The sequence below is a fragment of the Lactobacillus sp. ESL0263 genome, from assembly GCF_003692845.1.
In the GTDB taxonomy this organism is placed as follows: Bacteria; Bacillota; Bacilli; order Lactobacillales; family Lactobacillaceae; genus Lactobacillus; species Lactobacillus apis.
In genome coordinates this window covers 57,672-486,883 of record NZ_REHL01000006.1, presented here as the reverse complement: position 1 = coordinate 486,883, position 429,212 = coordinate 57,672, and the positions used below count along the sequence as shown (strand labels likewise).

Genomic DNA, 429,212 nt, shown 5'->3' with positions numbered 1-429,212 from the left:
AATAAGTCCCCCCGATAACGTTAAGCAAAACCTATTTTACCATCTAATAAAAATGTTTTCCACAAGTGAATAATAATAATCCAAAAGCCACAAGCTGTGGATTATTTTTTAATTGAAATACACAAATTTTAGATGATGGATGCAAAAATTTTAGTAATATACAACAAATTATGTGGATATTTTTTATTGTAGTAGCAGATAATCAAGCGATTTTAGTGGCGAAATATCCACATGCTGTGAATAAGTTTTTAAACAGGTTGGGTACTGTGCATAAAGCTGTGCAAAGTTCTGTGATTGTCTTTCTGTGGATAAAAAACACAGCAAAATTTTAAACAGGTAAAGTTCGTGTTATGAGAAAACTTTACCTCTGAGCAGTGAAACATTTTCACTTTTGTCATGACATATTATTTGTAGCAAAAAGTGCGTATAAAAAGAGCATCCCAAATGAGAGTGAATTGACTTAGGAATGCCACGAGATATAATTTTGGAATTTGGCTAATTAATCATTAATTAGGTTTCTTTGACTTAAATGCAATTATTGAGCGAGTGGTTTTAAGTGCGGAGCATTAAATATTTCTAGTCATTTTACCTTTGGATTGGTATGCTGTTTCTTAAGTAAGTCAATCTATATAAAAGGAGGATTTTTATGAACGATAAAGATTATTTAAAAATGGCATTACAAGATGATGGTAACTTGAAGATTATCCTAAAAGGATATGTAGAAACAGCTGATACTGAAAAAGTAGGAGTGGTCGGCGTAGTTTATATTACTGATGATCCTAAAAAAGCTGAGCAAAAGTATTATGAACTTAATGCTACTAATGCTGATGAAGCCTATTACATGGTATATAGTTGCCCATTGGATACTTTTCTACCGTCTCTTGGCCACTACCCATCACTTGAAATTTCAAAAGAAGATTTAGTGTAAATTTTCCTAAGGTAGGTTAGGTTTAGAACAACTAATAAAGGATAGAAGCAAATAATTTAAGTTTTTAGATGTTTTTACTATAATCATGGTATTCTAGTATTTGAATTTTGTAATTAGCACATATTGGAGTCTAGTTTATAGAAGAGATACCAGATTAAAGTTTAGGAAATGATTTAATCACGAAGCATCCATATCGTAATACCAATATTGTTCTTTCTATTCTTTTTATCTTGTTTGCGGCAATAATTTGGTTTCGAAAGACTGATGGATCAGGACTTGCTCAAACAACAAGCTTGCGTTGGGCAGCTTAAACTATGTAGCAAATTATCCCTAAATTGGTAATTTACGACATCTTTTTTAGTTTTTCCTTGGTTTTTTACTTTAATCATGGTATTCTAGATACTAAATTGTGCAGTTAGCATATTAAAAATGGAGGTGTAGTTTAATGACAACTAAAAGAACTTACCAACCTAAAAAGCGTCACCGTTCACGCGTTCATGGCTTTATGAAGCGTATGAGCACATCAAACGGCCGTAAGGTTTTGGCTAGACGCCGTGCAAAGGGTAGAAAAGTCTTATCTGCTTAAACCACTGAAATCCCAGTGGTTTTTTTAATATCAAAGAGTGGAATGAAGCGTTTTGAGAAAGTCTTATCGAGTTAAAACAGAAAATGATTTTCAACGAGTTTTTAAATCTGGTAATTCAGTAGCAAATCGGGCCTTTGTTATCTATAAAATAGAGAAGCCAGAAAATGCCCACTTTCGCGTAGGTATTTCTGTCGGTAAAAAGGTTGGTCATACCGCTGTGGTCCGGAATCGACTCAAGCGTTATATTCGCGCCGTGCTTACTGAAAACAAAGCAAGAATTGAACCGCAAATCGATTTTTTAGTGATTGCGCGCCCGTATGTCCGTGATTTTAGTATGACTGAAATTCGGAAGAACCTGCTTCATGCACTCATTTTGGCTAATATCATAGAAGAGATACCAGATAAAGTTGAGGAAGATTAGAGTGAAAGACATTTTAACTAAAAAGAATGTCAAGCGAATACTTATTGTGCTTACAGTAATGATGGTCGCTGTCGTCTTAACAGGCTGTGCGACAAGTAACAAGCCTGCACCTATTTCGCATACTAGCGGCAACTGGTGGAATCGTTGGGTTATTTACTACATGTCAACGTTTTTACTATGGCTTGCTAAGATTATTGGCAATAATTATGGTTGGGCAATTATTATCTTTACCATTATTGTACGTATAATTGTGTACCCACTAAGTGCTATTTCAATTAAGAGTACAACTAAGATGCAAGGTATTCAGCCAGAAATTGATGCATTGCGCAAAAAATATCCTGGTAACGATACTGAATCGAGAACTTTGCTTTCACAAGAAACCAACAAGCTTTATAAAGAAGCAGGAATTAATCCTTATGCTGGTTGCTTGCCACTACTAATTCAAATGCCGGTTATGCTTGCATTGTATGGTGCGATTGCGCAAACGCCACAATTGATGACTGGTCACTTTATGTGGATGGACTTAGGTAAACCGGATCAGTACTTTATTATGCCGATTTTATCGATGGTTCTAACTTTCTTGTCGACATATATCAGTCAATTATCAACTCCGAAGGAGTCACAAAACTTCTCGTCGAAGATTATGACTTATGGTATGGCAATTATGGTTGGTGTGATGGGAATCTACTTCCAATCAGCAATTGTTTTATACTGGGTAGTTTCTAACCTCTTCCAAGTAGTACAAACGTTTATTTTACAAAATCCAATTAAATATCGTCGTGAGCAGGAAGCAAAAGCTGAAGCTGAACGTGAGCGTAAGCGTAAACTGCGTAAGACATATAAACGGTTAAAGCGTAATAAAAAGTAAATATTCAATCTAAAGTGATTTAGATAAAGTAGTCAAAGTGCTTTATACATCATGGTTTATTCATGGTGCTATAATGCGCTTTTTTTATTGAAAAGGGGAAAAATATCATGGCGCAAACTTTAACAGAATTTGATACGATTGCAGCGATTTCAACTCCAATTGGTGAAGGTGGAATTTCGATTGTTAGAATGTCTGGTGAAGATGCAGTTAAAATTGCCAATCAAGTATTTAAGGGCGGCAATTTGACTAAGGCGGCAAGTCATACCATTCATTATGGGCACATCATTGATCCCGCAAATAAAGAAGTTATTGATGAAGTAATGGTTTCAGTTATGCTCGCACCTAAAACTTTTACACGTGAAAACATAGTTGAGATCAACTGTCATGGTGGTATTGTCGTTACCAATCGGATTTTGCAGTTACTATTAAAAACTGGTGCACGAATGGCTGATCCTGGTGAATTTACCAAGCGTGCATTTGTTAATGGGCGAATTGATTTAACCCAAGCTGAAAGTGTAATGGATGTTGTCAGAGCTAAGACAGACCGAGCACGCCAAGTTGCAGAAAAACAGCTTGAAGGTGGATTGTTAGAAAGAATCCAGGGGATGCGCCAAGAAATTTTAAACGTCTTAGCAAACGTTGAGGTTAACATTGATTACCCTGAATATGATGCCGATACCGTAACGGCTAAGCAAATGATTGCGACGTCAAAGACTGTCATATCAGAAATAGATGCCCTGCTTAAAACTGCTGCAGAAGGAACGGCGTTACGTAACGGATTAGCAACTGCAATTATTGGTCAGCCTAATGTTGGTAAGTCTTCTTTACTCAACTATCTTACTAAGAGCGATACAGCTATTGTAACGGATGTGGCGGGAACGACTCGTGATACTCTAGAAGAATATGTTTCAGTTGAAGGGGTACCGCTGAAATTAATCGATACAGCTGGTATTCGCGATACCGATAATAAAGTTGAAAAAATTGGTGTTGAACGTTCAAGAAAAGCACTAGCTAAGGCAGATTTGGTATTACTATTATTCGATTCAAGTAAGCCTCTAACTGCTGAAGATCATGCTTTGATTGATGCAACTAATGATAAGAAGCGAATTGTCCTTTTGAATAAAACCGATTTAGGTCAAAAGGTAACGGTAGAAGAAATTAAGCAATTGACTGGTAGTAAAGTAATTGCGATTTCAGTTCTACAGCAAAAGAATCTGGATCAATTGAAGCAAGCAATTAAAGAGCTCTTTTTCAATGGAATTGAAAATTCAAATGACCAAGTCTTGGTTACTAATCAGCGTCAGTCAGGATTACTGGAAAAAGCCAAAACGCAACTCAATGAAGTAATTAAGGCACTAGAAATTGATGTTCCAATTGATATTGCACAAATAGATTTTAATGGTGCTTGGGATACTTTAGGTGAAATTACTGGAGAGAGCAGCCCTGATGAGCTGGTAAACCAGTTATTTAGTCAATTTTGTTTAGGAAAATAGGTGTAAAAATGATTAAAAGCTATGATTCGAATGCTTACGATGTAATTGTTGTTGGTGCAGGTCATGCCGGCTGTGAAGCTGCATTGGCAAGCGCTAGAATGGGCCAAAAAACATTACTATTAACAATCAGCTTAGATATGGTGGCTTTTATGCCATGTAATCCATCTGTTGGTGGTCCTGCAAAAGGAACCGTTGTGCGTGAAATTGACGCACTTGGCGGCCAAATGGGTAAAAATATCGATGCTACTTATATTCAGATGAGAATGCTAAATACGGGTAAGGGGCCTGCAGTTCAGGCGTTACGTGCGCAAGCTGACAAGTGGCAATATCATGAACAAATGAAGCGTGTAATTGAAGAAACACCTAATTTAACTTTGCGTCAGGCAACAGTTGATGAGTTATTGGTTGAAGACGGTGTTTGCCAAGGGGTAGTAACAAATACTGGTGCTAGATATCATGCTAAAAGTGTGGTTCTAACAACCGGAACATCAGCACGTGGACGAATTTATATTGGTGAATTAAATTATTCTTCTGGCCCTAACAACACCATTCCAGCGATTAAATTATCTGAAAATTTGGAAAAATTGGGTTTCAAGTTACGCCGTTTTAAGACTGGTACTCCTCCTAGAGTAAATAGTAATACAATTGATTATTCTAAGACCGAAGAAGAGCCAGGAGATCAGGTTCCGCGTCATTTTTCATATGAAAGTAAGGATGAAGATTACCTCAAAGATCAGGTATCCTGCTGGATGACTTATACCAACCGACACACGCACAAAATTATTAATGATAATCTGACTCGCTCGCCAATGTTTACCGGTGAAATCAAGGGTGTGGGACCACGTTACTGTCCTTCGATTGAAACCAAAGTGGTTCGCTTTGCGGATAAGCCGCGTCATCAAATCTTTTTGGAGCCAGAGGGAAAAAACACCGAAGAAGTCTATGTTGGTGATTTTTCAACTTCAATGCCAGAAGAAGTTCAGCTTGAGATGTTACACACTGTAGCTGGACTTGAAGATGCTGAAATGATGCGCCCAGGCTATGCAATTGAATATGATGTAATTGACCCATGGCAACTGAAGCACACACTAGAAACTAAAAATATCAAGAATCTCTTTACAGCTGGACAAATGAACGGTACCTCTGGTTATGAAGAAGCAGCTGGTCAGGGACTTATTGCTGGAATCAATGCTGCTTTACGAGCATCTGACCAGCCTGGCTTTACCTTAGGCAGGGATGAAGCATATATTGGTGTTTTAATCGATGATTTAGTTACAAAAGGGACCGAGGAACCATACAGACTATTAACTTCCCGGGCTGAATATCGTTTGATTTTACGTCATGATAACGCTGATTTGCGCCTAACCGATTATGGTTTTCGACTAGGATTAATTTCTGAAGAACGATACTCCAAGTTTTTAGCTAAAAAAGAGCAGATTATTCAAGCAGAACATGCAGTTAAATCAATTACAGTTCATCCAAATGAAGAAGTACAAGATTATCTTGCAAGCATTGGGGAGGAAAAGCTAAAGGCTGGGGTTAAAGCAGATGTCTTTTTGCGTAGACCGCAAGTTAAGATTGACGACATTGAAAAATTGACCCATGAGCACATTTCCAATGAGCGCTATGTCAAAGAACAAATTGAAATTAACGTTAAATACGAAGGCTACATTAAAAAGGAACAGCAACAAATTAATCGATTACACCGGCAAGAAGCTAAGAAAATTCCTGTTGATATTGATTATCAGGCAATCGAAGGTTTAGCAACTGAAGCACGAGAAAAGTTTGAGAAAATTAGACCAGAGACTCTCGCACAAGCTGAGCGAATTTCAGGTGTCAATCCAGCTGACCTTGCCATTTTAAGCGTTTACGTGCAAAATGGTCGCTATTCAAAAATTAAATAGTAATTTTTGTAAAAAAATTCAAGAAACAAAAATATTTTTTCGAAAGAGAATAAATCAAAAAAATTCACAAAAAATGGTCGAATGATCAGATAATCACAAATTTAATTATTGCTGTTATCTTAAAATGACAAATTGCAGTGACATCTTTGTGAAATTAATATTTTTGCACAGCGCTTACATCTCACTTACCACGTTGATTTTACTTACTTGAAATTGTGAAATTATATGTTTTAATACAGTATGTAAGTAAATGTATTTAAGGAGATGCACTTTAAAAATGGCAAAAATTAATGGCGCAAATGCTATGCTCCAAGTTTTATTGGACTGGCATATTGATCATATCTATGGTTTCCCAGGTGGTTCATTCGACTCAACTATGAATGCTATCCACGACTTTAAGGGAAAATTAAAGTATATTGAAGTACGGCACGAAGAAGCTGGTGCTCTAGCTGCTGCAGCTGAATATAAATTCACTGGTCAAGCTGGTGTATGTTTTGGTTCAGCCGGTCCTGGTGCCGTTCACTTAATGAACGGTTTATACGATGCTAAGTACGACAAAGTTCCAATGGTAGCTATTATTGCTAACGTTCCTACTAGTCGTCAAGACATGGACTTCTTCCAAGCTTTCGATGAAAAGCCTTGGTTCGATCCCGTTGCTGTTTGGAACCACCAAGTTAAACGCGCAGATCAAATTCCATCAATGATGGATGAAGCTCTTCGTCAAGCTTATGCTAAGAAGGGTCCAGCTGTTTTAATCCTTCCTAAAGACTTTGGTTGGGAAAAGATTAACGATAACTTCCGTGTAACTTACAATTCATTGCAAGCTATCCCTAACTACGCAGCTCCTAAGAAAGAAGAAATCGACGCAGCTGTTAAGATTCTTGAAGAAGCTAAAAACCCAGTTGTATACTACGGTATGGGTATGAAGGGTCACGGCGACGTTTTAAAGAAGTTCGCTGAAAAATTCAAGACTCCATTGATGTCTTCAGTTATAGCTAAGGGTATTGTTGAAGACAAGTTCCCAGCATACATGGGTTCAATTGGTCGTGTTGCTCCTAAGCCAAGTGACGATATTCAAACACACGCAGATGCTGTTATTTGGGTAGGTAACGACTCACCATTCTCAGTATTCTTCTTTGATCCAAAGGCTAAGGTTGTTCAAATTGATGTTGACTCAGAAAAATTGGGTAAGCGTCACGCAGTAGATGTTCCAATTTTGGCTGACGGTGCTAAGACTTTACAAGCTATGATTGATGCTGGTGAAGCTCGTGAAGAATCACCACTTTACAAGGCTGCAATGGCTGACCGTAAGAACTGGGAAGACTGGGAGCACAGCTTTGATGACTCAGACGAAATGCCAGTTCGTCGTGAACCAATTTTTGACATCATTAACAAATATGCTGATGCTGATGCGCAATTCGCTATTGATGTTGGTAATATCAATATTGACTTCCAACGTTTGGTAGACTTACACGATGAACAAACTTGGGCAACCTCAGGTTTGTACGCAACTATGGGCTTTGGCTCTCCAGCTGCAATTGCTGCTGCAACTGCACACCCAGAACGCGAAGTTTGGAACTTGAGTGGTGACGGTGGCTTTGCAATGATGAGTCAAGAATTATTGACTGAAGCTCGTTACAACATGCACATCTTAAACGTTGTCTTCACTAATGATACTTTAGGTTTCATTGAAGCAGAACAAGTTGATCAATCACACCAACCATTATCTGGTGTTATTATGCCTAATAATGAATGGGCACAAGTTGCTGAAGGTATGAATGTTAAGGGTGTAACTGTACGTACTAAGAAGGAATTCGAAGACGCAGTTAAGGAATTCAAGCAAATGGATGGACCAATGTTAATCGACATCAAGTTCACTCATGACATGCCTTACTCAACTGAATTGAACACACTTGACGATCCTGAATTCGTTAAGAAGTATCAAGCAGAAGCATTGAAGCCATTTAGTTACTTTGCTGACAAGTATGGTTTGGTTGAAGACGCTGCTTCCGGCGCTTCCGAAGCTGAAGAGGAAGAACCTGAACCAGAAGAAGAACCTGATACAACTTCAGGTGCTTCTGAACACTAATATTTAATATTAGAACTCAAAAAAGCGAGACTCTTGAAAGTTTCGCTTTTTTGCTTTCTTACAAGTATAATAATAGAGTATGAACTTGAACGATGGAGGAATATATATGCAACAGTTCGGGATTATTGGTTTATCCGTCATGGGTAAAAACCTAGCTTTAAATGTTAGAAATAGTGGCTTCTCCGTTTCAGGCTTTAGTATCGATAAAAAAGAAGTTGATGCTTTTGCAGAATATCAGGATGATAAGCTAAAACCAACTTATTCTTGGGAAGAATTTGTTAATTCGCTTGAAAAACCACGCAAAATTTTGATTCAAATTATGGCTGGTAAGCCAGTAGATGAAACATTGCACAAGTTGTTACCTTTGCTTGATAAAGGCGACATTTTACTTGATGGTGGTAATTCAAACTTCCACGATACTAATCGTCGTTTCCATGAAATGGAAGAACACGGGATTCACTTTATTGGAATGGGTGTTTCCGGTGGTGAAGAAGGTGCTCTAAATGGCCCTGCTTTAATGCCTGGCGGCGACGAGAAAGCATACAAGGAAGTTGCACCAATCTTAGAAGCAATTGCTGCTAAGAACGATGATGGTCATCCTTGTGTTAGCTTTATTGGACCCGAGGGTAGTGGACACTATGTCAAAATGGTTCATAACGGTATCGAATATGGAATTATGCAAGAATTTTCTGAAGTTTATGATATCTTGCGTAAAGTTGCCGGAAAAACTAACGATGAAATGTCAGAAATTTTTGCAGATTGGAATCAAGGACTGGTTCAAGCTTATCTGAGTGAAATCACCTCAGAAGTTTTGAAGCAAGAAGACGATTTGACCCCAGATCATGTCATTGACCATATCTTGAACGTAGCTTCATACAAGGGTACAGGTAACTGGATGCTTGAAGACGGAGTACATTTGGGTGTGCCAATTAGTGTGATTGCAGAAGCTGTTATCAGTAGATTCATGTCTAAGGCAACAACTCGTGAAGGCAAGGAAATTAAGTGGGAAGGCGAAGTTCCTGAAGACTTAATTGATAATCTTGGTAAAGCTTTGCAGTTGAGTCAAGCCGTTGCCTATGCTCAAGGTTTCCAACAATTAAAGATGGCAGCCGATGCGTATAACTGGGAGTTGCGTTATCCAGCTATTGCTCAATCTTGGGAAGCTGGTTGTATCATTCGTTCATCTATGCTAAAGGATATTGAAAAAGCTTTTGCCGAAGGTAAACAACTTGATAATATGTTCCAAGATCCTTACTTTAAAGATTTAATGGAAAAGAACTTACCTGCATTGCGCAAGGTACTTGAATTAGCAACTAAGGCTGGTATTCCTACTCCAACTTTAAGTGCATCCCTTAATTATTTAGAATCCATTTTTAACCCAAGTCTTCCAGCTAACCTGATCCAAGGACAGCGAGATTACTTTGGTGCTCACACTTACTTCAGAAATGACCGTGACGGTGTATATCACACTGAATGGTATGAAGAAAAATAAGCTGTGTTACACGTGTAACAAAAAACCAGTTAAGTTTCGACTTTGACTGGTTTTTTGCTAGGAAAAAGAAGAGTGGGGTTAATGAAAAGGAAAAATCAACAACAAATAAAGTTATTATTTGAAGCAATGCTAGTAGGTCTTTTTAGTGGATTAGTTGTTGGGCTTTTTCGTTTTGGTATCAAAGAGTTAAGTACACTATGGCTGTATTTGTTTCACGTGGCACATTCTAGTGCAATATGGTTTATTCCAATTGTTTTGGGTTTATTACTAGTTGGACTAATAGCAGGCGTATTTGTTAAAGAATATCCTCACGTTGGTGGCTCAGGAATACCAGAAGTAAAGCTTCAGTTAGCAGGAAATCTAACGCTAAAATGGTGGTCAACTTTATGGCGCAAAGTGATTGGTGGCATATTAGTTATTAGTACGGGACTATTTTTAGGTCCTGAAGGTCCATCATTACAAATTGGATCAACGATTGGCCAAGGCGTAGGAGAGATGACAAAAGAGAAGAAAACTAATGCCCGCGTCTTACTAGCTACAGGCGCTGCCAGTGGACTTTCCGCGGCATTTGGTGCCCCACTAAGTGGAGCATTGTTTGTACTTGAAGAAGTTTTTCATAACTTTTCGCCCCGTGTCTGGCTAAATGCGCTGGCGGGTGCATTAGTGTCAGATTTTGTTGTATCTAATCTCTTTGGACAGAGGCCAGCCCTATCACTTACTTATCATAGGACGTTTCCAATTAAATCATATTATCATTTATTAATTCTGGGGCTAATTTTAGGGTTATTTGGTCATCTCTATAAGCTGGGATTATTCAAAACAAAAAAGTTATATGCCAAAATTAATTTTCTACCTAGTTGGTTGTTTGGGCTGATACCTTTAGCCCTATTAATTCCTATTGCTTACTTCTTACCATTAATCACTGGCCCGGGAAATCGTTTGATTTTGGCGCTGCCTAAAATGATTACTGCTGACAGCTGGAAAATGATTTTAGTTTTATTGTTTTTCTTTTTGCTTAGGATCATTTTTTCGATTGTTTCATATGATTCAGGACTCCCAAGTGGAATATTTTTACCAGTTTTAACAATGGGTGCACTCCTTGGCGCAAGTTATGGACTCATAATGGTGCACTTGAATTTGCTTCCAGCCAATTTAGTTATCAACTTAGTAATCTTTTCAATGGCGGGCTTTTTTGCAGCTGTAATTCGTGCACCTTTTACTGCAATAGTGTTAATTACAGAAATGGTAGGATCATTATTACACTTGATGCCACTTGCCGTTGTAGCAATTGTCGCACTTCTTGTTGACCAATTTTTAGGCGGAGAACCAATCTATGGCACATTAGCTAGAATGATGAATAAGCAAACTAACGTCAAACCAGCAAAAATGTCGGGTAAAACAGATCAATTAACCATTCCTGTTTATGAAGAGGGTCAATTAGCAGGAAAGAAGATTGCTGAGATAAAATGGCCTGAGGATACTTTAATTAACGCAATTTATCGTGACGGTAAATATATGATACCGAGTGGAAAAACCGTTATGAAAGCAGGAGATTCGCTTGTGATGACACTCGATGCAAATCGGCGAGGCCAAGTTTTTAGTCAAGTCAAAAAGTTACAAGAAGTCAATTATGATGGCTAGCTAATAGGCCACTAAATTTCAATTTCATTATTAATACTATTTATAATTTAAAAAGGCTGGCAAATCAGTAATTTGCTAGCCTTTTAGCTTTTAAGCTAAATTTTTTGTTCAGTTTTTTTAATAAATTTAGGTGAGGTTTCAGGTGCCCAAATAAGACAAATTATAAAAGCTGCAAGTAAAACACATGCACAGACCAGCATTGCTAAGTTTGCGCCTCCTGCTTTAGTCAAAATAGGTAATAAAAATGTCCCAGCTGCAGCGCCAATTCGGCTAATTGTAATGCAAATCCCGACACCACTGGCTTGAACTTTGGTATCAAATAGTTCTGTCGGATATGGATAGTCTAAAACTAGTCCTGACGAAAGAATGATTGCAAAAATTGAAAAAACCATTAACTTAAAGATTGACGAGGCATGTGGTGTTAAGGCCAAAATACCAATTAACACAGCAGAGAGTAAAAAATTACTAATTAAGAACATCCGTCGACTTATCCGATTGAAAATAAAAATTCCGAGAAATATCCCTAGCAACATACTGACGTTATATAAAGTACCGGACACCTTAGGATTACTAATATTCATTTTTTGAAGAAGAATGGGCAAAAAGATACTAATACCAAAAAATGCAAATGTTTGACATGCATAAAAGATTCCACCTACCAAGGTATGACGTAAGTATTTTTTACTAAATAAAATAGTCCAGGAAGATTGCTTAGTCTGCTTAGGACGCTTGAAGTGACGTGAAATGCCCCATTTATGTCCTAAAATTCGCCCAATAAGTCTGTTTGCGGCCTTGATTTTCCCTTTACTTGCCAACCATCCAGGAGAAGGCGGAAGAGGGAAAATGCTGCGAAATAGGGCTGTAATTAGAGCTGGAATAGCACCAGTTGCGAGAAGAATTTGCCAAGTATGTGAGCCAAAGCCATTAAGGTATGTACCAGTCAAATAAGAGGCGATAAAGCCTAAAACCCAATAAACTAGTAAGTGGCTTTGGCGCTTACTGTCTTCTCCTTTAGGTAACCATTTAGTTAAAAGTGTGTTACCTACGGTATAGTCGATAGCCATCATCAGACCGATTCCAATTCTAATTATAAAAGTTAGAGGTAAACTAGTGGTTAATGGATGTAATAGCGAAAGAATAGCTAATACATACATATTACTCATGAGCAATTCGCGCCGGCCAATTTTATCTGATAAGCGGCCAATAAACACACTGCTTGATAATCCAATTAAGCCGCCTGCACCAATTAACCCAGTCCACATTTCACTAACATGAATGTACTTGGTTGCTATGGTCATTGCTAAACCTGTAATTCCTAGTGAAAAACCACAAGTAAATTGACCTAAACTAACGGCAATCATTATTCGGATATGCACAGGCGAAAGAGGAGCTTTTTTATAATCTCGTGTTTGTCTAACTTTTTTCTTTTTTTCTAGCATAGTAATAGTTCGAGTAAAAAGCTCAAGCTACTTTATAACATCTCCTTTATTAATACATAAACTGTTATATAACATAACAGACTTTGAATAATCATGCAAAGATGCCTGTGTTCCTAAATATCAGAATACCGTAAAGAAAAAAGCCACCTTATAATAAGGTGGCTTTTTGGTTAGATTAATTGAGCTACATATTTGTAATCAAGAAAAAGATGACAAATACTACTAATAGCACGTACATCATCGGTGAAACCTTTTTAGCTTGCTTAGAGGCAATCATAGTGATTGGGTATGCAATCATTCCAAGTGCTAAGCCGTCTGAAATGCTGTAAGTAAGTGGCATACCGATAACTGTTAAAAATGCAGGAAAAGCAATTTCAAACTTATCCCAGTTAATTTTCTTCAAGTTACCAGCCATTAAAACGCCAACAATTATTAAGGCAGGTGCAGTAACAGTGGTTGGAATAACTGCCAGTAATGGACTAAAAATCATTGAGATTAAGAAGAAAATGCCAACAAAAACTGCGGTTAATCCTGTTCGTCCACCCATTGCAATACCGGCACTGGATTCAACTGATGTGCCAAGAGGAGCAGTTCCCAGAACAGCCCCTTCAACCATCGCTAGGGAGTCAGAAACGAAGGCTTTACCAATACGTGGAATTTTGCCATCTTGATCGACCATTCCAGCTTGTTCAGTCATACCGATCAAGGTACCTGCAGTATCAAAGAAAGTAACTAGTAAAAATGTTAGGACGACCATGAACAGCTGAGGTGTATTAATATCTTTTAGATGAAAAACAGCTTGGCCAAAGGTTGGGGCAATGCTTGGAGCAGTTGAAATAATTGCTTTTGGCACTTCGACTTGACCAATAAGAATACCAAAGATAGCCGTCACAACCATCCCGATAAAAATTGAACCTGGAACATTCATTGCCATTAAGATGACAGTTAAGGTCAACCCAAAAAGTGTAATCCAAACAGCTGGTGAGTTAAACTTACCCAAAGTTACTAAGCTAGAATCGCTGTTAACGATGAGTTTGCCGTTTTGCAAGCCAATAAAAGCAATGAATAAACCGATTCCGGCTGAAATAGCATACTTTAAGTCTTGCGGAATTGCATCGACTACTTTTTCACGTAGTTTTAAAACTGTGATTAAGATGAACAAGACAGATGCAACTAAGACAGCAGCTAATGCTGTTTGCCAGTTAATTTTCATTTCACCACAAACATTGTAAGCGAAGAACGCAGCACTACCTAGTGTTGGCGCAAGGGCTATGGGGTAGTTAGCCACAAAGCCCATGATGAAACAACCAATTGCAATTGAAACTGCGGTAACTGTGAACGCAGCACCTTTATCAATCCCAGCTGCATGTAAAATATTAGGGTTAACAAAAAGAATGTAGGAGAGACTAACAAAAGTGGTTAAAGCAGCAATTAACTCACGTTTGATAGTGGTATGAGCATCGTTTAAATGAAAGACGTTATCTAGTGTCGTCATTTTTTCCTCCAAAAAACTATCTTATAAAAGAACCAATAAAACTAGTTTAGCATAAGCAAATGAACTTGGAATAATATTTCCTGGGAAATAAAAAAGCAAGCCCTTTCAAGCTCGCTTTTGAAATTACCACATGCCGATAACTTTCATCCATCCTAGTCCGATTACTCCATAAACTAAGATGTAGAAAATACCGAAAATAAAACTCATCTTCCACCATTCACTTTGTTTAACATAACCAGTTGAAGAAAGTACCGAAGATGCGGTACTAGAATAGTGAGTAGTTGAACCCATGATTGCAGAAAACAGTGCTAAGAATTGTGCAGCCATAACTTTAGGTGCTCCGGCAGCAATTGCTACAGTTAAAAGTGGCAAGAACATTGCAGAGTTATGTGCTGTTGCACTGGCAAACAAGTAGTGGGTGTAGAACAATACGAGGGCTAAGATAATCAAAGTGATTAGCCAGTTGCCGCCCTTCATGCTACTTGAAATAGTAGTTGAAAGCCAGCCGATGAAGCCAAACTGAGTTAATTTTTCAGCCATAAAAACTAGAATTGAAAGCCAGATTAGAATGTTCCAGGCACCAGTTTCACCCAAAATATCTTTAGGTGTAAGAACACCTGTAAGTAAAAGCAACACAACAGAGATGAATGCAATCAAAGTTGCATCTATCCCAAGCGTGCTCGAAAGCATCCAGAGTGCTAAGGTAATCACAAAAATAATTGCCATCATTTTTTCAGGTAGTGTTGCTTTACCTAGTTCTTCAAGTTGCGTATTTGCCCATTCCTTAGCGTTAGGAGTTTCCTTTACTTTTGGTGGGTAGATCTTGTAAACAAAATATGGAATTACAAGTAGACAGATTGCGGCAGGCACAAGTGCAGCCATAAACCACTGCATCCATGTAAGTGTAACGCCTGCTTTACCAGCAAGTGCTACAGCAATTAAGTTAGGTGCACAAGCTGTCATAAAGAGAGACGAAGTAATAATGTTAACCTGAAATTCCGTGAAGATTAGATAGGCTCCCATTTTCTTTCTCGAGGGATCATTTGGCTTAGAGTCGTAAGTTTCAGCTAATGATTCAATTAAAGGATAAACCACACCACCAGCTCTGGCACCATTGGAAGGTGTTGCGGGTGAAACAATTAAATCAATTGCACCGATTGCATAGCCAAGACCCAATGATTTTTGTCCAAACCATTTAATAAAATATAGCGAAATTCTGCGTCCTAAACCAGTTTTTACGATTCCACGTGAAATCATAAATGCCATAACAATTAACCATGCAGAATTGTTAGCAAAAGCGTTAATAGCACCTTTTTCAATTAATTTACCATTAACTACTTTATCGGCCAATGGTACGAGACCAAGGCAGATTGTTAATGTAAAACCGATTAGTGTAACGCCGCTAATTGCAATTGGTAATGTAATACAACCAACAATGGTAGCGATAAAGATTGCGAGCATGTGCCAGGCCTGGACGGTAACCCCAGCAGGTCTGATAGGTGCAGTAAACCAGAAAACTAATCCAAGTAAAACTGGAAAAATAAATTTTTTATAGTCTATTTTTTCTAGTGTCTTCATGACTCCTCTTTTCAAAAAGTTAAAAAAATAAGATGATTGTTTAACACATTCATCTTATCATAGTTTATTTTAGAAGTTCAGCACCCATAGGAAAATGATGAATACTACAAAGAGCACCCACATCATAGGAGTAACTTCCTTACCACGTTTTGCTGCAAGCATGCAGATTGGGTAAGTAATAAGGCCAAGAGCCAAGCCATCTGAAATTGAGTAGGTAAGTGGCATACCGGTTAAAATCAAGAATGATGGCACAGCAATTTCCATTTTATCCCAATGAATGTGAGCTGTGTTTTGTGCCATTAGCACCCCAACGATTATTAATGCAGGTGCCGTAACATGTGTAGTGAACAGACCAAGTAATGGACTGAAAATCATTGAAATTAAAAAGAAAATAGCAACGAAAACTGCAGTTAAACCAGTCCGTCCACCAACAGCAATACCTGCACTTGATTCAACAAATGCGCCAACTGGAGATGTACCTAAGACTGAACCGACCATCATGGCAGTTGAGTCGGAAGCTAAGGCTTTACCTACACGAGGCATTTTATTATCTTTCATAAAGCCAGCTTGTTGGGCTAAGCCAATTAAAGTTCCCGCTGTATCAAAGAAAGTAACAAGTAAAAAGGTTAGAACAACGACCCACATTTGAAGAGTATTGATATCTTTAACATGGAAAATTGCTTGACCAAAGGTTGGTGCGATACTAGGTGCAACTGAAATGATTTTAGTTGGTAGAGCAATTTGACCAGTAACGACACCAAAAAGTGCGGCTAAAATCATACCAATGAAAATTGCACCTGGGACATTCAAGATCATTAGGACAACTGTTACTAAAAGTCCAAAAATTGTAATCCAAACAGCTGGATCATGAAGTGAGCCAAGGCCAACCAATGTAGATTTATTAGCAACAATAAGGCCACCGTCTTGCATTCCTAAGAATGCAATGAAAAGACCGATACCAGATGAAATGGCAAATTTCAAATCAGCTGGGATTGCGTTAATGATCTTTTCACGCAACTTGAACATAGTAATTAAAATAAAAATGATTGAGGCAACGAAAACGGCAGCTAATGCTGTTTCCCATGAAACATGCATACCTACACAAACTGTATAGGCAAAGAAAGCATTGATACCAAGTGCTGGTGCTTCACCAATGGGATAGTTAGCAACAATACCCATTAAAGCTGTACCTAATGCACTTGCCAGTGCTGTTGCAGTAAAGACAGCACCTTTGTCCATTCCACTGGCACCCAAAACGCTTGGATTAACGAATAGGATGTAAGACATACTAATAAAAGTAGTCAGTCCAGCGAGAAACTCAACTTTAACACTGGTTTTATATTTATCGAGCTGAAAGTAGCTCTTAATAAAATTCATTTAATCTCTCCCACTATAATAATGTTCGTGTTTTATTTACATCTAACGACTATTTTAGTGTAGCATGCTGATATATAAATGCAAATACGAATTATATAATGAAAAGCCTTACATTTGAGTGGGATTTACGAATGAACAAGTTTCCTGACAGATTGACCGCAAGATGAAATAGTTTTTAAAATAAACTATCTTAGTAAGCTAATGAGTATAAGAAGGTTGGAGAAAAAATGGCTAAATTGTTGTTTTCAGATATTGATGGAACATTAATAAATACAGATTTAGAAGTAACACCTAAAACAAGAGATGCGATTAGACGGCAAATCATTAATGGCAATGTTTTTATCCCAGTTTCTGCAAGAATGCCGCAAGCAGTGATGACTGCGGCTGGCCAGATAACTAAGAACTGTCCAATGATTGCATACAATGGCGCTTTAGTCTTAGATGAAATGGGAAGACCAATATCTTCGCGCTTCATGAAAGCAGCAGAAGCAGCTGAGATCTGTTCATATATCGAAAAGAAAAATAATCAGACTACTTGGAATGTTTATAGTGGCTATGACTGGTTTTATTACCCAGGAAATAATGTTAAATTGGTAAAAAAAGAGGAGCAGATTGTTCAAGTTAAAGCGACACCAAGTTCAATTGCTGAAGTTAAAAAACTTAAAGGTGTTCACAAGGTCCTTATTATGGGAAATCCAGAACAACTTGATCAAGAGCAAAAAGATCTGACTGCCGAATATCCAGACTTGGTCTTAGTTAAATCGGCTCCCAATTTATTAGAAATAGTTGTAAATGGTGTATCTAAAGGCGAGGGAATTAAAGAACTGGCAGAAGAATTTAATGTGAAGCTGACTGATTGTTGGGCATTTGGTGACAACTACAATGATGTTTCAATGCTACAAACAGTTGGGCATCCATTTTTGATGGGTAACGCTCCAGCAGAATTGAAAAAGCAATTTGTAAATGTGACTTCTGATAACAACCATGATGGCATTGCGCAAGTTCTTGAGAAGCTTAGCTAATTACTTTTTAAGAAGTGGGGACTGTGCCTTATCCCCAAACCACTTATGATTAATTCGGTCTAAGGTTCCATTTTTAGCAAGAATATCTAATCCATGGTTGATCTTTCGCTGTAAAGTTATATCACTTTTTCGCATACCAACGCCAAATTGTTCCTTTGGAAAAGAACTATCAATTTCAGTGAATCGTTCAGGATGCTTTTGACGCGAAATATAGTAATTGGCATAGGAACTATCAATCAACAAGCCATCAATTCGACCTGCGTTTAGATCGATAAAGGCGTTAGTAAAGGAATCGTAGAGAATTGGATAGTGGTCTTTAATTCGGTTAGCAAGTACCTTTGGATAATCCATGATGTCATTGTAACCTGATGAACCAGATTGGGCGCCTAGTGCTTTATTTTGCATGTCTTTAATGCTGTTAATGTGATTTTTCTTCAGTGCAACTATGACCTGTGCTGTATCCAAATAGGTTTTACTAAAGTTGACTTTTGCCTCTCTAGCGGGAGTTTTACTGAAACCATTCCAAATTACATCAATTGTCCCATTTCTTAATTCAGTTGTATTCATTGACCAATCAATTGTTTGGAAGCTGACCTTGATACCATATAATTTAAAAACTGCATTAGCTAAGTCAACGTCATAACCGATTAGTTTTCCATTTTTTTGTTGAAAATCCATTGGAACAAATGTGTCGTCAACACCAACAACTACGTAGCCTCGAGCCTTAATATGGGTCCAATTGTCAACTTTGCTAGCTTGTCTGTTAACGGAAATACCGCTACAGGCAGACAGAGTAAGAATAAAAAAGATGGTGGCAAATAATGCCATTAGACGTTTGCATTTCACTTAATCCACCTTCTTAAAATCTAACGCTTTAACCGTGAAAATTTGATCAGCTACTTGATAAGCAAAATCCATATCGTGTGTAACAATAATTTGTGTCATCTTATTATTGTTTTTCAGTTGTAAAATAATTTCGCCGACTTTGGTACGTAATGCAGGATCCAGTGCAGAGGTTGGCTCATCATAGCATAGAATTTGTGGTTTCATTGCTAATGCTCGCGCAATCGCAACTCTTTGCTTTTGTCCACCAGACAGCTGATATGGATACAGTTCTTCTTTGCCCGTTAAGTCTAGATTGTGAAGCAATTGCTTGGCTGTTTGTAGAGCCTGGCTATTATCTTCTTTTAAAACCAATTTTGGTGCGAGTGTGATATTGTCAATGATGGTCAAATTAGGAAACAATTCGTAACTTTGAAAAACAACACCAGTAATTTGATTATCTTTACTTGGTTCAGTTGGGTCAAATTCTTGATTGTTCCAGAGAAATTGACCAGAATCGACTTTTTCTAAGCCACTAAGGCAACGTAGAAGAGTGGTTTTGCCGGCACCCGAAGGCCCGACTATTGCTAATATCTCTTGATCGGGAATTGTTAAGTTTAGCTTATTTAAAATTGTTCGAGAGCCAAATTTTTTAGTAATATTCTTTAATTCAAGCATGAATCATTCCCCTTGTTATTTCCACTTAGAGTAACTGTGTTCGATTTTCTTTAAAATAAATGATGCAATACCGGTCATTAGTAGATAAATAATACCAACTAGAACTAATGGCACAAGCGTAACGTCTCGCGCAGTTGCAACGTTTCCTGCACGTAGGAGTTCACCTAAGCCAATAACATAAACAAGGGAAGTGTCCTTGACTAAGTTGATTACTTCATTGCCAATTGACGGTATAACAATTTTGCTTACTTGGGGGATAATAATATGTCGCAAAGTTTGCCATTTTGTGAGCTGCAGAACGTGTGCACTTTCATATTGGCCGACTGGCACAGACTGAAAACCGCCACGGAAAATTTCTGCAAAATAAGCAGTATAATTTAGAATAAAAGCGAATAAGGCAGCATTGTATCGTTGAAAGATGATGCCAATAATGGGTAATCCATAAAAAATAAAGATTAGCTGTAGTAACAATGGTGTACCACGCATAATCCAGATATAAAATTTTAAAATAGCGCGTAAAATTTTAAAATGCGAAATCAATCCCAAACTAACAATAATTCCAAGTGGGATAGAAATGATCAAGGTCCATAAGAATAGAATCAGGGTCATTTTAGCTCCAGAAAGTAGAGAAGGCATGATTGAGATAATATAATTCATCTTATTCTCCTTTAAAGCGTAAACTAAAATAATGAGCAAAAAATTACATTTATGACAGAATAGCACATATTTTTTTAATAATAAAATGGTAACAGTGTAAAAAAACTATTTTGGACTGCTTAGTAAGAATATTTAACAAAACAAAAAGCCGGTTTTTAGACTAAATATCTAAAAACGGCTTTTTTACTACTATATGCAAGTTGATTGGTTTACTGATTAAGCATCAAGTTCGACCTTGGTTGGTTTATCCCATGATTCAGGTAATTTACCAATCTCTTTTAATTTATCGACAATTTGATTTAAAACAATCTCACGGTCATGTTCATTGGTCATAAAATCAAGCTCATCACCATTAATTTCCATTTTAGGTGAATAATCATATTTTTCATACCAAGGCTTGTAATAACGTAATAGTCGTTTGTAATAATCTTCAAGCGTTGAATCATAGCTAAGTTGTTCATACGGGCGGCCACGTTTCTGAATACGTTTAAGCATCGTCTCGTATGAAACATTGATATGGACGAGCAAATCAGGGCTCTTTTTTGGCATATTTTTGAGCTCATTCATCATATTGTTTAAAAGCTCATAGTATGTGTCAACTTCTTCTTTAGTTGCACGTCCAATATCGGCATTCATTTGGAAAAAGAGTGCATCTTCATAGATAGAACGATCAAGTACGTTATTATCGTCGGTTAATGCATCCTTAATGCTGCGAAAACGTGTATTAAGGAAAAATACCTGAAGCAGAAACGCATATTTTTTAGGATCAGCGTAAAAAAGTGGTAAGACTGGATTATCGTCAACACTTTCGTAAAATGGCTTAGTTCCTAAATATTTGGCTAAAATACTGGTTAAACTGGATTTACCGGCTCCAATAGGGCCACTTAAAACAATAACTGTCATCACGTTCCTTCTTATTCTAGACTGCCAATTTCACGCAGCTTGCTATCTATCTGGCTTAAAACTTCCTTTTTAGCATCTTCATCACCGATAAAGTCATACTTGTCACCGTCAATTACAATCTTAGGTGAGGCATCATACTCTTCGTACCAAGGCTCATAATAGCGAATTAAGCGTGCATAGTAATCTTTCAGACTGGGATCAGTCGAGATTTGCTCATAAGACCGACCACGCTTCTCGATTCGTTTTAGCATGGTATCTAGTGACACACGGATATAGATCAAGAGATCCGGCTTTTTACTAGGATTTCCTGGGGTGTCTTCCATCATGTTTTCAAGTAAACTGTCGTAAATCTTAAATTCGGTAGGATCAGCGACATTGCTTTCCGCATTCATTTGGAAAAAGAGGGCATCTTCGTAAATAGAACGGTCAGAGACACTGTTTTTCTCTTTAACTGCTTGATTGATTTGTGCTAACCGGTGGTTAAGCAGATAAATGTTAAGTAAAAAAGTGTACCGTTTCATGTCCTGGTAATATAAAGGAAGAACTGGATTACTATCAACGCCTTCATAAAAGGCTTGAGTTCCTAAATGTTCAGCTAAAATACTGGTTAAACTGGATTTACCGGCTCCAATAGGCCCGCTTAAAACAATAACTTGAATCACGCTCTTTCTTAAATACAATATATAGATTAATATCTAGTTTAATACGAGATATAGTGGTAAACAAGAAGAAATTTAATTTGCATTGGGGCAAAAATGTCAAGTGATTTTGCATAGTGCAGACCAAAAAAACTGCTTATAGTTTGATAATTATATGTAAATATATATTTTTATGATAAAAAATTAAGGAGTGTTACACGTGAAACTAACGGAAAACAAAAAGAGAAGTGCATTGCTTGAAGCACTTCTCTTTTTGAATAGATTGGTTAAGATGAGTTACTTAACGCGCTCTTCTTTCTTTTCTTCTTTTTTATCTTCAACCTTGTCTTTTTGTTCGTCAATCTTTTCTTTGGCGTCTTGAGTGGCACCAGTTAGACGATCTTGCAAGCTGACAGAGTCTTTTTCATGCTCTTCCTTAGTCTTGATATCAACCACTGTGACGTTAACTTCAACGGTATCCAAGCCTGTCATTTCTTTAACCTTGTCATAAATCTTTTGTCTAATTTCATCATAAAGTTTAGGAATGTCAGTACCGTATTCTGCAACGATTTCAATATCGACAGCGACTTGTTTTTTACCCACTTCGACGTTAACACCATTAGTTACATCATCACTGTTAACAATCTTATCAGCTAAGTTAGAGAAGAAACCGCCATTAACAGTTAATAGTCCTTTAACGTCTGCCAAAGCAATGCCGACAATCTTTTGGATTACTTTAGAGTCATAAGATAAGTCGCCTTTAACTTCTTGTTTTGAGTTGTTGTTATTTTGTACCATAATAATTAAATTCCTTTCATTTAGTGTTGTTGTTGTTTACTTACCAAGCTTTTTAGCAATGGCCAATAATGCCCAGCTAGAAAGCCTAACACTAGTAGCACAATGACAAAAATAGTTTTAAAAAAGCCTAATCCCAAAAAACAAAATGCTAGTAACAAGCCGATTGCTGCACCGCATATTTCTGGGAGGTGTTCCTGCAAAATTTTATTCATTTTTGCCTCCTTTATTGAACGCGTGTCTCGGGCTTATCAGAGTTTTGATAGTTAACAAACTTAATTTTGATTTTTGGTTTCTGCTCGATTCCCAAAAGTTGACTAAGATTACCTTTAAGCTCTTCAAGGTATTGCTCAAGAACAGCGTTAACGTTGTCACCATGTCCTAAATTGCCACTAATCCTGATTTTGATTTTATGATTAGTAAGCTTAGAATCAACTTTTGCCTTATTGATAAAAGGCAATTCAGATAAGGAATTCATGACATAACCGTTAATCGCCTTACTATTAACTCTAACTTGTCCATCGCGCTTATGAATTAAGGTGAAGTAGCGCTGAACTGGCCAGAATAGAATGATTAATAAACTAATGATTAAAGCCAAAAGAATAATGGCACTAGCACCGATTAGATACCATTCGAAAATAGGATTTAATGTACCCATTTTGGGGATGCTAAGCCTTAAATACTTTTGCCAAAAACCGCTAGTTTCCCATAAGAGATAAATTGGCAGAGGCAGTAGTAAAAGCAGAAAAACTACCAGTAACCATTTTTTACTTCGTTTCAATTTATCACATCCTCTCATGCTCTAATCTAATCATAATACGGATTATTTTGTTAGCGTTAGTGATATGCACCTGTTAATAGAGAGCATTAATGTTAAAAGCTATTTGTAATAAAAAAGGCGATGCTTTCCTTGCATCGCCTTTTTTATTAATCAAATTATCTAATTAGTTCTTTGATTTTTCACTGAGCTTACTTGCAGCAGCATCGTCAATAATTAATGTGACATTAGAGTGGTTTTGTAAAACGGAAGCAGGAACGTCTTCAGTTACAGGACCTTCGACCATTTTTTTAACGGCATCAGCTTTATTTTCACCAAAAGCCATAATAACGATTTCCTTTGCACTCATGATGTTAGCAATTCCCATACAAATTGCTGATTTTGGCACATCATCAATATTGCTGAAAAAGCGGGAATTAGCTTGAATAGTACTCTCAGTTAACTTGACTTCGTGAGTAACAGAATCAAAAGAAGTGCCTGGTTCATTAAAAGCAATATGACCATTTTGACCAAGACCTAATAATTGAATATCAATTGGGTTTTCATCAATGATCTTGTTGTAGTCATCAGAAGCACCTTGAGGGTCATTAATGGCTTTAATACCATCTGGAATATATGATTTCTTGAATGGCTTCTTGTCAAAAAGATTTTTTTGCATAAAGTAATGGTAACTTTGATCATTATCAGGAGTTAAACCAGTATATTCATCAAGGTTGATACTAATAAGATTGCTATTATCAAGATCACTTTGAGTCCATTCGTTGTATAGAGCTACAGGGGTAGAGCCAGTTGCTAAGCCGATTACCTTAGCACCATTTTCAATGCTCTTTTTAAATAGCTTAAAGCCTTCAGTACTACCGTTTTCTTTGTTGTTTGTAATGATAATTTTCATAGTTGAGCCTCCAATTAAGTTAAATTCATTATAAATTGGTATATGCCAATTTGTCAATTAGCTTTGTTAAAATTTTTTTCACTACTGACGCGCTTTTAACTAAGGCCAATTTTGATAACAAAAAAGTCTCAAATAATGTTTGTTTCACATGTAACATTATTTGAGACTAATTAAATGAAATTAGCGACTATTCACTTCTTAGTGCAATTGCGGCATCTTTCTTAGCTGCCATTCTTGCAGGAAGATGTCCACCTAGCATCGTTAAGATAGTAGAAATAACAATTAAAATCAAGGCGTGTACAGGATTTAATTGAGCAACATTTGCTAAGTCAGTCATTGAATATAAAATGCTGTTGATAGGGAAGACGAGTAGTTGAGCAATTACTACACCTAAGACACCTGAGAATATGCCAAGGATAAATGTTTCTGCATCAAAGACGCGTGTGATGTCTTTCTTACGAGCACCTAAGGCCTTTAAAATACCAATTTCTTTTGTTCGCTCCAAAACTGAAGTGTAAGTTAAGATACCAATCATAATCATTGAAGTGACAAGTGAGATTGCTGCAAAGGCAATTAACACAGCCGTGATACCACTTAACAAACCACCTGTCATAGAGGTAACGGCACTCGACATGTCAGTGTAGATGATTTTATCTTGTTTCTTTTTACCCTTATTCCATTGATCAAGGTAATCTAAGACTTTGTCTTTCGAATCAAAGTCATTTGGATAAATCATGATACCAGCAGGAAGAGAAGAACCGCCAATCGATTGCATCATCAGCTTTTTAGCACTGGCATTCATGTTTTGACCAGTCATTACATTACGGTCAGATTTCTTTTGTGCCTTTACAATAGCTGAATTTTGGTTCTGCTTGATAACCTTAACAGCTAAACGATCACTATATGCGATTCCGCTTGATAATAGAGCCATTGAATCCTTATTCTTTGGTCTTATTACACTAACAATGCGTAACTTGATTTTACTATTCTTGTACATCGTCTGGTTAGGTTTTTGTGGCACAAACATACCAGTAGGTAGTTCTTGATAATAGTCATTATTGTCGACTACTTTGAATTCTTTACCAATTAACTTATTAAAATCAAGTTTTTCATCTGCCTTAACTTTAATGCCCAGGTTCTTCAGAATGTTAATGTTAAGGGAATTCTTGTTATCAATGACCATAACTAAATCAGTTGGTTTGGATGGCCAAGCGCCAGATAGTAATTGGTAGTTATCCTTTAAAAAGTTACCCTTTTTCTTATCTAATGAGGTTGGAAAGACAGTTGAACCCATAAAGGACATACTTGCTGCTTGAGACTGCATTTGCTCGTACGCTTGAGAAGCAGCCGTGCCAGCAGGTAGCGGTGAAAATTGAACGGGCTTAACCTTACCATTTTCCTTACCAATTAAATTGAGGTTAACACCAACTTGATAAGAAATATTGTTAGCATATTCAGGATTAATCTTCTTTACGTAATCGACGTATTTTTGCGTAATTTTATTTTTATGTGCCGATTGCTGTAACTTGTCCTTTTTAGCAGTTAAATAGCCACGATTTTTAACGTTCTTTTCTGAATCATCACGGTCACTGATACTATTAACGTCCGTGGCCGTTTGCGAGATTGTAACAGGATATTTGGCAAGTGCCTTACTCATCGTAGTATCAATTTGCTTCTGAAAACCATTGGATAGCGATAAAACGATAGCAATGGAAATGATACCGATACTTGAAGCAAAAGCTGTTAAAGTTGTACGACCCTTTTTGGTCATAATATTGGTAAAACTTAACTTAATAGCATTCCAATAAGACATTTTAGTACGCTTCAAGTTGAAAGTGTCTTTCTCATCTTTTGGTGTGAATGGATTTGAATCGTCTAAAATCTTACCGTCTTGGAAGTTAACAATCCTGGTTGCGTACTCCTTTGCTAGTTCTGGGTTGTGTGTGACCATGACTACTAAACGATCTTTTGACAAGTTCTGAATTAGCTTCATGATTTGTTCAGAAGTCTCGGTATCGAGAGCACCAGTTGGCTCGTCACAAAGTAAAATATCAGGATCATTTGCTAAGGCACGAGCAATTGCAACACGCTGCATTTGCCCACCAGATAGTTGGTTAGGATTCTTCGAAATGTGATCTTTTAAGCCGACTTGTGTTAAAGCATCAACTGCACGTTGGTGTCTTTCTGAAGCAGGAACACCAGATAAGTTCATTCCTAATTCAACGTTGGCGATGATTGATAGGTGTGAGATTAGATTGTAATTTTGAAAAACAAAACCAACCGAGTTATTACGATATGCGTCCCAATCAGTTTCTTTGAAATTCTTAGTGGATTTACCATTAATAATCAAATCGCCGTTATCGTAACGATCGAGTCCACCAATAACGTTTAACATTGTCGTTTTACCAGAACCGCTGGGACCTAGAATTGCGACAAATTCTTGATTGCGAAACGAAATTGAGACATCGTCCAACGCCTTAGTCGTAGTATCACCAACGTGGTAAGACTTACGCAAGTTTTTTAATTGAAGCATGAGTTATTTCTCTTTTCCTTTTTATTAATTCATAAAAAATAATTTAGCACTTATAAATAAGTAACACTAAAATTCTTATTATATTAAGCCAATTAGTTAAAAAAAGCCATCCTCATTTTGAAAATTTTTAATTTAGCAATTAAAAAAGTCTCTTAAACAAATTAGAGCCTTTTTATCTGAGTTATTGTGCGATTTTAGTATATTGCAATAGTGCATATACTAGGAAGAAAAGAATTATTAAGCTAATCACTATGATATGACGTTTTTTATTGGTAACCAAAATAGCTGCAAATTCACGAACGATTGCATTGGGCAAGAAATAAAATCTTGTGTATGAACCAACTCCGTTTGCATTCAGCCCAGCCGCTTTGGCAAATAAAGCGGCACGAAAAATATGGTAGTTATTACTGAAAAATTTGGCACGATATTTTTCGCCGCCAAAGTCTTTTGCTGCTACTTTGGCTGAAAATTGCATATTTTGGTAAGTGTTTTTTGATCTATCCTCTAATAAGATAGATTCAGGACTAATACCACGACCAATTGCGTATTCGGCCATTGCTTTGGCTTCCGGAATTTTTTCATCTCTTCCTTGACCACCAGACATAATTAATTTTGGCATTTTTCTTCCTTTGTCGACCTGTTTTTGCGCATATTGAATTGCTCGATTAATGCGACTAGCAAGAAGTGGAGTAACAGTCTCACCTTTTGCTAAGCCAGCCCCTAAAACAATGAGGTAGTCTTGATTATATTGACGTGGTACAAATTGGTAAAGTGCTAGGTTAATAAGAAAGTTATAAGCGACTAATAATAGGTAGTTTACTACTGCAGAAGGTGTATATATTAAAGTCTTTTGCCAGGAAGGCAGTTTGCTAAATGGTGCAATAAAAATAATTAACCATGAAACAAGCAGTGCAATACCGATAAAGAGTGTCAGTAAATTTGATAGCGTATGTGCTTCTCTTTTCCAGACAAAGTAAGCATTCCACAAAAAGAAAAGCCAGGAAAAGGTGGTTACTAACGTAATTATGGCAATTATCAACACAACAATGACTTCATAGGTTAGAATCAACGGTCGCAAACTGGTCGAAAGAACGGCAACAGTTAACCAGACACCAAGCAAGAGAAGAAAAATTGTGAATAATATGCCATTAAGCAAACGGCGTGGTTCTTTAAGCCATGAAAGTAAAAAAATGGCTAAAGAAGCCAAAACAATTAGTGACAAATAAATAAAAGGCTTGTTTTGAGTAAAAAATTGAACAAAGTTAGACATATTTTCCTCCTACAAGAGATATTCTAACCTTATTATAGATTAGCTAGGTTAAAAGTCATAGTAATTGACTAGAGCAAAATACACGTTGTGTTCACTTTAAAAAAATATTCCCTAGGAAATATTTTGGTATACAAAAAACTGCATGGAATCTATCTAAGGTGACCTAATGATAAGATATTAACGTCAGTATATGATAATATTAGTAGTTAAAGTCTGAAAATCACCACCACTTAATGTATGAAGGAAGAAAATACTAATGAAGAGATTTTTTTATTTCCTGGGTAATATTGTGACAATTATTGTGTCATTTTTTATCTATTCACTCATTCAACTGCTTTATTTTTATCCATTTAAACTGCAACGAAAATATCATTTGGATAGTAAGCTCTTTATTGCCATAACTATCTTATTCACTATTATTGGCATATTAATTGTTTATGGAATGTATCGCAGACAATTAAAAAACGAAAATGATTGGAGGTTTAATAGGAAACCTCATTGGGATTGGCATCGCCTTTTGCTTTCTTTTATCGGTGCCATCTTGCTGGTACTGGTTAACATAGCTGTTCAGGCTGCATTGGGACTCAGCACTAAGACAACATCAGCTAACCAGTCAGCTCTAGATGCATTGGCGCGACAGGCAGGAGATTTTTATAAGCCAATGATTGTTTTGATAGCACCAATTTTTGAAGAGACCATTTTTCGGGGTATGGTGTTCAACACTTTTTTTGCAAAGGAGACTCCTTTAAATAGATGGGTAGGAATAGTATTTAGTGGTTTTCTATTTGCCGTCCTTCACGATTCGGGCTTTACGAAGTATATTTTTGTTTATTGGGCGCTTGGGTGTGTACTTGCATGGATTTATACCCAGACAAAGGATTTGCGTTACTCAATTATTGCCCATATGCTGTATAATTCACTAGGTTTTCTATAATTAATGGAAGAAATAAAAAAGAAAGGTTAAAAACCTTTCTTTTTTGCTTTAGTAGTAAGTATGTATTAGTTTTTAGTCAAACTATTCTTTAGCAACAAGACCTGTTTGTTTAGGATTTTTAGGCTTAGTTTTGGCTAAAAGAGCTAAACTAATTGAAATCATGTCAACAACTTCTTGTAAGATGGCGCCCCAGAATGCTGGAATAACACCAGTGAATGCGACTAACTCGATAAGAATAACAATCGTGATAGCAGTCAAAACATCAACGTTTGCTACCTTCATTGTATGTTTCGAAATTGCAACGGCGTCATTAATTTTGGATAAATCATTAACCATAATAATGGCATCTGCACTTTCACTTGCTGCAGATGCGCCTTTGGCACCCATCGCAATCCCAACATCAGCAGCTGTTAGACTAGGAGCGTCGTTAATTCCATCACCGGTCATAACTACAGGGCGATTATCCTTAGTTACATCTTTAATTGCTTCTATTTTTTGTGCTGGCAACAAATTAGAGCGAATATCTTTAATACCAACTGTTTGACCAATTTGATTGGCAACATCTTCATGGTCACCAGTTAGCATAATCATGTGTGCATCACTTTGACGTCTTAAACGAGCAACTGTTTCAGCACTTTCAGGACGTACCTGATCTTTAAAAGTAATGTAGCCAGCGTATTGTCCATCAATTGAGATATAAATCGCAGTAGAGTTAACCGATTTTGCGTGTTTTTCAGAAGTGACAAAACCTAATTTACCAACTTTGACTTCATGACCATCAACTGTTCCACTAACCCCTTGACTTGTTGTTTCTTTAATATTAGTAGCCGGTTTTAGCATCTTCTTGTCTGTTACACTAACGAGTGAATCAGCAATGATATGGCTGGATTGTTGTTCAACACTTGTAGCATAGCTTTGTAAAGTTTCAGCTGAAAAATCACTATTCTCTGCGGGTACGATTTGGTCGATTACAAGTTTGTTTTCTGTTAATGTACCAGTTTTGTCAAATGCAAAGGTTTTTGCAGTTGCAAGCTTTTCAATTGTCGGACCAGATTTAACAATAATATGATGCTTTGACATTGAACTCATCCCTGAGACGAGTGCAACGGGAGCGGAAATTAAGAGTGGGCAAGGGGAGGCAACAACCATTACTTCCGCAAAATTAATTGGGTTTCCTGAGTGAATCCAAGCAGCAATACCGATAGCCAAAGAGATAGCTGTAAATGGGACGGCATAGCGATCGGCCATTTTAACGAATTTAGCTGGTTTAGCTTGTGAAGATTCAACAAGTGAAACAATTGTTTGATATTCTGAGTCACTCGCTTTTTTAGTAACAACCATTTTAACGGCAACATCGCCATTGATTGAACCAGACATTAAGTCGTCTCCAACATTTTTTTGAACTGGGACTGACTCTCCTGTAAGTGAGGATTGATCAAAGCTTGATGCACCGTCAATCACTTTACCATCAACAGGAACCTGCTCACCAGGTTTGATTAAAACTTGATCGTTGATTTCTAACTGATCAACGTTAACTGAAATCAGTTCATCACCAACAATTTTGTTAGCAGTGGTTGGAGAATTACTTAGTAATGAGCGGAGCTCTTTGTCAGCTTGACCTGTAGCGTAATTTTCAAGTGTTTCACCACCAGTCATCATTACCAAAATCATCCATTCCGCCCAGATGTCACCAATTAAAATGGTTGAAACAACGGCAATAACAGCTAAAATATCGACACCATATCGTCCAGACCTAAAATCATTAATGATTTCAAGAAGTAAGGAAAGCGCCATTGCTATTCCGACCACGTCTATCAGAATTGCTTCGAAGGGAAATTGTAAATTACCGATTTGAAAAAGGCTTTTAGTATGAATACCAAATTGACAGATAAGCCCAATTAAACCGATAAAAAGGACAAGGATAAATTTCCATTGTTGCTTAAAACTCATAGTTTGTTCCTCTCAATATAAAAATATAACTTTACGTCTTTAGATTTTAACACTAATTTTTTTAAATTAGAATAAGTCTAAACAACTTTGTTTAAAAATTTTTATTTGGCAAAGAAAAAAGCTAAATCTATTTCGTAATTCATGGCAAATAGTAGAGAAGTCTACTTATGTCAACGCATTAAAGCGAAATAGTTTAGCTTTAAACTAATAGTCCTTTAAATTAATGATATTGTCATTAGGATCTTCAGTTTTATCATCTTGATCTGATGTATGAACATTTTTTCTTTTCGGCTTTTCTTCAAGCGTAAAAGATTCAGTACGCTCAATCGAATCGATTACATCTGTCGATGAGAGAGTAACGAAATTATCGTTATCACCGTGATCAGTCGATTCCTCAAAGTATTGATTGATTTTCTTAATACCATTTTCTGAAAAATGCTCTTCGTGTGCCAAATCAAGTAATAGTTTCTTTAAACGGCTTGCAGAAACAAGTTCATGTTCCAAAATTTCTAACACCCAAGAGAAATTAGTATCCATTGACCGAAAGTGTTTAACCACTCGATCTTTATAGAAGGCATCGGTAATCACTCTGGCGTCTTTTAGATCACTTGAATTTTCTGCCATTTTTTTCAATTGTTCGGCTAGGTCGTGTCGCTCTTTTTCTGATAGTTCTAAGCCCCCTGGGTAGGTACCATTTTCGATAATAGCCTTGACTAAAAATGCTAATTGCTCAGAAATAGTTTTATTTGTCATTTTAGTATCTTCCATTCTGATTAATAAAAGAATAATTGCGCAAATCGCATTTATATAATTAATAAATTGTTATTAAATAAAATAACTAGTGAAAGCAACAATTATAGTTGTAAATATGTATATAAATACACAAATAAGCGTATAGATAACATAAAATGTACTAACTTTTTATAGCATATAGACAAGCAGTGATAATAATATATTCTCAATAAGATAATTATATTACAGTTTAAATAAAAATGGTAAAAAAAGCTTAAAATAATTTCAATAAATAAAATAACGATGGTAACTTAATTCTTGTCATCAATTTGTTTGACTTGATATTTCTTTTCAAAATTATGAGCAACGTAATTAAATGCCTTAATCCATTCGCGGCGTGTTAATAAACCTTGGAAAACGCCATAATCGTCTACTACTGGCAAGAAGGCATTATCAACTAGTAGATGTAACTGAGTTTCAAGTGTTGTTTGAGCAAAATTAATTTTGTCAAAATTTGTTTGCATGACGTCTTTTACCTTTAATTCTGTTAAAGGATCAAGTGTAATTTTGTCAGTTACCATCATTTTATCGGTAATCATAGCGAGACTTAATAGACCGACAACCCGATTCTTACTGTCAAGTACAGGAATTTTTGAGTATTTGACGCGGGTCAAAATCATAAAGGCGTGGTACAGAGGATTATCATCTTCCACGAATGCAATACGTGATGCAGGAATAATGAATGAGCCGGACTTATCTTCTAATAAACGTTGAATAGATGGTGAAAACATATAGTGTGCCTTTCATTAGTATGTAATTGTCTCAATAAAACCATCCTACAGCAAAGGAAAAAGGCCCGCAAATTATGCGAGCCTGTTAGTTTTCATCTACTTTGAAGGAGTAAGAATGAATGAAATAAAAAAGTGGGAGTATGTAGTAAGCTGCTATTACTTACTACATTTAGAATACTAACCCATAAATATGAAGTAAAGTTACAAAATATCTTATGAAATAGTAAAGAATTCCTTTAGAAGTTTTAAAGGCATAGAAAAACTCACGTAATGCACGTGAGTCGAAAGGGATAGATATGAAAACGACCGTAAAGGTCATTTCAAGTTTTTTCATTATTTATACTTGGAGGAGTATGAATGAAAAACAAAAAGTTGAGTATGATATGAGATGGAATCTCTTCTATCTCATATCACAGCTTTAGTATAGCTAGTAAATGTGAAAAAAGTATGACGAAAGCAAAAAATAGCATAAAATTTCTGATTTGCAAAAAATTGTTTGTCAAAAGGCGCATTGCTATAATTAGAAAAAGTTTTATTAATTAGTCAGATTTAACTAGAATTCAAGGGGAAATATGAAAGAACAATCAGCTCGTAAAAAAATCGTTTTTTGGCTTCGTGTATCAGGTTGGCTTTGCCTATTACCAGCAGCCGCATGGCTTTATCTATTTAGAATAATGATCGGCCGCCAGTATCTATTTTTAATAGAAGTCTTTTTAATCGTCATCTTTGCAGTTTATATTTTGACTACTGCTGATAGCGAGCGCTGGCAGAATCCAGACAACATTTTCAAATTAATGATGTTTGCAATTATTTTTGTCAGTGTAATTGACTTTTTTACTTTATGGTTTGCATACAATGCTAGCCGGAAGCTGAATAAGCACTAGCATCTGTAAAATTTATTTAAATTTTGTAAAAAACTTCTTAATGGTGTATTATCCTTTTAAAACAGTAGTACTATATTTGATATAGTATTGTAAAACTGAAATAATAACTGTTGAAAGAGAATGAAGATATATGGTTAAAAAAGAAAGAAAAACTTCGCGGGCGCAACAAATTGGCAAATTTGTTTTAACGACAATCATTTATTGTGCTATCTTAATGGTATTAATTTATTTATATCAATATAGCGGCCTAACTTCGGTTCACTTTATTTACAACGAATTTTAAGGTGGTAAACAATGATTAAAGATGTAATAAAAAAGATTGATGAAATTGCCTTAAACGAACCGAATCGTATTGCGTATGACTATCTTGGTCAAACCAATACTTACGGTGATCTGAAAAAACGCTCGGATGCATGGGCATATCAAATTAACCAACTAGGTCTTTCTCCGGGTAGTCCAATAATGATCTGGGGTGGCCAAACATTTGAAATGATTGCTAGCTTTTTAGGCTGCGTTAAAGCAGGACATGCTTATATTCCAATTGCCAGCTATTCTAATGCAGATCGAATCTTAACAATCCAGGAAGTCTCTGAAGCAGAAGCAATTATTGCGATTGATCAGCTTCCTGATATCACTCTTCCACCAATGCAAGTTATCAAGCCAGATGAAGTCAAAAATGGTGACTTTACCGTTGATGTCGAGCAATTCGTTGAAGGAGACGATAATTTTTATATCATCTTTACATCGGGAACCAGTGGAAAGCCAAAAGGTGTTCAAATTAGTCATAATAACTTGCTCAGTTTTATCAACTGGGAAATGACTGACTTTGATTTGCCGGACCATCCAAGCTTCTTATCACAGGCACCATATTCCTTTGATCTTTCTGTCATGAGCCTCTACCCAGCACTAGTTGGTGCTGGTAAGTTAGTGGTTCTGCCACATGATGTTACAGAAAACTTTGCCCAACTATTTGCGACAATGCCTAAATTGCAATTTAATGTTTGGGTCTCAACGCCTTCATTTGCTCAGATGTGCTTTTTGGACAAAACATTTGATGGTGAACATCATCCAGATCTTACGCATTTTCTGTTCTGTGGGGAAGAATTGCCACATACAGAAGCTAAGTTGCTAAAACAGAAGTTTCCAAATGCAAAAGTTTTCAATACCTACGGTCCAACTGAAACAACAGTTGCAGTAACGCAAGTGGAAATTACCGATGAAATTTTGGCTAAATATGATCGTTTGCCAATTGGTAAAGTCAAGGAAGATACCAGAATTACCATTGACAAGTCAAAGGGCGATCAGCCTAACCAAGGCGAAATTGTCATCGAAGGGCCAAGCACATCAAAGGGTTATCTAAATAATCCTGAAAAAACGGCAAAGGCATTCTTTAAAGATCCTGCCGATCAATATGCAAGTCACCGTTCAGGTGATGAGGGTTTCTTTGACGGCGAAATGCTATTTTACCGTGGCAGAATTGATTTTCAAATCAAATTTAACGGTTACCGAATTGAACTTGAGGAAATTAACTTTTATTTGGGTAAAAACAAGTTAGTGAGCCATGGTGTTGCTGCGCCGAAATATGGCAAAGATCACACTGTTAAACAAATTGTGGCTGAAGTTGAACTAAAAGATGGCGTCAAAGAGCAGTACTCAGAAGAAGAAATCACCAAAATGATTCGCGCTGATTTAGCTGAGAACTTGATGCCTTACATGATTCCGCAGCGCTACGTTTACCGGGAAAAATTGCCGGTATCACAAAACGGTAAGGTTGACATTAAAGCTGTGATTGAGGAGGTTAATAAGTAGTGAATTTTAACTTCATTAATTTACAGCCTTACGGAAATCCCCACTACTTTATTTACCTAATGATTGGACTAATTCCAATTATTTTAGGTCTATATCATGGACATCGTTTTAAGATCTATGAATGCATCTTTTCAGTTGTTTTCTTATTTCTTGTCTTTGATGCAGATAAATGGCAACAAGGTGTTAGTTTAATTATCTACCTGTTAATCGAGCTAGTAATTACATATTGTTATCTCTATTATCGTAAAAAGGGTAAAAATAAAACGTGGGTCTTTTACCTGGCTGTTTTCCTATCAATTGTTCCCTTAATAATGGTAAAAGTACAAACGGCTTTTCCAAAAGCAAAAATACCGGGTGTATTAGCATTTTTAGGGATTTCGTACATTACATTTAAAACCGTTCAGGTTATTATGGAAATACGTGACGGTGCCATTAAAGAGGTAAATCTTGGTACCTATCTACGTTTTCTACTATTCTTTCCAACGTTTTCATCAGGTCCAATTGACCGTTACCGGCGCTTTGCTAAAGAATGTGATATTGCTCCTAAGCGTGATCAATATGTGAATGATTTGGGCTTGGCAACACGTTATCTGTTCCAAGGATTTCTATATAAGTTTGTCTTAGGCTGGTTCTTTGGCACTTACTGGTTACCGCGCATTTCGCGGATGGCACTAATTGCTGGTACTGCGAATGGTGGGCTGAAGCTGTCATGGTGGCTACTAGCTTACATGTACTGCTACAGCATGTATTTGTTCTTTGACTTTGCGGGCTATTCACTATTTGCTGTGTCAATTTCCTATTTTATGGGCATTCACACACCAATGAACTTTAACAAGCCGTTTCTGTCACAGAACATTAAAGAATTCTGGAACCGTTGGCACATGACGCTATCATTTTGGTTCCGTGACTACATTTACATGCGCTTCACTTTCTTTGCAATGAAGAAAAAATTGTTCAAAAATCCAGTTAGACTTTCACAAGTAGCCTATTTACTTCTATTTTTGGTAATGGGCTTCTGGCATGGACTGACTTGGTACTACATTGTTTATGGTTTGTTCCATGCGATTGCAATCATTATTAATGATTACTGGATTAGATATAAAAAGAAGCATAAAGACAAACTACCATCAAACAAATTTACCAAGTGCTTGTCAATTTTTGTTACATTTAACGTTGTTTGTTTCAGCTTTTTGATCTTTTCCGGCTTCCTTAGCCAGTTATGGTTTGGCTGGATGTAGAAAAAAGTTATTTAAGGAGATTTAATTATGAATACCAAAGAAGAAGTTTTAGCAATTTTACAAGATTTAACTGGTGAAGACTTATCAGATAAAATGGACGAAAACATTTTTGCCAATGGCCTAATGGATTCAATGGCTAGTGTACAAATGCTGTTAAACTTACAGGAAAAATTTGAAATTGATGTACCTGTTTCTGAATTTGATCGTGAAGAATGGGATACACCAAGCAAAATTGTTGCAAAGGTGGAAAGTTTAGAAAATGAGTAACAAACGCCGACTGTGGCAGATTTTTGGCCCAGTTCTTTGCGCTTTTATCTTGTTACTGGTTATCTTCCTATTACCTTGGGAACGTACTTTTTCACGGGACTCGATTTACCAGGCCGCCAATTCACAAACAACGACGGTTTTTAAGGGCTCGTTAATGAAGCAGGATGCATTTGAAAATGGTTATGTACCATTTTATGGTTCTAGTGAATTATCGCGTCTTGATCCACTTCACCCTAGTGTAATTGCCCAAAAGTACCAGCGAAACTATCGTCCTTTCCTATTAGGGGGACCTGGTAGTCAGTCACTGGCTCAATTTTTAGGGATGCAAGGAACAGCAGACGAGCTCAAGGACAAAAAAGCGGTAGTGATTATTTCACCGCAATGGTTTACCAAAATGGGGCAAAACCCCGATGCCTTTGCGCTTTACTATTCGCCTTTACAAGCCTGCAATTTTTTACTAGGTATTAAGAAAGATAGCGTTTCGAACCGTTACGCTGCCAAGCGCTTTTTGGCAATGCCTGAAGTTAAGGGCACCATTAAGCGAGGGATGAAGCGAGTAGCAGCTGGTGAAGAATTGACTGATGCGCAACGTTTTATCCTTGAAAATCAGCGGCGCGTACTTAATAACGAAGATAAGTTTTTCAGTACATTCCAGTTACGTGACCGGATTAAAAAGATTAATACGCGGGCCAAACTATTACCAGACACATATTCAGTTAAAGGATTGAATGAGGTAGCAGACCAAGAAGCTGCTAAGAATACTAATTCAAATTCGTTTGGAATCAATAATCGTTTCTTTAAAACGCGCTTAAACAAGCGGAACTTAATGAAGTTGAAGGATAGTCAGCGTGACTTTGACTATACCAAGTCAGTTGAATACAGTGACTTTGAGTTAATGCTGCAGCAATTTGCTAAGCAGCATACTAATGTGCTATTTATCATTCCGCCAATTAATCAAAAGTGGTCAGAATATACCGGTTTATCAGAAGAGATGTACCAAAAATCTGTATCAAAAATTAAGTATCAATTGGCAAGTCAAGGCTTCAATAATGTAGAAGACCTCTCAAGGCATGGTGGTGAAAAGTACTTCATGGAAGATACCATTCACCTTGGCTGGCGCGGTTGGGTTGCAGTTGATCAAGCGGTCAAGCCGTTCATGCAACGCCCTAATGGCCGTTATAACTACAACATTCATGATTATTTCTACACTAAAAAGTGGCAAAAGGAACCGCACAAGATTGGTTCAACGGATAAGAGTCCAGTAAACTACAGCTTAAAAGGAAAATAGTGCGCCAGCAAATTGATGCTTTAGGCATCAAGGGTTCAGTTTTGGTCATCAGAAAGGGTAAGATTTTACTCAATTATGCTGATAGCAATACTACTGACACTAGTTACTTAATTAATTCAGCACAAAAGTCGCTAACTGCGGCTATGGTGATGAGATTGGTTCAAGATGGTAAGCTAAGCTTACAAGACCGATTGAGCAAGTTTTATCCGGAGATTCCAGGTGCGAAAAAAATCAAAATTGAGCACTTGTTGGCAATGCGAGCAGGTTTGAACCTCAAACCGGGTGCCAAGCTTGGTAGAAAACACTTTGTTTCAGACCAAGATAATATTGCCCGCGATGTGAAAAAGACTGTTTTTGACCCTAAGTTGTTAGGGAAATGGCATTATAGTTCACTTAATTATGTCTATCTATGTGGAATTATTACTAAGGTGACCAATAAGAGTTATGAACAGTTATTCCGTGAAACTTACGTTGAGCCGCTAAAACTGAAGCATACAGAATTCTTGTGGTCAAAGCCACATCGTATTTTGAAAAGCGGACTAGTACCCGGGTTCTTTTATCGTAATGGGCATTATGATATTATCAAGCATGAAGCAGCTCTGCGGGATGCTCATAATGAACTTGGTGCGGGCTCAGTTGTAATGTCAAATCAAGATTTGGCAAAGGCAATTCGCTACGTCTTAACAGGTAACTTGTTAACTAAGAAGAGTCGTAAGCTTCTCTATGATGCGCAACCACCGAGTTACTATAATGGTGGTTTATATCACAATGACGAGCAGAAGACCAAACTGGCCAATGGTGCAGGTGAAGGTTATTATACTTTTATGCGTACCACAAATGATGCCAAAACAATGATCATTATTCAGTCGAATCGCACACGCAAAAACGAGTTCGATAAGTTGAAAAAGGCAGTCAATCAAGTCATGCGCCAACTGCTTGAAAGCAAGTAAGGCTGTGAAAATATAATCTGCCGTATCTTGTTTTTTAGTTAATTGCATGCTAAAATTTTGTTGTGTCGCCAGAGAAGAAGTACGAGTTTTCTCCGGTAGCGAAAATATAATATTTCTATATGTGGTCAGTAATGGCGGCACAAACACTGTGTGAGCTTAGTTCCGATGTTGGTGGAACTAGGCTTTTTTGATGTCTTTTGCTAACAGATGAAAAAAAGAGTAGAGTATAATTAAATATGTCAATAACAGTAAATCATAAAGGGGATAAGATAATGACTAGAGCAGAACTAAAAACGGAGGCCAAAAATCAGCTTCGACACAATTGGGGTTGGGCTGTTTTAGTGATGCTTATTTTTACCGTCGTTTATACCATCTTTTTAGTGCCTAGTGTTAACCGATCGCTTCAAACTACCAATGGCGTTAATGATGTTATGGGAGGCGCATCCATTGTTTCTATTCTTGCTCCTAATGGCTGGGCTCGCGCGCTTGGCGAAGATGCCCTAGACATTTTAAGTGGGTTCTTTTTTGTTAGTTTTCCACTTGTGTTTCTCCACTTCATTCATGGCGAAAAAATGGGCTATATTAAGGGGCTTTTCGCTGTTTTCACTGATGGCCGCTTTATTCCTGAGTTTCTTAATTACTTTTTAAGCTACATTTTTCAATGGCTTTGGACGCTGTTGTTAATCATCCCTGGTATTGTTAAATCATACTCTTACGCATTAACACCATACATTGTTAATGATATGGTGGCCAGTGGAAAAGAAGTACACGCTACTACTGCTATTACTGCAAGTCGCCAGTTGATGAAAGGTCATAAGTGGGAACTGTTTGTCTTAGACTTAAGTTTCATTCCTTGGTACCTGCTCGGTATCATTACGCTTGGAATTGGCTATCTCTGGTTAGTTCCCTATGTTTCAACGACTAAAGCCAATTTTTATCGCAACTTAGCAGGTGATCAATTCAGTAATTAAGGCTAAAAATTAGGCACTTAATGCAGGAATAACTATATTAGTTAGAATAAGCCGCGGATAATAATAGAGTATCTACTAAGAAAGCCACTTAAGTAATTTTACTTAGGTGGTTTTTTAAGGAAAAAAAGAGTAGTAATGCAAAGTATCATAATCATCTTTTGAATATCTTGATCATTTAGGATAAAATGATCAAGATATTAATGGGATGAGCAAGATAAAGTGGGTGATGGCGATTAAGAAGTTTGATTATCAAAAACTCAATAATTTTAAATATACAAACACATTAATAAACAAACTAACGCAGATCTACAACCTTAGTGGAAAAACAGACAGTTATGAAACTAATTATCGCGATACTTTAAATAGATTAGTTGAAGTTGCTAAAGTTCAGAGTACTAGTGCATCTAATAGAATTGAAGGAATCTATACCACTAATGAGCGACTTAACAAAATTATGGAAAAAAAGACCGATCCCAGGAATAGAAGTGAGCAAGAAATCTCAGGCTATCGTAATGTATTGGAACTAATTCATGAGCAATATGATTATATACCGATAAATTCTAATTCAATTTTAGATCTACATAAAAGATTATTCGCTTATACTGATAGCACTTGGGGCGGACAATTTAAAGATAGTGATAACCAAATTATTACTGAATATTCTGACGGACGGCGAGAAGCTAGATTTAATCCACCATCTGCACTTCTTACACCGCAGCTGGTACAGGAGCTGTGTGATACTTATAATCAAGCTTTACAAGCTAATACTAATAGATTTTCTCCATTGATTTTATCGGGAGCATTTGTTTTTGATTTCGTGTCGATACATCCATTTCGAGATGGTAATGGCCGAATGTCTCGCTTGTTGATGTTGCTGACAATGTATAAAGCAGGCTTTGACGTAGGAAAATATGTTAGTATTGAAAAATCTATAGAAGATACTAAGTCAGAGTACTATCGAGTTTTAAAAGAGAGCTCGGTCGGTTGGATGGATAATACCAATGATTATTTACCATTCTTGGATTATTTTTTAAGTGTAGTTTTGGAAGACTATCGTGAATTTAATGAGCGAATGAGTATTATTAATCAATCAGATTTACCTGTCGATAAACTTGTTTTGAAGACTTTGAGAAAGGCCTTGCAGCCATTATCTATCAAGGAAATTAATAATAGCATTCCCCAGTACAGTGAGATAACAATTCGTCGCGCGCTTAAAAAATTGCGAGAAGATGGCAAAATTGAGAAATTTGGTAACGCACGTGCAACGAAATATGGTTTGAAGATTAATAAGTATTGAGATAGTAGAACAATGTAGTCTTAGAATGGACATCTTCAAGCATGACTTTATTCATAATAAAAGACAACTAAGTTGATTATTTACAGCTTAGTTGTCTTTTAGTTTATAGATATTAATTAGAATCTGTTTAAATCGTCAAGATTAAACAATTTTCCCGCATATTCTGAACTGATATCATCAGAGTCCTTTAGTGCTTCCTTAATTTGATTGGAATTTAAATGATCAATGAGATAAGCCTTTAAAGCAGCGTTGGTCAGGTCATCTAAGTCAGTTCCGGTAATCTGAAGATACTTTTCTGCCAGTTTTTCTACTTTTCCATTTAATTCAATTTTTTTCCTACTCATTTTTCCACCTTCTAGTAATCGTTTCTATTATAACATTTTCGCTAGGTTGCAAGACGGCAAATTAATCATTTGCTGCCACACTTAAAAAATTGAAGCCCTTAGACAATTGGAGTAATATTTTAATTCAAAGAGATACAACAAAGTAGGACTTGCTCAATGATTAACTTATCTACTAAAACTATATTAAAAATCAGGCAGTGGTCATTTTTCCGCGCCGCGCAAAGAACTCTGGTGATGTTAATGCCAATTGCTGTGATTGGAACATATTTTAATCTTTTTAATGATTTAATTTTTTCACCGGATGGCCTAATTTATAATATCTTTGGCCTAGATAAGATCATGACAGACCATTTTTGGTATGCAGGCTCGTTTGTTTGTCGTGGCATGATTGAAGTAACCTTTGGCGTTTTTGGTATTTACGCCAGCTTTTTTATGGCGCGATACACGGCGCGAATCTACCACAAAGATTCTACAATGTCGGGAATCGCTGCGGTTTTAATCATGCTTTTTTGCTCATATGCAACAAGCAATAGTCGGCCAAGACATGGCTCTTTTACAGGTGGTTTTTTACAAATAAATGCACTTTTTATTGCGTTGCTTGTTGGATTTGGTGTAGGGCAAATTTTTCATTTATGCGGTAAAAATTATCAGCAAGTGGAAAATGAGGACACGAAGTGGCTACGAAGGCGAGTTTGGAACGCGGCCTTGCCATTTATGATATCCATTGCTTTTGGAATTTTGCTCGGGATTGCTCGCTATGAGTTACAAATAAAGGTGCTTGATACGGCAAGCTTTAGTGAATTAGTTGGTCGAATGCAAACAACTAATAATTTGGCAGAAGTTTTGTTTTTGTCGGCAATAACGACACTCTTGAACTGGATGGGCATCGGCTATCCACTTCACGCACTTTCCGGTACGACGAGCAATGCATATACAGCCGAAAACTTGACCTATGCTTTTCAGAACGGTAGCTCTTGGAATGTGCCTTACAAATTTCTAGGTAGTTCTCTAATCAGAACATATGGCACGATGGGCGGTGCCAGTGTGATTTTAGCAATTATTGTTGTTTTGCTTATGCGGCGCACGCAAGAAAACAATAAAACCAGTGTTGCCATTGCAAAAATCAATTTGTTACCGGTAGCGTTTGGCTCAAGCTTAGGTTTTTCGGCAGGCTTACCGGTAATGCTTAATCCGCTCTTTGTTCTACCTAGTGTCATTATTCCATTGGTTAATATGGCGTTGGCTGGACTAGCGATTAGTCTACATATGATTCCAGTGTGCGTTTATCCAATATTGAAAGGAACGCCTGGAGTGTTGCTTTCCTTTTTTGGCACTAATGGCAATTGGGGGACTTTATGGTTTACTATTGCGCTTTTTGTACTCGATGTTTGTATTATGTGGCCGATTATGAAAATTAATGAACAGGTTGAGGAAATGTTAAAAGCTGGGAAAGGAAGTCAGTTCTAATGCAGGTACGAAAGAACCCTAATTTTAAATGGCTGCTGATGCTAGTGGCGTTGTTAGTAGTGATTGCTATTCCCAGTTATTATTGGATGAAAAAGGAGAATAATGCGCACGCAGAGCGGAGTCGCTCGATGATGTCCCCAGTCATCATGGTACCCGGCTCAAGTGCCACAACTGAGCGCTTTAATGAACTAATTGATCAGCTGAACAAAACGACAATGAATGAGCATAGCGTTCTCAAAGTTACTGTTTCACGTGAAGCAAAATTATCGTATAGTGGGTCGATTAATAAGAATGATCAGGAACCGATAATCATTATTGGCTTTGCGAATAATAAAGACGGTTATGCCAATATTAAAAAACAGGCTTTTTGGCTAGACGTTGCCTTTACGTCTTTGATGCAAAATTATAAATTTAATAATTTTAAGGCGTTTGGACATTCAAATGGTGGTCTTATTTGGACATACTGGTTAGAACATTACTATGCACAGTATTCTGATGATGTAAGGATTAAGCGGTTGATGACGTTGGGAACGCCTTACAATTTTACTGAAAATAACATCAATAACCGTACACAGATGCTAGCTGATTTTATTAAAAACCGTACAGCACTTCCGGAAAACTTGAAAGTCTACTCGTTATCTGGTGGCAAAAGCTATGAATCAGATGGAATTGTGCCAGAAACTAGTGTTGCCGCAGGTAAGTTTATTTTTCAAAAACAGGTCAAATCTTACACGGCAATGACGGTCACTGGCGAAAAGGCAGACCACTCGGATTTGCCACAAAATAAACAGGTAATACAAGCCATTCGGGAGTATTTGCTAAAAAAACCTGATCGACCTGGGAGACCAGAAAAAAATTTAAAGCCAAGAAGAAGGAGAAGTAATCGATGAAATATCATGAACAGCCAACTAAGATTGAAGTTATCGGTGGCAAAGTTAATAACTTAAAGAATATTAATGTTGATATCCCACTACATAAATTCGTGGCAATCTCAGGCTTGAGCGGTTCGGGGAAATCGAGTCTCGCAATGGGGATTCTTTACTCAGAGGGGGCACGACGTTATCTCGATTCACTTGCAGCTTATACTAAAAGGCGGATTAGTCAGGTCGGTAGGGCACAGGTTGATGAAGTGCGTCATATTCCTTCTGCACTTGCTTTGCGCCAGCGCCCAACTGTTCCTGGTGTTCGGTCAACCGTGGGCACAGTAACAGAGGTTTTTAACGTCCTACGTTTGATTTTTTCACGCTTGGGCTCACCTGTATGTCCTAATGGGCATAGATTAGCGCCAACCATTAAAATTGCTGAAGCGATGGACTTAACTGGAGAGGCAATGGGACGTGTTACTTGTCCAACCTGCGGTGTTCAGTTTTATGCTTTTAGTGCTGAAGACTTTGCTTTTAACTCAGATGGTGCATGTCAAAAGTGTCAGGGGTTAGGAACCGTTGAACAAATTGACGATGATAAGATTATTGCAGATGAAAATCTATCATTGGAAAATGGCGCAGTTGCCACATGGCAAATCCCCGGAAGAAATTGGATGTGGCGCATTGCCCGTGAGCTAGGTGTTCGGACAGATGTTCCATATAAAGAATTGTCCGAGGATGAAAAAGAAATTGTTTTACACGGTGAGGAACGGAAAATACCAGTTGATATTCCAACTTCGACTGGGCGAGTTTATCACCTCGACGCACTTTATGAAAATGCCTATAACGCTGTCGCGAATTCACGCAAAACGACTAAGTCTGAACGCGGCTTAGAAAGAATCAACTCTTTTTATCGTTTCAAGCCTTGTCCACGCTGTCACGGCTATCGGGTTGATCCAAGTCGCTGGAATCAGTTGGTGGCAGGGAAGAACATTATCGAGGCCGAACAACTTACGCTGGGTGAGTTAGCAGACTATTTAAAGAAAATTATGGCATGGCTTCCAGCAGACATGCATGATTTAGCTGAAAACTTAACTGGTGAACTGATGCATCAGGTTAAACCATTACTAAAATTGGGTCTAGACTACTTAAGCTTAGATCGTCAAGCTAATAGCTTATCTACTGGTGAATTGCAACGGATTCAGCTTGGTCGGACCTTGAGGACAGAGACGACAGGAGTGCTCTATGTTTTGGACGAGCCATCTGTCGGACTGCATCCAGATAATGTTGCTGGCTTAATTGAGGTCTTCCATGAGCTCGTCAACCAAGGTAATTCGCTTGTTGTTGTTGACCATGAAACTTCTATTATTGAGGCAGCTGATTGGATAATTGAAATTGGTCCTGGTTCGGGTTCAGAAGGTGGTCAAATAATTGCGCAAGGAACCCCGAAAGAAATTGAGCAAACTAATGCTTCATTAATAGGGCAATATTTAACTGGGGATGCACCGTTATATGTAAGAAAAAGTGCTAAACCTGATGATCTTTTTAAAGATGGCACAATTGCTTTAACTGTTAATAAGCGCTTCAACTTGAAAGATGTCCATGCTGAGATACCAGTTGGACGCCTTACTTCTGTTACAGGTTTTTCCGGTGCTGGAAAAACGACTTTGATTCTAGACTCACTTTTACCCGCTCTAAAGGCTGAAAAAGAAGGTAGTGTTAAGCCTGAGTGGGTGACTAGGCTTACAAGCAATGGCATCAAAAATGTGATCAGCGTCGACTCGTCACCTGTTGGTAAAAACCAACGTTCCACGGTAGCAACATACACAGACATTATGGATAACTTACGTAAGTTATTTGCCCAGCAGCCGCTCGCTAAAAAGTTGAAATATCGTGCCTCCCATTTTTCATATAATAATAAAGAAGGAGCATGTCCGTCATGTGGAGGAACTGGGGTAATTTCACTTGATATTCAGTATTTACCGGACATGGTGGAGACATGTTCTGTATGCGGTGGCCACCGTTTTAATCAGGACGTTTTAAGGGTTAAATGGCATGATTTAAGTATTGCGGACGTGCTGGACTATTCAGTTGATGATGCATTGAAAGAAAATCTTTTTGGGGATGAACCAAAAATTGCTAAGACAATTGAAACTCTGCATGATATGGGCTTAGGATACCTTCACTTAGGAGAATCAACGCCAGCATTATCAGGTGGAGAAGCGCAACGATTGAAATTAACCAGCCATATTCACCACCAACAAAAAGGCAGCCTCTTTGTTTTCGATGAGCCAACCGTGGGCTTGCATCCAAGTGACGTTAGAACGTTGCTGCAGGTTTTTCAAAAATTGTTAGACCAGCATGCAACAATCATTACAATTACACATGACCTCGATATTATGGCTAATAGTGATTATATGATTGACATGGGTCCGCGTGGCGGATTGAACGGTGGAAAGATAATTGCCTGTGGGACACCTGTGGATATTTCACACCAGAAAGATAGTTTAACGGCAAAATATTTGCGTGAGCACATAAATTTATATCAAAAATAACCCAAAATCTATGCCTTGTAGTAGTCGAAAAAGCGATTATTGCAAGGTTTTTTGCTACAAAATAAATTTCACAAATAAAATGTGGAAAAGTTTTGCAAAAAGGTTGCATTCTGTGGATAACCTGTTAGAATATTATATGTAAGCAATTAGCAGTCGAAGACGTCGAGTGCTAATTACAAATTTTATCCTATAAAGGGGTGCATATTTATGGCATATTTTGACAACGAATTTGATAATTTATTTAACGAACTTAACAACTCTTTCTTTAACGATGATAATAATGGCTCTATCCCAGTTCACTATTCAAGCATGAACATTTCTCCACAAGGAATTAATCAGAGCGAACAAATGCCTGGTCAACCAAAAAAGGAGAAACCAATTGGTATTGACTTGGTTGAACAAGCTAAAAACAATAAATACGATCCGGTAATCGGTCGTGATGAGCAAATCCAAGAAGTAATAGAAATTTTGAGTAGACGTAAGAAGAACAATCCAGTTTTGGTAGGTCCTGCGGGAGTTGGTAAAACTGCAATTGTTGAAGGTCTAGCTCAAAAGATTGCTCAAGGTGATGTTCCTGACAAGATGAAGGACAAGCACATTATTGCAATTAATATTAATGACATGGTTGCAGGCTCAAGTCTACGTGGTAGTTTTGAAGAGCGCCTGAAGAAAGTCATTGACGAAGCAAAGAAGAATCCTAACATCATCTTGTTTATCGATGAAATTCATAACATTGTTGGTGCTGGTTCAACAGATTCTGAAAACAATAGTGGTGATGCCGCAAACATTTTGAAACCTGCTTTGGCAAGTGGCGACTTAAACTTAATCGGTGCAACTACAACAGGGGAATACCGCAGAATCGAAAACGATGCTGCTCTAGCACGTCGTTTCCAACCAGTTCAAGTTCCAGAACCTTCAACTGATGTAACTGTTAAAATCCTGGAAGGGTTAAAGAAGAAATATGAAGACTATCACCACGTTAAATACAGTGACAGTGCTTTGCGTTTAGCAGTTGAATTGTCACAACGGTATATTCAGGGACGTTATTTACCTGACAAAGCAATCGACTTAATGGATGAAGCCGGTGCTAAAAAAGGTCTCGACAGCGTTCCAAGTGATGAAGCCACTCTGAAAAAGAGAATTAGCAGTCTTGAAAGAGAGAAAGCAGAAGCAGCTAAAAATGAAGACTATGCAAAGGCAAGCGACTTGAAGAAGAGAATTGAAAAACTTCAAGAACAGGCCGAGCATATTGATGAAACTGCAACACCAAAGGTAACTGATCAAGATATCTACGCTTTAATTGAAGCTAAGACCAAGATTCCAATGAGCGAATTGCATGCTAACGAAAGTCAAAAGAATCTCAACTTGGCTGAAAAATTGAAGAAAGCTGTTATTGATCAGGACAATGCTGTTGATGTTATTACTGATGCAATTGCTCGTAAGCAAGTCTTCAAAGATAACAATCGTCCTACTGGTTCATTCTTACTAACTGGACCAACTGGAGTGGGCAAGACAGAACTGGCTAAGCAACTTGCTATTCAATTATTTGGTGGTGAAGATCATCTAATTCGACTTGATATGTCAGAATATCAAGATCAAATGGCAGTTAACAAGTTAATTGGTTCTGCACCTGGCTACGTTGGTTACGGTGAAGGCGGTCAATTAACTGAAAAAGTTCGCCACCAACCTTACAGCTTAATTCTGTTCGATGAAATAGAGAAAGCTAACCCACAAGTCTTCAACGCATTATTGCAGATTATGGATGATGGACGTTTAACAGATGCTCAAGGCAGAACTGTTTCCTTCAAGGACACAATTCTAATCATGACCTCAAACGCTGGTTACTCTGACAACTTGTTAAAAGATGGCAAAGTGGATCACGATAAGATGATTAAGGCCTTAGAAGCATACTTCAGACCAGAATTTTTGAACAGATTAGACGCAATTGTGCCATTTAATTCATTGACTGAAGCTGACATGACTAAGATCATCGACATTTACCTAAAGAAGATGTCACATGTTTTGGCAAAGAAAGATGTCAAAGTTGAAGTTTCTGATGATGCTAAAGCTTACTTCGCTGAAAAAGGGTATGACAAGAAATTTGGTGCACGTCCTCTTCGTCGAGTAGTTGAACAAGACATGGAGACGCCAATCGCTAAATTATTGCTAAAAGAGCCTGATACCAAAGAAGTTAAATTTACTGCTGATGATAAGCATGTTTATCTCAATGATGAAGTAATTTTAGATATTGAGCCAAAAGCTGATTCAAAAGATGAGCAAGCTGAAGCTGAAGAAACAAAAGAATAATCGTTGCTTAAAAGTCATTCCGAAAGGAATGGCTTTTTTGCTATATAAACTTTTTTACAAGTAAATAGGGTGGTGTTTCACGTGTGACATTTTTGACGAAGAGACTCTTAGAATTAATCCTTGGAAAGCTGTTGACAGTAGCAAAATTATGGTTTACATTAGTTAACAATTAAATAATAATTAAAAGTTAAAAAGAAATTTTTAACTGAAGTTTTTAAGGAAAAAGTAGGAGCATTGCTATGAAACAAAAAGTAGAAGACCTTGACTGGAAAAATTTAGGCTTTGTTTATCGCGATTTACCATATCGTTATGAAGCTAAATATAAAGACGGCGAGTGGCAAGAGGGAAAATTGATTGAAGATTCTACTCTTGCTCTTTCCGAAGGTGCAGAAATTTTGCACTACGGTCAAGAAATTTTTGAAGGACTGAAGGCTTATCGTAGAGAAGACGGTAAGATTAACTTGTTTCGTCCCGATGAAAATGCGCATCGATTTGCATTATCTGCTGAGCGTTTGGCAATGCCACCATTTCCAGAAGATCGTTTTGTTGAAGCTGTTAAGCAAGTAGTTTTGGCAAACAAGGAGTATGTGCCACCTTATGATAGTGGCGCAACACTTTATTTACGTCCCTTTATGATTGGGACATCCAATGTTTTGGGTGTTCAGGCAGCCAATGAATATACCTTCCGCATTTTTGCTGTTCCGGTTGGCGCTTATATTAAGGGGCTTAACCCAGCAGATTATATTGTTAGTGAATATGACCGTGCTGCTTATGCTGGTACGGGTCAAGCAAAGACCTCTGGTAACTATGCCAGCAGTTTGCTGCCATCAGTTGAGGCTCATAAAAATGGCTTTGCGGATTGTTTATACCTTGATCCACGAGAGCACAAATATGTTGATGAATTTGGTGGCGCTAATTTTTACGGTATTACCCAAGAAGGTCAATTTGTTACACCAAAATCTAAATCAATCTTGATCTCAATTACCAAGAGGTCACTGCTGGAACTAGCTAAAAAGCAGGGCTTAAATCCAGTGGAAAGACAAATCACTTTGGAAGAAGCCTTTAACATGAAAGAAGCTGGAGCTATGGGTACTGCTGCAGTTATTTCACCAGTGGGTTCGATCACTTATGAAGGTAAAAAACATGTCATTTATAGTGAAACAGAAACAGGTCCAGTAACAACTAAACTCTATAATGAGCTAGTTGATATTCAATATGGAAAGCAAGAAGGTCCAGAGGGTTGGGTCCAAACAATTGATTAATTAAAAATAGAAAAGGTGACGAGATATTAAATCTCGTCACCTTTTTAATTGGCAATGTTCTTTAGAACTTGTTCTAACATTTTTGGAAAACTCTTGTCAGCTGGTAGTGATTTATCCGCAAACCAACCAGTTCCAACATTTACAATATCGCCGATTGTTAAATCACGAAGATAGCGACTAGCAATCAACTGCTGCTTTGGTTCTGAATATTCAGTAGCCAATAGTTGATTTATCAAAGAGCGTAGCTCCTCAAAGGCTGCAGTTACTTCGGGATAAGCATTAGTCCGAGGCATTTTTAGAACTAGCTGAGTTAGTTTGAAATGCTTGAGTGCAAGTGTGCGGAACTCTGTAGCCAAAGCGATAATGCCCTTGATTCCTGTTTGCCCAAAGATTTTTTGTTGAAGTTGCTGACTTACTTGGTTGATGGCCCAAGCAACGACACAATAGCTTAATTCTTGTTGATTAGAGAAATAACTATAAAGTGCTTGTGAGCGTGTACCTAATTGTTGGGCAACTAGCGAAAAGCTTAGTTCACTACCTGATTCGATTAAAGAAACGCTAGTTTCAATGATTTTTTGTTTGGATAAAATTTGACGTGGCATTATTAACCTCGAATAGACTTGACTGTTACAGCATGTAAACTATAATTACATATTGTAAATATAGTTTAGCTTTTAATATTTAAGAAGGCAAAATATAATGAAAATTTTTCTATTATTGCTAATCGGTTTGGTGATAGGCACTCTTGTTATCCTGTTTGGTGGCGGTGGTGCTGCAATCTATTTAGGAATATTAACAGGTTTATTTGGCTTAAAGGCTGCAAGTGCTTCGGCAACTTCATTAATGACTGTTTTACCTTCATTAATTATTGGCGCATGGAGCTATTATCGTCAAGGAAAAATTAACACTAAAATTGGTAATCAAATGTTATTGGCAGCAATTCCTGCCGTAATAGTTGGTGCACTCTTATCAAAATATATTCCTGCTAATTTGTACAAATGGTTGATAGGTGTGGTCTTAATTTTACTTGGCATCAATATGCTCATCCAAAAGAAAAATAAGACTTCGGATTCAATACATAAGCAAGGCCATGCCAGATTGCAGGCAAGTTTATTCGGGATTTTTGGTGGACTAATGGTCGGTGTTGCAGGAATGAGCGGAGGAGCTGTAATTATTGCTGGACTGTTTTTGCTTGGCTTAAAGGACTTTCAGGCAACGGCTACCTCAACCTATGTTTTAGTATTTATGACCGCTACAGGTTCACTGTTCCACATTGCAGGAGGCCAAGTAGATTGGGCAGCCGGATTACCGTTAATGATTGGTGCATTAGTAGGAGCAATAATTGCCCCCAAATTGGCACAATTACTGGCAAAAACAAAGATCACAAAGTATATGAAGCCAACTACTGGGGTGTTATTAATACTGCTAGGTGCTAAGTCTTTACTATAAAAGCGCAAAATAAAAATTACTAATTGTAGGGTTACTTAGCAAGAATATTTCCTGGGAAATATTTTATAACTATTTTTTATAGCACTTTTTTAAAAAGTAATATAATAGGGTTAGGTTAATGAAACTAAGAATGATTTATTTTGAAAAGAGTGCAAAATGAAAAAATTAGTTAGAGATAAGATACCGGAATTTGCCACAGAGGCTACATATCGAGAGCTGCCTAAAGAAGAAATTGAGCCAGCCCTTAAAAATAAGTTGATTGAAGAGACGCAGGAAGTTGTTGAAGCTAAGACAGAAGACAATCTGATTGAAGAATTAGGTGATGTCTATGAAGTCTTAACAGCATATTTGAAATTTAAAGGCGTCAGTCAGGAAGAATTTTTAAAACTAGTTGCGACAAAACGTGATTATAAAGGTGGCTTTACTAAGTTCTTAGAAATGACAACTGAGGATTAATTATTGAAAAAGTGGACTTTAGAGATGACATAATCTCTGAGGCCCACTTTTTACATACGCGTAGTAACAAAATAACTAATAGTAATTAAGTAAGCTTAATAATATGTATTTTTAATTTCATACTTTTTGTTAAATAATTGAGTGTATAAAAGATATAGATATTGTGATTTAGAGAAAGAAAATAAATGAAAAGTATTAAAAATCATTTTTTTGAAGGCGAAAGGATCCTTTTTGGACTTAATGATGCAGAATTAGACGGAGTCACTTTTGGTCAAGGGGAGTCTCCACTCAAAGAAGCAAACAATATTAAAGTGAAAGATTCAATTTTTAAATGGAAGTATCCACTCTGGTACGATCAAAATGTTGATGTGGAAGATTCTGTCTTTGAAACGATGGCTCGCAGTGGCATTTGGTACACAAAAAATATTTCTATTAAGAACTCTTCTTTACAAGCTCCTAAATTATTTAGACGTGCACAAAAAATTACGTTGGACAATGTTCATTTTGCTAATGCGGAAGAGACTATGTGGTCCTGTGAAGATCTTAAAATTACTAATAGTCAAATTAGCGGCGATTATTTTGGCAAAGACAGCAAAAACATTTACTTAGATCATGTCAGTATAATTGGCAATTACGCTTTTGATGGTGCAGAAAACATTGAAGTACATAATTCAACTTTTGTTGCTAAAGACGCTTTTTGGAACTGTAAAAACGTAAAAGTTTATGATTCAACTATTGATGGAGAGTACTTAGCATGGAACAGTGAGAATATTGAGTTTATTAACTGCAAAGTCATTAGCAGTCAGGGCCTTAATTATATTAACAATTTAAAGTTAAGAGATACTCAGCTACTGCATACAGATTTAGCTTTTGAATATGTTTCAAATATAGATGCTGAAGTGACTTCGAAAATTGATAGTGTTAAAAACCCAATTTCTGGAAAAATTTCTGCTCATGTAATCGGCGAATTAATTATGGATAAGTCAAAAATAGATCCTGCTGATACAAAGATAGATTGTGATAAGATTGAATTGAATACAAATCAGTCAGATCAGAATCAGGAACCAAAGGATTAATAATGAAAGCTAATTACGATTTTGTTAATGTGCCAGATAGAAGAAAAACAGACTCTGTTAAGTGGGACGTTGCACCAAACGAACTACCAATGTCAATTGCTGACATGGATTTTAAAACAGCACCAGAAATCATTGATGCAATGAAGAAGAAAATTGAACTAGGTGTATTCGGTTATGAATGGCCTAAAGATGATTATTTTAATGCTGTGGCCAATTGGTATGCAGAAGAGCATGGGCACCGTCCACAACAAGAATGGATGATTTTCACTACTGGTGTAGTGCCAGCAATTTCATCGATTGTTCGGCGAGTTTCACATATCGGTGATAACGTTTTAGTTCAAGCACCCGTTTATAATATTTTTTACAATTCAATTGAAAATAATGGGCGACATGTTTTGTCCAGTGACTTGGAATTTGATGATGAAAACTATGAAATTAACTGGGAAGACCTTGAACAAAAATTAGCTTTGCCACTTACCACTTTAATGATTTTTTGTAATCCTCATAATCCAATTGGTAAAGTATGGAGCCAAAAAGAAGTTCAGAAAGTTGCAGACTTATGCTTTAAACATCACGTAGTGCTCCTATCTGATGAAATTCATGGTGACTTGGTACGCAAGGGACCAGGGTATACGCCTGCTTTTTCGGTTGAGGGTGCTTCACGTGAGGGTGTTATTTCGCTAGTCTCACCAAGTAAGACCTTTAATGTTGCGGCTTTACATGCGGCAACTGCAGTGGTGCCAAATGATAACTTACGTGAGATTGTCAATCGAGGTCTGAACAGTGAAGAACTTGCAGAGCCTAATTTACTGGCTATTCCAGGGACAATTGCTGCATATGAGCATGGTCATGATTGGTTACAAGCATTACTGAAGCAATTAAACACTAATTTTTCTTATACTGAGAAATTTATTAGTGAGAATATTCCAGAAATTAAGGTGGTATCAGGTAATGCAACATATTTAATTTGGCTTGATGTGCGTCAAATCACTTCGAATTCGCAAAGGCTAGCAGAATATTTAGATAAGGAAACAGGACTAGTTTTATCGCCAGGAAGTATTTATCGTGGCAATGGTAATGATTTTCTACGCATGAATCTCGCTTATCCTTTAGCCATGGTTAAAGATGGTTTAGGGAGACTAAAAGAGGGAATAGCAAAATATTCTAACAAAGCATAACAAAGCGACTATAGCGTTAGCTGTAGTCGCCTTTTTGGTAGGTCTTAATATATTCTTGGGAGTGTAACAAGTCTTTTAGTAAGATTAAAAGCTCTTAAAGGAGATGCTGTTTCATGTGAAACATGGAATCACTTTTAAATATCGAATTGCTAATAAAACTGAATAATCTAGTATTAGTTTTTATACTTTTTGTGTGAAAATGCTTGAGCAAGCTGAATGGCAGTTGTAACGTAATCTAACACAGTAGTTATTGCTAATGCTATGCTCTTAAAGTTGACGGAATCTTCCAAAACTAGTGGCACTTTAACACCTAACGCAATAAACAAAATAATTATCAATAACTTGGTAGGTTCAATCTTACTGTTATTGCCAGCAAATCTATCTAATAAAGTATGAATTTTTTGAGTTGTTTGAGGTGAAAGCTGCATTTTACTAGTAAGTAGCTTTAAAAAAGTTGGATCTTTAAATATTGGAATTAATCTTTTACTGGATACTTGACCAAGCTTCTTTAGCTGGATTGCAATTTTTTCATTATGTTTAGCACAGAATTGTAAAAAGCTTTGAACTTGCTCAAGGCCAGAAAGGCTCCATGAATAATTAGTAGAATGCAAAGTATGCCAAAACTGTGAAATTTGATCAGTCGATTGATCAAATAGTTTAAACAATTGCTGTGTCGGTTTTTTATGCAATAAGTTTTGTGACCAGTTTAATAGTTGAGTTTTTAGATGCATAAAAATCGCTTCCTTTTCCTAATTATAGCAAGGGAAGAAGGTGGAATGGATTTAGATGCTTTGGTAAAAGTACTTATAGCCAAAAGTTCAAGTTAGTTTGAGGTGGTATCGTCAACTAATAATAGGGACTTGATTGCTTCACGGCGGTCCATTGCCTCATAAGCCTCTTGAATTTGATCAAGCTTAAAGCTTTTGGTAAAGACTCTACCTGGATGAATTTTTCCATTTAGGACAGCATCTAGTAATATTTTACGGTCGTAGGTGGTAACCGAAGCTGTACCCCCGCGAATACCAATGTTTTTCCAGAACATTGCGGAAGTATCAATATCGGAATTATGTGGTACACCGACACGACCAACAATTGCGCCTGGGCGGCCGATTGCTAAAGCCGTTTGAATTGACTGATTTGTTCCAACGCATTCTAAGACTGCGTCTACACCGTTGTGATTAGTGAGTGACATTACTCGTTGGACAGCTTCTTTCCCACGCTCAGGGACAATATCAGTTGCTCCAAATTCAATTGCTAACTTTTGGCGATCACGATGGCGGCTCATTGCAATAATCCTCTTTGCACCACGCAATTTAGCAGCAATGATTCCACATAAACCAACTGCGCCATCTCCTAAAACTGCAACAGTATCGTCTGGTGTCACTTCAGCGCTAGCAGCTGCATGGTATCCAGTTGCCATTACATCAGCTAAAGTTAAAAAGTCATTTAGATGATCATCACTATAATCAGTTGGCTTACCAGGAATTTTGACTAATGCCCAATCTACATTATGAAAGTTAAGGTATTCCGCCTGATAACCGCCATTTTTAAAATTGCCTTTGTTAAGGCAATTACCATCAAATCCAGCTAGGCAAGCAGCGCATTTGCCACAGCCATGTGTAAATGGGGCAATGACAAAGTCACCAGGGTGAATTTTACTAACGTTTTTACCAGTTTTTTCAACAATACCAAGTGCCTCATGCCCAGTGAGTGAATTCGCATCAAGCTGTGTTATTCCTCGGAACCACCATAGGTCTGAACCACATACAGATGAACGAACAATTTTTAATATTGCATCATTTTCTGATTCTAGTTTAGGCATAGGGTAATCTTCTAGCACTATTTTTCCAGGTTCAATAAATGTTCCTGCTTTCATATTAATATCTCCTTAATAAACTGGTCGATCTGCGCCTTGAGTTTCTGGATCGGCAATTCCAATGCTATCTTTAACATATAAATTAGGGTTGCTAATAATTTTTAAAATGGCATCTGCAATACTTTTCCGTGATGCTGAAACACCGACATAGGGTTCGTTATGAGTGGTAATAGTATACTTGACCTCATCACGATCGTTTAACCAAGGCAAGCGCAAAGTAGTGTATTGTAATCCCGAAGAATTAAGAAGTTTGTCAGAGTTAATTGCAGTGTCCAGTCCTGGTAATACAAATTCGTGATTCCAACGGCCAAATTCACCGCCGACTTCATCATATATTCCTAATATATTAGCGAATAGTACACGAAAAACATGATTGATCTGCATTGCTTTAATTACGTTTTTTGTGATGATATTATTTTTGGTATGATCTACAACAGCAACCAAAACAATATCTTGCATATACATTGCTTTTGTGACAGCATCTTCGTCAGTTAAATCAACTTCTAGTATTTTAGCTTTGGGGCTCAAAGAAGCTAAACGCTGAGAATTACGGAGCCCAAGGGTTAAGTTGATATCTTGAAATTCACTTTCAGTAAGTATTCGCTTTTCAATAATTCGAGCTATTTGACCATTAGCTGCTAAAATCAAAAAATTCATAAGTACACCTCTTTCTGTTGTTAGCTGTAAGTATAGTGGGTTCGAGTAGCTCTAAGTCAAATCTTTTTTGAAAATTACTTTTTGACTGAAAGTGTTAGTATTAGTACAACTTAGATTATTGAACCGCTTTAACTGAAAGGAAATAATATAATGAAAAAATATCGGATAAAGGATGTTAGTGATCTACTGGGAATTAGTACATATACTTTGCGCTATTATGAAAAAATAGGTTTATTAAAGTTTGTTAAGCGTGATGAAAATGGTGTTAGAGAATTTGAACCTGACGACCTTATGACACTCTGCACTATTATTTACTTGAGAAAAACAGGGATGCCACTTAAAGACATTAAAGATTATCTGCATTTGGCTGAAAAGGGCATTGATACGATTGATCAACGAAAAGAAATGTTCTTAAAGCAAAAGCAAAAAGTGCAAGAAGAAATGACGACTTTAGAAAAATCTATGGAAGTAATTGATCGAAAACTAAACTTTTATGGTGAAGCCAGCAAAAAGCATAGTATGAATGTTTGCCAAGATGAGCGTGAAAAATGGTTGAAGGATATACTAGCAGGTAAAGAAAAAGTGCAGTAATACATTAATGAAGTAACTTCTAAATGTAGTGGTTATTTTTATGGTTAAATTGTCAAACAAAAAAAGTGAGTAAACATTTTTATTCACTTTTCTTTTGATTTGTTAATAAGTCACCCGAATACTTACCAATAAGAAGTATAGATGTTTCTGATATATTACCGTACTTTAAAAAAGTTTTAATTGTTTTGCTTGTTTTTACCATCCTTAGAAACCACCAGGAACGCAGTTTTTAATGATTAACGGCTTTTTGACCTTAAATAGTGTGGTTCTTAACAAGTTTCTTTAATACCTTTTAGCTGTATGGTTTACCGCCGAAAAGTACTTGAATAAATAAAAATTAAACCGGAAGCAACATAATACCTCTTTATTTTGGCATGCATAGTCTTGCTTGAAAGATTTGCATTTTTCTTCTAGTTCTATGGCCCAATTAACTTTATTAAACTAAGTGCGCTTTTGTAGTACTGAATTTAACCATAGTAAAACCCTCTAGATGGATTTTTGCTCCAATCTAGAGGGTTGAATTCATGCGTTAAAAGCAGTTCTGCACTATTTATCTCGCTATCGCGAAATGAGATGCTAATTATTCATAGTTATTAGCTTTTGAAGGTAGAAGCATTAAGATGATAAACCATAGCTGGCCGATGAAAGGAAGGATATTAATCAAAATCCACCAACCAGAGTGGTTAGAGTCGTGTAAACGTCTGAAGCGTAGTGAAAGTGTGGCTAGCCAGACAATAAATGAAATGATTAGAGAACCAGTTTTGGCACTCCAGTCACCCCAAGTATAGATATCTTCAATGGAGTGACCCAAAATTTGTTGTACCAGTGCCATCAAAATAAACCCTAAAATATAGTTAATAATAACTGGAATCCAATATTCGCCTCGACTAGCAACGCCAGAAAAGTTAAAAATGTTACTCCAGAATTTTTTGTAAGCTTTAATCATTAAGCTCAGCCTCCTTGATTACAGTACTTTACACCATCATTGTAAAACCAAACCAATCTCCGTAGCAAAGAATATGATTTGCTTTACTTTATAAGCATATGTTTTGTTTTAAAAAATGAATCGCTGTAAATTGAAGGTGGATTCTAAAGAAGGGAGATCTTTACAATGGACAATAGTTTATCTGATCCACTAAAGCGTTATCATTCCGGTGATTTTTCTAAGCAATCGCAGGAATATCCAGGTGTACAAAGTAAAATGGATCCAGCACCTGCTGGTGATATGGCTGATTACGAAGGACATGGCTTACTTGAAGGACGCCATGCCATTGTCACTGGTGGTGACTCGGGAATTGGTCGTGCTGTTGCAATTGGCTTTGCTAAAGAAGGTGCCGATGTCGCAATTCAGTATTTGCCTGAAGAAGAAGCTGATGCTAAAGAAGTGGCAGAGTTAATTGAAAAAGCAGGCCAAAAGGCTGTTCTTTTACCGGCTGACTTCCGTAAGAGTGGTGAAGCAGAACAAGTAGTTCAAAAAGCTGTTGATGAATTTGGTAGCTTAGAATTATTGGTAATGAATTCCGCAATTCAGCAACATATTTCGAGCTTGGATGAATTGACAATGGATCAAGTCCATGACACTTTTGAGGTTAATATTATTTCAATGTTTGAAATGGCTAAAGCTGCAGTACCACATATGAAACCAGGCAGTGTAATCTTAACTTCTACCTCTGTACAGGGCTTTAGTCCAACACCAATTTTGCTCGACTATGCCTCTACGAAGGCTGCGATTGTTAACTTTTCAATTAACTTGGCGCAAGAATTAGCGCCAAAAGGAATTCGCGTTAATAGTGTAGCTCCTGGTCCAGTTTGGACACCGTTACAAGCATGTGGCGGTCAACCAACAGATGCGCTTTCAACTTTTGGTCAGGAAGAGCCATTGAAGCGTGCAGGTCAACCCGATGAAGTAGCCCATGTTTACATTTTCCTAGCTTCTAATTTGGCTAGTTATGTTACAGGTCAAGTTTACGGTGTAACTGGTGGACAACCGATTAATTAAAAATATAGCTAAAAAACGTTTCTACATAGCTTAGTGCTTATGTAGAAACGTTTTTGTGTGGTTTGCTTTTTGAATTATCTTTGGGTATATTGGGTAATAATATAATGTAATAAGTTAATAAGGAAAACTCAAATGATTAACAATATTTTTAAAAAAATTGGCCAATTATCGCAGGCTAATGCAGAAATAATTGCCAATGATTGGCATTACGAGGGTGAATATTCTTTTTATGATATGAAAAATGATCAAGAAGATTATGACGAAATAATGTCTCAAGAATTAAGAAGCGATCACTATTATCAGGTTTTAGACGGTGACAATAAATTAGTTGCATTCTTTTGTTTAGAGCCAGATGATCAAGATTCAATGAAAGCTGAGATAGGACTTGGTTTGGCGCCTTCTCTAACAGGTCATGGTTTAGGAAAAGAGTTTATAAAGGTTATTGAGGACTATGTGAAGCAAAACTTTGCTTTTAAAACTTATATTTTGTCCGTTGCGGAATTTAATAAGCGTGCAATTAAGGTTTATCAAAAAGCTGGTTATCAAGAAACTGGTTCGGAAAACGTTCATACCAACGGTGGTATTTACAAATTTATTATTATGACTAAAAGCGTTTAGCTTTTCTCAATTTATTTAGCTAAAAAGAGAGTATGATAATGGAGAAAAAAGTAGAACAATTTTGGCGTACCTTTTGCAAGAAGCATAACTTGGGAGAGGATACTAAAGTAGATGCGTGGGCATTTGGAGCAAGTAAGGAAGAAGCGAATGAATTAGCAGACTTAGTAAAAAGAGGTATTAAGACTGCAACAACTGCAGCATTTTTCCGAGAAAATGAGATGCCAAGTGTTGGCGACTGGAATATTATCCTTGATTGGAATGATAATCCCGTTTGCGTGATTCAGGACAAGGTAGTTGAAGTTATTCCATACAATCAGATATCTGCAGAGCATGCATATCATGAAGGTGAAGGAGATCGTAGCTACCAGTATTGGCGTGAAGTTCATGATCAATTTTTTGAAGCGGAATTTGCAGAAAGTGGACAGAAGTTTTATCCTCAGGCACCAATGATCTGTGAGGTCTTTGAAAAAGTTGATTAAATTATAGCAAGCTTTAAGTAGCGTATATTCAGCTGCTTTTACACACCACTAGTCGATTAGACTAGTGGTTTTTGTTTTAAATGGGAAACCACATTATTTCCCGGGGAATAATGTGGGCAAGATAATTTTGAAGTTACTAGATGAATTTCATTAATTGCGGCAGTGCGACTCCAACAATTACGCCTAAGACAAGTAAGAAAAGGAAATTAATTGCAACAAAGCCTAAGACTACTTTTTTACTGTGAACGTTAGCTTGTTTCAAGGCCAGTAAATTTGCAAAAGAAGCTAGGGGAGTGCCAAGACCACCAACATTAACTCCTAAAAAAATTGCAACGATATTTGAGCTAAAGCGGGCAATGATAAAAGTTGCAGGAACATTACTAATAATTTGACTCAATAAAATGCCTGTCAGATAAGTCATTATGGATCCCTTATTTAAAAAGAAAGAGACTGTGTTAATGACTGGACCTTGTCGCCCTAAAATACCAACTATTAAGAAAAAGCCAATAAAGGTAATCAAGGTGCCGTAATCTACTTTGGTAAAAAGAGAATAATTCAAAAATAAAGCTATCACCGCTACAACGATAGTTGTGAAATTAAGTGGTATAACATGTAATACGCCCATCAGCGTAACGATTAACAATAAAAAAGCTATAGCTAGAGAAAAAGGCTTTAGTTGATATTTTTGCTGTGTTAATGATGGCAAAGGAGTTGCTGGTATTATAAACGTCGATAGTAAAAGCAGAAATAAGCTAATTAACAATAAGGGTAGAGAAATTTTGAAAAAGTTGGCGGTTGATAACTGGTAATGGTTAAACAAATAAAGATTTTGGGGATTACCAAAAGGAGTCAGTGCACTGCCTAGATTGGCTGAAATTGTGATTAAAGTTAGAGGAAAAATAAACGGACCATCAACTTGCTTATGAATCACTAAAAATAATGGAACTAAACTTAAGATAGCAACATCATTGGTCAAAAACATAGCTAAAAAGCCTGCTAATAAAACTAATAATTGAGTAATTTGTCGGTGTGTATGAGCCAAATCAATTATTTTTTGACTCAAATAGTCTAGCGCATTAATTTGAATGAAATATTGGGTTACAAGCATCAGACTAAAAAGAGAAAGAATAGTTTGCCAGTTAATATCAGAAGCTTTAGGAAAAGAATGACAAATTAGACAGACAACTAGCAAAATTAGCAGTGTTATCCACATGATTTTTTGTTTTTTGTAAACTTTTTCAACGATTTTCATTTTACCCACCCTTAAAAATAATAGACTATTCTTAAAATAATAAACCATTTTGAGCGTAATGAGAGTAAAAAAGAATATTATTACTACTTTTTCGTGATTATTAGTGCAATCAAATAACAACATAGTTCAGCTTTGTGCATGTATAATATATTAAAAGTAGGTTAATTTTTGATTGGGGGAAAAAGATGAGTAAACCAATTATCGGCATTGCTGGTTCAGAAATAAGAGATGCAGAAGGGCCTTTTTATGGATATAGACGTAGTTATGTTAATGAGGACTATGTTGATTCTGTCGTTCAAAATGGTGGAATTCCTTACATTATCCCCTTTACTGCAAATGATGAGGTTGTTATAGGCCAAGTAGAACATGTTCAAGGACTTATTTTATCTGGTGGACATGATATTGATCCACATTTATATGGTGAAGAACTGCAACCAAATATAGGTGAAATTTGGCCAGCACGTGACCATTTTGATATGTTATTGTTAAAAATTGCGGAAGAAAAAGGACTCCCAATTCTTGGGGTTTGCCGTGGTGCTCAACTAATTAACGTTGCTCACGGTGGTAACTTATATCAAGATGCTGGTTATCGCAAAGAAAAAACTTTAAAGCATAATCAAGGACATACACCTGATTTACCAACGCATGGCGTTAAGCTTAAAGAAGGTAGTTTACTTGCACGGACAATAGGTAAAACTGAGTTCTTAGTTAATTCATTCCATCATCAGTTGATTAAAGATGTTGCACCGGATTTGCGCGAAGTTGCGACTGCAACTGACGGTGTTCCAGAGGGCTTAGAAAACGAGCAGGGCAATATTTTGGCAGTTCAGTGGCACCCTGAGATGCTGCATAAAAATCCCAACACGCCTTATATGAATAATCTATTTAAATTTGTTGTTGAAAATGCTAAGTAAGAAAGGCTAACTATCGTGAATACAAGTAAGGATACAGAACGAGCAAATGACAAGCTAGGCTTCTGGTCAATTGTTCTTTTAGCAATCAACTCTATTATTGGTTCAGGTATTTTCTTAACACCGGGAAGCGTAGTCAGCCAAGCTGGTAGTAAATCTCTAGTTGTTTATTTGATTGCTGCAATTTTTGCCGCAATTCTGGCGATTTCTTTTTCAGCAGCAGCTAAATACGTGACAAAATCGGGCGCTTCGTATGCCTACTCCAAGGCTGCTTTTGGTGATAACGTTGGCTTTTATGTCGGCATCTTGCGTTACTTTTCTGCCAGCGTGGCGTGGGGCGTAATGGCTGTCGGTGTAATTAAGTCAACCATTTCGATTTTTGGCGGCAATCCCGATAGCGTTATGAACGTTACAATTGGGTTTCTAGTTTTGATGCTGCTAATAACAATTATTAACTTGTTTGGACAAAAATTTGTTAAGTTGGTAATGAATATTGCTACTGCAGGTAAGTTATTCGCTTTGGTTTTAATCATTGTTGCTGGAGTTGTTCTATTACTTACAACAGGGGCCTCACATAATTTGGCGATGGTTGATCAAATTACGCAGAATGGCCATAAAATTGTTCCTACATTGACAACTACAGGTTTTGTAATGGCTATTGTGTCAGCTTTTTACGCTTTTACAGGCTTTGAATCTGTACCTTCAGGTTCGGATGATATGCAAGAGCCCGAAAAAAATCTACCAAGAGCAATACCATTAGCAATTTTTGTTATTGCTGCAATTTATATTGGGGTTGTTGCAGTTGGACTTGTCCTCAATCCGAAAGCTTTGATGACAACTAAACAGGTTGTGGCAATTAGTGCAATTTTTGACAATGAGATCTTACGAGACGTGATTTTAGTTGGTGCCTTGGTATCGATGCTTGGCATCAATGTTGCTTCCAGCTTCAATGCGCCGCGAATTTTAGAGGCAATGGCACGTGAAAAGCAGTTGCCGTCATCATTAACTAAGAGAACGAAAAACAATTTTCCAATTAGGACATTCTTTATTTCTGAAGCGCTAGCGATTTTGGTACCACTGGCATTCCAATATAATATGGTTAACCTAATTACATTAAGTGCAATGGTTAGGTTCTTAGGCTTTATTATTGTGCCACTAGCAGTCATTTGCTTCTATTTTGGCAAAAATAAAGAGCAGGTTTTACCAGCACCAAAAAATGTTTGGACTGATATCGTAATCCCAATATTATCAATTATTGTCGTTATTTTCTTACTAGTTAAATATAATTGGCAAGCACAATTTGGCATTATTAAAAATGGCCAAGTTGTTGGTGTTAACTGGTATGCGATTTTGATGATGGTTTTTGGCTTTATCGTCTTGCCACTTTTAATGTTTTTATTCACAAAGAAAAAGAGAAAATAGTTTTATCAACAATTTTAAATTTGGGGTTAGGACGGTTGGTCTCACTTTTATAGGTGTAAATAATTAAGCGAATTTAAATTAGGTAAATATAGTGTTGATATTAAAATATTAACTAAATGTAATATAATATTATAATAATGTTTCAATATATGCCTATAGGAGAATTGATTATGAAATTTAAGTACATTGTTGGATTAAGTGCTGTTGCTGCAACCTTTGCGACAGTTGCAGCTCCATTAGCGGTAACAAATGTCAAAGCAGCCGACGTAAGCGATACAAACACTGTAGTCAATAATCAGGATGTGTCTGATAAAACATGGTCTAACAAATTAGCCAAGGCTGGCTATGTTTTTAAGTTAACTAAAGATGTAGCTACTGATGATGGTGGATTATTTCAAAGAAAAAACGGTTTACTTAAAGAATATAGCTTGAAGTATGCTAAAAAGGTTTTTGCTAAAAACATGTTATTCAAAATAGATCGCGCTATATCAATAGAAAATGGTTCCTTAATTCATATTGTGTCGCAAAATGGCAAATATAAGTTTTGGACTAACTTTTTAACTGGGACATACAATGTAAATGGTCATAGAGAATCACTTAAGCCATTAATAAAAATCGAAGCAGAAATAGTCACTAATACTTCTAAAGAGAAAATAGCAAAGAAGCTAGTCACTGCTGAAAAACTGGCTAATAAATTAAAGGGTTCAGATAAAAAACTAGCTCAAGAATCAATTTCCCAATTGAAGCAATGGATTGATAACAAAGTTTATGCTAATATTCCTACTCTTTTAATCGGTAATTTTTAATTTAATGCTGCTATCAAAGTGACTCTCTTATTAATTTACAAAACACATGGAACAGCTTAAATTGAAGATTGAAATTTTTAAATAAGCTGAAATGAAGTAATTGGGCTAATTGTGAAATTACCTGATAATGAAAAAGGAAAGACTGTTAAACCCGTCTTCCTTTTTGCTGTAGGGTTGTGGCATTATAGCTGTGAGCTTTGTAGAAATTTTATTTAATCTACACTATATTAAGTTTTTGTTATAGTTTAAATCTAAAACACATTTTTATTTTAAATGTTTTATTTTTTTAATATTTTAATATATACTAAGGCATAACCGAATAGACAGGAACAACTAGTGCCATTGGCTCAGCCTGTTTTATGAAAGTCAGAAATGATTTGGACTATATGAATAATACACATCCACACAATTATCTTTATATGGATGTCAGCCTTACAGGAATTTATACCATAGCAGCTCTTTAATCATAATTAACAGAAAGTGTGTTGAGCTTATGTTTGAATCAATAGGATACATAGCTTTTATAATCGCAATGTTTCGCCTTTCGCAAATTTATAAAGATAAGCCCTTCTTTAAATTTATGAAACAAAATCGGGGTACACTCCTGCTTTCCTGCTCGTTACTAATCCTTTTCGGATTTGGAATGGTGCAGGGATTTAGCAACTTATTCCCGCCATTTACCACAATATTATTAGTGTTCATGCTGGTTGGCGCGTTCTATATTTTTAAAGACCGCAAAATAAGCTAGATTAAATTATAATTACTAATTCTATAGCAGTCTTCTCTAACTCAATTAGGGATGATTGCTATTTTTGATATGAAAGAAGACTAGTTTGCAGCTATCAAATCAAGTAGGGGGTTCAACTTAAAATTTAATTCTTTTTGTTTAGATAATTTAGTCATAAAAAAGCCCCAAAAGTTGTTCAACTTTTGGGGCTCAGTATATTTTTACTTATTTAATTAATTATGCTTTTTCTTTAATTGGAAGTAATGAACAATGCTGTAGCAGAACAGAACTGCCATACCAATTCCAGCCATTGTCATGTCAGAACGAGGAGTTCCACCGCCAAAAGTTGTACCTAACCAGTTAACGATTGTTGGTGAAGCGGCACAGCCAATATTAACTAGGATTAAGGTAATGGTTGTTGCGAAGTTGACGGAGTTCTTTGGAGCTGCTTCATCAAGCCAGTTAAAGATATAAGGTACGGACAAACCGAATCCAGCACCTAAAACAATAACGGCTACAACTAACATTGGTAAGTTAACTGCGTAAGCAATTGCCAATAAACCAGCAACTTGTAAGAATAAACCAATTGGTAAAATTAAATCCTTTAATTTTTTCTTTAAAAGACCGTAGCACATTCCAACAGGAATACCGATTAAAGTAACTACACTCGAAACAAAGGCAATTTGACTAACACTAGCAAGTTTTTGGCTTGTAGCAAGTTGTGGCAACTTGAATGACATTGGCATAAAGAAGACATACATAAAGAACATGATAATTGCTATTTCAATTACAGCACCATTAATCTTGTTTTCTTCTTTAGTAGCAGGTTGTGCTTCTGTATCGACTGTTTGTGATTGACTAGGTAATTTAACTACGAAGCCAAATAGCAATAGAATTGGCAAAGCAGCAAAGTAAATTGCAAAAGTAGCGTGCCAACCATTAACAGCTAATAAGCCAACACAGAATGAAAAGATTGCTGCACCGACACTACCCATTGAGTTTTGGAAACCAAGCATTGATGATAGTTCATCGCCTTGGTAAAACTTCGATAATAAACTAACGGCTAATGAGTTAAATAAACCAATACCAGCTCCCAATAAGAAACGAGAGATTAAAATTGTTGTGTATCCCGTTGCATACATTGGGTATGTTCCAGCTAATAGCGCAATTACTAACCCAGTGATAACAGTATTTTTAGTACCGATTAGCTTAATTAAAAATGGACTTATGATTAGTCCGATAACTATTCCGATGTTTGGAATTGTACTTAATGTTTCAACAGCAGCCCGTGAAACGCCAGGAAATGACGAGTACATTAAGGGCAATACTGAGGAAATTTGCGGCGCAATCATCAATAATAAGGATATTGATAATAAGGCGACTTTGAACAACCCAGATTTTGGATTAACTTTTTTCATGTTAAGTTCCTCTATTCTCTAACTTTTATTGTATTCGCTAATATTATACTTGCTTTTTGATTAACAAATAGCGCTTTCAGTCACCTTAATCTGGCGCTGAGGAACCTTCGCGTATTTGTCTGCTGGTTTGTCCGTAATTGTTAACCATTGCACGGTTAAGCGATCTAACACCACTGAAACCATTATTCATGGCAACTGCAGTAAAGGTATTTGTGGTCGTAGTAAGTTCTTGGTAGGCTTTTTGTGCACGATAATTTTTGATGTATTCTCCTAAAGTACACCCCATATTTTCGCGAAAAATTCGTTGGAGATATTGACGTGCCAAATGACAAGAATCCGCGATCTCTTGAAGAGAAAAGGGTTCTTGATAGTGCCCTTGGATATAGTCAAGCGCGTTACGCAAATGTCCAGTGATGACTAAATTGTGTGACAACTGGCTGTTATTTTTACGAGGTTTCAAAAAGTACTTAAGTAGTGTTTCAAGAACTTGATAGCTAAGGATAGTTAACTCAATATTTTTAAAATCACTCTCTTTACCTAGCTTAATATCAGTAATTTGCGTAAGAAGATCTTGTAAATGGTGATATTGAGCTACTTGCTGAAGTGATAACTTGCTTAGTGAACCAAGTTCAAAAAAATATTGATCAATTTTAGGAAACACTTGTAAGACCAGTGGATAGGGGAAGAGAAGCGTCAACATTAAATCGTCCTTAGTGTGGATACGATTACGTACACTATGCACAATCTGAGTATTAACAATTAAAATCTCTCCAGGATGTGTTTGATGATCGACACCACCAATTATAAAATGGTCAATTTGTCCCCGAATGGTAAAACTCAATTCAATGCTTTGATGCCAGTGAGCCGGCACCTCGGAATCATTGCGATGGTGGTGGATTTTAATGTGTAACGGTAATTCATCTAGTTGAATTAGCTCGTGTTTGTCGCCTGCCATAAGTTCCTCCTAGAAAAAAAGGTTGAACTATTTAGTTCAACCTTTATTTTACAATGAACCGAGCACTAATTGATGTACTTACGGAAAAAGTTAAGTTCATCCAAATTACACTGCTTGGCTAAATCATCTTTTTGATTAACGTTAAAGACGTGTCCACGACGATTATCTGGATCACCATAAAAATGAATTTCGTGGTAAATTCCTTTGGCGTGTAAGTAACCAGAAAGCATGTATGCATTGTCACGTAAGAAATCATCTGTACAAGTCATTAAGAAAAGTGGTGGCAAATCTGTAGTTAAAAATTGTTCAGCGTTTAATTGATCATGTTCTGTTAAACGAATTTCTGGACGGAAATATGCCTCTGGTGCGCCCGCAATTGAATTAATTTCAGTTAAGAAATATGCACCGCAATTTAATGCTGCAGCCTTAATTGTTAGGTCAGGAACAGAGTAACCAAAGTATTTACGATAGTCAGCGTTAGTATAAGCAGCTAAAATTTGCTCACCCATTTGACCACCGGCACTGTCCCCAACGATAAAGACATTGTCTAGGTCTAATTGATATTTAGCTGCGTTAGTTGGATCTGCTACCCAATGGAAGACGCGGTTGACGTCATCTAATTCACCTGGGTAAACAACATCTGGTGCTAGGCGATAATTTGCATTTACTACTGCAAAACCCTCTTTAGCAAGTGCCATGCAGTAAAATTGGTAGGTTTCTTTTGTACCGTATACCCAGCCGCCGCCGTGAATGTTAACAATTACTGGTAGTTTAGCGTCTGTGCGTTTGCTTGGTAAATAGACATCAAGTAATTGATATTTAGGATCTTTACCGTAAGCAATGTCATCAAAGCGCTCTACTTCAGGGATGCTGGTAGGTAAGCCTTCATCACGCTTATCATCACCATCTTTAAAAGCTTTGCGCATCTCATCGACTAATTTTTGATAATTTACTTCTGCCATTTTAATGACTCCTTTTTGTGAAATCGCTTTATTAAAAACATTGTACTTCATTGAAAGGAAAAAGAAAGACCAAAAAAGCACCTCAAACTGGCAAACAAGGCTTTTTGCTGAAGTGCTTTCAAACATAAATTTAGGTAGAACGTAATTTTTATTAAAAAGTTTATATATAAACAGTAAATACAAAATAACTTGGAAGGCTAGTTAGCTTTTTTCGTAATAAAAGCTTGATAAGCTTCATCTTCTTGGGTTGGAGTAACTGAAAAATCAGAAAAACGTGGAAATGTCTGGTGTAATTCACCTTCATCAACTTCAATTTCTGCCATTACAGTTGCATTACCAATTAATTCAACCCAATAGCTGTCATCTGTTTGATGAACCTTAGTTTGAACAAAGCCACCAGGATTAGTAACAGTGAGCAAGCGTTCAAAAGCGTGTTCTTGCGGTTGAGTTAGGGCAAATACGAGACTTGCAGCGGACATCCCAGTACCACAGGCATTAGTAAAACCGACGCCGCGCTCATAAGTACGGACAAAAAGATGATCAGAGTCTATTACTTGTACCAGACTAACATTAACACCGTCAGGAAAGTAGGGGTTAGGTCGGTTTAACGCTGCACCCAAAGTTTTTAGAAAATCACTGTGTAACACATCAGCTGAAACTAAGCTGATAAGGTGAGGATTAGGTACAGCTACTGCTGTAAAAGTCAAATCATCATCAAAGGCGGGAACATTTTGGTCGATTAATTCATCAGTACCTAAATTGTTAAATGGTAAGTCTTTTGCTTTAAAACTGATAGGACTAATTTCTACCCCGACTGCCTTAACATTTTCTGCCCAATCTGGCTGACATGTTACAGCAAGGTCGGCTTGATCTGTTTCCACTTTAAAAGATGTTTTGTGGTATTTTTCCGCTAAATAACGACCAACAGTGCGCAAACCATTACCACACATTGATGCAAACGAACCGTCTGCATTAATTACTTGCATCCTCCCTAGAGCGTCGGGATGACTGGATTCGCTAATGACAAGCAAACCATCTGCTCCGTTCAAAAAGCTAGTTCGTCTATCCGTTAATTGACGTGCTAAGTTAACTAATTCGGGATCGGTAAGTGGCTTTTCTAATTGAGTCTGATCTAATAAGAAAAATTGATTTTGCGAACCATGCACTTTTTGCATTTGAATCATGATTTTGCTACTCCTTTAAAAAATTGTTGATAAATTTGGCTAACAGCATTTGCTGCGTCTTCTTTCTTGGTGCCTAACATAATAGAAATACGCGATGCACCCTGATTGATCATGTGAATGGCAATATGCTCTTTGGCTAAAGGGGTAGTGATGTTCTTCATTGCACCGATTTTATTCCGCATCCCTTCACCAACTACCATAATGATAGCATAATCATCAATCCATTCTAATTGGTCGGGATGAATCACTTTTTGAATTTCACTACACATTTGCGCGCGCAGTTCTTCAGTAAACTGCCGTTTATCAAAGATAACCGTCAAATCATCTATACCTGAGGGCATGTGTTCGTATGAAATATTAAACTTGTAAAATATTTCTAGTAATTTAAGTGTAAAACCAGTTTCTTTATTAAGTAGATATTTGTGTAAATATAAAGCGGAAAAGTGATTTGAGCTGGCAACACCTGTAATCGTACTTTTAGGATGAAAATCTTTTTCAGGTACAATCATCGTTCCTGGTAATTCAGGGTGATTAGTATTTTTAACATTGATGAAAACCTGGCCTTGAATTGCCGGAATCAACGCTTCGTCATGGAAAACTGAAAAACCAGCATAAGATAGTTCCCGTAATTCCCGGTAAGTCATAATTTTAATTGGATGAGGGTTAGCAACAATTCTAGGATCCGCGGCATAAATTGCATTTACGTCAGTAAAGTTTTCGTACAAGTCTGCTTTAATTCCTCTTGCCCAGATTGAACCGGTGATATCCGATCCACCACGTGAGAAAGTGGCAATTTTGCCCTGAGTTGTAACACCATAAAATCCCGGAACTACTAGTATTTCTGGCGCTTCACGCCATTTAAGTAAATTTTGATAAGTTTCAGGTAAGACTTGAGCGTCGCTGGCAGCACTGCTTACCAAAAAACCAGCGTCCTGTGGGTCTAGAAAGCGTGCTGGTAAACCTTGCTCTTGCAAAATTAATGCTAGTAACTGTGCGCAGAGTTTTTCTCCATGTGCTTTGAAAGCTGCCATTAGGTATTCTGGCTCGTCATTAAAAGCTATTGGTAAGTCAACCAACTCTTGGTGCAAGAATGCAAATTTTTGGGGCTCAAGTGCAAAAAAAGCGGCAATTTCTTGATATCTCGTCCAAATTTGCTGAATAATTCCAGTAGTGTCTTGCTGTTTCAGTGTTTTTTGGGCATATTCAATTAACAGATCTGTAACTTTTACATCTTCCGCAAATCTTTTTCCTGGTGCGGAAGTGACGATTACTTTTCTGGTTGGGTCAGCATTAATAATATTTAGCACTTTTTGAAATTGTTCACCGCTTGCAAGTGAACTACCACCAAATTTAACAACTTTCATTTTTGCAACACCTACTTGATTAAAATAATTTAAATTCGATAGTAACGCATTTTAACATTTTAATTTTTATCTGCAACTAAAACATAACTGCAGTCATGTTTGCAAAAATAAAGTTAATTAATTATGAAAAAGCCGTTGACAAGTAATATTAATAATAATAATATTTTTATAAATCAAACGAAGAGGTCGCAACTAACAAAAGTACCTAGTGGAGTTTCTGCAAAAACGGTGAAGCTAGCGAAAGGGGCAGTTGCCGAAGCGTTAATTATTGCGGTAGTTAATCGGCTGGGACGTAATCTAATAAATTACGGACTGTCGCAAATTTAAATTTGCGGAGCGCTATCGCCAAAACTGAATCAGATCAAGGTTTAATCTGAAAGACTCTTTTGTACGCTATGCGCGTATTAAAGGGTCTTTTTCTTTACCAAAAAACGGGGGTTATTAGATGTCAACGAATGATTATTACCAGACGAATGATCAAGGTCACTTAGTGATTGGAGGTGTAGATGCACTTAAGCTAGCCGAAAACTTTGGCACGCCATTGGTGGTTTATGATGTTGCCCAAATTAGAAAACAGTTCAATGCACTTAAACAAGCTTTTGTTGCTGGACAGGTTGATTATGCCATCAGCTATGCTAGTAAAGCTTTTACCTCGATTGCAATCTATCAAGTAATCAACGAATTGGGTGGCCACATTGATGTTGTTTCAGGTGGAGAACTGTATACAGCGTTGAAAGCCGGCTTTCCAACGGAAAAAATCAGTTTTCACGGTAATAATAAAACAAAAGATGAACTCTTAATGGCCGTTGAAAATAATGTTGGGGTAATCATTTTAGATAACTTTCATGAAATTGAACTCCTGAAGCAAGTATTGCATGAAACAAACAAGAAAGTGCAAGTAATGCTCCGCATCACTCCTGGTGTGAGTGCACATACGCACGAATATGATCAAACCGGTCAAGAAGACAGTAAATTTGGGTTTGATGTTCGTTCGGGTCAAGCAGAAAAAGCCTTTTTGCAAGTTGAAGCGGAAGAGCAAATGGAGTTGATTGGACTTCACGCTCACATTGGTTCACAAATCCTTGAAACTGAAGGCTTTAATCTTGAAGTGGAAAAATTGATGCAGCTAGTTCACGAATGGAAGCAAAAATATGATTATCAGCCGCAGGTTCTAAATTTAGGCGGCGGTTTTGGTATAAGATATACCGCTAAAGATCGCGTAATTGGGCTAGGTACATTTGTTGAACAAATCATTGCCAGTGTCCGTACATTAGCTGAACAGTATCAGTTAAACGTACCAGCAATCTGGGTAGAACCTGGACGCTCAATTGTTGGTGAAGCAGGCTATAGCCTTTATACCGTTGGCTCCAGAAAGGATGTGCCAGGTTTAACTCCTTATGTGACTGTTGATGGCGGCATGGGTGATAACATTCGACCTGCGCTTTATCAAGCAGAATATGAAGCATTGGTTGCCCAGCGACCAGCGGCTGAACCAGTTGAAAAGGTCCATTTAGCAGGACGCTATTGTGAATCTGGTGACATTTTGATTGATCAGGCGTATTTACCAAAAACTAAGCCTGGGGATGTAATTGCTGTTCTTGCAACTGGAGCATATGGTTACAGCATGGCTTCTAACTATAACCGTGTTCCAAGACCAGCAGTTGTTTTTGCAGAAAATGGACAAGCACAAGAAGTTGTTACACGTGAAACCTATGACGATTTAATTAAGAATGACCGTTTTTATCAAGAAAAGTGAGGATATCAAATGAAAAATATGTCAGCGACAGAAATTATTGATTTTATTGCCAATGCGCCTAAGAAAACCCCAGTTAAGATTTATGTTAAGGGCGACTTGGAGGACTTGAAATGGCCTGTAGAAGTAAGAACATTTATCGAGGGTAATTGCGGTGTTGTTTTTGGTGACTGGGATGATCTCGTACCATTTTTACGAACTAATGCGGCAAAGATCAATGACTATCAAGTTGAAAACTGCAGCCGTAACTCTGCAGTACCACTCTTAGATCTGAAAAACATTCAAGCAAGAATTGAACCTGGTGCCTTGATCCGTGAACAAGTAAGTATCGGTAAAAATGCAGTCATTATGATGGGAGCGGTAATTAATATTGGTGCTGAAATTGGTGATGGGGCAATGATTGATATGAACGCTGTTTTGGGCGGACGTGCAATTGTTGGAGCTAACAGCCATATTGGCGCTGGTGCCGTTGTAGCGGGTGTAGTCGAGCCTGCTTCTGCCGAACCGGTCAGAATTGGACAAAATGTTTTAGTTGGTGCTAACGCAGTGATTTTAGAAGGCGTTCAAGTTGGTGATAATGCTGTGGTTGCCGCAGGTGCGGTCGTGACAAAAGATGTTCCGGCTAACACTGTTGTTGCAGGTGTTCCAGCCAAAGTTGTTAAAAAAAGAGACGAACAAACTACTGATAAAACTAAGATTGAGCAAGATTTAAGAAAGCTGTGAGTTAATGTTAACTACTAGTCAACTGATTCAAATTCGTCGTGACTTACATCAAATTCCCGAAGTGGCATTGCAAGAGCATGACACCAAGCAGTATTTATTAAAGGTCATTCAACAATTTGATCAGCAATTTTTACAGATTAAAACTGTTCCTGAATTGCCAACTGCCTTACTGGTAAGAGTGCAAGGAAAGCAACCTAAAAAAACGATTGGGTACCGAGCTGATATTGATGGACTACCAGTAAAAGAAAAAACTGGGTTAGCATTTTCTTCAAAAAATGAGGGAAAAATGCATGCGTGTGGTCACGATATTCATATGACAGTTGCATTAGGAATTTTGAATTACTTTAGTGAACATCAACCACAAGATAATTTACTTTTCTTCTTCCAACCAGCTGAAGAAAGCAAAAACGGTGGCAAACTAGCATATGAACAGGGCGTTTTTACTGGTGAATGGCGTCCTGATGAATTTTTTGCATTACATGTTACGCCTGACTTACCAGCAGGAACAATTGGGTGCCGCAACGGAACACTATTTGCTGGCGCTGCAGAAATTAATATTGATCTGTATGGTCAAGATGGTCACGCTGCATATCCACAGCGTGCAAATGATATGGTTGTAGCAGCAGCTGCACTAATTAGTCAGATTCAGACAATTGTGGCGCGCAGCATCGATCCAATTGAAAGCGGCGTGATAACAATTGGGAAGGTTCGCGCGGGCACAATCAGAAATGCAATTGCTGGTCATGCGCACCTAGAAGGTACGCTTCGCGGCTTGACTCAAACGATGATTGAACAAATTGAGAAGCGTTTGCGTGAAGTAACAGCTGGTATCGGTCAAAGTTTTGCGGCTAGAGCAGAAATTGAAATTAACCAAGGAGGCTATTGGCCTGTCGAAAATGATCCTAAGATTACCGCTGAATTTATTGACTACATGAAAAATAACCCAGCAGTTAAGTATCAAGAAACTGAGCCGGCAATGACAGGTGAAGACTTTGGCTATTTACTTGCCCAAATTCCTGGAACAATGTGCTGGCTTGGTGTGCAAGATGACTCTCAGCTTCATTCCGCTACTTTCAGTCCACAAGAAAGTGCAATTGAGGCAGGGATTAAAGCAATAGTCGGCTTTTTCGAAGAGCACATGTAAATGACTAATAATGAAAGGAAAAACTATGACAGATTTTACTAACGCTGATTTATTAACTGCGTTGATCACACCATTTAATGAGCAAGGCGAAGTTGATTATCCCGGTTTAAAAGAATTAACAGAACTTTTGCTTGCCACAGGAAGTCGCGGTTTTGTAATTGGTGGTACGACTGGTGAAACGGCTACGATGAACCATGATGAAAAAATCGAGCTTTATACCCGCTTTGCAGAAATAGTTGCAGGTCGAGTACCAGTGATTGCAGGTACAGGTAGCAATAACACTGCTCAAACGGTGGATTTCACAGAAGAAGTTAGTCAAATTTCAGGCATTGATATGGCTTTGGTTGTTACGCCATACTACAACAAGCCCAATCAACTTGGAATTAAAGCGCATTTTGAAGCTGTTGCCAAAAAATCAAAGATTCCACTAATGATTTATAACATTCCTGGTCGTACAGGTGTAAAAATCACTAAGGAAACTGTTGTTGAATTGGCTGCTAATCCTAATATTGCCGGCGTGAAGCAATGTACAGAAATAGAAGACTTGGAATATATCGTTGAGCATGCACCAAGTGACTTTTTAGTTTATACCGGTGAGGATGCACAGGCACTCAGCGCTAAAGCTTTAGGGGCAAGAGGTGTAATTTCTGTTGCTTCACATATTTATGGCAAAGCAATGCGCCAAATGTATGATGAACTGGAAGCTGGCAATGTTGAAAAAGCTGGAGCACTTCAGCGAAAACTGACACCAAAAATGGCTGCATTATTTATGTACCCGTCACCATCTCCAGTTAAGGCGGTTTTAAATGCACAAAACTTACCAGCAGGGGGATGCCGCTTGCCAATGATTACTTTAAATGAAGAAGAGAAAAAGCAATTGGCACTACATTTGGGCTTAAGTGAAACGGCATTACTGCATGAGTTACCAGTAGAACTAGGAGTAGATTAATGAAACGAGTTTTTATTGCTGGCGCGACTGGATCAATGGGAAAGCAAGTTGTGCAGCTAGTTGAAAAACAAGCAGATTGTGAACTGGTTGGTGTATTAGCACCTCATGCTAAGAAAGATGGGGATTTTGCTAATACTGTCCAGTGCTTTGACCAACTTGATGAGATTGACATTAGTGCAGATATTTGGATTGACTTTACAACTCCTCAGGCTGTTTTTGAAAACGTCAAGTTTGCTTTAAACCACCAAATGAGACCGATTGTCGGTACAAGTGGGCTGACAACTGAGCAAACAGAAGAACTGCAAAAAATTGCAGAAGACCAACAGCTAGGCGGGGTTATTGCGCCAAACTTCGGGCTGTCTGCTGTCTTACTAATGAAATTTGCCCAAGAGGCTGCACGTTACTTTCCAGATGCAGAAATTATCGAAATGCACCATGCTGATAAGCTTGATGCACCTTCGGGAACGGCGATTAACACCGCAAAGATGATTGCCGAAGGTCGAAGCGGATCAGGTTCAATAGATACTAACAATGATGCAAGAGCTCGCGGAGATCTTTATGATGGTGTTCCCATCCATGCTGTCCGCTTGCCAGGTTATGTTGCCCACGAACAGGTTCTTTTTGGCGGACCTGGTGAGGCCTTGACCATTAGACAAGATTCATTTGATCGATCATCTTTTATGCAAGGTGTAAAAGTTGCACTCGATCAAGTGATGAGCTTATCCAAACTGGTTGTTGGTTTGGAAAAAATTCTATCAATATAAGGAGGAAAAAATGCCACATTTAGCTTCAGATTTAACCCCAACTACAAGTGTTCCGCTGACTCAAATTCCAGCTTCAGGTATCCGTGCATTTGCGCAAAAGGTTGATGATATACCAGATTTAATTAAGTTGACATTAGGAGAGCCAGATTTAAATACGCCAGAGCACGTCAAAAAAGCGGCAGCTCAGAGCATTTTAGACAATGACTCCCATTATTCAGCACAAAAAGGAACTTTGAGACTTCGCCAAGCGATTAGTGACTTTCTAAAGCGGAAGCAAAATATTTCATATGATCCGGAAAATGAGATCGTTGTAACGGTAGGGGCGACTGAAGCAATTGCTGCAGCAATGTTGTCGTTAATTCAGCCAGGAGACCAAATTATTGTTCCTACGCCTTCATATGCATTGTACTTCCCACTGCTTCAATATGTAAAAGCAGATTTAGTTGCAATTAATACAGCGGATACGGACTTTGTCCTGACTCCTGAGGCCTTAGAACAGACTTTACAAAGTCATCCGCAGGCGAAGGCAATTATTCTCAATTATCCGACTAATCCAACTGGTCGTGAATGTTCAGAAGAAGTGTTAAAGCAGTTAGCACAAATCATTGAAAAACATCACTTATACGTAATTTCTGATGAAATATACGGCGAATTGACTTATGACTTTGAACACATCTCAATTGCGCGCTATATTCCTGAACGGACCCTAGTAATCAATGGTTTGTCAAAGTCACACGCAATGACTGGCTACCGAATTGGATACATTGTAGGGCCAACAGAATATATTAGCTTGATTGCCAAAATGCATGCCTTTTTGGTTACTGCACCATCTAATCCAGCTCAGGCAGCTGCCTGTGAAGCATTAGAAAACGGTGATGAAGACCCAATTGAATCACGTCAAATTTATCATAAAAGGCGTGACTATATCGTTGATGCACTTAACGAAATGGGATTAAAGACGATGGTTAGTGAAGGGGCATTTTACGTTTTTGCCAAAATTCCTGAAGAATATGGAACAGATGATGAAGCCTTTGCATTAGATTTAGCGCATGAGGCGAAAGTTGGTGGTACACCAGGAAGTGCTTTTGGAGATGGTGGACAGGGCTATATTCGCTTTTCATATGCTGCTAGTGATGAGGACTTGCATGAAGCAATGGCACGAATAAAACGATTTTTGGCAGAAAAGGATGATCATCAATGAGAGAATATGTTGTTGCAATACTGGGTGCAACCGGTGCAGTTGGTCAGCGGCTGATTAGTGAGCTTGAACAATCCAGTATACCGGTTAAAAAACTAAAACTATTAGCGTCAAAACGTTCAGCAGGTAAAAAGTTAAAATTCAAAAATCAAGAAATTACAGTTGAAGAAGCCCAACCGGATTCATTTAATGGTGTAGATCTTGTTTTATCGTCTGCTGGTGGCGCAGTTTCAAAAAAGCTGCTACCAGAGGCCGTTAAACGTGGTGCAGTTTGCGTTGATAACACGAGTGCTTATAGAATGGAAGATGGCGTGCCACTAGTTGTTCCTGGAGTTAATGACAAGGAACTAGTTAATCATCATGGCATTATTGCCAATCCGAACTGTTCAACCATTCAGATGGTTGCAGCTCTTTATCCGATTTATCAGCGGTGGGGAATTAAGCAGATTATTGTTTCAACCTATCAAGCAGTTTCAGGTGCTGGAAAAGCGGCGTGGGATGAAATGCTGAACCAAGCTCAGGCAAGACTGAATCACCAAGACTTGAAAGCTAAAATTTTGCCGACTGCAGCGGATAAGCGCCATTATCCGATGGCATTTAATTTGCTGCCGCAGATTGATGTGTTTGAAGATGATGGTTACACGCATGAAGAGTGGAAAATGATTCATGAAACTAAAAAGATTTTGCTTAATGATCAAAATGCGGGTGAAATTAAAGTAACCGCAACTTGTGTGAGAGTTCCAATTGAAATTGGTCACGGTGAAACAGTTTATTTTGTTGTAAAAGATTCGTCGGCAACTACTGCTGAAATACAGGAAGAGATTGCTAAAACATCCGGTTTAGTTTTGCAAGATGATCCTAGCAAACAAGTTTACCCGCAGCCACTTTTAGCAGCTGGTAAACGAGAAACCTTTGTTGGGCGTATTCGCCAAGATCAAGAAAATGATGGTGCCTTTCAGATGTGGGTTGTTGCGGACAACCTATTGCGTGGTGCAGCTAGCAATACAGTCGAAATTGCAGAGTGTCTTGTACGCGATGACCTAGTACATCAAACAAATTAAACATTTATCAAAAAGCCACAGAAAAACCTGTGGCTTTTATTGTTCGCTTTTAATGGTTATACACATATATTTTTAGCTTATATAAAAACTTGCAGAAATAAAAGACAAACTTTTAAAAGCTATATAAATAAATATATTCGGATTTTGCCTTGACAGATTGTTAAAAAATAGATAATCTAGAATCAATCGGAGGTAATATATGAATCGGAAAACCGCAGTTTGGTTACTAATACCTGCATTCTTTGGCGTCTTGGTTTTTACCTTTTTTCCATTAATTGAAATCGCAATTCCAACGTTCCAGAGTAAAGCAGGTTTTTTTGCGCTTTATACACAGTTTCTAAAAAGCTCTTATAACTGGACAGTAATTGGAAGAACATTTTTGATAGCAGTTTTAACAGTGATTATTGTTTTGATTCTTGGATTACCTATCTCGTTATGGATTGGAAGACAAAAAAAGACCGTTAGACAGGTGCTGAACTTACTAATTCTCTTTCCAATGTTAACTAACGCTGTTGTTAGAAACTTTGCTTGGATTATTATCTTGGGTCGTGATGGCATAATTAACAAATTATTGCTCTCACTCCACTTAATAAAAGCACCGCTAAACATTCTATATACCGATACGTCGATTATTATTGGCTCGGTTTATCTGTTTTTGCCAATCATGATTAATACTTTGATTGGTAGTGTTGCAGAATTAAACATCGAAATTGAAGAGGCTGCTGCTGTTTTGGGCTCTAGCCCATGGCACACTTTATTCAAGGTTATTATTCCTCAACTTGCTACAAGCATTTTAACGGGATGTATCCTGGTTTTTGCCGGAACAATGACAGCATATACTACACCACAAATCCTTGGTGGTAATCGTCATTTGGTGATGGCTACTTTAATTTATCAACAGGCCATGACATTAGGAAATTGGCAAAATGCCAGTGTAATTGCCTTGATCTTAATCGTTATCTCAGCTCTTTCGATGTGGCTTATGAAGCGATTAAGCTATCGCCTAGATCGGAGGATGACTAATGCTTAATCGTAAAAATAAAACGTTAACCATTATTTCACTAATTATTCTGGCGCTGATTATGTTGCCACTAGTCCTAGTGGTTATAACTTCATTTAATAATCAAAGCTCGATTTCCTTACCAATCACAGGTTTTACCCTTTCGTGGTATAGCAATATTTTTCAGCAACCTGACTTTATTACCGGCTTTGAGTCAAGCCTATTGGTGGCACTAATCGCCAGCTTTTTAGCCTTAATTATTGGCATTCCTGCTGTTTATGCTTTAACACGTTATAATCTGCAACATGCGGCTTGGTTCCAATCATTTTTTCTAAGTCCGACTTTAATTCCTGAAATTGTAATTGGCTTTGCACTATATCAAACGGCTGTTATTACCTTTAAAATGCCAGTTTTTATCAGCTTAATTATTGGTCACTTTCTCCTGTGCTTACCGTATGTCATTCGGTTAATCACAGCCAGTATGTTGATGATGGACAGTCATATTGAGGAAGCAAGTTGGGTCTGCGGCTGTTCACCTAAAAAAGCATTCTTTTTGATTGTTTTACCTAATATTAAGTCTAGTATCATTGCGGCCTTTATGATGTGCTTCATCAATTCGTTCAATAATATTCCAATTTCATTATTCATGAATGGGCCATCGCTTACGATGTTGCCACCAGCAATTCTAAACTATTTGCAAAACAATTATGATCCAACTGTTTCTGCAATTTCAGTTGTTTTAATGGTCTTTACAGCGCTAATGATGTTTTTAGTTGAAAAAGTAATTGGCATTAGCAATATTACTAAATAGGGGTTTTGAGTGTGGCAAATTTAGAAGTAAAAAATTTAGCAAAATCATATGATGGTAAAACTAAAGTTTTGCAGGATATATCTTTTACAATTGAAAATGGTGAATTAGTTTCAATTCTAGGACCTTCGGGTTGTGGAAAAACTACAACTTTAAGAATAATTGCGGGTCTAATTCAAGAAACTGCAGGACAAATTTTAGTTAATGGTAAAGACATTACCAAAACACCTGTGTATAAACGCAACTTTGGGATGGTGTTCCAAAGTTACGCCTTATTTCCACATTTAAGTGTTTTCGATAATGTGGCGTTTGGCTTAAAAATGCACAAATTACCAAAGCAGGAAATCAACGAAAAAGTGACCGGAATACTTGAAATGACGGGTTTAAGCGACCTAGCAAGTCAATTTCCGGCACAACTTTCTGGAGGACAGCAACAACGAGTTTCCTTGGCAAGGGCGCTAGTTACTAATCCAGAGATGCTATTGATGGATGAGCCATTAAGCAACCTTGATGCTAAATTGCGTTTAAAAATGCGTGAAGAGATTCGTAAATTACAGCAAGAAATGAAGATGACAGTTCTTTTTGTCACACATGATCAACAAGAATGTTTTGCAATTTCTGACAAAGTTTTAATTATGAATCAAGGACGGATTGAACAATTTGACCGTCCCGAAAATATTTTTCATCATCCACGTACTGAGTATGTGGCTCGGTTTATTGGTTACGACAACTTTATTCCAGTTAATGCAGACAATCGTGAGGATAGTTATCATATTGCAGTCAAGGGTACGAGATTAACAACTGAAGAAAATAATGAGAATGCAAAAGTTCTTACCATTCGCCCCGAAAACATTCAATTGAACGCAGATAGTACTGAAAACACTTTGACTGGTACGATTACTGGTCGTGAATATTTGGGACAAAGTTTTAAATACACTATTCATTCAGAATTGGGTGACTTCCAAGTTGAGGAAGCAAGACAGAAGATGCGCAGTTCAGGGGATGAGGTCAAACTTACACTCCCAGCTAAACATCTTCATCCATTGTCAGAGTAAATATTCAGGAAGGTTTTTTATTATTATGAAATTCAAAAAAGCTTGCTTGGCAGCTGCCAGCTTTATCGTTGCCGGAACTGCTATTGCAACCACGGCTTGTTCATCTAGTACAAATAGTGGTAAATTGGTTGTATCAACCTTTGGTTTATCAACAAAGCAAATGCGTTCAGATGTCCTTGATCCTTACGCTAAGAAAAATAATGTGAAAGTTTCTACGCAATTTGGTGATAGTTCAACTCGTTTAACGCAGATAGAACACAACCCTAATTCAACAGTTGATGTGATTGAGTTAGCACAAAATAATGCGATTACAGGTTCTAAAAAGAAACTGTTTAAAAAGTTAGATTTTTCAAAAATTAAGAACTTTAAGTATTTATCGAGCGATCAACAAAAGCTAGCTAAACAGACTAATACTGTGCCATACACTGTTAATAGTTTAGGGATCATTTACAATCCAAAGAAAGTTCAAATCAAAGATTGGAATGACTTATGGTCAAAGAAATTAAAGGGTAAGATTGCCGTACCAGATTTTGCAACAACTTTTGGTCCTGCAATGCTCTATGTTGCAGGTGACCATGCTAATGTTGATGTGACTAAGGATGATGGTAAGGCAGCGTTTCAGGCAATGAAACAGTTGAAACCAAATGTTGTAAAAACTTATGCACAAAGTTCAGATTTGAGTAATATGTTTAAGACAGGGGAAATCACTGTTGCAGTTGTTGGTGACTACGCCGTTGGAATGTTGAAAGCGACAAATCCAAGTTTGAAGTACATGGTGCCAGCTTCAGGTACTTATGCAAACTATGACAATATTGCGATTTTAAAGAATAGCAAAAATGCAGACGCTGCTTACAAGTACATTGATTTTAGACTAAGTAAAGAAAACCAGAAAAAAGTTGCTGGTGCTAAATCACTTAATAATGCACCAGTTAACTCACAAGTTGAATTGTCACCTGCAGAGGCAACAAATAAGACTTACGGTGACATTGCTAAAAGAGCAAAGACAATTGATTTCTTCTATGTGAATAGTCATATGTCTTCGTGGATAAGTCAGTGGAACAAGATAATGAATCAGTAATAAGGAAAAATAAAAGAGTTGGCTAAAACCAGCTCTTTATTTATGGGAGGAAAAATGACACAAGTTGATCTGTTGATTAAAAACGGCCATATTTTTAATGTATTTCTGCGTAAATTTGTTGACACACAGGTAACGGTCAAAGATGGTAAGTTCTATTGGATTAATACAGATTTGCCAGGAATTGAAGCAAAGAAAACACTTGATTTAAAAGGTAAGTACTTAATTCCGGGATTTGTTGATGCCCACATGCACATTGACTCTTCAATGACTACGCCAGCAATTATGGGTCAAACGATTTTAAAATACGGTACAACGACAATTGTGGCGGATGACCATGAAATAACTAATGTTGCTGGTATTGAGGGACTCAAAAACTTTATTGATGAACCAGCACCAATTGATATTTTCTTTGGTATTCCTTCGTCTGTTCCTTCGACTAATCCAGATATGGAAACAACTGGTGGCCAGATAGGTGTAAAAGAGGTTCAGGAGCTACTTAAAGATCCCCGGTTTATTTGCTTGGGTGAGGTGATGAACTTTAAAGGAATGACATCACCACGTGAAACATTAATCAAAGATATTATCAAAACTTGCCGTCAAGAAAAGCCTACATTGCCATTAGAAGGACATGTTCCAGCATATGCTGGTGAAGATTTGGCTAAAGTTTTGTATGCAGGTATCACTACTGATCACACTCAACAAACGGCAGATTTAGTTAATGAAAAAATTCGTAACGGGATGTTTGTTGAAGTACAGCTGAAGTCAATGCACCAAGAAGTAATTGACACAATTATTGAGCAGAAGTATTTTGAGCACGTGGCCCTAGTGACAGATGACTCAATGCCAGACACTTTACTGCACAGTCATTTGAACCATTTGGTTAAAAAAGCAATCGAAATGGGGATGACACCAGAAGAAGCAATTTATATTTCAACATACACACCAGCTCGTCATATGGGATTATGGGATCGCGGTGCAATTGCTCCTGGTAGAGTAGCCGACTTTGTTATTTTGGATGATCCAAGTACTTTGTCAATTGAAGCAGTTTACAAAAACGGGATAAATGCTGAAGATATTGAAACAAAAACTGATTACCAGTTTTTACCAGCGTTACGTCATTCAATCAATGCTCCGAAATTAACGAGTGAAGACTTTGTGCTAAAAACAGACTTGGTAAGTAATGGCGACGTATTAGCTAATGTCATTCAAGTTAACCCAGTTGGTACTTTCACAAATCATATTCAAGTTAAATTAGAAGTAGAAAATAATATTGTTCAATGGCAAAAAGCAGGCCTAGCTATGATCCTTGTACAAGACCGTTATAACGGTGGAAAAGGTCGCTATAGTGTTGGCCTGGTTGATCGCGGCATCCTCAAGGACGGTGCAGTAGGCGCCACCTGGGCACATGATCACCATAACTTGATGGTAATGGGAACCAACACAAAGGCAATGCTTAAAATTCAACATCAATTAATTGAGCAGCAGGGGGGCTATATTGCCGCTAAAGGTGAAGAAATAGTTGCTAATGCTGAGCTACCAATTGGTGGAGTTGCTAGTGACCAACCAATGCAAGTGCTCGGTAGTGAAATAGGTAAAATCCGCAAGACAATGCAAGAACTAGGATATAAAAATACTAACGAGATTATGTCCTTCTCAACACTGTCTCTGCTTGTTTCACCAAGCTTCAAAATTTCAGATAAGGGTTTATTTGATGTCAAAAGTCAGCAAAAGTGCCCTTTATTTGAAGAAGTTAAATAAGCGTAGTTACTTAGAATTATAATTTGAGTGATTAAATTTTACAAAAATTAAAGTGCTCCATGATAGTTAGACACACAAGCTAATTATTATGAAGCACTTTTTTAATGATTATAAATTCCAGCTATAGCAATAGTAGCTTAAAGAACTAAGCCAAAAGTCTTAATCAATCCACTTTTTCTTTTCTTCTAGTTCCGCATTTTTCAAAGCTGTAAAAATTTTTTGAAAATAGGGCTTTTGCTCGTAACCCTTTCGATAAGCAATACCATTTTCAAACGATAACTTATAATTTAACAAAATAAAATCAAGTTTTTCATTAACTTTATCGTAAAGAATACTTGGAACAATCCCTAAGCAACGATTACTGGCACAAAAAATTTCGAGTACCACTTCATCACTAATACTCTTGAAATTGAATTCCGGATATTTTAATGATAGTTCAAATTTAAAATGATTAATGAGAGGCAAAGGTGGAACTGAATTCCAGATATAAACATCTTGCTTAAATAAGTCTTTGATACCTATGGTTTTTTTCTTACTTAAAGGATTTTTCTTTGAGGCAATAACAGAAAGGCCAGACGAAAAAACAGGTTTAAAAGTAATTTCTTTTTTATCAATAAAAAAGTCGTTTTGATATAGGACAAAATCATATTTACCCTGAATTAATGAGGTTGATATGCCGTTACCATCATTAGGATCAAAAATTTCAAGATTAATTCGTGGTTGCAAACTATTATCTAGATCTTGAATAAATTTTGAAAGAAATTCTATTTCAAACAGTGATCCAGTAAAGGCTATAGTAATAGGTTCAAGTGCTTTTAAATTGCTATTTTTAATATCCGTAACAGTATCATCGATATCTTTATATATTCTTTTGGCTTTAACGTAAAAAAATTCTCCACTAGTTGTTAGCTCTATTCCACGTCGACCAGGCTTGATTAATTTTGTACCCAAAAAGGTTTCTAACTTATGTATATTTTTAGAAACTGTTGATGGAGAAACAAATAGTTGATTAGCAGTTTGTGTAATATTTCGAGTTCTGACTAATGATAAAAAGTATTTGATTTGATTAGTATTCATAATTTACCTGAAGATAATTAGCAGCTTTTCCAAAATGGAAAAGCTGCTTTCTGTAATGTCTGATGAAAGTGCTTAACTCAATGCTAACATAAATGTGATAAAAGTAATTAACAAAGGAGAAAGGATAAATGAGTAATAAACAGAAAATATATCCATGGCTAATGATAGTCACTACAGGACTACTCTGTGGTATCGTGGCGGGTGTCTTTACACAAGTTATGGGCCTATTTTTAACACCACTAGCTAACTCAATTGGCGGTGGAAAATTGGGCTCAGTTTCTTACTATTATACCGTATTAATTTTGGCAACAGCCGTTGGTACAACGCTAGTTGGTAAGTTTATTCACAAAGTTAATGTTTCAATGATTCTTTTAGGATCCATTGTAGTTGCAGCAGTTTCAACATGGCTATTTTCAATGGCTAATAGTGTTATTGCATTTTATATTTTAGCTGCGATTGTTGGTATTTGCTGTGGTTTCAGTGGTTATGTTGTCCAAGGTGTAGTAATAAATAATTGGTTTGTTAAAAGAAAAAACTTTGCTTTTACAGCAGGTGCTTTCTTTAACACAATTTTTTTAGCAGTTATTACTCCAGTTGCTTCACAAATAATTCAAAGTAACGGTTGGCGGAGAGCTTTCATCATTTTGGCAATTATAATGCTGGTTATCGGAATACCATGTTCTTTGTTTACTAAAGTTGAGCCAGCTAAATTAGGTCTGTTGCCTTATGGTGTCTCCTCACAGGCTGAGTTGGACCAAATTAACGATGATGCCGATGCAGAAGCTGGAAATAACTCGAATACAAGCAAGGTACTCTTCTCTTTATCATTCGTCTTAGTTCTAATTTTCTTCTGCTTCAATGAATTCGCGGGTAACATGACATCACTTTGGCCATCATTTGCTGAAGGAATCGGCTTTGGTGCAAATGTTGGTGGCTTAATTGCAACCATCATTACTGTAGCTGATTTAGCTATGACCCCATTATTTGGTGTAACAACTGACCACTTTGGCGGAAGAAAGGCACTTCCATGGTGGCTATTTCTAACTATTTTGGCACCAATTTTGATGATTATTGCTAACCAAACCAGAATGATTCCTTTGGCTTTAGCCGCAGCCATTCCAGCAGATGCAATTTCAGTTGTAATGGGCTCAGGTGAACAAGTTTTTGCCAAAGATATCTTAGGTAAAGACTTTGATGCAGGCTATTCATACGCTAGTTCTATTACTTATGTTGTTAGTGCGTTTGCTACACCAGTTTTAAGTAATATTGCAGATGCAACACACAATTGGAACATTGTAGTTGGAATTGTTGCGCTTTGTGAGTTAGTCGTTTTGTTAGCAGTAATTTATGGCGAAAATAGAGCAAAAAGATTAGCAGATTAGGAGAAATAAAATGAACACAAACGAATATGATGTAATTGTAGTTGGTGCCAGCAATGCTGGCGGCATGGCAGCATGCGCAGCTGCTGAAAAGGGTGCTAGGGTTTTAGTAATTGATAAAATGAAAAGTACTAACTTTTTATATCGCTTATCACTTGCTGCGGTCGGGACAAAAGCACAGAAAAAGGCAGGAATTGAAATTGATAAGTATCAATTAATTAATTACTTATCTGCTTTTGCCCAAGATAACGTTGACCAAAAGTTACTTTGGACATGGGTTAATAATAGTGCTTCTACAGTTGATTGGCTTGAAGACAATGTTTTAAAGCCTCATGGTGCTCACTTATATCCTGAAACAGACGCACATTATCAGACCTTAATTAATACAGCTTTTCCTACAGAACACGATGTTACCAATGATAAGCATGAGGATGTCTTTTATGGAGACTGGGTCGTAGAAAAAGCTAAAGAGCTTGGTGCAGAATTTTTGTGGCAAACTAAATTAGAACATCTAATCACAGAAGACGGTACTGTAACTGGTGTATTAACAAAAAACACTAAGACATCAGAATTAAAAGAGTTCAAAGCTAAGAAGGGTGTCATTATTTGTTCTGGAGGATATGGCTCAAACGAGGCCTTAATGCAAAAATGGAATCCACTTGGCTTGAAGAAAAATGTTTACTCCGATAGTCCACGTGATGATGGATCTGGTCAATTAGCGGCTGTTGAAGTCGGTGCTTGGCGTGATGAAGAACCAGCTGAAATCATTTTTGATCGCGGGTCCGTGCCAGTAGGAACTAATACAAACGAATATTACATTAAGTCTTGGGAAGATATTGGTTATTTCTGGATGGGAAGCTACCCACTTTTGAAATTGAACTTAAATGGTGACCGCGTAGGTAACGAAAGTGCTCCTTATGAATTTGATATGAATAGAGCAACTAAGCAACCAGGCTATTTGCAAGTAGCGATTTGGAATGATGCAACAATGGATAATTTAGAGCAGTTCCATACTTTAGGCTGTGCACGATTGAATTGGCCAGGTTTTTATAATACCGATGAAAACAAAGAAGAAATAAACACTAGAATAAAAGAAGGATTTATTCAAAAAGCAGATACAGTTGAAGAACTGGCTAAAAAGTTAAACTTACCAGTTGAAAATCTAAAAAACAGTGTAGATAACTATAATAAGATGTGTGCTCAGGGTAAGGATACAGAGTTTGGTAAAGAGAGCTTTAGACTTCTGCCACTTACAGAAGGTTCATATTATGGTGCTGTGTATGGTGGACGCTTATTAGCGACATTGGATGGTCTTAGAGTAAACACAAAAATGCAAGTACTTAATACACAAGGAAACGCAATTCCACATTTGTACGCTGCAGGTAATGCTAGTGGTGGATTTTTCTGGGGGTCATATCCAGATCATGTTCCAGGCTTAACTGCTAGTCATGCTCAGACTTTTGGCAGACTAGCTGGACAACAAGCCGCTTTATAATTAGTTGTTTATTTTTAAACAATGTTTATTGGAAAAAACATTAGGGAGTCCAAATTAGCTAGGATTTATCCGTGGTTAATTGTCTTGGCATCTGGACTGCTGATGAGCTTACTTGAGTATACTTACACTTTACTATTTAGTTTATTTTTAAATCCGTTAGTAGAATCTTTGAATAGCAGAATGTCAATAGTAGCGCTGTATTACACATTAATTAGCTTTTCAATTTCAGCAATGCTACCAATAATTAATCGAGTAATTGACCGAATTAGTTTGAGTAAAATCACTCTTACTGCCGTTATAGTTGGCACTATAAGCATATGGCTCTTTTCAAAAATTAATCGAATTTGGGAGTTATACTTCCTTGCTATTGTTGTAGGAATTTGTAGTGCTACTTGTGGAACTGTAGTCCAAGGTATAGTTCTTAATAATTGGTTTACTAAAAGAAAAAATTTTGCTTTTACAATGGGGTCATTTGTTTCGACCATTTATTTGTTGATTATGACACCACTGATAACTTATCTCATCAATATTTGTGGTTGGAGACAAACAATGCTAATTCTTGCGTGGATGACGCTAATACTAGGAGTGCCATGTGCACTATTAATGAAAGCAAGTCCACAAATGATTGGATTGAAGCCTTATGGGATAAGTGATGATGAAACAGGGAAAACAGATAAGGGGTATCTGGCCAAAAAAGTAAATCCAAAAAAGATAATTTTTTCACGACCGTTTATAATTACACTAATCTTTTTCATAGCAATTACTTTTGCTTCTAATATGAGTCAACTTTTTCCAACCTATGCAGTTAAAGTCGGTTTTGGAGCTACAGTAGGCGGATTAATGGAAACAATTATGACAGGTGTTGATATTTTAATTACCCCCTTGTTTGCAATAACTACTGAAAAATTTGGTGGTAAGAAAGCTCTCCCAGTATGGACTTTTTTAGGGTTATGCACTTTTCCTCTTTTAATCTTGGCAACAAATAAGCATATAGAAGCCTTTGCACTTATTAGTGCAATCGGTGCGGATATTCTAACAGATATTTATGGACCCGGTGAGCAGATTTTTGCTAAGGACATTCTAGGAACAAATTTTGCTAAGGGCTATTCGTATATTAATTCGATTACTTATTTGGTGGGTGCATTTGCAGTGCCTGCAGTTAGTCTAGTTTATGAATTATCATTGAATTGGAATTTTGTCTTTATGTTAGGAATAGGCTTATTAGTATTAATGCTAATAATGCTAGCATATGGTTATTGCAAAGTTAAAAATAAATAGAAGAAAAGGGGCTGCCCAGCTAATTACTGAGTACCCCTTTTTGTTAATGGTAAAGTTAAAGCTCCTGCTACGCCTTTACTATATTATCAACAGCATTTCTAGCTGAGTAGATACAGTAGCCTGCATGAGTTCCACTAACTTCAACACCATATGTGTCGCCATAGATGACTCCAGAGCCGTCACTTCCAATTGCATATAAATGCTTTATTTCATGTCCATCGTTGTCAATAACTTCATTGTTGACATTAACTTTCAGCCCATCACCCGTAGTGAAAGCACCAACTTCCATTTCTAATGCATAGAATGGCCCCTGAGTAATTGGTAATAAGTATTTTGCAGGTTTACCAAAATCAGTGTCTAACTCAGTAGCTGCCATCTTATTGTACTTATTAATGCTTTCAACAAGATTAGGAGCTGAAATCTTTTCAGCAAGGTCTGCTAGAGAATCACTTACAGTAATGAAACTAAGCTTCTTGTCCAAGGCAACCTTAATTTCTTTTTTCAAATTAGGGTAATTAGGTAATTCATAAAAGGGATGTAAATCTAACGGAAAACTCTTTTCAGTGAAGTCATCAATCGTTTTTTGATCAAAAATAGCAAAAACCCGATCTTGACGTAGCATTGAGTTCCCTTCATTGGCCCAATTGGTCACGCAGTCATATTCATTAACAAAACGATCACCGTTTTCATTAATCCATAAAACTGGCTCATCACACACTGCACTACCAAGATTCCAGTCAGAGAGTTCGTAGGCTGGTACCTGATTAGTTTTATCATAAATTTGGCCACCAAAGTTCATTGTCATTCCGGTAAAGAACTTTCGTGCACCCACTGACCAGGCCATTTGTAAGCCGTCGCCAGTGCTTTTTCCAGAGTTTACGGCCACAATTTTTTGAGGATTATACTTATGCGCATTGGCCATTAACTCAGGGTTGTTTAGATAACCTCCTGTTGCCAAAATGATGTCTTTAGCACTAATCGTCTGAGTCGAATTGTCGGTAACATTAATTAAATTAAGCTGAAAGCTTCCAGAAGAAGTAGTAGTTAGTCCTTCTGCACGTGTGAGCGTCTTAATTTCCACTCCTTTAGATTTAATATAAGGTTCCAAACCATCATGGATAGCTTTATCACCATATCCCTCAAAAAGATGCCAAGTCGAAAAACCGGTCCCCATATTAACGACGTCTTTAAATTTTACTCCATGCTTTTCCAGCCACTCGATATTTTCTGCTGAATGTTCAATGTACTTTTTCCAAATTAAGCCGTTGGCTTCATAATGTGAATAATCTAATTCAGCTTGGAGAATACTTTCTGGTGTGATATCGATCCCTGCCTGCTTTTGCATTTTGGATTGAACTGCAAAAACACCTTCAACATAATTGCCAGTTCCACCGGTAGTGCGACCTTTTTCGACAAGTAATGTTTTAAGGTTTTTATCTGCTGCCTCTGTTGCTGCTGCAAAGCCTGATAAACCTCCACCAATAACTACAACATCATAATTATCTGTCATTTTGCTTTTTTCCTTTCTACTATTACACATTAATAGTATTCCCTGGGAAATAAGCTGGTTTTTAAAAATTGGAATATGTTATTACTAAAAGGAATAATAAAATGAATTTCACACAACTTCGCTGTTTTATTTACGTTGCTGATAACCTAAGTTTTACGACAGCAGCACGTAAACTTAATTTCTCACAATCAGCAATTTCCAAAAACCTTAACGATTTGGAAAAAGAACTTAAGACCCGTTTACTTGTCAGAAATCCTCATAAGATTGCTTTAACTTTAGATGGTGAGTATTTTTATCAAGTTGCAGTTAATATTCTTAAAGAAAAGGATAATGCAATTTTAAATATCACTAAATCGCATCAAAAGGAATTGTTTGGCAACGTGAATATAGGTCTGGATTATTCGCCTTTTGAGCGTTCCTTTCTGCCTACTTTGATAAGGCAATGTAAACCAACCAGTTTTGACTTTACAGTTAATTACTTAGGTGATTATGTTTCTCAACTAACAGATGGCAAGGTTGATATTGCTATTCTTTCCGATGATATTATTAAGAGTGCTTCAGGACTGAATTTTGTTTCTCTAATTTCTGGTAAGTTTGTCTTAATGTATAACGCAAATGCTAATTTTGATTTTGGCAAAAAGGTGAGTATTACTGAACTGAAAAACACTTGTGTATTAGTTCCTTTTACTGATCGCTCATATCCAAGTATTTACCACCTTAATCAAGTGCTATGCCAAAAACTTAATGCAGAAAATATTAAAACAGTTGATAATTATTTTTTGATGTACGATTATATTTCAGCTACAGTAAATCAAGTTGCAATTATGCCTAATTTTGTAGTTGACCTTAATAAAAAGGGATTTAAATATTCTTATTTAAACTATAGTGATCCTTTTTCCTATGGAGTGGCATATCCGATGCATAAAGAGAATGATACGTTATTTCAAAGAATCATAGCCATACTAAAAGAAATAGTTCCCACTAATATACTGCCTAAATAAAGCTGTTTAGGTATTGGTGACTTTGATATTCTAACTTGAACAGTTTCTATAAAACCGCTAACATGGTGATAAGATTATGTAATGGGGAAATTAGCATGAATGTAAAAGAACAACTGCTAGAAATAATTAAGAACGAACAGCAAGATGAAGATCATTATTTAACGACGAATCAATTAGCTGAAAAAATTGATATTAAGCGTAATACTGTCAGCCATTATTTAAATCAATTAGTTAAAGAAAATAAATTAATTAAAATAAATACTCGTCCAGCTATCTTTATTGATAAGGAGACTGCTGAGAAAAAAGCAAAAAGTGAGTTAGAAAATGAATATGATAGTATTCAAAGCTTACATAGCGAATATCAGCATCAAGATGTTTTTGCTAGTGTAATTGGGAATGATAAATCTCTTTATAGTCAAATAAAGAAATTGAAGGCAGCGGCCTCATATCCGGGAAGTTTGCCTGTACTAATAAATGGTCAAACAGGAACGGGTAAAAGCTATATTGCTAGAAAGTACTTTGATTATTGTGTAGCAGAAGGATATATTCCTGCGGATGGTAAATTTGTTAGCTTTAACTGTGCAGAATATGCTGATAATCCTGAATTACTAACTAGCACGCTTTTTGGCTATGTCAAAGGAGCCTTTACTGGTGCCGATGATGACCATCCTGGTCTTTTCGATGATGCAGATGGAGGTATGCTGTTTTTAGATGAAGTGCACCGACTTGATCCTAAAGGGCAAGAGAAATTGTTTTCTTATCTTGATACGGGAATGATTTCGCCGTTAGGTGATGCTGGTAAAAATAAAAAGGTTAACGTTAGACTAATATGTGCTACAACGGAAAATGTTGAAAGTAATTTTTTAGCGACTTTTATCCGTCGAATACCAGTACAAATTACTATGCCACCGTTAAATGAACGGACAATAAATGAAATTAGTGCTTTAATTATTTATTTTTATATAGAACATGCGAAAAAAATAAATAAAGCAATCAAAATTAATAATCAAGTCTTTTCTACGTTAACCAATACAAGTTTCACAAATAATATTGGCCAATTGAAAAATGATGTGCTTTTGTCAGTAGCCAGTGCTCTTGAGAAGAATCCTCAAGCAGATACTGTAAGTATAAAACTTGCCGATTTACCGCAATCTATTTTGCTTACAAGTGCTAATGAAGAAGAAGTGCTAACGCCTAGCAAGGCTGACCTGATTATCAGACCCAAGAGCAATGTTGCAGACTTTTTAGAAAATCAACAGCGTGATAGCTACATCAAAAAGACAATTGAAAAAATCTTTCTGCTATATAAGCAGGAAGATTTTACAAATTTTAAAACCAAGGCCTTTGAGGCAATCAACTCATTATGTGATTATTTGATTTTTAAAAAAGATGATTTGAATATAGGTGAGTTACCGCTTGAATTAATCAAGAATATGCTTAACCGCAAGGTTGGGTATCTTCAAGATAACCTTAATAATGATTTCAATGGGAATATTATAGTTGCTATTTCTTATTATTTTTATTTCCGTCAGGAAAACCATTGGCAGGTTACTATTGAGGATAGTAAGTTAGTTGATGAAATAATCGGTAAAATGAATGAGGCGAATTATATTAAACCAGTTGTGCAGCTGATTATAGACACGATTGGTAACACTTTGAATTTATATACTGATGAAATTGATCAATTATTTTTGACCATATACCTTGAAAGCGTCCAACGCGAAAAGAATTCAGATCTAATTCACTGTATATTACTAGCACATGGATATTCAACGGCAAGTAGTATTGCGGACACGGTTAATAAAATAATTGGTGAGCCGCTACTTGATTCATTTGATATGCCTATTGATATTAAACCTGAAGACATTGCACAAAAAGTGTCAGATTACATTCATGTTCGTCATGTAAAAGATGGCATAATTTTAATGGCTGATATGGGTTCATTAGAAAAAATTCCTGAATTGTTAAAAACAGAAATAAATTTTCCAATTGTAATATTTAATAATGTTTCAACACAGTTAGCATTATTTGCGGCTGACTATATCAAAAAGAAAAAGCCAATTGAAGCAATGATTAAAAATATGAACGATAGTATTCATAATGACTATCGAATTATTTATCCTAAAATGATTAAGCAGGATGTAATTATTGTTTGTTGCACAACTGGTGTGGGTACAGCAATCAAAATCAAAGATATGATAAAAGAAAGTTTGCCAAGCAAAACAAAAGTTGTAGTTAAAGCTTATTCCTATGATTCATTAAAAATTGAAGATCAAGAAAATGCAATTAAGCGTAAATACAACATCTTGACAGTTATTGGAACAGCTAACCCTGAATATCAAAACATTCCATTTATATCGATTGATCAGCTAGTGAACGGTTCTAAACTAAACGTACTAAAAGACGTACTAAAGGGCGACTTAAACAGTCAAGATTTATATGAGTTTAACGATTCTATACTTAGGAACTTTAGTATTGAACGAGTTATTAACTCACTAACAATTTTAGACACCAAGGCAGTAATTAAAAATATTGGAACATGCATTGACCGACTAAACAAGTGCTTGGATAAGAGATTATCTAATCAAACTGTAATGTCTCTATATGTTCATATTAGTTGCATGATTGAACGAATTATTCGCAATCAGTCATTAGAAAATGGTCCACGTGATTTTCAGGAAGACCAAAATAACAAAAAGGGGATGGCTGATATTCGCATGGCATTAAAGCCGCTTGAAGAGATTTATAATATAAAGATACCTTTAACCGAGATTCAATATATCTATGAATTAGTATTTAATTCTGGAAATCAATAGAAATAACTTTTGACACTATAGCTTTGTTTAATGAGACAGTGTCAAATCAGTAAACAAAAAAAGAGAAACCAGCAGTATATAGTACTGCTGGTTTTTTAGACACTAACTTGGCACGATAATTGCTAATAAAATGGTGAAAGCAATAAACATTATTCTTAAGGAGGAATAAGCATGAGTGTTGTATTAGCAAGAATAGATAATCGGTTGTTACATGGAATCATTGTAACGCAATGGGCGCCACAGTCAGGATCCAATCGTGTAATGGTAATTGATGATGATACGGCAAACAATGCGGTTAGCAAGGCAACTATGAAAATGGCTCGCCCAGCTGGTAATGCAATTTCAATCATTACAGAAGAAAAAGCACTAACTAATTTTAAGAGTGGAAAATATGATCCAGAGAAATTACTTATTTTGGCTAAGGAGCCTAAAACTTTTCTCGATTTAGTTAATAGTGGGGTCAAAATTGACAAACTAATTATTGGTGGAACGACTGCACGTGAAAACGGCATTGAAATTTCAAAAAGGGCATTTGCAGATGATGCTGAAATTGCAGATTATGAAAAATTACTAGAAAAGGGTGTTGAACTAATTTCACAGTATGTTCCTGCTGATAAAGAAGTTGTTGTGACCAAAGAGTTTTTAGAAGATAGGAAGAATAAATAATATGCACTTTACAGTTTTACAAATAATTCTTTTAACGCTTTTAGCTTTTATTAAGCATATTGATTACTACGGTATACCGATGCTATTTGTCAATTATCCTGTATTTTGGGGTTTATTTACAGGTATCATCATGGGCGATGTTCAAACAGGTTTATTAGTTGGTGGTACAGTTCAACTAATGTCATTGGGTGTAGCTGGCTTTGGTGGTTCATCAGTACCAGACTACGGAACGACTGCAATTATCGCAACTGCCTTTGGTGTTTCGATGGGTAAGAGTGCTGGTTTAGCAATCGGATTACCCGTTGGGATGTTAGGTGTTCAATTAGATGTTATCGTTAAGATTTTGAACGGTTTCGTTGCTAAAAAAGCTAAAAGCTATGCTGATGCGCGTGAATTTAAAAAGATGAACGCCGTAACATGGTTAGGACCAATCTTCTTTGGTTTGTCTGCAGCTATCCCTGTTTTCATTTCAGTTACTTTAGGCCAATCAGCTGTTAACTTTATACTACAAGTTATGCCGAAATGGTTCATGAGTGGTTTAACAATTGCTGGTGAAATGTTACCTGCTGTCGGAATTGCAATGTTACTTAACTATATGCCTACCGGTAAATTAGTTAATTACTTATTAATTGGGTTCTTCTTGGCAGCCTTCTTAAAAGTTCCAATTATCGGTGCTGCAATTATTGGTTTTGCCGCTGCATTTTCAACTTACAAACAAGCTGAAAAAGAAGGTCAGGCTAGAGCAGCTGCTGATGCTGCAAATGTAACTTCTGGTATTGGAGAGGATGAATAGAATGAATAAGAAAAATCAAAAAGATGTTTATGGTCCAATTGTAACCAAGAAAGACTTACACAAGGCTAATTATCGTTGGCTGATGAGTGTTGAGACATACAATTACGAAACTCAACAAGGTGCTTCTGTAGCCTATGCATTGTCTCCAATTTTGCGTAAAATATATAAGAATGATGATGATTATGTAGAAGCTTTGGACAATCATTTCCAATACTACAATACTCAACCTTGGCTTGCTGCTATTGTTTTGGGTGCTTGTGTGGCAATGGAAGAAAAGCAAGGTTTAGCTGCTAAGACGGCAATTAACGATTTTAAAGTTGGTACAATGGGACCATTAGCTGGAATCGGAGACTCATTATTAATGACAATGATTCCAACGATTATGGGTTCAATTGCTGCCTATATGGCTTTACAAAATAATCCATTTGGAATTTTGCTTTGGGGAGTTCTAATTGCAATTATCTTTTTCCTTCGTATGCATTGTTTCGAGTTTGGTTATCGTCAAGGGTCAAAAATTATTACCGAATACGGTGATAAAATTAATTATTTAACAGAAGCTGCTTCTGTTTTGGGAATTACAGTTGTTGGTTCATTAATTGGTTCAGTTATCTCAGTTACTTCACCATTAAAATTTCAGTTTGGTAAAGTTTCAATGCAGATTCAACCAATGTTAGACAAAATATTGCCACAAATGATTCCGGCATTACTTGTTTTGCTAGCTTATAAGCTATTGAAGTCAAAGAAACTAAGTATGACTTGGGTTATTTTGTTATTTATTGTAATCGCAATGTTTGGAGCAGCCTTTGGATTTTTAAAGTAAGGAATACCTATGAAGAAAATAATTGTTATTACTCATTACACGCTGGCAAAAGGCTATCAAGAAACGTTAACTGGTTTAACAAGCGATCAAAAAATTGTCTCTTCGATTTGTGCTTACATGGATAATGAAGGAACAGATGAATTGAAGGATAGAATTAGCAAATTGCTTAATCCAGATGATGAGTTTTATTTGCTGACAGATTTGGGTTTTGGTAGCGTTAATCAAGTTGTTAGTCAATTCATGTCTGACAATGTTCACGTGATTACGGGTGTTAATTTACCCTTCACACTTGAACTCGCTTTAGCAGTAAAAAATAACCAACCAATCAATATTGCTAATATGGTTGATGAAGCAAGACAACAATTATTTCAGGTATCAACGATTGATTCAACTGGCGATGACGATGATGAATAGGTGAGATGATGAGCACTTTAGATGACGTATTACACTTCAAAAATGAAAAAAGCAGAACGATTTCTGCTGAGAATAAAACGGGTGCACCTGGTCAAGCTGCAATGGCAACTGGTAAGTTAGGGCCACAAAGAAAGGGTAGTGCTGATATTTCGCTAGAAGAAGGCGAAACGGTCACTTTAGCTGATATTGATGGTCCAGGTGAGATTCGTCATATGTGGTTTACCGTTACAGATAAAACAACTATGGGTAGCTTTGTACTGAGGGATTTAGTCTTAAGAATGTACTGGGATGATGAGGAAACTCCTTCCGTTGAAGTTCCACTAGGCGATTTCTTTTGTAATGGTTTTGGAACACGCTGTATTGTGAATTCTGTGCCAATTGTTGTTAATCCAATTGGCGGCATGAACTCCTACTTTAAAATGCCTTTCAACAAGCACGCTAAAATTACTATTACTAATGAGCATCCAGCATTTATAAAGCATTTTTTCTACACTATTAATTATGTAGAAAAACCTGAACCAGAGGATGATTTATTGTATTTCCATGCTTATTGGAATCGTGAGGATCCAGTTAAAAAAGGCCAAGATTACACTTTGATTGATGGTGTTAAAGGTAAAGGCTACTATGTTGGAACCTACATGGCACTTTGTGCACTGCAAAGGTATTGGTGGGGTGAAGGCGAATTTAAATTCTATATTGATAACGATGAGCAATATCCAACGGTAACTTCAACTGGTGCTGAAGACTACTTTGGAGGTGCATGGGCCTTTCAAAAGCAAGAGTATGGTCATCTACCGGAGACTTATACTTATTCAACACCATATCAAGGTTATCCATTCCATGAAACTCAAGACCATACTAGAGATATGTTCAGTGCAGGTAAGCCTGATCCTAACTCAGTTCACGCTTGCGGAAATGATGGACTACCACAGCACGGTTTGTATAGATGGCATTTGCCTGACCCAATTGCTTTTTCTGAAAGCTTAAAAGTTACTTTCCAGGATATCGGTAATAACGACATTACTTTGTATGAACGTTCTGATGACGTTTCAACTGTTGCATATTGGTATCAGAGCGAGCCGCACAATCCTTTCCGAAAATTTTTATCAAGAGAAGAACGGTTACCTAGATAAGATGTATTTATTAAGGCACTGATATTATCGCAAGATAATGTCAGTGCTTTTTTATTGGAAAAATGTGCACAAAAAAATCCCAGTACTGACTACCTAACAATACTGAGATAAATACCATTTTAACGGAAATACTTATTTAATGCCACTGCAAATTAATAATAACAATAAAAAATTATTATAATTATTTATCACCACTCATAATAGTGTTTTTAACAATAACGTAATCAACTAATTTAATAGAACTGAGGTTTTTTCCACCTGCGTAGGAGATAGAAGACTGTAGATCTTCTTCCATTTCTGTCAACGTATCAGCAATTGAACCACGGTATGGCACTAGCATTTGCTTACCTTCAACGTTACGATAAGCGCCCTTTTGGACTTCTGAAGCAGATCCCCAGTATTGCTTATATGTTTTGCCATTGATTTTGATGACATTACCAGGAGATTCTTCATGACCAGCAAGCATTGAGCCAATCATTACCATTGTTGCACCGAATCGAACAGATTTAGCAATATCGCCGTTATAACGAATACCACCGTCAGCAATCACAGGTTTACTTGCAACTTTACTACACATTCTTAAAGCAGCTAATTGCCAGCCACCTGTACCAAAGCCAGTTTTTAGTTTGGTAATGCATGCACGACCAGGACCAACACCGACTTTAGTCGCATCTGCTCCTGCATTCTCCAATTCGCGGACTGCTTCTGGGGTAGCAATGTTTCCAGCAGTTAAAAAAGTGTCAGGCAATTTTTCTTTGATGTACTTAATCATGTCGATAACATAAACCGAATGACCATGTGCAACGTCAATCGTGATGTATTCTGGAACAATGTTCTCTTTAGCTAGTTGATCGATAAAGTTGTATTCACCCTGTTTAATTCCTACTGAAATTGATGCAAATAGCCCTTTTTCGTGCATCATTTTAATGAAGTCAAGGCGCTTTTCAGGCTGAAAGCGATGCATTACATAGTAATAACCATTTTTGGCTAACCAGACAGCAAGTTCATCATTAATAACACTTTCCATGTTAGCCGGCACAACTGGAATTTTAAATGTTCGGTTTCCAAACTTAACACTTGTGTCTGCATCGTGTCTACTTTTGATGATTCCCTTATTGGGAACAAGCTGAATGTCATCATAGTCAAAAGCTTCCACACTAAAATAATTACTCATGAGTAAATTAACTCCTATATAAATCTTGGTTTTGAACCAAATTACTATAATCAAAAAGCCTTTTTTTGTCAATATAAAAATCGAACTATTTAAAATAACCTTGTGGTTATAATTCGCATTTAAATTTGACTACATAGCTATAAATTGCTAGACTATTCACGTGATATTTGTAGATTTTGATGAGGTGAATGAAAATGACAGCAGTTGCAGTTGTTGGAAGCCAATGGGGCGATGAAGGAAAGGGTAAAATTACCGATTTCCTTAGTAAGGAAGCTGCTTATGCAGTTCGCTCGAATGGTGGTAATAACGCTGGACACACAATTGAAATTGATGACCAAACTTTTAAGATGCGCTTGATTCCATCCGGAATTTTTGCATCAGCTAAGGGTGCGGTTATTGGTAATGGTGTAGTAATTAATCCAGAAGTATTACTAGGTGAAGTAAAAAGCCTAGAAGAAAGTGGAATTGACACCAGTAAACTAAAGATTTCAAACCGTGCGCATATTATTATGCCATACCATATTTTGCAAGATGAGTACCAAGAAGAAGCCAAGGGTGCAAACAAGATTGGTACTACCAAAAACGGAATTGGCCCGGCATATATGGATAAGGCATCTAGAATTGGTATCAGAGTTTGTGACTTGCTTGAAAAAGACACCTTTGAAGAAAAACTACGAGCTAATTTAAAAGAGAAAAATGAACTCTTTACCAAAGTCTATGGTAAAGATGCACTTAAATTTGACGACATTTTTGACCAATACTATGAATATGGTCAAAAAATAAAGAAATACGTTACTGATACCTCAGTTTTGGTTAACGATGCGCTTGATAACAACGAAAAAGTTTTGTTTGAAGGTGCTCAAGGAATTATGCTTGATATTGATGAGGGAACATACCCATTTGTCACTTCATCAAACTCAATTTCAGGTGGAATTGCCAGTGGAATGGGAGTCGGCGCTAATCGCTTAAACACAGTAATCGGTGTCTGCAAGGCTTACACAACTCGTGTAGGTGCTGGCCCATTCCCAACTGAACTTAATGATGAAACTGGGGATTTAATTCGTGAAACTGCACATGAGTATGGAACAGTTACAGGACGGCCACGTCGTGTGGGTTGGTTCGATTCAGTTGCTTTGCGTCACGCTAAACGTGTTTCTGGAATTAATGGACTTAGCCTTAACTTGCTAGATATTTTTAGTGGTTTTGATACAGTAAAAATTGCTACAGCATATGAACTTGACGGTCAAGAAATCGATTATTACCCAGCAAGCTTAAAGGAATTAGACCGTTGCAAGCCAGTTTATGAAGAACTTCCTGCTTGGCAAGAAGATATAACTGGTGCAAAATCTTGGGATGATTTACCAGAAAATGCCCAAAAGTTTTTAAACCGCATTTCTGAATTAGTTGATATTCCACTAGTAACAGTTTCGGTTGGTCCTGAACGTGAACAAACGATTGTTTTACGAAATCCATGGGAAATATAATTTATGCTAGAACGTTACACACGCCCAGAGATGGGCAAAATTTGGTCAGATGAAAACAAGTATGCTGCTTGGTTAAAAGTTGAAATTGCGGCTACTAACGCTTGGTGTGAAGCAGGAGAAGTTCCAAAAGAAGATGCGGAAAAGATAGCTAAGAATGCTAGCTTTACTGCTGAAAGAGTAGCAGAGTTGGAGCAGGTGACGCATCATGACGTTGTTGCTTTTACAAGAACGGTATCTGAAAGCCTTGGACCTGAGAAAAAGTGGGTTCATTTCGGTTTGACCTCAACTGATGTTGTTGATACTGCACAAGGATATATTTTAAAGCAGGCAGATGAGATCATTCGTCAAGATCTGCATGAATTGAAAAAGACGATTGCTGAAAAGGCGCGTAAATATAAGAATACTGTAGAAATGGGCCGGACACATGGTGTCCAAGCAGAGCCAACAACTTTCGGCTTGAAACTTGCACGTTGGTATGCGGAAATTAATCGTGATATCGAACGTTTCGAGCATGCAGCCAAAGGTGTTGAATCAGGTAAAATTTCGGGTGCAGTTGGTACTTTTGCTAATGTTCCACCAGAGATTGAAACGAGTGTTTTAAAGCAGTTAGGATTAACGCAACAACCAATCACGAGTCAAGTTTTACCACGTGATTTGCACGCTGAGTATATTGCTACTTTAGCATTGATTGCTACTAGTATTGAAAATTGGGCAACTGAAATTCGCGGTTTGCAACGCTCAGAGATTCATGAAGTTGAAGAGCATTTCCGTGCTGGGCAAAAAGGTTCATCTGCGATGCCACATAAGCGTAATCCAATTGGTTCAGAGAATCTTTGTGGAATGGCACGAGTACTGCGTGGACATATCGTAACGGCATATGAAGATGTAACGCTATGGCATGAGCGGGATATTTCTCATTCAAGTGCTGAGCGTATCATTTTACCTGACAGCACTATTGCAATTGATTATATGTTAGATAGGTTTAATCGAATTTTGACTAACCTTGATGTCTTCCCAGAAACAATGCTCAAAAACATGGATAAGACATATGGCCTAATCTATTCGCAACGCTTACTGCTGAAACTAATTGATGAAGCAGGTCTTTCTCGTGAAGATGCTTATGATATGGTTCAAAAGCTAACAACTAAATCATGGAATGAAGGAATTTCATTTAGAAAACTAGTTGAAGAAAGTAAAATAATGGATTATTTGTCAGAAGCTGATGTAGCGGATGCATTTGATTATCATTATCATTTACGTCATGTTGATGAGATCTTCAAAAAAGTTGGATTAGAATAATTAAAAAGCAGTTCATATCACAATGAACTGCTTTTTGTTTGTCTATAATTGTCCACTTAGTTCGAGATAATTGCCACTTGGACAAAAAGGCTAGATTTAAAATAAAAATAATAGTTTAATTAAATCATTAAGTAATGAAGGGCAGGTGAGAATTGTGAAAATAAAAATAGAACTAAATCCTGATTTAGATGATGAAGATACATGTGTAACTATTAATGCTAAAGCTGTTACTCCAGAAGTTGAACAGATATATCAGCAATTACAGGGGATTAATAGTCATCCTGATCAAATTGAAGGCAAAAAAGAGAATGTTTCTTATTATCTGAGCTTGAACGAGATTTTATTTTTTGAAACTGAAGATAAGCAGGTAATTGCACACACGTGCAGGGATGCATTTATTGTTGATTATAAACTATACGAACTGGAGAAGTTATTAAGTAATCAGTTTATGCGTGTTTCAAAATCAACCATCTTAAATTTAAATCAAATTTATTCATTAACACGTTCAATTTCGAACTGCAAAATTAATTTTCGCGATTCTTATAAAACTGTCTATGTTTCGCGGCACTACTATCGTAATCTAAATGATCGACTCAATGAAAGAAGGTCTTAATAATGAGAAAGCATAAAATTAGAGAACTATTTTGGGGGTTGGCATTCGTTGCTGCAGCTGTTTTCTTAGTTCTTAACCAATTACATTTATTAACATTTCATTTGGGAATAGGCACAATTATCTGGACAATAGTCTTTGGTGTTTGCTTAATTGAAAGTGCCGTAAATAAGAGCTTGTTTGGGACAATTTTCTCAATTGCTTTTCTATTAATTGTTTATGCAAAGCCACTACATATCGTGAAGCTCGTTCCATGGACAATTTTAATCGCAGCACTGTTACTTTACATTGGTTTCACAATGATCTTCAAAAAAAGCTTCTGGCCTAAATTTTATTTTGGCTACAAAAAAGATGATTCTGATCAAGGCGATTTTACTGAATCTAGCACCAGTACGATTGAGGGAGAGGACATAGTAATTAATCAGCATTTATCATCCGTTTCGCGTTATGTTCATTCACAAAGCTTACGTAGAGTTACGGTTAACTCATCTTTAGGCGAAGCCGAGATATACCTTGATCAAGCTAAACCTGCAGGCGCATTTATCACTATGGATATTAATGCTTCGTTAGGAGAAGTAGAGATTTACATTCCTAAATCATGGAAAATTGATAGCAGGAGACTAGATGTGACTTTGGGCGAACTAGAGATTAATGGGGAGTCAACTGGTGGAGGACCCACTTTAGTTCTAACTGGTCAGAGCAGGTTAGGAGAGTTAGAAATTTACTATGTATGATGAATTATTAGCTGACGTTATTGAAGATAGGGAAATCAAAACTGCAATAAAGCAATATCCTCAAAACGTGAGAACTTATTGCCTGGGAAATAAAATAGTGGGTATAAGTACTTACTGGAAAAATGGATTTCATCCTTATTCTTTAAGTTTTGCGGCTTATCTCAGCCCTAACTTTTCCGCAGCAGAGTTAGAACGAGTTTATCTTCAAATTGTTGCAGACTTAACTAAGAAGGCGCAGCAGGAGAACTGCCAGGCTTTGATTACTTTTGACTACGCGCCACAGTTACTTTTCAATTTTTTAGCGCAAGATGATGGCTTCAACTTAATTCGGAAAACGGTTGAACCCAAAATTTCATTGCAAAGTGCTATGGAGGACTTAACACCGATAAAGAAGAGTAACTTAAAAGCTATTACTTTACGCCAAGTACAACTTGATTCTGAGATGCGTGAAAAAATAGCGCAAATTTCTTTTAGGGATTATCAGAGAAACCACTTAGCCAATCCAGTAGCTGAAATACCTCTAGCTGAATGGGATAACATGGTTTTTGCAGATCAGTTAGAAGATGCACCATTAGCATTGGTTTCTATGAATCAAATTGAGGCGTATTGTTTTTCTTTTGAAGATAATCCAAAAGAACTAACATTAGGTTGGATGGGAGCCGTTCAGCCTAGTTTATTAGATCAATTGCAACAGCAGTTACTAATTTGGGCACAAGAAGAGTATCAAACTTTAAGTGGTGAATTTGATTCCACAGACCCATTAGCAATGCGAACTTACAGAAAATATGCGTTTAATCTATGCCCAGTTTATGAAACGTACTTAAAGAAACTCTTTTAAACAAGTGAAGAACGACAAGCTTTTAATAGTTTGTCGTTCTTCACTTTATAATTACAAATAGTTTTTGTTGACTTCAAGTACTACCATATAAAAATAGTTATTGAGTGAACTAGTTCATATAGTATTTAAAAGTAATGGAGAAAAGAGTGGTACGCTTATGAAACGTAGTAAAGTTATTGTTCACATGTATGTTTCAATTGATGGAAAGATTGATGGCGAATATGGTAGTAATATTTCTAGTCAATATTATTCAGATGAATTATTTAAATTAAGCAATGCCGATGCTAATGGCCGTGAAACGATTCAGATGTATGCTGCGCCAGACAATTCAAATATTGACCTAAGTAAATACCCTACAGATAAAATTGAATATACAGATTGGCTACCAGATATTAATTCACAAACCTGGTCGGTTTCTTTTGATCGTAAGGGTAAATGCAACTGGACAAAAAACTATTTCGAATATAATGGTCATAAGATGCATGCAGTTGAAATAGTTACTAAGCAGGCAAGTAAAAATTATTTAGCCTACTTACGTTCCTTACGAATCCCTTATATTATTAGTGGTGAGCAGGAATTTGACTTAACAGAAGTTTTGACTAAGTTAAAACAAAACTTTAATATCACAACGCTTGCTGTTTGTGGCGGCTCAATTATTGACGGCGTCTTTTTAAAGGCGCACTTAGTCGATGAAATATCTTTAGTAGTTGCACCACATGTAAATGGTGACTCTAAGCAAAAATCTGCATTTGATACTTTAGGTAAATATGTCGAAGACTCATTTGTTTTTAAAAGTTCTAAAAAGTTAGCAGATGGCGGTGTGCATTTGTTGTTTAAGAAGCAAAATTAATTCGTCTTATTATTAAAAAATTGATTAATACAGAGTATCAAACTGAGGTAGTTTGGTGCTTTTTAGTTTTGCCAAAATCTGAGCTAAAAATAATCTAGCATTTTATCTACTAAAATTGATAGCGATATGAATAATAAGGAATTTCCCAAGTTTGCTTATTTGCTGGGACCAAATCATCACTGATTAAGTATTTTGGCAGAAGTGCTGTTGCTTTGCCTTGCTTCACTAGTTGCAAGATCATCTCGAGTGAATCAATTTCGATAATTTCGCTTTTATTTGATGCCAGCTGTAAAGTTAAATCTCGAAACGGACAATTGAAATCAGCGTTGATTGCGACAGGTATTTTCTTGTTCTCAGTGCCTTTTCCAGTTAAAAAGCAGGACTGCAAACTACTTTTTTCTGTTAATAGGTAGTTAGAGGAGCTGATTGGAACGAAAGTCATTACAATATCATAGGTCTTTTTAGTCAGCATTTCCTGAATCGCATCAGTATTTTTAATAATCACTTCGTAGCGATCAATTAAGAACTTGGGCTTCTTAGTAATCAGATAGCCAAAAAGAAGTTCAGCAATCAAGATTTGTGGTTTGCTGGTTGTTAAGCTCGCTTTTAAGTCCTGATAATTTTGTAAGGTTGTAGTTGCAAATTTATACATTTTTTCTCCACTGCTAGTTGGTCTAACACCTAAATTAGAACGAACAAAAAGTGGAGCATTAACTTCTTTTTCAAGGGCTTTAAGTCGTGCGGTAATATTTGATTGGGTATAGCCAAGCTTTAATGCAGCTTTGTTGATTGATTTTAGCTCATAAATTGTTTTAAAAATAGATAAATCGTTAAAGTTCATGTTACACCATATCATTAAAAGTGATAGCCCTATTATAATCTCGGATTATGCAGAGCGATTTTTGTCTAATATACTAATTTTGTAATCAAAGGGGGAACTTAATATGACTACAAAAATTGGTATTAATGGTTTTGGCCGCATTGGCCGATTAGCTTTACGTCGGATATATGACATCGATAGTAAAGATTTGGAAATCGTTGCAATTAACGATTTAACCTCACCAGCTATGTTAGCACACTTGCTAAAATATGATACAGCACATGGAAATTTTAAGCACGATGTTTCTGCAACTGATAATAGTATCGTAATTGATGGCAAGAGTATTCCAGTCTACGCTGAAAAAGATGCAGCTAAAATACCATGGGTTAAAAATAACGGAATCGAAATTGTACTTGAATGTACAGGTTTCTATACTTCTACTGAAAAGGCTCAAGCTCATTTAGCTGCAGGAGTAAAGAAAGTTTTAATTTCTGCTCCAGCTGGTAACATGAAGACAATTGTCTATAATGTTAATGATGACCAGATAAAGCCAGAAGATAAAATTCTTTCAGCAGGTTCATGTACAACTAACTGTTTAGCACCACTTGCTAAAGCTATGAATGATGAATTTGGCATTAAAGAAGGAATCATGACCACGCTTCATGCTTATACCGCTACACAAATGCTACAAGATGGTCCAGATCGCGGAGGCAATGTACGTAATGCTCGTGCTGCGGCTGCTAATATTATTCCACATTCAACTGGAGCTGCCAAGGCAATTGGCTTAGTTATTCCTGAACTAGAGGGCAGACTAACAGGTATTGCTGAACGTGTTCCGGTAATTACTGGTTCATTAACTGAGTTAGTAGCAGTTGTGGAAGAAAAAGTAACAGTTGAAGAATTCAATAGAAGAGTTAAAAAGCATACTGAGAACAGTGTAACTTTTGGCTGTAATGAAGACCAGATTGTTTCTTCTGATATTATTGGGACAGAATATGGTTCTGTCTTTGACCCAACTTTGACTCAGGTTGTTTCAGGTAAAGACGGTGATCAAATAGTTAAAGGTTATGCTTGGTATGATAACGAATCAGGCTTTGTAGCACAAATGATTCGTACCTTGGAAAAAGTCGCAAAAACAAACTAAACTAATTTTAAAATCATATTCTAAATAAAAGTAAACTCCAAAACTGAGACCAACAGTTTTGGAGTTTTTTTGATAGTTAAATTATATCAACCAAGCTATTAGCGTTGAACATAAAATATGTGTTAAGAGCTTATATATTTTATTTATGCCATGGTGCTTGCAACATCTCAGTGACTGTTTGCTTTATATCATTACTTTGGGTAATCATAGAAATAACTGAAGCACCAGATGCTTTGGTCTGTGCAATTGCAGGTAAATCTTTTTCTTCGATTCCACCAATTGCAACAATAGGTCTTGAAGAGTGTTTTACTAGTTTGCTTAGCCCTGCAAGACCAATTATTGGGTCGGCGTCATCTTTTGACTGAGTTGCAAAAACTGGACCACTACCATAGTAATCAATTCCTTCAATTTGATTAGCAGTTTCAATTTCGGCTAATGTTGAGCATGAATAGCCGACAAACATTGTATTTTTAGCTTCTTTTATTACCTGGGAAATATTTTCATCATCTTGACCTACGTGAATTCCTTCGGCATGGACACTTTTAGCAAGTTGAACATCATCATCGATGATAAATGGGACATTATATTTTTGACAAAGATGGTGTAATTCTTGTGCCATAGTTAGTCGTGCTGATTTGTCTGAAATTGAATTTACGCCTTTTTCGCGAAATTGATATGCAGTAATTCCAGCTTCTAGAGCTTGCTCGAGAAGACCTGGCAATGTTTGATTTTGTTGTAAATCTTGAGTACCACAAATAAAATATGCCTGTAGAAATTTGGAATCAAATTTTTTCATTTTTACCTCACTCATTTTGCCCAGTGGTTAAGAGGGCCATGACCATGACCAACTTGAATAGTCTGCTCAATTGTTTTAGTAACATATTTTTTAGCAAGTTGCACAGCTTCAAGTAGCGAGTGACCAAGCGCTAGCTGTGCAGTGATAGCGGCAGCGAGAGTATCCCCAGTGCCATGTGTACGTTTGGTATAAGTACGTTCACCGCTGAGCCAACAATCACTATTATCTTCAAGCAGAAGATAGTCGCGAACTATTTTGCTATTGGAATGGCCACCTTTAATTAAAACATTTTTAACCCCTAAATCACGTAAAATTTTTGCCAGCTTAGGATAGTCTTCCTCATTTTTAGCATGAATTCCGGTTAGAACTTCTGCTTCTGGTAAATTGGGAGTAATTAAATTAGCTAGTGGCAGAAGCTCACTCTTAACGGTTTCAACCGCATCTTCACTTAGAAGGGGTGCCCCACCTTTAGCCACCATTACAGGATCGACCGTAATAGGTCCAAAATCATATTTTTGTAGGTTAAGTGCTACTTGATGAACATGTGCAGCATCACCGAGCATACCAGTTTTACAAGCTCTAATTTTAAAATCAGAAGCTAAAGAGCTGAATTGTGCATCAATCATATCTAGTGGCATTAAAAATGAGTCTTGTACACCAAGTGTGTTTTGAGCAGTCACTGCCACAACTACAGCAGTACCAAATACATTTTGCATTTGAAATGTTTTAAGATCGGCCATGATTCCAGCACCACCACCTGAATCGGTACCTGCAATAGTTAAAACTTGTGGGAAAGAATTAATTTCTTCTGTCATTAAGAAGCCTCCTAATCAAACTTAGCGACATTTTCAATTTGAGAAATGCTTATTTTAGCTAGATAATCCATGAGATACATACTGAAGGTACCAGGACCAACCTCAGGATGTTCTTGTGCTAATAATTCACCTGTTGCTGAAAAAACAAGAGTTGCTGTTTGAGCAGCTTCAAATGAATCGGGACAAATTGCTGCAAAAGCGGCAACGATACTGGACAGCATATCACCCGATCCTACATGTGCCTGAAATAGTGGCGTGCCATTATAGATGTGAGCTGTTTTTTGCCCATCACTAATGGTGTCTGTCGCACCACTTGCAATAACTACACAGTGAAATTTTTTAGCAGTTTCTTGGGCGATTTGATCAACGTTTTCATCTCCGGTACCTGCATCAATTCCTTTGGCGTTCCAATCAAAGCCGCCCAAAGCTGCAATTTCACCAACATTTCCGCGAATAATACTGACAGGGAAATTAGCTAATAGATTATTAGCTGTATCTAGGCGATATTTGACGGCCCCTACGGCAACTGGGTCTAATACGATAGGTTTTTGGTAACGAACAGCTAGCTGCATTAATCTGCTTATTTGTTCAATCTGCAATTTAGTCAAGGTTCCTAAATTAATAGCCAGACTTGAGGCCATTTGGACCATCTCATCAGCTTCAGCGATTTCTTTACTCATAATTGGTGATGCACCAAGCGCATTTAATCCATTAGCCACATCCTGAACGGTGACAAAATTTGCAGCGTTAAGTACAACAGGGTTGGTTTCACGTAATTTAGTTAAAAGGTCAAGTTTCATTTATGTCTCCTAAAAATGCTTGCCTCGTTTTAAAGCTATGAAAAAAGCTTTGACACGATTTTAGGAGTGTCAAAGCAATTAAAAAGCCTATTTGACACGTTCCTACGCAAGAATTAGCTTACAGGTTCAAAGGGTTCAAAATATAAATTTTATCTCAGCCAAAGGCACCCCTCGTGTTATCGCTTCCAATTATACCTGCTTTTAAAAACCAAGACAATAAGTATTTATCTGAATTTGCTGATAAAAAAATACTAAGGTAAACTAAGAGAAATTTAAACACTATATTATTATTTATTAGGGAGAACAAAGATGGTTGAGTTTACGGATCAACTGCATCAATTAGTTAGTGACTTGTGGATTAAAAGTGAAAAACAGCCATTCATCATCGAATTGCAAAGTGGGGAATTACCACTTGCTAAATTTCGCTTTTATTTGCTCCAGGATCGATACTATTTATCTGAGTTTGCCAAAATTCATCAATTAATTGCAGAGCAAACTACAGATTTAAATATTAAAAACTTTGTGCTGGCAAGCGCAGAGGATCTTCAAGAATCCGAAGTAGAGGTGCGCAAGCAGTTTTTCAAAGAACTTAACATTACAGATGATGAAGTTGATACTACAATAGTTGCGCCAACAGCATATGCGTACGTTAATCATCTCTACCTAACATTACAAAGAGATGGCTTAGCTGGAGCTTTGTGTGCAATTGCACCATGTTATTGGCTTTATCAAGAAATTGGTCATAAAATGGCCAAAGTAGGATCCCCAGTGAAGTATTATCAAGAATGGATTGATACATACGACGGTGACTGGTATGCAGTTAATGTAAAAAAACTATTAGCATTGATTAACCAGCTCGCAACCAATGTCCCCAAAAAAGAACTTGCTAAAATGAAGGATGCATTTTTAAGAAGCAGCTATTATGAACTAAAATTTTGGCAAATGGCATATAATCAGGAAGAATGGAAGTAATTGATACTTATCAGTTGTATGATTTTTTAATAAGCAAAAATAGCTCCGAAAATAATTCGGAGCTATTTGTTTTCATTATATTTATGCGCTAACTCGTTCATCGTGCCAAGATAAAATCATTTTGACAATGGCATTAGCAACATTGAGATTTTTTAAGAGCGGACCATGTGAATAGGTTCCGATGAAATTGCGGTAGCGTAGTCCCTCAACGTGATCTTGAGGATTATTGCCGTAACCTTCAATCATTTCACCCAAGGGATGTAACTTATCTGAATCGTCAAAATAAGTCTGACCGGAGTGATTTTCAAAGGCTCTAACTTCGCCCCATTCACTCATATAGCGGGTATCGCCAATCATTCGCTTATCTGCTTTAAAAACGGTATGAAACGGTAAAATGTCTAGGCCCTTAATTGTGACACCAGAGTTAGTTTTGTAATAGGTGCCAACAAGCTGATAGCCACCACAAACACCTAGCATCGGTTTACCGTCATTGATGTATTTAGTTAAAGTTTCCTTGTGTCTTGGCAAGTCCTTAGCAATGACAGTTTGCTCAAAGTCCTGACCACCACCAAAAAAGACGAAGTCGTAGTCAAAGGCATTAAATTCATCACCTAAAGAGACGTTATCAATTTGAGTTGAATAGCCCTGCTTTTTTAACAAGTAGCGAATGATTTTGACATCCCCAGAATCACCGTAGGTATTCATCAAATCTTCGTATAAATATGCAATTTTAATTGTTTTGTTTGCCATAAAAACCACTCCAACTATTACTATCTCGTTAAAGTATATCTTAAAGGAGCAGGAGGGGCAAAAGATAATTACTTCGTATCTTCTTGTGCTGCGAAATGATTAATTGGACCATATTTTGAGCCGACTTCAATTGGGTGGGCGATTGCTTCATAAGTAAATTCCTTGGCAATCTTGACACTATCAAGAATAGAATTGCCTTTAGCTAATTCGGCGGCAATAACGGCGGATAGAGTATCTCCTGTACCGTTAATTCTTTCAGTATTGATGAAAGGCTTGGTGAATTCGTAGAACTTACCATCTTCAGCTAGTAACACGTCAGTTACCTTAGACTGACTAGTATCGTCATGGCGGCCCTTCATTAAGACATTCTTAGCACCCATTGCTTGCAGTTTCTTAGCACCTTGACGTACTTCATCTGGCGTAGCTAATTCAAGTCCGGTTAACTTTTTCTGTTCATAAAAATTAGGCGTAATGATGTCAGCTAGTGGCATCAGGTTGTCTAAGAAGGCCTGATAAGCATCATCATCTAAGAGGGTGTCACCATGTTTGGTCATAATAACGGGATCAAGAACAATTCTACCCATGTCATATTTACGCAAATTTTCAGCAACACAGCCAATAACTTCTTTGTTGGCTAGCATACCAGTCTTTAATGCATCAATTTTGAAGTCGTCATTTAAGACCTCAAATTGCTTTTGGATAAATGGAATGGGCATAACTTCTTGTGCAAAAATACCAGTAGTGTTCCCAGCAACTGCTGCAGTTAGTAATCCCATTCCGTACACTCCACGTGCGTAAAACGAGTGGAGATCGGCAGTCATGCCTGCGCTACCGTCGCTATCGTTTCCCGCAATGGTTAGAGCAATAATTTCTTTTTTCATTATTATGTATCCTCTTTTTAATCAAAACTTTATGTCCCAAGTATAACGTAAAACAGGTGTAATGTTATAATTATTTCTTGTAAAAAAAGCGGCAAATAGTAGAATTGTAGTAAATCGCTTTCTTCTAGGAAGGAAACACAACACAATATGTTAAAAGAATACATTATGGCAATTGATGAAGGTACAACATCAACTAGAGCAATGATCTTTGATCATGAGGGCCACAAAGTTTCTGCTTCACAAAAGGAATTTTCACAGTACTTTCCGCAACCAGGTTGGGTTGAACATAAGGCCGAAGAAATCTGGCACGCTGTTCAAACTACCATTGCTAATACCATTATAAATTCAGGAATTCGCCCAGAACAAATTAAGGGAATTGGGATTACAAATCAGCGTGAAACGACTGTTATTTGGGATCGAAAAACTGGTAAGCCAATTTATAATGCAATTGTTTGGCAGTCAAGACAGACCACAGAATTGGCGGAAAAGCTCAAGGCTGATGGTTATGGTGAAATGATTCATAAGAAAACTGGTTTAATCATTGACCCGTATTTCAGTGCAACTAAAATTCGTTGGATTTTGGATCACGTTGAGGGCGCACAAGAAAAAGCCGAAAAGGGAGATCTTCTATTTGGCACCATCGATAGCTGGTTATTATGGAAGTTAACTGATGGTGAAGCTCACATTACGGATTACACCAATGCATCAAGGACAATGCTTTTTAATATCCACGACTTAAAGTGGGATGATGACATTCTTGAATTACTCAACATTCCTAAGAAAATGTTGCCGGAAGTTAGATCAAACTCTGAAATTTATGGCTATACAAAGTCTTACCGCTTTTTTGGTGGGGAAGTACCAATTTGTGGTATTGCAGGTGACCAACAAGCAGCACTAGTTGGCCAGTTGGCATTTAAGAAGGGTATGGTTAAAAACACATACGGCACCGGATCTTTTATCGTTATGAACACTGGTGAAGAACCAACCGAGTCGGATAATAACTTATTAACTACGATTGCGTATGGTTTAGATGGTAAAATTAACTATGCACTTGAAGGCTCGATTTTTGTTTCTGGTAGTGCTATTCAGTGGTTGCGCGACTCGATGAAGATGGTTAAAACGGCTGAAGAGTCTGAAAAAGCCGCTTTAGCATCCAAGTCAGAGGATGAAGTTTATGTTGTTCCGGCCTTTACTGGCCTTGGCGCACCTTACTGGGATTCAGAAGCTCGAGGAGCAGTGTTTGGTGTTACACGTGGAACCAATAAAAATGACTTTATTAAAGCAACGCTGCAATCCTTGGCATATCAAACCCGAGACGTTGTTGACACAATGCAAATTGATTCAGGAATCGAAATCCCAACTTTACGTGTTGACGGTGGCGCTTCAAATAATGACTATCTACTACAATTCCAATCAGATATTTTAGGAATAAAGATTGAACGTTCTCAGACTTTAGAGACAACTTCGATGGGAGCTGCATTTTTAGCAGGCTTAGCAGTTGGTTATTGGAAAGATGTTGATGAACTAAAAGACGTTTTTGTTGTCGGTAAGACGTTTGAAAGTAAGATGGAAGAGTCAAAACGTAAGAAGTTATACCAAGGCTGGAAGAGGGCTGTTAAGGCAACTCAAGTTTTTGCTCACGGTGAATAAGTGCGATAATTAAGTAAAAAGGAGTTGAGCAAATTGGCACATGATCGAATTGTAAAATTAGACGGACCATTAAACTTTAGGGACGTTGGTGGCTATCAAAATAAGGCAGGGCAAGCTGTTAAGTGGAACAAAATCTATCGTTCAGATTCCCTTAGTTCTCTATCAAATGAGGATAAAGAGAGCCTTACAGATTTACATGTGACAATCGACTGTGATTTGCGTTCGCAATACGAAAAGCAGTCTTCTCCTGATAAAGCTTGGCCAAATGTTCACTATGTTGACTTGCCTGTTTATTCTGAAAATCCAGAAGATCGTCCCAACGGACACAAAATGTTTCGCTTACTTCACCATATCCCAGATTTGAGCAATAATTTCATTGGTCGGATTTATCAGCAAACTTTATTAAGCGAGCACAGTCGGAAAATGTTTGCGCGCATTTTTACCGAATTATTGGAATTGCCAGAAGGGGATGCGCTTGTCTACCATTGCAGTGCTGGGAAAGACCGTACTGGAATGGTATCAGCTTTAATCTTGATGGCACTTGATGTTGATGATGATACAATTGCACGGGACTATTTACTGACCAATAAGTTATATGACTTTGCAGTTTCACGTCAGTTGCCAAGTAACGATGAGATAGCGCAAATGGTTGCAAAAATGAATGTCACCAAAGGAGAAGGGACAGCCATTATGGGCATCACGGAAACCATCCGTGGTGGCTGGGGCGATTTTGCAACATTCTTTAAAAAAGAGCTTGGCTTTACAGATGCTGATTTAAGCCAATTAAAGGAAATGTATTTAGAATAAAGAATATTAATCAAAAAGCTGCTAGCCAATTTACTATGAAGAAGGCTAACAGTTTTTTAGTTTAAAGTACTGTTACGAAAGAAGACACTATAATGTCCAATTTAAAAGTTATCCAAGCAGATATTACAACCTTAAAAGTAGATGCCGTCGTAAATGCTGCTAACAAGACATTGCTAGGCGGGCTAGGAGTTGATGGGGCAATTCACCAAGCAGCAGGTCCTCAGCTATTAGAAGAATGTCGTCAGCTTCATGGCTGTGAAACGGGCCAAGCCAAACTTACTAAAGGATATAATTTGCCTGCTAAATTTGTTATTCACACTGTAGGACCAATATACTCGGGAGCAACCAATGATAATAATCTATTAAATGATTGTTACATTAACTCACTTGAATTAGCTAAAAAGAATGGGTTGCATAGTATCGCCTTTCCCGCAATATCAACGGGAGCATATGGCTTTCCAATGGAGAAAGCAGCAAAGATTGCTTTTGCTACGGTTAGAAAATGGTTAGAGTCAAATAGCTCTTATGATATTGAAGTTCTAATGTGTGCATTTGATAAGAAAACACTTGAACTATATCATAATGAATTGATTAAGTAGACTAATTTGAAATAATATAATATATATTCCTGCATTAACATTTTAGTTAATGCTTGAGTATACTAGCTATACAAAGGACAGCCCCCTCGTTACCGTTTAGGACAGATTTTATCTGACACGAGGGGGTCTTTTTCTACTTTTTTGAGGGAGTGGGAAATGGACAAACAAAGTGGTTCATCTTTTCGTTTAAGTAACGCTACATGCCTTCTAGTAACATATTTATATAAAACTATAAAACACGAACTTTATAAGCGAAAATCAATATTATTGTTCTTGCATAATTCCTAATTTTATTCTATTCTTATTATTATCACATACTATAATAATAAAGCAAAAAGTGAGGATCTAATGTCAAGTTTTCAAAAATACTACGCAAAATTAACTGAAATTGCTGATTTTTTACTTCATAATCCAGAACTTGGTTATAAAGAATTTAAAACATCTAGAAAGATTGAAGATGAAATTAACAAAATTAGTCCCGAGTTAAAAGCCGAACATTATCTCGATACAGGTTTAAAAGTAACGTTAACTAATGGTAGCCAGAAAACCTTGGGAATTATCGCTGAAATAGATTCACTATATCAGCCTAATCACAAATTAGCAGATGCGAATACCGGTGCCGCTCAAGCTTGTGGCCATTACACACAGGTCACTACCGCACTAGCAATTATGAATGAAATAATTACCAATCACCGACTTAAAGATTTTGGTACTAATCTAGCATTTATCTTCACTCCATCCGAAGAATTTGTTGATCTTGCTTGGAGAAAACAGCAAAAAGAAGCAGGAAAAATAGATTACTTTGGTGGCAAACAAGAAGCTATTAAACTTGGTATTTTTGACGATATCGACTATTGTGTCTCAGTTCATGCGATAGGTGAAGATTTTGATGAACGAACTATCGAAATTAATTGTGATCTTGCTGGCTTTAATTTTGAATATTTTGATTTTTATGGCAAGGCCAGTCACGCGGCTTTCGCCCCAGACGCAGGTATTAATGCTCAAAGCATAGCAACATTATTTAATACCGCTTTAGCCTTGCAGCGTCAGCAAATCAAGGACCCTAATCGTATAAGATTTAATCCAGTAATAGTTGGCGAAAATCATGAATCAATTAACGTCATTCCTGATCACATCAAGATGGGGACAGATTTAAGATTTTTCGATATAGACAATGCACAAAAACTAATGAACCGGTTTAAGCAGGCAGCAGAAGGCTGTGCATCAGCACTTGGTGGCTCAGTTGAGTCCGAAAGACAAGTTGGCTATCTACCTTTGAATTCCAGTAAAAGTATGAGCGCTATTGTAAAAGACGTTTTCTCAACAGATGAAAAAATTCCCGGTTTAATCGAAAATCGGGGCTACACAATGGCCGCAGGTGATATTGGAGATGTTAGTTTCTTAATACCAACCATCCAAATCGGTTATGGTGGTTGGAACGGAACAATTCATGGTGATGATTTTACCCTAGTTGATCCTGAATTTGTTCTAGGAATTTTTCCTGAATTTGTCTTTAACAGTATTCTTAAGATTTCAAATAACTTAGATCAGGTAAAAACCTATAAGAAAACAAAGGAAGAATATCTAACTGAATTAGAAAAGATGGCAAAATAAAATGAAATATTTAAAAGCATACGGTCCGTTAATCATTTTAGTGTTGTTAATAGATACAGTTTCTGAAATGATTAGTACTCAAGTATTTAAAATCGGCAAAATTGAAATCTCTATCTTACCTCTAGTATTTGCGGTAATTATTGCTATTTTAGTTTATTTAATTCCAGCAAAACCTATTAAAAAACTCTACAATGATAAACGAGTGAAATTTGCCGGCAAATACATGATTCTTATCATGTTGCCTTTAATGGCACGTTATGGGGCGAATGTGGCTCCTAAAATCAATGAAATTATTTCTGTTGGTTGGGTTTTTCTAGTCCACGAACTAGGTAATTTAGGCACGATTATCTTTGGGTTACCTGTGGCACTATTACTTGGCTTAAGGGAAGAAGCTATAGGTTCAACCTTAGGCTTAGGTCGTGAAGGTGAATTAGCATATATCAGTGAAAAATACACACTGAATTCGCCTGAAGGTCGAGGCGTACTCGGAATTTATTTAATTGGTACCATTTTTGGTTCAATTATCTTTTCAATCCTTGCTCCACTTCTTCTGGGAATGGGCTTTAACTATAAAGCTGTCGCAATGAGTGCTGGTGTTGGTTCTAGTTCAATGATGACTGCAGCCTCAACGTCGTTAGCAGCTTTGGTACCAAAACACAGTGACACTATTTTGTCTTTTGCCGCGGCCAGTCAGTTGCTAACTAGTTTTATTGGCACTTATATCATGTACTTCCTAGCAGTACCTCTCCAAAGATTCATGTACACACACATTACCAGCCTGCTAGACAGAAAAAAAGAAGTTTATCCAGATCATGACTAAAGAAAACAACTTATATGAATTATTTAAAGATGCTATCATCCTTTTACTCAGCATTAGCTTAGTATTATTTGTTCAGTGGATTAAATTAATTAGAAATCCCAAAAGCACACCAATTACCACTGACACATTCATTGGTCTGGGAATGTTATGGCTTTTTTCACTACTAGGCATAGTTATCAGTATGCTGATGAAAAAAGTACCTTGGAAAATCATTCAGGGCTTCCCCATCTTAGGCTGGGTCTCAATCGTTTCTCTAATTTTTTGTTTGATTAGTCCCTACTGCGTTCGAGTTATCAATGCTGTAGACTTTCTCTCACTAACAACTTCTGTCCTAGCATTTGCTGGAATATCAGTTACCCACCGTTTGAAAGAACTGACTAAAATATCCTGGAAGATTTTAATTGTAGCAATTTTTGTTTTCTTTGGTATGTACTTTATGGACACCTTAATCTCACAAATTGCCCTTAATCTTAGCTAAAAGTATTTTTTTAAAAGTTAAAAGTCGCGCTAGCTTTAGCCAATTGCGCAACATGCCACAGCTTTTTAGACTACCTAAATTTAGTGCTACATGATAAAGAAATTCATGTTCAACTATGAATCCGTTTAAAAGCCAGCTCCATAAAATCATTTGTATAAATAGTTTAGGGCTGACCTAAAATAGCCAGACCATGAACGGTCAATAAAGCCAACAGGTAATTAATGTTAGCTCTGCTAATTCCATAGCGCCGATAGAGTTTAGTCGAACCAACGCCATAACTATGCCAAAGCTGTTATATTTCAATTTTATCTTGCTTAGATGATAATTTAGCCATAAAAATAACCCCTAAATTTGGGGGTTATTTCAAATATTAGAGTTCAGTTTTTGCTAGATTCCTAAAACTTTTCGTAATTGTAATGCTTCTTCGTCATTGCCTAGTTGAATTAAAGCGTCCTTTAAACCTAGAATTGGTTTGCCATCACGATCTGGAGTTGTTTGACCATGGGCCAGGGAGCTGAGGATTGCTTCGTTGACGATATCAACAGTAATTCTGAAGTAACGATCAATCTTATCATCAGTGATTGCCTGAATGGTACTTAATTCATGCTCAGGGAAATGGCTGACGCGATTAGCGGTCGAAAAGGCAAGGGTGATTTCACCGCTGCCGTTACCGCTGAATGAGCCGCTACGTGTAATTCCGATACTAGAGCGTTTTGCAATTCGTTTTAATTGACGTGAATTAAACGGAATGTCAGTAGCAATTATAGTAATGATACTACCTTTCTCTTTGCTATCTTTATTTTCAACAAACTTTTTACCAATTGCATGACCATAAATGTTTAAGTCAGTGCTGAGGCCAAAATTAGACATGACAAGTGCGCCCATAGTAAAAGATTTACCGTCGATTTCTACCTGTCTTGAAGCAGAGCCAATACCGCCTTTGAGTTCATAGCAACGCATGCCTGTACCACCACCAACGCCGCCTTCTGCAAAGTCAGTAGTTGCAGCATCAAATGCAGCGGTAACATCGCCCTCGGTAACACCTAAATCGCGGATATGGTTAATTGAGCTGTCATTGCATTCCATAATAATTGGATTAACGCTACCAGTCGAAAGACCAATTTCAGGATTATCGGCAAGCATCCTTTTAACAAGAGCCATTGAAGCAGTCCCAACGCTTAAGGTGTTGGTTAAAACGAGTGGTGTTTCAATTGTTCCTAATTCTTCTACTTGTACGAGGCCAGTGCTTTTACCGAAGCCGTTAATGACATGAGCGGCTGCTGGCATTTTTTCTCGGAAGATATTGTCCTGACAAGGTTTAACTACTGTTACGCCTGTTCTAAGACGGTCAGTGACAATGGTTTTATGGCCGACTGTAATGCCAGCAACATCTGTAATTAGATTTTTTGGTCCGGGCTTAGTATCACTAAGCGCAAATAAAAGTGGTTTGTTAAGTCCCATTTTTGCTCCTTTTAATTAAAAATTGTCTTCTTTTATTAAAACTGGTCAAGTGCTTTTGTGCAAGATAAAAACCACTTAGCTTTATAACGCTAAGTGGTTTTTAATTTGCTAATTGCTATTTAGGGTATATTAGTTCTTTTTACGCTTAATCCAAGCCAGAGCGCTTGCACTAGTGGCACTAATTAAGCCTAAAGCAGTAGTAAGAAGCTGCGAAACACCATTTTTCCCAGTTTTTGGTAGTTCTGGCTCAGCTGCCTTACTTTTTGGCATATCATGTTCAAGCTTATTAGTCTTATGGTAACTAGTTTCTGTAATTTTAGGTTGCTTAGTCTTATGATGCTGGTAATTGCTCTTATCAGGTGCCGCAAGTTCTGGAATGTCTGGGATTGAACCTGTTGATCCATTCGAGTCATTAGATCCATTAGAACCATCAGAAGTGTTAGAACCATTAGATCCGTTAGAGCTGTCCGAGCCGTTCGAGCTATCAGAGGTGTTAGAGCCATTCGAGCCGTTAGAACTGTCTGAGCTATCAGAAGTGTTAGATCCATTTGAGCCGTTAGAGCTGTCCGAGCCATTCGAACTATCAGAGGTATTTGAACCATTCGAGCCGTTAGAACTGTCTGAGCTATCAGAAGTGTTAGATCCATTTGAGCCGTTCGAGCTATCCGAGCCATTTGAGCCATCAGAAGTGTTAGGACTGTTTAGTGGGGTATAGACAAATGTTATTGTCTGTTCATTATTAGCATCATACAGTCCAGTAACGGTTTCTAGGCAGTTAGCTTTTAGCTCATAGCCGGAAATTTTAGCAGCTGAGAAAGAGTAGTTGGTGCCAATACGACCATGGTGAATTTCATTGTCCTTAAGTGAATTGCCACTTTCGTCTTGATACTGAATAGTTACAGGCTGTCCCATTCGAACATAGGTTTCGGCAATTAGATTAGGGTTGCGGGGTGACTTTTTCAAAGCAGCTGTCCTAGTAAAGTCAGGATTTCCAACCCCATCATCGGCCAGGTCACCATTCCATTCGTCATTCCAGTCATCAATGCCACCATTTATGTCTTCTTCATACCAGGCACGGTTTTTCATAAGTTCATAGGAAGTCCAGCGAGTAGATGCTTCGGGATTGTCAATTGTCCCTTTACCGACATTAACCCAGATGCCAGGAACGTTCAATCCAACTGTTCCATACAAGTAGCTGTCCGAGTCATCAGGATCCCAGGCTAATTCTTCGATATTAGCTAGAGCTGTTCTAGGTCCAAGAACAATGAGATCTAGGTTAGTAGCACCTTCTAGCATCTCCTCAAAACTGAGGCAGCCTAGGTCAAAGTTCTTAATATTCAGAGATCTTAAACTTGTGCAGTTTTTAAACATCTCAGAAACTTCAGCTGATTTATGTGTAGTAAAGCCACTCAAGTCTAAATCTACTAAGCTGCTACAGTCTGCAAACATTCGCTCGAAAGTCATGAAGTTCTTGCGGTTAATTTTAAAACTTGAGAGGTTTACGTCAACTAGGCTCCGCGCACCCTCAAACATACAGGACATGTCTTCTACTTGGCTTACGTCAAAGCCCGACAAGTCTACATGCGTTAGGTTCACACATTCAGCAAACATGCTACTCATAGATACAACTTTAGAAGTATTAAATTTTGAAGTTTTGGATGCACTTAAGTTGATACTAGTTAGATTCTGGCAACCGTAAAACATCTCGGACATGTCATCTATATTTGATGTATCCAGATTAGTAAGACCTTCAACACTAGTCAAATTGGAACAACCGTTAAACAGTCCAGAAATATTTGTTACTTTTGATGTATCAAGATCACCAAAATCCTTAATTTTTGTCAAACTATAACACCCATAAAACAGTCCGGATATGTCTGTTACATTTGATGTATCAAGATTACCAAGGCCTTCAATTTCTGTTAGGTTATTGAATCCACTGAACATGTAATCCGGATTCCCTACAATAGAGACTTTACCTATTATCTTGATTTTTTGGGGTTTGGGAGAATTATAAATTTGTCCATCATCAGCATAAAGTTTGCATGTGCTTAACGGCTGTGTTTTACTAATCGCTCCATCATATGTACCACCCAAAACGGTTAGCTCACTAGTTCCAGAATTATATGAAACTTGAAGACCGCCAAGGGTCCCTGTAATTGCATTAGTTTCATCAGAATCTGTTGCGCGTGTAGTATTAGACTCAGTTGAATCGGCTTGTGGCTCTGTATTATTAACGGGGCTAGTTTCCTCGCCATCATTAGAATTGGTCGAAGAAGCCAGTTGGTCACTTTGATCAGTATCTGTTCCAGAAGTGGTCACTTGATCAGCAGGTAGACTATCTGCTTTAACTAACTTTGGATTAGCAACAATTAATCCGAGTAGGATAGATGCTGAGCAGCTCAGCAAAGTTTTACTTTTAAAATCACTAGTTTTTTTCATAATTATCCCTTTCTGTACTATTGATTTTCAGTAATTGTTGTACGCGCAGTTTAAATAACTATGTTGAACATGTAACCAAACACAATTATCCCTCACTAAAATTGAAGGAATTTTTTGAAATATACTAAATTTTATTGCTTATGTTATTAAAATAACAAATATAAATCAAAAGATATATTATAGATGTGTAATTATAATTAACTATGCTCTATGCATACTTTTGAAGTATAACATTCGAATATAGTATTAACCAGCGATTTTAAAATTTCGTGTGTTATTAAAACTTGTTGAAGATATTTAATATTATATGTTATTTTATTTGTGCTTGATTTTCAGCTGTAATTGATTAACCCAAGTACCTTTTCATTAAATGCATACATTGCGACTACAGTGCCGTAAGAGATATCTGACTATAGGTAGTTTTTGACCGCAACAAAAGTGAACTTTGTCTACTTCATTGAACCGATTCAGCTATTTCTGTGTAAATTAAAAACCACTTAACCATATGAAAGGTAAGTGGTTTTTCTAATTTATCAATGGCTATCAAACTATATTAGCTTTTCTTACGTTTAGTCCAAGCAAGTACTAAAGCACTAGTCAAAGTGATTGATCCAAGTGCAATGGTTGTTAATTGTGACTTTTTCTCAGAGCCTGTTTTTGGCAGTTGGTCGTCGATAGAGGAGTTAGCTGAATTTAGGTTATCAGCATGGTTACTTGGACCAGAAGTAGAAGCAGCTGCTTGATTATTATTTGCTTCGTTAGCTATTTGACTATTGCCTTGATGGATATTGCCTATTTCTTTGTCCGTGTTGGTAGGCTTTGCTGGGTTAACAGTAGTTTCGCCTTCAGTTAGAGAAACGGTTTTACTATAAATATAAATAATGCTTTGTTTAGTGTTACTAAAGAACCCTGTAGCATTTTTAGGCTTACTCTTTAAAGTATAACCAGCAATTTCTTTAGCGGTTGAAACATAGCCGTCATTTAGATTACCGTTTAAAACTTCACTAGATGCAATCGCTTTGCCATTTTCATCTTGATAATGAACAGTGACATCCTCTCCTTTGATAGGGGCGGAAGATTCAGGATTTTTAATGTAAATAAAGGTAAATTCTCTTTCTTTATCTTCATCGTTATCATAAATACCGGTAACAGGGGATTGACCAGCCTTTAGAGTATAACCTGCGACGTAATCGCCAATAATTGAATAGGAATCGCCAAGATTACCAGGGAAAATAGTATTTTCTCCAATTTTTTTACCTGATTCATCGACATGGTGAATAGTAATAGGCAAGCCCATGCGGACATATGTTTCACCCTTTGTAAAATTACGTTTTTTACCGTCTAGGGTTATGGCACGTGACTTCATTAATTGTTCAGAAGTAAATTGCTCTGTTCCTTCGGGATGAGTTGTTGTTCCCTTACCGACATTAAGCCAAATTCCTTCAGTATCTAGTCCAACATCATCCAAGTATCCTGGAGGTATACTATCTATATCATCGATGTCGCCTCCATATACTGTTGTAAGATCAGTGTCTTTGCCTAGAACAAGCGTATTTAAGTTAGGCAATCCGGCTAGCATAAGAATATACTCCGGTGCACCTGTAGCAATATTTTTAATATTAAGCTTACGTAAATTTGTACAGCCATAGAAAGTAAGGGAGAAATCGGACTCATCGATATCAGGTATATGGAAGTGTTCTAAATTTAGCTCAGTTAAACTTTTACAATTCATAAACATTTCATATAGGACGTAAAGTGAGGAAGTGTCGAAACTTGATATATTCAAGTCAACGAGGCTTTCATTTCCTGAAAACATACCGCCCATATTTGTAACTTTTGCAGTATTGAAATTAGAGAGATCAAGTGCAGTTAAAGCTGTACAGCCATTAAACATATACTCCATGGTAGTCACGTTAGCAGTATTAAAACTAGACAGATTGAGAGTGGACAAAGCAGAGCAACCACTAAACATAAACTCCATGGTAGTTACGTTAGCAGTGTTAAAGCTGGAAAGGTTGAGCGAGGTCAGGGAACTGCAGTCTGAAAAAATCTCATACATGCTCTCTACGTTAGCAGTATCAAAGTTAGAGAGATCAAGTGAAATTAAGCTACTACAACTATCAAACATTCGGTCCATATTTGTTACTTTTGCAGTATTAAGAGCTGAAACATCTAGGTAGTCTAAATTACTACAGTTGGCAAACATAGCACCCATGTTTGTGACATTAGCGGTATTGAAACTGGAAATATCAAGTGAGAGCAAATTTTGACAGTTACGAAACATGAAGGCTGTACTGGTTGCTTGAGAAAGGTCGAGATATTCTAGACCTATAATTTTTGATGCATATGAAAAGCCGTCGAACAAAAAGTTGGCGTTATTTGAATCATCAAGGTTTATTTTGCCAGTAATGATAATTTGCTTAGCACGTTTAAGCTTTATAGAATTTCCCTCACTATTAGAAAGGGTATAGTTAGAAATACGATCGTTATAGTTAGTAATATTTGTATATGTTCCACCTAGAATGGTGAGTTCATCAGTGTCAAGATCGTATGAAACTTGTAGTCCAGCAGCAGTTCCATCAATCCGCTTTTTACCTATATCAGTTTCAGTAGCTTGATTGGCTACTGAATCTTGAGCCAAAGCTGGCTCACTTACATTTGTATCATCATTGATAGCATCTTCTGATGGGGCTGGAATTTCATCTGTAGTATCTCTTTCCTCTGGTGTTGTTTGACTTGTAGGGTCACTATCTGCTTTGACTAATCGGGGATTAATGGAAATCAAACCTAGTAAAATAGCGGCTGAGCTACTAAATAGAGTTTTTCCTCTTAAGTTATTTGTCTTTTTCATTAGTAAAGGCACCTCATCAGTTATTTGTATACATAACCTAATTATTATATATGTACTAGTATATTTATATATATGTAAAAAGCAAGTCAAGAACTGGTGCACTTAAAACGATAAAGACGACATTCATTACTGTATAAGCAAGAATTAAATAACGATATGTTTTACAGGAAGCCGATATATTATCAGCTATGATAAGAGAGCTGATTATGAAAAATAACTGTACTTAACGTCGATGAAATGGTGTTTAGAATCTGAAAAACAGGTTTTATTTTTAAAAAATATTTTTATTAAGTAACGAATTGAGAAAATTAAAAGCACCAACATAACTGTCCAATTATAGTTGGTGCTTTTTAGAGTTAACGCTTAGTTATTTACTAAACTTTTTAATTTTTGCCCAAAGAAGTGCTAAAGCGTTGGTTAAAGTGATTAAGCCAAGTGCAATAGTTGCTAGCTGGGCCTTTTTTTCAGAGCCTGTCTTTGGCAGTTGATTGTTGGTAGAGGAGTTAGCTGAATGTAGGCTGTCAGCATCGTTACCTAGTGCATTTTTGTGAGCATCATAAGGACTTAAGCGGGAAGGAGTAGCACTATTTGCTTTGTTACCTTTGTTTCCATTACTCTTATTTCCGTTATCTTTGTCATCAGTTTGACCTTCGGCATTAGAGTCAGTCTTACTATAGACATAAGTAACATTCTGCGTAATATCACTAAAGAATCCTGTAGCGTTTTTTGGCCGAGTCTTTAAAGTGTAACCAGCAATCTCTTTAGCGGCTGAAACATAACCATCGCCTGTATTACCGTTTAAAACTTCATTAGGTGCAATAGTCCTGCCCTGTTCATCTTGATAATGAACAATGACATCTTCTCCTTTGATAGGAGTGGACGATTCAGGATTTTTAATGTAGGTGAAAGTAAATTCCCGCTCTTTGTTCTCATCATTATCATAAATACCGGTAACAGGGGCTTGTCCGTCTTTTAAAGTATAACCTGCAACGGGATCGCCGATAATTGAATAAGGGTCGCCAAAATTACCAGGGAAAATAGTATCTTCTGCAATTTGTTTTCCTGACTCATCGACGTGGTGGATGGTAATAGGCAAGCCCATGCGGACATATGTTTCAGCCTTTGTGAAGTTACGTTGATTACTACCACGGATTGTGGCACGTGCCGCCATCAATTGCTCAGAGGTATATTGCTCCGTTCCTTCTGGTCTAATTGCTGTACCATTACCAACATTGAGCCAAATTCCCTCCGTATCTAGTCCTACATCTTCTGCTGGAGCGCCGCTTGGAAAAACAGTTGAGAGACCAGTGTACTTACCAAGAACAAGTGTATTTAAGCTAGGTAATTTGGCTAGCATATTTTCGTACTCATTATCACCTATAGCAATATTTTTAATGTTGAGCTTCCGCAAGCTTGTACAGCCATAGAATGTATCTTCTAATTCTACCTCTCCCAAATTTGTATCTGGTATACAGAAGTTTTCTAAATTTAGCTCAACTAAACTGGCACAGTTTTTAAAAGTTGCACCTAGATCTACAGGTAAAGTGGTCTTGAAACTTGATATATTTAAGTCGACAAGATTTTCATCATCTGCAAACATACATGACATGTCAGTTACTTTTGAGATATTGAAACTTGAAAGATCGAGTGCTGTTAAAGCCCTACACTTCCTAAACATAGCTCTCATTTCTGTTACATTAGCAGTATTAAAGCTAGAAAGATTGAGTGAAGTCAAATTTTCACAGCCATTAAACATGTAAATTGTACTAGTTGCTTGAGAAAGGTCTAGGTGTTCTAATCCTACAATTTTAGATGTATTAGAAAAGCCGGCGAATAAAAAGTCTGCACAATTTGAAGAGTTAAGACTTATCTTACCAGTAATAGCAATCTGCTTAGCACGTGCAAGTTTTATGGAATTTCCTTCGTCGTCAGAAAGGGAATAGTCAGAAAGACAATCGTCCAAAAAACTGATTTGTTCATATGTTCCACCTAAAATGATGAGTTCATCAGTGTCAAGGTCATAGGAAACTTGCAGTCCAGCAGCAGTTCCATCAATTCGTTTTTTATTTACGGTAGCATCAGAATCTTGAGTGGTTGGTGAAGCTTGATTCGCCGCTGACTCATCAGTATTTGCAGGTTCACTGATGATATCTTCTGATGGATTTGGAGTCTCAGTTGCAGTAGTTTCTTTCTTAGAAGCCATTTGGCTAGTAGAAAAACTGTCCGCTTTGACTAGATGAGGATTAATGGAAATCAATCCAAGTAAAATAGCAGCTGAGCTACTAAATAGAACTTTTCCTTTTACGTTACTTGTCTTTTTCATTAATAAAGGCACTCCACTGTGTATTTGTATACAATTAAGTAATTATATATGTATTAGTATATTTATAATTATATTTGTGTATGTGCCAAAAGCAAGTCAAGAATTTGTGCACTTAGAAGGATAAAGACGAAATCATTACTGCATAAGCAAAAAATAAAATAACGAAGTGTTTTGAAATAAACTACTATATTATCAGGGATGATAAGAGTATTGGTTGTGAAAAATAACTGTACTTAGCACTGATAAAATGGTGTTTAGGATCTGAAAAACAGATTTTATTTTTTTAAAAAATATTTTTAATAAGTAACGAATTGAGAAAATTAAAAGCACCAACATAACTGTCCAATTATAGTTGGTGCTTTTTAGAGTTAACGCTTAGTTATTTACTAAACTTTTTAATTTTTGTCCAAAGAAATGCTGCAGCGCTGGCTAAAGTGAGTGAGCCAAGTGCAATAGCTGCTAGTTGGGCCCTTTTTTCAGAGCCTGTCTTTGGCAATTGATTGTTGTTAGAGGAGTTAGCTGAATGTAGTTTGTTAGTGTTACTACCTAGTGCGGTTGTGTGAGTTTTGTTACCTAGTGCATTTGTATGAGTACCATAACGATTTGAGCTGGGAAGAGTGGCATTATTTGCTTTGTTACCTTTGTTTCCATTACCGTTGTTTGCATTGTCTTTGCCAGTAGTTTGGCTCTCAGTCTTAGGGTCAGTCTTACTATAGACGTAAATAACATTCTGGATAGTATCACTAAAGAATCCTGTAGCGTTTTTTGGCCGAGTCTTTAAAGTGTAACCAGCAATTTCTTTAGCGGCTGAAACATAACCATCGCCTGTATTTCCACTTAAAATCTCGTTAGGCGCAATGGTTCGGCCTTGTTCATCTTGATAATGAACAATGACATTTTCTCCCTTGATAGGAGCGGACGATTCAGGATTTTTAATGTAGGTGAAAGTGAAATTACGCTCTTTGGTATTATCATTATCATAAATACCGGTAACAGGAGATTGACCGGCTTTTAAAGTATAGCCTGCAACGGGATCACCGATAATTGAATAAGGGTCGCCAAGATTACCAGGGAAAATAGTATCTTCTGCAATTTGCTTTCCGGACTCATCTACATGGTGGATAGTAATAGGCAAGCCCGTGCGGACATATGTTTCAGCCTTTGTGAAGTTACGTTGTGTGCCATCTATGGTTGCGACACGGGCCCTCATTAATTGCTCAGAGGTGTATCGTTCGGTTCCTTCGGGGCTAATTACTGTACCATTGCCAACATTGAGCCAAATTCCCTCTGTATTTAGTCCTACGTTTTCCACAAGAGTATTTGGATCATCTATATTAGCTAGATCATCGCTGTATACTGTTGTAAGATCAGTGTTTTTGCCAAGAACAAGAGTGTTTAGGTTGGGCAAGTTGGCTAGCATATCTTCGTACTCTGGAGTACCTGTATTAATATTTTTAATGTTGAGTTTCCGCAAATTTGTACAACCATAGAATGTTTGTGCGAAAGCTGCCTCCTCTGAATTTGGGATGTGGAAGTTTTCTAAATTTAACTCAACTAAATTGGCGCAATTTTTAAAAGCTTCGCTCATTTCTATAGGTAAAGTGGTCTTGAAACTTGATATATTTAAGTCGACAAGATTTTCATCATCTGCAAACATACATGACATGTCAGTTACTTTTGAGATATTGAAACTAGAAAGGTCGAGTGCGGGTAAAGCTGTGCACGCCATAAACATACATGACATGGCTGTTACATTAGCGGTATCAAAGCTAGAAAGATTGAGTGAAGTCAAAGATGAACAATCACTAAACATATATGACATGCTAGTCACGTTAGCAGTATTGAAACTAGAAAGATTGAGTGAAGTCAGAGATGAACATTCATCAAACATAAATGTCATGTTTTCTACATTAGCAGTATTAAAGCTAGAAAGATCGAGTGAAATCAAATCTTCACAGCCACGAAACATGGAAACAGTACTAGTTGCTTGAGAAAGGTCCAGGTGTTCTAACCCTACAATTTTAGATACACTCCGAAAGCCATTGAATAAATAGGAGGCACTATTTGAAGAGTTAAGACTTATTTTACCAGTAATAACAATCTGCTTAGCACGTGCAAGTTTTATAGAATTTCCTTCACCGTCAGAAAGGGAATAGTCAGAAAAACGATCGTCCCAAAAACCGATTTGTTCGTATGTTCCACCTAAAATGGTGAGTTCATCAGTGTCAAGATCATAGGAAACTTGCAGTCCAGCGGCCGTTCCCTCAATACGTTTTTTACTTACGTTATCATCAGAATTTTGAACGGTTGATGAAGCTTGACTCACGGCTGGGTCATCAGTATTTGCAGCCTCACTAACAATATTTTCTGATGGGGTTGGAATTTCACTGGTAGTAGTTTCTTCCTTAGAAGCTGTTTGACTAGTAGAGAAGGTGTCTGCTTTGACTAACTGAGGGTTAACAGAAATTAACCCAAGTAAAACGGCAGCCGAGCTACTAAGCAGAACTTTTCCTGTTATGTTGTTTGTTTTCTTCATTATTAAAGGCACCTCACCATTTATATACACTTTTTTTATTATATATGTATGCGTATTTCAAAATTATATATTTATGTATGCAAAAATCAAGATAACAATAAAAGGAAAAACCTCGGTAATTTAATAACGAATTACAATAAAAAGACTTGGTATCACGGAAAAAATAACAAATAACGATGCCCCGTGGACTGAAAAAATCATCTTTAGTAAGAACTATAAAATTTTAAATAAACTGACTTAAAAGAGCCACTAGGCGAAAAATAACAACAAAAATTAAAATTGTTATTTTAAAAAATATTTTTCAAAAACAGTAATTTTGGGCTATTTTTTAATGTTAACCTAATACTTGGAACTGAAAGGATTATTCAGAGCGTTATCTTAAAAAGTGTAATAGATTTAAAATTTAGGGTATAAAAAAACCGAATCATATTCGATTCGGTTTTTAAATATCGTTTGATAACTAACTCAATTTCTTTCCCTTACGACTGAACCATGCTCCTATCAAACCTCCAAATATTGATAAGAATCCTAATCCTAGAAGAGCCAATTGTGAACCTTTGTTTACACCGGTTTGTGGTAAACTGCGGCTTGTAACGTTAGCATGGCTTGCAGTGTTTAAAGTTACGTTCTTTGCTTGTGATTTATGAGCTACTAGGGGAGTTACCTTTGAACTAGCAGCTGAGTTACTCTTTTTATTAGCTGTATTTGCAGCATTATCTGCTTCAACACCAGCACTGGATTCTGCAATTCCAATTCCAACTGCATCACCGTCAACAACGGCATCGGTAAGTTCATAAACATAATTAATTGATTGATGATTAGAACTAAAGGTGCCAGTTGCATTAGCAGGAGCTTCAAATAATGAATAGCCCGTTATCTTCTGTGCGGAAGTAGAATAGTTGTTACCGATTTTTCCTTGCAAAATCTTATCCGGTGCGAGAGTCTTACCTGTTCGATCAAGATAATGAACGGTAACATATCCTTTGTCACTAGGAGTTGGGGCAGCATCTGCATCCTCAGTGTTTGCCATTGTACCGTCAGAAGCACCTAGAACAAAAGTACGTGAACCAATTTTTTCACCCTTTTTTGGTGTTTTTCGTAGTTTCTCCTTCTTAGGAGCGGCAATGCTTCCTGCACCAGAAGTAGCTGATTTTCCGTCAGAAGCTCTTAAAGAAAAAGTCTTTGAACCGGTAGTTGCAGCAGCAACAGGATTGGTACCAATTGAAGTTGCGCCAAAAGCTACGATTGCTAAAGAGTTCAATAATAATTTCTTAAATTTTAAATGTCTGTTTGTTTGTCTATTCATTTTCTATGCACTTGCTTTTCTGTTCTCTCAAAAATAAACAAAACTAGAATAATATAAATTATTTTTATGACTACTAAAGTATAACACGTCCTTGCAAAAAATCATAGTATAAATTAATAGATATTTATAATTAATAGTTTAATACTAGTAACTTATAGTACTAAAAGTTTAACAAATGGCTCTGTAGCAGGGGTATAGACCGGTTTGGTATAGACCGAGCCTTTTTCAATGAAATGGTTACATTATAACTTAATTTTATCAAACCCGGAATTTCAAAAATCACAATTGAAAAACATTGATATAAAAGCTGTGAAAGCGTTTTTAATTATTGAACAATAAATTAGAGGTAATTTGTTATTTTATATACGTTCTTACATATATTTATTAATCGCATGCATCTGTTAATATATAAGCTAAAGTTGATGGAAGTTGCCTGCTATTTCTAATGGATAATAGGCTTTATTACCAAAATTGATTATACAGTTATTTTATTTTTTAGCTATAAATATTGAAAACAAAACCAAAAATGCGGTTCCATTCAAGGAATCGCATTTTAAAATATAATATTTAAGTATAATTGTTATTAATTTTCTTTGCGTTTGCGTGTAAACCAACTGCTAGTTAAGCTACCTAAAATTGCAAGCAAGCCGAGACCAAAGAGAGAAGTTTTCTCTGTTTTATTATTACCAGTCTGAGGTAACGTGCTTTCTTTCGAAGAGGCGGTAGAAACTGAAGAAGCTTGATCTTTTTGGGGATCAGTTTGTTGTGCATAGTGGCCTGAAATTGCTGACTTCTTTTGGCTAGCTTTATTAGTGGTGCCAGTCTTACTGCTACTTTTTGCAGGAACAACGTTTTCGTTTTCATTGCCAGTGCCGATTTGACCTGCTTTTTGATAAACATAAGTAACATCCTGAGGATTACTGCCGAAAAAGCCAGTTGCATTATTAGGACGTTCCATTAATACATAACCAGGAATTTCTTTTGTATTTGAAATATAACCATCGCCAATATTGCCACTTAAAATTTCATCAGGACTAAGTGTTTTACCGTCCTTATCCTGATAGTGAACAGTAACATTTGCTGCCTTACTTGGCTCAGTAACATTTGGGGTGCTTGGAGCAACTGGTGTTTCAGGCTTTTTAGTGAAGTGAATGTAGCGATCAGCATCTGTAGCTGGATTGTAGTTTGTTGTTAATTCGTCTGAAGACCAGTTTTTTGAAGCTTCCGGATTATCGTCATTATTATGTGTACCGTGACCTACGTTAACCCATTTTCCTGGCGTATTAAGCTTTGCATCCTTAATGTTGTTCTTATTGCCCAATACTAAAATATCTAATGAATCTAGGTCTTCCAACATTTTGTCAGAATTGGTTACAGCAGACATATCAAAGTTGTGAATATCTAATTCTTTTAAAGCATTGCTTTGATAAAACATCCATTTCATATTAGTGACTTTTGAAGTATCAAAGCTACTGAGATTAATTTTGGTTAGCTTAGTACTTTGGAACATGTATGCCATGTCAGTAACTTTTGAAGTATCAAAACTGCTTAGATCCAGTTCTTTCATATTTTGTAGATGATAGAACATTGAATTCATGTTGGTAACATTCGTGGTTTTAAAGTTATTGCCAAAAGTTATGTCAGTTAAGTTATCACAAACACTGACTAAGTGGGACATATCAGTGACATTCCTAGTGTCAAAACTGCTTAAATCTAGTTTAGTTAAGCTATAGCATTTGCTAAAAAGACCAGCCATATTAGTAACATTAGTAGTGTTGAACTTACTCAAGTCTAGGCTTGGCAGCTTTGCACATAGATAGAAAAGATGCTGCATGCTTTTAACACTTGAAGTATCGAAGTTACTCAGGTCAATGCTAGGCAAACTGATGCATTTTTCAAACATTGAAGTCATATCAGTAACATTACTGGTATCAAATTTTGTGGAGCCATTAGCAGCTGTTAAAGTTAAGTTTGTTAGAGCTTCACAATCATAAAACATTGAGTTCATAATTGTGACGTTAGTTGTGTTCAGTTGACTAACATCAAGTGAAGTTAGTTTTTGGCACATACTAAACATATGGTCCATGTTAGTAACGTTAGCAGTATTAAGCTGGCCTAGATTTAAACTAGTTAAATTAACATCATGATCAAACAAAAATGACATGTCGCTTACATCAGAAGTATCAAGTTTTTCTAGTCCATTGATTGTGGTTAAATTATCTAACTCACTAAAAAGTCCTTTGATTGAACCACTTAACTTGATAGGACCAGTAATATTAATTGTTTGAATTTTCGTCGCATCAATAGTCCCTAAATTACCACGAATGCGTCCAGGGTTTGTTATCGTTTTAGAACTTCCAGGAATCGTTAGTGTTTTACTGACGTCATCATAGGTTACATCATCTATTCCATTCCAATTTACAGTTTGAACTGATTGAGTTGGTGAAGAAACAGGAGTATCAGTTTCTGTTTGTACTTCCTGGTTATTCTCAGTTGTTACAGTTGTTGGACTTTGCGTATTTTCTGTTTTTTCTGCAATAGTTGAGTCAGAGTCAGCTTTGTTTGCTTGATTGGCGGGTGCTGATTGACTAGTTGGCAAACTGTCAGCTTTTACATGCTTAATATTAGTAGAAATACCTACTAATGCAGAAGATGCAATAGCTCCAAACAGTATTTTCTCTGCCTGTTGAACCTTGATTTTTTTGCTCATTTTAATATTCCCTTTACTTTAACTTATAACATGTTTAATTTGGGCATTATTATATCATCAATGAGAATAAAGTGTTAGCGATTTGCGTTTCATAATTGTATATAACCATATAAAAACAGCCCTTAAGCGATAAGTGCTTAAGAGCTGTTATTTATTTGTTTTATTAGAAGTTAGCTTTCTTAATATATCTGTTTTTGCCGACAATATAGAAACGTTTGCCGTGAATTTTTACAGAGCCACCATAAGTTACAACAGATTTATGCTTTTTAAGAACTTTTCTGTTAGCTCTTTTACCCTTTGCGTTATATAAATATGCATTGTGGGTTAATCTACGTTTAATACCAGAAATATTATTAGCCTTAACGAAGCTATTGTCTCCTAAAGCGTAGTATTTCTTACCATCAATTGTTTTAGTGCCATATGTTGCAATAGATTGGCCAGCAAAGTATTCACCGTTTTTAAGAGCACCATTTTGATCATAAACATAAGTGTTATGCATTACTGTGCGGTAAACCGGTCTCTCAATTGGTTTAGGAGTAGATGGAGTAGTTGGTTTGGTTTTAGGATTGTTGTTAGTAACAGGTGCGGTAACAGTAGGTGTTGAAGGAGTAGATGGGGTTACACTTGAGTGATCTTCGGCAACTTTGACATAAGTTACTGTCTTATCAGTGTCTTTATCATCATCTTGTTTACTATCAACAGGGTATTTAGCAAGTAATTGGGAAGTAGAGAGTTTGTCTTTGCCCGCAGGCTTTTCAGGAGTACCAGCACCTACTTCTTGCCAGATGGCTTTTGTATCAAAACCAGTTTTACTGAGATCATCATTTACATTGAACGTAAAGTTGGTCAGGCCATCCAAGCCTTCAAGCATGTTTTTCATAGTAATAGCTTTGCCTAGACCAGAAGCATTACCCAACTTAAATTTGCCAATATTTAATGAAGCTAGGCTCTTGTCGCCGGTAAACATGTAGTCCATCATATCAACTGCTGATGAATCAAAATTGCTTAAATCCAATTTTGTTAGACTTGAGCAGCCATTAAACATACTAATCATGCAAGTAACCTTACTAGTATTGAAGTGGGATAAGTCAATTCTAGTAAGGCTTGAACAACCATAGAACGTGGCCCCCATGCTAGTTACGTTTGCAGTGTCTGTAAGGCCGTCAATCTCTCTTAAACCTGAGCAGAAAGCAAATAGAAGATCCATGTTTGTTACATTTGAGGTATCAACGTTAGTAAGATCAATCTTTTCTAGCTTAGGAAGATTGCTAAAAAGACCAGAAGCTGAACCTTTGATAGTTAATTTACCTTTAAAGTTAATGCTATGGATTTCATTAAAATCGGTATCTTTAGAATTGGTATCTATAGCACTAATTGGTGTAGGATCAGTACCATCAGGAGCTGCTATTGTTCCTTCAGGGATGGTCAATTCATGTGTCTTTTGATCATATGTGACTTTCAATCCATTCCAGTCTCTTACGATTGGCTTATCTTTGTTTGTGTCAGCATTACCTTTATCTGCAGTGGTTTGCTCAGTAGTTTGAGCAGGTGCAGTAGTTTTGGCGCTGGCAGTGGTTGGACTAGCAGCTACCAATCCCAGTGCTGCTAGTGCCATACCGCAAAATAATAACTTTTCTTTCTTTTGTTGAATATTATTGTGATTATCCATGATATCCTCCTATAGAATAAAGTTAAGTACATTTACAGTATATTAGGACAGGATAAAACTAACCATTAAATTTCATAATATAATTTAAATCAAATTATAATTGACCAAATTTCTAATATCAGAATTAATAATTTGTCTAAATAAAATTTATGACTGACGAAAAAAGCCTGTTACTTTACTGAAATTCCCAAAGTAACAAGCTTTTTGCCTTATTAATTTGATTTATCTAGCATTTTACTAATACACGTATATGAATAGCAGAAAATTTAGATTTGTTTATTAATACGCGTGTTTCAGTCAAATTATCTACGCCAAGTTCGCACTAAGCACCAGCAGATAATGATGAAAAAGATAATATTAAAGCCAAGCACACAAGCATTGATTACACTCATTTTTTGGAAAAATTGTGGGTGGATACGTGAGTGAACCTGAACGCGTTTTTTGACCACTTTCTTCTTATTTTTAACAGGTAAAGAAATTTCTTTCTTATTTTCTTTTGATTCAGAATTAGCAGTTAGTTCTGCAGCGGCAAGATTTGCTTTAGTTGCCTTAACTTTACTGATTAAGTCGCCTTGGACCACAGTTCGATGCTCACCATAACCATATTTTGAGGTGTTGAAATCGGAACAGGTTATCAATGTAATCATACTTTTGTCATTAACATTATTTTCGACTTCCACCTGAGTAGGCTTGACTGCAAACGAAATACTGTTTGTTTCATAGGCATAAATATGATGAAGATCGGTTACGTAAATCAGGTCACCTATTTTGGCTAAATGCAGATTGTCTAAAACCGCTGGTCCATATGATCCCATATAATGGCCGGCTAAAACGTAGTTGTTTTTGCCGCCCATTGTTCTGTCGGGGAGGCAGGTAACTACACCGTATTCTAAATTTTGGTTTTGATCACCATATCCGGCAAATAGTGGATTATGAATATTAACGGCTGGAATTGAAATACGCCCAATCGCATAGGCTTTAACCTGTTTTGATTTAAGTATCCTGCTTGCACTAATCGATTCTGTTTTGCTCGCATCGTAGTTAGTCTTGCGCTTTTTGTTTTTAGTAGCCTGCTTAGCGGTTAATTCCGAAGTTGCTTTTTCAGCGTTCTGTTGGAAAAGATAGGAGCTTCCAAAGCCTGAACCAAAAAAGATCAGGGTAACGCCCAAGTAAAAAAGGGCACCAATCAGGATGATTTGAATAGAGGACCATATTTTTTGCTTTAATAATGAAGAGTTTTGCTTTTTTTTAGCCAATTTAGTTTACCTTCCGCTATTTTTAATACTCACTATACTTTATTTTAGAGAAAAAAGCGCTATTTGCACATTTATTTGAAACAAATACAAGTACTGATAAAAAATCTTCAAATAATTGTTGAAATCGCTTTAATACTGTTTTATAATCATATACGTAAATAAGTGTGTTACTGATTCGATCAGGCATTAACCTATGAACAACAAGGATATAAGCCCATAGTGTTGTTCATAGGTTTTTTTATTGAAAGAGGAGTTTGCTGAGTGAAATTTATCAAAAATTTTAACAACAACGCTGCCTTGGTGTCGGATGAATCTGGTGTTGATTGGGTAGTAATCGGAAATGGCATTGGCTTTGGTAAAAAGCCGGGCGATCCGATTGATGAAGATAAAATTACCCGTCGCTTTGTTGCAGTTGAGAAGAACATTGAAATGATTGACAGTGTTAGTGATCTTGACGATCGAACATTGTCCTTAACAACCGATGTTATTAATCTAGTTAACAAGCGATTGGACGTAAAGTTTTCTGATTATCAGTATCTGGTTTTAGCTGATCACATCGATTTTATGCTAAAGCGAAACGATGAAGGTGTTGAACTTGGGCAGGATACACTCGGCTGGGAATTAAATAAATTATTTCCAAAAGAGTATGCGGCTGCAAAAGACGCACTGAGGTTGATTGAAGGGGAAACAGGATTAGCTTTTCCAAAGACAGAAGAAGTTTTTCTTACTTACCACTTTATCAACGCCGGTTCAAATCAAGCTAAAATTCAAGACACAATCAAGATTACCAAGCTGATACGCGGTGTAGTTGAAATTATTGAATATCAATACGGCATGCAACTTGACACTGAATCATTTAATTTTAGTAGATTTATGACGCATCTTAGATCATTTATGGTACGCCATCTCTACCCAATAGATGACGAAGGTGATGGGAGTGAGCTTGATATTTCTTTACTTGAACTAATGAAAGTAAAGTATCAAAAAGCATACGAGACGGTTTTAAAAATCGGCACTTATTTATCTAAACAAGCTGGTTGGAAATTGCAACCTGATGATGAAGTATATTTAACGCTTCATGTATGGCGAGTTACTCATCGCCAGAAGAGTGATCATACTGATGATTCAGAGCAATCTTCAATTAAAAATTAATTACTAGTTTAAACGGTGTGTTACTGTTTACAGGCATTAACCCGAGAACTTAAAGATGAGCTATGTATTTTGCGTAACGTAATTTACAGAGCAGATTCTTTATATTCTCGGGTTTTAGATTTTTGGAGGGAAAAATGGCTTACGAAGAACTAAGTCGTGAAATTATCGCCAATGTTGGTGGTAAAGAAAATGTTGCCAGCGTGGTGCATTGTACAACTCGTCTACGCTTTAAATTGAAGGATACTTCAAAGGCAAATGATGAAAAGATGAAAGCAACTGATGGTGTTTTGTCACTAGTTAAATCTGGTGGACAATATCAAGTTGTTATTGGAAATAACGTTGCTGACGTCTACAATACTTTAATTAAAATTGGTGGCTTTGGCGATGGTGGATCAGTTCCTGATGACTATGTTGATAACAGTAACATGAGTTTAACTGATAAGTTTATCGACTTAATCTCTGGTATCTTCAATCCACTTTTAGGTGCAATGTGTGCTGCTGGTATGATCAAGGGCTTTAACGCAATGTTCTTAGCTTTGGGTTGGTTATCAGCAACCTCAGGTACCTACATTATTTTGAACGCAATTGGTGATAGTTTATTCTACTTCTTACCAGTTATTTTAGGTATTTCATCAGCTAACAAGTTTGGCATAAATACTTATTTAGGTGCAACTATCGGTGCCGCACTTTGCTACCCATCAATTGTTGCAATGACTGGTAGTAAGACAGCATTGTTTACTATCTTTAAGGGTACTTTCTTACAAGCCCCAATTCATATGACTTTCTTGGGCATCCCAGTAATTTCAATGAATTATACTTCATCAGTTATTCCAATCATTATTGCTGTTTGGTTTGCTTCTAAGGTACAAAAAGTTGCTCGTAAGGTTATTCCTGATGTTGTTAAGACTTTCTTAGTACCATTTGTTGTTTTACTGATTACTGTTCCAGTTACATTCCTTGTTATTGGACCAGTTGCAACTTGGGCAGGTAATGGTATTGCTGCAATCGTAAGTGCTATTTACAACTTTAGCCCAATTTTGGCCGGTGTATTAATGGGTGCTTTCTGGCAAGTATTTGTTATCTTTGGCGTTCACTGGGGCTTCGTTGCGGTTATGATGACCAACGTTGCTGCAATGGGCTATGACCCAATCGTTGGTTTATCATTAGCTGCATCATTTGCTCAAACTGGTGTTGTCTTAGCAATGATCTTCCAAACTAAGAATGAAAAGACTCGTAGTATTGCTATTCCAGCCTTTGTTTCAGGTATTTTCGGCGTTACTGAGCCAGCTATTTACGGACTTACATTACCACGTAAGAAGCCATTTATTATCAGTTGTATTGCTTCCGCAATCGGTGGTGGTTTAATCGGATTCTTTGGTACTAAGCTCTACATTATGGCCGGAATGGGTATTTTCTCAATTCCAGGTGCAATGGGCAAGAACGGTTTTGACAGTACTGTATACGGTTTGATTATTGCAATGGTTGTTGCAACTGTTCTTGGTTTTGTTCTTCAAATGATCTTTGGCAAGAACAGTGTTGATGAAACTTTAGATGAACAAGTTGCTCTTGCTACTGCTGGTACTGCTGCAGAAGCAGGAAACATTAAATCAGAAGAAGAAACAGAAACTGCTGCAAAGCCAGCAGCTCAAGCTTCATACAATGAAGCTGAAAAATTAGTTGCTCCATTAAATGGTACAATCGTACCTCTTAGTGATGTTAAAGACGAAGTATTTTCAAGCGGTTCAATGGGTCAAGGTGTTGCAATCGAACCAAAAGATGGCCAAGTATGTGCACCATTTGATTGTGAAATCGCAATGACTTTCCCAACTGGACACGCAATTGGTTTAAGATCACCTAAGGGTGCCGAAGTTATGATTCACATCGGTATGGACACAGTTGAATTAGACGGTGAAGGGTTTAAACTATTAACTGAGAAGGGTAAAACTGTTAAAGCAGGCGAACCACTCATCGAATTTGATATCGATAAAATTAAGAAGGCTGGTTACGAAGTTACAACGCCAATCATTGTTACTAACACTAATAACTACCATAAAGTTAATGTGGTTGCTAGCGGTGATGTAACAGTTGGTGACAAGTTACTAGACTTAGAATAATAAGTATTTAAAGAAAGGAATATCTTTTATGAAGACTAATAATTTCCCAAAAGGCTTTTTATGGGGTGGCGCAACAGCTGCTAACCAATTAGAAGGTGCTTACCAAGAAGGCGGTAAAGGACTATCACTTCCAGATGTTTTGCCTGGTGGAAAAGAGCGAATGAAGATTATCGCTTCACCTGACTTTGATTTTAAGATTGATCCTAAATATACTTACCCAAACCATGTTGGTATTGATCACTATCACCACTTTAAGGAAGACATCAAGCTTTTTGCAGAAATGGGCTTCAAATGCTACCGCTTCTCAATTGCTTGGTCAAGAGTTTTCCCTAACGGTGACGAAGAACAACCAAATGAAGAAGGACTTAAATTCTACGATGCAGTCATTGATGAATGCTTGAAGTATGACATCGAACCAGTTATTACCATTTCACACTATGAAATGCCACTTCACCTAATTACTGAATATGGTAGTTGGACAAACAAGAAGCTAATTGGTTTCTATGAAAACTTTGCACGCACAGTTTTGACTCGTTACAAGGACAAGGTTAAATACTGGATGACCTTTAACGAAATTAACAGTGCAGCTCATTTCCCAATCATGAGTCAAGGCTTGACATTGAGTAATGGTGCCGGTGATAAGAAGAATATTTACCAATCATGGCATAATCAATTTGTTGCTGGCGCTAAAGCTGTTAAAATTGGTCATGAAATCAACCCTGACATGCAAATTGGTTGCATGATTTTATATGCAACTACTTACAGCTATGATTCTGATCCTAAGAATCAGTTAGCTACTTTGCAAAATAATCAAGCTAACAATTTCTTCTGTACTGACGTACAAGTTCGTGGTCATTACCCAGCTTACACTAAGAGCTTGCTTGCTCGTGATGGCGTTGAATTAAGTGACATTGACTACAATGATGAAGAACTTGATTTACTTGCTAAGAACCCAGTTGACTATATTGGCTTTAGCTACTACATGTCATCAGTAGTTGATGTAACTCACGAAAATCAAGAAACCACTAATGGCAACTTGATGGGTGGTGTTAAGAATCCATTCTTGAAGGCTAGTGACTGGGGTTGGCAAATCGACCCAACTGGTTTGAGAATTGCACTTAACGAATTATCAGATCGTTACGAAAAGCCTTTATTTATTGTTGAAAATGGTTTGGGCGCGATTGATAAACCAGATGAAAATCACTATGTTGATGATGATTACAGAATTGACTACCTTCGTGAACATATCGAAGCAATTTCTGAAGCAATTTCAGATGGTGCTGACGTAATGGGCTACACTCCTTGGGGCTGTATCGACCTAGTTAGTGCTTCAACAGGTGAAATGTCTAAGCGTTACGGCTTCATTTATGTTGATGAAGATGACGAAGGTAACGGTACATTTGATCGTTACAAGAAGAGATCATTTGATTGGTACAAGAAAGTTATCGACACTAATGGTGAAGATTTAGCATAGTTATGATATTTAATTTAGGTAAAAGCAATGAAACGTAAAATAATTACTTTTTTAACAGTACTTGTAGGAGTTTTAGGCCTATTTTCCACTAACTCCACTCAAATTCAAGCAAAGAGTCAGAGTAGTAATAAACCTGTAGTGATTTACTTAACTCGTCATGGTGAAACTACAGCTAATGTGATGCATCTTGCACAAGGTTGGAGTGACTATACTTTGACTGATAATGGTGTCAAAGGGGCAGAGTATCTTGGAAAAGGTCTTAAAGGAACAAAGTTTAAAGCAGCATATTCTGGTGATTTAAGTAGACAAGAAAAAACTGCTCGTGGAGCTTTGGATTACTCTGGTAACAAGAAGATAAAAGTTAAGACTGACGAGCGTCTTCGTGAATGCAACTACGGTAGTTATGAAGGACGACCAGATGTAGCAAAAAATGTTCCTGAAATTGCAGCATATTTTGGTTATGACAGTATTGACGACTTTGTGAAAAAAGAAGGCAAACTGTTCCAAAATAAAATGCAAGATGGATACTATGCTTTAGATCAGCAAAATAAGTTAAACACCAATCTGCCTGAACAATATCGTGCGGAAAGCTCACAGGTTGTTGAAAAACGGATGACTGATGTACTGACTGAAATTGCAAAGAAACACCAGCGTAAAGGCGGTAATGTTCTAGTAGTAAGTTCAGGCATGTCGATTAACTTATTTTTATCAACACAGAATTTCCCTTCTTTTGAAGGTAAAGGATTAGCTAATGATTCTGTAACTAAACTAATTTATCAAAATGGTAAATTTAAGTTGTCTGGAGAAATTGGTAGTTTGGAATACTATAACAATGGTATGAAAGCTAAATAAAAAGAAGCATGACTTCGTTAAAATGCAAGATTAGAAATCTAAATAAAACACTTGTCAAATTGGATAACCAGCTTAATTAATGAAAAAGATAATTTGAGTAATGGGTAAAACAAAAGGCGGCTTTTGCCGCCTTTTTTATTTGTAATTATTGTGAGTACTTAAGTTAAAACTTGGCTGAATACTCCATGTCTTTGAATTGATGATGAGCATATTTTTTGGTTAATTTCTTGGTTCTAAAGTACTGACTGGTTACCTTGAAGTTTTTCGGATTAGCTTCGAACATGACACGGTACTTCTTACCTTTGATTGTTTCGGTACGGCAAGTAATAGCAATGTCATCTTTTTGAATTGGTTCAGACAATGGATAGCCTAAGATCGCCCATGTGATGCCAGCATTACTTACCCACGTTCTACGTGTAGCATGGAGATACAGTCTATTTGCTACACATTTTTTCTTCCATTCTTCAGGCATTTGCCACGGATAGTTATGTGTACCTTTTACATAACCGTATTCCACAATAGTGCAGTTGCCATAAACGTCACCAAAACCTTCACGGATAATGTAACGGTAATCACTTTTACCGCCCCAGTAGCCTTTCCAGCTCTTAGGAAAAACTTCCTTTTTAAGGACGCCATATTCATTACCAGTTTCTACTGCAACTTCAGGAGGTGTAAGCACGGTTTCATCTTCATTGCTTGCATTCACATCTCTAGCACCGGCTGCTAAACCAATGCTTCCAATTCCTAGAAAAATTGCCGCAAGTGAAATAAGTTTTATTAGTTTTGCTTTTTTCATAATTGACCTCAAATATTCTGTAAATAAATACTTATTAACAAGTATGATTATACAGCAAATTATTTGTAAAAATAAAAGCACATACACTAATTTGTCATCTTGGTGTTTTCATCAACCATTCTTTGCCAGTTTTTGCTAAGCTCAGTCATACCAATTAGAGAAAGTTGTTCAACTTCTTTTTGGCAATTATCGATATAGATTTGCTTTGGCTCATCGTGATAATTAAGCAGATTTTCTAAGATCAATAAAAACATTTTGCTGAAACAAGTAATTGGTTTAGTTGGAACTTGCTTAGACATCTCAATGAGCTCCCAAGCATCAGTATACTTGTTTTCGCTTATGCACATTTCAATCATATTAATTAAAATGCCTAAAACAATGAATTGAGTGTCCTCAGCATTACTATTTTTAAATTGGCGAAAAATTTTCTTAGTAATCACCAAATCGCTACCAAAATCATAAAAGTACATAAAGTTCAAAAAAATGGTTATTGTATCTCTATCGAAATTTTCGGCATTAAAAAATTTACTTTTTAATTCGCTCTTTTCTTTTGCACTTAGCTTTTCAGTTGTTTGTTCTATTATTGCTAACACTGAATCAACACGCAGCAAAAGCTCATCTTTATCTGCAAAAGTACTATTAATAATTGTTCGTTTAATTTCTTTTAGGTGTTTAAGGTCGCAATCATAATAAGAATCAGTGATTTGATTAATTATTTCTTTTTCTAGTGCATCATTTGATTTGGTTTGGTAATCAATTTCATCAAAAAAAGACGCAAGATTGACATGATTTCGTCTTAATAATTCAATTAAATCTTCCGCTGAAATACGGCTTAAGCCCTTTTCAACTTTTGAATAAAAGGACGGACTGATAATCTCACCAATCCATGAACGCTGTGTTTTACCAGCCTTAATCCGATACTCTTTAAGTAAATTGCCGATAGTCATTTTTAGTATATCCTTAAAAATATTGTTTCATATATGACACTTTTTAATTTAAAATTCTATCTCAAATATAATAATTGTAAAGAAGTATATTTAGGAGTGAAAAGATGATTGTTTTTTTAAGAAATAAAGAATACCGCAAGTTTTCGATTGCCAGCATCTTATCAAGTGCGGGAGACATTCTATTTTATTTAGCTTTAATGACCTATGCCAGTCGGTTAAAAAATTACTCACTTGCATTGTCGTTAATTGCAATTTCTGAGTCTATTCCACGCCTTTTATCTAGTTTTGGCGGTTATTTTGCAGACCGCACAAACAATAAATTTTCTAAGATTGTTTGGCTGGCAATGATTAGAGGAGCGCTCTATTTATTGGTTGGTTTCCTGTTTAGTCAAAATATTGCTGGCTGGAACTTGGTAATGACCGTAATTCTAATTAACTTTGTTTCAGATACCCTTGGAACATATTCAAGTGGACTAAGCACTCCTTTAATTGTTGATTTAGTTAAAGAAGATGAAGTTGGTGAAGCAGAGGGTTTTACTACTGGAGTGTCGCAAGTAATTACACTGATTAGTCAATTTATTGGTTCAGGGTTGCTACTATTTATGTCCTATTCTGTGCTAGCTGTTATTAATGGACTAACATTTATCGTGGCAGGTTTGATTTATCTTAGCATTTCGCGGAAGCAGCACAAGGATACAGCACAAGATAAAGTCCAAGAAGTAGACGACAGAAGCTACTGGGCAACAATGGCTTTAGCTTTAAAACAAGTAAAAAAGGCTGGTGGACTTTTGACCACAGTTTTAGTTATTGCCTTACTGAATGGCGTTTTAAGTACGATTGAGCCTCTATTGTCAATCGTGATAGCTGGTAATCGTCAAACAATGCTAATCGGTACATATAGTTTTACAATTGCTTTAGTTGGTGCAATGGCAGGCGTTGGAGCAGCTTTAGGCAGTATTGCTGGAACTAGATTATTTAAAAATATTTCCCTTTATTTGGTTGTCTTACTTGCAAACCTTGCAGCTACCTTTGTCTGTATTTCAATTATGGGCAAACAATTAATTTGTTGCCTGATTACTTATTGTTTAATGGGTTTCTTTGCAGGAATTGCTGGTCCCAAATTAACGCAATGGCTAGTTACTACAGTTGACCGTAAAATTTTGGCATCATCGGTTGGCCTAATAAACACAGTTTTACTAGTTGTTAGTCCGTTAATGACAACCGCCTTTACAACTTTGTCGGCTGCTACGCATGTTAACTATGCTGTGCTAGATTTATTAATACTGAGTCTTTTAACTTTTGTAGTTACTATCATTGTAATGAATAAAACAAAAGCAAAACCAGCTGCAAAATAAAATTAATAATAAAAAAGCTAACCAGGAATTTCTGGTTAGCTTTTTACTTGCTAGTGTTTTTCTTTAAACTGAAAAAGATTATAAGCATAAAGTTGATTAATAGGGTGAAACCAGTTGTCCAAAAGACGGTTGCATAATTAAACAAACCTGAAATAGTTGATCCCATTAATGAACCAAAAACGGAACCGACTGCTTGGAACGATTGGTTGTAACTGAATATTCGACCAAAACTTTCTGCTGGCGTATTAAGTGTCAATACAGTTTGAGCTGCAGGAAGCATTGCGGCACTGGCAATACCGAGTAGAAAACGTAACCCTGCAAGGGCCCAAGGAGAATTGGTTAAAGCCATTGGTACAAACAGAATTGCACCAACGATTAAGCCAAGACGTAAAATTTTTAGCGGGCCAATTTCATCCATTTTATGACCGATTTTTGAGGCCGCAAGTAAAGTTCCAAGGCCAGGAGTAGCAGCCACTATTCCGGCGACAAAGGCGATATTTTTACTGTTTGGCATCATCGATTTAACGTATAGCGAAACAATCGGATCAATCGACATGTTGGCAGCTTGCACTAATAGGGTAGTGATGAACATTGCAAAAATCAATTTAACGTTAGGCAGGGTATGAATAATTTCCTTCATTGGTTTCATTTCTTCACGTGAAATTGGTGTAAATTTCTCTTGTACTAGGAAGGTTGAGCCAAGAAAAACCAGTACCATTAAAAAACCAGTAATGAAGAAAGGAATACGATAACCCCAAGCACCGCCAAGCCAGTTACCAAAAAAGTTTGATAACACGCCACCAAGCAGTGGCCCAACGAGGTTACCAGCAGTCCCTGCTGTCATCATCTGGCTCATTACCCAACCACTTTTTCTATGCGGTGTTTCACCGGCAATAAGTGCTGTAGCGTTGTTAATGTAACCGGAAAAAGCGCCTTGGATGAACCGCATCACAATGATGTAAATTGCGTTTGGTGCGAATCCGGTTGCCGTAATAGTTAAAGCCATAACGCCAGAAGCCCGCATACACATGAGTTTACGCCCCTTACGGTCAGCAAGATTTCCCCAATAAGGTGACACTATTGCCTGGGCAATAAAAGTCATTGCAAATGCAAGGCCGGAGTACATACTGATTTGGAATTTACTGTAATGCCCAAGATCAGCGATAAAAAGCGAAATAAAGGGCATTGTCATGGAATATCCCATACCAGTGATAAAACAACCTAACCATAGGGTATAAAAAGCTTTATGCCATCCGTCGGGTAATTGATCTGAACTTTTCAAAATATCCTCATCTTTCTTTTCAAAATTTTCAAAAAAACAACATCTTTTTTTATTCTAGCACAATAAAATTGCTAAAAATTTATAAAAAAGCGCAACCTCGAAATAAAAACGTGCTAGGATATTGTTTCTGAAAGGAAGAGGTGTTGTATGAGTCAGGATTCACACATGACAAGACGTGAGTACCGTAAAAAATATGCGGGTGAACAGCAAGAAGTGCCTAATCGGTCCGCTGAAAACAAGTTGTCTGAACAGGATACTGCTTCGACAACACGTACTGAATATCGTCATTTAAAACTAAATTTCTGGGAAATTTTTTCAGACCGGCCTTATGTTGCTGTAGCAATAGTTGTTTTGGCTATTTTCTTTGTAATGGCTAAGTTGTGGTGGCTACTGGCAATTCTAGCAGTCATTGTTGGTGTAGGAATTTTTATTATCGGTCACAGTCATCATCCCGACCGTGTCCTCAGCCTTGAGTTTAAAATGAAGGCTTCACGTAAATTGAACATGTTACGAGCACTTCAATTTGGTGGGTCGGTCTTGATGTTTCTAGCTACTTATATGAAAAAAGTGGTGACGGTTAACTTTCCGGCCGCTGGTTCAACCGATGGCTTACAAGTGATTCAGGGCATTTTGTCTAACCGTGGTGGAGTTTATGGTCAACAAGGTTCGTACTTGTTAAGTTTGCTCAATACTTTCACCGGGGGTCAGCTTTGGGGGAAATACCGCTATGCAACCAATAGCGCACAAATGATGAATAGTGGTGCTGGTCGGCTGATTATTATGTGGGTTTTATTATTGATGATTGCACCTGCTTTTTGTGTTTTAGCACAGTTTTTTAGAGAGCCATATTCCCGTAACACTGCGCTAGTTGCTTCAATCGTTGCAACGGTCAGCTTTGTTTTAACACCACATTTACTCAGTAAATGGATTGTAGAATATGCAATGGAGAACCGGATGGCTAATGAGCAGGCAAAAGCAGCAATTAGCATTGGGCCGATGGCATATGTCGCAATGCTTTGTGCAGTTTTGGTCTTAGTGATTTCAATCTATCGGGCAATTAAAAGGGATCATTTTGAATAACGTAAAAAGCAACAAACTAACAGATTTGCTAGTTTGTTGCTTTTTTAGCACTATGTTTTATCAATTATCTTTTAGCACGATAGAAAATTATTTCGCGTGCTGCAACCATCGGACCGGAAGCGCGATAAACAGTTAAGCGAACTGATTTGGCGCGCACATCACGCAAACCAATTACCTTATTTTTACTGTCTGCTTTCCAGGCTACATGGTCTGCATACACATGGTAGTTTTCGTTATCAGTTGAAACTGCCAGACTAATTTCGGTTGGGTCACCTTCATGATCAATGTTGCGTGGAACAAAGGACATGCGACTTAATTTTTCAACGTCGCTAAATTTGAAAGTCAATTCTAAGGGATGTTCAGGGCTTACTGGTTCACTTGTTTGCCACTCGCTAGCCAGCTTTAGGTCTGTTAGGTAATCAAGTGGATGATTAGCTTTGCTGGTAAAATTGCTTGCAACAGAAATTTCTTGGATGGCATAATCTTCTGCAGCGTGTTTGGTAATTACACCAAAAAGATCGGACCATTCAGAAACTTTATTGCCAATTACGTAACGCATTCGAATGATGTAGCGCGTGTTAGGAAGTAATTCGTGGAACGTAAAGCTAGTGCCTTCGATTCCTTCGTAGAGAAGATTGTTAATTTCAACTTGTACTTTGGCAGGATGAGTCCAAGCTAATTCGAATGAATGGGCTGAAATTTTGCTTGAAGCAACTGATGGTAGTTTAGGTGAAGGTAAAACACCACTTGTAATTTCGTGTCCCAAAACTTCACTACTGTATGAGAAATCACGGATGATAACTTCAATTTTTGTAGTAGCGACTGGATGATTTGCTAACTTGATTTGAAGTGCAGTTTGTTTTGGCAAATGATACTGTGAGAATTCAGGCAAACTATAGTTAGCATTGTAAAAAATTCCTTCACTTGCGTGATCAAACGCATCGAGTGTGCCGTATACTTGGAGGGGTACGATTTGATCATTAACCCTAACTTCAACATTTTCGGGATAAGCGTCGCACATCAAAGTTAGAGCTGTTGGTTGGTCACTTTCTAGACCAGGATATTGGCCTTCAGTAGGTTCGACTGTAACAACCAATTTTTCTTCGTCAAACGAACTAGTGATTCTTGTCTGGCTGTGATTACTTTCAAAATCAACTGTGCCATTATCATCATAGGTCACACCATGACTAGTACCTTGTGGATAAATGACATAATCTCGCTTGCCAAAGTTGAAGATACTGCCACCACGGACAAAAACAGGTAGGTGCCAGGTTGGATATAAAAGATTATTGTAAACCCGACCACCGGCATATTTTTGACCTGTGAATAGGTCAATCCACATTGTTTGCTTGCCCGGTAAGTAAAGGTTGTCCTTAAGTGAATCACCTTGCTCATTTTCACGCCCGTTGGTAATTGGTGCAATTAACAGGTTATCGCCGAGCATGAACTCGCTACTAAACATCTCAGTATAATTGGTACGTTCCTCAGGAAAATCGATAAATAAGGGACGCACAATTGGCTTGCCCAGTCTTGCTTGGGCGTTGAGAGTATAAAGGTAGCTCTGCAGGCGTTGGTGCAATTGTAAGTATGCGTGATTAATATCCGTAATTTTACGATTATAAGCAAACGGTGTTTTGCTGTATTGTCCTTGATCATCAAGATTGAATAGTAGAGGTGTAAATGCCTTCCACTCAAAATCACGTACAGTAATTTGGGCGTTACCACCACCAACTGTACCGTCTACTGCTGCACCAACAAGTGGTTGACCTGATAAGTTAGAACCAACAAGACCAGCAACTTGAGTTGCAATATTTTCCCAATTACCACCAACATCGCCATATATAAGTGCGGCATCTTTTTGTGTGCCAACAGAACCACTATCACTGAAAACAATAGCGCGCTTGTCTTGCAACTGATTTTGTAATTTAGCCTTATCCGAATCAATTAAATCAACATCTGGTGTAAAGGCAAAAGTGGTTTCTTCAGGTAGTGCAAGATTATCTTGGTGCCAAAAACCAGGAGCAACTTCTTGATTAACTGCATAATCATTGAAAAAGGCTAAAGCATCATTTGCGGCTGTGACATTATAATTAGGTACAAACCAACTTAACTTAAAGTGGGCTTTTTGATAGCGGTCAATCATTGCACGCGCAGAGAAATGATAGTTCTCTTCTCCGTTGAGAGAAGCCTTATGGGATGCAAGTTCTTCGTTTTTGGTCCGTGTGTAAAAATTACCGTCAATTTTAGTTGCGTTACGAACGGCAGCCTTACTTGGCTGCCACATGGTTGTACAGAAGTTGCCGATATGCCCTAATCCTAGTGCGTATTTTGGCAACATTGCAGGCTTACCGGTTAAGCGATAAAACTTGCTGAGTATTTCTTGTGGTGTAGAACCTAATAAATAGAAGTTGTCGAATAGCTGATCCTTGTGACTAATCGTAGTAATCTTAGAGTCAGTTTTGCCAAAATCATAAGTTCCTGCTTGCGTGGTATTACGTAATTCACCGTAACCTCTGTTTGACCAGAAAAATGGCACTTCACTAATGACGCCGCCTTTTCCAGTAATATGGTCGCGTTTAATTTTGATTTTTCTACCTTTATGACTGAAATAGCCATTCTGCAAGCCGCCACCAAAATAGAATTCGTTTTTATCTTGATCTAAAAATTCAGTCGTCTGTTGCACGCCAACTTCAATTGGACTGGATTGGGCCATACGTGTTCCATGCAATGTTTCATCGAAAATACTCATGATAGCCGGTTTTTGCCAAAAAATGATTTGATAATTACCGGAATGAATAATTAAGGAATCATTTGTTGCACGGACACGTGATTTCTCAAAGGCATTGTTATTAAAATGTTCAAACTGAATAAAAGCGGAATTTTCTTCATTAAATTGTTGCTTTGGATCAAGTAAAAGACGGAAAATACCATCAGCTAAGATATAAAAGTGGGCAATTTCCCCTGTTTCAAAGTGCAATTCATAATAGTTATCGCGCTTGCTTGCACCTGTTAAAGCTCCAATTTGATGTTTATCTGTTTGCGGTTCTTGTATCATAATTTTTGCTTCCTGTTTAGTCTTCTTATACCTATTATAACTAAAAAAAGAAAACTTTCCGTTATATTTATAATTCATCTGGTAATGACCAGTTTATTAGTCTAAAATTGATTTTGAAAGCGAATTTACAAGTTTTAAAAGAAAGGCAAAAATTATGACCTATTATATTCACGCAGATAAATTTTTCCTTGAAAATGTAACGGAAGATGGCGGCTATCTAGAAATCCAGGATGACGGCAAGTTTGGCTTTTATTACTCGGAAGATGAGAAGCCAGAAGGTAAAATTGTCGAATATACTGGTAAATGGATTGCTCCCGGACTAGTTGATACACATGTTCACGGCTCACTAAAAGAAGATGTAATGGTAAGTGAGTGGGATGGAATCAACCGTCTTTCTGAAGGCTTTTTACGTTCCGGTGTTACCAGTTGGTTACCAACGACCTATACTGCTGATGAAGCTACTTTGACTAGAATTTGTAAGATGTTTGGTGCACATAAAGGTGAAGAGACTGGTGCAAAAATCCAAGGTTTACACTTCGAAGGACCATACTTTACTGCTGAACATGCTGGGGCAGAAAATCCTAAGTACTTACTAGACCCTAGTGTTAAGCAATTTAATGACTGGCGTGACCAATCTGAAGGTTTGCTAAATAAAATCTCACTTGCTCCAGAACGTGCAGGCGCTAAAGAATTTGTTCGCACAGTGACAAAAGAAGGCGTTGTTGTATCATTAGGTCACTCAAGTGCTACATATGATCAAGCTAAAAGATGTGTTGAAGCGGGTGCAACTATGTTTACCCATACTTTCAACGGAATGCCTGATCCATCACATCATGATTCTTCAATTTCCAATGCAGCAATGGATTTACACAATGTGACTGATGAATTAATTTGTGATGGTCACCACGTTAAGAAGGAAATGGTCCGCTCGTTAATTAAGGTTAAGGGCCCAGAGCACATTTGTTTAATTACTGACTGTATGGAAGCAGGTATGATGCCTGATGGCGACTACATGCTTGGCGAATTACCTGTATATGTTAAAGATGGTATGGCTCGCTTAAAAGATGGCGATAATCTTGCCGGCAGTATTTTACAGTTAAATACTGCAGTGAAAAATGTTGTTGACTGGAATGCAGCAACTCCTGAAGAAGCTATAATGATGGCATCTTATGTTCCAGCTAAAAGTGCTAACGTCCTAGATAAATGCGGTTCGATTGCACCTGATAAGGCTGCGGACTTCATTGTTTTGAACCCAGATATGACTTTAAGCGAAACTTATTTGAACGCTAAATCACGTTACAAGGCTTAAGCTCAAAAAATAAAAGCACCATGGTTTTAAAATCATGGTGCTTTATTTGTTAGGAAAATATTTGATTTCCCGAATCTGCTTTTTCTTTTATTCATGATTAGTACTCACTTTTCATTAAAGTTAACGGTACTAAAATTACACAAATAGTTTTAAATAATATTAATAGATTGATATTATTAATAATTAAAAAGTAGAGTTAATGTTAGTAGGAGAAAAATGATTATCAACGTTTTACAACACACCCCAAATGAAGGACCAGGCTCAATTGAAGCGTGGGCAAAACAACATCATCATGATTTTTATGTTTATCATCCATACCAATTTGGTATCTTACCAACAGCCCAGCAAACTGACTTTTTAGTTATTTTGGGCGGGCCAATGAGTCCAAATGATGACTTACCATGGATTGCGCAGGAACGGCAACTAATTAAGGAGCTGTTAGATAAAGATGTTCCTATTCTGGGTGTTTGTTATGGTGCACAGCAAATTGCTAAAACGCTGGGATGCCAGATTAAAAAGGCGCCAGTAAAAGAAGTAGGTTGGGCACCAGTTGAATTACAGTCAAACAAGATTAATGACTTGCCACAAGAACTAACTGTTTTACATTGGCATGAAGAAATGTTCGAAATACCTGAAGAAGCTGATGTGCTTTTTTCTAACGAAAATTTGACCAATCAAGGATTCGTTTTAGGTCACAAAGCCGTCGGACTGCAGTTTCACTTGGAACCTGAGAAAAACAATATCAATGAAATTGTAGTAAATGATTCACAGTACATTGAAGGCTCAGTCTTAAGTCAAACGGCAGAGCAAATTATTAATAAATCAATACCTGATGCTAACCGAGAAGCAATGTTTAGTATTTTAGATTATCTTGCTCAAGGCTAATTATTTGTTATTGCAAAAATTCTAATTTAACAAGAGTAGCTAATACAATTTGCTTTATTGTTTGCTAACATAGATAGTTATATAATAATTGTTAAGTGGAGGTATTTATATGAAATCTAAGAAAATATGGATTGCAATACTAGCTATTATTAGTTTTATTACAGTTGGTAGCTCTGCAATAGTTAACTCAGTAGAACCTGTAAAAGCTGAAACAAGAATGTCGACGTTTCCTAAAAAAATGAGAGGAACGTGGTATCAGTATAATAAGAAGACTCATCAAATCGATAAAAATGTCATAACTGCTAAAAAATGGGTGTCTTATTTTGATGGTAAAAAAGGCACTGAATATTTGCATGTTTATCCTAAGAATGCGCCGGCTTACCCTAAGCAGGAGAAAAAGAAACAAAATTGGATATATATATTAGGCGATCCAGTAAAAGTACGAGGACGCATGTGGATACTAGTAGAAGGGTGGTATCAAGCAGCTGGCGGAGCTTCTTATAATGTTTCTAAGCTTAAAGGACACTGGGTACTAACTAATGCTAGTGGTGCTGGATTATGGTACTCAAATCATTGGTATCACTCGGCAAAACTTGCTAAAAAGTTGAAAAATCAACGTTATCCACATTTTGCCTATGATAGTGGAGCTAAGTGGTAAAGACAATTAGAATAATGAGTGAGTCTTAAGACCTACCCAACTTTTTAAAAAACTATTTCAGTTACTATTTCTTTTATTAGTAAACACAAAAAAGCTCTATCGGTGAAATAGAGCTTTTTTGTATGAATCCAGATGGATATCAAATTAATTATTCATGATTATTTTATCACGATGCGTATTAATATACAGCACCATCGTAGAAGTTGAAACGAGCTTTGTCGAAGTCAAAGTCCTTAAGTTCGCTAATTTTAATTGCGTTATCACAAACGCCCCAGCTCATTAAGTTAATTGGCTTACCATAATCTTCGTCAGGGATAACTAAGACGATGTATTTACCTTGGCTCATTGCATAACCAAGTTCCATCCCAAGACCAACATCTTCTTCTTCAGGTAAGTAAACACCAATCATGATGTCACTTGCCTTGATACCAGTTAAATCACCACGGTAGGTTGCAGTTGCCCATTCACGATCATGTAAGTATTCAGGGTGCTTACCAACATCGATTCCCTTGTATTGGTTGTCGAGAGGGATATAGCTATTTTCAAGGTCAATGGTTGGGTTAGCTTCTAAAGCTTTCATCGCATCTTGATAAGCTTTATTTTGCTTTTCGTTGAACCAGCCTGCACCAAAGTAAACAGTCTTTGCTTTGTTCATTTGTGTCTCCTTTTTAATGTTAATTCAGATAAATTTTACGCAACTTACTGATCTCTTCATCAGTTAATTTCATCATATCATGTAAATAGTTTTCAACGCCACCATAATTTTGTTGTAATGTTTCAATAACATGATCAATATATTCGGGATGCACAGTTTGCAAATCTTTTATGTTGCTTAGGTTTGCATCGCTTGCTCCTTCATCTTTTGCTTTTTGAAGGAAACTATTAACAAAGTCTGTTGTTGCAGCATTGGTGAACAGATAATCTTGCTTAATTGTGTCTAGCGGAACGCCTAAGGCAGATAGTGCCAAGAGTGCCGCAAAACCAGTTCTATCTTTGCCGGCTGTACAGTGAAAAATCACACTGCGGTTTTCTTCATCGTTTGCAAGTAGGACATCGAAGAATTTTCGATAAGCACGTTGTGCTGATTCACTTTTAATCATATCATCATAGGCGATAAACATATGATTATAGCCAGCTTTAGGGTCTTTGTTATCTTGGCTTAAAACCTCATCAATTCCTTTTGAAGAATCGGTCAAGTCCTCGCTGAAAACAGGGTCAAAATCATAAGTTGCACCTTCTGGGACCCGATCAGGCTCACGCTCAACTTCGTCTTCACTTCTGAAGTCAACAACGTATTTTACGCCGTAATCTTGTAGATATTTAAGGTCGTTTTCATCAAGTGATGCTAAGTTAGCGGTTCTGATTAATTTATGCTTCTTAATCGTTTTGCCGTCTTTAGTTTGGTAGCCGCCTAACTCACGAAAGTTACGACCATTTTTGATGTTAAGTAATTGATTTTCTAATTTTATCGTCATTGCATTCTCCACCCTTACTTTCTGACATAAAATCCATTTTAACAATAAAGCTATGTCCAAACAATTATAAAAAAAGTAACTGCTACCGAAACTATGTTAAAATAAGCTTAGAAAGAATTTCTAAAGGGTGAGGACACAAGTATGAAACAAGACAAAATTTTAGTTCCAGTTGATGGTTCAGAATCAGCTGAAAGATCCTTTGATAAAGCAGTTAAAATTGCAATGACTGAAAATGCCCACGTTGATGTTCTAAACGTCATTGATACTAGACAATTTTTAGGGGAAATGCAGGACACACTAATTACGGGTGATACCGTTTATCAGATGACACAAGATGCAGAAAAGTACCTTAAGAGTCTGAAGACTTGGGCTCATGACAACCTGGGTTTTGATGATCTTGATTACCACATCCGCTACGGCAGTCCAAAAGCTATTATTTCCTATGACTTTATTAAAGATCATCATAATAATTTGATTATTATGGGAGCTACTGGTCTTAACGCGGTTGAGAGAATGTTAATGGGTTCAGTAACCGAATACGTTAACCAGCATGCATTGGCTGATGTGCTTATTGTACGTACGGACGTTGATAATAAGCCACTTAAATAATCTTGAATTTAAAAATTTAAGGCATACACCTTGGTGTATGCCTTTTTGTATCGTAAAAAAGTTGTTGCACCTTTGTTCGTGATTGTTATATTTTTTAAACGATAATTTAAATATTATCGCTAATTTTGTATAAAATTGCGAATATTTATGATATTATTTTATTGTAACGAACGTAATACTACTTTTGAGGAAGGTGCCGAAAAATGAGAACGAAGAACGTAACAAATAAATTTTTTGGACAACTACAACTTTTTTCAATGGCAGACTTATTTGTTCATTTTGCTAATAACAATATTAAACAGAGCTTGATGTAATTGGAAACGTCATGCTCTTTTTTGTTGGGATTTTTACCACTTGTGAAAGAAGATGAAGTAATAATAAGCATTAATCATCTAAAAAATTGTTAACAAACAGATTGTCGAAAATATAGTTAGTTTTAAGGAGTAAAAAATGAAATTGTCTAAAGTTAAGAAATTTCTATTAGCATTTTTCTTATTGTTTTTAACCGCCGGCTTAACTGCCTGCTCAAGTGGTAAATCAACTTCAAAAAGTGATGGTACGCCAAAGTCACTGAATGTCCAATTTGTTCCTAGTGTTGGTGCCAACAAGCTCGAAGCTCGTGCAAAGCCAATGGAAAAATTATTATCAAAACGTCTAGGCATTCCAGTTCATGTTTCAATGTCAACTGACTATAACGGCTTAGTAGAAGCAATGAAGTCAAAGAAAGTTGAAGTTGGTTTCCTACCATCTGATGCATACATTTTGGCTCACAAGCAAGGTGCGGCTGACTTGCTTTTGCAATCAGTTCGTTACGGCATTAAACAACCAGGCGGTGTAGCAACCAAGAAACTGGTTAGTTCATACAGAAGTGAAATTTTAGTCAAGAAAGGTTCATCAATTAAGAGCTGGAAGGACTTAAAGGGTAAGTCAATTTCTGTTCAAGATGTTACTTCTGATTCCGGTTATGTTTTCCCAGTAGCAGAATTGAAGAAAAAGGGACTTGATGTAACTAAGAGCTGCAAGATTGTTTCAGTTAAGGGTGCAGACCAAGGTGTGCTAAACGTACTTAACGGTGACACTGATGCAGCCTTCGTCTTCGAAGATGCCCGTAACAACGTTAAGGCCGACGAACCTAAGATTATGGACCAAGTTGTGCCAATCTACTTCTCACAAAGAATTCCAAACGACACAATTTCGGTTATTCCAAGTTTGCCAAAAGCTTTCCAAAAGAAATTAGCTAAGGCATTCATTTCGATTGCTCATTCTAAAGAGGGTAAGAAAATCATCGAAAGTGTCTATAATCAAGAAGGATATACCTACGCTAAAGACAGTGATTACGATATCATTCGTGAATATAACAAGATCATTGCCTCAACTAAAAAATAAACCAGACTAAGTTATTATTTGGAACGCATTTACCTCAAATTTTGTCTCAGACGAAGTTTTCTGCTTAAATTACTTTTCTAAAGGAAACATTTCTGCTATTATTTGTAAGAATAATTTACGGACTGTCGAAAGGGGAGTTAGAGGCATGCAAAAGTATGGATTGCGTACAGCATTCATCAAAGACATTGTTGGCAGCTCTTTTCGTTCCCTTAAAAAAGAGGGTAATGTTCGTTTCTTAATTAATAATGTTATTACCAAAAGACTTAGTATAATTCACGTTACGTGTTAATTAGATTAGGTCTTTTTTTATGTCTGGGAGGGCACGATGAAGAAATTTAAAAAAGTTTTAGCTGGTGCAGCCGTTATGTTAGTTGCATTGATGGCTACTGCATGTTCTGGCAAAAGCAAGAGCGATAACAGTAGTAGCAATGGCACACCAAAGTCATTGAACGTTCAGTTTGTTCCTAGCCAAGCTGCTACTGAACTTGAGTCACGCGCAAAGCCTTTGGAAAAAATGCTTTCTGATCGCTTAGGCATTCCAGTTCACGTTTCAATGTCAACTGACTACAACACAGTTGTCGAAGCTATGAAATCCAAAAAAGTTGATGTTGGTTTCTTGCCACCAAGTGGTTATGTGTTAGCACATAAGCAAGGCGCTGCTGATGTTTTGTTACAAGCACAGAGATATGGCGTTAAGCAACCTGGCGGTCGTCCAACTAAGGACTTAGTTAATTTCTACCGTGCCGAAATTTTAGTTAAAAAGGGTTCAGGAATTAAGTCATGGAAGGACTTAAAGGGTAAATCAATTTCTATCCAAAGTCCAACCTCTTCAGCTGGTTACGTTTACCCAATCGCTGAATTGAAGGAAAAAGGTCTTGATGTTAAGAAGAGCTGCAAATTAGTTACTGTTACAGGACAGGACCAATCAGTTTTGAACGTTTTAAACGGTGACACTGATGCAGCATTTGTCTTTGAAGATGCACGTACAATCGTGAAGAAAGACAATCCTAAGATTATGGAACAAGTTGTGCCAATCTACTTTACTAAGCCAATTCCAAATGACACAATTTCCGTTGTTCCAAGCATGTCTAAATCATTCCGTAAGAAGTTAGCAAATGCATTTATTGATATCGGTAAATCCAAGAAGGGTAAGAAGATTATCGAAAGCATTTATACTCACGAAGGATATGTTCCAAGTAAGGACAGCGACTTTGATACTGTTCGTAAGTATGATGCAATTGTCGCATCAACTAAAAAATAAGAGATAAAGGAAGTTTATAATGGCAGATTCTGCAGTTAAGCCAGTAATTGAATTAAAAAACGTTAAAAAGGTCTATGGCAAAGATGTTGTTGGTTTAAAGGACATCAATTTAACGATCAATAAGGGTGAATTTGTCGTTATTGTCGGCTTGTCTGGTGCTGGTAAATCAACACTTTTGCGCTCAATTAACCGGTTAATTGATATTACTGAAGGCGATATTCTAATTAATGGTGAGTCAATTACCAAGGCTAAGGGAAAAGAACTACGGATGTTGCGTAGAAATATCGGTATGATTTTCCAAAGTTTCAACTTGGTTAAGCGTTCAAGCGTTTTGCGCAATGTTTTGACGGGTCGTGTTGGTTATTACCCAACCTGGAAGAGTACTCTCAACCTCTTTACTAAAGAAGACAAGCAACGCGCCTATGATGCGCTGCAACAAGTTGACCTTGCAGACAAGGTTTACACACGCGCTGATGAGTTATCTGGTGGACAGCAACAACGTGTGGCAATCGCACGGGTGTTAACGCAAGATCCTGATATTATTCTGGCTGATGAGCCAACTGCTTCACTTGACCCACAGACTTCGCGTCGTGTGATGCAAGACTTAAAGATGCTTAATGAAAAGCATGGCATGACCGTGGTAATCAATTTACACAGTGTTGAATTAGCACAAGAATTTGGTAAAAGGGTTATCGGTGTCCGTGCCGGTGAAATCATTTACGATGGCAAAATGAGTGAAACACCTAAAGAAACATTTGATCAAATCTATTCCGGTGGTGACCAAGATGAGTAGTACTGAAGAAGAAACTCTAATGACACTGCCAAAGAAAAAGTTTAAAATTTTGAACTTATTATGGATTATTCTTTTTGTTGTTGGTTTGGTTGTTTCAACTAAAGTAACCAAAACCAGCTTAGGTGCACTTTTTGCTAACTTTGGGCAATTTGCGGATATCTTTTTGCAAATGTTGCATCCAAATTGGTCATACTTAGGTGCGGTTATTCCGTTAATCCTTGAAACCATCAAGATGGCAATCTTGGGTACAGTAATCGGATCAATTCTTGCCTTTGTTTACTCGTTATTGATTGCTCGCAACATTGTTAAAAATAAGGCAGTGACCGGCATTTTAAGGGTCATTATGAACATTATTAGAACGGTTCCTGACTTGCTTTTAGGTGCAATATTTGTAGCAATTGTTGGTATTGGACCTGTTGCAGGTATCTTAGCTTTAGCAATTTGTACGTTTGGGATTGTTGTTAAGTTGTTCTATGAAGCAATCGAAACAATTGATCCTGGTCCAATTGAGGCCTTAACTGCGGTTGGTGCTAATAAATTGCAAATTATTGTGTTTGCCGTTTTGCCACAGGTTATGACTTACTTTATTTCATACTGCTTATACGCATTTGAAATCAACGTTCGTGCATCGACTGTCTTGGGTTATATCGGTGCCGGTGGTATTGGGCTTTACTTGCAAGAAACATTACAGGTCTTCGATTACCCTAAGACCGGTACAATTATCATTGCAATTATTTTAGTCGTAGTTCTTATCGACTATGTTTCTTCTAAATCAAGGGAGGCGTTAATGAAATAATGGATACTTCAATGAAAAAACTGCCTCCTAAGCCAGTTGATCAGAAAAAGCGCATAGAGCATTGGGCATTGGCAATTTTAACAGTCCTCTTGATTGTTTGGTCATGTACTGGCATTGATTTTGGTGGAATTAAGCAGACTGCGGGTCAAATTGCAGGTGCCATTTTCTCTGGTATTTTTCATCCAGATTGGTCGTATGTTTATAACGGCACGGGTGAGGATTTGGTTTCACAATTGTGGGATACTGTCTGCATTGCCTTTTTAGGAACTTTTATTTCGGCAATTATCTCTTTACCGTTTGCCTTCTGGGCAGCACATACAAGACACAAAAAGTGGTATGTATCACGGGTTGGTAAAATTGTCTTGGCGATTATTCGGTCATTTCCAGAAATTGTTTTGGCTTTGATGTTTATTAAAGCTGTTGGCCCTGGTTCAGCAGCTGGTGTTTTGGCCTTAGGCTTCCACTCGGTTGGGATGCTTGCTAAACTATTTTCAGAAGCAATTGAAAACTTGGAGGATGGTCCTAACGAAGCAGTTACTGCCGCTGGTGGTTCAAAAACCAATGTGGTCATGTTTTCGATTCTGCCGAACCTTTTGCCAGCCTTGATTTCCAATACTTTATACCGATTTGATGTTTCGATTCGTTCGGCATCGGTTCTTGGACTAGTTGGTGCCGGTGGTATCGGCTATCCGCTAATTATTGCCTTACAATATCGGCAATGGAATCGGGTAGGAATAATCCTACTTGGCATTATCATCATGGTAATTGTCATTGATTGGATTTCCGGCTGGATTCGGAAGAAATTAGTTTAAAAATAAAACGATTGAATCAATTAAAAAAAGTTGGGCTACTCAAAAAGTAGTCCAGCTTTTTGTTTAACCCTGATATTTAAATGAACAAGTTTCAAGGTGATCGTTAATTAAACCAACTGACTGTAAAAATGAGTACAGTGTAATCGGGCCAACAAAAGAAAAGCCGTCCTTCTTCATTTGTTTGGCCATTTGCACGGTAATTTTACTGGTGCTTGGTACTTCTTCGGCAGTTTGCGCATGGTGAACGATTGGCGTTTTGACAAATTGCTGCAAGTAATGAGCAAAACTGCCTTCTTTGGCATCAACTGCTAGAATCGCTTTTGCATTTTTGAGGGTAGCAGTGATTTTCATCTTGTTACGGACAATTGAACTGTCCTGCATTAAAAGTGCAATGTCATCATCAGTCATTTTTGCTACTTCTGCTGGTACAAAATTTTGAAAAGCTCTTCGGAAGTTTTCCCGCTTATGCAGAATCATTGACCAATTTAGACCAGATTGGAAAAGCTCTAAAGTTAACATTTCAAATAGATATTGCTCATCAAGATTGAGTTTGCCCCATTCATGGTCGTGGTATTGCTGCATTAATGAGTCGTCTTTTGTGCCCCAAGGGCAGCGGATAAGTTCAGACATCGTAAGTCTCCTTTAATAATATTTTTTTCTATCAATATTAGATACGTAAAAAGTCGTTTTTTCTTTTTTAAATAAATATTATTAGCTCTTATTTAGCGTGAGTAAAATCCGGTTTTAAAAACCCATTAACGAAAGGTAAAATTTTTGCTCACAAAAAGTGCAATAATAGTTTTTTTGGTATAATATAAAATGAACTTTAGGAGGATATCATGGAAAAGTTAGATACAATGACTCTGGCCGATAATTTGGCCGATAATCAAGAAAGTATTTTAAATAAAGAAACAGACTTTGATGCTGAGGCCGTTTATCGTGTGATTGATAATTTGCATGTATTGCACAAGCCAGTTAAAGACTATTTTGGCATGACTCAAGAGCAATACTATGAAACTGAAAGTGACCACAAGCTTACTTTGATTAACTTGTCAGAGCAATTAACTGATTTACATGACCGCATCTTAACTAACCATGTTGACGGTTATGCTGATCAGAATAAAATTAATCTGACTTATAATCATGAAAATCCCTATGAAGACGATTTTTATAATGAGTCAGTTGATTTACACGTGGTTACTTACAGCTTAAAGGTAATCGGTGCGGTTCAAGTAATTGCACCTAAAGTGTTACAAGAAGTATTGTCTAAAGATGCAGTTTTGTCAATCGGCTTAGCAGCCCACGCATTGGCAGATAACGCGTAGTTTCTGAAGCTGTGGCTGACCGCCCGGCTTTTTTCTTTGGGTTGAGGCACAATAATGAATGTTTTTAAGTATTCAATGGGATTATTTGATCGGAAAAATGGGGCTAAAATGCGCCGTCTTTTTAATAAAAGGAAAAATTCACTTGATCCAATGCAAGAATATGTGACGGTCGGTGAATATCATGTTGACACAGCGCAACATACACCCCAAGGTCTGCCATATAATCTGACCGTTTATAAAGATGAAAATGATGTTTTACATCAGGCACTCAGTTTAGAAAGTGCTGATAATTTAGCGCCAGAATATGTGCGTGAATTTAGTCCTGAATTGGAACGATACCGTGCGTTTGTTAATCGCAAAACGGGACGTCGTTATATTGTGGAAGAATACCTTGATGAATTCATTAAACGTGTCAAGGAGCGGACGCATGAGGGTAAAAATTCTGTCAATGTTAGTGTGATTACTGATACCCACTATAAGGACAGTAACAGTACGGATTTTTACGGCTGGAATGGTTTAACCCATGTTAACGAATTTTCCTATCTTGATGATTCTGGGTTACTTGATCTCAAGGTTCATTTGGGTGACTGGATTGACGGCTCTGACACGGGTTTCTTGGGCGAAAGCGAACTAATTAAATTACGTGACTCGTTTAAATCAACCAAAGTGCCGTACTTGATGATTAAAGGTAATCATGACGAAAACGATAAGTATGATGAGCACCACGATCTAAAAGCATCATTCCCCGAGAATGAATTTGAAAAGATCATGTGGCCGGCAATGTATGCCCAACCTGGTGTGCACTATATTTCACGCCAACACGGCGTTTGTTACTATGATGTCGATGATATCCGCTTCATTTCAGTCAATACCACTGACTTGCCTTACATTTTAAATGCTCAGGGTCAAAAGCGTTATGATGCCAAAATCACTTTAGCCGTCAGAGAAGATCAGATGGAAGAAATCATCGAAATCTTGGAGCAATCATCCAATAAGAGCATTGTCTTTATGAGTCACGGCAATCCGATTAACCGCAAGGGCTCGAATGCACTTAAGTACAACGGCCGGTCCCTTCACGAACTACTAGTGGCATTTAATCAGGGTGAAAAAGGGCAAATGCACTCAAGTAGCGGTATCCCACCAGAATTTCGCTTAGCAAATGATTTTGATTTTACTAATGTGAAAAATGCCCGGATTATTGCCTACTTCTGTGGCCATCGTCACGTGGAAGACCAGTTCAGAATAAATGGTATCCAGTATATTTTGTTTAATTGCTCAGCTTTAATGGGACCGAACCATGTTTTGACGACTAAATATAATAAGAATTGGAATCGTCAAATCGATCATCAAACTGAATTTGCTGGGTACGTTGTAAACATTGATTTGCATCGGCACGTAATCCAGGCCTTTGGCTATGGGGCTGCCAGCAGGCGAAGAATCTTTTACATTTAGGTAAAATGGGTGGACAATTTGGAATTTGGCCGCCATTATCTTATAATGTGAAAGTTAAACTTAAAAACTAACAGGTTACTAACTAAGATTAATTAAGGAAGATAAATCTATGTGCGGAATTGTCGCATTTTATAATCCAGAAATAAATGATAAGCAAGCAGCTATTGGCAAAATGATGGCAGCGATCATGCACCGTGGTCCTGACTCAGATGGTTTTTACACCAACGATAAAGTTGCTTTAGGTTTTAGAAGATTATCAATCATTGATTTACGTGGCGGTAGCCAACCAATTTACAATGAAGACAAAACAAAGGCAATTATCTTTAATGGTGAAATTTACAACTTCCAGCCATTAAGAGACGAATTGATTAAAGCAGGCCATACATTTACCACTAAATCGGACACAGAAGTTCTGTTGCACGGTTTTGAAGAGTGGGGCATGGATGGCTTACTTAAGCGTATCCGGGGTATGTTTGCGTTTGCCATTTGGGATGATAACACTCAAACGCTGTATGGCGCCCGTGATTTCTTTGGTATCAAGCCACTTTACTACAGCGATGAGAATGGTCACTTGATTATTGGCTCAGAAATCAAGAGTTTCTTGCAGTTCCCTGGTTTTAAGCGTCGTCTTAATACAGAAGCAGTTAAACCATACTTGATGAACCAATATAATGACCTTGATGAGACTTTCTTTAAGGGCATCAAGCGGTTCCCAGCAGGCCACTGGTTTGAATATAAAGACGGTCAAATGAAGACTCATCAATACTGGGACGCTGAATATAAGGCTAACACGCTTAGTTTTGAAGAGACGGTTAATAAAATCGACGAAGATTTACATGAATCAGTTAAGTTGCACCATATTGCGGATGTTCCTGTTGGTGCCTTCTTATCAGAAGGAGTCGATTCCAGTTATATTACTAGCATCTTAAATCCGGATGATGTCTTTTCAATTTCCTTTGACGATGCAACTTATGATGAGGCATCTAAGGCTAAGGCTTTAGCCGATATGAATGGCTGGAATTTCTATTCAGACAAGGTTAAAGCTGACGAGGCAATGCATGACTTCCCAGAAATGCAATATCACATGGATGAGCCCGACGCTAATCCGTCAATCATTCCTCTTTGGTACTTGTGCAAGATGGCGCGTAAGCACGTTACGGTTGCCTTATCTGGTGAAGGTGCGGACGAATTATTTGCTGGCTACGTTAACTACGGGATGCACACGCATAACAACGTTATTAAGGTCTTTACTTCTCAATGTAAAAAGTTGCCGAAGAAGACAAGGGTTAAATTGGCACATAAGATTAAAAAGATGCCAAACTTCCCTGGCAAGGTTCACATGTACACCAACTTGGCTGAACCAAGCGAATTTTACGTTGGTCAATCAGTCATCTATGACATGGATTACCCAACTATCTTCACTTCAGAAGACGCTAATGGCGTTTTGAAGCCATCATACCGCAACAAATTAACCGTTAATGGTATTTATCAAAAGGACTTTGAAAAGGTTAAGGATCTTGATAACGTTCGCCAAATGCAATACATCGATTTGCACCACTTTATGCTAAACGATATTGAACAAAAGGCCGACAAGATTTCAATGGCTCATTCGCTCGAATTGCGTGTGCCATACCTTGACCGCAAGGTTGCTGAACGTGCTAACTCAATTCCAACCGATTACTTGGTTAACAAGCATGATACTAAATATGCTTTGCGTAAGGCATCAGAAAAAGTGTTGCCAGACGAGTGGGCTAAACGTCCTAAGCTAGGTTTCCCAACCCCAATCAAAGAATGGTTACAAGAACCACGCTTTTATCAACAAGTGCGTGACTTGTTCAGCGAAGATTTTGTTAATGACATTTTTGAACAAGACAAAATTTTGCAATTACTTGATGAAAATTACAAGGGCGATGGCTCACATCGTCGCCAAATCTGGACAATTTATACGTTCCTTGTTTGGTACAAATTATTCTTTGTTGATTACGATGAAACAGTTTCTAAGTATCAACGTGTGCAACCAGAAGTAGCTAGCTTGATTGAACAAGGAAAGCTAGTTTAATAGGAGCAGTTTTAAATGAGTCAAGATTTTACACCTATATTACTCGGTAGTGATATTAACGTATATGGGATGGCAAGATCCTTTAATGAAGCCTATGGAATTAGCGTTAAAGCGTTAGCGGATACTCAGCTAGCTCCAACCCGTTATTCTAAAATTGTCAGTGTGGAACTTCACCCAGGATTTAGTGAAGACCCAACTTTTATTGAAGTAATGCGCGAGCAAAAAAAGCTCTACCAGGATCATCAAGAACCAGTTATTCTGATTGCCTGTGGTGACGGTTATGCGGAACTTCTTTCTAAACACAAAGACGAATTAGCTGATGTCTTTGTTGTACCTTACATTGAATATGATTTGTTAGAAAAATTGATTTCTAAAGAGGGCTTTTATCAAATCGCTGAAGAGTGCGGTTTGCCTTACCCTAAGACTAAGATCATTACGATGGAGGACTTTAAGGCAGAAAACTACCTTGAGTTGCCATTTAACTACCCAATTGAACTGAAACCAGAAGACCCTGTTTCTTGGCTTGATGTTCACTTTGAAGGACGTAAAAAAGCCTTCACAATTCACAACGAAACAGAATTGCGTGACATTGTTGGCAAGATTTATGGTAACGGCTATCAGGCTGACCTAATTGCACAGGACTTTATCCCTGGTGACGATTCCAATATGCGTGTTCTTAACGCCTATGTTGACCGCCATCATCATGTTAAGATGATGTGCTTGGGTCATCCACTCTTAGAAGACCCAACTCCACAAGCCATTGGTAACTACATGGCAATTTTGCCTGAATACAATGAAAAATTGTATGAACAGGTTGAGGCTTTCTTGGAAAAACTCAACTATACTGGGATGGCCAACTTCGACATCAAGTATGATGCGCGTGACGGCAAGTACAAGTTCTTTGAAATCAACTTGCGTCAAGGTCGGTCAAGCTTTTACGTAACCTTAAACGGCTATAATCTAGCTAAGTGGTACGTTGATGATTATGTTTATGACAGCTTGCAAGACAAGGAGACAGTTTACGGCAATAAGCTTAAGTCCAAGCATGTTTTATGGCTTGGTCTACCTGTAAAAGTCTTTAAGCAATATGCACGTGACAATGAGTCTAAACAACTCGCTGAAGAATTAATTCACGAAGGACGCTATGGAACAACCGTCTTTTATGATAAGGACCGTAACTTCAAGCGTTGGCTATTGATGAAATATATGTTCCATAATTATAATGGCCGGTATAAGAAATATTACCAAGAAAATAAAGGCCAATTTTTTGAAAACTAAATTAAGGATGATTACAGTTTAGACTGATAATCATTCTTTTTTATGTGTACCTAAATTCTATTCACCACCACGTTTTTAGGACTTTGAACTGTTAGGTGAGGGTGTTAATTTAGCGTACTTCTTGCTACACTGTTAAATGGAAATTAAAACAAGAAAGGACTGAATAAATGAAACTCACACACGGATCAAATACTGGAACCGAAGTTAAACTACGTTGGTTATTGCTAGGGGAACTAGCAACTTGGATTGGTTCAAGTTTTGTTTGGCCACTTACTTCAGTTTACTTAAATAAGCAATTGCACATTAGCCTTTCAGTTATCGGGCTTGTACTTTTCTGCAACTGTGCAAGTAATGTTTTGGGGTCATTCACCGCTGGGCGTTTGTATGACCGTTTCAATCCATATCCGTTAATTGTTGCTGGACTGGGCACTGATGCTGTGGTCCTGTTTTTTATGGCCTTCTTTCATGGCTGGCCAGCTTACTGGATTTGGCTAATTATCACTGGGTTTGTTAGTGGTTGGAACGGAACAATGATCAATTCCATTTCCACTAGTATTAAAAAATATCCTGGGCGCTATGTATTCAACTTGATCTACTTTGCCCAGAACGTCGGTACTGTTACTGGAACTCTGCTCGTTGGTTATCTCTATGACTTCTCAATTGAGTTCCTGTTCTTACTTGCTTCTTCATTATTTGCAATTGCCTGCGTTAATGCAGCAATTCACTACCGGCCAATTATTAACTTTCATAAAGAACGCAAAGCTAAAAGTAAGGGAGCAAGCGGTAAAGTTAAAACTGAACCAATGCCTAAGTACAACGTTATGTTGATGGTCGGCTTTCTGATTTCACTAGCAGTAACTTGGCTAATGTACATGAACTGGGAATCGAACTTATCGGTTTATATGGTTTCACTCGGAATTCCGTTTCATTTATACAGTTTACTGTGGACGCTTAACGGTGCAATTATTGTGACTGTCCAGGTTATTTTGGCTCGTTTTCCGCGCCTATTTAAAAACCTGTTCCAGCAAATAATATTTGGGACAACGATGTTCGCTCTTTCATTTGCGACACTTATTTTTGCCCACGACTTTGCCCACTTTGCTTTGTCGATGGTGGTGTTAACGTTAGGAGAAGCCACAGCGTTTCCTGCTGTTCCAGCCTACATTAATGACTTGTCACCGATGACCAGTAAGGGCAAGTATCAGGGGGCAATTAGTGTTGCGCGTGGAATTGGTCAAGCCTTTGGTCCACTATTTGGGGGGATGATGATTGATCATGCAGGTTACATTCCGTTCTTTATTACGGCTGCAATTTGCATTTTCATGATGGTTTTATTGCTAATTCCTCTTCATGCAAAATTGCGTAAACACATTAAAGTTTTCAAGTAATTTGTAAAGGCTTTTTAACACTTATCAATTGATTAAAATGATAATATTAATTTAGTGTATTTTTAATTTTAGAAAAAAGGGGAGGATTCTCTCAATGAAAAATATTTCGGCAATTCGTGGCGGTAGCGGCAACGTCATTGAACCAAAAGTTGGCACAAGACCTCAGGATAACCTATACCTAGCTGTTAACTCTGAGTGGATTGAAAAAACTAAGATTCCAGAAGATCGTTCACGTATGGCATCATTTGATGGCATTGACGTTAGCGTTGAAAAGCATTTAATGCAGGATTTAGCTGATTTTGCATCTGGCAAAAAGGAAATTCCTGATGTCCCTAACTTGGATGAAGCAGTTAAGCTCTATAAATTAGCATGCGATTTTGACAAGCGTAATAGAGAAGGCGCTGATCCAATTAAGGACGATTTAGCTATTCTTGACGGCATTAAGGACTTTTCTGACTACAACTTAAATGCGCCTGCCTTATCAACTTTTGCTTCAATCCCATTTGGCTTTGATGTTTCACCTGACATGAAGAATACTAAAGTTAATGCTTTGTATTTTGCAGGTCCAGGAACATATTTACCGGACACTACCACTTATCAAACTCCTGATGCACCAAAGCTATTAGACATTTTACAAAAGCAATCAGTTAAGCTTTTAACCATGGCTGGTATTGATCAAGCTAAAGCAGAAAAATATGCAGAAGATGCTATTAAGTTTGATGCTAAGCTATCTAAGATTGTTAAGTCTACAGAAGAATGGGCAGATTATCCTGCTACTTACAATCCAATGAAGATTGCAGACTTTGAAGCTAAGTTTGATCAATTCAAGATTGCTTACTACTTGAAAGAAGCAATTGGCGAAGAACCTGAACGAATTATTGTTGAAGAACCACGCTACTTGGATCACATTAACGAAATTATCAATGAAGAAAACTTTGATGAAATCAAAGGCTGGATGATTGTTAACTTTATTAATGCTGCAGCTCCTGCTTTATCACAAGAATTTCGTGAAGCAGCGTTCCCATTCAGCCAAGCATTAAATGGTCAACCAAAATTAACAAGTGGTGAAAAGCAAGCATATCAATTTGCTAACTCAGACTTCAGCGAAGTTGTTGGTGTTTACTACGGCAAGACATATTTTGGTGAGGATGCCAAAAAAGATGTTGAAGAAATGATTCATCACATGCTTGACGTTTATAAGGATCGCTTGCAAAACAATAGCTGGTTGTCAGAAGCAACTAAAGAAAAGGCCATTGTTAAGGTTAACGCTTTAGAGCTAAAGATTGGTTACCCTGACAAGATTGAAGAAGTTTACAATCGCTTAAAGGTGGTTCCAGCTAATGAGGGCGGTAGCCTTTATTCAAATGAACGTGCATTTGGCATTGTGGAGCAAAAGTACAACCTTGAACAATTGCACAAGGAAGTTGATCGGACAGTTTGGGCAATGCCTGGTAACCTCGTTAACGCATGTTATGACCCACAAAGAAACGACTTAACATTCCCTGCTGCTATTCTTCAGGCACCATTTTATGACTTAAAACAAGACCGTGCTACTAATTATGGTGGTATTGGTACTGTTATTGCCCACGAAGTTTCACACGCCTTTGATAACAATGGTGCGCAATTCGATGAAATTGGTAACATGAAGAACTGGTGGACTGACGAAGACTACGCTGAATTTAAGAAGCGTACGCAAGCTGAAATTGACCTGTTTGATGGTATTGAATATGGCCCAGTTACTCTTAACGGTAAGCAAATTGTTTCAGAAAACATTGCAGACCAAGGTGGTTTAACTGCAGCAGTTGAAGCTGCTAAGAATGAGAACGAAGACCTGAAGAAATTGTTCGAAAACTTCGCTCGCATTTGGGCTAACAAACAATTGACTGAATCAATTAAGAGTCAAACTGCAGTTGATGTTCACGCTCCTGGTCCATTACGTGCTAACGTTCAGACTCAATGTCAAGATGACTTCTACAAGGCTTTTGATGTTAAGCCAGAAGATGGTATGTGGTTAGATCCAGATAAACGCGTTTATATTTGGTAATCTAGTTTAATAGACAAAAATTAAATAAAACGAAAAGCCCCATTTCTGTTATAGAAAAGGGGCTTTTTTGATATTTAAGATGCGTTTTGGTAAGGAAAGCTACTCTTTCTTTACTTATTCGCCTAATACTTTACCTTCTTTATCCAGTAAGCTTACACGCTTATCATTTTTGTCCTTGAGCTTCCAAAAACTTTCACTGTGGAAGCTTAGAGGACTATTATCCGGCTCGATTTTCCAGCCACCTTCTTCTTCGAAAGAATCAGTGCGATATTCGCGTTCAAATTTCTTGAGGTAAAGGCCTTGCTGAGTAATCAATTGATCAACTATTTTTAGTGCTTCACCAGAGAGATTTCCAAAAAAGACGTCACAGCCATCCTTAATTTGCATTAAGGAATATTTACCATCATTTTTAAAAAGAATGGTTAGTCCTGACCAGTTTTCCATAATCACTTCTTGGATGAGTTCTGCTAAACTGTCTAGTTCCAACTCTTTCAGGTCGTCATTAATCAGGTCAGGATAAACTGGATCTTCGCAGTCATTATCCAAATAGACAACTGACTCATAGTAATAAAGAATAGTGAAAGCAGTAAAAATAATACCTTTAGCAAAATCTTTTTTATAGTGTTTTTCTAAATAATCAGCTAATTCCGCGAAGTCCGCATTCTGAAAAGTAATGGGAACAAAGTCAACGTAATAACTATCTTTGTTTTCGCTGAGTATCTTATTAATTATTTCGTAGTCTTTTTCAACTGACATCGGTAAGTTCTCCTTGATTTAATCAATATTTTTAACTTTTTTGAAAAATAAACCTTGGTGAGTTACTAGCTGTTCAATCATCTTTTGTGCTTCCCCAGAAAGACCAAAAAAATGTGTACTGTATTCATCTTCGATACTCATTAAAGAAATGTGGTCTTTGTCTTCGGTTTGAAAGAAAATATACAAACCCATGCGGTTTTTAATTACTTTGTCTCTAATTTCTTTAGCAATGCTCTCCAAATCAGTATGGCGCAAGTCTTTATTAGTATATTTTTCTAAATAGTCATTGCCAGGTAAGAAGACTGCTGAATCATAATAACAAAGAATGGTAAAAGCAATAAAAATAATCTTTTTGGCAAAATCTGGTTTGTAATTAATTGCCAAATAATCAGCTAGTTCAGCAAAATCCTCATTCATAAAAGTGATAGGAACAAAATCAACATAGTAATGACCTTGATTTATTTCAGATGAACAATAAGCATCAAAAAGTGCAGTAGCTTGTTTTTCATCGATTAGTAGTTTGTCTTTCACAAATTATTTCTCCATATATAAAACTAACATTCCAGTTATTATATTTTAAAAAGCTAAAAAATGACAGTTCAATAATAGATATGCATTTGATTTTTTATTGCTACCTACTATGAGTAGTTGCAAAAAGATTAATTCTAATCTAATATTAGTGTATCAGTTAAGTAATACAGTAATATTAAAATTGCGGGAGGTAGCTTAATGAAAAATAGTCAAGAAGTACTGGAATTAGATAATGTTTGTACCTATATTGGTAGGACTGAAATTGTTAAGGACGCTTCTTTTCAGATAAAGGCAGGTGATATTATTGGCTTAATCGGACCAAATGGAGCAGGAAAGACAACAATAATGAAAACCATATTGGGTCTGACAAAGTTTACTGGCAAAATCACTATGTCCGGAGCAGCGATTACGGAAAATAATCATCATGCATTGGAAAAAGTTGGCGCTTTGATCGAACATCCAGCAATCTATCCTTTTTTAACTGGTGAACAAAACCTTGAATTGTATTCTTATAACCATCAAGATATGGTCAAAATTATTTCAGAATTAGGGATGGATTCCTATATCAAGTCGAAAGCAAAAGGGTATTCCCTAGGGATGAAGCAAAAATTGGGGATTGCGATTGCCCTTTTAAACAAGCCTAAGCTAGTCATTCTGGATGAACCAATGAATGGGCTAGATATTGAGGCGACAATTGGTGTTAGAAAACTAATTAAAAAATATGCTGATGGGGGCACTGCTTTTTTGATTTCTAGTCATATTTTAAGTGAATTACAAAAAGTGATGACCAGAGTTTTACTAATAAGCGGTGGAAAGATTATTTTGAATCAAAGTATCGGTCAATTTGAAGCAATTAGCCATCAGAAATACAAACTAACTACTGAAAATGATGAGCAAGCTGAGCACCTCTTTAAGACTAAGGGAATTAATTTTAAAAAACAAAAACAATATTTAATTGTAGGACAAGAGGACATTTTTAAAATTCAAGATGAGCTTGCTAAAAAGAAACTACATTTAAAAGAAATGTTGCCAATTGAAGCAAACTTTGAGCAGATAGTGGTTGATACCCTAAACAAGGAAAGGGATTAAAAAGATGCTAACAGCCTTAAAAGAAGAAACTTATAAATTTTGCCATGAGAAGATAGCTTTGTTAGGCCTGCTCGTTTTATTAGTAACAACTTTGTATTCGACATTGACCAAGACCATCAATAAATCCACTTTAATCTTTGCTTTTGGGGCGATTGAGTGGATACCAGTTATTATTATTGCAGTGGGTGCAGCATTTTTTGAGATGGAATATGATAACAAAACAATAGTTATGCTGCTTTATAAAAATTCAAGCAAACTGAAGATATATTTAGCAAAGTTTTTAGTGGTTTTTTGCTACAGCATTGCTTTAGCACTGGGCGCAATTCTACTAACTTTCCTGCTTAGTCTATTGACAGTACCCGGTCAGTATCACTGGCTTGCTTATTATCAAGGCCATACAATTCTAACCAACTTGCTTCTTAACCTTTTCGGCGCAGTCATTTATTGTTTTTTTATTGTTGGCTTATCATTCATGTTAATCATGTTAGTAAAAGCAAATACGGTTGTAATTTGTATCGGCTTAGTTTTAGCATATTTTGGCGCTAGCTTTTCTACTGCACTGATGCATACTTTTCCAACAGCTGTTGGAATTCTTAAGTGGAATCCATTGAATATGATTTTTATTTCTCAACAGCTGACTAGAGGCTCTTTTGCATTAAAGTCCAACTTAACTAATTTTCAATTGATTATTGCTACGGTAGTTTACGGAATCATTTTTGGCTTACTGGGCTATTATCTTTTCAAACGTCGTAGAGTATAAGGAGGAAAAATGATTTACAGTATTAAGCAAGAATTTTTCAAACTTTATCATAAAAAAATGTTCTGGCTTGCGCCAATTATCATGTTAGTGCTAATGATATTTACTGGTTATGCTATTGGCAGCGATGAAGCAAGACTAACAGCAGTGATGTGTTATGATGCAACGGATTGGATAACATTTATCTTGATAGTTATTGGGGCTACTAGTTTTTCTATGGAGTACCAAAACAACGCTATTTTAACTTTGCTATATAAAGCATCTAATAAAATCTACGTTTACTTATCTAAATACTTAGTGCTCCTTGTTTATGACATATTTTTACATCTTGTTGCAGTTGGGTACACAGTTGTACTGAAAGGATTTTTGTTCAAATCCAACATTTCGTGGACAAGTATCAATTATTATCATCAGCCACTGTGGGTTAATACTTTGCAAGCGACGCTGTTGGATTTAGCGGTGTCCATGCTGATCATTACAATAATTTTCTTATTATCTTGTCTAATTAACAGTAATGCAGTTGTCATGACTACTAGCCTTTTAGTAGTACTATTAGGTGAAAGTATTTCATCAGATATTATGAGTAAGCCGAAGCTTGTTAGTGTTCTCAAATGGAATCCTTTCAATATGCTCAATCTGTCTAGACAGTATGGTAATTATGCTACATATCATCTAACTACACATCTTAGTAATGTTGAGCTTCTTATGGGCACGTTAATCTATATCGCTGTTTTCTTTGTTATTGGCTATTGGATTTTTCGAAAAAAGCGGTTTTAATAAAAAAGTTTGATGCCTGATACACTGGGATTCTTCATTCTAAAGTTTATAATATACTTATTGTATAAACTTATTCTCAGTAATAGAAAAGAAAGTTAAGCTCATGAAAGATAACCAGCAAAGTAAAAAAGATTTCTACGATATTTTTAAGTATACAGTCGTTTTATTCATCGCCTTTGTCATAATCAATTTTTTGTTAACCAAGTTTGTAATAGTTAAATGCTCTGTATCAGGCATTTCAATGCAACCAACTTTTGAAAATCAAGAGCGCGTCATTGCTTATCGCCATAGTGAACTAAAGCGTAACGAAGTTATCATTCTAAAAGCTCCTGATGAACCAAAAGCGTTTTATATCAAACGAATCATTGGCTTACCAGGTGATACAGTTACTGCAAAGAACAATAAGATTTATGTTAATGGCAAAAAGATTGACCAGAGTTATTTAGAACCGGGCTTTAAACTGATAGACCATGAGGATGGTTTCAATGGTACGCACTACTCTGACACTGGAAACTTTTCAATTCGCTCGTTAGCAACTAAAAAAGATTATAAGAAAATTTATACGGCAGCGCAGTTGAACTTGATGAGAAAAACTAATAAGGTTCCGAAAGATTCATACTTTGTATTGGGTGACCACCGGAGTGTATCAAAGGATAGTCGTTACATTGGCGCAATTCCTAGAAGTAAAATTGAAGGGGTAGTCAAAGTTCGATACTGGCCACTTAACCGACTTAGTTTGTATTAGTGACAATACGTTAGACACAATTTAAGCGACATAAAAAGCATCTGAAGAAAATCTTCAGATGCTTCTTTTTTATTCAGTTTCCTGATCTTTTAAATTAGAGTAGTCCTTTGGTGCAACACGCTTAATGTGCAATTTTGTCTTAGGACGGCCCAGAATTAATGGGACTTGCTCAACTACCGTATCGGTATATTCTAAGCCAAACCAAGATGCTGGATTGGAAGACAAGTTTTGTAACCAGATACGAGCTTTTAGCATTAGCTTTTCAAAGCCCTTAAGTTTGGTAAGTGGACTGAAGACTTCGTTAACGATAACGAATGAGAAGTCTCCAACTTGGCGACCAGGCGTAGTAGTGTAATCCTGCGGTTGTGCCTCAATTGTTCCGTCCTTGATTAAGTCCTGAACGATTTGCCGCAAGTAAACATTCACACTAGTTTGCTTTTTAAAACCTAAGAAAAGCTGAACGTTGATGACATTTTTGGTGCCATATGTATTAACCGCATAGCGCGCAGTATAAGGCTCATTAGTAATGTTAACTGATACGAACCAATAAGCAGCAGCTCTTTTTGGTCGTTTATCCAAAATGGAGTACATGATTTCACGTTTAATAAACTTGTTGTACTTCACTTTAGCCATATAAACTAAGTTAGTTGCGTATACTGGATAATCATCATCATGACTTAAGTCAGTCAACATATCAGTGTATTCGTCCAAACGGACATAAGTTTTTGCCCCTTCGTGTTTATCACGTACCTTGTTACCGAAGTACCAAATGAACATGATTACACCGATAAAGCCAGCAATTAAGACAGTTACGTAACCGCCGTGCATAAACTTGGTTAAACTTGAAATCAAGAACATGCCTTCGATAAAGCCAAAGACAAGTAAGAAGCAAAGACGCAAAATAAATGGGTGATGCTTAGAAGCCAAGTACTCGAATAAGAGCAGGGTGGTCATTAACATGGTAACCGTAATTGACAGACCGTAGGCTGCTTCCATGTGTTCCGAAGTACGGAAGAAAAGAACGACACCAATGGTTGCGATACAGATCATCTTGTTAACAGATGGAATATAAATCTGACCGTGTTCGGTTGTTGGATAATTGATTTTCATCCGTGGTAAAAACTTCAAACCACTGGCTTCAGATACAAGTGTAAATGAACCAGTAATCAGGGCTTGTGAAGCGATAATTGCGGCAATAGTTGCCAAAATGATGGCAAATAATCGTAAGTTAGCTGGCACGGCCTCGAAGAATGGGTTTAATTCGCCACCGTTAGTTTGATAATTAGGGTTTTGCAAAATCCAAACACCTTGACCAAGATAGTTTAGGGACAAGCAAACAAATACGTAAGGCCAAGAGCCTAGGATATTGCCACGGCCAACGTGACCAACATCTGAATATAGTGCTTCGGCACCGGTAGTTGCCAAGAAGATTGAACCTAAAATGAAAATACCGGCTTTGTTTGCTGGACTGAATAAAATTTTAATTGCCCATACAGGATTAAGTGCTTCGATAATTGACCAGTCATGAGCCATATTGCTAATACCGATTACACCTAAAAAAGTGAACCAGACCAACATTATTGGTCCAAACGCTTTACCGATACTACTTGTTCCCAACATTTGAATTGAAAAGAGTAGTAACAAAATGATAATGGTAATCACAATGACGGAGTTCTGATTGGGAACAGGAACACTACTGCCAAAATGCATATTTTTCAGACCTTCAATTGAGGTCGTAACGGTAACTGCAGGTGTTAGCGTCCCGTCTGCAAGTAGTGCAGCCCCACCAATTAAGGCAGGCATAACCAACCATTTGGCTCGCTTACGAACGAGTGCATATAAGGCAAAAATACCACCTTCACCACGGTTGGTCGCATTAAGCGCAATTATGACGTATTTAACAGTCGTTAATAATGTAACTGTCCAAAAAATCAGTGAGATTGAACCTAAAATCAATTCGCGGTTAACGTTGGCGATGCCGCCGTTACCATTAACAATCGATTTCATAACATAGAGCGGACTAGTTCCGATGTCACCGTACACAATCCCAATTGTGATTAACAAACCGGCCGCGGAAATCCGCTTCTTCTTGTGATCCATAGTAATCTGATACTCCCATTAGACTATTTCAAGATTTTATTTAATTAAGTAAAAAAGAATGTCAACCGACATTCCCATTTAAGTATCTATTTTGTTCTTTTTTTCGTAATAGTACAAGTAAATTATGATAAAGAAGTAGAAATATTATTACGACGGTCTTCGTACCAGTTGTCCCAATCGCTGTATGAAGTCATTTCTTCAGGTTTAATACTATCTTGCTTAACAATTTCGTCTACTATATTTTGAAAGTTGTTAGCGTGGTATTGCAAAGCATGCTTAACCAATTCATTACGTGAAAATTTGATGTTATCCATTACATAGTGGTTAATATCAACCATGTTTGAATCAGGATCATAAGTGTTCATGATTTCCAAGTCGCGCTGATTGAATTTAGCAATGTAGAAGTCAGTGAAAACTCTTAAATAATCAGGTTGTTCAGCAAATTCTTCTTCAGGCATTGTTGTCCATTCAGCTTCAGGCATGATAACCTTTAATTCTTCATTTTCTTGTTCTTGTTCATTATCTTGCTCTTTGATATTTGTTTCTTTTTCAGTCAAAGCAGACACCCCTTTAGTAAAAATAGGAAACGTGAAAGTCAATAGTCATTTTACAGAGTTTAAGCGGTAAAAGCAACTATACAGTAGCTACTTGAGAAAAACCTAGTAGCTCATTTCTTCAGTTAGTCAAATTATAGCATTATTGTTGCACATGATTAAATGGCTAAAAATGCCTAAGTTAAAAGCGTCTTAGCTAAAATACTTAGACGCTTTTAAAACTTTTCTTCATTATAAAGTATTAATTATGGTTTTAGATAGTTTTGCACATCATTCTTAGTAATTTGATCAGGATTTGCACGTCCAGATTTACGGTAAAGATCGATTAAATCTTGAGGACTCCATGCCATACCTTCGTAACCAAGTTTAGTTACACGTTTGCGCAGTTGAGCAATTTGGTCATTTGTAACGGTTTGACCGTGAACCTTGTGGTCGCCCATTGAGCCTTCACCAGTTTTACCTGCATTACCAGTGTCACCGCCATTAGAATTGGCACTGTTAGAATTACTATTAGAAGAAGCTTCAGTTTCAGTTTTATTATCTTTAGCAGCCTGCTTATTCTTATCAAGGCCAGCGCTAGCTTGTTTCTTATATTTAGCGTAGTACTTGCCATCAATATAAGGTAGGTCTAGCACTTTTTGGTATTGGTCAGCGGCTTGGTCGTATTGTTTGTCATCTTCGTTTTGCTTAGCAGCTGCAAAAATTGGCTTAATTTCGTGTTCATAATTATCTTGAACACCCTTGATGGTCTTAGTCAGCTTTTTACCGTGGCTAACTAAAACGGAATAACCGTTGCTCTGCTTAACGACATCATTAGTCTTGGCAAGGGCGTCATCGTATTCACCATCTTTAGTTGCTTTAATTGCAGCCGTCATATTGTCAGCTTGTTCTTTATAAGCTTGTGCTTGATTGGTCTTCTTAATCGAAAGGGCCTTATCAAACGCGTTACTTGCTCTAGTGTAATTTTTGTCTTTAACGGCTTCTTTACCAGATTGAATAGCGCTGTTATAAGAAGCATCTACTTGATTGCTATTTGATTTTTGGGTTGCGTAAAAGACGCCACCACCAAGGGCAATAATGACCAGGGCTGCGATCGTCCAAATCGTGGATTTTTTCATAATAGGAATTTATCCTCCTTACTAATTCTTACATTAATTATAGAGGGTTAATGTTGGTTTGACTACCGATACACGTTTTTTGCCAATAATATAAAAAATTCTCAAGAAATTTGTTACACTTTGCCGTCTCATTTCGTTAGTAATAGTGTAAGACATCTAGCGCGCTACTTCTTACATTGTTAGTTTCAATAATTCAATCAAAAGGATGGTAAAAAATATGAGTTTAGATTTATTAGAGCAAACAATCCAATACACTTTCTACAATCAACAAGATGGCAAAGATAATATTAAATCGCGTGTCTTTAAAAATGTGAAAAAGGGAGCATCTGCCGCAGGTTTGGCTAAGGTGGGGGATGCACTTGCAAGTCTGCAAGGTGCGGACTTGACTGCCGCAACCTTAATTCAAAAGCAGGCAATTCCGCTAATTGACACCGTTAACTAAAAAAGATTTTTGCTAGCTAATTAAATATAGGAAAGAAAAGGAGCGAGATTAATTTGGTAACTAAATCAAAAACTTTACAATTAGTATTTTTAAATGGTGATGATAAAAAGGTCACATTGGCCTTACCGGATGCCGCTGATCACTTGACTTCAGTAGAAGTTAAAACGGCAATGAAGACAATTGCAGATGCAGATGCATTTGCAAAAGATGGAGTTGATGTCTATAAGATTCCACAATCTGCTTCATATGTTGAACGTGTGGTTAGAAATTTGTTCGATGAGTCTTCAGATAGTTCAAAAAGGGTTGCAACTGCTTAAGCTCACAACTAGGTTGATTAGAAAAATAAAAAAGTTTACTAGTTGAAGATAATTATTTATTAAAAAGTCATGCCTTGTTTAATTAGGCATGACTTTTTACTTTATTTCCTGTTAATTTGTTAATGTTTTGTAAAATTAATGTTGCATAAAATAATTTAAGAACACTGGCTGATTTTTAAAAGTGTAAAAATAATTGCTACATAAGCTTTTGCGAATTAATTAAAAAAATAATTTTTGCAACAATCTGTAAGCGTTTATTACAAAAGTGTGTAAAATATCCGCTCACCTTGCAATTTTAGCTAAAGGTAGGTACAATATGAAATGTGGTAAGTAATAGCTATGCTTCAGGCACGTAAGTCTGTACGCATGCGCGTTCTTCAGCCTGAAAGCTACCTCATAAGAGTTATAAACTTATGGATTCGGCTTGAAGGATGTTGTAACAATGTAGGCTCTAAACGACTGAACCTATAGCCTATTACTATTTTGTATATACACAAGGAGGAAAGACCACATGAAGAAAAATTTAAGAATTGCTAGTGCTGCTGCAGCTGCTTTATTAGCTGTTGCACCAGTTGCTGCTTCTACTGTATCAACTGTTTTAGCTGATACTAATGTTACTGTTATTGGTGGTGCTAGTCAAAGTACCACTGACAAGGCTACTTTGAAGTTAAATATTACTAATACTCTAGCTTTAGCTGCCGGAGACTCAGCTTCAAAAGTAACTGCAAGTTTAGCAACTCCAGTTTTACCAACAGGTGCTAATGTAACTGTTTCACAAGCTAAAGTTTATAACAAGGATGATGTTACTTCAGTAACTGATGGTTCTGTTACCTTTAAGGGTGATAAAACTGCTGACAGCAATGTACCAACCCTACTTAAAGATGGACACTATGTTGCTATTGCCTATGTAACTATTACAGGCTTGAAGGCAAACACACAATATACAGTAAATGAGTCTTCTGCAACAGCTGCTAAAGCAAAATCAGATAACACTGGTACCATTGCAAACTTTGCAGTAATTAGTAGTGAGTTTTCTGTTACAGACACTACACTAGCTGGTGCACCTTATGTTAGAGAAGCTAATAAAGGTGAAACTGCCCCTGCACTTGATTCAGGTTCTTATGATTTAAAGGCTGCTGATTACAGTGTTAAGGCACTTGCAAAGGCTTTAGCATATTCTGAATCTAATCCTAATGGTAAATATGAACCAGCTGTAACTACTAATAAAGCTAACGCATCAACTGATACAGTAAACGCAACAGCTAAGTTTGTTGATCCTGAAGCAGATGTTCGTGCATCACTTAAGGCAGCTGGCATTACTACTAAGGGCTCAGATGAAACCTTTGACAAGCCTGCCGCAGCTTTCGTAGTTACTTTAAATGTAGTTGCAACTAACGGTCAAAAGACTACTTTTGGTGTAACTGTTGACCCTAATGTTTCTGTTGTTGACGCAACTTTCCCAGTAATTACTTACTATGAAAATGGTGAGGTAAAGCACTTCCCAACTGTTTCTACTGATACAAGTGCATCTAAGACTATTGAAAATGTTGATAATCTTACTGTTGGTGCTGGTTCAAGTGCAGCTAAGATTGGTTTCAATTATGTTCCTGTAAATGGTGTAGTAGACACTGCAGCTATCAAGAAGGCGTTTAGTGCACAAATTAACACCACTAACACAAATACATTAGATGTTAATGTTGATACTTCAAAGGTTAACACTAAGGTTGCTGGTAAATACCCAGTAGTTGTTAGCGCAACAAACGCAGAAAAGAAGACTACTAAGGTTACTTTCATGTTAACTGTTGGTGTTAAGGGTGCTACTTACAAGACTGTTCAATCAGACGGTGACGTTCCAGTTTACAAGATTGAAGGTAACAATGTAACTGATTCTAAGACTGTTGTTAAGAACGGTGACCAAATTGCTGTCTTTGGTGAACCAATCAAGATTGGTGACAAGTCATACACTCGTATTAACAGTGCTGACTCAGACCTTTACGTAGAAAGCAAATATGTTGATGGCTCATTCAAGCCAGCTGACAAGGTTGCTAAGAAAGTTATGCACAACGCATACATCTATGACAAGGACCACAAGCGTGTTGGTACTAAGACTGTTGCAGCTTACACTAACATCAACGTTTTAGGCGCAGTTACTAAGCTTGCTGACGGCACTTTAGCATACCAAATCGATGACAACCAATACGTATTGGCTGACAACATCGATGGTACTGTTCGTACTTTAACTCACAACGCTTACGTATACAAGACAAGTACTAAACGTGCTGACCGTCGTGTATTACGCAAGGGCTCAAAGGTTACTACTTTCGGTTCACCTTACACATTCAAGAATGGTAAGGCTTACTACCGTATCGGTGGCCCAACTAAGCAATACGTTAAAGTTGCTAACTTTTAATTAATTAGTTAAATTAATTACAGAAACGGAAACGACAGTAGTCGCTTCCGTTTTTTGTTTTCTCTTCTATGAAACCGATAACAATTTGTGTATAATTGTATAGGTAAAATCAAATAGAGAGGACTGAATGAATGTTAGCAAAGAAGCAGCAGACCTTAAATCTACCGCGAGAAAAGGAGCACCGTGTGTGGTCCAAGGATATTTTGCGACAAAAAGTTGGAGTAGATCAAACAATTGATATGTATCTTACAAGAGATGCAGATTATCAAATTAATCGGGATACGATTGCGATATATGAATTCCAGAAGGAGCCATTATTAGATAAATATAAGAGCGTAATTTTTGATCGTCAGAAAGGGATAGTCTTATGTCAAAATAGTACACGCTCATTATTTACCGCTTTTGGACAGAAATGTCTTTTAGCAGGCTTAGAATTTCAACGTGATTTTGCCAGCAAATTAAACCTGACTAGCCGTAACATTATTGCTACAGGAAGACTGGCATATTTCTCATTACGCAGTTATAACTCAGGCAGTATTGATTGGGTATCATTGCATCAGATGATTGGTTTTCGATCCATTAACATATCTTCTGTTGTATTTAAAACAGTACCCTATGGAGAAATAAGCTATATTTTTGCTTATTATGATTGTAGCCGTTATGTGGTTGACCAGATTTCCAATAGTCTGGTTTATAATCATATCCTCTGCGAACTACTAATTGCTCATTTCGAGCAGTCACTTGGTTGGCAAGTGCAGCGCCCTAAGGGAGAATCCTTAATAGATCAGCCGGAGTACTTTCATCCTCATGATCCATACAATGACCTGGCAATTAAGCCATTACTGCTTGAGTTACAGGATAAAAGGCAGCAGAGATATGGTCGCTGCCTAGCTGATTATTTGGAACTGCCGTTGTTAACTGAATTTCATCGGGCAGTTAGGAAGGCTACCCAACGCCGTGATACCCTATTTTGATAAAGAAGCGAATTGACTTTTGGTTAATTCGCTTTTTGTTTACACTTTTTTGGCACTGTTTATTGAATGGATTAATCCTCAAGTAGCACAGGGTTATATTTTACTCCTGAATTAAGAATGCGCTTAACTCAATTGTTACCGCTTACGATGCTTGTTTTTACGCATAACTAATAACTTGCTAAGCTACTAAATGCACAAGCGCTTGTGACACCAAAGATGAAAAGGAAGATGTCACAAATGGAAATAAGTCAACAAGCTTTTTTACAGGCATGGGAGAACCAAAAATTAGTTAGAGGCGCATTGAAGTACGCACATGTGAGGCAGGACTATACTAATTATGAGGACTTTTTGCAGGAAGGGATTATTACTTATGCGCATATGCTCACGCAGAATCAAACCCTTTCGCGTGAAGAAGTCGATCGAAGCAGTTTTCGCAAGATAATCTGGCGCACAACTGATTTGTTACGCAAGGAGCAACATCTGTGTGAACGTGAGAGTGAACTGACAGACCTGCAAATAGTTGAAGATAACCATAATTGGGATAATTACTTAGCATTAGAAGCAGAGCTACCGTACTTGTCTGACATAGAGCAGAAGCTATTTATAAGGCATTTGATTGGGCGTGAGCCGGTTCAACAGCTTAGTAGGCAAATAGGCGTCAGCAGAGTTCAATTACAACGTATTAAGAGTCAGTTACTAAATCGATTACAGGAAGTTTTAGAAAGATAACTTTTTCTTGTAATAAAAGTCGAGCTATATTACTTTTTGACTACAATTAAATGCTATCTATTGTTTCTCGTGAAATTGCTCGATACAATAAAGATGTCGATTAAGGAGGCAAACACACATCTATGAAAAAGAAACTAATCACTGGTTTTTCAGCTGCGTTACTCGCTGCGTCTGCTGTAATTCCAGTTACCAACAACTTAATTGCCGCTTCGCCAGCTCGAGCTAATCAAGTCTCAGCTGCTACAGCAACAGAAACAGAAACAACTTTTTTAAACACTGCTACTAGACAAGCACAGAAGGTCGCTAAGAAATATGGTCTATATCCTTCAGTAATGATTGCACAAGCAATTGTTGAGTCGAATTGGGGTCAATCTGGGCTTGCAGTTAATGCTAACAACTTATTCGGTATGAAAGCCGATGATAGTTGGCCAGGTGCTACTTATTCCGCTAAAACGCGTGAAGAAGATAAGAATGGCAAGAGCTACTATGTCACTGCCAAATTTAGAAAATACAATACTTACCAAGAGTCCTTCGATGATAACGGTAAGAAGTTGCGTCTAGGTGTTTCTTGGCAACCTGACCGTTATCAAGGCGCTTGGCTTGAAAATGCGTCCTCATACACCGCTGCTACCAAGGCATTGACTGGAACGTATGCAACAGCCAATAACTACAACACGATTTTGAATAGTCGTATTACTGCTTACAATCTTACACAGTACGATCCGACAATTTCCAACGCGTCTAAGTCCTATGTAGTGAAAAAAGCTGGTGCTACCTATGCTTGGCCAACTGACCACTCGGTTTCTGCTAAAACAAGCTCAGTTAATAAGGGCGATGCGGTAACTGTAACAAAGACGATCACTTTTTATAACGGCAAAAAACGGATGTACATCTCAGGCAAAGGCTGGGTTAATGACACATTGTTAGATGCGGGTAGTGCACTGCCTCCTGCTTCTCAAGCTCCTAAAGGTGATGAGAAGGTTAATAAGGCCTTGATGCACACTTCTTACGTTTATGACGCAGAAGGCAAACGTGTTAAGGGTATGAAAGCAATTAAGGCTGGCGATGAAGGAAAGGTCATCGCAACCTATGGCACTAAAAAGATTAATGGCAAGAAGTATTACCGAATCGGTGAAGATCAATACATTGCCAGTGGTAACATTGACGGTACTTTTAGAACATTAAAGAAGAACTCTTACGTTTATAACGATTATGGCAATCGCGATAATATAAAGGTTTTGAAGAAGGGGCAATCGGTTGCCACTTATGGTGCTGCAATAACAATTTATGGACACAAATACTACCGGATTGGTGTTCATCAGTATGTAAAGAAGGCCAATTTTTAAAGCAAAAACCAGCTAACAAAAAGAAATGAGGAATTAACGTTTAGAATGAAGATAAAGAAACTAATAACTACTGTTGCTATCGGAGTAGGTTTAGTTGCGCCTGTTTTTAAAGTCAGCCAGACTCAAACAGTTGAGGCGGCATCGATTAATGCGGTTGCTAAGCAAAATAGCTATGTTGGGGAAACTTACTTGTATAAAATGTTACAAACAGCCAACATCAAGTACAATAAGTTTTATGCCAATGGCAACATTATCAAGTACAGAAAAGGTAAGCCAGAAGGAATTGTAATTCACGAAACGGCAACACCAAATGCTTCTGCTTATAATGAGGCTATCTACTTTAACCGTGAATGGATGAATATGTATTCCTACGTTCATGCCTTTGTTGACAGTAAACAGGTAATTCAAATGATGACACCAAATTATGGTGTCTGGGGTGCTGGTGCAATTGCCAACAGCCGCTACATCCAAATTGAACTTTGCCAGGAAAACACTAGAGATAAGTTTGCAAAGAGTGTTAACAATGATGCAATCTATGCAGCTAAATTGTTGCACCGCTATGGCATCGTCCCAACCAATGCTTCAAACACTGGTCAAGGAACAATTTGGTCACACCACGCAGTTTCTCGTTTTCTTGGCGGAACCAATCACACAGACCCAGATGGCTACTTTGCTAAATGGGGCTACTCAATGGATGATTTCTTCTCCTTACTTAAGTCTTACTACAATCTTCAAGCTGGTGAAACAGACGCTTCTACTGGCCAAGATGGCGTATCTGACAGTAACAGCACTGTTACTGATTCCGATCCTGTTTCACAAGCACCAACAGGTAAGAAGAAGTTGATGCATGATGCTTACGTTTATGACGCAAATGGACAACGCACTAACGCACCACTAAAGACTGCTGGCATCGAAGTAAACGTAACAGCTACTAAAATGATCAATGGTAAGAAGTACTTGCAAATTGGTGAAAATGAATATGTTGTTGCAAGTAACATCATTGGTACCTCAAGAGTTCTAACACATAACGCATATATTTACGATACTACTGGCCTACGTGCTGACAATACTAAACTATTACGCGGCACTAGTGTTCATACTTACGGTGGTAGAATTAATATTGATGGTCAAGTCTACTATGCAATTAGTGAAAATCGCTTCGTTAAAGCAGCAAATTTCTAATACGCTAGTTAGTTAATTTTTAAAGACTACCAAAAGAGCTAATCGCAAATTTCTATTGCAATTAGCTCTTTTATTTTGTATTTAGCTTTTTGACAAACCTTTTTTGCTTTTTCAGACATTGATAACCCAGTTTTTCATAAAATTTGTGTGCAGCGATTCGTTCCTCTCCTGAACTCAATCTTATTTCATTGATACCGAGTTTTTGTGCAAGCCCTTCTAATCTGCTCATTAACTGAGTACCAATACCTTTTCCTTGTGTTGAACCGGCAACAGCTAAAGCTAAAACGTCCAATAACGGCTCGAAGTAGGTTTCTTCAAAAATTTCAGCGTGAAGATAGCCTTCTACTTGATGGCTTACTTCATCTTCATAAACTAATAGATAATGATGATTTGTATCCTTTAAAATACGTTGCAAGTTTTTAGTTGTTTGCTCAAGTGAGCAATCGTAACCTAATTGTGTCCGATTAATTTCCTGAATTGCTGAACTGTCAGTTATTTGTGCATTTCTAATCATTAAAACTACCTCCTAACGAAGCTTATTGTTACGATTACTTTAGCACAATGTGCTGGTTGATAAAGCTTTGTCTTCAACTTTTTAAGTAATTAAATAGATTGCAAACTATTGCTAAAACTGAGTTGTTGTCCGTTTTGCTTGATACTATTTTCGTGTATAATTTTCACAGTATTTAAGGAGGCTTTTCATGGCACAGCTATCTTTATTCTTGGTTGTTTTGTTTGCCTTAATCGTACCGATTATGATGGCGCGACTTAAAGTAACGGCAATTCCAACTGCGGTGGCAGAAATCATTATTGGCATCATTTTGGGTGCTAGTGGCTTTAACTTTGTTCAGCCAACGCATGACTTAAACTTTTTATCCAGTTTGGGTGTAATCTTGTTACTATTTCTGTCAGGGATGGAAATTGATTTTGAATTATTGAAGCCTGGCAAGAAAAAGTCAGATCAGCAAGTCGATCCTTTGAAAACAGCGATTAGTGCCTTTATTGGCGTTACTGTTTTGTCGGTGTGCCTGGCGCTTGTCTTAAAGATGTTAGGATTATTCAGTGATGCAATGCTCGCAACTATTATCTTTATGACCGTAGCCTTGGGAGTCGTAATTGCGACGCTGAAAGAAAAGGATATTTTGGGCCGTCCAGTTGGACAGACTATTTTGTTAACAGCTGTTTTGGGTGAGGTTATCCCGCTGATTCTTTTAACAGTTTACGCTGCAATCAATGGTGGTAACACTAGGCAATTATGGCTGATTATTCTATTGTTTGGCGCGGCAATTTTATTATTGTGGCGCTTTAAGCAACCATATTTATGGTTTGCCAAGGTAACTAAGTCGACAACGCAATTAGATGTGCGCCTTGCCTTTTTCTTGATTTTTGCCTTAGTGACAGTTGCTGAAAAAGTTGGCGTGGAAAATATTCTTGGTGCCTTTTTGGCAGGAATTGTGATGAAACTGCTTGAGCCTAGTCATGAAACGGCAGACAAATTGACATCGATTGGTTATGGCTTTTTCATCCCGATTTTCTTTATCATGACGGGTGTAAAGCTTAATTTAAGGTCACTGTTTGCTCATCCTAATTCATTGATTTTACTACCAGTTCTTGTTGTATTTTTGCTCTTGGCTAAACTACCAGTAGCCCTGATTTTTATGAAAAAGTTTGGCTCACGTAATGGTCTTGCTGGAGGTTTTTTGACAGCAACCACAATTACAATAGTTCTGCCAGCGCTGGAAGTGGCACGTAAGCTAAATGTCATTTCTCGACTTCAATCAGACGTCTTTATCTTGGCAGCTGTTATCGTCTGTATTCTTTGTCCAATTTTGTTCAACGCTCTTTTCAAATTGCAGCCTGAAGACCGCATAAAAGAAGAAGTTGTCATTATGGGGACTAATGCGCTAACTGTACCGATTATGCACGATTTGCACGACAATTGGTATTCCGTGAAAATGTATACGACAAGCAGTGAACACTACGATATCTATAAGAGTCGTGTGCTCAACTTAACTTTGTTACCACATCTGGAAGAAACCGATCTTAATCAAGCTGGTGCATTCAGTGGCAATATTTTTGTTGCTGCTTTACGCTCGGATGAAACCAATTTACATTTAGGCGAGCAGGCAAAAGCTAAAGGCAAGTTTAAGAGGATCATTATTTGTCAAAAGCGAGCGGATATTGCTAAAGTAAATGAATTACGGCAGAACGGAATGGAAGTTTATGATTTAAGTAACGTGACTTCATCGTTATTACGCGCGCTGATTGAATCACCAGGGGTATACAGTGTACTAACTGATACCAAGAATGCTGTTTATTCAGTTGTTGTCCGCAATATGAAGTATTCAGGACGTGAACTAATGGACTGGGACTTAGCCAAAGACATTACTGTTAGCCGTATTCGTCGTGGGCAAAAGTGGCTGGTTCCACACGGCCATACTGTGATTGAAGCTGGTGATGAATTAATCTTTTCTGCTAAATATGAAGCAGCAGATCGGGTACGCCGAATTGTTGGTAAAAAATAGTTTGAAGAGCTAATCAAATTGATTAGCTCTTTTTATGTGAACTCACATTTTATTGCTTGTTTAACAGAAAAAGCTAAAGCGTTAAAAGCAAATTAAGATATGTGTGTAAATTTATTAATAAGCAATAGCTGGTTTTTAAGTGCTATTCTATAAACTTAGCAATAGTATATAAAACAATATTATTAATACATTACACGTTTGAGTGCTTTTTAATTTATATTGTGGATATTTGATTACTTCTTTTAAACTATATGAATTTTTGATTATTCAAATATATAGTGTTGAAATCCTGGGCTTATAGGACTACTATTAATTATATCGTTCTTGATACCAGTTATATTAGGGGCAGTATATGTAATGTAAATCTAGTGTGAGGTTTTTAAAAAATGAGTAAAAACAATTTTTACAAAAAAATGATTATTTCCGTTACCGGTGCAACTTTGCTATCGGTTGGTTTAAGTCAAGTTCCAAGGAATGAAATAGGTACTGTACCTACTGAAGTTAGTGCAGCTACCAAAACAAAGGTAATTGGTGCTAACTCAGCCGTTTATAAAAAGACTGGTAAAAAGACAAAGAAAGTTATTAAAGCTGGCAAAAAGATTCATGTTTATGGTCAAAAGACAATCAATGGTAAGCTTTATTACAAGATAGGCAAAAATGAATATATAAAGGCTTCAAATGTTGATGGTAAAAAGCTTAAGGCAGCCAAAAACACAGTTTTGTATACCAGAAGTGGTAAAGTTATCAAAAATAGTAAGGTTCGCAAAGGCCAAGGCATTAAAGTTTATGGCTCAGTCGTAACTATTAACGGTAAAAAGTATTACTCAACAAAATATGGCTATATCAAAGTTAGTGCATTGGCTAAGAAAGAAAAGCCTGTTCAACCTAACAATAATACTCAAAATTCAACCGGTAATAATTCTGGCTCAAACGGCTCAGCAGGTAGCAATGGTTCAACTTCAAACGGCTCAGGCAGCAACGGATCAACCTCAAACGGCTCAGGTAGCAATGGTTCAACCTCAAATGGCTCAGGCAGCAACGGTTCAACTTCAAATGGCTCAGGCAGCAATGGTTCAACCTCAAACGGCTCAGGCAGCAACGGTTCAACCTCAAATGGCGCAGGTAGCAATGGTTCAACTTCAAATGGCTCAGGCAGCAATGGTTCAACCTCAAATGGCTCAGGCAGCAACGGTTCAACCTCAAATGGCTCAGGTAGCAATGGTTCAACTTCAAACGGCTCAGGCAGCAATGGTGCGACCCCAAACGGTTCAGCTGAACCCCAAAAATAGTAGATAACTATTAGCTACTCAAATTTATTGTTTAGTAGTTAAACAAAAAGGTCATAAGCTTGTCCCAAATTATTGAATCTAAATGATTTAAGTAATTAGGTGGCTTAGGCCTTTTTTATTAAAAAACACAGCTTTTCTAGATTAATAGAATAGCTGTGTTTTAGTTTGTCTTATTTTAATGTGATTACTTTGCTACCGACTTTTTCGCTTGTGCCAACACATCCATGACCGTGATGCTATGATCATATAATTCATCAGCGGTTTTAGTGTCGTGGTTGTCAATGATCTTAACAAAGTCATTGAACTCACTAGCCATCCGGTGCTTGTAACGATTGAATTCAAAGCTATCAGTGTCGCCATTTCTTGATTCAATGCTGAAACGATCAATCACACCAGTTGAACCATCAAAGAAAATTGTTCCTTTTTCTCCTTCAATAAAGGAACGTGGAGTAGTGTAGCAATCTTTTGAGGCAATTAGACTAGCCTGCATTTCAGGATAAGTCAGATTTAGAATACCTGAAGTATCAATTCCTTTTTGCATCACAGGATAGTATTGCACGGCTTCTGGCTTGCCAAAAAGTCCAACGGCTAAATGAATATTATAGATATTTAAATCCATTAACGTACCACCGTCTTTTGCAGGATCAAAAACCGGTGCGATTTTTCCTTCCAGGAAATCATCGTAGCGACTAGAATACTGCGTGTAATTAAGGCTAGCAATATGAATAGGCGCAATTTTAGAAAGAGCACGTTTAATTGCTAAGTAATTTTCTAAATGAATGTTAGTGATTGCTTCAACGATAATGACGTGATGTTCATCAGCTAATTTTTTCAATTCCCTTGCTTCAGCAACCGTTGCAACGTATGGTTTTTCACAAATCACGTTTTTGCCATTCAAGATAGCTTGTTTAACTACATCGTAATGTAAAGAATTAGGGACAGCAACATAGACAGTATCGACATTGGGATCACGATAGAGCTCGTCATTATCGGAAAAAACTTCAGCAATCTGATATTGCTCAGCTAAATCCTGTGCAATTTGTTTGCTGCGTGGAGTGGTTGAAATAGCTGCTAGTTCTAAGTCGGCTATTTTATCCGCAGTTGTCAAAAAATCATGAACAATTTTTCCACTACCAATAATTCCTAGCTTCATCGATATCCTCCATTAAATTTACTTTGATTTTGCCTTTTTGGCATTTATAACCTCATCGGGTAGTTTAAGATCATTATACCCATCAAAGTGATTTGTGGATATGGTCTCACTAAATTTCATTAATTTTGCCAATTTTAAGCTAACATTGCCAGTATAGCCAACAAGTTTTTCATCTTTAATTGTGTAGGCAAATTGGATGTTGGTAAACTTGACACTTTTCTTGAACTCCTTAATTTCTTTCTTACTAAATTTAGCTTTTTTGTAAAAGTCCAGGAATAGCTTTTTCATTTTAGGTGCACTTACATTAACAGTTAGGGTGTACACGCCATCTTGATCCGGTCCAGACAATTCACTATTATCATCTAGAGCTTTAATAAACAAATCACTGGTTTTGGTATATGTCTTAGGATCGCTCAAGAGATTAAATAATTGAGCCTCTGCACCTTTAGGCTTCTTTTTTGAAGGCTTTGGTAAGGTCGTGTATTCCCATTTACCCTTATTTTTGCTATAAAGACGATTAGTTTCTTCTGAAGTCCACATTTCCTCAGTTTCACTCGTCTTTTTGCCGTAGCTAGTCTGTAGTGTTACATGAGCTAGGGCAGGATTAATTTTTAATTCACTATTTATCTTGAATATAATTGGCTTTTCCTTGTTAACTTTTACATCAAAAGTAGCATCTAAACCTGCACTTTGGGTTTCTGGTGAACCTTTTTTAACAATTGATACTGCTTGTTCTTTATCAAGAGCGGCCGAAACGCTGTGTGTTTGACTTAGCCCACCTGCTAGGAAGGTGAAGGTTAATAATATACTAGAAATAACCTTTTTGGTTTTCATAATTTTTCTCCTTGTTTAATCTTAATTTAATCCTGATTTTACAGTAATTAATTGGTCTAGTCTATTCTTTTTTATAAATTTAAATTACTTTTTCTTATTTTCTTTTGGTAGTGGCTTACCATCTAGCGCATTGTTAGGAACTTTCAGGAAGTCGTGACGACCAAAGTTACTATAACTTTGTCCTGCACTCATTTTCATCATCTTACCAATTTTGAGGTTAACGGTATAATTGAAAGTGGATAACTTAGTGCCTTTTACTACCAGCTTCACGGTCATATCTTCAAATTTGCCAACTTTAGCTAGCTTTTGATAGATTTTTTGCTGCTGCGGACTTTGGGTATTAGTTGTAAAGATTGGTGCAACTGCAGCTTTCATGATCTTTTTATCAGTGATTTTTGCTGTTAACGTGTAGGTTTTACCAGAACGCTTCATCTTATAAGCATCAGTTAAACCCTTAGGTGGATTCATTAACATTTCGTTGTTTAAAACTGCATCTAAAACGTCGGCATATGAGTGACCAGACATTTTTTCAATTTCAGTTTTATACCATGTGCTCTGACCATTGATGTAAAGATTACCGGTGTTGCTAATCCATTCATCCATGTTATGAGTTTTACCCTTAGCTTCTGTTTGGTAGTTAACGTGGAAGACGGTTGGGTCACCACCGAATGAATAGTTGGAAGCAACGACTTGACTAGAAGTGTCAGTTTTCAAATTGACAATTTGCTTTGCTTCACCACTCTTGAAGGACTTCTGTGATTTTTGGATGACTTGCGTTTTAGTTAAAATTGGATCCGCTTGCTTTTTTTGTTTAGAGCAACCACTAGAAACCAGTGCAACGACAACGCCTATACTTAACAATACTTTTTTGAATTTCATCTTGGTTAGATATTCTCTTTCCTTATATTCATTAATATCTCTATTGTATCGTAAATCAAAAATTTAAAAAACGATTTTTAGCCCTAAACCCTATGAAAACAAAATTTAAATGTGTAAAATAGTAAGTGAAGCTTTTAATTTGCAAAGGAGATATTTTTTCATGTCGAAATTAGTTTTAATTCGTCACGGCCAAAGTGAATGGAACCTTGAAAACAAGTTCACTGGTTGGGTTGATGTTAACTTGTCAGAAAAAGGTGTAGAAGAAGCAAAGAATGCGGGTAAGTTAATTAAGGAGCACGGCCTCAAATTTGACCAAGCTTATACCTCAGTTTTGACTCGTGCAATCAAGACTTTGCACTTCGCTTTAGAAGAAAGTGGTCAACTTTGGGTTCCTGAAACTAAATCATGGAGACTTAACGAACGTCACTATGGTGGTTTACAAGGCTTAAACAAAGAAGCAACTGCTGAAAAATATGGTGACGAACAAGTTCACATTTGGCGTCGTTCATACGATGTTTTGCCACCAAAGCTTGAAGATGATTCAGAGTTTAGTCAAGTACATGACCGTCGTTATGCAGATCTTGACCCACACATCATTCCTCGGACTGAAAACTTAAAGGTTTGTCTTGAACGAGTAATGCCATTCTGGGAAGATCACATTGCACCAGACCTATTGGCTGGTAAGAACGTTATCATCGCTGCTCACGGTAACTCACTTCGTGCTTTAACTAAGTACATTGAAAACATTTCTGATGAAGACATCATGAACTTAGAAATGAAGACTGGTGAACCAGTAGTTTACACATTCGATGAAAAATTAAACGTTACTAACAAAGAAAAGTTAGACGACTAATTTAACTTTGAACTAAGGAACCATTTCGGATTTATTTTCGAAGTGGTTTTTTTTGCTTAAATAATTTAGTCATAAAAAGAGCCTCTAATAAATAGACTATAGGTCTAAATATTAGGGGCTCTTGTACTTTTTAATGGTTATTCGTTAGTTTTTAATCATCTTCATTAAGGTTTAAGACAGCATCGAAAACACTTTGAGGCAATTTAATATCGCTTTTGACTGCTTGACGCTTGTTTAAACTTTGCCGACGCAATAGTTGTTGCTTTTTAGAAATGCTCCGCTTTTCACCGTTAACAGCTGCATTCTTACGTAGTGGAGGAACGTCCACACGGGCAATTGATTTGTTTTCAACCATTGCCTGAACCGGCATTGGATAGAGACGACGTGGCACAGTGTATTTTAGTTTTTCAACCAGTTTATGGGCAATTCTATCTGCATTTTGGCGTGGCACAATGATGTCGAGTGCATCGACGGCTGCGTAGTTAATCTGAATTTGAATTTTGACCACATCAACAAGTTCATAATCAAGGAACTCTGTGTCGAGCGTTGCATATCCATGAGTAATTGACTTTAAGCTATTGAAAAAGTTATAGGCAATTTCCGAAACAGGTAGCTTATAGGTCAATGTCACTAAATCCTGTTGGTTATCGAGATCAATCATTTCACCAAAATGTTGGTCACAAAGCTTCATTACTGCACCAAGATAACTTTCTGGCGTGGTGATGACTGCTTTAACATAAGATTCAGTCACGTAGTCGATTTCTGAAAAATCAGGGAACTTAGCTGGATTAGTGATGGTTAGGTATTCTTGTTTTGGATCAGGTGACTTCAAGTAGACGTGGTAAGTAGCGTTTGGTGCGGTCGTTAGCACCTCAACGTGATACTCGTCACGCAAACGTTCCTGAATAATTTGTAAGTGGAAAATTCCCAGGAAGCCGCACCGGAAACCTGCATCAAGTGCCTCTGATTGTTCAGGTGTGTAGTGAAAAGCTGAATCATTAAGTGCGAGCTTGCTGATGGCCTGCTTCAGTGCTTCATAGCTGGTATCGCCTTTAGGGTAAAGTCCGGCGTAAACCATTGACTGTGCTGGCTTAAAGTTAGGAAAAGCTTGTGCTGTTGGATTAGCTGCATCAGTTAGGGTTTCACCTACTTGAACAGCAGCCACGTCCTTTAGACCGGTAACTAAGTATCCAACTTCGCCAGTTTCTAGTTTTTCAACAGGCTTCATGTTAGGTGTAAAAATCCCAACGGCTTGAGCATTAAAGGTTTCGCCTTGACTCATCAATTTCAATTTCTGCTGGGTGGTTAGTTGACCATCAATCATTCTTACTTCAGCGACGATTCCTTGATATGGGTCGTATTGGGAGTCAAAAACGAGTGCCTTGAGCGGAGCCTTGGGGTCGCCAGTTGGAGCTGGAATCTTTTGATAAATTGCTTCCAGAACGTCATGCACATTTTTACCTGTTTTAGCAGAAATTTTCAAAATATCGCAATCCTCAAATTCAGGACGGAGTGCGCGAATTTGTTTTTCAGTTGCTGCAACGTCTGCAGATAAACTATCAATTTTGTTGATAACTGGAATAATGGTTAAATGATGTTTTACTGCCAGTCGCAGGTTGGCAATTGTTTGCGCTTGAACACCTTGAGTGGCGTCCACAAGCAAAATCGCACCGTCACTAGCGGCAAGACTTTTTGAAACTTCGTAAGAAAAATCAACGTGTCCAGGTGTATCAATCAAATTGTATTCATATTCCTGACCATCATCACCATGATAAAAGTTACACACAGAACGCGATTTGACAGTTACACCATGCGCTTGTTCAACTTCCATGCTGTCTAATAACTGGGCACTAAGTTCGCGCTCGCTCACTGTTTCAGTTTGCTCCATTATTCGATCGGCAAGAGTAGATTTACCGTGATCAATGTGAGCAATAATGGCAAAGTTACGGATATTTGCAGTTTTCATTTTCAATTATCTCTCCAATTCTTTTTGCAATCCTTGTAGATAAAACTCGAGCAGTTGGTTTGCTTCTGTTTCTAAATCAATTTGAAATTCTTTAAAATCCACTGGCAGTTGGTCATGATGAAATTCATCAAGATTCATCATATTCATTAAACCGCTAATAATCGCACTCTGAATTACAAAAATATGGCTAGCTTTTTTAGCTGATAATTTTGTAATACTATTTGCAATTGCCTGACCAAGTTCTTGACTGATTTGGTAGAGAGCAGCTCTTCCGGCAAGCGTCTGTTCACGGTCAGCAGCTGCTTCCAAGATGGGTGCGCGCAGTGCATTAAGCCGCAGTAAATCAGCCTTTTCGTGAATTAAATAGTGATTTTGCTTTAATAAAAAAGCAATAAGTTGGTCCCAAGTAGTAATTTGGGGACCAGTTTGCCAGTCGAATAAGACCTCTTTTAAATAGTTTTGGTAGCCGGATAAAAGAAGGTACATAAAAATATTTTCTTTGGTTTTAAAGTAGTTAAATAATGTACCTTTTGCTACGCCAGATTCATTGGCAATTTGTGCCATTGAGATTTCGTTAAAATCGTGTTCTTGAAAAAGCTTGCTCGCAGCTGTTGCAATCAGCTGTTTTTTGGCTTGTTTTTCTTCAGGAGTTAAGACGTGCATAATTGTCTCCTTTTTAATAATGACCAACGGTCATTTTACAAGTCGGTCGAAATTTTGGCAAGCAAAAATACCCATTAAAAGTCAAAAAATAAAAATTTAAAAATAAAACGTAAAAGATAAAAGTTTTAAAATAAAAAATAAAACGTAAAAATTAAAAAGCGCTTGACTTAAAGTGCACTTGAAGGAATATCGTAAGGTTGTTAAAAATAATAGGTTAATTAGGAGTAATGATGACTGCAAAAGAACATTATCGTATTGGTCAATTCAGTGAATTAACGCATTTGACACCATCGACTTTACGCTACTATGAGCAAGAAGAATTACTTGTTCCCAAAAGAGATAAAGCTGGGCAACGTTACTATACAGATGATGACCTCAGCTGGCTTGAGTTTGTTTTACATCTAAAAGGTACTGGAATGACAATTCCGCAATTAAAAGAGTACATCCAGCTGCGTGCCCAAGGGGATGCAACTATTCCACAGCGACTAGCTTTGTTAAAAGAAGTTCAAACTAGTGCTGAGAAAAGATTGCTAGAGCTGAAGAGCAGCATGAAAGTGCTTGGACAAAAAATCGACTGGTACCAGGCAAAGCAGGATCACAGCATTGCTGACGACGAAACTTTTGCAGTTTATCTAAAACAGATTGGAGAGACCAAGAATGACAAATAATGAAGAAAGCGTCAAAAAAGGTTTGTTTCCTTTAGGCGAAAAGAATGAAGCATATCAAAAATATTTCATTGGTCAAAGTTACTTAGAGAATTTAGTTGCAGATTCTGCATTAAATGTTGGTGTTTCGAATGTTAGCTTTGAGCCGGGATGCCGCAACAATTGGCATAAGCATAACAATGGCTTCCAGATTTTAATTGCAACTGCTGGTGAGGGCTGGTATCAAGAAGAGAATAAACCAGCGCAAAAACTACATCCTGGAGATGTAGTGGTAGTTCATGATGGTGTCAAGCATTGGCACGGTGCTACTAAAGATAGTTGGTTTGCGCACCTTGCAATTACAGCGGGAACACCGGAATGGCTAGAGCCTGTAACAGATGAATATTATCAAGGATTGGAGAAATAATTATGAAAAAACAAACAGCAGGACGTGATAATTTAGGTGAATTTGCTCCTAAATTTGCAGAATTAAATGATGATGTTTTATTTGGTGAAGTTTGGTCTCGCGAAAAGCAGTTGCCAGCACGTGATCGCAGCCTGATTACTTGTGCTGCTTTGATGGCCAAAGGAGCATATCCACAATTAAAATCGCACATGGATATTGCAAAAACTAATGGCGTCACCAAAGAAGAAATGGTAGAACTGATTACTCATTTAGCCTTTTATTGTGGCTGGCCTAATGCGTGGACTGCCTTTGATTTAGCTAAAGAAGTTTACTGCGAATAATTATCAAAAGAGTCTCTAATTAAGGCGTAAAAATTCCGTTTTAATCATTTCAATCCGAGCTGTATAAATGTTAGAATTGGCTTAACCGCTTATAGCTAGGAGAGACGAATATGACAAAGAAAATTCTGATTTTGCATACTGGTGGGACTATTTCAATGTCTGAAGATGCAGATGGCAATATTAAACCGAATGACCAAAATCCACTTGCTACCATTCAGCTAGAGAATAAAGGCGAAGTTGAATTAGTAACGGAAGAAATTTTTAATGTACCGTCACCGCATATGACACCTCAAAGAATGCTTGAACTTTCTTTACGAATTCGTCGTGCCGAAGCAGAAGGCTTTTTTGGTGCAGTTGTTACCCATGGTACCGATACGCTTGAAGAAACGGCAATCTTTTTAGATTTAACTATTTCAAGTAAAATGCCAGTTGTGGTAACTGGTGCAATGCGCTCGTCTAATGAAGTGGGTAGCGACGGTTTATATAACTTTAGAACTGCGATTACAGTTGCCAGTTCACCTGAATCAGTGGGTAAAGGTGTAGTAGTGGTAATGAATGATGAGATTCATTCAGCCCGCTATGTGACCAAAACCCACACCACCAATGTTGCAACTTTTCGGACACCAACTTTTGGTCCAATTGGAATTGTTTCGGAAGGGCATGTTAATTATGTTCAAACGATTAAACCACAAGCGCATGAACCAATTGATCATGTTGTCTCAAATGTTTATTTGGTTAAAGCATATGCTGGAATGGGTACCGAGCTACTCCACGCATTAAACAAACCTGAAACTAACGGCATTGTAATTGAAGCTTTGGGTGCCGGAAACATGCCACCAGAGACTTTGCCTGAGCTGCAATCTTTAATTGACCACAATATCCCGCTAGTCTTAGTATCACGCTGCTTTAATGGGATTGCTGAACCAGTTTACGACTACGAGGGCGGCGGCGTTAATCTTGCTAAAATGGGTATCATTTTCTGTCGTGGATTAACCGGACCAAAAGCTAGAATCAAACTGTTAGTTGGTCTTAGCGCTGGACTTAAGGGTGAGGAATTAAAGAAATATCTCAATAATTAACAATGATTTTCGCTTAGATGAATATAAAAATATCTTGGTAAAAAGAAGGAAGATAACTTCCTTCTTTTTTGCGTACGCTGTAGCATTAAATTGAAAATATAAATAGTTCATGTGACGGATATAAAGCTACTTGTATTAAAACAAAGATGGCTTTATTATTAAATTAATAATTAATATATTTTAAAAAGCACGGGAGTATTTATAATGTTAAAAATCAATAAAAAAATAGCAACTGCTTTATGTGCAGTTGCATTAACGGGCGTGGGTGCAGTGATAATTGAAAATTCTGACACCCAAACTGTTTTAGCGAATCATCAAGGCACCAAAGTTTGGCTACAATATGGCACCTTAAAATATGCTTTGAAAGGACCTTCCGGACGAGTATATCCTGCAGGCACTAAAGTTGTTCGTGAATTAAGTTATGATAGCAAGCCAAAACCTTCTTACCCTGCTAAGCCATTCTATTTAACACTTGAAATTGGTGGAATTCCTGGCAATCAATTATTGCAAGATGTAGGTGGTGGCGAGATTGCTGAGGCATACGTAAATTATGGCGATTGGAATGAGATTGATTATCCTTCAGATAATGTTGTTTTAGTTAACAACACTACTGACTATACCGATTTAAAATCGAGTGATTTTCATCCAGTAGATAGTGATAATCCAGATGTTCCAGTAGCTGACACCTCAAAACTCGATGCTACATTTTTAGATTATACTAGCTTGGATTTTTCACACTATTCTAAAGCAGATATAGGATATGGTACAGACCTTCAAAATCGTTATTTTGCAGCTAAGGCAATGGGTGTAACACAGGCAAGTGTTGATAGCTTAACTCAAGAAATTAATGATGCTATAGCCAGATATAAAGCAACAGGTCATATAGCTAGTGCTGATAATTCTAGTTCAACCAAAAATGGCGCAAATAATGGTAATACTACTATTACAAAGAATCCTGCTAGCATTTCTAAGTCACGCAAGGTAAGATTACGTAAAGCATCTTATCGATACACTAGCAAAGGTAAACGAGTATCAAAGAAGTTGCTGAAAAAGGGCAGCATAGTAACAATTAATGGTAAAACCTACCATATTAAAGGAAAGGCATATTACCGCATTGGTAAAAACCGCTATATTCGAGTTGCCAATGTCGTAAAGAATTAAACTAACTGAGATTAAGGAGTAAAAATGAAGAAAAGTAAATTATCCACAAAAATAGCAATTGCTTTGTGTGCAGTTGCTTTAACAGGTGTGGGTGCAGTGATAGTTGAAAGTTCCAACACCCAAATTGTTTTAGCGAATCACCAAGGAACAAAACTTTGGGTACAATATGGCACTTTAAAGTATGCTTTGAAAGGACCTTCTGGACGAGTATATCCTGCGGGTACTAAAGTTGTTCGTACTACATATGATGATGACAAGCCAGATTTATCTATACCTGGTAGGAGCTTCAATTTAACTTGGCAAATCGGCGGCAAGCCTGGCTTAAACATTTTTCAAGATACTGGTGGCGGTTCAATTTCAGAAACATATGTAAATTATGATAATTGGCAAGAAATTGATTATCCAGCAAGCAATGTTGTATTAGTTAATAATACTAGTGACTCTACTGACTTAAAGTCACGAGACTTTCATCCAGTAGATAGTAGCAATTCTGATGTTCCAGTTGCAGATACTTCTAAATTAAATAGTGCATATGTTAAATTTACAATAACCGTTAATTTCCAAAAATTATCTGCATCCGAAATGAAATATGTTACGAACCTACAAGATCGTGTTGATTATGCAAAGGATATGGGTGCAACACAAGAGAGTGTTGATACGTTGACACAAGAAATTAATGACGTAATTGCTAAATATAAGGCAACGGGTCATTTAATTGCTGATAATAAGCCATCTAATACTACTGGTAATAGTGGCAGTGACTCAGCAAATAATAAATCAACTTCAACTAATGTTTCTAGTTCACGCAAGGTAAGATTGCGTAAAGCATCTTATCGATACACTAGCAAAGGTAAACGAGTATCAAAGAAGTTGCTGAAAAAGGGCAGCATAGTAACAATTAATGGTAAAACCTACCATATTAAAGGAAAGGCATATTACCGCATTGGTAAAAACCGCTATATTCGAGTTGCTAATGTTGCAAAAAGTTGAACTAGTCTAGCTTAAGGAGTAAAAAATGGAAAAGAGTAAATTAACATCTAAAATAGCGGCAGCTTTATGCGCAATTGCATTAACAGGTGTGGGTGCAGTCGTAATTGCTGAAAACAGTACTCAAATAGTAAGTGCGGCTACTAAAACTGATAGAGTATGGCTACAATATGGTACTTTAAAATATGATTTAAAAGGACCCTCGGGTCGAGTCTATCGGGCAGGGACTAAAGTTGTAAGGGATATTTATATGGAAAGTAAGCCATCAACTTCAATACCTGCACGGCCATTCTATTTAACTTTGATTATTGGTGGTAAGCCAGGCATGCAGGGTATTCAAGATGCTGGCGGCGGACTAATTAATGAAAAGTACGTTGATGCGAATGATTGGTATTTAACTGATTATCCATCTGACAGTACAACTTTAGTAAGTAATGCTACCAACAATCCCGATTTATCATCTAGTGACTTCCATCCAGTAGATAGCAATAATCCTGATATTGCGTCGGTAAATCGAGATAAGCTTAGAAATGTAATGGCTGATTTTACACGCAAAATTAATTTTAATAAATTAAGTGCAAATGATGAAAAAGTTGTTGCTGATATTAATGTGCGCGAAAGCAGAGCAAATAGTATGGATACTACTCAAACTGAAATAGATCAATTAAGTGAGTACGTTCAAAATGTTATTGACGCGTACAAAAAGACAGGTCATTTAACAGGTGCATATGATCCAGCTAAAGGCACTGAAACAGGCTCATCCACTAGCAGTTCATCTGATAATGCTGATAATACCACAGGTGACAATTCAACTTTGATTAATGCATCTAAGTCACGCAAGGTAAGATTGCGTAAAGCTTCTTATCGATACACTAGCAAAGGCAAACGCGTGTCAAAGAAGCTATTGAAAAAGGGCAGTATAGTAACAACCAATGGCAAAACCTACCGTATTAAAGGAAAGGCATATTACCGCATTGGCAAAAATCGCTATATTCGAGTTGCCAATGTTGCGAAATAGTTATAAGTAAATAATAACTGAAAGAAATTAAAAGAGTAGCCTCTTTATGGCTACTCTTTTTGAGCGTTTAAATGATTTGCTAAGTATAGATGGTGTTACTTACTATTTTAGATAAAATGCTGATAAACTTTGGTAAATTATTGTTTTAAGCTAATTAGTACGCAAAACCTGGGTAATGATGATTTCTTAACTTTTTAGCAAGTTTTGCAGAGCGATACCAATGCTCTGAGCTATAAAATGTTGGTCCGGTAGCATTGGTTAATACCCAATGACCATTTAGTTTAGAAACATTAAAATGTGCTCCTGCACCTGAAGATTGATCCCAACCATATAGTGTAATCCAGTTTTTTCCTCTAACTTTTGTATGATCCATAATGTATTCCCAGCCAGCGGTTTTTTTGCTGTATCTTGGAGTAGATTTGGGTTTGTTGTGTAAATATCCTACAAGTTTTTTCCCATCTGTATAAAAAAAGCTCTTATTTTTAGTATAAACAGATTTTTTCATCTTTTTAGTATATTTATCATAATGATACCATGTGCCACGCATATTTTTTGGATATACTGCTGTATTTGATTTTGCGGATACATCTGAAGTGTTGCTTGCGAAAACTCCTAAGCTAATGATAGCTATGAGTGCAATCCATATTTTTTTAAGTTTCATTAAGTTACCCCCTTTATTTAATAATATTTTAATTATTATATTACTATTTATTTAAATTAACAATCAGAGTAACATTAATAAATTACAATCCAGATAAAGTGGTAGAAAGATATAAAGATAATTTATGACAGAATCTTCGATGTAAGCGTATTAAAAAGCGCATATGTGATTAATGACACAAGTAATAGAAGTAAGTTTTTGTCAAATTAACGTTAATTAATTGGGCTAATTTTTTAAAATAAATCATTCCAAAAGTAATATTAGTGATAAAATTAACTTATTAATGAAAGTGATTACAAAAAAGAAGAAGGATAGAATCATGATTTATCAAAAAGATACTAAATGGGATGCTAATTACGATGTTGTTGTACTAGGTTTTGGTGGTGCTGGTGCAACTGCTGCTCGCTTTGCAGCTGATAGTGGCTCAAAAGTACTGCTTGTTGATGCAGCACCAGAAGGTCATGAAGGAGGCAACACACGTTATTCGGCCCAATTGATCGGAACTGGTAATGATTTTGATGAGTTAAAGAAGTACTACAAGAACTTGACTGCACCAATGTCACTTGACGAAGAGATGATTGATACTTACGTTAAAGGGATGGTTAACACACCAAACTATGTCACAAAATATTTAGGTGTAAAGCCATGCAGTGCAAAGCAATACGCACCCGAACGTTTGCATCATGCCTACGAAGAATTTCCTGAATTTGAAGGATCAGAATCCTATGATTTTACAACTGTTCGCGAATCTTGGTTTGACGCAGCTTTATGGAAAATTCTAAGAGCAAAAGTAGTTGAACGTAAGGACAATATTGATGTTATGTACAGCACACCTGCCAAGGAACTGATTCAAGACCCTGAAACTCGTAAGATTGAAGGGGTTTTGATTGAACGCGAAGGTAAACTGCTTAAGGTTCAAGCTAAAAATGGTGTGGTAATGACAACTGGTGGTTTTGAAAATAACCAAACCATGGTTGAAGATTATCTTGGCGCCAAGAGATTAGCACCTTTAGGAACTCTTTACAATAAGGGTGACGGCATCAAGATGGCTGAACAAGTCGGTGCAGACTTCTGGCACATGCACAACTTTGAATCACTTGGCTTACTTCACGGAATGGCTTTTGCAGTGCCAAAGGGTGAACGTGGTCGTCTGATGCTTGGTGCACAGAATATTGCTGTTGCTCATGGTAGTTCATTTGTTATTGGTGATGATGGTACAAGATACTTCGATGAAGCTGAAGAAAACCGTCATGGTCACATTAAGAATCATGGCCAATGGAAAGTGCCAATCAATCAAGAGCACCCATACTTAATTTTTGATGAAGCTAAAAAGGCAGAATTGGATGCAGACCCAATTATTGGTAGTTATCCAGTATACAAAGAAAATGTAGTTAAGGCCGACTCTGTAGAAGAACTAGCAGATAAGATTAAGGTAGATCCTGCTATTTTGAAAGATTCATTGGAACGCTTCAACAAAGCTGCTCAAACTGGTGATGATCCTGAGTTCCGTCGTGATCCAAAGACTATGCGTGTGTTTGCTGATGGCCCAATTTATGCTATTCAAATGGAGCAGACAATGCTTAACACCCAAGGTGGAGCAAGAAGAAATGCTCAAGCTGAAATTTTGGATACTAAAGGTCAACCAATTCCACACCTATATTCAGCTGGTGAATTTGGTGGTATTTGTGCAAACCAATATCAAGGTGGTAACAACATTGCTGAATGCTTGATTTGGGGTAAGATTGCTGGTGAAAATGCTGCTAAGGCTAAAGACGATGTTACTGTTGATGCAGCAACTGGTGCTTCTAGTCATGATGTTCACTTAACTTCTGACCTTAACCATGAAACTTTTGAAACCGGCAAAGATCAATATATTGGTAGAACAAATGGCGGTATGGGCGGCGAAATCGTCGTTCGTGTTACTGCGGACAAGGACAAGAACTTGAAGAAGATTGAAGTTCTAAAGCAAGCAGAATCCGAAGATTACGGCTTAAAGGCAGTCAAGACATTACCTGAAGAAATGGTTAAGCAAAATAAAGTTGATGTTGATGCAGTTTCTGGTGCTTCAAGCACAAGTCGCGGACTAAAAGATGCGGTTAATGACGCATTAAGTAAAATCGATAAATAATTCAAAAATGAAAAGGCCATTGGTTAGGATGGCCTTTTTCTGTACAATTACTTTAATACCAATCCAATAACTTATATTAATTGAATGGACAGGAAAATGAACTTTACTCAATTGCGCTGTTTTATTAAAGCAGTGGATAATTCAAGCTTTACAATTGCTGCAGAGCGACTCAATTTTTCTCAATCTGCGGTCTCAAAAAATATCAAGGATCTTGAGGATACAATTGGTGTGACGTTAATTAATCGTGCACACCATCGTATTTCATTGACCAACGCTGGTAAGTATTTTTACCGTGTTGCACGCAATGTTGTTGATGATATGGATTATACTGTAGCGTATTTGCAAAGTAAGAAAAATGATCCAGAAACGTTGCTGCGAATCGGAGTTTGCGACACGCCCTTAGAGCAAAAAATTTTACCAATCTTTTTGCGCAAGCTTCGTGAATCTGGTAGCAATATTAATGTCCAATTTGTCTTTGTCCTTAATAATTCGATTGGCGAATTATTAAACCATCACGTTGATATTTGTGCGATTGCACGTGACGACGTTGATATTGTTGATGACGTTTTGTTTGAGCCACTGATTACGGGAAAAGTGGTTATTGCATGCCCACAAGATTCTGAACTTGCTCAAAAAAAGCTAGTTACAATGGCTGATTTGAAGGACAAAAATATTTTTTTGCTGGATCCTAACAGCTCATTGAATGTTCAAATGAACTTTCAAACTACCTTAGTTAATAGTTTGGGAATGGAGCATATTAAATTTGTCCAAGACTTTCTCGCAATGGATATCTATGTGCGTGGAGGCTGGGGTTACGGGATTTTGCCGAACTTCATTGCTGATTCACAATCTGAGGGTATTACTTATGTTCCGATTGATTATCACGATATTTCTCCTTATGGAATTGCATATATGGACTCTTTTTCGAATAAATCAGTTTTGGAAGAAGTACTAAAGACATTGGAGAGTGCAGTTAAAGAGTATTCACAAGTAAATATAAATAAGTAACTCACAAATATAAAAATAATGAAAAGCACTTGTATTTAACGCTGAAGCGTTGGAATATAAGTGCTTTTTTGATGACAACTAAATTTTAAAATAGTTGAACATTCCATTTAGTAATCTTCAATTCTAAAGATGGTGCAGAGATTCACTTTATTAGCAGTATGATGAAAGCGGTTAGAAAAATTGCTTTAAAAGTGAGGGATAAAAAATGGACAATACTTATGACGTTATTATTGCAGGAGCAAGCAATGCCGGTGGAATGGCAGCATGCGCAGCCGCCGAAAAGGGTGCTAAAGTCCTGTTAATTGATAAACAAGGGAGTTCCCAATTTCTCTACCGCTCATTCTTTGCAGCACTAGATAGTAATGCACAAAGAAGAGCTGGCATTAAAGTTGATAAAGCTAAACTGATGAACTTCTTAACCTTGTTTTTCCAAGATAATGTTGATGAACGTTTGTTATGGACCTGGGCTAATCACACGGATGAAACAGCTAACTGGCTGGAAGATAACATTTTGAAGCCTAATGGTGGAGTCTTAAGACCGCAATCTGATGCTCATTATGAAACGATTGTTAATACCGCGTTTAACACCGAATTGGCAATCGCAACCCCTGATAATGGTTGGGCTCATTATGGTGATTGGATGATTGATAAGATTAAAGAGCTCGGAGTAACTCTTAAATATAATACTAAGCTTGAAGAATTAGTAACGGATGGTAGTGGTGCTGTTACCGGCATCATTACAAGTGACCGTTCTAGTGGTGAAAAAACTGAATACCATGCCAATAAGGGAGTCATTATCTGTACAGGTGGTTATGGTGGAAACGTCGAATTAATGAAGAAGTGGGATCCACTTGGCTACAAGAAAAATGTTTATTCAGATGGACCTCGTGATGATGGTTCAGGTATTCTTGCTGGTCTTAAAGTGGGAGCTGCTCGTGATGAAGAACCAGCTGAAATTATTTTTGATCGTGGTGCTGTACCAGTTGGCACTAATGCTGAAGACCACTATCAAATCGACTTTAAGGGTCCCGGATACTTTTGGATGGGTGCTTATCCGTTACTAAAAGTAAACCTTAATGGTGAACGTTTTGGTAACGAAAGTGTTCCCTATCAATTTGACGTTAATGCAATGGCTAAGCAGCCTGGCTACTTGGAAGCACAAATTTGGTCAGAAGACACAATGGATCATTTGGCTCAATTTGATACCCAGGGCTGTTCACGGTTAGGTTGGCCTGGCATTTACAATACTGAGGAAAACAAGGAAGAAATACAACGCAGGATTGATGACGGCATGATTCAAAAGGCCGACACAATTGAGGAATTAGCTGAAAAGCTGGAATTACCAAAAGACAACTTGGTTGCAACTGTTAAACGCTATAACGAAATGTGCGAGCAAGGTGAAGATACAGACTTTGGTAAAGAAAAGTTCAGATTATTCCCAGTTGATAAGGCACCATATTACGGTGTCATTATGGGCGGTCGTCTTCTCGCAACACTTGATGGATTACGCATCAATACCAAGATGGAAGTTATCGATAAAAAAGGCAAACCAATTCCACATCTTTATGCAGCTGGTAATGCAAGTGGTGGTTTCTTCTGGGGTAGCTATCCTGACCGTGTTCCTGGTCTTACTTGCAGCCACGCTCAGACTTTCGGTCGATTGGCTGGGCAATACGCAGCTGAAAATTAGTTTTTATCAATAAGGAGTTAAAGAATCATGGAAGAAAAACAATTACCTAAACTTTCGAGTTATCGGTGGGTAATATTAGCAATTGTTGCATTGCTTGATGCAACAAGTAATTACATTCAATTTCAAGTGTCGGCTTTGGCTGTTCAAATTATGCCAGCTTTGCATATTTCACCAGCTCAACTACAAAGCCTGGGTATGGCACCAATGTTGATTGCGGTTTTCTTGAGTATTCCTGCAGGATCACTTGCAGATAAATTTGGTGCTAAGAAAATCGTTACGATTGGTTTGATAGTATCTTTAATCGGTGCATTTGGGCGCTTAGTAGCAACTAATTTCGCAACATTAATGATTATGTTGTTATTATTCGGTGTTTATATGGCACTCTTAAATGCGAATACATTGAAAATTTTCGGTGTTTGGTTTAAGCAAGATACGAATTTAGCAATGGGCGTCTTCTTTGCTTCAGCTAGTGTAGGAATTATTTTAACTCGTATTACTAGTCCACTATTTCCAAGCGTAAAAGCAGCATATACTTTTTCATCATTTTTACTACTCATTTTAGCTATTTGCTGGATTGTTTTTATAAAAGATGCCCCAAAGGACGAGCCAATTCCACAAACTCAAATGAAACAAGGTAAACCGGAATCATCGCTCGACTTCTTCAAGGTTGCTGCTCATAGCAAAATGACCTGGATTGTAGCTGCTAGTGTTGGTGTTGGTATGGGTGCGAGTGAAGCATTCTCAAACATTATGCCTACTGCTCTTGCAGCAAGGGGAATGACTCCTATTCAAGGTAATACTGTAGCTGCTGTAGCTACGATCGGTAGTCTATGTGGTTCACTTTTTGGACCAGCGATAATTGGAAAAGCAAAAAAAGCTAAGCCACTAATGATTACAGTAACCATTTTGGCTGGACTTCTAATCGCACTTACTTGGTTTATTCCATTAGGCATGCCACTTACTATTTCACTAATACTTGGAGGACTGTTTGGTGCAATGACTGGTCCTTTAATGCAAGCAATGCCTATCACATTCCCTGAAATTGGACCAAAATATGCCGGTTCTGCCGGAGGTCTAATCGGAACTGTTTCATTATTATTCTCATACTGTGTACCAGTTATTATTTCTGTTATCGCAGGAAGCAATTATATGATGACATTTATTATTCAAGGAATTGTTTTAATGCTTACAACAATTTTCATGGCTATTTTACCTGATGCTAATGCAGCCAAAAATGCTCGCCGTGGTAAATAACCGAAGGCTTTTTGAAAGGAATAATTCTTATGACAAAGGAAATTACAAAGATACCTGGTAAATATACAGGTTCTGGTCAAGGCAAAGAGAGCGAAATTAACCTTGAGGTTGAAGTTGGCTCTGACAAAATAGTTAATGTAAAACCATTAGATAAATATGCACCTGATAGCTTGGCAGATAATGCCTTTAAGAAAATGGCGCAAAAAATTGTTGACCATCAATCAGTTGATGTTGACGTTGTTTCAGGCGCTTCTGAAACTTCACGTGGAATTATCGAAGGTGTAAAAGAAGCTTTAGGCAAAGCACAAGTTGATTTTGCTGCTTTAAAAGAGAATAGCTCGCATTCTACCACTTCTGGTAAAAAAACAGTGGATGTTGATGTAGCAGTTGTTGGAGCAGGCGGTGCTGGTGTTGCTGCAGCTCTTGCTGCACGTCAACATGGTGCAAGTGTGGCTTTAATTGAAAAGACGATTTCACCTCTTGGTGCAAGTACTTTTGCCGGTGGAATGTTTGCTGGAGATAGTCAACAACAGAAGGAAAAGAATGCAGTTGTATCTAAGAAGTGGCTCTATGACGAATACATGGACGCTTCTCAAGGTTATATGAACTCAATTTTAGTTCGTCGCATTATTGATGAATCTGGTAAGACAGTTGATTGGTTAAACGAAAATGGCGCAATCATGAAGTTAGTAGATGCCGGAACGGGCGGTAGCTATGACCATATCGGCATGCCTGCTACATTGCATGGTTACCAAGAGGGCGGTACAAAAGCTGTCACTAAATTAATCGAAAAGTTTAAGTCTTTAGGCGGCCAAATGTACTTTGGTTTTGCCGGTCAGAGACTATTGCAAGACGAGAATGGCAATGTTACTGGTGTTGTCGCACAAGGCGATGATCAAGTTTTACATGTTAATGCTAAGAAGGTAATCATTGCTACTGGCGGTTTTGGTGGTAATCCAAAAATGCGTAAGGAGTACTTGGGCGATGTAAGTACACAAGGCCAAGTTTTACAAAATACTGGTGATGGCTTAAACATGGCGTGGGATGCCGGAACTGCCCACCATATTAATGGTTCTACGCATTACTTCTGGCAAACTTTTAGTGATGAAGATATTGGTGAAATGGCTAAAATTGTTGGTCCTAATTGGATGCCAATCAATGCGCTAGCTGATTTTCCAAACTTACGTGTTAACAATCGTGGTCAACGTTATGCCAGTGAAACTCATGCACTCGACTTTGCAGTTCACGGAGCTGAATTGTCAGAGCAACCACAACAAACCGAATTCGTTGTTTTGGATCAAGCAATGCTTGATAAGATCAAAGAAGGCGGAACAGTAGCAATCGAAGATCACTATGGCAAGTGGAAAGATCACCGCGAATTCTATATGGAATTCAATTTCCCTACTGACACTGACGAAGCAATCAAGCGTGAGCATGAAAAAGTTGATTTTACGGCACTTTTGGATAAATTGTCTTCAACCAATGTGGTATTTATTGGAAAGACTATTAAAGAATTGGCCCAGAGAATGGGGGTTAACGAAGAAAACTTGCAAAATGCAGTAGATCAGTATAATAACGCTAAAAAGAAGGGCGAAGATGATCTGTTCTTCTCTGACACTAAGCGCATGATTCCAGTAGAACAAGGTCCATTTTATGCCGTTAAATTTATTGCACGTAACTTAGGTACACTCGGTGGTGCAACAATTGACGAAAAAATGCACGCACTTGCTCCAGATGGTGAGCCCGTACCGAACTTGTATGTTGCTGGTGCTGATGCATCCGGAATGTACGGCAAAGCATACGTTGATTTCGAAGGCGGAACTTTAGGATTTGCTTACATTTCTGGCCGACTGGCAGGAATTGATGCTGCTGAGACAGCAAAAGCTGGTAAGTGATTATTAGCCAAAAAGGAGAATAATAATGGCTGAAGAAAAATATGATGTAGTAATTGCTGGTGCTGGACTTGCAGGCTTTGCAGCAGCTGCTGAAGCTGGTGAGCAAGGTTTAAAAACAATGTTAGTTGAAAAAGGCAAGACAACCGGTGGTACTGGTAACTATGTTGAAGGTGTTTTTGCAGCTGATTCGGCTTTGCAACAAAAGGACAACTCTGTACTTGATAAAGAAGAACTTTTAAAAGAAGAGTTAACCTATTCGCACTACAAGGCTGACGGCAAGATGTGGCAAAAGTACATTGATCAAGCAGGTGAGAATGTTTCTTGGCTTGAAGACCATGGTGCCAAAATTGCGATGGTTGCCGGACTTGGTGATGGTGCTAAAACATGGCATTTGTTTGAAGGCAAAGGTCATGATGCAATTCATAATGGTTTAGAGCCATATGCCAAAGAAAAAGGTGTCGAAATCAAGACATTAACTAGAGTTACTGATCTTCAAAAAGCTAAGAGTGGTTCCTTTGAAGTGACTCTGACTAATGTTGAAGATAATACCGATACAGTTGTTAAAGCTAAAAATGTTGTTTTAGCAACTGGTGGCTACTTGAACAATTTAGAGTTAATGGAACAAACACCACATCAAAACCCTGATAATGTTATTCCAGTAAATTCAGGCAAGAGCACAGGTGATGGCTTGAAATTGGCTTGGCAGCTTGGTGCTAAGCAATTCTTTACAGGGATGTCAATGATGTTTGGTGGCCAGCTAAAAGATCGCACAGTTCCATCATTTAAGTTATGGGGCACAGCAATTTGGAGCTCAGTTTGTGATCAACCACAAATGTGGGTTAATGAAATGGGCGAACGTTTTGTTGATGAAAGTGCTGCGGTCGTCAACTGGGCTAATGAAGGTAATGCAATGAACCGTCAAGAACGTGTTTTCTGCGTCTTCAGCCAAAAAATTCTGGACGATTTTACCGATAAGTCCTATCCAAGATCAATGAAGCCATTTGTACCAGAAGATCGCTACCCAACCTTGCGTGATGATATAGAGCAGGCCGAAAAAGATGGTCGTGAGTACTTACACAAGGCTAATACGCTTGAAGAACTAGCTGAAGAAATCGATACGCCAAATCTGGTTTCATACGTAAAACATTACAATGAAATGGCAGCAAACGGTGAAGATATAGATTTCCATAAACCTGCTAAATATCTATTACCTGTTGATGGCAATGGTCCGTTTTATGCAATTGAATTAGGTGTTGGAGCCTACACAACTGGTGACGGCTTAAGAGTTAACACAGATAATGAAGTTCTAGATACTAAAGGCAGACCAATTGAAGGACTATATGCAATTGGTAGTGATGGTTCCGCAGTTCTTTATGGCGATACATACGGTGTTAACGTTCCAGGAACACATGCCGGATATTGTATTTTCTCAGGTAGAAATGCAGTCAAAGCAATTGTAAATAAGGCATGAGCATAAGTTAGTTTTAATTCTATATTCTCTCAAAAAAACAACTTCCAAAAAATGGAAGTTGTTTTTTATTGGTTCTGGTTTTTAAATTCATTAGGTGACATTTGATAGACACTATAAAATGCGTTGTATAAATTACGATAGGTTTTGAAACCAGTTAATTCAGCAATTTCTACCCAAGATTTTGGAGAAGAGTTCATTAAATCAATTGCTTTATTTATTCGAACAAGTCTTAAAAGTTCAGAAAATGATGTCCCTAGACTTTTCTTTATTAGTCTTGAGGTATACCCCTCAGAATATGCAAAGTGTTGGGAAACGTCATGAATCTGAATATCTTTATCAAAATTTTGTGAAATAAAGCTGGTGAGTTCTTCAACAAAGTAAATGTTACTTTCCTGTTGATCGATATTGCTCTCTTTAGCGTAATATTCAGTTAATATTCGAACAACGTTAATAACGTTAGTGGTGACCTTAAGGTTTGTAACTAACGAACTATCCGAATTTCGTAAGTTTATAATGTCTTTAAAAGTTGAGATAAGTTCCTGATTAATCGCATTGGATTCTGTACATGAATTTGCAGCAAAAATATATTTATACAAAAACGTATTATTAGTAAGTTCATTCAAAAATGGCAATGGTAATTGGATACATAGTACCGAATTTTTTTGTAGACTTTTAGTCGAGTGTATTTGATACGGATTGATTGCTATAAAGTCATTTTTGCATAACAAAAAATTATGGTTTTTTAACTTAACTTCAAGTTTGCCATGTGCGCAATAAAGTAGTTCTGTGCTTTGGTGCCAATGCATCGGAATAACTCTATTTAAATTATGAGCATGAAAATTGAACACTTTGAAAGGCAATTTTTTTGAATTACTTATTTTTTCATGTTGGATATATGACATAGGCACTTCCCCTCTCAAAATATGTTGGAAGGTCATTATTTTACATGTTTCCTATTTAAAAAATGTATTTCAACTTCATTGGAAACGCTTTACTATTGTTTTAGAAAGATAAAGAACAGCAAGGAGGAGTTTTTATGAAGGAAAAGATGACTAACCTATTTCAAAAGTTGCAGCCATGGTTCGACAAAATAGGGAATAATAAATACTTACAAGCAGTCATGGGTGCAATGATGGCTACTTTAGGGCCCATGATTATTGGCTCATTTGCTACGTTAGTTGCAGTATATGCTGGCAGATGGAAGTTTGCTCAATTGGCAAAAATTATGGGTTTTGTTAACTCAGCAACAATTGGGGCAATTGCGTTATATGTTGCCTTTTTAATGGGAAAATATATCGCAAAAATGTTCCTTAAGGATGATGATGGAACGAGTGCAGGCATCATCGCATTAATGTCGTTTTTAATAATTACACCACTTGGAAATATTAAAGATGTAACTGCCATTCCAACAACTTGGCTTGGTGCTGATGGTTTGTTTTCAGCAATAATCGTTGGAATTGTAGTTGGTAGGTCATATGTTTACATGAAACAACATAAATGGACTATTAAAATGCCAGCTGGTGTTCCCCCAATGGTATCGGATACTTTCGCAGCCTTAATACCAACTCTCTTATTAGGTGTATTTTTCACTGTTGTAGCACTTGGTTTTAGTGTAACCTCATTTGGTAGTTTCCATCAACTTATTTTTTCAATAATTCAAACACCATTACAGCACATAGGTGGATCATTCTGGGCAATGGTTCTAGTCTGCTTAATTGAACAGATAATGTGGTTCTTCGGTATTCATGGAACTAATGTGATTACACCAATTGTTGTTCCTATTTGGATGGCTCTTGATATGCAAAACTTAGCTGCGTATAAAGCAGGACGTCCAGTTCCAAATATTTATGGCTATGCTTTCTTTAATTTTTACACTTGGGGCGGTACGGCATTAGGACTAGTTTTATTAATGCTGTTTATTGCAAAAAGTGAAAGATTTAAGACATTAGGGAAAATTTCTATTATTCCAGCTTTATTTGGTATTACCGAACCTGTGATTTTTGGTACGCCATTGGTGTTAAACTTTGATTTCTTTGTACCATTTGCAACAAACAATGCTATTGTTGTTATAATAGCTGGTTTATTAACTAAGTTAGGAATAGTTGCTAGGTGTACAGGAGCTCAGGCAGTATTTGGATTACCACTTGGTGTTCATGCTCTACTAGGAGGGCATATTTCAATAGTTATTTTAGTTTTAATTATTCAATTAGTAATATCACCTCTACTATGGTATCCATGGTTTAGAAGAGCGGATAAAAAAGCTGTAGCACAGGAACAAAACGCTGCTAAATAAACTGTTAATGAGAGGTTTTAATTAACCTCTTTTTCGTTAGAGGTATAAACAAATGAAAACAATCGAATTGAAACAATTGTTAAAAGATATGAGTCTGGATGAAAAAGTTGGGCAATTGGTCCAGTTATCAGGAGAATTTTTTCAAGCAAATGATATTTCATACGGACCCATAACCAAGCTGGGAATATCACAAAAAGTAGTGGACTTAGCAGGATCAGTTTTAAACGTTGCTGGTGCTGAAGAAACACGAAGGGTCCAGGACCAGCAGATGAAGATGCAGCCTCATCATATCCCAGTTATGTTTATGTCTGATGTCATTTATGGCTACAAAACAGTTTATCCTATTCCAATTGGTTTAGGAGCATCTTGGGATCCTAAATTGGTTAAGGAGGCATTTAATACAGCAGCGGATGAGGCTTCAGCTGCAGGAATTCATGTGGCCTATGCGCCAATGCTTGATACTGTTCATGATGCAAGGTGGGGAAGAGTTTTAGAATCTCCAGGTGAAGATCCATATCTAAATTCAGTATACGCAAAGGCAATGGTAGAGGGATTCCAGGAAAATTTTGAAAATAATAATGGTGTAGCTGCCTGCTTTAAGCACTTTGCTGGCTATGGTGCAGTTGAATCTGGTAGAGAATATAATAGTATTGACATGTCAATCAGCAATCTTTATCAAAACTATTTGCCAGCTTATAAGAGCGCTGTAAAGGCTGGGGCAAAAATGGCTATGACCTCTCTAACTTCATTGAACGGAGTGCCATCAACTGCAGATGAAAAATTGTTAAATGAGCTACTTAGAAAAACATGGGGATTCAATGGAATAATTATTTCTGATTATGCTTCAATTTATGAGCTAGTAAAACATGGCTTTGCCTCGGATGAATATGATGCTGCACATAAAGCTATCAATGCTACAGTAGATATTGACATGAAATCACCTTGTTATGCCAATAGTCTAAAGAAGTTGGTGGCTGATGGTAAACTTAACGAGGAAAAAATCGATGAGTCTGTTTGGCGAGTGCTGTCACTTAAAAATGAACTTGGGTTGTTTGAAGATCCTTATCGTGGCACTTCAGTCGCACGTGAAAATAAGAGCGTTTTGTCATCAGATAAGCGAGAACTAGCAAGAAAGCTAGCAAGCGAAGCTATTGTAATGTTGCAAAACAAGAACGATGTACTGCCACTTAATAAAAACGAAAAAATTGCATTAATTGGACCGTACAGTACGGATCATTCTTTGCTTGGGATGTGGGCAGTTCATGGTGAACCTAAAGATAGTGTTTCAATTCTTGAAGGTATAGAGCGTTACACTTCTAATGTTACGGCTACTAAAGGAACAGATATTAATCGAAGCCGAGAAATGCTAAAAGAAATGGGCTTTCCAAATGAGGAAGAAATTTCTAAAGTTATTTCTAATCAAGAGGTCGAGCATGAAAATAATGAAGAAGCACTTCAATTAGCTAAAAGGGCAGATGTTGTTGTGTTGGCGCTTGGAGAAAGTACTCTTGAGGCAGGTGAGGCAGGAGCAAAGACAAAGCTAACTTTACCGGAGAATCAATTAAACTTAATTAATGAAATATCCAAATTGGGAAAAAAAGTGGTCCTTTTGGTTATTAGTGGTCGTCCACTTGTTCTAACTAATATTATTGATAAAGTTGATAGTATTCTCGAATGTTGGTTCCCTGGAACTGAAGGCGGTGCAGCAATTGCGGACATTTTATTTGGAAAAGCCAATCCTTCTGGAAGACTGACAATGTCATTTCCATATAGTTCGGGACAGGAGCCGATATATTATAATCATTTATCAACAGGGCGACCAGTCGATGACTCTCAACATGTTGGACGCTTTGTTTCGAAGTACTTGGATGCTCCTGCTGCTCCACTATATCCATTTGGTTATGGCTTATCTTATGGTAAGGTTACTTATGAGAGCATGTCTCTAGACAAAAGTGTGATGACTCATGCTGGGAATATCGAAGCCAAAGTTGTTTTAAAGAATGATAGTGACTGGGATTGCCAAGAGACAGCCCAACTTTACCTGCATGATAAAGTAGCTACTATTGTCCAGCCTGTCAAAAAATTGATTGATTTTAAGAAAGTTGCTATAAAAGCTCACACCAAAAAAACTGTTAGCTTTAGTATCAGTCCAATGCAGTTAACTTTTTTTGATAATTATGGCGAAGAAATTTTAGAGAATGGAGATTTTACTCTGTTTATTGGTAGCAATTCTCGTGATTGTTTAGCAAAGGATTTTACTTTAACTGATTAAGTTAAGGGATATGTTAAAACTATCTAACTTCTCAAATAAACTTTAATAAATAAAAAGGGAGAGGCCCACTTCACACGGCCACTCCCTTTTTTATCAGAGTATGTACATAAATTATTTACTAAACTTAGCAACATAGGAATCAATTTCTGCTAAGTACAGTTCTTTTTGCTTTTGACTAATCCAAGAAGATTCAAAAGAGTTTTTGGCTAATTGAACAATTTGTTCTTGCGATAATTGATATTTTTGTGCAAGTGCGTAGTAATTATCACTGATGTAGCCTTTGAAGTAGGCAGGATCGTCCGAATTAATTGATATTTTAACTCCTGCTTTTAAAAGAGAAATTATTTCTTCACCCTTCATTTCTGGAGAAACAAAACCATTTGATAGTGGGCATGAGGTCAAACCAATTTGCCTTTTAGCTACTAATTCAACTAAATCAGGATCTTCAACAATGTTTGTTCCATGGTCAAGACGTTCAACTTCCATAATTTCTAATGCTTGTCGAATGTGTTCAATGGAATCTTTTTGGTCAATATCACAGTGAGTAGTCAAATGAAGTCCTGCAGCAGCAGCATCTTCAAATTGACGTGCAAATTTTAGTGGTGGATTGTTATGTTCGTCTGAATCAAGTCCAACGCCGATGATCTTATCACGATATTTCAAACCTTCTTGCAAAGTTAGGCGTGCAGATTCTTTAGAGAAATCACGTAAAAAGCACATGATTAAGTGAGCATCAACGTTTAACGCACGAGCATCAACCGTTGCTCGATATAGGCCGTTGATAACCGTCTCAAAAGGAATACCGCGGCTGGTATGAGCTTGAGGATCGAAAAATATTTCAACGTGGCGAACATTGTTAGCCGCAGCTTTGGTCAAATATGCCCAAGCTAAGTCATAAAAATCTTCTTCGGTTTGTAAAACATTCATAGCTGGATAGTAAACAGCTAAAAACGATGCTAAATCATGGTAATCATATGTTTTTTGGACGTCTTCAATAGTTTCTTGTCCAATATCAACATTGTTGCGTTTAGCCAGCTTTAACTTTAGTTCTGGTTCTAGTGTACCTTCAATATGCAAGTGCAATTCTGCCTTAGGCAAACCGCGAGTAAATTCTGGCGTTACAGTTGAACTCATTTTATTCCTCCTGAAAATATAATGTTCACTTTATATATAATATATTTAAATTTTAACATAAAAATTGGCTCATAAATATAAATTATCCGAACTATTTTATTAATTCATTTTTATAAAGTACGCTTTTACTCAAAAAGAAGAAAAGAAAAAACCAGCTCTTATCAGCTGGTTTTACAAAATTTCAGGTTTTAAATACTAATCCGCATGACGCCATTTTGGATCAGTTAGGATTCGGGCAGTTAGTAATCCAATTGGCAAGGCATTAATAATCATTAGGGCATTCATAATCCAATATGCTCCGATATTGATATTAGTTACACCAAAGTTGAAAACTGCTCGATACATGTAGAGTCCTGGAACCATGATAACAATGGCCGGAACGGTAATAGCGATTCGCGGGAAGCCAACTTTATCACGGACGAAGCTAGCGATTAAGCCGGCAATCAATGCACCAATAAAGGCTGCTAAGGCAGCTGGTAAATGATTAAACTCAACTAAATTTAGACGTAAAGTGTTAGAAAATGCGCCGATAATTGCTGCAACTGCTGCCATCGACGGCTTGGCATTAAACATGATTGAGAAGCCATAAACACCGCAGAAGCTAGCGATTAGTCTAAAAATGGTTAGTGCAAGTGGATTAAGTTGCAATTCAGGAATAGAGCCAGGCTTTAAACTTAAGGCTGTTGCCATGCCCCAACCTACCATAGTTGCAATCAAAATAGTCAAAATGGCGTAGGCTAATCGCTCAAGCCCAGACCTCATGTCTAGTTTTGACATATCAAGTCCAGAAGTAATAAATGGAAAGCCGGGAATAACATAGAGCATAGCCCCGATATAGCCATAAGCATGGCTGTAACTCCAGCCGAAGCATAACTGTCCCAGTTTAAAACATAGGAAGTAAACAGCACACGAAACTGCAACTCCAGCTGCAATTTTAGCAACTAAAGTTATTTTCTTTTTTCCCATGTATTCACGTAAGTAATTACCAATAACTGCACCAAAGAAAGTACAAATCATTTCTGGCAGTCCACCGCCGAGTAGAAAAATGAAACTAGCACAAGCGATGCCTGCACTTAAAGCAGAAATAGCAATAGGGTAGTTTTGCGTATGGCGCTCAATTTGATTTAGCTCATGATGAATGCCCCCAATTGTCCAATATTCGTTTTCTGTTTCAAAGCGGCGTACAAAATCTTCCAATTTATTTAGCTTGTTCATGTTGACGCCAGTAGAAGGCAAAGATAGGGTTTGGGAATATGACTTGTTATCAACGTCAAAACAGGTGTAGCTAATAGTTAGTAGCCCAATGTCGGCAGAACAGGTAATGTCCAATGCCCGTGAAATTGTATTCATTGAATCGCGCACACGCCATGCTCCTGTTCCACATTCTAGTAGCATCAGCCCAATTCGACCAACTAGCGAGCCCTTTTCCACTAGCGTTGTATCCTTTATTAAAGTATCATCTGGACTTTTAAAGAACTCTTTCCAGTGAATTCTCATATGATGATGGCCAGATATATGATGCTCTTCTTGACTTGTGCTATTTTCGTCCATTACTAAATGCATAACCTTTCTAAATGCTAAATTACAATGTTTTCATTGTAGCACAAATGAAAATATGAAAATTATTCTGAAATCACTTACAGTGATACGTAAAATTCCTATCTTCAATTGCAAAAATAATTTTGTGTAGTATACTACACAAATGAAGTGAGGGAAATCATGAACGTATATTTAAACCGAATTGGTCCTAAAATCAAAGCTGCGAATACGCTAATTGAAAAACAACTAAATAATCAGTTTGGAGAAATGTTCAAGGACTATTCTTTAACTGGTGCACAAATATCATTAATGGTTTTTCTGTATGATGCCAAAGATAGAACGGTGACACAAAAAGAGATAGCAGATATGTTTGTGCTAAGTCATCCAACAATTAGAGGAATTGTGCGACGCTTGGAAGAGAATGGTTTGATTTATACAACCCGCCTTGAAACTGACCAACGTCAAATAGTTTTGCAATTATCTGACAAGGGCTTTGCTCTTGTTGATAAGAACATTAACAAAATTCATGCAATTCTTGATAACACTAATGAACAAATCACACAAGGTTCATCAGCCGTTGAAGTTGAGCAGTTTGAAGCTTTTCTCGATCAAATAATTGAAGGTTTTAAATAAAGTCATGCTTTATTTCTATTAAATGTAGCTTGCTACATATTTTAAAAGGGAGAAAAAATGGAAAAAGAAATTTCTGGTAAAAAAAGAGCGCTGATGATGGCGGTGCTGCTGTTCGGTGCCTTTGTTTCATTATTGGCTGAAACTTTTTTAAATAATGCATTACCGTCAATCATGAAGTCGTTTAACGTGGGACAGGCAACAGCTCAATGGTTAACCACGGCATATTTATTGGTAGTTGGGTTAATGATTCCGATTTCGGCTTGGATTTTTGAATCATTTAGTCTCAAAAACAATTTTTTAACTATGATGGCAATCTTTTTTGCTGGCTCGTTAGTTTGTCTGTTTGCACCAAATTTTGAAACTTTGCTAATAGGACGAATTATTGAAGCTATTGCCGCGGGAGGACTGATGCCATTTATTCAAAATGTCATTTTAATTCTGTTTCCACCAGAAAAGCGTGGAATGGCAATGGGAATCACTGGACTAGTAATTGGTTTTGGACCAGCCGTTGGACCAACCATTTCAGGCTTGATTTTGAAATATGCAGAATGGCAAATGCTATTTATAATTTTAAGCTTTGCCAGTGCTGTAGTATGTGTACTTGCCTTTTTTACAATTCAAAATATTACTGTTGCTCATTTAAGCTCAGTCGATGTGGTTTCTTTTCTGGAATCAATTGTAGGATTTGGTTTGATCTTGTATGCACTGTCAGAAATAGGTAATACTGGTAAAATCACCGTAATCCTAACCTTGATTTTTATTATTGGCATTGTAATTATTTGGCTATTTTGTCGTCGCCAGTTGAGCATCTCTAAACCTTTATTAGACATCAGTGTTTTGAAAAATTCAGGCTTTGATCTATGTACGCTGCTTAGCACGATTAGTAACATTTCAATGGTAGGAATAGAGTTGGTTTTGCCATTGTATTTACAAACAACGCGTGCGGAAACTGCATTAACTTCTGGCTTAGTGATGATGCCTGGAGCCTTAATAATGATTATCTGCAATCCGATTTCAGGTACTTTATATGATAAATTTGGCATTAAAAAACTGTCTTTGTTTGGCTTTGGGATGTTGTTGTTAGGTACTCTACCAATGTTGATTTTCAACACTAAAACAAGTCTAGTTTTAATTAGTTTATGTTATGCGCTGAGAATGATCGGTATTTCTTTTACCATGATGACTACTTTCACTGCTGGAATTAATCAAGTGGATACAAATATGACAGCTCATGCGAATGCTGTTTCATCAACCATTAGACAAATAGGTGGTTCACTTGGGACTGCTTTGGCGATGCTAGTTATAACATTAGGAGCAACTGGCAGCGGTGTAAGCGAAGCAATAAGGTTGGATAATGGCTATCGCTTAGGCTTTATCATGATGTTAATTTTTGCAATTATTGGGTTTGTTTGCTCATTTATTTTGCCGTCTGCGCAAAAAGAATTACGTAAATAGTGAAAAGAAAGCTGTGATGCTAATAGCGTACAGCTTTTTTTGTTGTCTTTAAGGTTAGGAGTTAAGAATAGGCTGCTTGTTTTTGCATAAAAGTGAATGATTTTGAGTAAAAATGATTGATTTTGAATGGAAACGCGCATAAAATACTCTTCGGAGGTGAGGGAAGATGCTAACACAGGAACGTCAAAAGCTGATTGAAAACTATGTTAATCAACATGAACTATGTCGTGTTTGCGACTTGTCCAAACTGACGGCAACGTCAGAGTCGACGATTCGGCGAGACCTAATTCGAATGGAAGAAAAAGGTTTAGTTCGAAGAGTTCATGGTGGTGCACAGTCGGTTAAGAAACTTGCTCATGATGTTTCGCAGCATATTCGCTTCACAATGAATCACGATGATAAGGTTCGAATTGCACGCTACGCAGTTGAGCATTACGTACATGAAAATGATTATCTTTTTATCGATGCAGGTACAACTGCTTATGAAATGGTTCCGTTTCTTGCTAATGTAGCAGGTATAACCATTGTCACTAATGGAATTGAAACAGCACTAAGTGCTGTTGGGCACGGCATTAACACCATGCTTTTGGGTGGCAAGATTAAAGAAGATACTCATGCTGTGATTGGGCAATTTGCGATTGAACAATTGCAGAGCATGAACTTTGCTGCCAGCTTTATTGGAACTAATGGAATTGATCACAATGGTAATCTGACAACACCGGATCCAGAGGAAGCAGCCATTAAGAAGCAAGCAGTTGCCTGTGCAGATCATACTTACGTTTTGACGGATGAAACTAAAATTGGTGAACGTAACTTCGCTGTTTTTGGCAACGTCAAACATCTCACCGTGATTACAAATAAACTTGAGGTACAAAACAAAAAGATTTTACCTGCAAAGGTTAATTTGAAGGAGGCCAAATAATGATATATACGGTAACCGTTAATCCTGCTTTGGATTATGTTATTCAATTAGACAAAGTGGATAGCGGTAATGTTAACCGTAGCAATAATTGCTCATTTCTTGCCGGGGGTAAGGGAATCAACGTTTCTCAAATTCTAAATCAGCTTGAAATTGACAATACTGCTTGGGGCTTTGTCGGTGGTTTTACTGGTAAAGAATTGGTGCGTCAATTAAATCAACGCCGCATTGTTAATGACTTTGTGACTATTTCAGACGATACACGCGTCAATGTGAAGGTTCATGCACAAGATGAAACCGAGATTAATGCTGCGGGACCAAATATTACAGATCAAGAAATTACTGCTTTTAAGTCACGAATGAGTGATTTACAAAAGGGTGACATTGTGGTCTTAAGTGGATCACTTGCACCAAGTTTGCCAGTAGACTTTTACAAAGAATTATTGCCAGAAATTAAGGAAGCTGGTGCCGAGTTTGTCATTGATACAACCGGTCAGGCACTACTTGACACATTGAGCTACAAGCCATTAGTAATCAAGCCTAACCATCACGAACTTGCTGAGCTGTTCAACACTACCTTTGATTCAGATCAAGATATGCTTGAATGTGCACGTAAGCTACTTGATATGGGAGCGCAAAACGTGATGGTTTCAATGGCTGGCAAAGGCGGTTATTTGATTACCAAAGATCATTTTTATCACGCTAAAGGAGCTGTCGGTACTGCTGTTAATTCAGTCGGTGCTGGTGACTCAATGATTGCTGGTTTTGTTGGAACTTATGTTAAGACCAATGATCCAGCTGAAAGCTTCCGCATCGGAATGGCATGTGGTGCAGCTACCGCCTTTACCAAGGATATTGCTGTGATGAGGCAGATTGAAGCTGTTTTACCCCAAATTAATGTAGAACAACTATCGTAATTAAGGAGAAGAACTAATGAAAATTAAAGATATTTTAGCTCCTGAATCGATGATTATGTCGCTTAATGCGACTAATAAAGAAGATGCTATTAAGGAAATGGCCGATTTAGAGGTCGAAACCGGCATCGTCAACGATGAAGATGAATTCATCAAATCGATTTGGGCACGGGAGAATGAATCAACAACCGGTATTGGTGACGGAATTGCAATGCCTCACGCGCGCAACAAGTCTATCAATAAGGCACGTGTACTTTTTGCTAAGAGTGCACAGGGAATTGACTACAACTCACTTGATGGTCAACCAGTTAACCTCTTCTTTATGATCACTGCTCCTGATGGTGCAGACAATACTCACCTTGAGGCTTTGGCAAAACTTTCAGGTTTACTAATCAATCCTGATTTAGTTGCTGCACTTAAGGAAGCAAAGAATCCAGAAGAAGTTATTAACTTATTCGAAGAAGCTGAACAAAAGAGCGATGCAGATAAGAAGGCAGAAAAAGAACAAGCTGCTAGTCCTGCCGCTTCAACTGGTGAAGAAAAGCCATTAATTGTTGGTGTTACTGCATGTATCAATGGTATTGCCCATACTTATATGGCTCAAGAAGCTATTATTAAGGCCGGTAAAGCACGCGGTGCGGATGTTCGCATTGAAACTAATGGTTCTGAAGGTGTTAAGGATAAACTGACAGCTGACGAAATTAGTCGTGCTAAAGGTGTCATTATTGCTTCAGACAAGAAAGTGGACATGCCACGTTTTGATGGCAAGCCATTAATCAGCCGTCCAGTTGTCGATGGTATTAACAAGCCAGATGAATTAGTTGAAACAATTTTAGATTCAAAAGCTAGTGTTTACCATTCAGACGGTCAAGCAAGTTCTGAAGCAAGTGATGATTCAAAGAAGGGCTTCTGGGGCTCAATTTACCAAAACCTAATGAACGGTGTTTCGCACATGTTACCATTCGTTATCGGTGGTGGTATCTTAATGGCCATTTCTTTCATCGTTGAAAACTTTGCTGGTGGACCAAAATCACCTGCTTTCATTTTCTTAAACAATGCTGGTAACATGGCCTTTGCCTTCATGGTGCCAATCCTATCAGGTTATATTGCTGAATCAATTGGTGATTTGCCTGCCTTAATGCCAGGTTTTGTTGGTGGTTTCATGGCTACCGTTTATAGTGGAGCATATGGCGGTGCTTATGTTGCTAACGTTGTAACTAATGCTAAGTCACCAGCCGGTTTCTTAGGTGGACTTGCTTCAGGATTTATTGCTGGTTACTTAGTAGTTGGCTTAAAGAAGCTGTTTGCTAAATTGCCAAAATCACTTGAGGGAATGAAGCCAATGCTCATTTACCCAATTTTGAGTTTGCTGCTGATTGCCTTAATTATGTACTACATTATTAACCCAATCTTCAGTGCAGTTAACTTTGCAATTACTAACTTCTTAAACCAAATGGGTACAGGTAACTTAGTAGTTCTAACAACTATTTTGGCTGCGATGATGTCAATTGATATGGGTGGACCTTTCAACAAGGCTGCTTACGTATTTGCATCAGGCGCCTTTGCTAACGATCCTCATTCAGCTGTTGCTGCTGTAATGATGGCTGCCGTAATGGTTGGTGGGATGGTTCCACCATTTGCTACTGCAATTGGTACTACCTTCTTCAAGAACAAGTACACAGAAGATGAGCGTCGTGCAGGTTTAACCAACTGGATTTTAGGTTTCTCATTCATTACTGAAGGAGCCATTCCATTCGCTGCCGCAGATGCAGGTCACGTCATTCCTTCATGTATCATTGGTTCTGCTGTCGGTGGAGCTCTAGTTGGCCTATGGCGGATTGGTGTTCCCGCACCTCACGGTGGTCTATGGGTGTCACCACTTGCTAACCACATTGTGCTTTACTTTGTAGCTACTATTATCGGTTCAATTGTTGCTGGTGTAATCTTAGGATTATGGAAGAAACCCGTTGACAAGCAAGATTAAAAATGATTAATTTAGCTAAATAATTTTAAAATACGTCACTTAAGGGTGGCGTATTTTTGTGTAAAAAACTATCTACACAACTTGTAATTAGTAGACAAGTTAAGTGACAGGTTTTATCAATTAGGCGTTTAATTTGCGCTTTTGGAGACGATTTCTATGTAGTTTAGCAATAATATGGGATACTAAAATGGTAAAAAGGGAATTTTGTGCACTAGTATCGAATGGAGATTATTGTGTTTAATCTATTTATTCTATTAGCTGAACGCTTAGGAATCATCATGATTCTGGCTTTCTTGCTCGTTAATATGCGCTTTTTCAGAAATCTCATTGAAAAGAGAACACTGAAATCGCAAATTTGGTTGTTTGTGATTTTTTCCTTGTTTGTTGTAGTTGCTAATCTAACGGGAGTGGAAATTTCAAGCTCAAAGGAAATTGTTACCCCATTAATTATCACGGGCTTGCCACAGACTGATTCAATTGCTAATACACGTATTTTGGTAATCACAACGGCGAGTCTTACGGCTGGACCTTATGTTGGGATGCTAGTTGGTTTAGTTGGTGGTTTGCACAGGGTAATCTTTGGTGGCTTTTCTGATTACTTCTATATTTTTAGTTCAGTGCTAATTGGCTATTTAATTGGTGTCTTAGGGGACCGAGTTAAGAAAAACAATTTATACCCATCAACCTTTTGGGTGGCCGTTTTGTCACTTTTGGCAGAGTTAATTCAAATGATTTTCATTTTTGCTTTTCACGGTTTTGGTTTAATCAAATTGATTTTTGTACCAATGATCTTACTTAATACGGTAGGTTCATGCTTGTTTATTGAAATTTTGAAGACATACTTATCAAATGAGCGTCAACTGCGAGCAGTTCAAACCAAAGATGTCTTGGAGCTTGCAAATAAAACCTTACCCTACTTTCGGCATGGTCTTGATTCAGATTCGGCCGAACATGTTTGTAAAATTATCAAAAAGTACACCAAGTTTGATGCAGTTGGTCTGACCGATCGTGTTAATGTTTTAGCCCATGTGGGAGCAGGCCAGGATCATCATATTGCAGGTGAAGCTGTAATTACCGACTTATCAAAAACAGTGATTGCTACTGGAAAAGAAAAAGTTGCTCATAATAAGAGTGAAATTGGCTGCCCTCATCAAGATTGTCCGTTAACTTCGGCGATTGTTTGTCCGCTTCAAGTCAACAATAAAACTGTCGGGACATTAAAGCTTTATTTCTGCGAAGAAAGAGAAATGACTGTGGTAGAAGAAAATCTAGTTCAGGGACTCGCAATGATTTTTTCAGGGCAGCTTGCAATTGGTATTACCGAACAACAAACTAGTTTACTGAATGAAGCCGAAATTCGTGCGCTGCAAGTACAAATTAATCCCCACTTTTTCTTTAATGCGATTAATACAATTATTGCGTTGATGCGTGTAGACGTTAATAAAGCTCATGATGCGCTGATGGAGTTAAGCACTTTCTTCAGGTCCAGCTTAAAAAATGGGCAGGCAAAAGAAATTACCCTTGAGCAGGAAAAGCAGCACGTTGATGCATATACGGGAATTGAAAGCCTGCGTTTTCCTGATAAATTTACTGTTAATTATCAAATTAGTGTTCCTGAAAATACCATGTTACCCTCATTTTGTTTGCAGATTTTTGTGGAAAATGCAATTAGACATGCTTTTAAGGGAAGAAAAACTGGCAACACGATTGTAGTAAGCTTAGCTGCGAGTGGAGATAACTTAGAAATCGCAGTTAGTGATAACGGTATAGGAATTGATTCTAAGATACTAAAGCAACTTGGAAAAGAACAAATTAATGAAACTAAGGGTAGTGGCCTAGCTCTTTATAATTTAAACCAGCGCCTTATTGGTTTATATGGTACTAGCAGTGAGTTGAAAATCAGTACGGGAGCAAACGGCACAACTTTTAAGACAAAAATTCCGTTAAAATATGGTAAGCTGTCAGTAAATCAAGGCTAAAGGAGAGGTCTAAAATGAACATTTTGGTAGTTGATGATGAACCGCTCGCACGCGCAGAATTATCATATCTGATTAAAGAAAGTCCAAGCTTGCAAGAACAAGAATTCAAGCTGTTTGAAGCAGAAGACATCAAAAATGCACAAAAAATTTTACTAAAGAATCGGATAGATTTACTATTTTTGGACATCTCCTTGAATGAAGAAAATGGCTTTGAATTAGCTAATGAATTGACGCAATTATCATATTCACCAATGATTATTTTTGCTACCGCTTATGATGAATATGCTGTTAAAGCTTTTGATGTTGGTGCGATTGATTATATTTTGAAGCCATTTGAACAAAAAAGAGTCGATCAAGCATTGCATAAGGCAGTTAATATTTTGAAGACTGAAAAGCCGTTACCAAAAGAGAAAGATAATTCTGATCGAGAAGTTTTAAGCATAGAACTTGATGATCGTAATATTGTCATTAAGAAAATGTCTGTTGTCAGCGCACAAATCGATAACGGTGTTTTGACTATCTCAACTGACAAAGAGAAATATGAAACGCGGAAAACACTATCTTGGATTAAGGGTAAGCTAACTTCTTCCTGCTTCATGCAAGTTCACCGCAATGCAATTGTAAATGTGGAAGACATCAAAGAAGTCCAGCCATGGTTCAATCACACTTTATTACTGATAATGAGTAACGGTGAAAAGATTCAGGTTGGTCGTTCATACCGTAAGGAATTAAATGAAAAACTAGGTATGTAGTTTTTAGCAGAATAAATTTTTAAAAGGACTTGTGAAATTGTCTGAATGCAGTTCACGGGTCTTTTTTTGCAGTTCACAGTTAAATCGCTTACAAACGCATAGGGATAGTCTAATCTTAATACTGAAAGCAAACGAGATGTAATAAGAAAGGAAATGTCATTATGAAAAAAGAAGAAAGTCAGAAGCAGAAATCGGCTCCAATATTGGTACAAATGTTGATTTATGCAACGATTTTATTTATTTCACAGATTATTTCTGATTTGATGCCGAAGTCATTTCCGGTACCAACACCAGTAATTGGCTTGGTTTTACTTTATGTATTACTGACTACTCACGTCATTAAACTTGAGTGGGTCGATTCCTTTGGTAGTGCGCTAATTTCATTAATTAGTTTTATGTTTGTGCCATCCGGAATTTCACTTGCTGCCAATTTGAAAATTATGAGGGAGCAGGGTGTACAATTACTAATTGTTATAGTTGCTTCAACGATTATTTTGTTGGTTGTAACCGCATATACTACGAAATTCTTTAGTTGGATTGTAAATAAAGTGAAAAGTAGTCAGCTTGATGTTGATAAGAGTGAAAAGGTAAGAGGTGCGAAACAATGAGATATCTTACTACGCCACTATTTGGTGTGTTTTTATCATTAATTGTCTTTCTAATTGGTCAGTGGCTATTCAAAAAGTCTAATGGCTTTTTCCTCTTCCAACCTTTACTTGTTAGTATGATTTTGGGTATAGCAATCCTTATTGTTTTAGCTAAATGCCTTGGTACAACGACAGCTGCTGTTTATACCAAAGCATATAAACAGGGCGGTGACATTATCTTTTGGTTTATTACACCTGCTACAATTGCTTTCGCTGTTCCATTGTATAAACGTAATGACGTAATTAAGAAAAATTGGTTAGTGATTATTTTAGGATTATTTGTTGGAACGTTTATTTCAATGATTTTAATTACTCTTGTAGCCAAAGCAGTAGGGCTTAATAATGTTGGCGTTAAATCAATGCTTAGTCAGTCTGCTACAACAGCTGTTGCTATGCCACTTACCGCCTCAATCGGTGGCAATGCATCTGTAACAGCAATGGCATGTATTATTAATGCAGTGGTAATTTATGCTCTCGGTAAGCAACTGGTTAAGTGGTTTAACCTAAATAGTGATCCGCTCGGTACTGGTCTTGGCTTAGGAGCTGCCGGTCATACGATTGGTTCAGCTTTTGCTCTAGAACTTGGTTCAGTTCAAGGGGCAATGGCAGCTGTTGCAGTTGTAGCAACTGCAGTAGTTGATAACCTGTTGGTTCCAATCTTTTCTCATTTGATTGGGTTATAGTTTTCTAGATTAATTATATATTTTACATTTACTTACGCAGAAAAACGTGTGACTTTGGTCGCACGTTTTTTGTTTTCCAGCAGCTGTTAGAGCTAATTCTGGTTATTATTTGTAAGTGACTTTAATTGCTGTATAATGGTTATTAATAGTAAGTAAAAATACAAATCTACGACTTACTATGTGATAACGGGGTAAAAGCCGATTATTAAATTGAAAGGTTTTTTAACAAGATGAAATTTGAAAAATTGAAGAAATTTTTTGCTGTAACTGTTTTATTTGGCGCGATAGCAATCACCTTAGGGGCATGTTCGCAAAAGCCGCAGAAGAGCAGCAACAAAATTTCGATTATGACAACTACCAATGTTTATGCAGATATTGCGCAAAACGTTGTTGGAAAATACGGAAAGGCAGAAGCCCTTATTAAAAATCCTGGTGCGGATCCGCATGATTTTGAGCCAACTACTAATGATGCCAAAGCTCTATCAAGTGCTGATATTGTAATAGAAAACGGACTAGGCTACGATAGTTGGATGGACAAACTTGCGTCTTCTGTTGAAAAAGAACCAGTCAAAGTTGGTGAAGATCTAATGGGACGTAAAAAGGGAGATAATCCTCATATCTGGTTTGATTTGGACATGCCAAAAGAGTATGTTAACTACTTAATTAAGCGTCTAAGTAAAAAGGATCCGAAACATGCTGACTACTACCGTGAAAATGGATTGAAGTATTTAGCTAAGATTGACCGAATTAAAAAAGATGCGGCAAAGATAGAGCATCAGGTTGATAAACCAGTTTATGTTAGTGAACCTGTTTTTGATTATGCCTTATCTTCTGTTAATATTAAGGTAGCAAACCAGGATTTTGAAAAAGCAATTCAAAATAATACAGATCCTAGTGCTGCGACCGTTCAAGAAATGACGCATGGAATTGAGAAGCGCAAGATTGCCTTCTTTGTTGATAATGAACAGACTTCTAGTACGACGGTCAATAATTTTATTAAATTGGCAAAAAAGAATAAAATACCAGTTTTAAAGATTAGAGAAACGATTCCGACTAAGATGACTTACCTTGATTGGATGACTGAAAGTTATCAAAAGTTGGCTGATGTAGCCAAGAAATAGTTATTGAGAGGGAATAAAAATGAGGAAAATAGTTGCTGCTATGGCTGTGGCTGCAGGAATGGCGGTTCCGCTTACGGCGGTCGCAACGATAAATGATTCTGCGGTCGTTCAGGCAAGCTCGATTAATGATATGGCTAAACAAAATAGCTATGGTGGTATAACCTACCTTGATCAAATGCTTCAGCAGCAAGGCATAAAATATAATGATTTTTATGCCAGCAATCCTTTGAATTACCGCTACGGTAAGCCCGAAGGTGTGGTTGTCCACGAAACTGCTACTCCAGGAGCTTCTGCATATAACGAGGCAATTTATTTCAATCGTGAGTGGATGAATATCTATTCTTATGTTCATGCATTTGTAGATAAAACTGGTGTAATCCAGATGACTTCACCAGACCATGGTGTTTGGGGGGCTGGCCCAGTTGCCAACAGCCGTTTTTTCCAAGTTGAACTGTGTGAGGATAATAATTTAGCTGACTTTGCCAAAAGCATCAACAACGATGCAATTTATATTGCGCAAATTATGCGCCAGTATAATCTTGCTCCTGTTAATGCTGTTCATACTGGTAAAGGAACCGTTTGGTCACACGCAGCAGTTTCTAAATTCTTAGGCGGGACAGATCATGGCGACCCAGATGGCTATTTTGCTAAATGGGGCTATTCAATGGATGATTTCTTCGACCTGATTAAATACTATTATGATAATGGTTCAACCGGTTCTACTACACCCACACCGACACCAACTCCGTCAAAACCTGCCACACCAGCAAAACCATCAACGCCTAAACCGACGCAACAACCAAAGCCGATTGATACTAAGCTATTGATGCACAATGCTTTAGTTTATGATGGTAATGGTGAAAAAACTAAGCAACCTACTAAGAAGGCTGGAACAAAGTTAAGCGTTTATGGTACCAAAACTATTAAGGGCAAAAAGTATTTCCAAATTGGAACAGATCAATATGTTGTCGCAACCAATATTGAAGGAAGCTTGCAACTTTTAACACATAATGCCTATATTTATGATGGTAATGGCGAACGTGTTGGTACTGGTAAATTCAAACGTGGCAGTTATGTTAGAACATACGGTGGCCGAGTAAAGATAGACGGTCGTAAGTATTATATTATTGATGAAGATCAATACATTAAAGTGGGAAACTTTAAGTAAAAGATATTATTAAGGAGAGAAAATTGTCTGACATTTTAGAAGTAAAAAATCTCTCAATGAGATTTGATAAAAAGACTGTTTTTTCGGACCTCAATTTTAATTTAGAAAAAGGTTCAACAACAGCTCTTTTAGGACCAAACGGTACAGGCAAAACAACCTTAATTAGTATTTTAATGAAAATGCTAGCACCAACAACAGGCTCTTTTAAGTTTGCAGATGGTGTCAAGCTAGGTTATGTACCGCAGTTTCGAAATATTGATGCGGAATATCCACTATCAATCGAGGCTTTTGTTGGTTTAAATGCGCCAACTTTTAAAAAGCGTGAAGTTAAAGAAGCTATCAAGAATCAATTACAGGAAACTAATTTATATGAAATTAGGCATACTAGGATGGGTGAAGCCTCTGGTGGACAGAAGCAGCGCGCCTATTTAGCACAAGCGCTACTTGATCACCCGAACGTAATTATCCTTGATGAGGCAACGGCGAGTCTGGATCCTATGGCTAAAGACGAACTGATGAAGTTAATTAGACATTTAAATGAAAAACATAATATTACTGTTTTATTTGTTACCCATGATGTTGCATTAGCACAAAAATACATGCAGAACTATTTATATTTAATTAATGGGCACATTGAACAAGGTGAAATGGCTCAATTTAAGGAGGCGTATGAATAATGTTTGCTTTTGATTTTATGCGTAACGCCTTCTTGGCTAGTACCTTTATTGCAATAACGTGTGGTACTGTAGGTGTTTATGTAGTTGCCCGTAATTTTAGCTTTTTGGCACACACATTATCTGAGATTGGTTTCGCAGGTGCAGCTTTTGCTGTATGGCTTGGAATTGGACCACTTTGGGGGATGTTACTATTCACACTACTTGGTTCAATTAGTGTTGGTGAGTTATCACTTCACAGTGATCAAAAAGAATCATCAATTAGTGCAATTTCGGCACTCTTCACGGGACTAGGAGTGCTATTCTTAGCAATTTCTGGTGCAAACAGCAACTATGCAACTAATATTTTATTTGGAAGTATTGTTGGTGTTGACAAGCAGGGGGTTATCCAGCTGGTAGTCTTGTCAGTAATTGTTTTACTAATGATTTTTAGTATTCAGAGGTCCCTCAATTTTGATTCATTCGACCATATTGGAGCAGTAGCTCACGGAGTAAAAACTGGTTTAGTCAGTGTGATTTTCTTAATTGCACTGGCAATGTCTGTTTCAATTGGTGCGCAAATTGTTGGTTCCTTGCTAGTTTTCATTTTGCTCACTTTACCTCCCGCAACAGCCAATTATATTGGTAAAACAATTGGCTCAATGATTGCGTGGTCTGTTTTCTTCGCTTTAATTGGGGTTTGGCTAGGATTGTATCTTGGTTTTATTACTAATTTACCTGTAACTTTCTTTATTGCAGTGATTGAAGTAGTGATCTATCTTGTTACTTACTTCACCCATTTAATTAAGCGTAGCCTATAAGGAAAATAATAAAGAGGAGTCTATAATAATAGATTCCTCTTTTTGCTTGTGAAAAAATGAGCGCTGTAAAGGCTGATATTTTAACATTTTTTTGCGATTGTCACTAACTTTTGTAAGTGTTTGCATGTATAATAGACCTATAACATTTTTAAAGTTAAAAAGGAGTATTTATAATGACATCATATTATAATGGATTTCCCCAAAGCGATCGGGATGAAGCAATCGACATGATCAATCTTGATGAACTTGAAGAACGTGCGAAGGAAGTAATGCCAGAAGGTGCATACTACTACATTGCTTCAGGTTCTGAAAATGAATGGACATGGCGTAATAATATTGCTGCGTTTAATCATTTCCAAATTGTGCCACGTGCATTAACAAATATGGATAATCCACAGCTTGATACTGAATTCATGGGGATGAAACTCAAGACACCTGTCATGATTTCACCAATTGCATGTCATGGTATTTCTCACAAGGATGCAGAAGTTGCTACTCAAAAGGGTGCAGCGGCAGCCGGCGCACTCTTTGCATCAAGTACATATGCTAATAAGAGCGTTGAAGATATTGCGGCAGCAGCTCCAGATGCACCACGCTTTTTCCAACTTTACCTAAGTAAGGATTGGGACTTTAACGAGATGGTCTTTGAAGCAATCAAAAAAGCTGGATACAAGGGTATTTTCTTGACGGTTGATGCACTTGTTTCTGGTTATCGCGAAGCTAACCTTAGGACTAACTTTGCCTATCCTGTACCACTAGATTTCTTCACTCGTTACCAAGGTGGTAAAGGTGAAGGTCAAACGGTTGCACAAATGTACGCTTCATCTGCACAAAAGATTGGTCCAGAGGATGTTAAACGAATTAAGGAAATGTCCGGCTTACCAGTCTTTGTCAAAGGTGTAGTTTGTGCTGAAGATGCATATTTAGCAATGGGTGCTGGTGCTGATGGTATTTATGTCACTAACCACGGTGGACGTGAAGTTGATTGTGGTCCAGCTACCATCGATATGTTGCCAGAAATTGCTAAGGCAGTTAACCATCGTGTACCTATTGTCTTTGACTCAGGTGTCCGTCGTGGTTCACATGTCTTTAAGGCTTTAGCACTTGGTGCAGACCTTGTTGGTGTTGGTCGACCATACCTTTACGGTTTAGCTCTTGGTGGTGCTAAAGGTGTGCAATCAGTAATTGAACAACTTAATAAGGAATTATTGATTGATATGCAATTGACTGGTTGCAAGACAATTGAAGATGTTAAGCACGCTAAAATTACGCACATCAACTATGCAGCTGATAACTTGAAGTCAAACACAGATCCTTCAAGAATCAAGCCATATCCTGTAACTGCAGAAAACCAAATGAAAGAAAGTGCAGCTGATGCAGTTTCAGGTGCTTCACACCATTAATAATTAAATAAGATTATCAAAGAGCTTTGTCTATATTGGGTAAATCGATATGCGACAAGGCTTTTTTTTGCGATAAAATATGATAAATGAGAAAATAACTCAAATATATCGTTGTATTCTAATTTTCATATTATTATAATTGCAATAACTATACTAACCTCGGAGGGCAGGAATAATGAAAAAAGCGTGGAAATGGCTTGAAGCGCTTTTGGTAGCAATGATGATGTTGGCGTTAGTGCCACAAACTGTCAATGCTGCCGAAAGTACGCAAGCCCCAAAAGTAACGGATAATTATTTGAAAAAGGTCAAGGAAAAGGGCGAGTTAGTTATGGGAACTAGCCCTGATTTTCCTCCTTATGAATTTGTCCAAAATGTGAATGGCAAATCCAAAGTAATGGGTATGGATATCGAAGTTGGCCGCAAAATTGCCCGAGACATGGGGGTTAAGCTAGTCATTAAAACGATGGACTTTGATTCATTATTGGTTGCCCTTGAGACAGGTAAAATTGATATGGTCATTTCCGGAATGACCGCGACACCCAAGCGGGCGCAAAGTGTTGACTTTAGCCAAACTTACTATAAAAGCGGTCAGGATCTAATCATTAGAAAGTCCGACAAGGGTAAATTCCATGATTATCGGTCCTTTAGTGGCAAAGCGATTGGTGCACAAACTGGTAGTATGCAAGCCACACTGCTTAAGGAACAAGCCAAAAAGTCTAAAATCAAAACAATGGATAAGACCAATGATCTTATTTTAGGCCTGAAAACTAACAAGTTTGATGCAGTTCTAGTTGATACTGCATCTGCTGCTGCTTTTGCGAAAAATACTGATGGCATAACATCAATACCTTCTGGACTTAAAATACCTTCTCAAGGTAATGCTGTAGCTTTTCATAAAGGCGCTAAAAGTTTAGTTAAGTCTGCTAATAAATCAATCGATGAAATTAAAAAGAAGAAATTAGTAACTAAAGTATATTTACCCAATGTCGGTAAATATATTGCTAAAGGCAAAACTAAAAAAGAGGTTAAGGCCTCTAACTCGATGTGGGCCTACAAGGACTTCTTTATTGCTGGTGTTGGCTATACGCTATTTATCTCGGCAATTTCAGTTTTCTTCGGCTTTCTTTTAGGAGCAATCCTAGCCTTAATGCGCTTAAGTCACAATAAAATTGCGCACTCAATTGCTACAGCATATATTGAATTCATTCGTGGCACACCATTAATGGTGCAATTATTATTCATTTACTTTGGCTTAGGCTTAGTTATTAATATACCTGCACTTTTATCAGGAATTATTGCGGTCTCACTGAACTCGGCGGCCTACGTTGCTGAAGTAATTCGGTCGGGAATTAGCTCAATTTCTGTTGGACAAACCGAAGCTTCTCGCTCATTGGGACTGTCTAAGACTGCTACAATGCGCTATGTCATCATGCCGCAAGCAATGAAAAATATTTGGCCAGCACTTGGTAATGAATTTGTTTCCCTAATTAAGGAAAGTTCCATTGTATCGGTTATCGGTGTGAAGGACCTGATTTACCAATCAAGAATTGTCCAAGCTGATACTTACCGTGGAGTCATGCCATTAGTAATCACTATGATTTTGTACTTCATCATAACCTTTGGCTTGTCTAGCTTAATGAAAGTTTTTGAAAGGAAAATGAATCATGACTAAAAATGCACCAGTGCTGAAAGTTGAACACTTGAAGAAAACTTTTGGCAAAAATGAAGTTTTAAAAGACATTAATGCAGAAGTTAAAGATGGCCAGGTTATTTGTTTAGTCGGACCATCAGGAGCTGGTAAGAGTACTTTTTTGCGCTGCCTTAACTTATTGGATCAACCAACTGCAGGCAAGGTGCTGTTTGAAGATAAAGAATTAACTGCTTTAAGCGAAAAACAGCTTGATACCTTGCGTGAAAAAATGGGCATGGTGTTCCAGCAATTCAACTTATTTCCACATATGAACATTATTGAAAATATTAAGCTAGCACCAATGAAAGTTAAAAACGTTAGTGATGAGGAAGCAACCGCTAAAGCTGTTGAACTTTTAAAACAAGTTGGACTAGAAGAAAAAGCGATGGCTTTTCCAGCTAATTTATCTGGTGGACAGCAACAACGTGTAGCGATTGCGCGTGCATTAGCAATGGATCCTGAAGTAATGCTTTTTGATGAGCCAACTTCAGCATTAGATCCTGAAATGGTCGGGGAAGTACTTAAGGTTATGCAGGATTTGGCTCAAAAAGGAATGACAATGGTTGTTGTTACCCATGAAATGGGTTTTGCCAAAAATGTTGCAGATGAAGTATGGTTTATGGCAGATGGTTATATTCAAGAAAAAGCAACACCGCAAGAGTTCTTTGAGCATCCAAAGACTGAACGTGCACAAGACTTTTTAGCTAAGGTACTTGAAGCATAAGAGGGGATAAAGCTGTGGAAAAAGAACGAGCACTTAAAATTTTGACCGATTTAATTGCAATTGATTCGGCTAATGATCATGAAAGCTTAGTTGCAGATTACCTAACAGATCTTTTTAAAGGATATGACGTAGAAATAGAACGTGTATCTTATGCTCCAGGACGTGATAATCTGGTTATTACAATGGGAAGCCATGGCCCCTTGCTTGGCTTTTCAGGACACGAAGATGTTGTTTCCGCAGGAGAATTAGAGAACTGGCAGTATCCGCCTTTTGAAGCGACGGTTCAAGATGGCAAAATTTATGGCCGTGGAACTAGCGACATGAAATCAGGCCTAGCTGCTATGGTTGTAGCTATGCTCGATTTATTAGATGGTGGAAAAGAACTATCAGGTCGAATTAGGTTGTTAGCTTCCGTTGGTGAGGAGACCGGTGAATATGGTGCAGCCCAGCTAACAAAAGAAGGCTATGCAAACGACTTAGATGGATTAATAGTCGGTGAGCCATCCAATTTTGACGTCCGTGTTACGCACAAAGGCGTGATTGACTATTATGTCACTTCTAAGGGTCTTTGTGTTCATTCCTCTACGCCTGAAAAAGGCCGCAATGCAATTATGCCGTTGGTCACTTTTGCACAGCGTGTGCAGGAAATAATGGACCGTCATGACCAAAAAGATCCAGTTTTAGGCTCGCTTACTCATGTCATTAGTCAGATCCAAGGTGGTAGTCAAATTAACTCGGTCCCTGATAGTGCATGGCTTTCAGGAAATATTCGAACAACGCCACTTTATTCTAATGATCAAATTTATCAGGAACTAGAAGATTTAATTGCTGAACTCAATAAACAGGGTGCGGAATTAACAATTCGCTATAGTTTCCCTGAAGTTCCACTCCCAAGTCAGGCAGGGACAAAGATTGCAAAATTGGCTCAGGAAGTTGTTCAAAATGATTTTAATCGCTCCTGTGATTTCACTGCAGGAACTGGCGCAACAGATTCATCAGAATATATTCAGGCTGGCGCTTTTCCAATCATTATTCTGGGACCATCTGATGGTCTAACAGCACATCAGCCGAATGAATTTGTTAAAGTTGATGACTATCTTGTGGGATGTCAGCTTTACAAAGCAATTGCACAGAGGTTTTGGCAAGAATATGCTTAAGCAAGCAAAAACCACTTCAAAATATGAAGTGGTTTTTATTTTTTATTTAAAATCGTTTTTGATGATGTCTTTGAATTCGGCTAGGCGCTTTTTAAAGGTTTCAAAGGCTTCTTCCAAATAATCTGGTTTAGTCATATCAACTCCGGCCTTTTTCATGATTTCGACTGGGTAATCACTTGAACCTGATTTTAAGAAGTTAATATAAGCTTCTCTTTGCTCTGATGTACCGTGCACAACATTATTGGCTAGTGCAGTTGCTGCTGCAAAGCCAGTTGCATACTGGTAAACGTAGAAATTGTAATAGAAGTGTGGAATTCTTGCCCACTCTTTAGCAATTTCACTTCCTGGTTCAACCGCATCGCCGTAGTAACGCTGGTTTAAGTCACCGTAGAAGTCGTCAAGCATGTCTGCAGTTAATGGCTCACCTTTAGCGTCTAAGTCATGAATATACTGCTCAAATTCAGCAAATTGAGTTTGTCTGAATAATGTTCCCTTAAACGAATCAAGGTAGTAGTTAAGCACGAAAGCACGTGTTTTTGGATCAGTAATATGATCTAAAAAGTACTCGGTTAAAATGTTCTCGTTGGTGGTTGATGCAATTTCAGCCACAAAAATAGGATAATCGCCATAAACATAAGGTTGAGTTTGACGTGTGTACATACTGTGGACAGAGTGGCCAGTTTCATGAACAAGGGTATAAAGTGAATCGATATTATTTTCCCAGTTCAAAAGCTCATAAGCATCTGTATCATAAGAGCCACCAGAATAAGCACCAGTAACTTTATTTTGTGATTCAACGACGTCAATTACACGGTTATTAAAAATATAATCAACTTGCTTTAAGTAATCTTCTCCTAATGGAACTAGGGCTTTTTTAGCCTCTGCTTTTGCCTGCTCAAAAGTATATGACAATGACGGTGTTCCAGTTAGTGGAACATACAAGTCCCACATTTGTAGATCATCAAGTCCAAGAATTTGTTTGCGCAAAGCAACATAGTCATGAAGTAAATCAAGGTGACTGTCAACTTCACTAATCAAAGTATCATAGACAACAGTAGGTACGTGATTTTCTGCTAAAGCTGAGCTGCGTGCAGAGTCATAATTATGAACTCGAGCCAAGTAATTATGCTGTTTAACAACTCCTGAAAGAGTTGAAGCAAGTGAATTTTCAAATTGGCCATAGGTAGCATACATTACATCAAAGGCATTTTTACGCACTTCACGGTTTTGCGATTGAATGAGATTGGAATAAAGTCCGTCTGACAGCTGAACCATTTCGCCATCATCTGTTTCAACGTAACCATATTCCATATCTGAATTTGTCAAAACGTTGAAGGTGTTTTCTGAAGTGCCAAGGGCATCCCCAGCATCAGCAATTATTTTTTCTTCCTGTGCCGAAAGAGTATGCGGCTTTTGCTGCATAATTTGTTCAATCATATGAGCGTAATTGTTTAGCTTAGGCTCATCTTCCATAAACTGTTTTAACTCGGCTTGAGAGAGCTCTAAAATTGAAGGATTCATAAAGGAAGTGGCTGCTTCAAATTGGCTTGCTAAGGTTTGAGCTTGAGCTACATAGCCAAGATAGTGTGAGTCGCTTGAGTCAACGTCGCTGGACATTGTTGCATAAACATAGACTTTTTCTAAACGGCGACCAACTTCCAAAATCTTAGTTAAGCCATCGTACAGATAATGACCGTCCTTAGTAAAATCTTTCTTAAGTTTGCTTAAGTCTTGCACTTCTTTTTTGATAAGAGTATATTCTTGTTCCCAGTCATTATCTGAACTAAATACTCTTGTTAAGTCCCATTTAAGTTCTTTTGGGACCTCTGTTCTTTTAGGTATAGCCATAAAAATCTCCTTACATGTGTTAATAATAGTTATGCCAAATAATAAAAAATAAGATATTATTAATTATATTTGGTAATATTCTAATTCAACTTTGAAAGTGATACAAATAAACTTGGATAATTATGAAGGGAATTGAATAAAGGTATGGAACCAAGTTCAAAACGTAGAGAAGATTATCGTAAACATCAATCTTCTCTAAATCTTCACCGCAATCATGTTTTTGCTTCACCAGCACAAAAAATGACGGGTAATGTAATTGCTCGAATTTGCGGTATTGTAGCTGTCTTATGCTTAAGTTGTGGACTCGCTTGGGCAGCTCATATGTACTTTGCTTTGCATAGTGCCATCGATGGGCAAGACGGTAACACCGCTACCTCTGCTCGAATCGCTAATCGGCAACCTATTTCAGTTCTAATTCTTGGCGTTGATCAGGGGCTTGAGGGACGTCATGACAAGGGTAATTCTGATACAATTATTTTGGCAACGGCTAATCCAGGTAAAAATAAGGCAACAATGACCTCAATTCCGCGAGATACTTTAGCCAACATTTTGGGTGATCCTGGGGACAAATATGACATGTTCAGGGTAAATTCAGCTTATGGTATCGGCGGCAGTAAAGCGTCAATGAATACCGTATCTGCATTGTTAAACGTACCGATTAACTATTACGTAGAAGTCAACATGAAGGCCTTAAAGAGCCTAGTTGATGCTGTTGGTGGTGTCGACGTTAATGTCCCATTTAAGTTCTCTTATGACTGGTGTGATTTCCATAAAGGAAAGCAGCATTTGAATGGTCGTCATGCTGTGGCTTATGTCCGTATGCGTCATGACGATCCTAGAGGAGACTACGGCCGCCAAATGAGGCAACGACAAGTAATTAATGCTGTCGTACACAAGGCTGTTTCTGTTGATTCAATTGCTAACTACCGCAAGCTAGTTAAGATTTTTAATAAATATGTCCGAACTAACTTAACCTTCAATGACATGCTGGCTTTGGCACTAACTTACCGGGGATGTTCACAAAATATTAGCAGCGGGTACATTCAAGGTCACGATGCATGGATTAATGGTTCTTCAATCCAGGTTGCATCAACTGAAGAATTACAAAAAGCTTCAAACAAAATGCGTGCTAATTTAGGGTTAGAACAACAAATTTTGGATAATGATGAAACTAAGCTTAATAAGCTGAATGAGCAAAACAATCACATTAATTGGAAGGATCCTAATCCGTTTACTAATTATCAAATTTATCATTCTGTTGTTACTAATGAAAGCACTGATAGTACCAATAATACTAATGGCTCTTCTGATACTGGGAATGGAACAGGCAGTGACAATTCTACAGGGCAGTAAATTTTTTGAAGTAAGTTATTTAAGTGAAACTAAAAGGAGAACGAAATGCAAAAGAAGGCACTTTTCCCCATCATTTATGGTGTATTGTCTGCACTGATTGGCTTTATTGCGGCATTCTTTATTTGTCTGCGATCATTCCATTTGACACTCCCTGTCTCTGTCATGGTTGCTGGGATTTTCGCATTATTCTTCTTTGCTCTTTCATGGTTTCGCGGGCATGCTTCCTATGAAATTAAACGGATTGCACGTGAATTTCATTTGTCCGATGAGGACTTGGCGAAAATAACAGGAATGAAAGCAAGTGATTTTCCTATCTATAATGATAAATTGCAGTTAATCTTGCCCAAACGCTACTGGCCTAAAGTTCTAGATGCTCTGCAAAAGTATGAGCAGGAACAAAAATAAAAAGATGTCTGACGAAAAGTCAGACATCTTTTATTTATGACCACCTTTAAGACACAAAATTTTACCAATCAAATGTATTCTTTCTTTGTGCCAACTGCAACGGTGCTTTGGATAGTCTTGACTTGATTTAAGCAATAATAGATAATTATGAAACAGTACGCAGACTATTAATAAGACAAAAGAATTTTGACTTAAGACTAATTTTGGCTTATATGCAGCTAATAGTCTAAAACAGACAGCTGTTATTAGGGATGATTAAAAATCCTAGCAATTACAACTAAAGAAAAGCACTTGGAATAAGATGAAAATAAAAGGGTGGGCAAGACGTCCGCCTTTTTATTTCGGATGTAATTAATTAAAACTGCAAGCAAAAAAGATTACTTTACTATATAATTTGATTAACCCAAAGGAGATGCACAATGAGCTTACTAACAGTTAAAGATTTAGGTCAGGGCTTTGAAGATAAGACTTTGTATCAGGATGGCAATTTTGTGCTCAATAAAGAAGACCACATGGGAGTCACCGGCCAAAACGGAGTTGGCAAATCAACTTTAATTAAAATTTTGACTGGTGAAATTCTTCCTGATGAGGGTCAGATTAAATGGCAAAATCGTGTGACAGTTGGCTATTTAGACCAATATGCCAAATTAGCACCTGGTGTGACCATTCGACAGTTTTTACGTACAGCTTTTGAAAAGCTATACCAAAAAGAGAAAGAACTAAATAAGCTGTATGAGGAATATGCGGAAGACGGTAACGATGAGTTACTGGAAAAAGCAGGAAAGATTCAAACATACTTAGAAGAAAATAACTTTTACGGAATTGATACCGAAATCGAACGTGTTGCTTCCGGCTTAGGACTAGCAGAATTAGGCTATGAACATGATGTTAGTCAGCTTTCAGGTGGTCAGAGATCGAAAATTATTTTAGCCAAGTTGCTACTGCAAAATCCTGATGTTCTTCTTTTGGATGAGCCAACTAACTACCTTGACGTGTCACACATCGATTGGTTAGTCGATTACTTAAACGAGTTTACCGGAGCATTTATTGTTGTCAGTCACGATTATGATTTTCTTGGTCGAATTGCCAACTGCATTATTGATATTGACCTCGGCACAATTACTCGCTACACAGGTACATTGAAACAGGCAATGCGTCAAAAAGAGGCTAATCGTGAAACTTACCTAAAGGCCTATACTAACCAGCAACGAAAAATCGCTAAGACTGAAGCCTATATTCGAAAAAATAAAGCAGGTACCCGTTCAAAAAGTGCCAAATCGCGTGAACGCCAACTGGCTAAAATGGACGTATTGAATCCGCCTAAGGGTAACCGCAAACCTCACTTTGAATTTCCTTATGTAGCGACCGCTGCCAACTTGCTTTTACAAACCCAAGACTTAGTGATTGGTTACGACGAGGCAATCGTAAAGGAACCATTTAATTTTTCAGTTGGTGGTAATGAAAAAATCGCAATTACTGGTTTTAATGGAATCGGTAAGTCGACTTTATTAAAAACGTTACTTAGTCAAATAGAGCCAATCTATGGTTCATTTAAACTGTCAGAAACAGCAAAGGTTGCATATTTTAAGCAGGATTTAGCTTGGCCAAATAAGAATATGACACCGCTACAATACCTGCAGGAAATTTTTGAACGAATCAAGCCAAAGGAATTACGTGGGGCGCTAGCTAGACTAGGTGTAACTGCGCAACAAGCAATGAGTCCGCTGAAAAAGCTATCCGGTGGGGAACAGGAAAAGGTTAAGTTGGCTAAAATGCAGTTTGAACCAGCCAACCTACTATTTTTGGATGAGCCGACCAACCACTTGGATCGTGATTCAAAAGATGCACTTAGGGATGCAATCGTGAAGTTTCCAGGTGCAGTAATTATCGTTAGTCATGAGCGTGATTTTTTCCAAGGTAATTGGATTGATAAGACGATTGACATTGAGACAATGAATAATAATTAGAGGAAAAATTATGTCTAGCAAGCAAGATAGCTCTTTTTACCATGATTTACTAGATACATGCTTAACAGTTGGCGAGCTAATGATTGAAGGCGGTAGTGAGATGTATCGTGTTGAGGACACAATGGTGCGAATCGCTAAAACCGCTGGCGAACCTGATCCGCGTGTCTTTATCGTACCGACAGGAATTTTTATGAGCCTCGATCGAGGGAACTATTGCCAAAGCATTTTGGTTCATGAGCGGAATATCAACTTGGAACTAGTTGACCGCATTAATTCATTATCACGTGATTTTGCTGCACATAAAATTACTTTGCCACAAGTAAAAGAACAAGTTTATAAAATTGCCAATGGCGATTTTCCCGTTTTTCCTTTATGGGTACAAGTAATTGGTGCTGCTGTTTTAAGTGCGACATTAATGGTAATGTTTATTGAAAACTATGATTGGCTTGATTTCCCCGCTGCTGCATTTGTTGGTGCAATTGGTTTTGTTTCAGCATATTACTTTAAACGATTTACAAAGGTTAAATATTTAGCTGAATTAGTCGCGGCGATGATTATGACGACAGTCGCGGTTGGAATAGTTCACCTTTTTCCGGCAATGATTATCGACAATATTTTAACGGGAGCACTGATGCCACTAGTGCCAGGGTTGGCCTTAACAAACGCGCTACGTGATTTGTTTAAGGGCGACCTGTTATCCGGAATGGTCAAAATTTGTGAGGCTTTGCTTACTGCCTTTGCACTTGGTGGTGGAGTAGGTATTATATTGAAATTTTTGGGAGCTTAAAAATGCCATTTTGGTTAGAGTTAATTATTAATATCTTGTTTGCCTACCTTGCTTCTGTCGGTTTTGCACTGACCATTAACGTTCCGCATCGGGTGCTGAACTTGGCGGGAGTGAGCGGAGTAGTTAGCTGGATTATTTATTGGTTAGCAATGAGAGCATCAATGGGAAGACTGATTTCAAACCTTTTAGGATCATTTGCAATCGGAATTCTGGCAATTGTTTTTGCTAGAAGAAAAAAGTGTCCCGCATCTGTATTTTATATTCCTGCAATCGTTCCATTAGTTCCAGGTGTTCCGGCTTACCAAGCGGTTAGGGAATTAACAGCTGGAAATATCAATGGTGCGAGTGATTCAGCACTAAGAGTGATTATTGTTACAGGCTCAATCGCGCTAGGGATGTTACTGTCTAATATGTTTGTCGAGATTTTTTTCAGAGCAAAAAAATTTTACAAAGAGAAGAAAAATTCGTATAATAATTAATACGAGTCGACAAAACGCGAGATGCGTATTTGGATGAGGACACCAGCCTTAATTGGCAGACACGGGAAGTGTTGGTGCTTGACCAACCTGATGTGAACAGAAGTAGTCACCTATTTTTTAAATGGGCCTCGATTTAAAAAGAGCAGATTCTTAATTGAATCTGCTCTTTTTGTTTTATCAAAAATTTATTTAAAACCAGTTAAAGGCTAAGTTATTGAGAATCATTTAAATAATATTAAAATAGTTAATGTAATACTATTTTAAAACTAATTGTGCTAATAGGCTTAAAAATGTACTTGACAGCATTTAGTTAAGCGCTTACTATTAACTTGATTAGTCGAGTAATCATGTTAGGAGAACAGGATGGAATTATCCCGAGAGAAAAGTCATAGTAACATTCGTACACAAATTTTGTCAGATATTCAAAATGACATCTTAGTTAATAGGAAAATTGGTGAAAAGCTTCCGTCGGAAAGTGAATATGCCAAGCACTATCAAGTTGCTAGATCAACAATTCAGAAAGTTTTAAAAGATCTAACTAGTATGCAGTTAATCGAAAGGGTTCAGGGTAAAGGTACTTTTGTAAAAAGTAACAAGCCGGTAATTAATATCATTAATTACAAAGGATTCTCGGATTATGCATATGAGATGGGTAGTGAACCAATTACTAAAGAAATCAAAAAAGAAGTTATTAATGATGGTAAAGAATTATATTTGCAGAGACTGAGGGGAATTAGCATTAGTGAAAAGAAATATTGGCTAACGCTTGATGAAACTATTATTAGTCTCGAAAAATATCCAGGATTAGAGTCATATGATTTTGAGAAAAATTCTTTGTATGAGGTTTTACGGAAAAAATATCAGTCTAATCCAACTACCGCTCAGCTTACTTCCAGTGCTGTTCTATCTACTAGTGAAGAAGCAAATTTGCTAGAAGTGGATAAGAATATTCCTCTTTTAGAAATAAAAGGTGAAATTCTTGACGAGAAAGGGGGTCTTTTAGAGAAAGTGACAGTTATATATGGTCCTAATGCTAACTTTGAGTTAATAGTTGGCATTTAATAATTATTTTGGAGGGAGCATGTCGAAAAAAATAGAAATTGTTTTGATTGGTCATGGGAAGATAGGCTCTGGTGTTTTAAGTTCACTGAAATTAATTTATGGTGATGCACAAAATGTGACCAGCATAGATACATACGTGGAAAAAGACTTCAATTTAGTCGATACAGCTCATAATTTAATAGAAAAAAACAAAAGTAATGAACTTATTGTTGTTACAGATTTATTTGGTGGAAGCGTAAATAATGAATTTTTAAAATATACCAATGGTAGCAACGTTTATTTGATAACAGGAATGAACTTAGCATTGGTTTTAGACTTAGTAAGCAAAGTCGATATGCGTCAAAATGAATCTGTTGAGGAAATTGTGAAGAGTGTTGTTTCAGATGTAAAGGATTCAATTAAATATTGTGATGATAATCTTATAAACTCAAGTATTCAAAAAGATGATGATTTCTAAAAGAAAGGATAATTAAAATGATAAAAATGATGAGAGTAGATCATCGCTTATTGCATGGTCAAGTTGCCTTTTCTTGGACTTCAGCTTTGTCTGCAGATTGCATTTTAATTGCTGATGATGAAACAGCATCGAATGAATTAAAAAAATCAGCCATGAAATTGGCAAAACCTAATGGAGTTAAATTGGTTATCAAGAATGTTGATGAAGCAATTAAATCTTTAAAAAAGGGAGTGACTGATAAATACAAACTCTTTATTGTTGTTGGAAGTATTGAAAGTGCCAAAAAGATCATTGATGGCTATTCTGAAATTAAAACGCTTAATTTAGGTGGCACACTTCCAGGACCAAACAAGAGTAACATTTCAAAGACTATCGCTATTACATCTAGTGAAAGGGATATGCTACGTGATCTTTTGAATGAAGGCGTTGATATAAATATTCAAATGGTTCCTAGTGATTCAAAGGTCAATGTGAAAAATATTATCTAAAGTTTAATGGAGGTTAATTATTATGTTTTTAAAGGCTTTTCTTTTAGCCTTAGTTGCCTTCGTCGGTAAGCTTGATCTTGCTACTGGAACAAACCAGTTTCAGCGTCCTATAATTTTGGGACCACTTGTTGGTTTAATTATGGGAAATGTTTCAATGGGAGTGACGATTGGAGCTACCCTTGAACTTGCGTTTTTAGGTTCTTACTCAGTCGGCGCCTATATTCCACCAGATGTTATTGTTGGTGGAGTATTGGGAACAGCATTTGCAATTCAGACTGGTAAAGGTCCATCTGTAGCATTTGCTATGGCTTTTCCAATTGCATTACTTGCTCTGATTTTTGACAATATTATGTTTGCCTTAATTAGACCAATGATGGGTAAATTAGCTGATAAGTATGCTAAAGAAGGTAATGCTCATGCTGTTAATACAATACATATGGCTGCAGGTTTCTTGATGTGTCTAATGCTAGCTATCATTGTATTTTTTGGATATTTAGCTGGTGGAAATAGAATTCAAATTCTAATCAACGCTATACCAAAGGCAATTATAGATGGATTAACAATTGCGACTGGCTTACTTCCAGGTATTGGTTTTGCAATGCTGGCACAAATGATTATGAATAAAGAAGTTGTACCATTTTTCTTCTTGGGCTTCTTACTTTCTGCATACTTTAAATTACCAGTCATTGGAATTGCATTGCTTGGACTAATCTTTGTTGTAGTAATGGTTAGATTCCTTAATAAGAATACTAGTGTAGCTGCTGAAGGAGGTGAGGACGATGACTTCTGATAAAAGAATGCTAGACAAAAAAGATTTACGAAAAATGTTTTGGCGATCATTGCCAATGGAATTTTCTTGGCACTATGAACGGCAAATGCATATGGGATTTGAGTTTATGATTTCTTCTGGCTTGAAGAAGATTTATAAAGGACAGTCCGAAAAATATAAGGATGCACTTGAAAGAAATTTAGAGTTCTTCAATTGTACGGCACACATAACTCCCTTCATTGGTGGTGTCACGTTAGCAATGGAAGAAGAGAATGCTAAAAGTGAAGATTTTGATACTTCTTCAATTAGTGCGGTTAAAGCAGCCCTAATGGGTCCACTTAGTGGTTTAGGTGACTCTATAATTTTGGGCACATTAAGAGTTTTGGCTGTAGGTATAGGTGCATCACTTGCAATAAAAGGCAACATTTTAGGTCCTATCTTATTTTTCCTTATTTTTAATATTCCAACATTTATATTGCGCTACTATACGTCAATTAAAGGTTATGAATTAGGTGCATCATATATTGATAGAATTCAAAAATCGGGCGAAATGAAACTGTTCATGCTTGCAGCCGGTATTTTAGGTGTCATGGTAATCGGTGGCATGATTAACAACTTAGTTGTTGTAAGTACGACTTTAAAAATTGGTACTGGTGCAGGAGCAACAAAAATTCAGGATGTACTAGATGGAATATTACCAGGAATGCTGCCTTTAGCTTTTACAGGAGTTTACTATTATCTACTAAAGAAAAAAGTTAATGTCATTTGGTTAATTATTGGAACTGCCATCTTTGGAATAATTTGTGCGCAGTTTGGTATCTTGAAGGTTAATTAAGAATATAGGAGATAAACATGTTAAAGTTTGACGAGACAGAATATAGAAAAGATCTTACTGCTCAAGTAAATGCTATGGCTGAGGGGAAAAAAATAGCCGACGAAATTACAAAGCAAGGATTTGATAACATTTTCTTTGTTGGTGTGGGTGGAACATACTCAATGATGATGAATTTTGTAACTTTGGCTAAGCAATATACGAATATACCTATCTACTTGGAACAAGCTGGGGAATTGGTTTTAACAGACAATCCACATTTGACCGACAAATCAATTGTTATTACAGCTTCAAAATCAGGTGATACTGTTGAAATTGTCAATGTTGAAAAGTGGCTAAAGAAAAAGAATGTTCGTATTGCAGCAATGGTAATGAGCAAGGATTCACCTGTAGGAAAACTTTGTGATTGGAGAATACCTCTACAAGTATTTAAAGGAGTAGAATTTGAATACTTAAGTATATATGGCGTCTTTTATGGTTTATTAGCAGATCATGGTGATTTTGATTTTGATAGATTTTATGATCAAGTTAAAGCAAATATGGTCGAGGGAATTATTAAAGTCCAAAAAGATTACGATGACACCGCTGAAGAAATCGCTGCTAAATATTACAATACTGATTATCAGTTATGGATTGGCGGCGGAGAGCTCTGGGGAGAAGTTTATCTTTATACAATGTGTATCCTTGAAGAAATGCAGTGGATGAAGACAAAGGCTGTTGAATCTTCTGAATTTTTCCATGGAACTTTGGAACTAGTAGAAAAAGATACTCCAGTATTTTTAGTTAAAGGTGTAGGAAAGTATCGTCCTCTAGATGATCGTGTTGAAGCATTTCTAAAGAAAGAAAATAATAACTATACTATTTTTGATATTAAGGATCATATGATTGATGGCTTTGATAAAGAATTTGAGCCAGTTATTTCACCAATTATTTCAACTATTATGTTAAATGGTAGAATTGCAAAACACTTAGAAGCTCATTCAGGACATGACTTAGATATGCGTAGATACTACCGTCAATTTAAATATTAATTGTAATAAAAAATGATTAAGCAAAGGCTCAATCATCTCTAATATAAAATAAACAAGGAGCTGTTCTATTGACTTTGGTCGGCTGATAGGGCAGCTCCTTTTGTTTTTATACTTACACTATGCTAGATCATTATTTTTAGTTTAGCAACATTTTTAGTAACTTTGTTTATCAAAATATCAAAAAACGCAATCCCACGTAAACTGGGACTGCGTTTTTAATTAATGTAGATAGCCTGTTTACCTTGCTGAATATAACTACTTTCCAAGTTCTTCCATGAGACTACCTTGTTTTTATGTCCAAATGGGTCATTTACGAGTACTGTACCGTTTTTCTTATTAAAACCTGTAATTACACATGCGTGTGAAGAAGGGGTTACATGGACCTTTCCTTGAGCAGTGTCCCAAGTTTGCATGTCATTGACACGGTTAAACTTGATTGTAGTGATAATTAAAACAGGATGGCCCTCAGAAACACGCTTCAGGACCTGAATGAAGTCATGACCAGTATAGTTTTGCACCCGATTAGTGTATTTACGTGCAACCTGTTCAAGGGGCTCATTATAAACGCACCAGCCGGCGTTGGCTTGACTCATATATCCGACAAAGCCAACATGAGGATTACCACGATATTGACCGTTATCTGTGTACGAGGCAACGTGTTTAATATTTTCTGATAAATCCAGCTTATTGACCTTGATGCCATAATATTGCAATAGCATGGATAGTGAAGTAACTTCACAGCCATTTGGCAGGTCAGGATACTGATTTTCTAGTGGTACATCAAGCTTTTGTTCTGACTTCAAGGTTAACCAGTCGTAGCGATCTTGAAATGCTCTTGAGTTAAGAACTGCAAAGATCAGTCCTAAAAAAATTACACCCAGAAGTAGATACATGATTTTTCGGGTAAGTGTTCTTTTCTTTCTCATAGGGCTATTTAACCACATGGTAAAGAAAAAAAGCAAAGGAATTTGCTAAATTTCATAACAAGTCCATACTATTTAGGGAAATTTTAACTACTATATTTTGGAGAAAAGAAAAACCACTCAATTGCTTGAGTGGTTTTAATTGATTTATGCAAAACTAAAATTAATTAGTGATGACTTGCACCTGAAGTAACGTCTTCGTGGCTAGGTTCTTCATGACTAACTGGAGCTTCTTCGTGATGCTCTTCATGGTGGCTGTGGCTAGCACCTGAAAGTGCGTCTAATGAGTGGTCAACACCCTTAACAGCCATACCTTCAGTATCCATACCTGGGCAGTAAACTTCATCCATAGGAATACCCTTTTCTTCTGAGAAGGCCTTAGTTAAAGTTTCCATGTCCATCAATTCATATGTCTTATCTGGATCTTTTGGATCAACGATTTGAATTTGAGCCATCATACCTGCATCTTCGTGTTCGATGATGTGGCAGTGGTACATGAAGACACCAGTGTTTTGGAAGTAAACCTTCAAACGAACAGTTTCTTGTGGGGCAACTTCAACAGTGTCCTTGTAAACGCCTTTTTCGTTTGGATATGGTTCTTCACCATTACGTGAAACGACTAAGAAGTGAGCACCGTGAATGTGGAATGGGTGTAACATACCGTTAACCTTGTCGTTAGTGTTAGTAACGTCCCAGTATTCTGCGTTCATTAAGTTTTGCTTCAAGTCGATACGTTGCATAGAAAACTTCTTACCGTTGATCATGTTGTGGTTATCCATAGTAACGTGAGGAACTGGTGAGTTAGGGTTAACAACTGGATCATATGGCTTGAATAAAGTGTCAGGAATTACGCTGTCATCTTTTTCGTAGTTATGAATTCTAAATTCAACTAACTTGAAGTCGTCAGTGTAAAGGTTAACAACGTCGCCTTCTTTGTAGTTGCTGAAGTCAACAACTACTTGTTGACGTTCACCAGGTCCGATTAATACCTTAGTCATCTTAACTGGATGCTCTAAGAATGAATCGTCACCACCGATTTGAGTCATTACCAAATCGTCACTAAAGTGTAAACGCCATTCACGACGGTTAGAACCACCTAAGAAGATTAAACGAACTTTTTGAGTTGTGACATCAACGTAAGGACGAACAACACCGTTGATAATTGGCGTATCACCAAAGATACCCATTGAGTTGTAGTCTGCCTTGTAGTCGAACTGGTTATCTTCGTGGAAGATTCTATCTTGCAAGATAATTGGAAATTCGTCTTTACCATAAGTCTTAGGAATTGGTAATTGTGCTTCGTTAGCATCAGTAACAACAACACCCATTGCAAGTCCCATCCAAACTTGTGAAGCAGTTGATGGACATGGGTGAGCGTGAAGCCAAGTAAGTGCAGCTGGTTGGTTAACAACGAAGTCGATTTGCTTTTCTTCGCCTGGGTATACAGGTGAGTGACATGCACCATCGTTACCAGGACCGGAAACTTCCATACCGTGCCAGTGGTAAGTAGTTAATTCTGGTAAGCTGTTTTTCAAGGTTACATGTACATGTTGACCCTTAGTTAAAACCATTGTCTTACCAAGAACTGGGAAATTATAGCCCCAAGTATGAGTCTTCTTACCTGGCAAAAATTGGAATTCACCTTCTTGAGATTCAATGGTGTACCAAACATCATTGTTTTCTTGCTTATCAGGCTCTAGTACTGGAGGAACGATTAAAGGCTGAGCCTCTACTCCTTCTGGAATATGAAGTTCTTTGTAGCCCATACCATGATTTTTGTCAAAATCATCTGAGTTATAGAAATAATCTGTGTAAACTTTTTCTGACATATTTGTCTACCTTTCAGTTAAAAAATTTAGCTAAAAATTTTAGTTACAACTTAAATTTTATTCTTTGTGAAAACGCTTGTAAAGAGCGGAAAGTGATGTTTTTTAAGCTTGAAAAATATTAAAACGCTTTTTTGATTTTCTGACTATCAGAGTGTTATTTTATTCAATTCACAAACAGCTTGAGCGCAAGTAATTGTAGAGAAAATTAAATAAAAAACGGAACAAAAGTTCACTTTCTTCAAACATTTGTTCTTTAAAAAAATTTTTTAAAGAAAGAAAAATAAATTGTTTTTAATGATGAATTTGAGTATCGTAATAGAAGACTGATAACAAATTGATTAACTTAAAAGGGAATTTTTATTTTGAAGATTAACTTAACAGACTTAGCAGAAAGAATTGAAGAACAAAACTACCTGCAAGATTTAGAAACCGTTAAATACGCTGACATTAGTAAGTCCAAAGCTAAACTTAAGGAATTAGCGACGAAAATGGTTAAGGAGACAGTTGCTGCAATTAAGCACAATTCTTTAAGTCATGTTGCCCTTGAAGTAACAGGACAAAGGCCAGTCACCTTCATTTTAGAAAATAATATTATCAACTTGCCATATAGCAATTACAAAAAGGTCAGTAACTTTTTTGAAGAAGGCAAAGACTACCCAATCTATGTTTACTTTGAAACACAGTCAGAATTTTTGAATGCATCGAACTTTCGGATTGATCAATTAGCTACTGAAGATGAGATTATGCAATCCGAAGATGAAGTCACCGCAAAGCTAGTGGAAGCAATCGAAGAAAAAATCACGCAAGTAAGAGAATATGCTAAGCCTGAGCCAGCACCTGCTAAAAAGCCTGCCGCTAAAAAAACTGCAACTAAAAAGAAAACTACAAAAACTAAGAAGAAATAGCCCGATTATTTAAAAACAAGAAATGGTTTAGGCTTTTTTAACTATTCAAAATCAAGTTTTTACAATATAATGAAAGCAATTACAGGAGGGTGTTATGTTTAGTTGGAATTTGCTCGGCGTCTTATTGTGGGTCGTTGTCATTTTATATTTTATCTTTGTCATTCAGAACATTCGCAGACGGCGAATTACAATGATTATCAAGGAGCACCGCAAATTTAGCTGGACTAATTTTTTAATTGATCTAGTTGAAGTGGTGATTTTTTTAGTGGCACTTGTTTGGTTGTTTGATCGCACAATGCTTGATAATCCAGATCTTGAGGACACGAGCAAAATTACGTCGACGGTAACTTATGAACCACTGGTAATGAACACAGGTGAGGGTAATTCATCCTATGTAACGATTAATTCGAAGAAGAAAAAAATCGGCACCCAAACGTATACTTATTTCCGTAATGGTAGAAAAGCGCAAGTTTCAAGCGACTTTGCAACGGTAGCATATGGTAAAAACCCAATCGATCTTAATGCTACTAGGATTCCTTATGACAAAAAGCAACTAGAAAAAATGGATCGAAAATATCAGCGTGCGTATGTGGCTGTTTACTCTGCCAATTATAAAAAAGTTTGGCAAAATGGCATTGGCATGCATGCTGGACATAATGCTATTAGATATTATCTAATCAGGATTCCAGACGCGTCATTTATCAAAGAGAAGTAAAATTAATTTTAATAATAAAAAAGGTCCTGAAAGTTGTTTAGCTTTCAGGACTCTTTTCGTTAGGCGATAGCTTTAAGGATATTATTAAGTTATAAAAAGACTTACCAAAAATTAGGTCATATAATAAATTTTCAACCTCACTAAAGGTCAGGATTATCATCGCAATCGATTTCTTGCTGTCCAGAGTTTTTGGGGAGTCTAGATTGGTTAATTTGCTTTTGAGCATTCTTTTGCTGTGAGGCCAGTAATTGAAGTGTTCTATTACGGCTTGGAGTATTTTCAACTTTAATTAATTTCGCAATCTTGTCAATATTGGCCTCATTTTGCGCTTGAATCATTTCTTCGTTTTTTCTTGGATAATCAATAATTTGACCATGATTAGCTGCGTATGCAGAAAGGAAAACTTTGCAGCTACGACCATTGCCTTCTCTAAAGGGATGCATAAAGTTAATTGCGTCTAATAGTTCAGCATAGCCTTTAGCAGATAAGGGCGCTGCTTTGGGATGCTTATGTAGCATACTATTGATGTCTTTTTCGGCGAAATCAAATCTGGTGAAGTCAAAAAACTGATAGCCATTTTTACTAAAATTACCTGGGCGATATTTACCAGCCCAATCGTATAGTTCGCCAAATAAGAATTGGTGAATTTTTTTAAGGTCATTGATATCTTTTATCTGCGGTTTTTTTTGTAATAGGAATAAAGCATTTCGAGCAGATAATTCATTCTCTTTTTTCTCTAACTCTGCTGCATCATGAATATGGAGCTTGTTTTTTAATACACCATTTGAATACAGAGTTTTGCTAATCCAATCACTCATTGGCCTTCCTCCCAAATTTCTTCAAAACGTTTAGCTACTTGAGGATCGGGATTGATTGCTTCATCTAGTAGTTCCTGAATATCTGATTTTGTTGGATTCCATCCTTCTAGGTGGTTAACTTCGACAACAGTTCTAATTTGCTGATAAGTCTCTTTATCAGCAATAAAAACGCCTTGAATAGTTTGCGTCTCATCATTTATATCTAAAATATATGGTTGTGCTTCTAATACGTTTAACAAATCTCCTGGTCTTTCTCCTAAGCCAATTGCAAAAGCATTAAGCACACGGATTGACCAGGTTTCAATTGGCTTGACGATTGCATTCCTTAAGGTACTAAGTGGAACTTTACTAATCTCAGAAACTTTCGTCACACTCATATTTTTACTTTCAAGTAGTTTAACAATTGTTGCACTCATTATTGGACCTCCAGTGTTTTACACCCATTTTACCATATTTAAGCACTTTTATGATGATATATGGTATAAAGCGTGACACAGTATATTTCTAATTAATTAAAAAAACCTAACAGAAGTTAGGTTTAGTTATTATATCTATCACAAGTCTTTTCAATTATGATTTAAATTGAGAGGCATATTAGTTTTCGTTTTTCGCACCTGTAATAATAAATTTCCTTCAATGAATGCGAAGATAAAGCTGGCTGTTAGGAAGTCCATTACATTGCCGGAATAAAAAGCTGCAAGCAAGATAAAACCACTTGAGACAATTAATGAACTAACCAGATATGTTCGAGCTGATTGATACCTGAGCCAGCGGTAAGCAGCGTAAAGTAGTATTGCCAAATAAGGTCCGACGAAGATTAACATGCCAATCCAGCCTAAAGAATAAATCTGAGCTGCAAAATCACGCTCTAGATTAAAAATGTTGTTTTCACGGACATAGGAAATACCTAGGAATTTGTCTAGCTTATTGTTATTAGTCTTAACAACTTGATTTAGCATTGCCTTTTCAAGATGGCGATTTTCCATACGCGTTTGACCGGGCTCGTTAATAATTTTTAACCAAAACTCAGGATCATATTGGTAAGGATAGCTCTTTAAAACAAATTTAGGATTGAGTGCATAGGCTTGGTAGTTTTCCTTAATAAAGCTTCGTAAAAAGTCTTCACGTTTTTGACCAGTAGGATATTTTTTAAGGCCAGCATTCAATTCACGTGTTTCATCGGATAAATCATGATCAGATTGCTTTGCTAAATATATTTCGTAATTATAGCGTTGAATTGCTGGACCAAAAGGTAAGATTGCAATCGAGCCTGCTCCAATTAGCAAACTAACTAAAACGGCAAGCATATTTTTTTTCGCATTCTTAAGGATATAGCGGTGGAATAGGTAGAGCAGAAGCCCAGCTAGAATTCCGCCAATTAAGCCGATTGCGGCAACCTTAGTTCCGATTTCAATCATTGCTAAAGCCTGAACAACGTTCAATGTGATTGTGATCCAGTTGAAATCAGTAAATAGATAATAAATAAGTAACGGTAACAGCATAAACAAAACAGCTGAAATCATGTTGGTGAAATTAAAGAAACCTTTGGAAGCCATATGCGAATAGCCGATATTTGGATTGAAAAACCACTCGAAAATATTAGCGCTGATTACGCCTGTTTCATAAGATTTCAGTGAAATTACGAACAAGTTTGATAGGACAATTGTGCCTGAAAAAAGTCCAGAAACGCCCTCGATTACTTGCTGTAACTGTTTTGTGCCAAAATTAAGCTCTTTAGTTAAATAAATAATGACGAGTGGCAGACACATGCGAATCAAATAGAATAGCTCACCACTAGTGGAGTAACCGTAGTTAGTGGGATTGACACTGGTAAATGTCCGTACGTGCACTAAATGCAGAACGCTATAAATAATTAATAAAATTAGATAGGCGATTAACCATTTTTGTGTACTCAACTTCTGCCACGACTCTTTTTGGCTAAAAAATAGACAAAATAAAACAGCTACGGCAATGAGTCGAATAATGGTCGGCAATGTAAAAGGTAAAATAGTAGCAAGGCTGCCATGGTAAAACCAGTACAAATCAAGAAACGGTTGAACAAGGATAAACCAGAATAAAATGTTTTTTGCTTTTTCTTTCACTATTTTTCTCCCAAAATGCTAAGTAATATGTAAGCCTAATTTTATGCAAAAATGAGCGAAAAAAAAAGAGTTTAAAAGTTTAGCTGAGCTAAAATTAAGAGGACTTGTATATCTTATCCAATAGGTTAGCCTTTATAGTAAAAAGTTGAATAATTTTAAAGGGTGTAGAAGCATTTTGGCTTGTACATCTTTTTAATTATCTGCGAGTACAATAACAAATTACTTTCAATGAATGAGAAGATTAACATATAACTATGGTTAAACTTTTCTAAATTTTAACTAAACTAATAATGAAGTAAGTACAATTGTTTATAATTATCATTATAAGTCAGAAAAAGTCATACTATGTCAAAATTCAGGAGTGCTTTTCAGTCATAATGGAAGCTGATAATTGCAGTAGTAATTCAAAATAAGTACATTAAAAAGGAAGAATATATGAAAAAACTATTTTATTCTATTATTGGTATTATCGCACTCGCAATTGCAGCCTTGGTGGTTATACCTAATCAGTATACGGATTACTTTAATCCTCACATTAAGATGGAAACCGATTATGCAAAGGTACCGAAGAACACACAAAAATATTACAATGTTCAGGCGGTTGACCGTAATGGCAAAAAACTCCCTTATAAGATAATGTATGTTGGCGGTTATGATCCGTCACAGGAGTATATTGCAATTCATCATAAGAGACAGTATGTAAAACTAATTGAATATATCCCTAAAAACAAAATGCCAAAAAATAACTAACTGGAAAAATGTCCAAACAAAAAGGTCTCATTACGATATGAGACCTTTTTAATAGCGATTATACACATAGTAGTTAAACTCTCCTAAATTTAAATTAAGTTAATGCTGATGTTTCTATAACTATAGTACAATTAACTAAATTGTGATTTAAGCAAAAAGTACGGGTATTAATAGACTGTGTTTTTTTGTATAATTAGAAAGATAAAACATGTTACGGAAATTAAAAATTATACTTTTTTCACTAACCACAGTCATTGCAATTGGCTTATTTGCTGAGAGTATTCACACTTATGATGATGAAACACTGTCAAACAATCAAACTTGTATAAATGCTTATGCCGCCAAGCCTGTAAAAAATAGTGCCCCTATAAATCAAAAAGTTACTAAGAAGGCATTTTTTGATAAGCTTCGGGAAATAGCTGACGATAAAAATGTTTCTTTGATTAAATTACGGATTAATAAGACTAACGGACGTACAAGCAAACTAGTATATAATCTTGGCTCCAAAAATGAAACTTATGCAATTTATAAAAATACAGCAATAAAAGAGCTGACAAATAATGAATTTCAATTAGAAGATATATACGGCTTATATTTTACCAATGCTAAAGGTGAGGCTTTAAATCGAATAGTTTCATTCCTACGTAAAGGCCTGAAAGTAGAAGTCAGAAGCACTGCCCCAACTCCCAGTATTTTATTAAGCTCAACTCTTAGTGGCTTTCCGCAAGGTACAGCAACTATTTTTATTAGTGTTATTAGTATCATATTTATTATCATGATACTGGAAAAAGTATACCGCTTTAAAGCTTATGCCATAATGAAGATCCATGGCTTGAGTAATTGGCAAATAATCAAGTCTGATTTCAAAGATGAAATGCTATGGTTTTTGTTGGCACTAGGTGCTATCGCTATGATAGTGATTGCAAGGAGTTTATATGTGTTTACATTTGCAGGCTTGCGAATGTTCATACCGTATTTACTTATATTTTTGACGATTTTCTTACTAGCTTTTTTATGTTTAGACACTCTATCATATTCAGTTTTAGTATTAATAAAACCATATCAAGTGATTAAAGGAATAGGAAATTCACGCCCATTTTTATTGATTGGTTATGCGTTAAAGATATTATTGCTTGGGATAGTAGCACTTAATGCTATATCTCTACATAATAGTCATCAGGCTTATGTAAGAGACACAAAAATAATCCAAAAAATCCATTCCAAGAATAATCGTTATTCACTTGGGCTTGTGTGGCAACTGTCAGACAAACAAGTAAATAGACGAGTAGCAAGACTGGTACATAAACTGGTCGTGCAAACACCGAACGTAATAGTTGCGCAAAATTCACAGGAGTATCTTCCACCTAGGCGCTCTACTCATCCTGACAATGGCAATGTAATTATTGCAAACGATAATTTTATTAAGAATAGTGAACTTAAGTCTCAACGATTCAAGCTTGACAATAAGAAAGTTCTTTTACTAGTTCCGCGCAATCGCTTAGACCAGACCAAACACGCTAAAAAGCAGTTGATAAGCTATCTTAAATTCAGGAACTCTCTCCCTAATTATTATCAAAAAAAATCAAATCATTTACCACCCATTCAAGTTGTACCCATTGACAGCGGACAAAAAATATTTAATTACACAGTTGGATACGATGATATTACGATGGCAATCTCGATAGACCCAATAATCGTAGTTGCAAACAATAAGCTACTATCAGATGATTTTTATTTGGCTTCCGTTAGTCAATCAAAAACGGTATTTTCTGATCTTAAGTTACTTAAAAAAATGATCAAGAAGTTGGGATTAAGGCCGTATTTTTGGGGCATTACCAGTCAAAGGGCGTTAACAGATAACTATCAGCGAAATGCTAATCGCCATTTACTGATGCTAACAATTACAATGATTTTATCTATTCTCCAGCTGAGCTTTGTTATTATGTTTGTTAGCTCAACTTTTCTACAAAGCCAGAGGCATAAGATGGCAATTTATCGAGCATTTGGTAAATCAAGTGCTAAATTATTGGTAGAATTTTTGGTTTTCAATCTGGGCTTTGACTTATTGACAATTAGCTTTATTTTAATAAAGCATAGTTACTTGAGCTTGATTCCATTTGGTTTCGGCTACATTTTACTGGAAGCAGTTATTATTTTATTAACATACTATAGAGCCCAGCAAAATATATTAATCACACTTAATCATGGAAATTAGGAGCTGTAATTTGATTAAAATAAGGAATCTTACAAAAAAATTTAAAGAAAAAACCATTTTTGAAGATGTTAGCTGTACCTTAGAAACGGGGAAAAGCTATGCCATTGTGGGCAAAAGTGGGGCTGGGAAAACCACTTTTCTAAATATTTTGAGTGGCTTAGAAAAAGCTACCTCAGGTAAAGTGGAATTTAATGACTTGAATATTAACTCAAAAAATAGAAAAAAACTATATCGTGATTACTTTGGATTCGTTTTTCAAAATTTTGCTTTAATTGATACTGAGACAATTAAACAAAATTTGCGACTTGGACTAACTAATTCAAAGCTGTCTAAAACGGAAAAAGATAATAAAATGCGGGCAGCTTTGGCCCAAGTTGGACTTGGAAAAATGCAATTACAGCAAAAAATATACACTTTAAGTGGTGGTGAACAGCAAAGAGTAGCACTGGCGCGAATAATATTAAAAGAGCCTAAGGTGATTTTCGCAGATGAGCCAACTGGTTCGCTAGATGCTGAAAATAGTCAACTAGTACTAAGAACTTTGTTAACTAGCTTTGATTCAGATGCAACAGTCGTGATAGCAACACATGATCCAACGGTTTGGCAACAGTGTGACTATGTAATTGAAATTGAGAATCAAAAAATAAAAATAACTAAACGTAAAACTAATTGAATATACCCCTAAAAACAAAATGCCAAAAAATAATTAACTGGAAAAATGTCCAAACAAAAAGGTCTCATTATGATATGAGACCTTTTTAATTGAACTTAAAAAATGTTTTCTAAAATTACTTTTCGGCTTTTTTGTCATCAGCTTTTTGTTCATCTTCTGTTTCATCTGCTACTTTGGCAATTTTTTCTACCTTAATATCACTTGTAGCCTTAGCTTGAATTTCCTTAATTTTGCGTTTAGGTGCAGCTTTGAGGTTCTTGAAGTTAACCACAATCTTTTGGTTAAGGTCACTGACTGCAGTATCGTCAACTTCGTCATAGTCGATAATTGTCAACAGGGCAGAATTTTCGTAAATTTTTTCTACTTTGCCTAAAAACGGTTTGGTAAGTTCTTCTTCGGATTTTGCACTAAGAATGTCATCTATTTTTACATCTGATTTTTTCATGATGAGTTTTACTTCCTCTCTTACCCATGTTTATTTATAATAGAAAGATATTATTATAAAAAGCAATTGTTTTCAAGTAAAGGAAGCCTGGATTTTGCGAAAATTAATTTTGATTGCCGGTCCGAGTGGCGCAGGTAAAACGACAATTTCGGATTATTTAACCAAGGAATTTGCTATTCCGCGTGTTGTAACACATACCACAAGACCAATGCGTAAGGGAGAAAGTCCAGATAAGTCTTATTATTTTGAAAGTGAAAGTAGCTTCAAAAAACTTCACTTTTTTGAGCATGTTAAATATGGATCATATCAGTATGGCTCAAGTAAAGAAGCACTTGATGCTGCTTGGAAAAATCATCAAATAGTTTCCCTGATAGTTGATATCAAAGGTGCTGCTTCCTATATTAATGCGCTAAAAGAGCAAGTCTATTTTTTGTATATTACGACAAGCACTAAAGAAGAATTGCGCAAGCGTCTATTGGAACGCGGTGATACTCCAGAAAAAATCAATGAGCGTCTCAGTGGCAGTGAACTAAATGCTTTGCCAGAAGAATTAAGGGCAGATGCACACATTTTGATAAATGATGATTGGGCACAAACGCAGCAAAAATTGCGTGAAATTGTTACAAACTGCCAAGTTTCATAGTAAAAATTACATAAATATCGTCTTTCCTCTAAATTTCTAAATGTTTTGTAGCTCGTTTGACATGAACGTGTAACATTCGATGAGTAGTATATAGATTGTTGAGAACGAAATAGATTTGATATAGGAAAGAGATTAATTTTGGAACACAGACATAGACAGAGTTTAGTTAAATTAGTTGCTTTAGTAGCTTTATTTTTCACAGGTATTGTCACTGTCGGTAAGGTATCTGCAGCAACAGCAACTGAAGTTGAAGCAAGTACTGTTACACAAAAACGTAATTCGGTTGCCAAACTTGCAAAGAAACAAGTTGGTAAGGGTTATGTATATGGTGCAACTGGTCCCTATGCCTTTGATTGTTCTGGATTAGTTCAATACGTTTATAAAAGTTCTGGTGCAGCCGTTTTACCAAGAACAACTTATTCACAAGTTGCTTTGGGTAAAAAGGTTTCAATGAATAAATTAAAGAAGGGCGACTTGCTTTTCTGGGGTTCAGCTTCTTCACCATATCACGTTGGAATTTATGTTGGTGATAATCAATACGTTCACGCTGCAACACCTGATCAAGGAGTAATAAAGCAATCAATTAGTACTTACTTCTATCCTTCAGCTGCAAAGCGCGTTATTGAATAGTCAATTTCTACTCAAATAAATCTTTCTTAACTAACAATTGATAAAAACTCAAGCCTCGCAAACTAATCTTTGGGAGGTTTTTTACGTTCCGGTATCATTTTTGTAATGGTTCTGTAACATGACTGAAGTAGAATTAAAGCTGTGATATTAAAATAATAATAATTAACTAATTAAAATAAAATATTGATAAAAATATGGGGGCAATTTGATTTGAAAGTTAAGAGCAATTTAGTAAAATTTACTACGGCTGCAGCTCTAACCATTACTGGGTTAGGAGCAGTAAATGCCGTTAATTCAAATTCCACCACTAATCATGTACAAGCTGCAACGACTAAAGTAAAAATTAACTATGTTCCAGGCTATGGCATTAACATTTGGGATGATTACAATAATCCAAGTTTTACTGGTGAACGTGTTCAACACGGTGAAACAGTGGATGTCTTAAGTACTGCAATTGATGCTAAAGGCAAAACTTGGTATCAAATTGGCGAAGGAAAATGGATTCAAGCTCGTTACACTGTTGACGCTAATAAAAAGACTAAGCAGCAGGCTGAGCCAGATATTGCAAACAGTGTGATTTCATCTTCAAAACAAGCAAATAAAGTTGTTAACGCTGCAAATGCAGTTGTTGGTAAGCCTTATGCATGGGGTGGAACAGGTCCTAGTGGCTTTGATTGTTCAGGGCTAGCACAATATGTATATAGTAAGGCTGGACTTGACATTAGTCGCACAACTTATTCTCAAGTTAAAAAGGGTAAAACTGTTTCAATGAAGAATTTAAAACCAGGAGATTTGTTATTTTGGGGTTCAGCTTCTTCACCATATCATGTTGGCATTTATGTTGGTGATAATCAATATGTTCATGCCGCAACTCCTGCTCAAGGTGTTGTAAAAGAAAGCATTAGCTCATACTTTTACCCTTCAGTTGCTAAACGTGTACTTAATTAATTAGTTTAACAAGTTGAGCACTTAGATTTTAGGTCTGAGTGTTTTTTTATTTTGTCCTTTTGATCGGTGCTGCTTGATAAATAAATTTAACCAGTTAAAATAAAAAGTGAAGTACTAATTTATGACCACATCGAGCTACCAGAAGGAGATTGAATTTAATGAGACGTAATTTTTTAAAAATAGGTCTTGCGGCGGCGATGACACTGACAGGAGTCGCCACAGTTGCACCACAGAAAATAGTGAATGCAGCTACTTTAAAAGCGCCAATTAAACGCGTCCAGATAGATTACTTACCGGGTAAGGACGTTAAAATATGGACAAATTATCAAAAAGGCCAGTTGATTAGCTTCCGTGCTAAAAACAATAGCAAATGGAATGTTGCTGAAACTGCTGTCGATAAAAAAGGCAACTTATGGTATAAAATTGGGGACAATGAATGGATTGAAGCCCGCTATACTAAAGATTTAGATGGTGAGGCTGTTGATTCTGACGATCAGCCAGCTAAAAATCAGCTAAAAGATTTGGCTAATAATAAAAAGGATAAAAAAGAAAAAAAGGCTAAGAAGCAAAAGCAGCCTAAACAGACAAATAAAGAGGTTACTCCACAACCAACCAATGTGACAAATAAACCTCAAAAGCCTAGTCAAGCTAAGAATAAGCCTAGTTCATTACCTGCAGCAACTGCACCAGCGGCTACTGGCAGTACAGCACAACGTCAACAAGCAGTTGTTAAATTGGCTAAAAGTCAGGTAGGTAAAGGTTATGTCTGGGGCGGAAATGGTCCGGATGCTTATGACTGCTCTGGCTTGGTGCAATCAATCTATAGTAAAGTAGGTGGGGTACAATTGCCCCGCGTAACTACTGACCAAGTAAAAGTTGGAACAACAGTTTCAATGGACCAATTACAGCCTGGTGATTTGTTATATTGGGGCTCAGTTGATGCGCCATACCATATTGGGATTTACATTGGAAATAATCAGTATGTTCATGCTTCTACTCCTGATAAGGGTGTGGTCCTTGATACAATTAGCTCTTACTTTTACCCTTGTGTTGCTAAACGTGTCATTCAATAAAAATAAAATAATAAAAGGTCACGCATTTGGGTGACCTTTTTGTGTCTTCTAAACAATATATTGGTGAAATTGAGCCTGCTTTTCAGGGGCCAATCTGGCAGTTACATGAACTCCATCAGTTTTATATTCTTCCAAAATAATTTGTGCGTACTCATGCAGGTTAGCCAGTGCTTTACCATCAGTCAGTGGAACAACCAAATTAACCTTCTGATAGCTTGCAAAAACACGCTTAGTAATTAATTGGGCGAGCAGCTTAATCGATTCAGGATCAGTAGCAGAATATAAAATGCCGCTGCCCTCAATTTGTGGATAATTTCGATCGGTTTTATCAGCCTTGTTATATGCGGTAATCATTGGCACATCCTTAACGCCAATTTCGTTCAAAACGTTCTGCGTTGTTCGAATCATTTGAATCATGTTTGGATCTGAAGAATCAACAATGTTAATCAATAAATCAGCATCCTTAACTTCCTGTAAAGTTGCCTTAAAGGACTCGATTAGATTGTGTGGCAATTTAGAAATGAAGCCAACTGTATCAGAAAGAATGAAGCTGAAGTTATTACTTAGCTCAATTCGCCGTACGCTAGTATCAAGTGTTGCAAACAACATGTCTTTAACAAAAACTTGCTTTTCATCATTTTCTTTAGAAAATTCTTCCAGTAAACCGTTCATCGTAGTTGATTTACCAGCGTTTGTATAACCGACTAAAGCAACTTTGGGAATATGAGTCTGGTTGCGGCGTTTTGCTTTGATTTCTTCTTGTCCAGAAATAGCGTTAAGCTCTTTTTTAATTATCGTAATTTGCTTACCGATTGTTCTTCGATTTAATTCCAATTTTGATTCACCGGCACCACGGTTGGCAAAGCCACCGCCACGCTGCTGGTCTAAATTGTTTTCTGATGGGTGCAATCGCGGCAACTCATACTCTAACTGAGCCAACTGAACTTGAAGTTTAGCCTGCTTTGTACGAGCACGACTTGAAAAAATTTCTAGAATAAGTTCGGTGCGATCAATAACACGTAATTTTGTCATTTTTTCCAAATTACGAATCTGCACTGGGGATAACTCATCATTTAAAACAAGCACTTCAGCTTTTAAGCCGTGTGCCATATCTTTTATTTCATTGATTTTTCCAAGACCGAAATAAGTTCCTGCAACCACATGCTCTAAGTTTTGTCTTGATTGTCCAACAACTTCCATATTGGCAGCTTGAGCCAAGTTAGCAAGCTCGGTCATATAGTAATCAAAATTTGAATCATCTAAATTAACGCCGGCGAGATAAGCTTTAACTTTACGAGGGGTATTATCAATCATTTGTTCCTCTTTCTACGTAAATCTTTAGTTTGTTTATTTAATATTCGCTGTTTTAATTTTAATAATCCACATGATTGCTATCTTCTTTCTTTAATTAGGTTAGTTTAATTGTAATACAAATGTTTGGGTTTACAAAGATGATAAATCTCGATAAAAAACTGGATGCTTTAAATTCGCATCCAGTTTTTGGCATATTTAGTATTTAAGGATTTTAGAGATAATTAATTTACTTATTTAGAAGTTAAGCTATTTCACCGACAACCTTGGTTTTTACTCTGGTTGTTTCACCAGGCGCATATGCAAGAGGTACTTCCGTAACCTCAACGACTTTGATCGTGTCTGGATTTGCTCCTGCCATTATTGCTTGTTGTGCAGCTTGCTTTTCTACATCTGCCAATGCATCTGAACGTTTAACTTCAACATATTGGTAAACTTTTTCATATTCACCACCGATATTGGCAATTGTTGCACCGATTGCGTTAGCAACGCCGCCAAATTCGTTTTTAATGATTTGTTTAACGCCCCTGAGCTTGGTTGGTGCGATAACTGCACCACCACCGACTAAGATGACATCAACATCTTCAGCACTTGTTTTCATTTGATCGATACCATCTTCCAAGATTTCGGCAATTTTGGCCATCGCTTCTTGTGCGATGCTCCCATCAATTGATTCAACAAGCTTGGGATCACCAACTTGGCATAAACCAAGGCGGACAGCAATATCAGTAGTCGTTAAAGTGTCCCCACCGAAAACAAGTGCTTTTTCTGTAATCGCATAACCAACACTATCAGGACCAATTGCTACAGAGCCGTCATCTTTAACTCGGACGATCGTTCCACCGCCTAAGCCAACTGATAGAACATCTGGCATTCTAAAGTTGGTTCTTACTCCACCAACAGTAACTGCTTTAGATGATTCACGAGGAAAACCGTTGGTTAGGACACCAATATCAGAGGTAGTGCCTCCAATGTCAACGGTTAATGCATTTTTACTCTTGGATAAGTAAGCTGCTCCTCTAATACTATTAGTCGGACCACTACCGATTGTCAAAATTGGATATTTGGCAGCATATTCTAGTGACATCAATGTACCATCATTTTGACATAAGTATTCTTGTGCCTTGGTGATATTTTCTTTTGCTAAAGCATTTGAAAAGCCATTAGTAACATTTTTAATTACCTTATTTAATGCAGCGTTTAAAATAGTGGCATTTTCACGTCCAATTAAGCCAATGGAGCCAATTGATGATGAAGTAGAGACAGGGAAGTCAGCGCCCAAAATTTCATGAGCCAATTCAGCTACTCTTTTTTCCTGGTCATCGTTAATTGAAGAAAAGACACCAACAACTGCTAGGCCATCAATCTCACCTTTCCACTCAGTTAATTTTTCTTTCACTTCTTGTTCTGAAAATGGCACGATTGGGTCGCCATTAAATTCATAGCCGCCATGAATTAATGCGTAACGATTTGAAAGGATAGCAGCAATGTCTTCGGGCCATTCAGTATATGGCAAGATTGAAGCAGTTGCTGGATAACCAATTCGCAAGATACCGACCTTACCCAAGTTTTTGCGTTCGACAATCGCATTGGTGGCTTGCGTTGTTCCAAGCATGGCCTGAGTAATTTGGTTAACATCAATGTCTTTTTCATTTACTACTGCATGGATAGCATTCTTAATTCCCGTTTCTACATCTTTAGTAGTATGCGTCTTAGTAGAAACAATTACATTAAGGTTTTCGTCTAAAATAGCTGCATCTGTATTAGTACCACCAACATCGATTCCTAATTTATACACTTATTTTTCCTCCTGTTGACTTTTGTATTCTTGGCAACGTTTTTCAATTGGAATGTAGTCAACATCATATTTGAAGTAGCGCGGCCCTACTAATTCAATTCCTGCATCAGTGCGCCATTTGTCGTTAGCAGGTAAGCCAAGCACCATGATTCGTTTACCGTATCGAACTTCTTCATTTGTAATTGGCTGTAGAGTATCTACGTCAACCATTGTGATTAAGTCGGGAACAGTTGCCAAGATTTGATCATCAAGCTGCATAATAATGTTTTCGTTTTGGAAAGAAATTTTACCAGTTTGACCCTCATTTTCATTGAGCCCACTTAAGGTGATTTCACCAAAATTAAAGCCGCCTTTGGTAACATGGGAAATGTCAGTGATTTTTGCAGTCATTAGCTTGTAGCCATGAGTTAATTTGAGCAATTCCTCAAGAGCACTAGCCACAGAGTCATAATCATTAGCATGTTGAATTAATTCACCAATTTTCTGACTAAGCGCAACAATATTTAAAACACCAGCCTCGCGAAGCTGCTTACCAGTCAATGAATCACTGGCACTGGATGAGGTAGCACCTACTTGAACGGTAAAATCACGTCCAATTTTTTCTGCCCAAAAAGAATCTGGTGTATTAATCAGAGAGGTGTTGCCACGTTCATCCGATAGAACCATTGGCGTTACAGAATGTCCTGCCAAAACAAAAGTAGACATTTGTAATTCAGGAAAGGCACGTCCCATTCCATCTGCATCTGCAATTGGCAAGTGCATCTTTGCAGCAGCGACAATTGGCATCATTGAGTTAATTCCACCAGCTTCAACCGGAAAGGTGCCGTAAATTTTTCTACCATAGTATTGTTCAAAAATTTTGAAGGCATTAACGAATTCATTGCCGTTAGGGAACTTCTCCATTGAGACTGCCGGTGCACCAATGTTTGATGCAGAAACAAATAACTCATCATCTGGAAATTCATCAGGTTCGAGTAATGTCACGGGACCATGTTTTTTAACTGCGGAAATTGCCATCAATTCACCAATGAAAGGATTACCGCCACCACCAGAGCCAAGTAATGCAGCTCCAATAGCAATTTGCTTAATATCTTTAATTCCTATTTCTCTACTCAAAATTTACTCCTCAATTTCTCTATCTCTTAATCTACGTTGATCCACTTTTCTAACTAATAAACTGCCTAAATAGTAGACAACTCCTGAAGAAATCAAAACGTTAAGTGACTGAACGCCCCAAGTTACAAACTGACCAACCAAGATTCCAGCAACCCAAGCGATAACGGTCATTAGTGGCAATTTAGAGGATGTTTGAGGTAATTCGCCTTTTGCACGACTGTCATCAAGTTTTTGCCGGTCTGTTTTTAAAATCCAGTAGTCAACAAACATAATTGCTGCAATTGGTGGGAAAACAACCCCTAGAATAGTTAAGAAGCCTTGGAACTTATCAATTAAACCAACTACTGAAAGAATTGTACCCAAAATTCCTGTAATAACAGTCATAACAGAACGATTCAGATTAACGCTGAATACTTGTCTGAAGAAGTTAACAACATTCAGGCTGGCTGAATATAGGTTCATATCATTAACCTTAACCGATGATAAAACGATTAGGGCAATTCCAAGTGCTCCAGTTAATTGATAAATAATTGGCATAATTTCTTTTGAACCAATTGCATGGGCCATCAGTACACCAATGACATTAACACCTAATTCGCCGACAATTGTTCCGATTACACAAACCCAAAAGACATCGCGTCCATTTTTAGTTCGACGTGTAATATCCGGCATAATAATCGCACCAACAATGAAGTTACCGGTAACCATCGTAATGCCGGCACCCATGCCCATCGCAGCGCCAGGAGCAGCCATAGTAATTAAGTGGTGCAAATCGTTGCCTTTTAACATGTTGTATGTGGCCACGCCCATTACAACAATAAAGGCTGGAATAGAAATATTAGTTGTCCAACTTAACCCTTTAAAGCCAAAGATAACTGAAAAAGTAACTAATAATCCGGTGATTGTGGCAACTAACTGATAGCTAATATTGCCGTGGGTGATAGAATGCATGATTTCAACTACACCTTGTGCAAAAACTGAGTTTTGAATTCCAAACCAGCCAATCAAACTAATTGCAAAAGTTAGGCCAACAATGGCAGAGCCAATTGTGCCAAAGCCGGCCCATTTAGAAAGAAGACTTGTGGGTAAACCTTCTCTTTGACCGGCTAACCCTAAGCCGAAAGAAATAAATTGTAGAATTACACTACCTAAGATAGTAGATAAAACAGCGTCACGGAAATTCATTCCATAACCTAGTTCGGCCCCAAGCATAAACTGACTTAAAGCGACGAAGCCTCCAATTTGGACCATCAAAACTTTCCACATGGGATCGCGTTTGTCTTTAGGAAAACGCTGTGTTGAATAGTCATCATAAATGTCTTCATTTGTGGTGTTCTTAGCTGCCATAATTGCCCTCTTTCTAAAATAAACTCTATTTTGTTAATGCAATATTAAAATAACTATAGTTAGTTAATTAATATTTAATATAAAAGAGTCTAATCTAGTAGTAATTGGATGTCAATGCTGAATGACAAGTAATACGGGGAAGCTGAATTGATGAAAAATTAGTGAAAGCTAGATAGGGAGTGCTATTTGTGCAAACTTAAATAAATCTAGATAAAAAGTGAAATTAACTTATTTTTCTACTTGGCACAAAAGAAAATAAGAGTATAATTTAACTCATTAAGGTACCTAACTAAATTTAAAAAATTGAGAGGATCTGTAAAAATGACACAAGCTTTGAGTTATCAGACTGACGAAAAAGTGCAAAAAAATAGATGGTGGATCTTAGTGGCAGTCGGTTTGTTTACCTTCATGTCAACTCTAGATGGAACGATTGTTAATATCGCTTTACCAGTTATTAGTAAAAATTTGAACATTTCGATGAGTCAGTCCGAATGGGTTGTTTCATTATATTTAATTGTTGTTTGTAGTTTTATTCTATTCTTCGGTAAATTGAGTGATCTTCACGGAAAAATTAAAATCTTCCGTCTAGGTGCCATCTTCTTTATTGCTGGTTCACTTTTATCAGGATTTAGAGTCAATTTGGTATTTTTATTAGTTTCACGTGCGATTCAGGCTTTTGGTGCCGCAATGACAATGGCAACCAATAATGGAATCATCACTGAAATTTTCCCATCAACTGAACGCGGGAAAGCTTTAGGAACAATTGGTTCATTTGTTGCCTTAGGTTCAATTGCTGGTCCTGGTTTGGGTGGCTTGATTTTGAGTCACCTGTCATGGTCATACATTTTCTGGTTGAATGTTCCTGTTGGCATTATTGCTGCAATTATTGGCGCAATTTTCCTACCAAAAGATATTACTTTTACCAATGCAGCATTGGACAAGAAGGGCTCATTTGGCTTTGCATTAGGGATGATTACTTTATTCGGTGGTGTCTTCTTAGGCCAACAATTAGGTTTTACTTCTGTACCAGTTCTAGCAATGTTAATAATTGGGCTAATTAGTTTCATTTGGTTTGTCTATACTGAAAATCACACAACTAATCCATTATTACAATTCAATTTGTTCAAGAATCCAGACTTTTCAGTTAGTTTGTTATGTGCATTGTTAATCTTCATTACAAACTTTTTCTTTAATGTAGTAACGCCTTTCTATTTAGAAAATGCGTTACACTTGGCACCAAGTCAAGCTGGTATCATCTTAATGATTTTACCTGTAGTTCAATTATTTGCTGCCCCAGTTGCGGGTACACTTTCAGATAAAATTGGACCAAAATTGATTACTTTTATTGGTTTAGTATTACTATTAGTTAGTCAAATTGGTTACTCACTATGCAATCTACATTCATCAATCTGGCTATTTATTATTAGTATTGCAATTATGGGACTTGGTAGTGGTATTTTCAGTTCACCAAATAACTCTTTAGTAATGAGTTCTGTAGAACAGAAGGATCTTGGTGTTGCCGGCAGTATTAACTCCCTATCACGTAACCTCGGAATGGTAATTGGTATTTCAAGTGCAACGACAATCTTGTTTGCTGCAATGAGCCATGCAAAGGGAGCACGTGTGACCGAATACCTACCTAAGCAACCGGAAATTTTTATTTATGGTATGCATGTTGTATTTATTATTTCAATGATTATTTGTTTAATAACTGTTGTTTTAAGTGGCTGGCGTCTATTTAAAAAAGACGAAAAAACAGCTAAGTAATCTATTATTAAAATAAAACTAAAAAACGTTATTGCATTATTAGCAATAACGTTTTTTCTTTTTACGTTAATCAAAAAAATACTGCAAACCCCCTATTTAACAATTCTCTGATTGAAAAAAGCGACCAATATAAAACAAAGGAATAAATAAAAATTTCATAATTTTTTCTTATTTCGCTGTTTTTGGGTATATGATGGTATTAAAGGAAAAGCTATGAACTATAACTAAACAATAGGGAGGTTGGGTAAATGGATCATCGAATTGTTACGTATCCGGCAATTTTTAAGCCGCTAGAAAATGATGTATATGTGATTCACTTTCCAGATATCAAAGGTGGTATCACAGAAGGTGAAGGTCTTCGAGAAGCTATGAAAATGGCTGCTGATACTTTGGCAAGCAGACTATACAATAAGGCAGATTTGCCGAAGTGCAGTAAGGTAAGTGAAATAGAGCTTCCTGATGATGGATCCTTTGTTGCACCAGTTTCCGCAGATTTGACAGAAGCATCTCATGATCGAATGAATTACGAGATATAACAAAAAAGCACCCCAGTTGCTTGAGGTGCTCTTTCTTATTAACTTGTTCCAAAAACTAATTATATTCTCGGGAACAATAGTATTATAGTATATTATAACGAAATTTGCTAATAATTTAGGCGGATTTTTTTAAAAAAATCAGTTGATAAAGGTGGTTGAGCGCTTGCAGTAAAAGCCTAACCAATCTTTTTAATATAACTGATATTAGTTTTGTAGTATAATCCTTGCACATTGAATTTCTCAGTTAAACTTAGCTAAAAAGCTGGATTTTAAGCTCGAATTGACATTAGTGTCAGTTACATGCTATTTTCTATAAGGGAGAAAGTTTGGAGTAAGCTATGCAAACAATAGAAAGTTCTATTTTGCGTGCTGCTGTTGATGAAAAGGATGCAAAGTTAGTTAATTTTGTATCCCAACATGATCAAATTGATTATTTCAAAGATGGCGACATGCAAAAGAAATTAGGAGTTACCTTTTTAGGTGACGGTCAAGGCGAAAATTGGGCGAAGCTCTTGCCTTGGACAGTTGTAGATAAGGGAGACTCGCGGGTCAGTTTGGCCTTAATTGATGATAGTGAAAGTTATAAAAAGTTTCCGTATCATTTTGAAGTGATCTTAACCTACATTCTTGAAGGTAACCGGGTCGATATTAAGTACTACCTCAAAAATAATTCACATAAAGAAATGCCTTTTTCAGTGATGTTCACATTGCCGATTATCGAGGGCTGGGTTAAAAATAGAAATGTGAATGAAATTGAGTTGAGTAATGATGAAGTTAAATTAAAACTTGCTTCATCAAGCTTTGACTTAGATGTTAAAGACCAGCAAGTTGTTGCTTTACTTGATAAAGCGACACTTGAAGGCGATAGTGATGAAGAATTCACGCTAACTTTGACATTAAGCTAGATAATTAATGATTTTAATAAGATAATATAGACAAACCGCAGATGGTTTGTTTTTTTGTTATAATGTATTCATTGTATTTAAATTAGGTAAGTAAGAGAATATGGATCACAATCATAATCATCCGGACAAGAGTCGGGTAGAAATACATGTAAAAGATTACAACAAAAAGAAGAAATTGATAGCATGGCTATGCGGACTTATTTTTCTCATAGCTGCTGGTGTTGCTGCTTACTCGTCTTACGTTTATTTTAAAACGAAGAATGCTGTAGACAATACCTATGATAATAATACGCATGTTCAAGTAAAAAACGGCGAATTTAATGGTAAGAAAAAGTTTGCTGTCTTACTAATGGGAACCGATACTGGAGCACTTGATCGTAAGGAAAAGATTGGTAATACTGATACGATTATCATCGCAGTTGTCAATCCGCAAAAAAAGCGTTACTCACTAGTGTCTGTTCCGCGCGATACAATGGCACAAATGGTTGGTGCTGAGCAGTTCCAAGTCGAAAAAATCAATGCCGCTTATCCAGTTGGTGGCGCTAAGATGGCAATGGACAGTGTCTCAGAACTTGTTAATGTACCAATTAAATATTATGCCCTAGTTAATATGAAAGGAATCATGCGCCTTATTCGCTATGTAGGTGGAATAAATGTCAGACCTACGCTTAGTTTTGAATATGGTGGTTATGTTTTCAAGAAGGGACAGCTGACTCATATGGGCGGTGGCGGTGCTCTTGCATATTCACGGATGCGCTATGACGATCCGAAGGGTGACTATGGTCGTCAGGAACGGCAAAGACAGGTCATTACGACACTTATTAAAAAGGCCGTTTCGTTGAACACATTGACGCAACTTGATTCAGTGCTAACTTCAATTTCTGGCAATGTTAAAACTAACTTACCATTTGATGCACTGAAGGAGATTGCCTTTAATTACCGCAGCTCAACTAAAAACGTCAAAAATGACTATCTTCACGGGCATAATGCAACGGTTGATGGTGCATCTTATCAAGTTCAGTCAACTGAAGAGCTTCAACGAATTTCTGACTATCTTCGTGCTGAATTAGGTTTGAGTCTCGAAAAGGTTGATAACAATGAGACTTACCAAAACAAGCGAAATAAGGAACACGGCTTTGATTTCACTGATCTTGCAACGCAGGACTATAATATCTACAGTGATTATGAAGGACAATAATAAAAGAAGGTGACGATTAATGACGAGACTGCTTGCCGTTTTAATCGGCTATGCATTCGGATGTATTTTATTTGCCATGTTAGTGGGTCGTTTTTGGTTACATCAAGACCCAACTAAAGTTGGATCCGGAAACCCAGGAACCGCCAACGTTGGTGCCGTTTTTGGTAAAAAATGGGGTATAATTACTTGCATTGGTGATATTTTAAAAACACTAATTTGCTTACTACTTGTACACTATTTTTTAGGAAAAAAGGTAATGTTGGCCTATGCAGGTTTAGGACTAATTTTAGGACACTGTTTTCCTTTTTGGGATCATTTTCGAGGTGGCAAAGGAGTGACAGTTGCTGTCATTTTAGCGGCTATTTATGATGTTAAAGCTGCGGCAGTAACGCTTTTAATTGCACTTATTTTGACTATTATTCTTAAGAACTTAACGGTTCCGCCGTTAGTTTTTATTTTATTATTTAGTCTCTACGAATTGACCCAACTCAGGGAAGCTGGCATTGTATTATTAATTATTACCTTGATCATGACTTTTAAATTTAGATATGATTTACGGGACTTTTTTACTGGAAACGGGAAAAAAGTAGATATTTTATACTCAATTAAGAAAAAATTGGGTATAAAAATGCAGTGATTGATAGCATCATTTTTTAGTGAGGACAGATACTAGAAACATGAATAAAAACAAAAAATCGTTAAAAGTCGTGCAGGCGATTTGCATATTAGTAGCAACTCTCTTTATGTTAATTCAAATGTATAGTTTGAAGGGTGTTGCTGCGAGAGCACATTACTCATTCGTGCGTTTTATGCCTAACATGATGCATAACGCAACAATGATGATTGTACCAATGGTTTTTGGTGCAGTTTATAGCAGGAAAAAACAAAGTGTAAGTGAAAGCTTTAAGTATTGGCTGATGGCTTTTGTTACGCTAGTTGTTTATTACATCCTATTTTTCATTAAGGTACCTGCACGCTTTAACATGTGGCGTGTTTGGGGAATGTTGTTTCCAATTATTACCAGTACCTCAGTTTTATTTTCTGGCTTGTTTTTCAGTTTACTGGCACAACCACGGATTTATGACTTACAACATAAGCTGACTAAAAAGCAAAACTTACTAGTACTTAGCTTATTAAGTCTTCTTGGCTTTGCCTTGAGTGCCGGAAACTTATCCTTCCAATATTCACTCTATGGTTTATACCTTATTTTGTTCTTTGCGTGGGGGATGTTTTTAGCTGGCGTTAAGGTAAAAGGTAAGCTATTTGGTTTAGCTTTATTTAGTGGTATTGTTTCATTCTTTGTTGTTGTAATCGGTGTTTCTGGTTTTGACGCCGTTTACTGGTCACAAATCATTTCCGGCAATGGTGGTGGTGACTGGAACAGAGAATTTTTGAACAATCCATCTTCACCATTTATGCTCCTGATGGTTCTAGCGGCATTCTTATTGTTCAAAAAGGTTATTATGACCTTCAATGAGAAGCAAATGCGTTACTTTATCCCAGTAATCATGTTCATGGATGCGCCAATTTCGCCTAGATTCATGAACGACTTCCGCTTCACTGGCTCATCTTTTGTTAACAAGCTAATCATGATTGTTGTCATGCTGCTTGCAGCTGCAATTTGGGATATGGTGCTGGAGAAGTATCTATTCAAATTTAAGCCAGTTACTAAGATTGTTAAGTACTTAGATCATGAAACCAACTTAGCGAAAATTTGTGAGAAGGCTTGGACAAAATTCACTAAATTTATTGTTGCCAACAGAGTTAACTTACTCACTTGGGCTTGGTTCTATGTTTTGAGTTTCGGTTCATTTTTAATTGAATCTGATAACTTAAGAATCCAAATCAGTACTGCAGCGACAATTAATGCGATTGTTTACTTACTTGGCACCAAATTCTTTGCCATTATTTTAACAACCATCTTCCTTGATGCGTTATTCTCAATTTTCTACTTTGTGACTACACGTTATTGGACGTCCAATGTGTTAGTCAGCCTAATCGGAATTGGGTGGGCCATTGCCAACAAGATTAAACTGCTTCTTCGTGGTGAACCAATTTATCCAACTGAAATCAGTGAAATCGTCAATTGGAAGACCCTTTTACCAATGATTGGTAAAACAACAGTTATTGCTATCCTGGTTGCAATTGTAATCGTGATTGCACTGGATGTTTTCTTAGAAATCAAGTTTCCAATTAAGAAACGCGGCTCATGGAAAAAACGTGGTATTTGGGCACTATTGAGTTTAGCGTTATTCATGACGCCATTCCGCTTCAACCATGATGGTGGAGTTATTTACCACATTAATCGTGGGTTCGATAATAGACAACGTTTTAGAAACCCAGAACGTGATATTCAGGTTAACGGGCCAGTTCTGAATTTCTTAAACTATATTGACTTGCAAATTATGGATCAGCCAGCGACAGGCTATTCTGCTTCGACTATCAAGCAGTTGAATGATAAGTATGCTAAAGTTGCTAACAAGATCAATAAAAACAGAAAGAATAAACTTAGTGACCAGACAATTGTCTTTAACCTAAGTGAAAGTTTCGTTGATCCGAATACTTTCCCAACCATTAAGATAGAACAGTCTGCACCAAATCCAGTTAAGTTCATTGAATCAATGAAGTCACGCTCTTCATACGGTACAATGCTTAGTGCTGGTTACGGTGGTGGTACTGCTAACATGGAATGGGAAACCTTAACGGGATTGAACATGGGATTGTTTAAGTCTACTTTAACGCCATATGTTCAGGTTGTTCCTAATTACAGTTTCTATCCAACAATTGGGATGAACTTTGATTACAAGTCAGCTATTCATCCATTTATTGGGACATATTACTCTAGACGTGAAGACTATCGTCGCTTTAAGTTTGATAAGTTCGTCTACACTGGTTCGAAGTATAAAGTTATTGATCAAAAGAAACTTGGTAAGAGTGGCTATAACTCTGACTTTACTACTTATGCTAATGGACTGCAGCAAATCAACGCGCGTAAGGATGGTCAGTTCATCAATCTGATTTCAATTCAGAACCACATGCCATACAACAATTGGTATCCACACAACGAATATATGGGCAAGATCTCAGGTGATTTATTCAATACTCCAGCAGTTCGTGAACAAATGGCGACATATGTTAAGGGTACGCAATACACTGATAAGGCAGTTAAGCAATTTATTAGTCAAATTGATAAGATTAAGAAACCAATTACGTTAGTCTTCTACGGTGACCACTATCCAAGTATTATTTCGCAGAGTTATACTGCTAAGTATCCAGTTGAAATGCACTCAACTCGTTACTTCATTTATTCGAATAAGTATGCCCGTGAACATGGTGCCAAAACGCACTTACCACGTAAGGCCAACAATTTCGTAAGTTCAAGTGACTTTATTGCAATGATGCTTGAGCAGACTGATTCAAAGGTTACACCATACCAAGCACTCCTTACTGAAGTTCATAAGAAATTGCCTGCAATTACAATTAACTTTAAAGGCGATAAGGGTTATGAATTAATTGGACGTAAGGGACAAGTAATTGAACCGCAGTACTTAACCAAAGAACAACAAGATCTCTTGGCTGATTATGAAACTATCCAATATGATATGACTGCTGGTAAAGCTTATGGTTTACAAATTAAGGGCTTCTACAAGTAGTATCTGGTGTTGACTTATTAGAAAAAAATGAGTATTATTCATTTAGATATTTTAAGTAGCGCTTCAGTTCAGTGTTCAGAGAACTAGCGGTTGGTGTAAGCTAGACAGGCTGAAGTTTCGCGAAATACATATCGGGTGGTTCCGCTAAAAACCAAACTTGAGGCGCTAACAAGCGCAAACGTGGGTGGTACCACGGCTAAAAAAGTAATTTAGTCGTCCCTGGATTTCTTAGGAAATCCAGGGACTTTTTTATTGGAGGAAAAAGATGGCAAACTTTGATATTTTAGAAGATTTAAAATGGCGTGGAGCAATTAACCAGCAGACAGATGCAGAGGGGCTAGCTAAGTACTTAGAAGAACATGATGACTTAGCACTCTATTGTGGTACTGATCCAACCGGTGATTCACTTCACATTGGCCACCTGATTCCCTTTATGATTTTAAAGAGATTCCAATTAGCTGGTTACCATCCAGTAATTGTTATTGGTGGTGGTACTGGTACAATTGGGGACCCATCAGGCCGTAGTACCGAAAGAGTTTTACTTGATGCTGAAAAGCTTCATCAAAATGAAATTGCTTTGACTAAGCAAATGGAGAAGCTGTTTGGTACTGAAAACTTTGAAATTGTTAACAACGCGGAATGGCTAGATAAGTTAAGTTTAATCGACTTCTTACGTGACTACGGTAAACACTTCCAAGTAAACAACATGATTAACAAGGACGTTGTTGCCAGCCGCTTGGAAAATGGAATCTCATTTACTGAATTTTCATACCAAATTTTGCAAGCAATTGATTTTTACCAATTAAATAAAAACCACGGTGTACAGATGCAAATCGGTGGTAGTGATCAATGGGGCAACATTACAGCAGGAATTGACCTTATTCATAAGTTGATGGGATCTGATCGTGAAGCATTTGGTCTAACTATTCCATTAATGCTTAAAGCTGATGGAACTAAATTTGGTAAATCAGCTGGTGGAGCAATTTGGCTTGATCCAGAAAAGACCAGTCCTTATGAGTTCTACCAATTCTGGATTAACCAAGACGACCGTGATGTAGTAAAGTACCTGAAGTACTTTACTTTCCTAAGTCATGAAGAAATTGATGAGTTAGCAGAACAAGTTAAAACTGAGCCATGGAAGAGAACGGCGCAAAAGACTTTAGCTAAGGAAGTAACCAAGTTTGTTCACGGTGAAGAGGGATTGGCTGAAGCAGAAATGATCACAGACTCTCTATTCTCTGGTAATGTCAAAGACTTAACTGTTACGCAAATTGAGCAGGGATTGAAGAGCGCACCAACTGCAGAGTCAGGATCGGCTGCTAAAAATATTGTTGACTTTTTAGTTGATACCAAAATCGAATCGTCTAAGCGTCAAGCACGTGAAGACGTTGAAAACGGTGCAATTTACATTAATGGTGACCGTGAACAATCAGTTGATTTTGAAGTTGATCCATCAAAAGCATTTGATGGTAAGTATGTAATTGTTCGTAAAGGAAAAAGAAAATATACTTTGGTTAATATCAAAGACTAGTTATATGAATAAAAGTCTGGTACATTATGTATCAGACTTTTTTTATAAAGTGAAAAAAGCAGATGTCAAATAGTAGAGATTCAAAATAAGGGGGGCTAAAAATGAGAGCACGAGTTGTCATATATAATCCAGAATTAAAAGCTATTTTATTAATTCACAGGCTGAAAAACGAGCGCGACTATTGGGTCATTCCTGGTGGCGGTGCAGAAAACCAGGAAGCCCCGATTGAAACTGCAATTAGAGAAATCAATGAAGAACTAAAGATTAAGTTGTTACCCGAAAAACTTAAGCGATTGTTTGAAATTGACAATGAGGTTATCTTTTTAGCCCAAATCAAGCAAATTAAAGCACCTCGAATTAGTGGGGAAGAAAAAGAACGCTCGAGCACAAAAAATATCTATGAGCCAGCTTGGGTTACTTTAAAAGATCTCACTACGATTAATTTAATGCCACCGGAAATCGCACAACAGCTTTTAGAATCTATCAAATAATATGATATTTTTTGAGCAATATTTGACAAAATATCATTGCATAATTCATAATCTATTTAAGGCAATAATTGCCTATTGCTATAAAATTACCCCGTTCTAGGAGGAAAAGAAATGTCTGAAATATTAGTTACTACTACGGAAAATATCCCTGGTAAAGAGTATGAGATTATTGGTGAAGTCTTTGGCTTAACCACTCAATCTAAAAATGCTTTCAAGGATTTTGGCGCAGGCTTAAAATCAATGGTGGGTGGAGAAATCCGTAGTTACACTAAGATGTTGCAAACATCTCGTGAGCAAGCTCTTGAACGCTTACGTCAAGAAGCTGAAGAAAAAGGTGCCGATGCAATCGTGATGATGCGTTTTGACTCAGGTACAATTGGCGGTGACATGCAGTCAGTAGTTGCATACGGTACAGCAGTTAAGTTCGTACAGTAAACAATTAAATTTAGCATCCACTAACTAAGGTGGGTGCTTTTTTGTTAAAATTAATTTGCCGCTTTAGCTCAGGAGGTAGAGCACCGCCGTGGTAAGGAGGAGGTCCTCAGTTCAAATCTGGGAAGCGGCTTAAGACTAAAAAAGGAGTGATTAAAATGGAAATAACAAAGGTAATCGATTTTGTTCAAAAGCAATTAGAAGGTGAAAAAACGGGCCACGATTTTTATCATGGTCAGCGTGTGGCCCACTTAGCAAGCCAATTATATTTACAGGATAATCCTGATGCACACGCAGACAGCCGCATGGTGGCGATTATTCAGACAGCAGGGTATTTACACGATACGATTGATGAAAAGATCTGTGCGGATCCTGAGCAAGTTGTCGAGCAAATTAAGCACTTGCTGCCACAGGCTGGCTTTAGTGAGCTTGAAGTAAAGGATATTCTTTTTACTATTCAGCATATGTCGTTTTCACAAAATATTGAACACCATTATCAATTACCAGTTTCTGGTGAATATGTTCAAGATGCTGATCGCATTGAGAGCTTGGGTGCAATGGGAATTGCACGCGCATTTACCTATGGCGGTGCTCACGGTAATGTTATTTATGATCCGAAAATTAAGCCTGAAAAACTGGTTAGCCATGATCAATATCGCGAACACACCGAAACCACCATTAATCACTTTTATGAAAAGCTGTTTCAATTAGAAGATTTAATGAATACTGATGGTGGCAAAAAAGAAGCACACAAACGAACTGATTTCATGCGTGCTTTTGTTCAAGAATTTATGGATGAGTGGAATGTTTAATTAATTCTGCCGTTCTAATTGCAGTAAAGCCTTTTTACGTTCAATTCCACCAGCGTAACCAGTCAGTGAGCCGTCACTGCCAATTACGCGATGACATGGAACGATTAGTGTGATTGGGTTATGTCCAACTGCGCCACCAACCGCACGTGCTTTATTGGTTTTGACTGCTTGTTTTGCTTGTAGCTTGTCAGAGAGCTCACCGTAAGTGGTTGTTTCTCCATAAGGGACTTTTTGCAATTCATGATAAACTGCTTTTCTAAATGCTGTGACTTCTGGTCTAATTGGAATGGCAAAAGGGTCTGGTTTCAAACCAGCAAAGTAGTCATTGAGCCAGCGAAGAGTTAGCTTAAGCGGGATATTTTGAACATCATCTGCTTGGCCCAACTGATAATTTGCACCGAAAAATTTTTGATCTGCAAACCATAGGCCTAGTAAGGCTTCCTCATCACTAAGTAAGATCATGTCACCTAATTTAGATTGGAAAACTGCTCGATGTAACACTTTAATCACTCCATGCTAATAAACTATTAAAACCATGCGGTTTCGCCGGATGGTTTTTATTTGCGCATTATATTATTCATTTTAGCGTGCATTAATTTATTTTAATAGCGAACAACTTAAAAGCTCATTTTTTCAAAAGCTACTTTTAATAAACATAACACAAGTAAAAAAGTTGAAAAAAATTTCCTTGTCATATACAAAGCTCGATGGTTTAAGAGACAACCGCTAATTTGGCAAAATCAAAAATGTTGTTACATCAACACTCTATGTTGTATTATGACTTTGACGTGAATACTAAATATTGATATTCTAGTACTAGAAATTACATGGGGGTCATACATAACTATGAAGACTAAAATCAAGAAAATCCTATCCTTTGCTACCGTAACATTTGCGGCTGGTGTTGCACTTACTGCATGTTCGGGTAAAAAGCAGGGTGGAAGTGGTAACTCAACTGATAGCGCAAAGCATTCAATCGCGTTGATTACTGATACTGCGGGTGTTAATGATAATTCATTTAACCAATCCGCTTGGCGTGGCTTTAAGGCATACGGTAAAGACCATAACTTAAAGCGTGGTAAGAACGGCTATCAGTACTTCCAATCGAGTAGTGCAGCTGACTTTGAGCCAAACTTTGACCAAGCTAGCAAAGCAGGATATCAAACAATTTTTGGTATTGGTTATAGTCTGAAAGATGCTGTTAGTGCAGCAGCTAAGAAGGACCCTAAGAAGAACTTTGTTATCGTTGATGAAGTAATCAAAGGTCAAAAGAACGTTGCTTCAGCTAACTTCAAGAGTGAGCAAGCTTCGTACTTAGCCGGTGTTGCAGCAGCAACTCAAACTAAGACAGGTGTCATTGGTTTCATCGGTGGAGCTCACGGTAACATTATTGATTTGTTTGACGCAGGTTTTACTAAAGGTGTTAACGATCAAGCTAAGAAGTTAAATAAGAAGGTTACACTTCTAAATCAATATGTTGGTAACTTTACAAGTGCTGACAAGGAAAAAGCTATCGCACAATCAATGTACGCTAAAAAAGCTGACATTATCTTCCACGCTTCTGGTTTAGCTGGTAATGGTCTTTTCCAAGAAGCCAAAGCAATCAACCAAAACCGTCCTGCTGATAAGAAGGTTTGGGTTATCGGTGTTGATGTTGACCAATCATATTTAGGTAATTACAAGAGTAAGGACGGCAAGAAAGACAACTTTGTACTAACTTCAGTAATCACTGGCGTTAATGTTGCTACTCACGATATTGCTAACCGTGCATATAACGGTAAGTTCCCTGGCGGTAAAGAATTGGTTTACGGTTTGAAGACAAACGGTGTTTCCATTACACGAGGTCATATTGAAGACAAGGCTTGGAAATACTCACGTGACGCACGTCAACAAATTATTGACGGTGAGATCAAGGTGCCAATTCACCCTTCAAAATAGTTCGATTTTAGAATAACAAAAGTTTTTATATGCAAAGTCGAATAGATTCATCTTGTCTTTTTACGTATTTTATAATAAAGTAATAGATGAAAAGTTCGTATTTTTGTGGAGGATAAAAACTAATAATGGGTAAAAAACTTGCGAGACTTTTGTCATTAGGAACTGTGGCTGCTTCAATTACTTTATTAATGAGTGGTTGTTCTGGAAAGAAACAGAATTCAACCGGTGAAAGTAAAAAGAATAGCATCGCCTTAATTACTGATAGCAACGGAGTAAACGACCAATCTTTCAACCAAGCTGCCTGGGAAGGCTTTAAAGCTTATGGTAAAGAACAAGGTCTTAAAAAAGGAAGTGGCTATCAATACTTCCAGTCAAACAGCGCAACAGACTATACGCCTAACTTTAACCAAGCGGCTAAATCAGGCTACAAAACTATTTTTGGTATTGGCTACTTATTAAAAGATTCGGTTAGCGAAGCTGCTAAGAAAAATCCAAAGAAGAATTTTGTAATTGTCGACGATGTAATCACCGGACAAAAGAATGTTGCTTCGGTAACTTTTAAGAGTAACCAAGCTTCATACCTTGGTGGTGTAGCTGCTGCTTACTCAACTAAAACTAACAAAGTAGGTTTTGTTGGTGGGGCTAAGTCAACCATTATTGAAAGCTTTGAAAATGGCTTCAAACAAGGTGTTGCAGATGCCGCTAAGGCAATGCACAAAAAGATAACAGTTGACGCACAATATGTTGGTAACTTTACTTCAACTGATAAAGCTAAATCAATGGCACAATCGATGTATGCAAACAAGTGCGATGTTATCTTCCAAGCTGCTGGTTCAGCTGGTAACGGTGTTTTCCAAGAAGCTAAAGCTCACAACCAAGCACATGCTGCTAGTCAAAAAGTTTGGGTAGTTGGTGTCGATGTTGACCAAGAAAACATGGGACAGTATAAAGACAAAGATGGCAAAAAAGACAACTTTACTTTAACTTCTGTTTTAAAGGGCTTGGACGTTGCAACTAAATCTTTAGCAGATGATGCGGTTAAGGGTAAGTTCCCTGGTGGCAAGCACCTTGTTTATTCTTTAAAGGGTAACGGTGTTTCAGTTACAAAGGGTAATTTATCACCAAAAGCTTGGAGTGCAGTTCAGAAAGCTAGAGCTGATATCTTAGCTGGTAAAACTACTGTAGCTGGAGATTAATAGCAAATAATCAAGTAATAGGAAACTCTTTGTGTTTTAATATACAAAGAGTTTTTTATAGAAAGAAATATAAGCAAAATGGAAAATACGACGAATGTAATCGAGATGAAGCATATTGTCAAAGATTTTAATGGCTTTAAAGCAAATAATGACATTAATCTAACTTTGCGCAAAGGAGAAATCCTAGCTCTTCTTGGTGAAAATGGTGCTGGCAAGTCAACCTTGATGAGTATTTTGTCTGGTTTGCTAATGCCAACTTCTGGTGAAATTGATGTTCGTGGTCAAGAAGTTGAAATTAAAAATCCAACTGTTGCCAAGAACTTAGGAATTGGAATGGTTCACCAACACTTTATGTTGATGGAATCATTCACGGTTTTAGAAAATATTATTTTAGGTCATGAAACCACTAAGGGACCAAAGCTAGATTTTAAAAAGGCGCAACAACAAATTGAGGAGTTGTCGCAACGCTATAATTTGAACATTGACCCTAAAAAGAAGGTTAGTGAAATTACGGTTGCACAGCAACAACGAGTAGAAATCCTTAAGGTGCTCTACCGTGGTGCAGATATCATGATTTTTGATGAACCAACTGCTGTTTTGACCCCGCAAGAAATCACGGAATTTATTCAAATTATTAAAGAGCTGGCTAAAGAAGGTAAGTCAATCATTCTGATTACGCATAAGCTTGAAGAAATCAAGCGTGCTGCAGATCGGGTTACGGTTATCCGTGCAGGTAAGAGTGTTGGTACTTTTGATGTTAGCGATGTAACTAATAACCGCTTGGCTGAATTAATGGTCGGCCGTCACGTTAACATGAAGCTAGATAAGCCTAGTGCTGAAGTAGGGAAAACTACACTTAAAGTTAGTGACCTTAAGGTTAAGAACAAGCAAGGCATTCTAGCATTAAAGGGATTGTCATTTGACCTGCGTGCTGGTGAAATTTTGGGTGTTGCCGGTATTGATGGCAACGGACAAGATGAATTAGTACGAGCTTTGACGGGGATGCAACATGTTGATTCCGGCAAGATAAGTATTAATGATGAAGATATGACCAATCAAAAGGTACGAAAAATCACCGAAAAGGGTGTTTCGTACATTCCTTCTGATCGGCAAAAATATGGTTTAATTTTGCCATTTTCAATCTCGGATAATTTGGCGTTACAGAATTATTATCATCAACCGTATTCAAGCCACCATGTAATGCACTATGACTTAATTCATCAACATGCCGATGAGTTGATTAAAAAGTTCGATATTAGAACGACTGGTAGCAGTTTGCCAGTAAGTGACTTATCCGGTGGTAATCAACAAAAGGTAATTATTGCACGTGAATTAGATCTTGACAGTGATTTGATTATTGCCTTTCAGCCTACTCGTGGCCTTGATGTTGGTGCGATTGAATACATCCACCAGCAACTTTTGCTTGAACGTGCAAAAGGAAAAGCAATTTTGCTAATTTCCTATGAATTAGATGAAATTATGCAATTGTCTGATCGAATTATTGTTCTTCATGATGGCGACATTTCTGGTGAAGTTAAGCCGGAAGAAACAAGCGATGAAGAATTAGGCTTGTTAATGACTGGCATTAAGAAAGAAGGCAACGCTCTTGCTTAAAGTAACACCAAAAACAAAAAAAATCTTAGTACCACTAATTTCTATTTTTGCCGGTTTCCTAGTTGGTGCATTGATCATGTTGATTTGGAGCTATAATCCGTTTGAAGCATATTCATCAATGTTCTCTAGTGCTTTAGGCAACATGAATGGAATTGGTGAAACAATCCGTGAAGCGACGCCGCTTATTTTTACTGCAATTGGTTTTGCCATTGCTTCAAGTGCTGGTTTCTTTAATATTGGTTTGCCTGGTCAGGCACAAGCCGGTTGGTTAACCTCAATCTGGATTGTACTTGCTAATCCAAACATGCCAAAAGTTATCTTACTGCCATTAGCAGTTATTGCCGGTGCCCTTGCTGGTGCTGCTGTAGCTGGTGTTGCCGGTTGGCTGCGTGCACAATTTGGAACAAATGAAGTTATTACTACTATCATGCTGAACTACATTGTGCTCTATTCATGCCAGTACTTGATGCAACAAGTTATGTCTAGCAAATTAAGAATCGATACTGATACAACTAAGACAATTACTGCTAACGGTAGTTTGAAAATTGATTGGTTGAGTTCAATGTTTGGCGATTCTAGAATTAATGCAGGTATTTTCTTAGCCTTAATCGGTGTTTTCATTTACTGGTACTTAATGAAAAAGACAACAACTGGTTTTGAGATTCGCTCAGTTGGTGCTAATCCATATGCGAGTCGCTATGCCGGAATGTCAACGAAAAAGAATATAATCTACTCAATGCTTCTTTCAGGTGGCTTTGCCGGCTTAGGTGGTGTTGTTCAGGGACTAGGAACTTACCAAAACTACTTTACCCAGACTACTAGTTTGGATATTGGTTGGGATGGTTTGTCTGTTGCGCTACTTGGTGGCGGAACTGCAATCGGTATCTTGCTAGCAGCCATTTTGTTCTCAATTTTGAAAATCGGTGGCCTAGGAATGCAAACAATAGCGGGTATTCCTTATGAAATAGTTTCGATTGTAATTGCAGCAATTATTTTCTTTGTGGCAATTCAATATGTCATTGGACTTTTATTTAAGACCCGCAAAGCATCAGTTGAAGAGCCTGAACAAAAGACAGACGGCACTAATACTGAAAATACAACGTCAACTGAAGGAGGACAAAGGTAATGAATTTAGTTGGAATATTATCTTTATTGGTTTCGTCAACTTTTGTTTACTCTACGCCACTAGTTTTTACAGCTCTAGGCGGGGTTTATAGTGAAAACTCTGGTATTACTAACGTCGGTCTTGAAGGTATCATGACGATGGGCGCTTTTTCTTCAGTTGTCTTCAATCTGACCTTTGCTTCAACTTTTGGTAAATTGACACCATGGTTGGGTTTACTAGTTGGCGGCGTTGTTGGATTGCTATTTTCACTATTGCATGCTGTAGCAACGATTAATTTCCACGCTGACCACGTAATCAGTGGTACTGTGCTTAACTTAATGGCACCACCACTAGGCGTCTTTTTGGTAAAGGCAATTTATGATAAAGGTCAAACTGAAAATATCACTCAAAGCTTTGGTTACTTTAGTTTTCCTGGTCTTGCTGATATTCCAGTCATTGGACCAATTTTATTTAAAAACACCTCTGCTCCTGCTTGGGTAGCAATTATTGTTTCAATTATCCTTTGGTGGGTATTGTATAAAACGCGCTTTGGTTTGCGTTTACGTGCCTGTGGTGAAAACCCACAAGCAGCCGACACTATGGGTGTTAATGTCTATGGGATGCGCTATGCTGGTGTTCTGATTTCTGGCTTTTTAGGCGGAATTGGTGGTGCTGTTTTTGCTCAAGCAATTTCCGGTAACTTTTCAATTTCGACCATTGTAGGTCAAGGATTCATGGCTTTAGCAGCAATGATTTTTGGTAAATGGAATCCAATTGGTGCGATGCTTGCATCACTGTTCTTTGGCTTTGCTCAGAGTATCAGTATTATTGGTAATCAATTACCATTTTTCAACCATATTCCATCCGTTTACATGCAAATTGCTCCATATGTAATCACGATTGTGATCCTAGTTCTGTTCTTTGGTAAGTCAGTTGCACCAGCTGCTGATGGTCAAAATTATATTAAGTCGAAATAAGGAGAAAAATGAAAGAATTCTATTTCAATCACGATGGTAATATCGATGATTTAGTATCATACCTATTGTTTTTACAAGCACCAGAAATCAAGTTGCTTGGTGTTGGTGCAATCGATGCCGATGGTTATGTTGACCCATCAGTTGAGGTCTGCCGTAAATTAACCGATCGTTTTAATACGCGCGGTGATAAGCTAGAAGTTGCTAAGTCAAATTCACGTGCTGTTAACCAGTTTCCTGAAGCTTGGCGCACAGCATCGTACTCTTTCAATTCATTACCAATTCTCAATGAATCAGGCAAAATGGTTACCAAGGAAGCAGACCAACCTGCTCACTTAGACATGGTCACTAAGCTCGAAAATGCTACTGAGCCTGTAACTGTTGTTATGACAGGTCCATTGACTGACTTGGCTCGTGCCCTGGATGCTGCGCCTGAAATTGAAACAAAAATTGAAAAACTTTATTGGATGGGTGGCTCTCTTGATGGTCACGGAAATGTTGTCCAAGTTAATGCAGATGGCACACAAGAATGGAATGCATTCTGGGATCCATACGCTGTTGAGCGTGTACTAGCTTCGAATATTCCAATGGAAGTCATTGGTCTAGAAAGTAGTGAGGAACTACCGCTAACAAATGAATTGAAGATGCACTGGGCAGGTTTACGCAAGTATCCAGCTGTTGATTTAGCTGGTCAAGCTTATAGTCTTCTGGTTAATCCACCAATTCAAACAGCTCAACTATACTTTTGGGATATTTTAACTGTTATCAGTGCACTTTATCCTGAAGTTGTTTTAACAGCAGAAAAACGTAAGGTAAAAGTCATCACTAAGGGAACTGCTGCTGGCCGAATGGAAGAAGATCCAAATGGCCGTGAAATAACTTTAGTAACTAAAGCAGACAAAGATTTATTCTTCAAGAAGTTTGACGAATTACTTATGCGTGCAAAATAATAAACAAAAAAGAGTGAAGTTCATAATTTTGAATTTCACTCTTTTATTTTGCCTATTTTTAGTTTAAGCGATTGAGTCTCAAGCAACTGACTTACTAATTTGAAAGTTTGTTAAAGTGATTTATCATAATTTACGAACATTATACTTGAGCGTCAAAAATAATATACAGTTTATCCTATTTGCTTAACGGTACTTATTGTAGCTAATTTGTTGGAAAAGTGGCCTTGAAAGTTTTGATAAACTAATGTACTCTGTTATTAACTTATACATACAATTTTATGTATATATCAGTATAATATTCGTATTTTATGGAGGGATAAATTGAAACGAGGACTTAGGTATGACTTCGACTTGCTGGCACTTTTGTTAATACCGGTTGGTGTAGCGTTAAATTTTGTTGGATATCAGTTATCAGCGGCACTAAAGCTACCTGTGTGGATTGATCAAGTAGGAACTTGTTTTGTATCGATGATTGCAGGTCCATGGGTCGGCATGGTGATGGCTTTATTAGGAAATATAATTAACGGTATGCTAATACCAACAGCAATTCCGTTTGCTTTAGTAGCTATGACTAACGCATTATTTGTTGGTTTATTTTCACGGTTTAAGTTTTTTAGTAACATTTTTACGACAATTATTGCTTGTGCAGTTGTCAATGTTGCAACTGCAATACCTTCAGCTATAGTAACAACCTTTGTGTTTGGTGGAGTAACCGGATCTGGTAGTGATTTAATTACAGCCGCCTTTTTAGCAGCAGGTAAAGTTTTGCTTTGGTCTACAATCCAAGCAAACTTAGTTGGAGGTACTTTTAGTGTGGCCTTTAATTTCACAATTGCATGGTTGTTGGTAAGACGTTTGCCAGACAGATTTTTAATTAAGTTAAATTATGGTCGTCCTTATATTAAGAATAGAGAGGCTTTAGCATATGCTTAAATGGTTTAAAGGACTTTATCCTTCAACGAAGGCACTAATTGTTTTGCTTCTAATTTTGCTTAGCATGATGAGCTCAAAATGGCAGGTTCAATTATGTTTAATAGCGGTAACGATGATTTTAGCTTTGCTCTCAGGAACCCTTGTAAAGCTAATTAAACTGTTTTTTGAGTCTTTAGCATTAATTGTTATTTTCTTGTTTGTAATGCAAGTTTTCTTTATCGGATACCCTGATTCACATCAAATTTGGTGGATCATCAAATTCTCACAAACAGGCTTTAATACTGCAACAATATTGGCGTGCAGAATAATTGCTATTTCATTGCCGATCATTTGGTATTTCTTAGTTACTTCTAATAGTGCTATTATTCAAGCTCTAGATCAAACCAAGTTGCCTAAAAAAGTTATATTTGTTTTAGCTTCAACCATTCAGGTTGTTCCTCAATTAATGTGGCAATCGAATACCATTAATGAAGCTCAGCAAGCAAGGGGAGTAGAAACTACTGGCTCAATCTGGCAAAGAATAAAAACCTTTGTACCAATGATGGGGCCTTTGGTTTTATCTTCCGTAGAACAAAATGAAGAAAAAGTTTTAACTTTACAGGCACGTGGCTTTTCTAATCCAACACCTAGGACAACTTTGCATCATATTTCTAAAAAAAGAATTGACTATTTGTTAGATATAATGCTTGGTTTGATCTTAATTATTTTTGTTATTTGGGGAGGAAAGATTTTATGAGTTTACTAGAATTGCAACATATAAGTTATCGCTATCCGTTAACCCCAGAACTTACGGTTAAAGATCTATCACTAAAGGTTGAGCCAGGTGAAGTACTAGGTATTGTTGGCGGTAATGGTTCTGGCAAAACGACTATTTGTAATATCATGCGTGGTTTTATTCCTAGTTTTTATAAGGGAGAGCTTGAAGGAAAAGTTGTTTTTGAAGAGCAACCGCTGGATACCTCTAATCTTGGCAGCTTAGCACAAAAAATTGGTTATGCTTTTCAAAATCCTTTCACACAAATAACAGGTGTCAAATATTCAGTCTATGATGAGATAGGCTATGGCTTGGAAAATTTGTCTGTTCCTAGAGAAGAAGCTAATAATAAAATTGAACAGGTAATAGAGCTGCTAAACTTGCAAAAAATACGTAATCAAAATCCGTATGATTTGTCAGGTGGGCAAAAGCAAATGGTGGCTTTGGCATCAGTTATTGTATTAGATCCCGAATTGATTATTTTGGATGAGCCTACTTCGCAACTGGATCCTAGTTCGACATTAGCTGTATATGATATTGTTAAGAACTTGAAAGAGCAGGGGAAGACAATCATTATTGTTGATCATAAGGTTGATTTGTTAGCACAGATTTGTGATGAAATTGCTGTGATTCAGGATGGACAACTTGCACTTAAAGGTGAGACACATCATGTTTTTAGCGATAAAAAAGTGATAGAAGCAGGTGGACAGTTGCCAGAAGTATCCGACTTTTACTTACAAGTACATCCGGAAGCAAAAAAGGTTCCAGTTACGATTGATGAAGCATATAAAATGTTAAAGGAAGCTAAAGTATGAGCTATTTAAGTCTGCAGGATGTCTGCTATTCGTATGATGATGAACATAATGCGGTTGAAAATGTCAGTTTAGATCTTGAACTGGGTGAAGCGGTAGCTATTATCGGACAAAATGGTGCCGGTAAAACTACGACTGTAAAAATGATGAATGGTTTAATTAGACCTAGTAAGGGTCGGGTTTTACTTGATGGCAATGATACTAACGGAATTAGTGTTGCAAAATTGTCTCAGCATGTTGGCTATGTATTTCAAAACCCTGATGAACAAATTTTTCAGGATTCAGTTGAAAAGGAAATAGCATTTTCGCTCAAAAAGCAAAAGTTGTCACCGGTTGAAATAGACACCAGAGTGAAGGATGCTGCCACACTCTGTCATTTGGACAAAAAACTAGATGAACATCCATATAATTTGCCATATTCGCAAAGAAAGTTTGTCACAATTGCAGCAATTATTGCGATGGATCCTGAAATAATGATATTTGATGAGCCAACCGCTGGACAGGATCATAGTTCGATTGTGCGCTTGAATAAAATCATCAAGAAACTAACTAGCATGAATAAACTGGTAATTACAATTACGCACGACATGAGTTTTGTCGTTAATAACTTTGAGCATGTCATAGTTTTTGCACAGGCACACAAACAAAAAGAAGGCTCACCTGCGGAGATTTTTAGTGATGAAGCTCTCTTACGCAAAAGTAAATTAGAGCCGCCAGTAATTGCTCAACTTGCTCAAAAGCTTGGATTTGACGAGGCTTTAACAATTGAAGATTTAGTAAGAGCCGTAAATTGATGAATATTTTATACGACTGTGATCCTGGTCAAGATGATGCAATGGCATTATTAACTGCTCTAGGTAATCCTGATAAGGTGAAAATTCTATGTGTATCTACTGTTGGTGGAAACCAGGACATTAACTTAGTAACTCAAAATGCAGGTCATTTGCTTGCGTTTTGTGAGCAACAAATTCCTCTAGTTAAAGGGCAGGCGGGACCACTGCTTAATCAATTGCGCGCACAACCAGAAGCTCATGGGAAAACGGGGATGGATGGCTCTGGTAATTTAGATAAATACAATTATCCAGTTAGAAAAGATAATGCGATTTTGTTTATGGCAGACATATTGAAAAAGCAACCAGAAAAGGTGACTATTGTTGCTACAGGGCCGCTAACCAATATTGCTTTGTTAATAAAAACTTTTCCTGAAGCATTAGCTAAAATTGTTAAAATAGTTGTTATGGGCGGTGGCATAGACCATGGTAATGTTACTAAATTAGCTGAATTCAATATTTGGACAGATCCTGAAGCAGCACAGATTGTCTTTGATTCACCGCTAGAAGTGGTTATGGCTGGCTTAGATGTAACAGAAAAAACAACTATTACTAAAAAGCAGATAGCGAGTCTTCAAGCTGGTGGTTCTGTATCTAAATTAGCAGGTAATTTACTACGTTTTTATCAAAAATCCGGTGAACAATTTGGTTTCATAGACTCACCGGTACATGATTTGGTTGCAATGGAATATGCAATTTGGCCAGAATTGTTTGAAACAGTTCCAGCTAATATCAAAATTAGTACTGATCACGGAGATACATATGGTCAAACCTATATCGCTAGTGAAACAAGTGACAATAAGGGGACTGAAAATGTACTGATTAAAAGAATGAAAGTAGATCTATTTTTTGCTCTTTTACAAAAAAGTTTGCTGTTTCTAGACCAAAAATTAGACAGCTAAAACTAAAAATTATTGATCTGATTAAATGTTGATTTAGACAAAAAAAGACGAAATTCATAATTGAATTTCGTCTTTTTATATCTATCAACCAGCTTAAGCGATTGAGTCCCAAGCAGGAAGATCTGTAATTGGGCCTTCTGCCAAGGCAAGTTGTTCAGAAGTTAAGTACTTCTTGTGTACGACAACTTCGTAGACATAGTCCTTGAACCAGTCATTATTCATAACGAAGAAGCCCTTGTCCCCGTTTTGTTCGCCCCATGAGTTTTCAACTTTCCATTGACGAATATGACCGTTATCTTCATCAACACCAACTAGCGTCATAGCGTGAGTAGCTGAACCAGCACCAGTACGCAATCTGTCAGCCTTAGACATTGTTAAATCAACGCCAAACAACTCGTTGAATTTGTATAGATTGTTATCAAGGTAACCTGCCTTACGGTCACTTTGTATACCAACATCATTACCAAACCAAACAGCTTCGCCGTCTTTTAATTGGTTAACTGCGTAAGTTTCCAAAAACTCCATTGGCAAGTTTAGGAACTTGATTCGGCAGACACCTTCAACGTTGTCAGCGAATGGTAAGCCGTAGAGCTTGTTGTATTCATGATCAGGTGCATTTGTTAATACAACGTAGTCATCAAAGTCAACATCGCCCATGTACTTGTGCAAAAATTCGAGTGGAGTTAAGTCTTTATCTAAGTGATATTTCTTATCGTCATCACGATATTCCAAATCGAATTTCTTTGGTGGTTCACCAACGGCAATTGCTGTCATTTGGTAAACTTCACCTAAAAATTGTTCACGTGCTTTTTCGACTTCTTCGTCTTTTCCTTCTTGCTTTAATTTACGCAAAACCAAAGCGTCTTTCTTCAACTTGTCACCTAAAGCCTTACCCAAGGCACTGGTGTTATTAGCGTTGAAGCTTTCAGGCATTGCATAAGAAGGTACAACACCGTATTTTTCAATCAAAGCAGCTCCCATGTGGAAATGACCACCATCTTGACCGGCACCTTCTAAAATAGCTCTAACTGTCCGTGAGTTGAGGGGCTTGTCTGCTGTGTCCAAAATGTTGTCATAAAAAATGTTTGCACGCTCGATTTTGTCCCAGAAGAAGTTGTAACTTTGTGAGAAAGTAAAATTCTTACAGTTATGCTTTTTACCAAAGTTGTGGCGCAAAATATTTAGTGTGGCGAATTCCCAACAACGACCAGATTGACGCTGATTAGTAACATTTTCTGTGTCTAATTCTGTAGAGAAAACACGAGTTAGTTCACCTTGTACACGTTCATTGTAAGCAGCAGCTAACACACCACTTTTTTGAGTTGCACGTGCAACTACTTGATTTTTAGGGTTTTGATTAAAATTGTCCGTAAACTTTTCTAGTTCCTGGACAGTAACTTGATGTCCCATAGATAATTCTCCTTTTTTAATCTAATTTTAAATTACTTTCTATTTTAATCTAAAAGAAAAGTGGGTTCAATAGCTGAACCCACTTTAGAGAATTATTTGTATTGGCAACTTATCTAGAACTTCTTGCAATTAAAATATAAATAAGCTAATCAATTTGAATTGAATTATCACTTTGATCAGAACTTTGTTTTGGTAAAGTAATAGTCAATACACCATTATCATACTTTGCACTGATCTCACTTGCAACTACATTTGGTAATCTAAAGCTACGAGAAATGTGACCATCGATTCTTTCACGATGAATAAGGCTGTTGTCCTTGGACATATCTTTAAATGATTTTCTTGAGCCTGAAACGCTTAAAATACCATTATTGTAGCTTAGATTGATATTGCTCTTATCCATTCCTGGCATATCAACTTTAATCACATATTCTTTATCGTTTTCAATTACATCTGATTGCATTAATTTGGCAACATTAGTATCGTCAAAAAACTTTCTAGGAAGATCAAACCAATCATTCATTGCATCAAATAAGTCATTACGACGATTCATCATATCATTTGCCATAATTTAAAACTTCCTTCCAATTTTTTTGTTTTCAATTTAGTTAAATATGTAAGTGAAGACTTCCATTTCTTCCTTACAATTAATATTATAGTACCATTATTCGAAAAGTGAACAACTTTTTAGCACTTTTCTTTGCCGAGTGCTAAAAATCGAAGCGAAATGCTGATATATCAAGGAAAAAACTTGTGGAAAATTTTTATAAAAAAGTAAAAAAGGAGATAAAACTTTGGTTTATTATCAGAAAATGACGCCAACAGGCTACCAAAAAATTGAAGAGGAAATTGCTCGTTTAAAAAAGGACCGACCAAGACGAATCAAAATTTTGCAGGAGGCCCGATCACTTGGTGATTTATCGGAAAATACCGAGTATACAGAGGCTAAGAGAGACTTGGGGCACCTGCAAAGTCGTTTGCGCTACCTTGAAAAGCAATTGAAGTATGCTGAAGTAATTGAAAAGAACGATGATGGCAAAGTTGATTTAGGTAAAACAGTAACGCTTCGTTTTGATGATGATGAAGAAACAGAAAAGTATCAGATCGTTGGACGAATGGAAGCTGATATTGCCGAAGGCAAAATTTCCTTTGACTCACCTTTGGGTCAGGCGATAAATAAAAAAGAAGCTGGCGCAGTAGTAAATGTGGCAGCCCCTGCGGGTGAGTACCAAGTGACAATTCTTGCAGTCGAATAAAAAATTCTTGCCTAACCGAACTTGCGTTTGTATAATTTATAATACAAACAAGAGTTCGGAATGGAAGTGGTAAAAAATGTATGATTATCGTTATGAACCTCATAATGTTGTGTTTATGATTGATAATAAATCGTTTTTTGCTAGCTGCGAAGCAATTGAATTAGGTCTTAATCCAATGAAGGCGGTATTGGCAGTTGCGTCTCATCAGCAAGATGAGGAAAGTTACGGTTCTGGCTTAATCATGGCTGCTTCGCCCTTAGCTAAGGCAAAATATGGTCTAAATAATGTAATGCGGGTTCGTGATGTTCCTAGCAAAAAAGAGGCACCTGACTTAATTTTGGTGCCTCCGCATATGAACTTATATATTAAGCGCAGTACGCAGATACTTGAAATCTTTCGTCAATTTGCGGCTGATGAAGATATTCATCCCTATTCCATTGATGAAAGCATGATTGACATGACAAAATCGTGGCATCTATTTGGCGACGATCCATATTTAGTTGCACGTAAGATACAGCTCGAAATCAAAAATAAACTTGGTTTCTATACCACATGTGGAATAGGGGAAAATCCCTTATTGGCTAAATTATCAATGGATATCTCAGCTAAGCATCGTCACTCAATGATTGACTATTGGCACTACATTGATGTTCCTGATACTATCTGGCAGATTAAAGACATGGAAGAAGTCTGTGGCATTGGCAAACGCACAGCAAAGCATTTGCGCCGGCTTAACATTAATAATATGTATGAACTAGCACATTCAGATCCTGCAATTCTAAAAAAAGAGTTTGGCGTAATGGGCGAGCAGTTATTTGCAATGAGTTGGGGTGTTGACCGAAGCATTATTAGAGAACGGTATTTTCCCAAAATGAAGAACTATGGCAATTCGCAAATTTTGACCAGAGATTATACGGATCAGCGTGAAATAGAGATTGTCTTGCGTGAAATTAGTGAACAAGTGGCAGCTCGGATTAGATCACATAAGGTGCAGACGGGATGCATTAGCCTAATGGTGAACTTTTCAAAATATCGGCTTAAGGGCAAACGGAAAGGCTTTAACGTTCAGCAAAAAGTTTGTCCAACTAATGATAATGATGCAATTGCAGCAGAAGTGCTTGCCCTTTTTCGCAAAAACTGGCATGGAGAAAGGGTTCGTGCCTTAGGTGTGAGTTGTGGCGACTTGCATCCCGATAATTACCAACAATTAACCTTTTTTGTGCAACCAGGTCAACAGATTAAAAAGAAAAAAATTGATCAAACGGTTGATCAAATAAGACAAAAATATGGTTTTACAAGCTTAGTCAAGGCGTCAAGCCTGCTTCATGGTGCAACCGCAATTAAGCGTAGTAGCTTAGTTGGTGGCCATAATGGCGGTAATGCTTATGATTAGTGCTTAGTTTTTCTTAAGTGAAAAATGGTGCTGGTGTTTCATAAAGTAGTCTTTTTTTGCTATAATATGAACTTTGTAGGGTACACAAAGAGATAGGGGTAATTGATAGTGAATACACCAGCATCAAGACAGGGTAACCTAATACGCTATATTTTCTATTTAATTGGTTATTTGATGGTTGCCGGCGCGTTCAAACTGGTTACGATGAATTCACCAATTCACATCTGGGATTTGATTTTGTTTATAACCATTTCTTTGATGGTGTTGCTATTTTTTATTTACCGGTTTAATCGCGAGCAACGCTTTTTCGATAGAAGCTATTCTGGGTCCTGGCTTAATAACTTTGGCTTAATTATTGCTTCAACAATTGTTATAACAGTCTTACGCATTTTTGTTTCATGGCTACAATCAACTGGAAAATTAAAAATGTATCATTTTCAGATTGCTTATTTGCAACATGAATCGACTTTAGCTTATTGGTTTCTCGTATTGGCGTTGGGTGTGGTTATACCAGTTTTGCAGGAATTTTTGATTACTGGTTTCTTGTTCAATTACGCTTTTCGTAAAAATACAGTGATGACAGCAGTTTTGGGTATTATTGTTTCAGGCATTTTGTTTAGTTTGTTAAACTGGCAAGATTCAATTGCGCTTTTGCTAGTTAATGCACTTTTTGGCGCAATATTTGCATGGTCGTATCTGCATACCCAGACCATTTGGATGCCAATCTACTTAGCGGTCCTAAATAGCGTAATTCTAATTATTATGACTTAAGCAGAATAACATAAAACAAAAAGGCAACGATGTTCAATCGTTGCCTTTTTCTTGTTAAGCGGATAGCGTGAATCGAACCCGCATCTTCAGCTTGGGAAGCTAACGTTCTACCATTAAACTATACCCGCATTACTCAAATAGTTTACCATGTTTCCTTTTTGAAACCAAGCACAGATTTGGTAATTAGCTTATGAAGAAGTTGGGGTACTTTAAAAAGATATTTACTGACGTTGAGGTAGTTTGGCACTTGTGAGCTGAAATTGACTACGATCAACGAGGGATGAAAAGTCTTGAAAGAGCCATTGGCGTAGTTCACTAGGTTTGATCACTAACGGCATTCGATCGTGCACTTTGGCATATTCTGCTGACGGCTGCGTAGTTACCATTGAAAAATGGTCTTTTTGATAGATTCCGGCAATCAGCGTTAATGGCTCATTAGCAGTTTGAAAATAGTAGCGTTCGTGATATTCATGGCTGTTAGTAGCAACATAAGTTTCATGACTGGATTCAAAAAACTGACTAGCAATAATGATGCACCGATATTTAGCAAAGGAAGAATCCCACATTGACTTCTTTTGCTCAAAAAAGCGTTCAACGCGAGCGTTAAAAAGCACCTTTTGGTGGGCAAATGGACTAGGGTAACCCCAAGCTTTTGGCTGGAGCTGAAGCTGATCATTTTGGTATAGCAGCACTGAAGCGGTCCCTTTTGGAAAAACTGCCTGATTTTGCGGTAAGTTCTTATCGGGTTCAATCAATGGTAGGTTTAAGTCATTTACTAAGTATTTTTTAATATCTGCTAAGGTAGGCAGCTGAAATTGATTGCACATTTTATCCTCCATGTTTAATCATTGCTTGATTTTTGGTAGAATTAACTATAATTATTACATTAAAACAAGTTTTAAGTTTTCAGAAAGGTAAAAACCATGGCTAAAAAAGTTATTTTGACGGGTGACCGCCCAACCGGAAAGCTCCACGTTGGACATTACATCGGTTCCTTAAAAAATCGGGTAATGCTACAAAATTCAGGGGAGTATCAGCCTTATATCATGATTGCCGATACACAAGCATTAACTGATAATGCCCGCGATCCCGAAAAAATCCGTAATAGCCTCATTCAAGTTGCATTGGATTATTTGGCTGTTGGCATTGACCCTGAAAAATCAACTATTTTTGTGCAATCCCAAATTTCTGCGCTATTTGAATTGACGGCATATTATATGGACCTTGTGACTGTAAGTCGCTTGGAGCGCAATCCAACAGTTAAGGCTGAAATTAAGCAAAAGAACTTTAATGATTCCATTCCGGTTGGCTTTCTGAACTATCCAGTTTCGCAGGCAGCCGATATTACGGCGTTCAAGGCAACACTAGTGCCAGTTGGTGATGACCAAGAGCCAATGCTTGAGCAGGCACGTGAAATTGTTCGTACCTTTAACCGCGTTTATGACTGCAATGTTTTGGTTGAACCAGAAGGTTACTTTCCTGAAAAGGGTCAGGGTCGTTTGCCAGGACTTGATGGTAATGCCAAAATGTCAAAATCTTTAGGTAATGCGATTTATCTATCAGATGATTCTGAAACTGTTCAAAAAAAGGTCATGTCAATGTACACTGATCCTGATCACATTCACATTGAAGATCCAGGCAAGGTTGAAGGCAATACTGTTTTCACTTACCTCGACATTTTCGATCCTGATAAGAATAAAGTAGCGCAATTGAAAGAAGATTACCAAAAAGGTGGCTTGGGTGACGTCAAAATTAAGCGCTACTTAAATGAAGTGCTTGAAAATGAATTGGCACCAATTCGCGAGCGTAGAGCAGAATATGAACAAAAGCAAGATGAAGTTTATGAAATGCTAATCGAAGGCTCGGAAAAGGCCAACCAGGTTGCAAATCAAACCTTGAGTGAGGTTAGGGATGCAATCGGTTTGAACTATTTTAAGAGGTAAAAAAGATGCGTGATCGGATTCCTTGGAAGCAATATTTTATGATGCAGGCGTTGGTAATTGCCCAACGTTCTACCTGTGATCGTGCGCTTGTTGGTAGTGTTCTGGTTAAGGATAACCGGATAATTGGTACGGGCTATAATGGCTCTGTTACGAATGAACCACACTGCGATGATGTTGGCCACCAACTCGTCGATGGGCATTGTGTACGCACCATTCACTCCGAAATGAACTCGCTTATTCAGTGCGCTCGTAATGGCGTCTCAACTGATGGTACGGAGATCTATGTCACGCATTTTCCATGCTATAATTGCGCCAAGTCGCTGGTTCAAGCTGGAGTTAAGAAGATTAATTATTATTTTGACTATCACGACAGTCCGTTAACAATTGCACTGTTTAAAGATTGTGGGGTTCCTTATGAGCAAATTAAAATCGACCGAAATTACGTGGAGCAATTGGCACGTAAATTGGAAGATGCTGAAAACTAAGCTAGTAGCAGTTATTGCACTGATCGGTCTTTTTCTGACAACGACCGCTTTTTCAAATCCAGATTTACACGATAACTGTAATTTGGTAGAAAAAGAAACTAGCAAGTTAATTAAGGAGAAAAACAACCGCTATTTACAAACTAGTGAGCAACCCAAAATTATCGTGAAAACAGTCAATCGGGTTGATCATTTAACACCTAAGAAACTAAGCAAGTATAAGCGTACTGTCTTTATTATTGTGGGCTATAAGGACAAAAAGAAAAATGTTCAGATTTATTCCAGCAAGGATTTGCATAGTGCCTTTACTGCTGACATTAGGGGCAACATTATTCGATCACAATCTGATCAGCTTCGTAGCAACAATAAAAAAGAGTTTAATAAGGGCCTGCGGTTTGTTTTTAGGGCTTGTGCCACAACAATTGATCAGCGTTATCAATATGCACTAGATAAATATGATTTATCAAATGATGAACGTACGCAGCTCACGCATCCGCGCCGTCTGGCATTACCGATTGCCTTGGCATTAGTATTAGTAATTGGTGGATTATTATATTTCTTCAAAACTAATATGCAACTAAAGAAATAAATTAAATAACTTGACTTAGCGCAGTTTGATATATTACACTCAATATGAAAATTAAATAGCAACAAATAAACTGTTAGGTGAGACTCCTACGTGAACATATGCTATCGCCCGGAAACATCCAGAGATGCCAACGAGTCAAATAGTTTCCGTCGACATAAGGCGGCAACCAGATAGCTAGCTCTAAGCTTACGTCACGTAGTGTTAAAACTGAACGACGAGTATTAATGATACCTTGTTTTAAAGGGGTCGCCAGCGGTATGTAGGCGGCCCTTTTTTAGTTTGTTTGAGTTCTTTGAAAAAAGGAGTGAGAATAATGCTGAGAAAACCAAATGAGGCAACCAGCAACAAGGATTTAGAACTGGTGAAGGCAATTGCCAAAGAAAGCAGGTCTGAAACTTTAGCTAGACTACATGCAAGTAGTGACGGCTTATCCACTGAGCAAGCAGAAAAAAATCGTGAGGAGTATGGCGCAAATACAATTGAGTCCACCCAGCACAATTCAAAATTGCGCTTTTTGGCAGAAGCCTTTATTACACCATTTACACTGGTAATATTAGTTTTAGCTGCTTTGTCACTATGTACAGATTATATTTTTGTACCAGCAGGAGAAAAAGACTTAACAACCGTTTTAATCATGTTAATCATGGTGTTTATTTCTGGAGTAACTAGTTTTATTCAAAATGTCCGGTCTTCAAATGCGGTCGATTCACTGCTCAAGATGGTTTCTGTAACAACAGATATTATCAGAGACGGTAAGGACCAAGAAATTGATACTAGCGAAGTAGTTGTGGGTGATATCATCAGACTGGCTGCAGGCGATATGGTTCCTGCAGATATGCGGCTACTAAACAGTAAGGACTTGTTCTGTTCATCAAGTTCACTAAACGGTGAATCGAATCCAGTAGAAAAGATTGCGACTAAGAAGCCAAAAATTGGTGCCGATCGAGATTATCTTGACTATCCTAATGTTCTTTACGAAGGGACCACAATTGTTTCTGGTTCCGGACTAGGCGTGGTTTTTGCCACTGGTGAACGGACCATGTTTGGTAAACTGGCTCATGATATTTCACACAATGATGTCAAAAACACTGCTTTTGATGTCGGCATCAAAAATGTCTCTAAGTTGTTGATTATCATGACTGCAATTATTGCACCACTTGTTTTCATTATTAATGGTTTAACCAAGGGCGACTGGGTTAGTGCGTTAATCTTTTCAATCGCAACTGCTGTTGGTTTAACACCGGAAATGTTACCGGTAATTGTTACAACCAACTTGGTTAAGGGTTCAATTGAAATGTCCAAAAAGGGCACGATTGTTAAGAAGATGAACTCGATCCAGAACTTTGGTTCAGCTGATATTCTGTGTACTGATAAGACCGGTACATTAACTCAAGATAAAGTGGTTTTAGAGCGTCACTATGACCTCAATTTGCACGAAAACCAACATATTTTGGAGTTAGGCTACCTGAATTCATACTACCAAACAGGGATGAAAAACCTGATTGATAAGGCAATTATTGAAGCTGCCGGTGATGAACTAGACATTAATGAAATTCAACGTGACTACAATAAAATTGACGAAATTCCGTTTGACTTTTCTAGAAGAAGAATGAGCGTGGTTGTGGAAAATTCTGACCGTGAGCACGGTGAACACCTCTTGGTAACTAAAGGTGCGTCTGAGGAAATGATGGCTGTTTCCACTAAGATCGAGGTTGACGGACAGATTTTGCCACTTACTGATGAACGCAAGAAAAAGGTAATGGACAAAGTCAATGATATGAACGATGATGGTCTGCGGGTTATCATGATGGCATACAAGCGTAATCCTGCTCCCGTTGGTGAATTCTCTGTTAAAGATGAGAGTGATTTGATTCTATGCGGCTTCCTTGCCTTTCTTGATCCACCAAAGGAAAGTGCTAAGGCTGCTCTTGCACGACTCAAGGATGATGGAATCACCGTTAAAATTCTAACGGGTGATAATGAAGCTGTTACCAGAACAGTTGGTTTACAAGTTGGCTTGAATGTTGACACCGTCTATTCTGGTGCAGACCTAGAAGGTAAGAGCCCTGAAGAACTGGCAAAAATGGTGGAAGAGTGCAACATTTTTGTTAAGTTATCTCCAGAAGACAAAACCAATATCATTAACTTATTGAAAGATAACGGTCACACGGTTGGCTATATGGGCGATGGCATCAACGATGCTCCTGCAATGAAAGCCGCAGATGTTTCAATCTCAGTTGATACAGCGGTTGATATTGCTAAGGAATCAGCTGACATCATCTTATTACACAAAGATCTCAACGTGCTAGAAACAGGCGTTAGAATTGGGCGTAAGGTCTTTGGTAACACTATGAAGTATATTAAGATTACCTTATCATCCAACTTTGGTAATATCCTGTCGATTATGGTTGCTTCTTCATTTTTACCATTCTTACCAATGTTGCCATTACAGTTGCTAGCACTAGATTTACTGTATGGAACTAGCTGTCTATCACTTCCATTTGATGATATGTCTGATGAATTCTTGCGTGAACCGCGTACTTGGTCAACGAAAAAACTGCCAAAATTCATGTTCTATTTCGGACCAACTTCATCTGTCTTTGATATTTTGACTTTTGCACTGCTGTACTTCGTCATTTGTCCACATTTAGTTGGTGGCAGCTTTACTGCAATTGGCCCAGCTAAACAAGCTGCATTTATCGCATTGTTCCACACCGGCTGGTTCATTGAATCACTTTGGACACAAGAAATGGTTATTCATGCTTTACGTGATCCACGCTTACCATTTATTGGCCAGCACGCATCGCCAAGCGTTACTTTGTCTACTTTTGGAGCAGGGGTAATTGGAACATTGATTCCATTTTCTTTCCTTGCACAAAAATTAGGCTTTGGACCAATGCCAATTTCCTTTATCTGGATTGTTCTAGGAATTTTAGTCCTCTACATTTTGTTGACGATGATCGTAAAACACTTCTACATGAAGGATGAAAAATTCTTAATTTAAATAGGCAAATCTTTATAATATATCTTAAAAAAGGGAACTCCGTGAGGAATTCTCTTTTTTATTGATGTAGTATAATATAATGAAATTAAACGAATCTTAAGGAGAACAGAATATGGCTGATAAAAAAACTTTTTATATTACAACCCCAATTTACTATCCGTCCGGCCGTTTAACCATTGGTAATGCATACACAACAATTGCTGCTGATGTGATGGCGCGTTACAAGCGTAGCCAAGGCTATGACACTTTCTTTTTAACTGGTACTGACGAACATGGCTTAAAGATTGAACAAAAAGCAGAAAAGCAAGGAATTAAGCCACAAGAGTTTGTTGACAACATGGTTGTAACATACAAAAAGCTATGGAAGAGCCTAGATATTTCATACGATAAATTCATTAGAACTACTGATGAAGAGCACGTTAAGGGTGTCCAGAAAATTTTTGAACAACTATTAAAACAAGGCGATATCTATCTTGGTGAATACACTGGCTGGTACTCAGTTGAAGATGAAGAATATTTCACTGAATCTCAACTTGCAGAAGTTTATAAGGACGATGAAGGCAATGTGATTGGTGGTAAGGCTCCATCAGGTCATGATGTTCAACTAGTTAAAGAACCATCTTACTTCTTTAAGATGAGCAAGTATGCTGATCGACTTTACCAATATTACCAAGACCATCCTGAATTTATTTTGCCTCATTCTCGTGAAAAAGAAATGGTTAATAACTTCATTAAACCTGGTCTTGAAGATTTATCAGTTACTCGTACTACTGTTTCTTGGGGAATTCCTGTCCCAAGTGATCCTAAGCACGTTGTTTACGTATGGATTGATGCATTGTCTAACTATATTACTGCATTGGGTTATGGTTCAGATGACGACTCACTCTTTAAGAAATACTGGCCTGCAGATGTTCACCTAGTAGGTAAGGAAATTGTTCGTTTCCACACAATTTACTGGCCAATTATGTTGATGGCACTAGACTTGCCTTTACCTAAGCACGTTATTGGTCACGGCTGGGTATTAATGAAAGACGGTAAGATGTCCAAGTCTAAGGGTAATGCAGTTTATCCTGAATCTATCATAAATCGCTATGGCGTAGATGCTTTACGCTACTACTTAATGCGTGCATTACCATTTGGTTCTGATGGAGTCTTTACACCAGAAGACTTTGTTGAACGCGTTAACTATGATTTAGCAAATGATTTAGGTAATTTGCTTAACCGGACAGTTTCAATGATTAATCAATATCAAAATGGTGAAGTGGCTCCAGTTGCTAAAGACCAAGATGAATTCGGTCAAGAGCTTGCTAGCGTTGCCGCTGAAGCAATTGCTAGTTACCAAAAAGATATGGATAAACTTTACTTTACCCAAGCAATTGAAGATATTTGGAAACTAGTTAGCCGTGCAAATAAATACATTGATGAAACCACTCCTTGGGAACTAAATAAGGAAGGCAAAAAAGACGACTTGTCGCGTGTAATGTCCAACTTAGCTGAAAGCTTAAGAATCATTGCCTTATTAATTGCACCAATTATGACTAGAACACCAGTTGAAATGTTTAGACAGCTGGGACTTGATTGGGATAATTCTGAGCAAAAGCAACTTGGTTTTGGCGATTTTGCTTGGAATGTCAAAGTTATCAGTGATCCAAAGCCAATTTATCCACGTTTGAAACCAGAAGACGAAATTAAGTACATCAAGGATGAAATGGCTAAGGCAAAACCAAAAAAGGAAAGCCGCAGTGAGAAAGTAAAAGATAAAGAAATCTCAATTGATGATTTTGACAAAGTCAAAATTAGAGTTGGAAAGATTCTTTCAGTTGAGCCTGTTCAAGGATCAAGTAAACTATTAAAATTCCAACTTGATTTTGGTAATGGTGATGAACGTCAAATCCTAAGTGGTATTCGGAAGTATTATCCAAATGCTAGTGAATTACTGGATAAAAAAGTTTTGGCAGTTACTAACCTGAAACCACGTAAAATGCTTGGTCAATTAAGTCAAGGAATGCTTTTATCAAGTGAAAAAGGTGGCACAGTTAAGTTAGCAATTGTTGGCGACGAACATGAAATTGGGGCCGAATTAGGTTAATGGAATTAATTGATAATCATACGCACTTGCAAGATGGGCCTTTCCAAGGTAAAGAAGAATTTTATCTTGGTCGCGCACGCCAATTAGGTGTTAATAAAATGATCTGTGTTGGTCAAGATCCAGAGTTTAATCGGGGTGCAATTGAACTTAGTCAGCGTTTTGAGCAGGTTTATGCAATGGTTGGGTACTGTCCCGATGTTGCTAAAGATTACGACCAAAAGGCTGAAGATGAGTTAATTGAGCAGCTTCAAATACCCGGTGTTGTTGCAGTTGGAGAAATCGGCCTTGATTATTACTGGGATGAATCTCCGCGTGAACAGCAGCGTGAAGTATTTGCACGCCAGATTGAGGTTGCGCATGAATTGAAAATGCCCGTAGACATTCACACAAGGGATGCCTTTGCCGATTGTTACGATATCTTGAAGAATAGTAATCTGGAATACGGTGCAGTTCTGCATAGTTTTAACGGTGATGCTTCCTGGCTTGAAAAGTTTTTAGACTTAAACGTCTGCTTTTCATATTCTGGTGTTGTGTCTTTCACCAAAGCAACCGAGGTTCATGAAGCCGCTAAGAAGACGCCAATGGATCGGCTACTAGTTGAAACGGACGCACCATTTTTAACACCTAAACCATATCGCGGTAAGCAAAATGAACCTGGCAATGTTTATTACGTTGCAAGAGCAATTGCTGAATTGAAAGACATTCCGTTAGAAGAAGTTGCCAAGGCAACTTATGAAAATACGATGAGGGTATATGGTCTTAACAAAAAAACAATTTAATGCCGTTGTAGTGGTAGAAGGTAAGGATGATACGATCCGCCTAAAACAGTTTTTTCCTGGCATCGAGACAATCGAAACCAATGGCTCTGATGTGCCACCGGTGGTCTTGACTGAATTAAAAGAATTGGCGAAAAAACGTGAAATAATTGTCTTAACTGATCCAGATCTTAATGGTGAGAGAATCCGCAGATTAGTTACTGAGGCGGTCCCTAATGCCAAACAGGCTTTTATCACACGCAAAGAGGGTGATCCTCATAAAAAGGGGAAAGGCAATTCACTGGGAGTTGAGCACGCATCAAAGCAGGCACTTGTTAAGGCTTTGAGCGACTTGCACGAACAGCAAGCACCTTCTAGTGATATTAGCAAGCAAGCTTATCAAAAACTGGGTTTATCAAGCGGGCCCAATTCGCGTAAATTACGTGAGCAAGTAGGAATTAGCTTGCGTATCGGTTATGGCAACGCAAAACAGTTTTACAGCCGGTTATGCACATTTGGTATTACGCTTAAGCAACTTGAGCAAGCCGTTAAGGAGGCAAAAAATGAATAACGAAATTCCAATTGGTTCCGCGGTTCGGACTCAAGCAATTATTAATCGCTACTTTATTAAGGCGAAGAAGAACCTAGGACAAAACTTTTTAGTTGATTTAGATGCAATTAAGGGGATTGTTCAGGCAGCTGAAATTCAACCTGGTGATCAAGTAATTGAAATTGGACCAGGGATTGGTTCATTGACGGAACAGCTCTTGCTTGCAGGTGCAAAGGTCTTTGCCTACGAAGTTGATGAGAGTTTACCGGAAATTTTATATAATGAACTCCCTACTAAAATAGATGGCGTCCCACTTGATGACCTTTTTAAACTAATGATGAAAGACATTTTAAAGGCAGACTTTCCGGCAGATTTTGAAGATTTCCTTGATGTAAATAAACCAATTAAGGTTGTAGCAAATTTACCATACTATATTACGACTCCAATTATTTTCTTTTTGAATCAAGCAAACTTAAATTTCACTAGTTTAACTTTAATGATGCAAGAAGAAGTGACTGAACGGCTAGACGCTCAGCCAAATAGTAAAGCTTATGGTCCTTTGACAATTGCGGTTCAAACGCAAATGACAGTCAAACTTGCGCTAAACGTAAAAAGTAGCTCATTTATTCCGCGGCCTAAGGTCGACTCAAGTGTAGTTGTTTTGACTCCTTTGACAGAGCAGATGGATGTTGGCGATCCTAAACACTTTAATTGGGTAGTGAAAATGTGTTTCAGTCAAAGGCGTAAAACTTTAAATAATAATTTAAAGAATTTAGTACCAGATCCTGATCAACGAAAGCAGTTGATAGATTCTTTGGGAGTGGATCCACGTATTAGACCGGAACAGCTTACAATCAAGCAGTTCATCCAGATTGCAGCCGCAATTTCACCGCAAAAATCATGAGAAGCTTCTGGGCTACCACTTAAAAAGAATTGAAAAAATGATAATATTGTAGTAAAATAGAACTCCAAAGGAGTTGTTAACAGTGCCAACATCTATTACTACTATTAAGCAGAAATTAGATTCACATTTGGGTGATTCTTTGACTGTGGTTGCAAGAGCAGGACGTAAGAAAGTTACCAAAAGACGCGGAGTCTTGAAGGAAACATTCCCAGCTGTTTTCGTTGTTGATTTGGATCAGGACCAAAATAACTTTGAACATGTTTCGTATAGCTACACGGATTTGTTAACCAAAAATATCACATTAAAATTTGATGATGCGGCTGAATAAGCTAGATTAAAAATAAAAAGATCATACTTTTTGGCATTAACATTTTGTAAAATGTTAGTGTCTTTTTTTGTCGTTCAGTGTATAGTAGAAGCAGGCAAAAGACAAACATTAGAGAGGGGATTTTATGAAACGTTCAGAGAGATTGGTCGATATGACTAAATATTTAATGGAACGCCCACATGACTTGATACCATTACCATTTTTTGCTAAGCGTTATGGAGCTGCTAAGTCATCTATTTCAGAAGATTTGGCAATCTTAAAGCATACTTTAGCTAATAATCAGGATGGTATCTTAGAAACTGTTGCGGGTGCTTCAGGAGGTGTCCGTTACGTTCCTTTTTGGGGTAAAAAACATGCGCAAAATTATTTAACTGATTTAGCTGCAAGAATTGAGGACCCAGATCGAATATTAGCGGGTGGCTTTGTTTATCTTTCTGATATTTTAGGAAATCCGCAAGATCTTGAAAAGATTGGTAAGCTAATTGCTACACGTTATGCATATTCCAAAATTGATGTGGTAATGACAATTGAAACCAAGGGTATTTCACTAGCTCAAGCTGTTGCGCGCTATTTAAACGTACCATTTATTATTGCACGCAAACGCTCAAAGGTAACTGAAGGCGCAACGGTTTCTGTTAACTACATTTCTTCTTCGCTTGATCGTGTGTCCAAGATGGAATTACCTACAAGAGTTTTAAATGAGCACTCTAATGTTTTGTTAGTAGACGACTTTATGATGGCCGGTGGTACTTTGACCGGTATGCAGCAATTAGTTAGAGAATTCGATAGCAATATTGCTGGTATCTGTGTTTTATGTGAAGCTGATTTTGAAGATGAAAAGCTAATTGAAGGTCACCTTTCATTAGTTAAAATTAAGCGTGTAGACGGTAAAAAGAAAGTCATTATTGCTGAGCCAGGAACCATAGTCGCACATACCGATTATGATCGCTTTTAGTTTGAAATAATAAAAGTGGGCAAAATCCAAAATTAGAAGAGGCTAAAAAATAATGAAAAAATTTGTTATTGTCCTTGCAGCTGGCAAGGGTACAAGAATGAAATCTAAGCTATACAAAGTTTTGCATCAGGTTTGTGGCAAAACAATGGTTGAACACGTTGTTGAAGCCGCACAGGGAATCGAACCAGACAAAATTGTGACTGTTGTTGGCACAGGCGCAGAAGACGTTGAAAAGGTATTAGCTGGAAAATCAGAATTTGCACTGCAGAAAAAACAGTTAGGAACGGGTGATGCCGTTTTAACTGCAGAAAAAGAGTTAGCAGGAAAAGATGGTGCCACGTTAGTTATTACTGGTGACACACCACTGTTTACTAGTGAGACCTTTAAAAAGTTGTTTGACTACCATCAAACTAAAGGCAATGCAGCTACTGTTTTAACTGCGCAAGCACCTAACCCATACGGCTACGGTAGAATTATCCGTGACGATCAAGATAACGTCTTAAGAATTGTTGAACAAAAAGACGGTAGTCCTGAAGAACTGAAGATCAAAGAAATTAACACAGGTGTTTTTTGTTTCGATAATAAACTGCTGTTTGAAGCACTGAAACATGTTAATAATCAAAATGCACAAGGTGAATATTATCTGACTGATGTTCTGGAAATTTTGCGCAATGAAGGTCAACGAATTGGCGCATACCGCATGCGTGATTTTAGTGAGAGTATTGGTGTTAACGATCGTGTTGCGCTCGCACAAGCAAGCAAAATCATGCAAAAGCGGATTAATGAAAAGCACATGTGTAATGGTGTAACCTTTATTGATCCTGATACAGCTTATATTGATTCAGACGTGAAAATTGGTGCGGATACAGTTATTGAAGGCAATGTTGTCATTAAGGGTAAGACAGAAATTGGCAGTGATTGCTTGATTACTTCTGGCTCACGGATTGTTGATTCAACTATTGGCGACCATGTAACAGTTACTTCATCAACAATTGAGAACTCACAAATGTTTGAAAACACTGATATTGGACCAAATTCGCATCTGCGGCCTAATTCAATCATCAAGAAGGGTGCTCATATCGGTAACTTTGTTGAAGTTAAGAATGCTGAAATTGGCGAAAATTCTAAGGTTGGTCACTTGACTTACGTTGGAGATGCAACTTTAGGTAAAGACATTAATGTCGGTTGTGGCACTATCTTTGCTAATTATGATGGTATTAAAAAGGATCACATTAATGTTGGCGATCGTGCCTTCATTGGCTCAGGAGCAACTTTAATCGCACCGGTAAATATTTCAGATCACGCCTTTGTTGCAGCTGACTCTACTATTACCAAGGACGTAAACAAATATGATATGGCGATTGCACGTGGACGTCAGGTGAATAAGCCTGATTATTGGCACAAGTTACCATTATCAAAAGATGAAAATTGGGAATAAATCTATTTTTCAGTATTAAATTTAGGAAACAATCCAAATGTAATTAAATAGTATTAAGAAAAGGTAAGAAGTTACCATCTTAATTGGTTTAATTGCATTTTTGGTATACAATAAATATATTAAAATAGTTTTTTAATGAGGTGTAATAGATAAATGAAACTAAGTCATAAATTAATGATGGTATCAACAGCTGCACTTATTGGTGTTAGTCCAGTATTGAGTGCGAGTCAAACTGCAGTAGTTCAAGCAGCTCATAAATCTACAGCAACGAATACTTCTTCTACCAAGAAAAATACTTCAAAAAAGGGCACAATTAAATTAAGTCACAATTCTTACGTATATGATAAGGACGGTAAGCGTCTAAAGACTTATATGGGTAGTGAAAAGAACACGACCATTGGTAAAGGCTATACCTTAAAATACTCAGAGAAAGTAACTATTGGTGGCATTGAATTTTACGATATTGGCGGTGGCGCTTTTGTCAAAGCAGCTAATGTTGGCTACGTTGATGGCAAGAAGGTTACTAAAACTACCACAACCACTTCTACTGCAAGTGCTAAGATTAAGCACAATGCCTACATTTACGATGCTAAGGGTAAGACTGACAAGAAGAAGATTAAGAAGGGTCAAACCGCTACCTTTGATCAAGCAATTTATATTGGTAAAAAGCTTTACTACCGCATCAGTGGTCAAACTAACCAATTTATCAAGGCAGCTAACGTTGGTAAATTATCTGGCGCAACTTTAAAACCAGTTAATGATGACGATACGCCAAGTGATAACCAAAATGATCCAACGGTAATTACTTTGAACCATAATGCATATATCTATGATGACCAAGGTAATTCAAGCAAGACTTTACTTAAGAAGGGTCAACAAGTTCAAGTTGATAAGCTACAGTACATTGATGGCAAATTGTACTACCGCATTAGCGATAGTAAATATCCTGGTGAAAATCAATGGGTTAAGAAGAGCAACGTTGGTGTAATCACTGGTAAGCAATTAAAACCTGCAAATGAAAAGCCAGTAGAAGACCAAAATGCAACTTTTGCTACCATTGCGCGTGACACCAATGTCTACGATGACAAGGGTGTTGCACAACCAACAAAGACCTTTGCTAAGGGTCATGTTGCTCGTGTAAACGAATTACGTTACATTTGGGTTCAATCTGAAAACAAAGCTGTTTTGTTCTACAAATTACAAAGTGATAAGAATGGCTTTATTAAAGATGATGATGTTAACACTGTAAGTGGACATAAACTTACTCCAGTTAACACACCAGAAACTGCTAAAAGTCAGACCGTTACTGCTACTGATACAGACAAGAAGCCACTACAAGATGCTTTAGGTCAAGCAGCAGCTGTTAAGGCTAGCGATGCATATAAGCTTTCAGCTAAGTCATTACGTGATGCCTACGATGCAGCTATTGCAACTGGTACGCAAGTTAATACTGCAATTTCAACTGTTGCACAGGTAAATGATACTTTAAGCAAAATAACTTCTGCTAAAAATGCTCTTAACGGCAAAAAAGTAGTAGTTAACGACTTAAAGAACTTAAGTATTAGTGAAGCTGATCAAATTGTTCAACTTGCTGCAACAGCAAATGGCGTGGACAAATCAGCAATTCAATTTAGCAACAATAACACGGTTTTAACAATCACTAGTGCAAATGGTTTCCAACAAACTTTGAACATTACTGATTATGCAACTACAAACAAATAGTTAATGCATTTATATTAAATGCCACCAAATAATTGGTGGCATTTTTTGTTGTCAAAGATAGCTTACTAATATGTCAGTTAAGTGGTAAGAAGCTTTACTTAATAAAAATGTTTTACTATAATATATTGAAACGTTTCAAAAATATTGAGTGAGGTATGAAAATGAATAATCAAGCGTTACCTGATAATTTTATGTGGGGTAATTCAACTTCAAGCATGCAGACGGAAGGAGCGGTCCATGAAGGCGGAAAAGGCGACTCTGTTTATGCAAACTATCGATCAGAAGACGGCTCATCAGTATGGGATGAAGCAATTGATGAGTACCATCGATATCCAGCTGATTTAGATTTAATGGCTGATCAGGGAATTAATTGCTATCGTTTTCAAATATCATGGAGTAGAGTAAACCCAATGGGTGATGGTGATTTTAACCCAGAGGGAATTAAATTTTACTCGGATTTAATTGATGAATTATTAAAAAGAAAAATTCAACCAATGATTTGCCTCTATCATTTTGACATGCCACTAAATCTAGCTAAGAAATATAATGGCTTCAGTAGTAGGTATGTAGTTGACGCTTTCGTTCGATACGGCAAAAAGATGATTGACCTGTTTGGTGATCGTGTTAAATACTGGATTACTTTTAATGAACAAAACCTTTATTTTATGCCTGGTGCAGCGAAAATTGCAGGCTCACTAAAAGAAGAAGAAACGCTGACGGATATATATACCATTAGTCATCACTTGATGCTAGCTCACGCTAGAATTGCTGCTTACTTACATCAAACAACGGACTGTAAAATTGGTGGCATGCTCGCCTACAGTGAAGTTTATCCTGTTTCTGCACTTCCCAAAGATATTTTGTATGCACGTCAACTAGATGAATTCTTTAACAAAAATTTGTTAGATGCGTTTGTTTTTGGACATTACTCAAACGAAGTGATTAGTTTTGTTAAAAATAATAATCTTAATGTGGATGTTTTACCTGAAGACCTTAAAGAGATGAGTGAAATGAAAAGTGATTATATCGCTTTTAGTTACTATCAAAGTGCAACAATTAGTAGTAGTTTGATTCCAGACAAAACTGCGCCAAATTATTACCTTCAATATGGCGGTAAAGAAAATCCATTTTTGCAAGTAAACGAGTGGGGCTGGTCAATTGATCCTACTGGCTTTAGAGACATTTTAACCAAGACGTATAATCAGTATCAACTGCCAATGTTTCCGATTGAAAATGGAATAGGAATTAGAGAGAACTACCACGGAAAAGAAATTGATGATGACCTTCGAATTAGATATCACAAAGAACATATTCAAGCGTTAAAAGACGCAATGTACATCGATGGTGTCGACATTATTGGCTACTTAGTTTGGGGACTTATTGATATACCTAGTTCTTCAGGCAACATGGATAAGAGATATGGTATGGTTTATGTTAATCGTACTAACAAAGAAGTCCTTGATCTCAAACGGATTCCTAAAAAAAGTTACTGGTGGTTTAAAAAAGTAATTCAAAGCAATGGCAGGTACTTGGACTAAATACTAGGAGAGAAAAATGAAATTAGCAGTTTTCGATATTGGTGGCACCAATCTTAAATGTGGATATTTCGGTGACGATCATAACATTACGTGTCAAAAAAAGTATGAAACACCAAAAACCTTCAAAGGACTGGTAAAACAGATGCATCGCTATCTTGATACACTACTGGATATAGATGGGATTGCTATCAGTGCTCCAGGAGCAGTTGATGACACAAAGGGTGAAATTGATGGTATTAGTTCAGTACCCTATATTCATAATCGGCCAATTTTTCATGAGCTTGAAGCAGAATTTGGGCTGCCTGTAACTATTGAGAATGATGCTAATTGTGCTGGCATCTGCGAAGTTAATATTGGTGCAGGCAAAAACTTTACCAATGTAGCTTTTGTTGTAGTTGGTACTGGTATCGGTGGTGCAGTTTTTATAAACAGAAAATTATACAAAGGTAGTCATCTGTTTGGAGGCGAGTTTGGTTTAATGTCGACTGCTGATGGCTTAATCTTGAGTATGCAAGCGACAATTGTTAAGGCAGCAGCCAAGTATGTTGCTCAAACAGAAGCCGATGATGTAGACGGAGAAAAACTGTTTTTATTGGCTGATCAAGGTGATAAGTTGGCAAATGAGCTGATTGACGAAGTGTATGACCGTTTAGCTATGGGACTTTATAACATTCAAGTTTCGTTCGATTTTGATGCAATTGTTATCGGTGGTGGTGTTTCAGCGCGTAGCAGTTTTAGTGCTGAAGTAGCCAAGCGTCTAGAGGCACAACTTGTGGAAAAGAAAGTTGAAAAGATCATGCCTGTTGTTGAAACGTGTCAATACCATAATGACGCTAATTTATATGGTGCAGCCTATAATTTTATTGAAAAACAAAAAAAGAGGTAAAAATGGTCACGATTAAAGATATTGCCAATAAGTCAGGTGTGTCTGTTGGGTCTATTTCACGCTATTTGAATGGTGTTCATTTAAAAAAAGCAAATGAGGAAAAGATTCAGCAAGCAATCAAAGAACTGCACTATATCCCAAATCAAACGGCAAAAGCACTGAAGATGAATAAATCATTTTCAATTGGGATCTTAGTTGATAATATGGATAACTTTTATAGCTCTCAGCTGCTGGCAGCATTAGAACAACTATTTGATCAAGCTGGTTACTTTTTGCTTTTAACTAGTCACCGAAACGATAAGGAAACTTTTGAATACAAGCTGAAAAAACTGATTGAACGGTCAGTAGATGCATTAATTATTTTGAAAGCTGAAACTAAGTGGGATGCATTTCAAGAAGTAGGACAGGTTGGGATTCCTGTAATCTCAGTTGAAGCATCTTTGGCAGACAAATCAGTTCCAGAAATATTGAGTGCCGATCAACAAGCGTCTCAAGAAGTTGTGGAACGAATGTTGAAAAAGCGAAAGAAAACAGCATTCATCATTCCAACTGAAAGCGATTATGTACTTCAACAACGATTAGCAGGAATTAATGCGGCATGTAAAAAAATGTCAGTTGAAATTTCATCTGATCAAATAATTTATGTTGACTATGGAACTACTGAAGCGTATGAAGCTGTATCCGAGCTAATAAAAAACGACTTTGATTCAATTTTTGTTACCAATTATACGAATGCAATTCAAGTTGTAGAAGGAATTCGTGATGCTGGCATGGAAGTTGGAACACAGATTGCAGTTGCTGGATTTGGTTACTCTCACCTACTCCAAAACATGAAGCTACCGATTACATTAATTAAGCAGCCTGTGGATAAAATTGCGGAAAAAGTGGCAGACTCAACTTTAAAACTTCTCGACAATCAAGAAGTGGATAAGCAAGTATTTATTCAGGATAAGATTTTTTGGCAAAAGGAGCTAGAAAATGAGTGAAAACAAGAAACGACAGGATATTATTGAAAACAAAGCAGCTCAGCAAGAAGCATATCAAGATTTGCCATCGGAAATTGTTGATAAGCTTGAGTGGTTCCAAGATCAAAAGCTTGGCATTATTTTTCACTGGGGCCTATACTCGCAAGCAGGAATAGTTGAATCGTGGCAATTATCTAAAGAAGATGACTGGGCTCGCAAACACGGTGCTTGGAGATCAGATTTAACCACATTAAGGCATGATTACTGGAATTTGAATAGGGAATTCAATCCAGTTAAATTTAATCCGAATGATTGGGCAAAAGCAGCTAAAGATGCGGGTTTTAAGTATATGTTATTTACAACTAAGCACCACGATGGCTTTAATATGTACGACACAAGCTATAGTGACTACAAAATAACGGCAGCAGATTCTGTGTTTCATACTAATCCACAAGCCGATCTTTTAAAGTATGTGAATAATGCGTTTCGCAAAGAAGGGATTGCGACAGGTGCATATTATTCCAAGGCTGACTGGCATAGTCCTTTTTATTGGGAGCCTAATTCAGACCCGCAAGGTCGATATGCTAGTTACGACCCTGAAGAGAAACCAGAATTGTGGCATCAATTTCAGCAATTCGTTGAAAATCAGCTATTAGAAATTTGTCAAAATTATGGTCCAATTGATATTTTATGGCTTGATGCTGGTTGGGTTAATAGTATGCATCATGAGCAACTACCAATGGATGAAATTGCACAAAAGATTTGGCAGATTAAGCCAGATACTTTAATTGTTGATCGAACAATTGGTGGGAAATATGAAAATTATGTTACCCCAGAGCAAAAAATTCCAACTGTACCACCGAAAAAAGTTTGGGAAAGTAATCTTACTTTGGCCAAAAACTGGGGCTATGTTCCTAACGACCAGTATAAAAGCTTTGTTGAGATTTTAAGTAGTATTGTAAAGATTATTAGCTTAGGTGGGAATGTAATTTTAGGTGTTGGGCCAAAGCCAGATGGGACCTTACCAGAACCTGCATTAGCTCTAATGAAGCAACTGGGTGACTGGCTGAAAGTTTTTGGGGAAGCGGTCTATAGTACACGTGGTTGTCCAGAATATGCAAAAAACCAGCTATATCTAACTAAGAAAGATGGCAATCATTACCTGTTTTACGAACAACAACAGGGTGGTGAACAAAAATCTCTTGCTGATTTAACTTTTTCGTATGAATCTGTTGAAAACTTAGAAACAAAAGAAAGCATTCAGTCTTCTGATTCTAGAATTACTTTGCCAGAAACTGCATTTCCTTTTGGAGTATTAAAACTTAAAGCGGATAAATAATTAAACTAAGGTAATCTGTAAAAGCTTTCATTTTTATATTGAAACGTTTCCAAAAACATTGTATAATACTATTATTGAAACGTTTCAATAATTGAATCCTTTAAGTTAGAAATTTCAAAAATAGTTAAGGGAGTAAAAATGAATATTTCTGAAAAAATTAATAAGCTTGTTTTACCTTTAGCAAATAAAATTGGTAATCAGCGACATTTAGTGGCTATCCGAGATGCCTTTGTTGACATTACGCCAATAATTATGGTTAACTCGCTTTTCCTATTGTTAAATTCGTTAGTTCTGAATCAACCTGCAGTTTTAAAGGCATTTCCTTATGCAGCTAAATTGACTGAAATGGGAACGATGGTAAACAACGGTACTATGGGCTTTATGACCATATTTGTAACGTTTATAATTGGTTACCGTTTGCTTAATTCTTATATTGCTGACGGTAGAATTGGTACGAACGATATTAGTCCAATTCACGCGGGAATTTTAAGTGTAGCTACTGCCTTAATTATGTTTCCGTTGAATAATCCTGCAGTGATAACTGGTACTGTCAAAACAGTTACAGTTGCTGGGGTTTACGCACAATCTCTAACTTCATCTGGTGGGATGTTTGTGGGCTTGATTGCGGCAGTTCTAAGCACAGAGCTATTGTTGTTTTTCTACAAAGCGAAAAAGTTAAGAATCAAAATGCCTGACGGTGTACCGCCTGCGGTTGCTCAGTCTTTTAATTCACTAATACCTGAGTCACTTGTAGTTATCGTCTTTGCGGTTATTACCTTTGCTTATGTCCAAATTTTCCATCAAGGAATAACCGACTTAGTTCAAGCAGTAATTTCCAAACCTTTGCAAGCAGCAATGGAATCATGGATTGGCTGTTTCGTTATTCAGTTTGTGACGCAGTTCTTATGGTTCTTTGGTTTGCACGGACAGAATATTGTTGCATCAGTAACTTCGCCACCAATGATAGCAGCAATTCAGCAAAATATGGCTGCCTTTGCTGCCCACAAAGCCGTTCCGAATATCGTTACAAATCCTTGGATTGGTATGTACACTTTGTTTGGTGGAACCGGTGCGATTCTGCCGTTCTTAATAGCAATCTTTATTGCCTCTAAACGTAGGGAATATCGTGATGTAGCCAAATTGGGCTTACTTCCAAGTATCTTTAACGTTTCTGAACCGATTATGTTTGGGATTCCAATTGTAATGAATCCTTACTTTGTAATTCCATTTATCTTTGTTCCATTGATTAACCTTGCAATTGCATATCCACTAACATTACTAGGTGTAGTGGCAAAAAGCGTTGTTATTCCTGCTTGGACAATTCCTCCTATTTTAACTACATGGGTGACAACCGCAGGAGATATACCAGCAACGATCCTTTCACTCTTACTGTTCATTTTAGATATTTTCCTATATTTACCATTTGTTTTGGCAAGTAATAAAGGTGCCAAGTTAGAAGAAAAATAGAGCTAGTATAACTTATGAAACTAACTAAAGGACTAATTTTTAATTAGTCCTTTTTTGGTATTATTAAAAGTTATGAAAGGCAAAAAGTGATAATGCTTTTCGTATAATACTGTTATTTAATAATTCTGAATAAGCTGTTTTCCGAAATTAAAAGCTTATATTTATGGTTTTATACATCTAAAACTATACAAAAACCCTATTAAATACTATTATTTAATGCGTTTTTTTCACTTTTTCTAAAGCGATTTCATCTACTATGGTATAATACAAGTGTAGTTAAAAATAGTAGGAGGAAATTAAAATGAATGCTTTAATTAACTGGTTAAATAAGCATGTCGTTCCCGTTGCTGCAAAGATAGGTTCGATTCGCTGGCTTGTAGCCTTGCGTGATGCTTTCATTTCTATCATGCCATTGATTATGGCAGGTTCTGTAGCTAATGTTATTAATGCGTTAGTAAGAGATCTACCAAATCAATTCGGCTGGACCGGCTTTGTAAGTTCAATGCAATGGCTAATTGCCATTAATGCATTAGTCTGGACAGGTACAACCGCTGTTCTAGGTTTGCTATTTGCATTTACATTTGGTTACCAAATGTGTGTTCAATACAAAGTTGAACCAATTGCTGGTGGTTTAGTTACCTTAGGTACTTTTATCATGGGACTGCCACAGAGCTTCTCACTTGATTTAAAAGCTGCTTTAACAAAGGGAGATGTTAAAGCTATCACTGACGCTGGTGCTGCTGTAGCTGGTAAAAACGTTAGTGCATGGGGTTACTTCAACTTTAACAAGTACTTTGGTGCTTACGGTTTCTTCACAGTAATGATCATGGGCGGTATTGCTATTGCCGTATACATCATGTTGATGAAGAAACATATTACAATCAAGATGCCTGCTAGTGTTCCACCAGCAGTTTCTAACGCATTTACTGGAATTATTCCTGCTGTTGCAGGTTTGTATGTTGTCGGTATTATTAACTATCTATTCCAACTCAACAACACAACTGTTATTGACTTTATCTCAAAGACAATTCAAGAGCCTTTGATGAAAGTCAGTCAAGGTTACTGGTCAGTATTATTGATTACCTTCTTGGTTCAATTATTCTGGTTCTTCGGTATTCACGGTACCAACGTTCTTGCACCAGTTACCGAGAGTATTTGGACTACTGCGTTGATTGCTAACGTTAATGCCTACCACAACGGTAAAACATTACCTTACATGTGGACAAGAACAGACTTTGACCTTTATGTTTGGATTGGTGGTGCAGGTTCCACCTTACTATTGCTATTAGCAATCTTGATTTTCTCAAAACGTGAAGATCAACGTGCTGTTGCAAAAGTTTCATTAGTTCCTGGTATCTTCAACATTAACGAACCTGTAATGTTTGGTATGCCTGTTGTTTTGAATCCAATCTACTTCATTCCATTTGTTCTTGCACCATTAGTTATGGTTTCAATTTCATATGCTGCTTTGAAGTTTGGCTTGGTCAACCCAGTTAGAGCACAAATAACTTGGGCAATGCCACCATTCCTCAACGCATTCTTAGGAACAATGGATTGGCGTTCAATTGTGTTACAGGCTGTTAACATGGTTATAGGTTTCTTTATCTATGTACCATTCGTTATTGCTGCTAACAATATGAAACCTGAAGCAGAATAGTCCTAGTTTAAGGAGTAATAAAATTATGAAGCAATTAGGTATATCACTTTATCCAGAGCAAAGTACTTTTGAACAAGATCAAAAGTATATGGATTTGGCTCATAAATATGGTTATAAGCGTATTTTTACATCGCTATTGCAATTAAAAAGCGATGATGGCGAAGATTTATTAGCTAAGTTGAAAAAAGATGTTGCTTATGCAAATAAGCTAGGCTTTACGACAGTTGTTGATATTAATCCGGGCTTATTCAAGGAATTAAACATTGACTACAATAATTTAGTCTTTTTCCATGACTTAGGCGTTTGGGGCCTGCGCTTAGACGAAGGCTTCAGCGGGATGGAAGAAGCAGCAATGACTCATAATCCATACGGATTAAAGATTGAGCTTAATATGAGTCGTGGTACGAATTACCTTGATAGCATTATGTCTTATGATCCAGAGCCTGATAACTTAATTGGTTGTCATAATTTCTATCCACAGGAATATACTGGTTTGAGCGAAGACATTTTTATGGAATATTCACTCAAATATCGTGAGTATGGTTTACACACCGCTGCATTTATTTCTTCAAAGAATGCGCAATTTGGTCCATGGCCTGTTCATGAGGGCTTACCAACAATGGAAAGTGATCGTCAAAGAAACATTGCTAGCCAAGTGACACACTTACGCTTAAGCAAAATGATTGATGACATTATCATTGGTAATGCTTTTGCTAGTGAGGAAGAACTTGCTGCAGCTGCTGCAGCCCTCAATAGTCCATTTCCAGTTTTAGGAATTGATTTTGAAGAAGGTGTTCTACCAATTGAACAAACAATTTGTTTAAAAGATAAACATCTATACCGTGGTGACGCTTCTGAATACTTATTACGTGACACAATGCCACGTGTGGTTTATTCCGATGAGGACATTCCTGCTCATAATAATGAGAAGTCTACCTTTGATTTTGGTGATGTTGTAGTTGTAAATGACAAGTATCCTCGCTATAAGGGCGAGCTACAAATTGTCTTAACTCCATTTGAAAATGACGGTAGGCGTAATCTGGTTGGCCACTTGAGAGAGGATGATCTTGATTTACTTGATCTAGTGGAACCATGGAGTACATTTGTACTTGAAGAAAATAACTAAAACTAGTTTTCTGCAAAAGAAAAGGCTATAGGTTTAACCTATAGCCTTTTTTATTTTGATATCGCTTTCAAAAAAATAGTATAATAGAAATAACAGTTTTTTTATGAAGGAAAGAGAAAAAATGCTTGGATTTTCAATTTATCTGGATCATGACCTAACAGCCGATGATTATAACTACTTATTGGCAATGCGTAATGCTGGTTTAACGACAATTTTTACTTCTCTAAATATTCCTGAAGATGATGATAAACTAGTTTTAAAGCGCTTGGGGGAATTAACCAAGTGGTGTAGTAATCTAGATATAGATTTAATTGCGGATGTTTCTAAGGCTGGCTTAGAGAAATTGGGTGTAGCAATTACCGATATTGATCAGGTTAAAAAGTTGCATTTAACAGGATTAAGAATAGATTCAGGAGTTGACTACAGCACAATTGCAAAGCTATCAAAAGAGATGCCGATAGCACTAAATGCAAGCACGATTGAAAAAGATGATGTTACTGCATTGCGAAGTTATTGTGCTGACTTTACCCATTTACAAGCGTGGCATAATTATTATCCACGACCAGAGACTGGTTTATCCACAAATTGGTTAGCTACTAAAAATGCTTGGCTGCATGAAATGAACTTGCAGACGATGGCTTTTGTTGCGGGAGACGCAAAAAAGAGAGGGCCAATTAATGAGGGCTTGCCGACAGTAGAACAGCAACGAAAAGAAAATCCATTGGCAGCGATGCTTGAATTGAAAGAGCTCGGCTGTGATCACGTTTTTATTGGTGATGCTGACTTATCTCAGGCATCACTGAGAAGCTTTAAAAACTACATTAAAGAGAATGCAATTACGCTGCGAATAAACAAAGAAGTACCAGAGCTATTTAGTCACGAATGGCACAATCGAAGAGATTGTGCAGAAAAAGTTATTCGTTTAGCTGAAGGACGTGAACGGCAGCTCTTTGGAACAACTCCTAATAGCGAAGCTCTGGCACGTCCTAAAGGAACGATTACCTGTGATGATAGCTTGTATATGCGTTATCAAGGTGAGTTACAAATCACAAAATGTGATTTGCCAGCTGATAAACGGGTTAACGTTTTAGCGCAGGTGATACAAGAAGATTTGCCATTATTAAATCAAATAGAAGCAGGTAAAAAGCTACTCTTTACATCGGATGAGTAATTTATCCTACAGCGAGTAATAAAGTTTAGGTTGAATATCAACAATATAGCGTTATAATAAAAACGGTTTCAAAGAAATATTTTTAGTTGAGAGGATAATTATGTCAGCCGATAATTTATTGCTAGTAGTTGATGTTCAGGAACAAGCGATGCACTTTTCGAGCAAGAAGGCAAAATTGCTTGAACGGATTAACCGTGTCATTAAAAAGTTTGAAGAAAATAATGATCCAGTTATTTACGTCAAGCAGGAAAACCTTGGTGACTTTTCTTCTAAGTTGAAGGTCGAGAGTTCGGCACCAGTTTTCACTAAGAACGAACCAAGTCCGTTTACGCAAACAAACTTTGCTCAGAAGGTACATGATCTTAATCCTAAAAATGTTGTTGTGGTGGGGTTAATGAATCATGCATGTGTTCAGGCAACAGTAAAAAGTGCATTGAGTCGCGACTACTCAGTTACATTAATTTCGGACGGATATGATTCTTCTATTAAACCAGTAACGAATCATTATAATCACTTATTAACTAAATTAGGTGCTCATCGGTTAACGACGGATGAATTTTTATTAGTTCAATAATTTATGTGAGCCACGGATATGCTGAAAAAGTATCTCCGTGGTTTTTGTGTTCTAAAAGCAGTAATATTTTGGTAACTAGCAAGTTATTTTTTTAAGCAGGGAGGCTTAAATGAGTATAGACAAGTATACAGATTTGGGACAAAAAATTTATGACCAGATCGGTGGAATCGAAAATGTTAAATCGTTGTACCATTGCATGACAAGGGTGCGAATTTCAATAAGAGACAGAAATAAGGTTGACTTAGCCGGACTTAAGAAAATAGACGGTGTCATTGGAGTTGTTGACGGTGAAACTTTAGAAATTGTTTTAGGCCCAGGGGTGAATACTAAAGTCGCTCAAAGCATGGTTGATGCTGCCGGTGTAAAAGAGAATGATCCTTTCCCAGCTACTGCACCAAGTTCGTCAAGTACCGAGACATATCAACAAGATAAATCAGAGGTAATGCAAAAAGCACAAACGGTTCATGATGCGCAAAAAGCTAGTTTAAAGCAAACCTGGTGGAGAGCAATTTTGCAACATATTTCTGCTATCTTCATTCCACTTATTCCTGCATTTGTTGGTGCGGGACTGATTTCTGGTGTGGTTGGGATGCTGAGAAACTTGATGACAGTTAAAATATTGCCACCAAGCTTGAATCTGGGCATAACTGTTTTAGGTGTAATTTCTTCTGGTTTATTTACCTATCTAAACATTTATGTTGGTATTAATGCTGCCAAAGAATTTGGTGCTACACCAGGTTTAGGAGGCATTATTGGTGGAATTATTATGTTGCCAAATGTATTACCGCCAGTTACTATTCCGAACGTGTTTGACGGCAAACCACTTGCTGCAGGACAGGGTGGTATCATTGGAGTTTTAATATCTGTATGGCTACTTTCTTACGTAGAAAAGTTTTTCCACAATCATATAGCCGATTCTGTGGATATTATTTTCACACCATTTTTAACGCTCTTAATAATGGGTTTAGCTACTATCTTTATTGTCATGCCTTTTGCGGGTTGGATCTCAAATTCACTAGTTAACAGTATTAATTGGGTACTTAAAGTTGGTGGTCCAATTGCCGGTTTTATTTTAGGTGCAGTATTTTTGCCAATGGTTCTTTTTGGAATCCACCAAATTTTGACACCGATTCATATTCAAATGATTCAAAAAATGGGCTATACTCCACTTTTGCCGATTTTAGCTATGGCTGGTGCAGGTCAAGTGGGTACGGCAATAGCTTTATGGATTAAATGCCGCAAAAATAAAGCGTTAACTAAGTTAATAAAAGGGGCATTGCCAGTTGGAATTTTAGGTGTTGGTGAGCCCTTGATTTATGGGGTTTCGCTCCCACTTGGACGTCCATTTATTACTGCTTGTCTTGGCGGTGGTATTGGTGGTGCAGTCTTAGGTGCTTTTGGTAATGTAGTATCAACGGCAATTGGTACCTCAGGAGTTGCGCTGATACCATTAATTGCGAATAACAAGGCTCTATATTACTGCATTGGCTTATTAGCAGCTTACCTTGGTGGATTTGTTTTAACTTATTTATGGGGCGTTCCTCAAGATGCAATGTTAGCCAAAAATGAAGATGGCACTTTAGTAAACCAAGTTGAGGAAACAAATGAAGTGAAAAATAGTGTTTCAGTATCTTTAGCTAGTCCAGTTAGTGGTCAACTTGAAGCATTAACTGCCGTACCTGATGATGTGTTTTCGCAAAAAATGTTGGGTGATGGTTTTGCTGTTATTCCAGATAGTGATGAGATTGTTGCACCAGTTGATGGGCGAATTTTAACAATAATGGATACCAAACATGCGATTACGATGGAGTCAGCAGAAGGACCACTCGAAATAGTTCTGCATTTTGGAATAGATACGGTTGAACTTAAAGGTGAGCCATTTGAAATTAATGTAAAAAGTGGTCAGTATGTAAAACAAGGAGACTTAATTGCCAAAATGGATGTTGCAGCAGTTAAAGTGGCCAATAAGCCTACAGATGTGATGACCATTGTTAATAATATGGAAGATGTAGCTCAAATTAGTCCTATTTCTACTAAACAGGTGAAGGCTGACCAGATTGTTACAACTGTTACAACAAAAAGTAGAGGATAAAAATGGAAATTAAAGAGTTAAAAACTGAAGAGCGTAATCCTGCAACTAGTGAAATTGATAGAATGTCAACACTAGAAATGGTTAAGACGATTAATCAAGAAGATCAGAAAGTTGCTCAAGCAGTGAGACAGGAAAACGAGCAAATTGCCCATGCAATTGATGCAGCAGCTAAAAATTATTCTAATGGCGGTCGTTTAATCTATCTTGGTGCTGGAACTAGTGGACGGCTTGGCGTATTAGATGCTGCAGAGCTAGTGCCGACTTATGGTATTAAGCCTGAAAGAGCAGTCGGACTAATTGCTGGCGGAAAAAGTGCAATGTTTTCAGCTGTAGAAGGCACCGAAGATTCGGCAGAACTGGGTGAAAAGGACTTAAGTAATTTGGCTTTAACTCAAAATGATGTTGTACTTGGCTTAGCTGCAAGTGGCCGAACACCATATGTGATTGGTGGATTAGACTATGCCAAAAAGCAAGGTGCCTTAACAATTGCAATTGCCTGTGTAGCAGATTCTGTTATTGGTCAGCATGCAGATATTACTATTGAAGCGGTTGTTGGTCCTGAAGTAGTCACTGGTTCAACCCGGATGAAGGCCGGGACAGCTCAAAAGATGATTTTGAATATGATTTCCACAGGCGTGATGATTAAGCAGGGAAAAGTATATTCAAATATGATGATTGATGTACAGCCGACTAATGAAAAGTTGGTTGATCGAGCATGTCGCATCATTAGTGCAACTGCCGATATTGATACTAAAAAGGCACTACAGCTCTTAGAAAAGGCCAACAAAAATGTGGCTCAAGCAATTGTGATGGCTAAAACAGGAAAGACTGAACATGAAGCTGCCGAATTACTAAAGAAATATCATGGTAATATTCGTAGTGTCTTAGATCATGAATAAAAATTTCTTTTAAAATAAGTGGAAAACTTACGCATTATCTGTGCATTCTAGCATTCGGGACTTGAATGTCGTCCGCTAAAGTTGAATAATAGTATAGGAAAAAGCTTTTTCGGACAACTTTTGGTAAAATAATAAGTTGTTAACATTTTAATACGGAGGAAATTATGTCTTATAAAGACAATATGATGTTGTTTGCCCTCAATTCGAATTTACCGCTAGCACAAAAAATTGCGGACCGCGTTGGGATTCCACTTAGTGAATCCAGTGTACAACGCTTTAGCGATGGGGAAATTCAAATTAATATAGACGAATCTGTTCGTGGTAAGGACGTATATTTAATTCAATCAACGAGTGTACCAGTCAATGATAATTTGATGGAATTGCTGATTATGATTGATGCTGTTCGCCGCGCAAGTGCACAGACGATAAATATTGTAATTCCATATTATGGCTATGCTCGTCAGGATCGCAAGACTCGTCCACGTGAACCAATTACAGCCAAATTAGTTGCTGATATGTTGCAAGAAGCAGGTGCCACTAGACTATTATCACTAGATTTACATGCACCTCAAATTCAAGGCTTCTTCGATATACCTGTAGATAATTTAATGGGTGCACCATTACTTGCAGATTACTTCTTAAGAAATAATCTGGAAAAGGATGCAGTTGTAGTTTCACCAGATCATGGTGGTGTTACTCGTGCTAGAAAACTTGCAGAATTCCTAGGCACTTCAATTGCAATTGTTGATAAGCGTCGACCACGTGCTAATGTTGCCGAGGTGATGAACATCATTGGTGACGTTAAAGGTAAGCGAGCAATCATTATTGATGATATGATCGATACTGCTGGAACTATCACATTAGCTGCACAAGCATTGATTGATGCAGGTGCAACTGAAGTTTATGCCAGTGCTACACATGCTGTTTTATCTGGTCCAGCCATTAAACGTTTAAATGATTCTCCGATTAAAAGTTTGGTATTAACAGATTCAATTAACCAACCTGCAGAGAAGAAGTTGGATAAGACTTCACTTGTTTCAGTGGGACCGTTAATTGGGGATGCAATTAAGTGTATTCAAAAGAATGAACCACTTAGTCCTTTGTTTAATACCAGATATGAAAAAGATAAGCACTAAAATTTAAAATGACACGAAATAAAACCCTGAGATCAATTTGATTTCAGGGTTTTTTCTATATACTAAATTATCTTACTAATAAAATATGTGTCACTTAGTTGGAAAAAATGACCACTTAATTGAATAATATTGAATTTAAAATAAAATTAGACTTTAATAAGAAATATGAAATTAAGGAGGCTTGAGACCATTGACACTAAAGCAATTATTAAAGACTAGCATACCAAGAACAATTTTAATTTTATTAGTTTTCTTGGCTTATGCACTAAGCGGTACTGCAACAACATATTTTTTCAAATACATAACTAATGATCTTAGTAATGAAAACTGGAGTGGATTTGCTTTTTGGATAATTGTAGAACTTATCATTTCAATTTTTACTATTCTTCTACTACCACTAGGAACATTTTTGTTTAACAAGCAGATTCAAGAATATTTGCACGAAATTCGCGCCAAAATAATGAAACACTATTATGCCGACGAACCAACTAAGGTTGCAGATATGCAGAATCAATTGGGAAATAATCTCAAAGTTTTGTCCGACGATTATGCGACGCCATGGATAAAAATCTGGATTAACTTATTAAGCATCATTATGGCAATAGGAACACTATTAACATTGCATTGGTCATTAATTTTGATTGTGACCGTAATAACGATTATTGTTCTTTGCTTACCTCAAATCATGACCAAAAAATTGTCCAGTTCAACTGCTAAAGCAGCTCAAAAGAATGCGCAATTTTTAAATACAATTGAGAACTGGTTTTCTGGTCTAGGAGAATTACGACGTTATAGTGCTGGTGGCCGTTTAGCCAAAGCGCTTGGTCAAGATAACCAGAAACTTACAGATGCCAATGTAAATAGTAATAAAATGAAGTCTATTGCAATTGTAATTAATGGTGTGGGCAACTCAATCGGTCAAGTGGGAACTGGTCTCTGGGCTGGTCTATTATTTTTCAGACATATAATATCTCTGGGTGACTGGGCCATCGCTAGTGGTTTTGCTTCAACTATTTTTAATGGCTTATGGGAAATCATTAGTGCAATTACCCAAATTCGTTCAACAAAGGAATTGCGTGCTGATGTTACTAAACTCATTCAGCCGCTACCTGAAAGAAAGCCTAAGGCTGCAGTATATGGTTTAAAATGTCGCAACCTAGAGGTTCAATATCAAAATGGCGAAAGTATCACTTATCCTGATTTCACTATTAATCAAGGCGATAAAGTTCTACTAACAGGTGATTCTGGCACTGGAAAGTCAACACTTTTCAAGGTTCTATTGGGTAAAATTGAGCCCCAAAACGGTGAGGTCTATTTTATTGATCAAGCTGGTAACAAATTGCTACCTAAGCAAGCTGAATTAGGTTATGTGGCTCAAGACGCTACGCTTTTCCCAGATACGGTTGCTAATAATATTACGATGTTTAACCAAAAACTAAGTTCTAGATTAAGTGGAGCCGTTCAAAATGTACAGCTAGCTTCAGACATAGCAAGCTTTCCACAACAAATTGACACTAATGTTGATTTAGATCAAGAAAACTTATCTGGAGGGCAAAAACAAAAAGTTGTTTTAGCAAGAGCTGAAATACATGACAAACCATTTCTTTTATTGGATGAGGCAACAAGTGCAGTTGATAGCAAGACAACTAATAAAATCATTAGTGAACTGCTGCAAACAGATAAAACAGTCTTGCTAATTGCACATAATTTTAGTCCTGATTTAATGGAAAAATTTGATTATCAAATCTGCTTAAAAGCAAAGAAAAAGGAGGTCAAGTAGAAATGACTATTAAAGGTTTTTTTAAGCAAAACCCATTACGCTTTGTAGTGATAATGGTAGTGCTAATTAGCTTTTATGCACTTATGATTGTTAACTCATTAATTGTGATGATTGAAACTACAGCAATTCAGCAAGGTAATTTTAGAACTTTCATGGTTATGGTTCTTGCTAGTTTTGTATTAATCCTGATCGATTATTTATTGCAAGGACTGCTAGGTTATCTTCAATCTAAACAAGAGGAACAATATAAAGCTGTTATTCGTCAAAAAACAATTGACCATTTTTATAAAGATCAAAAGGAGCACCCTGTAGCCCAGGTTCAGAATGGATTAACTAATGACTTAGTTCAAAGCCAAGAAAATTACTTAGAACCCTTTTTCAATTTGCTCGGTGGTGTAGCAATTATCGTGTCTGTTGTTGCATTATTAATTTCATTACACTGGAGTTTACTTTTAGTGGTCACTTTGATGGTGATTATTTCGTTAACTGTGCCTAAGTTGCTTGAAAAACCGTTACAGCAAGCAATAACTCACATTTCTGAAAGCAATCAAAAGTATTTGGATTGCTTAGACAAGTGGCTTAGTGGCTTAGAAGAAATACAACGCTATTTTGCCGGTGAAAAGTTATTTGCGATAACAGATAAGGCAGCCAAAGACTTAGAGGATGCAAATGTTAAACAAAATGGGGTCATGCAACTGCTGTCTATTGTTAATGGGTTAATTTCAGTTTGCTTTCAAACAATCTTATTTTTATTAGCTGGCTACTTATTTCAGCAAAAACTAGTTGCTTTTGGTGTCATTATCGGTGTTGGAAACTGTCAATATTATCTAAGAATGGGCGTTGAAGAAATCATTAATTCATACGGCCAGATGAAGGGTGCCCAAGCTTTAAATAAAAAAATTGCTGAGGAAACTGAAAGTGTTGAACAGCCTAAACTAGAACAAGTCTCAGCACCTGCGGAACTGAGTGTTCGTGACCTCAGCCTACAATTTCCAAATGGTGAGAGTCTAAAATTCCCTGATATTGATATTAAAGCAGGTGAAAAAATACTATTAACTGGGGATTCAGGTGCAGGTAAATCAACTTTATTTAAACTTATTCTAGAGCAACTTAAGCCGACTACGGGAAAAATTGTTTTCAAGAATAAAAACGGCGTGCCAATTAATCCTGATATGGAGAAAATTGGTTATATCCCTCAAGATCCTGTTCTCTTTCCAGCAAGTATCGCTGACAATATGACGATGTTTGCTGATAAACTAAAAAGTGCTTTACCTTCGCTTGTAGAAAAAGTTCAGCTTGATGGAGATATTGCTAAGTTTAACCAAGGGCTGAATCAGCAAATCGATTTGAATAAGTTGAATATTTCTGGCGGACAAAGGCAAAAAATTGTTTTAGTACGTGCATTAGTTCATCACAGTGAATTGATTCTAATTGATGAGGGAACTAGTGCGATTGATCAACAAGCTACAATGGAAATTTTGCGTGAAGTAACTGCAACCTCTGCAACGGTAATCTTTATAGCTCATAACTTTAATGAACAAATGAAGCAGTTATTTGACCGTGAAATTCATATAGTTAAAAACACAGCAAAATAAGTAAATAAAAAGCACTCAATCTCATAGTATCAAGAGATTGGGTGCTTTTTTACTAAGATTCGTTGAATCGGTAGGTGTAAAGATCTGGGTTGTAATAAGAAACAAATACACCTAATGGGACACGCTGATTATCAGAAGTAATGGTATCAGTGTTTGCCAAGGTCATTAACAAAAAATCTACGTCTAATTTGAGCGCTTTTTGCTGTTCCTTAGTTGCTTTAACAGCCTTAATTTCAACGAAATTTTGGATGACAGGCAATTTTAACTTTTTTAGGTAGGAATAAAGAGATGTTGTTAACAAATTAAAATCAATCTTTTTAATTAGTTTGGCACTTATATAGTCTTCAGTTAATGCGATCGGATTACCGTCTCCAGTCCTGAGCCTTTTCGTGTGATGGAATTTCTCAATTGGAGAGGAGAATTCATTGGCTGAAGGTACTTCATTTTGATTTTCTAAATTATAAGAAATCAGAGTTGAGCCTGGGGTCATTCTCTGTTGCTTAATAATATCGGTAAAACTGATATTGTCGGTTAGTAACCGTAGCACACTTTTTTCTTTTACAAAGGTACCTCGCCCTGCAATTCTAGTTACATATCCTTGTTTTTCTAAATTTTTCATTGCCTTATTGACAGTCATACGGCTGTAACCGTATTTTTCACTAATTTGAATTTCGGGCGGCAGTTGATCACCTGCTTTAAGTACACCCTTGTTAATTTTTTCAATAAAGTAATCTTCTACTTTTTCATATTTAGCTTTCACTTGCGTATTCCTTAAATGATTTTATTTGTTGTCGTTGTTTTGATAACTGTTTCTTTATTAATTATAAATAATTTGTTGTGTGTTAAGCAAAAAATTATTTCTCTATGTTTCTTCATATAAAATGTATATACCATATATTTATAATAAGATAAAAAAGATAAAAATCAATTTTAGATTCCTTATAATTGCGTTAAAAATAGCATTTGTTGCCAAAATTAAATACAAGATAGCATTTTTATTCTTGCTAAAATGTATATACAGTAGTATATTTAACTTAGATTTAATGTTTACGCTAACATTTTAATCAAACAAATTGTAGAAACTAGTGAAAGGAAGTTATTCAATGAGTCAATTTATCATCGCTACGCACAGCTACTTAGCTGACGGATATAAGAATTCAATCAATTTTTTTAACGGTGCTACCAATAATGTTCATTTCATTAATGCATATGTCGACGATCAAAAGAATTTTGTTGAAGAGTTAAACGGGTTATTGGAAAAATTAAAAACTGACCAAATAGTAATTTTAACTGATATGCCTGGTGGAAGTGTTAATAAGGAAGCAGTTAATTTAATTAAAGATTACGACTGTAAAGTTATCAGCGGCATTAATCTCTCATTGGTATTGGAGCTAATAATGAACCCAGATGACAAGTTGTCTGATGAAGCAATTCGCCTTACTGTTAATGAAGCGCGTAAACAAATTATTTATGTAAATGATTTACTGAAGGAGGAAGATTTAGAATGATTAGTTTATTAAGAGCAGATGATCGACTTGTCCACGGCTTGGTTGCAGTGTCATGGACAAACCAATTACACCCTGACATTTTATTAGTTGCTAATGATCATGCGGCAAATGACTCAATGACTAAAATGACAATGAAATTAGCTAAACCAGCAGGTGTTACTTTGGGAATAAAGAGTCTAAAAGATGCAGCACAAATCTTAAATAGTCCTAAATATACAAACAAGAAAATTTTTGTAGTAACGATTAATGTTAAGGATGCTTTAGCTTTAAAACATGATGTGGCAGGAATCGATAAGGTGAATGTAGGAACTGCAGGAATTCACTATGAAAACGGAGTTTCTGTTTTACCACAAATTAAGATGACTGAAGAAGAGTTTGCCAGTGCCAAAGAGTTACACGACCAAGGTGTAGAAGTTTTTGCCCAGGTAACACCGACTGCTGAAAGCTTGAATTTTGCTGGTATTGAAAAAGCATTTAAGAAATAAATAAGAAGGAGATAAATTATGTTACAAGCATTCTTAGTTGCTCTCGTGGGAGCGGGAGCATACATGGAAAGTCGACTTGGCGGGCAGCACATGCTTGATCGACCAATTATCATTGGCCCTATAGTTGGCTTAGTAATGGGTGATTTTACCACTGGACTAATTTTGGGTGGACAACTTGAATTAGTATGGATGGGTTTAGTTGGTATAGGAACAACTACACCTCCAGATGTTGTTGTTGGCTCAGCTCTTGCGACTGCTTTGGCAATCAAGACAGGCACAAATTGGCAAACAACACTGACTTTGGCTATTCCAATTGCTTTAATTGCTCAAATTATTGCGATTGCAATTGGCAGCTTTAATGCGATTTTCACCCACTATGCTGATCGTCAAATTGAAAAGAAAAACTGGAAAGGAATTGCAATTGGACAATGGTCTGGAACAGTAATGCTATTCTTAGCAAAATTTGTTCCAATCATGGTCGGATATTTAGTCGGTGCACCAGTAATTAAAGTTATTATTAAGGCAATTCCAAAGGTTATTCAGGATGGATTAACTCAGTCTGGTAACTTGCTACCTGCATTGGGAATCGCAATGTTAATGCAGTTAACTTACGATAAAAAATACGCACCATTTCTCTTTTTAGGATTTGGTTTGGTAGCCTTTTTGAAAGTTCCAATGATAGGAGTAGCTGTGTTTGGCCTAATCATTGCTTACATTTACTACGAATTTAAACCAGCAGAAAATAACGAGGAGGACTTACTATAATGGCAGACGCAGCAACACAAAAATCAACTAAGAAACTAACCAAAAAAGACCTGCGTAGTGTAATGTGGAGACACTACCAATTATTAGGTTCCTTTAATTATGAACGGCAAATGTCTCTTGGTTATGCATGGGCAATGACTCCAGTGATTAAACGCCTTTATGGTGATAATGATGATGAAATGCAAAAAGGATTTCAGCGTCATTTGGAATTCTTTAACTGTTCAGCATCTACTTCACCAATAATTTTGGGAATTAGTTGTGCAATGGAAGAACAAAACGCCAATTCAGAAGATTTCGACGCTAGTTCAATTAACTCTGTAAAAACGGCCTTAATGGGACCTCTTGCCGGAATCGGTGACTCAATGTTTTGGGGAACTCTACGTGTAATTGGCGTCGGGGTTGGAGCCCCACTGGCTGTTAAAGGAAGTATCTTAGGGCCAATTCTTTACTTTTTAATTAACGTTATTCCTAGTGAGCTGTTACGCTGGTTTGGTTTTAAACTAGGCTATCAAGGTGGAAACAAGTTTCTTGCTGAAGCAAGTGAAAGTGGGACACTACAAAAGCTTACGGAAGCTGCTAAAATTTTAGGATTAGTGGTGGTTGGAGCAATGATTGCGTCCATGGTAATTATTAAGGTGCCGTTAGTTATGAAATTAGGTGGAACAAAGGTCAGTTTGCAACAGACTTTAGACTCACTAATGCCTAATTTATTACCATTACTTTTGACTTTTGGCTGTTATGGGCTGTTACAAAAGAAAGTTAACGGTACGGTAATTCTGATTGGCTTGATTATACTTGGAATTTTAGCAGTTGCAGTTGGTCTACTATAGGGACTGAAGATTTATGCAATCAGCATTACTAGTAGTCTTGTTACTTTTGACCTTTGGACTTAGCTGGGTTGCAGAAGTTAAGCTAAGAAAAAAGCTACTGACACAGTTATTAACTTCTCAGAAAAATGGTGATCAAAAGCGATATTTCCAACTACTAAAATCACCGGTTGCAGTAGTTTGCTTATCTGCTAAAGCACGGGAATTTTTATCTTTAGATTATTACTTAGCATACGAGGACTATGACCAAGTTTGTCATATTGTCGCTCATCTAACTGAAAAGCCAGTAGATTTAACTAAAGAAAAAGAACAAGATTTACTGATTCGTCTGATGAGGTGCTATCTCTTTTATCTGGATAGTAACCATTCAAATAAAGCGATTGAGTTAGAAGAATATTTGCTTAATAATTGTAAACTTCCTGAAGTTCGTGCAGAAGTTCAGGAACTACATCAAGTTTATCTAGCACCAGATAGGGAAGTGTTAGCTAAATTAAAAGAGCAGTTGGATACGGCCGATGAACCACAGCAGCAACTTATTATTTATCAAAGGTTAGTTAAAGTAACCGAAGAGTTGGACTTAAAAAAGCAAGCAAAAGAGTATTTAGAAAAAATGCGCGAACTTGCGCAAACAACAATTAAAATGGAGGAATTTAAAGATGACAAAACTAACAATGATGGGACACATTGAGGACACAGCTCGGGTATTGCAAAGAGCAATTGATGAACGAAATGATTATGGTAAGGAGTTTATTTCTTTCTGGTTAAACAATGACTTTAAAAAAATTATTTTTACTGGTTCGGGGACTTCATATAATGCAATGCGTGTAATACGCAATATGTTTGTCAAACTACTAAATGTGGAAGGCGTTGCAATTGAACCAACTGTTTTTACTAACTCGGAAAGCATTAATCCAAGCAGCTGTTTTAGAGATGATCAAATTTTAGTAGTAGGTTTATCCCAACATGGCGATAGCATTTCTACTTGTGAGGCTTTGCAACATGCACAAAAGTGTGGATATTCAACTTTAGGCATTTCAGAACAATTGGGATCAGCAATTACTAAAATTGCAGATCACTATGTTCACCTAGTTTGTGAAGAAGAACAGATTGGGCCAGAGACTCGTGGCTATACTGAGACTTTGTTACAATTCTATTTACTTGCTGTTGAAATTGCTCATCAATCTCAACTAATTGGTAAGGAAAAATATGACCAATTAATCAAGGATGCACAAGACTTAGTTGATAATTTCCCAACTGTTGTTAAAGAAAGTACTGCATGGTATGAAAGGCAGCAAGATGAACTAGTTGAAATGCAAAAAGCTTCAATTGCAGGTTATGGTTATAACTTCCCAACTGCACTTGAAGCTAGATTGAAGTTCTTTGAAACTTTTGGCCGTCCAACTAGTGCATATGAACAAGAAGAGCAATTGCATGGACCACTTCGCGCATATCATGACGACAACTTCATTTTCTTAATCGGTGGTAATAAAGGTCCAGAATTTGACCGCATGGTTGATGTAGCAGCATATTACCGTCGTGCTTATACTGAACATGTTTTTGTGGTTTCTGGTGAAGACTTTGAAGCAACTGACAGAGATTTAAAACTAAGTGTAAAAACTACCCCAATACTTTCTCCTATTTTCTATGTTGTTCCATTCCAAATTTTGTCAGCTAAACTATCTGAGAAAGTTGGCATTGATACCAGTGTCAGTCCTGTAACTGATACTTCAATTTCAGGACACATGAACGTATAACCTAACAAACAGCTCCCCAAACAAAAAAGATCGAATTCAATCAGAATTCGGTCTTTTTTATTTTTTATTAGTTTTTGGTTTTCGCAAATAGCGCAGTTTACCATTTTTGACATAACGTTGGAATTGTTGGTAAAGCGGGTCAAAAATTTGTGGTTCATCGCTATTGGACATCATGATTTTAGGGAAGAAGAACCGCTCGTCGCCTTGAATTGTTCCATTAAGTGCGCGAACTAACGGACTTAACTGTGATAACTCAATTAGTTGACCGTCAGCTTGCATGATTTCGATTTGACTATTAGCGTTTTTCCCGCTTGGCTTATACGCATCATAAGGTTCATCAAAAGCGGAATTGGTGTCTGTATAATAGAGCGGATCAAACCCCGCTTGCTTAATTAGGTCCTTTAATTTAGGTAATAAGCTTTTAGTTTCGTCATCGATGCAAATACTTGCTAGTGGTTTTCGGTACAAATAGCAATTTGCTAAATCAGCTAAAATTGGGTCGCTTGCCTTTGTCCACATGGAGAAGTTTGTTTCCATGACTCCATCGTCTAATTCAAGGTAGTCACTGAGCGTCCAGTCGCCAGCTAAAAACTTGGCTAAACTTGGTGTAACTTGCAGGGTGCCTTGCTCATAAACGACTTTTGCTCGTTCAAGTAAATGCTGCAAAATGACTTCCATTGAGCGGCCAACACGGTGAAAGTATACTTGCTGATACATTTGATAGCGCGAAACGATATAATCCTCAACTGCATGCATTCCGGCCATTGTGAAGCAAATGCCACCTTGATAAGGTCTAATTTCCTGAAGAATTCGCGACAAATCAAATTCGCCGTATGTAACGCCAGTGAAGTATGCATCACGTTTAAGATAATCCATACGGTCAGCATCAGCCTGACTGGAAATCATTTTAACGACTTGAGGATTAGGATAAGTTTTGTCAATAACGCTAGCCACTAATTCAGGAAAGTTTGGCGCAACTTCGCGCAAAACATGGTTAATTTCTGTATTAGGGTCAGTAATAATCTTTTGGCCAATCTTTTCGTGGTTTGTACCAAATAGATGCTCAAAAGTATGTGAGTACGGTCCATGTCCGATATCGTGGAGTAAACCGGCACATTCAACTAATAAGCGGTTATTGTCGTCCCACAGACCATCACCCGAATTATGAGATGGGTACTTTTCTGCGAAAATATTACAGATTTTTCTAGTTAACTCGTATACACCTAGATTATGTTCGAAACGGGTATGAGTTGCTCCAGGGAAAACATATGAAAGAGGGCCGAGTTGTTTGATGCGACGCATTCTTTGGAATTCTTCTGTTTTTAAAATGTCCAATATGACTTGATCTTCAATGTGAATGTAGTCATGAACAGGATCACGTAAAACAACTTCTTTAGTTAATTTTTTACTTTGAAATTTTGGCATAAATATTCCTCGAAGTTAGTTTATAATGTAAGATTAAAAATTGATTATTTACTTGATTATAGCAAATTTGCAATTTATAGGGCACTTTGAATATTCAAAAGGATCAATTTGTTAAAAACAAATAATATTTTTGAATGTTTTTCTGATTAGTGACCATAATATTTTATATGGAATAAAAAGGGATGATAATTATGAATCGCATTGGGAACAAATTAAAAAAGTTACGTCATGATTTAGGTTTAACCCAAAAGGAGATGGCCGCTGATGTAATTTCTGTTTCGTTTTATTCAAAGGTTGAACGTGGCTTTCATGATATCGGAGCAGAAGAGTTGATCCAAATTCTTGAAAAACATGGGGTTAGTTTTCAGGAGTTTTTTGCTGAGCCAAAAAAGAATGATCTTAATACTAAAAAACTTAATGCTTTGGTAAATGATCTTGTTAAGGCGGCAAACGAGGATAATGATATTGAGATAACAAACATTACTAATCAATTAATGCAAATTGAGCCACAAACAAGTGTAACAGAATCACTTGTTTTACAAGCAAAGGTTATTTCTAGTACTCATAGTAAAGATTCATTAAAAAAATTATCAAATACGGAAAAAAAGAAAATTAAGCAATTGGTGTTTCAAAAAGATATTGATGAAAATGGATATCTAAGAATTGTTTTGATAAGCAATGTGATGGAAATTTATACTATAGATGAATTAACTTTTTTAATAAAAAGTATTATTAGAAGATATCAAGATGTGGCTAAGCTCGAAAAGGAGGTACTAATAGCACTGAGTGTATTGATGGTTAACTATATAGATTTTTGCCTACAGCAAAATAAGATAAATCTATGTAAAGAACCATTAAATTATTTAAAGAAGCTTCCTTGTATAGTTGAACTAGCGCTTACTAAAATATTAGGCAAGTACTATGAAGATATAATAGAAGGTAAAAAAGAAGAAGCAGATAAAATAAAGAAAGTTCTAACTATTTCAGGCTATAAAGCAAATGTAGAAAGAATGAAAAGATGATTTTTCGAATATGAAAATTGTGTTGTAAATAATATAATAGGGGGTATTATTACTGTAAAAAGTTCGATTTATATAGGAGAGAGAAAATGGATTTATTGAAAACAGTAATTATCATTGTTGCATATTAAAAATAATTATTTAAGAAGTAATATAGTATAAATTAAAGTAAAAAAGAGCTAGCTCAAGTTTCATGCTTGACTAGCTCTTTTTGTTTTTATTTGTTTTTGAAGTCAGATTTATTTTTAGACTTCAATCTAAGTTGACGAGTTTCTACTCATTCCTCTGTTCCCAGATAGCTTTGAGTCGTGCTAGCTCTTTGGGGTCTGGGTTCATTGCATCAGCCTTCAATTTCTTGATATCATCAGAAGATGGTTCCCAGCCATCTAAATGTGTAGCTTGAACTGCTCCTCTAATTTGCTGGAACATAGTCTTGTCAGGTATAAAAACGCCTTGAATAGTTTGCTTCTCGTTGTCAATGTCTAAGCTATATTGTTTTGAGTTTGACATATTTTGTAAATCTCCTACATTTTGAGCTGGTAAAAACAATGGACTCTTAAAAGGTCAAATTGAAATTAGTCTTCTTAAGTTCTAATGATAGTTAGGATTATCAAGATTCATCTTTTAATTAGTTGCAATCATATTATGTACTACTATCAATATAGTTATATTTTATCAAATTTTGCTCATTTATGGGCGAGTGTTGACCATAATCAGAAATATTGGTGGCCCAGTTTCATCAATGGTTTCAGGTATAATTCTTGACTGTGCCAGTGGAAAATTTATTATTGTCTTTTGCTCAAGCTTAATCACAATAGGTGGGATTAAGCTGGTAATATCACCGAAAAAGGAATTGGAGTAATTACTGGTATAAAAAAATAATTTGTTTTATAATGTTTTCTGCTAAAATTAAGAAGGATATTAAGAGTTACTGCTAATCTTGATGGTTAGCTTTTTTATTGCAAAGAATCAAATATATGACTAAAGTAAAAATTGATTTTACTAGTAAAATTGTTCAGGAAAAGGAAAGTGAGACTTTCCATAAAACTGGACAGGGTGAACTAATCGAAAATGGAGACGTAACTAGGGTCTCTTACTTAGAAGATGACAAAGTTCCAGTTAAACTGCTAATTAAAGAAAATGATGTAATCATCAAGCGTGGTAATACTAACGATGATTATTCGCAACTTCATTTTACGGTTGGACAAAAAAGGGACTGCCGTTATGTTGCATCTGGCTATCAAATGGACCTGAAGAGTTCCACTAAATTAATTAAATTTTTCCCTAAAATTGACGGTTCAAAGCAACTTCAGATTGAATATGACCTCTTTAGTGGACTATACTTAGTAGGAAGTTACACAGTTACGTTGATTTTTACTTGAGCGCCTAGTAAAATAAAAAGGATTGTTAAAAGAGAGGAATACAATTGTGGGATTAAACGACTTTAAAGACAAAAATCGCAATGAACTATCAATGATTGAAGTTGCTCGTGCAATATTGGAAGATAACAATAAAAGAATGGGTTTTGCCGATATTGTTAATGCCGTACAAAAGTACTTGGGAGAGAGTGACGAGGAAATTAGGGAACGTTTACCCCAATTTTACACGGACTTGAATACCAACGGTGAATTCATTTCAATGGGTGAAAATGTTTGGGCTTTACGTTCATGGTTTCCTTATGAATCAGTTGACGAAGAAGTTAACCATCCAGAAGATGAGGACGAAGATGACAGTCGTGCACATCACAAGAAAGTTAATGCTTTCTTAGCAAGTGCTACTGGAAGCGACGACATTATTGACTACGATAATGACGATCCAGAAGATGAAGATTTAGATGCGACAGCTGACGATGAAGCAGATGACTTTGTCGAAGATGAAGATTTCGTTGATACTGATGATGACGATGATGAAGATTTGCCAGATGGCATTGAAGGTCAATTGTCAGAATTAGATGATGACGAAGATGATGAATAATTCTCTTGACTTAATGACGCAAAATAGATAGTATTTTAATTGGGCACCCTTATGTGCGTTTATGCTCCCTTTTTGGGAGCTTTTTTATTTTTATTTTTTGCAAAAAGGAGTTTGGCTAATGACAAAATATATTTTCGTTACGGGCGGCGTTGTTTCTTCACTAGGCAAGGGAATTACTGCTTCAAGTCTTGGTCGGTTATTAAAAAATCGTGGTTTGAAAGTAACCATGCAAAAGTTTGATCCATATATCAACATTGACCCAGGTACAATGAACCCATATCAACACGGTGAGGTTTTTGTAACTGATGACGGAACAGAAGCAGATCTTGACTTAGGCCACTACGAGCGAATTGTAGATGTGCGTACCAGTAAATACTCAAATGTAACTACTGGTAAAATTTACAAAGAAGTTTTGGAAAAAGAACGTCGTGGTGATTACCATGGCGCTACTGTTCAAGTTATTCCTCATATTACGGATATGATTAAGCAAAAAATCATGCGTGCAGGCTTAACCACTGACTCTGATGTGGTTATTTCTGAAATTGGTGGTACAGTTGGTGACATTGAATCTACTCCTTTTATGGAAGCAATTAGACAAATGCGTCGTGAAGTCGGTGAAGAAAATGTGATGTACATTCACTGTACTTTAGTACCATATTTACACGCAGCTAAAGAAATGAAAACTAAGCCAACCCAGCACTCCGTTGCTGAATTGCGCAACATCGGTATTCAACCAAATATGTTAGTTTTACGTGCAGAAATGCCAATCAACCAAGAACATAAGGATAAGATTTCTAACTTTACTGATGTCCCAGTTGATCGAATTATTGAATCAATCGATGCACCATCACTTTTCGACTTACCATTAGCCTTTAAAGAACAAGGTATGGATCAAAAAGTTTGTGACTTTTTACATATTAAGAGTCCAAAAGATGAAGCTGATATGGCTGAATGGACCCGTCTTGACGAAAGGGTTAAGAACTTAAAGTACAAGACCAAGATCACTTTAGTTGGTAAATATGTTGAACTTGAAGATGCTTATATTTCTGTTACTGACGCACTTAAGCATGCTGGATATTCTTATAATACTGATGTTGAAATTAACAAGGTACAAGCAGAAGATATAACCGAAGACAATATTGCAGACTTCATGAAAGGTTCCGATGGCTTGATTGTTCCCGGAGGATTTGGTTCCCGCGGTTTTGAAGGCATGATTACTGCAATTAAATATGCCCGTGAAAATGACATTCCATTCCTTGGAGTATGTTTGGGTATGCAAATGGCAACTGTTGAATTTGCACGTGACGTTTTAGGATATAAAGATGCAAATACTGCTGAAGCTGATCCTAACACTAAGCACAATGTGATCGATATTATGGCTGACAAACGTGATGAAGAAAACATTGGTGGTACTTTACGTTTAGGTCTTTATCCAGCAGCATTAAAGCCTGGTACTAAGACTGCAGCTGCTTATGACAATCAAGATGTTATTCAAGAACGTCACCGTCATCGTTACGAATTTAACAATGAATACCGTGAAGCATTTGAAAAGGCTGGAATGACCTTTGCAGGTGTCTCACCAGACAACCACTTAGTCGAAGTAATCGAACTTACAAAGAATAAGTTTTTCATTGCTGCACAATATCACCCTGAATTTTTGAGTAGACCACAAAGACCAGAAGGACTATATAAGGCCTTTATCGGTGCTGCTTCTGGTTTAGAGGAAGAAAAACTATAAAGAGTGAAATTGAATAATACAAAAATCTTTATTTTTAAGCAGGGAAGACGAAGGTCTTCCCTTGTTTTTTCCGGTAAATTCCTTTAACATAATTATGACTAATCGAAAATAGAAAAGGATTTTTTCGCCAATGAAGCAAATGATAATTCATGGTGGAAAGCCCCTACAGGGTGATGTCTGGATTGGCGGCGCAAAGAACTCAACCGTTGCACTAATTCCGGCATCAATTTTGTCGCGTACACCGGTAACTTTGGAAGGCGTTCCAAGGATTGCAGATGTTGACAACTTAATGGATTTACTGAGTGAGATGGACGTCGTTTGTTCTTTTGAAAAGACAACTTTACAAATCAATCCAGAGAACATTAAGATGAGCCCATTGCCAAGTGGTAAGATCAAGAGTTTACGAGCTTCCTATTACTTTATGGGTGCTCTTCTTGGCCGTTTTGGTAAGGCTGTTGTGGGCTTCCCTGGCGGGGATGATATTGGACCCCGCCCCATTGACCAACATATCAAAGGTTTTGAAGCCTTAGGTGCATGTGTAACAAATGAAAATGACCAAATAACAATTACTGCTCCCGATGAAGGACTGCAAGGAGCGACTATTCACCTAGAAATGCCATCCGTAGGCGCGACAATGAATATTATCATGGCTTCAGTTACCGCAAATGGGCAAACTGTCATTGATAACGCTGCTAAAGAACCTGAAATAATTGACTTAGCAACTTTCCTTAATAATATGGGTGCAGTTATTCGTGGGGCAGGAACCGATTCAATTCGAATCGAGGGTGTTGAAAAGTTAGAAGCTAGAGCTCCGCATACGATTATTCCTGACCGAATTGAAGCTGGAACGTACATTTCTCTTGCTGGCTGTATTGGCAACGGTATCTGCATTCATAACATTATTGAAGAACACCTTGATTCTTACCTTGCGAAGGTAGAAGAAATGGGACTCGTCATTGATGCAGATGAGGACTCACTTTACGTTTATCCTGCTGGCGACTTGAAAATGACGCAGATTAAAACTGGTGCATACCCAGGTTTTGCTACTGATTTGCAACAGCCTGTAACTCCTTTGCTGTTATCTGCTAAGTCAGGTGAAGGTGTAATAATTGATCGCATTTACCCTAAAAGAATTGGTCATATTGAGCAATTGCGTAAGATGGGTGCTGACATCAAAGTAGAGGATAATATTATTCTTGTTCATCCGACTGAAAAGCTGCATGGGGCAACTGTTGCTGCTGGAGAAATCAGAGCTGGTGCATGTTTGATGATTGCGGGACTAATGGCAAAAGGTGACACAATTATCAATAATGCTGGTAATATTCTTCGTGGTTATGATCGCGTCCAAGAAAAATTACGCTTGCTAGGTGCTGACGTTACAATCAAAGACGTTCCAGATAAGTAGCTAAAAATAGTGCAATTAAAGATATTTAAGTAAACGACTAATCTTTTGATTAGTCGCTTTTTACTATTTTCATTAATATCGATTACTAGTACTCTTTATTATTTTATTAAATCTGCTTTTTGTAGTTCTATTTGATTGTTTAATACAACATGCTGATTTTCGGAAGATGAAAAATAATTAGATATTAGAGTTTATAATATATTGCTGCTCGAGTGAAAAATAAAGAATAATACTTTTAATTAACAAAATAGAAGGCAAATCTCAACTTTAGAGGTTTGCCTTCTATTAGTCTGTAATCATCTTACGGAACGGATATAGTTTAACATCTTTTGCAATTTAGTCTGTTTGGTAGATATTCCTGACATGTTGTCGCAAATTGCATAATAAAAGTAGATTATAAATGATTTGTGATTGATTAGATATTTAAAAATTTTGAATCGTTAGTAAGTGTTCGACATGATTTTATAAGCAGCTAAACGCTAATTTAGCCCTGACTTTGTAGATCCTTTGTATTGATCCAAGGCAGATTTTAAATCCTTGTCTGTAATTTTGACGTTTTGATCTTTCAAAACTTGACTGATTACATTTCTCATAACAGCAGAATTTGCAGCCCATTTGTCATAAAGATTATTTGCTAGTTCTGCTTTATTGTTTTCAAAACTCCCTTTAGCCGGGTGGTTAATCATTTTTATTATCTCATAGCCATTAGTAACTTTTACTGGGGCGTCGGTATATTCACCATTTTTAAGCTTATATGCAGCATTTTTGAAAGTAGAATCCAAATTTTTATTTTCTTGGTTAAAAGGTGCTAATTTTCCGCCATTAGTGCTGGTAGAGCTATCCACAGAATATTCTTTTGCTAAACTTGAAAAACTTTTTCCCTTGTCCAACTGATTGATAATTTTTCCAGCTGTTGATTGACTCGTTACTAAAATATGCTGAGCAGTAATTTTTGGTTGATACGTTTTCCATTCTGCTCTTAATTGCTTATCTGTTGGCTTGATTTGAGACCGCAATGCAATTTCACTAAGTAGATTAATTTGAATCATTCTCTTAAACGATGACTTAGTGTATAAATTTTGTGCTAAAAACTCATCAAATTGTGAACCATAGCGTTCTTTATAATTATTGTATTCTTGAGTAACTTCTTTAGAATTCAATTTTTCCCCATATTGGGCTTTTAGAGCGTCATAAATTAACAAATTAGCTAAAACACTTTTACTCGAAGGAGCTGACTTAAGTTCCTTATAAAACTCTTGTTGCGTAATTTTTTTGTCTTTTCCATATTGAGCAACTTCTGCATTATTTGACTTTGAACAGCCTGCTAAGCTTAGTAAAGAAATACTAGTTACAGCAGTTATTACACCTTTTGATAATTTGTCCATTTTATCTCCTCCAATGAAGATTTCTTATCTAATTATTAAAAACATTAAAGCAGATTGCAACTTTTTATTTAATAAAATTACAAAAAATAACAAGTAATAAACAGGCACTCATCACGGTTGAAGCTAAAAAAGCCATGTATTACAGTAAAAATTAAATAAAAACCAATAGCTAGCATTACTAAAATATTGTTGATTTTTTAATTTATTACTATATAATTTTTAATTAAATTGGTAACATTATTAATTTAATCAGGCAAAAACACTTTTATTAATTAGGCTTGGGGGACTAACCATGAAAAAAAATAAGTATGTGGGAGTGCTAGTTTGTGCGGCTGCACTTTCTGTATTCTCTAATGCTGAACTGCAAGTTAAAGCCAGTGTTGACAGTCAAACAAAAACTGTTGCAAAAAGCTCTAAAGTAACAGAATCAGCTACAGTGGGCGTGACAAACAAAGCAATTGAAGCACAATTAGCTGCAAAGGGAGTTAATCTTAAGCATTTAACTTCTAGCGAAAAGCAAGATGTATATGTTGATGTAATTGTTCAATTGTCTGCTGCACCTGCAGCTGCAAATGGTTCAGTAAACACAAATTCAAGTAGTGCAGAAATTGAGCGGGCTACAAAACAAGTAATTGCTCAACAGGCTTCAGTTAAAGCAAATATAAAGGCAATTACCAATCAAGCAATTGGTCAAAGCTATGGTTATGTAGTTAACGGTTTTGCTACTAAAGCAAAGGTTAAAGATATTCAAAAATTAAGAGCTATTCCAGGTGTTAAATCTGTAACTTTGGCAAAGGTTTACTATGCCAATGATTCTTCAGCTGATGATATGGCTAATGTTTCAACAGTTTGGAATAATTATAAATATAAAGGTGAAGGCACTGTAGTTTCTATCATCGATACAGGTATTGATCCTAATCATAAAGATCTACGTTTGAGTGATGAATCTAAAGCAAAATTAACTAGGGAAAAGGTTGCTGCTTTCACTAAAGAAGCAGGTTATGGTCGCTACTTTACTGAAAAGGTCCCATATGGACATAACTATTCAGATAACAATGACAATATTACTGACAATAGTTCTAGTACTCAACACGGTATGCACGTTTCAGGTATCGTAGGTGCCAATGGTACTTCAGATTCTGTTAATTCAGTTGTAGGTGTTGCTCCAGAAGCTCAGTTATTAGCAATGAAGGCATTCTCTAATTCAGCTAGTTCTGCTTCTACTGATTCTACTAGCGTTATTGGGGCAATTGATGATTCAGCTAAACTTGGTGCTGATGTTTTGAACATGTCCTTAGGTTCTGTTTCTGGTCAGCAAACTGATGATGATCCAGAAATTGCTGCTGTTGAGCGTGCTACTAAGACAGGTACTGCTGCTGTAATTTCTGCTGGTAACTCCGGGACCTCAAACTCAAAATCTGATGGCAACAACAAGGCATATTATGGCAATCCTGATATGGAAACTATAGGTAGTCCGGGTACTGCCAGAACTGCCACAACGGTTGCATCAGCAGAAAATAATAAAGTTACTACTGATGGTATAACTTTTACTTCAGCTGATGGTAAAACTGTAGTAGCAGGCCCAGAAGCTACTCAACTTTCAGAAGGTACCGATCGTTCATTCTTTAATGACAAGCAATTCTATGTTGTTAAAGATAAAAACGGACAATTAGGTATAGGTTCTGCAAATCAATATACATCTGATGTTAAGGGGAAAATTGCCATCGTTAAGCGTGGGGCTCTTGCTTTTACAGATAAACAAAAATTTGCGCAAGAAGCAGGGGCTGCTGGTTTAATCATTGTTAATAATCAAGCCGGTGCATTAACTAACATGCAACTTAATGCCGGGTTCCCAACTGTTGGATTATCAGGGGCTGCTGGAAGCAAGTTAGTAGAATACGTTGAAAAAAATCCTGATGAAGCATTAAAGGTAAGTATTGCTGTACAGCCATTAGATAATTCAGCGCTCAAGACAGATTTAATGTCTGACTTTACTTCATATGGTCCTGTTTCTAATTTGGCCTTTAAACCAGATATTTCAGCACCTGGTGGAAATATTTGGTCAACGCAAAACAATAATGGCTATACTAACATGTCAGGTACTTCTATGGCGTCTCCATTTATTGCTGGTACGCAAGCACTTGTTAGTCAAGCAATGAATGATAAAAATGGTTCTTTCTATGAAATTTATCAAAAGATGAGTCCAGATGAAAGAACAGCATTTATTAAGGCTTTGGAAATGAATACTGCAAGTATTCAACCTGATATTAGTCATGATAATGTAATTGTTTCACCTCGTAGACAAGGTGCTGGATTTATCAATGCACAAGCTACTATTCAGGCATTAGCTAAAAATCCTTCGACTGTTGTTGGTAGCAATGGCTATCCAGGTGTTGAACTTAAGAGCTTCACAAATAGAACACTCAACTTCAAAGTTAAGTTTGTTAATAGAACGGATAAGACTTTAACTTATAAGTTAACTAATAATGGTAAAGAATCAGATGTTTATACTTCTGCTATTGATAGTAGTTCAGTTTTATACGACAAGAAGATTGATGGTGCTTCAGTTCAAGCTGATGGTGATGTAGCTGTTCCTGCAAATTCAACTAAGGAATTAACTATTACATTAGCACTGCCATCTGATTTTAAGGAAAACCAGTTTGTTGAAGGATTCCTGACCTTTAATGGATCAGATAGTTCACAATTGCGTTTACCATACATGGGATTCTTTGGCGACTGGGCAAGTTCAGATTTGCCAATCTTTGCTAGCTTAAATGATCCAGACGTGTTCCACCCTGAGAATAACATCTTGGGTACCATTGTAACTGTTGGTAATGACTCTATTAATGCTAACCCGGGCTTAGATATTGATGATGAAGGTAATTATGTATTTGATTCCTCGAAATTCGCAATTTCTACTGCAGATAATGCTCAATTCCAATGGTTTAAACCGACATATTACTTATATAGAAATGCGAATAACGTTAAGGCTCAAATTTTGGATAAAGATGGCAAAGTAATTAATACTTTAGCTTCATTGAGTAATGCCACTAAGTCATACTACTATGCACCAGCTCAAACATACAATTACTTTGATGAAGCTCCTGAGTGGCATGGTACATACTTTGACCAACAAGCTAACAAGACAGTTAAAGTGCCTGATGGAACATACACTTACAGAATCTCTGCTACTGTTGATGGCACAAACACGGAGCAGCACTACGATATGCCAGTTAAGGTAGACAGTGTTAAACCTGTATTAAAGAATCTCAAGTTAGAATCAAGTACAGAAAAGGGTGCCGACGGCCAAGAAAAGACTCGTTACTACTTGTCTGTCGAAGCTAAGGACGACCTTAGTGGTTTGAGTGGTGACGCGAATGTTTCTATAAATGGTATCTTCAGTCAGTTAGCATATGATCCAACTGTTAAGGTAGATGAAGAAGGCTTCCAAAAAGTTGAAATCGACTTATCTCCTGAACAGGTAAAAGCTTTACAAGCAGGTACTAATGACTTTGCTGTAGCTTTATTTGATAATGCTTCAAATGCAGGAACTGCTTCAGGTAAAAGCAATAAACCTGGTGAAACTGGCTTTGGCTTAGTTCTTAGAGATGGTGGCTTACCAGATAAGATTTCTTCAAAGACTAAGAATTATGATCCTGACACTGAATCCTTTGTCTTCTCAGGTAGTTACCCAAGCAAGGTATATGGTACTTATACTGATAAGCATGGTGAGACTCATGACTTAGATATCGAAAGTGACGATGATAATACATTTGCTGCTGCGCTTCCACTTACTAAGGACGATTACAAGACAAAGGTTACCCTTTATGCCGATGCTGACCATAAGACCGTCCTTAAAGAAAAAGAAATTACAGTTAGTCTTGTACCAGCCAAGGTTGAAAGCTTAACCGTTGATAAGACTGATACTTACGATGCAAGCAAGGATTCATCAGCTGAATTGGCCCAAACATCTGAAGCTACTGTTAAGCTATCAGGTAAAGTGAGTGATGATACTAAGTCGTTAGTAATTAAGCAAGATGGCGAAGATGACATATCAGTTGATTTAAAGGATGACCATACTTTCTCTGTTGAATTACCAGTAAGCTTTGGTGAAAACAACTTTAATCTTGTGACAACTGATGAAGATGGTAATTCATCCAGTATTGAACAAAAGGTTAAGTCTAGTGATCATGGTAAAACAACTGTAAAAAGCAGTGACGTTACATTCGATAACGGCATCAAGTGGGGCACCAGCACCGTTAGCGCTAATACCAAAAACTATGATCCTAAAACTGGCCAGTTGACTATTACTGGCAAGGTAAGAAGACCAACTACTACTTTGCAAATTGATGGTAAGGACGTGAAGATTAATTCTGATCAAACATTTGAAGTAACGCTAAATGTTGGTACTCACGGTGCTAAGATTATAAATGCTTTGATTGGTGATTCAACTGTTAGAGAAACTACTCAAGAGAGACTAACTTTCTATGTAGATGCAGAATCACCTGTTTTAACCCTAGATGATGATGGTCCTGTTTACATTAACAAGGATAAATATACTATTTCTGGTACTGTCACTGATGACTACAATTACTATGGACTATCAATCAATGGTAATAATATTGAATCTGCCTGGGGGGATGTAGATTACAACAGCAAGGAAGGTGTCAAGAAGGACTTTAAGTATGAAGTTGAATTGAAGAAGGGTAAGAATACTTTTAATATTAAAGTAACTGATGCCCAAGGCAATGAAACTACTCAAGCTTTAGTTGTTTACTATGAACCAAAAAAGACCTTAGATGAGCCTGATGTAAAGCAAACTATGGCAGAAGATGCTGAGTCTGCTCTCCTTGAAGCTACTACCAAGGAGCCTGATGCAAAGGTGGTTTACAGTGTTGATGGCGGCAAGACATTCAAGGATATGCCAGCCGACGGACTCAAAGTCACTGAAAATGGTACCGTTGAATTCAAGGCTGTTGATAAGTATGGTAATGAATCTGATGTTAAATCTGTAGAGGTCAAGGATCTTAATGAGAAAACTAATCCTAGTGCAGATGAAGAAAAATTATCCAAGGCTAAAGAAAAGCTTCAAGCTGGTGTTGATGCTGGCGAAAAGAAAGACTTGAGTGGCTACACTGATGATTCTAAGAAAGCTTATGAAGAAGCTTTAAACAAGGCAAAAGATGTTTTGGCAGACAAAGATGCTACATTGAAAGATGTTCAGGCTGCAACTGATGCATTAGATAAAGCAGAAAAGGCATTGGCTGATAAAGAAAATGGTACTTCAGATGACGAGTTGTCTAAGGCAAAGAAGGAACTTCAAGCCAAGGTTGACGCCGGTGCTAAGAAGGACTTGAGTGGCTACACTGATGATTCCAAGAAGGCTTATGAAGAAGCTTTAGACAAGGCAAAAGATGTCTTAGCAAAAGACGAAGCTACATTGGAAGACGTCAAGGCTGCAACTGATGCATTGGATAAAGCAGAAAAGGGATTGGCTGATAAAGAAAATGGTACTTCAGATGACGAGTTGTCTAAGGCAAAGAAGGAACTTCAGGCCAAGGTTGACGCAGGCACCAAGAAGGATTTGGGTAAATACACTGATGAATCCAAGAAGACTTATGAAAAAGCTTTAGACAAGGCAAAAGATGTCTTGGCAAACAAAGACGCTACATTGGAAGATGTCAAGGCTGCAACTGATGCATTGGATAAAGCAGAAAAAGACTTAACTGTTAAGCCTACTGAACCATCTATTCCATGGACCAATACCACTCCAAGTTCCATTGAATCTACTTCACAAGCAAGTGCAGATGTAACTGCTTCAGATAATAACAAGAATAATGCGGAAAATAAGGATACCAAAGAAGAGGGTAAATCAACTAAGGTAATGTTCAAGTCTGTTCTTTACACTAAGGAGATCAAGAAGACTTCTAAGATTGCCAAGGCATATAGCTTCCTTAATCTTGTAGTTGAAAAAGATAAGTTAAAGATTTATACATTTAATGGTCAACATTTCTACAAGGTAGTAGATAAAGACGAATATGTTCGTGTAAGAAACATTACTGGTACCAAGGCTAAGTTGAAGAGAAATTCTTACGTATACAAGTCTAATGGTAAGAAGGTATCACGCCAGCTTCTCAAGAAGGGTGCCACTGTAACCATCTACGGTGATCAATATAAAGCTTTAGAGAAATTCAAGAAAACATATAGAGTTGGCGAAGGCAAATACGTCAAGAGCGTAAACTTCTATGAAGTTCATCTTGTAAAATAGTTTTTAGATTTAAAAAAGCGATTAAATATATAAAGGGTGGTTTAATGAAATGAAATTAAAATTAGTAAGAATATCAAAAATCGCTTTAGCGGCAGCTCTTCTTTGTGCTCCGATTGCAGCGGTAGCAACATCAAGTAATATTATTTCTGCTAAGACAGCTGCGAATAAAAAGACACCGTACCATTATTCAACAAAAGCTTGGACTAAGAAATTAGCAAAAGCTGGCTATTCATTTAAACTACCTAATGCAGCTAAAGGTGCTTTGTATAAGCCTAACGGTAAGCCTTATGGTAAAAAGTCACTTAAGAAGATTGTAAAAAGCAATACTCTTTTTAAAGCAAAAAAAGTAAGGTTAATCCACAACAATGTATTCGTTGATCTTGTATCAAAGAATGGTAAATTCAAGGGTTATACTTCATACATTAATGGCATTTATAATAAGAACTTGGATAATCCAAAATTACAGCCACTAATAGAAGCTGAATTAGGTGTAATGACTGCAAAAGTTAATCAAAATCCGACAGCTGATTTATTAGGTCAGGCGCAAAACGAGGCCGCTAAATTAACTGGTAAAGAGAAGAAAATTGCTGATCTTTCGCTTAAGCAACTAAAAGAATTCGTTGAATATGGAACAGTAGCTGAAACACCAGTATTGCTGATCGGCCGCTATCCAGGAAGTGTAGTAGAAAAATAATTTAATTTAAACAAAAATAATTTTTAAAGGACTTGAAGACAATAGCTTCAAGTCCTTTTTGTTTTCACACTGATATAAATTTTTCACACAAATGCTTTTTAAATTAATAAAAAGTGCGTGCGCCAAAGAGAAAAAACACTATAACAAGAGCGAATTAGATGAAAAATCTTTTTCTGCCAGCCGGATTCACAGTTTGCTACAGTGAAAAAAGCTCAGATTTGTTAATAAAGTTAATGTAAAATGACTTTGAAAGCGGTTTTAAGTTGAGACGGTATTTAAAAAAGAGGTCATTATGCTAAAAGACGAGATTTTACATTACTTGGATAAAGAAACGAAAACAGTCAATTTGGAGGAATTAGATGACAAATATACTGCTGGTGGAATTGCTAAAGCTTTAAACGCAAAGCGCAATACCGTCAGTTTGTATTTAAATCAACTGACTAATGAAGAGAAATTGGTAAAAATTGAAACTAGACCTGTGCATTTTCTTCACCGCGCAAGCTTTGAAAAAGAGAACTATAAACTGAAAAAAAGTGTCTATCAATCCGTTACAAAATTAGAACAAGAAAATAGCAACCAAGATTTACTAAAACGGTTCGTCCAAATTAATCCTAGCTTGAAGGAGAGCATTGAGCGGGTTAGGGCCGCAGTTCTCTATCCTAACGGCGGCTTGCCTTTGCTGATTAATGGTGAAAGTGGTACAGGAAAAAGTTATTTGGTCAGCTTGATCAATCGTTTTTGCCGCACACATAAATTAATTAAAAAGTCTGCGCCCTTTATAACAATCAACTGTGCACAGTACGCTGACAATCCAGAACTATTAACTAGCAATCTTTTTGGCTATAAAAAAGGTGCTTTTACTGGTGCTGATGAAGATCATGAGGGTGCATTTGTGGAAGCAGATGGTGGAATTCTCTTTTTGGATGAAGTTCACCGACTTGGTCCTAAAGGGCAAGAAAAGCTATTTACTTATTTAGATCAGGGGATAGTTTATCCAGTTGGTGAAACGAAAAAAGGAAAAAGGGTCCATGTGAGATTGTGTTTTGCCACAACTGAGGATCTGGATACCAGTTTTTTAACTACTTTTACACGTCGTATTCCCGTAAAAATCACTTTGCCTCCGCTTAGTCAACGGAGTAAGGAAGAGCGCTTGAATTTGGTTTATACGCTTTTTAACAATGAGCAAAAAAAGATTGCTAAACCACTTTCTATTAGCGACCAAGTTTTAGACATGTTGGCCAACTATCAGCCAACCGGCAATATAGGAGACTTAAAAAATGCAATTAAGTTAACAATTGCTCGCGCTAATGCTGATCAAAAGGATAACGAGACAATTACTTTGACGGCGTATAACTTACCACTAGACGTTTTGAATAAAAGCAAAGTGGAGGTCTATCATCCTTCTTCTAAGCCAATTATGATTACAAATGAAACAGAAGTAGATGATTTAATTGAACGAAATTTTCCCGAAAAGAAAATTTTTCTTAATAGCTTAAATAAGTTACTCAAAGTCTATGAGCAAAGTGATGATAATTTGGCTGAATGTGAATCTAAGTTAAAACAAATAGTGTACCAGCTATTTGATTCCTTGCTTTTTGAAAAAAATAATAGCGATCATATTCCATTGCTTTCCTATGTGATCGATGGCGTTAACCATTTGTTTGAACAAATGAAAACAGCTTATCAGCTAAAGATTAGTAATAATGCAGTATATGCAGTTAGTTACTATTTATTTGAGCGCCAAAAGTTTCAATGGAGCAGTGAGGAAATAAAGAATCAAAAGGCTTTGATGAAGCTCAACAAAGATGTTCGCCAACGCTATCTTGACATTTATGTTTATGTAACCAAGTTAATTAATTTGATTAAGACAAATTTGGATATTGAACTTAATGAAGTAGATTATATCTTTCTAACTATTTATCTAAACAAGTTGGAGATTATTACCAAGACTGGTTTGATTAAAGCAATTGTGATTGCTCATGGTTATGCCACAGCTGGGAGCATAGCAAATGTAGTTAACCGGCTTTTGGGTGCACATACACTTGATGCATTTGATATGCCAATTAATGTTAGTACGCAAGAAATTGCCGACAAAATAATTGATTATACTGAAAATAATGATGTGACGCATGGCCTAATTATTCTAGTTGATATGGGATCATTGAAAGAGATTGAAACACTTTTTCCACGCCAGATTAATGCACCGATTTTATTAATTAACAATGTTTCCACATTATTAGCCTTAACGGTGGGTGAAAGCATTCTAAAGAAACGTAATTTTCGGAAAATTAGTCAATTAGTAAAACAAACAGGAGAGATTGAAATCAAATTAACCTACCCGGAAACCAGTAAGCAAAAGGTGATTCTAACAACTTGTTATTCTGGAATTGGAACCGCAACGCATGTTGCAAGACTTTTGGAACGTTGCTTGCCGAATAAAAAAATTAAGATTGTACCGTATGATTTTCAAGCTTTGAAAGATACTCATGAAGTGGGCATTATTAAGAAAATGTATGAGGTTGTTGGCATCATTGGAACTGAGAACCCAAGCATTAACGGAATTGATTTTATTTATCTTGAACAAATTTTATCTGACAAAGATACAGCTAAGTTAAGTGACTGGCTAAAAACAGCATTTTCGAATCAAGAAATAGAAACGATTCTCAATAACTTAGTTAAGAACTTTTCCTTAGAGCAAACCATTAATATGGTTACTATTCTTGATGCACCCAAAGTTATTGAAAACATTACTATTTTTATTCAAGAACTTGAGCGTCGATTTTCAATTACTCTGTCTAATCAAAAGAAGTTTACCCTTTATGTTCATGTCAGCTACTTAATTGAGCGGTTAATTAGGAAGGAAGCTAATAATATAAATCCAGAATTCGAAGAAAGATTTGCTCAAAAATATCAACGAGAATTAGATGAAATTGATGTCGCATTTAATGTGATAAAAGAAAATTATAGTGTGAAAATTCCAAAATCAGAGTTAATTTACATAGATCAAATTATTTTTAATCGGCAATGAAATTTCTGATAAATCAGCGTTTAGTAGAGGAAAATTAATATTTGAAATGAACTTGGCACGTAAATTGCTATTAGATTTTTGAAAAGAAAACTGTTTTCCAAGTGAGATTATAAAAGCTTGGAAACAGGCTAGTGTTTATTAGGAGGATTTATAGTGAATGTACAATTTTGGCAAATTGCATTAATAGTCTTATACGGCTTCTTTATTAATTATGATAAAAATGGTTCAATGCTGGGAACCTCGCAACCAGTAGTTGCAGGTTTCTTAGTTGGCTTAATTCTAGGAGATATACCTACAGGTCTTTATATTGGTGGTACGCTTCAGTTAATGACATTGGGTATTTCAAGTTTTGGTGGTGCTTCAGTCCCTGACTATCAAACAGCTGCACTTATCGGAACATACATAGCTATTACGACTGGTCAAAAAGCTGCAATTGGTATAACTTTGGCTATTCCAGTTGCAATGTTAATGGTTGAACTGGATGTTTTAAAATGGACAGTTAATATTTACTTCCAAAATAAAGCTGAAAAATATGCAGATGAAGAGCAATACGGCAAAATTGAAGTAATGCAGATATGTGGTGTATTAACTACCATGATGGTTTCAGGATTACCTGTTTTATTGACCGTAATAGCAGGACCATCTTTAGTAAAATCAATTATTGCCTTTATTCCTCAATGGGTCACAGGTGGTTTGACAGTTGCAGGAAACTTGCTACCAGCTTTAGGTATTGGTTTATTGTTACGCTACCTCCCTGTAAAAAGTTACTTTGGCTACTTGATTATTGGGTTTGTTGCAGCAGTTTATCTAAAAATGACAATTTTAGGTATTGCTTTAGCTGGTGCAGCCGTAGCCTTAATTCTATATAAGAGAAATAGTGAAGAACAAAATAATGTTCAAAGTGCTGGAGGAATGAATGATGACGAATAAAGAAGTAAGTAATAAGACAAAAAACCGCGTTTTATTTAGATGGATTTTAAATGGCGGGGCATCATTAAACTATGAAAAAATGATGGGCTTGGCATACACATATTCGATGCTTCCTTTCCTTAAGGAGAACTACAAGGATAATCCCAAAGGTTTAAAAGAATCAGTAAAAACACACTTACAATTTTTTAACACTAATCCTTATTTAGCTCCATATGTATTGGGGATGAATATTGAAATTGAAGAAAAGGAAAAAGATAGCAGTCTAAAGACAGTAATGGGTTTGAAGACAGGCTTAATGGGTCCTTTGGCAGGACTAGGAGATAGTGTCTTTGTTGTTATCCCTTGGACTATCTTTGGTGCAATTGCAGCAAATATGGCATTGAGCGGTAGTCCTGTAGGTATATTTCTTTGGTTTATCGTTACTTGGCTTCTTCGTGCTTTAGGAATTCCTTTGTTTAAAGCCGGTATGAAATCAGGAACCAGCCTGTTAACATCAATTGAAACAAAGATGAAGTTAATAACTGAAAGTGTTTCTATTTTAGGATTAATGGTAGTCGGCGGATTAATTCCAACAGTGGTAAAAACAAACTTAGCTTTAAAATTTAAGCAAGGTTCATTATCAATGACTGGAAACCAAATTCTTGATCAAATTATGCCTGGTCTTTTACCAGCAGCCTTAGTTTTTGGTGTCTATTATTTATTAAGCAAGAAGGTTAAGCCAATATATATCATTTTAATTATTATTGCCTTATCGATTGTTCTGTACTTACTTGGAATTATGAAATAGTTTATTGAGAAAAGAGATTTAAAATTATGGAAGGTATAATTCACATCAGAATTGATGATCGACTGATCCATGGTCAGGTTGCAACACTATGGACTAATGAACTGGGCGCTACTAGAATAATGGTCATTAACGATGAAGTAGCCAATAACGAAATTCAGAAAACAATGCTTAGAATGGCCGCACCATCAAATGTATCTACATCGTTGATAACCGAAGAAAAGGCTGTCAATAATATTAATAATGGTAATTATAAAGGACAAAAAGTATTAGTTATCGTTAAAAATCCAGAGACAGTTGTCAGATTAATGGATCAAGGATTGGATATTAAAAAAATAAATGTGGGCAACATGTCTACTAGAGAAAACACTCATCATATAAAGCCCAGTGTTAGCATTACGCCTGAAGAAGAACAAGCATTTCGCGTTCTTTTGGATCGTGGAGTTGAAATTACTGCAGTAATGGTACCAACAGATAAAATGGTCTATTTAAAAGACTTAATTTGATAAAAAGGAGAGAAAAGAATTGTTTAATATTGTTATTGCTTCGCATGGGCCGTTGGCTGAAGCTATGAAAAAGTCGGTAAAGCTTTTCTTTCCTGAAGAAAATAAAATTACTACAGCTAGTATAGATGAAAAAGGCTTAGAAATTTTTCAAGCAAATTTGGACGAGATTATGGCAACCGTTAAAGATAAAAGTGTACTATTTCTAGTCGATTTATCATATGGCACGCCCTTTAACGAAATTGCCAAAAGAATGTCAATGGTTAGTGACGATTCTGAAATTTTGTCAGGAGTAAATATGCCGACATTAATTGAAGCAATAAATTTACGAAATCAAGGTTATTCTTTAAAGGAAGTTGTACCAAAACTTATAGAGGTAAGCAAATTGCAATCATACTCTGAAAGAATAAAAACAATTAATAATCCAGATAATGAATAGCATTGAAAAAGTAGTAAGAAAAATGATCTTACTACTTTTATTTATTTAGGAAGTACAAAAATGAACTTAATTGATGAGGCTAATCAAACACTAAGAATCCAAAACCATAGATATAGATACCATCTTTCTCCTAATTCGGGCTGGTCAAATGACCCAAATGGCTTAGTTTTTTATCAAGGAAAGTACCATGTTTTTTTGCAAAATGATCCTTTTAATTCTAGTTCTAACAGGATTTTTTGGGCACATTTTATATCAACAGACTTGATAAAATGGAAACAGATTGACTTTGCATTAGCACCGGACAGCTTTTATGATATTGACGGTTGCTATTCAGGTAGTGCGATCGTTGAAGAAAATAAATTATTTTTGGTATATGCTGGACATAAGAATAAACAAAATTCATATGTCGAATCAATTTGCGTTGCCGAAAGCAGTGATGGAATCCATTTTGAAAAATGGAATAATAATCCAATAATTACTAGAGATCCTAATATAAATACTAAAAGATTTAGAGATCCTAAAATTTTTAAAAAGGACAATTATTTTTTTATTCTAGTAGGTGGAGAAAGTAACGAAGGCTGCGGACAACTTTTGCTTTATCAAAGTAAAAGTATATATGGTGAATGGCATTATGTCGGAAAAACTTTAAACAAAGCGAAAGGGCTAGGCAATATGATAGAATGTCCTGATTATTTCAGTCTTAATGGAGAAAACATTCTTTTAGGATCGCCAAAGGGGATTGAAACAAATGAAAAGCATGGGTTCGATTCCTGTTACTACTTATGTGATCCCAAGTTTGCTGGCGAAAGATTACCTCAGGGTAAAACATTGGACTATGGCTGGGACTTTTATGCTCCTCAAACTATGTATGATCCAATTAAAAAGCGAAGATTACTTTTTGGTTGGCTAGGTTTACCAATAGAGCAAGAGAAAGAAAGTGTAGCTAATTACCAAAATATTGGTGCGTTGACTATACCTAGAGAACTAGTGCTAAAAAATGATAAGATTTTAGTGTTTCCTGTTTCTGAGTACGAAAAGCTAAGAGATGGAGCTGGTTCACGTATCCAAGAAAAAATAGATTATTCAAGCTCTTCTGAGTTTGTTTTCAGTAATATCCCAAGTAACTTTGAATTCCACATTTCTTCTAAAAGAGGATCTTATGGCATTTTAGTTAAGGAACACTCTTTAATTGTAAAAATACATGACCAAATTCGAGCACATCAAGTTACAATAGATAATGTATACGGAATAGAAAGCTTATCACTTTATATTGATAATGGTCTTACAGAACTTTTTATAAACAATGGAGAATATGTTTGCACCAATAAATGCGAATTTGAATCTAATAATGTAAAGGTAGATTTTGAAAACGACGATAAAGTGGTAGGATTTAATTATAAAATTAACTCAATATTTTAGTTAAAGGAGCAAATATGTTATTAGGATCAATTGAAGCTGGTGGAACAAAGTTTGTTTGCGCCGTCGGTAACGAAAATTACCAGATTAAAGATCAAACTACTTTCCCAACCACAACTCCAGAGGAAACACTTCGCAAAACAGTCGACTACTTCAAAAAGTTTGATATTGATGCGATTGGAATTGCCTCTTTTGGACCAATCGAAGTACGTAAGACTGCATCGAATTATGGCTACATTACTGACACACCTAAGGCAGGCTGGAGTAATACTGACTTTGTTGGTTATTTGAAAAAAGAGATTGATGTACCAATGTACTTCACAAGTGATGTAAATGGATCAGCGTATGGTGAGTATGTGATGTCACAATTATCTAATGAAGACATTGACTCTCTTGTTTATTACACTATTGGCACCGGTGTTGGTGGTGGAGCAATTATTAACGGCAAGTTAGTTGGTTCACTTGGTCACCCTGAAATGGGCCATGTTAAGCTTAAGCGTCATCCTGATGATCTTGATTTTGCAGGTGTTTGTCCTTTCCACAAAGATTGTCTGGAAGGTTTAGTATCTGGTCCAACTTTTGATGCTCGTTTGAATAAGCCAGGCAAGGATGTTCCACTATCAGATCCTGTTTGGGACATCATGAGTTACTACGTTGCTCAAGCTGCTTTGCAAGTTACACTGATTTTGCGCCCTGATAAAATTGTTTTTGGCGGCGGTGTTACTAGTGAAAAGTTTTTAGAAAAAGTAAGACGTGATTTTGCCAAACTGTTGAATGATTATGTTCATGTACCTGAACTTAATCAATACATTGTTATGCCTGAAATTGAAAATAATGGTTCAGCAACTGTAGGTGATTTTGCACTTGCAAAACGATTATTAAGAGAATAATTTTTATATATTAGTATATGTTAATTTATCCAGCTTTAACTAAGTTTGTTCAAAGCATATAAAAAATTGAATACGATATTTTACAGAGCATGAAGTTTAAATACTTCATGCTTTTTTAGTTCAGTTTTTGTACTGAACTTAGTTAACTTTTTTCATGGAAGCGATTTATTCATAATGAAGACAACAAGGAGGCAAATCCAATGAACATGAAATTTACCAAAAACCAGCACAAGATTATTAATCTCCTTGTTAAAGTTAAATATTTCATGACGATTAGTGAAATGTCTGAAAAAGTGGATATTTCTGAAAGGAGTGTATATAAAAATTTAAGTCTAATTAATGAAAAGCTTAAGTCTTTGAATATTGAAGGAATTCGTAATGTATATGGTCAGGGCTATTACTTGGGAGAGAATAGCAAACGAGAACTAATGTTATATCAATCCAAGTTAGAGCAGAGTAAATATAGTTCAACCGAAAGACAATATCTAGAATTTATTGAACTTTTCATTAATGGCAAATTTAGTATTCAAAAAGTTAGCGAAAGGTGTGGTGTTAGCAAACAAACAGTTTTAAAAGATATTGATAGTCTCAAGCAAAAAATGAATGACTACGAAATAACAATTATCTCAAACTATGATGGTCACTTTTTAAGTGGATCTGAAATTCAAATTCGGCAATTTCTTTTTTCCTGGCTATATTCTAATCAAGAATTAGCTAATCTCTATGAAACAAAAGAAATTAAAGAGTTACGCTTTTTAATTAGCCAATGGCTAGATTCGCTGGAAAATTCGAAAAATATTATTTATTCAGATGAATTTATCTATGTTTTTGAACATTTCTATGCATTAACACTAGAGAGAATTTTTAATGGAAATAGTACAGCGAAAAAGTTTAATTACCCTTTAAACAGTAAGTTACAAGAGGAGCCAGAATATAAATTTTCCAGTGCTTTTTTATCGATTTTATTAGGCGATAAATATGACGAATTTGAAAAAACTTATTTAACTTCCGTACTTTTAGGTGGACAAAAAAGAAAGCTTTCGAAAGATAGTATTAATCAAGAGATTAGTCAAATTGTTTCTGTAATTATCAAAGAGTTCAAAAACTTAGCTGACTGTTCTTTTAGAGATGAAAACAAACTTCACCAAGATTTAGTTGTCCATTTAGCTACAACGTTTTTTAGAGTGAAATACCGTCAACAATATCAAAAGAGTGATTTTGATTTAATCAAAGAGAACTATCCAGATATTTATATTTATACCAAAATGAGCATTCATCCCTTTGAAAGATTTATTGGTGCCAGTCTCAATGATTATGAAGTTGGTCTAGTTTCAATCTACTTTGCTTCACAAATTTCACGTGTGGTCGAGACTGAGCCAAAAGTACTTTTAGTAAGCTCTGGTAGTAATGGCTCAGCTGGTTTTTTAATGACTCAAATGGTTGAACAGTATCCATATGTTAATTTCAGTATTCCCATTTCCCCCTCAGAATTAAAGAATCGTGCAATCCAAGAAAAAGTAATTATTACTAATATTTCTTTGGTACAAACAAAACTCCCCTGGTTAAAAGTAAACACTGTTCTTTCAAGTAAAGATTTTGAGAATATTGATAATTTCTTTCAGCTAAACGGCATAACTAATTCAGAAAATCTCCAAACTGAGTATAAGGCCATCATGGAAACAATTTATGATAATGCAAAGGTAGTTAACAGAGTAGAGCTTGAAAAGGGAATTAGACAAATTCTAATTGAGAAAAAACGGCATGAAAGTAAGAAAAAAAGGACAGGACCATTGTTAAGCGAGATATTAACAGAAGATACGATTAAATTTAATCATAATGATTCTCTTAATTGGGAACAAGCAATAAGAGCGTGTGCGCAGCCATTACTAGAAAAAGGTAATATTTCTGAAAAATATGTAGATGCAATGATTAGAAATGTTAAGGAAAATGGCCCATATATCAATATTGGTACGGAAATTGCATTAGCGCATGCTCGTCCTAGTGAGGGTGTTAATAAGTTGGGGATGTCGCTCCTGTTACTAGACCATGACATTGATCTGGTCGATTCAGAACACAAAATAAAATTGATCATTGTGTTGGCAGCAGCAGATTCTACATCCCATTTAAATGCACTTTCGGAACTAGCGAAAATCTTAGGTAATAAAAATGATGTTTCTAAGATAATGAACGCGAAAAGTGCAAGTGAAATAGTAGATTTAATTAAGAAAGGCGAAAAATGAAATTAGGAGCATGTTGTAGTACTGGTGTTGGTTCATCCTTCATGGTTGATATGAATATGCAAGATGTCTTAAAGCAGATAGGCAGAGAAGATGTAGAAACAACACATATTGATTTGTCTGGTCTAAATAGAGATGTTGCAGACCACTTCTTTGTTGGTCGTGATATGTATGATGCAGTAGTAAATGTAGTAGGCCCAGAAAATGTTACTGCACTAGATAGCATTATTGATAAAGACGAATTAAAAAATAAAATACAAGAATATTTGAATAGTAGCGATAAAGAGAGTGGAAGTGAAGACTAATGAATGAAGTTTTAAATTTCTTTTTGAGTATAGCTAGAACACCTTCTATTTTAGTTGCTTTAGTAGCAGTCCTAGGTTTGATTTTGCAAAAGAAGGATTCTACTGAAGTAATTTCAGGAGGTTTGAAAACATTTGTAGGTTTTTTGGTTCTAACAGGAGGATCGGGTGTCATCACTGATTCACTGACTCCATTTGGAAAAATGTTCATGCAGGCTTTCCATGTACAAGGAGTTGTTCCAAATAATGAAGCCTTTACGGCAACAGCATTAACAAAATATGGTAGTGCAACTGCATTAATCTTGTTGGTTGCAATGATTGTCAATGTTTTGTTAGCACGAGTTTCTCATTTTAAATATATTTATTTATCTGGTCACGTCATGATTAATATGTCATGTATGTTGGCAGTTTTACTGGCAGTGGCAGGTTTTACCGAGATTCCTTCAATTATTGTTGGTGGTACCTTTTTAGGACTATTTGATACGATTATGCCAGCTCTAATTCAACCGTTTGTCCGAAAAGTTACCAAAAGCGATGAAATTGCGATTGCGCATACTGGTGATTTTGGATATTTAATTGCTGGACTTGTTGCTAAAGTAACTGGGGATTCTTCGAAGTCTACTGAAGATTTACATGTTTCTAAGAAAGTTTCATTTCTAAGAGACAATACAATTGCGGTTACGATCACAATGGCAGTTGCTTATTTAATCATTGCTATTTTTGCTGGTCCTACTTATGTTGAAAAATTGAGTGGCGGCATTAACTATTTAATCTTTGCGTTGATTGAAGCAGGTTCATTCTCAGCAGGTGTTTACATCATGCTTGCTGGTGTAAGAATGATTTTGAACGAATTAATTCCTGCATTTAAAGGTATCTCAAGTAAACTAGTTCCTAACGCAAAAGCAGGTCTGGACATTCCAATTCTATTCACATTTGCACCTAATGCAGTGATTATTGGATTTTTCTCAAGTTTTGTAGGTGGTTTAGTTGCTACATTTTTGATGGTTGCTTTACATATGACAATTGTTATTCCTGGTGTAGTTGCTCACTTTATGTGTGGTGGCGCAGCTGGTGTAATTGGAAACTCAGTAGGTGGCCGTCGCGGTTGTGTTATTGGCTCATTTGTTCACGGTCTATTGATTTCCTTTGTACCAATCATTTTAATTCCAGTTTTAGGGCATTTAGGCCTTGGTACAGCAAGTTATGCTGATGCTGACTTTGGTATTGTCGGTTCATACGTTGGTTATAGTGGATTACTTGGTGGTCGTAGTTTGATTATCGCTGCGCTTGTTGCCGCCTTAGTTGTTTTCTTTATTGTTTCAATTATTTTTGACAAAAAAGAGAAAGCTGCCAAAGCAGCTAAAGAAAACTAAATAATATTTTTGTTTAAATCAAGATAAAGGAGAAAAAATGAAATATACAGCAAAAGACGATTTAGCGGTAAAAACGATTCGTGCTTTGAGTGTTGATGAGATTCATAATGCTAATTCAGGTCATACTGGAATGGCATTAAGTGCAGCTCCACTTATTTATACTATTTACCAAAACATGAAATTTGATGTTAATGATCCTCATTGGTTTAACAGAGACCGTTTTGTCCTTTCAGGTGGTCATGCATCAGCAATGCTTTATGCGACTTTACATTTGATTGGTTTTGATATTTCAATTGATGATCTTAAGCACTTCAGAACCTTAGGTAGTAAGACGCCAGGACATCCTGAAATAACTACTTCAGGAGTTGATGCCGCTACTGGACCATTGGGTCAAGGACTAGGAATGGCTGTAGGAATGGCAATGGCAGAGAAACATCTTAGTTCAATCTATAATAAAGACTCATACAACATTATTGATAATAAAGTTTATGCAATTGTTGGTGATGGGGATTTAATGGAAGGCGTTAGTCATGAGTCTGCTAGTTTAGCTGGTCATTTGCACTTAAATAATTTGATAGTATTGTATGACTCTAACCGTAATACGATGGATGCCCCAATGGAAAATGAGTGTGACGATAATGTTGCTCAAAGGTTTGAAGCATATGGTTGGAACTATCTCAAGGTTAATGACGGTAATTCCCTTGCTGAAATTGATAATGCAATTAAAATAGCTCAGGATGAAAAAGCTCGCCCTACTATTATTGAAGTAAATACAGTAATTGGCTATGGCTCACCACTAGCAGATAATCATTTGGCTCATGGTGCAGTCTTGGATGATGCGCAGCTTCAGGAAACAAAGAAGAAACTGGGCTACGATTATCAAATGTTTGAAGTACCAGAAAGTTCATATCAAGTATTTGATCATGTAAAAGAAGATGGACAGAAAGAACATTCAAAATGGTCAGATATGCTAAAGGACTACTTAGAAAAATATCCAGAGCTAGGTGGTAAGTTAGTTAAAAACATTAATAATAATGTTAAATTGAATTTTGAAGAAAATGAGTCAGATGTGCCAGAGTCAGAATCGACTAGGGATGCTATGCATCACTTTTTGCAGGTTACTAATGAATCTGACCTTAATCTTTGGGGCGGTTCCGCAGATTTAGGTAGTTCTGATAAAACCTTTTTTGATGACGACCAAGGCTTTCAAGCTAATTCGTATGACAACAACAATCTATATTTTGGTATTCGTGAGTTTGCTGAAGGTACAGCAATTAACGGAATTACTTTATATGGTGGTTCAAAAGTATTCGGTAATACTTTCTTCATCTTTTCAGATTATATGAGAAATTCTATCCGACTTGCAGCATTAATGAAAATTCCATCAATCTTTATTTTTGGACATGACTCTATTTCTTTAGGGCCAGATGGTCCAACCCATCAACCAATTGAGCAATTGGAAGGGCTTAGGGCAATGCCAGACTTGTTGGTATATCGTCCAGCAGATTATTTGGAGACACTTTATGCATGGCAAGATGCAATTAATCAGAATGAAAAGCCCGTTGCTTTCATTCTAGGTAGACAAAATCTTCCAACATTGGTTGATCATCGAGATGAAGTTGCATCGGGTGTTGCCAAGGGAGGATATATTCTTTCTGAAGCCTTTAATAGTAAGCCCGAGGGAATCTTGCTTGCCACAGGTTCTGAAGTAAGTCTGGCGCTAGAAGCACAAAAAGAACTTGCTAAGGCTGGTGAAAATGTTCGCGTTGTATCAATGCCTAGTTTTGAACGCTTTTTGGAACAAGATAAAGATTATCAGGAAAAGGTATTGCCTAAGTCAATTAAGTATCGTGTATCAATTGAAATGGCATCAACTTATGATTGGGGACAATTTGTAGGACTAGATGGCGCAAGTGTTGGCATCAATCACTTTGGTGAAAGTGGCGATGGTGATGAACTGATAAAGAAATCAGGCTTTACAGTCGATAATCTAGTCAAAACGTATTTGAACATTCGTAAGAAATAAGTATAAAAAGTGTAAGCAAAGCTTCGTCAGAAGATAATTTTTATTGAATTAAAAGTCAATAATACTAAAAAAAGCCAATGGCATCTATTTGATGTCATTGGCTTTTTGTTGTGTCTATTTAGTAAGGCACCGGTAGCCTTAGTCTAATAAGTCAAACTTAAGTGTAGCTAAGTTATGACCTTCATTAACCATGTTGCTGAGCAATTCAATTGTATTGTTGTAAACTTGGTCGGCCATCTTTTGGTTAGCTTCAGTTAACAAGTCTTCAGCTTCTTTACCTGTAAGACCTGCGGCCTTCTTATCAGTTTCGTGTTGAATAAAGTGGCATTGTGATAATGATTTTTGTTCAAAGTCACTTTCAAGCTCGCCATATACCTTAAAATTAGTGTCTCCAAGTTGTGCAGTTAGCTTGTTTAACCAGAAAATCTTGTTGAGATCAAATTTTGGACCAGTTTGGAAGCTTGCAGGAGTGTCATTAACATTGGTATAGAAAGGAACAAAGCTGTTAAAAGTGTTTGGACCGAAGCAAAGCCATTGAACACCAGCGATTTCTTCTGGAACATCATTTCTAACTTGGAGAATATGAGTTTCGAAGTTACGGTTAAGTGCAATTGGACGATAAGTCTTCTTTTGCTCAGGAGTACCAAGGTCGCCGTATGGGTCAAATGGTGTATCTTGGTAGTGTGAACTTTCTACAAAACAAATGTCTTCAATACTAATCTTACGGTTAGCGTGGCAAATGAATGGTTGGTCCTGATCAGTTGGTTTGCCACCAAATTCTGGATCAAAGTAATTGTGTACAAACCAAGCACGAGGGTTGTTGTAGTGCGCATCTTTAACAGTTGAACTACCAAAAATGTGACGCATGTTGTAGCCTTCACGATCAGGGTTTAAGTGGTATTCTTCGATTAAACCTTCCAAAGTATCGTCAGCTAAAAAGCCGTCTTCACCAAAGTGGAATTCATCAATGTTCAAACGGTTAGGAGCAACAACATAAGCGTCATCAGGGATGCGACGAGCGATCCAGTGATGACCACCGATTGTTTCAAGGTACCAAATTTCATCATGGTCAGCAAAAGCCATACCATTCATTTCATAAGTACCATACTTTTCAAGTAAGTAACCCATCCGTTTAACACCGTCAAGAGCGCTGTGGATATAAGGCAATGTCAAAGTAACAAAGTCTTCTTCACCAAGTCCACCTTCAGTTACTAGTGGGTCGATTCCTTGGATGCGGGAATTCGTAGTGATTGTTTCAGTTGCAGTCATTGCAATGTTTTCGGAGTTAATTCCGGCTGCTGCCCAAATACCACTTTCACCTGATACGTCTGGTGCACTAGTGTAGCGTAAAGGAGTATCTGCTAAGTCCTCATCATCAATTTTTTGGTGACTAATAACACTTTCATAGTGCTTAGGTTGCTTTTCTGGTGTAATGAGTTCGAAACCTTCGGGAATAATTTCACGTCCACCGTCTTCACTTCTGGCAATCATTGCTGAGCCATCAATTGAAGCATTTTTACCGACAAGAATAGTTGTACATTCTGCTTTTTTCATTTAATCTGTCCTTTCAAAATAACTTAATCTATATTGTATTAAAAAGGACAGCTATAATGCAAAGAAATACGCAAACTTAACCTGAAATTATTTATTTGATTGTTGGAGTTGAGAAAAAAGTGAAGGAAAATATTTCTTGATTAGATATTGCTTAAATATGTAAAACATGATTTACTTAAATTACGTAAGAAACAGCGCTATTCACAGGCTCAATTAGCAGAAGAAGCCAATGTTAGTCGCCAAACGATTAATAGAATTGAAAATGACAAATATGATCCCTCACTAGGTTTGGCTTTTCAACTGGCAGATATATTAGGGGTTACAGTTGACGAATTGTTTATTAATAAGTTGCCAGTGCAATCAATTGAGACGCCTACTTCAGTTTCTGCTATGGGTATTATTGAGTTTAGCAATCTAATCATTATAAGTCAGTGGGCTTTTGCCTTTGCGGATTTCTACCTTGATTAGTAAGAAAATCGTGTGAACTAATTTGAATTAAAAATCATAAAAAACTATAGAGACTAAAAGAGATATACATATGGAAACTAGAAAAATTTTACAGGAAAAATTAAAGGCAACATTAACCCAAATAACGCATGAGTCACTAAACAGCACTTTTGTTGGGTATAGTGAGCTTTATAAACAAGTGATTTTTGTCAAAGTTTTTTCTCAAGAAGGTAAATTTTTAACCGAAAAAACTGTTAATGAACAACTTAATTCACGCGTATTAGGCTTTTTTACGATTGAAAATCCGCAGCGCTTCATATTAATAATGAAGGATTGTGACCCGATAGACTTAAAACTACCGCTTACAGCCGAATTGGCTTTTGAAATGGGACAAGAGTTGTCAACCTTTCATCAAAATGTAAAACCATTTGAGGGCATTTATCTTAATGAACAGCTTTTTAAAAAGATTGAGATGGATGTTAGCAGTCTAAAAAACATTGCGATCAAGGACAGACTTGAAGAACTATTAAAAGCATTTAATCCAATTAAAGCCAAAATTGAACATGATTTATGTGCTTATTCCACGGTAGTACTTCATGGTGATGTTGGTGTGCGCAATTACAAACTTGTCAATGGAAAACTGCGTTTAATCGACTTTGAGCGAGCAAGAAAAGGTGTAAACTATCAAGACTTCATCAAACTGTTTTATCAAGATTTTAATTTAAACAGAAATCTGATTAGCTCGTTTATTGAAGGATATAGGACAAAAGGTCCTAAGGTTGAGATTTTGCCTGAAACACAAGTTTTTCTAATTTTTATTACAGCAGTTGGAATTATGAAGTACGTGGAAAAAATAGAAGATCAACCGTTTGAAAAGATAGGCGAATTGATGTTAGAAACTTGCACGCAATATTTCAATATGGATTCTGGAAATGAGTCCAAACCGAAATTGAATGCAATAATTGAATAAAGCGTGAGCTATTTTGGTAATTAGAAAAGGCATCTTCGACTTAGAAGATGCCTTTTGGCGCGAACAAAATAATTTTAAGGGAAAATAATTGTTCACATGATATTTGCAGTTTGATTTTTCTATTTTTCCTTTGACTCACCTCCCTTCAATAAAAGATTTAGAAGTGTAGCGGATAAACTGGTGATAACAATTCCGTTACTTAAAAACAATTGAACTGTTGCAGGTAAGTTCTTGAAAAATTGTGGATAAATAGTGACGCCAAGTCCTAAGCCAACTGAAATTGCGATGATTAGGATATTATTATTGTCACTCAAATCTACTTTTACAAGTGTTTTAATTCCTTGAACGGCAATCATGGTAAACATTACCAGCATTGCGCCACCTAAAACAGGAGTAGGAATAATAGTAACTAGTGCACCAATTTTTGGTAACAGTCCCATAGCCATTAACAGGCCAGCTGCCCAATAAATTGGTCTTTTTGTTTTAATACCTGACAGTTGAAGTAGTCCAACGTTCTGGGAGAAGGTAGTGTACGGAAAAGCATTAAACAAACCACCAAAGATTTGTGCTAATCCTTCTGCACGATACCCCTTTTTTAAATCCTCTTCAGTTACATCATGGCCGATTAGGTCGCCTGTAGCAAAGAAGACGCCGGTAGACTCAATCATTGAAACTAATGCGATAATCATCATGGTCAAACTGGATGACCATTCGAATTTCGGAACACCAAAGTAGAATAATTGTGGTAAATGAAACCAAGAAGCTTCTAAAACTGGTGTTAAGGAAACTCGTCCCATCAAAGATGCAATTACGGTCCCGGCAACTAAGCCGATAAGAACCGAGATTGACCGCAAGAAGCCTTTAGTCCAGATTTCTAATGCCAAGATAATGAACATTGTACTGAAAGCCAATATCAGGTTTTGGCTGCTACCAAAGTCTTTGGCATTAGCATTGCCACCACCCATATTTTGAACGGCAACAGGGACCAATGTAAGACCAATAGTAGTGATTAGAGTTCCTGTAACCACTGGTGGAAAGTACTTCTTGATTTTGGCAAAAACGCCAGAAATCAAGATGACAAAGATTCCTGCAATGATAATGGCACCATACATATCGTTAATCGAAAACTTTTGACCGATCATTTGTAAAGGTGCAACTGCTTGAATGGCACAACCCAAGATTACTGGAAAACCAATACCAAAGTATTTGTTTCGCATGAGTTGTAGTAGTGTTGCAAGCCCACACATAAAGATGTCAATTGAGACAAGATAAGTCAGTTGTTCAGCGTTGAACTTTAGCGCGGTTCCAATTAATAATGGAACGGCAACTGCACCAGAGTACATGGCCAATAGGTGCTGTAGACCTAAAATAGCTGCTTTTTGGTGACTAACTTCTTCTTGCTTCATTATTTTTCGTCCGCAAATTGAACTTCACCGTTAGCTAAACTAGCGATATTTGCTAAGGATTCTAGGCGGTAGCCGTGTTCTTTAATCCAGCTGCTGCCACCTTGGAAAGTTTTCGCAACCACGATACCGATTCCAGCAACATTAGCATTGGCTTGATTAGCTATGTTAATCATTCCCTTGACTGCTTCGCCGTTAGCCAAAAAGTCATCGATAATCAATAAGTTGTCGTCTTCATGTAAAAATTTTTGTTCTACACAAATTTGATTTGTGGTTTTCTTGGTGTAGGAATATACGTCAGCCCAGTAAACCGCATCATTAAGTGTTGATGGCTTTTTCTTGCGAGCAAAAACCATTGGCACATGAAGTTCGTATGCTGCCATTACTCCGGGAGCAATACCAGAAGCCTCACAGGTTAATACTTTTGTAACTCCGCTTTGATCAAACAGACGAGCAAACTCTTTGCCCACAGCCATCATCAGCTCTGGATCAACCTGATGATTCAGAAAAGAATTAATTTTTAGTACATCACCAGGTAGAACCTCACTGTCTTGACGGATCCGATCTTCTAAAAGCTTCACAATTTCCTCCTTGAAAAATAAAAGGGCCTTCTCTACCAAAACTATGGTAAAAAAGACCCTTAAGGCAGCTTGCGCTGAATTAATTGTTATTGTTTATCCATAGTTCAGAATTTACGGTTCTGAGTAGAGACTGTCGACCACATTACGACAATATATAGATTAATATTTACTTGTTGAGTGAATTCTAACAAACCAAATTAAGTTGTGCAAGGTGAAGTTGGAATTCAGAATTTTAAACAGCATCGATCAAATATAGTTAAATTTTACAAGTGAATTTCCAGTGAAAAAAGTAGTTGACCAAAGAGACAATTCTTAGTACAGTTTAAATAAATTTATGTTTTTTAGAAGAGGAGCTCGGATATTTGTGAAAAAAGACATTCACGATTTTGATGAAATTATCGTTTTAGATTTTGGTAGTCAATATAATCAATTAATTACCAGGCGCTTGCGCGATTTTGGGGTTTATTCTGAGCTCCTACCGCATGACGTCAGTATGGAGAGAATCAAGGAAATTAATCCAAAGGGGATTATTTTTTCTGGTGGGCCAAATAGTATCTACGGTGAAAATGCACTTAAGGTTGACCCAGCAATTTTTGACTTAGGGATTCCAATCTTAGGTATCTGCTACGGAATGCAATTAATGTCGTACTATCTGGATGGTAAAGTTGAAAAAGCTGACAATTCAGAATACGGTCGTGCAGAAATTGAAGTTGAAGATTCTAGCAACGTTTTATTCAGTGACTTACCAAAAGAGCAATATGTGTGGATGAGTCATGGGGACCTAGTAACTGGGGCTCCTAAAGGCTTTGAAGTCGTTGCTTCAAGTAAAAACTGCCCGATTGCTGCGATTGCAAACGATCAAGCCAAAATGTATGGTATTCAATTCCATGCCGAAGTGCGCAACACACAATATGGTCTCGACATTTTACGTAATTTTGCTTTTAAAGTATGTGGTGCCAAAAATGATTGGTCAATGACCGACTTTATTGACTTACAAGTTGCAGAAATCAGAAAAACGGTTGGTGACAAAAAAGTCATTCTTGGTTTATCCGGTGGGGTAGACTCTAGTGTGACTGCAACACTTTTACATAAAGCAATCGGAGATCAATTGACTGCAATTTTCGTTGATCACGGGATGCTGCGTAAAAATGAGGGTGACGAAGTAATGGCAGCCTTAAATCGTGATTTGGGTGTGAACATTATTCGTGTGAACGCTCAAGAACGGTTTTTAAATAAACTAAAAGGTGTCACTGATCCAGAACAAAAACGTAAAATAATTGGTAAGGAATTCATCGAAGTATTTGCTGATGAAGCTAAGAAAATTAAGGATGTTGATTTCTTGGCTCAAGGTACCCTTTACACTGATGTAATTGAAAGTGGAACTAACACAGCACAGACAATTAAGTCGCACCACAATGTAGGTGGTCTTCCTAAGGACCTAAACTTCAAGTTAATTGAACCATTGCGTAAGTTGTTTAAAGATGAAGTGCGCGAATTGGGCGAAAAACTAGGCATTCCACACGATTTGGTCTGGCGTCAACCATTCCCTGGACCTGGTCTTGGTATTAGAGTTCTTGGCGAAGTAACAGAAGACAAACTAAAAATTGTACGTGACAGTGATGCTATTTTACGTGACGAAATTAAAAAGGCAGGACTGCAAGAAGACGTATGGCAATACTTTACTGTTTTACCTGGAATTAAATCCGTTGGTGTTATGGGTGATGGCCGTACTTATGACTACACCATTGGTATTCGAGCAGTTACTTCAATTGATGGGATGACAGCAGATTTTGCCCGTCTGCCATGGGATGTTTTGCAAAAAATCTCGACTAGAATTGTCGATGAAGTGCCAAACATTAACCGCGTCGTCTACGATGTAACGAGTAAGCCACCTTCAACAATTGAATGGGAATAAAAATAAACAATCTGGACTTATTAAGTTAAGCACTCATTGGTATTAAACCGATTTGTAAAAACTAATTATGTTCTGATTGTTTTTTGCTTTCTGGTGATTAAAAAATAAAAAATTTAAAAGGATGGAGTAGTGAAATAGTATGGCAAATACTTTATACCAACACGGTACAATGCAAATGTTAGTTGAAGGTTTATTGGATGGTACAATGCCGATTGAAGATTTATTGACACATGGAAGTATTGGCATTGGCACTGGTGATGGTGTGGATGGTGAACTCGTCATTTTAAACGGTGTTGGCTATAAAATCGATACGAGTGGTAAAGCAGTTGAATTACCAAAAGATTTTAAAGTAACCTATGCAGATGTTTGCAATGATAGTTATCGTGAATTTAAGCAATATCAAAATGTTGAATTAGAACAAATGCTTAATGATGTTCTTGATGCCAATAATGGCCAAAATCAGTTTTTTGCTTTTTTGACTAAAGGAGTTTTCCAAAAAATTAGAACCAGATCATCTAAAAAGTCGCAAAAACCCTATCCATCTTTAGGAACGATTGCACAAAATCAAGTTGAATTTGAGGCAGAAGATATTGCAGGGACAATGATTACTTTTTATACTCCTAAAGTATTCCAAGGTGTGGGAGTTTCAGGCTTTCATAACCACTTTTTAGCTGATGACTTATCATTTGGTGGACATGTTTTAGCCGCAACGATGAAGGATGTCACTGTCAGCATTCAACCAATAGAAAATTTTGAATTACATTTACCAGTAAATAGTCAGGAGTATTTGCAAGCTGACTTGAACGATACGAGTAGTCTGGATAATGTAATCTCAAAGTCAGAATAAGCACAAATAAATTAGCACTAGCTAGTTTAGTGACTATAACCTATAAATACAAACAGTATATATACTAGTTAAAGCGGATTTTTATGTTAAGCAGTTTAATTAAATAGTAAAAGACCACCGAGTTCCGGTGGTCTTTTTTGATAAAAACTAATAAATGGAGGCTAGCTTGCAAAAACACTTGGAGCTTAAAGACAATATAAGTATTCTTGGAGGCCAGCTTAAAGTTTTGTGTCAATGTTTTTCACTATGTAGATTAAGAGCATAACTGGAGAATACTCTATATAACTTAGCATGTAAGTAGTTTGCTATTTGTCATGTATTGATTCGCACTAAATTAGAAGCAATTTGGAAATTATTAAAATAGCAATTATACTATAGCAAAAAGTGCTTTTAAGAATAGACTTTATAATTATACGAAGAATAGGAAAATTTACATGGGGAAAAATGTTAATGCTATCGAGCTAACAAGAAATATTGAAAACGAGTATGAGCTTATACTGAATAAAGTATCTGATTATGAAAAAATTGAGGAAGGAGTAAGTACGCATGCTATAGATAATGATGTGACTGTAAAAGAACAATGCGAAAAAGTTGAGAAGGATCTAACAAATTTACGAAAGAAACTTGAAAAAAGTTTTTCTGAAATTAATGATGAAGATATGTCAAAGCAGTTTCATGGAATTCTTAATAATTATATTTCCTCTGCTGAGTTATGCTTAAACAACGTTAAACTATTAAATGAAAATCTTTCAACTCAGAGCATTATTGGTATCGAGGAGATTCAAATAAATAATGGTATGCTCAGAGACTTTATAAATAATTTGCGTCGAATTGTTCTAATGGCAAACATGGCAACTATCAATAGTAACATAATTATAGTTGGAAAAAATGGTAGTGGTAAGAGCACATTTGTAAATAGTTTGAATAGTATTGCTTTAGATAACATAACTGTTATTCCTGCACAAAAAGTTTTGCACTTTGATTTAAGACTGCTTGGGCAAAAATATGATTTAGAAAACTATCGACAAATAAATTTAAAACCCATTAACAATGACTTTAAGGAAGAAAATATGTATATTGGGGACATTGCTTCACCTTTTACAGCAATGATTTCAGCTTTAGTAAATGATGATATAGCTGTTGGGCAAGAGGATCGGCAAAGGGCTGAAAAATATCCAAGAAGGATTGAAAGAACAGAATCTAAGTTGGATAAAGTAAAGAAAGTTTGGAACGATATAATACCAGAAATAACTTTAAATATCTCTAAAACGCAAGATTCTTGCTTAATGGCTGAAAAAAACACACCTAGTGGAAATTCTGAATATTCAATAAATAGTTTAAGTGATGGCGAAAAGTGTATTTTATTTTATGTTGGGAATATTATTTTGGCTAAAAGGGATAGCTATATTGTTGTTGATGAACCCGAAACCTTTCTTAATCCAGCGTCTTACAACAGATTGTGGGATATATTAATTGAAGAACGTTCTGATTGTCAATTTATATTTACTTCTCATAATCCTGATTTTATCACAGCAAGAGATAATACAACTTTAGTTTGGTGCAAGCATTTTGCTCTGGAAAATAGCGGTCCGACTGATAATACAGAATTGGAAATTTTACATGATAAAGATAAATTATCCAGTGAACTACCAACTGAGTTAATCTCAGAGCTTGTAGGGAGTCGAAAGAGAATATTATTTTGTGAAGGAACAAATGAGAAGTATGATTACAAAATTTATTCAAAATTATATGAAGAATACACGGTAAAGCCTGTAGGAGGACATGATAAAGTTATTCAATATACAAAAACTTTTAACGAATTACCTCAGTGGATTGAAAATTCTGCAATTGGCATAATTGATAACGATGGAATGTCCAATTCTGAAAAGGAGAGCTTGAAAAAAGATAATGTCTTTTGTCTTCCATATAATGAAATAGAAATGCTGCTATTGGATGAAGAAGTAATATTTCAAGTTTTAAAAGATGTGAAATATGCTGATGACATTAAAAAAATCAATATGAAGATTGAAGAATTCAAAAGTAAACTTGTTTCTACTATTGAAGTTAAAAAAGATAAAATAATATATGATATCGTGAAAAACCGAGTTGATTATAAAATTCGAACGGAATTCATAGATTCAAAAAAGTATAAAGCCCTCGAAGATATCAAAAAATATGTAGATGAGTTTTCTAAACAAATGAGTGTTGACAATATTATTGAAGAAGTCAATACAGAAGTCTCAGAAGCGATAAAAAATAAGGAATATTCTGATTTGCTTAGGATATGCACATTAAAAGATGAAGTGGCTAAAGGAATTGCTAATAAGATTTTTGGCTGTGATTATATTAAAAGTGTATTAGCTAGAATAAACCAAAATGATAAAATTAAAGAGCATCTTCGAGATAAAATTAGTTTACCAAAATAATAAGCTTACTATAATCTGTTAAGTGACTTAGCAATCTTATGAGATATGTAAAAAAATAGCCTTGGAGGCTGTTTTTTAGAGTTACATATTTTGCTTTTAAAGTAGATTAAACTTTGGGTGGATCACAAGTGATGTTTGCAATATGCTTGCCAGAGCAAATTTACAAAAATCTAATGTTTCTGGTGACCAAAGGCAAAAAATATTTTGGCATAAGCTCAGATACATAGTAGTAAAATCCTGGAGAGTACAAGTGTGCTTGATAAGGTTACTACTAGAATAATTATCTAACACGAGCTTTATTTAAGTAAATAAATTGATTTTAAGTATTAAAGGTGCTGACCAAAAATTTGGCTAGCACTTTTTTCATGCCTTAATTTTAGCTTCTTGTGATTACTATTTCGCCTCTTATTACCAAATGTGCTACAAATTTCATTTTCGCTAGTATGCTTAATTTAAATTGAAGAGGAGGTGTCGCTATGTTAATTGAAACGCAGGAGTTAACTAAAAAATTTGGTGATAAAATTGCCGTTAACAAAGCTGATATTCAAATCAAGCGAGGACAATTGGTGGCATATTTGGGAACAAATGGCGCAGGCAAATCTACCACAATAAATATGTTAACAGGACTATTAAAACCAACTTCGGGAATCATTTCAAAAGTTTCAAATCTTAAAATAGGGGTAGTTTTCCAAAATAGTGTTTTAGATAATGCTTTAACAGTCAAAGATAACCTTTATTTAAGAGCTCAGATGTATCGCAATTATTCGCCAGATTGGCTTGAACATCTAATTGCTTTGATGGATATCAAAGAATTTTTAAATCAAAAATTTGGCACTTTATCAGGTGGACAAAAAAGGAGGGTAGACATTGCTCGAGCACTGATTTGTAAACCGGACTTGCTCTTTTTAGATGAACCAACTACAGGGCTTGATATTCAAACCAGAATTGTTATTTGGAACTTATTGACTAAATTGCAACAACAGCAAAACCTAACTATATTTTTGACAACTCATTATTTAGAAGAGGCAGAAAATGCTGATCAAATGTATATTTTGGAAAATGGTCAAATTCTTGCAAGTGGTTCTGCAGCAGAAATCAAGACAGAATTTGCCCCTAATAAACTAATTCTTACTGTGAATGACACCGAAATTTTACAGGCTAAACAAAAAGTCATTCAGTTCAGTCACAATCAGGTTGAAATTGATTCATTATCTCCTCAAGAAGCAATTGGAATTTTAAAAACTAATCAAGAAAATATTACTGATTTCTCGTACCGCAAAGGAACAATCAATGATGCCTTCCTTCAAATTACCGGAAAGGGGATACATTAAATGTTTGCTTTATTTCGTAGAAATTTGAAAATTTATTTCTCTAACATTCCTGGTGTATTCATGTCATGCCTAGGTGCACTGATTTCCTTCTTTATCTATATTGGCTTTTTGCAAAATAATTTAAAAAGCAATTGGCAGCAATTACCTCATGTGACTAAGATGTTGGATTTATGGATGATAGCAGGTATCGTTGCAGTTTCTGGCATTACTACGGCTTTTCAAGCTTTGGGTCAACAAGTAAGTGATCGCGAAACTCGAGCTGAGGCCGATTTTGAACTGACAGGAATATCACGCTTTGCAGAAAATTTTGCATATATTTTATCCGGTATAGTAGTCAGCTTTTTTATGCAAATCATCACTTTTGTTGTGATGGCAATGTACTTTTCATTAGTTGATCATATTACGATTCCTCAATCAGCCTATTTACCAGGACTTTTGTATATCTTGGTAGGTGCGATTGCAGCAACTTTATTAGACGAAATAATCGTGCTTTTCATGCATTCCAGCACTACTTTTAGCAGACTTTCCGCCGTTTTAGGAGCTGCTGCTGGCTTTGCTGTAGCGACTTATTTGCCATACGGTATATTGGTCTCCCAAGCACAAAGTTTGGTAAAATTAATACCAAGTAGTTATGAAGCAGCTGCTTTAAGAGACTTTTTACTTAAACAGACATTGGCAGATCTTCCAACTCATGTAAAAAGTCATCTTGTTTATTATTTGGGAATACAATTTAAAATGGATAGTTGTCGACTAAATAATATGCTTGTTTTGCTATTAATGATTGCAATACTAATTTTGGTAATTGGATTGCTTTCTTTTATCACTGATAGAAGGCGCAATAAGTAAAGTGAAAATTGAATTTAAAACAGATTCGACTTTAGACGAACAAGAAATTGAAGTTGAAATTAAAGCAGCTCAAAAAAGTGAAGCAGTTAATAATTTAATTAGCTATTTGCATAAATTTGGCAAAAAAAGATATGATCTTTTACCAATTAAAGTGGAAGACTGTATAGTAACAATTAAGCGTACAGAAATTATTAAAGTAGAAATTCAAGCAACAGATATTACTTTTTATACTACTGGAAACATAATAAAAACAACTGGTCGATTATATCAGGTACTAGAAAAACTGGGTGATAGCTTTATTCAGGTTTCAAAACACGGCATTATTAATATCAATTTTCTGGAATCGATAGAAGTAGGTTTTTCAGGAAATATGATTGCACTTTTAAAAAACAATCTAAAAGCTGACGTTTCTAGACTGTATTTGCCTGCATTAAAAAGAGAGTTAGGTCTTTAAAATGAGAAAATTAAGTAATTTCATTAACTATTTCTTTACTGGTATGGGCTTTGGTGCAATTGCTTATTTGATAATACTTACCTTTGCTTTTCCAGGTGTTCCTACCAGTCCCTTAGGTGTTATTTCTGTTTTCATTATTTCTGGGTTAATAGGTATTTTATCTATGATTTTTGCAATGGATATACCGCTTGCTATGGCCTTTGGTGTTCATTTGCTAGGAACACTTTTACTGGTTTTAATAATGATCTGGATAAATAAGTGGCCGGTTAATTTTTGGTTGATTGGTGTCTTTGTATTAGTTTATATTGTCGTTTGGCTAATCGTTATTTTGTCACAGACGCAGACTGTAAAAGAAATTAATTCCAGTATTAAAAAAAGAAATTCAAAAAAATAAAATTTACTTTTGATATATAAAAGCCAGAATCTTTTAGTGAAGAATTCTGGCTTTTTAATTATTTAAATATAGTTCTATTTTTGTAAATTGCTTTTACCAATCAGCACGCAGAATAACCAGTTTGAAATTAACTTAATGCATTAATTGTCAAGTAGACACTATCACTTTTTCTACGTCAAAAACTTATTTTCTTCCTTTTTTAATTCTTCAAGTTCTTGATAATATCTGTCTATCACATCATTCATTTTAATTTCTAAGTCTTTAAGTGGTTTTCTTTCAAAATCGTCATCAATAAAAACTAGACGAAAGTCATCAATTATTGCTGCTAAATTTTTACATTCTTGATACCAATTATTTAATTTTTTAGATGATAATGGCAGGTTTCCATCTTCGATATATAGGTCATTAATTTTCGGACCGATTTGATTTATATGTTTGACTAAATCTTGTCTGGTTATATTTTTGTTTAAAAAGTCGTTATAGGTTGAAATAAAACTTTCAGCTTGATCAATTAATTTATATGTTATTGTTCTTTGCTTTTTTAATAGTAAACAGTCCTTTTCAGTATTTTTATTTTGAAAATCCTTCAAAATAAGATAATTATCATTAAAAGCAAAACCAATATTATTAATTTCTTTTTCAACACCAAAGTTTATTTTTTGTAGTTTCTCGTTCTTAGCTTTATCTTTCCAAACTGTATGACAAAAGAAATTTTGATACATCATGTCTTGCTCATCTCTACCAAAAAAGCAGAAAACTACATTTGCCTTTTTGTTCTTCCACAAATATTCAGAACTGCTACTATTAAATATATCTAGATTTTTAACTTTGTTGACGATTTCATTAGTTAAATCTGCAATTTTAAAAAAGTAGGGGAATTTCTTAACAATTATTTTAACTCTTAATCTTTTTAAAGACCCTGTACTGATAGGTTCAACAGAATAAATAATGTAGTCTTTTGTTTCTTCTCTATATTTTTTGGGATGGTAAGGAATGTAATTACTTATAGGAAATGTTATGGTGCCCTTGATATTTGAATGAAAAGAAGGGTTTTGGATTTTGGTTCTGTTAACTTGTTTATTCCACCAATCAAAATAAAAGCGTACTAAATTCATTATATCGTTTAAAGATTTTTCCCCTTTTTTAATTATTGTTTTATCTTCTACTGCTTCGCAAAAAAACTTTGTAAATGCACTGATGCTAGAATTTTCATAGGGGTATGAGCTTTGAGTTGAACTTGAAGAGGAAATAATTGCATAACCTTTGTCTAGAAAGCTATCTATATTTTTACCAGTTTTAAGAGGAGCTGCTTCGTCAACTTTTACATTACCAGAGTAGCAGGTATCAAGAACTATTAACTTGTTTTTAGAAGGAATACAGTCTAAATCCTTAACAATCTCTTCAGTTTTTATTTCTTTATCAGTTAATAAAAGATAGTGATTTTTTCCGTCAATATTTCCTCCATGACCGGAAAAATAAAGAATAAAAGTGTCATTAGCTTTAACACAATTAATCATTTTAAAAAGTTTACTAACAAAAGATGATCGTGTAACAATCCCATCGCTTCCCAATATAAATATATTTTCTTTTTTTACATTGAGCCCCTTCATTAATGATTTAGAGATGGCCTTAATGTCGTTTTTACAAAATGGAAGATTTGAATTATCGTTGTAATGATATTCACTGACGCCAACAACTAGTGCTTTTATGCTCATAAATTTTATACCGTTTAATCTTTAGTCTTAATTTTTTTAACTAAATTTATTTTAAATCAATATTCGGTAATGTTATAGTCAATTTTATGGATAGTATAACTGGACTGATTTAGCGTTAAAAAGTCTTGAAATAGAGAATCACTTCAAGATTATATATTTTTGTTATTTGTTCTATAAAAGCCCCCATTTGTCCATTCTATCAGGAACTTTAATCTGCAAAAATAAAAGGCTTTGTCATATATGACAAAACCTTTTTAATTTGCTTTTTGGCGATGAACATAGAGATAAACAGGCCAGCCGCTCAAAGTGAGTAGAATGCCAATTGCCGACAAGACGGGCTGCGTTAGCGTGGTAGTAATCACTATAAAGAGAGCGCCACAAATTGCTAGCAGTGGTGGAAGTGGATACCAGGGAATCTTATAAGGACGCTCCAGTTTCGGCTGCCTTTTTCTTAAAATCAATACACCAACAAATAACAGGATTGAGAAGATCCAAGAAACGTAAACAAGCATATTAGTCAGTGAATCGAATGTTCCCGAAAAAATCATCACGGTCGCAATAGCACATTCAAAGAGCATACTATTTGTTGGTACCATCGTTTTACTATTTAGTGAACCAAAGAAATTAGCAGCAGGTAGCTGATGTTCTTTACCCAAAACGTAGGGCATTCTAGAACCTAAAAGCGTGTGACCGTTGATGGCACCGAAAACAGAAACCAAAATACCGATTGCAATGATAATACTGCCGAAGTGTCCGAAAAGCTTTTGTGCGGTCAATAGCGCAGTCGTTTGATTGCCAACAACTTTAGACCAGGGAATGATTTTTACATAGCTCCAATTGAGTAGGGTGTAAAAGATAGTTACGCCGAATAGTCCCCAGATAATTGCTTTGGCTAAAGTCTTAGCCGGATTCCTGATTTCACTGGCTAAGTTACCGATGCTGAGCCAACCGTCATAGGCAAATAAAACTGCCAATAGCGCCTGGCCAAAGGTTGCTGCACCAGCACCTGATGTTAAATGAGGAGCTGGTGCTCCAGCCAATTGATTTGGTCCCTGGTAAAAGAGAGCAAAAATGATAATTGCTGCAATTGGTAATAACTTGATGACCAACGTAATTTTTTGAACTTGACCACTTAGTTTTGAACCAAGCCAGTTAATTAACAAAACAACTAGCATAACAATCAATGCGATGATTGTAGTTGAGAAGTTTTTAAATTGAGGAATTTCTTTTAACTGGGTTGCAAAAACAATTGAAAGTGCGGCGATGTTGGCTGGGTAATAAATAATAATAAGTGACCAGCCAAACAGAAATGAAACTTTGGGACCGTAAATTTCGTCAAGGTATCTGACTGGTCCACCGTCTTCAGGGAAAACGGACGCCAGCTCAGCGATACTGAGTCCCGCCATTAGGGTAATGAAGCCCGCCAGGGGCCAAACTAAAATGCTTAACCACGCGTTGTGGGTTAATGATGAAATATTAGCTATTTTAAAAAAAGCTCCGCCACCAATCATGGTTCCCATAACAGTGGCAAGGGCAGCGAAGAAATTGAGTTGTCTTTTCATAATAATTACCCTATAACAAGAACGAAAAATAAATTTAATAAATATTATATGCTAGGATTATGAAAATAAAAAGAAAGTCGTTGAACTAATAACAAAATTTAAGTAAAGTTCTTCTTTGCCTACTTGAATTTGAAGTATGGTTTTTGCTAAATTGAAAGCAATTACAGCTTACAAGCTTTTTGAATAACAAAAGATGATTTAACCTTCTTTTGATTTGATAAGGAGAAAAAATGAACAAAGTTACAGTAATAGGAAGTATTAACTTAGATACCAATTTACGTGTTGCGCAGATGGCTAAACCAGGTGAGACAATCCATGCCAAGGAGCACTATTCGGCAGCTGGTGGAAAAGGTGCCAACCAAGCAGTAGCTGCTGCGCGTTCTGGTTGTGCTGTTAGTTTTGTTGGTGCCGTTGGCGATGACGCACCGGGTAAGGAAATGCTTGCTTTATTGAAAAAGGAAAACATTAACCTTGATGGTGTTAAAGAAGTTGCTAATGAGTCAACAGGTCAAGCTTTTATTACGGTAGATGATTCTGGTCAAAACTCAATTACCATTTATTCTGGGGCTAACTACGCTTTTGACCAAGACGATATCGAGCAAAATAGCGACCTAATTGCTGCAAGTGACTTTGTTGTTGCGCAGTTTGAAACACCAATTGAGGCAACAATTCAAGGATTCAAAATCGCGCGTCAGAATAGTGCAAAAACAATCTTAAATCCAGCACCAGCAATTACCGAAATTCCGGCTGAATTATTGCAAGTGACGGATATTATTATCCCTAACGAGACCGAAGCTGCCACTATTACAGGAATTGAAGTTGTTGATGAAAAAAGTGCTAAAAAGGCAGCTGACAAACTTCATGAATTAGGTGTCTCCGCTGTCATAATTACAATTGGCGACAAGGGTGCATTTTACGATTTTCAAGATAAGCAAGGTCTGATTCCTGCATTCAAAGTAAAAGCAGTTGATACTACAGCAGCCGGTGATACCTTTATTGGTGCGATGACCAGTATCTTAAAACCAGATTTTTCTAATTTAAGTGATGCAATTACATTTGCTAACAAGGCTTCTTCGTTAACGGTTCAAGGTTATGGTGCACAGCCTTCAATTCCAACCAAGGCAGAAGTTGAACAAGTTAAGTAAAATTTCTGATTAATTTAGACGATAAAAAGTTTAATTTAGGCTGAAGAAAAACTATAATTAGCTTTATAAAGATGTATCGCAAAAAGCGATAATAATAATCTAGGAAAGGTTAAAAATTATGTCTACTAAAATTGGAATTATCGGTGATGGCCACGTTGGCTGCACGATTGCACATGAATTAATTATTTCGGGCTTAGTTGATGATTTGGTAATGATTGACGTCAACGAAGGCAAGGTTAATGCCGATGCAGTTGATTTTGAAGATGCAATGGCCAATTTGCCATATCACACAAATGTTGTAGTTAATGATTATGATGCTCTTAAAGATGCAGAAGTTCTTATTAGTACGCTGGGAAAGATCTCACTTGAAACTAAGGGCGACCGTTTCCAAGAGCTTGAATACAATAAGAAGCAATTGCAACCAATTACTGAATCGATTAAGAAGAGCGGTTTTAATGGTATCTTGTTGGTAATTTCCAATCCAGTTGATGCAATTACCAACCTTTATCAACAATTAACGGGTTTACCAAAAGAACATGTTTTGGGAACAGGCACCCTTTTGGATACAGCTAGAATGAAGAAAGTTGTAGCTAAAAAATTCAACGTTGATCCAAGATCAATCAGTGGTTTTGCATTGGGCGAACATGGTGACTCTCAATTCACTGCTTGGTCAACTGTCAAAGTTTTGGAGCAACCAATTACTGAGCTGGCAAAATCAGCTTCGTGGAGTCTTGATGACCTTGAAGATGAAATCAGGACAGGTGGTCAAACAGTATTTGTGGGTAAGCACTACACTAATTATGGTGTTTCCGCAGCTGCAGTCAGAATTGTACGTGCAATTTTAACTGATTCACATACTGAACTTCCAGTTTCAAGTTACCAAGAAAAATACGGTACTTATATGTCTTATCCAACAATTGTTGGACGTAACGGAATTGAAGCTAAAATTAAGTTAGCACTAACTCCTGAAGAAGAAGAGTTGCTGGAGCAATCAGCACAGGCAATTAAAGAAAAATCACAAGCTTAAAATTAAGCTAATTAAAAGGCATCCCATGGGGGATGCCTTTTTTTAGTTTCTAAGACAACTGATTGATAAAAAATGATTAAAAATGAATGATGCAAATCTGTTGACAAAAAGTAAGTATAAGCATAGCATGTGAAGAGTAACAGTTATTACAAAAAAGGAGTACAAACCATGTTTAAACTTGGTGTAAGTAAAACACAATGTCAAAAAGTCTGTTTTGTTAAAAACAATGTGGACAATCTTTTGGCACGCGGATTCTTAAAGTTAATAACTGCTTAATTAAAGAATCGACGTGCCGACGCGGCTCGTGGTTTTTTGTTATTGGAATTAGACAAGACCTATGAAGTCCATGTGGATAAATAGGTCTTTTTTATTTAGAAATGGGGATAGAAATGAACTGGCAAGTTATTAGTCACAGTTTACCAATCTTTGCCCAAGCTTTTAAGCTAACTTTATGGCTTTCGCTTGTTGGTATCTTAGGTTCGCTAATTGTTGGTGCGCTAAGCAGCCTGATACAGTATTTTAAAGTGCCAATTTTAAGTCAGCTATTTACAGCTTATGTTGAACTGGCAAGAAATACACCATTATTAATTCAATTATTTTTCCTGTATTATGCTTTTCCTGTTATTGGCTTGAAAATGTCTGCTACAACTTGTGGCATTATTGGACTGATTTTTCTGGGCGGTGCTTATATGGCAGAAGGATTTACCGGTGGTTTTAGTGGTGTTAACCAGACCCAAATTGATAATGGTAAGGCGCTGGGGATGAATAATTTACAATTAGCGCGTTATGTGGTTTTTCCACAAGGTTTTGCACTGAGTATGCCTGCACTAGCTGCTAACGTCATATTTTTGGTTAAGGAAACTTCAATCTTTTCTGTAATTGCTATCCCAGAATTAACAAATACAGCACTTGATTTAATTGGTATGTATTACCGCTCTAATGAATACTTGTTTGTTCTCGTTGTTGCGTATGCAATCATCCTCATTCCAATTATTTTGCTCTTGAATTTGCTTGAAAGGAGAGTGCGCTATGGAACATTCGGTGATTAATGTCCTTTTTGCAGGAAACAATTTTGCCAGAATCATGCAAGGATTGTGGACATCTGTGTGGATTTCCGTTGATAGTCTAGCTGCTGGTTTAGTTCTGGGGACACTTTTGGGAATTCTAAGAACACTACCTAATAAGCCACTACGCTTTATTCTAAGGCTTTACCTTGAGTTCTTTAGAATTGTGCCAACAATTGTCCTGCTTTATTTGGTTTATTACATTTTGCCACGCAGTTTCAACATTAACTGGCCGGCTAGTTGGATGGCGATTCTCGCCTTTGCATTGTGGGTGGCCGCTGAATTTAGTGATATTGTCCGTGGAGCTATCGAATCAGTACCAGTAACGCAAAAAGAATCTGGTTTGGCATTAGGCTTAAGTAAAACGCAGCTTTTCCGCTATGTGTTATTACCACAGGCAGTTAAGTTGGAATTGCCTGCAACGATTAACCTCGCTACGCGGGTAATTAAAACAACTTCGCTCTTAATGATGATTAGTATTATGGATGTAATTGCAATTGGTCAACAAATTATTGAAGCTAATAACCAAAAATATCCGACTGCAGTTTTTTGGATTTATGGTCTGATTTTTATTTTGTACTTTATCATCGATTATCCATTGTCACTTTGGTCTAAAAAGTTGGCAGCTAAAGAGAATAGGTAAGAAAAATGACAGAAGAAATTTTACGAGTAGAAAATTTAAACAAGTTTTATGGTGATCGCCATATTTTACACGATATTAATTTTACGTTGCATCAAGGTGAGGTTCTAACTCTACTTGGTCCGTCGGGCTCAGGAAAAAGCACTTTAATCAGATGCCTTAATGGATTGGAAGATTTTAGTAGCGGTGCGGTTTATTTTAAAGGTGAAAAAATCAAGCCAACCGATAAAAATTGGCAAGAGATACGACAAAAAATCGGCATGGTCTTTCAAAGTTATGATTTATTTCCTAACTTAACTGTCATGGAAAACATTTTATTAGCTCCTACTAAGGTACAGAAGCGTGCAAAAGATCAGGTGGCTCAAGAAGCAGAAGGATTATTAAAAGACGTTGGGCTTGAGAAGTATGCGGATTCGTATCCTCGAGAATTATCTGGGGGACAAAAGCAAAGAATCGCTATTGTGCGCGCCTTAATCATGCACCCAGAGGTAATGCTGTTTGATGAAGTAACTGCTTCACTTGATCCAGAAATGGTGCGCGGCATTTTGCAGATAATGACTAAGTTATCAAAAAAGCACCATATGACCATGATTATTGTGACGCATGAAATGGGCTTTGCGGAACAAATAGCGGACCAAGTCCTATTCCTAGAAGATGGGCGCATTTTAGAAAATACGCCCGGAAAAGCTTTTTTTGCCCAACCCAAAACTGAACGTGCACGCGACTTTTTAGAGAGTATGGATTTTTAAGGAGTTATAATGAAGAAAAATAAACTTAAAAGGCGTATAGCAATTTGGTCAGTTGTAATTGTTGTCTTATTAGTTACCTTTTTTGGCTTCAGGTCTTCATTAAATGACAGTACCGGCGGAAGCGACAGCAGTGTAGTCGCAATAAAAAAGCGTGGCGTTTTGCGTGTAGCGGTCTTTGGTGATTTGCCACCATACGGTTGGGTAGATGAACATGGTAATCGGCGAGGCTATGACTTACGCTTGGCCCGTAGAATGGCCAAAGATCTTGGTGTAAAAGCAAAGTTTACACAGGTTAACGCTAATAATCGAGTTGACACATTGAATTCTGATAAAGCTGATATTGTGTTGGCCAACTTTACTGTGACACCAGAACGTAAACAAGTGGCTGATTTTGCTAGGCCCTATATGAAGGTATCTGTTGGTGTGATTTCACCCAAAAATGCACCGATTAGTAATGAGCGTCAATTGAAAAACAAAACGGTTATTGTGAATAAGGGGACTACTGCTGAGAATTATTTTACTGAAAAAGGTGGGGTCAGCTTGTTAAAATTTGATTCAAAAACGCAACAGTTTAATGCAATTAAGAATAAACGAGCTGCTGCATTAGCGGATGACAATTCATACCTGTATGCGTGGGTTAAACGAAATCCAAGTTATACGGTTGGGATTAAAAATATTGGTCCTAATCAATACATTGCGCCAGCAGTTAAAAAGGGCAATAAATCTCTACTTGATTGGACTAACCAAGAAATCACTAAACTAACAAACCAAGGCTTTTTTGTGACAGATTACAATAAAGAATTAAAGCCTTATTTTGGCAAGGAAGTAAAGCCGAGCGATATTGTTCTTAATTAATAAAAAGCTAGTTTAGTAATATATCTTGAAATTGACTCAAAAAAATGTTATTGTAATAAACGTTAATCGATTAATCTATGGCTTGAAAGAGAGTCATGGCAAAGGAGTAATAAACATGAAACAAGGCATTCACCCAGATTACCAAGAAGTTGTCTTTATGGATTCCGCAACAGGTGCAAAATTTGTTGCTGGTTCAACCTTAAAGTCAAAAGAAACAGTAGATTACGAAGGTAAGACTTACCCATTGATTCGAGTTGAAATTACTTCAGATTCTCACCCATTCTACACAGGCAAGCAAAAGTTTGCTCAAGCAGATGGACGAATCGAAAAGTTCAACAAGAAATATGGTGTCAACAAGTAATATCTTTAATCTGGTGGAAGCAGTCCCATTGGGGCTGCTTTTTTATGTAAGACGTAATTATTATGCTGTAACAATTATGCAGACATAATGTTGGGTTGAGCAAAATTTCTTTTAGGTAGGAGAGTATTAGATGAAAATGCAACTGGCAGAAATTGCCAAAGCAATTAATTCGACTTGTGAAGGTAACGACCAAACTGTTATTACTTCTGTTGCCTTCGACTCAAGAAAGATCTCTGAAGGCGGACTATTTGTGCCGCTAAAAGGCGAACGTGATGGCCATGATTTTATCAATAGTGCAATTAGTAATGGCGCTAGTGCAACTTTATGGCAAAAAGACCGTCCTAATAAACCTGAAAACATTGCTGTTTTAGAGGTTGACGATCCACTTTTGAGTATGCAACAACTAGCGCAATATTACCTTAACAAGGTAAATCCTACAGTAGTAGCAATTACTGGTTCTAATGGTAAAACTACTACTAAAGATATGACCGCAGCGGTTTTAGCTAAGCGCTTTAATGTACACAAGACCGATGCCAACTTCAACAATGAAATTGGTGTTCCAATGACTATTTTGGACATGAAACCTAATACGGAGATTTTAGTTCTGGAAATGGGAATGGATCACGCTGGCCAATTACACCAGTTAAGTGAACTAACCCATCCTGACGTAACTGTTATTACCATGATTGGTGAAGCGCATATTGAGTATTTAGGTTCGCGTGAAGGCATCGCTGATGCCAAAATGGAGATTACCGATTTCTTGCGTGAAGATGGCGAGCTTATCTATAATGGGGATGAACCACTTTTACGTGAGCGTGCTGAAAAGCTTGAGCAAGCTAAAATTACGTTTGGCTTTAACCAAACTGATAGCATTTATGCAACTGGCTATCGTAGCTATAAGCATCATGCAACATTTACGGTCAATGACTCTGACAGCCAATTTACTATTCCAATGATTGGTAAACATAATGTTTCAAATGCTCTTTCGGCGCTATGCGTTGGTCGTCATTTTGGTGAAAGTGATGAAGAAATTGCTACCGCATTAGCAAGCTTTACCCCGACAGCTGATCGCATGGAATGGGAAAAAGGCGATGTGGGCGAAGACATCATGAGCGATGTCTATAACTCAAACCCAACAGCAGTTCGAGCAGTTATTTCCAGCTTTGGTCAAATTCAGGTCCCTGAAGGCAGTCGCAGAATTGCCGTTTTAGGTGACATGCTTGAATTAGGCGAAAGATCGGCTGCATTACATGCTGGACTTGCTGATTGCCTTGATCCGCAAGTGATTAACGAAGTATATTTATTTGGTTCAGAAATGGAAAATTTAGCTGATGTTCTAAAGAACACATATGGACCAGAGAATTTACATTATTATAAAGAAGATCAGATGCAGCGATTGATAGCTGATCTGAGAAATGATATTAAGCCGCACGACATTGTTGTTCTGAAGGGATCACATGGGATGCACCTTGAAAAAGTAGTAAAGCGGCTTAGATAAGGAGAACTTAGTGAAATTTTCAGAATTAGGATTAAATGACGAGCTTTTAAAAGCAATTAAACGTTCAGGCTTTGAAGAAGCAACGCCAATCCAGGAACAGACAATTCCTCTTGCCTTAGCGGGTAAAGACGTAATTGGTCAAGCGCAAACAGGTACAGGTAAAACTGCAGCATTTGCTTTGCCAATTTTACAAAATTTAGATAAACACAATAAAACTATTCAAGCGTTGATTATCGAACCAACACGTGAATTAGCTATTCAAACTCAGGAGGAGCTTTTCCGCTTGGGTCGTGATGAAAAAGCACGTGTTCAAGTAGTTTATGGTGGTGCAGACATTGGCCGCCAAATTCGCTCACTTAAGAACCATGTACCAGCAATTTTGGTTGGTACACCAGGTCGTTTGCTTGACCACTTAAAGCGTAAGACAATCAACTTGGAAGGTGTCAACACAATTGTACTTGATGAAGCTGACGAAATGCTAGACATGGGCTTCATTCAAGATATTGAAAGCATTTTGAGTTATGTGAAGAATCGCAGTCAAACTTTGCTTTTCAGTGCCACAATGCCAAAACCAATTTTGCGCATTAGTGAAAAGTTCATGCATGATCCAGAGATTGTACGGATTAAGACAAAAGAATTAACTGCTGATTTAATTGATCAGTACTACGTTCGTTGTAAGGACGCAGAAAAATTCAACATCATGTGTCGGTTAATTGACGTTGAAAGTCCAGATTTGGCGGTTATCTTTGTTCGAACTAAGAGAAGAGTTGACGAAGTTACTCGCGGTTTGCAAGCACGTGGCTATAATGCTGCCGGCATTCACGGTGACTTGTCACAAGCACGTCGAATCAGTGTCTTGAAGCGATTCCGTGCAGGAAAATTAGATATTTTAGTTGCTACCGATGTTGCAGCACGTGGGCTTGATATCTCAGGTGTTACTCACGTTTACAACTATGATATCCCTCAAGATCCAGATTCATATGTTCACCGTATTGGTCGTACAGGTCGTGCTGGTCAAAATGGTAGTTCAATTACTTTTGTTACTCCAAACGAACTTGGCTACATGCGCACAATTGAGCAATTAACTAAGAAAAAGATGACTCCACTTCGTCCACCTTCAGATGATCAAGCGCTTCGTGGTCAATTAAAGATTGCTAAGACTAAGATTGAAGACTTGATGAAGGAAGATTTGAGTAAGTACACTGATGACGCTAGTGAGTTACTTGAAAACTACTCAGCCATCGACCTAGTTTCTGCATTTTTGAAGAACCTTTCAAAAGATTCTTCTGATGTTGAAGTAACTATTAGTTCCGAAAAGCCATTGCCATATAAAGGTGGTAACGGTGGTGGTCGCCGCAATGGTGGCGGCAGAGGCCGTGGACATTATGGTCGTGGCGGCGGTCGCGGTGGTAATAGCCGTGGCGGTCACGGTAATTATCGCGGTGGCGATCGTAATCACGGTGGTCATAGCAGTTACCGCGGTGGCCGTTCAAACCGCTCAGGTAGTGGTCATGATTTCGTAATTAAAAACAAAAAAGATTAACGTTTTTGCTAAAAAGAGGGTTGTGGTTAAGTGCAACTCTTTTTTTGTATTATAATTTTGGCTTAAGAGGTGAGCAAATTGATTTATGGTGTTGGTATTGATGCAGTAGAAGTAGAACGTGTAGCAAAAATAGTTGCCAAAGGTGATGGCTTTGCCAAAAAGGCATTAACACCAAATGAATTTGCCCAGTATCAAAAAATGTCTGGTAAGCGTAAGGTTGAATACTTAGGTGGTCGCTTTTCAATTAAGGAATCATTTTCCAAGGCAATGGGAACTGGTTTAGGAAAAGACCTTGGCTTACAAGATGTCGAAACACTTTGGGATGAAAATGGTCATCCGATAACAACTTCAACTAAGTTTGAAGGCAAAATTTGGTCAAGTATTACTCATGATAATCATGAAATAGTTACTTTAGTTGTATTGGAGAAATAAAAATGGTACCTGGAATACATCGCCCAGCCGCTGTTTATGTCAATCTAGCAGCGATTAAGCACAATTTAAAAGAAGAACAACAGCAACTCAAACCGGGACAAAAACTATTTGCAGTAATCAAAGCTAACGCATATGGTCATGGTGCAGTTAGAGTGGCTCAAGCCGCGACTGAAGTTGGCGTTGACGGCTTTTGTGTGGCAATCTTAGATGAAGCATTGGAATTGCGTCAGGCGGGCATTAAAGCTCCAATTTTAGTTCTGGGTGTCACACCTACGCAATACGTTTCACTGGCCGTTTCCCATGATATCTCTTTGACTGTTCCGGATTTAGCTTGGCTAAAAGAGGCCAATAAAGAACTTACAGATGAAGATGGTGAGCTGAAAATTCATCTTGCAGTTGATACAGGTATGGGACGCATTGGCTTTAGCGAAGATCAGGATTTTCTTGCAGCCAACGATTTTCTTTTGGACAATCATCACTTTAATGTCGAGGGAATGTATACCCATTTTGCCTCAGCAGATAGTAGCGATGATTCATATTTCAAAAAGCAAGTTGAGTGCTTTAATCATTTTAAAGGCCTACTTAAGCTTAAACCTAAGTGGATTCACGCAGATAATACAGCTGCAAGTCAGTTTCACCAACAAGTTGAAAGTGATATTGTTCGTTTTGGAATAGGAACCTATGGCCTGAATCCATCGTCTAATCCCGCAAGTCAAGATTTGCCTGTGCGTCTTAAGCTAGAGCCAGCCTTATCTTTTGAAAGTGAATTAGTTCAGGTACATACGGTTCATAAAAACCAGGGCATCAGCTATGGCTCAACTTATGTTACCGATAGTGACCAAATTATTGGTACTGTTCCTGTCGGTTATGCCGACGGTTTTATTAGAAAGTTTCAGGGCTTTACGGTAAAAGTGGGAGATGAGTACTGTCCAATTGTTGGCCGGATTTGTATGGATCAGCTGATGGTACGTTTGCCGCATGAAATGCCAGTAGGAACAAAAGTAATTTTAATTTCAAATGATCCGCAAGCGCCTAATGACATTAAGGCTGCGGCTGATTACGTGGACACAATCCATTATGAGGTCGCTTGTTTACTTGATGACCGTTTACCTCGGATTTATTATGAAAAATAGACTATAGTGGAAAAAGAGCATTGACATTGTTTTTTGTTTAATGTTATCATCTAGTAAACGGTTTCAGAATAAAAACTGGATTGTTACTGTTAAATCAGGCGATACCACAATGATTTTTGTGGTATTGCCTTTTTTAGTTTTAGGGGGAGAGTCAATGCATTGATTATCAAAAAGAAGTTTAATAATAATGTACTCATGACTGATGATAATGATGGCAAAGAAGTAGTTTTAATAGGTAACGGACTTGCTTTTAATGCACATCCAGGTGATAAAGTTGATACCAGTAAGGTAGAAAAAGTTTTCCATATTGAATCCGGAAATAATACTGAATCATTTGCTGATTTTGTTAGTAAGATTCCCGAATGGGAATTGAATATGGTAGAGGAAATAGTCAACTATGGGGAGCAGATACTAGGAATAAAGTTAAATAAATACTTATATCTTAGCCTTAGTGACCATATTGAAAATGCAATTGAGCGCAGCCGTAGCGGTACTAATCTTACCAATCCACTTTTATGGGAAATAAAAGAGCTTTATCCTAAGGAGTTTGCAGTAGCTAAGCAGGCACTTAAAATAATCTTTAAGTATACTGATGTTGAGTTACCGGAAGATGAAGCAGGTTTTATTGCACTACATTTTGTGAATACACAACAAAAGAAGGAAAAGATGAGTCAGACAATGTCAATTCCCAAAATTGTCAGAGACATTCTATCTATTGTTGAGCATCACTTTGGCATTAAACTTGATAAAAAATCGACATCTTATGAGCGATTCTTAGTTCATCTAAAATTTTTTGCTCATCGAGTAGTTGATAATGAAGGTTTTCCTGAGGCACAAATAAAAATGGTAGATCAGCTTGCGCAATCGTGGCCAGATATTTATGAGTGCGTAGAAAAAATAGATCAATACATGCAGGATAAACATCAAATTAAGATTAACGATGATGAGCGCTTATACTTAATGCTACATATTAATCGAGTTATAAAAAAATAGTTTTTAAAGGATTGTTACTGTTAAATCAGGCGATACCTATACTTACTTTTGAAGTTGCAAAAGTGGGTAGGTATCGCCTTTTTATTTTGAAAGGATCGTAGAAAAATGAAGAATAATACTAAATTCCCTGATGGATTTTTATGGGGTGGAGCAATTGCAGCTGATCAAATTGAAGGAGCATGCTTTGAAGGTGGAAAAGGATTAACTACTTCAGATATGTTTGTTTATAATCCTGAAGCAGACAATTCTAATTTACATACATCAACGATGACTAAAGAACAAGTGCTCAACGCCATCAACGATCAAGAAGGATATTATCCTAAACGTCATGGAATTGATTTTTATCATACTTATAAAGATGATCTTAAGTACCTTAAAGAAATGGGGTTTAAGACATTTCGCTTTTCAATTAACTGGGGAAGAATTTTTCCTAATGGCGATGATGCTGAGCCTAACCAAGCAGGACTAGATTTTTATGATCAGCTAATTGACGAAGTTATTGCTGACGGCATGGAGCCAATTGTCACAATGCTTCATTATGAAATCCCAATTAACATTACTTTGAAGTACGGTGGCTTTAATAACCGTAAAGTTATTGACCTGTTTACTCGATATGGAGAAACACTACTTGAACATTTTGGACAAAAGGTTCGTTATTGGATTGTAATTAATCAGATTAATTTGTTTCATATTGAGCCTTTCAATTCCACAGGGATATGCATTGATCAGGTTGATAATTTTGAAGAAGCCAAGTTTCAAGCTATTCATAACCAAATGGTTGCAAGCGCAAAAATTGTAAAAAAGGCGCGAGAATTGGATCCAAATATACAGATCGGAACGATGCTTGCTGACTTAACGGCATATCCTGAAGATAGCAATCCTGATAATGTCATACTGGCAATGCATCACAATCAAATGAGTTATTACATGACAGATGTTCAGTTTCGTGGAGAATATCCTGGTTACATCTTGCGTTACTTCAAAGAACATAATTATGATTTAAAAATTACTGCAGAAGATAAAGAAGTATTGCATGAAAATACAATGGACTTTTTAGCTATTTCATATTACTTCTCACAAATGGTTGACGTGAAAAAGAGCACAGACTATCTTGCTACCAGTTCAAACCCATATCTAAAAGATAATCCATGGGGTTGGGCTATTGATCCAAAAGGCTTATACAACTGTATATCGCAGTACTGGGATCGCTATCAAAAGCCAATTATGATTGCTGAAAATGGTTTAGGAATGTATGACAAATTGGAAAATGATACGGTCAACGATGATTACCGAATTGAGTATTTGCGTGAGCATTTACAACAACTTAGTGAGTGTATTGCTGATGGCATTGACGTTTTTGCATACTGTGCTTGGGGACCAATAGATTTAGTAAGTTCATCTTCACAAGAAATGGAAAAACGCTATGGCTTTGTTTATGTTGATTACGACAATTGGGGACAAGGTACCGGAAAACGATACCTGAAAAAGTCATTTTCATGGTATAAAAATGTGATTGCAACTAATGGAAGTCAGTTATAGGGAGAAAAACATGGATTATGAACTACTAGCCAATCAAATCATTGACTTGATTGGTGGATTAGAAAATATTGATCAAGTATGGAACTGTACTACACGCTTACGTTTTAAACTTAATGACGATAGTTTAGTTCAGGATGAAAAAATCAAAAAGTTAAACGGTGTTCTTGGTACTCAAGAACGTAACGACCAGTATCAAATTATTATTGGTAACGATGTGGAGGAAGTAGAAAAAATCCTTGAGCAACGAATAGGTAAAAAGAGTCCGGCCACTGATTCAAAAAGTGTTCACCAAGAAAAAAAGAAGAAAGAGAACATTTTTAATCAAATTATTGATGCAATTTCAGGTATTTTTTCGCCTATTTTGCCTGCAATAATTGGTGCAGGTATGATGAAATGTATTTTATCAATTTTAACCTTAACCAAAATTGTTTCTCCTAATAGTGGTGTCTATGTAGTGTTTTATATGATTTCTGATGCTGCATTTTACTTTTTACCATTTTTAGTTGCGGTGTCAGCGTCACGAAGATTCCATTTGAATGAATTTATTGGATTATCTGCTGCAGGGGTTTTACTCTATCCAACGTTAATCAATGGAGCTGCTAAGCACCTTCCACCAATTAATTTCTTAGGATTAAAGATTCCATATTTAGGCTATAGCTCTTCAGTAGTGCCAATCATTTTAGTTGTTTGGCTGATGAGCTTTGTATATAAATATGTTGATCGGTATATGCCTAAAGTTCTACGATTTATTCTAACTCCTGTAATCACAATGATTATTACGATTCCAATTGGCCTTTTTGCTCTTGCACCACTAGGGAATTATTTAGGAGAACTATTATCAACAATTTTAGACTGGCTTTTCACATATGCAGGACCGCTGGCTGGTTTTGTTCTAGCTGGACTAAATCCGCTGATTATAATGACTGGTATGCACTATGCGATTATGCCAATTGCAATTCAGAACTTAGCACGCACAGGATATGACAACTTTTGGTTACCATTTGCATTAATTAGTAACATCGCGCAAGCTGGAGCACTATTTGCCCTTGGCTTTAAGTTTAAGAAATCTGAAGATAAGTCTATTGCCTTTTCAACTTGTGTATCAGCTATTTTAGGGGTTACTGAACCAGGACTATTTGGTGTTACTCTGAAGCTGAAAAAACCACTTTATGCTGCAATGGCAGCAGGGGGAGTTGGCGGCTTAATAGCAGTTTTAATGGGAGTAAGAACATATTCTTTTAGTGCGCCAAACATTTTGATTTTACCAACTTATATTGCTCCAAATGGTAGTCTGCAAGGATTAATCGCAATTGTGGTTGCGCTTATAGTTACCTTTATTTTATCCTTTGGTCTAACCTTTATTTTGAAAATAGATGGTTTGAATCCCGAAACGACTACCGGTGACGAAGTCAATAATGATTCAAAAGTTACCGAGGTTGCAGCTGATGAAACTAATGCGCTACAGGAAGAAGAGCTAATTTATAGTCCTGTAGAAGGCGAATTACAAAGCATTAAGCAAGTCCAAGATAGTACCTTTTCAGACGAAATTATCGGTAAAGGTGTTGCTATTATTCCAAGTAAGGGTACGGTTTCTGCTCCATTTGACGGACAAATAACAATGGTTTTCCGAACTAAGCATGCTCTTGCCTTTACGTCAAAAAGTGGAGTTGAAGTTTTAGTTCATATTGGAATTGATACGGTTGAACTTGATGGTAAAGGTTTTAAACTATTAAAGAATAAAGGTGACAATGTTAAGCAAGGCGAGCCTGTTTTAGAATTCGATCAGGACTCAATCAAAAAGCAAGGATACCAACTTATTACTCCTGTAGTAGTAACTAATTATCAAAAATTCAAAAATGTGGAAAAGATATCGGGATTAAAACAGATTGATTCTCATCAAGTAGTTATGAAAGTAGAAGAGTAAATAAACATTACAACATCAAAAAAGCACTGCAATTAAGTAGCAGTGCTTTTTATCTTGGTTAAAAATTAATCTTCAGTTGGTTCGCTTAAGAAGACACCAGGATTTTCATCACTCATGATGGTCATTCCGGCTTGTAAGTCTTCAATTTCTGCAACTACATATCCTTTGGCTTCAAGTTTGGCAACAATGGTCTTCATTGTGTCATCTGTTACACCAGCGGGTAGGGTGAAGAGAATTCGTCTAACAAAGTTATCATTAATTGTGTTTGGTGATGAATCCAAGCTCATAACACCAGCAATTTCTGAATATTTACTAATCACTTTTGACATTTTAACTAAATTACCACGAGAATTATCGGTTAAAACAGTTAATACATAAGAACCAGTTTTAACATTCCAGGCAGCTGACAACATGTCGAGCAGACGAGAGTGTGTCAAGATACCATAGAATTTGTTGTCCTCGTCTAATACACTGATGTAAGGCAAATCCTTAATCGTGAAGAAAACTTTGAAAAATGGTGAGTTAACTTTAATAGTTTTTGTAGCATTTTTCAGTAAGTAGGTAACTGGCAGGTTCATGTCCTTACCTTCAGACTTGTGACGATAAATATGCATGCGGTAAATATTACCGCGGAAGATTGTACCGGTATCATCTAAAATCGGTACACACCGAAAACCAGACTCCTCTAAAGTCTTTAGTGCTTCTTCAAGCGTTGCGTGTTCGTTAACTGTTGTAAGATAATCTTTTTTTCTAACTAAAGATTTGATGAGCATGAAACTGCCTCCGTTTTTAAAAATAATCTAATCAATTATACCATATGATTTTTGATTAAATAAAAATTAAAATAGTTTTTTCGAATAAATAGAGTTTAGCACGTGTGAGCTAAATAAAAAAGTAATTTTGTTCACTGAAACTAAAGTGTAATAGTCTGAGAGAAACTGAGTAGGGTTGAATGTGCTATCATTAAATACGATTATTTAATTAAGGGGAAATATGATGAAACTAATTGCGGGTCTGGGAAATCCAGGCAAAAAGTATGACGGAACTAAGCACAATACAGGCTTTATGGCACTTGATCAGTATTTAGCTAAAAATTCTTTGGTTCTTGAACGGGAAAAGTTTGAGGGTAAATATACTAAACAAAAAATTAAAGGTGAAGACGTAATTTTGCTTGAGCCACAAACATATATGAATGATTCTGGGCGCTCTATTGCGCAATTTGCGCACTTCTTTAAGATTGATCCACAAGATATTTTAGTCATTCATGATGATATGGATATGCCGTTAAGTAAAATCCGCATTCGTGCAAATGGTAAGTCAGGCGGGCATAATGGTATTAAGAGTATTATCCGTGACTTGGGTTCAAGTAATTTTAACCGGTTAAAAATAGGTATTAGACATCCCGACAACGTGACAGAATCTAGCGTTATTTCATGGGTTTTATCGCAATTTGACAGCCAGCAACAGAAATTAATGGATGCTGCATTCGATACTAGCTGCGAAATAATCGACGATTTTATTGCTGGCAAGGGCAGTCAATTTTTGATGAATAAATATAATTAAAATGCGCTTAACAGAGTTAATTAAAGAAGATAAAGAACTAACAGATTTCATTAATAAGACAGCTAAAGTAAAAAATTCACTAATCACTGGCGCTAATGCCGGTGCTTTTGGTCTGCTCTTATGTCAGATTGTGACTTCGCTTAACCGTCCACTATTATTAATAGAAGAAAACGAAAATAAGGCACAGAAGCGGTATAGTGAATTAAATGCAATTATGCCTGATGGAAGTGTTCAAATCTTTCCAGTTGATGCTACAATTGCAACCCAAACTGCTGTTAGTTCGCCAGATGAATTAAGTAGCCGAATTCAGGCGCTTAATTTTTTATTGACCGGCCAAATGGGAATTGTTGTAACCACACCGCAAGGGTTACAGTATAAATTATCTAGACCAGAGCAATATAGCGCTACAAAGCGTGATTTTGAAACAGGAAAAGAATTTGACCTTGCCGAATTGACAAGCTGGTTGGTGGCAGCAGGCTATCGTCGTGAAAATTTGGTTGCACGAGTAGGAGAGTTTGCTTTGCGTGGGGATATTTTGGATATCTACCCACTTGATCGCGAAAATCCTGTCAGAATCGAATTTTTTGGTGATGAAATTGACACAATAAAAGAATTTGATTTGTCCAGCCAGCGTAGTAAAGATGTAATCGACAAGGTTACAATTGGTCCTGCACAAGACCGTGTTTTTACGGAAGCAGACTTTCAACGGGCTGTGACTAAAATAACTAAGGCAATGGGGGATGCGCCTGCTCCAGAAGAAGCAGTGAAGGATCACTTTACCCAAACTCTGGATGAGCTAAATAGTGCTACTTTGCCCTCAAATTATGCTTTTTTGGTTGATTTTTTACTCGAGAAACCAAGTAACTTACTCAAATATTTAAGTGCAGACGGCTTAATCATGCTCGATGACTGGCCGCTAATTGATCAAGCTGTTAAAACAGTTGATCAGCAAAATGCTGGTTTTATTGATGATGAACTGAAAACAGGTGCAATTTTACCTGGTCAAGAACTGAGAGCTGATTTTAATCGCGCTTGGACTAAAGATGATCATCATCACCTTTATTTTTCATTATTCCAACGTTCAATTGGGCGGATTCGGCTTGATCAGTTATTTGACTGGCAAACACGGGAGCCGCAACAATTTTTCAGTCAGATGCCTTTGATAAAAACAGAAATTGAATCGTATCAAAAAAATAAGCAAACAGTTATTTTGCAGGCTGACAATCAAAAGCGAGCACGCCAAATCAGCCAAACAATGATTGAATTTGGCATGTCGATTCCAATTGTTGCTAAAGATGATCTTGTTGAAGGACAGACACAAATCATTGTTGATTCTTTTGCCAGCGGCTTTACATTACCGAAAAACAACCTAGTTTATCTGACAGAGCATGAGCTGTTTAATAAAACGAGCCATCACCGTCGACGTGTCAAGACTTTGGAAAATGCACAACGTTTGCGTAATTATAATGAACTCAAACCAGGTGATTATGTAGTTCACGTTAACCACGGTATTGGCCGGTTCGAAGGAATCAAAACACTAGAAAACAACGGTGTTAAACGCGACTACATTACGATTACCTATCAGCATGGTGATCAATTATTTGTGCCGGCTGATCAATTGAAATTAGTGCAAAAATATGTGGCTTCGGAAGATAAGACGCCTCATGTTAATAAGCTGGGTGGCAGTGAATGGGCTAAAACTAAGCGCAAGGTTGCGGCTAAAGTTGAGGATATTGCTGATGACTTGATTGACCTTTACGCTAAGCGTGAATCAGAAAAAGGTTTTGCCTTTTCAAAGGATGATGAATTGCAACGAGAGTTTGAAGATTCGTTTCCTTACGTTGAAACGGCAGACCAGTTGCGTTCAATTAAAGAAATTAAGCATGATATGGAACAACCCAAACCAATGGATCGGCTACTTGTGGGTGACGTTGGTTTCGGTAAAACTGAGGTGGCTCTAAGAGCAGCATTTAAAGCAGTACAGGACAATAAACAGGTAGCGTTTTTAGTACCAACTACCATTTTGGCGCAACAGCACTTTGAAACAATCCAAGACCGTTTCAAAAACTTTCCGGTTAACTATGCGGTTTTGTCACGCTTCCAGACTGCAGCAGAATCAAAGAAAATCACAGAAGGATTGAAAAGCGGTAAAATTGATTTAGTAGTTGGTACGCACCGATTGCTATCCAAAGACGTCCAGTTTAAAGACTTGGGCTTGTTAATTGTTGACGAAGAGCAGCGCTTTGGTGTTAAGCATAAAGAGCGCCTTAAGGAATTGAAGGCTAACATTGATGTCTTAACTTTAACGGCCACACCAATTCCCCGAACCTTGCATATGTCAATGGTTGGTGTGCGTGACTTATCTGTTATGGAAACTCCGCCATCCAATCGTTATCCAATTCAAACATATGTAATGGAACAAATTCCAAGTGTAGTTAAAGATGCCTGTTTGCGTGAAATGCAACGTGGTGGGCAAGTCTTTTATTTGCATAATCGAATTGACGACATTGATGATGTTGTAAGTGAGCTGGAGGACTTGATACCAACGGCACGAATTATTAGTGTCCACGGACGAATGAGCAAGAATATGATGGAGGATATTCTCTATCGCTTTCTAAACCGTGAGTTTGATATTCTGGTTACAACAACAATTATTGAAACGGGAATTGACATGCCAAATGTCAATACAATGATTATTGAAAATGCAGATCACTATGGCCTGAGCCAACTTTACCAGCTCCGCGGTAGAATTGGTCGAAGTGCACGGCTTGCCTATGCTTACTTCCTATACCAGCCAAACAAGGTCTTAACAGAAATTGGTGAAAAACGATTGGAAGCAATCCGCGATTTCACCGAACTTGGATCAGGCTTTAAGATTGCTATGCGCGATTTATCGATTAGAGGGGCTGGCAATATGCTTGGCGCCCAGCAGCACGGCTTCATCGATAGTGTTGGGTACGACCTTTATTCACAAATGCTTTCTGATGCAATTAAAAGCCGTAAAGGCAAGAAAAAGGTCGATAAGAGTAACGCTGAGATTGACCTTGGACTGGAAGCCTATATTCCTGAAAGCTATATTGCGGATCAAGAAGAAAAGATTGAGTTTTATAAGAAGATCAAAGCGGCTAATGCTGATGACATTGAGCAAATTCAAGATGAATTAATTGACCGCTTTGGTGATTATCCCGAACCTGTTGAAAATCTATTGGCAATTTCAAAACTAAAAGCTGAAGCTGATTTGGCGCAAGTGCTTAACATTACCCAAATTAAGCAGCAGGTGAAAGTTGAATTTAATAATAGTGCAAGTAAAGAACTGAAGGGGCCTAACATTTTTAAGGCACTCGAGCACGTTTCGTTCAAGGCTAAAATTAGTTTGTCACCGCAACAACGCCTTGTCGTTTTATTAGACTTACCAGCGGATATCCATCATCGGCGACTTTTTAATGAATTAACGACATTTATGACAGCAGCAAGTGACATTATTCAAAGATAACGAGGTAAAAAATGCGTATTGATAAATTTTTGAAAATTTCAAGATTAGTTAAAAGAAGACCCGTGGCCAAGGAGATGGCAGATCAAGGTCGAATTAAAGTAAATGACAAAGTTGTTAAGTCAAGTTATGACGTAAAAATCGGTGACGTTATTGAAGTAGGTTATGGCTCAAGAGAGGTTAAGGCCAAAGTCTGTGACATCCGCGAGACAACCAAAAAAGCAGAGGCAAGTGAACTTTATGAATTAATTGAATGATAACTTTGTTATTTAATGACTTTTATGAATGGTCTTGTTATAATTAAATAGTATTTTAGAATTACAGAGGACAAAAATTATGAAAGGACCACGTATCTATAATTCGCTTAGTCCAGAAGAGCGAATTGCGCGCCTAAAGCGTAAGCAAGAAAAACGGGAAAAAGAAGTACACCGAATTCGACGCAATCGTATTATTGCCGTCTTTTTAGTCTTGTTTGCACTTTTAGGTATTCAGCTTACGGTTACGCGTGTACAAACACAGCGCATCAATGAACAAGTACAAACGCAGAAAAAATCGCTCAGCCAAATTGATAAGCAAAAACGTGCTTTGACCGCTAAGCGCGACGACTTAAAAGATCCTGATTACGTGGCCAAACTTGTCCGCTTTAAGTTTTTATATTCTAAACCAAATGAGACAATTTATAATTTACCTGAGGGCAAAGACGATAATTGATGAAATTTCAAGTAGGACAACGTGTTACAGGTACAATTAACAACATCACCGATTTGGGTATTTTTGTTAGCCTTCCTAAGCATACGTCGGGACTCATTCACCACAGTGATTTTGGCGAAAACTGGGTGCGCGAACGTGCTAACTATCAGATTGGTGATTCTATTCGTGTAGTTGTAATTAATAATTTTAAAGGTAAAATTGGTCTTTCAAGAATGCGGTTAAATGATCCGAATTTAATTGACCATACTAATGAATTTTCTGATGTAAAAAAAGAGCAGTTTTTAACTGTTTTAACCAAAACAATCACTGATTCTGAGCAAGAAATCAAAAAACTGCAGCAAGAATTGAACAATTATGCTGATTGATGACTTCTTTAAAGCAAATAGTTTGCCGTTAGAGGGTAAAACACTTGTTGTAGCGACAAGTGGTGGACCGGATTCAATGGCACTCCTTGACATGGCTAATGAAGCTAAGGCGCAATATCATTTTAAGTTAATTGCGGCTCATTTTAATCACCAATTGCGTGTTGATTCCAATTGCGAGGATACAGCAATCGGTAATTATTGTCAGACAAAGCAAATTGAAGTTGTTACTGGAAAATGGTCGAAACAGTTGCAACCGCAAAAAGGAATTGAAGCAGCTGCGCGCCAAGTTCGCTATCAGTTTTTGACTGAAGTAATGAAGAATAAGGCTGGCGACTATTTGTTAACGGCACATCACAGTGATGATTTGCTGGAAAATATTTTGCTCAAATTTATCCGTTCTGGTAATCCAAGTGAAATGAATAGTTTGCAGCCAGTTAGCAAAATGAATGACCAGATTTTGTTACGACCACTGCTAACAGTTGAAAAGGCAGAGTTATTAACTTATGTAGAGAAACGTCAAATTCCATTTGTGATTGATCAAACCAATAATGAGGATGACGCTTTACGTAATCGGATAAGACATAAAATTGTGCCTCTCTTGAAGGCTGAAAACCCAGAAATAAAGCGCAGCGCTTGGCGTTTTAGCGAGCAAATGAACTTAATGACATCGCTAATTACTGGTGACTTTGAGCAAATAGAGCAGCCCAGTGAATATCTCGGTTTTTTCTATCGGCTTAAAAAAGAAAATCTGGCTTCTCTGACCGAAAAGCAGAAAGTACTGTATTGGCAAAAATTTATTTGGAAAACATGGCATGTACGTGTTAATGATAATCTTGGCAATTTTGAATTACTGTCTTATCAAGATTATTTTTATCTGATTGAAAAACCATTGCCTGACATTGAGCAAAAACAGCAAGTTGAACTAGGACAAAAGTTTAAATTTGGCAGTAGGGAATTTGTCATTACTGATAAATTGAATGTTAATGGCAACTTGATTGCTAAGCTTAGCATTCCAGAAGGCGCTAGAATATATGCTGGACCAACTGAGTCTGGTGCCAAACTTAATCTAAAGAATGGGCGACACGTCAAAAGTAAGAAAAAGTTTGCTCAAAGCGGCATTCCTAATGTGCTACGACCATATTGCTTGGCTATTCTTGCGGATAGCGAAGTGGTCTTCATAGAGGATACTTATTCAAGTCAAAAAAAGGTAGCAAATAAACGTCATTTTTATCTATATGGCAATATTTAATAAGAAATTTTAAAATAATAGAGTGATACTGAAATATGTGTTAAACTTTTATTCGTATATCTCTAGGAACTTTTGTGGAGGATTTTTATGAAAAATAACCGGAATCGGCTGTTTTCAAATGGCTTGTTCTATATAGTTGTTTTCCTTTTATTATTAGGAGGAATCAACTGGGCACTTGGTGGCACCGATAATTCCGGTGGTAGTGAGAACATCAGCTACTCGGAATTTGTCAAAGATTTGAATGACGGCAAGGTAAAGAACTTTAACGTTCAGCCTGCCAACGGTGTTTACACTGTATCAGGTAGTTACAAAGAGGCCCAAGATACTAAAAGCCAATCAAGTAACAGTCTCGACTTCTTTAACGGTAGCTCTGGATCAAAAGTGAAGCGTTTCTCAACAACTATGCTTCAAAATGATTCGAGTGTGTCGAATGTTCAGAACTTAGCTGAAAAGAGTGGCACAAAAATGACCACTCAAGGCGAATCGCAGTCTGGCAACTGGATCTCAACCATTGTAATGCTGGTGCCAACTATTCTGTTCATTGTCATGCTTTGGATGATGATTAGTCAAAGTAGTGGCGGTGGCGGCCGTGGTGGTAACGGCGGTATTATGAACTTTGGTCGTTCTCACGTTAAGCCAGAAGATCCAAAGAAGAATAAGGTTCGTTTTTCTGACGTTGCCGGTGAAGAAGAAGAAAAGCAGGAACTTGTTGAAGTTGTTGAATTCTTGAAGAATCCTGCCAAATTCACCAAGTTAGGTGCGAAAATCCCATCTGGGGTTTTACTCGAGGGTCCTCCGGGAACTGGTAAGACTTTGCTTGCTCGTGCTGTTGCTGGTGAAGCCAACGTACCGTTCTTTTCAATTTCAGGTTCTGACTTCGTTGAAATGTTCGTTGGTGTTGGTGCTAGTCGTGTACGTGACTTATTCACTAATGCTAAGAAGAACGCACCAAGTATCATTTTCATTGATGAAATTGATGCCATTGGTCGTCGTCGTGGCGGTAATGCTAGTGGTGGCGGTAACGATGAACGTGAACAAACCTTGAACCAATTGTTAGTTGAAATGGATGGGTTTGAAGGTAACGAAGGTGTTATCGTCATTGCCGCAACTAACCGTTCTGATGTTTTGGATCCAGCTTTGCTTCGTCCTGGTCGTTTTGACCGTAAAGTTCTAGTTGGTTCGCCAGATGTTCGTGGTCGTGAAGCTATCCTACGTGTTCATGCCAAGAACATGCCATTGGCAGATGACGTTGACTTAAAGGAAATTGCTCGTCAAACTCCAGGTTTCGTTGGTGCTGATTTAGCTAACTTACTAAACGAAGCTGCATTATTGGCTGCTCGTCGTAATGGCAATGAAATTACTGCTAATGACTTAGATGAAGCAGAAGATCGAGTAATTGCTGGACCAGCTAAGCGTGACAGCATGATCTCAAAGAAAGAGCGTCAAAGAGTTGCCTTCCATGAGGCAGGACACTCGATTTGTGGATTGGTTCTAAGTGATTCACGGACAGTTCGTAAGGTTACAATTGTTCCTCACGGTCGTACAGGTGGATATAATTTAATGCTACCTAAGGATGATCAGTTCTTACTAACTAAGAAGCAATTAATGGAACAAATCGTCGGCTTAATGGGTGGACGTGCTGGTGAAGAAGTTGTGGTTGGTGACCAGTCAACTGGTGCTTCCAACGACTTTGAACAAGCAACACAAATTGCTCATAGTATGGTTGTCAACTACGGTATGACTGATTCGCTAGGAATGGTTGAACTCGAAAAAGAGGGCGAAACTAATCCTTACGGCTTTAAACCATATAGTGAAGCAACTTCTGCCAAAATTGATGAAGCTGTCAAGCAAATTCTTGACGAGGCCCATGAACAAGCAGTTGAAATCGTTAAGAATAACCGTGAAAAGCACCGTATTATTGCGGAAGCATTGCTTAAGTATGAAACTCTAGATGAAAAGCAGATTATGTCGCTTTACACTACTGGAAAAATGCCTGAAAAGACAGTTGAAGAATACCCAAGTGAATCTAAGGCTTCTACTTATGAAGAAGCTAAGGCTGCTGCTGAAAAGAGAGAAAATCAAAAGGCAGTTGCTAATTCTGATGAAACTGGTGTAGAAGAACAAGAAAAAGCTTCTGAAGAAGAAAAATCTGAATCTCCATTACAAAAGAATCAGGAAACTGAAAAGCGTAATCCAGAAAATCCAGAGAAACTTGAATTTCCAGAAGAACAAAATTCTTCACAGACTACAGAAGATAAAGCTGATCATGATTTAAATGAAACTGATCATTCATCTGATGATCATCCTCAAGATTAATAATTAATAGGGCCTGTTTAAAGGCTCTATTTTTTTAGGAGAATTAAAATGAACGATTATTTAATTAAAGCAATTGATAAAACTAAAAACTTACGTTTATTGACAATTAATGCCCATGATTTAGTTCAAGAAGCACAAACTAGGCATGACACTTGGTCGGCTTCTTCTGCTGTTTTGGGAAGAACATTAATTGCTGGTGTCCTATTAGCAGGCGCTGAACTAACTGACAAAGAAGAGTTAACGATCCGCCTATTAGGTGATGGTCCAGTGGGACCAACAATTGTAACCGCCAAATCTGATTTGACGGTTAAGGGCTATGTTAAGAACCCTCATATTGCTTTGCCACCTAAGGAAAATGGTCATATTGATGTTAAAAAGGCCGTTGGTAAAGGTTGGCTTGAAGTGACTAAGGATTTAGGACTAAAGGAACCTTATACTGGTCAAGTCCCGATTGTTTCCGGTGAAATCGCTGAAGATATTGCTTACTATTTAACTAAATCTGAGCAAATTCCTTCTGCTGTTGGTCTTTCCGTTTTTGTTAATCCAAACAACACAATTGGCGCAGCGGGCGGCTTTATGCTTCAGGCATTGCCTGGTGCAAGTGATAGTCTAATTGATCAAACGATTGAACGGATTAACAATTTACCTGCACTCTCCAGTTCATTTTTAGACGGCATGACTCCTGAAGAATTGGCTAAGAAGATTTTGGGCGATGACTGCAAGATTTTGGAAAAAGATGATGTTGCATTCAAATGTGACTGTTCAAAAGAAAAATATGGTGACATTTTAACAACTCTGAAAAATAGTCAGTTAAAGGAAATGATTGAAAAAGATCATGGTGCTGAATTGACTTGTAACTTTTGTGGTGAAAAATACGATTTTTCTGAAGATGAGTTAAAAGCGATTTTAGCCAAAAAATAAGTTGAAATAGATTTGTAGATTAATCACACGTATTATTAAATTTTGGTGCGGTAATTAGCATTTTTGATTATAATGAAGAAGTTGAATTAAATGAAATTAAAGGAGTGTAACTAATGCTAAACGTGTATATCGTTCGTCACGGTCAAACTGATACTAACAAAACCCTTGCAATTAACGGCTCGGGTACCAACTTGCCATTAAACGAAACAGGAATTAAGCAGGCTGAAGCTTTACGTGACAGTTTTGACATTGATCGAATCGATTATGTTTATGCTAGTCCTTTGACCCGTGCAAAACAGACTGCAGAAATACTGGATCAAGGAAAGCATGAAATTATTTACGATGACCGCTTAAAGGAAATGAACTACGGTAATTGGGATGGTAAACCTGCAGCTGAAATTCATGCAAAATATCCGCAAGCTTTTGATGATTTAGGCTATTTTACTGAAAACTATAGTGATTATTGTACTGGTGAAACATATCGTCAATTAGCTGATCGATTAATGGACTTTTGGCACGATCTCGTGAATAAACACGTAAACGAATCTGTAGTATTAGTTTTCCATGGGACTGCTTCACGCTCATTAGTACAAAATATTTTGGAGAGCACAGGAATTTCCAAAATTGGTGAAATGCAAAATGCTGGTGTAACCAATATTTCTGTTGATGATACAAGCAAAAAAGCATTTTTGCGTTACTATAACCGTTCAGCCCCTTGTGACTTCTTTCTTGAACCAAAGAGCTGATGAATAAGTTTCTACAATTTTTTTCTTAATAAAAAGGTTGAAGTTTTGCTTATGAAGCCCTTTTTGTTATGATGTTAAGGTATTTGAAAGGATGATTAGGTGGATAATAGCTGGAAAATTCGCGAAATAACCATCCCTAATCGGGTTGTTGTTGCTCCAATGGCTGGAGTATCAAACTCTGCATTTCGAATGATTTGTAAAGAATTTGGTGCAGGCTTAGTTGTGTGCGAAATGATTTCCGATCACGGAATTATTTATCGTAATAAAAAGACAATGTCAATGATGAATGTGGATCCGCGTGAGCACCCCATGAGTATTCAAATCTTTGGTGGGACGGAAGAGACTCTCCTTGAAGGAGCGCAGTATATTGATCAACATACTGATGCTGATATTATCGACATCAATATGGGTTGTCCTGTTCCTAAAATCACTAAGACTGATGCAGGTTCAAAATGGCTTTTGGACTCAAATAAGATCTATCAAATGGTTCATAAGGTAGTTCAAAATGTTTCTAAGCCCGTTTCAGTTAAGATGCGGATTGGCTGGGATCGAAAACATATTTTTGCAGTTGAAAATGCTCTAGCTGCACAAGAAGCTGGTGCAAGTATGATTGCAATGCATGGTCGAACCCGTAAGCAGATGTATGCTGGTGAAGCAGACTGGGAAACGCTTCATGATGTTGCTCAAGTGCTTGATATTCCGTTTTTGGCTAATGGTGATATTGCTACGCCAGAGCTTGCCCAAAAGGCACTAGATGAAATTGGATGTACTGGTGTCATGATTGGCCGAGCTGCTTTGGGTAATCCTTGGATGGTCAAAGATATGGTTCATTATTTGGAAACAGGTGAAAAATTACCGCCTCAAACAGTTCGTGAACGTGTAGCCACTGCTGAGCATCAACTCCAAGGCTTAGTTGAGCTTAAAGGTGAAAAGATTGCTGTGCCGGAATTTCGCCAACAAGCTGCATATTATTTAAAAGGAATTCCCCGTTCAGCGCGGACTCGTGCTAAAATAAATGAAGTTTGGACTGCACAAGAAGTCTACGATTTACTTGACAATTTTGTTGATGAGTATGAAAAGAGACAGGCACAAAAGGTCGCAAGAAATTAAAGTGAAAGATAATGGAGGAAAAATAATTGGCTAAAAGTGAAATGAATGACCAATTAATCGTTCGTCGCCAAAAGATGGAAGAACTTCGTGAAAACGGAATTGAACCATTTGGCATGAGAAAATTCGACCGTCAAGATTTGGCTCGTACTTTAAATGAGAAGTACACTAAAGAAGACAAGGACGAATTAAACAGTGAGTTACCTAAAACCAAGGTTGCTGGTAGAATGCTCGCTAAAAGAGGTAAGGGTAAAGTTGGCTTCGCTGACTTATATGACCGCACTGGCAAAATCCAGATTTATGTTCGTAAGGATATTGTTGGTGAAGAAAACTACCAAATTTTCAAAAAATCAGATATTGGTGACTTCTTAGGAATTGACGGCGAAGTCATGAAAACTGATACTGGCGAATTAACAATTCGTGCAACTCATGTAACCTTCTTATCTAAGGCCTTGCGTCCACTTCCTGATAAGTATCATGGTTTAAAGGATGTTGAACAAATTTATCGCCAACGTTACCTTGACTTAATTACTAATCATGAAAGTTATGAACGCTTTGTTAATCGGACTAAGATTATCCAAGCAATTCGTGACTTCTTAAACAACAAGGACTTTTTGGAAGTTGAAACACCAGTTTTGCACAACATTCCTGGTGGTGCAGAAGCACGTCCATTTATTTCTCACCACAACGCCCTTGATATTGACCTTTACATGAGAATTGCTTTGGAATTACCTCTGAAACGGTTAATTGTTGGTGATATGGAACGCGTTTATGAAATTGGTCGAGTTTTCAGAAACGAAGGTCTTGATACCCACCATAACCCTGAATTTACTGAGCTTGAAACTTATGCCGCATACTGGGACTTCCATGATGTTATGGATGAAGCCGAAGGAATTATTCGTGCTGCCGCAAATGTTGTTACTGATGACGGTAAAGTCACATACCAAGGCACTGAAATTGACTTAGGTAAACCATTCCGTCGTGTACATATGGTTGACTTAATTAAGGAAAAGACCGGTGTTGATTTCTGGCAAGAGATGAGCGTTGAAGAAGCAACCAAAATTGCTGAAGACCATGATATTAAGGTTGAAAGCTTTTGGAAGGTTGGTCATATTATTAATGCCTTCTTTGAAAAATACTGTGAAGAAACAATTGTTGACCCAACTTTTGTATATGGTCATCCAGTTGAAATTTCACCACTTGCTAAGAAGAACGCTGATGATCCACGCTTTACTGATCGTTTTGAAATTTACATCATGGGTGAAGAGTACGGTAACGCCTTTTCAGAACTAAACGACCCAGATGACCAACGTGAGCGTTTTGAAGCACAAATGGCAGAACGTGAAGCTGGAAACGATGAAGCTGATATGATCGATGAAGATTACTTACGTGCTATGGAATACGGTATGCCGCCAACAGGTGGATTGGGAATCGGAATTGACCGTCTTGTAATGCTTTTGACTGATGCGCCTGCAATTAGGGATGTTTTACTATTCCCAACAATGCGTCCAGAGCGAATTGAAGATATTGAGCGCGAAGTCGAAGAAGACATGAAGAAAAAAGAAAATAATAAATAATCGTTTTGCTAGCACTATAGTAAGCTAGCTAATGACACTATTAAAAAAGAATCCTTCTTTAAGGATTCTTTTTTAGTTTGCCTACAATGTAAAACCCATTTTTTCGTTGTAGGCAGTTATTTTCGAAAGTAGATTATCTTGAACTTCCTTATTGGTAGAAAAATAAAAATACCAATTTTGTAATAACCTGAACCAGGAACTCAAACAATACCAGTTAGCACGATCATCGTGTAAAAGCTGCTGATAAATTTTCTTATCGAAATCGTCAACAAATGAATTAAAGTCAGCTGAAGCTATCTTTTGGAAATGAACGCCTTGAAAAAAAGCAAATGCTATTCGTTGCTCTTCATCATCAACAAATGGATTTTTTAAATTTTGGAAAATGCTCGTAATTACTTCAAATATTGCACTTACACTCTTAGGCTTGAAATCATGGTGACTCAAAGTAGCACCCAGAAAATCACTTCCATGCGCGACACTGTGTGCCCAACCTTTGGTTGTCACATAGCCACGAAAATCTTTTTCTTCTTTTAGATACCTAATGCTCCAGTCAAAAAGTAATTGACGTTCACTATCTGTTAAGATTGGCTTGTCATTATCTGATTCTAAAATGAGTGCGCCAAGTAAGGCACTGAAAGTTCTTAGAAAAACGGCATCGTTTTCTGGTTGATTAATTTGTCTAAAAAGACCTCTGTTCTGAATAAAACTGTCGATAATTACCTGAATCTGTTTTTGTTTAAATGCATTTTCTGAAAAGCCGCGTGCAAAGAGGGTGTAAACAAGGTTATCTCTAATATGTGGATTCAAATTGCCAATATTGTCTAATAAGAATTGAATCTGCTCATCAGTAAAAACGAGCTTTCCTTCTGGCAGATCAACTAATTTCTCCAATTCATTTTGCATAATTTTTCCTTTAAATCTATAAGTGTATTTTAGCTATAATTATATAATAATCGGAGATTTTTTGGTGATTTTTTTAAAAAAAGGGGTTGAAAAAGATAACTGATTTGCTATAATAATATTTGTTCTTGCGGAAGTAGTTCAGTGGTAGAACATCACCTTGCCATGGTGGGGGTCGCGGGTTCGAATCCCGTCTTCCGCTCCAAGAGAAACAGAAAAAACTCACCGTTTTGGTGAGTTTTTTTGTTAACCGGGAAATAGCTCAGCTTGGTAGAGCGCTACGTTCGGGACGTAGAGGTCGCAGGTTCAAATCCTGTTTTCCCGATAAATGAGATTTTGCCTTTATGTCAGATGGTTTAAACGCTGATATAAAGGCATTTTTGTTTTTTCGAATTTTCTGAAATTAGCTCAAAATGGGCTAAAAAACTTCATATTAGACTTCATATTTTAAGCAGACGTGCAAGTGGGCTAATCTTAGATATTTAGCTAAATTGGTGTAGTTGATTAGTGGAAAATGTGGCTCAAATAGGTTGAAAAGACTTCATATTTGCGGTGGATAGCTTAGGTGTTGTTAACACGTGGTAAATTAACAAGGAGATTTTCTATGAAAGAAGTAAAGGCATACCTTAAAAATGATTTGAATCACTATTTAGCACAGTGTAATAGGCATAGAAGTGACTTGTTAGCGGATAAGATAGACCACCTAACCACCTTGGCAAAAGAACGTACTACCGAAGGGATAACTTATGCTGAAAATTTAACTTTGGCCACCGGCAAGGCAATTCAAGCATGTTCTGATAAATCGCGCACAATACTAACGAAGGTATATTTGCAAAAAGAATTAAACAAACAAGTAATGGTTGAAATGGGCTATGGATCAACGAGATACTTTGAGTTAAAACACATTGCTTTATGTGAATTTGACAAGAACTTTGAAATGTACTTGAAAAAGTATGGGATTAATTAAATGGGGGTATGAAATGGAGTATAGAGAAGACGTAAGAGTATTTCTTATGTATGATTTAGGAACATTTGCAGCTCGTTCAGGGCAGCATAAAGCAGAATTGGTAAAAGGCCCCAGAGATAGATTTAAAGGCATTAAAACTAATAGTAGAATTGAATACGCTAAGAATATTACCACATGTGCTGTTAAAGCAATTAATGACTGTTCAGATAAATCAAGAAAAATCTTAACTGGAGTGTATATACTTGATAAAACTAATCGCGAAGTAATGAAAGAAGTAGGCTATAAGAAGTCACGCTATTGGGATTTAAAGCATATAGCAATTGATGAGTTTATGGATAATTTTGCAAAAGTTCAAAAGGAAATGAATCTAAAGCCGTCATTTAAGTTAATAAAATAAGCTGTAATACCATTCTGGTACTACAGCTTTTTATTTAGACAAAAATGTTCAGGTTTTTTCAGGTTTTGAACTAGTATTAGGTGAAGATTTTCAACTAAGTTGATAAGGAATGCACCCTGGTAAATGCTGACATATAGCCTGTTTTGTTACTTCACACTAGTTTGTTGACATGCAAATAAAATTATCCCTATAATCAATATCACTGCGATTAATACTATGAACACTACATTTAACCAAAACCCCCAGTTCTTATAAAAAGTTCTTGTTTGATCTTTTTTAATTGTACTTATCCAATAAAATAATAGTAAAGTTATACCCCACATAATTAAGCCAAATATTGCTGCAAGAATCAGCGTTTGGCCCAATGAAGCTTGTGTACTACCAATGTTTTGGAATAAATTACTAAGTAAGTTCATTCCGCCAAAGATGGCAAAAGTAATAGCGGTAAAAATTCCTAGAATTGCAATAAACTCTGAGTAAACTTTGCTCTTGATTTTATTTTCTATTTTTTCATCGGTGTGTTCATTTTTTTTCTCTATGGATTTTATAGATGTGTTGTGGGCATCGAGTCTACTATTAATTGCGTTTATGGAATCTTCTGTTTCAGTCTGAAATGGGTTGAATTTTTCCTTGCTTGCTTTATTTATTTTTTCGTCGATTTTTTCGTCGATGAAATACTTGTCAAATTCAACAACCTCATGAATAGCTATGAGTTTTCTATAAAAATCCTCATTTTGTTTTTGGATTGAGCTTACGTCTAAATTGCCCCAACTTTCTGGGTCCATAAGCATAAAACTATATATAAGGGATAAACTTGCTGGATTATTAAGCTCTTCTGTGACCTTTTTAATGTCCAAGTCTTCATGCTTACTTGGTTCATGAAGATATTTAATTAAATTTGTAATAGATGTGAAGTCTTTTGAATTTACTGCTCCACGTTCTTCCCACGTTTCAAAAAAACTTTTTGGTTTATTAGTCAATATGAATCACCTCAAAACAATTATACATTAAACTAATGAAATATTTTGATAGATATTTAAGAAGTAGCTATCATAACCAGTTCAAAAAGGGTGGTTATAGGTATATCTATAAAACAAATTATTTGAAACGATTTTGAAATGGGTCACAGCCATAACGGATGTTCTAAATGGGTCTGAGCCACTTAAAGCATCTCTGGAAATATATTTAGTGGCATAATGAAACTAAATGAGAAAGTGCTCCTATATAAAGAAGTAGGGGTGGTGAATGCTGTAATAAACCACGTTTCTGGTTTGGTATCGCTGCATCCCAATAATTAGCCACGATCTTTGAATAAAAAGCAAGCATTTTCCAGCATTTAGGGTGCAAAGATAATAGCTACAAAGACTGTTGTATAAGGATTAATGCAATTAAAAGATGTGCGCAAAGTGCACCCAAAAAATTTCATTGAGGGTGCACTCACGGTATTTATTATTGCATGGGATGCTGTTCTAATATTCCCTATATACCAGATTTTTAAGCTTTATTCCTGGCTTAGGTACGCTGATATGAATTATAGAAAAGGTTAGCGTTTGTTAGCATAACCACTTGTCTATAAAAGTGTTAAGGACTTAGTTGTTTTCTCTAAATAAAGTTTCGCTTTTTTCCGTAATTATTAAGCCCCTTTGATGCTCTTTTAGGCACTTTAGATGCCGTTAAATCAGCCTTTGGCGTAGTAGGCCCCCCTTTCAAAAAAATTCAAAAAATGGTCTGTCACGCAAGCAAACACCACTTGTTGCGGCTCCTCGCCTAACGATAGTGGGGGCGGGGGTCAATTATTATCAGGGTAGAGAACGGTGGTACACGGATCACTGCTAATCCAAGGGATGCATTTCGTGATAACTATCAGCAATAACTCTGATAATTATAGAGATAAAGAAACCACCGACCTTGCAAATTGCCTAAAGATTAAATACTGCAACCGTGAATGGCCACACACTATTCGATAACGCATTCCAAATATTGTTAAACATTGTTTCTAACTTCCTTTCGAAAATAAATATAAATCTTAGACAATAAGCAATCAGTATCTTATTAGATTAGAGCAAACAAAAAGACACATCTATGTCCTTTATATCGACATTTATGTGTCTTTGTTGGTTGAATTTAGTTTATGTCCCCACAACTGCATGCTCCCCCATGAGGCATTTCTTCTTTCGGAACTTCCATGATATCAACCAAAACTATGTTCATTTTATTAAATTTATCAATTCTTTCAATCCATCTTTGACGATACACCCTATCATCAATCGTTGAAAAATAAAGATTAACTCTTTTAGGGCAACGAGAAAAATAGCTTGGGTCACTCATTGTACTATGAGGTAATATGATAGCTCGTTCATTTCCCATTACACACGTTTCTATATTACAATAGTCTGTTCTTATTACATTACCGGTTAATTTGTTTTGATATTCAACTTTCAATGCTACGTTAGTAGCTACGGCTTGACTTACATTTTTAAATTCATACGCATGAATATCATTCTTAAATTCATATTCACTATTATTTTTAAAAGTATTGCCAATTTTTTGAGAACTAGCATCCTCAATTAGAGTCCATAAATGATCCTTATGCTTAGTTAAATAAGAAAGTTTCATAAAAGAAAAGAAAGGTCGGTTGGCTAATATTTTATCTTTCTCTTCTTTATTTTTTTGCACATGCATTTGCCAATAAGCGAATATAATCGCCCCTAATGAACCAATACCACTTACCCAATCAGCAACTGTTCCCCATTCTAATTTAGATAAAAAAGGTATTATGGTTCCATTTATCCAACTCATTGTGTTCACCTCATAAAAAATAATACAAAAAACTAGCCTTTTTAGCTAGTTTGTATTAAATGAATATATTCAGATGAGCATAATTAAAATTAGCATCAATAGCTATATTTTAGTTATTTCCTAGTTGCTTGACCTCACGGTTAACTTGATTGCCTTTGACGGTGTAGATATAAAATGTCTTAGTTGAAAAGGAACCACAGAATAGTGTAGGGGTACCGTCATGCTCAACGGCTATCCTAGACCAAGTTAGCTCATCGTTCATTTCATCAAAGTAATCGCTATGTTCAGCCTTGTTCAATCACAGAAGTGGATAGCTGCTTGTTTACCAGACTTCCTTTTAATCTGCATGACAAAATCTAATTTATCGAAGTTGTTTAAATCTCCAAGTGAGTAATACATATAATTTAATTCCTTTACTTAATACATGTGATACGGTACAAAGACATGGCACAAATAACTAATTCAACAAATCCTTTATGTATCAAGGTTTTGATGGTTGTGGTACATCTGGTACAAATTGGAAAATCCCCCTCTAGCCTACAGCCTGTAAGCTTGGAGTAAAATGTACACTTTTTTTGGCTTGATGGAGATTGTATATAGGGGGTATATAGTCCTATATAATATATATGTTATTTTATTTATTTTAAAAAAGAGTGTACCACTAGTACCTTACTTACTCTCTCAACGAGTTAGGCATGTTTTTTTATCTGAACCTAGAAAGTTCCATTTGCACCGTGGTTACTCTCATAAGGGCTTATTAAAAATCTGTGGTTTGTACCTGTCTTTAGTCTTTATAAAAATATCGCCCTTTTCGAATTCAATTTCTTTGCTTAACCATTCGTCACAATTATTTTTTTGCTGTCACAAATCAGAAAACAGGCATAAGCCTTACAGCCTCAAGGTTGAGAACAAAGAACAAAAAAATTCTGCAATTTTACTCCCCACACGTATATATACTATATATTATATATATTATATATTTTCTGCTGTTTTAAATATAAGGGTGTTCCTTTGTTCTTTACCTAGTTACTCAAGGGATTAGACCATTTTGATTTTTTTGATTTAATTGTTCACAGGGGTTCCTTTGCTGATATTTCAGTGCTTATGAGATGTTCCCTTAGTTTATTTCGCCTTGATATTTTTGTAGTAATAAACACGTGGTCTTTTGCCATTGGGTAATCTAAGTTGTTTGCTAATTCGTAATATTCCTTTTCTTTCTAATTCGTTTTTGAGTTTAGTCATTGATAAGGGATGCTTAATTCTATTGGCATCACACCAATTCTTATAAGCTTGGTATAAATTTTCTTGGTTTACAGTTGAATTTTCAGATTGAATGTAATTTTCATTAATAAATTGCTGAACTAAATCGTTGTCAGTTAGCCATTTGTTTCTTGCTTTCAAAATTGATGGAGTTTGTGTAAGAGTATGTTTAGCCATAGCTTTCTCTGCTAAGTACATACATAAGTAAACAAATTTACCACGTTCTTTTTCTATTTTTTCAGTATCAATGTTCTTATCAAAGTTTTCTATTCGCTTGAAGTGAACTATGTTTACTCTCCGTTTAAAGCCATTACTAGTATCGGAAAAGCTAGGCTCCTCATTACCAATGAATAGCAGTTTAGCGTGGTTAGAGAAGGTGATATCAGCTTTATTTTTTACTTGGGCGTTCATTTCACCACCACCTGTTAGAGTTTTAATAACAGCTGGGTTCTTAATAAAAGACTTTGAAATATCATCGTGGATATTTAAGCATTTGCCAAATAGCTCTGAAAGACTAAAGTTGTTGCTCTTATCATCTGTTAAGTTCTCTAACGAAACATGAGAAACATTTTCTTTGCCTAGTAATCTTTGTAGGTAATTTGCGAAAGTGGTTTTACCGTCACCACCTTTACTTATTATCAAAACGAAAGCTTGAATAGGTTTGTAACTAGGGTAGAAAGAGTAGCCTATCAATTCCATTATTGGAGTTATGTTCTCGCCAAACGATTCCCATAACCACTTGGACGTTTCTAACTGTGCTACTTTTTTATTCTTGATATTGATTAATTCCTTATCTGCATCAAACGGAACTAAGTCATAATCAACACAGGAAGTGAAATAGTATTTGGGGTCGTGTTCTTGTAATTTGAATGCATCCCAATCCCAAACACCATTTTTAAAGTTAAAATAGTTACCACGTTTTTTACCGAACGTATCTATCCATTTAACTCGTTTAATGCTGTAACTAACAAAGTCGAAAGCATCCTTAACCACTCGAGCAGTCCACACGTTATATCTGTTTAAAAGCTCTGTAATGACGCTCTTAATGCTTTTAATGTTCCTAAGGCACCAGTACCCTTTAACTTCGTTATACTCGTAGAACTCCTCTTTATTGCCGTTCTCGACGATGATAAAGTTATGCTCGTTGAGGATAGCTCGGCCAAATTTGGAAATAATGACTTTAGGTTTGTCATCATTGTAAAATTTTATCCAGGTGGGAGTTCCTTTGATATGTTTTTCTTTTTTATTATCAGACAAATTTGAAACCTCTCTTTCTAAAATGCTGTATTAGGACTCGATACAAGCTGTTATTACTTTCAGACTTTTAATTGAGCTATTTATATCTTTTAGACTTTTGTTTATTTCGTTTAAACATTGGATTAATTCTTCGTTACTATTTTGATTCATAATTTATTTCCTTTAGTTAAACACCTAAGATTAATTCACTTGCACGTTTCTAGATGTTATAATTACTTAAATACCGTTTTCTTTTTCGTGGTTGTTTAAGAAACGGTTTTTTCTTTGCTCTGAATCCATTTAGTGATGGATTGCTTACCATATAGTTTGCGACCGTCAATTACGGCCACAGGCATGCCCAGAGAGGCCCAATAAGTAATGGTAGAGGGAGCAACCCCAAAGTACTTTGCAATCTCTACACGGTTTAAATATGGCTGCTGAGGGGATGCTGCTTTTTTAAGACTGTCTTTAATCAGACCACAAATATAGTTTTGTAGGTCTGTTTTTTGTTCTTGGTCTAATTTGAATTCCATGGTTTATTCCTCCTCAAAATTGATTAATGATTCTGTATGAGATATTTCATCTCGCAAATTGCATGCATAAACTCTCATTAAATCAGCTAATCCATAGATTTTTTGATAATCAGCTAACGTCATGTTTTCCGCCCCCTGTATGCTATGTAGTTTTTCAAGCATTAACTCAATGGCTCTTAATAAGTTTTCACTTTTTAAAGATGCAGTTATTAGACCGTTGTCTATATCTTTAACAGTTCTCTTCATGGTTTATTCCTCTCCGCAATAAGTTAGCATGTACGAATTATTTACCAAGTCGCTATAGCGCTTAGTAAAACTCTTAATTACATTTGTTAAAGCTGATATTTCGTTTAACTGATTTAGTGTTAAGTCGCTAGGACTTTCAATTTCAGTTATTTTGTCTGAAAGGACAGTCAGACAATTAAAGATATCCGAGCTTTCTGTTGCCATCTGAATAAACTTATTGTCGAATTCATTGCTTACTTTGATTTTTCTTTCCATAGCTTTTCTCCTTAATCATTAACTGTTTGTTGGTGTTCTTTCATAAATTGATCAATTGCAGATTTGCTAATCTTTTTAGTTTTTCCAACTTGAATAATTGGTAATCCAGCATTAAACAGATTCCTTAATCCCTGATATGAATTAATACCTAAATAATTCATAGCCTCTTTATATGTAAAATATTCAACCATTATCATTACCTCCTGTTACAAATATTCGTAATGGTAATGGAATTATATATTACAAATATTTGTAAGTCAATAAATTATTGCAAATATTTGCAATATGAATTATTCTATTGATTATAAAAATATGTAAAAAGATGGAGATAATATGACTAACAGAATAAAAGAGTTCAGAAATAAAAAGGGGATGTCACAAAGCCAGTTTGTACAGACCTTCAATAAATACATAATTAATAAAAATTTGAAACCTATAACAATTCCGACATTTTCAAGATGGGAAAATGCATTAAATAGTCCGACCGAAAAAATGTGGACTTACTTATCTGAAGTGATGGGGGTATCAGTAATCATTCTGAAAGGTGCATATAGCAAAAAAGAAATTCTAGAAGTCTTAAAAAATAGTTATATCTCTGAATCTAAGAAAACTTCTTTAAGTTATAGTGAGAAAATCTTCGAAATTTCATTCAACGTGGATTTGATATGCATAGCGAAGGGCTTAATACCATATGATGAGCCAAAATTTAATCTGCTATCTGAAAAGGAAATCAATAATATAGATTTTTGGAAGGAAAACTTTTCGTTTATCTTTAAAAGTGTTGCTGTTAAATGGTTAGTTACTAAGCCTTTGGATGCTACTAAAGAAGATATAGTAGATGCTCTTAACGATGCTTTGTCCGCTGAACTGCTCAAGCTAGAGAGAGATGATAGAACTCAAAAAGATGGCGAAGAGTGGATAGAATCTCCTAAAGAGCTTTTGAAAAAAAGACAAGATTTTATCAATGAACATATTTTTGTAGATGAAGATGGAGAGGCATTTCTAGATTTTAGTAAAACCAATAATTAGTTTCTCCATGTAATACTGCTTAAATCCAAATTAACATGTTAAATATTTAAGATTAGTTCACTTGCACGCCTTCTGATGTTAAGAAGGGAATTAATTAAACATGGATAATGAAATTAAAGAGTACACCACACCTAGTGGCCAAAGCAGATTTGGATTTAATATTTATGTTGGTAAAAATGATGCGACAGGACATACGATTCAAATAAAAAAGCAAGGCTTTAAGAGCAGGGATGCTGCCGAAAAGTCTTACTATGAATACAAAATAAAAGTCCTGAATGGTGAATATGAACCACTTACCAAAAGGCGCTACACCATGAAGGACTTGTTTAAATTATGGTCTAAGACCTATAAGACTACGGTTAAAGAAAGTACATATGCCACTGCATTAATGATTTTTGATAACCATATTCTTAAGGAATTAGGTAATATTTATATAGATAAGCTTACCATTTTCCAGTGTCAAAATGCGGTAAATAAGTGGTTTGAAATTGCCCCTAAGGCATATAAAAGATATATTCGCTATGCATCCCGCATGCTTAATTATGCTGTTGATCTTGAATTAATTGATAAGAATCCAATGAAAAAAGTTGTAAGACCAAAGTATATTGAGCAGCCAAAGGAATTTGACAATTTCTATTCTAAAGAAGAATTGAAAGAATACCTTGAATGCGCTAAGAAGGTCAAATTTCAATACTACGTATTCTTTAGATTATTAGCTTATTCAGGGATGAGAAAAGGTGAGGCTTTAGCTTTAAAATGGAATAGGATAGATTTTCTACATAGCACAATTAGAATAGATAGGTCGGTAAGTAGGGGATTAGAGAATCGCCTGTATATTTCTACACCTAAGACTAGGACTAGTATTAGAACCATTCAAATGGATAAACAAACCATGGGTGTGTTAAAAGAGTGGCGAACACGTCAACAAAAAGAAATGTTGAAGATAGGTTATAATTTTATAAGTACGGATAATTTGGTGTTTGCGACTAACCAGAATAAGCCACATCAGCCAACGAAGACTACTGATTGGAACAGTAGGATATGTGAATTTGGTAAATTAAGACATATTACTTCCCACGGATTTAGACATACTCATGCATCCCTACTATTTGATTCTGGGGCATCGATGAAAGAAGTTCAAAAAAGACTAGGTCATTCCTCAATTAAAACGACAATGGACGTATACACTCACGTAACAAAGCAGAGTGAGCAGGAGACAGTGACTGGGTTTGAAAGATATATGGAAGGCTAAAATCGACTTCATATCGGACTTCATATGTCGAAACTATCGCTATAATCGTTGATATATAGGCGTTTTAAAGAGCAGAGTTCAAGACCTGTTTTCCCGATAAATGAGAATTTGCCTTTATGTCAAAGGTATGAATTAGATTTTATATCATACTTTTAATCATGAGTAAAAAAATAAAAAGTAAGTTTAATTATTGAGGAACATTAAGATGAAAACAAATATTGGAATTATTGTTTTATTCATATTTATGATTTTATCTAGTATAGCTGCTGCTTGGGATTTTTTTGAAAATGATAAGCATTCATATTTAGACATAATAACTTTTCTTGCAGGATTATCTGTTTTTACATTCTTTTTAGTTACTTACAAACAATTTTTAACTATAACTATAATTTCGAATTTATTAATAGTCATTTCAGCAATTTTGCATGGTATTTTGAATAAATCGTTTCATCTAATGCATCATGTAGTCAGAATAGTTTTATTGTTTTTGGTATATATACTTTTATTAAGTTAATTAACATATATAGTATAAAGCTTAACGTTAGGCTAATTATTTAAAAAATTATTGTCGGACAATGATCTTTCAGTACTTTAAAAGTAATTTTGAGAAGTCAATCAAAAATTTAGTAAAGCCTAAGGATACTAGTAGCTACATTGACTATACAATATAAGAAGATTCTATTTAGGGTGAGTTCAGAAGGTTAGACAATTTTGAGGTTATTCATAAATTATAATTAATTTGTTTACGTCGACATAAACGCAAGTATCCTAACTATTAGGAAACGATGGGGCACCTAACTTCATTCAACGCAATTTCTTTGTTCTACGCTCTAACCTGAAAGTGGTACATTGACATAATCAGGTTTTACCCTGTAGGAATAAATTTTATTCTATGCAATTTTATGGAATCCAAATCTTAACCTGATAATGATATTGTTTAATTACATGCACTTAAATTGTGCAGCATTATGTAAATATCTTGTGCGGCTCTTTGTCAAACAAATATTTAACTTTCAAAAAGGCGCCTTTCTGAAGCTAGCTCAAATAGGAAATATATAAACCTGGAAAATTAATAAAAACTTGAAGCATAGCAAAAAAAGGAGATTTTGGATGATAATCAATAAAAAAGATTGGAGTAACTACCTTAATAAAAAGGAGTTAGTGAAAATTTATGGGAAATCACAAGATAGTTATATATTTGCAGTAGGATATATGATTGCCGATATAGGTCAATACTATATCTTTGAAGTTGTAGACGATATTGGCAGTTTAGATAGTTATGTTTTATATAAAAAGACGGAAATTGAAAAATTAGTATGTAATGATAGTCATACAAGGATGTTTGATTTCTATATTGACTACCTAAAAAAACAAGATGAATATGATAGATTAAACTTACGGAAAGTATATAATGATATTCCAGATAATGATATCATTACTTTGTTAGATTATTGTTGTAATTACGGCTTTTATGTCACTATAGCTGAATCTGAAGATGAATATGAGGAAACTGTAAAAATAATTTCTGTTGACACGCAAAAGGTATTAATTGATCAAACAGAATATTGTAAAGACCATAATTTGATGGACGAGGTTAGATCCGATCCAATCGAAATCGCTGATATTCTGACACTAGATATTATTAGTAAAGAGAATTTTTTGTATGAACAATATCTTAAACAAAAAAATAGCTAGTTAAATTTATTCGCGCAAAAAAAGCAACTTTTTAGGTTGCTTTTTATTGTACACAAATTTAATTATAAATAAGGTTAGTTGATTACATACGATTTCTGAAATCGATTAGTAAGTGAATAGAAATTTATATCACTCGTACCTAAACTAATCTACTTATATAGTGAATCTTTTGCTACAATCAAGGTATTTTGTTTAACGAAAATAAAACATTTGGAAAAGCACTTATATTAAGAAAACAGAAATTAGCATCATTAGCTAGTCTTTGCTATAATGGTGGCAATGTTTTTACGCTAAAAGCACTTTACTTGAAACAAAATATTTTACAATTCAGCCAAAAAGTTTATAGTGGATACACATCGTTTTTAAAGGTGGTGCTATGATGAAAAAATCCTATACCAAAAGTGCAAATCAAGTTTTAGAAATTGCACGTGAACAGGCACAGAGCTTTCATCATCGTTTAATCGGTACGGAACACGTACTGCTTGCGATGGTAATCGAATCTGATGGTGAGGCTGGTAAAAACTTGCGTGCATGGGGCGCAACGCCAACGGCTATCCGTGAAGAAATTGAACGCTATACCGGCTATGGCTCGGCAGGTAAATCTACTTATATGGAAATGTCACCTCGGTTGAGTATGGCATTATCTTATGCAGGAATCTTAGCTGAACGTGAAGGTTCAGCTCAAATTAAAACTAGTCATATTTTGCTTGGTTTGATTCTCAATGAACAAATTCTTGCTTCTGTCATTTTACGAAATTTGAACATAGATCTTCCTGGTTTGCGCAATGATTTATTACATTCGCTAGGTGAAGATATCGATAATATTGATGATAATGATCAATCTGATAATAGTGGTTGGTCGAGTTTTAATGGTGCGGATTATAGTAATTCCACTAATTCGCAAAGCAAAACGCCAACCCTTGATCAAGTGTCAGTTAACTTAAATGAACGAGCAGAAAATGGCAAGATCGATCCAGTGATTGGGCGAGATAAAGAAGTCGCTCGTGTAATTGAAATTTTATCTAGACGTAACAAGAATAACCCTGTTCTAATCGGTGAACCGGGAGTCGGTAAGACGGCTGTTGCTGAAGCGATTGCGACAGCAATAGTTAATAAAAAAGTGCCACATGACCTAATGGACAAAAAAGTCATCTCACTTGATTTGGGAGGTCTTGTTGCTGGTACTAAATATCGTGGTGAGTTTGAAGATCGACTGAAGAAAATTATCAAAGAAATTGTTGATGACGGAACAATTATTCTGTTTGTTGACGAAATGCATACCTTAATTGGTGCCGGTGGGGCCGAAGGATCAATTGATGCAGCTAATATTTTGAAGCCATCGCTTGCACGTGGTGACATTCAAATGATAGGTGCAACAACTTTTGACGAGTACCAAAAGTATGTTGAAAAAGATCAAGCATTAGCACGTAGATTTCAAATAGTGCGTCTAAATGAACCTTCTAAGGAAGAGACACTAGCTATTTTGAGTGGTTTGAAACCAAAATATGAGAAGTTTCACCATGTCACAATTACTGATGCGGCCCTTGAGAATGCAATTGATTTATCAAGTCGCTATATTTCTAACCGTTATTTGCCGGATAAAGCAATTGACTTAATTGATGAAGCTAGTGCAGCTGTCAAAATCAAGTCTGGTAAGGGCTCAAATAACCAGCTGGTTCAACTTAATGAACAAATTAAAAAAGTTATAGAGCAAAAAAATCAAGCTGCGATTAATCAGAATTTTGTCAAAGCGGCTCAGCTTCAAGATAGACAAAATAGCTTGCAATTACGCCAAGATAAGTTAAACGCTAAATTGGAAAGTGCGACTAGTAAAAAGTCTACAGTGCAACCAGAAGATATTGCTAAGGTAGTTTCAAACTGGACAGGCGTACCTGTTACTCAAATGAATCGCGATGAATCAAAGCATCTGGCTAATCTGGAGTCAGATTTGCATAAGCGCATTATCGGACAAGAGGATGCAGTTCGTGCAGTTAGTCGCGCAGTTCGTCGTAGTAGGAGTGGAATTAAGGATGAAAATCGTCCAATCGGTTCATTTCTATTCTTGGGCCCAACAGGTGTTGGTAAGACAGAACTAGCCAAAGCAATAGCGGCCTCAATCTTTGGTTCAGAGAATAACTTAATCAGAATTGATATGTCTGAATACATGGATCAAATTGCTAATAGTAAGCTGATTGGCTCAGCTCCAGGCTATGTTGGCTATGATGAAGGTGGACAATTATCCGAACAGGTTCGTCGCCACCCATATTCTGTAGTTTTGCTCGATGAAGTTGAAAAAGCCCATCCTGATGTTTTTAACCTGTTATTGCAAGTACTTGACGATGGCTTTTTGACCGATTCAAAAGGACGCAAAGTAGACTTTAAGAATACAATTATTATTATGACTTCCAACTTAGGCTCGCGTTCTTTATTTGACACCAAAGAAGTCGGCTTTAATGCTGACAATTCAAGCCAAGTTGAAATGCGAAAAGATCGTGTTCGTCAAGCGCTTAAACAGTTCTTCCGTCCAGAATTTTTAAACCGAGTTGATGAAACAATCATCTTTGATGAGCTTAACCAGCAACAATTACGTCAAATTGTCACTCTACTTACTCATAAGTTGATTGTCCGTTTGCAAAAGCAAGGCGTGCAATTGAAAATTTCACGTGCTGCTTTGGATAAAATTGCTAAAGATGGCTATAATCCTGAGATGGGTGCAAGACCTTTGCGCCGCGCAATTCAAAAGGATATTGAAGACGAAATTGCCTCAAAACTAATTACTGGTGAACTTGGTGATGGCGATCTTCTCAAAATTGGTTGTAACCATGACAAATTAAAATTTGAAATAGTTAAAGCAGAACCAAAAAATCTAGTTGGCTCTAAGTAAAACAATTGACAAATCAGTTATCATTTGCTATATTAGTGCGTGATTAAAAAGGCTGATTTTCAGGATTTTGCTGATATATTGTCCAGCAGAATAATAAAGGACAAAAACGACAAAGGTTGTTTTTGTCTTTTTTATGCTTAAAAATCCCGCTTTTTGAAATTGTAACCAAAATGTAATATTAGCTTTCTCTGACAGAAAGGATGTTTTCTCCTTGTTAAATGGACACGTAGTGAACTTCGGTAAGCATCGAACAAGACGTAGTTTTTCACGTATTAAAGAAGTACTGAAGCTACCTAACTTGACAGATGTTCAAACCGAATCGTACCAAAACTTTTTGGATGAAGGTATTAAGGAAGTCTTCGACGACATTATGCCGATTAGTGACTTTTCAGGTAAGCTTTCGCTTGAGTACGTTGGCTATAAACTGCAAAAGCCAAAGTATACTGTTGATGAAGCGCGTGATCACGATGCAACTTACGCTGCACCAATGCACGTTACCTTAAAACTGACTAACCAAAAAACTGGTGAAATTAAGACCCAAGATGTTTTCTTCGGCGATTTACCTTTAATGACTGAATCTGGTTCATTCATTATCAATGGTGCCGAAAGAGTTATTGTTTCCCAATTAGTTAGATCACCAAGTGTCTACTATTCTGGCGACTATGATAAGAATGGTCGAGAGATTTTCGGCACAACTGTTATTCCTAACCGTGGTGCATGGCTAGAATATGAAACAGATGCTAAGAATGTTTCTTATGTACGTGTTGATCGTACTCGTAAACTTCCTTTGACTGTTTTAATTAGAGCTTTAGGGATTGGCTCAGATGACGAAATTATTGATATCTTTGGTGAAAGTGATACTTTGCAATTCACTTTGGATAAAGATGTACACAAGAATCCAGCAGATTCACGTGTCGCTGAAGCCTTAAAGGATATCTATGAGCGTCTACGCCCAGGTGAACCAAAGACAACTGATTCTTCACGGTCCCTCTTATATGCTCGTTTCTTTGACCCACGTCGCTACGACTTAGCCCCTGTTGGTCGATACAAGGTTAATAAGAAGTTATCATTAAAGAACCGTCTCTACGGTCAAACTTTAGCAGAAACTTTAGCTGACCCAGATACTGGTGAAATTATTGCTAAGAAGGGTACTGTTGTTACTCATGAAGTAATGGACGGCTTAGAAGAGTATCTTGATCGTGATGACTTCAAGATGGTTACTTATGAACCTTCAAAAGAAGGTGTCTTACCTGACCCAATTGTTG

Annotated in this window: 381 protein-coding genes, 4 tRNA genes, 1 pseudogene and 4 riboswitches (1 of these 390 only partly in view); of the genes and pseudogenes, 280 read left to right on the top strand and 106 right to left on the bottom strand. The window is 36.8% G+C overall.

Annotated elements, in window-relative coordinates:
* The first annotated feature begins 646 nt into the window (after positions 1 to 646).
* The 10 genes from F5ESL0263_RS08605 to F5ESL0263_RS08560 all read left to right on the top strand — a co-directional run bounded on the left by F5ESL0263_RS08605 (position 647) and on the right by F5ESL0263_RS08560 (position 11,422).
* The gene (locus tag F5ESL0263_RS08605; RefSeq protein ID WP_122036396.1) at positions 647 to 928 is read left to right on the top strand and encodes a hypothetical protein; all 282 of its coding nucleotides are present in this window, start codon (positions 647 to 649) and stop codon (positions 926 to 928) included.
* Between the two features lie 176 nt (positions 929 to 1,104).
* Positions 1,105 to 1,239 (top strand): DUF3923 family protein, encoded by a 135-nt coding sequence (locus F5ESL0263_RS08795; RefSeq protein WP_122036394.1) that lies wholly within the window; start codon positions 1,105 to 1,107, stop codon positions 1,237 to 1,239.
* A 134-nt stretch (positions 1,240 to 1,373) separates the two neighbouring features.
* Positions 1,374 to 1,514, top strand: a complete 141-nt coding sequence (gene rpmH, locus F5ESL0263_RS08595) for a 50S ribosomal protein L34 (protein ID WP_003549412.1) — start codon at positions 1,374 to 1,376, stop codon at positions 1,512 to 1,514.
* Positions 1,515 to 1,566: 52 nt separating this feature from the next.
* Positions 1,567 to 1,935: a ribonuclease P protein component gene (gene rnpA / locus F5ESL0263_RS08590; RefSeq protein WP_046308076.1), complete on the top strand. Its 369-nt coding sequence runs from the start codon at positions 1,567 to 1,569 to the stop codon at positions 1,933 to 1,935.
* A gap of 1 nt (position 1,936) precedes the next feature.
* Entirely contained in the window at positions 1,937 to 2,803 is an 867-nt protein-coding gene (locus F5ESL0263_RS08585; protein ID WP_046308074.1) for a membrane protein insertase YidC, read from the top strand.
* A gap of 107 nt (positions 2,804 to 2,910) precedes the next feature.
* Positions 2,911 to 4,296, top strand: coding sequence for a tRNA uridine-5-carboxymethylaminomethyl(34) synthesis GTPase MnmE (mnmE, locus tag F5ESL0263_RS08580; protein WP_122036393.1), 1,386 nt, complete (start codon positions 2,911 to 2,913; stop codon positions 4,294 to 4,296).
* Between the two features lie 8 nt (positions 4,297 to 4,304).
* Complete coding sequence (gene mnmG, locus F5ESL0263_RS08575) at positions 4,305 to 6,200, top strand: tRNA uridine-5-carboxymethylaminomethyl(34) synthesis enzyme MnmG (RefSeq protein WP_122036391.1); 1,896 nt, start codon at positions 4,305 to 4,307, stop codon at positions 6,198 to 6,200.
* A 277-nt stretch (positions 6,201 to 6,477) separates the two neighbouring features.
* Positions 6,478 to 8,289 (top strand): pyruvate oxidase, encoded by a 1,812-nt coding sequence (gene spxB, locus F5ESL0263_RS08570; RefSeq protein ID WP_122036389.1) that lies wholly within the window; start codon positions 6,478 to 6,480, stop codon positions 8,287 to 8,289.
* A gap of 106 nt (positions 8,290 to 8,395) precedes the next feature.
* A complete protein-coding gene (gndA, locus tag F5ESL0263_RS08565) occupies positions 8,396 to 9,781 on the top strand; it encodes an NADP-dependent phosphogluconate dehydrogenase (RefSeq protein ID WP_122036387.1) in 1,386 nt (461 codons plus the stop codon).
* Positions 9,782 to 9,862: 81 nt separating this feature from the next.
* Positions 9,863 to 11,422 (top strand): ClC family H(+)/Cl(-) exchange transporter, encoded by a 1,560-nt coding sequence (locus F5ESL0263_RS08560; RefSeq protein WP_122036385.1) that lies wholly within the window; start codon positions 9,863 to 9,865, stop codon positions 11,420 to 11,422.
* Positions 11,423 to 11,517: 95 nt separating this feature from the next.
* Here F5ESL0263_RS08560 and F5ESL0263_RS08555 read toward each other — a convergent pair whose 3' ends face one another.
* From F5ESL0263_RS08555 to F5ESL0263_RS08540, 4 genes are all read right to left on the bottom strand, one after another.
* Positions 11,518 to 12,861 carry an MFS transporter gene (locus F5ESL0263_RS08555; RefSeq protein ID WP_122036383.1) on the bottom strand — a complete coding sequence of 448 codons (1,344 nt, stop codon included), beginning with the start codon at positions 12,859 to 12,861 and terminating at the stop codon, positions 11,518 to 11,520.
* A 184-nt stretch (positions 12,862 to 13,045) separates the two neighbouring features.
* Positions 13,046 to 14,356 carry an NCS2 family permease gene (locus F5ESL0263_RS08550; protein WP_122036381.1) on the bottom strand — a complete coding sequence of 437 codons (1,311 nt, stop codon included), beginning with the start codon at positions 14,354 to 14,356 and terminating at the stop codon, positions 13,046 to 13,048.
* A 123-nt stretch (positions 14,357 to 14,479) separates the two neighbouring features.
* The gene (locus F5ESL0263_RS08545; protein WP_122036379.1) at positions 14,480 to 15,934 is read right to left on the bottom strand and encodes a DASS family sodium-coupled anion symporter; all 1,455 of its coding nucleotides are present in this window, start codon (positions 15,932 to 15,934) and stop codon (positions 14,480 to 14,482) included.
* Between the two features lie 69 nt (positions 15,935 to 16,003).
* On the bottom strand, positions 16,004 to 17,311 hold the full coding sequence (locus F5ESL0263_RS08540; RefSeq protein ID WP_122036377.1) for an NCS2 family permease: 1,308 nt from the start codon (positions 17,309 to 17,311) through the stop codon (positions 16,004 to 16,006).
* Positions 17,312 to 17,538: 227 nt separating this feature from the next.
* Between F5ESL0263_RS08540 and F5ESL0263_RS08535 the strand changes: the two genes are divergently transcribed.
* Positions 17,539 to 18,333 (top strand): Cof-type HAD-IIB family hydrolase, encoded by a 795-nt coding sequence (locus F5ESL0263_RS08535; RefSeq protein WP_122036376.1) that lies wholly within the window; start codon positions 17,539 to 17,541, stop codon positions 18,331 to 18,333.
* On the opposite strand, the gene F5ESL0263_RS08530 is transcribed toward F5ESL0263_RS08535, so the two are convergent.
* The 11 genes from F5ESL0263_RS08530 to F5ESL0263_RS08480 form a co-directional block, all read right to left on the bottom strand.
* Positions 18,334 to 19,161: an amino acid ABC transporter substrate-binding protein gene (locus F5ESL0263_RS08530; protein ID WP_122036410.1), complete on the bottom strand. Its 828-nt coding sequence runs from the start codon at positions 19,159 to 19,161 to the stop codon at positions 18,334 to 18,336. It lies immediately after the preceding gene.
* Positions 19,162 to 19,179: 18 nt separating this feature from the next.
* Complete coding sequence (locus F5ESL0263_RS08525; protein ID WP_122036374.1) at positions 19,180 to 19,833, bottom strand: amino acid ABC transporter ATP-binding protein; 654 nt, start codon at positions 19,831 to 19,833, stop codon at positions 19,180 to 19,182.
* A 15-nt stretch (positions 19,834 to 19,848) separates the two neighbouring features.
* Positions 19,849 to 20,490: an amino acid ABC transporter permease gene (locus F5ESL0263_RS08520; RefSeq protein WP_122036372.1), complete on the bottom strand. Its 642-nt coding sequence runs from the start codon at positions 20,488 to 20,490 to the stop codon at positions 19,849 to 19,851.
* A 216-nt stretch (positions 20,491 to 20,706) separates the two neighbouring features.
* Positions 20,707 to 21,393, bottom strand: a complete 687-nt coding sequence (locus tag F5ESL0263_RS08515) for a deoxynucleoside kinase (RefSeq protein WP_122036370.1) — start codon at positions 21,391 to 21,393, stop codon at positions 20,707 to 20,709.
* Positions 21,394 to 21,404: 11 nt separating this feature from the next.
* Positions 21,405 to 22,055 (bottom strand): deoxynucleoside kinase, encoded by a 651-nt coding sequence (locus tag F5ESL0263_RS08510; RefSeq protein WP_122036368.1) that lies wholly within the window; start codon positions 22,053 to 22,055, stop codon positions 21,405 to 21,407.
* Between the two features lie 273 nt (positions 22,056 to 22,328).
* The gene (locus F5ESL0263_RS08505; RefSeq protein WP_122036366.1) at positions 22,329 to 22,829 is read right to left on the bottom strand and encodes an Asp23/Gls24 family envelope stress response protein; all 501 of its coding nucleotides are present in this window, start codon (positions 22,827 to 22,829) and stop codon (positions 22,329 to 22,331) included.
* Between the two features lie 20 nt (positions 22,830 to 22,849).
* Entirely contained in the window at positions 22,850 to 23,041 is a 192-nt protein-coding gene (locus tag F5ESL0263_RS08500; protein ID WP_122036364.1) for a DUF2273 domain-containing protein, read from the bottom strand.
* Between the two features lie 11 nt (positions 23,042 to 23,052).
* Positions 23,053 to 23,607, bottom strand: a complete 555-nt coding sequence (gene amaP, locus F5ESL0263_RS08495) for an alkaline shock response membrane anchor protein AmaP (RefSeq protein ID WP_158593036.1) — start codon at positions 23,605 to 23,607, stop codon at positions 23,053 to 23,055.
* Positions 23,608 to 23,770: 163 nt separating this feature from the next.
* The gene (locus tag F5ESL0263_RS08490) at positions 23,771 to 24,496 is read right to left on the bottom strand and encodes a glucosamine-6-phosphate deaminase (RefSeq protein ID WP_122036360.1); all 726 of its coding nucleotides are present in this window, start codon (positions 24,494 to 24,496) and stop codon (positions 23,771 to 23,773) included.
* Positions 24,497 to 24,683: 187 nt separating this feature from the next.
* Positions 24,684 to 27,029 carry an ATP-binding cassette domain-containing protein gene (locus F5ESL0263_RS08485; RefSeq protein ID WP_122036358.1) on the bottom strand — a complete coding sequence of 782 codons (2,346 nt, stop codon included), beginning with the start codon at positions 27,027 to 27,029 and terminating at the stop codon, positions 24,684 to 24,686.
* A gap of 181 nt (positions 27,030 to 27,210) precedes the next feature.
* The gene (locus tag F5ESL0263_RS08480) at positions 27,211 to 28,299 is read right to left on the bottom strand and encodes a YdcF family protein (RefSeq protein ID WP_122036356.1); all 1,089 of its coding nucleotides are present in this window, start codon (positions 28,297 to 28,299) and stop codon (positions 27,211 to 27,213) included.
* 256 nt (positions 28,300 to 28,555) lie between these two features.
* Between F5ESL0263_RS08480 and F5ESL0263_RS08475 the strand changes: the two genes are divergently transcribed.
* Complete coding sequence (locus F5ESL0263_RS08475) at positions 28,556 to 29,233, top strand: CPBP family intramembrane glutamic endopeptidase (protein WP_122036354.1); 678 nt, start codon at positions 28,556 to 28,558, stop codon at positions 29,231 to 29,233.
* A gap of 81 nt (positions 29,234 to 29,314) precedes the next feature.
* On the opposite strand, the gene F5ESL0263_RS08470 is transcribed toward F5ESL0263_RS08475, so the two are convergent.
* The 3 genes from F5ESL0263_RS08470 to cbpB form a co-directional block, all read right to left on the bottom strand.
* A complete protein-coding gene (locus F5ESL0263_RS08470) occupies positions 29,315 to 31,183 on the bottom strand; it encodes a heavy metal translocating P-type ATPase (RefSeq protein WP_122036353.1) in 1,869 nt (622 codons plus the stop codon).
* A gap of 204 nt (positions 31,184 to 31,387) precedes the next feature.
* Complete coding sequence (locus F5ESL0263_RS08465) at positions 31,388 to 31,936, bottom strand: hypothetical protein (RefSeq protein ID WP_122036351.1); 549 nt, start codon at positions 31,934 to 31,936, stop codon at positions 31,388 to 31,390.
* 290 nt (positions 31,937 to 32,226) lie between these two features.
* Entirely contained in the window at positions 32,227 to 32,706 is a 480-nt protein-coding gene (gene cbpB, locus F5ESL0263_RS08460; protein WP_122036349.1) for a cyclic-di-AMP-binding protein CbpB, read from the bottom strand.
* A gap of 572 nt (positions 32,707 to 33,278) precedes the next feature.
* Here cbpB and F5ESL0263_RS08450 point away from each other — a divergent pair.
* The 9 genes from F5ESL0263_RS08450 to F5ESL0263_RS08410 all read left to right on the top strand — a co-directional run bounded on the left by F5ESL0263_RS08450 (position 33,279) and on the right by F5ESL0263_RS08410 (position 41,410).
* On the top strand, positions 33,279 to 33,590 hold the full coding sequence (locus tag F5ESL0263_RS08450) for a hypothetical protein (protein ID WP_122036347.1): 312 nt from the start codon (positions 33,279 to 33,281) through the stop codon (positions 33,588 to 33,590).
* A gap of 130 nt (positions 33,591 to 33,720) precedes the next feature.
* The gene (locus F5ESL0263_RS08445; protein ID WP_046308033.1) at positions 33,721 to 33,873 is read left to right on the top strand and encodes a teichoic acid D-Ala incorporation-associated protein DltX; all 153 of its coding nucleotides are present in this window, start codon (positions 33,721 to 33,723) and stop codon (positions 33,871 to 33,873) included.
* Between the two features lie 11 nt (positions 33,874 to 33,884).
* The gene (dltA, locus tag F5ESL0263_RS08440; protein WP_122036346.1) at positions 33,885 to 35,399 is read left to right on the top strand and encodes a D-alanine--poly(phosphoribitol) ligase subunit DltA; all 1,515 of its coding nucleotides are present in this window, start codon (positions 33,885 to 33,887) and stop codon (positions 35,397 to 35,399) included.
* Complete coding sequence (dltB, locus tag F5ESL0263_RS08435; RefSeq protein ID WP_046308028.1) at positions 35,399 to 36,637, top strand: D-alanyl-lipoteichoic acid biosynthesis protein DltB; 1,239 nt, start codon at positions 35,399 to 35,401, stop codon at positions 36,635 to 36,637. Before dltA ends, dltB begins: the two co-directional genes overlap by 1 nt.
* Before the next feature lie 27 nt (positions 36,638 to 36,664).
* Positions 36,665 to 36,904: a D-alanine--poly(phosphoribitol) ligase subunit DltC gene (gene dltC / locus F5ESL0263_RS08430; protein ID WP_046308026.1), complete on the top strand. Its 240-nt coding sequence runs from the start codon at positions 36,665 to 36,667 to the stop codon at positions 36,902 to 36,904.
* Positions 36,897 to 38,192 (top strand): D-alanyl-lipoteichoic acid biosynthesis protein DltD, encoded by a 1,296-nt coding sequence (gene dltD, locus F5ESL0263_RS08425; RefSeq protein ID WP_122036344.1) that lies wholly within the window; start codon positions 36,897 to 36,899, stop codon positions 38,190 to 38,192. Before dltC ends, dltD begins: the two co-directional genes overlap by 8 nt.
* Complete coding sequence (locus F5ESL0263_RS08420; protein WP_122036342.1) at positions 38,192 to 39,142, top strand: serine hydrolase; 951 nt, start codon at positions 38,192 to 38,194, stop codon at positions 39,140 to 39,142. The genes dltD and F5ESL0263_RS08420 overlap by 1 nt, the downstream gene beginning before the upstream one ends.
* 272 nt (positions 39,143 to 39,414) lie before the next feature.
* On the top strand, positions 39,415 to 40,113 hold the full coding sequence (locus tag F5ESL0263_RS08415) for a DUF975 family protein (RefSeq protein ID WP_199724329.1): 699 nt from the start codon (positions 39,415 to 39,417) through the stop codon (positions 40,111 to 40,113).
* Positions 40,114 to 40,318: 205 nt separating this feature from the next.
* Complete coding sequence (locus F5ESL0263_RS08410; RefSeq protein ID WP_122036338.1) at positions 40,319 to 41,410, top strand: Fic family protein; 1,092 nt, start codon at positions 40,319 to 40,321, stop codon at positions 41,408 to 41,410.
* A 116-nt stretch (positions 41,411 to 41,526) separates the two neighbouring features.
* Here the strand turns inward: F5ESL0263_RS08410 and F5ESL0263_RS08405 are convergent, their stop codons facing one another.
* Positions 41,527 to 41,754 carry a hypothetical protein gene (locus F5ESL0263_RS08405; RefSeq protein ID WP_109715989.1) on the bottom strand — a complete coding sequence of 76 codons (228 nt, stop codon included), beginning with the start codon at positions 41,752 to 41,754 and terminating at the stop codon, positions 41,527 to 41,529.
* A 156-nt stretch (positions 41,755 to 41,910) separates the two neighbouring features.
* On the opposite strand from F5ESL0263_RS08405, the gene F5ESL0263_RS08400 reads away from it, so the two are divergent.
* The 5 genes from F5ESL0263_RS08400 (at position 41,911) to F5ESL0263_RS08380 (ending at position 50,208) form a co-directional block, all read left to right on the top strand.
* On the top strand, positions 41,911 to 43,221 hold the full coding sequence (locus F5ESL0263_RS08400) for a PTS sugar transporter subunit IIC (RefSeq protein WP_122036336.1): 1,311 nt from the start codon (positions 41,911 to 41,913) through the stop codon (positions 43,219 to 43,221).
* Positions 43,221 to 44,111: an alpha/beta hydrolase gene (locus tag F5ESL0263_RS08395; RefSeq protein WP_122036335.1), complete on the top strand. Its 891-nt coding sequence runs from the start codon at positions 43,221 to 43,223 to the stop codon at positions 44,109 to 44,111. The genes F5ESL0263_RS08400 and F5ESL0263_RS08395 overlap by 1 nt, the downstream gene beginning before the upstream one ends.
* Positions 44,108 to 46,639, top strand: coding sequence for an excinuclease ABC subunit UvrA (locus F5ESL0263_RS08390; RefSeq protein ID WP_122036333.1), 2,532 nt, complete (start codon positions 44,108 to 44,110; stop codon positions 46,637 to 46,639). The genes F5ESL0263_RS08395 and F5ESL0263_RS08390 overlap by 4 nt, the downstream gene beginning before the upstream one ends.
* Positions 46,640 to 46,846: 207 nt before the next feature.
* Positions 46,847 to 48,946: an ATP-dependent Clp protease ATP-binding subunit gene (locus tag F5ESL0263_RS08385; protein WP_122036331.1), complete on the top strand. Its 2,100-nt coding sequence runs from the start codon at positions 46,847 to 46,849 to the stop codon at positions 48,944 to 48,946.
* A 239-nt stretch (positions 48,947 to 49,185) separates the two neighbouring features.
* Positions 49,186 to 50,208: a branched-chain amino acid aminotransferase gene (locus tag F5ESL0263_RS08380; RefSeq protein WP_122036329.1), complete on the top strand. Its 1,023-nt coding sequence runs from the start codon at positions 49,186 to 49,188 to the stop codon at positions 50,206 to 50,208.
* A gap of 44 nt (positions 50,209 to 50,252) precedes the next feature.
* Here F5ESL0263_RS08380 and F5ESL0263_RS08375 read toward each other — a convergent pair whose 3' ends face one another.
* Positions 50,253 to 50,810: a TetR/AcrR family transcriptional regulator gene (locus F5ESL0263_RS08375; protein ID WP_122036327.1), complete on the bottom strand. Its 558-nt coding sequence runs from the start codon at positions 50,808 to 50,810 to the stop codon at positions 50,253 to 50,255.
* 97 nt (positions 50,811 to 50,907) lie between these two features.
* Between F5ESL0263_RS08375 and F5ESL0263_RS08370 the strand changes: the two genes are divergently transcribed.
* The 4 genes from F5ESL0263_RS08370 to F5ESL0263_RS08355 all read left to right on the top strand — a co-directional run bounded on the left by F5ESL0263_RS08370 (position 50,908) and on the right by F5ESL0263_RS08355 (position 54,367).
* Positions 50,908 to 51,657: a sulfite exporter TauE/SafE family protein gene (locus F5ESL0263_RS08370; protein ID WP_122036325.1), complete on the top strand. Its 750-nt coding sequence runs from the start codon at positions 50,908 to 50,910 to the stop codon at positions 51,655 to 51,657.
* Between the two features lie 156 nt (positions 51,658 to 51,813).
* Positions 51,814 to 52,113 carry a nucleoside triphosphate pyrophosphohydrolase gene (locus tag F5ESL0263_RS08365; RefSeq protein ID WP_074426198.1) on the top strand — a complete coding sequence of 100 codons (300 nt, stop codon included), beginning with the start codon at positions 51,814 to 51,816 and terminating at the stop codon, positions 52,111 to 52,113.
* 185 nt (positions 52,114 to 52,298) lie between these two features.
* Positions 52,299 to 53,189, top strand: a complete 891-nt coding sequence (locus F5ESL0263_RS08360; protein ID WP_122036323.1) for a DUF3737 family protein — start codon at positions 52,299 to 52,301, stop codon at positions 53,187 to 53,189.
* A gap of 2 nt (positions 53,190 to 53,191) precedes the next feature.
* Positions 53,192 to 54,367: a MalY/PatB family protein gene (locus F5ESL0263_RS08355; protein WP_122036321.1), complete on the top strand. Its 1,176-nt coding sequence runs from the start codon at positions 53,192 to 53,194 to the stop codon at positions 54,365 to 54,367.
* A 173-nt stretch (positions 54,368 to 54,540) separates the two neighbouring features.
* On the opposite strand, the gene F5ESL0263_RS08350 is transcribed toward F5ESL0263_RS08355, so the two are convergent.
* From F5ESL0263_RS08350 to F5ESL0263_RS08340, 3 genes are all read right to left on the bottom strand, one after another.
* Positions 54,541 to 55,098 carry a hypothetical protein gene (locus tag F5ESL0263_RS08350; RefSeq protein WP_122036319.1) on the bottom strand — a complete coding sequence of 186 codons (558 nt, stop codon included), beginning with the start codon at positions 55,096 to 55,098 and terminating at the stop codon, positions 54,541 to 54,543.
* A 92-nt stretch (positions 55,099 to 55,190) separates the two neighbouring features.
* Positions 55,191 to 56,243: a zinc-dependent alcohol dehydrogenase family protein gene (locus tag F5ESL0263_RS08345; protein ID WP_122036317.1), complete on the bottom strand. Its 1,053-nt coding sequence runs from the start codon at positions 56,241 to 56,243 to the stop codon at positions 55,191 to 55,193.
* Positions 56,244 to 56,255: 12 nt separating this feature from the next.
* Positions 56,256 to 56,900: an NAD(P)H-binding protein gene (locus tag F5ESL0263_RS08340; RefSeq protein ID WP_122036316.1), complete on the bottom strand. Its 645-nt coding sequence runs from the start codon at positions 56,898 to 56,900 to the stop codon at positions 56,256 to 56,258.
* A 150-nt stretch (positions 56,901 to 57,050) separates the two neighbouring features.
* Between F5ESL0263_RS08340 and F5ESL0263_RS08335 the strand changes: the two genes are divergently transcribed.
* The gene (locus tag F5ESL0263_RS08335; RefSeq protein ID WP_122036314.1) at positions 57,051 to 57,491 is read left to right on the top strand and encodes a MerR family transcriptional regulator; all 441 of its coding nucleotides are present in this window, start codon (positions 57,051 to 57,053) and stop codon (positions 57,489 to 57,491) included.
* 580 nt (positions 57,492 to 58,071) lie between these two features.
* On the opposite strand, the gene F5ESL0263_RS08330 is transcribed toward F5ESL0263_RS08335, so the two are convergent.
* On the bottom strand, positions 58,072 to 58,437 hold the full coding sequence (locus F5ESL0263_RS08330; RefSeq protein ID WP_046307992.1) for a DUF805 domain-containing protein: 366 nt from the start codon (positions 58,435 to 58,437) through the stop codon (positions 58,072 to 58,074).
* 165 nt (positions 58,438 to 58,602) lie between these two features.
* Between F5ESL0263_RS08330 and F5ESL0263_RS08325 the strand changes: the two genes are divergently transcribed.
* From F5ESL0263_RS08325 to F5ESL0263_RS08315, 3 genes are all read left to right on the top strand, one after another.
* On the top strand, positions 58,603 to 59,490 hold the full coding sequence (locus tag F5ESL0263_RS08325; RefSeq protein ID WP_122036312.1) for an SDR family oxidoreductase: 888 nt from the start codon (positions 58,603 to 58,605) through the stop codon (positions 59,488 to 59,490).
* 132 nt (positions 59,491 to 59,622) lie between these two features.
* Positions 59,623 to 60,108, top strand: coding sequence for a GNAT family N-acetyltransferase (locus F5ESL0263_RS08320; RefSeq protein WP_122036310.1), 486 nt, complete (start codon positions 59,623 to 59,625; stop codon positions 60,106 to 60,108).
* A 38-nt stretch (positions 60,109 to 60,146) separates the two neighbouring features.
* Positions 60,147 to 60,587 (top strand): ASCH domain-containing protein, encoded by a 441-nt coding sequence (locus F5ESL0263_RS08315; RefSeq protein ID WP_122036308.1) that lies wholly within the window; start codon positions 60,147 to 60,149, stop codon positions 60,585 to 60,587.
* Between the two features lie 136 nt (positions 60,588 to 60,723).
* On the opposite strand, the gene F5ESL0263_RS08310 is transcribed toward F5ESL0263_RS08315, so the two are convergent.
* Entirely contained in the window at positions 60,724 to 61,962 is a 1,239-nt protein-coding gene (locus tag F5ESL0263_RS08310) for an SLC13 family permease (RefSeq protein WP_122036306.1), read from the bottom strand.
* A 62-nt stretch (positions 61,963 to 62,024) separates the two neighbouring features.
* Here F5ESL0263_RS08310 and F5ESL0263_RS08305 point away from each other — a divergent pair, with 62 nt between their 5' ends.
* The 3 genes from F5ESL0263_RS08305 (at position 62,025) to F5ESL0263_RS08295 (ending at position 64,978) form a co-directional block, all read left to right on the top strand.
* Positions 62,025 to 62,753: a gamma-glutamyl-gamma-aminobutyrate hydrolase family protein gene (locus F5ESL0263_RS08305; protein WP_122036304.1), complete on the top strand. Its 729-nt coding sequence runs from the start codon at positions 62,025 to 62,027 to the stop codon at positions 62,751 to 62,753.
* 15 nt (positions 62,754 to 62,768) lie between these two features.
* On the top strand, positions 62,769 to 64,172 hold the full coding sequence (locus tag F5ESL0263_RS08300) for an APC family permease (RefSeq protein WP_122036302.1): 1,404 nt from the start codon (positions 62,769 to 62,771) through the stop codon (positions 64,170 to 64,172).
* A gap of 170 nt (positions 64,173 to 64,342) precedes the next feature.
* Positions 64,343 to 64,978 carry a hypothetical protein gene (locus tag F5ESL0263_RS08295; RefSeq protein WP_122036300.1) on the top strand — a complete coding sequence of 212 codons (636 nt, stop codon included), beginning with the start codon at positions 64,343 to 64,345 and terminating at the stop codon, positions 64,976 to 64,978.
* 960 nt (positions 64,979 to 65,938) lie between these two features.
* Here F5ESL0263_RS08295 and F5ESL0263_RS08290 read toward each other — a convergent pair.
* The 5 genes from F5ESL0263_RS08290 to F5ESL0263_RS08270 all read right to left on the bottom strand — a co-directional run bounded on the left by F5ESL0263_RS08290 (position 65,939) and on the right by F5ESL0263_RS08270 (position 71,588).
* On the bottom strand, positions 65,939 to 67,123 hold the full coding sequence (locus tag F5ESL0263_RS08290) for an MFS transporter (protein WP_122036298.1): 1,185 nt from the start codon (positions 67,121 to 67,123) through the stop codon (positions 65,939 to 65,941).
* A gap of 85 nt (positions 67,124 to 67,208) precedes the next feature.
* On the bottom strand, positions 67,209 to 68,078 hold the full coding sequence (locus F5ESL0263_RS08285; RefSeq protein WP_122036295.1) for an AraC family transcriptional regulator: 870 nt from the start codon (positions 68,076 to 68,078) through the stop codon (positions 67,209 to 67,211).
* A 65-nt stretch (positions 68,079 to 68,143) separates the two neighbouring features.
* Positions 68,144 to 69,040: an alpha/beta hydrolase gene (locus F5ESL0263_RS08280; RefSeq protein WP_122036293.1), complete on the bottom strand. Its 897-nt coding sequence runs from the start codon at positions 69,038 to 69,040 to the stop codon at positions 68,144 to 68,146.
* A 197-nt stretch (positions 69,041 to 69,237) separates the two neighbouring features.
* Positions 69,238 to 70,224, bottom strand: a complete 987-nt coding sequence (gene dapF, locus F5ESL0263_RS08275) for a diaminopimelate epimerase (RefSeq protein WP_122036291.1) — start codon at positions 70,222 to 70,224, stop codon at positions 69,238 to 69,240.
* Positions 70,221 to 71,588: an aspartate kinase gene (locus F5ESL0263_RS08270; protein WP_122036289.1), complete on the bottom strand. Its 1,368-nt coding sequence runs from the start codon at positions 71,586 to 71,588 to the stop codon at positions 70,221 to 70,223. Before F5ESL0263_RS08270 ends, dapF begins: the two co-directional genes overlap by 4 nt.
* 172 nt (positions 71,589 to 71,760) lie before the next feature.
* Positions 71,761 to 71,938: riboswitch (Lysine riboswitch) on the top strand.
* A gap of 95 nt (positions 71,939 to 72,033) precedes the next feature.
* Here F5ESL0263_RS08270 and lysA point away from each other — a divergent pair.
* From lysA to F5ESL0263_RS08205, 12 genes are all read left to right on the top strand, one after another.
* Positions 72,034 to 73,344, top strand: coding sequence for a diaminopimelate decarboxylase (lysA, locus tag F5ESL0263_RS08260; RefSeq protein WP_122036287.1), 1,311 nt, complete (start codon positions 72,034 to 72,036; stop codon positions 73,342 to 73,344).
* 9 nt (positions 73,345 to 73,353) lie between these two features.
* Positions 73,354 to 74,064: a 2,3,4,5-tetrahydropyridine-2,6-dicarboxylate N-acetyltransferase gene (gene dapD / locus F5ESL0263_RS08255; protein ID WP_074426213.1), complete on the top strand. Its 711-nt coding sequence runs from the start codon at positions 73,354 to 73,356 to the stop codon at positions 74,062 to 74,064.
* Positions 74,065 to 74,068: 4 nt separating this feature from the next.
* Positions 74,069 to 75,208: an N-acetyldiaminopimelate deacetylase gene (locus tag F5ESL0263_RS08250; protein ID WP_122036285.1), complete on the top strand. Its 1,140-nt coding sequence runs from the start codon at positions 74,069 to 74,071 to the stop codon at positions 75,206 to 75,208.
* A gap of 25 nt (positions 75,209 to 75,233) precedes the next feature.
* Entirely contained in the window at positions 75,234 to 76,157 is a 924-nt protein-coding gene (dapA, locus tag F5ESL0263_RS08245) for a 4-hydroxy-tetrahydrodipicolinate synthase (RefSeq protein WP_122036283.1), read from the top strand.
* Positions 76,157 to 76,921 carry a 4-hydroxy-tetrahydrodipicolinate reductase gene (dapB, locus tag F5ESL0263_RS08240; RefSeq protein WP_122036281.1) on the top strand — a complete coding sequence of 255 codons (765 nt, stop codon included), beginning with the start codon at positions 76,157 to 76,159 and terminating at the stop codon, positions 76,919 to 76,921. The genes dapA and dapB overlap by 1 nt, the downstream gene beginning before the upstream one ends.
* Positions 76,922 to 76,931: 10 nt before the next feature.
* Positions 76,932 to 78,122, top strand: coding sequence for an aminotransferase class I/II-fold pyridoxal phosphate-dependent enzyme (locus F5ESL0263_RS08235; RefSeq protein ID WP_122036279.1), 1,191 nt, complete (start codon positions 76,932 to 76,934; stop codon positions 78,120 to 78,122).
* Positions 78,119 to 79,180, top strand: a complete 1,062-nt coding sequence (locus F5ESL0263_RS08230) for an aspartate-semialdehyde dehydrogenase (RefSeq protein ID WP_122036277.1) — start codon at positions 78,119 to 78,121, stop codon at positions 79,178 to 79,180. Before F5ESL0263_RS08235 ends, F5ESL0263_RS08230 begins: the two co-directional genes overlap by 4 nt.
* Positions 79,181 to 79,379: 199 nt before the next feature.
* Positions 79,380 to 80,210, top strand: coding sequence for an ABC transporter permease (locus F5ESL0263_RS08225; protein ID WP_122036276.1), 831 nt, complete (start codon positions 79,380 to 79,382; stop codon positions 80,208 to 80,210).
* Positions 80,203 to 80,991 (top strand): ABC transporter permease, encoded by a 789-nt coding sequence (locus F5ESL0263_RS08220; protein ID WP_046307957.1) that lies wholly within the window; start codon positions 80,203 to 80,205, stop codon positions 80,989 to 80,991. The genes F5ESL0263_RS08225 and F5ESL0263_RS08220 overlap by 8 nt, the downstream gene beginning before the upstream one ends.
* Positions 80,992 to 81,002: 11 nt before the next feature.
* Entirely contained in the window at positions 81,003 to 82,043 is a 1,041-nt protein-coding gene (locus F5ESL0263_RS08215; RefSeq protein WP_122036274.1) for an ABC transporter ATP-binding protein, read from the top strand.
* Positions 82,044 to 82,068: 25 nt separating this feature from the next.
* Positions 82,069 to 83,121: an ABC transporter substrate-binding protein gene (locus tag F5ESL0263_RS08210; protein WP_074426222.1), complete on the top strand. Its 1,053-nt coding sequence runs from the start codon at positions 82,069 to 82,071 to the stop codon at positions 83,119 to 83,121.
* Positions 83,122 to 83,175: 54 nt separating this feature from the next.
* Entirely contained in the window at positions 83,176 to 84,879 is a 1,704-nt protein-coding gene (locus tag F5ESL0263_RS08205; protein ID WP_122036272.1) for an adenine deaminase C-terminal domain-containing protein, read from the top strand.
* A 159-nt stretch (positions 84,880 to 85,038) separates the two neighbouring features.
* Here F5ESL0263_RS08205 and F5ESL0263_RS08200 read toward each other — a convergent pair whose 3' ends face one another.
* Entirely contained in the window at positions 85,039 to 85,956 is a 918-nt protein-coding gene (locus F5ESL0263_RS08200) for a LysR family transcriptional regulator (protein ID WP_122036270.1), read from the bottom strand.
* Between the two features lie 128 nt (positions 85,957 to 86,084).
* On the opposite strand from F5ESL0263_RS08200, the gene F5ESL0263_RS08195 reads away from it, so the two are divergent.
* The 3 genes from F5ESL0263_RS08195 to F5ESL0263_RS08185 are packed head-to-tail and all read left to right on the top strand — an operon-like array spanning position 86,085 to position 90,108.
* Positions 86,085 to 87,338, top strand: coding sequence for an MFS transporter (locus tag F5ESL0263_RS08195; protein WP_122036268.1), 1,254 nt, complete (start codon positions 86,085 to 86,087; stop codon positions 87,336 to 87,338).
* A gap of 10 nt (positions 87,339 to 87,348) precedes the next feature.
* Positions 87,349 to 88,830 (top strand): FAD-binding protein, encoded by a 1,482-nt coding sequence (locus tag F5ESL0263_RS08190; RefSeq protein WP_122036266.1) that lies wholly within the window; start codon positions 87,349 to 87,351, stop codon positions 88,828 to 88,830.
* A gap of 21 nt (positions 88,831 to 88,851) precedes the next feature.
* Positions 88,852 to 90,108, top strand: a complete 1,257-nt coding sequence (locus F5ESL0263_RS08185) for an MFS transporter (RefSeq protein WP_122036264.1) — start codon at positions 88,852 to 88,854, stop codon at positions 90,106 to 90,108.
* Between the two features lie 67 nt (positions 90,109 to 90,175).
* Here the strand turns inward: F5ESL0263_RS08185 and F5ESL0263_RS08180 are convergent, their stop codons facing one another.
* A complete protein-coding gene (locus F5ESL0263_RS08180; RefSeq protein WP_158593034.1) occupies positions 90,176 to 91,618 on the bottom strand; it encodes an FAD-dependent oxidoreductase in 1,443 nt (480 codons plus the stop codon).
* Between the two features lie 101 nt (positions 91,619 to 91,719).
* Here F5ESL0263_RS08180 and F5ESL0263_RS08175 point away from each other — a divergent pair, with 101 nt between their 5' ends.
* The 7 genes from F5ESL0263_RS08175 to F5ESL0263_RS08145 all read left to right on the top strand — a co-directional run bounded on the left by F5ESL0263_RS08175 (position 91,720) and on the right by F5ESL0263_RS08145 (position 99,261).
* The gene (locus F5ESL0263_RS08175; RefSeq protein WP_122036260.1) at positions 91,720 to 92,619 is read left to right on the top strand and encodes a LysR family transcriptional regulator; all 900 of its coding nucleotides are present in this window, start codon (positions 91,720 to 91,722) and stop codon (positions 92,617 to 92,619) included.
* 95 nt (positions 92,620 to 92,714) lie between these two features.
* On the top strand, positions 92,715 to 95,435 hold the full coding sequence (locus tag F5ESL0263_RS08170; protein WP_158593033.1) for a sigma 54-interacting transcriptional regulator: 2,721 nt from the start codon (positions 92,715 to 92,717) through the stop codon (positions 95,433 to 95,435).
* Positions 95,436 to 95,606: 171 nt separating this feature from the next.
* A complete protein-coding gene (locus tag F5ESL0263_RS08165; RefSeq protein WP_122036256.1) occupies positions 95,607 to 96,101 on the top strand; it encodes a PTS sugar transporter subunit IIB in 495 nt (164 codons plus the stop codon).
* A 1-nt stretch (position 96,102) separates the two neighbouring features.
* Positions 96,103 to 96,894 (top strand): PTS sugar transporter subunit IIC, encoded by a 792-nt coding sequence (locus F5ESL0263_RS08160; protein ID WP_046307936.1) that lies wholly within the window; start codon positions 96,103 to 96,105, stop codon positions 96,892 to 96,894.
* Position 96,895: 1 nt separating this feature from the next.
* Entirely contained in the window at positions 96,896 to 97,714 is an 819-nt protein-coding gene (locus F5ESL0263_RS08155; protein ID WP_046307934.1) for a PTS system mannose/fructose/sorbose family transporter subunit IID, read from the top strand.
* Positions 97,715 to 97,723: 9 nt separating this feature from the next.
* Positions 97,724 to 98,128 carry a PTS fructose transporter subunit IIA gene (locus tag F5ESL0263_RS08150; protein ID WP_109715949.1) on the top strand — a complete coding sequence of 135 codons (405 nt, stop codon included), beginning with the start codon at positions 97,724 to 97,726 and terminating at the stop codon, positions 98,126 to 98,128.
* 8 nt (positions 98,129 to 98,136) lie between these two features.
* Complete coding sequence (locus F5ESL0263_RS08145) at positions 98,137 to 99,261, top strand: glycoside hydrolase family 172 protein (protein WP_046307930.1); 1,125 nt, start codon at positions 98,137 to 98,139, stop codon at positions 99,259 to 99,261.
* Positions 99,262 to 99,442: 181 nt separating this feature from the next.
* Here F5ESL0263_RS08145 and F5ESL0263_RS08140 read toward each other — a convergent pair whose 3' ends face one another.
* Complete coding sequence (locus tag F5ESL0263_RS08140) at positions 99,443 to 100,435, bottom strand: GMP reductase (protein ID WP_122036254.1); 993 nt, start codon at positions 100,433 to 100,435, stop codon at positions 99,443 to 99,445.
* A 194-nt stretch (positions 100,436 to 100,629) separates the two neighbouring features.
* Here F5ESL0263_RS08140 and F5ESL0263_RS08135 point away from each other — a divergent pair, with 194 nt between their 5' ends.
* The 6 genes from F5ESL0263_RS08135 to F5ESL0263_RS08110 all read left to right on the top strand — a co-directional run bounded on the left by F5ESL0263_RS08135 (position 100,630) and on the right by F5ESL0263_RS08110 (position 106,250).
* Positions 100,630 to 101,919, top strand: a complete 1,290-nt coding sequence (locus F5ESL0263_RS08135) for an adenylosuccinate synthase (RefSeq protein ID WP_122036252.1) — start codon at positions 100,630 to 100,632, stop codon at positions 101,917 to 101,919.
* A gap of 3 nt (positions 101,920 to 101,922) precedes the next feature.
* On the top strand, positions 101,923 to 103,218 hold the full coding sequence (gene purB, locus F5ESL0263_RS08130; protein ID WP_122036250.1) for an adenylosuccinate lyase: 1,296 nt from the start codon (positions 101,923 to 101,925) through the stop codon (positions 103,216 to 103,218).
* Between the two features lie 154 nt (positions 103,219 to 103,372).
* Positions 103,373 to 103,831 carry a LytTR family DNA-binding domain-containing protein gene (locus tag F5ESL0263_RS08125; protein WP_046308190.1) on the top strand — a complete coding sequence of 153 codons (459 nt, stop codon included), beginning with the start codon at positions 103,373 to 103,375 and terminating at the stop codon, positions 103,829 to 103,831.
* A 2-nt stretch (positions 103,832 to 103,833) separates the two neighbouring features.
* Positions 103,834 to 104,562 (top strand): hypothetical protein, encoded by a 729-nt coding sequence (locus F5ESL0263_RS08120; RefSeq protein ID WP_122036247.1) that lies wholly within the window; start codon positions 103,834 to 103,836, stop codon positions 104,560 to 104,562.
* Positions 104,555 to 105,400 (top strand): hypothetical protein, encoded by an 846-nt coding sequence (locus F5ESL0263_RS08115; protein WP_122036245.1) that lies wholly within the window; start codon positions 104,555 to 104,557, stop codon positions 105,398 to 105,400. The genes F5ESL0263_RS08120 and F5ESL0263_RS08115 overlap by 8 nt, the downstream gene beginning before the upstream one ends.
* 157 nt (positions 105,401 to 105,557) lie before the next feature.
* Positions 105,558 to 106,250: a dihydrofolate reductase family protein gene (locus tag F5ESL0263_RS08110; RefSeq protein ID WP_122036243.1), complete on the top strand. Its 693-nt coding sequence runs from the start codon at positions 105,558 to 105,560 to the stop codon at positions 106,248 to 106,250.
* 109 nt (positions 106,251 to 106,359) lie between these two features.
* On the opposite strand, the gene F5ESL0263_RS08105 is transcribed toward F5ESL0263_RS08110, so the two are convergent.
* Positions 106,360 to 107,091 (bottom strand): LysR family transcriptional regulator, encoded by a 732-nt coding sequence (locus F5ESL0263_RS08105; RefSeq protein ID WP_158593032.1) that lies wholly within the window; start codon positions 107,089 to 107,091, stop codon positions 106,360 to 106,362.
* A 103-nt stretch (positions 107,092 to 107,194) separates the two neighbouring features.
* On the opposite strand from F5ESL0263_RS08105, the gene gap reads away from it, so the two are divergent.
* The gene (gene gap / locus F5ESL0263_RS08100; protein ID WP_122036239.1) at positions 107,195 to 108,214 is read left to right on the top strand and encodes a type I glyceraldehyde-3-phosphate dehydrogenase; all 1,020 of its coding nucleotides are present in this window, start codon (positions 107,195 to 107,197) and stop codon (positions 108,212 to 108,214) included.
* 139 nt (positions 108,215 to 108,353) lie between these two features.
* Here the strand turns inward: gap and thiE are convergent, their stop codons facing one another.
* From thiE to thiM, 3 genes are read right to left on the bottom strand one after another with little or no spacing between them, the layout of a single operon-like run.
* Complete coding sequence (thiE, locus tag F5ESL0263_RS08095) at positions 108,354 to 109,010, bottom strand: thiamine phosphate synthase (RefSeq protein ID WP_122036237.1); 657 nt, start codon at positions 109,008 to 109,010, stop codon at positions 108,354 to 108,356.
* Positions 109,011 to 109,021: 11 nt separating this feature from the next.
* Entirely contained in the window at positions 109,022 to 109,825 is an 804-nt protein-coding gene (gene thiD / locus F5ESL0263_RS08090) for a bifunctional hydroxymethylpyrimidine kinase/phosphomethylpyrimidine kinase (protein ID WP_122036235.1), read from the bottom strand.
* A gap of 11 nt (positions 109,826 to 109,836) precedes the next feature.
* A complete protein-coding gene (gene thiM / locus F5ESL0263_RS08085; protein WP_122036233.1) occupies positions 109,837 to 110,625 on the bottom strand; it encodes a hydroxyethylthiazole kinase in 789 nt (262 codons plus the stop codon).
* 82 nt (positions 110,626 to 110,707) lie between these two features.
* A riboswitch (TPP riboswitch) is annotated at positions 110,708 to 110,807 on the bottom strand.
* 127 nt (positions 110,808 to 110,934) lie between these two features.
* On the opposite strand from thiM, the gene tenA reads away from it, so the two are divergent.
* Positions 110,935 to 111,597, top strand: a complete 663-nt coding sequence (gene tenA / locus F5ESL0263_RS08080; RefSeq protein WP_122036232.1) for a thiaminase II — start codon at positions 110,935 to 110,937, stop codon at positions 111,595 to 111,597.
* An 81-nt stretch (positions 111,598 to 111,678) separates the two neighbouring features.
* Here tenA and F5ESL0263_RS08075 read toward each other — a convergent pair whose 3' ends face one another.
* Positions 111,679 to 112,347, bottom strand: a complete 669-nt coding sequence (locus F5ESL0263_RS08075) for a type 1 glutamine amidotransferase (protein ID WP_046307904.1) — start codon at positions 112,345 to 112,347, stop codon at positions 111,679 to 111,681.
* 68 nt (positions 112,348 to 112,415) lie between these two features.
* A complete protein-coding gene (thiD, locus tag F5ESL0263_RS08070; protein WP_370448858.1) occupies positions 112,416 to 113,228 on the bottom strand; it encodes a bifunctional hydroxymethylpyrimidine kinase/phosphomethylpyrimidine kinase in 813 nt (270 codons plus the stop codon).
* A gap of 147 nt (positions 113,229 to 113,375) precedes the next feature.
* Between thiD (F5ESL0263_RS08070) and glpK the strand changes: the two genes are divergently transcribed.
* The 6 genes from glpK to F5ESL0263_RS08040 all read left to right on the top strand — a co-directional run bounded on the left by glpK (position 113,376) and on the right by F5ESL0263_RS08040 (position 119,196).
* Complete coding sequence (gene glpK, locus F5ESL0263_RS08065) at positions 113,376 to 114,878, top strand: glycerol kinase GlpK (RefSeq protein WP_122036228.1); 1,503 nt, start codon at positions 113,376 to 113,378, stop codon at positions 114,876 to 114,878.
* A 33-nt stretch (positions 114,879 to 114,911) separates the two neighbouring features.
* A complete protein-coding gene (locus F5ESL0263_RS08060; protein ID WP_122036226.1) occupies positions 114,912 to 115,685 on the top strand; it encodes a tyrosine-protein phosphatase in 774 nt (257 codons plus the stop codon).
* Between the two features lie 92 nt (positions 115,686 to 115,777).
* On the top strand, positions 115,778 to 116,284 hold the full coding sequence (locus tag F5ESL0263_RS08055) for an O-acetyl-ADP-ribose deacetylase (RefSeq protein ID WP_122036224.1): 507 nt from the start codon (positions 115,778 to 115,780) through the stop codon (positions 116,282 to 116,284).
* A gap of 348 nt (positions 116,285 to 116,632) precedes the next feature.
* A complete protein-coding gene (locus F5ESL0263_RS08050) occupies positions 116,633 to 117,898 on the top strand; it encodes a M20/M25/M40 family metallo-hydrolase (RefSeq protein WP_122036222.1) in 1,266 nt (421 codons plus the stop codon).
* Between the two features lies 1 nt (position 117,899).
* Positions 117,900 to 118,718, top strand: a complete 819-nt coding sequence (locus F5ESL0263_RS08045; protein WP_122036220.1) for a DUF3100 domain-containing protein — start codon at positions 117,900 to 117,902, stop codon at positions 118,716 to 118,718.
* On the top strand, positions 118,711 to 119,196 hold the full coding sequence (locus F5ESL0263_RS08040) for a hypothetical protein (RefSeq protein ID WP_122036218.1): 486 nt from the start codon (positions 118,711 to 118,713) through the stop codon (positions 119,194 to 119,196). The genes F5ESL0263_RS08045 and F5ESL0263_RS08040 overlap by 8 nt, the downstream gene beginning before the upstream one ends.
* Positions 119,197 to 119,583: 387 nt before the next feature.
* Here F5ESL0263_RS08040 and F5ESL0263_RS08035 read toward each other — a convergent pair whose 3' ends face one another.
* From F5ESL0263_RS08035 to F5ESL0263_RS07990, 9 genes are all read right to left on the bottom strand, one after another.
* Positions 119,584 to 120,657 carry a P1 family peptidase gene (locus F5ESL0263_RS08035; RefSeq protein ID WP_122036216.1) on the bottom strand — a complete coding sequence of 358 codons (1,074 nt, stop codon included), beginning with the start codon at positions 120,655 to 120,657 and terminating at the stop codon, positions 119,584 to 119,586.
* 129 nt (positions 120,658 to 120,786) lie between these two features.
* Positions 120,787 to 123,099, bottom strand: a complete 2,313-nt coding sequence (locus F5ESL0263_RS08030; RefSeq protein WP_122036214.1) for a BspA family leucine-rich repeat surface protein — start codon at positions 123,097 to 123,099, stop codon at positions 120,787 to 120,789.
* A 553-nt stretch (positions 123,100 to 123,652) separates the two neighbouring features.
* On the bottom strand, positions 123,653 to 125,950 hold the full coding sequence (locus F5ESL0263_RS08025) for a BspA family leucine-rich repeat surface protein (protein WP_122036212.1): 2,298 nt from the start codon (positions 125,948 to 125,950) through the stop codon (positions 123,653 to 123,655).
* A gap of 367 nt (positions 125,951 to 126,317) precedes the next feature.
* A complete protein-coding gene (locus F5ESL0263_RS08020) occupies positions 126,318 to 128,273 on the bottom strand; it encodes a MucBP domain-containing protein (protein ID WP_122036211.1) in 1,956 nt (651 codons plus the stop codon).
* A gap of 379 nt (positions 128,274 to 128,652) precedes the next feature.
* Complete coding sequence (locus F5ESL0263_RS08010; RefSeq protein ID WP_122036207.1) at positions 128,653 to 130,809, bottom strand: BspA family leucine-rich repeat surface protein; 2,157 nt, start codon at positions 130,807 to 130,809, stop codon at positions 128,653 to 128,655.
* Between the two features lie 460 nt (positions 130,810 to 131,269).
* Complete coding sequence (locus tag F5ESL0263_RS08005) at positions 131,270 to 132,115, bottom strand: MucBP domain-containing protein (protein ID WP_122036205.1); 846 nt, start codon at positions 132,113 to 132,115, stop codon at positions 131,270 to 131,272.
* A gap of 583 nt (positions 132,116 to 132,698) precedes the next feature.
* The gene (locus F5ESL0263_RS08000) at positions 132,699 to 134,825 is read right to left on the bottom strand and encodes a BspA family leucine-rich repeat surface protein (protein WP_122036203.1); all 2,127 of its coding nucleotides are present in this window, start codon (positions 134,823 to 134,825) and stop codon (positions 132,699 to 132,701) included.
* Positions 134,826 to 134,988: 163 nt separating this feature from the next.
* Positions 134,989 to 136,494: a BspA family leucine-rich repeat surface protein gene (locus tag F5ESL0263_RS07995; RefSeq protein WP_122036201.1), complete on the bottom strand. Its 1,506-nt coding sequence runs from the start codon at positions 136,492 to 136,494 to the stop codon at positions 134,989 to 134,991.
* Between the two features lie 302 nt (positions 136,495 to 136,796).
* The gene (locus tag F5ESL0263_RS07990) at positions 136,797 to 137,750 is read right to left on the bottom strand and encodes a class A sortase (RefSeq protein ID WP_122036199.1); all 954 of its coding nucleotides are present in this window, start codon (positions 137,748 to 137,750) and stop codon (positions 136,797 to 136,799) included.
* A gap of 261 nt (positions 137,751 to 138,011) precedes the next feature.
* Here F5ESL0263_RS07990 and F5ESL0263_RS07985 point away from each other — a divergent pair, with 261 nt between their 5' ends.
* The 4 genes from F5ESL0263_RS07985 to F5ESL0263_RS07970 all read left to right on the top strand — a co-directional run bounded on the left by F5ESL0263_RS07985 (position 138,012) and on the right by F5ESL0263_RS07970 (position 143,342).
* A complete protein-coding gene (locus tag F5ESL0263_RS07985) occupies positions 138,012 to 138,902 on the top strand; it encodes a PRD domain-containing protein (RefSeq protein WP_122036197.1) in 891 nt (296 codons plus the stop codon).
* A 134-nt stretch (positions 138,903 to 139,036) separates the two neighbouring features.
* Positions 139,037 to 141,016: a beta-glucoside-specific PTS transporter subunit IIABC gene (locus F5ESL0263_RS07980; protein ID WP_122036195.1), complete on the top strand. Its 1,980-nt coding sequence runs from the start codon at positions 139,037 to 139,039 to the stop codon at positions 141,014 to 141,016.
* A 28-nt stretch (positions 141,017 to 141,044) separates the two neighbouring features.
* Complete coding sequence (locus tag F5ESL0263_RS07975; protein WP_122036193.1) at positions 141,045 to 142,490, top strand: glycoside hydrolase family 1 protein; 1,446 nt, start codon at positions 141,045 to 141,047, stop codon at positions 142,488 to 142,490.
* 27 nt (positions 142,491 to 142,517) lie between these two features.
* Positions 142,518 to 143,342, top strand: a complete 825-nt coding sequence (locus F5ESL0263_RS07970) for a histidine phosphatase family protein (protein WP_122036192.1) — start codon at positions 142,518 to 142,520, stop codon at positions 143,340 to 143,342.
* Between the two features lie 163 nt (positions 143,343 to 143,505).
* Here F5ESL0263_RS07970 and F5ESL0263_RS07965 read toward each other — a convergent pair whose 3' ends face one another.
* A complete protein-coding gene (locus tag F5ESL0263_RS07965; RefSeq protein ID WP_122036190.1) occupies positions 143,506 to 144,138 on the bottom strand; it encodes a hypothetical protein in 633 nt (210 codons plus the stop codon).
* Between the two features lie 86 nt (positions 144,139 to 144,224).
* The gene (locus F5ESL0263_RS07960) at positions 144,225 to 145,085 is read right to left on the bottom strand and encodes a helix-turn-helix domain-containing protein (protein WP_122036188.1); all 861 of its coding nucleotides are present in this window, start codon (positions 145,083 to 145,085) and stop codon (positions 144,225 to 144,227) included.
* A gap of 104 nt (positions 145,086 to 145,189) precedes the next feature.
* On the opposite strand from F5ESL0263_RS07960, the gene F5ESL0263_RS07955 reads away from it, so the two are divergent.
* Positions 145,190 to 146,440 carry an MFS transporter gene (locus F5ESL0263_RS07955; protein ID WP_122036186.1) on the top strand — a complete coding sequence of 417 codons (1,251 nt, stop codon included), beginning with the start codon at positions 145,190 to 145,192 and terminating at the stop codon, positions 146,438 to 146,440.
* Positions 146,441 to 146,483: 43 nt separating this feature from the next.
* Here the strand turns inward: F5ESL0263_RS07955 and F5ESL0263_RS07950 are convergent, their stop codons facing one another.
* On the bottom strand, positions 146,484 to 147,722 hold the full coding sequence (locus F5ESL0263_RS07950) for an MFS transporter (RefSeq protein ID WP_222710193.1): 1,239 nt from the start codon (positions 147,720 to 147,722) through the stop codon (positions 146,484 to 146,486).
* 147 nt (positions 147,723 to 147,869) lie between these two features.
* On the opposite strand from F5ESL0263_RS07950, the gene F5ESL0263_RS07945 reads away from it, so the two are divergent.
* Positions 147,870 to 148,802 (top strand): cytochrome C5, encoded by a 933-nt coding sequence (locus F5ESL0263_RS07945; RefSeq protein ID WP_122036184.1) that lies wholly within the window; start codon positions 147,870 to 147,872, stop codon positions 148,800 to 148,802.
* Between the two features lie 64 nt (positions 148,803 to 148,866).
* Here the strand turns inward: F5ESL0263_RS07945 and F5ESL0263_RS07940 are convergent, their stop codons facing one another.
* Positions 148,867 to 151,857 (bottom strand): TIM-barrel domain-containing protein, encoded by a 2,991-nt coding sequence (locus tag F5ESL0263_RS07940; RefSeq protein WP_122036182.1) that lies wholly within the window; start codon positions 151,855 to 151,857, stop codon positions 148,867 to 148,869.
* Between the two features lie 154 nt (positions 151,858 to 152,011).
* On the opposite strand from F5ESL0263_RS07940, the gene nagA reads away from it, so the two are divergent.
* From nagA to F5ESL0263_RS07925, 3 genes are all read left to right on the top strand, one after another.
* Complete coding sequence (gene nagA / locus F5ESL0263_RS07935) at positions 152,012 to 153,166, top strand: N-acetylglucosamine-6-phosphate deacetylase (RefSeq protein ID WP_122036180.1); 1,155 nt, start codon at positions 152,012 to 152,014, stop codon at positions 153,164 to 153,166.
* 216 nt (positions 153,167 to 153,382) lie between these two features.
* A complete protein-coding gene (locus F5ESL0263_RS07930) occupies positions 153,383 to 154,051 on the top strand; it encodes a type 1 glutamine amidotransferase (protein ID WP_122036179.1) in 669 nt (222 codons plus the stop codon).
* Between the two features lie 109 nt (positions 154,052 to 154,160).
* Positions 154,161 to 154,709 (top strand): hypothetical protein, encoded by a 549-nt coding sequence (locus tag F5ESL0263_RS07925; RefSeq protein WP_122036178.1) that lies wholly within the window; start codon positions 154,161 to 154,163, stop codon positions 154,707 to 154,709.
* A gap of 178 nt (positions 154,710 to 154,887) precedes the next feature.
* Here F5ESL0263_RS07925 and F5ESL0263_RS07920 read toward each other — a convergent pair whose 3' ends face one another.
* On the bottom strand, positions 154,888 to 155,364 hold the full coding sequence (locus F5ESL0263_RS07920) for a nucleoside 2-deoxyribosyltransferase (protein WP_074425931.1): 477 nt from the start codon (positions 155,362 to 155,364) through the stop codon (positions 154,888 to 154,890).
* A gap of 19 nt (positions 155,365 to 155,383) precedes the next feature.
* Complete coding sequence (locus tag F5ESL0263_RS07915) at positions 155,384 to 156,184, bottom strand: tyrosine-protein phosphatase (RefSeq protein ID WP_122036177.1); 801 nt, start codon at positions 156,182 to 156,184, stop codon at positions 155,384 to 155,386.
* Positions 156,185 to 156,325: 141 nt separating this feature from the next.
* On the opposite strand from F5ESL0263_RS07915, the gene F5ESL0263_RS07910 reads away from it, so the two are divergent.
* From F5ESL0263_RS07910 to phnE (F5ESL0263_RS07885), 7 genes are all read left to right on the top strand, one after another.
* A complete protein-coding gene (locus F5ESL0263_RS07910; protein ID WP_046307865.1) occupies positions 156,326 to 156,793 on the top strand; it encodes a universal stress protein in 468 nt (155 codons plus the stop codon).
* Between the two features lie 456 nt (positions 156,794 to 157,249).
* The gene (locus F5ESL0263_RS07905) at positions 157,250 to 158,179 is read left to right on the top strand and encodes a phosphate/phosphite/phosphonate ABC transporter substrate-binding protein (protein ID WP_074425955.1); all 930 of its coding nucleotides are present in this window, start codon (positions 157,250 to 157,252) and stop codon (positions 158,177 to 158,179) included.
* Between the two features lie 145 nt (positions 158,180 to 158,324).
* A complete protein-coding gene (locus F5ESL0263_RS08695; protein WP_158593031.1) occupies positions 158,325 to 158,468 on the top strand; it encodes a hypothetical protein in 144 nt (47 codons plus the stop codon).
* Between the two features lie 36 nt (positions 158,469 to 158,504).
* The gene (locus F5ESL0263_RS07900) at positions 158,505 to 159,440 is read left to right on the top strand and encodes a phosphate/phosphite/phosphonate ABC transporter substrate-binding protein (protein WP_122036176.1); all 936 of its coding nucleotides are present in this window, start codon (positions 158,505 to 158,507) and stop codon (positions 159,438 to 159,440) included.
* A gap of 19 nt (positions 159,441 to 159,459) precedes the next feature.
* Entirely contained in the window at positions 159,460 to 160,233 is a 774-nt protein-coding gene (gene phnC, locus F5ESL0263_RS07895) for a phosphonate ABC transporter ATP-binding protein (protein ID WP_046307862.1), read from the top strand.
* Positions 160,226 to 161,029 (top strand): phosphonate ABC transporter, permease protein PhnE, encoded by an 804-nt coding sequence (gene phnE / locus F5ESL0263_RS07890; RefSeq protein WP_074425927.1) that lies wholly within the window; start codon positions 160,226 to 160,228, stop codon positions 161,027 to 161,029. Before phnC ends, phnE (F5ESL0263_RS07890) begins: the two co-directional genes overlap by 8 nt.
* Entirely contained in the window at positions 161,029 to 161,841 is an 813-nt protein-coding gene (gene phnE, locus F5ESL0263_RS07885; protein ID WP_122036175.1) for a phosphonate ABC transporter, permease protein PhnE, read from the top strand. The genes phnE (F5ESL0263_RS07890) and phnE (F5ESL0263_RS07885) overlap by 1 nt, the downstream gene beginning before the upstream one ends.
* A 63-nt stretch (positions 161,842 to 161,904) precedes the next feature.
* On the opposite strand, the gene F5ESL0263_RS07880 is transcribed toward phnE (F5ESL0263_RS07885), so the two are convergent.
* A complete protein-coding gene (locus F5ESL0263_RS07880; protein WP_122036174.1) occupies positions 161,905 to 162,471 on the bottom strand; it encodes a DNA-3-methyladenine glycosylase I in 567 nt (188 codons plus the stop codon).
* 209 nt (positions 162,472 to 162,680) lie between these two features.
* Between F5ESL0263_RS07880 and F5ESL0263_RS07875 the strand changes: the two genes are divergently transcribed.
* The 6 genes from F5ESL0263_RS07875 to F5ESL0263_RS07850 all read left to right on the top strand — a co-directional run bounded on the left by F5ESL0263_RS07875 (position 162,681) and on the right by F5ESL0263_RS07850 (position 171,387).
* A complete protein-coding gene (locus F5ESL0263_RS07875) occupies positions 162,681 to 163,166 on the top strand; it encodes a hypothetical protein (RefSeq protein ID WP_046307854.1) in 486 nt (161 codons plus the stop codon).
* Between the two features lie 54 nt (positions 163,167 to 163,220).
* Positions 163,221 to 164,618, top strand: a complete 1,398-nt coding sequence (locus F5ESL0263_RS07870; protein WP_046307853.1) for a metallophosphoesterase — start codon at positions 163,221 to 163,223, stop codon at positions 164,616 to 164,618.
* 109 nt (positions 164,619 to 164,727) lie between these two features.
* Positions 164,728 to 166,677 (top strand): asparagine synthase (glutamine-hydrolyzing), encoded by a 1,950-nt coding sequence (gene asnB, locus F5ESL0263_RS07865; protein WP_122036173.1) that lies wholly within the window; start codon positions 164,728 to 164,730, stop codon positions 166,675 to 166,677.
* 15 nt (positions 166,678 to 166,692) lie between these two features.
* A complete protein-coding gene (locus F5ESL0263_RS07860) occupies positions 166,693 to 167,955 on the top strand; it encodes a carboxylate--amine ligase (protein WP_122036172.1) in 1,263 nt (420 codons plus the stop codon).
* Positions 167,956 to 168,122: 167 nt separating this feature from the next.
* Positions 168,123 to 169,343, top strand: a complete 1,221-nt coding sequence (locus tag F5ESL0263_RS07855) for an MFS transporter (protein ID WP_074425920.1) — start codon at positions 168,123 to 168,125, stop codon at positions 169,341 to 169,343.
* A 94-nt stretch (positions 169,344 to 169,437) separates the two neighbouring features.
* A complete protein-coding gene (locus F5ESL0263_RS07850) occupies positions 169,438 to 171,387 on the top strand; it encodes a M13 family metallopeptidase (RefSeq protein WP_122036170.1) in 1,950 nt (649 codons plus the stop codon).
* Positions 171,388 to 171,501: 114 nt separating this feature from the next.
* Here the strand turns inward: F5ESL0263_RS07850 and F5ESL0263_RS07845 are convergent, their stop codons facing one another.
* The gene (locus F5ESL0263_RS07845; protein WP_122036168.1) at positions 171,502 to 172,143 is read right to left on the bottom strand and encodes a hypothetical protein; all 642 of its coding nucleotides are present in this window, start codon (positions 172,141 to 172,143) and stop codon (positions 171,502 to 171,504) included.
* An 18-nt stretch (positions 172,144 to 172,161) separates the two neighbouring features.
* The gene (locus tag F5ESL0263_RS07840; RefSeq protein WP_233558469.1) at positions 172,162 to 172,674 is read right to left on the bottom strand and encodes a hypothetical protein; all 513 of its coding nucleotides are present in this window, start codon (positions 172,672 to 172,674) and stop codon (positions 172,162 to 172,164) included.
* 198 nt (positions 172,675 to 172,872) lie between these two features.
* Between F5ESL0263_RS07840 and F5ESL0263_RS07835 the strand changes: the two genes are divergently transcribed.
* The 4 genes from F5ESL0263_RS07835 to lepB all read left to right on the top strand — a co-directional run bounded on the left by F5ESL0263_RS07835 (position 172,873) and on the right by lepB (position 176,042).
* Complete coding sequence (locus tag F5ESL0263_RS07835) at positions 172,873 to 173,763, top strand: ABC transporter ATP-binding protein (protein WP_122036166.1); 891 nt, start codon at positions 172,873 to 172,875, stop codon at positions 173,761 to 173,763.
* 4 nt (positions 173,764 to 173,767) lie between these two features.
* On the top strand, positions 173,768 to 174,523 hold the full coding sequence (locus tag F5ESL0263_RS07830) for an ABC transporter permease (protein ID WP_122036164.1): 756 nt from the start codon (positions 173,768 to 173,770) through the stop codon (positions 174,521 to 174,523).
* Positions 174,524 to 174,532: 9 nt separating this feature from the next.
* Positions 174,533 to 175,297 carry an ABC transporter permease gene (locus F5ESL0263_RS07825; protein ID WP_122036162.1) on the top strand — a complete coding sequence of 255 codons (765 nt, stop codon included), beginning with the start codon at positions 174,533 to 174,535 and terminating at the stop codon, positions 175,295 to 175,297.
* Between the two features lie 103 nt (positions 175,298 to 175,400).
* Positions 175,401 to 176,042, top strand: a complete 642-nt coding sequence (gene lepB / locus F5ESL0263_RS07820) for a signal peptidase I (protein WP_122036160.1) — start codon at positions 175,401 to 175,403, stop codon at positions 176,040 to 176,042.
* Between the two features lie 69 nt (positions 176,043 to 176,111).
* On the opposite strand, the gene F5ESL0263_RS07815 is transcribed toward lepB, so the two are convergent.
* The 3 genes from F5ESL0263_RS07815 to F5ESL0263_RS07805 all read right to left on the bottom strand — a co-directional run bounded on the left by F5ESL0263_RS07815 (position 176,112) and on the right by F5ESL0263_RS07805 (position 179,814).
* Positions 176,112 to 178,142 carry a KUP/HAK/KT family potassium transporter gene (locus F5ESL0263_RS07815; RefSeq protein ID WP_122036158.1) on the bottom strand — a complete coding sequence of 677 codons (2,031 nt, stop codon included), beginning with the start codon at positions 178,140 to 178,142 and terminating at the stop codon, positions 176,112 to 176,114.
* Between the two features lie 122 nt (positions 178,143 to 178,264).
* Positions 178,265 to 178,699, bottom strand: coding sequence for a hypothetical protein (locus F5ESL0263_RS07810; protein ID WP_122036156.1), 435 nt, complete (start codon positions 178,697 to 178,699; stop codon positions 178,265 to 178,267).
* 242 nt (positions 178,700 to 178,941) lie between these two features.
* The gene (locus tag F5ESL0263_RS07805) at positions 178,942 to 179,814 is read right to left on the bottom strand and encodes a hypothetical protein (protein WP_122036155.1); all 873 of its coding nucleotides are present in this window, start codon (positions 179,812 to 179,814) and stop codon (positions 178,942 to 178,944) included.
* A gap of 217 nt (positions 179,815 to 180,031) precedes the next feature.
* Between F5ESL0263_RS07805 and F5ESL0263_RS07800 the strand changes: the two genes are divergently transcribed.
* The 7 genes from F5ESL0263_RS07800 to F5ESL0263_RS07770 all read left to right on the top strand — a co-directional run bounded on the left by F5ESL0263_RS07800 (position 180,032) and on the right by F5ESL0263_RS07770 (position 187,214).
* Positions 180,032 to 180,256: a DUF1659 domain-containing protein gene (locus tag F5ESL0263_RS07800; protein WP_074425912.1), complete on the top strand. Its 225-nt coding sequence runs from the start codon at positions 180,032 to 180,034 to the stop codon at positions 180,254 to 180,256.
* A 53-nt stretch (positions 180,257 to 180,309) separates the two neighbouring features.
* A complete protein-coding gene (locus F5ESL0263_RS07795) occupies positions 180,310 to 180,573 on the top strand; it encodes a DUF2922 domain-containing protein (protein WP_122036153.1) in 264 nt (87 codons plus the stop codon).
* Positions 180,574 to 181,084: 511 nt separating this feature from the next.
* Positions 181,085 to 182,983, top strand: coding sequence for an SLAP domain-containing protein (locus F5ESL0263_RS08690; RefSeq protein ID WP_158593030.1), 1,899 nt, complete (start codon positions 181,085 to 181,087; stop codon positions 182,981 to 182,983).
* A gap of 131 nt (positions 182,984 to 183,114) precedes the next feature.
* The gene (locus F5ESL0263_RS07785) at positions 183,115 to 183,957 is read left to right on the top strand and encodes a hypothetical protein (protein ID WP_122036151.1); all 843 of its coding nucleotides are present in this window, start codon (positions 183,115 to 183,117) and stop codon (positions 183,955 to 183,957) included.
* 237 nt (positions 183,958 to 184,194) lie between these two features.
* Positions 184,195 to 184,686, top strand: a complete 492-nt coding sequence (locus F5ESL0263_RS07780; RefSeq protein ID WP_122036150.1) for a sigma-70 family RNA polymerase sigma factor — start codon at positions 184,195 to 184,197, stop codon at positions 184,684 to 184,686.
* A 122-nt stretch (positions 184,687 to 184,808) separates the two neighbouring features.
* Positions 184,809 to 186,032 (top strand): glucosaminidase domain-containing protein, encoded by a 1,224-nt coding sequence (locus tag F5ESL0263_RS07775; RefSeq protein WP_122036148.1) that lies wholly within the window; start codon positions 184,809 to 184,811, stop codon positions 186,030 to 186,032.
* 45 nt (positions 186,033 to 186,077) lie between these two features.
* On the top strand, positions 186,078 to 187,214 hold the full coding sequence (locus F5ESL0263_RS07770) for an SLAP domain-containing protein (protein WP_122036146.1): 1,137 nt from the start codon (positions 186,078 to 186,080) through the stop codon (positions 187,212 to 187,214).
* Between the two features lie 70 nt (positions 187,215 to 187,284).
* Here F5ESL0263_RS07770 and F5ESL0263_RS07765 read toward each other — a convergent pair whose 3' ends face one another.
* Entirely contained in the window at positions 187,285 to 187,728 is a 444-nt protein-coding gene (locus F5ESL0263_RS07765; protein WP_122036145.1) for a GNAT family N-acetyltransferase, read from the bottom strand.
* A 187-nt stretch (positions 187,729 to 187,915) separates the two neighbouring features.
* On the opposite strand from F5ESL0263_RS07765, the gene F5ESL0263_RS07760 reads away from it, so the two are divergent.
* Both F5ESL0263_RS07760 and F5ESL0263_RS08790 read left to right on the top strand, forming a co-directional pair.
* Complete coding sequence (locus F5ESL0263_RS07760; protein WP_122036143.1) at positions 187,916 to 189,739, top strand: cation:proton antiporter family protein; 1,824 nt, start codon at positions 187,916 to 187,918, stop codon at positions 189,737 to 189,739.
* A gap of 386 nt (positions 189,740 to 190,125) precedes the next feature.
* Positions 190,126 to 190,581, top strand: a pseudogene (locus F5ESL0263_RS08790) (SLAP domain-containing protein); the annotation flags it as partial.
* A gap of 43 nt (positions 190,582 to 190,624) precedes the next feature.
* Here F5ESL0263_RS08790 and F5ESL0263_RS08785 read toward each other — a convergent pair.
* The 4 genes from F5ESL0263_RS08785 to F5ESL0263_RS07740 form a co-directional block, all read right to left on the bottom strand.
* On the bottom strand, positions 190,625 to 190,942 hold the full coding sequence (locus F5ESL0263_RS08785; RefSeq protein WP_370448861.1) for a pentapeptide repeat-containing protein: 318 nt from the start codon (positions 190,940 to 190,942) through the stop codon (positions 190,625 to 190,627).
* 270 nt (positions 190,943 to 191,212) lie between these two features.
* Positions 191,213 to 192,181 (bottom strand): Gfo/Idh/MocA family protein, encoded by a 969-nt coding sequence (locus F5ESL0263_RS07750; protein ID WP_122036136.1) that lies wholly within the window; start codon positions 192,179 to 192,181, stop codon positions 191,213 to 191,215.
* Positions 192,182 to 192,199: 18 nt separating this feature from the next.
* Positions 192,200 to 193,015: a hypothetical protein gene (locus tag F5ESL0263_RS07745; RefSeq protein ID WP_122036134.1), complete on the bottom strand. Its 816-nt coding sequence runs from the start codon at positions 193,013 to 193,015 to the stop codon at positions 192,200 to 192,202.
* Between the two features lie 84 nt (positions 193,016 to 193,099).
* Positions 193,100 to 193,894: a DUF6612 family protein gene (locus F5ESL0263_RS07740; RefSeq protein WP_122036132.1), complete on the bottom strand. Its 795-nt coding sequence runs from the start codon at positions 193,892 to 193,894 to the stop codon at positions 193,100 to 193,102.
* A 160-nt stretch (positions 193,895 to 194,054) separates the two neighbouring features.
* On the opposite strand from F5ESL0263_RS07740, the gene F5ESL0263_RS07735 reads away from it, so the two are divergent.
* Positions 194,055 to 194,747, top strand: a complete 693-nt coding sequence (locus F5ESL0263_RS07735) for a 2,3-diphosphoglycerate-dependent phosphoglycerate mutase (RefSeq protein WP_074425900.1) — start codon at positions 194,055 to 194,057, stop codon at positions 194,745 to 194,747.
* 151 nt (positions 194,748 to 194,898) lie between these two features.
* Here the strand turns inward: F5ESL0263_RS07735 and lepA are convergent, their stop codons facing one another.
* Positions 194,899 to 196,713 (bottom strand): translation elongation factor 4, encoded by a 1,815-nt coding sequence (lepA, locus tag F5ESL0263_RS07730; protein ID WP_122036404.1) that lies wholly within the window; start codon positions 196,711 to 196,713, stop codon positions 194,899 to 194,901.
* 6 nt (positions 196,714 to 196,719) lie between these two features.
* Positions 196,720 to 197,376: a TetR/AcrR family transcriptional regulator gene (locus F5ESL0263_RS07725; protein WP_122036130.1), complete on the bottom strand. Its 657-nt coding sequence runs from the start codon at positions 197,374 to 197,376 to the stop codon at positions 196,720 to 196,722.
* Between the two features lie 230 nt (positions 197,377 to 197,606).
* Between F5ESL0263_RS07725 and F5ESL0263_RS07720 the strand changes: the two genes are divergently transcribed.
* The 7 genes from F5ESL0263_RS07720 (at position 197,607) to F5ESL0263_RS07690 (ending at position 203,012) form a co-directional block, all read left to right on the top strand.
* A complete protein-coding gene (locus tag F5ESL0263_RS07720; RefSeq protein WP_122036128.1) occupies positions 197,607 to 198,044 on the top strand; it encodes a MerR family transcriptional regulator in 438 nt (145 codons plus the stop codon).
* Complete coding sequence (locus F5ESL0263_RS07715) at positions 198,034 to 198,447, top strand: cupin domain-containing protein (RefSeq protein ID WP_122036126.1); 414 nt, start codon at positions 198,034 to 198,036, stop codon at positions 198,445 to 198,447. Before F5ESL0263_RS07720 ends, F5ESL0263_RS07715 begins: the two co-directional genes overlap by 11 nt.
* Positions 198,447 to 198,767: a carboxymuconolactone decarboxylase family protein gene (locus F5ESL0263_RS07710; protein ID WP_122036124.1), complete on the top strand. Its 321-nt coding sequence runs from the start codon at positions 198,447 to 198,449 to the stop codon at positions 198,765 to 198,767. Before F5ESL0263_RS07715 ends, F5ESL0263_RS07710 begins: the two co-directional genes overlap by 1 nt.
* A 110-nt stretch (positions 198,768 to 198,877) precedes the next feature.
* Positions 198,878 to 199,846 (top strand): asparaginase, encoded by a 969-nt coding sequence (locus tag F5ESL0263_RS07705; RefSeq protein ID WP_122036122.1) that lies wholly within the window; start codon positions 198,878 to 198,880, stop codon positions 199,844 to 199,846.
* Positions 199,847 to 200,050: 204 nt separating this feature from the next.
* Positions 200,051 to 201,007 carry an SLAP domain-containing protein gene (locus F5ESL0263_RS08735; RefSeq protein WP_233558468.1) on the top strand — a complete coding sequence of 319 codons (957 nt, stop codon included), beginning with the start codon at positions 200,051 to 200,053 and terminating at the stop codon, positions 201,005 to 201,007.
* A 24-nt stretch (positions 201,008 to 201,031) separates the two neighbouring features.
* Positions 201,032 to 201,997, top strand: a complete 966-nt coding sequence (locus F5ESL0263_RS07695; protein WP_122036120.1) for an SLAP domain-containing protein — start codon at positions 201,032 to 201,034, stop codon at positions 201,995 to 201,997.
* A gap of 25 nt (positions 201,998 to 202,022) precedes the next feature.
* Entirely contained in the window at positions 202,023 to 203,012 is a 990-nt protein-coding gene (locus tag F5ESL0263_RS07690) for an SLAP domain-containing protein (RefSeq protein ID WP_122036118.1), read from the top strand.
* Positions 203,013 to 203,166: 154 nt separating this feature from the next.
* On the opposite strand, the gene F5ESL0263_RS07685 is transcribed toward F5ESL0263_RS07690, so the two are convergent.
* Positions 203,167 to 203,673, bottom strand: coding sequence for a hypothetical protein (locus F5ESL0263_RS07685; RefSeq protein WP_122036116.1), 507 nt, complete (start codon positions 203,671 to 203,673; stop codon positions 203,167 to 203,169).
* 319 nt (positions 203,674 to 203,992) lie between these two features.
* Between F5ESL0263_RS07685 and F5ESL0263_RS07680 the strand changes: the two genes are divergently transcribed.
* The 6 genes from F5ESL0263_RS07680 (at position 203,993) to F5ESL0263_RS07655 (ending at position 213,119) form a co-directional block, all read left to right on the top strand.
* Entirely contained in the window at positions 203,993 to 205,801 is a 1,809-nt protein-coding gene (locus F5ESL0263_RS07680; protein WP_122036114.1) for an FAD-binding protein, read from the top strand.
* A gap of 96 nt (positions 205,802 to 205,897) precedes the next feature.
* Positions 205,898 to 206,809, top strand: a complete 912-nt coding sequence (locus F5ESL0263_RS07675) for a LysR family transcriptional regulator (protein WP_158593029.1) — start codon at positions 205,898 to 205,900, stop codon at positions 206,807 to 206,809.
* A gap of 205 nt (positions 206,810 to 207,014) precedes the next feature.
* A complete protein-coding gene (locus F5ESL0263_RS07670; RefSeq protein ID WP_122036110.1) occupies positions 207,015 to 208,499 on the top strand; it encodes an FAD-dependent oxidoreductase in 1,485 nt (494 codons plus the stop codon).
* A 27-nt stretch (positions 208,500 to 208,526) separates the two neighbouring features.
* Positions 208,527 to 209,753: a nitrate/nitrite transporter gene (locus F5ESL0263_RS07665; RefSeq protein ID WP_122036108.1), complete on the top strand. Its 1,227-nt coding sequence runs from the start codon at positions 208,527 to 208,529 to the stop codon at positions 209,751 to 209,753.
* Positions 209,754 to 209,782: 29 nt separating this feature from the next.
* Positions 209,783 to 211,648 (top strand): FAD-dependent oxidoreductase, encoded by a 1,866-nt coding sequence (locus F5ESL0263_RS07660; RefSeq protein WP_122036106.1) that lies wholly within the window; start codon positions 209,783 to 209,785, stop codon positions 211,646 to 211,648.
* A 25-nt stretch (positions 211,649 to 211,673) separates the two neighbouring features.
* The gene (locus F5ESL0263_RS07655; RefSeq protein ID WP_122036104.1) at positions 211,674 to 213,119 is read left to right on the top strand and encodes an FAD-dependent oxidoreductase; all 1,446 of its coding nucleotides are present in this window, start codon (positions 211,674 to 211,676) and stop codon (positions 213,117 to 213,119) included.
* A gap of 65 nt (positions 213,120 to 213,184) precedes the next feature.
* Here F5ESL0263_RS07655 and F5ESL0263_RS07650 read toward each other — a convergent pair whose 3' ends face one another.
* Complete coding sequence (locus F5ESL0263_RS07650) at positions 213,185 to 214,021, bottom strand: AraC family transcriptional regulator (RefSeq protein ID WP_158593028.1); 837 nt, start codon at positions 214,019 to 214,021, stop codon at positions 213,185 to 213,187.
* A gap of 134 nt (positions 214,022 to 214,155) precedes the next feature.
* On the opposite strand from F5ESL0263_RS07650, the gene F5ESL0263_RS07645 reads away from it, so the two are divergent.
* Both F5ESL0263_RS07645 and bglX read left to right on the top strand, forming a co-directional pair.
* Entirely contained in the window at positions 214,156 to 215,412 is a 1,257-nt protein-coding gene (locus tag F5ESL0263_RS07645; RefSeq protein WP_122036100.1) for a PTS sugar transporter subunit IIC, read from the top strand.
* A gap of 52 nt (positions 215,413 to 215,464) precedes the next feature.
* Positions 215,465 to 217,684 (top strand): beta-glucosidase BglX, encoded by a 2,220-nt coding sequence (gene bglX, locus F5ESL0263_RS07640; protein WP_122036098.1) that lies wholly within the window; start codon positions 215,465 to 215,467, stop codon positions 217,682 to 217,684.
* A 111-nt stretch (positions 217,685 to 217,795) separates the two neighbouring features.
* Here the strand turns inward: bglX and add are convergent, their stop codons facing one another.
* Positions 217,796 to 218,818, bottom strand: coding sequence for an adenosine deaminase (gene add / locus F5ESL0263_RS07635; RefSeq protein ID WP_122036096.1), 1,023 nt, complete (start codon positions 218,816 to 218,818; stop codon positions 217,796 to 217,798).
* A gap of 195 nt (positions 218,819 to 219,013) precedes the next feature.
* On the bottom strand, positions 219,014 to 220,369 hold the full coding sequence (locus F5ESL0263_RS07630) for a threonine/serine exporter ThrE family protein (RefSeq protein WP_233558467.1): 1,356 nt from the start codon (positions 220,367 to 220,369) through the stop codon (positions 219,014 to 219,016).
* 168 nt (positions 220,370 to 220,537) lie between these two features.
* On the opposite strand from F5ESL0263_RS07630, the gene F5ESL0263_RS07625 reads away from it, so the two are divergent.
* From F5ESL0263_RS07625 to F5ESL0263_RS07545, 17 genes are all read left to right on the top strand, one after another.
* A complete protein-coding gene (locus tag F5ESL0263_RS07625; RefSeq protein ID WP_122036093.1) occupies positions 220,538 to 220,990 on the top strand; it encodes a MarR family winged helix-turn-helix transcriptional regulator in 453 nt (150 codons plus the stop codon).
* Between the two features lie 57 nt (positions 220,991 to 221,047).
* Complete coding sequence (locus F5ESL0263_RS07620; RefSeq protein ID WP_122036091.1) at positions 221,048 to 222,445, top strand: MDR family MFS transporter; 1,398 nt, start codon at positions 221,048 to 221,050, stop codon at positions 222,443 to 222,445.
* A gap of 166 nt (positions 222,446 to 222,611) precedes the next feature.
* Positions 222,612 to 223,367 (top strand): DeoR/GlpR family DNA-binding transcription regulator, encoded by a 756-nt coding sequence (locus F5ESL0263_RS07615; protein WP_122036088.1) that lies wholly within the window; start codon positions 222,612 to 222,614, stop codon positions 223,365 to 223,367.
* Positions 223,367 to 224,281: a 1-phosphofructokinase gene (gene pfkB / locus F5ESL0263_RS07610; RefSeq protein ID WP_122036086.1), complete on the top strand. Its 915-nt coding sequence runs from the start codon at positions 223,367 to 223,369 to the stop codon at positions 224,279 to 224,281. The genes F5ESL0263_RS07615 and pfkB overlap by 1 nt, the downstream gene beginning before the upstream one ends.
* Before the next feature lie 16 nt (positions 224,282 to 224,297).
* Positions 224,298 to 226,262 carry a fructose-specific PTS transporter subunit EIIC gene (locus F5ESL0263_RS07605; protein ID WP_122036084.1) on the top strand — a complete coding sequence of 655 codons (1,965 nt, stop codon included), beginning with the start codon at positions 224,298 to 224,300 and terminating at the stop codon, positions 226,260 to 226,262.
* Positions 226,263 to 226,540: 278 nt separating this feature from the next.
* Positions 226,541 to 228,241, top strand: coding sequence for a LytS/YhcK type 5TM receptor domain-containing protein (locus tag F5ESL0263_RS07600; protein WP_233558470.1), 1,701 nt, complete (start codon positions 226,541 to 226,543; stop codon positions 228,239 to 228,241).
* Between the two features lie 14 nt (positions 228,242 to 228,255).
* Positions 228,256 to 228,993 carry a LytTR family DNA-binding domain-containing protein gene (locus tag F5ESL0263_RS07595; RefSeq protein WP_122036080.1) on the top strand — a complete coding sequence of 246 codons (738 nt, stop codon included), beginning with the start codon at positions 228,256 to 228,258 and terminating at the stop codon, positions 228,991 to 228,993.
* A 158-nt stretch (positions 228,994 to 229,151) separates the two neighbouring features.
* The gene (locus F5ESL0263_RS07590; protein WP_122036078.1) at positions 229,152 to 229,601 is read left to right on the top strand and encodes a CidA/LrgA family protein; all 450 of its coding nucleotides are present in this window, start codon (positions 229,152 to 229,154) and stop codon (positions 229,599 to 229,601) included.
* Complete coding sequence (locus F5ESL0263_RS07585) at positions 229,598 to 230,323, top strand: LrgB family protein (protein WP_122036077.1); 726 nt, start codon at positions 229,598 to 229,600, stop codon at positions 230,321 to 230,323. Before F5ESL0263_RS07590 ends, F5ESL0263_RS07585 begins: the two co-directional genes overlap by 4 nt.
* 230 nt (positions 230,324 to 230,553) lie before the next feature.
* Complete coding sequence (locus F5ESL0263_RS07580) at positions 230,554 to 231,444, top strand: metal ABC transporter solute-binding protein, Zn/Mn family (RefSeq protein ID WP_122036075.1); 891 nt, start codon at positions 230,554 to 230,556, stop codon at positions 231,442 to 231,444.
* 13 nt (positions 231,445 to 231,457) lie between these two features.
* Positions 231,458 to 232,612, top strand: a complete 1,155-nt coding sequence (locus F5ESL0263_RS07575; RefSeq protein WP_370448860.1) for an SLAP domain-containing protein — start codon at positions 231,458 to 231,460, stop codon at positions 232,610 to 232,612.
* A 56-nt stretch (positions 232,613 to 232,668) separates the two neighbouring features.
* Positions 232,669 to 233,289: a metal ABC transporter ATP-binding protein gene (locus F5ESL0263_RS07570; protein WP_122036398.1), complete on the top strand. Its 621-nt coding sequence runs from the start codon at positions 232,669 to 232,671 to the stop codon at positions 233,287 to 233,289.
* Positions 233,289 to 234,086 (top strand): metal ABC transporter permease, encoded by a 798-nt coding sequence (locus tag F5ESL0263_RS07565; protein ID WP_074425878.1) that lies wholly within the window; start codon positions 233,289 to 233,291, stop codon positions 234,084 to 234,086. The genes F5ESL0263_RS07570 and F5ESL0263_RS07565 overlap by 1 nt, the downstream gene beginning before the upstream one ends.
* Positions 234,087 to 234,259: 173 nt before the next feature.
* On the top strand, positions 234,260 to 235,489 hold the full coding sequence (locus F5ESL0263_RS07560) for a lactate oxidase (RefSeq protein ID WP_122036073.1): 1,230 nt from the start codon (positions 234,260 to 234,262) through the stop codon (positions 235,487 to 235,489).
* Positions 235,490 to 235,664: 175 nt separating this feature from the next.
* Positions 235,665 to 237,161, top strand: coding sequence for an ABC transporter substrate-binding protein/permease (locus tag F5ESL0263_RS07555; protein WP_122036071.1), 1,497 nt, complete (start codon positions 235,665 to 235,667; stop codon positions 237,159 to 237,161).
* Positions 237,154 to 237,903: an amino acid ABC transporter ATP-binding protein gene (locus tag F5ESL0263_RS07550; RefSeq protein WP_122036069.1), complete on the top strand. Its 750-nt coding sequence runs from the start codon at positions 237,154 to 237,156 to the stop codon at positions 237,901 to 237,903. Before F5ESL0263_RS07555 ends, F5ESL0263_RS07550 begins: the two co-directional genes overlap by 8 nt.
* 14 nt (positions 237,904 to 237,917) lie before the next feature.
* Positions 237,918 to 239,060, top strand: a complete 1,143-nt coding sequence (locus F5ESL0263_RS07545; protein ID WP_122036067.1) for an ArgE/DapE family deacylase — start codon at positions 237,918 to 237,920, stop codon at positions 239,058 to 239,060.
* 42 nt (positions 239,061 to 239,102) lie between these two features.
* On the opposite strand, the gene pepF is transcribed toward F5ESL0263_RS07545, so the two are convergent.
* The gene (gene pepF, locus F5ESL0263_RS07540) at positions 239,103 to 240,908 is read right to left on the bottom strand and encodes an oligoendopeptidase F (protein WP_122036065.1); all 1,806 of its coding nucleotides are present in this window, start codon (positions 240,906 to 240,908) and stop codon (positions 239,103 to 239,105) included.
* A 144-nt stretch (positions 240,909 to 241,052) separates the two neighbouring features.
* Between pepF and F5ESL0263_RS07535 the strand changes: the two genes are divergently transcribed.
* The 11 genes from F5ESL0263_RS07535 (at position 241,053) to F5ESL0263_RS07485 (ending at position 250,538) form a co-directional block, all read left to right on the top strand.
* Positions 241,053 to 242,261 (top strand): LCP family protein, encoded by a 1,209-nt coding sequence (locus tag F5ESL0263_RS07535; RefSeq protein ID WP_122036063.1) that lies wholly within the window; start codon positions 241,053 to 241,055, stop codon positions 242,259 to 242,261.
* Positions 242,262 to 242,306: 45 nt separating this feature from the next.
* Positions 242,307 to 242,666, top strand: a complete 360-nt coding sequence (locus F5ESL0263_RS07530; protein WP_122036061.1) for a hypothetical protein — start codon at positions 242,307 to 242,309, stop codon at positions 242,664 to 242,666.
* Positions 242,667 to 243,085: 419 nt separating this feature from the next.
* Positions 243,086 to 244,633 carry an ABC-F family ATP-binding cassette domain-containing protein gene (locus F5ESL0263_RS07525; protein ID WP_122036059.1) on the top strand — a complete coding sequence of 516 codons (1,548 nt, stop codon included), beginning with the start codon at positions 243,086 to 243,088 and terminating at the stop codon, positions 244,631 to 244,633.
* A gap of 10 nt (positions 244,634 to 244,643) precedes the next feature.
* Positions 244,644 to 245,420, top strand: coding sequence for a threonine/serine exporter family protein (locus F5ESL0263_RS07520; RefSeq protein WP_122036057.1), 777 nt, complete (start codon positions 244,644 to 244,646; stop codon positions 245,418 to 245,420).
* A 2-nt stretch (positions 245,421 to 245,422) separates the two neighbouring features.
* Positions 245,423 to 245,899: a threonine/serine exporter family protein gene (locus F5ESL0263_RS07515; protein ID WP_046307789.1), complete on the top strand. Its 477-nt coding sequence runs from the start codon at positions 245,423 to 245,425 to the stop codon at positions 245,897 to 245,899.
* A 363-nt stretch (positions 245,900 to 246,262) separates the two neighbouring features.
* Entirely contained in the window at positions 246,263 to 246,961 is a 699-nt protein-coding gene (locus tag F5ESL0263_RS07510; RefSeq protein WP_122036056.1) for a GntR family transcriptional regulator, read from the top strand.
* A 19-nt stretch (positions 246,962 to 246,980) separates the two neighbouring features.
* The gene (locus tag F5ESL0263_RS07505; protein WP_122036054.1) at positions 246,981 to 247,418 is read left to right on the top strand and encodes a PTS sugar transporter subunit IIA; all 438 of its coding nucleotides are present in this window, start codon (positions 246,981 to 246,983) and stop codon (positions 247,416 to 247,418) included.
* Positions 247,419 to 247,435: 17 nt separating this feature from the next.
* On the top strand, positions 247,436 to 247,906 hold the full coding sequence (locus F5ESL0263_RS07500) for a PTS sugar transporter subunit IIB (protein WP_122036052.1): 471 nt from the start codon (positions 247,436 to 247,438) through the stop codon (positions 247,904 to 247,906).
* Between the two features lie 22 nt (positions 247,907 to 247,928).
* Entirely contained in the window at positions 247,929 to 248,696 is a 768-nt protein-coding gene (locus F5ESL0263_RS07495) for a PTS sugar transporter subunit IIC (protein WP_122036051.1), read from the top strand.
* Positions 248,686 to 249,510, top strand: coding sequence for a PTS system mannose/fructose/sorbose family transporter subunit IID (locus tag F5ESL0263_RS07490; protein WP_122036049.1), 825 nt, complete (start codon positions 248,686 to 248,688; stop codon positions 249,508 to 249,510). Before F5ESL0263_RS07495 ends, F5ESL0263_RS07490 begins: the two co-directional genes overlap by 11 nt.
* A 17-nt stretch (positions 249,511 to 249,527) precedes the next feature.
* Entirely contained in the window at positions 249,528 to 250,538 is a 1,011-nt protein-coding gene (locus F5ESL0263_RS07485; RefSeq protein ID WP_122036047.1) for an SIS domain-containing protein, read from the top strand.
* A 215-nt stretch (positions 250,539 to 250,753) separates the two neighbouring features.
* Here the strand turns inward: F5ESL0263_RS07485 and F5ESL0263_RS07480 are convergent, their stop codons facing one another.
* Positions 250,754 to 251,464, bottom strand: coding sequence for a C39 family peptidase (locus F5ESL0263_RS07480; protein WP_233558465.1), 711 nt, complete (start codon positions 251,462 to 251,464; stop codon positions 250,754 to 250,756).
* Positions 251,465 to 251,628: 164 nt separating this feature from the next.
* Positions 251,629 to 253,290 carry a multicopper oxidase family protein gene (locus tag F5ESL0263_RS07475; RefSeq protein ID WP_122036043.1) on the bottom strand — a complete coding sequence of 554 codons (1,662 nt, stop codon included), beginning with the start codon at positions 253,288 to 253,290 and terminating at the stop codon, positions 251,629 to 251,631.
* Between the two features lie 362 nt (positions 253,291 to 253,652).
* Between F5ESL0263_RS07475 and F5ESL0263_RS07470 the strand changes: the two genes are divergently transcribed.
* Entirely contained in the window at positions 253,653 to 254,195 is a 543-nt protein-coding gene (locus F5ESL0263_RS07470) for a hypothetical protein (RefSeq protein ID WP_122036042.1), read from the top strand.
* A gap of 94 nt (positions 254,196 to 254,289) precedes the next feature.
* Positions 254,290 to 254,910: an LVIS_2131 family protein gene (locus F5ESL0263_RS07465; protein ID WP_122036040.1), complete on the top strand. Its 621-nt coding sequence runs from the start codon at positions 254,290 to 254,292 to the stop codon at positions 254,908 to 254,910.
* A gap of 140 nt (positions 254,911 to 255,050) precedes the next feature.
* Here F5ESL0263_RS07465 and F5ESL0263_RS07460 read toward each other — a convergent pair whose 3' ends face one another.
* The 3 genes from F5ESL0263_RS07460 to F5ESL0263_RS07450 form a co-directional block, all read right to left on the bottom strand.
* Positions 255,051 to 255,728: a Fic family protein gene (locus tag F5ESL0263_RS07460; RefSeq protein WP_122036039.1), complete on the bottom strand. Its 678-nt coding sequence runs from the start codon at positions 255,726 to 255,728 to the stop codon at positions 255,051 to 255,053.
* Positions 255,725 to 256,144 (bottom strand): helix-turn-helix domain-containing protein, encoded by a 420-nt coding sequence (locus tag F5ESL0263_RS07455; RefSeq protein WP_122036037.1) that lies wholly within the window; start codon positions 256,142 to 256,144, stop codon positions 255,725 to 255,727. The genes F5ESL0263_RS07460 and F5ESL0263_RS07455 overlap by 4 nt, the downstream gene beginning before the upstream one ends.
* Before the next feature lie 150 nt (positions 256,145 to 256,294).
* Positions 256,295 to 257,830, bottom strand: a complete 1,536-nt coding sequence (locus F5ESL0263_RS07450) for an O-antigen ligase family protein (RefSeq protein ID WP_122036035.1) — start codon at positions 257,828 to 257,830, stop codon at positions 256,295 to 256,297.
* Between the two features lie 435 nt (positions 257,831 to 258,265).
* Here F5ESL0263_RS07450 and F5ESL0263_RS07445 point away from each other — a divergent pair, with 435 nt between their 5' ends.
* The 3 genes from F5ESL0263_RS07445 to F5ESL0263_RS07435 all read left to right on the top strand — a co-directional run bounded on the left by F5ESL0263_RS07445 (position 258,266) and on the right by F5ESL0263_RS07435 (position 261,468).
* Positions 258,266 to 258,580, top strand: coding sequence for a YxeA family protein (locus F5ESL0263_RS07445; RefSeq protein ID WP_122036032.1), 315 nt, complete (start codon positions 258,266 to 258,268; stop codon positions 258,578 to 258,580).
* 208 nt (positions 258,581 to 258,788) lie between these two features.
* Positions 258,789 to 260,795, top strand: a complete 2,007-nt coding sequence (locus F5ESL0263_RS07440; protein ID WP_122036030.1) for a hypothetical protein — start codon at positions 258,789 to 258,791, stop codon at positions 260,793 to 260,795.
* A gap of 10 nt (positions 260,796 to 260,805) precedes the next feature.
* Entirely contained in the window at positions 260,806 to 261,468 is a 663-nt protein-coding gene (locus F5ESL0263_RS07435; protein ID WP_122036027.1) for a putative bacteriocin export ABC transporter, read from the top strand.
* A gap of 115 nt (positions 261,469 to 261,583) precedes the next feature.
* On the opposite strand, the gene F5ESL0263_RS07430 is transcribed toward F5ESL0263_RS07435, so the two are convergent.
* Positions 261,584 to 261,913: a DUF2187 domain-containing protein gene (locus F5ESL0263_RS07430; protein WP_122036025.1), complete on the bottom strand. Its 330-nt coding sequence runs from the start codon at positions 261,911 to 261,913 to the stop codon at positions 261,584 to 261,586.
* Between the two features lie 94 nt (positions 261,914 to 262,007).
* On the opposite strand from F5ESL0263_RS07430, the gene F5ESL0263_RS07425 reads away from it, so the two are divergent.
* The 4 genes from F5ESL0263_RS07425 (at position 262,008) to F5ESL0263_RS07410 (ending at position 265,207) form a co-directional block, all read left to right on the top strand.
* Entirely contained in the window at positions 262,008 to 262,556 is a 549-nt protein-coding gene (locus F5ESL0263_RS07425; RefSeq protein WP_122036023.1) for a guanylate kinase, read from the top strand.
* Positions 262,557 to 262,694: 138 nt separating this feature from the next.
* Positions 262,695 to 263,186, top strand: coding sequence for a C40 family peptidase (locus F5ESL0263_RS07420; protein ID WP_122036021.1), 492 nt, complete (start codon positions 262,695 to 262,697; stop codon positions 263,184 to 263,186).
* A 210-nt stretch (positions 263,187 to 263,396) separates the two neighbouring features.
* A complete protein-coding gene (locus F5ESL0263_RS07415) occupies positions 263,397 to 264,134 on the top strand; it encodes a C40 family peptidase (RefSeq protein ID WP_122036018.1) in 738 nt (245 codons plus the stop codon).
* Between the two features lie 158 nt (positions 264,135 to 264,292).
* Positions 264,293 to 265,207: a C40 family peptidase gene (locus tag F5ESL0263_RS07410; protein WP_122036016.1), complete on the top strand. Its 915-nt coding sequence runs from the start codon at positions 264,293 to 264,295 to the stop codon at positions 265,205 to 265,207.
* A gap of 48 nt (positions 265,208 to 265,255) precedes the next feature.
* On the opposite strand, the gene hflX is transcribed toward F5ESL0263_RS07410, so the two are convergent.
* From hflX to F5ESL0263_RS07390, 4 genes are all read right to left on the bottom strand, one after another.
* The gene (gene hflX, locus F5ESL0263_RS07405) at positions 265,256 to 266,521 is read right to left on the bottom strand and encodes a GTPase HflX (protein ID WP_122036014.1); all 1,266 of its coding nucleotides are present in this window, start codon (positions 266,519 to 266,521) and stop codon (positions 265,256 to 265,258) included.
* 241 nt (positions 266,522 to 266,762) lie between these two features.
* Complete coding sequence (locus F5ESL0263_RS07400) at positions 266,763 to 268,316, bottom strand: ROK family protein (RefSeq protein WP_122036012.1); 1,554 nt, start codon at positions 268,314 to 268,316, stop codon at positions 266,763 to 266,765.
* Complete coding sequence (locus F5ESL0263_RS07395; protein WP_122036010.1) at positions 268,317 to 269,432, bottom strand: DUF917 domain-containing protein; 1,116 nt, start codon at positions 269,430 to 269,432, stop codon at positions 268,317 to 268,319.
* A 3-nt stretch (positions 269,433 to 269,435) separates the two neighbouring features.
* Positions 269,436 to 270,779 carry a cytosine permease gene (locus F5ESL0263_RS07390; protein WP_122036008.1) on the bottom strand — a complete coding sequence of 448 codons (1,344 nt, stop codon included), beginning with the start codon at positions 270,777 to 270,779 and terminating at the stop codon, positions 269,436 to 269,438.
* A 321-nt stretch (positions 270,780 to 271,100) separates the two neighbouring features.
* Here F5ESL0263_RS07390 and F5ESL0263_RS07385 point away from each other — a divergent pair, with 321 nt between their 5' ends.
* The 11 genes from F5ESL0263_RS07385 to F5ESL0263_RS07335 all read left to right on the top strand — a co-directional run bounded on the left by F5ESL0263_RS07385 (position 271,101) and on the right by F5ESL0263_RS07335 (position 282,104).
* Positions 271,101 to 272,546, top strand: coding sequence for an MFS transporter (locus F5ESL0263_RS07385; protein WP_109715849.1), 1,446 nt, complete (start codon positions 271,101 to 271,103; stop codon positions 272,544 to 272,546).
* A 248-nt stretch (positions 272,547 to 272,794) separates the two neighbouring features.
* Positions 272,795 to 273,082 carry a type II toxin-antitoxin system HicB family antitoxin gene (locus tag F5ESL0263_RS07380; protein WP_122036006.1) on the top strand — a complete coding sequence of 96 codons (288 nt, stop codon included), beginning with the start codon at positions 272,795 to 272,797 and terminating at the stop codon, positions 273,080 to 273,082.
* A gap of 338 nt (positions 273,083 to 273,420) precedes the next feature.
* Positions 273,421 to 273,987, top strand: a complete 567-nt coding sequence (locus F5ESL0263_RS07375) for an aldose epimerase (protein ID WP_122036004.1) — start codon at positions 273,421 to 273,423, stop codon at positions 273,985 to 273,987.
* 100 nt (positions 273,988 to 274,087) lie between these two features.
* Positions 274,088 to 275,185, top strand: a complete 1,098-nt coding sequence (locus F5ESL0263_RS07370; protein ID WP_122036002.1) for an LCP family protein — start codon at positions 274,088 to 274,090, stop codon at positions 275,183 to 275,185.
* A 19-nt stretch (positions 275,186 to 275,204) separates the two neighbouring features.
* Entirely contained in the window at positions 275,205 to 275,822 is a 618-nt protein-coding gene (locus F5ESL0263_RS07365; protein ID WP_122036001.1) for a glycerol-3-phosphate acyltransferase, read from the top strand.
* 40 nt (positions 275,823 to 275,862) lie between these two features.
* Positions 275,863 to 278,838 (top strand): alkaline phosphatase family protein, encoded by a 2,976-nt coding sequence (locus F5ESL0263_RS07360; protein ID WP_122035999.1) that lies wholly within the window; start codon positions 275,863 to 275,865, stop codon positions 278,836 to 278,838.
* A 265-nt stretch (positions 278,839 to 279,103) separates the two neighbouring features.
* Positions 279,104 to 280,369: a tyrosine--tRNA ligase gene (tyrS, locus tag F5ESL0263_RS07355; RefSeq protein WP_122035997.1), complete on the top strand. Its 1,266-nt coding sequence runs from the start codon at positions 279,104 to 279,106 to the stop codon at positions 280,367 to 280,369.
* 101 nt (positions 280,370 to 280,470) lie between these two features.
* The gene (locus F5ESL0263_RS07350) at positions 280,471 to 280,860 is read left to right on the top strand and encodes an NUDIX domain-containing protein (protein ID WP_122035995.1); all 390 of its coding nucleotides are present in this window, start codon (positions 280,471 to 280,473) and stop codon (positions 280,858 to 280,860) included.
* Positions 280,861 to 280,971: 111 nt separating this feature from the next.
* On the top strand, positions 280,972 to 281,295 hold the full coding sequence (locus F5ESL0263_RS07345) for a heavy metal-binding domain-containing protein (RefSeq protein ID WP_046307748.1): 324 nt from the start codon (positions 280,972 to 280,974) through the stop codon (positions 281,293 to 281,295).
* Between the two features lie 57 nt (positions 281,296 to 281,352).
* Positions 281,353 to 281,425, top strand: a tRNA-Thr gene (locus tag F5ESL0263_RS07340).
* A gap of 25 nt (positions 281,426 to 281,450) precedes the next feature.
* Complete coding sequence (locus F5ESL0263_RS07335; RefSeq protein WP_122035994.1) at positions 281,451 to 282,104, top strand: HD domain-containing protein; 654 nt, start codon at positions 281,451 to 281,453, stop codon at positions 282,102 to 282,104.
* Here the strand turns inward: F5ESL0263_RS07335 and F5ESL0263_RS07330 are convergent, their stop codons facing one another.
* Positions 282,105 to 282,605 carry a methylated-DNA--[protein]-cysteine S-methyltransferase gene (locus tag F5ESL0263_RS07330; protein WP_122035992.1) on the bottom strand — a complete coding sequence of 167 codons (501 nt, stop codon included), beginning with the start codon at positions 282,603 to 282,605 and terminating at the stop codon, positions 282,105 to 282,107.
* A gap of 345 nt (positions 282,606 to 282,950) precedes the next feature.
* Here F5ESL0263_RS07330 and F5ESL0263_RS07325 point away from each other — a divergent pair, with 345 nt between their 5' ends.
* From F5ESL0263_RS07325 to F5ESL0263_RS07275, 11 genes are all read left to right on the top strand, one after another.
* Positions 282,951 to 284,042, top strand: coding sequence for a BMP family protein (locus F5ESL0263_RS07325; protein WP_046307744.1), 1,092 nt, complete (start codon positions 282,951 to 282,953; stop codon positions 284,040 to 284,042).
* A 125-nt stretch (positions 284,043 to 284,167) separates the two neighbouring features.
* Positions 284,168 to 285,238 carry a BMP family protein gene (locus tag F5ESL0263_RS07320; protein WP_122035989.1) on the top strand — a complete coding sequence of 357 codons (1,071 nt, stop codon included), beginning with the start codon at positions 284,168 to 284,170 and terminating at the stop codon, positions 285,236 to 285,238.
* A 78-nt stretch (positions 285,239 to 285,316) separates the two neighbouring features.
* The gene (locus F5ESL0263_RS07315) at positions 285,317 to 286,852 is read left to right on the top strand and encodes an ABC transporter ATP-binding protein (RefSeq protein WP_122035987.1); all 1,536 of its coding nucleotides are present in this window, start codon (positions 285,317 to 285,319) and stop codon (positions 286,850 to 286,852) included.
* On the top strand, positions 286,845 to 287,978 hold the full coding sequence (locus tag F5ESL0263_RS07310) for an ABC transporter permease (RefSeq protein ID WP_122035984.1): 1,134 nt from the start codon (positions 286,845 to 286,847) through the stop codon (positions 287,976 to 287,978). The genes F5ESL0263_RS07315 and F5ESL0263_RS07310 overlap by 8 nt, the downstream gene beginning before the upstream one ends.
* Positions 287,978 to 288,934, top strand: coding sequence for an ABC transporter permease (locus tag F5ESL0263_RS07305; RefSeq protein WP_046307737.1), 957 nt, complete (start codon positions 287,978 to 287,980; stop codon positions 288,932 to 288,934). Before F5ESL0263_RS07310 ends, F5ESL0263_RS07305 begins: the two co-directional genes overlap by 1 nt.
* Positions 288,935 to 288,942: 8 nt before the next feature.
* Positions 288,943 to 289,881 (top strand): nucleoside hydrolase, encoded by a 939-nt coding sequence (locus F5ESL0263_RS07300; protein ID WP_122035982.1) that lies wholly within the window; start codon positions 288,943 to 288,945, stop codon positions 289,879 to 289,881.
* 321 nt (positions 289,882 to 290,202) lie between these two features.
* Entirely contained in the window at positions 290,203 to 290,814 is a 612-nt protein-coding gene (locus F5ESL0263_RS07295; protein ID WP_122035980.1) for an ECF transporter S component, read from the top strand.
* The gene (locus F5ESL0263_RS07290) at positions 290,807 to 291,550 is read left to right on the top strand and encodes an energy-coupling factor transporter transmembrane component T (protein WP_122035977.1); all 744 of its coding nucleotides are present in this window, start codon (positions 290,807 to 290,809) and stop codon (positions 291,548 to 291,550) included. Before F5ESL0263_RS07295 ends, F5ESL0263_RS07290 begins: the two co-directional genes overlap by 8 nt.
* Positions 291,547 to 292,383, top strand: a complete 837-nt coding sequence (locus F5ESL0263_RS07285) for an energy-coupling factor ABC transporter ATP-binding protein (RefSeq protein WP_122035976.1) — start codon at positions 291,547 to 291,549, stop codon at positions 292,381 to 292,383. Before F5ESL0263_RS07290 ends, F5ESL0263_RS07285 begins: the two co-directional genes overlap by 4 nt.
* Entirely contained in the window at positions 292,380 to 293,174 is a 795-nt protein-coding gene (locus F5ESL0263_RS07280) for an energy-coupling factor ABC transporter ATP-binding protein (RefSeq protein WP_122035974.1), read from the top strand. Before F5ESL0263_RS07285 ends, F5ESL0263_RS07280 begins: the two co-directional genes overlap by 4 nt.
* The gene (locus tag F5ESL0263_RS07275) at positions 293,174 to 294,112 is read left to right on the top strand and encodes a nucleoside hydrolase (RefSeq protein WP_122035972.1); all 939 of its coding nucleotides are present in this window, start codon (positions 293,174 to 293,176) and stop codon (positions 294,110 to 294,112) included. The genes F5ESL0263_RS07280 and F5ESL0263_RS07275 overlap by 1 nt, the downstream gene beginning before the upstream one ends.
* Positions 294,113 to 294,205: 93 nt before the next feature.
* Here F5ESL0263_RS07275 and F5ESL0263_RS07270 read toward each other — a convergent pair whose 3' ends face one another.
* Complete coding sequence (locus F5ESL0263_RS07270; protein ID WP_109715836.1) at positions 294,206 to 295,522, bottom strand: C1 family peptidase; 1,317 nt, start codon at positions 295,520 to 295,522, stop codon at positions 294,206 to 294,208.
* 145 nt (positions 295,523 to 295,667) lie between these two features.
* Entirely contained in the window at positions 295,668 to 296,090 is a 423-nt protein-coding gene (locus tag F5ESL0263_RS07265) for an Hsp20/alpha crystallin family protein (RefSeq protein WP_046307732.1), read from the bottom strand.
* Between the two features lie 226 nt (positions 296,091 to 296,316).
* Between F5ESL0263_RS07265 and greA the strand changes: the two genes are divergently transcribed.
* The 3 genes from greA (at position 296,317) to F5ESL0263_RS07250 (ending at position 298,942) form a co-directional block, all read left to right on the top strand.
* Positions 296,317 to 296,778 (top strand): transcription elongation factor GreA, encoded by a 462-nt coding sequence (gene greA, locus F5ESL0263_RS07260; RefSeq protein WP_046308155.1) that lies wholly within the window; start codon positions 296,317 to 296,319, stop codon positions 296,776 to 296,778.
* 76 nt (positions 296,779 to 296,854) lie between these two features.
* Positions 296,855 to 298,171, top strand: coding sequence for a nucleotidyltransferase (locus tag F5ESL0263_RS07255; protein ID WP_122035970.1), 1,317 nt, complete (start codon positions 296,855 to 296,857; stop codon positions 298,169 to 298,171).
* Between the two features lie 108 nt (positions 298,172 to 298,279).
* On the top strand, positions 298,280 to 298,942 hold the full coding sequence (locus tag F5ESL0263_RS07250; RefSeq protein WP_122035968.1) for a CPBP family intramembrane glutamic endopeptidase: 663 nt from the start codon (positions 298,280 to 298,282) through the stop codon (positions 298,940 to 298,942).
* Between the two features lie 57 nt (positions 298,943 to 298,999).
* On the opposite strand, the gene F5ESL0263_RS07245 is transcribed toward F5ESL0263_RS07250, so the two are convergent.
* Positions 299,000 to 299,070 (bottom strand) — tRNA-Gly (locus tag F5ESL0263_RS07245).
* Positions 299,071 to 299,163: 93 nt separating this feature from the next.
* Positions 299,164 to 299,769: an SOS response-associated peptidase family protein gene (locus tag F5ESL0263_RS07240; protein ID WP_122035966.1), complete on the bottom strand. Its 606-nt coding sequence runs from the start codon at positions 299,767 to 299,769 to the stop codon at positions 299,164 to 299,166.
* 96 nt (positions 299,770 to 299,865) lie between these two features.
* On the opposite strand from F5ESL0263_RS07240, the gene trpS reads away from it, so the two are divergent.
* The 26 genes from trpS (at position 299,866) to F5ESL0263_RS07110 (ending at position 331,926) form a co-directional block, all read left to right on the top strand.
* Positions 299,866 to 300,885, top strand: coding sequence for a tryptophan--tRNA ligase (trpS, locus tag F5ESL0263_RS07235; RefSeq protein WP_122035964.1), 1,020 nt, complete (start codon positions 299,866 to 299,868; stop codon positions 300,883 to 300,885).
* A gap of 5 nt (positions 300,886 to 300,890) precedes the next feature.
* Positions 300,891 to 301,370 (top strand): deaminase, encoded by a 480-nt coding sequence (locus F5ESL0263_RS07230; RefSeq protein WP_109715831.1) that lies wholly within the window; start codon positions 300,891 to 300,893, stop codon positions 301,368 to 301,370.
* Positions 301,300 to 301,956: a TPM domain-containing protein gene (locus F5ESL0263_RS07225; RefSeq protein ID WP_370448857.1), complete on the top strand. Its 657-nt coding sequence runs from the start codon at positions 301,300 to 301,302 to the stop codon at positions 301,954 to 301,956. Before F5ESL0263_RS07230 ends, F5ESL0263_RS07225 begins: the two co-directional genes overlap by 71 nt.
* Before the next feature lie 62 nt (positions 301,957 to 302,018).
* A riboswitch (M-box (ykoK) riboswitch) is annotated at positions 302,019 to 302,183 on the top strand.
* An 86-nt stretch (positions 302,184 to 302,269) separates the two neighbouring features.
* Positions 302,270 to 304,960, top strand: coding sequence for a magnesium-translocating P-type ATPase (gene mgtA / locus F5ESL0263_RS07220; RefSeq protein WP_122035960.1), 2,691 nt, complete (start codon positions 302,270 to 302,272; stop codon positions 304,958 to 304,960).
* Positions 304,961 to 305,072: 112 nt separating this feature from the next.
* A complete protein-coding gene (metG, locus tag F5ESL0263_RS07215) occupies positions 305,073 to 307,049 on the top strand; it encodes a methionine--tRNA ligase (RefSeq protein ID WP_122035958.1) in 1,977 nt (658 codons plus the stop codon).
* A complete protein-coding gene (locus F5ESL0263_RS07210) occupies positions 307,049 to 307,828 on the top strand; it encodes a TatD family hydrolase (protein WP_122035956.1) in 780 nt (259 codons plus the stop codon). Before metG ends, F5ESL0263_RS07210 begins: the two co-directional genes overlap by 1 nt.
* Entirely contained in the window at positions 307,803 to 308,375 is a 573-nt protein-coding gene (rnmV, locus tag F5ESL0263_RS07205; protein WP_122035954.1) for a ribonuclease M5, read from the top strand. Before F5ESL0263_RS07210 ends, rnmV begins: the two co-directional genes overlap by 26 nt.
* Positions 308,368 to 309,258, top strand: a complete 891-nt coding sequence (rsmA, locus tag F5ESL0263_RS07200; RefSeq protein ID WP_122035952.1) for a 16S rRNA (adenine(1518)-N(6)/adenine(1519)-N(6))-dimethyltransferase RsmA — start codon at positions 308,368 to 308,370, stop codon at positions 309,256 to 309,258. The genes rnmV and rsmA overlap by 8 nt, the downstream gene beginning before the upstream one ends.
* 82 nt (positions 309,259 to 309,340) lie before the next feature.
* A complete protein-coding gene (locus F5ESL0263_RS07195; protein WP_046307712.1) occupies positions 309,341 to 309,586 on the top strand; it encodes a Veg family protein in 246 nt (81 codons plus the stop codon).
* Positions 309,587 to 309,710: 124 nt separating this feature from the next.
* A complete protein-coding gene (gene purR / locus F5ESL0263_RS07190) occupies positions 309,711 to 310,541 on the top strand; it encodes a pur operon repressor (RefSeq protein ID WP_046307710.1) in 831 nt (276 codons plus the stop codon).
* 52 nt (positions 310,542 to 310,593) lie between these two features.
* Positions 310,594 to 311,979: a bifunctional UDP-N-acetylglucosamine diphosphorylase/glucosamine-1-phosphate N-acetyltransferase GlmU gene (gene glmU / locus F5ESL0263_RS07185; protein ID WP_122035950.1), complete on the top strand. Its 1,386-nt coding sequence runs from the start codon at positions 310,594 to 310,596 to the stop codon at positions 311,977 to 311,979.
* Positions 311,980 to 312,132: 153 nt separating this feature from the next.
* Positions 312,133 to 313,701, top strand: a complete 1,569-nt coding sequence (locus F5ESL0263_RS07180) for an SLAP domain-containing protein (protein WP_122035948.1) — start codon at positions 312,133 to 312,135, stop codon at positions 313,699 to 313,701.
* Positions 313,702 to 313,862: 161 nt separating this feature from the next.
* Positions 313,863 to 315,239 (top strand): glycoside hydrolase family 1 protein, encoded by a 1,377-nt coding sequence (locus F5ESL0263_RS07175; RefSeq protein ID WP_199724323.1) that lies wholly within the window; start codon positions 313,863 to 313,865, stop codon positions 315,237 to 315,239.
* Between the two features lie 16 nt (positions 315,240 to 315,255).
* On the top strand, positions 315,256 to 316,125 hold the full coding sequence (locus F5ESL0263_RS07170) for an ROK family protein (RefSeq protein ID WP_122035944.1): 870 nt from the start codon (positions 315,256 to 315,258) through the stop codon (positions 316,123 to 316,125).
* Positions 316,126 to 316,127: 2 nt separating this feature from the next.
* A complete protein-coding gene (locus F5ESL0263_RS07165; protein WP_122035942.1) occupies positions 316,128 to 317,111 on the top strand; it encodes a LacI family DNA-binding transcriptional regulator in 984 nt (327 codons plus the stop codon).
* Positions 317,104 to 318,429, top strand: a complete 1,326-nt coding sequence (locus tag F5ESL0263_RS07160; protein WP_122035940.1) for an alpha-L-fucosidase — start codon at positions 317,104 to 317,106, stop codon at positions 318,427 to 318,429. Before F5ESL0263_RS07165 ends, F5ESL0263_RS07160 begins: the two co-directional genes overlap by 8 nt.
* A 138-nt stretch (positions 318,430 to 318,567) precedes the next feature.
* A complete protein-coding gene (locus F5ESL0263_RS07155) occupies positions 318,568 to 319,896 on the top strand; it encodes a PTS sugar transporter subunit IIC (RefSeq protein WP_122035938.1) in 1,329 nt (442 codons plus the stop codon).
* A 301-nt stretch (positions 319,897 to 320,197) separates the two neighbouring features.
* The gene (locus tag F5ESL0263_RS07150) at positions 320,198 to 321,553 is read left to right on the top strand and encodes a PTS sugar transporter subunit IIC (protein WP_122035936.1); all 1,356 of its coding nucleotides are present in this window, start codon (positions 320,198 to 320,200) and stop codon (positions 321,551 to 321,553) included.
* A gap of 25 nt (positions 321,554 to 321,578) precedes the next feature.
* Positions 321,579 to 322,679, top strand: a complete 1,101-nt coding sequence (locus tag F5ESL0263_RS07145) for a DUF871 domain-containing protein (RefSeq protein WP_122035934.1) — start codon at positions 321,579 to 321,581, stop codon at positions 322,677 to 322,679.
* A 121-nt stretch (positions 322,680 to 322,800) separates the two neighbouring features.
* Positions 322,801 to 323,850, top strand: coding sequence for a MupG family TIM beta-alpha barrel fold protein (locus tag F5ESL0263_RS07140; RefSeq protein ID WP_122035932.1), 1,050 nt, complete (start codon positions 322,801 to 322,803; stop codon positions 323,848 to 323,850).
* Between the two features lie 100 nt (positions 323,851 to 323,950).
* On the top strand, positions 323,951 to 324,424 hold the full coding sequence (locus F5ESL0263_RS07135; RefSeq protein ID WP_122035930.1) for an isochorismatase family cysteine hydrolase: 474 nt from the start codon (positions 323,951 to 323,953) through the stop codon (positions 324,422 to 324,424).
* A gap of 109 nt (positions 324,425 to 324,533) precedes the next feature.
* On the top strand, positions 324,534 to 326,516 hold the full coding sequence (locus tag F5ESL0263_RS07130) for a glucose PTS transporter subunit IIA (protein ID WP_122035929.1): 1,983 nt from the start codon (positions 324,534 to 324,536) through the stop codon (positions 326,514 to 326,516).
* Positions 326,517 to 326,518: 2 nt separating this feature from the next.
* On the top strand, positions 326,519 to 327,415 hold the full coding sequence (murQ, locus tag F5ESL0263_RS07125; RefSeq protein WP_122035927.1) for an N-acetylmuramic acid 6-phosphate etherase: 897 nt from the start codon (positions 326,519 to 326,521) through the stop codon (positions 327,413 to 327,415).
* Positions 327,416 to 327,579: 164 nt separating this feature from the next.
* Entirely contained in the window at positions 327,580 to 328,551 is a 972-nt protein-coding gene (locus F5ESL0263_RS07120) for a ribose-phosphate diphosphokinase (RefSeq protein ID WP_046307695.1), read from the top strand.
* Positions 328,552 to 328,741: 190 nt separating this feature from the next.
* Positions 328,742 to 330,331 carry an ABC transporter ATP-binding protein gene (locus F5ESL0263_RS07115; RefSeq protein ID WP_158593027.1) on the top strand — a complete coding sequence of 530 codons (1,590 nt, stop codon included), beginning with the start codon at positions 328,742 to 328,744 and terminating at the stop codon, positions 330,329 to 330,331.
* Between the two features lie 2 nt (positions 330,332 to 330,333).
* Positions 330,334 to 331,926, top strand: coding sequence for an ABC transporter ATP-binding protein (locus F5ESL0263_RS07110; RefSeq protein ID WP_122035923.1), 1,593 nt, complete (start codon positions 330,334 to 330,336; stop codon positions 331,924 to 331,926).
* Between the two features lie 52 nt (positions 331,927 to 331,978).
* Here F5ESL0263_RS07110 and F5ESL0263_RS07105 read toward each other — a convergent pair whose 3' ends face one another.
* Positions 331,979 to 332,686, bottom strand: coding sequence for a GntR family transcriptional regulator (locus tag F5ESL0263_RS07105; RefSeq protein WP_122035921.1), 708 nt, complete (start codon positions 332,684 to 332,686; stop codon positions 331,979 to 331,981).
* 343 nt (positions 332,687 to 333,029) lie between these two features.
* Here F5ESL0263_RS07105 and F5ESL0263_RS07100 point away from each other — a divergent pair, with 343 nt between their 5' ends.
* From F5ESL0263_RS07100 to F5ESL0263_RS07075, 6 genes are read left to right on the top strand one after another with little or no spacing between them, the layout of a single operon-like run.
* Positions 333,030 to 333,434: a PTS sugar transporter subunit IIA gene (locus F5ESL0263_RS07100; protein ID WP_122035919.1), complete on the top strand. Its 405-nt coding sequence runs from the start codon at positions 333,030 to 333,032 to the stop codon at positions 333,432 to 333,434.
* Positions 333,431 to 333,919, top strand: a complete 489-nt coding sequence (locus F5ESL0263_RS07095; RefSeq protein WP_122035917.1) for a PTS sugar transporter subunit IIB — start codon at positions 333,431 to 333,433, stop codon at positions 333,917 to 333,919. Before F5ESL0263_RS07100 ends, F5ESL0263_RS07095 begins: the two co-directional genes overlap by 4 nt.
* Before the next feature lie 18 nt (positions 333,920 to 333,937).
* Positions 333,938 to 334,684: a PTS sugar transporter subunit IIC gene (locus F5ESL0263_RS07090; protein ID WP_122035915.1), complete on the top strand. Its 747-nt coding sequence runs from the start codon at positions 333,938 to 333,940 to the stop codon at positions 334,682 to 334,684.
* Positions 334,684 to 335,514 (top strand): PTS system mannose/fructose/sorbose family transporter subunit IID, encoded by an 831-nt coding sequence (locus F5ESL0263_RS07085; protein ID WP_122035913.1) that lies wholly within the window; start codon positions 334,684 to 334,686, stop codon positions 335,512 to 335,514. Before F5ESL0263_RS07090 ends, F5ESL0263_RS07085 begins: the two co-directional genes overlap by 1 nt.
* Positions 335,515 to 335,527: 13 nt before the next feature.
* Positions 335,528 to 336,199: a hypothetical protein gene (locus tag F5ESL0263_RS07080; protein WP_122035912.1), complete on the top strand. Its 672-nt coding sequence runs from the start codon at positions 335,528 to 335,530 to the stop codon at positions 336,197 to 336,199.
* A complete protein-coding gene (locus F5ESL0263_RS07075; protein ID WP_122035910.1) occupies positions 336,168 to 337,265 on the top strand; it encodes an SIS domain-containing protein in 1,098 nt (365 codons plus the stop codon). The genes F5ESL0263_RS07080 and F5ESL0263_RS07075 overlap by 32 nt, the downstream gene beginning before the upstream one ends.
* 57 nt (positions 337,266 to 337,322) lie before the next feature.
* Here F5ESL0263_RS07075 and F5ESL0263_RS07070 read toward each other — a convergent pair whose 3' ends face one another.
* Positions 337,323 to 338,690, bottom strand: coding sequence for an HD domain-containing protein (locus F5ESL0263_RS07070; RefSeq protein WP_122035908.1), 1,368 nt, complete (start codon positions 338,688 to 338,690; stop codon positions 337,323 to 337,325).
* A gap of 191 nt (positions 338,691 to 338,881) precedes the next feature.
* Between F5ESL0263_RS07070 and F5ESL0263_RS07065 the strand changes: the two genes are divergently transcribed.
* Complete coding sequence (locus F5ESL0263_RS07065) at positions 338,882 to 339,712, top strand: helix-turn-helix domain-containing protein (RefSeq protein WP_158593026.1); 831 nt, start codon at positions 338,882 to 338,884, stop codon at positions 339,710 to 339,712.
* A 270-nt stretch (positions 339,713 to 339,982) separates the two neighbouring features.
* Here the strand turns inward: F5ESL0263_RS07065 and F5ESL0263_RS07060 are convergent, their stop codons facing one another.
* Entirely contained in the window at positions 339,983 to 340,219 is a 237-nt protein-coding gene (locus F5ESL0263_RS07060; protein ID WP_122035905.1) for a hypothetical protein, read from the bottom strand.
* A 467-nt stretch (positions 340,220 to 340,686) separates the two neighbouring features.
* Here F5ESL0263_RS07060 and F5ESL0263_RS07055 point away from each other — a divergent pair, with 467 nt between their 5' ends.
* The 4 genes from F5ESL0263_RS07055 (at position 340,687) to F5ESL0263_RS07040 (ending at position 344,826) form a co-directional block, all read left to right on the top strand.
* Positions 340,687 to 341,091 (top strand): DUF1934 domain-containing protein, encoded by a 405-nt coding sequence (locus F5ESL0263_RS07055; RefSeq protein WP_074425810.1) that lies wholly within the window; start codon positions 340,687 to 340,689, stop codon positions 341,089 to 341,091.
* A gap of 46 nt (positions 341,092 to 341,137) precedes the next feature.
* A complete protein-coding gene (gene rpoE, locus F5ESL0263_RS07050; protein WP_046307684.1) occupies positions 341,138 to 341,683 on the top strand; it encodes a DNA-directed RNA polymerase subunit delta in 546 nt (181 codons plus the stop codon).
* Between the two features lie 118 nt (positions 341,684 to 341,801).
* Positions 341,802 to 343,421, top strand: a complete 1,620-nt coding sequence (locus F5ESL0263_RS07045; protein ID WP_109715806.1) for a CTP synthase — start codon at positions 341,802 to 341,804, stop codon at positions 343,419 to 343,421.
* Between the two features lie 130 nt (positions 343,422 to 343,551).
* On the top strand, positions 343,552 to 344,826 hold the full coding sequence (locus F5ESL0263_RS07040) for a UDP-N-acetylglucosamine 1-carboxyvinyltransferase (protein WP_074425808.1): 1,275 nt from the start codon (positions 343,552 to 343,554) through the stop codon (positions 344,824 to 344,826).
* A 479-nt stretch (positions 344,827 to 345,305) separates the two neighbouring features.
* Here the strand turns inward: F5ESL0263_RS07040 and F5ESL0263_RS07035 are convergent, their stop codons facing one another.
* Positions 345,306 to 346,211: a peptidylprolyl isomerase PrsA gene (locus F5ESL0263_RS07035; RefSeq protein WP_122035903.1), complete on the bottom strand. Its 906-nt coding sequence runs from the start codon at positions 346,209 to 346,211 to the stop codon at positions 345,306 to 345,308.
* Between the two features lie 292 nt (positions 346,212 to 346,503).
* Here F5ESL0263_RS07035 and F5ESL0263_RS07030 point away from each other — a divergent pair, with 292 nt between their 5' ends.
* The 13 genes from F5ESL0263_RS07030 to tkt all read left to right on the top strand — a co-directional run bounded on the left by F5ESL0263_RS07030 (position 346,504) and on the right by tkt (position 367,101).
* Positions 346,504 to 352,479, top strand: a complete 5,976-nt coding sequence (locus F5ESL0263_RS07030; RefSeq protein ID WP_122035901.1) for a S8 family serine peptidase — start codon at positions 346,504 to 346,506, stop codon at positions 352,477 to 352,479.
* Positions 352,480 to 352,528: 49 nt separating this feature from the next.
* A complete protein-coding gene (locus F5ESL0263_RS07025) occupies positions 352,529 to 353,173 on the top strand; it encodes a hypothetical protein (RefSeq protein ID WP_122035899.1) in 645 nt (214 codons plus the stop codon).
* A gap of 292 nt (positions 353,174 to 353,465) precedes the next feature.
* On the top strand, positions 353,466 to 356,201 hold the full coding sequence (locus tag F5ESL0263_RS07020; protein ID WP_122035898.1) for a sigma 54-interacting transcriptional regulator: 2,736 nt from the start codon (positions 353,466 to 353,468) through the stop codon (positions 356,199 to 356,201).
* A 153-nt stretch (positions 356,202 to 356,354) separates the two neighbouring features.
* Entirely contained in the window at positions 356,355 to 357,131 is a 777-nt protein-coding gene (locus tag F5ESL0263_RS07015) for a PTS sugar transporter subunit IIC (protein WP_122035892.1), read from the top strand.
* Positions 357,118 to 357,918, top strand: a complete 801-nt coding sequence (locus F5ESL0263_RS07010; RefSeq protein ID WP_122035890.1) for a PTS system mannose/fructose/sorbose family transporter subunit IID — start codon at positions 357,118 to 357,120, stop codon at positions 357,916 to 357,918. The genes F5ESL0263_RS07015 and F5ESL0263_RS07010 overlap by 14 nt, the downstream gene beginning before the upstream one ends.
* Before the next feature lie 26 nt (positions 357,919 to 357,944).
* Positions 357,945 to 358,421 (top strand): PTS sugar transporter subunit IIB, encoded by a 477-nt coding sequence (locus F5ESL0263_RS07005; RefSeq protein WP_122035888.1) that lies wholly within the window; start codon positions 357,945 to 357,947, stop codon positions 358,419 to 358,421.
* A gap of 19 nt (positions 358,422 to 358,440) precedes the next feature.
* On the top strand, positions 358,441 to 358,857 hold the full coding sequence (locus tag F5ESL0263_RS07000) for a PTS sugar transporter subunit IIA (RefSeq protein ID WP_122035887.1): 417 nt from the start codon (positions 358,441 to 358,443) through the stop codon (positions 358,855 to 358,857).
* Between the two features lie 60 nt (positions 358,858 to 358,917).
* Entirely contained in the window at positions 358,918 to 360,276 is a 1,359-nt protein-coding gene (locus F5ESL0263_RS06995; RefSeq protein WP_122035885.1) for a hypothetical protein, read from the top strand.
* Between the two features lie 14 nt (positions 360,277 to 360,290).
* Positions 360,291 to 361,163 carry a fructokinase ScrK gene (scrK, locus tag F5ESL0263_RS06990; RefSeq protein WP_122035883.1) on the top strand — a complete coding sequence of 291 codons (873 nt, stop codon included), beginning with the start codon at positions 360,291 to 360,293 and terminating at the stop codon, positions 361,161 to 361,163.
* Between the two features lie 200 nt (positions 361,164 to 361,363).
* Positions 361,364 to 363,403, top strand: coding sequence for a PTS sugar transporter subunit IIA (locus F5ESL0263_RS06985; protein ID WP_122035881.1), 2,040 nt, complete (start codon positions 361,364 to 361,366; stop codon positions 363,401 to 363,403).
* A complete protein-coding gene (locus F5ESL0263_RS06980) occupies positions 363,400 to 363,705 on the top strand; it encodes a PTS sugar transporter subunit IIB (RefSeq protein WP_122035879.1) in 306 nt (101 codons plus the stop codon). Before F5ESL0263_RS06985 ends, F5ESL0263_RS06980 begins: the two co-directional genes overlap by 4 nt.
* Positions 363,705 to 365,075: a PTS ascorbate transporter subunit IIC gene (locus F5ESL0263_RS06975; RefSeq protein WP_122035877.1), complete on the top strand. Its 1,371-nt coding sequence runs from the start codon at positions 363,705 to 363,707 to the stop codon at positions 365,073 to 365,075. The genes F5ESL0263_RS06980 and F5ESL0263_RS06975 overlap by 1 nt, the downstream gene beginning before the upstream one ends.
* A gap of 37 nt (positions 365,076 to 365,112) precedes the next feature.
* Positions 365,113 to 367,101, top strand: a complete 1,989-nt coding sequence (tkt, locus tag F5ESL0263_RS06970) for a transketolase (protein ID WP_122035875.1) — start codon at positions 365,113 to 365,115, stop codon at positions 367,099 to 367,101.
* Positions 367,102 to 367,239: 138 nt separating this feature from the next.
* On the opposite strand, the gene F5ESL0263_RS06965 is transcribed toward tkt, so the two are convergent.
* Positions 367,240 to 368,655, bottom strand: coding sequence for a C69 family dipeptidase (locus F5ESL0263_RS06965; RefSeq protein ID WP_074425793.1), 1,416 nt, complete (start codon positions 368,653 to 368,655; stop codon positions 367,240 to 367,242).
* A gap of 147 nt (positions 368,656 to 368,802) precedes the next feature.
* On the opposite strand from F5ESL0263_RS06965, the gene F5ESL0263_RS08780 reads away from it, so the two are divergent.
* Together F5ESL0263_RS08780 and F5ESL0263_RS06955 are read left to right on the top strand one after the other, a co-directional pair.
* Positions 368,803 to 369,123 carry a helix-turn-helix transcriptional regulator gene (locus tag F5ESL0263_RS08780; RefSeq protein ID WP_370448856.1) on the top strand — a complete coding sequence of 107 codons (321 nt, stop codon included), beginning with the start codon at positions 368,803 to 368,805 and terminating at the stop codon, positions 369,121 to 369,123.
* A 70-nt stretch (positions 369,124 to 369,193) separates the two neighbouring features.
* Complete coding sequence (locus F5ESL0263_RS06955) at positions 369,194 to 370,072, top strand: phosphotransferase (RefSeq protein WP_199724320.1); 879 nt, start codon at positions 369,194 to 369,196, stop codon at positions 370,070 to 370,072.
* Positions 370,073 to 370,191: 119 nt separating this feature from the next.
* Here the strand turns inward: F5ESL0263_RS06955 and F5ESL0263_RS06950 are convergent, their stop codons facing one another.
* Together F5ESL0263_RS06950 and F5ESL0263_RS06945 are read right to left on the bottom strand one after the other, a co-directional pair.
* Positions 370,192 to 371,478, bottom strand: coding sequence for a nucleobase:cation symporter-2 family protein (locus F5ESL0263_RS06950; protein WP_122035871.1), 1,287 nt, complete (start codon positions 371,476 to 371,478; stop codon positions 370,192 to 370,194).
* Positions 371,478 to 372,056 (bottom strand): xanthine phosphoribosyltransferase, encoded by a 579-nt coding sequence (locus F5ESL0263_RS06945; RefSeq protein ID WP_122035869.1) that lies wholly within the window; start codon positions 372,054 to 372,056, stop codon positions 371,478 to 371,480. Before F5ESL0263_RS06945 ends, F5ESL0263_RS06950 begins: the two co-directional genes overlap by 1 nt.
* 80 nt (positions 372,057 to 372,136) lie before the next feature.
* Positions 372,137 to 372,234, bottom strand: a riboswitch (purine riboswitch).
* Positions 372,235 to 372,420: 186 nt separating this feature from the next.
* Here F5ESL0263_RS06945 and guaA point away from each other — a divergent pair.
* The 7 genes from guaA (at position 372,421) to F5ESL0263_RS06910 (ending at position 380,269) form a co-directional block, all read left to right on the top strand.
* A complete protein-coding gene (gene guaA, locus F5ESL0263_RS06940) occupies positions 372,421 to 373,971 on the top strand; it encodes a glutamine-hydrolyzing GMP synthase (protein ID WP_122035867.1) in 1,551 nt (516 codons plus the stop codon).
* Between the two features lie 139 nt (positions 373,972 to 374,110).
* The gene (gene budA / locus F5ESL0263_RS06935) at positions 374,111 to 374,818 is read left to right on the top strand and encodes an acetolactate decarboxylase (protein WP_122035864.1); all 708 of its coding nucleotides are present in this window, start codon (positions 374,111 to 374,113) and stop codon (positions 374,816 to 374,818) included.
* A gap of 434 nt (positions 374,819 to 375,252) precedes the next feature.
* Positions 375,253 to 377,244, top strand: coding sequence for an AAA family ATPase (locus tag F5ESL0263_RS06930; protein ID WP_122035861.1), 1,992 nt, complete (start codon positions 375,253 to 375,255; stop codon positions 377,242 to 377,244).
* 476 nt (positions 377,245 to 377,720) lie between these two features.
* Positions 377,721 to 378,575 (top strand): ABC transporter ATP-binding protein, encoded by an 855-nt coding sequence (locus tag F5ESL0263_RS06925; protein ID WP_122035859.1) that lies wholly within the window; start codon positions 377,721 to 377,723, stop codon positions 378,573 to 378,575.
* The gene (locus tag F5ESL0263_RS06920) at positions 378,576 to 379,421 is read left to right on the top strand and encodes an ABC transporter permease (RefSeq protein WP_122035856.1); all 846 of its coding nucleotides are present in this window, start codon (positions 378,576 to 378,578) and stop codon (positions 379,419 to 379,421) included.
* Position 379,422: 1 nt separating this feature from the next.
* Positions 379,423 to 379,875 (top strand): LytTR family DNA-binding domain-containing protein, encoded by a 453-nt coding sequence (locus F5ESL0263_RS06915; RefSeq protein WP_122035854.1) that lies wholly within the window; start codon positions 379,423 to 379,425, stop codon positions 379,873 to 379,875.
* A 1-nt stretch (position 379,876) separates the two neighbouring features.
* The gene (locus F5ESL0263_RS06910; RefSeq protein ID WP_122035852.1) at positions 379,877 to 380,269 is read left to right on the top strand and encodes a DUF3021 family protein; all 393 of its coding nucleotides are present in this window, start codon (positions 379,877 to 379,879) and stop codon (positions 380,267 to 380,269) included.
* A 170-nt stretch (positions 380,270 to 380,439) separates the two neighbouring features.
* Here the strand turns inward: F5ESL0263_RS06910 and F5ESL0263_RS06905 are convergent, their stop codons facing one another.
* Positions 380,440 to 381,984, bottom strand: a complete 1,545-nt coding sequence (locus F5ESL0263_RS06905; protein WP_122035849.1) for a caspase family protein — start codon at positions 381,982 to 381,984, stop codon at positions 380,440 to 380,442.
* A gap of 254 nt (positions 381,985 to 382,238) precedes the next feature.
* Positions 382,239 to 383,546 (bottom strand): APC family permease, encoded by a 1,308-nt coding sequence (locus F5ESL0263_RS06900; RefSeq protein WP_122035846.1) that lies wholly within the window; start codon positions 383,544 to 383,546, stop codon positions 382,239 to 382,241.
* 230 nt (positions 383,547 to 383,776) lie between these two features.
* Between F5ESL0263_RS06900 and rbsK the strand changes: the two genes are divergently transcribed.
* From rbsK to F5ESL0263_RS06830, 14 genes are all read left to right on the top strand, one after another.
* Complete coding sequence (gene rbsK / locus F5ESL0263_RS06895; protein ID WP_122035843.1) at positions 383,777 to 384,691, top strand: ribokinase; 915 nt, start codon at positions 383,777 to 383,779, stop codon at positions 384,689 to 384,691.
* Between the two features lie 118 nt (positions 384,692 to 384,809).
* Positions 384,810 to 385,718, top strand: coding sequence for an L-lactate dehydrogenase (locus F5ESL0263_RS06890; RefSeq protein ID WP_122035841.1), 909 nt, complete (start codon positions 384,810 to 384,812; stop codon positions 385,716 to 385,718).
* Between the two features lie 389 nt (positions 385,719 to 386,107).
* On the top strand, positions 386,108 to 386,767 hold the full coding sequence (locus F5ESL0263_RS06885; RefSeq protein ID WP_122035839.1) for an amino acid ABC transporter permease: 660 nt from the start codon (positions 386,108 to 386,110) through the stop codon (positions 386,765 to 386,767).
* The gene (locus F5ESL0263_RS06880) at positions 386,748 to 387,425 is read left to right on the top strand and encodes an amino acid ABC transporter permease (RefSeq protein ID WP_122035837.1); all 678 of its coding nucleotides are present in this window, start codon (positions 386,748 to 386,750) and stop codon (positions 387,423 to 387,425) included. Before F5ESL0263_RS06885 ends, F5ESL0263_RS06880 begins: the two co-directional genes overlap by 20 nt.
* Before the next feature lie 5 nt (positions 387,426 to 387,430).
* The gene (locus F5ESL0263_RS06875; RefSeq protein ID WP_122035835.1) at positions 387,431 to 388,171 is read left to right on the top strand and encodes an amino acid ABC transporter ATP-binding protein; all 741 of its coding nucleotides are present in this window, start codon (positions 387,431 to 387,433) and stop codon (positions 388,169 to 388,171) included.
* A 9-nt stretch (positions 388,172 to 388,180) separates the two neighbouring features.
* Positions 388,181 to 389,026, top strand: coding sequence for a transporter substrate-binding domain-containing protein (locus F5ESL0263_RS06870; protein WP_122035833.1), 846 nt, complete (start codon positions 388,181 to 388,183; stop codon positions 389,024 to 389,026).
* 115 nt (positions 389,027 to 389,141) lie between these two features.
* Positions 389,142 to 389,387 carry a type B 50S ribosomal protein L31 gene (locus F5ESL0263_RS06865; RefSeq protein WP_046307648.1) on the top strand — a complete coding sequence of 82 codons (246 nt, stop codon included), beginning with the start codon at positions 389,142 to 389,144 and terminating at the stop codon, positions 389,385 to 389,387.
* Between the two features lie 130 nt (positions 389,388 to 389,517).
* Positions 389,518 to 390,885 carry a UDP-N-acetylmuramoyl-tripeptide--D-alanyl-D-alanine ligase gene (gene murF / locus F5ESL0263_RS06860; protein WP_122035831.1) on the top strand — a complete coding sequence of 456 codons (1,368 nt, stop codon included), beginning with the start codon at positions 389,518 to 389,520 and terminating at the stop codon, positions 390,883 to 390,885.
* A gap of 10 nt (positions 390,886 to 390,895) precedes the next feature.
* Positions 390,896 to 392,428, top strand: coding sequence for a DEAD/DEAH box helicase (locus F5ESL0263_RS06855; RefSeq protein WP_046307644.1), 1,533 nt, complete (start codon positions 390,896 to 390,898; stop codon positions 392,426 to 392,428).
* Positions 392,429 to 392,506: 78 nt separating this feature from the next.
* The gene (gene acpS / locus F5ESL0263_RS06850) at positions 392,507 to 392,860 is read left to right on the top strand and encodes a holo-ACP synthase (protein ID WP_122035829.1); all 354 of its coding nucleotides are present in this window, start codon (positions 392,507 to 392,509) and stop codon (positions 392,858 to 392,860) included.
* A 2-nt stretch (positions 392,861 to 392,862) separates the two neighbouring features.
* Entirely contained in the window at positions 392,863 to 393,993 is a 1,131-nt protein-coding gene (gene alr / locus F5ESL0263_RS06845; RefSeq protein ID WP_122035827.1) for an alanine racemase, read from the top strand.
* 159 nt (positions 393,994 to 394,152) lie between these two features.
* Positions 394,153 to 394,986 carry a BglG family transcription antiterminator LicT gene (gene licT, locus F5ESL0263_RS06840; RefSeq protein ID WP_122035825.1) on the top strand — a complete coding sequence of 278 codons (834 nt, stop codon included), beginning with the start codon at positions 394,153 to 394,155 and terminating at the stop codon, positions 394,984 to 394,986.
* A gap of 105 nt (positions 394,987 to 395,091) precedes the next feature.
* Positions 395,092 to 396,525 (top strand): glycoside hydrolase family 1 protein, encoded by a 1,434-nt coding sequence (locus tag F5ESL0263_RS06835; RefSeq protein ID WP_122035824.1) that lies wholly within the window; start codon positions 395,092 to 395,094, stop codon positions 396,523 to 396,525.
* A 10-nt stretch (positions 396,526 to 396,535) separates the two neighbouring features.
* A complete protein-coding gene (locus tag F5ESL0263_RS06830) occupies positions 396,536 to 398,449 on the top strand; it encodes a beta-glucoside-specific PTS transporter subunit IIABC (RefSeq protein ID WP_158593025.1) in 1,914 nt (637 codons plus the stop codon).
* Positions 398,450 to 398,514: 65 nt separating this feature from the next.
* Here the strand turns inward: F5ESL0263_RS06830 and cbpA are convergent, their stop codons facing one another.
* Positions 398,515 to 399,222, bottom strand: coding sequence for a cyclic di-AMP binding protein CbpA (gene cbpA, locus F5ESL0263_RS06825; protein WP_046307639.1), 708 nt, complete (start codon positions 399,220 to 399,222; stop codon positions 398,515 to 398,517).
* Between the two features lie 223 nt (positions 399,223 to 399,445).
* Between cbpA and pth the strand changes: the two genes are divergently transcribed.
* The 11 genes from pth (at position 399,446) to lysS (ending at position 412,494) form a co-directional block, all read left to right on the top strand.
* Positions 399,446 to 400,012: an aminoacyl-tRNA hydrolase gene (pth, locus tag F5ESL0263_RS06820; RefSeq protein WP_046307637.1), complete on the top strand. Its 567-nt coding sequence runs from the start codon at positions 399,446 to 399,448 to the stop codon at positions 400,010 to 400,012.
* A gap of 1 nt (position 400,013) precedes the next feature.
* Positions 400,014 to 403,505 (top strand): transcription-repair coupling factor, encoded by a 3,492-nt coding sequence (gene mfd / locus F5ESL0263_RS06815; protein WP_122035820.1) that lies wholly within the window; start codon positions 400,014 to 400,016, stop codon positions 403,503 to 403,505.
* Positions 403,506 to 403,516: 11 nt separating this feature from the next.
* Positions 403,517 to 403,759, top strand: a complete 243-nt coding sequence (locus F5ESL0263_RS06810) for an RNA-binding S4 domain-containing protein (protein ID WP_122035818.1) — start codon at positions 403,517 to 403,519, stop codon at positions 403,757 to 403,759.
* A 76-nt stretch (positions 403,760 to 403,835) separates the two neighbouring features.
* Positions 403,836 to 404,213 carry a septum formation initiator family protein gene (locus F5ESL0263_RS06805; protein WP_101138680.1) on the top strand — a complete coding sequence of 126 codons (378 nt, stop codon included), beginning with the start codon at positions 403,836 to 403,838 and terminating at the stop codon, positions 404,211 to 404,213.
* Positions 404,210 to 404,578, top strand: coding sequence for a S1 RNA-binding domain-containing protein (locus tag F5ESL0263_RS06800; RefSeq protein ID WP_122035816.1), 369 nt, complete (start codon positions 404,210 to 404,212; stop codon positions 404,576 to 404,578). Before F5ESL0263_RS06805 ends, F5ESL0263_RS06800 begins: the two co-directional genes overlap by 4 nt.
* Positions 404,568 to 405,827 (top strand): tRNA lysidine(34) synthetase TilS, encoded by a 1,260-nt coding sequence (tilS, locus tag F5ESL0263_RS06795; RefSeq protein ID WP_122035814.1) that lies wholly within the window; start codon positions 404,568 to 404,570, stop codon positions 405,825 to 405,827. The genes F5ESL0263_RS06800 and tilS overlap by 11 nt, the downstream gene beginning before the upstream one ends.
* Positions 405,828 to 405,914: 87 nt before the next feature.
* The gene (ftsH, locus tag F5ESL0263_RS06790; RefSeq protein ID WP_122035812.1) at positions 405,915 to 408,143 is read left to right on the top strand and encodes an ATP-dependent zinc metalloprotease FtsH; all 2,229 of its coding nucleotides are present in this window, start codon (positions 405,915 to 405,917) and stop codon (positions 408,141 to 408,143) included.
* 48 nt (positions 408,144 to 408,191) lie between these two features.
* Positions 408,192 to 409,064, top strand: a complete 873-nt coding sequence (hslO, locus tag F5ESL0263_RS06785; RefSeq protein ID WP_122035810.1) for an Hsp33 family molecular chaperone HslO — start codon at positions 408,192 to 408,194, stop codon at positions 409,062 to 409,064.
* A 113-nt stretch (positions 409,065 to 409,177) separates the two neighbouring features.
* Positions 409,178 to 409,810, top strand: a complete 633-nt coding sequence (locus F5ESL0263_RS06780; protein WP_122035808.1) for a histidine phosphatase family protein — start codon at positions 409,178 to 409,180, stop codon at positions 409,808 to 409,810.
* A 99-nt stretch (positions 409,811 to 409,909) separates the two neighbouring features.
* Positions 409,910 to 410,920 (top strand): tRNA dihydrouridine synthase DusB, encoded by a 1,011-nt coding sequence (gene dusB, locus F5ESL0263_RS06775; RefSeq protein WP_122035806.1) that lies wholly within the window; start codon positions 409,910 to 409,912, stop codon positions 410,918 to 410,920.
* 26 nt (positions 410,921 to 410,946) lie between these two features.
* Positions 410,947 to 412,494, top strand: a complete 1,548-nt coding sequence (gene lysS, locus F5ESL0263_RS06770; protein WP_122035804.1) for a lysine--tRNA ligase — start codon at positions 410,947 to 410,949, stop codon at positions 412,492 to 412,494.
* A gap of 81 nt (positions 412,495 to 412,575) precedes the next feature.
* Here lysS and F5ESL0263_RS06765 read toward each other — a convergent pair whose 3' ends face one another.
* Positions 412,576 to 413,397 carry a DUF2785 domain-containing protein gene (locus F5ESL0263_RS06765; RefSeq protein ID WP_122035802.1) on the bottom strand — a complete coding sequence of 274 codons (822 nt, stop codon included), beginning with the start codon at positions 413,395 to 413,397 and terminating at the stop codon, positions 412,576 to 412,578.
* Between the two features lie 127 nt (positions 413,398 to 413,524).
* Here F5ESL0263_RS06765 and F5ESL0263_RS06760 point away from each other — a divergent pair.
* From F5ESL0263_RS06760 to F5ESL0263_RS06745, 4 genes are all read left to right on the top strand, one after another.
* Positions 413,525 to 413,599 (top strand) — tRNA-Gly (locus F5ESL0263_RS06760).
* Between the two features lie 46 nt (positions 413,600 to 413,645).
* Positions 413,646 to 413,719, top strand: a tRNA-Pro gene (locus tag F5ESL0263_RS06755).
* Positions 413,720 to 413,998: 279 nt separating this feature from the next.
* Complete coding sequence (locus F5ESL0263_RS06750; protein WP_122035800.1) at positions 413,999 to 414,361, top strand: DUF1492 domain-containing protein; 363 nt, start codon at positions 413,999 to 414,001, stop codon at positions 414,359 to 414,361.
* Positions 414,362 to 414,374: 13 nt separating this feature from the next.
* The gene (locus F5ESL0263_RS06745) at positions 414,375 to 414,758 is read left to right on the top strand and encodes a hypothetical protein (RefSeq protein ID WP_122035798.1); all 384 of its coding nucleotides are present in this window, start codon (positions 414,375 to 414,377) and stop codon (positions 414,756 to 414,758) included.
* Between the two features lie 146 nt (positions 414,759 to 414,904).
* On the opposite strand, the gene F5ESL0263_RS06740 is transcribed toward F5ESL0263_RS06745, so the two are convergent.
* The 8 genes from F5ESL0263_RS06740 to F5ESL0263_RS06705 all read right to left on the bottom strand — a co-directional run bounded on the left by F5ESL0263_RS06740 (position 414,905) and on the right by F5ESL0263_RS06705 (position 421,278).
* Entirely contained in the window at positions 414,905 to 415,738 is an 834-nt protein-coding gene (locus tag F5ESL0263_RS06740; protein WP_122035796.1) for a hypothetical protein, read from the bottom strand.
* A gap of 1,144 nt (positions 415,739 to 416,882) precedes the next feature.
* A complete protein-coding gene (locus tag F5ESL0263_RS06735) occupies positions 416,883 to 417,557 on the bottom strand; it encodes a hypothetical protein (RefSeq protein ID WP_122035794.1) in 675 nt (224 codons plus the stop codon).
* 109 nt (positions 417,558 to 417,666) lie between these two features.
* Complete coding sequence (locus tag F5ESL0263_RS06730; RefSeq protein WP_122035792.1) at positions 417,667 to 417,855, bottom strand: hypothetical protein; 189 nt, start codon at positions 417,853 to 417,855, stop codon at positions 417,667 to 417,669.
* 824 nt (positions 417,856 to 418,679) lie between these two features.
* Complete coding sequence (locus F5ESL0263_RS06725; protein WP_158593024.1) at positions 418,680 to 420,074, bottom strand: phage/plasmid primase, P4 family; 1,395 nt, start codon at positions 420,072 to 420,074, stop codon at positions 418,680 to 418,682.
* A gap of 245 nt (positions 420,075 to 420,319) precedes the next feature.
* Positions 420,320 to 420,586 (bottom strand): DNA-binding protein, encoded by a 267-nt coding sequence (locus tag F5ESL0263_RS06720; protein WP_122035788.1) that lies wholly within the window; start codon positions 420,584 to 420,586, stop codon positions 420,320 to 420,322.
* A 3-nt stretch (positions 420,587 to 420,589) separates the two neighbouring features.
* Entirely contained in the window at positions 420,590 to 420,832 is a 243-nt protein-coding gene (locus tag F5ESL0263_RS06715) for a hypothetical protein (RefSeq protein WP_122035786.1), read from the bottom strand.
* Between the two features lie 3 nt (positions 420,833 to 420,835).
* On the bottom strand, positions 420,836 to 421,087 hold the full coding sequence (locus F5ESL0263_RS06710) for a hypothetical protein (protein WP_122035784.1): 252 nt from the start codon (positions 421,085 to 421,087) through the stop codon (positions 420,836 to 420,838).
* 11 nt (positions 421,088 to 421,098) lie between these two features.
* Positions 421,099 to 421,278, bottom strand: a complete 180-nt coding sequence (locus F5ESL0263_RS06705; protein ID WP_199724314.1) for a helix-turn-helix domain-containing protein — start codon at positions 421,276 to 421,278, stop codon at positions 421,099 to 421,101.
* Positions 421,279 to 421,420: 142 nt separating this feature from the next.
* On the opposite strand from F5ESL0263_RS06705, the gene F5ESL0263_RS06700 reads away from it, so the two are divergent.
* The 6 genes from F5ESL0263_RS06700 to rpoB form a co-directional block, all read left to right on the top strand.
* Entirely contained in the window at positions 421,421 to 422,116 is a 696-nt protein-coding gene (locus F5ESL0263_RS06700) for a helix-turn-helix transcriptional regulator (protein WP_122035780.1), read from the top strand.
* A 100-nt stretch (positions 422,117 to 422,216) separates the two neighbouring features.
* Positions 422,217 to 423,368 (top strand): site-specific integrase, encoded by a 1,152-nt coding sequence (locus F5ESL0263_RS06695; protein WP_122035778.1) that lies wholly within the window; start codon positions 422,217 to 422,219, stop codon positions 423,366 to 423,368.
* A 205-nt stretch (positions 423,369 to 423,573) separates the two neighbouring features.
* A complete protein-coding gene (locus F5ESL0263_RS06690; protein ID WP_122035776.1) occupies positions 423,574 to 423,882 on the top strand; it encodes a hypothetical protein in 309 nt (102 codons plus the stop codon).
* A 596-nt stretch (positions 423,883 to 424,478) separates the two neighbouring features.
* Positions 424,479 to 425,063 carry a hypothetical protein gene (locus tag F5ESL0263_RS06685; RefSeq protein WP_122035774.1) on the top strand — a complete coding sequence of 195 codons (585 nt, stop codon included), beginning with the start codon at positions 424,479 to 424,481 and terminating at the stop codon, positions 425,061 to 425,063.
* Positions 425,064 to 425,442: 379 nt separating this feature from the next.
* On the top strand, positions 425,443 to 427,947 hold the full coding sequence (locus F5ESL0263_RS06680) for an ATP-dependent Clp protease ATP-binding subunit (RefSeq protein ID WP_122035772.1): 2,505 nt from the start codon (positions 425,443 to 425,445) through the stop codon (positions 427,945 to 427,947).
* A 211-nt stretch (positions 427,948 to 428,158) separates the two neighbouring features.
* A protein-coding gene (gene rpoB, locus F5ESL0263_RS06675; protein WP_122035770.1) for a DNA-directed RNA polymerase subunit beta crosses the window boundary here: on the top strand, positions 428,159 to 429,212 show its 5' portion. The gene runs 2,579 nt beyond the window's last position; 1,054 of the gene's 3,633 nt are visible here — the first part of the coding sequence; the start codon lies at positions 428,159 to 428,161; the stop codon falls past the right edge of the window.

Coding starts and splice junctions, on each gene's coding strand:
- F5ESL0263_RS06875 (WP_122035835.1), top strand. CDS start 387,431: ATGACAGAAGAAATTTTACGAGTAGAAAATTTAAACAAGTTTTATGGT.
- F5ESL0263_RS07620 (WP_122036091.1), top strand. CDS start 221,048: ATGGAAAAAGAAATTTCTGGTAAAAAAAGAGCGCTGATGATGGCGGTG.
- F5ESL0263_RS06710 (WP_122035784.1), bottom strand. CDS start 421,087: ATGGAAAGAAAAATCAAAGTAAGCAATGAATTCGACAATAAGTTTATT.
- F5ESL0263_RS07585 (WP_122036077.1), top strand. CDS start 229,598: ATGAGATATCTTACTACGCCACTATTTGGTGTGTTTTTATCATTAATT.
- F5ESL0263_RS07100 (WP_122035919.1), top strand. CDS start 333,030: ATGAGTCAATTTATCATCGCTACGCACAGCTACTTAGCTGACGGATAT.
- F5ESL0263_RS07605 (WP_122036084.1), top strand. CDS start 224,298: ATGAAAATTAAAGATATTTTAGCTCCTGAATCGATGATTATGTCGCTT.
- lepB (WP_122036160.1), top strand. CDS start 175,401: ATGAAAGATAACCAGCAAAGTAAAAAAGATTTCTACGATATTTTTAAG.
- F5ESL0263_RS07095 (WP_122035917.1), top strand. CDS start 333,431: ATGATTAGTTTATTAAGAGCAGATGATCGACTTGTCCACGGCTTGGTT.
- phnE (WP_122036175.1), top strand. CDS start 161,029: ATGGATACTTCAATGAAAAAACTGCCTCCTAAGCCAGTTGATCAGAAA.
- F5ESL0263_RS07690 (WP_122036118.1), top strand. CDS start 202,023: ATGGAAAAGAGTAAATTAACATCTAAAATAGCGGCAGCTTTATGCGCA.
- dltA (WP_122036346.1), top strand. CDS start 33,885: ATGATTAAAGATGTAATAAAAAAGATTGATGAAATTGCCTTAAACGAA.
- F5ESL0263_RS07970 (WP_122036192.1), top strand. CDS start 142,518: ATGAAACGTAAAATAATTACTTTTTTAACAGTACTTGTAGGAGTTTTA.
- F5ESL0263_RS07030 (WP_122035901.1), top strand. CDS start 346,504: ATGAAAAAAAATAAGTATGTGGGAGTGCTAGTTTGTGCGGCTGCACTT.
- F5ESL0263_RS07390 (WP_122036008.1), bottom strand. CDS start 270,779: ATGGCAGCTAAGAACACCACAAATGAAGACATTTATGATGACTATTCA.
- add (WP_122036096.1), bottom strand. CDS start 218,818: ATGAGTTCAACTGTAACGCCAGAATTTACTCGCGGTTTGCCTAAGGCA.
- F5ESL0263_RS07035 (WP_122035903.1), bottom strand. CDS start 346,211: ATGGACAAATTATCAAAAGGTGTAATAACTGCTGTAACTAGTATTTCT.
- F5ESL0263_RS06735 (WP_122035794.1), bottom strand. CDS start 417,557: ATGAGTTGGATAAATGGAACCATAATACCTTTTTTATCTAAATTAGAA.
- purR (WP_046307710.1), top strand. CDS start 309,711: ATGAAACGTTCAGAGAGATTGGTCGATATGACTAAATATTTAATGGAA.
- F5ESL0263_RS07630 (WP_233558467.1), bottom strand. CDS start 220,369: ATGGACGAAAATAGCACAAGTCAAGAAGAGCATCATATATCTGGCCAT.
- F5ESL0263_RS07995 (WP_122036201.1), bottom strand. CDS start 136,494: ATGGATAATCACAATAATATTCAACAAAAGAAAGAAAAGTTATTATTT.
- F5ESL0263_RS08025 (WP_122036212.1), bottom strand. CDS start 125,950: ATGAAAAAGACAAATAACTTAAGAGGAAAAACTCTATTTAGTAGCTCA.
- F5ESL0263_RS08540 (WP_122036377.1), bottom strand. CDS start 17,311: ATGAATTTTATTAAGAGCTACTTTCAGCTCGATAAATATAAAACCAGT.
- thiD (WP_122036235.1), bottom strand. CDS start 109,825: ATGACAGAAGAAATTAATTCTTTCCCACAAGTTTTAACTATTGCAGGT.
- F5ESL0263_RS06995 (WP_122035885.1), top strand. CDS start 358,918: ATGAACTTAATTGATGAGGCTAATCAAACACTAAGAATCCAAAACCAT.
- F5ESL0263_RS08550 (WP_122036381.1), bottom strand. CDS start 14,356: ATGACGACACTAGATAACGTCTTTCATTTAAACGATGCTCATACCACT.
- gndA (WP_122036387.1), top strand. CDS start 8,396: ATGCAACAGTTCGGGATTATTGGTTTATCCGTCATGGGTAAAAACCTA.
- pepF (WP_122036065.1), bottom strand. CDS start 240,908: ATGGCTATACCTAAAAGAACAGAGGTCCCAAAAGAACTTAAATGGGAC.
- F5ESL0263_RS07860 (WP_122036172.1), top strand. CDS start 166,693: ATGAGTCAAGATTTTACACCTATATTACTCGGTAGTGATATTAACGTA.
- glmU (WP_122035950.1), top strand. CDS start 310,594: ATGAAAAAATTTGTTATTGTCCTTGCAGCTGGCAAGGGTACAAGAATG.
- F5ESL0263_RS07665 (WP_122036108.1), top strand. CDS start 208,527: ATGGAAGAAAAACAATTACCTAAACTTTCGAGTTATCGGTGGGTAATA.
- F5ESL0263_RS08140 (WP_122036254.1), bottom strand. CDS start 100,435: ATGAGTAATTATTTTAGTGTGGAAGCTTTTGACTATGATGACATTCAG.
- F5ESL0263_RS08160 (WP_046307936.1), top strand. CDS start 96,103: ATGCACTTTACAGTTTTACAAATAATTCTTTTAACGCTTTTAGCTTTT.
- F5ESL0263_RS07075 (WP_122035910.1), top strand. CDS start 336,168: ATGACAAAACTAACAATGATGGGACACATTGAGGACACAGCTCGGGTA.
- F5ESL0263_RS07770 (WP_122036146.1), top strand. CDS start 186,078: ATGAAGATAAAGAAACTAATAACTACTGTTGCTATCGGAGTAGGTTTA.
- F5ESL0263_RS07445 (WP_122036032.1), top strand. CDS start 258,266: ATGAAAAAACTATTTTATTCTATTATTGGTATTATCGCACTCGCAATT.
- F5ESL0263_RS07645 (WP_122036100.1), top strand. CDS start 214,156: ATGAAGGAAAAGATGACTAACCTATTTCAAAAGTTGCAGCCATGGTTC.
- rnmV (WP_122035954.1), top strand. CDS start 307,803: ATGGTCTTAACAAAAAAACAATTTAATGCCGTTGTAGTGGTAGAAGGT.
- F5ESL0263_RS08120 (WP_122036247.1), top strand. CDS start 103,834: ATGAGAAAGCATAAAATTAGAGAACTATTTTGGGGGTTGGCATTCGTT.
- F5ESL0263_RS07255 (WP_122035970.1), top strand. CDS start 296,855: ATGTATGATTATCGTTATGAACCTCATAATGTTGTGTTTATGATTGAT.
- F5ESL0263_RS08450 (WP_122036347.1), top strand. CDS start 33,279: ATGAAAGAACAATCAGCTCGTAAAAAAATCGTTTTTTGGCTTCGTGTA.
- F5ESL0263_RS08220 (WP_046307957.1), top strand. CDS start 80,203: ATGCTTAATCGTAAAAATAAAACGTTAACCATTATTTCACTAATTATT.
- F5ESL0263_RS07345 (WP_046307748.1), top strand. CDS start 280,972: ATGTCTGAAATATTAGTTACTACTACGGAAAATATCCCTGGTAAAGAG.
- F5ESL0263_RS07480 (WP_233558465.1), bottom strand. CDS start 251,464: ATGAGAAAGAAAAGAACACTTACCCGAAAAATCATGTATCTACTTCTG.
- F5ESL0263_RS07530 (WP_122036061.1), top strand. CDS start 242,307: ATGCAAAAGAAGGCACTTTTCCCCATCATTTATGGTGTATTGTCTGCA.
- F5ESL0263_RS07745 (WP_122036134.1), bottom strand. CDS start 193,015: ATGAAAACCAAAAAGGTTATTTCTAGTATATTATTAACCTTCACCTTC.
- trpS (WP_122035964.1), top strand. CDS start 299,866: ATGGCTAAAAAAGTTATTTTGACGGGTGACCGCCCAACCGGAAAGCTC.
- F5ESL0263_RS08535 (WP_122036376.1), top strand. CDS start 17,539: ATGGCTAAATTGTTGTTTTCAGATATTGATGGAACATTAATAAATACA.
- F5ESL0263_RS07065 (WP_158593026.1), top strand. CDS start 338,882: ATGAATCGCATTGGGAACAAATTAAAAAAGTTACGTCATGATTTAGGT.
- F5ESL0263_RS07835 (WP_122036166.1), top strand. CDS start 172,873: ATGAAAAATAGTCAAGAAGTACTGGAATTAGATAATGTTTGTACCTAT.
- cbpA (WP_046307639.1), bottom strand. CDS start 399,222: ATGCTCATCAAATCTTTAGTTAGAAAAAAAGATTATCTTACAACAGTT.
- F5ESL0263_RS07910 (WP_046307865.1), top strand. CDS start 156,326: ATGAAACAAGACAAAATTTTAGTTCCAGTTGATGGTTCAGAATCAGCT.
- F5ESL0263_RS08390 (WP_122036333.1), top strand. CDS start 44,108: ATGAAATATCATGAACAGCCAACTAAGATTGAAGTTATCGGTGGCAAA.
- F5ESL0263_RS08370 (WP_122036325.1), top strand. CDS start 50,908: ATGAAAATTTTTCTATTATTGCTAATCGGTTTGGTGATAGGCACTCTT.
- F5ESL0263_RS08735 (WP_233558468.1), top strand. CDS start 200,051: ATGTTAAAAATCAATAAAAAAATAGCAACTGCTTTATGTGCAGTTGCA.
- F5ESL0263_RS07210 (WP_122035956.1), top strand. CDS start 307,049: ATGGAATTAATTGATAATCATACGCACTTGCAAGATGGGCCTTTCCAA.
- F5ESL0263_RS06685 (WP_122035774.1), top strand. CDS start 424,479: ATGATAATCAATAAAAAAGATTGGAGTAACTACCTTAATAAAAAGGAG.
- glpK (WP_122036228.1), top strand. CDS start 113,376: ATGTTAAAAGAATACATTATGGCAATTGATGAAGGTACAACATCAACT.
- F5ESL0263_RS07300 (WP_122035982.1), top strand. CDS start 288,943: ATGAAAGAATTCTATTTCAATCACGATGGTAATATCGATGATTTAGTA.
- F5ESL0263_RS07805 (WP_122036155.1), bottom strand. CDS start 179,814: ATGAAAAAATCCACGATTTGGACGATCGCAGCCCTGGTCATTATTGCC.
- F5ESL0263_RS07615 (WP_122036088.1), top strand. CDS start 222,612: ATGCTAACACAGGAACGTCAAAAGCTGATTGAAAACTATGTTAATCAA.
- F5ESL0263_RS08355 (WP_122036321.1), top strand. CDS start 53,192: ATGAAAGCTAATTACGATTTTGTTAATGTGCCAGATAGAAGAAAAACA.
- F5ESL0263_RS08345 (WP_122036317.1), bottom strand. CDS start 56,243: ATGAAAGCAGGAACATTTATTGAACCTGGAAAAATAGTGCTAGAAGAT.
- F5ESL0263_RS08490 (WP_122036360.1), bottom strand. CDS start 24,496: ATGAAAATTATCATTACAAACAACAAAGAAAACGGTAGTACTGAAGGC.
- F5ESL0263_RS07815 (WP_122036158.1), bottom strand. CDS start 178,142: ATGGATCACAAGAAGAAGCGGATTTCCGCGGCCGGTTTGTTAATCACA.
- F5ESL0263_RS07945 (WP_122036184.1), top strand. CDS start 147,870: ATGAGTCAGGATTCACACATGACAAGACGTGAGTACCGTAAAAAATAT.
- F5ESL0263_RS07785 (WP_122036151.1), top strand. CDS start 183,115: ATGTTAGCAAAGAAGCAGCAGACCTTAAATCTACCGCGAGAAAAGGAG.
- dapA (WP_122036283.1), top strand. CDS start 75,234: ATGACAGATTTTACTAACGCTGATTTATTAACTGCGTTGATCACACCA.
- F5ESL0263_RS06905 (WP_122035849.1), bottom strand. CDS start 381,984: ATGAGCATAAAAGCACTAGTTGTTGGCGTCAGTGAATATCATTACAAC.
- phnE (WP_074425927.1), top strand. CDS start 160,226: ATGAGTAGTACTGAAGAAGAAACTCTAATGACACTGCCAAAGAAAAAG.
- F5ESL0263_RS07500 (WP_122036052.1), top strand. CDS start 247,436: ATGATAAAAATGATGAGAGTAGATCATCGCTTATTGCATGGTCAAGTT.
- F5ESL0263_RS07980 (WP_122036195.1), top strand. CDS start 139,037: ATGGCTTACGAAGAACTAAGTCGTGAAATTATCGCCAATGTTGGTGGT.
- F5ESL0263_RS08405 (WP_109715989.1), bottom strand. CDS start 41,754: ATGAGTAGGAAAAAAATTGAATTAAATGGAAAAGTAGAAAAACTGGCA.
- F5ESL0263_RS07335 (WP_122035994.1), top strand. CDS start 281,451: ATGGAAATAACAAAGGTAATCGATTTTGTTCAAAAGCAATTAGAAGGT.
- F5ESL0263_RS07380 (WP_122036006.1), top strand. CDS start 272,795: ATGGATCATCGAATTGTTACGTATCCGGCAATTTTTAAGCCGCTAGAA.
- F5ESL0263_RS08695 (WP_158593031.1), top strand. CDS start 158,325: ATGCAAAAGTATGGATTGCGTACAGCATTCATCAAAGACATTGTTGGC.
- murF (WP_122035831.1), top strand. CDS start 389,518: ATGAAAATGCAACTGGCAGAAATTGCCAAAGCAATTAATTCGACTTGT.
- F5ESL0263_RS07325 (WP_046307744.1), top strand. CDS start 282,951: ATGAAGACTAAAATCAAGAAAATCCTATCCTTTGCTACCGTAACATTT.
- alr (WP_122035827.1), top strand. CDS start 392,863: ATGGTACCTGGAATACATCGCCCAGCCGCTGTTTATGTCAATCTAGCA.
- hflX (WP_122036014.1), bottom strand. CDS start 266,521: ATGATTGATAATACCCCTCGTAAAGTTAAAGCTTATCTCGCCGGCGTT.
- F5ESL0263_RS07600 (WP_233558470.1), top strand. CDS start 226,541: ATGATTCTGGCTTTCTTGCTCGTTAATATGCGCTTTTTCAGAAATCTC.
- F5ESL0263_RS08385 (WP_122036331.1), top strand. CDS start 46,847: ATGGCATATTTTGACAACGAATTTGATAATTTATTTAACGAACTTAAC.
- F5ESL0263_RS07570 (WP_122036398.1), top strand. CDS start 232,669: ATGAGATTTGATAAAAAGACTGTTTTTTCGGACCTCAATTTTAATTTA.
- F5ESL0263_RS07370 (WP_122036002.1), top strand. CDS start 274,088: ATGGATCACAATCATAATCATCCGGACAAGAGTCGGGTAGAAATACAT.
- F5ESL0263_RS08040 (WP_122036218.1), top strand. CDS start 118,711: ATGACTAAAGAAAACAACTTATATGAATTATTTAAAGATGCTATCATC.
- F5ESL0263_RS07360 (WP_122035999.1), top strand. CDS start 275,863: ATGAATAAAAACAAAAAATCGTTAAAAGTCGTGCAGGCGATTTGCATA.
- F5ESL0263_RS07225 (WP_370448857.1), top strand. CDS start 301,300: ATGAGCAAATTAAAATCGACCGAAATTACGTGGAGCAATTGGCACGTA.
- F5ESL0263_RS07535 (WP_122036063.1), top strand. CDS start 241,053: ATGGAACCAAGTTCAAAACGTAGAGAAGATTATCGTAAACATCAATCT.
- F5ESL0263_RS08470 (WP_122036353.1), bottom strand. CDS start 31,183: ATGAGTTTTAAGCAACAATGGAAATTTATCCTTGTCCTTTTTATCGGT.
- F5ESL0263_RS08395 (WP_122036335.1), top strand. CDS start 43,221: ATGCAGGTACGAAAGAACCCTAATTTTAAATGGCTGCTGATGCTAGTG.
- F5ESL0263_RS08320 (WP_122036310.1), top strand. CDS start 59,623: ATGATTAACAATATTTTTAAAAAAATTGGCCAATTATCGCAGGCTAAT.
- F5ESL0263_RS07315 (WP_122035987.1), top strand. CDS start 285,317: ATGGAAAATACGACGAATGTAATCGAGATGAAGCATATTGTCAAAGAT.
- hslO (WP_122035810.1), top strand. CDS start 408,192: ATGAACGATTATTTAATTAAAGCAATTGATAAAACTAAAAACTTACGT.
- F5ESL0263_RS08050 (WP_122036222.1), top strand. CDS start 116,633: ATGTCAAGTTTTCAAAAATACTACGCAAAATTAACTGAAATTGCTGAT.
- F5ESL0263_RS07365 (WP_122036001.1), top strand. CDS start 275,205: ATGACGAGACTGCTTGCCGTTTTAATCGGCTATGCATTCGGATGTATT.
- F5ESL0263_RS06950 (WP_122035871.1), bottom strand. CDS start 371,478: ATGAAGCAAGAAGAAGTTAGTCACCAAAAAGCAGCTATTTTAGGTCTA.
- F5ESL0263_RS08190 (WP_122036266.1), top strand. CDS start 87,349: ATGAACACAAACGAATATGATGTAATTGTAGTTGGTGCCAGCAATGCT.
- thiD (WP_370448858.1), bottom strand. CDS start 113,228: ATGAAAAAAGAAATTATTGCTCTAACCATTGCGGGAAACGATAGCGAC.
- F5ESL0263_RS08250 (WP_122036285.1), top strand. CDS start 74,069: ATGTTAACTACTAGTCAACTGATTCAAATTCGTCGTGACTTACATCAA.
- F5ESL0263_RS08210 (WP_074426222.1), top strand. CDS start 82,069: ATGAAATTCAAAAAAGCTTGCTTGGCAGCTGCCAGCTTTATCGTTGCC.
- F5ESL0263_RS08305 (WP_122036304.1), top strand. CDS start 62,025: ATGAGTAAACCAATTATCGGCATTGCTGGTTCAGAAATAAGAGATGCA.
- F5ESL0263_RS08005 (WP_122036205.1), bottom strand. CDS start 132,115: ATGAATAGACAAACAAACAGACATTTAAAATTTAAGAAATTATTATTG.
- F5ESL0263_RS08150 (WP_109715949.1), top strand. CDS start 97,724: ATGAAGAAAATAATTGTTATTACTCATTACACGCTGGCAAAAGGCTAT.
- F5ESL0263_RS08270 (WP_122036289.1), bottom strand. CDS start 71,588: ATGAAAGTTGTTAAATTTGGTGGTAGTTCACTTGCAAGCGGTGAACAA.
- F5ESL0263_RS07870 (WP_046307853.1), top strand. CDS start 163,221: ATGAATGTTTTTAAGTATTCAATGGGATTATTTGATCGGAAAAATGGG.
- F5ESL0263_RS06700 (WP_122035780.1), top strand. CDS start 421,421: ATGACTAACAGAATAAAAGAGTTCAGAAATAAAAAGGGGATGTCACAA.
- F5ESL0263_RS07735 (WP_074425900.1), top strand. CDS start 194,055: ATGTCGAAATTAGTTTTAATTCGTCACGGCCAAAGTGAATGGAACCTT.
- F5ESL0263_RS08330 (WP_046307992.1), bottom strand. CDS start 58,437: ATGATTAAAGCTTACAAAAAATTCTGGAGTAACATTTTTAACTTTTCT.
- F5ESL0263_RS08145 (WP_046307930.1), top strand. CDS start 98,137: ATGAGCACTTTAGATGACGTATTACACTTCAAAAATGAAAAAAGCAGA.
- F5ESL0263_RS07800 (WP_074425912.1), top strand. CDS start 180,032: ATGAGTTTAGATTTATTAGAGCAAACAATCCAATACACTTTCTACAAT.
- F5ESL0263_RS07285 (WP_122035976.1), top strand. CDS start 291,547: ATGAGTTTACTAGAATTGCAACATATAAGTTATCGCTATCCGTTAACC.
- scrK (WP_122035883.1), top strand. CDS start 360,291: ATGTTATTAGGATCAATTGAAGCTGGTGGAACAAAGTTTGTTTGCGCC.
- F5ESL0263_RS08170 (WP_158593033.1), top strand. CDS start 92,715: ATGAATGTAAAAGAACAACTGCTAGAAATAATTAAGAACGAACAGCAA.
- F5ESL0263_RS07555 (WP_122036071.1), top strand. CDS start 235,665: ATGAAAAAAGCGTGGAAATGGCTTGAAGCGCTTTTGGTAGCAATGATG.
- dapD (WP_074426213.1), top strand. CDS start 73,354: ATGAAAAATATGTCAGCGACAGAAATTATTGATTTTATTGCCAATGCG.
- F5ESL0263_RS06870 (WP_122035833.1), top strand. CDS start 388,181: ATGAAGAAAAATAAACTTAAAAGGCGTATAGCAATTTGGTCAGTTGTA.
- F5ESL0263_RS07720 (WP_122036128.1), top strand. CDS start 197,607: ATGACTGCAAAAGAACATTATCGTATTGGTCAATTCAGTGAATTAACG.
- F5ESL0263_RS07490 (WP_122036049.1), top strand. CDS start 248,686: ATGACTTCTGATAAAAGAATGCTAGACAAAAAAGATTTACGAAAAATG.
- dltC (WP_046308026.1), top strand. CDS start 36,665: ATGAATACCAAAGAAGAAGTTTTAGCAATTTTACAAGATTTAACTGGT.
- F5ESL0263_RS07265 (WP_046307732.1), bottom strand. CDS start 296,090: ATGGCAAATGATATGATGAATCGTCGTAATGACTTATTTGATGCAATG.
- F5ESL0263_RS08475 (WP_122036354.1), top strand. CDS start 28,556: ATGAAGAGATTTTTTTATTTCCTGGGTAATATTGTGACAATTATTGTG.
- F5ESL0263_RS07655 (WP_122036104.1), top strand. CDS start 211,674: ATGGCTGAAGAAAAATATGATGTAGTAATTGCTGGTGCTGGACTTGCA.
- F5ESL0263_RS07550 (WP_122036069.1), top strand. CDS start 237,154: ATGACTAAAAATGCACCAGTGCTGAAAGTTGAACACTTGAAGAAAACT.
- F5ESL0263_RS06880 (WP_122035837.1), top strand. CDS start 386,748: ATGGAACATTCGGTGATTAATGTCCTTTTTGCAGGAAACAATTTTGCC.
- F5ESL0263_RS08530 (WP_122036410.1), bottom strand. CDS start 19,161: ATGGCATTATTTGCCACCATCTTTTTTATTCTTACTCTGTCTGCCTGT.
- F5ESL0263_RS07010 (WP_122035890.1), top strand. CDS start 357,118: ATGATGACGAATAAAGAAGTAAGTAATAAGACAAAAAACCGCGTTTTA.
- F5ESL0263_RS07145 (WP_122035934.1), top strand. CDS start 321,579: ATGAAGCAATTAGGTATATCACTTTATCCAGAGCAAAGTACTTTTGAA.
- F5ESL0263_RS07830 (WP_122036164.1), top strand. CDS start 173,768: ATGCTAACAGCCTTAAAAGAAGAAACTTATAAATTTTGCCATGAGAAG.
- F5ESL0263_RS07170 (WP_122035944.1), top strand. CDS start 315,256: ATGAAATTAGCAGTTTTCGATATTGGTGGCACCAATCTTAAATGTGGA.
- mnmE (WP_122036393.1), top strand. CDS start 2,911: ATGGCGCAAACTTTAACAGAATTTGATACGATTGCAGCGATTTCAACT.
- F5ESL0263_RS07175 (WP_199724323.1), top strand. CDS start 313,863: ATGAATAATCAAGCGTTACCTGATAATTTTATGTGGGGTAATTCAACT.
- F5ESL0263_RS07070 (WP_122035908.1), bottom strand. CDS start 338,690: ATGCCAAAATTTCAAAGTAAAAAATTAACTAAAGAAGTTGTTTTACGT.
- F5ESL0263_RS08030 (WP_122036214.1), bottom strand. CDS start 123,099: ATGAAAAAAACTAGTGATTTTAAAAGTAAAACTTTGCTGAGCTGCTCA.
- F5ESL0263_RS07765 (WP_122036145.1), bottom strand. CDS start 187,728: ATGATTAGAAATGCACAAATAACTGACAGTTCAGCAATTCAGGAAATT.
- F5ESL0263_RS08310 (WP_122036306.1), bottom strand. CDS start 61,962: ATGTTGTTATTTGATTGCACTAATAATCACGAAAAAGTAGTAATAATA.
- F5ESL0263_RS07850 (WP_122036170.1), top strand. CDS start 169,438: ATGAAAAATATTTCGGCAATTCGTGGCGGTAGCGGCAACGTCATTGAA.
- F5ESL0263_RS06965 (WP_074425793.1), bottom strand. CDS start 368,655: ATGAAAAAAGCAGAATGTACAACTATTCTTGTCGGTAAAAATGCTTCA.
- F5ESL0263_RS06705 (WP_199724314.1), bottom strand. CDS start 421,278: ATGGTTGAATATTTTACATATAAAGAGGCTATGAATTATTTAGGTATT.
- F5ESL0263_RS06765 (WP_122035802.1), bottom strand. CDS start 413,397: ATGCAAAATGAATTGGAGAAATTAGTTGATCTGCCAGAAGGAAAGCTC.
- purB (WP_122036250.1), top strand. CDS start 101,923: ATGCTAGAACGTTACACACGCCCAGAGATGGGCAAAATTTGGTCAGAT.
- F5ESL0263_RS08500 (WP_122036364.1), bottom strand. CDS start 23,041: ATGAATAAAATTTTGCAGGAACACCTCCCAGAAATATGCGGTGCAGCA.
- F5ESL0263_RS08375 (WP_122036327.1), bottom strand. CDS start 50,810: ATGCCACGTCAAATTTTATCCAAACAAAAAATCATTGAAACTAGCGTT.
- F5ESL0263_RS07625 (WP_122036093.1), top strand. CDS start 220,538: ATGAACGTATATTTAAACCGAATTGGTCCTAAAATCAAAGCTGCGAAT.
- F5ESL0263_RS08155 (WP_046307934.1), top strand. CDS start 96,896: ATGAATAAGAAAAATCAAAAAGATGTTTATGGTCCAATTGTAACCAAG.
- rbsK (WP_122035843.1), top strand. CDS start 383,777: ATGAACAAAGTTACAGTAATAGGAAGTATTAACTTAGATACCAATTTA.
- F5ESL0263_RS08285 (WP_122036295.1), bottom strand. CDS start 68,078: ATGGCAGGCGACAAACACGAGCTAATTCAACTAGATGAATTACCGTTA.
- F5ESL0263_RS08205 (WP_122036272.1), top strand. CDS start 83,176: ATGACACAAGTTGATCTGTTGATTAAAAACGGCCATATTTTTAATGTA.
- F5ESL0263_RS08035 (WP_122036216.1), bottom strand. CDS start 120,657: ATGGGACTTAACAAACCACTTTTATTTGCGCTTAGTGATACTAAGCCC.
- F5ESL0263_RS07680 (WP_122036114.1), top strand. CDS start 203,993: ATGATTTATCAAAAAGATACTAAATGGGATGCTAATTACGATGTTGTT.
- F5ESL0263_RS08465 (WP_122036351.1), bottom strand. CDS start 31,936: ATGACAAATAAAACTATTTCTGAGCAATTAGCATTTTTAGTCAAGGCT.
- F5ESL0263_RS07005 (WP_122035888.1), top strand. CDS start 357,945: ATGGAAGGTATAATTCACATCAGAATTGATGATCGACTGATCCATGGT.
- F5ESL0263_RS06930 (WP_122035861.1), top strand. CDS start 375,253: ATGGGGAAAAATGTTAATGCTATCGAGCTAACAAGAAATATTGAAAAC.
- F5ESL0263_RS08335 (WP_122036314.1), top strand. CDS start 57,051: ATGAAAAAATATCGGATAAAGGATGTTAGTGATCTACTGGGAATTAGT.
- F5ESL0263_RS06720 (WP_122035788.1), bottom strand. CDS start 420,586: ATGGAATTCAAATTAGACCAAGAACAAAAAACAGACCTACAAAACTAT.
- F5ESL0263_RS07740 (WP_122036132.1), bottom strand. CDS start 193,894: ATGAAATTCAAAAAAGTATTGTTAAGTATAGGCGTTGTCGTTGCACTG.
- F5ESL0263_RS07150 (WP_122035936.1), top strand. CDS start 320,198: ATGAATGCTTTAATTAACTGGTTAAATAAGCATGTCGTTCCCGTTGCT.
- gap (WP_122036239.1), top strand. CDS start 107,195: ATGACTACAAAAATTGGTATTAATGGTTTTGGCCGCATTGGCCGATTA.
- F5ESL0263_RS07560 (WP_122036073.1), top strand. CDS start 234,260: ATGACATCATATTATAATGGATTTCCCCAAAGCGATCGGGATGAAGCA.
- rpmH (WP_003549412.1), top strand. CDS start 1,374: ATGACAACTAAAAGAACTTACCAACCTAAAAAGCGTCACCGTTCACGC.
- F5ESL0263_RS08180 (WP_158593034.1), bottom strand. CDS start 91,618: ATGACAGATAATTATGATGTTGTAGTTATTGGTGGAGGTTTATCAGGC.
- F5ESL0263_RS08350 (WP_122036319.1), bottom strand. CDS start 55,098: ATGCATCTAAAAACTCAACTATTAAACTGGTCACAAAACTTATTGCAT.
- metG (WP_122035958.1), top strand. CDS start 305,073: ATGGCTGATAAAAAAACTTTTTATATTACAACCCCAATTTACTATCCG.
- F5ESL0263_RS08185 (WP_122036264.1), top strand. CDS start 88,852: ATGTTTATTGGAAAAAACATTAGGGAGTCCAAATTAGCTAGGATTTAT.
- F5ESL0263_RS08380 (WP_122036329.1), top strand. CDS start 49,186: ATGAAACAAAAAGTAGAAGACCTTGACTGGAAAAATTTAGGCTTTGTT.
- F5ESL0263_RS07525 (WP_122036059.1), top strand. CDS start 243,086: ATGAGCTTACTAACAGTTAAAGATTTAGGTCAGGGCTTTGAAGATAAG.
- F5ESL0263_RS07240 (WP_122035966.1), bottom strand. CDS start 299,769: ATGTGCAATCAATTTCAGCTGCCTACCTTAGCAGATATTAAAAAATAC.
- F5ESL0263_RS08280 (WP_122036293.1), bottom strand. CDS start 69,040: ATGGCAGAAGTAAATTATCAAAAATTAGTCGATGAGATGCGCAAAGCT.
- F5ESL0263_RS07705 (WP_122036122.1), top strand. CDS start 198,878: ATGACAAAGAAAATTCTGATTTTGCATACTGGTGGGACTATTTCAATG.
- F5ESL0263_RS06980 (WP_122035879.1), top strand. CDS start 363,400: ATGAAATTAGGAGCATGTTGTAGTACTGGTGTTGGTTCATCCTTCATG.
- mgtA (WP_122035960.1), top strand. CDS start 302,270: ATGCTGAGAAAACCAAATGAGGCAACCAGCAACAAGGATTTAGAACTG.
- pfkB (WP_122036086.1), top strand. CDS start 223,367: ATGATATATACGGTAACCGTTAATCCTGCTTTGGATTATGTTATTCAA.
- F5ESL0263_RS08135 (WP_122036252.1), top strand. CDS start 100,630: ATGACAGCAGTTGCAGTTGTTGGAAGCCAATGGGGCGATGAAGGAAAG.
- F5ESL0263_RS06900 (WP_122035846.1), bottom strand. CDS start 383,546: ATGAAAAGACAACTCAATTTCTTCGCTGCCCTTGCCACTGTTATGGGA.
- F5ESL0263_RS06695 (WP_122035778.1), top strand. CDS start 422,217: ATGGATAATGAAATTAAAGAGTACACCACACCTAGTGGCCAAAGCAGA.
- lepA (WP_122036404.1), bottom strand. CDS start 196,713: ATGAAAACTGCAAATATCCGTAACTTTGCCATTATTGCTCACATTGAT.
- dltD (WP_122036344.1), top strand. CDS start 36,897: ATGAGTAACAAACGCCGACTGTGGCAGATTTTTGGCCCAGTTCTTTGC.
- F5ESL0263_RS06920 (WP_122035856.1), top strand. CDS start 378,576: ATGTTTGCTTTATTTCGTAGAAATTTGAAAATTTATTTCTCTAACATT.
- F5ESL0263_RS07305 (WP_046307737.1), top strand. CDS start 287,978: ATGAATTTAGTTGGAATATTATCTTTATTGGTTTCGTCAACTTTTGTT.
- F5ESL0263_RS07055 (WP_074425810.1), top strand. CDS start 340,687: ATGACTAAAGTAAAAATTGATTTTACTAGTAAAATTGTTCAGGAAAAG.
- F5ESL0263_RS08225 (WP_122036276.1), top strand. CDS start 79,380: ATGAATCGGAAAACCGCAGTTTGGTTACTAATACCTGCATTCTTTGGC.
- murQ (WP_122035927.1), top strand. CDS start 326,519: ATGGAAATTAAAGAGTTAAAAACTGAAGAGCGTAATCCTGCAACTAGT.
- F5ESL0263_RS07825 (WP_122036162.1), top strand. CDS start 174,533: ATGATTTACAGTATTAAGCAAGAATTTTTCAAACTTTATCATAAAAAA.
- F5ESL0263_RS08195 (WP_122036268.1), top strand. CDS start 86,085: ATGAGTAATAAACAGAAAATATATCCATGGCTAATGATAGTCACTACA.
- F5ESL0263_RS07485 (WP_122036047.1), top strand. CDS start 249,528: ATGTTAAAGTTTGACGAGACAGAATATAGAAAAGATCTTACTGCTCAA.
- ftsH (WP_122035812.1), top strand. CDS start 405,915: ATGAAAAATAACCGGAATCGGCTGTTTTCAAATGGCTTGTTCTATATA.
- F5ESL0263_RS06890 (WP_122035841.1), top strand. CDS start 384,810: ATGTCTACTAAAATTGGAATTATCGGTGATGGCCACGTTGGCTGCACG.
- F5ESL0263_RS08560 (WP_122036385.1), top strand. CDS start 9,863: ATGAAAAGGAAAAATCAACAACAAATAAAGTTATTATTTGAAGCAATG.
- F5ESL0263_RS07320 (WP_122035989.1), top strand. CDS start 284,168: ATGGGTAAAAAACTTGCGAGACTTTTGTCATTAGGAACTGTGGCTGCT.
- F5ESL0263_RS08175 (WP_122036260.1), top strand. CDS start 91,720: ATGAATTTCACACAACTTCGCTGTTTTATTTACGTTGCTGATAACCTA.
- F5ESL0263_RS08235 (WP_122036279.1), top strand. CDS start 76,932: ATGCCACATTTAGCTTCAGATTTAACCCCAACTACAAGTGTTCCGCTG.
- F5ESL0263_RS07900 (WP_122036176.1), top strand. CDS start 158,505: ATGAAGAAATTTAAAAAAGTTTTAGCTGGTGCAGCCGTTATGTTAGTT.
- F5ESL0263_RS07060 (WP_122035905.1), bottom strand. CDS start 340,219: ATGTCAAACTCAAAACAATATAGCTTAGACATTGACAACGAGAAGCAA.
- F5ESL0263_RS07495 (WP_122036051.1), top strand. CDS start 247,929: ATGTTTTTAAAGGCTTTTCTTTTAGCCTTAGTTGCCTTCGTCGGTAAG.
- F5ESL0263_RS08410 (WP_122036338.1), top strand. CDS start 40,319: ATGAGCAAGATAAAGTGGGTGATGGCGATTAAGAAGTTTGATTATCAA.
- F5ESL0263_RS07430 (WP_122036025.1), bottom strand. CDS start 261,913: ATGAAAAAATCAGATGTAAAAATAGATGACATTCTTAGTGCAAAATCC.
- F5ESL0263_RS08555 (WP_122036383.1), bottom strand. CDS start 12,861: ATGCTAGAAAAAAAGAAAAAAGTTAGACAAACACGAGATTATAAAAAA.
- F5ESL0263_RS08165 (WP_122036256.1), top strand. CDS start 95,607: ATGAGTGTTGTATTAGCAAGAATAGATAATCGGTTGTTACATGGAATC.
- F5ESL0263_RS08010 (WP_122036207.1), bottom strand. CDS start 130,809: ATGAAGAAAACAAACAACATAACAGGAAAAGTTCTGCTTAGTAGCTCG.
- F5ESL0263_RS07565 (WP_074425878.1), top strand. CDS start 233,289: ATGTTTGCTTTTGATTTTATGCGTAACGCCTTCTTGGCTAGTACCTTT.
- F5ESL0263_RS08485 (WP_122036358.1), bottom strand. CDS start 27,029: ATGCTTCAATTAAAAAACTTGCGTAAGTCTTACCACGTTGGTGATACT.
- asnB (WP_122036173.1), top strand. CDS start 164,728: ATGTGCGGAATTGTCGCATTTTATAATCCAGAAATAAATGATAAGCAA.
- F5ESL0263_RS07920 (WP_074425931.1), bottom strand. CDS start 155,364: ATGAACAAAGCAAAGACTGTTTACTTTGGTGCAGGCTGGTTCAACGAA.
- F5ESL0263_RS08415 (WP_199724329.1), top strand. CDS start 39,415: ATGACTAGAGCAGAACTAAAAACGGAGGCCAAAAATCAGCTTCGACAC.
- F5ESL0263_RS08115 (WP_122036245.1), top strand. CDS start 104,555: ATGTATGATGAATTATTAGCTGACGTTATTGAAGATAGGGAAATCAAA.
- F5ESL0263_RS08290 (WP_122036298.1), bottom strand. CDS start 67,123: ATGAAAAAAGTTAATCCAAAATCTGGGTTGTTCAAAGTCGCCTTATTA.
- F5ESL0263_RS07440 (WP_122036030.1), top strand. CDS start 258,789: ATGTTACGGAAATTAAAAATTATACTTTTTTCACTAACCACAGTCATT.
- F5ESL0263_RS07580 (WP_122036075.1), top strand. CDS start 230,554: ATGAAATTTGAAAAATTGAAGAAATTTTTTGCTGTAACTGTTTTATTT.
- tenA (WP_122036232.1), top strand. CDS start 110,935: ATGGTTGAGTTTACGGATCAACTGCATCAATTAGTTAGTGACTTGTGG.
- F5ESL0263_RS06985 (WP_122035881.1), top strand. CDS start 361,364: ATGAACATGAAATTTACCAAAAACCAGCACAAGATTATTAATCTCCTT.
- F5ESL0263_RS07965 (WP_122036190.1), bottom strand. CDS start 144,138: ATGAAAAAAGCAAAACTAATAAAACTTATTTCACTTGCGGCAATTTTT.
- F5ESL0263_RS08075 (WP_046307904.1), bottom strand. CDS start 112,347: ATGGCAAACAAAACAATTAAAATTGCATATTTATACGAAGATTTGATG.
- F5ESL0263_RS06780 (WP_122035808.1), top strand. CDS start 409,178: ATGCTAAACGTGTATATCGTTCGTCACGGTCAAACTGATACTAACAAA.
- F5ESL0263_RS07925 (WP_122036178.1), top strand. CDS start 154,161: ATGAAATCTAAGAAAATATGGATTGCAATACTAGCTATTATTAGTTTT.
- rsmA (WP_122035952.1), top strand. CDS start 308,368: ATGAATAACGAAATTCCAATTGGTTCCGCGGTTCGGACTCAAGCAATT.
- phnC (WP_046307862.1), top strand. CDS start 159,460: ATGGCAGATTCTGCAGTTAAGCCAGTAATTGAATTAAAAAACGTTAAA.
- F5ESL0263_RS07775 (WP_122036148.1), top strand. CDS start 184,809: ATGAAAAAGAAACTAATCACTGGTTTTTCAGCTGCGTTACTCGCTGCG.
- F5ESL0263_RS07110 (WP_122035923.1), top strand. CDS start 330,334: ATGACTATTAAAGGTTTTTTTAAGCAAAACCCATTACGCTTTGTAGTG.
- F5ESL0263_RS07930 (WP_122036179.1), top strand. CDS start 153,383: ATGATTATCAACGTTTTACAACACACCCCAAATGAAGGACCAGGCTCA.
- lysA (WP_122036287.1), top strand. CDS start 72,034: ATGTCAACGAATGATTATTACCAGACGAATGATCAAGGTCACTTAGTG.
- F5ESL0263_RS08480 (WP_122036356.1), bottom strand. CDS start 28,299: ATGTCTAACTTTGTTCAATTTTTTACTCAAAACAAGCCTTTTATTTAT.
- F5ESL0263_RS07280 (WP_122035974.1), top strand. CDS start 292,380: ATGAGCTATTTAAGTCTGCAGGATGTCTGCTATTCGTATGATGATGAA.
- F5ESL0263_RS08605 (WP_122036396.1), top strand. CDS start 647: ATGAACGATAAAGATTATTTAAAAATGGCATTACAAGATGATGGTAAC.
- F5ESL0263_RS07505 (WP_122036054.1), top strand. CDS start 246,981: ATGTCGAAAAAAATAGAAATTGTTTTGATTGGTCATGGGAAGATAGGC.
- F5ESL0263_RS07080 (WP_122035912.1), top strand. CDS start 335,528: ATGCAATCAGCATTACTAGTAGTCTTGTTACTTTTGACCTTTGGACTT.
- F5ESL0263_RS08525 (WP_122036374.1), bottom strand. CDS start 19,833: ATGCTTGAATTAAAGAATATTACTAAAAAATTTGGCTCTCGAACAATT.
- F5ESL0263_RS07130 (WP_122035929.1), top strand. CDS start 324,534: ATGAGTATAGACAAGTATACAGATTTGGGACAAAAAATTTATGACCAG.
- F5ESL0263_RS07670 (WP_122036110.1), top strand. CDS start 207,015: ATGGACAATACTTATGACGTTATTATTGCAGGAGCAAGCAATGCCGGT.
- F5ESL0263_RS06680 (WP_122035772.1), top strand. CDS start 425,443: ATGAAAAAATCCTATACCAAAAGTGCAAATCAAGTTTTAGAAATTGCA.
- F5ESL0263_RS06925 (WP_122035859.1), top strand. CDS start 377,721: ATGTTAATTGAAACGCAGGAGTTAACTAAAAAATTTGGTGATAAAATT.
- F5ESL0263_RS07780 (WP_122036150.1), top strand. CDS start 184,195: ATGGAAATAAGTCAACAAGCTTTTTTACAGGCATGGGAGAACCAAAAA.
- F5ESL0263_RS07375 (WP_122036004.1), top strand. CDS start 273,421: ATGCAAACAATAGAAAGTTCTATTTTGCGTGCTGCTGTTGATGAAAAG.
- tkt (WP_122035875.1), top strand. CDS start 365,113: ATGAAATATACAGCAAAAGACGATTTAGCGGTAAAAACGATTCGTGCT.
- F5ESL0263_RS07140 (WP_122035932.1), top strand. CDS start 322,801: ATGCTTGGATTTTCAATTTATCTGGATCATGACCTAACAGCCGATGAT.
- bglX (WP_122036098.1), top strand. CDS start 215,465: ATGAAAACAATCGAATTGAAACAATTGTTAAAAGATATGAGTCTGGAT.
- F5ESL0263_RS07725 (WP_122036130.1), bottom strand. CDS start 197,376: ATGCACGTCTTAACTCCTGAAGAAAAACAAGCCAAAAAACAGCTGATT.
- F5ESL0263_RS07960 (WP_122036188.1), bottom strand. CDS start 145,085: ATGACTATCGGCAATTTACTTAAAGAGTATCGGATTAAGGCTGGTAAA.
- mfd (WP_122035820.1), top strand. CDS start 400,014: ATGCGCTTAACAGAGTTAATTAAAGAAGATAAAGAACTAACAGATTTC.
- dapF (WP_122036291.1), bottom strand. CDS start 70,224: ATGATTCAAATGCAAAAAGTGCATGGTTCGCAAAATCAATTTTTCTTA.
- F5ESL0263_RS08515 (WP_122036370.1), bottom strand. CDS start 21,393: ATGACAGTTATTGTTTTAAGTGGCCCTATTGGAGCCGGTAAATCCAGT.
- F5ESL0263_RS07880 (WP_122036174.1), bottom strand. CDS start 162,471: ATGTCTGAACTTATCCGCTGCCCTTGGGGCACAAAAGACGACTCATTA.
- F5ESL0263_RS07290 (WP_122035977.1), top strand. CDS start 290,807: ATGCTTAAATGGTTTAAAGGACTTTATCCTTCAACGAAGGCACTAATT.
- F5ESL0263_RS08325 (WP_122036312.1), top strand. CDS start 58,603: ATGGACAATAGTTTATCTGATCCACTAAAGCGTTATCATTCCGGTGAT.
- F5ESL0263_RS07515 (WP_046307789.1), top strand. CDS start 245,423: ATGCCATTTTGGTTAGAGTTAATTATTAATATCTTGTTTGCCTACCTT.
- F5ESL0263_RS06885 (WP_122035839.1), top strand. CDS start 386,108: ATGAACTGGCAAGTTATTAGTCACAGTTTACCAATCTTTGCCCAAGCT.
- F5ESL0263_RS07120 (WP_046307695.1), top strand. CDS start 327,580: ATGTCTTATAAAGACAATATGATGTTGTTTGCCCTCAATTCGAATTTA.
- F5ESL0263_RS07350 (WP_122035995.1), top strand. CDS start 280,471: ATGAGAGCACGAGTTGTCATATATAATCCAGAATTAAAAGCTATTTTA.
- F5ESL0263_RS07385 (WP_109715849.1), top strand. CDS start 271,101: ATGACACAAGCTTTGAGTTATCAGACTGACGAAAAAGTGCAAAAAAAT.
- cbpB (WP_122036349.1), bottom strand. CDS start 32,706: ATGTTTTCACCATCTATTCAACGTTTATTAGAAGATAAGTCCGGCTCA.
- F5ESL0263_RS06690 (WP_122035776.1), top strand. CDS start 423,574: ATGAAAACAAATATTGGAATTATTGTTTTATTCATATTTATGATTTTA.
- F5ESL0263_RS06810 (WP_122035818.1), top strand. CDS start 403,517: ATGCGTATTGATAAATTTTTGAAAATTTCAAGATTAGTTAAAAGAAGA.
- F5ESL0263_RS08045 (WP_122036220.1), top strand. CDS start 117,900: ATGAAATATTTAAAAGCATACGGTCCGTTAATCATTTTAGTGTTGTTA.
- budA (WP_122035864.1), top strand. CDS start 374,111: ATGGCAAATACTTTATACCAACACGGTACAATGCAAATGTTAGTTGAA.
- F5ESL0263_RS07955 (WP_122036186.1), top strand. CDS start 145,190: ATGATTGTTTTTTTAAGAAATAAAGAATACCGCAAGTTTTCGATTGCC.
- F5ESL0263_RS08520 (WP_122036372.1), bottom strand. CDS start 20,490: ATGAATTATATTATCTCAATCATGCCTTCTCTACTTTCTGGAGCTAAA.
- F5ESL0263_RS06715 (WP_122035786.1), bottom strand. CDS start 420,832: ATGAAGAGAACTGTTAAAGATATAGACAACGGTCTAATAACTGCATCT.
- F5ESL0263_RS07760 (WP_122036143.1), top strand. CDS start 187,916: ATGGCACAGCTATCTTTATTCTTGGTTGTTTTGTTTGCCTTAATCGTA.
- nagA (WP_122036180.1), top strand. CDS start 152,012: ATGACCTATTATATTCACGCAGATAAATTTTTCCTTGAAAATGTAACG.
- F5ESL0263_RS07510 (WP_122036056.1), top strand. CDS start 246,263: ATGGAATTATCCCGAGAGAAAAGTCATAGTAACATTCGTACACAAATT.
- F5ESL0263_RS07475 (WP_122036043.1), bottom strand. CDS start 253,290: ATGTCAGAAAAAGTTTACACAGATTATTTCTATAACTCAGATGATTTT.
- F5ESL0263_RS08505 (WP_122036366.1), bottom strand. CDS start 22,829: ATGGTACAAAATAACAACAACTCAAAACAAGAAGTTAAAGGCGACTTA.
- F5ESL0263_RS06955 (WP_199724320.1), top strand. CDS start 369,194: ATGGAAACTAGAAAAATTTTACAGGAAAAATTAAAGGCAACATTAACC.
- F5ESL0263_RS08000 (WP_122036203.1), bottom strand. CDS start 134,825: ATGAGCAAAAAAATCAAGGTTCAACAGGCAGAGAAAATACTGTTTGGA.
- F5ESL0263_RS08295 (WP_122036300.1), top strand. CDS start 64,343: ATGAAATTTAAGTACATTGTTGGATTAAGTGCTGTTGCTGCAACCTTT.
- F5ESL0263_RS06835 (WP_122035824.1), top strand. CDS start 395,092: ATGAAGAATAATACTAAATTCCCTGATGGATTTTTATGGGGTGGAGCA.
- F5ESL0263_RS08690 (WP_158593030.1), top strand. CDS start 181,085: ATGAAGAAAAATTTAAGAATTGCTAGTGCTGCTGCAGCTGCTTTATTA.
- F5ESL0263_RS07085 (WP_122035913.1), top strand. CDS start 334,684: ATGGCAGACGCAGCAACACAAAAATCAACTAAGAAACTAACCAAAAAA.
- F5ESL0263_RS07915 (WP_122036177.1), bottom strand. CDS start 156,184: ATGACGATAAAATTAGAAAATCAATTACTTAACATCAAAAATGGTCGT.
- F5ESL0263_RS07040 (WP_074425808.1), top strand. CDS start 343,552: ATGAAGCAAATGATAATTCATGGTGGAAAGCCCCTACAGGGTGATGTC.
- F5ESL0263_RS07685 (WP_122036116.1), bottom strand. CDS start 203,673: ATGAAACTTAAAAAAATATGGATTGCACTCATAGCTATCATTAGCTTA.
- F5ESL0263_RS07845 (WP_122036168.1), bottom strand. CDS start 172,143: ATGTCAGTTGAAAAAGACTACGAAATAATTAATAAGATACTCAGCGAA.
- F5ESL0263_RS07155 (WP_122035938.1), top strand. CDS start 318,568: ATGAATATTTCTGAAAAAATTAATAAGCTTGTTTTACCTTTAGCAAAT.
- thiM (WP_122036233.1), bottom strand. CDS start 110,625: ATGAAACTTGACCTTTTAACTAAATTACGTGAAACCAACCCTGTTGTA.
- F5ESL0263_RS07675 (WP_158593029.1), top strand. CDS start 205,898: ATGAACTTTACTCAATTGCGCTGTTTTATTAAAGCAGTGGATAATTCA.
- F5ESL0263_RS07455 (WP_122036037.1), bottom strand. CDS start 256,144: ATGAGTGCAACAATTGTTAAACTACTTGAAAGTAAAAATATGAGTGTG.
- F5ESL0263_RS06975 (WP_122035877.1), top strand. CDS start 363,705: ATGAATGAAGTTTTAAATTTCTTTTTGAGTATAGCTAGAACACCTTCT.
- thiE (WP_122036237.1), bottom strand. CDS start 109,010: ATGAAAAAATTTGATTCCAAATTTCTACAGGCATATTTTATTTGTGGT.
- F5ESL0263_RS07750 (WP_122036136.1), bottom strand. CDS start 192,181: ATGAAGCTAGGAATTATTGGTAGTGGAAAAATTGTTCATGATTTTTTG.
- F5ESL0263_RS07465 (WP_122036040.1), top strand. CDS start 254,290: ATGTTTAGTTGGAATTTGCTCGGCGTCTTATTGTGGGTCGTTGTCATT.
- F5ESL0263_RS07160 (WP_122035940.1), top strand. CDS start 317,104: ATGAGTGAAAACAAGAAACGACAGGATATTATTGAAAACAAAGCAGCT.
- F5ESL0263_RS08055 (WP_122036224.1), top strand. CDS start 115,778: ATGTCCAATTTAAAAGTTATCCAAGCAGATATTACAACCTTAAAAGTA.
- F5ESL0263_RS08340 (WP_122036316.1), bottom strand. CDS start 56,900: ATGAATTTTTTGATTTTAGCAGCTAATGGTCAAATAGCTCGAATTATT.
- F5ESL0263_RS08365 (WP_074426198.1), top strand. CDS start 51,814: ATGAAAAAATTAGTTAGAGATAAGATACCGGAATTTGCCACAGAGGCT.
- F5ESL0263_RS07275 (WP_122035972.1), top strand. CDS start 293,174: ATGAATATTTTATACGACTGTGATCCTGGTCAAGATGATGCAATGGCA.
- dapB (WP_122036281.1), top strand. CDS start 76,157: ATGAAACGAGTTTTTATTGCTGGCGCGACTGGATCAATGGGAAAGCAA.
- F5ESL0263_RS07520 (WP_122036057.1), top strand. CDS start 244,644: ATGTCTAGCAAGCAAGATAGCTCTTTTTACCATGATTTACTAGATACA.
- F5ESL0263_RS07165 (WP_122035942.1), top strand. CDS start 316,128: ATGGTCACGATTAAAGATATTGCCAATAAGTCAGGTGTGTCTGTTGGG.
- F5ESL0263_RS07020 (WP_122035898.1), top strand. CDS start 353,466: ATGCTAAAAGACGAGATTTTACATTACTTGGATAAAGAAACGAAAACA.
- tilS (WP_122035814.1), top strand. CDS start 404,568: ATGCTGATTGATGACTTCTTTAAAGCAAATAGTTTGCCGTTAGAGGGT.
- F5ESL0263_RS07135 (WP_122035930.1), top strand. CDS start 323,951: ATGTCAGCCGATAATTTATTGCTAGTAGTTGATGTTCAGGAACAAGCG.
- F5ESL0263_RS08105 (WP_158593032.1), bottom strand. CDS start 107,091: ATGAACTTTAACGATTTATCTATTTTTAAAACAATTTATGAGCTAAAA.
- pth (WP_046307637.1), top strand. CDS start 399,446: ATGAAACTAATTGCGGGTCTGGGAAATCCAGGCAAAAAGTATGACGGA.
- F5ESL0263_RS06745 (WP_122035798.1), top strand. CDS start 414,375: ATGGAGTATAGAGAAGACGTAAGAGTATTTCTTATGTATGATTTAGGA.
- F5ESL0263_RS07875 (WP_046307854.1), top strand. CDS start 162,681: ATGGAAAAGTTAGATACAATGACTCTGGCCGATAATTTGGCCGATAAT.
- F5ESL0263_RS07270 (WP_109715836.1), bottom strand. CDS start 295,522: ATGGGACATCAAGTTACTGTCCAGGAACTAGAAAAGTTTACGGACAAT.
- F5ESL0263_RS07180 (WP_122035948.1), top strand. CDS start 312,133: ATGAAACTAAGTCATAAATTAATGATGGTATCAACAGCTGCACTTATT.
- F5ESL0263_RS08200 (WP_122036270.1), bottom strand. CDS start 85,956: ATGAATACTAATCAAATCAAATACTTTTTATCATTAGTCAGAACTCGA.
- F5ESL0263_RS07025 (WP_122035899.1), top strand. CDS start 352,529: ATGAAATTAAAATTAGTAAGAATATCAAAAATCGCTTTAGCGGCAGCT.
- F5ESL0263_RS07715 (WP_122036126.1), top strand. CDS start 198,034: ATGACAAATAATGAAGAAAGCGTCAAAAAAGGTTTGTTTCCTTTAGGC.
- mnmG (WP_122036391.1), top strand. CDS start 4,305: ATGATTAAAAGCTATGATTCGAATGCTTACGATGTAATTGTTGTTGGT.
- spxB (WP_122036389.1), top strand. CDS start 6,478: ATGGCAAAAATTAATGGCGCAAATGCTATGCTCCAAGTTTTATTGGAC.
- F5ESL0263_RS07410 (WP_122036016.1), top strand. CDS start 264,293: ATGAGACGTAATTTTTTAAAAATAGGTCTTGCGGCGGCGATGACACTG.
- F5ESL0263_RS06910 (WP_122035852.1), top strand. CDS start 379,877: ATGAGAAAATTAAGTAATTTCATTAACTATTTCTTTACTGGTATGGGC.
- F5ESL0263_RS07660 (WP_122036106.1), top strand. CDS start 209,783: ATGACAAAGGAAATTACAAAGATACCTGGTAAATATACAGGTTCTGGT.
- F5ESL0263_RS08315 (WP_122036308.1), top strand. CDS start 60,147: ATGGAGAAAAAAGTAGAACAATTTTGGCGTACCTTTTGCAAGAAGCAT.
- F5ESL0263_RS07460 (WP_122036039.1), bottom strand. CDS start 255,728: ATGAGTGATTGGATTAGCAAAACTCTGTATTCAAATGGTGTATTAAAA.
- F5ESL0263_RS08020 (WP_122036211.1), bottom strand. CDS start 128,273: ATGAAAAAGACAAGTAACGTAAAAGGAAAAGTTCTATTTAGTAGCTCA.
- F5ESL0263_RS07940 (WP_122036182.1), bottom strand. CDS start 151,857: ATGATACAAGAACCGCAAACAGATAAACATCAAATTGGAGCTTTAACA.
- F5ESL0263_RS07595 (WP_122036080.1), top strand. CDS start 228,256: ATGAACATTTTGGTAGTTGATGATGAACCGCTCGCACGCGCAGAATTA.
- F5ESL0263_RS08445 (WP_046308033.1), top strand. CDS start 33,721: ATGGTTAAAAAAGAAAGAAAAACTTCGCGGGCGCAACAAATTGGCAAA.
- F5ESL0263_RS08230 (WP_122036277.1), top strand. CDS start 78,119: ATGAGAGAATATGTTGTTGCAATACTGGGTGCAACCGGTGCAGTTGGT.
- tyrS (WP_122035997.1), top strand. CDS start 279,104: ATGGCAAACTTTGATATTTTAGAAGATTTAAAATGGCGTGGAGCAATT.
- F5ESL0263_RS08545 (WP_122036379.1), bottom strand. CDS start 15,934: ATGAAGACACTAGAAAAAATAGACTATAAAAAATTTATTTTTCCAGTT.
- F5ESL0263_RS06865 (WP_046307648.1), top strand. CDS start 389,142: ATGAAACAAGGCATTCACCCAGATTACCAAGAAGTTGTCTTTATGGAT.
- F5ESL0263_RS06830 (WP_158593025.1), top strand. CDS start 396,536: ATGGATTATGAACTACTAGCCAATCAAATCATTGACTTGATTGGTGGA.
- F5ESL0263_RS08360 (WP_122036323.1), top strand. CDS start 52,299: ATGAAAAGTATTAAAAATCATTTTTTTGAAGGCGAAAGGATCCTTTTT.
- F5ESL0263_RS07695 (WP_122036120.1), top strand. CDS start 201,032: ATGAAGAAAAGTAAATTATCCACAAAAATAGCAATTGCTTTGTGTGCA.
- F5ESL0263_RS07975 (WP_122036193.1), top strand. CDS start 141,045: ATGAAGACTAATAATTTCCCAAAAGGCTTTTTATGGGGTGGCGCAACA.
- F5ESL0263_RS08110 (WP_122036243.1), top strand. CDS start 105,558: ATGAAACGTAGTAAAGTTATTGTTCACATGTATGTTTCAATTGATGGA.
- F5ESL0263_RS07650 (WP_158593028.1), bottom strand. CDS start 214,021: ATGTCATATATCCAACATGAAAAAATAAGTAATTCAAAAAAATTGCCT.
- F5ESL0263_RS07855 (WP_074425920.1), top strand. CDS start 168,123: ATGAAACTCACACACGGATCAAATACTGGAACCGAAGTTAAACTACGT.
- F5ESL0263_RS07090 (WP_122035915.1), top strand. CDS start 333,938: ATGTTACAAGCATTCTTAGTTGCTCTCGTGGGAGCGGGAGCATACATG.
- F5ESL0263_RS06750 (WP_122035800.1), top strand. CDS start 413,999: ATGAAAGAAGTAAAGGCATACCTTAAAAATGATTTGAATCACTATTTA.
- F5ESL0263_RS07045 (WP_109715806.1), top strand. CDS start 341,802: ATGACAAAATATATTTTCGTTACGGGCGGCGTTGTTTCTTCACTAGGC.
- F5ESL0263_RS08400 (WP_122036336.1), top strand. CDS start 41,911: ATGATTAACTTATCTACTAAAACTATATTAAAAATCAGGCAGTGGTCA.
- F5ESL0263_RS07230 (WP_109715831.1), top strand. CDS start 300,891: ATGCGTGATCGGATTCCTTGGAAGCAATATTTTATGATGCAGGCGTTG.